Source organism: Candidatus Poriferisodalis sp. (genome assembly GCF_965204125.1).
In the GTDB taxonomy this organism is placed as follows: domain Bacteria; phylum Actinomycetota; class Acidimicrobiia; order Acidimicrobiales; family Poriferisodalaceae; genus Poriferisodalis.
The window spans coordinates 2,171,045-2,605,000 of record NZ_OZ241968.1 but is presented as its reverse complement, the minus strand read 5'-3'; the positions used below and the strand labels follow the sequence as shown (position 1 = coordinate 2,605,000).

Sequence of the window (433,956 nt, the reverse complement as noted above, 5' to 3'; positions counted from 1 at the left end):
GTGACGATGGCCGCGTTCATGAAGTTCGCCGACACCAGCGCGAGCGCCAGGATCCCCGGGACGTACACCGTTGCGACCCGCGCTCCGGTCGAGCTGATGATCTCGTTGCCGAAGATCGAGGTGAAGATCACCAGGAAGATGATCGGCAGGACCACCGTGAAGAAGGTGGCCGCCGGGCTGCGCCGGAAGCCCAGCAGGTTGAAACGCGTCTCGCTGCGCAGCTGCCCCAGGCGGGTCATGAACCGTCTCCCGACGATGAGTCTCCAGTCAGGGCCAGGTATGTGTCCTCCAGCGTCGGCGGCTGCACGGCCAGCGAGTCGAGCCGGACCCCGGCCGCGTTGGCGGCAGCGAGCAGCTCGCGTACCACCTCGCCGACGTCACGCGTGGCGAGCGCAAGCCGCGCGCCCTGTCTCTCGGTCTGCTGCTCGCCTGGCGCCGTGCCGGCAGCAGCCCGAACCGGCATCGACTCGTCTTCGCGGCGGAGCAGGTCGCGCAGCCGGTCCCCCAACGCCCCGGGACTCAATTCCGCAGCGTCCCAGCTGATCTGCGAAGGCATGGCAACCTGATCGGCCAACTCATCGGCGCTGCCGTCGGCCACGATGCGACCCCGCGAGATCACCACGATCCGGTCTGCCAGGTGGTCGGCCTCGTCCATGTAGTGGGTGGTCAGCAGTACGGTCACGCCGAGCGACCGCAGACCGTCGATGGTTTGCCACGCCTCGCGGCGAGCAGCAGGGTCGAAACCGGTGGTGGGCTCGTCCAGGAAAACGAGCTCGGGATCGCCCACGAGGGCGAGCGCTACGGCCAGGCGCTGTTGCTGCCCTCCCGACAAGCGGCGAGTTCGAGTTCCGGCCGCCTCAGCAAGCCCGACAAGCTCCAGTACCTCAGCAGCCGGCCGGGGCGACCGGTAGTACGCCGACCACATCGTCACGATCTCCGCAGCGGTGAAGTCGCCCTCATGCTTGGCCCCCTGCAGAACCACCCCGATGCGCTCCCTCCAGTCGGCGGTGGCCTCCGCCGGATCGACGCCCAGCACCTGCACGTCCCCAGACGCTCGGGTGCGGAGGCCTTCGAGTATCTCGACAGTCGTGGTCTTGCCGGCTCCATTGGGACCCAGGAAAGCCACGACCTCGCCAGTCGCGACCGACAGGTCGACGCCGGTGACCGCCTCGATGTCCCCGTATCGCTTGTGAAGCCCGGTGACCTCGATGGCGAGGCGTGTGTCGCCGCTCATGTTGCGTGCCCGCCAACCGTGGCACCGCCGTGACAGCTGGCGAGGCCATCGCCGGGGTCATCGGCCGGGTCATCGGCCGGAGCGTCGATGCCGTCATCGGCGTAGCGCTCGGGATGAGTGACCTGCGGCCTCACCGCCGCTGCGTACAGCAAGACGCCCAGCGGACCGCTGTAGATGATCAGCAGGACCCAATGCCAGCGACGCTTGCCGACCTGCGCAAACCGGTCACGACCCAGCCGGGCGATGTCGACGATGCCGCCGGCCATGATCAGCGCCGCCAGCGCGGCTGCGACAATCAGCACGGTGCCGAAGTCCACCGGGTCACGCTACCGGTGCCGCCATGTGCGGCCCAGAGGCCCCAGCCGCCTTCACCCGCCCAGCGATGTCACGGCGTCGGCCAGGTAGAACCCGGCGCCGGCGATGCCTGCAACCACGAAGCCGATTCCTGCGGGCCAGAACGTCCCGTTGAACAACAGCCGGCCGCCTGCGGCGATGACCACCGTGATGGCGATCGGGGGCAGCACCGATCCGGGCAGGAAGGTGACCAGGATCCAGCCGGCCACCAGTCCGCAGAGCAGCAGGACGGCGTTCTCGACCAGCAGCAGCATCTGGCGCACAGGCTCACCGTACGCGCCAGCAGCAACGCGCCTATTCGTTGCCGCGTTGCCTCAGGGTGCGGGCGAGGTCGAAGCCATATCGAGCCAGCCGGCGCGTGCTGGCGTCGAGTCCCAGCTCCGGCTCGGTGAGTTGGTCGCGTGCGATCCACCGCAGCTCTTCGGACTCATGGTTGCCGCGTGTCACGGCACGGTGCGGCGCACGGACGAGAAAGCGCACGTCGAAGTGAAGATGATCTGGCTCGGTGCGCCTGCGGTTGACAAACAGGTGCACGTCGATGTCCACCGCCTCGGTCCAGACCTCGAGGCCGTCGATGCCGGTCTCCTCGGTGGCTTCGCGCAGGGCAACCCCCGCGAGGGAACCCTCGCCGTCGGCATGACCGCCGGGCTGCAGCCAGCGACCGATCTTGCGGTGGAGCAGCACCAAGCCATGCGTTGCGTGGTGGTTCACCACCCACGCCGATGCCGTCAGATGTCCGGCTTCGCACGAGCGATGCAGCGCATCGGGATGACGGGCGGCAAAGCCGACCAATCGGCGCCGGTGCTGAGCCTGAATACGATCTCGAGGCTCGAACCGCTCCACGGCCTCGAGCGCTTCGGCAAGGCCGGCTTGCGCAGCTGAGGAATCAGGCTGCTGCCCCGCCGGGGCAGCCCCGCGCCAACGCGGCGCTCGAGCGGCGCTGCCGCGCGCCGGCGAACGGTTGGCCCGCACGCTCACCGTCTGCTCACGTGCGAGTTGCCGGCGTCGTAGAAACGCCAAGGAAGCTCAGCGCCGCGGCTGATGCCGATGCGGGCCGCGCTCACGATGTCCGCAGCAGTCCAGCCGTCGTCGCAGATGCTGAGTCCGCCGTCTGTCGTGAGGTCACAGCCGTCGTGAGCACCATCGATGCCGATTGCCTGAGTGAGCTTGCCCGGGCCCGAGCACAGATCCCTGCCGTCGACCGCGCCAGCGGTGCCACTCCGCCGGGCCGCCATGGCATCTACGCCTTGCACCGGCTCGAGTGCTCGCAGCAGGACTGCGTCGCCGACGCCGGCCGGTGCACACACCGCGTTCGCGCACCAGTGCATGCCATAGATCAAGTACACGTAGAGGCGTCCTGGCGGCCCGAACATGGAGGCGTTGCGAGCGGTCGGGCCGCTGCGCGAATGTGCCGCAGGATCGCCGTCGCCGCAGTACGCCTCGACCTCCACGATGCGGCCCGTGCGCAGTGTTCCGTCTGTGCTGCCGGGATCGTGCACCAGCAGCTTGCCGATCAGGTCGGGAGCGACCTCAGTTGCCGGGCGCTCGTAGAACGCCGGCGGCAGCGGTTCGCCCGCCGGCACCGTCAACGCCCGGCTTGGGCGTCGCCGGCCGCGGCGAGTGCAACGTCGAGACGCTCGAGTTGTGCGGCCACGGCGTCGGGACCACCCGCTCCCGGCGTCGTGCGGCTGAGGTATGCCGCGCCGGGCGCGAGCAGGCGAGCAGCCTCCGGCCCGAGATCCGGGTGTGCGGCCACCAGTTCAGTCAGGCGATGGGGCCGCTCGGAGACTTCAGGGTCGTCCAGTGCCTGACGCACGAGCCCGGCAATGACCCCGTGCGCGTCGCGGAAGGGCATGCCCCGGGCCACCAGCCATTCGGCCAGGTCGGTCGCAGCAGCGAAGGGGTCGTCGGCGCCTGCCGCCATGGCCTGTGCATCGAATTCGACGGTCTGCATCAGGCCGTCGAGCGCCAAGACCACCAGTCGCACGGTGTCGACTGAGTCGAACAGCGGTTCCTTGTCTTCTTGAAGGTCCTTGTTGTACGCGAGCGGAAGCCCCTTGAGCGTTGCCAGCAGACCCGCCAGGTGACCGATCAGCCGTCCGGCCTTGCCGCGCGCCAGCTCGGCGATATCAGGGTTCTTCTTCTGCGGCATCATCGACGAGCCCGTCGCAAAGGCATCGTCGAGCACGACATATCCGAACTCGGCGCTCGACCACAGAACGAGCTCCTCGCCTAGCCGAGACAGGTGAATCCCCGACATCGCCAACGCGAACAGGGTGTCGGCGACAAAGTCGCGATCGCTGACAGCGTCGAGCGAATTCTCAAAGACCGCTGCGAACCCCAGATCGGCAGCAGTCGCCGAGGGATCCAGCGGCAGCGTCGAGCCAGCGAGTGCACCGGCACCGAGCGGCGAGACATCCGTGCGGCGCCTGGCGTCGCCGAGGCGCTCGACATCTCGCAGCAGCGCCCATGCGTGCGCTGCCAGGTGATGCGCGAGCCCCACCGGCTGTGCCTGCTGCAGGTGCGTGTAACCAGGCAGACGCAGGTTTCCGCTCTGCGCTTCTCGTGCCCTGAAGGCGAGCGTGCGCGCCAGGCCCAGCAGCAGCCCGGTCAGCTCGTCGATCGCACCGCGAGTCCAGAGGCGCAGGTCGGTGGCGACCTGGTCGTTGCGACTGCGACCGGTGTGCATCTTGGCCGCGGCTCCGCAGAGCTCGGTTGCGCGGCGCTCGACTGCGGTGTGAATGTCCTCGTCGGTCGGAGCCCAGACCATACGGCCCTCGGCGATCTCGATTGCTACCTCGCCGAGAGCCGCCACGATGTCGTCACGCTCGACGTCGGTCAGCAGACCCACGGCAGCCAGCATCGACACGTGAGCCCGAGATGCAGCGATGTCCTCGGCGAACATGCGCTGGTCGAACCCGAGCGAGTCGTTGAGCGCCGCGAGGGCATCCGCGGGCGCGCCAGCGAACCGGCCGTGCCAGAGGGTGGCGGGGCCGGTTCGGGACGGACCGATCGGCGGCGGGGGCGTGTCGTCGGCAGGAGTGCCGTCAGCAGTCATCAGACAGCACGCTCACAAGTCGGCCAGATCTCGGCAGTGCTCGGCAACCGCTGGGCCGCCGAGTTCCTCGGTGGCCACAATGAACAGCGTGTCGTCTCCCGCCACGGTGCCGACCACGCCGTCGACCGCACTGCGGTCGATCGCCGAGGCAACGACGTGCGCCGATCCCGGCGGCGTGCGCAGCACCACGATGTTCTGCGAGGAACGCACGTCGAGCACCCAGTCCGAGAACACTCGGCGGAGGGTGTTGGGCGGCAGCGCCTCAGGTGCGTCGGCTTCGGGCACCGCGTACACGGTGCGCCCTGCGGTGCGCATCTTGGCCACGCCGAGCTCGTCGAGATCGCGGCAGACGGTCGCTTGGGTGACCTCCACTGAGCGCTCCGCCAGCAGGCCGACCAGCTGCGCCTGGCTGCTGATCTCGTGGCTGGCCAGCAGCTCGCGAATGAGATGTTGGCGCTGCGCCTTGGTGCTCATGATGCTGCTCCCGCCGACGCCGCTCCATGCGGCGCTGATCCGGCCAACGCCGCTCCATGCGGCGCTGATCCGGCCAAGAAGGCCAGCAGGCCGCGCGCGGCATGCATCCGGTTCTCGGCCTGCTGCCAGATGCGGCTGGCCGGTCCGTCTATGACTTCTGCAGCCACTTCTTCGCCCCGATGCGCCGGCAGGTCATGCAAGAAGATGGCACCGTCGGCAGCGAGCGACATCAGCTCCGGCGTGACTTGGTACGGACCGAATGCTGCCAGGCGCTCGGCCTGCTCGTCTTCTTGGCCCATCGAGGTCCATACATCGGTGTAGACGACGTCGGCGTCCGTCGCTGCCGCTGCGGGGTCGTCCGTGACGGTGCACTCGCCGCCCAGTGCCGCTATGCGGTCCAGCGTCGCCCCTGACGGCCCGTAGCCGTCTGGCACCGCGAGCGTGCTCGGGATGCCGAGCATGGCGCAGCCGATGGCCAGTGATCGCCACACGTTGTTGGCGTCGCCCACGAAGGCAACGCGCTCGATGCGGTCCAGACCGATGCACTGCGAAACGGTGAGCAGGTCTGCCAAGGCCTGGCACGGGTGCGCATCGTCGGACAGCAGGTTGATGACTGGTGCCACTGCGCAGGCCGCCATGCGCTCGAGGTGGTTGTGCCGAAAGACGCGCACAGCGATGATGTCGTGGAAGCAGGCAAGCGTCCGCACGATGTCTTCCGCGGTCTCGCGAACATCCATGCCCACTTCTTCGGGACGGATGTAGACGGGATGCCCACCGAGCTGGTGAACCGCCATCTCCATCGAGTTGCGTGTGCGGTTCGACGGCTTCTCGAACACCAATGCAACGCCGCTGCCCTGCAGGACTCGCGGCGCAGCTTCCGGGGCGCGCGACGACATGTCGAGCACCCACTGCAGCTCGTCGGCCGACAGATCATCGATTTCCAGAAAGTGGCGCATCAGCCGAGCTTCCCGTTGCTGGCGAGCACGCTCGCGAAGATTGCGAGGCCCTCGTCGATCTGCTCGCTGGACACCACGAGCGGCGGCGCGAAACGCACGGCCGTCGGCGTGATCCCGTTGATCACGAGGCCGGCTTCCAGGCACGCCGCAGCCACCTCGGGACCGCTGCGACCGGCGGCATCGGTATCGATCTCGGCCGCGATCAGCAGGCCGAGGCCGCGGGTGTCGACGATGCCGGGAACGCCCATGAGCTTGCCCGCGAGCTCTTCGCCACGGGCAGCAGCCACCGCCGGCGCGTCGATGGCCTCCATGGTGCGCAGCACGGCACGCGCCGCGCTCGCGGCCAGCGGCTGCCCGCCGAACGTGGTCGCGTGATCGCCCGGCTGGAACGCGGCGGCGACCTCGCGGCGCGCCCAGACGGCACCGATCGGCACACCGTTGCCCAGTGCCTTGGCCATGGTCACGATGTCGGGTCGAGCCGCGCCCGTCGGTCCTCCGGCCGGGTCGAAGTGGTGGTGCCAGGCGAACCACTCGCCGGTGCGCGCCAAACCGGTCTGCACCTCGTCGACGATGAACGCCATGCCTCGCTCGTCGCAGATCTCACGGACGCGGTGCAGGTAGGTGCTGTCGGCAACGTTCACGCCGCCCTCGCCCTGGACAACCTCGAGCAGCACCGCGCAGCAGCTGGGATCCAGCGCCGCCTCCAATGCGTCGGCGTCGTTGTAGGGCACGTGACGGAAGCCGTCCGGCAGCGGCTGGAACGTCTCGTGCTTCTCGGGCTGGCCGGTGGCGTGGAGCGTCGCCAGCGTGCGCCCGTGGAACGACCGCAGCGCGCTGACCACGACGTAGCGGCCGCGGCCGCCGTGCTTGCGCGCCAGCTTGATCGCCCCCTCGAGCGATTCGGCGCCGCTGTTGCAGAAGAAGACCTGCCCGCCGCCGCCCTGCAGACGGTCGATGGTCTGGGCGACCTCGACCTGCGGTTCGGTGCCGAACAGATTCGACACGTGCAGCAGCGTGCGCGCCTGCTCATTGAGCGCGTCGGCGACTGCAGGGTGGGAATGGCCGAGCGACGTCACCGCCAGTCCCGCCAGGAAATCCAGGTAGCGCTTGCCGTCGCGGTCGTAGAGCTCGCAACCGCTGCCGCGCACGAACTGGACCGGCGGCGGCCCGTAGGTGGGCATGAGCGGGCAGTGCTCCAGCTCCGCAGCGCCCATGGCGGCCGCGTGGGGCGACAGCCCGTTCGTTGCACTTGTTGCCGTGGTCGTTTGTGTCATGAGATCGTGGCTCGCTCTCTGCGTTTCGGGTACTTGTGTTTTGGGGCGCTCGGCGGTCAGGGCTAGTGGCCGGTTTGCAGGGCTGTCGGCCGATCGCGGGTGATCATGGTGCCGACGCCGGCATCGGTGAACAGCTCGACGAGCACGACGTGCGGAACGCGGCCGTCGAGCAGGTGTGCGCTGTTGACGCCGTTGCGCACCGCGCTGATGCACGCCTCGATCTTGGGGATCATCCCGCCTGCGATCGTGCCGCTCGCCAGCCGGGCATCGAGCGAGTCGGCCGTCGTCCGCTGCACGAGTGAATCCGGGTTGTCGACATCGTCGAGCAGTCCCGCCACGTCGGTGAGGTACACGACCTTCTCGGCTTCGAGAGCCGCGGCTACCGCGCCGGCCACCGTGTCCGCGTTGATGTTGTATGCCTGCCCCTTGGCATCGGCGCCGATCGTGGAGATCACCGGGATCAGCCCTTCGGCGAGCAGGCGCTCCAGCAGGTCGGTGTTCACATCGGTGACCTCGCCTACGAATCCCAGATCAGGGTTCCGGGCGGTCGCGGTAATGACCCGGCCGTCCTCGCCGGAGATGCCCACGGCCAGCGGCCCGTGCACGTTGATGGCGCCGACGATGTCGCGGTTGACCTTGCCGACCAGCACCATGCGTGCGATGTCCAGCGTTTCCGCGTCGGTGACCCTCAGCCCGTCGCGGAACTCCGAGGTCTTGCCGAGGCGCGCCATGAGATCGCCGATCTGCGGGCCGCCGCCGTGGACGACGACCGGCGCCAGGCCGATCTGGCGCAGCAGCACCATGTCGGCGGCGAAGCCGTCGGTGAGCGCGGTGTCGACCATCGCATTGCCGCCGAACTTGACAACCACCACCTTGCCCCGCCATCGGCTGATGTACGGCAGCATCTCGACGAGCAGCTCGGCACGCTCGACCTGCTGGGCGTGGACGTCGTCCGTAATCACGGCATCAATCCTGTCGTCGGCAGGCCGGCTGTCTCGGGGAGTCCGAGTGCGATGTTGGCGCACTGCACCGCCCCGCCGGATGCACCCTTGACCAAGTTGTCGATTGCGCTGAGCACGACCAGCCAGCCAGTTCGGGGATCCACCCTGGCACTCAGATGGCAGGTGTTCGCACCGAGCGTTGCCTTGGTATGGGGGGCGTCACGGTGCACCACCACGAACGGCTCGTCCGCATAGAAATCTGCCAGCACGCCGAGCGCGTCATCGGTGGACAGGCCTCCAATCGCACCCGACAGCGGTCGGGCGTAGCAGGTCGCCAGAATGCCGCGCACCATCGGCGCCAAGTGCGGCGTGAACAGCACCTGGCATCCGGTTGCCTGCTCAATCTCCGGCGTGTGACGGTGGCTGAGCAGGCCGTAGGCCACGAAATCTTCGTCGACGCTGGAGAACGTCGTGTTGGGCTTGGGCGCCCGGCCCGCGCCGCTGACCCCCGATGCGGCATCGATCACGACCCCGCCCGTCGAGATGTGGCCGCCGCGGGCGAACGGCGCCAAGGCCAGGGCAGCAGCCGTCGGGTAGCACCCGGGCACGGCGACGCCCGCGGCGCCGCGCAGTGCCTCACGGCCGAGCTCGGGAAGCCCGTAGGGCAATTCGCCCAGCAGCTCCGGCATCGGATGGGGTGCGCCGTACCACTGCGGGTACAGCTCCGGGTCGGTCAGCCGGAAGTCCGAACCCAGGTCGACCACGCAGCCGACGCGCTTGTACAGGTCGGCAACGACCGGCGCGCTGGCCATGTGCGGCAGGCCCAGGAAGACCACGTCGAGCCCGACGAAGATCTCGGGGTCGTATGCGCAGTAGCGAAGATCGCCGTAGTCGGCCGCCAGGCTGGGATACAGGTCGCGCACCGCAGCACCCGCCTGCGTGTCGCCGGTGACGGCGACCACATCAAACGACGGGTGCGCTGCCGCCAGTCGCAGCAGCTCCGCGCCGGTGTAGCCGGACGCGCCCACGATGCCGACGCGCACCGGCGGGGTCAACCCTGTGTCCATGCGCACCGGCGAGGCCGGTGCGGTATCGGTGTTCATGGCGGCGTGCCTATCTCTCAGATCGGTGCCCACTGTAGCAGGCGCACTGCCCGAATATGCACTGTATTGCAAAATTATTCATTCCGAATGAATCCACGAGGTGCGCGGCCCCGTTCGCCACGGCACCGGTAAACTGTTCGCTCTCAGGGCCAACGACGTCCCTGCCGCCGCCGAGTTCCGACATCGGAGCTCCATCAGCCCACCGGGACGTCGCCGATGCCCATCAATGACACTGCGGCCGCTGACACTGCGGCTGCGCCGCGTGCCGCAGACCGTCCTGCGGTACGCAGCGGCCCCTTCTCGACGCCGCCACCCGCACAAGGCCTCTACGACCCCGCATTCGAGCATGACGCGTGCGGCGTGGGCTTCGTGGCCGACATGTCCGGGGTGCCGAGCCGCGCAGTCGTCGATCAGGCCCTGCAGTGCCTGGTCAATCTCGACCATCGCAGCGCGACGGGTGCCGAGGCAAACGTCGGTGACGGCATCGGCATCACCATCGGTGTGCCCGACCGGTTCCTGCGCGCAGTCTGCGACTTCGAGCTCCCGCCGGCCGGCCGCTATGCGGTCGGCACGGCGTTCCTGCCCCGCGCCGACCCCGACGCAGCCGCAGCCTCGATCGAAGCGATCATGGTCGACGAGGGGTTCGAGGTGCTCGGCTGGCGCGACGTCCCCACCGATCCCTCCTCGCTCGGCAAGTTCGCCACCGATCCCATGCCGGTATTCCGGATGCTGTTCGTGGCCGCCCCCTCCCCCGAACAGGGCCGCCTTCTCGAGGGGCTGGCCCTCGAGCGGCGGGTGTACGTCGCTCGCAAGCGCACTGAGCACGAGATCGTTCCCGCGCCCTACTTCGGTTCACTGTCGTGCCGCACGCTCATCTACAAGGGAATGCTGACCTGCAGCCAGTTCGCAGAGTTCTATCCCGACCTGGTCGACCCCCGCATGGAATCGACGCTCGCCCTGCTGCACTCGCGCTTCAGCACGAACACGTTCCCCTCCTGGCCGCTCGCGCACCCGTATCGCATGCTCGCCCACAACGGCGAGATCAACACCGTCATGGGCAACCGCAACTGGATGCGTGCCCGTGAGGGCACGCTGTCGAGCCCGCTGTTCGCCGACTCTGACGGACGCAACCAGCTCGAGCGCACCTACCCGGTGTGCACGCCGGGGGCGTCGGACACCGCCAGCTTCGACGAGGTCCTCGAACTGCTCCATCTCGGCGGGAGGAGCCTCCCCCATGCGGTGCTGATGATGATCCCGGAGGCCTGGGAGAACCATGCCCGCATGCCCCAGGACAAGCACGACTTCTACGAGTTCCATGCCTCGCTGATGGAACCGTGGGACGGCCCCGCCAGCATCGCCTTCACCGACGGCACCGTCGTGGGTGCAGTGCTCGACAGGAATGGACTGCGGCCGTCCCGCTACTGGGTCACCGCGGACGGTCTGGTCGTGATGGCGTCCGAGGTCGGCGTCGCGGACATCGACCAGACCCGCATCGTCCGCAAGGGCCGCCTGCAGCCGGGCCGCATGTTCCTGGTGGACACCTCGCAGGGCCGCATCGTGGGCGACGACGAGATCAAGCAGGACTTGGTGAACGCGGAGCCGTACGGGGAGTGGCTCGCCGACGGGCTCGCACACCTGGAGGACCTGCCGCCGCGCTTCAGCCTGACGCCGCAGCATTCCTCGGTGACGCTGCGCCAACGCACCTTCGGCTACACCACCGAGGAACTGCGGATTCTGGTGGCGCCCATGGCCCGCACCGGCATCGAGCCGATCGGGTCGATGGGCACCGACACGCCGATCGCGGTGCTGTCGAAGCGGCCGAGACTGCTGTTCGACTACTTCAGCCAGCTGTTCGCGCAGGTCACCAATCCGCCGCTGGACGCGATCCGCGAGGAACTGGTCACCTCCACCAAGGCCAAGATCGGCCCGGAGGGCAACCTGCTGCAGCCCGGCCCAGACTCGTGCCGGCAGATCGTGCTGCCCTACCCGATCCTGTCGAACGAGGACCTCGCCAAGATCCTGTACATCGACGAGGACCTGCAGCAGGCGCCGGCGCAGGCCAATGGCGCCGCATCGGACGGCGCAGCGCAGCCCGGCGACGTTGCCCGCCGGTTCCGGCCGTTCGCGGTCGACGGCCTCTACCCGGTCGCAGACGGCGGTGCGGGAATGGAACGGGCAATCGCCGACGTGTGCGAGCAGGTCGACGAGGCCATCGCCGGCGGCTCGCGGATCATCATCCTGTCGGACCGCTACAGCGACGAGCAGCACGCGCCGATTCCCTCGCTGCTGCTGACGGGCGCAGTGCACCACCACTTGGTACGCAACAAGACCCGCACGATGGTGGGCTTGGTGACCGAGTGCGGCGATGCACGCGAGGTGCACCACATGGCCTTGCTGCTGGGCTACGGGGCGAGCGCCGTCAACCCGTATCTGGCCTTCGAGTCGATCGACGACATGGTGCGCAGCGGCGTCATCACCGAAGTCGACGAGCGCACCGCCAAGCGCAACTACATCAAGGCGTGCACCAAGGGCGTACTCAAGGTGATGTCCAAGATGGGCATCTCGACCGTGGCCAGCTACACGGGAGCGCAGGTGTTCGAGGCCGTGGGCCTGGGAGCGGACCTCATCGATCGCTACTTCAGCGGGACGACATCGAAGCTCGACGGCGTAGGTCTCGACGTGCTCGCCGCCGAGGTTGCCGAGCGCCACCGGTTCGCCTACCTCGACAACCCCACCGAGGCCGCACACCGCGATCTGTGGGCCGGCGGCGAGTACCAGTGGCGCCGCGAGGGCGAGTACCACCTGTTCAACCCCGAGACCGTCTACAAGCTGCAGCACTCCACGCGCGCCGGCCGCTACGAGGTCTTCAAGGAGTACACGCAGCTGGTGGATGACCAGTCCACCGAGCTGGCGACACTGCGGGGCCTGTTCGAGCTCCGTCCTGCGCCCGGCGGGCCGATCCCGATCGACGACGTCGAACCGGTTGCTGAGATCGTGAAGCGCTTCTCCACCGGAGCGATGAGCTACGGCTCGATCTCGGCGGAGGCACACGAGACGCTGGCGATCGCCATGAACCGCATCGGCGGCAAGTCCAACACCGGCGAGGGCGGCGAGGACCCGGAGCGCTATGTGCCGGACCCCAACGGCGACCTGCGGCGCTCCGCCATCAAGCAGGTGGCCTCGGGGCGCTTCGGTGTGACCTCGGAGTACCTGACCAACGCCGATGATCTGCAGATCAAGATGGCCCAGGGCGCCAAGCCCGGCGAGGGCGGGCAGCTTCCGGGGCCCAAAGTCTGGCCGTGGATCGCGAAGACCCGCCACTCGACGCCCGGTGTCGGACTCATCAGCCCGCCTCCGCACCACGACATCTATTCGATCGAGGATCTCAAGCAGCTCATCCACGATCTCAAGAACTCCAACCCGGCTGCGCGCGTCCACGTCAAGCTGGTGGCCGAGGTGGGTGTGGGCACCGTCGCCGCCGGCGTGTCGAAGGCGAAGGCCGATGTGGTGCTGATCTCCGGGCACGACGGCGGCACCGGGGCCTCTCCGCTGACGTCGCTGAAGCACGCGGGCGCGCCGTGGGAGCTCGGCCTCGCCGAGACACAGCAGACGCTGCTGCTGAACGGGCTGCGGGACCGCATCGTGGTACAGACCGACGGACAGCTGAAGACCGGACGCGACGTGATCGTGGCGGCACTTCTGGGCGCCGAGGAATACGGTTTCGCCACAGCGCCGTTGGTGGTCTCGGGCTGCATCATGATGCGCGTCTGCCATCTCGACACCTGCCCCGTGGGCGTCGCCACCCAGAACCGCGAGCTGCGCAAGCGCTTCGGCGGACGGCCCGAGTTCGTCGTGAACTACTTCGAGTACATCGCCCAGGAGGTCCGCGAGTACCTGGCGATGCTGGGCTTCCGATCGCTGCCCGAGGCCATCGGCCGGGTGGACCGGCTCGACACCGCCGCTGCGGTAGCCCACTGGAAGGCGCACGGGTTGAACCTCTCGCCGATCCTGGCGGAGCCCGAGACGCCATGGCCGCAGGATCGCTACTGCTCCCAGAGCCAGGACCACGGCCTGGACCGGGCCCTCGACCAGCAGCTCATCGAATTGGCGGCACCCGCAATCCAGCGCCGCGAGCTGGTGCGAGCAGAGCTGCCGATCAGCAACGTGAACCGGACTGTCGGCACCATGCTCGGCCACCGCATCACCGCCGCCCACGGCGGCGACGGCCTGCCCGACGACACGGTCGATTTCACATTCAACGGCTCGGCCGGCCAGAGCTTCGGCGCATTCGTGCCGCGAGGGTTGACGATGCGGCTGTACGGCGACGCCAACGACTACCTGGGCAAGGGGCTGTCGGGCGGGCGCCTGGTGGTGCGACCGCCTCGTGACACACACCCGGACTTTGTGGCCGAGGACAACATCATCGCTGGGAACGTCATCCTGTACGGCGCAACCGGTGGCGAGGCGTACATCCGCGGCACGGTCGGCGAACGCTTCTGCGTGCGCAACTCCGGAGCGACCGCCGTCGTCGAAGGGGTGGGCGACCACGCCTGCGAGTACATGACGGGCGGCATGGTGGTGGTGCTCGGCGGCGTCGGCCGCAACTTCGGCGCGGGGATGTCGGGCGGGGCGGCATTCGTGTACGACCCCGACGACGTCTTCTGGCGGCACCTGAACGCCGAAATGGTCGACCTCGAGACCCAGCTCGACGACGCCGACGCAGAGACGGTGCGCACGGTGCTGCGCCAGCACGTCGCGGAGACCGATTCAGCTCCGGCCCAGCGCATCCTGGGACGCTGGCACAGCGAGGTGCGCAGCTTCCGCAAGGTGATGCCGAAGGACTACCGGCGCGTGCTCGAAGCACGGGCAGCAGCGGCCGAGCTCGGCCAAGACCCCGACGAGGCAGTCATGGCGGCTGCGCATGGCTAGGCATCGCGTTCATTCGCTCGGTGCAGCCGCCACCAGACAGGCACAGGGGCTGCGCATGGCTAGGGGCGGGGTCGAACATGGGTGATATCCGGGGATTCATGCGGCACGACCGGGTGCTGCCGACGCGGCGCCCGGTGCCGGTGCGCCTGCGCGACTGGCGCGAGGTGTACGAGCCGTTCGCCGACGAGGACTTGCGCACCCAGGCCAGTCGCTGCATGGACTGCGGTGTGCCGTTCTGCAACTCGGGCTGCCCGCTGGGCAACATCATCCCGGACTGGAACGATCTCGTGTACCGCGATCGCTGGCACGACGCCATCGAGCGATTGCACGCCACCAACAACTTCCCGGAGTTCACTGGCAGGCTGTGCCCAGCGCCGTGCGAGGGGGCGTGCGTGCTGGGCATCAACGCCGATCCGGTCACGATCAAGCAGGTCGAGGTCGCGATCATCGACAAGGCCTTCGAGATGGGTTGGGTTCGCCCCGAACTGCCCGCCGCGCGCACGGGCCGCAGCGTGGCAGTGGTGGGTTCGGGGCCCGCTGGGCTGGCTGCGGCGCAGCAGCTGACCCGTGCCGGCCACGACGTCACGGTGTTCGAGCGGGCCGATCGGCTCGGCGGCCTGCTCCGGTACGGCATTCCCGAGTTCAAGATGGAGAAGCGCCACATCGAACGTCGGCTCGACCAGATGAGCGCCGAGGGCACGAAGTTCCGCACCGGCGTCGAGGTCGGTGTGGACATTCCGGTGGCGGATCTGCAGGCCGATTTCGACGCACTCGTGCTGGCCGGCGGCGCGACAGCGTGGCGCGATCTGCCGATCCCCGGCCGAGAGCTCGACGGCATACACCAGGCGATGGAGTACCTGCCGTGGGCCAACAAGGCCCAGGAAGGAGACCTCGACCCGGCCGACGTGCCGATCAACGCCGCCGGCAAGCGCGTGGTGATCATCGGCGGCGGTGACACAGGTGCCGATTGCCTGGGTACCGCACATCGCCAGGGCGCTGCGTCGGTGCACCAGTTCGAGATCTTGCCGCGACCGCCCGACGAGAGGGACTCGGCCAACCCGTGGCCGACCTATCCGATGATCTACCGGACATCCTCGGCGCACGAGGAAGGCGGCGACCGCGTCTACTCGGTGAACACGGAAGAGTTCCTGGGCGACGACGCCGGTGCAGTGCGAGCACTGCGGGCACACGAGGTGGTGTTCAGCGACGGTCGGTTCGCCAAGGTCGAAGGCAGCGACTTCGAGCTCGAATGCGATCTGGTGCTGCTGGCGATGGGATTTCTCGGGCCCCAGCAGGAGGGCTTGCTGACCCAGCTCGGCGTGGAGACCGATGCGCGCTCCAACGTGGTGCGCGACGAGGACTACCGCACCAGCGTCGACGGTGTGTGGGTGTGCGGCGACATGGGCCGTGGGCAGAGCCTGATCGTGTGGGCAATCGCGGAGGGCCGAGCGTGCGCCGCGGCAGTCGACGAGGCCCTCATGGGTCATACGGCCCTCCCGTCCCCGATGCCGCCCTCCGCGCGCCCGCTCAACTGAGCCACGGAGGTGACGACGGTGAGCACGAGCCCGTACCCGGTGAACGGCGAGCGTTTGTGGGAGACGCTTCATTCCCTGGCAGAGATCGGCGCCACAGCCGCCGGCGGAGTCGCCCGTGTAGCGCTGACCGACGAGGACCGGGCGGGGCGCGACCAGTTCGTGGCATGGGCGCAGGAGCTGGGCTGCACTGTTCATGTCGACCAGATGGGGAACGTGTTTGCCCGCAGGGAGGGCACCGATCCGCGGCGGGCGCCGGTGGCGGTGGGCAGCCATCTCGACAGCCAGCCGACCGGCGGCAAGCACGACGGCGCCTACGGCGTGATGGTGGGTCTCGAGGTGCTGCGGGTTCTCCACGACCACGCCATCAGCACTGCGGCACCTGTCGAGGTCGTCTCGTGGACCAACGAGGAAGGCGCGCGGTTCCCGCCGGCGATGATCGGCTCCGGTGTCTATGCCGGGGCGTTCAGCCTGGACGAGGGACTCGCTGCGCCAGGAGTGGACGGCACCACGCTCGGTGGCGAGCTGGAGCGCATCGGTTACGCGGGCGACGAGCCCTGCGGCGCTCCCGACGGTGCAGGCCGGCGGCCAATCGGGCACTACATCGAGCCGCACATCGAGCAGGGCCCGATCCTGGAGGCCGCCAAGGTGACGCTCGGCGCGGTGACCGGAGTGCAGGGCATCCGCTGGTACGACGTGTCGATCGAGGGGCAGTCGGCCCATGCCGGCAGCACACCAATGGAGCATCGTTCTGATGCGATGGTGTCCGCCGCGCGGCTGGTGTGCGAGGCCGACGAGATCGCCGTCCGCCGCTCGCCGGAGGGACGCGCCACTGTCGGCACGCTGTCGGTCGGCACTGGTTCACGAAACACCGTGGCGGGCTCAGTCTCGCTGACTGTCGACTTGCGCCATCCCGACGCCGCCGAGCTGGAAGCCATGCATGACGAGTTGCTGGCCTTCGCCGAGAGCCCTGCCTTCGGACGGCAACCCAGCACCGCATTGAGCGGCGTCAGCCAACCCAGCGATCGCTCGCTCCCCCGGCCGCAGATCACCCCGATCTGGTACTCGCCGCCGATCGTGTTCGACCCCGCAGTGGTGGATGCAGTGCGGGAAGGCGCCTCGGCGGCCGGTTTCGAGCCGGTCGACATCACGTCAGGGGCCGGCCACGACGCTTGCTACGTGTCCATGGTCGCGCCCACCGGGATGCTGTTCATTCCGTGCGCTGACGGACTGTCGCACAACGAAGCCGAGTCGATCCTCCCAGAGCATGCAACAGCCGGCGCCCAGGCCACCCTGAACGCTGTGCTGGCATTGGCGGGCTAGCGCCGGTCAGGTCAGCGCAGCCAACGCCCTGCACTTGAGGATCGCCCGGGCGGACTGCTCCATGGCCGTCCACGCGGGCTGATCGGCTACTTCGCCCTGCCATCCCATCTGCGCCAGCCGATGAGTGAGCCGCACATCACCGGCGCGCACATCGGCCCGGGCGAGCCAGCCGGTGGCTGCCTGGACGTCGCGCACCGCCGATCGTCGAGTCTCGGTCCATAGCTGCGCGTCGACATCGGGCAGCGAGTCGGCGGGAATGGCCACGATCATCGCCCTCGCGGTATTGCGCCAGTGCCGGGCGATCTCGACCGGCACTGCCGCGGGCCATTCCCCGAACAGCTGCTGCTCGACGCTGCGGTCGTCGGGCGACGCCCCATCGACCACGCTGACATCAACCTTGCTCAGCTCCATCGCCGCCGCCGTGGTGGCCTTCACGTCAGGGCGCACCGGCGTCAGCCGCCCCCGCAACTCGCCGAACGCTGCTGCGCCCTCGGGACCGGTCGCCCAGGTGATGAAGTCGCTGCGGGCTCGTGCGCGGAACATCGGTGAGGCAAACGTGTCGGCCCACCACTCCACAGGCCGCAGCAGGTGCGATGTGCGGTGGTCGAATTCCTCCCATTCGAGGGCGTGCTCTTCCGACCGGAAGAGGTTCATGCCCGCTCAGCGGAAAGGCCGGGTGGCGGCATCGCCGCCGACCATGCTGCGGGTGTAGCCGACCATCGTGGGCGGGTCGACGGAGAGGATCTCCTCGTCGCGCATCACGATCTGCAGCGGTTCGCCGCCGAGCAAGCACGGCGCATCCACGGACACGGTCTGGCCCGGAAGCAGCCAGCGGCAGGCCAGCGCCTCGAAACCGCACTGGGCGAACCAGCGCTGCTCGCCGTCGACGCTCACCCGGTACTGGGTGGGCTGGTTGTTGAACGGCGGGAACGATGCGATGTACTCGGTGCCGGGATGCAGCCAGCCCGGCGTGAGGTCGATGATCCGTCTGATGACCGCCTTGGCCCGCAGGGGTGCAATATCCAGCGTGCGGGCCAGTTCGGCGTAGTGAGGCGCAACGCCGGTGGCCACGATCTCACCCATGATCGTGGCATAGGCAGCGTCGAGCTCGGTGAGCGGGATCTGCGCCGGATCGAAGGAGTCAGTGGCCATATCGCGACTCTAGAAGGGGTCACATGCGTGCGCAGTCGACGGCCGCAACGACGGTGCGCATCTGGTCCAGAAGTAACTTGCGGGCATGGCAGGGGATGTGCCCAGCAATGACGACCTGACGCCTTCGCGCTTCGGTGCGCTGATGGAGGTGCTGCGGCTGCGCCGGTCGGTGCGCAGCTTCGAGCCGCCCCCTGAGCCACTGCCCACCGAGGTGCTGCAGAGCATCTGCGAGGCCGGGCGGTGGGCGCCGTCGGGCGCGAACACGCAGCCGTGGCACTTCGTGATCGCTGCTGAGCGGTCCGACGTGCTGGCCGTGTCCGATGTGTTCGTGCGACAGGCCGACCGGTTGGTCGCGCACTGCCGGGGATTCCCCCACGTCCATAAGAAGCACTGGCTGCACAACTCGCTGGCCATCGTGCTGCTGTTCTGCGACCCTCGCTGGGTCGACTCGTACCCGGTCAGCGACCACGATGGCTGGCGCGATGAGTACGCCGCCAACAACGAGAAGATCCTGCTGGCATCCGTGGGTGCCGCCGCGCAGAACATGCACCTGGCGGCTGCCGCGTACGGCTTGACCACAGCGTGGCTGAGCGGCGGCGGAGAGGACACGACGGCGCGGGAACTGCGCGAACTGCTCGGCGTGCCTGAACCGCTAGTGCCGATCGCCACCATTCCGATCGGCTGGCCTCACCGCCGCGCCGAGTCTCGCTACCGCCACCCGCTTGACCAATTGATCCACTGGGGACGTTGGGATCCCGAACGCACACCGGCGGACGACGCCGTGCAGACCTACGTCAGCGGCGTCCGGCGGCAGGCCATGTACCGCGGCAGCGAAACCCTCGAAAACAGCTAGGCCGATCCCGCGCCCAAGCCGGGCGCACCGTCAGATGCGCTTACAGCATGAAGCGGCTGACCGTGGAGCTGGCCAGCCACATCTCGATGTCGCGGATCGCCTGCGTCATGGCTTGCCCGATCAAGTCCAGCTTGCGCACCTGCTCGATGCGGGGTGCGGCCTGTTCCAACTCCGACTTCGACAGCAGCTCGCCGAAGATGCCGCACGCATCCACCAGTGCGATGACCACGACGTCACGCGGGCTGGGGATCTCATCACTGAACAGCACGCCCATGATCCGCAGCTTCACCTCGCGCTCGGCCTTGCCGTCGACCATCGGGTAGCGGCGAGACCGGAACACCCATAGGTGGCGGTCGTCCTTGCGTTCGAGAATGCCCTTGTCGACGAGACGGGCGAATGCCTCTTCGCGGATGCCTTCGGCTCGCGAGGCAACGAACTCCACCCAGTAACGCGAGTCGCTCTCGGCCTGCTGAGCGGCGATGTGGGCCAGCGTGGGATCCAGCAGTCCGTCGCCGATCGGCGTGGAGTCGATCAGCATGAGTTTCTCGAGATCAGTGTCGATCCGGTTCTCCATCGCCAGATCCATGAGCACCGAGCCGGCAATCACCCGGTCGAGCGTGCGCTCAGGCACATGGATCAGCTTGCCGTCGTCGTCTCGCAGCAGCAGGAGCAGAATTTCCTCGGCAAATCTCAGCATGGTCCCGATCCAACTCCTGTCATGTCGGCTGCGCACTGGCGCACGAAGCGGCCGCGGCATCGCAGCGTAGTTGGCCGACGGCGTGATCCGGTTGCCGTTGCGCTCATGTCACGCGCTCATGCCGCGGCTCTACTCGACGGTCACTTCGACGAATTCGGCCGTAGCGAGACCGATGTCGAAAGCCGGATTGAGCGGATGCTCGATTGCGATGCGATACATGCCATCGGGGTGATAGCGCTCGCATTCGTCGGGTGGCATCGGTGCCAAGCACGGCACCATGTCGGTCGCTGAGACCACAGAACCGCTCGCAGACACGAAGGTGATCCGCAGCGGCAGCGGTGTGTCGCGCATCCAGAACGCGCCTGAGGTGTCCCCATCGAAGATGAACACCATGGCGGCGTAGCCCCCGAGCGCTGCAAAGTCAGTCACGCCCATGAGCCCGCGCTGCCGGGATTGCGGGGTGTCCGCGACAATGACGGGCCATACCCGCGTGCCAGCCGACCCGGTCACGCCCAGCACACCCTCGCTGAAGCCCTCTGGCGGATCGGCCGCGGCGAGCACATCTCGAGCGCCCGCAGCTCGATCGGGTTCAGTCGGCAGCGCAAGCGTCTCAGCCGCAGTCACGGTCATGACGGTCGATGCCGGAGACGGCGCCGTGATCGCGGGACCGGTCGGCGCGATGAGGCCGCCGCCGCGGGTGGATTCCTGCACCGAGCAGCCCGCCAGAACCACCGCGACGGCGCTCATCGCCGTCAACCGGCGCAATTGCTGCACGGCGCCAGTCTGTCGTGGCGGCTGGCCTGTGACGATGCGGTGCGCGGTGGAACCGGGCGGTGTGCATGATGAGATAGGGGTTGTGAGCAGCACTGCTACCGCGCCTGGATCGCAGCGAGTGTCAACCCGCTCGGTCGACGACGAAGGAGCCGTTCCCTTCGCCGACTTCGCTATCGGCGAGTTTGCCGATCTGGTGGCGATGAGCCGGGAACTCGGCCGCACTGGCGATTGGATCGTGCGCACCCCGTTCGGGTTGTTCGTCCATGGCTACGACGAGGCGCGAACGATCCTGCGCGATCCCGCGTGGATCTCGATGCTCGCGGGCGTCGCCATGCTCGATGGCACCGGGCTCGATGGCAATGGGCGAGACCGCGGCGTTACGGACAGCGCGCGACGTCCGACGATGAACTTCAACGCGCTGATGGCGCGCGCCCGACGGGAAGCACCCGTGAGCACCGGCGGCGAGGCCATGCGGGCACGGCCGAACGTGCTGTCGCTCGAAGGAGACGATCACCGCCGCCTGAGACGGCTCTTCGGCCGTGCCTTCACGCCCGCCGCTGCGGACCGGCTCCGGCCATTCATGGCCGCCCACGCCACGAGATTGCTCGAACCGCTGGTAACCGGCGGCGGGGGCGAGATCGTCGCGGAGCTGTGCGATCCCTATCCGGTGCCGGTCATCTGCCGCCTGCTGGGCGTCACCGATGACGACTGGGGCCGGTTCGGTCGATGGGCCGAGACCATCTTCGGGCTCTTCGACGGCGACGCCGAGGCCGTCGTGAGCAGGCTCGGTGACATCGCGACAGCCCAGGCCGAACTCGGCGCATACGTGGTCGACCTGATCGAGCGCCGGCGGGCCGAGCCGGCCGACGATCTGCTCACTGAGCTGATCGGCGTGTCTGACGAGGGCGACCGACTGAGCGAAGACGAGCTCATCGGCATGGTCGAGGCATTGCTGATCGCCGGCACTGACACCACGCGCAATCAGCTCGGCGCCACCTTGGCAGTGCTGGCCGACAGGCCGGAGCAGTACGCAGCGCTGCGGGCCGATCCGGATCGGATCCCGGCTTATGTGGAGGAATCGCTGCGCTACATCGGGGCGGTGCGCACGGCGATGCGCATTGCCACCACCGATGTCGTGGTGAACGATCTGCTTCTCCCGGCGGGCACCGTGGTCATGATCGGCCTGCACGCCGCAAGCCTCAGCGGCGGCTGTCCCGCAGATCACAGCTTCGACTCCTACGAGTTCAATCCGGCGGTCCCGCGCGAGCATCCGCATCTGGCATTCGGCAGCGGTGCACACCACTGCTTGGGGGCATTCCTGGCCCGCGCAGAACTCCAGGAAGCGCTGCGCGTCTTCGTCTCCCACGTCGAGAGCTTCGAGTTGAGCGAGCCCGTGCAGTGGAAGCCCCTCTCGTTGGGCATCTGGGGCCCCTCGCGCATGCACCTGCGATTGAACGCTCCACCGCTGGCTGAACGCGTGCCGGCCGGGACGCTGCCGCCCGCCGACGTCCAGGCAGATCTTGGGACCTCAACAGAGCGCGATCGCTACCTCGCCTCGATCGCCCCGATTCGCCGGGCGATCCACGACAGCGTCCCCGAACTGATCACGCGCCCGAGGTTCCCGCCCGTAGTCCGTCTCGCCGTCACGGCGGCTCGCATCGGCTGGGCCGTCTACGCCGGACGATTGCTGGACCGGCGACTCGATCCCGACGAGCGGCGGGAGCAGATCTACCGGCGGCTGCGGCTGGCGGCCACCAAGCTCGGCCCCGCGTACATCAAGCTGGCGCAGCTGATCGCAGCCGGCGAGGGCGTCTTCCCCGATGCACTGGTGGCCGAGTGCCGGCAGTGCCGCGACCAGGTGCCTGCCGAGCCATGGACCGCGATCCGCAATGTCGTCGAGGCTGAGCTGGGAGGTCTCGATTCGCGGTTCGCTGAATTCGATACCGAGGCGACGGCCGCGGCCTCCATTGCGCAGGTGCACGCGGCACGGCTGCCGGACGGCACACCGGTCATGGTGAAGGTGCAACGGCCCGGCATCCGGCGACGCGTCGAGCGCGACCTGGCGGTGCTGGCATGGCTCGCGCCCAAGCTCGTGGGCCGCATCCCGATTACGGCGCTGGCCAACCCGCCAGCGCTCGTGGAGCTGTTCGCCGAGACCATCACCGAAGAGCTCGACTTCCGAGTCGAGGTGGCGAACCTCTTCGAAGTCGACCGTGCGCTGCGGGCTACCACCAGCGGCCGCTGGCAGGTGCCCGAACCGGTACTGGCCGGCGTGACCGAGCGAGTGATCGTGATGAGCCCGGTAGCAGGCCGGCCGCTGAGCGAGCTGCGCTCCGAGGACCTTGCCGACGGCGAGGCTGCTGCCATCTTCCGCCAGATGAACGATGCGCTGCTGCACGGCGCGTGCATGACCGGCGTCTTCCACGGCGACTTCCACGCCGGAAACGTGTTCATCGACACCGAGGGGACGCCGCCGGGCGAGCCGCCCGTGATCGGGCTCGTCGACTTCGGCATCACCGGCCGGCTCGAAGGGCCCAAGCGGGTTGCGTTCCTGCGCTATGTGGTCGGTCTGCTCACGGGCGACCTGCAATCGCAGATCGCCGGCATGATCGATCTGGGTGCGTTCGGACCCGGGAGCAACCCCGAGCGAGTCATTGAAGATCTGCGCCTCGACCGGCCCGGCTTCGACCCGCTCGAGCTCACCGAGGACGAGTTCACTGCCGAGTTCCGGGCGCTCATCTCGGGGCTGCTGGCGAACGGTGCACGCATTCCCAAGGAATTGATGCTGTTCATCAAGAACTTTGCCTACCTGTGCTCGGTGACCGGCGAGCTGGAGCCGGAGATGGAGGTGCTGGCCCAATTCGAGCGCATCGCCTCGTCGTTCTTCGCCCGCAACGGTGTCCGCATGGCCACCGAGATCGGCTTCTCCCCGGCACCCGACGATGTCGACGAACGGATCATCCGCCAGGCCATGGGCATCTCGCCCAAACATGAGCGGGTCACGTGGCGGCTCATTCGCGGAAGACGCGAGAACCTCAAGGCCCGGGTGAGCAACCCCGGCTGAAGAACGGCTTCCGCCGACCTGAGTTGCGCGGTTGGGGCATGATCTTGCACGGTCAGGGGGACTGGCCGGTCGAGTGCACGAGGAGAGGCAATGGCTTCAGCAGGACGTATGGCGGGCAAGGTGGCGGTGATCACCGGCGGCGCGTCGGGCATCGGGCGAGCCTGCGGGCTGCGCTTCGCGTCGGAGGGCGCATCGGTCGTGGTGGCCGACCTGAACCCTGACCGTGCGGCAAGCGTCGTCGACGAGATCAACGCGATCGGCCGCGATGCCGTCGCCGTACAGGTGGACACGTCGCAGCAGGAGCAGAACGACGCCATGGCCGACGCCGCGGTGGATGCCTTCGGGCGTATCGATGCATGTGTGGCAGCAGCAGGAATCTCGCATTCGGGCTATGTGAGCCGCGAGATCGAGGACCAGGCCGGCCAGGATCGCTTCGACCGCGGCGACATGTTCTTCATCGACAAGTCGCTGGAGTCGTGGCAGCGGGTGCTCGACGTGAACCTGACCGGCGTGATGCTCACAAACCAGGCCGTGGCTCGCAAGATGCGCGACAACGGCGGCGGCGCCATCGTCAACATCTCGTCGATTGCCGGCACCAATGTGCTCAAGGGCAGTTCGGACTACTGCGTGTCGAAAGCAGGCGTCTGGATGCTCACTCGCTGCGCGGCACTCGAGCTCAGCCGTTACGGCATCCGCGTCAACGCTGTGGGCCCCGGCTACATCCAGACATCCATGAGCGGCGCTGTGCTGGGCAACGAGCGGTGGGTGCAGGCGCGTGAACGCGAGACCCCGCTGGGGCGCCTCGGCGAACCCGATGACATCGCCAACGCCTGCCTGTACCTGTGCAGCGACGACGCCAGCTTCGTGACCGGCGAGATCATCTTCCCCGACGGCGGCGTCATGGCCGCCGGCCGCTAGGCAGCGCGATGAGCCGAATGGACGGCAAGGTCGCAGTGATCACCGGCGGCGCGTCGGGCATCGGTCGGGCCTGTGCGCTGCGCTTCTCCGAAGAGGGGGCATCGGTGGTGGTGGCCGACCTGAATCCGGATCGGGCCGAAGCGGTCGCCGCCGAAATCACCGACCTTGGCCGCGAGGCGACGTGGACCCAGGTCGACACGGCCGATGCGGACCAGAACGAGGCCATGGCCGACGCCGCGGTCGCCGCATTCGGACGCCTCGATGCATGTGTTGCCGCCGCTGGCATCTCCCATGCGGGCTACGTCAGCCGTGAGATCTCCGATCAGGTCGGCCAGGACTCCTGGCAAGGGGGCGACCAATGGCTGCTCGCGAAAACAGTCGACTCGTGGCAGCGGGTGCTCGATGTCAATCTGACCGGGGTCATGCTCACCAACCAGTCGGCTGCACGTCGCATGCGGGACGGCGGCGGCGGTGCCATTGTGAACATCGCCTCGGTGGCCGGTTTGATGGCGCTGCCTGGCGGAGCCGACTATTGCGTGTCCAAGGCGGGCGTGTGGATGCTCACCCGCTGCGCGGCGCTGGAACTCAACCGGTACGGCATCCGGGTGAATGCGGTCGCTCCGGGGTACATCCGCACGCCCATGACGGCGTTCATGACCCATAGCGACGAGTGGGTGCGCGGGCGCGAGCGCGAAACCCCAGTGGGACGGCTCGGTGAGCCCGATGACATTGCCAACGCCTGCCTGTACCTGTGCAGTGATGAAGCCAGTTTCGTGACCGGCGAGATCATCTGTGCTGACGGCGGCCTCGCGGCCGACATCCGCTGAGGAGCCAGGCAGTGCGTCACGCGCAGAGCAACGGGACGACGGCGCGATGAGCGTGCTGGTCGCCGTCGAGCCCGACTGCTGGCGGCGCCCGGTGCTGGCCGAGGCGGTCGAGCGCGGCGGCGGCACGGTGAGCACACCCGACGGCGCGTCGGCGCTCGTGTGGGCCGAGCCCACGCAGGCGCAGCTGATCGGGGAACTGGTGGACGCCAATCCCGGCATCGAATGGGTGCAGCTGCCCTACGCGGGCATCGAACCGGTCGTCGACATCGTGACCGCCCGGCCTGCCGTCGAGTGGTACTGCGGCAAGGGTGTGTACGCGGAGCCCGTGGCCGAGCACGCGCTGATGCTGGCACTAGCTGGCATGCGGGGCATGGCCACCTACGCCCGCGCATCAGATTGGACAGCCCCCGAGGGCCGCAACCTGCTCGGCGCGTCGGTGACCGTGCTGGGCGGCGGCGGCATCACCGAGTCGCTGTTGCGCCTGCTTGCACCGTTCGGGTGCGAAGTGACCGTGGTACGCAACCGCCCCATGCTCTCAGCGCCGCACGGAGCGGCGTCAAGCGACACAGCGGGAGCCGCACGCGTCGTCGGGCCAGAGGAGTTGTCACAGGTGCTGCCGGGCACCGATGTGCTGTTCCTCGCGCTGGCGCTGACAACCGACACTGCAGGCATCATCGGATCGGCCGAACTGGCGGCGCTGCCCGATCACGCCTGGATCGTGAACGTGGCACGCGGCGGGCACATCGTCACCGACGATCTCGTCGAAGCACTCCAGGCCGGCCAGATCGGCGGAGCCGCTCTGGACGTGACCGATCCCGAACCACTGCCCGACGGCCACCCGCTGTGGAGCCTGCCCAACTGCCTCATCACGCCGCACATCGGCAACACGCCCGAGATGGGCCTCGTGCTGCTGGCCGAGCGGGTCACCACCAACGTGGCGCTGCGGGCTGCGGGCGAGCCGCTCATCGGCCCGGTGTACCTCGACCTGGGTTATTGAGGCCGATCCGTCAACACTCGACAGGAGCGATCCGGTGCATTCGATGCCTCAGCGCAGCGCTGCGCTGTGGGCGTGCTCCACGGCGTCGATGCAGCGCTGGCGGATGTCGGCTACCTGCTCGTCGGTGAGCGTGCGATCGTCGGCTTGCAGCCGCAGGCGATAGGCCAGCGAGCGCGTGCCTGGGTCCATCTGGTCGCCTCGATAGATGTCGAAGAGGTCGACCGAGCGCAGTTCGTCGCCGCCTGAAGCGAGCAGCGTGCTGCGCACCTGTGAGGCTTGGACGCCGTCCGGCACGGCGAATGCCAAATCGATGTCGCTGGACGGGTAGGTAGAGACCAGTTGGTAGGGCCGCTCGGCGGCTGCGGATGCCGCCGCGAGCAGGGGCTCCACGATCACCTGAAGCCAGGCACAGCGCTGTGCGAGACCATGACGTTCGCAGACCACCGGGTCGACCTCACCCACGACGCCGATGGCCTGCTCGCCTCGCAACACCTGGGCTGCCCGCACGGGGTGCATGCCGTCGAGGTCGTTCGCGTTCTTGAGATCGAGTTCGAGGCCGAATGCCGCCGCGATGAGCTCGGTGAGATGCACTGCGTCGGCCGCTTCACCGCCGGCCCAGATGGCGCCGAGGTGCTCCGTCTCGACGGGCAACACCGCTGCGGCAGTCTTGTCTGCAGCAGTATCGGCGGCGCCTCCCGCTGGCGGGGGTCCGAATACGACCCCGATCTCGAACAGCGACACGGTGTCGTTGCGGTGGGAAGAGTTGTACGCGGCTGCGGTGAGCAGGCCCGGAAGCAGCGACGGCCGAAGGACGGATTCCTCGGTCGCTAGCGGGTTCAGCAGCCGCACTGGTTCTGCACCGTCTATCCCGGCCCGACGCACGGCGTCGGGGGCCAAGAACGGGTTGGGCATGGCTTCGGACAGGCCCGCCCCCACCAGCACACGTCGCAGGTCGCGACGCAAGCGTTGGGCCGGCGTCAGCCGACCGGGCTCCGGCGAACGCGGCACCGTGCGCCCGAGCCGCCCGTATCCGTAGTGGCGAGCGACCTCCTCGGCCACGTCGGTCTCAGTCTCCACATCCGGACGGAAACTCGGGATCGTCACCTCCAGCGCACCGTCTGCGTCGTCTTCAAGTACGGCGCACTGCAAACCAATGGGATCGAGCAGGCCACGCAGCTCATCGGCGCTGAATGGCCTGCCCAGCAGGTGGCTCATGCGGGCTGGTCGCACGCGGACTCGGGTGGCGGGGGGCAGATCGCCCCGGCCGTCGAGCCGACCGCTGCACACCGACACACCGCCGGGGGTCACCCGGTCCAGCAGCTCGCAGAACCGGTCCAAGGCGGCCGGCACGAGCTCATGGTCAGTGCCTCGCTCGAAGCGCATCGAGGCTTCCGAACGCAGGCCCAGCCGTTGGGAGGTGCGGGAGATCGACAGGCGATCCCACCACGCGAGCTCGAGCAGCACCGCTGTGGTGCTGTCGCTGATCTCGGTGTTCTCGCCGCCCATCACGCCCGAGATGCCGATGGGCCGATCGTCACGATCGACGATCAAGCCATCGCCCCGGAGCATCTCGCGTTCGCTGCCATCGAGCGTGACAAGACGCTCTCCCTCGGAGCTGCGCCGAGTTCCCAGGTAACCGCCGGGCACGAGTGCCAAGTCGTAGGTGTGGTTCGGCGTGCCCAGCTCGAGCATCACGTAGTTCGAGACATCCACCACGGCGTTGATCGGACGCATCCCGCACAGCGTCAACCGGGCCTGCATCCACGGCGGCGACTGGCCGATGGTCACATCCCGGATGACCCGCACACCGAACCGGCCGCAGAGATCAGCGTCGATGATCTGCACCGATGCCACTGTCGAGATGTCCTCCCCGGTCTCGCGGACCAGCGGCACGGGAATCCGGAAGGGCACGCCGAGCCGGGCCGCCAAGTCACGTGCCACGCCGGCCACCGACATGGCGTCGGGACGGTTGGGGTTCACCTCCAGGTCGTACAGCACGTCGCCGGCCAGGCCGAGCTGCGACATGAGCGGAGCGCCGAGCTCAAACTCACTGGGCAGGATCATGATGCCCTCGGCGTCGGCGCCCAGATCGAGTTCCGCCGCGGAGCAGCACATCCCCTGGGAGAGCTGGCCGCGCATGCGGCGCTCGCCGATCTCAAGGCCACCCGGCATGGTCGTGCCGACGGTGGCCAGCGGCACCAAATCGCCGACAGCCATGTTGAACGCGCCGCAGCACACCTGCAGCGCGCCCGCCGTTCCCTCTCCGACACTGCCGGGCAACTCAACGTCCACGAGCTGGATGCGGTCGGCCTCCGGATGCGGCCGCAGGCCCGCCACACGGGCAACCACAACGCCGTCGAGCGACGGCAGGATGCGCATCTCCTCGACGGCCATGCCGAGGTCGCTCAAGTGATCGGCCAGCTCTGCAGGATCGCCCTCGATGGGCGCGAACTCGCGCAGCCAGCTCAGCAGCACCTTCATCAGGGTTGTCCCCCACGTCGAAGCAAACCTGCGGGCATCAGAACTGGCTGAGGAAGCGGATGTCGTTGGTGTACATGTCGCGCAGGTCGTCGATGCCGTGGCGCATGAGCGCCAAGCGGTCGATGCCGAATCCGAACGCGAAGCCCGTCCATTCCTCGAAATCGACGCCGCAGTTGGCGAGCACGTTGGGATGCACCATGCCGCAGCCGCCCAGCTCGATCCAGCCCGTGCGCTGGCAGGTCTGGCAGCCGGCGCCCTCGCAGATCACGCAGGTGATGTCGAACTCGGCGGACGGCTCGGTGAACGGGAAGTACGAGGGGCGCAGCCGCGACGAGATCGACTTGCCGAAGTAGGCCGACGTGAACTCTTCGAGCGTGCCCGAGAGATCAGCGAACGAGATGCCCCGGTCGACCACGAGACCTTCGATCTGGTGGAACACGGGCATGTGGCTGGCGTCGGCGGTGTCGCGCCGGAACACGCGGCCTGGGCAGATCGTGTAGATCGGCGGCGGCTGATCTTCCATCACCCGTATCTGCACCGGTGAGGTGTGCGTGCGCAGCACCACGTTGGATGCTTCACCGCCCTCTCCGTCGCCGAGTTCAGTGCGCTCGCCGAGGTCGAGGTAGAGCGTGTCCCACATGGAACGGGCGGGATGCGCGGCCGGCAGGTTGAGCGCCTCGAAGTTGTACCAGTCGGTCTCGGCTTGTGGCCCTTCGGAGACTGTGAAGCCCATGCCGACGAACACGTCCTCGAGGCGTTCGGTGGTCTGGGTCACCAGGTGCAGGTGGCCGCGCTCGGGTCCCGGCGGCGTCTCGGTGAGGTCCAGCCACTCGCGCTGCAGCTGTTCACGGCGTGCCGCAGCGGCCAGCTCATCGGCGGCCCCCGCGTGCGCCACGCGCAATGCCTGCTGGGCCTCGTTGAGCGCCCGCCCGACCGCGGCTCGCTGTTCGGGCGGCAGCGAGCCCAGGCCTTGCTTGATCTGCCCGAGCGCGGCTTTGCGTCCGAACAATCCTGTCTCAACCTGTGCCAGCTCATCGTTGGTCGAGGCGGCGGCGACCGCAGCCAGCCCCTGGCCGCGCGCAGCGTCGATGCTGGCAAGCAGCGCTTCAGGCGATACGTCGGCGGGAGAGCTGGCGGGGGTGTCGGTGGCCGGGCCGTTCACGGCAGGCAGGGTACGACGCAACAGGGCCGAATGGTCAGGAATATCCGGCCGCTTCTCTCATCGCATACATCAGCACAGCGGCGGCCACGGCAACGTTGAGCGAATCCACCGGGTGCTGCATGGGAATCGAGACAGCCACGTCGGTGCCCCCGATCGCCTCGGCAGAGGGCCCATGTGCCTCGTTGCCCACCACCAGCGCCATGCGTTCAGCGCTCGGCAGCCGGTCCGCACCGACGTCGCCGTCGGGCGTTGCTCGCACACGCACGTGGCCGGCGTCGGACAGCGCGCTGAGCACTTCGGCGGTCGAGTGCCCGCGGCACACGAGCGGCCCGAAGGTGAGCCCCGCTGCGCCGCGCAGCGCCTTCGGGCTCCACAGATCGGTCGTCCCATGCGTGGCGATGACCGCGCCGAACCCGGCAGCGACGGCGCTTCGCACGACGGCACCCGCATTGCCGGGGTCCCGTATCGCTTCGAGCACCACCACCCGTTCTGCTGTCGCCGCCTCGTCGAGAGCTGCATCGGCGAAGGGAACTATTGCGAGCACGCCTTGGGGATTCATGGCATCGGCGAGCGGGTCGAGCACGTCTGCGGGCACCGGATGGATCGCTCCGATCCGCTCCCGGTAGCCGGCACCCAACCGCAGAGCGTCGGGATGATCATCGGGAGCACCTTGCGGCGCGTAACGGCCGACGAGTTCGGGCCGGGCGAATACGGCTTCGAGCATTGCCCCGCTGGCCAACGCTCCGTCGACCGCCCGAGGCCCCTCCACGACAGCCAGACCAGAGGCATCTCGCTGGCGCCGGTCGCGCACCAGGCGCGACAGCCGCGACAGAGCGGCTTTTGACGGCGGCTGTGGGCCGGAATGTGCGCTCAGGCTGCTGCTTCGGTGAGTGCGGCCTCGGCGCGCTCGGCGATCGCAGTGAATGCTGCGGGATCGCTCACGGCCAAGTCCGCCAGGTTCTTGCGGTCGACCACGACGCCCGCAACATCCAGCCCATGGATGAGACGGCTGTAGGTGGTGCCGTTCTGGCGAGCAGCAGCATTGATGCGCTGGATCCACAGGCGCCGGAACTCGCCCTTGCGGGCCCTGCGGTCGCGGAACGCGTACTGCCCGCTGTGCATGACCTGCTCGTTGGCGGCCCGGAATGACCTGCTCTTGTTGCCGTAGTAGCCCTTCGCCTTGCCGAGCGTCGCCTTGCGACGGGTGCGGCTGGCTACGGATCGCTTGACTCGTGCCACGTTGATCTGTCCTCGCTTGTCTGCGGATTGTCTGGTCCGCGGGTGGTGTCTCGGTGGTTGCCGCTCAGCGGCCGAGCATCCGGTTGACGCGCTTGGCGTCGGCTGCCGACACTTCGCCTTCGAGTGCCAGCCGTCGCTTGCGCGCCGACGACTTCTTCTCCAGCAAGTGGTTCCGGTTGCGCTTGCGGCGCACGAGCTTGCCGGAGCCGGTCGTCTTGAAGCGCTTCTTGGCGCCGCTGTGAGTCTTCATCTTGGGCATGGTGCTGCTGCCTTGCTTGTGGTGGATCGATGTGAGTGGCCCGACACATCTGAGTTAGCCGGGCTGGTTGCGTGGCCTTGGGCGGCGCGGAGAACGCTCAGCCTCGCGGGCCGCTCGCGCCGCAGTGTCTCAGGGGCTCAGTCGCCGTGTCGCCGTATTGCTTGCTGTGCTTTAGTCGTTGGGCGGATCTGCGGCTTTGCGACGCTGACGTGAAACGCGGTCGGGACTCAGCAACATCGTCATGTTGCGTCCGTCGAGGCGGGGAAACTGGTCGACCTTGCCGACATCGGCAACCGCTTCGGCAACCCGTTCGAGGATCTGGCCGCCGAGTTCGGGATGGAAGACCTCGCGCCCCCGGAACATGACCGTCACCTTGACCTTGTGGCCGTCCTCGAGAAACTTGCAGACCTTGGACGTCTTGGTGCCGAAGTCGCCGGTGCCGATCTTGGGCCGGTACTTCATCTCCTTCAGCCCGGCGTGGGTCGCCTTGCGCCGCGATTCCTTCGCCCGCTGTGCCGCCTCGTACTTGTACTTGCCGTAATCCATGATCCGGCAGACCGGCGGGGCGGCGTTGGGCGCCACCTCGACGAGGTCCAAGTCCATGTTGCGGGCGATCTGCAGCGCTTCGGGAACCGACTTGATGCCGATCTGCTCGCCGTCGGGTGCGACCAAGCGGACCTCGCGGACCCTGATGTCCTCGTTGATCCGGGCGTCACCGTCACTTGCGCGTGCTATGGCCGTACTCGCTTGTCCAAAGGACGCTCCTCGTCCACGCGGCATCCTGTGCGAGCCCGGTACCAGAACGCGCCCTGGGGCGGTCCGGTGGGGGTCAGACCCCGCTTGTTCCTGTTGTAGGGGCCGTAGGGTAACAGCGCTGGGGAAAGCCAGCACAGCCACACGAGCGGGGAAGTTTGCCGATGAGCACGTTGTGGACACCCGAGGGTGAGCATCGGGTACCTCGCGAGAGCGCCGACAAGCCACCGAGCGGGCCACCGCCCGCGGCCGACGAAGGAGGCGTATACGGCACAGCCGACGAAGGAGAGGGCGGCGCCTTCGCCGGCGAACTCGACATCGACCCCGAGACCGGGCTCCCGATCGATCCGCGCACCGGCGAGCCGTTCGATCCCGAAGAGCTGGCCGCAATGCAGGAGCAACTGCGCGAGGCCCAGGAACAGCTCGTCTCGGTGCCCGCGGCCGAGATCGTGCAGAACCACATGATGGGGCTGTTCGAGCTGGCGGCATTGCATCTGCGGCGTGACCCTCCCGACCTTGCTGAGGCACGTCTCCCGATCGACGCCTTGGGCCTGCTGGTCGACAACCTCGCCGACCAGCTGCCGGCCGGCGACACGCTGCAAGGTGCGCTGCAGCAGATTCGCCTCGCCTACGTCGAGATCCACAAGCGCCAGACAGCAGCCGAATAGACGAGGCGCCTGAAGCAACGCGGCCTCGGGGCTCGGGCACGTCGCCGTCCGGCGCGAGAAAAATCAGCAGGGCGCAGTGCAGCGCTGCGGGTACCGTTACCGCCCGTGCTCAAGCTCGTGCTCCCCAAGGGCTCGCTCGAAGCGGCGACCCTGCAGCTCTTTGAAGATGCGGACCTGCCGGTGCGGCGGGGCTCGGCGGTGGACTACCGCGCCAGCATCGACGACCCGCGCATTGACGACGTGCGCATCCTGCGACCCCAGGAGATCCCGTCCTATGTCGCTGACGGGCTGTTCGACCTGGGCATCGCCGGGCGCGACTGGATCGAGGAGACGAACAGCGACGTGGTATCGCTCGGCGAGCTGCGTTACTCCAAGGCCACCTCACGGCCGGTGCGCATCGTGGTGGCGGTGCCCGACGACAGCAAGTTCGGGGCGCTCAGCGACCTGCCGAACGGGGTGCGGGTGTCGAGCGAGTACCCCGAGCTCACCCGGCGGTTCTTCGCTGAGCGCGGCGTGGACGCGGACGTGCGGCTGAGCTACGGCGCCACCGAAGCGAAGGCGCCCGAGATCGTGGACGCCGTGGTCGATCTCACCGAGACCGGCCGGGCCCTGCACGCTGCGGGCCTGCGGATCATCGACGAGATCCTCACGAGTTACACCGAGATCTTCACCAACCGGGCTGCCTACGACGACCCGGACAAGCGGCGAGCGATGACACAGATCAAGACGCTGCTCGACGGAGTGCTGGATGCACGGGGCAAGGTGCTGGTCAAGCTGAACGTCGGCCGTGAGCACCTCGACGCCGTGGTGGATGTGCTGCCGTCGATGAAGGCGCCGACGGTGAACGAGCTGTGGGGCGGCGAGGCTTACGCCGTCGAAACGGTGGCTCCGAAGCAGACGATCAATGTGCTCATCCCCGAACTGATCGAACGCGGTGCAACCGACATCGTCGAGATGCCGATCTCCAAGATCGTCCCCTAGTCGGCGAGCGGGGCCGCCTCGTCGAGATCGGCTTCGGATGCGGCCGCGCCGTCGGCCTCGTCTTCCATGAGGTGACCCAGGCGCATCTTCTTGGTGCGCAGGTAGGCACGGTTGAAGGGATTCGCATTCGACGACGTCGGCACTCGCTCGACTACCTCCAGCCCGTAGCCAGACAGACCGCCGATCTTGTTGGGGTTGTTGGTCATCAGCCGCATCCGCTGCACGCCGAGCTCCGCCAGGATCTGCGCCCCGATGCCGTATTCCCGGCTGTCGACCGGCAAGCCCAGTTCCAGGTTGGCGTCGACCGTGTCGCGGCCGCGATCCTGCAGCGAGTACGCAGCGATCTTGTGGCCGATGCCGATGCCGCGGCCTTCGTGGCCGCGCAGGTAGACGAGCACGCCAGCACCTGCTTCGGCGATGGCTTCGAGGGCACCGTGCAACTGCGAGCCGCAGTCGCAGCGCATCGACGCCAATATGTCGCCGGTCAGGCATTCGCTGTGCACTCGCACCAGCACAGGCTCTGAGCCCATCACAGATCCGTACGTCAGCGCCAGGTGCTCGGTGTCGTCGAAGTCGCGGAAGACGTGTCCGGTGAACTCGCCGTAGATGGTGGGGATGCGGGCTTGGGAGATCGGATCGACCAGGCGTTCGTTGACCCGCCGGTAACGGATGAGGTCGGCGATGGAGATGAGCAGCAGGTTGTGCTGCTCGCAGAATTCGATCAGGTCGGGCACCCGGGCCATGGTCCCGTCGTCGTTGACCACCTCGCAGAGCACGCCCGCGGGATGGCAGCCAGCCAGCCGGGCCAGGTCGACGGCCGCCTCGGTATGGCCCGCGCGCTTGAGCACACCGCCGGGCCGGTAGCGCAACGGCAGCACGTGGCCGGGACGGTTGAAGTCGTTCGCGCTCGACTTGGGGTCTGCCAGCAGGTTGAGCGTGAGTGAGCGGTCCGCCGCCGAGATCCCGGTCGTGGTGCCCTCGGCGGCATCCACCGTGACCGTGTAGGCCGTGCGCATGGACTCGGTGTTGACCGTCACCATGAGCGGCAGCGCCAGTTCGTCGAGGCGCTCCCCCATCAGGGGGGCGCAGATGACACCAGACGTATAGCGCACGAAGAACGCCATCGTCTCGGGTGTGGCGTGCTCGGCCGCCATGATGAGGTCGCCCTCGTTCTCGCGGTCTTCGTCGTCGACCACCACCACGATCTCGCCGCGCCCGATGGCGTCCACCGCATCTGGGATCGCGGCGAACGGCGAGGCAGCCGGCGCGACGTCGGCCGCGAGGCGGTCAGTCATGCCGGACTCGCTGGTTGTCGGTCACTGCACCATTCTGCCCCAGCAGACGCTCGACGTAACGGGCCAGTACGTCGGCTTCGAGATTGACCGGGTCGCCAGGCTGCACGGTGCCCATGGTGGTCATCGCCATGGTGTGCGGGATGAGCGCCACCGAGAACTCGCAGCCGCCGGCGTCGTCGTCGGTGATGTCGAAGCAAGTGAGGCTGACGCCGTCGAGCGTGACGGAGCCCTTCTCGACGATGTAGCGGCGCAAGCCGCCCTCGGGCGGCACCGCCGCGCGCAAGTCGGGGCCCGGCCGCACGATCGTGGCCACACCGTCCACGTGCCCCTGCACGAGGTGCCCGCCGAGACGGTCTGCATAGCGCATGGAGCGCTCAAGGTTGACGGGGTCGCCGGGCTGCAGCGACCCCAGCGCCGTGCGGCGCGCCGTCTCGGCGCTGACGTCGGCTTCCCACCAGCCGTCGCCCAGGGTCACGACGGTCAAGCAGCAGCCGTTCACGGAGATCGAATCGTCGATCGCGGCGTCGCTCAGCACGATCGCGGCAGCGAACCGGTAACGCTCGCCGTCCCTGCCGGCGAAGCTTCCGAGTTCCTCGACGAGTCCGGTGTACATCGGGTGTCCTTTCGCCAACGGGCGCTAGGAGCGCGGATTGCCGCCGACGGTACCGGCGGAGTCGGCCGGAACGAGGTTGGAGCTCATCATCCGGGCAGCACGGTGATGCGCACGTCGGGTCCGATGCTGCGCATGTCGACGATCTGGCCGCGCCAGAACTCGGCGATCGTCGGCGCTCCTGGACCCGCCAGCATCGGCAGCGAGTCGTCGCCGCCGGCAATCGCCGGCGCCAGGTAGACGACGTATTCGTCGACGAAGCCCTCTCGGTGCAGTTCTCCCGCGACATTGGCGCCGCCCTCCACCAGCAGCTCGACGACGCCGTCGTCGGTCAGGCGAGGCACCACCGACCGCAACGATCCGCTGACCTCCATGCACGGCTGCACCTTGGCTTCCGCCGGCGCCATGCCGAGCACGAAGCGGCGCGGATCGAGCCGGTCTGCAGCCGCGCGGGTCAGCGGCAGATCGTCCGGCTCGTCGCCTGCCTCACGCATGTCCAGCAGGGGGCGGCGGGGATCGGAGGGCGGAAGCTCACGAACGGTGAGCGACGGGTCATCGGCACGCACGGTGCCTGCGCCCACCAGCACGGCATCGCAGCGTGCGCGCAGTGCGTGAGCGTCGGCACGCGCCTCCGGCGAGGTGATCCACTGCGAAGTGCTGTCGGGCGCGCCGGTGCGGCCGTCGAGCGTGGCGGCGAGCTTCAGCACAACCCACGGACGACCCGATTGGCGCTGGTGCAGGTACGGGCGCAACGACGAGTCGACAAACTCGGCGGCAACGCCCGCCGAGACCTTGATGCCCGCGGCCCGCAGGGCCTCGACTCCGCTGCCGGACACGTTGGGGTCGGGATCGGTGACGCCGATGACAACTCGGCCGACTCCCGCGGCGATGATCGCCTCGATGCACGGCGCCGTGCGTCCGGTGTGCGAGCAGGGCTCCAGCGTGGTGTACAGGGTCGCTCCGGCCGGATCAACACCGGCGCGGCGAGCGGCGTCGAGGGCCACGATCTCGGCGTGACGCCCGGGCGGCGGCTCAGTGGCACCCTCAAATGCGGTGCCGTCGGCACTGGCTAGCACCGCGCCCACCCAGGGGTTCGGCGCTGTGGTGCCACGCACACTTTCCCCCAGCTGCGTGGCACGGTGCATGTGGGCGAGGTCGGCAGCGGAGTCCACCGATTCGCCGCCTGCAGACAGGTTCTCGGCGGGCATCAGTGCAGCCGTTCGCCCGCCAGCAGGGCCAGAGCGTGGGGCAGCACGTCGGCCACGGCCTCGAAGCACTCCACGCAACCCTTGGTGGATCCGGGCGTGTTCAGCACGATCGCGCGGCCGATGATGCCTGCGACACCTCGAGACAGCCTGCCCAGCGGGTTCGCCAGTCGCATGGCCTCGGCCAGGCCGGGTGCTTCGCGCTCGATCACGGCGCGGGTGCCCTCGGGTGTGAGATCTCGCTCCGTGAAGCCGGTGCCGCCGGTCGACACGATCAGCCCCTCGAAGCCGGCTGACATCTCTGCCAGCGCCTCAGAGACAGTGTCGACGCCGTCGGCGACCACGCGACGTTCGACAACCTCGTATCCGGCGGCGGTGAGTGCTGCTGCCAACGCTTCGCCGCTGCGGTCCTCGCGGGTGCCGGCGATCACGCCGTCGGAGACCGTCAGTACCTTGGCCGCGAGCGGATGCTCGCGGTCTGCGGTGTGCGCCTGGTCGTGCTGATGCCGGTGCGCCCCGTGATCGGTGGCCATCGCGGCAGGCTACCGACGGCCATTTGAGCGCGACGCTGACAATGGACAGAGGCAGCCTCGCCATCCGGCGATTCCCGACGGCATCCTCACTAGCCTGCGCCTATGGCCTACGCGAGCGACCGGACCTATCTCGATGCCGACAGCCATCTCATGGAGCTGCCGGACTTCCTGCAGTCACATGCTGAGGGGGACATGGCGGACCGCCTCCCGCAGATCGAATTCTCCAGCGCGGGCGAATCGGTGAACAACTTCGAGGCGGCGGGCGGCAGCCGTTCTCACTCGCCTGAGGCGGTGGCTGATCTCGTGGCCCTGGGCGATGACCTGATCCGGGGACCGAAGGGGTACCAGGCGCTGGGGGCGTTCAACGCGGCCGAGCGCACGACGGCGCTCGACTTGCTGGGCTTCGACCGGCAGTTCGTGTTCGCCACCTTCAGCGCCGGTGTGGTGTTCGACCCCAAGCTCGACCTCGATGTGCGCTACGGGGCAGCCCGTGCGCATAACCGGGGCATGGCCGAGTTCTGCGCCGACGACGACCGCATGATCGGCGTGGCGTTGCTGCCGCTCGACGATCCGCAGATGGCGATCGACGAGATGTCGTTCGCGCTCGAAGCCGGGCTCGGCGCCATGTGGGTGCCTCACCGGCCAGCCGGGGGTCGCTCGCCAGGTCACGACGACCTCGACCCGGCCTGGGCGCAGATGGCCGAGGCCGGAGTGCCGTTCCTGCTGCATGTGGGCGGGAACCCGCTGCAGATCGCGCCGGAGTGGATGAACACCGGCCGCCCGACCCCGACCGACTGGCTCGGCGGCGGCGAGAACGTCCGCGGCAAGGACATGGTTGCGCTGCACCATGCGGCCGAGACGTTCGTGGGCGTGATGGTGCTCGACGGCGTGCTGAGCCGGCATCCGAACCTGCGGGGCGGGGTGGTCGAGCTCGGCGCCGCCTGGGTGCCCCAGATGCTGCGCCGGCTGGACGTGACTGTCGAGACCTGGAAGCGCTCCGAACCCGAGCTGGCCGCGTTCAGCGAGCGGCCTTCGGAGCAGATCACCCGGCAGATGGCCTTCACGCCCTATCCCATCGAGGACGTCGGCGCCATGATCCGCGAATCCAACGAGCACCTGTACATGTTCTCGAGCGACTACCCCCACATCGAGGGGGGTCGGAACCCGCTGGGCCGCTTCAACGCCTCGTTGGAAGGCTTCGAGGGCGACGTGCTCGACCGCTTCTTCGCCGACAACATGGCGGAGCTGATCGGCGAACGATCCTGAGCATCTCAATCGAGAGCAGCGAGGCCACCTGATGAATGAAGTCCGTGAAGTCATGTTCGACGTCGACACCCTCCGTGTCGTGCTGCACGTGCTGGCGGTGACGGTGTGGATCGGCGGCCAGATCGTGGTCGGCGCAGTCGTGCCCGTGGTGGGGCGGGCGTTCCCGGGCTCGGGCAAGGTTGCGGCGAAGGCCTTCTCACGGGTGGCGTGGCCTGCGTTCGGCATCGCAGTCGTGACCGGCCTGTGGGGCATGCTGGCCATTCCCAGCGAGGAGACGAGCACGGGCTGGTCGATGCTGCTCGGCATCAAGATGCTGCTCGTGCTCATCTCCGGCATCGGCGCGCTGGTGCATCAGAACGCCGGCGACAACGCGGCCAAGCGGGGTGCAGCAGCCGGCGTGTCGTTGCTGTGCGGCCTCGCCGCGCTCGTGATGGGCGTGATGCTCTAGCACTAGCCCAGCAACGGGCGTGAGCTACCAGACGGCGTCGGCGATCTTGAGCTCGAGGATCTGCTCGTCGTCGTAGCCCAGCTCGGCCAGGATCTCGTCGGTGTGCTCGCCGTAATCGGCGGTGCCGCCGCGCATGCCGCGGAACTCGTCGACATCGAACATCGCCGGCGGGCCGATGAAGCCGTCGTCGAAGGTCACGAGGTACTCGTTGGCCAGGATGTCTTCGTTGCTGGCGACGTCTTCGACGCGATTCACCGGCGACACCCATGCACCGGAGCCCCGGATGGCCCGCCACCAGCGGTCCGTTGTGTCGGTTCGCATGTGTTCGGCGAACAACGGGGTGAATTCGTCACGGTTGGCCACCAGGTCCTCGAAGGTGGCGAATCGGGGGTCGTCCAGCCACGATTCGATGCCGACAGCGCGGGCCAGTCCTTGCCAGTGCGCATCCTGCAGGGCGGCAATCGCGATCCAGCCGTCAGCGGTCTCGTACACCGTGAAGAGCGGGTTCCAGGCACCCGAAACGTCAAAGCGGTCCATGCGCTGCCCGACATTCGTGGCAACGCCCACGGCTTGACTGGTGAGCCACAGCAGCGCCTGCGTTTGCGACGTGCCGACAACGCAGCCTCGGCCCGTGCGCGCACGCTTGATCAGGCCGGCCATGACGCCCGAGGCCATGTTGGTGCCGGTCAGAATGTCGCTCAGCGCACCCGGCGGGTATGTCGGCCGATCCGATTCGGAGATTGCGTCCATGAACCCGGCGTGAGCCATGCCGACCGTGTCCTGGCACATGTCTTCGGCCAGTTCGCCTCGCATCCCGAACCCGCCGCCCCGGCAGTACACCAGGCGGGGGTTGATCTCGAGCAGCGTGTCGGGGTCGGCCCCGAAGCGGGCGAGACCATCGGCTCGCATATTCGAGATGAAGGCATCGGCCTGGCCGATCAGGCGCTCAAAGACTGGGCGTCCCGCCTCCGAAGCGACGTCGAGCACCAAGGACCGCTTGTTGCGGTTGACCGAGCCGTAGAGCCACTCCTGGCCCCGCTCGTCGAAGGTCACCCCGAACAGGCTCGTGAAGTTGCGCATGTAGTCGGCCTGGCCGACCTGCTCGATCTTGATGACGTCGGCGCCGAGGGAGGCCAGAGTGAGCCCGCTCGTGGGCCCTTGCACATACATGGTCATCTCGACGACGCGGATGCCGGCGAGCGGCGCCTCTGCAGCGTTCTCGTCGATGTGCGGGTGCTCTGGCTCGGCAGGCATCGCGGGTGACAGTAGCGCCGGGCTCGCAGCCGCCACGAGGCCAGCCCCATGCCAGCCCGTCCGGCGAGGCCGCCATTGCGCTTGACTATGGCGGACTGTCTCGCGAGCGGACAGTCCTACGACGAGGGGAAAGCGCGATGAGCGAGTCCGAGTACACCTGCTTCGACGTGGAGGTGCGCGATCACGTCGCTCACTTGGTCTTGAAGCGACCCGAGAAGGCCAACTCGATGATCCTGGAGTTCTGGAAGGAACTGCCCGAGATCACCGAGGAGATCACCTCTGGGTCCGACGCCAGGGTCGTCGTGCTGTCGGCGATCGGCAGGCACTTCAGCTCGGGCATGGACCTCTCCGTGTTCGGCGACTTCGGTGACCCGACCAGCGGCGTGGGCGGCGGGCAGAGCAGCCGGACACGTGCGCAGATCCGCAACACAGCACTGCGCGCGCAGCAGACCTTCAATGCCCTCGAGCAGAGCCGGCTGCCGGTCATCGCGGCCATCCAGGGCGCATGCGTCGGCGGCGGTGTCGACATGGTGTCGGCCTGCGACCTTCGCTACGCCACACAGGACGCGTTCTTCACGATCCAGGAGATCAACATCGGCATGACCGCCGATGTGGGAACGCTGCAGCGCATGCCCAAGCTGGTGCCTGAGGGCGTGGTGCGCGAACTGGCCTTTACCGGCCGTCGTATGGATGCTGAAGAGGCGCTCGACCGCGGCTTTGTGAACGCCGTCTACCACGACCACGACTCGATGATGGAAGCGGTCGGCGACATTGCGGCACAGATTGCCGCGAAGAGCCCGATGGCGATCTGGGGCACCAAGCAGTCGATGAACTTCAGCCGCGATCACTCGGTCGCCGACGGGCTGGAGTACATCGCAACGTGGAACGCGGCGATGTTCGACACCGACGACATGGGCGAGGCCTTCCGGGCCCAGATGGAGCGCCGTGATCCCGACTTCCCCGATCACCGCCCCATGGGCAAGGGCTTCGGCGCCTGACAAGGCGCGCAGGAGATACGGCGCCTGACAAGGCGCGCAGGAGATACGGCGCCTGACAAGGCGCGCAGGAGATACGGCGCCTGACAAGGCGCGACGGAGGTACTGAGCCTGATGAGCCTCTCACTCGTCCCGCTGGAGTGCGGCTGGCTGTCGACGCCGACTGCGTCGGTGATCAAGGACGCGCCCGGCAACGTGCGGCTGCCGATCCCGAGCTGGCTGGTGCGCCACCCCAACGGCCAGACGCTGGTGTTCGACACCGGCATGCACCCCCAGGTGCAGGAAGGCGTGGGTGCGCGGTATCCGCTGCTGGCGAAGTCGTTCACGGCGGACTACTCCGCTGGCGACGAAGTCTCGGCCCGGCTGGAAAGCGTCGATGTGGATCCGGCCGAGCTGACATTTGTCATCTTCAGCCACCTGCATTTCGATCACTGCGGCGGCACCGAGCTGCTGCCCAATGCGCGGGTGATCTGCCAGCGGGCCGAGTGGGAGTCGGGGCATCACCCCAAGCTCATCGAGTACGAGGTGTACAAGCCCGAGGATTTCGATCTCGGGCACGATCTCTTGCTCATCGAAGGCGAGCACGACGTGTTCGGTGACGGCTCGGTCACCTGCATTCCCACACCGGGGCACACCGCAGGCCACCAGTCGCTGCGGGTGGAGCTCGACAGCGGCCCGGTGGTGCTGACCGGCGACTGCGTCTACTGGGAGGACGTGCTCGACCGGATGCTGCTGCCGCCGTTCGGCTACGACCACGACATGCAGCTTGAGTCGATGCGCCACCTCAAGTCATTGCGCGACGACCATGGTTGCCACCTGCTGTACGGGCACGACGAGACCCAGTGGGCCACGCTGCCCCACGAGGGGATCGGCCTGACGTAGCTGGCTGGCCTAGGCGGGCGGGTCGACTCGGTAGAAGCGGCGCGCCGTGCCGGCGAACAGGTCGGCACGCTCGGCGGCGGTGTAGCCGGCTTCGTCGCAGATGCGCTGGAAGGCGTTGAACAGCACGGTGTACGAGCAGCCCTGCTTGTCGACCGGGAAGTTGCTCTCGAACATGCAGCGGTCGGGGCCGAAGGTCTCGATGCAGTGGCGGATGTCGTCGCTCCAGGTTGCTGCGACGTGCTCCGACGACGGCGCCTGCGGCAGCCGCTTGAAACCCACGCCGTAGATGCTCATGCCGATCCCGCCTACCTTGACGGTGACCTGCGGGTGGCGGGCAAGCGCTTCGAGCGCCGGGCGCACCACGGCACGCACCTCGTCTCGGCGGTCGGTATAGGGGCCGATGCCCAGCGGACCGCCGAGGTGGTCGAGCACGACGGGCGTGTCGGGCACCGCATGCGCAAGATCGACCAGCTCGCTGACCTGCGTATGGAACATCCAGCCGTCGAAGCTGAAGCCCATGCGGCCCAGCGTCGCGTAGCCCGCCCGGAAGTCCGCATCGGCGAGCAGCTCGGGCGGCGGCTTGGTGTGGCTCTCGCGGATCTGATCGCTGCCGTCCCAGGCATTGGCGTGGCGGATGCCACGGAAGAGCCCTTCACCGGCTTCGTCGTGCGCCGCCAGCACCTCCTCCACGGCATTGCCCAGGGTCAGGTCGGCAAAGCTGACAATGGCTGAGATCGTTGCGCCGTCGGCCTCGGCAGAGATCGCCGCCTGCTCGCGCACGAACTCCGTCTCGCCCACCGGGCGCATGTGCTCAGGCCCGCTCGTGTAGTAGCCGGCAGCGCACTCCACGAACACGGTCTGGGTGACGTTGTGCCCGGCTCCCGTGTCTTCGTGAAGTTCCGGCACCAGGTACGTGCCAGCAGGAAAGTCCCACAGATGGTGATGCGGATCGACGATCTCCTCGTCGGCGTCGATCGGCTGCTCAACGGTGGCTGCCAGCCATGCGTCCTTGTCGTCAGCCACTGCTGCTCCCCCTTCGTCCAGACTCGCCGCAGACTAGACGTAGTCCCAGGACTCGGTGGGTTCGAGGCCGTCGGGGGTGAGCTGCCACAGCGACGGTGTGGCGACCCCGTCTTCGATGTCGAGATAGCCGACGGTGCCGAGCTGGGCGCTGAGATTGCGTGGAAACGTGGGCGATCCGGGGTTGACGCAAAGCACGCCCGACAGGGTGTCGATGCGATGCACATGCGTATCGCCGTACACGCACACGTCGAGCCGCTCATCGGCACCGAAGTGCCGCTCAACCGCATCAGCCACTGAGTAGAAGGACAGTTCGGGGACCGGAAGGTGGTGGGTGAGGCCAACCCGCACGCCGCCGAAGGTGTGCGCCCAGGCATTGGCCAGCAGGGGATGGTCGGGCTGCACGTCTCGTCCCGATGAGCCGTCGTCGCCGTTGCCGCGGGCCGCCCAGGTGGGAGCGATCTCGTTGAGCCGGTCGACCACCGAGATGTCGTAGATGTCGCCCGCATGCAGGATGGCGTCGCAGCCCTCCATGGCTGCGTAGGCCTCGGGCCACAGCTCGGGCGCCGCCTCAGGAATGTGCGTGTCCGAGATCAGCCCGATGCGCATCCGACCACGCTACGAGACTGACCGGCGACGCGACTGGCCGGCGAGAAGACTGATTGGCCGGACTGCCAATCGGGCCCGTGGTCAGCCGAAGCGGGTGCCGGACGGCAGGCGCGCTCCGCGCAGCCAATCTTGGGCATCGATCGCAACCCGGCCGGCGGGCTGCACGACGGCCAGGCGGATCATGCCGTCTCTTGTCGCCACGGAGTCGTCGCGCAGGGTTCCGGGTGGATCGTCGGGCCCGTCCGCAAGCGGGCTCGCCTCGCGGACTATGAAGCGCTCGCCATCGAGCGCGGTCCACGCACCGCCGACCCGGATCTGCCGGTCGATGAGGGCCGTCGGCTGGGACCAGTCGATCTGACGGTCGGCGGGGGTCAGCTTACGGGCGTAGGTCGGCTCGCCTGATTGCGATTGGGGTGTGCCAAGGCCCCCAGCCAGCGATTCCGCGAGGCGCTGTGCGCCATCGTGCGCGAGGCGCTGGCGAAGTTCTGCTGCTGTGTCAGAGGGGCCGACTGGCACTTCGTGGCGCCAGTAAACGGGTCCCGTGTCGAGCGTCGCTTCCAGCGCCATGAGGGACACGCCCGTGCGGTCATCGCCCGCCAGCAACGCCCGCTCGACTGGGGCGGCACCCCGCCAGCGCGGCAGCAGCGAGAAGTGCAGGTTGAGCATGGGTGTGACTGCCAGAAGGTCCTCGCCGATGAGCTGCCCGTAGGCCACCACGACCGCACAGTCGGCGCCGCAGGCAGCGAGATCGGCCGGATCGTGGCTGACCGGCAGGCTCAGCCCTTCGGCGGCAGCGGCGACCGGGCTCGGGGTGTCGCTGCCGCGGCGACTGCGCCGACGTGGTGCGCCGGTCACCACGACAGGAATCTCGAAGCCACCTTCAGCGAGCGCCTGCAATGCCGGAACAGCGTCATCCGGGGTGCCCGCGAAGGCGATCCGGCGTGGCCGTGCTGGTGAGAACGGCAACGTCATGGAGTCTCACTACAACCCGTCAGCTGGCTATTCGAAGTCATCATCACCGGCACTGCCATCGCCGGCTCGAATCCTCAGCCGTCCGAATCGCTGCGACCCACGAGCGGCACGGGGCCGCTTTCGGCCGGTCCGTTGGTGCCGGATTGCAGCTGCGCGAGCTGGACTCGCCAGTCTCGCAGCGCATCCTTGCGCTCGGCCTTTTCGAGATGGTCGACGAGCAGGACGCCATCGAGATGATCGAGTTCGTGTTGGAACAGGCGCGCCAGCAGCTCATCGGCCTCGATGCTGACCTCGTCGCCGTCGAGGTCGCGTCCGACGATGTGCACCTCTTTCGGGCGGACGATGTCAAAGGTCAGACCGGGCACCGACAGACATCCCTCGGTATAGGTCCACTCGCCGTCGCTCTCGACGATCTCGGGGTTGATGAGCGTCTGGGGGCCGTCGCCCTCGTAGAGGTCGAAGATGAACAGACGACGCTGGATGCCCACCTGGGGAGCGGCAAGCCCGATGCCCTCGGCCTCGTACATGGCAGGCAGCATGTCGTCGACCATGCGCGCCACGCGGCCGTCGATGTCGGTGATCTCGGCGGCGCGCTGGCGCAGCACGGGATCGCCCATCAGCCGGATCTCGAACGTGCCTCCCATGGATTTCGGAGGCTACCGGCGCGCCCGCGCGCGGCCCGTCAGGCTCGCAGCGGATCGACGGCCACCCGCAGCCTGCCGGACGGCCGCTCGGCGGCTGCCAGCGCATCCAGCAGCACGCTCTGGTTGTCGCTGCGGATGCGCCATGTTCCGTCAGCGGGTCCCGCGATGTCGAGCGCCTCGGCGTGCAGGCCGGCGGACAGGGTCTCGACGTAGCCCGGGGCCGCCGCTCCCGATACGAGCGCCCACGCCGCAGCGGGCGGCTGACGCATCGCCGAACGACGCTCGACCTCGGCACGCAGCCAATCGCTGGGATCGGCCTCGGCTGCCGCCGCCAGGACCGGATGATCAGGCAGCCGCGTCTGCACCAGGATGCTGCCGCTGCCCGAACGCGGGCCCACCAAGCGTGCCGCACGCACGAGCAGTGCGAAGGCCTCTTCCGCGGCCCGGTAGCGGGGCGCCGTGAGTTCCTGGTCGAAGTCGACAAACGCAACTGCGTCTGCCGACGGCACCCGGTGCAGCACCGCCTCGGTACCGATGAAGAGCGCTGGCCGCATCGCCTGTGGTCGCGGCAGACGGCGACGGGACGATGCTCCGGCGCCAGCGTCAGCAGCAGCGGGGCCGGTGCTGGCGCCGGTTGCATCTGGCGATGCACCGCCGACTACCTGGGTGACGGGGCGGCGAGCCAGGCGCTCCATCTCCTCGGCGACGCCCTTCACCCCGACCCGAGCACGCCGGAACTTCGTCGCTCCGCAGAACTCGCACACCGCGGGGCGGACGTCGCCGCTGTCGGGGTCGGTGAACTGCTGCTTCTCCAGCCGCAGGGCACGGCCGCTCGTGCGCGAGCGCGCCAGCTCGCCGCACGAAGCGCAGTAGGCGAGACGCGCCCGACCAGTGCGATTCAGCACGCACACCACGGTGTCGTCGCTGCGCAGCAACTCGGCGAGGGCTTCACCGCACCACTCCCCCGTCGCCGGGTCGTCCTGGCGCCGGTCCGCAATCTGCAGCCGGGGCCACGCCTCTCGCTCATCGGCCTTCGCGGCAGTGATGACCGATGACACGGATGACAGTGCGTCCGGCGAGGGCATCGGCCCTGCCAGCAAGCAACGGGCGCCGTCGCGGCGGGCCCGCTCGACCGCCACGTCACGGGCATTCCATGTGGGCGCCGCCTCGGATTGATACGCCTCGTCATGCTCGTCGAGCACGACGACGGCGTCGAGCCGACCGCACGGGGCCCATGCCCCGGCGCGGGTCCCCACGACCGCATGCGCCGAGGCTGCCCCGGCCCAGTCTCGCGGAGCGAATGCAGTCGGTACGCCTGCCTGACGCAGCCTGCCCACCAGCCGGGCCGCCCACGCCGCGGTGGGCACGAGCACGAGCGCGCGACCGCCGCGCAGCGCCTCGACCACGAGCGGCCATTCGTCGGCGCACGGGCCGAGACGAACGACGGTCGGCAGCCCGTCGCTGCCGGCCGACGGGACTGCAGCACCGAAAGCAGCTCGGGCCCATTCGGGAATGTCGGCCGACTCGCGGGCGAGGGCGTTTGGCAGGCTCGCAGAACGGGCGACCGGCAGACCGCCGACCACTCGATCCGGGCTCGCCGTGCGGAGGAAGTGGGCTCGGGTGCCGGCCCAACGCCATGCGGCCCATCTGGCCAGCTCGACCACATGCGGCGGCGGCCCAACGCCGACGACGCTGCTGATTGACGCCAGTTCCCGGCCGCTGGGCACGGGCGCGTCCAGCTCGGTGACCCAGCCGCGCAGGCGCCGGCGGTTGAGCACCACTCGCACGATCGTGCCGACGGTCACGGGCACACGTCCGGAGGCCAGCTCCGGCGGCAGCAGGTAGGTGAACTCGCGGTCGATGGCCGGCTCATCGACCAGCACCTGCATCGCCCGCTGCATCGTTGCAGTCTGCCCCGCCCGGCCTTGTGGCCGGTGTGGTCGCGCCAGGCGGCCTTAGAGGCCCAAGGCGGACTTGAGATCGTCGACGCGGTTGAGCTGCTCCCAGGGGAAGGTGTCGCCGTTGGGCACGCGGCCGAAGTGCCCGTAGGCCGCCGTCGCCTTGTAGATGGGACGCCGAAGATCGAGTTCGGCCACGAGCGCCGCGGGCCGGAGGTCGAACACTTCGGCCACCGCCGCCGATATGGCCTCCGGATCGACGTGGGCAGTGCCGAACGTCTCCACCAGCACCGAGACCGGGTCGGCACGCCCGATGGCATACGCCACTTGCATCTCGCAACGGTCCGCTGCTCCGGCAGCCACGATGTTCTTCGCGACCCAGCGTGCGCCGTACGCCGCCGACCGGTCGACCTTTGACGGGTCCTTGCCGCTGAAAGCGCCGCCCCCGTGACGGGCATAGCCGCCGTAGGTGTCGACGATGATCTTGCGCCCGGTCAAGCCGGCATCAGCGACCGGGCCGCCGCTGACGAAGCTGCCCGAGGGGTTCACCAGCAACTCGAAATCGTGGTCGGCGAACTGCTCGGGAAGCGTGGGGCAGATGACGTGCTCGAGAAGATCGGGGCGCATCATGGCTTCGATCTCGATCCCCTCGCGGTGCTGGGCCGAGACGACGACTGTGCGGAGCGCAACCGGCTCGCCGTCGCGGTACTCGAAGCTCACCTGGGTCTTGCCGTCGGGGCGCAGGTAGGGGATGCAGCCCGATCGGCGTGCTTCGGTGAGCTGCTCGGCCATGCGATGAGCCACATGGATCGGCAGGGGCATGTAGGCATCGGTTTCGCGGCAGGCGTAGCCGAACATCATGCCCTGGTCGCCGGCGCCCTGATCAGGAATGTTGTCTTCGTGCGCGGCCGCGTCGCTGCTGCCGAAGACGCCCTTGGTGATCTCCGGGGATTGCTCGTCCAGAGCGATCATCACGCCACAGGTGTTGCCGTCGAACCCGAGTTCGCCGTGGTCGTACCCGATCCCGGTGATCGTGTTGCGCACTACTCGCGGGATGTCCACGTAGGCCTCGGTGGACACCTCGCCCGCCACGACGACCAGGCCGGTCGTGACCAGCGTCTCGACCGCCACCCTGGCATGGTGATCCTCGGCGATCAGCGAGTCCAGGATGGCGTCGGAGATCTGGTCGGCCATCTTGTCCGGATGGCCCTCGGTCACCGATTCTGAGGTGAAGGTCCACTGGTTCACCGTGGCTCCCCATTCGGTCGTGATTGCCGATCGTGATTGGCCCATCGTGCAGGCCCGCCGCAACTGCCGATTGCAGTAGCGCGGCAAGGCTAGACGGACCGAGACGAAACCCTGCAGCCAGTCAGCGGCGAAGTTCGACGACGGTGTCGAGCACCGCGTCGGCGACCTCACGCTTGGAGCAGATCGGCAGCGGCCGCACGGTGCCGTCGGCCAGGAGGATGGTCACGATGTTGGTGTCGTGAGCGAATCCCGCACCGGCCGCCGAGACGTCGTTGGCCACCATGACGTCGAGGTTCTTGCGAGCCAGCTTCTGAGCGGCATTGTCGAGCACGTCAGCGGTCTCGGCTGCGAAACCGACCAGCACCTGGCCCGGGGGCTTGGCCGCCCCGAGACCGGCGAGGATGTCGTGGGTGTGCTCGAGCACGATGACCGGGGCTTCGGCGCTCCCGGCGGGGCTGCCCTTCTTGATCTTCTGCGCAGCGACGTCGGCAGGCCGGAAGTCGGCCACTGCCGCCGCCATGATGATCACATCGGCACCTGCATGTGCCGCCACAGCGGCGTCCATCTCGGCGGCTGACTCGACGCGCACTTCCCGAACACCCTCGGGCGGTTCCAGCGCAGCGCTGGTGACCAAGGTCACTTCTGCACCGCGGTCCCGGGCGGCGGTGGCGATGGCGTAGCCCTGCTTGCCCGATGAGCGGTTGCCAATGAAACGAACCGGGTCGATGGCCTCCCGGGTGCCTCCGGCGCTCACGGTAACGCTGACGCCGGCGAAGTCGCGGCGCGGCGGCGGTGACTGCCGGGCAGGGTCTGGTTCGGGCAGCTCAGCGAGCACCTCGGCCACGGCGGCGAAGATCGTGGCCGGCTCGGCAAGGCGGCCCGTGCCGATGTCGCCGCCGGCGAGCCGACCGGCCTCGGGCACCACCATGTGCACCCCCCGGCCGGTCAGCACCTCGACGTTGTGCTGCACGGCGGCGTGCTCCCACATCTCGGTGTGCATGGCGGGGCAGACCACAACCGGTGCCCGCGTGGCGAGCAGCGTGGCGGTGAGCAAGCCGTCGGAGATGCCCGCGGCATAGCTGCCGATGACGCGCGCCGTCGCAGGCGCCACGACCACCACGTCGGCCGTCTGGCCCAGCGTGGTGTGCGGGATCGGGTCGTCCTCGCCGAAGATCGACGTCTGCACACGCTCGCTGGCGAGGGCATCGAAGGTGGCGCGGCCTACGAAACGCTGCGCTGCAGCGGTCATCACCGGGACCACGTGCGCGCCGGCGTCCATCATCAGCCGGCACAGGATCACTGCTTTGTACGCAGCGATGCCGCCGCTGACACCGAGTACCACACGGCGCCCGGCGAACGGCGACTTCTCAGCAGTCTCGGCTTGATCGGCAGAGTCCGTCACTGCCGCGAAAGGTTAAGCGTCGAGATCGGGAACCACTTCGAGCATGGCTGCGTCAGCCTCCGCCGCCGCGAGCGCTTCGGCCTCCAGCCGTGCTCGCTCCTCGGGGTCGAACCGCTCGAACGTGATCTTGTCGGCGTCGATCTCCTCGAATGCGATCGACAAGGGCTTGCGGGCAACCGAGGCAACCTGCGGGGGCACAACTGAGCCGATGCCACCGTCGAGCTGGTTGTAGTACGAGTTGATCTGCCGCGAGCGCATGGCAGCGAGGCTCACCAGCGTGAACTTCGAGTCGACCTTGGAGAGCAGGTCTTCGAGCCCTGGGGTGATCATGGTGTCGGTTGACTCAGTCATCGCGACACGCAGGCTACCGGCGGGACCGGGTGCGCTCCACGAACGCCGCGATCTCCGACACCGTGCTCGATATGTCTCGGTTCACGACGATCAGATCAGCCATCCGGTAGCCGACAGGCAGCTCCTCGTCGGCCTTGGCGAGCCGGCGTGCCACGTCTGCATCGGGGTCGCCCCGGCGGCGCATGCGTCGTTCCTGTTCGGCACGGCTCGGCGGCAGCACCATGATCACCAGGGCGGCAGGATCACGGTTGCGCACCGACACGGCGCCCTGAACGTCGATTTCGAGCACCAGATCCCGGTCGAGGTCGGGCGGCGGCATCGGGGTGCCGTAGCGGTACTCGAAGAAGTCGGCCCATTCCAAGAACCCGCCTGCTGAGATCCGGGCATCGAACTCCTCGGCCGTGACGAAGGTGTAGGCCTCGGCCGGCTCCCCGACGCGGCGAGGGCGGGTCGTCCAGGATCGGCTCAGCAACAGCGTGGGGTCTTGCGCCACCAGCTCAGCCACGATCGTGCCCTTGCCGGCCCCGCCCGGCCCGCACACCACGTACAGCGTGACGCCCCAAGGCGCACTGTCGCCCGGTGCGCGCCCAAGCGCGCCATGACTCGCAGCGCCGCTGGGCGCCGGGTCGGTCATGCGACTGTCTTCACGCGCCTCAGAGGCTCAGCCCTGTGCGAAATGCTCGCTCAAACGGCGCCGCTGCGTCTCGCCGAGACCTCGCAGCCGCCGGTTGTCGGCGATGCCAATCTCAGCCATCAGTCGGCGGGCCTTGACCTTGCCGAGACCGGGCATCGACTCCAAGGCAGCGAGTGCCTTGAGCTTGCCGACGTTCTCGACAGTGTCGGCTTCGGCCAGCAACTCGTCGAAGGTGAGCAGGCCCATCTTCAACCGATGCTTGACGTTTGCGCGGACCTCGCGGGCCTCCTTGGCCTTGGCCAGCGCCTCGGCACGCTGCTCGTCACTCAGTTCAGGCAGCGGACTCATTGTGGTGCAGTGTAGCTATGCGGCAGATAGGCCCTAGGGACACCGGGCTCGATGGCGGCGAGGCTTACGGCAAACCCAGGGCCGCAGCGACCTCGGCGACGATGGCGGCCGCTGCTGCGTCCGGATCGGGCGCAGCGGTGACCGCTCGGCCGATGACGAGCACGTCGGCGCCTGCCGCCAATGCCGACGCCGGGGTGGCGACGCGGCGTTGATCGGCCGACGGCGCCCCGGCAGGGCGTATGCCCGGGACCACCCGGAGCATCCCCGGCACGGTGCTGGTCACGACGGGAAGATCGGGCGCGGCGCACACCACGCCGCCGCATCCGGCTCGCTCGGCCAGCCGGGCGCGGTCCATCAGCACCTCCGGCGGGGCGTCGGCGTCTGAGGTGAGCACGGTGACGCCCAGTGCCATCGGCACTTCGGGACTCAAGTCCGCTTCGGCAGCGCCCTCACGCAGCCCGCGGACGCCTGCGGCCAGCATGTCAGGCCCGCCCTGGGTGTGCAGGGTGAGCAGCCAGACTCCCCGCTCGCCTGCGCAGCGAGCGGCGTGCTCCACCGTGTTCGGTATGTCGTGGAGCTTGAGGTCCAAGAACACGCGGCTGCCCGCCGACACGATGTCGCGGACCACCCCGGGACCCTCGGCGAGGAACAGCTCGAGACCGACCTTCATGACGCCGAACTCGGCCCCGAAGCGCTCCACCAGCGCCATGGCAGCGGCCCGGTCTGGCACATCGAGCGCGAGAGCCAAGCGATCACGCGCTGGGACTCGCCCGAGCACTGATGCCGTTGCAGTGGCTGTTGGCGGGTTCACATGATCTCCCGTGTGTCGGTTGCCGTCCGGTGGGCGCGCCCCTCGAGTGAGGCTGCCGAGCGGACACCGTGGCGCTCGCACCAGCGCCGCAGCTCGTTGAGCACGCTGCGAGGTGCCCTGGGGTCCCAGAACGAGGCAGTGCCGACCTGTACCGCACTGGCGCCGGCAGCCATGAGCTCCACTGCGTGCTCCCCTTTGGCCACCCCGCCGACTCCCACGATCGGCACGCCGCCGAGCGCCGCACGGACGTCGTAGATGGCCCGCACCGCAACCGGGCGGATGGCCGGACCCGACAGTCCCCCGCCGCCGTTGCCGAGCGTGGGCTGCGCCGTAGCTGGGTCAATCGACATTCCGAAGACGGTGTTGATGAGCGTGAGAGACTCGGCTCCCCCGCTCACGGCAGCTTCGGCGATCTCGACAAGGTCGGTGACGTTGGGCGTGAGCTTCGCCCATACCGGCACGCCCGCAGCAGTTGAAGCGCTGACGGCATCGGCCGTGGCCGACGGATCGCAGGCAAACATCTGGCCGCGGCCTTCGAGGTTCGGGCAGCTGACGTTCACCTCCAGCGCCGTCAGCCCGGCACCGGCCAGCGCCGCTGCTGCCGTGGCGTAGTCGGCGACCGTGCGGCCCCAGATGCTGGCCACCACCCGGGCGCCCGTGCGGGCCAGGCGCGGCAGCTCGTGATCCACCCATTCGGAGACTCCCGGGTTCTGCAGCCCTACCGCGTTGAGCATCCCCGCCGCGCTGCCCACCACCCTCGGTGCCGGGTTGCCGGCCCAGGCAAACGGCGAGAGCGATTTCGTCACGATCGCCCCGAGCGACGCCAAATCCATGTACGAGCCGAGCTCGGTGCTGTAGCCGGCAGTGCCGGATGCCGTCATGACCGGGTTGGGCAGCTCCACGCTGCCGACTCGCACTGCCATGTCGACGCCTCCGCGAGGGACGGCCCGGGGCAGTGACTCAGGCATGCTCGCGTCGCATCGACGCATCGAGTTCTGCGTGGAATTCCTGCAGCGGCCGTACCTGCAAATCGCTGGCGAGCCACTCACGCAGGCCCGTGGCCGCGGCGCGGGCCGCGGCCACGGTGGTCAGGCACGGGACGTGATGCGTGCGTGCCGCCGCCCGGATGTGGCGGCCGTCGATCTGCGCCCCTCGACCCCTCGGCGTATTGACCACCAGCTGGATGCGACCTGCAGCGATGAGCTGCACCGAGTCCGCGCCGGGCGAGGTCTCGTGGCCGTCCACCGACAGCTTCGCCACCTCGGTCGCGACGGCGACGCCGTTGCCTCGCAGGTAGTCGGCCGTGCCGGCTGTCGCGGCGATGTCGAAGCCGAGCGCGACGAGCACGCGGGCCGCCTCGAGCCCCTCGGGCTTGTCGCGGTCGGCGAGCGTCAGCAGCACCGTGCCGCCGGACGGGAGCGCGTCGCCCGCGGCAATCTGGCTCTTGGCGAACGCCAGCCCGAAGGTGGCGTCGATGCCCATGACTTCGCCCGTCGAGCGCATCTCGGGGCCGAGCACGGTGTCCACCGAGGGGAACCGGCCGAAGGGCAGCACGGCTTCCTTCACGGCGACATGGCGCGGCCCTGTTGGCTCATCGGCGGGCAGCTGGCCGTTGCGTGACCAGTCAGGCAGCATCCCGTCTGCGACAAGCTCGTCGAGCGTCTCGCCCGCCATCACCCGCGATGCCGCCTTGGCGAGCGACACCCCGGTGGCCTTGGCGACGAACGGCACCGTGCGCGACGCCCGCGGGTTGGCCTCGATCACGAACACCTCGCCAGCCTTGACGGCGAACTGCACGTTCAGCAGCCCCACCACGCCGAGCGAGTCGGCCAGACGCTGGGTATAGGTCACGATCGTCTGCTGGGTCTCGGCGCTGAGGCTCGGCGGCGGGATGGCGCACGCGCTGTCGCCCGAGTGCACGCCGGCCTGCTCGACGTGCTCCATGATCCCGCCGAGCATCCACGCGCCGGTGCGGTCGCGCAGTGAGTCGACGTCGACCTCGATGGCGTCTTCGAGGAAGCGATCCACGAGCACGGGCCGTTCGGCCGACAGGCCTCCTTCACGACCCAGCGAGGAGAACTGCGCCAGCTCGGCCATGGTGGCGGCGAGCTCGTCGTGGTCATAGACGACGGTCATGGCCCTGCCGCCGAGCACGTAGCTGGGGCGCACGAGCGCGGGAAAGCCGATGTCGTCGCAGATCGCGGCCGCCTCGGCCGGCCCGGCAGCGGTGCCGCCGGGCGGCTGCGGGATGGCGAGTGCGGCACAGAGCGCGTTCCAGCGCTCGCGGTCCTCGGCCAGGTCAATGGAGTCGGCGGGCGTGCCGCACACCAGCCCGGCGGGCAGTTCCGATGCCAGCTTGAGCGGCGTCTGGCCGCCGAGGCTCACGATGACGCCGACCGGATCCTCGGCGTCGATGATGTTGAGGACATCCTCGGTGGTGAGCGGCTCGAAGTACAAGCGGTCTGAGGTGTCGTAGTCGGTGGAGACCGTCTCGGGGTTGCAGTTGACCATGACGGTCTCGTAGCCGGCGTCGCGCAGGGCGAAGCTGGCGTGCACGCAGCAGTAGTCGAACTCGATGCCCTGGCCGATGCGGTTGGGCCCCGAGCCCAGGATGATCATGCGGGGGCGGGTGCCGGCGCGGATCTCGTCCTCGTCCTCGTAGGTGGAGTAGTGGTACGGCGTACGGGCATCGAACTCGGCGGCGCACGTGTCCACAGTCTTGAACGTGGCGCGCACGCCCGCCTCAAGGCGCGCAGCGCGCACCTCGGCCTCGCCGGTGCCCCACAGCCATGCCAGCTGGGCGTCGGCGAAGCCGAGCTGCTTGGCGCGCTTCCACGCACGCCGACTGAGCTGGCTGGGGCCGCCGGCCGCTTCGAGCGCCGCCCGCTCGTCGATGATGGCGAGCATCTGGTCGACGAACCACGGGTCCACGCCGGTGGCGGTGCTGACCTCGTCAGGATCGGCGCCTCTGCGCAGCAGCTCTCCCATCTCGAAGACGCGCTCGGGCGTGGGCGTGCCGATCGCGTCGAGCAGCTCGGCCGTCGTGCGCTCGGCGTACTGCGCCTCGCCTGCGTCAGCATTCAGGCCGAAACGGCCCTGCTCCAGGCTGCGCAGCGCCTTCTGCAGGCTCTCGGGGAAGGTGCGTCCGATGGCCATCACCTCGCCGACCGACTGCATCTGCGGTCCGAGTACCGGCGCGGCACCGGGCAGCTTCTCGAAGGCCCAGCGAGGAATCTTGGTGACCACGTAGTCGATGGTCGGCTCGAAGCTGGCGGGCGTCTCGCCGGTGATGTCGTTGGTGATCTCGTCGAGCGTGTAGCCGACGGCGAGTCGGGCGGCGATCTTGGCGATCGGGAAGCCGGTCGCCTTCGACGCCAGGGCGGAGCTGCGGCTGACCCGCGGGTTCATCTCGATGATGATCTGCTCGCCGTTGGCGGGGTCCACGGCGAACTGCACGTTCGAGCCGCCCGTCTCCACGCCGATGCGGCGGATGCAGGCGAAGGCCGCGTCGCGCATCTGCTGGTACTCCACGTCGGACAGGGTCTGGGTGGGGGCGACGGTGACCGAGTCGCCGGTATGAACGCCCATCGCATCGAAGTTCTCGATGGAGCAGATCACCACGCAGTTGTCGGCGCGGTCGCGCATCACCTCGAGCTCGAATTCCTTCCAGCCCTTCACCGACTGCTCGATGAGGATCTCGCTGATCGGGCTGGCGTCGAGGCCTGCGGCTGCCGCGGTTTCGAACTCGGCGGCAGTGGTAGCGAAGCCGGTGCCCTCCCCGCCCAGGATGTAGGCAGGACGGATGATGACCGGCAGGCCGATCTCGTCGATGGCCCGGCGAGCCTCGCCCATGGAGTGAGCGATGGCCGAGCGAGCGCAGCGCAGGCCGATCTCGGTCATGGCCTGGCGGAAGCGGTCGCGGTCCTCCGCCGTGTTGATGGCCACCTCGGACGCGCCGATCATCTCGACGCCGTAGCGGTCGAGCACGCCGCTGTTGGAGAGCTCGGTGGCGAGGTTCAGCGCCGTCTGGCCGCCGAGCGTGGGCAGCAGCGCGTCCGGGCGTTCGCGGGCGATGATCGCCTCAAGCACCGCCGCGTCGAGCGGCTCGACATAGGTGGCGTCGGCGAACTCGGGGTCGGTCATGATCGTGGCCGGGTTCGAGTTGGCCAGGATCACCCGGTAGCCCTCTTCGCGCAGCACCCGGCAGGCCTGCGTGCCCGAGTAGTCGAACTCGCAGGCCTGGCCGATCACGATGGGTCCCGAGCCGATGATGAGGATCGAGCCGATGTCGTCGCGACGCGGCATCAGCGAGCCGTTCCGTGACTGGCGGCGGCGCCGGGACCGGCGCCGTTGGGGGTCCCGCCCCAGAACGACGACATGAGATCGGCGAATCGGTCGAACAGGTAGCGCGAGTCGTGCGGGCCGGGGCTGGCTTCAGGGTGGTACTGCACCGCGAACGCGGGCAGGTCGCGGCAGGCGAAGCCTTCGAGCGACCCGTCGTTGAGGCAGACGTGCGTCTCGTCGACGCCGGGCACCGAGCCGGATTCGATGGCGAAGTTGTGGTTCTGGCTGGTGATCTCGACGCGGCCGGTCGACTCGTCGCGCACTGGCACATTCCCCCCGTGGTGGCCGAAGGGCAGCTTGTAGGAGCGGCCGCCTAGCGCCAGCCCCAGCACCTGCTGGCCGAGGCAGATGCCGAAGATCGGCACCCGGTCGAGCAAATCGCCGAGCGCGTCGGTGACGCTGCCCGCCATCTCGGGATCGCCCGGGCCGTTGGACAGGAACACGCCGTGGGGCTCGCGGGCGAGCACCTCGTCTGCGGGAGTATGCGCCGGCACCACCTCGACGGTGGCGATGCGCCCGAGGTTGACAGCGATGGCGCGCTTGATGCCCAAGTCGTAGGCCACCACGCGCCATGGCCCATCGCCGGCCTTGTATGGCTCGGCGGTGGTGACCTCGCTGACCAGATCGACGCCCGCGGTGCCGGGCTCGGCGGTGGCCGCGGCCGCGAGGCGTGCCAGCGCCTCATCGTCGGGGGCGGGCCCGAAGGCACCTGGCATGGCGCCGTGGTCGCGCACATGGCGTGTCAGGCGGCGCGTGTCCACGCCCGCGATGCCGGCCACCCCGTGACGGGCGAGATAGGCGTCGAGATCGCTGTCGGCACGCCAGTTGGAGCGGCGGCGGGCCAGGTCGCGGATGACGACGCCTCGGCAGAACGGCTGGCGAGATTCGGCATCGGCGGTGGTCGTGCCGTAGTTGCCGATGTGCGGGTAGGTGAAAGCGATGATCTGGCCTGCGTAGGAGGGGTCGGTGATGACCTCCTGGTAGCCGGTCATCACGGTGTTGAACACGACCTCGCCCGATGCGATGCCGCCGGAGGGACCCAGGGGCGCGCCGATCATCTCGCCCTCGAAGGTGGTGCCGTCGGTGAGCACGAGCGCACCGGCAGTGGGCGCGGCGGGGTTGTCTGCGGTTGGGGTCATCGGGTGTTTCCTGCGGCGAGCGCAGCGACGGTATCGGCCGTGCTGCACAGCGCACCATCGGCCACCACTGCTTGGCCGGCAACGACCGTTGCCGTCACCATCACACCCATTTCGCGACGGCGGTGCGGAGTGTTGCGCGCCATCGAGACCGAGCCGCGCTCGGCCAGCGTCCAGGGTCTGTCGAGGTCGAGAACCACGAGGTTCGCCGGCTGGCCGGGCTCGATCGTTCCGCCGCCGAGATGTGCGGCACCTGCCAGTTCGGCAGGTCGCCACGCGAGCGCGTCCAACGCTGTCTCGACGCTGATGTCTGGATGGCCCAGGACGAGTGCAGCACAGGTTTCCAGCGCCGCCACGCCAGGCGGTGCCTCATCAAAGGGCAGGTCTTTCGCCTGCGGCGGAACCGGCGAGTGGCCGCTGACCACCGCATCGATCGTGCGGTCGTTGACACCGGTGATGAGCGCCGCCCGGTCCTGCGCGTCGCGGTAGGGCGGCTCGGCCCGGAGGAGCGTGTCGTAGCCGTCGGCATCGGCATCGATGAAGAGCAGGTGCTCGGCGGCAACCGACGCAGACACGTCGATGCCCTCCGCCTTGGCGGCACGCACCAGCTCGACTGTGCGGGTGGCGCTGATGCGGTCGAGGTGCAGCCGCCGTCCGGTGAGCCTCGCAACGCCGATCGCAGCGCCGGCTGCCAGCTCCTCGGAGGCAGCCGGTTCCCCGGCCAGGCCCATGCGTGCCGACACGGCGCCCTCGGCCATGGCGGCCGTGCCGCCGAGATGGGCAGTGGCCGGGCGCACCGACACAGTCCCGCCCAGCGGTCCGGCGTACTGCAGAGCCCGGCGCAGCAGGCCGGCGTCGGCCAGCGGCCCCACGTCTGTGAACCAGCGGACGCCAGCGTCGGCCAGCTCGGCCAGCGGCGACAGGCGCTTCCCTGCCCGGTCTGCGGTGATCGTGGCAGCCGCGATGACGGCGCAGTATCCGCCTGCCGCATTGCGACGCAGCTCGGCGAGCTGGCCCAAGCGGTCGAGCGGCGGGTCGGTGTCGGGCTGCGCCAGGACAGCGGTGAAGCCGCCGAGCGCGGCGGCCGCGGTGGCGGTCGCGACGGTCTCGGCCTCCTCGTTGCCGGGCTCGCCGAGGCGGCTGAACAGGTCCACCAGTCCGGCGGCGATCACGCACCCGGTCGCATCGATGACCTGAGCCGAACCGTTGCGGCTCGTGCCAGGAGGATCAACAGAGGCGATTCGGCCGTCCAGCACGGTGATGTCTGCGTACCGTCGACCGGTTCGTTCGACGATCTCGCCGCCTGCCAGCAGCAACGTCTCACCTCCGGCCGGCGCCCGCAGCTTCGCCATCTCAGGCACCGCCTCGGCCCGTCGTATCCGCCTCTGAGGGCGCGGCTTCGGGGGTCGCATCCGTGTTGGGCAGTGCCGTGCCCGATCCGATCAGGCGGAACAGCACTGCCATGCGGGCTGCCACCCCATGTGACACCTGCTGGGTGACCAGCACCCGGTTGGCAGCCAGGTCTTCGAACACCGCACCTGCAATCTCGATGCCGCGATTCATCGGGCCGGGGTGGGTGATGACCGCATCAGGGCGCAGGCGCTGGGCGCGTTCGGCGGTGAGGCCGTAGCGGGCGACGTACTCGGACACCGACCCGATCAAGCCGTCCACCATGCGCTCGCGCTGGCAGCGCAGCAACCCCACCACGTCAAGATCGTCGAGCACCTCGTCGAGGCTGTGGGAGATCTCAACGCGCTTGGCTGCGTCGGCCGGGAACCAGCAGTCGATCCAGTCACGCGGCTGCGCCGGCAGCAGCGTGGGTGGCGCAACCAGCACGATGCTGGCGCCCAGCGCGGTGTAGGCCTCGATGTCGCTGCGGGCGACGCGGCTGTGGACGATGTCGCCGACGATGCCGATCCGGAGCCCTGCCAGCGTGGGCTCGTCGGCCACTTCGGCGCCCGGCTGGCCGTCGGGCATCGGGCTGAAGTGGCGCCACAGCGTGTAGGCGTCCTGCAGACCCTGGGTGGGGTGGGCATGCCACCCGTCGCCGCCGTTGAGCACTGCGACGCCGTCGTCGGCCCAGCGGGCGATCTGCGCAGGCACTCCGGCGCTGCGATGGCGCACCACGGCGGCATGGATGCCCATGGCCTGGACAGTCTCGAAGGTGTCTCGCAGCGATTCGCCCTTCGCGAGCGACGAGGAGGCCGCGGAGAAGTTGAGCACGTCGGCCGACAGTCGCTTGGCCGCGGTCTCGAAGGCCAGCCGGGTGCGGGTGGACTCCTCGAAGAACAGCGTGGCCACGGTGCGGCCGCGCAGGGCGGGCACCCGAGGGATCGGCCGGCGGCCCACCTCGACGAAGCGGTCGGTGAGCGACAGCAATTCGGAGATGCCCTGGGTGCCGAGCTCGCCCAAGGTCAGCAGGTGCACGCTCACTTGCGCATCTCCCCCAGCAGCACGCCCTCGAGCGTGACGTCCACCATCTCCTCGCGGCTGGTGGGCAGGTTCTTGCCGACGAAGTCGGGGCGGATGGGCAGCTCGCGGTGACCGCGGTCGATCACCACGGCAAGCTGCACCGCCCGGGGCCGCCCGAAGTCGTTGAGGGCATCGAGCGCTGCGCGGATGGTGCGGCCGGTGTAGAGCACGTCGTCGACCAGCACCACCGTCATGCCGTCGAGGTCGAAGGGGATGTCGGTGACGGCTTCGGCCATGACGGGGCGCAGGCCGATGTCGTCGCGGTGCATCGCCACGTCGAGCGTGCCGAAGGGCACGTCGGTGCCGTCGATCTCGAACAGGAGCCGCACGATCCGCAGGGCGATCTGCACGCCGCCGGTCTGCAGGCCGACCACGAGGACGTTGTCGAGACCCTCGTTCCGCTCGATGATCTCGTGGCTGACACGGGTGAGCGCCCGGTGGACCCCGCTGGAATCGAGAATGGTGGTCCGGGCAACGAAAACGCCCCCGTAGGGGGGCGTCATGCGTCGCTCGCGGTCTGCCACGCGCAGGTCCTTCCTGTCCGTTCGGGCCTCACGGGACCCGCTTCACGGTCAGAACCGCACCCTAGCGCGGGCCTCCCGCGACGTGGCGCGCAATTCCGCGTCCTGCACAGATCTGACTCTGGAGGCGTGATCATGCACTTGATTGCTCATTTGCATGCTTAATTTTCCCCATGTTCGTGCTATATTTTGCTCATGCGCACGACCATCGAATTCGACGAGGATGCGGCACGGGCGCTGGCACGGCTGCGCCAGGACACCGGCATGGGCGTTTCCGAGGCCGTCAACCACCTCGTGCGGCGCGGGCTTGCAGCCTCATCGGACGCTCGCCCCTTCGTCCAACGGACCCATCCGCTCGGCATCCAGATCGACGTCAGCAACGTGGCCGAGGCCATCGATGTGCTCGAAGGCTCGCGCACGAGGTAGCTGCGGGTGCTCATCGACGCCAACGTCCTGCTGTACGCGGTCGACGAACGGAGCCCGTTCCACGACGCAACGCGCACGTGGCTCGAGGGAGCGCTGAACGGGCCACGTCGGGTCGGGCTTCCTTGGCAGTCGCTCACCGGCTTCCTGCGGATCGTCACGAACCCGCGAGCAGTGCCGAATCCGCTCGGACCCGCCGAGGCGTGGGCGTTCGTCGACGACTGGCTGGGCGCTCCCAGCGCGTGGATTCCCGAACCCGGCCGGGGGTACCGGAACATCCTCGAGCGTCTGGTGCGGGACCTGCATCTCAGCGCCAACCTGATTCCCGATGCTGCGCTCGCCGCGCTGTGCATCGAGCACGGCCTGGCCATCGTCTCAGCAGACTCCGATTTCGCCCGTTTCGCTGAGCTGCGCTGGATCAACCCGGCATCGAGTGCATGACACTGGAGGAGAGGGACTCCAGCGCACTGCGAACCCCCACGGACGCACCGCTGCGCATCGTTCCGCACCAGCAACACTCGCTCAAGCGCAGGCGGGCAGGGCGGTGCCGGCCAGGTCGGCGACGTCGAGCGCTTGCAGGCTGAGCGCGTGACGGCCGTGGGCTGGGGCAAGGCCTCGCAATACCACCGGCGACCAATCCAGCGACACGTCGGCTTGGACGGCGTCGCCGCGCCGGCAGACAACGCACGCCGGAGCGGTGCAGCCCGTCGGCGGCACGCAGCGGCTGGTGGCATCGCCGCTGACGGCGCACGAGTCGAGCGTGCTGATCGCGACCCGGCGGGCCTCGTCGGCGGACTGGTTCCGCAGGCTCATGACCTGCGCGGTGTCGGCAGCCGCGGCACTGAACAGCGCGCACATCGCTGCGAGCGCGAGCGCGACGAAGGGCGTGCTCATCGCGGCGACCGACGAGCGAGCGCCCGGGCCCCGAGACGATTGTCGGCGACGCCGCGTGTGGTGCTCATGGCTGGGAGGCGGGTGCCGGCGGGATCGGGACGGCGACGCGGGCGCTGACGGTGTCGGTGAACAGGGGTGAGACCGCGAGCGGGCAGGTCACGTCGACCGTCACGGCCGCAGGTTCGGTCTTCGAGGGCAGGCGGTGGACGGCGGCAGTGACGCTGTAGCGCTGATCGGCGCTGTCGCAGCTGGCGATGGCTGCGGCGCCCACGACACGCTCGGCGATGTCTGCGGCGCGCCTGTCGACGTCGGCATCGGTGGCCGCGGCCGGGGGCGAGGCGAGCGCGCTGGCCGCGTAGTGCGCTGCATCGATGCTCGCCGCCCGGATCGACCCCGACGCTCGCGTGGCGTCGCCGGAGTAGTCCACGAGCCAGATACCGAACACCAGCACTGCCGCTGCGCTCAGCATCCCGATGGATTCATCCATGGCCCGGCCGCTTCCACGAGCGCGGCGCGCTGCTCAGCACGGCGGCGCCACCGGTGCCCACAGCGCGGCGCCCTCGGCCGACGGCGGGCGGCGGCAGGCCACGCCGAGCGACTCGCCCCCGCTGAGCCAACCTTGGGAGGACACCCGCACCGACACGATGACCGAGCACGTCGGGTCGGCATGCACTTCGACCGCCGTGGGCTGGACGGCAGCGAGCTGCGCGGCGCGATCCACCGCAACCCGGGCCGCCGTGGCCGTCGCATCGGCCGGCAGGTCCGTCTCGGTGCAGTCCCAGTCGGGCGGCACGAGGTCGGTCACGGCGATGGCGGCGGCGTCGGCCGCCCCCTGCGCCGCGGCAGCGCCGACTTGGCGGGCGAACATCGAGATCACCAGCGCCATGAACACCACCAGCACGCTGAACAAGCGCAGAATCGAAAGCGAGCTGTCCATGTGGCGTCACCGGACACGGATCGAGTGTGTGCGACCATTAAGCGGTCGAGGATCTTCAGATCGCACCGTCGACACCTCGACGCGGACGCGTGCAGTTAGGGCCTGGCCGCACACGTCTTCGTGCCGGGGGTCCAGTTGCCGCCGACGGCCTTGCACAAGTTCTCGGTTTGGATCTTCGAGTACTCGACGGCGTCGTCAGTCGATTGGGGGGCGTTGCTGCCGAGGGTGGTCCACATGACCGTCACCACCAGCACTGAGGCGGCGACGGCGGCGGCGATGAAGATCAGCTTGGTAACTGGGGAATCCATGTGTTTGCTCCTTTCCCGCTTCCGCGGGTCTTTGGGGGCTGGTTGTGAATCTCGGGCGGCAAATTGCGGCGGTTCCTCACACCGAGGGCAGGGTCATGACGACGGTCACCATGACGACGGCGGAGGCGACGACAGCGAGCAGCGAGGCAGCTGCGCCTACTGAGCGGCCGAGCCGGTCGATGGATTCGCGACGACGGTCGTCCATGGCACGCACGACACGGTCGAGGACGCGGTCGAGCAACTGCGAGGCGGCAGCTCCGGATCGCTCGGCAGCGTCCACCGTGCGCAGCAGCGACGCCGTCGGCGAGTCGGCCAGCTGTGCCGCTACGGCGGCGAGCGGGTCGCGCCCGCCGAGCACGGCTGCGTTGACCGCACCGGCGGCAGGCGCGAAGGCGGGATCGGTGACGCGCTCGGCCGCATCGAGCACCGCCACGCTGATCGGATGCCCTGCCGCCACGAAGAGTCGTATGCGGCGCAGCCACAGCAGCACGGCGCCATCGACGCGGTGCCGGTGACCGGCCAGCACGGCACCAGCCATGAGTCCCGGCACTGCCCACGCCGCCACTACGGCGGCCAGCAGCGACCACGCCAGCGCGGTGGTGGGCGAGCTTCCCTCGCTGCCCGACAGCCGACCTGCGGCAACGACGCCGACACCGATCGTGCAGACTGCCACGATCACGGTCAGGCTGGTCAGCCGCGCCGGGCTCCAGCCCAATGCGCTCAGCCGGCGGCGGTCGCGGCGACGACGCTCGCTCGACGCCAGCAGGTGGATCGCAGCGCACGCACCCGTGCCGGCCATCAGCCACATGCCGAGCGCGCCGGCCGGTGGCCACGGCACGCTCATCGAAGCATCTCCCGGGCCGGCAGCGCCCAGCGGCGGCACGGCACCGTCACCGGAGCATCTCCCAGGCCGACGCAAGCGGGCGCGCGCTCACGGCGACGCCGATCACCGTGGCTGCAAGCCCGATGCGTTGCCCCTGCGGTCCCGACAGCCATGCCCACGCATCGGGGCTGACCAGCGCGCTGCCGAGGGCGACTGCCGCGCCGAGGGCGGCCGCGAGCCCTAGCTGGGGCAGGTTGGCGGCGACGTGGCGATGGAAGTGGCGTGCGGTGGAGGCGGCCTCCGCGGCCTCGGTTTCCAGCACGCCCAGGATCGGCACCCACTGGCCGCCGCTCGCTGCGGCCACTGCCACCACGTCGGCCAGCCAGGCGGCCACCGCGCCGTCGGCGCCCGTTGCGAACTGCTGCGCTGCAGCTTCCACGCCCACACTGCGGCATTCCTCGACGAGCTTGGCCGCTGTCTGGGCCATCGGCCCGGTGGCCAGCGGTGCTGAGGTCTCGAGTGCATCCACCACCGTGCGCGAAACCTGAGCTTGGTTCGCAAGAATCGATGCGAACTGCGCCACCGACTCTGCCGCATCCACACGTTGGCGGCTGCGGACGATGCACGCCGCGCACCATGCGCCGATGCCGACCACGGCGCCTGCGAGCCCAGCCGCCGTCGGCCCGAACGCCAGCCCGGCGACGAATGCCGCAGCGCCGGTCACGAGCAGGGGCCAGCGGAGCGACTCATCGCTGCGCGAGCGGGCCCTCCGGCCAGCGCTGAACAGCGTCCACAGCGCGGCCGCGCAGCCCGCCATGCCGAGTGCAGCGATCTTCAGCACACTGTGTCCTCGGCAACGAGCGGCTCGTACGGCGGCGGGTCGTCGATGGGGATGAGCGGACCGGGATCCCACAGCACGCCGCGCGACAGCTCGGTGTGAGGCGCGGGCGGGCCCGAGAGCGATTCCGCTGGTTGCGGAGGTGCCACCTGCGGATCCGACGGCTCGACCGGCGGCACTGCCGGGGCGGGGTTCGGCATCAGCGGGACATCCACGATCTGCGAGTACTCGGTCGGCAGGTCGGCGTCGCCGCCTGCTGCGGGGAGGCCAGCGGACACGTACACCTCCGCCATGCGGCCAGCGGGCCGTCCGGCCGGGGTCGCCCACCGGTCGCCCGACCGCAGCGCCCACAGGCAGGTCGTCGAGATGACCCCGGTGGCATCGTCGATGCCGGTGAGCTGCGTGACGTCAACGACGACCCGTTCACCGGCGTCATTGCGACCCATCCAGACGCATAGGTCAACTGCAGCGGCGATCTGACGGCGCGCGTAGTCGGGCTCTGCTCCCTCGGAGCAGGCATACGCCACGAGCTTCTCGAGCACGCCCTTGCCCGGCTGCGAGTGGAGCGTGACCAGGCACCCGTCCAAGCCCGAGGACATGGCATCCAGCAGCGCCTCGCAACCCTCGCCGCGGATCTCCCCTACCACGAGCTTGGCGGCGTTCGCCCGCTTGGCATCGCGGATGTGGTCGGCCATCGAATGACGCCCGTGCCCGTCCTGATTCGCATCGCGGGTCAGCCGCTCATAGGTGTTGGGATGAATGCCGTACTCCGCCAGGCGCAGCTCCGGCGTGTCCTCGATGGTGTCGATGCGCTCGTGGTCGGGCACCGCCGCGAGCAGTGCCTGGCACAGCGTGGTCTTGCCACCGCCCATCGCCGCCGCGACCACCACGTTGGCCCGCACCCTGCCGGCAATGGCCTCGATGAGCACGCTGCCGAGCTCGTTCGAGGCGATGCCCAGGTCGTCGAGACGCATCCGGCCGGCCATGTTCGAGCGGAGCACGACGTTGGGCGGGCTCGTCACGAACGCCTCGGCGTGCAGGCGCCAGCGGTCGCCGACGCGCACATCCAGCCGGGGGTCCAGCTCGTCGAAGCGCTGGGGTCGATCGCCGGAATAACTCGCCAGGAATCGCACCGCCTCGATGAGATCGTCGTCAGCGGCGAATGGTGACGACCGTCGCTCCACCCGGCCGTCCGCATACTGCGCCAGCATCGACTCCCCGCCGCGTATCTGGAATTCCTCGATGTCGGGTTCGTCGAGCAGCTCGGAGAGCGCGTCGGTGGCAGCGCGCGCCGCGGTTCGTCGCCGCACCGCGCCGTCGGTGCGGTCGAGTCGCTGCGGGGCGCACGCGGACGACGCCAGCGAGCGCCCGAGCCGGTGGAGCTGGCGGTATGCGCTGCGGGATCCCACCCGCTTGATGCGCACCACCCGGTTCGCATCCAGCGCAGCTGACAGCTCGCCGGTTGGATCACCGCGCCCGCCGTCTGCGGTCGGCAGCCACACTGCGGTGCGTGGTACCCCGCCCGAGGCCGCGGCGTGCCACGCCTGCGCAGCGTGAGGACTGCCGGCTGGACGGGTTGCGGCACGAGCAGCGGTCACACCGAGCAGCAGCACCACCTCACTGGACGCGGCCGTCGCGGCCGCGATGGCATCAGGCTCCATATCGCTGGTGAGCCACACCACGTACGGCTCGACCCCCTCGTCCGGGCGCGGCATCGACGCCACGTCGGCGGCGAACCAGACCTGGCCCGCAACGGCGGACAAGCCAGCCCGCATTGCGTCGCGCACCCAGTCGCGCGTTGCGGGGTCCACGGCGTCGTCGCACAGCGCGAGCAACACTGCTCAGCCTCCTGCCGAATCCGCGAACGGCGACGACGCTTCGTTGCCGAATCCCGGCGGCACATTGCTGCCGAACGTCGACGGAACCGTTCCAGCACTGCTCACCGGTCGGCACTGGGGCCAGCCTGCGGGCGGCGCCGGCCACACCACGAGGCCGTCGAGCTCGGAGGTGCGCGCGTAACGCGCAGCGCCGACCGCATCGACGTGAACCACGATGCTCCCCTCCGCGCCTCCTGCCAAGGTGGTCACGTCGAGTGCGCAGCCGCCCAGCACGCCGGCCACCACCGCGCGGCTGCCAGCTCGAGGGCCCGGTGCTGGCCACGCGGAGGTGTCCGCGCTCAAACGCATGACGGTGGTCGCGCCAAGAGCAGCTTCCGGCGGACCCAGCAGGGCCGGCGTGACGAACGTCCCGGCGGGCACATCGAAGGCCACGATGCTGCCCGTTATGGCTTCAGGATCGGCAAACCGGCCAGCAAGATCCTGCGGGATCTCCGCCGCGTCAAAGGCTCCCGGCGGCTGGCCTGCGAGCCACGCCTCCGATGTCACCGCCACGAGCACCTGCGGCGACTCCTGATGCGGGCGACCCCACAGCCAGATCGCCACCACGACAACAACCACGATCACGGCTGAGACGCCGAACCGCCACGGTTCGATCGTCACGCCGGACTGAGCCGGTGCCCGCTCTTCGGGCCCGAAGCCGGGGCGAGCCGGCGGCATCACGGCCGCGCCCCGCTCTGTGTGACGGTGACCCGGCCGTCCGCATACTCGCTCACTGGCCGGATCCAGCTTGCTCCTGAGGCCAGCGTGACCCAGCAGTCGTCGCTCGCGGGCGGCCCGTCCCCATTGGCGCTGGCTTTCCCGGGATCCCGTCCCGCCGCCGGCACCGCTTCGAAGCACACCTCGAAGCGCCAGGCGAATGCCGCAGGGTGACTGAAGAGCCATCCGCAGCTTCCCGCTGCTGCGGACCCCACGGCATCTGCGACCGCGCACGTCACCTCCGCAGGCGCCACACCAGGTCGGTGCCACTGGCGCAGGAGCTGCTGCTGATCAGCGCTCAGCGCATCCCACCGGCCGACGAGGTGCCCGGCGCCGGTCTCGGCTTCGATGATCCGTCGCTCGGCCGCGATCCACGGCCGCAGTTCCGACCAGGCAGTACGCATCTGCGCCGCAACCCACGCGCAGTCCGCGTCGCTGATCTGCACGGTGCGGTGGGCGCGCATCCAGCCGCGACCGGGGGCCACCTGCAAGTGCCGACCCCCACCGGGCATATCGCCCTGGCGAGATGCGGCCACGCTCGCTGAGCGCACGTGCGATTCCCACGCCAGCGCAGCCGCATCGGCAGCACTCAGCTGCAGCGGCGGCACTGCCGGACACAGCGGGTCGGGGGCAGCGGTGGTCGTAGTGGGCTGCGTGACAACGGTCGTGGTGTCGGGTCGACTGTCGGGACCGTCGCCGTCACCATCATCGTCGTTTGAATCATCCTTTGCGTCGTCGTCGGAGCCACCGTCAGGCTCGGTGGTGGTCGTTGTCGTGGCAGTTGTCGGCGGCGGGTCCTTTGGGGGCGAAGGCAGGCATGCGTAGTCGTAGGAACCGTTGATGCGTGTTTGCACGTACCGCGGCAAGGTTCCGAAGCTCGAGCAGTCGAAGATGCACACCCGGTAGGTCTCCGCGCCGCGATGAGGGTGTGCATGCTCCTGTATCTGCGTGTTCGCCAGCTCCCCGATCGCAGGGCAGTAGGTGCGGATGGTGGTTTCCTCGCAGTCGCCGGGCGTCGTGCACTTGTTCAGCAGGTCGCTCTCGGTGACACAGCTCCCGCCGTGATCGGGCCGGTACGTCGTTCCCTCGATGTCGTCGCAGACATCGGGCTCGCTGTCCCAGGTGCGTCCCGGCAGCTCGTGGCACGGCACATACGACAGCAGCCCGTCGGCGCAGCGATGGATGCCCAGCTCGGCAAGCCGCTCGTCGCTCTCGCCCGCCAGGTGATGCAGCGGCCGCGCACCGCCGTCGGGGCTGTCGATGGGTCCGCCGCTGTCTTCCTGGTCAGTGCCGGTGTCCGGATTCGAACCGGGCGCCGACGACTGGCATGTCAGCACCGATGGACCGGTGCCGCCCAGCGCATCGCCGTAGCGGGGCACCGAACCCGATGGGCAGCTCTGCGCGGGCGCAGCAGACGGCTGGCCGAGAACGGTGCGCGAGCACTGGCTCCCGGCAGACTGCCAGCCCGACGGGCACGGACCGGGCGATGCGGGCGTGGTCACCCACTCCGTCACGGTTTCGTAGACCGGCACAGTGGTGTAATGGATGGTGGGCACCCGGTCCCAGTAGCCGGTCTCGACCTCGGAGTAGACAGGTGTCTCGCTCCAGTAGCCGGGAATGGTGACCGTGTGGGTGGTCTGGTAGCCGTACACCGGCACGTTGCGGCAGTTGTACTGCTGGCCCGAGATGGGATCGAAGTCGCAACGCCGGCTGGTGCCGGTCTGCACACGCAGCGGCGGCACCAGCGGCTCGATCTGCGTTCGCGGCGGCGTCCAGACGCGGTTCGTTCCGGTCTGGACCGTCTTGGTGCCCGTCGATATCCACACGTCGTCATAGGTGGTGTGGCTGTACACCTGCTGGGTACGGCCGGTGTCCACTCTCGTGGTCACCTTCCTCTGACACTCATGGCCGCCGTACTGGCCGGGAACCTGGGTGGATCCGCTCCCACAACTCGACGGACGAAGCACGGTCTCGGTGCGCTCCGTGAGACATGTCCCGCTCGCGCTGTCGAGCACCATGCCTGCTTCGCAGCTCAGCACCGGCGCCGTGGCTGTCTGCGCCGCGACTGCATCGCCGCGCGCAGCCATCACGGCGAGCGGGACTGCAACCAGCGCGACGCCGAGTGTCCACCAGGCCGCGCGGCCGCTGGCACACCGTGCAGTCGTCACGATGAGACCTCAGCCAGCGGTTCGGCCTGCGGCCACCAGTAGCGGTCTGACGACGGCGGCCAGCTGGCCCCGAGACACGGCGGCATCGGGCGCGGGTAGGCATGCCCGTCTGCAGTCCGAGGCAGCGACTCTGGCGGCCACGGCTTCTTTGGCCGTCGCTCTGCCGGCAGCCCGGTCTGGCGCCGCAGCGTCTCAGCGATCATGTCGGCGTGCGGTGAGCAACCGAGGATCTGCTCGAACGACTTGAAGGGCGAGAGGTACATGCGCTCGTGCCAACTCACGCCGGGCGCCCACTGGGTAGCGGACAGCTCCCAGTCGACAACCGGCGCGCTTGCCGCTGCCTGTGACATCGCGTCCCACTGGGCGGGCGTGCACCGGTCCTGCAGCGAGGGACGAACCAGCTCCCTGTCGACCAATGCGCCGACGGGGATGCCCGTGGCGCACCAGAACTCCAAGTGCCAGTCGTGATCCCGGTGAGCCCGCCACGCCTCCTGCTGGGGCACGTCCACCCATTCACGAACGGCGATCCACTGGTTGCGCACGCCCGATCCCCATGCACGGGGTTCGCTCCAGTCGATGGCGGCGGCCTCAGTGTCCTTCTCGTTCTGCAGCCACTGCGCAGCCTGGGCAAAGGCATCGCTGTCGCAGTCGCCCTCGAACAGGGCATTGCGCAGCACCCGGTAGCTGAGCCGGGACCAGGTGAGCCACATGGCCTCGACCTGCGCCAGATGATCAGTGCCGGCATCGAGGCGCTCACCCGTCGACGCATCCACCAGGAAGGACTGCCCGGGCGGATGGCAGATCACCGCCAGTGCATGTCCCGCAGCGCTGAGGTCGACCACCCAGGCCCGCTCGACAGGCGGCGCCGTGAAGCTCAACCGGAGACCTCGCGCCCACAGCGATTCGAGCTGGCGGGTGCGATGCGATTCGGTGTAGATGCCGGGGATGATCGTGGCCAGGTCGCTGCACGCTTCCCACAGCGTCTCGGGCCCGACGCTCACGACGGCGTGGCCCACCAACGAGTCAGTCACCGCGCCCTGTGCTGCCCGCAGCGTCAGCCACTGCTTGGCTTGCGTCGACCAGTCGCCGGGGAAGAACCCAGCGTCGGCCAGGCTGTGGCCGCCGAGTGCCAGTTCCATCGGCTCACCGGGGCTGTACACCAACAGCTTGGCGATGTCGTTGACCGTCGTGCCCCATGAATGCATCGGGCGGCCCCCGGGCGAGCGCATCCCGGTGATGAACGCTTCAATGACGGCACCTGCCCGATCCCGCTCAGCACCGGTGCGGCCAGGGTCCACGCCGAGCGCTTCGGCTGTCGGATGGGGTGGGCAGAGCGCCACATGGTCATAGGCCCCGCTGCGATCCGCGCTGAGGCGGGTCTCGTAGCCGAGGCCTCCAGGGTCGACCACCAGCTCCCATGCCCTGGGGGTTCCCCCGCGCCGATGTGCCAGTCGGGTGCCGTCGGCAAGCGCTGCCCGGGCTTCTGGCAGGTAGGGGGGCATCGCCGCCCACTGCGCTCGCTGAGCGACGACATAGCCGTGACCTTGTCCGACGTCGCCCAGCAGCTCAGATCGCGAGCCGGTTACCGCCGGCTGGCTGGGCTCTTGTCGAGCGGGATCCAGCTCCGGGTATGGCGGCCACGGGACCCAGATCCGACCGCTGCCGATCTGGGCGGCCGTCGGAAACTCCAATGTCGAGTGGTGCTCGGTGGCGGTCGGGTACTGGCCGTTGCCCGCCACGATCGGCCGGGCCTCGTCGGCGGGTCGACCACCCAGCGCCGAAGCCTGCTGTTCGGAGATGCTGCGGGCATCGTCGATGGCGGCGTCGCCGGGCTCGGCCGTGATCGACGGGCCGAGGTCGACCGGCTCACCGCCATCGCCGCTGCAGGCCACCGTGAGCGCCCCGACAAGCAGCACCAGCAGAGCCAGCGCTGTCCCCCTGCCGCACTCTTGATTCGCCATCGCCCAGCTCCTCGATCTCGTAGTCCGAGGTCGTCTTTGCGGTCATCTCGTTCGGTCGGGATTGCCGCGAAGATTCGATGCGAGTTCTAAGCGCGTTGTTTCAGCTAATTCCAATCATTTTCAATAGATGTGATATACACAGGCAAATCACGGCTGTCTCGCACTTCCTGCGAGCGCGATGTCTTGTCCCCGCTGCTGCCGGCCACAGGCGCGGCAACAGCCGCTGGCTTCAGGTGCCGGCGGCGAACAAAGACAGCCGGTGCCGTCGCGCCCACAGTGCGAAGGCCAGGCTGATTGCTCCGTAGCCGGCGTATGCGGTGACCAGCGGGGTCACCGAGCCGGCGATCATGCGGTCGATGAGCATGGCGAGCACGGCGCCTCCGCCCATCGAGATCGTGCCGATCACCGCCGAGGCCGTGCCTGCCAGCTCGCCCATGGGTCCCATCGCCTGGGCCTGGATGAGCGGATTGACGAACGTGCGCAGGGCATTGATCACCACGATGACGGCAAACCAGCCGAAGAACCAGGGCTGGCCACCGGCCTGCCACGACCACAGCGCGAGCGCGCACGACAGCACCACAGTGATCGGCATCAGCGTCACGATCATCCGATCGGCACCGATCTGTGTCACCAGCCGGCTGCCGGTGAACACCACCAGCCCCATGAACACGCTCATCGCGGCGAAGTAGTAGGCGAACACCCCGCCCCGGCCGTACACGTCGTCGAACAGCAGCTGGCTGCTGCCCAGGAACGAGAAGAACGCGCCCATGTCGAACATGACGGCCAGCGCCGAGCCGATGGTGAGCTTGTTGGCGAACACGGCCACGATGGCCTCGCGGGTGCGACCGAGCGTGAGCGGGCGGCGGCGCTCGGGCGGGAGCGATTCAGGGAGCCGGATGATCCAGAGCGCCAGCACCACGGTCAGCGCCATCGGGGCGGCCATCACCCAGCGCCACGAACCGAGGGCCAGCACCGCCTGGCCCCCCAGGGGCGCGATGGCGGGCACCACCATGAAGACCGCCATGACCGCCGTCAGCACGCGGCCCAGCCGGTCGCCCTCGTACAGGTCACGACCGATGGCCAGCGACAGGGCGCGTGGCCCTGCAGCGCCGATGCCCCAGACCAGCCGGCTGGCAATCAGGATTCCGAACGAGGGCGCCAGTGCTGAGCCCAGTGCCCCGAGCGTGTACAGGGCCAGACCGGCGTACAGCACCGGCTTGCGGCCGAATCGATCAGTGAAGGGGCCATAGAACATCTGCGCGCCGGCCAGGCCGAAGAAATACAAGGTGACTGTGAGCGCGACCCGCGGCGAATCGGGGGCGAGGCCCAGGCCCAGCCGGATGTCGCCGAAGGCGGGCAGCGCCATGTCGATGCCCAGTGCGGTGGTGGCGCTGATGGCACCCAGCAGGAAGACGAGCTCGCGTTCGGCGATCCGTCGCTGCGGCGGGCCGCCGTCTGGGCTCATGCCGCCACCGTCACGATCGGGCTGTCGATGAACTGATCGCCCACGTTGTGTTGGTCACCGGGCGTCGGCAGCCGCCAAAACGCCGTTCACCAGGGCGCCGCTGCGATCGGTGGCGCCCAGCTGGTGTGCCAGCTCGACGGCTTCGTTGATGACCACCGCTGCGGGGGCTGCCCCTCGTTCGAGCTCGAAGAGGCCTTGCAGCAGGATCAGCCGGTCGCACGCACCGAGGCGCTCGGGCGTCCAGCCCACGTTCAGCAGCTCGGCGAGCCGCTGGGTCAGCGCCTCGCGCTGGGCGGCGACGCCGGTGGCCAGCTCGAGCGCGAACGGGTCCACATCGCTGACCTGCTCGGCAAGCACATCGGCCAGCTCGCACGACTTCATCTCGGCCTCGTACAGCAGCTCCACCGAGCGCTGGCGCGCCTCTCGGCGGCGGGTCGGCTCGTCGGGAGCGGCGAAGGGGTCGCTCGGGCGGCTCATGGCAGTGGGCTCGAGCCCGTATCGGCGACCCGGCGGCGTCAGCCGCGGGCCCGCTCGATGTAGTCGCCGCTGCGGGTGTCGACCTTCAGCCGCTCGCCGGTCTCAATGAACAGCGGCACCTGCACCACCAATCCGGTGGACATCGTGGCCGGCTTGCGCGCACCCGACACCCGGTCGCCCTGCACGCCGGGGTCGGTGTCGGCCACCTCCAGCACCACCGATGCGGGCAACTCCACGCCCAGCACCTCGTCGCCGTGGCGCACCACCGTGGCCATCTCGCCCTCCACCAGGAAATTCGTGGCGCTGCCGGCCGCCGTGCGACTGACCGGGAGCTGCTCGTAGCTGTCGGTGTCCATGAACACCAGCGAGTCGCCGTCGGCGTACAGATACTGCATGTCGCGCTGGTCGATGACCGCGCGCTCCATGCGCTCGCCCGCCCGGAACGTGCGCTCCAGCGTGGCGCCGGTGCGGACGTTCTTCAGCGTGGTGCGCACGAACGCGCCGCCCTTGCCCGGCTTGACGTGTTGGAACTCGGTGAGCTGGAACAGCCCGTCGGCGAGATCGAGCGTCATGCCGTTGCGGAAGTCGGCGGTGGAGATGGCCATGTCAACGCCTCGCGGTCAGCCCGGGTGCTTGCAGGTTCGCAGCGGGACGGTACAAGCACGGCCCGCCGTCACGGCAGGGCATCACGATGGCTGGTCGGCCTGGTCGCCGGTATCGGGGGTGTCGGCAGTGGCGAGCGCCGCATCGATGGCCAGGGCGACTGCTCGCGGGTAGCCGGCGCCGCCCTCTCCCGCCACCCGTCCAGCGGCTAGCGGCTCCACCACCGACAGATGCCGCCATGGCTCGCGCTCGCGGGGCTCGGACAGGTGCAGCTCCACGATCGGGCCCTCGAATGCGGCAAGCGCATCGTGCAGCGACCAGCCGTAGTGGGTGAGCGCGCCGGGGTTCACCACGATCGCCTCCACCCGGCCGATGCCGGCATGCACTGCATCGACCAGTTCCCCCTCGTGGTTGCTCTGGCGGTGCTCGAGATCCCAACCGCGCTCGGTCGCGGCTCGACGGGCCGCGCGCACGTGATCGAGCAGCGTCTCGGTGCCGTAGATCTCGGGCTGGCGGGTGCCCAAGAGGTTCAGGTTCGGGCCTGACAGCAGCAGCACGACGTGGCGAGGCATAGCTGCACTCACATCCGCTCGAGCGCGTTTCGAAGTACGCCCGGATCGATGTCGGGCACCACTTCGAGGCCGTCGGGACCGTCGAGGACGAACGTGATGCCCCCGGCAGCCTTCTTGTCGCGGCCGAACAGCTCGATGATCTCGTCGTGATCGATGCCGTCGGGCAGGCTCGCACGCAACCCGTAGGCGACGAGCACGCGCTCATGCTCAGCCACACGATCGTCGTCGATGCGCCCGAGCAGGCGAGCTACCACGGCCGCGTAGCGCAGGCCGATGGCCACCGCCTCGCCATGACGCAGGTCGAACCGCCCGGCGATCTCCAGCGCATGCCCCAGCGTGTGCCCGTAGTTCAGCAACGCCCGGCGGCCGCTCTCGGTTTCGTCGGAAGCCACCACTTCGGCCTTGATGGCGACGCACGCAGCCACCAGTTCTGCCCCTTCGAGCGAGCTGAGCGGTTCGCCGCCCTTCAGGCGCTGCGCGAGCGACGGGTGGGAGCCGACGAGACGCGCGGCCTGCGGTGTGCAGCCGATGAAGTGGTACTTGGCCAGCTCGCCGTAGCCGGCGCGCAGCTCGCGCTCGGGCAGCGTGTCGAGCACCTCGGTGTCGCACAGTACGGCTGCGGGCTGCCAGAAGGCCCCCACGAGGTTCTTGCCCTCAGCAAGGTTGACACCCGTCTTGCCGCCCACGGCAGCGTCGATCTGGCCCAGCAGCGTGGTCGGGACGTGTACCGCCGCGACGCCGCGGTGGTACACGGCGGCCGCGAAGCCGGCCACGTCGGTGACGACGCCTCCCCCGACACCCACCACCACGTCACGGCGGGTGAGGCCGAAGCGGGTGAACGCGCTGCACAGCTCGCCCACGGTCGACAACTCCTTGGCTTGCTCACCGTCGGGAATCTCGAAGGTCTCGAAACCGATGCCCGGATCCATCTCGACGCCGATGCCTGGCTGGGTGACCACCGCGGCGCGCTGGGCCCCGGCGGTCAGCTTCGACTCGCGCAGGACCGTGGCGAGCTCGTGGCGCGCTCCAGCGCCGACCAGCACGGGGTAGGAGCGGTCGCCCAGCGGAACATCGACGCGGATAGTGCCCGACATCGGTTGCGAGGGTACCGACGCATCCTGGCTGGCTCCCTGCGAGGACGCCTCAGCGCGCAGCGGACTTCTGGCAGACAGCGAGCAATGGGGACTGCGACGTGCTCAGGCGGCGAGGCCCGGCGGCATGAACCACCACGCGGCGGCGAGCGCACCGGCAACCAGAGACGGTCCGAGGGCGAACCGGTGGTCGGTGCTCCGGCCCAACGCGACCACCCCGACAGCGCCGACGACGGCGGCGATAGCGAAGCCCGCAAGCAGCCCTGCCCACACGGCCGAGAGCCCGCCGAGGCCGAGGTGCAGGCCGAGGTAGCCGCCAAGCCTCACATCTCCATAACCGAGCCCGCCACGCGCAGCTCGCCAGATGACGTGCATCGCCCCCCAGCCGAGCGCTGCTCCGATGGCTGCCGCGGCCGACGCGCCCGCCAGACCTGCGGAGCCGCCATCGAGCACGGCAGCCGCGCACACCAGCGGGACCGCGACGGCAGCGCAGGCTTGCAGCAAGCGTGTCGGGATCAAATGAGTACGCAGGTCGACCGCGGAAATGATCACGCCGGCCCAGCCGAATGCCAGCAGCGGGGCGAGATATGGGTGGGCGCCGATCCGCAGCGCCAGCACCGCGCCTGTCGCCGTGCACGCCGCCATCGTCAATGCAGGCTGCAGGTGGACGTCGAAGCAGCGCTTCGCGCAGCGAACTGCCGCGGCACCTGCCGCAGCGCCGCCCAGTCCGGCGACCGCACCGGCGACAAGACTCGGTCCCACCTGGGTGACCATCACGCAGCCCTCGCTGAGGATGACTGCCGCACGCTGGGTGGAGCCCTCGGGTTACGAAACGGCGAGGTCGAGGCTGACAGCCTCTGCCATCGCGTCGACGGGAGCGTCGTGTCCGGTCCACATCGTGAATTGCTCTGCGGCTTGATACAAGAGCATGCCGACGCCGTTCAGGGTCGTCGCACCTGCCTGGGCGGCCGCGTCGAGCAGCGATGTCCGCTCAGGCCGGTAGATGAGGTCGACCACGAGCTGGCTGTCGCTCAACAGCGCCGGATCAACCGGCAGAGGATCACCTTCAGTCATGCCGAGCGGTGTGGCATTCACCACCACATCGGCGTCGCGCACCGCTGCAGGGCCTCCGACTGCCACCGAACCCGAAAATCCGCCCGATACCGCGATTGCTGCGCCGCCCGCCGGCACACCCAGTGCCGCAGCCCGTGCCGCCGCATCTGGTGAGCGGTTCACCACCGTCACCAGCGCCCCCTCGGCCGCCAAGGCAACGATCACCGCCCGCGCCGCGCCGCCAGCCCCCAGCACGACTATGCGCAGCCCTGCTGGGTCGACCCCTGCCTGCGTGCGCAGCGAGCGCAAGAATCCGGCGCCATCGGTGTTCTCGCCGATCAACCGGTCGCCGTCCCGGCGCACGCAGTTCACGGCACCGAGCAGCGCTGCCGCGGGCGACAGCTCGTCAACCGCAGCCGCCACAGTGTCCTTGTGCGGCATGGTCACCGACAGGCCCTCGATGCCGAGCGCCCGCATCGCGGCCACGGCATCGGCGCCCTGGCCGGCGGGCACCTCGAATGCCAGGTACGTCCAGTCCAGGCCCAGCTCGGCGAACGCGGCGTTGTGCAGCGCCGGGCTGAGCGAGTGCCGCACAGGATCGCCGATGACTCCTGCAACCCGGGTGCCGCCAGTTGGAACGATCATCGGCCCCCACTCCCGCCCGACTGCCCGCGAGGCATGACCACGCTCCGACACTATGTGAGCGACCTGTGCAGAGTGCCGAGCTTTTTCAACCGCACAGTCCCAGCTCTTGGCACACCGCCTTGTCGCGCTGGAACTCCTCGTCGGTCACCGAGAACGACAGCGTGCCGTCGGGAGACGTCAGCACGAAGTACATCCAGGGACCGTCCTCCGGGTTCAACGCGGCCTCGAGCGAGGCACCTCCTGGCGAGGCGATCGGCGTGGGCGGCAGCCCCACGAGCACCCGAGTGTTGTACGGCGAGTTGACTGCCAGCAGCTCCGCGGTCAGCTCGCTGTCGCCCACCACGTAGACGACGGTGGCGTCGAGGCCGAGCGACCAGCCCCGCGCCAGCCGGTTGTAGATCACCCGCGCCACCTTGGCACGGTCCTCGGGCCGCTGGGCCTCCCGCTCGATCATGCTCGCCACGATCAGCGCCTCATACGGCGTCAGTCCCACACGCCGGGGGGCATCGTCGTAGCCAAGATCGGTCAGCACCGCATCGAGCCGGTCGACCATCAGCGCGACAAGCTGCTCGGCGCTCGTCTGAGAGTCGAAGAAGTAGGTGTCGGCAAAGAGCTGTCCCTCCGCCGGTTCGATGACCCCGTCGGGCAGCACCCGAGGCGCTGGCGCAACCAGCGAGAGCACGGGCCGCTCCCGGATGGCCTCGAGGAAGTCCCTGCCGCTGAAGCTCAGGCCCTGCACCTCGTCGAGCAGCGCGGCCATCTGTGCCACCGTCAGGCCTTCGGGAATGGTGAGCGGCTGCTGGGCGGCTTGGGCAACGCGGCTCGGCCCGGCTTCGAGCACTGCCATGGTCTCCCACACCGACGAGTTGGACTGGAACCTGTACTCCCCGGCTTGGAACGCCGGGCCGCCTCTTAATCTCACGTACCACTCGTAGGCCCGCGAGCTGGGAACCACTCCGTGCTCGCCGAGCAGATCTGAGATGCTCGCTGTGCTCGATCCGGGCGGCAGCGTCAGCACGATCTCGCCGGTGGGTTCGCCGGGCGGGTCGAGCTGTTCGCTCACCCAGCGGTAGCCGCGGCTGCCCACCATCCAGGCGACGAGGCCGAGCACCACGAGAATCAGCAACGCTCCCCACGTGCCCGGACCTCGCCGAGTGCTGACCACTTCGTAGTCGACCCCGCGACGGCCTTCGGCCCGTGGGGCGGTCGCACCGCTGGCCGATGGCTGTTCGGGGCGCGGGGCCACTGCGCGTCGGACCGGTCGCGCCCGCTGCGGCGACGTGGTGATTCCGGGTTCGGCCTCGGTCGGCGTGTCTCCTGCGCCGATTCCCAACGCGCCGACAAGCCGATCCGACAGCTTGCGCCGGCGCGACGGCGGCGATGGCTCATCGAGAATGTCAGTCACGCGCGTCGAGCCACGACTGCAGGATGACCGCGGCCGCCACCTTGTCGATGACCTTGCGGCGAGCGGGGCCGCGCACGCCTTGTTCGGAAAGGATGCGCTCCGCGCTCACGGTCGTGTAGCGCTCGTCGTGCAAGACCACCGGCACGTCGAGCGCCGCCGCTATCTCGCCGGCCTCGGCTCGCACACTCACCGCAGCCGGTCCTTCGCTGCCGTCGAGCGAAGTCGGCAGGCCGATCACGACCACCTCCGCACCCACGTCAGCGACCATACCTGCGAGTGCTTCGTGGTCTCGGGCACGCTCGCCGCTGCGTTCGAGGACTTCGTAGGGCACTGCCACCGCAGCATCGGCCGGCGCGATGGCCACGCCTATGCGCACCGAACCCAGATCCACGCCGACAGCCCGCATCATCGGGCCCGGCGCCCCATTCACTCCCCCAGTGCTGCCGCCCGGGCCTGGGCCAGGGCGTCTCCGATGCCGTCAGGGTTGCGGCCGCCCGCCACGACCAGCGGCGGGTCGCCCTTGGCACCGAAGCCGCCGCCGACGGTGCGAGCCGCGTCGCGCAGCAGATCGCCCGCAGACAGATCGCCGGCTGGATCGACCGCTGCAACCAGCGCCACTCCCCCGGCAGCCGGCGCAGAGGCCAGCACCACGGCGCGAATGCCGGCACGGTCGCGCACCGACACTGCCAAGTCGCGCAGCGAGTCGCGTTCGAGGTCGCCGAGATCGGCGACGACGACGCCGTCATCGGCCCCGGCCGCCAGCTCGTCGGCGCGTGACGCGGCCATGGACCGCTGCAGGTCTCGCACCTGGCGGCGCAGTTCCTTGGTCTCGTCCAGTCGCCGCTGCACCGCTGAGGCGATCTCGTCGGGCTGCGCATTCAGCATCTCGGCCAGCGAGTCCAGCGTGTCTTCGGCGTCGGCCAGCCGATCGACGGTCGCGAGACCGGTGACCGCCTCGATGCGGCGCATGTTCGAGCCGATGCTCGCTTCCGAGACGATGCGCAGATGCCCGATGTCGCCGAGCGCAGCCACGTGGGTGCCGCCGCACAGCTCCGTGGAGTGCTCGCCCGCTTCGAGCACCCGCACCACGTCGCCGTACTTGTCGCCGAAGAAGGCGATGGCGCCGATGGCCTGCGCGTGGCCCATCGAGGTCTCGTAGTGGCGGCAGCGGCCATTGGCGATGATCTCGGCGTTGGCGACACGCTCGATCTCGCGCAGCTGGTCGCGGCTGACCGCCTCGTAGTGGCTGAAGTCGAAACGCAGGCGATCAGGCGCCACCAGCGAGCCCGCCTGCTTGACATGGTCGCCCAGAACCTCCCGCAGCGCCCAGTGCAGGATGTGCGTGCCGGTGTGGTTGCGCCGTATCGCCGCCCGGCGTTCGTCGTCGATCGCCGCGGTCGCCAGCGATCCGACCTCGACACCGTCGCCCACGACACGCCCGATGTGGCGGTGCAGGTCGGCGAGCGCGTACGTGCAGTCGAGCACCTCGATGCTGCCGTCGGGACCGGTGATGGTGCCGATGTCGCCGATCTGCCCGCCGCTCTCGGCGTAGAACGGCGTGCGGTCGAGGAATACCTCGACCAGATCGTCGCTCGGGCCGTCATCGTCCTGCCCGTCGCCGGGAGGTACGTCGAAGGTGGCGAGCACCCGAGCGTCAGCCACCGACGGCGCGTCCCGCACGAAGTCTGTGGGCCCGAACTGCGCCAGGATCTCCCGGTAGCGCTCGTCCGCGAACGTCGGGCCGCCGGCCCGGCCGGCCCGTGCTCGCTCGCGCTGGCGTTCCATGGCGGCTTCGAAGCCGCTGCGGTTGAGGCTCAGGCCGCGTTCGGTGAGGATCTCCTCGGTCACCTCCACCGGGAAACCGTGCGTGTCGTGAAGCAGGAAGGCGACCTCGCCGTCGAGCACGTTCGAATCGAGCACTGTCGAGTCAAGCCCAGAAGTCGCTTCGTCCAGGATCTTCTGGCCCGCGGCGAGGGTGGTGCGGAAACGCTCCTCCTCGCGGGCCACGACATCGGCGATGAACTGCCGGTTCTTGACCAGGTCGGTGTAGTGGTCGCCCATCACGTCCACCACGATCTCGACCAGCCGCGGCATCACGACATCGGTGACGCCGAGCACCCAGGCATGACGCACGGCACGGCGGATGATGCGGCGCAGTACATAGCCACGGTCCTCGTTGGACGGGAACACGCCATCGGAGATGAGCATCGCCGTCGTGCGAGCGTGGTCGGCGAAGATGCGCATCGAGACATCGGTCTCGGGATCGGCGCCGTAGGTCTTGCCGCAGATGCGCTCGGCTTCGGCCAGCAGCGGCGCGAACAGGTCGATGTCCCACGCCGCGGGCACACCCTGCAGCACCGCCAGAATCCGCTCGAGGCCCGCACCCGTGTCGATCCCAGGGGCTTCCAGCGGAGTCATGTCGCCGGTGCCGTCGGCCGCAAACTGCATGAACACCAGGTTCCAGATTTCGACGAAGCGATCCTCGCCGCCGTGCGCCGGTCCGCCGCCGTCACCGAGCTCGGGCCCGAGGTCGTAGAAGATCTCGCTGCAGGGTCCGCACGGCCCCACATCGCCTGCGGCCCACCAGTTGTCCTTGTCGAGACGCTGGATGCGCTCAGGCGGGACGCCGACGGAGGTCTGCCAGATCTCGGCGGCCTCGTCGTCGCTGACGTGCACCGTCACCCACAGCTTCTCCCGCTCGAGTCCGAGCACCTCGGTGACGAACTCCCACGCCCACGGGATGGCTTCGGCCTTGAAGTAGTCACCGAAGCTGAAGTTGCCCATCATCTCGAAGAACGTGAAGTGGCGGTTGGTGCGGCCGATGTCGTCGAGATCGTTGTGCTTGCCGCCTGCACGGACGCACTTCTGGATGGTGACCATGCGGCGCGTCGGCGGCACCTCCTCGCCGAGGAAATACGGCATGAACGGCACCATGCCCGCCACCGTGAACAGCAGCGAGGGCTCGTGCGGGATCAGGCTGGCGGAGGCGCGAACCTCGTGGCCTCGTTCCGCCCAGAACGAGTTGAAAGCCTCACGCAGTTCCCCAGCGCGCATCCCCAGAGGATACCGAGGGGCTTTCGCGGCCTCCGTGGCCGCCGGGAGCTATTCGCGGCCTCCGTGGCCGCCGAGGGCTTTCGCGGCCTCGGCGATTCAGGCGGCTTCGCGGCGGTGGCGGCGCTCGGCCCAGCGGCGGTCTCGCTCGTCGCGCAGGCGCTGCTCGGCATCGTGCATCTGCCGCTTGCCGTCGCGCCACGCCGTACGAAGGTCACGGCGCATCTGGCGTGCCGTACCCAGCACATTGGCCGTTCCCCGCACGGGTGCATAGCGATCCAGCAACGAGCGGAACCGCCGCTGCAGCCAGAGCGACGCTCCAGCGCCCAGCCCGGCACCCAACGTCAGCCAGCGCATCCGCTTCAGCATCCTCAGCGACCTCTGCTTTCGCTGCCTGCGGCGGTGCTCTCGCCGCCGGAACCGGTCTCGCGCCCTTCTTCTTCGGCCTTGCCGCGCTGCCCTGTGCCACCTGTCTGCGCTCCGCGCAGCACAGAAATCGCCGAGCGCACTTTGTCAACGGGTGTCGCGGCCACACGGGCGGTGGCCGCACCGGCCGACTCGGCCAGTCCGGCCACCTTCTGTGCAATGTTCAGCAGGTCGCGCAGCCGGCCGATCTCGGCCTGGGCCATCTCGGCGGTGTCGGCGAGCTGGCTGAGCGCCGGCCCCACCTTGGAGTCGAAATCCTCGAGCTTGCGCCGGAACTCCCGCATCAATGCGAACGCCTGCGTCAGCACGGCGATCAGGGCCACCAGCGCGACCACCACGCAGACAGTCACCACCACGGCGGCCAGATCGCTGCTGCTCATGATTCATCCTCGTCTGCTGCGACGACACCCTGCTCGCCCTCACGGGCGATGTCACCCTGCTCGCCCTCACTGGCGACGAGAGCGAGCCCCAACTCTTCCAGCTGTTCGGCTGATATGTGGCTCGGGGCGTTGGTGAGCGGATCCGCGCCGGACTGGCTCTTGGGAAACGCGATGACCTCGCGGATGTTCTCCTCGCCGCACAGCAGAGCCGCCAGGCGGTCGATGCCGAACGCAAAGCCGGCGTGCGGCGGAGCGCCGAACCGGAAGGCGTCGAGCAGGAACCCGAATCGCTCCTGCGCCGCGGCGGGATCGATGCCCAGCAGATCGAAGACCTGCTGCTGGATGTCGCCCCGGTGGATCCGAACACTGCCCGAGCCCAGCTCCCAGCCGTTCAGCACCAGGTCGTACGCCTGCGAGCGCACGCCCAGCAGGGTGTCGGCGTCGAAGCCGCCGCCTGAGGCCATGCGTTCCGAAGCTGCCGCGACAACATCGAGATCGTCGGCATGGGGCATCGTGAACGGGTGGTGCGCCGGGATCGGCAGACCGTCGGCGCTCACATCCTCGAACAGGGGAAAGTCCACCACCCACAGGAAGTGCAGGCCGCCCTCGTTCACCGGCGGGCGGCCCAGCTCCAGCCGCAACAGCCCGAGCACCCCGCTGGCTCGGCGCCAAGTGTCGGCCACCAAGTAGCACATGTCGCCCGGCTCAGCCCCCAGCTGTTCGAGCACGCCGTCGATCTCGGCGTCGGACATGAACTTCGCGACCGGCGAGGTGACGGCCAGCCGTCCTCCCGCGGCGCTGCGGGCACCGTCGGCCAGCGGCTCGCCGGCACTCACGCGCATCCACACGAGACCCTTGGCGCCCCAGCGCTGGCACTGCTTGGTGAGATCGTCGACCGCGTTGCGGCTGATGTCGCCGCCGCCGGGCACGCGAATGCCCCGCACAGCAGGCGCCTTGAAGGCGTTGAAGCCGGTCTCGGCGAACAGATCGGTGAGCTCAGTGAGCTCGAGCCCGAAGCGCAGGTCGGGCTTGTCCGACCCGTAGCGGTCGATCGCCTCGTGCCAGGTGATCTCTCCCATCGCTGCGGGGCGCACACCGGTGATCTCCTCTGTAGCTTCGGCCACTGCCTCGCTGATCACGGCGCGCACCTCGGCGCCGCTGGCGAAGCTCATCTCCAGGTCGAGCTGGGTGAATTCGAACTGCCGGTCAGCTCGCAGGTCTTCGTCTCGCAGGCAACGAGCGATCTGGTAGTAGCGGTCGATGCCGCCCACCATGCAGAGCTGCTTGAACAGTTGGGGGCTTTGGGGCAGCGCGTAGAAGCGGCCCTGATGCAGACGGCTGGGCACCACGAAGTCGCGGGCACCCTCAGGTGTCGAGGCCACCAGCGTCGGAGTCTCGACTTCGATGAACTCCGCTGCCTCCATCGAACGGCGGATCGCTGCATTCACGCGTGCCCGATTCACCAGATTCGAGTGCATGCGGGGATTCCGCAGGTCCAAGTAGCGATGGCGGATGCGCAGCATCTCGTCGACCTCGGTGCGGCCGTCGATCTGGAATGGCGGCGGCTCCGAACGCGACAGCACCTCGACGGTTGCATCACCGATCTCGATCTCGCCGGTGGCCAGGTCGGGATTGGCGGTGTCCTCCGGTCGTTCACGGACTGTTCCGGTCACCGCCAGCACGTACTCCGGCCGCAGATCGTGAGCGTGGTCCACGACGCACTGCACGATGCCGGTGCGATCACGCAGATCGACGAAGGCCAGGTGCTCGCCATGCTCACGGCGCCGGGAGACCCAGCCGCACACGGTGACGTCGCGGCCGATGTCGGCGCGGCTCAGCCGTCCGCAGTAGTCGGTTCGCATTCGGTCGCCCATCACGTACCACCTTCCGCATTGAGCTCGTCGAAGATGCGTCGCAGCGTGGGAAGCAGTTCGGCGCGCGGCACGCTCTGCTGCGCAATCTCGGCGTCGCCGCCGTCAGGACGACGCAGCGGTCGCACGGTGACGGAGCCGGCATCGATCTCGTCGGTTCCCACGATGAGCGCGATCTCAGCGCCGGAGCGGTCCGCGGCGCGCATCTGCGCCCGCATCGACCGGTCGTCGAATGCCCGGTCGGCCCGGATGCCCACCGTGCGCAGCTCATGGGTGAGATCGCGTGCGGCAGCACCGCCGGCCGTGTCGATCACCCACACTTCGGCCCGCTGTGCCGGAACATCGAAGACGCCTTCGGCATCGCAGGCCAGCAGCAGGCGCTCGATGCCCAGCGCAAAGCCGATGCCGGGCGTCGGCGGACCGCCGAGCGCCTCCACCAGTCCGTTGTAGCGGCCGCCGCCGCACACCGTGTCCTGGGCGGCGTCGAGGCTGGCCGCACGGAACTCGAACGTGGTGCGGGTGTAGTAGTCGAGGCCGCGCACGAGCTTGTGCTCGACGTCGTGGGAGATCCCGAGTGCGTCCAGCCCCTCGCGCACTCGCTCGAAGTGGGCCGCCGTGGCTGCGGTGAGATAGTCAGTGATGCGTGGAGCTTCCTCGGCCACGGCCGCTGTGGCCGGCCGCTTGGAGTCCAAGATGCGCAGCGGGTGGCGCTCGATCTTGTCCCGGTCCTGCGGGTCCACATCGCCAGCGCGGCGCTGCAGGTAGCTGCTCAACGCCTCGCCGTAGGCCACGCGGGTGCCGATGTCGCCCATCGAGTTCACCAGCAGTGGTACCCGCTGAAGCCCGATCGCGCCGAAGAACTCGGCGGCGAGGGCGATGATCTCCACGTCGGCATCAGGGTCGTCGGTGCCGAGCGTCTCTGCCCCGATCTGGTGGAACTGGCGGTAGCGGCCGGCCTGGGGTGCCTCGTAGCGGAAGAACGGCCCCTGGTACCAGACCTTCCACGGCGTGGTGGGGCGGTGCTGGGCGAAAGCGCGGCACACCGACGCCGTGCACTCCGGACGCAGCGCCAGGTGGCGGTCGCTGCGGTCGAAGAACTCGTACATCTCCTTGCCGACCACGTCGGTGCCCTCGCCGATGCGGGCGAAAACGCCGATGTCCTCGAAGATCGGCGTCTGCAAGTAGCCGAATCCGGCCCGGTCGGCGGCGGCGATGAAGGCGCCCAGCAACGCCACCCAGCGGCCCGATTCCGGTGGTGCGAGATCGTGCGTGCCGATCGGCGTCCGGAACGACTTCGGGGCCGCTGCATCGCCGCTGTTGGCAGGGCTCGCGGGCGTCGGAGGCGTACCGGACATGACCAGCGCAGGCTACGGCCCTACCGCCCCCAGTCCTAGCTGCACCAGGGCCTCAGAACTCGGTGCCTCAGTACTCGGTGTGGGCGAGGCCTTCGATGGTGCGGTAGGCGTCGAATACGCCCGGCACCTCGCGCAGGGCGGCCAGCAGCTGGTCCAGCAGGATCGGATCGCCCACCTCCACCTCGAACTGCATCACCGCCACCTGGTCGTCGCCGACGAACGTGTCGCAGCTCGCGATCGACAGGTCGTGGCGGCCCGACACCACCTGCACGACGTCGAGCAGCAGCCGGTTGCGGTCGAGGCCGCGCACCTCCAGCGCAGCGGCGAACTCGCCCGCCCAGCTCTCGTCCCACTCCACCTCGACCTGGCGGGCGCCTGATGCCGTCGCCAGCTCGGCCGCGTTGGCGCAGTCGGCTCGATGCACCGAGATGCCGCGCCCGCTGGTCGCGAATCCCAGGATCTCGTCGCCGCGCACCGGGCTGCAGCAGCGTGCCAAGCGCACCAGCGCGTCGTCATGGCCGTCGACATGCACGCCAGCGGAGCGGCGCCGGCGCGAGCCTCGCTGCCGGGCCGGGCGTGCAGGCAGCTGCACCCCGTCACCCTCGCCTCGCAGGTTGCTGACGAGGCGCTTGGCCACCGAGTGAGGCCGCACATCGCCCTTGCCCACCGCTTCGAAGAGCTGGTCGAGATCGGCCCGGCTGAACTGCTCCGCCACGGCGCGCATCTCGTCGCCGTCGATGAGCAACGATGCCTTGAGCCCCTCGGAACGCAGCTCGTCCGAGACCGCTTCCCGACCGGCCGTTTCCCACTCGGACCGGTCGGAACGGGCGAACCAGCGCCGGATGCTGTAGCGGGCCCGCGGTGTGACCGCGATCTCCAACCAGTCGCGCGACGGCCGCGTCCCGGGATCGTCGGAGGTGAACGCCTCCACTGTGTCGCCCGAGCGCAGCTGCCGGTCGAGCGGCACGAGCCGGCCGTCGATCTTGGCGCCGATAAGCGTGTCGCCGATGTCGGTGTGGATGGCGTACGCAAAGTCGATGGGCGTAGCGCCGGTCGGCAGCGTGACCACGTCGCCTTTGGGCGTGAACACGTACACCTCGCCGTGACCGAGGTCGCTGGCGATGGTGCGCATGAACTCGGCCGGGTCGTCAGACTCGGCCTGCCACTCGACCAGCCGGCTCAGCCAGGGCATGTCCTCCTCGGCGACCGTGCTGCTGTGGCGCTCCGCTTTGCTGCTCTGGCGCTGCGCCTTGCCGCCCTTGCTGCTGGCCTTGTTGCCATTGCCGTTGCGCTCGGCCTTGTAGCGCCAGTGAGCCGCCACGCCGTACTCGGCCCGCTGGTGCATCTCGTCAGTGCGGATCTGCACTTCCACCGCCGTGCCCGACGGGCCGACCACCGTGGTGTGCAGCGACTGGTACAGGTTGAACTTGGGCATCGCGATGTAGTCCTTGAACCGGCCCGTCACCGGCTTCCACGTCGCGTGTATGGAGCCCAGCGCCGCGTACGCATCACGGATCGTCGGCACCACCACCCGGATGCCCACCAGGTCGAAGATCTCGTCGAACGAGCGGTTCTTGATGACCATCTTCTCGTAGACGCTCCAGTGGTGCTTCTTGCGCCCGGTCACCGTGGCCTCGATCTTCATCCGCGACAGCTGCTCGCGGACCTCTGTCAGCACCCGGTCGACATAGCGCTCCTGCTCGGGAGTGCGCTCGGCGAGCATCCGGTCGATCTCGGCGTAGCGCTTCGGGTACAGCGCCGCGAAGGCCAGGTCTTCCAGCTCGTCGCGTACCTGTTGCATGCCGAGCCGGTTGGCGAGCGGGGCATAGATGTCGAGCGTCTCGCGGGCCACGTCGGCCTGCTTGGCAGCGCCGAGCGCCCCGAGCGTGCGCATGTTGTGGAGCCGATCCGACAGCTTGATCATCAGCACGCGAGGGTCGTTCGCGATCGCCACGAGCATCTTGCGCAGGGTCGCGGCCTGCTGTGCCTGCTTGGAGGCGAAGCGGACCCGGTCGAGCTTGGTGACCCCGTCCACGATGGCCGCTACCTCGGGGCCGAAGTCGTCGGCCAGCGCGACCAGCTCGACGCTCGTGTCCTCCACTGCGTCGTGCAGCAGCGCAGCGGCAATCGACGTGTCGTCGAGGCCGAGATCGGCAACCACGCCTGCCACAGCGACCGGATGGGTGATATACGCCTCGCCTGTCTTGCGTCGCTGGCCCTCATGGGCCTGTGCGGCCGCCTCGTACGCACGGATGACCAGCTCGGGCGACTGCTTCGGCCAGCGCTGGCGGTAGCGCTCGACCACCGGCGAGATGTCGGCCGCGACCGTGTTCGCGATGCGCCGCCACGGAAGGACGCGCGACACCGCAGGCATGGCCCTAGCCAAGCTTCTCGCTGAGGTGCTCGGCCGGCGCCGGGCCGAACGCGAAGAGACTCACGCTCCCATTCTGCCGTGCCCCGCAAGGATGCCGTTGACAGAGCGGATCTGTGGGTGCTACTGGCAGCCGATGCCGTCGCCATCCCGATCAAGCCGATACGGGTCATTGCCCACGTCGAGGACATGGACCGGTCGCTGATCGCGGCTCAGATCGCCACAGTTGAGCGCGTCGCCAGAGTGGTAAGGGATACAGGGCCGGTACGCAGGGTGGCACCCGCCTGTGTCCGGCAAGGTGGTCTCGCTGGGTTCCAGCGTCGGTGACACCAGAACCACGAGCGCTGGCACCGGAACGGTAAAGGCGAAATCGGCGCCGGCGCATCGGTCAAGTTGTGCATCGAGCGATTCCTGCTCGGCGGAGTCCACCGCCAGGTCCCAGCGCGTCTTGACGGCGATCCAGTCGGCCGCGTACTGGCAGCGGTACGACGAACTTGGCGGCCACCATTCGGCAGGATCCCGTGCTCCCTTGCTCCGGTTGGTCGCTGCGCTCACGGCGATCAGCGAGCGCGGGTCGGTGCGGTCGTTGGCGAAGCGAGTCCATGTATCGGCCGTCCACTCGTGCCCGCCAGACTCCCATGCCTCGGCCAGAGGCACGAGATGGTCGATGTGCAAGTCAGACGGCTGGCCCACATCCGATGCGTCATACGCAGAGAGCCACGAGCCGTCAGACCGTCGCTCCTCGGAGAGCACGTGGTCCCTCGTCGACTGACCTCCGCTGTAGAGCCACCCGGCAAAGACAGCCTCTCGGCGGTAGCCGCCTCGGCGCTCGGCCTCGACACGCAGGCGTTCGAACAGGCCGATCACGCTGCGACGCCTCTCGAGATCGGCGGTTTCGACCTCCGGATCCCGCACCGACGCCTCGGGGAATGTTGCGTCCGGGAAGACCTCACGGTCGACCTCGGTGTCGTCACCAACCGCCGACGACACATCCATGGACGGCGGCGGCGACACCTGTTCTGCATCAGCCTGCGCGACATCAGTTCCGGCATCCGGCGAAGGCGCAGACGAGACCGGAATGGGAGCCAGGCCCGCATCATCGCTCGACATTGACGGTGTCGACACCGTCGCAACGGCGTCATCGCTCCGGACCGACGCAGTTGCGGGCTGCGCCACCGGGACCGCCGTGGTGGAGTCTTTGCCGACCGGCTCAGCGCTAGTCCCGCATGCGCCAACCAACACTGCGCACACAAGGATCTGCAGCGCGTGGGGCCGTCGAATTCGTCTCACGGCCCCGCTGACCGGCCCAAGCGCCACTCCAGGACAGAGTAATTCCGCCCTGGCCAACGAGAAGGTTCAACGAGGTCCACTCACTCCCCGCGAGAATTTGGAGCCGCATCTCAATGTTGATGTTCTCGACATGTCCACCACGGATGTGTGGAAACATCCATGATGAACGGCGCTCAAGACGGGCCAAGTGTGAGCAACGGACAGAGGGGACGGTGACGTAGATGGCGGATCCGTTCGACGACGACCCATGGATCGGTGGCGCATCGCCCACGCGGCCAGCACCGATCGCGCCGCGGCGTCGCCGGTCACCATTGCTCGCGTGGGCCGCGACGGCGGCGGCGACCGCAGCGGCTGTGATGTCTGTGATCACCGACGTCAACATCGTTGCCTACGCGGCGGCTCTTGCTTTCTACGCACTGGTGCTGGCCAGCGCGTGGCATCGCTCCCGAGCGAGGTCAGATTCAGCGGCACAACGCGAACTGCCAAGTCTCTACCGCTGGGTGCTGAGGCCTGTCAGCTTCGTCGCCGTCGTGGTCGCCGCATGGGGCGCCGCCGAGGCTCTCGCGCTGTGATCGCCTCGCTGAGGTTCACCCGCTCTGGCACCGCATCCACTGCGGTTGTGGCGACGCTCGCTGTCCTGCTCTGTACCGGCTTGCTCTCGCTGATCGCGACGCAGAAGCCCGCTGGCGCCCAAGACACCTCACAGTGCTCTGCGGACGAGGAAATCCGGCTTCTCATGCTCTTCGATGTGAGCGGCAGCCTCAAGCGGACAGACCCTGACGCACGACGGCGCGACGGCGGCCTGCTTGCGCTAGACGATCTGCAGCATCTCCAAGAGCGTTACCGACAGGTTGCGATGTCGATGACGGTCGACAGCTTCGGCACCACGTACGAAGCCGGCGACTGGCTGGCAGTCTCAAACGACAGGCTCAGGACGCGCGTCACAAGCGTGGGGTCACGCGACAACGCAGGTCTCACCGACTACCGCCAAGCGCTCGACGGTGCCTTTGAGCGACTGTCCGGAGTGTCGCCCGACGTGTGCAAGAGGATTTTCTGGTTCACCGACGGCACCCACGACACCGACAAGAACTCCGGCCCAGCCGTCACGGCTGCTGAATCTGCGCAAATCGACGAACTCTGCGCTGACGGAGGAGCTGCTGCTCGCTTGACAGAGGCAGGGATAGAGGTCACTGCGGTCAACTTGGCGAGGGGCGACGCCAGGCAGGCGCCGGAGACGCTCCGCCGCCTGTATGGGGATGGCGACTCAGCGTGCGCCAATCCGCTGCTTGGCGAGATCATCCACGTGTCCGACATCGCAGAACTCGCGAGTCGGCTGCGCGAGAGCATCGCCGATGGGGCCTTCGAAACCGTCGAGCAGATACCCGCGAGCAACGCCTGCGACATCGTCGACGCTGCAGACACAGAGGCATCTGGCGGAGTGTGCGAATTCACATTCGATCTCGACCTGAGCGACCAGTCATTCAAGATCTTCATCGATCTCAAGAATCTGATCGACCCGGATGCGGTCCAGATCTACTTGCGTCGGCCCACCGACGAAGTCCTGCTGCCGGTGGCGTTTGCTGATGCCGAGCAGATCCACCCCCAGACAGGATTCCTCGCTCAGGCGGGCACATCGAACTGGAAACAACTGACCGGGCATCAAGCTGCCGCCTTCTCCAGCCGGTTCACAAGTGACGAATGGGCCTGGAAGGGCACATGGACAATTGCCTTCCACGGCGACGGCAGCAGCCTGGCCCGCGTCACGCGACCCGTGGTGACGACGAAGGGGCTGCCGAAGCTGAACCCGGTCATCTACGCCGACAACTCGCTGAGCGGGCAGGTCTCTCTGCCACCCACAGCGGATGAGAGCGAATTCGCAGGCGTCGTCCGGCTGTCGCTCGACGCCCCAGGCCATGATCTGCACGGCTGGCGGCTCGAACCTACCGAGGGGCACGACGTCGAAAGCGGCAGCTGGAGCGCACAGAACGTCTCGCAGACGATCACTGCTGTGCCAGAGATGGCCGCGCACCTTCAATCGACCGGCGGCACGGTCGGCCTGCGCGCGCAACTGGTGGAGTTCATCGACTACGGCGGCGAAACCGACATCCGATGGGAAGTGCCCGAGGCCCACTACGTGATCACAGTCCCGATGGCGCACGCAGCATGGGAACGTGACGGTGGGCTTCACCCGACCGTGACGGATGTGGCTGTCGCGACGGGCGAAGGTCTGGTGCCGAACGGCGACTTCTTGGTCTCGGCAATGCCGGGCAGGCGCGATGGCGTCCTGCATCTCGAATCAGTCATCGCCACAGCCAACGGCGAGCGGGTACAGCTCGAGGCAACGGAGTCGATGGAATCGTGGGAATGCACGGTGCCGTCGAGCGGAGCAGCCTGCCCGCCGATCCGCGTCCAGCCCCGGGTCGACGACGATGTTGTCGCCGACTTCGAGTTCGAGTTCACATCGACGCTGGTGGAGGAATCTTCCCTGCGGGAGGATGCAGCCGCCCAAGGCTTGAGCGGCGAGGCCGCGAAATACGACCCGATCACCACGGGGGTCGTTCGCCCCGGTGTGAACATTCGGGTCATCAACGCGGACGACACGTGGCGCTGGTTCGCACTGTTGACAGCGGTCGCCATCGCCCTCTCGCTCGGCGCTCGCATCGTCGTCGCCCACCAGCTTCGGCGCTGGGAGCCACTCGACAATGCAAATGATCGAGCGTTTGCAGCACAGGTGCGGCTCGTCGGCGACCAACTCGTGCTCGCCGACGGCACTCCCCTCGCAGCCTCGACGCGCGATCAGGCCGACGACCCGAGGCAACGGCTTGTGCCTGCATTTGACCTCACCAAGAGTCAGCGTCGGGCGAGCGTCGGGACAGGGAAAGGGGCTGTTCGACTGCGCAGTGGCTGGGGGCGTCCTCTGCTGGGTCGTGCGCCGCGCATCATCGCATCGCCATCTACTGGCGGGAGCGAGTGCATCGCCGCAAATGGCCAGACCCGTCGGCGTCGCGGTGTTGTCGGTAAGAACCTTCGCAGCGGATGGGCGCTCAGCAGGCCGCAAGGGGGCGACGAGGAGGCCGGGTTTGTGGTCTGGGATCTGCCCCGAGACCTCGAGGAGGCCGCCGACCGCATCGAGACCGCGCAACGAGATGCGATCCGTGCCTGCGAGCAAAGCCGGTTCTTCGGTTCGATGGACGCGGCCGGATCACCCGATTCGACGCAACCGGAGCAACCGACTGAGCCGGGCGGTGAGGAACCCATCGAACCTCTGGCGCATACGCACCGGTCCACGCAGGGCACAGCAACGCGGGACCCGCTGGCGCCCGACACGGACGACATCTTCGGCTGACCGACCAATACGAGCGACTGCGACAGCAGCCGAACCTGCGCCCTGCGCCAACACACAATCACCATCGGACCCGACTCAAGACAGCGAAATTGGAGGATGCGACAATGCTGCGACCCGTGATCTTTATCGGCTGTGGCGGATCAGGACAGAAGGCGGTGCGGTATGTGCGCAACGCCGTCGAGCGCCAGTTGCGATATGCCGAATGGAACGAACCCCTTCCGAACGGCTGGGTCTTCTTGGGACTCGACACGCTCAACCAGCAGGAAGACCCCGAAGAGATCCCACTCTTGCCGGCTTCGGACTTCCACTCGCTGTCTCCTCGCTTCAACAAGTACCAGCCACTCGAGCAGGCAGTTCTCGCGCAGCACCGGCCTGGGGAGACATCGACATATGAGGACTTGATCGGTTGGCGACCTCGGTCGAGCGAAGTCAAGGTGCCGCTCAAGGACGGCGCCGGCGCGAGCCGGGCAGTCGGCCGCTTCGCAGGAATTCATTCGCTCGAGCATGTGCTCGTCGGACCGATCTCACAGGCATTCGAAGCGGCCGATCAAGCATCTGCCGGCCTCGCTGCAGTCTCAGAACGGCTCGGTGTGCCCACTGCGCCCGGTGCAGCGACACCGACGCCGCTGGTGGTCGTGTGCGCCTCCATGGCCGGGGGAACCGGCGCAGGCGTCGCTCTCGACGTCGTGGAGATCGTGCGAAATCACCATGAGAACGGCCAGTTCCCGCTGCTCGTGCTGTTCACCCCCGACATCTTCGACGATGCCAAGTACGAGGCTCAGCGTCGCTCTATGGCGGGCAACGCCCTCGGACTGATGTGCGAGACGATGAACGCCTACTGGGACTCGGCACGGGAGCCGCTGCCCCTCTGGGCCGGATCGCGTCCGGAACCAGGCCGCGGCCCGCATGCCGTCTTCGCGGTTGGCCGGCGTTCGCTCGACGGGGGCGATCTGGGCGACGCGACCGCGGTGTACAAGGCCGTCGGCCAAGCGATGGCCAACTGGGTCACGAACCACTCAGTACAGGAACGCATCAACAACTTCATGACAGCCAACTGGGTCGACAAGTCCCAGGGCAATCTCGGCGGTTACCCGTTCGACAAAGAACAGCAGACCGGCATGGTGTCGTCATTCGGTGCCGCAACGCTCTCTGTCGGCCGAGATCGGTTCGAGCGCTGGGCCAATGATCTGCTCGCGCGAAAGGTGCTCGACGCGTTGGTACACGGGCACCGACGGGGCGAACATGCGCCCACCAGCGACGGCGTGGAGAACGAGAGCTCACGTGTCAGCCATCTTGCCGGGCTCGCCGCACCTCACATCGCGCTCGGCGACGCCGGTACCTCCATCCGGCAACCCCCCATGACTTCGACACAGCATCGCGGCGCGCAGACCGCCAGACGGGTCTTTGCCTCCGATGAGGCTGTCATGGAGGAACGCCGCCATGTCGAAGCGGCGCTTCTCGAGCAGTTCGGCGGCGATCTCGAGGGATCGGCCAGAGACTGGAGGGGGTGGCTCCAGCGTGCTGCGCGTGAGCAACGAGACGATTCGGGTCGGCGGGTGCACGTTTTCGACCAAGCACACTGGGGAACGGACATGGTCAGCGCCACCTGCATGGCGGTGTCGGCGGTCGTAGCTCAAACGTCGCTGCTGGTGGCCCAGCAAGCCGTCGTCGGTGCCATCGAGCTTCTCGAAGGCGAACTCGGCGCGCTGCGCACCGATGCATCCAACGAGCACCGCAAGGCCGACGAAGATCTCCAACGGGCCGTGACGCAGCCCGCCGGCGACGTCAGTTCAATGCGCGGCGACGAACGGCCGGTGCGCGACACCATCGATCTCTATGCGAAGGGCATTGCACGGGGATGGCGCGCAGTGCGTTTCGAAATGGCCGCGGACGCACTCGCCTCAACAGTGCACCGCGTGCTGCACCCCATCGCGGACGTACTGCGGCAGGCAGTCGGCAATGCAAACAAGGCCATCGAACTCCCAGAGTGGGCAGCGTGGCCCGCTGACGACACGAATGTCCCTCCGGCTTACCAGCCGTCCAGCGTCGAACTCACGCTGGAGAGCCACACGAAGTGGCGGGGACTTCTGATCAGCCTGTGCAACGAGGCGCGGAGCGGCCGAACCGAAGCGCTGCCGCCAGTCGACGCGGCACGCTTCGTGCTCATCGCCGGCGACGACCACCACGTCCCGAGCATCCTTCGGGCGAGAGACGACGAGAGCTTCAGATGGTCACCGACCGATGGCACCGCCGTTACCTTCGTCTGCGATGCCGACATCGGCGATGTCAAAGAACGCGTACGCAGATGGGCCGACCGGCCGGGGTCATCGTTCCGCCACACCGTCAACGAGGGCATCGGGGCCTACTTGGCAGAAAGAGACCCCATCAGCGAGTCGGTACGGGAAGACCATGCGGCGCGATTGGTCCAGTTTCGAACCGCCCTCGAGAATGCGCGACGGCAGTCGGCGCCGCTCGCCCGTATCGATGCCGGCGTCCACGGCGTCATCTATCCCGGCGTTCCGCCGTCAGGGCGCCCAGAGCTGATCTGCGCGCCGTTCCCACTGGTGCCTGGAGATCCTGCCCATGACATTGCGAAGCAAATCGTCGGGGAGGACAATTTCGATGTCGCCAACGACGATCCGCCGTCGGTGCTCATCTCGTCATTCTTGGCGACACCGGTCCACCCGATGGCAGTGGCATCGTTGACCGAGCCGATCAGCAAAGCGGTGCGGGACCTGAATGGCAACGCAGCACAAGTCCAGGCCGCATTCTGGCTCTGGCGCCGGACGCATCGGCTCGACAACTTCGTTCCCCTGCCGAAAACAACGCTCCAATCGATGATCCGGGGCTTCGCCACGGCTCGGCTCTGCGGCTTCATCACCACAGCTACCGACGAGCCGGTACGCATCAGCGGTGCCGATGGTCCTGTCGAGTTCCCATACCCGCTGCTCACCCGAGTCAAGCCCGCCGACGTGCTGGCGGCGCTGCTCGAATCCGTCGCTCTCTGCTACGCCTGGGTCAGCCGGGATCGACTCCAAGCGTTCGAGCCTTACCGACGGCTCCACGACTTGGGGGAATCGCCCGACAGCACCCACGCAGCACTCGAAGAGTGGCTGCGCGACGGCAAAGCTCGATACGAGCAGGTCGACGACGCTCGAGCGAGCGGCGGAAGCAAAGACGAGCGAATCGCCGCGGCCAAGGAGTACATGGATGCCAACATCGACCGACTCAACAAGATCAAGCAGCGGCCCCTGCGCGGCGCCGACGACGAGACGTCTCCCCGGGACGGAAGAATCGACAGCGACATCTTGACTCGGGAGATCGTCACCGTCTCGCTTCAGGGTTACGAGCAAGTACTCAAGGCACTGGAGCGCGTGGAAGAAGCGCAGATCGTATGAGTGCCGCCTCGTTGCTCGTTGTCCTCGCCGATGACGTCAACTCGCTGCGCAACCCCCTGCGTGAATGGTCATCTGCCGGACTCCTGAGCGGTCTCGTGCTCTGCGATCGAACAGCGTTGGCAGGCGGCCCAGGCGCAGTCGAGTGCGAAGGCAATCTCACTGGCGGCTGGAGCCGGAACAGCTTTCTGGAAGCTCTGCACCAGCGGCAGGTGAAGCAGCTGAACGTGGCATCGCTGCGGCCAGCCTTGGCGAACACGGCGCAAGCTTCCGCTGAGACATCTTCCGAAGAAGAGCATGCCCTGGAACTCATCAGGATGCGCTTCAACAACGCACCGGTAGACCTCCGCGCCTTCACCGTCTCGATTCTCGACACAGCTTCCACAGCCGGGTATGAGACGTTCTCGCCGGCGTGGGACATGCATCTGATTCATGACCGGGTTGCGATCGCGGACAGCCGTCTCCCGGCCCACTTCACCGATGCTGACCTCGATGCGGAGCAGAGAATGGCCCTGTGCGCCATGACTGCGGTCACGCTCGCCAGCGGATGGTCGTTCTCGCGTCCGGGGCGCATTCCGACCGACCCCGGCGACGCCACGCTCAAGTGGGTGCGTGTCGCGCGCCCCCAGCTGCGGGTGGCCTTCGGAGGGCAGCTGCGCAGCGAGGCATCAATCGGACAGCTGCCGACGAGCCCGCCGTGGCCGATGCCCGAGGGTTCGGGCGCAGCGCGGGCACAGGCTGGCGCGGTGCCTCCGCCACAGACCGCCGAGGACATGGCGAGTGCACTGGGCCTCACCTGCGCCGCATTCGACCCCGAACCGCAACCGCGCACCTCCTTCGCCTATCTGCGGCAGGCCGCTTGGCTGGCCCTGACCAAGGACGTCGATCCGCCACCGGAGGTGACTGACCAAGAGCGCGAACTTCAGCGATTGCGCGAGATGCTGGCCCGCCGGTCGCCGGAACTCGGCAGCGATCCGGTCGAACGCGCGGTCGCCATCGCCCGCCTGTTCGAGCGCTCCGGGCTGTCGGGACTCGTCGGCGGCGCGCCGGCCGACCCTGTCCGCTGGGAGGAACTGCGCGACTTCGCGTTCTGCCTTGTCGACGGAGGCGAACCGGACGAGCAAGTGGCGAAGCGTGTTCCCGTGCCGGTCGACCACAGCGGTACTCGGCTCGTCTGGACCCATCCAGCGAGCATCATCCCAGCACCCCAGACGTGCGACGAAGGTGCGGTGCCCCCTTCTGCAGACGCGACGACATACGCGTTCACGGCAGCCGATATGGCAGAGCGGACACCGCAAGGCGACTACGACAATGATGGCGACTCAGCCGTCGAAGCGCTTGCTGAGGACGAGTCGTTGTTCGGCCGGATCGGCGCAAAGCTGCACTCGGCGATGGACGAGGCCGTCTGCTACTGCAAAGACGATGTCCGCGAGACCGAACAAGAACATGACGCCTACGAGCATGCCGAGCGATCAGTCACCAGGCTTCGCCGCATACGCAACGGCATGGCAGTGCTTGTGCTTCTTGCCATAGCAGTTGTCGCCGAGCGCATGACCGGCTTGGTCGGCACGCTGCTCGATGCCGTCGGTTGGGGCACGATCGGTGGCCTCACGACGACTCCGCTGGTCGATGCCGTCATCGGGGTCGTCGTCTCAGCCGCGTTCCTGGGAGTGCTCACGGCGCAGGCATTCGGTTCGGGACGCGCCCTCTTGAGACACTACGACCGGCAACGACTCCGCCAATGGCGAGCTGCCGCAGGCGACCATTACGCAACTGAGACGGCTCGCTTGTGCGCGGCCGTGGTTGAGTTCGACGATCACGCAAGGATCATCGGCACGATGCTGCATCGACCGTATGCGATCGGCCCGCCCGAGGCGCTCCACCGCGTGGATGTGGGTTCGATGCCCTCGGTGGTGCCCATGGTGCTCGCACAAGCCACACCCGATCCATCACGGCTCGCAGAGCTGAGAATGCACGAACGCGCCGCCACCGTCAAGCCGGGCTGGATCGCCGCCATATTCGATGCCACCTACCAACAGTGGCACGCAGAGTTTGCCGACAGGGTGGGCGGACGTTTCGAAACCCCCGACGACGACCACACGATGCCCGGCTCGACGCGCCACCGGGACATGCACAGCGGTGAAGAGCTTCCCGGTGCCAGGGAGCACTTCGCCACCGCCATTGCCGACGGCGACGGTCCGCGCCTGGCGGCGACCAAACAGATCAGCGACGGGCACAGCACGAATACAGCCGACGTCAAAGAATGGCTTCGCAAGCTGCGCAACCCGGTGGACTTGTTCGGCGAAGTGCACGTCCCCCGCTCCCCTGCCCTGAACCAAGCTTCTACCCGGGACTTCCTGCACCTTCGCGATCAGGGCGACACGCTGACCTGGGATCTGCTCACACCTGCTGCGCAGCCGCCGTCAAGGGACATATGGGGCACCCAACAGCCAGCGATCGTGGCGGAGAGCGAGGAGCGTCCCGAGACGCTCCTCGCATCGTGGCGCCTGCTGATCTCCGAGCCGTTTGAGCCGAAGGACCTCAGCTGCTGGCAGCCGGGCACCGAGGTATCGCACACCGCAGATTCCGTCAGCAGCCATCCCGACGACATCGTTTGACGGCATCGTTTGAGAACACCGCAGCCCAGCTTCGAAGACGCCACACCGGCACAGAATCGCTGAGCCGCCAACGCTCGCAGACTGCCGGAGAAGGGCCAAAATCGCCGGATTGCGGACGTGAAACCGCTGACCAGAGGGTTGGTCAAACAGCCGGGGTCAGCTCTCTCAATGTCCTGCTAGCCGCCTAGATCTCTCAGGAGCCCCAGCACCGTCTCGGCCGGGCGAACGAGGCCGAGCGCACCGCCATTCCACAGACCCCTCGATGGGAACTCCGCAACTCTGTAGATGGATCGCCGACGAATCTGCAACTACGTCGCCCTGATCGCCGAAATGCGCGAGCGACGATCGGCTGCGCCGAAGTCGTTGCGTACTTTGAGTACTTGACGTACGCATCTCAAGTAGGCTGCGCGGTGCACACAGGCTTGGAGCACTGCAATGACGTTTCTCTCCTATACCGACACCCGCAACCGGCTCAAGGAGGTGCTCGACACAGCGGATCAAGGCGTGCCGGTGGGTGTCGAACGCCACGGCCGTCGCGTCGTGATGGTGGACATGGCGCGGTTGGCTGAGCTCTTGGCCAACTCGCCTCGGCTCAGCCGTCCCGAAGCGGTCGCCGAAGGAAACGGGTGGTCAGTGTTCCTGCCCGGCACCCCCATCGCCGCCGACGGTGCCGACCTAGAGGAAGCGACCGAGGAATTCGTCACAGTGCTGAGGGAATACGCCGATGACTGGATCGAGCGACTGCGACTTGCTCCCAACCACGCTCAGCACTGGCCGCTGGTGCACTTCGTGTCGCTGAGTTCGGATGCCGACCTCGCCGGCTGGGTCCGGGGCGGCGCGTGAGATTTCCCACAGCAAGCCGCGACGACCATCGCCGATTCTGCGAGCTTGAGCGCTGGCGGCTCGTGCGTTCGGCCACCGGGAAGCGCAGCACCCACCACGAGACCTACGAACTGGAACTGCCGATGGGAGACGTGTTGCGAACCCGCATTTCCCGGCCACCCGACCGCACGGTCTACGGCAGCGGGCTCTGGTCACACATCCTGCGAGATCAACTCCAAGTGAGCGAGCAGGAGTTCTGGCAATGCGTGAACGACGGCATGCTGCCCCCGCGAAGCCAGCCCGCCGTTCCGAAGGATTCGATCCCCACTGAGGTGCTGTATCTGCTCAAGCAACGAGTCGGCCTGTCGGACGAGCAGCTCGCCGATATGACCGTGGAAGCGGCAATCGAGCGCCTGCAGCAGTACTGGACTACTGGCGAGTAGGGCGTTAGCGGCGGCGGCCCTTCTTGCGGGGGCGGGGCGGGGCGCTGCGGGTGTAGCTCTCGGCGGCGAGCGCCTGGGTGGCGGCTTCCATCGAGTCGTGACGGCCGGCGGCGTCGGCCGCAGCCTGGGCGGCGGCCCAGCCGGGCTCGTAGCCCTTCAGCCACGCAACCGTGGGCATCGCCACGAAGATCGAGCTGTACGACCCGACGAGCAGGCCGATCAGCAACGCCGTAGCGAACTCGGCCAGGGTGCCTGCGCCGAGGAATCCGGCGCCCACGACCAGCAGCGACAGCACAGGCAGCACCGAGGTGATCGAGGTGTTCACCGACCGTGTCAGCACCTGATTGAGCGACACGTTCGCGAGCGCGTGGTACGTGAAGTGGCTGCGCGCCGGCAACGACCGCTCGTTGGACTTCACGCGGTCGAACACGACGATCGTGTCGTACAGCGAATAGCCCATGATCGTCAGGAACGCCACCACCGTCGCCGGCGTCACCTCGAACCCGAACAGCGCGTAAGCGCCGACGGTCAGCACGATGTCGTGCCCCACGGCAATCAGCGCGCCAACCGACATCTTCCATTCGAAGCGGAACCACAGGTACAGCGCGATCAGCACGAAGAACACCACGAGCGCCCGGCGCGCCTTGCCGGCAACTTCGTCGCCGAACGACGGGCTGACCTGCCGCGACGACAGGCTCTCCACGTCGACACCGACGGCATCGGCCAGCGCCCCGGCCACCGCTGCGCTGTCGGCATCGGGACCCAGCACACCGCGCACCCGGAAGATGTCGGGCGAGCCGGTGACCACCACGAACTGCACTCGTGCATCAGGCACGCCGGCTGCCGCGGCTGCCGACGCGACGTCGTCGGTCGTCGCACCGTCGGCTGCTGCGCCATCGGAACCGGTCGACGCGTCATCCGCTTCGGCGCCTTGAGATTCCTCGGGCACCGGTATCTCCCACACCGAGCCGCCTTCGAACTCGATGCCGAGATTCAGGCCTCGCACCAGCAGAGCCACAACGCACACGAGCACAGCAATTGCTGAGCCGATGAGCACCTTGCGTGACAGGCGCAGGATGTCCCAGGCGTTCTCGCCTCGGTAGAAGGTGCGCAGCGCTGCAATCACGATGTGCCTCCTGTGGTCACCGTTGCCGGGGCCACATCGCTGTCGGCTGGCGGCAGCACGCCGAGGCGCCGCGGTTCCTCGTTCACCAGCCGGCGGGCGATGAACACCACCAGCGGCCGCATGAAGAAGTACGAAACCGCCAGGTCGATCAGCGTTGCCAGCCCGAGATACAGGGCAAAGCCGCGGACCGTGCCGCTGGTGAGCTGGTACAGCACGCCCGCGCCGATGAGCGACGCCAGATCGGCCCACACGATGGTCATGAAGGCGCCCTTGAAGCTGGCATCGGCGGCCGAGCGGACCGCCCGGCCGCGGCGCACCTCTTCCTTGATCCGCTCGTAGTAGACGATGTTCGAGTCGACCTGGACGCCGATCGACACGATGATGCCGGTGGTGCCAGCCAGCGTCAGCGCCAAGCCGCGGCTCTCGCCGAGCCAGCTGATGAGCGACCACAGGACCGACCCGCTGATGGCCAGGCTGGCCACCGCCACAATGCCGAGCAGCCGGTAGTACACCAGCATGTATAAGCCCACGAGAATCAATCCGACGATGCCGGCGATCACGCCCGCTCGCAGCGTGCCCTCGCCGAGGGTCGCCGACACCGTGCGCACATCGTCCTGCTCGAACTCCACGGGCAGCGCGCCGAAGCGCAGCGCAACAGCGAGGTCGCGCGCCCCGTCCTCGTCGAACGTGCCCGAGATGACTGCCGTGCCCCCGAACTCGGTGGCCCTGATGGCCGGGGCGGACTCCACGACGCCGTCGAGCACGATTGCCACCTGCTGCCCGAAGTAGCGGGCTGCGATCTCGTCGAAGCCGACGGCACCCTCCTCGGTGAGGTCGACGTTGACGACCCACTCGTTGTTGAACGTTGCCGCGGCCTCGGCGACCGCTTCGCCGGTGAGCTCAGCCGGGCCGAGCACGTAACCCACCGGCTCACCACGGCCCGGCAGCAGCACTGCCCAGTCGGCGAGATCATCCTCGGGAGCGGTGAATTCGGGAAACTGCTGAAGACCGATGTCGGAGGGGTCGATTTCCTCAGCCTCGGCATCATCGGCTACGTCGGCGGTCTCTGAAGTGTCATCGGCGACGGCATCTCCGGCCTCAGCTTCGAGTTCTTCCGCTGCCTCCGGGTCGATCAGCTCGAGCAGCTCCTGCGCTGTCATTTCCTGCTCTCCGACCAACTCGTCCCCATCAGCCTCGGAAGCCGACTCGTTGACGGCCTCGGGATGGAGCGACCCGTTGTACGCCTCCGCGAGCTGCTGCGCCCCACTGAAGTCCACCTCGTCAAAGGGGTTGAACGTCAGCAGCACGGGCCGGAACCGCAGCTCCGCTGTCTGTCCCACCAAGTCGACAGCACGCTGCTTGTCTTTGACGCCGGGCAGCTGCACCACCACCTGCTCGCCTTGGCGTGTGATGTCGGGCTCGGCAACGCCGAGAGCATCGACACGCGACCGGATGATCTCGATCGCACGGTCGAGCTGCTCGTCGTCGGCTGGGGCCGTGGGCCGCAGCAGCACCTCCACACCGCCCTGCAGCTGCACGCCCAGCACAGGCGCCCAGCCCGCGGCCAGCACGCCCGCGAGCGAGCCGAACCCGATCAGGATCGCGAGAAGGAGCGAGACGATCTGCGAGCGGCGCACGTCAGACCAATGCGCCGATGCCTGCGCTTCGCATTGCGGCCAGGGTCATTCCGATTCGTCGACGCCGTCCGAGGCGGGCGGATCGTCTGCGCCTCCGCTGCCGGCAGACGTCAGGATCTCGCCGATGGCGCGGCGCTGCACTCGCAGCTCCACGTCGCTGTCCACCTCGATGCAGACCACCTCACCGGGCTCCTCGACCGCCACGATCTTGCCGATGACCCCTCCGACTGTGGCAACCTCGTCGCCGATGTCTGCCGAGCGCAGCATCGCCGCCCGCTCGGCGGCTCGCCTGCGCTGCGGTCGGATCATCACGAAGTACATAAAGCCGATGATGACGACAAGGAAGAGGACAGACCCGAGGTTCATGGTGTGCTCCTTGATGCGGCGGGTGTCACCCCAGCGGAATACGAGCGGCTGCCGGCAAATTGCGCCGTGCGGAAGGTTTCCGAACGCAGCGCGCTGCGTGCAGCGCGCCGCCGATCCGAGGCCGGCACGGCGGGTCAGCGTACCGGGCTGCCCCCGCCGGCAGCGGCTCAGCCCCAGACTTCATTGACCTGCTCTCGGAACCTGTCGAAGCCGCCGGCTTCGATGGCGGCGCGCGCGTCGGCCACCAGGTCGTTGAGGAATGCGATGTTGTGCAGCGTCAGGATGCGGCTGGCCGTCGGCTCGTTCACGCTCATGAGGTGCCGGAGATAGCCGCGGCTGAAGCGGGCGCCGGGCCGGGGCCGACCGTCGGCACCGTCGTCGCGGGTGTCGAGCGGTGTGGCGTCGCGGGCGAATCGGGCATTGCGGATGTTGATGCGACCCTGGGGCGTGAGCGCAGTGCCGTGACGGCCGAGCCGGCTCGGCAGCACGCAGTCGAACATGTCCACTCCGGCGGCGACGGCGTCGACGATGCGGGCCGGGTCGCCCACGCCCATCAGGTAGCGAGGCCGGTCGGCCGGCAGCACGTCGGTGGCTGCCTGCAGTGCCGGGCCCATCTCGCTGCGCGACTCGCCCACCGACAGCCCGCCGATGCCGTAGCCGTCGAAGCCGATCGACGCCAGCGTCTCCGCGCTGCCGCGCCGGAGGCCGGGATCGATGCCGCCTTGGCAGATGCCGAACAATGCCTGCCCACTGGCGGTCCCGTCCCGGCGTGCGACGTCCATGGCGGCCGCTGCCCTGGCTGCCCAGAGGTGGGTGCGTTCGGTCGCCTCGCGCACCTCGTCGGGAGGTGCGGGCAGTTCGGGGCAGATGTCGAGCGCCATCTGGATGTCCGATCCCAGGCGGCGCTGCGCGTCGACCGCATCTTCGGGTGTCAGCCGCATCTGGGAGCCGTCATAAGTCGAGCGAAAGGTCACCCCTTCGTCGTCCACCTTGGATTTCGCATCGTGAGCGGAACTGTCGCGACCGCTGGGTTCATTCGCGCCGCCGGGACGGCGGCCGAGCGACATGATCTGGAAGCCGCCGGAATCCGTGAGGAAATGGCCGTTCCAGCCGGAGAAGCCGTGCAATCCGCCGAGCGCTTCCACCACGTCGATCCCGGGCCGCGCCAGCAGGTGATACGTGTTGGCCAGCACGACCTCGAGGCCGAGCTGCTCGTAGTCGGTGGCATCGAGATGGATCACCGCACCGCGGGTTCCCACGGGCATGAACACCGGCGTCTGGAACGTCCCGCGGGCCGTCGTGACCTGTCCGCGCCGAGCTGAGCCGTCAGACGCCAGCAGCTCGAACACCAAGGGGCTGTCTGGAACGCTCATCTCCCTGGCCTCATGAGGACCGAGTCCGCCGGAGCAGCATCGCATCGCCGAAGGACAGGAATCGATAGCCCTCCGCAAGCGCCGTCGCGTACAGGTCACGCCAGCGCGGCCCGATGAACGCGTCGATCAGCAGCAGCAGGGATGATCGGGGCAGGTGGAAGTTGGTGAGCATCGCGTCGATCAGCAGGAATTCAGCGCCCCGCCGCAGAAACAGATCGGTCCAGCCGCACACGTCGCCTGTGCTCGTCGGCGCCGCCGGAGCGTCGGTTGTGCCGGCATCGCATGCTGCCTGCCTTCGGACCTGTAGTTGGCGGGCCGCCGCCTCCAGAGCGCGCACAGTGGTAGTGCCCACCGCGACGACGCGCTCGGCCGCGGCGCAGGCGGCGAGCGTCGATGCGGACACCTGGTAGTGCTCGGTGTGCATCTCGTGCTCATCAGCGTGCTCCGCGGTGATGGGCGCGAATGTGGCCAGGCCGACAGTGAGATCCACCGTCGCAATGCCGAGGCCCTTCGAGCGCAGTGCATCCAGCACCCGCTCGGTCAGGTGAAGCCCTGCGGTGGGCGCCGCCGCTGAGCCCTCCGAACAGGCGTAGACGGTCTGGTATCGATCGGCCAGCGCCGCCCGAGCCGCGTCGCTGTCAGCGGCATCGACGCCGAGGCGTTCGGCGATGGCGCCTCGCGCTATGTCCGGGTCGATGTAGGGCGGCAGCGGCGCTTCCCCCGCCCGTTCGAGCAGGCGAGCTTGCGACACATCGGCAAACGGCGTATCGCCGATGAGCACCCGCACGGCTCGGCGCTGGCGGTCCAAACGCTCGCCCACCACCACTCGCACGCTCGGGTCCCGCTCCGAGATCAGCACAGTCCCGTCCGCAATCCGGCGGGAAGGTCGCACCAGCGCCGCCCAGCGCCGATGGTCGTCGCTGTCGGCGTTCTGGGGAGTCGAGCCAAGCTTCGCTGTCAGCGGGGCAAGCAGCAACACCTCGGCTGCCCCGCCAGTGCGCTTGCGGAGGGGCAAGCGAGCAGGCATCACCCGCGTCTCGTTGACAACCAGCAGATCCCCGGGGCCGAGCAGCGATGGAAGATCGGTGACGTGCCGGTGCTCAGGTGCTCGGCTCGGCCCTGGGTCAACCAGCAGCCGGGCCGAGTCGCGCGGCTCGGCCGGAACATGCGCTATCGACGATGGCGGCAGCTCATAGTCGAACTCGTCCATCCGCAGCCGCGGCTCGCTCATCGCACGCTGAGGCTATGGCAGCGGATGGTCTCACCAAGGCGCATCGTCGACCTGCACCGGGACGTCCTCCGCCCGTGAAGCGCCTTGCAGCTCTGCAGCGGGGTCCGATGCATCGAACAGAGTGGCAGTGGCGTCGACATCGCCGCTGGCGCTTTCCGCCGCAGGCGGTACATCGACGCCGAGGTGCGCGTAGGCCGCGGCGGTGGCGATGCGGCCCCGCGGTGTGCGCTGCAGCAGCCCGCGCTGGATCAGGAAGGGCTCGTACACGTCCTCCACCGTCTCGGTCTGCTCGCCGACGGTGATCGCCAGCGTGGACAGCCCCAACGGTCGCCCGGCATGGGTGACAGCGAGAGCGTCGAGAATCGCCCGGTCTACCTTGTCGAGGCCGAGCTCGTCGACGCCGAATGCGGCGAGCCCCTCCTGCGCTACTGCCACGTCGACGGCGCCGCTGGCACGCACCTCGGCGAAGTCGCGCACCCGGCGCAACAGCCGGTTGGCGATCCGCGGCGTGCCCCGGCTGCGTGACGCGATCTCCGCGGCCCCCTCGGCATCGATGTCCACGCCCAGAATCCCGGCCGCACGAGCCACGATCGCCTTGAGATCGTCGGTGGAGTAATAGTCGAGGCGCTCGACCAAGCCGAAGCGGTCCCGCAGCGGTCCCGAGATCAGCCCGGTGCGAGTCGTCGCGCCGACCAGGGTGAACCGGGGCAACTCAAATCGGATCGAGCGTGCAGCCGGTCCCTTGCCCAGCACGATGTCGATGGCGAAGTCCTCCATGGCCGGGTACAGCACTTCCTCGACCACCTTGGGCAGGCGGTGAATCTCGTCGATGAACAGCACATCGCCGTCGGCCAGGTTGGTGAGGATTGCCGCGAGGTCGCCTGCCCGCTCCACCGCCGGACCCGACGTCAGATGCAGCGCCGCGTTCAACTCGGCAGCGATGATGCCTGCGAGCGTCGTCTTGCCCAATCCCGGCGGGCCGGCAAAAAGCAGATGGTCAGGCGATTGGCCGCGGGCCAGCGCCGCCCGCAGCGTGATCGCGACGTGTTCTCGCACCTCGGGTTGGCCGACGAATTCCTCCAGCGACCGCGGGCGCAGCGATACGTCGGCATCGCCGTCGTCTGTCGACGAACGGGCCGGGTCGGTGACCTCACTGCGGCCCGGTCCTGACGTCGCCGAGTCATCGCGCCGGTAGCCCTCGCTGCGGGCTCCCCCCGCGCTCATCGCGGACCGAGCTCCTGCAGAGCCACTCGCAGCAGCGCGCCGGTGTCGGCATCGCCGTCGCGTGCTGCCTCGATCGTGACGGCGGCCATGGCGTCGCGTATCTCGGCCGGAGCGAAGCCCATCTGGCTCAGCGCGGCCCGCACTTCCGCGACTGCAGATCCTGCGCCGTCGCCGGCTGCCGCCACAGCACCAGCGCCGGCAGTCTCGGGCGCGCCGAGCCGTGACTTCAGGTCAAGCACCATCCGCTTGGACGTCTTGGCACCGATGCCGGGCACCAGCTCCAGCGCCGCGGCGTCATCGGCGGCCACCGCACGCCGCAGCTCGTCGGGCGGCAGGTGCGAGAGCACGGCAAGCGCCAGTGCGGGTCCCACACCGTGCGCGCTGAGCAGGGCCTCGAAACAGCGTCGCTCGTCGAGCTCGGCGAATCCGTACAAGTCGGAAGCGTCTTCGCGCACATGATGATGGACATACACGAAGCACTCATCGCCCATCGGCCCGGCGGCGGCCAGTGTCGAAGGCGCGACGGTGACGCGGTACCCCACCCCGCCGGCCTCGATCAGCAGCTCGCCGCCGGGATCCTTGTCGAGCAGGCGCCCGCGCACTGAACCGATCACGTCGGCGGCGCCGCTGTGCCGGCAGCGGGAAGCAGCACACGCGCCCGAGCAGGCGGTGTTGCCCTGCCCCAGGGCGCCTGGGACAGGTGGCACAGCGCGACGGCAGCCGCATCGGCGGCATCGGCCGGCTCGGGCGGCCCCGGCAGGGCGAGCAGCTGGCCGACCATGCGTTTCATCTGGTCCTTGTCGGCCCCGCCCCAGCCCGCAACGGCCTGCTTGATCTGGGTCGGCGTGTACTCCGCCACCTCCAGCCCGGCCGCAGCCGCGACAGCCATGGCAAGGCCGGCCACCTGCGCGACGCCGATGGCAGTGCGCGCATTGACCTGGAAGAACACTCGCTCCACGGCCACTACCGAGGGCCGGAATTCGGAGATGAGCGCCTGCAGCTCAGCCATCTGCACAGCGAGGCGCGCTGCGTGCGGCTGCTCGGGATCGGTTCGAACGACACCCAAGGCGACCGCTTCGGTGCGAGCGCGCTGCGTTCCGGCAGCGCCGAGCTGCTCCACCACGCCGTACCCGCAGCGCGACAATCCTGGGTCGATCCCCAATACGAACATCAGTACGAACCGTAGCCCTTGGCGTCGTTCGAACCGGGCATGCGTAGGGGCTCCAGCGCTCCGGCGCGACATCCGCGACGCCGGCCCCCGATGTCAGCCGGCGATCGCCTCCAGCAGCGAATCGCTGATGTCGAAATTGGCGTACACGCCTTGCACATCGTCGTGATCGTCGAGCGCGTCGAGGATGGCCATGACCTGCTTGGCCTCCGACACGCTGGTCAGCTCGATGAGGTTCTGCGGCGCATAGGTCAGATCGGCCGACGTGACCGCGATGCCCGCTGCCTCGATGGCCTCACGCACCGCCATCGTGTCGGCCGCAGCGGCGGTGACCCGCCAGGTATCGCCTTCCTGCTCGACATCCTCTGCGCCGGCATCGAGCGCCACCAGGATCAACTCGTCTTCGTCAGGCACCGTGCCTGCTGCCGCAGACCCATCGGGCGCCGACTCGCCCGCAGGCACCACCACCACGCCTTTGCGCTCGAACTGCCACGCCACCGCGCCGGGTTCGGCCAGCGAGCCGCCGGCGCGCGTGAACACGCTGCGGATCTCCGAGCCGGTGCGGTTGCGGTTGTCGGTGAGCACGTCCACGAACATGGCCACGCCCCCCGGCGCGTAGCCCTCATAGGTGACCTGCTCGTACGACACCCCCTCGAGCTCGCCGGTACCCCGCTTGATGGCCCGCTCGATCGTGTCCAGCGGCACCGAGTTGTCGCGCGCCTTCTGGTACATCGTCCGCAGCGTCGCGTTGGCGTCGAGGTCGCCACCGCCCTCGCGGGCGGCCACCTCGACCTGACGGATCAGCTTGGCGAACAGCTTCCCGCGCGCCTTGTCGGCAGCGCCCTTGCGGTGCTTGATCGTGGCCCACTTGGAATGACCGGACACAGACCCCCTCCGAACGAAATGTGCTGAGCGGCGTGCCCCGCAGGGCAAGCGCCAATCGAGTCGCAGTCGTCGGGACAGTCTGCCGGACGCGCGGAGTCGAATCCGGCCACGACCGCTCGTGGCGCGCCTCCGGTGGCGCCTAGCTGCTCAAGTCGCCGACCAGCGAGGCGGCTTCGGCACGCAACTCCTGGGCGCAGGTGTGGAGATAGTTGCGACCGGTCGCCGTCACCATGTTGTAGGCGAGCTCGTCGACGGCGTCGGCTTTGAGCACGAGTGATTCGTGTGTCCGGTGGCCGAGGGCCAGCACCATGTCGGCCAGCTCGGCAGCCCACTGGGCCTCGCCCGCTGCGAGCGCCTCGCTCGCCCGTTCGAACAGCACGTCGACACCCCCAGCCAGCGCCGCTACCCGACCGGCCCGGTCCCGAGGGTGGAGCGGGTTCATGTGGGCCGGATTGCCGTCGAACCATCCGAGGATGCCGCTGTAGATCGAGCGCACGCCCCAGCTCACGTTGCCGTAGTACTCGCCGAGCAGGGGATCGGCGGCAAGGTCAGGCGGCAAGGTCACCTCGTGAGCCAGCTCGTCGGGGGTCTTGCCGTCGTTCATGCCCGCGATGGTCTGGTCGTAGATGTGCCACAGCCCCCGGCTGTAGACATCGAGCGCTCGATCCACCTGCGCCGCCCCCGAGAACGGGATGGTGTGGCCGAGCACCAGGTGCTCGGCCTGCATCGCCCGGATCCGGTCGACCGACTCGCACCAATCCCGTACGTCGCGGTACTGGGTGCCGCGGATTGCGTACAGGTTGGGAAATGACCGGTACATGTTGTCGCCGGCAAATACCACTCGCTGGTCGGCGAACCACGTCATGATCTGGTCGTCGGTCTCGCCGGGGTTGTACGACACCTCCAGGGTGACACCGCCGAGCGAGATGGTGGCCCGAGTCTCAAAGGTCTGATTGGGCAGCCCCCTCGGATCGGGGCCACCGGCGGGACCCTGTGCGAGCGTCCCCTCTTTCGGATAGATCGCCGGCGCGATGCCGTTGTTGATGCGCTTGTCGGGAGGAAGCAGGAAGCCGGCCTGCCGGAGCCCGCGTTGGCGGGCAACGTGAGCACCGTTGCGGCCGAATCGGCGAGCCTCGTCGCCGAAGCGAGCGATGCCCCAGATCTCGATGTCGGGATTCTCATCTAGGAATGCGGCTGCGCCGCCGGTGTGATCCGGGTGCCCGTGGGTGTAGACGAGGCCGAGGATCGGGAGGTCGGTGCGGGCCCGGAGTTCGGCGATGGCGGCGGCCGACTCCCCGGGCAGCGAACCGGAATCGACCGCTACCACGCCGGTGTCGCCGAGCACGAACGAGAACGTCGACACGCCGTAGCCGACGGCGACACACACCCGGTCGGTCAGGTCGATGAACTGCCGGGCGAACAGGTGGTTGATCGAGCGCAGTGCTTCCGAAGCGGCGGTGTCCGAACGGTCCATCTCGCCACAGTAATACTTGTTATTGTTTCAACGCGTGCTTGGGAGTCGCGCACGTAGGTGCAGCCGGGGATCATCGCCTGATCCCCGGCTGCACCCCCTCCATTGAGCCGCTGTCGTCACACGCGTCGCCCTGCACGGACTCGACTGCGCATCGTCGGCACGTCACCGGGCGGTATCAGCGGCCTCGATCAACGCGTCGGCCAGCAGTCCGACCATCGCAGCATGCACTGTCGGGTAGTCGGTGCTGAGGTCGGTCAGCTCGTCGGGATCGTCGTCGAGGCAGAAGAGCTGGTCCTCGCCCGTCGAATGTCGGGTGTACTTCATGCCGCCGGCAATGAGCGTGCGCGTCTTGGTCGGCATGTCGCCCCACGAGCGGTTCGAATCGGGAATGTCGTCTTCGATAAGCGCCGATTCGCGCACCGACGCTGCGGGGTCGTCGAGCACAGGCGACAGGCTCACGCCCCAGATGCCGTCGTAGGGCGCCAGCCCCGCTAGGTCGAGCAGCGTCGGTCCCAAGTCGACCGAGCTCGCCAGCGATGATGTCCGCTTCGCGCCTCGACCGGGGCTGGCGATCACCATCGGCACCTGCAGCGTGCCGCGGTAGTGCATGCAGCCCTTCAGGAGCAGCCCGTGGTCGCCCATCATGTCGCCGTGGTCGGTCGTGAAGACCACGATGGTGTCGTCATGCGCGCCGGAACGCTCTACCGCGGCCAGGATCTGCCCGACGCAGTCATCGATCAGCTCCACCATGCCGTAAGTGGCGGCGATCGCTGCACGCGCCAGGTCATGATCGCCGTCGAGGCCGCACGGGTGAACCCAGTACTGCTGGCGGGAAGGATGCAGGCGCGCGCAACGCTGCAGATGTTCGGGCGCAGCGTCGAGAGGATCGTCGACAGTACGGGGCAGCACCATCTCGTCGGGCCGATGGCGGTCGAACCACTTCCCCGGCGGGCACATCGGATGGTGCGGGTCGGGGAACGACGCCCACGCAAGCCACGGCTCGCCTGCACGCGCCGCATCGGCGATGAACGCCGCCGTGCGCTCGGCAACGAAGCGACTCGAGTGCAGCTCCTCGTCGTAGGTCGGGCGGTAGATCTGCCACCAGTCCCGGTACCGCCGCTCGCCCGGGCACTCGGCCGTGTATGGCACAGCAAGCGCCTCGGGCGACGCTCCCTTCTCCAGCGCCCAGCGCATGTGATGCCCGGTGATGCGCGAGCCGTGGTCGATGGCCAGCTCGACATGATCGAAGCCGTAGAAGCCGTCGGGAAACTCCGGCTCGCCGTCGAAGTAGCGCTCCGCATGCTCCAGCGTGTCCCACCCCGCCGGGTACGGGCTGTCGACGGCGGCCTGCAAGCCGGTGTCCCCGACTGCGTTGCGGCTCATGCCGTGCTGCAGATGCGACTTGCCGATCAGCGCAGTCCGGTAGCCGGCCTCGCGGAACTGCCGCACGTGGGTGTTCGCGCCCCAAGCCAGCGAACGGTCATTGAAGATCACACCGTGCGCCGAGGGCATCCGACCGGTCATGATCGACGAGCGGTTGGGCATGCACACCGGGTTGGCCACCCACGCGTTGTCGAACACCGTCCCCCTGGCGGCAATCGAGTCGAGGTGCGGCGTGCGCACCACGTCGTTGCCGGCAAAGCCGACGTGGTCGGCGCGCTGCTGGTCGGTGATGATGAACAGCACATTCGGCGGCCTCGACCCGGCCGGCACAGTCGGCCCGGCCCAGCCGCTCGACGGGCTAGTGGTCGGCGTGCGAGTCTTCTGCGGTCGCATCGGGTACTGACGATTCGCGGTGGTCGTGGCCCATCCGGTTCATGTCATCGCGGATGTCCTCGGGGTTGACATGCTCGTGCGCCATCGTGTGGGCGGGCATGTGCCAGTCGGTGAGGGCACGCATGCAGCCCCAGCCGTTCAGCACGCACCCCTGGTCGACCTCGAGAATCCTGAACCTGTCCTCGCCGTGACGGTCCGAGCTCGAATAGGTGATGTGGCTGCCATGAGCGGTGACGTAGTCGGTGCGGTTGAGGGCGTGCAAGAAGGACACGTGATCGACGCCGCCTTCCACACGCGACAGCGCGCTGAAGGCCACGTCGAGATAGTCGCATATCGAGGTGATCAGGTTCCAGGCGTCGGTGTGGGGCCGGTGGTTGAACGGCGCAGCCTCCGACGCTCCGTTGCGCATGGTGATGCACCCCTGGTCGAGCGGCGGCACCAGGTCGCCGGCCGCTCGACGCGCGCTGACCTGCATGTAGTTGGCGACTTGGCGGTCGGGCGCATCGGTCGTGGCGAGCGTGGCCGCCTGCAGGTCGCCGGTCAGCCATTGGGGCGTCCAGCCGATGATCTCCGCAGCCCGCATCATCCGGCGCACGTCGGCCCACGACGCGGAAGCAAGCACGGTGTGTACCCCGGCGTCTCGGAAGCGGCTCGCGGCATCGACGTAGAAGCGCTCGACCTCGGCCAGCGATGAGCCGACATCGGGCGGCAGCGACGACAGATCGGGCTCGGCGCCCGACCGGTCGGGATCGAGCACACGTGCCTGCATCTCGGGCATCAGCAGCATGAGGTCGTTGAACTCGCGCGGGATGTCGGCCGCAGCCACGACGTTGAGGCCTGCGTTGCGCAGCACGTCTGCGACCGCCGAGATGTCCAGGCCCGCGCTCGGGCCGGTGCCGTGCAGCACGCCGACGCTGTCGGCGCGATCGAGCACGCCGGCCTCGAGGGCGACTTCAGCGATGAGCGCCGCTGCGTGCTCGACGCTGCCGTCGTCGGTGTACAGCAGGTAGCCCGAGTCGCGAATGGTCTGCTCCAGCGTCGACGACCACAGCCCCAGTTCGGGCACGGGCGTGCCGAAGGTGGTGCATTGCAGGCCCGAGTCGTAGAGCCGGAAGTTGAAGAAGAACAACGGGTTCACCTGCGCCAGTTCGTTGCACACGTCGATGAAGCTGGCGATGGGGTCCCCCAGGCGCCACCGGACAGGATGGAACTCGACACAACGGCCGTGTATTCCGCCGAGCGCATTCAGCTCGTCGATGTAGGCCCTCATCACGTGCACGGGGTCCTCGACGGTGAGCGCACCGGTGCCGACGAGGTCTGTCTCGCTCAGGTCGGCGCCCACATAGGCAACCCTCCGCGCGCCGGCCTCGTTGCAGGCAACGTCGCCGCCGACGGCGTGCAGAGCGCCGGACGCGGCCCCTATGCCCGACCGGACCCTGCTCACCGGCGCATTCGCCTCCACCGTCTCGGCCCCGAGCGAGGTGTCGGCGCCCGACGGCAGCGTCGTCGCCGGCTGCAGCGCCGTTCCCGACGAGCCAGCGCCTCCGCCGCAGGCCGCCCCGAGCAAACCCAGCGCCGCCAGTATCACGGCGAACGCGCGCGGACGCGACCTCATGGCGCTGGAAGGGTCACGCTCAGACCCCCCCCCCCCCCCCGATTGGCATTGGTGGTGCGCCGGCGGGCAAAGAACTCAGTCCCGGAAGTCTCATCTGGTCTCCTGTCTGTCAGGTTCTTTCGGTACCGCTTACCCGGCCGACGCCGAGCGGATGTAGGGCACGACCGACTCGCCGGCGAGTACCGGGCCGCTCGTGTGCAGGTGGCAGCGCACGTAGCCCCCGTGCCGCGCAGCGGTGGCCTCGGGCATGAGCTCCGTGCAGATGTCCATTGCGACCGGGCAGCGGTTCGCAAACGGGCAACCGACCGGCAGGGCAGCCGGGCTCGGCGGCTCGGCGTCCTTCTTGAAGGTTTGCCTCAGCGCTCGCCGCTCGGCCTGCGCGGCCGGATCGGGCACCGGCACCGAGGCGATGAGCATCTCGGTGTACGGGTGGGCCGGCAGGTCGTACACCCCCTCGGCGGCGCCCTGCTCGACCAGGTAGCCGAGGTACATCACCCCGACGTCATCGCTGACGTGCCGGACCACGTCGAGATCGTGGCCGATGAACAGGAATGCCACGCCGGTGTCGGCCTGCACCCGTCGCAGCACGTTGATGACCTGGCTCTGGATGGACACGTCGAGGGCGCTCGTGGCCTCATCGGCGATGATGAGACCCGGCTCCACTGCCAGCGCCCGCGCGATCGACACCCGCTGGCGCTGCCCGCCGGACATCTCGTAGGGGTAGCGGTCGAGGAACTCGTCGGCCAGGCCGACCTCGTCGAGCAGCGCCACGATGCGCTGCTCGCGCTCAGGCCCCGGCTTGATGCCGAAATGGCGGGTGATGCCGTCGCCGACGATGGTGCGCACTTGGTGCACCTGGTTCAGCGAGGAATACGGGTCTTGCAGCACAGCCTGCACCCGCTTGCGGAATGCCAGCTCGGCCTCGCGCGGCACACGGGTGACGTCGGCCCCGTCGAGCCGGATGGTGCCCGCCGTCACATCGGTGAGCTGCAGGATGGCCCGTGCCACGGTGGACTTGCCCGAGCCCGACTCGCCCACGAGGCCGAAGGTGCGGTGCGGCTCGATCGCGAAGCTGATGCCGTTGACGGCCTTCACGGTGGGCATCGCGGCGCGGAACAGCCGCTGCCGGCCGGTGAAGTGCACGTGCAGGTTCTCGACCTCGAGGAACGGCACGGTCATGCGGTCGTCTCCGCGGGCGGGCCGAACTCGAACTCGGCATGGCGCACGCAGCGCACCAGATCGGTGCCCACGGCTTCCAGCAGCGGCACCGACGTGCGGCACTGCTCGGTCGCGAACTCGCATCGCGGCGCGAACCTGCACCCGTCCGGCCACGCAGCAGCAGACGGCACGACGCCGCCGATCACCGGCAGGTCGCCGTGGCCGCGGTGGCTCTGGGGCATCGTGTCGAGCAGCGCCCGCGTGTAGGGGTGGCGAGGCCGCGAGAACAGCGTCGACACGCTGGCGGTCTCCACCACCTGGCCGGCATACATCACCAGCACGCGGTCGGCGGCGTCCGCGATGACGCCGAGGTCGTGCGTGATCAGGATCACCGCCATCTGGTGGCGCTGCTGAACCTCGGCCATCAGGTCGAGGATCTGACCCTGGACAGTGACGTCGAGCGCGGTCGTGGGCTCGTCTGCGATGAGCAGCTTCGGCTCGCAGGCCAGCGCCATGGCGATGCCCACCCGCTGCGCCATGCCGCCGGAGAACTCGTGCGGGTACTGATCGAGCCGCCGCTGCGGATCGGGAACCTGCACCTCGGCCAGCAGCTCGGCGGCCCGCGCCCGCGCCTGTGATTTGGACATGTCGGTGTGCACCAGCAGCGTTTGCACCAGCTGCCGCCCCACCCGCAGTGCAGGGTTGAGCGCGGCAACCGGCTCCTGGAAGATCACGCCGATGTCGCGCCCGCGGATGTCCTGCCATTCCTGCTCGGGCAGGAACGTGACCTCGCGGCCGTCGAACGAGATGCTGCCCTGGCTCAGGTACCCGGGCGCGGGCGTGAGGCCGAGCGCCGCGAGCATGGTCATGCTCTTGCCCGAGCCCGACTCGCCGACCACGCCAAGCGTCTCGCCCGGGTACACCTCGAGCGACACGTTCGACAGCACCCGGTTGACCGTGCCGCCGGCTGCGGGAAACCCGACGGCGAGGTCCCGGATCGACAGCACCGCGCCGTCGGCGTGAAGCTGCACCACCGGCGGCAGCGCAACCTGGCGCGGAACTGTCAGCGAGCTGTTGGCGGCATCACGGCCGAGCGAGTCACGGATGCCGTCGCCGAGCAGGTTGAACGCCAGCACCGTGAGCACCAGCGCCCCGCCTGCGGGAACGATCTGCCAGATCCCCTCCAGACGGAAATCGAAGCGAGCCCGGGCCAGCATGACGCCCCAGTCGGGGTCGTCGAGCTTGGCGCCGATGCCCAGGAAGCTCAGCGTGGCGCCGATGAGGATGACCGCTCCGGAGATGATCGCGACCTGCACGATGAGCGACGGCAGCAGGTTCGGCACGATATAGCGGCGCAGGATCGTCGCCGGCGACAGCCCCGTGATACGGGCGGCATCGACGTACAGCTCCTCCTTCTCCGCGAGGGTCACCGCGCGGGTCAGGCGCGCGAACCGTGTCGCCATGGCGATGCCCACGCCGAGCATCGCCGAGGGAAGGCTCGGCTCCAAGATGATGATGACCGCCATCGCCAGCAGCACGATCGGCAGCGAGAACAGCACGTCGTTGATCCACATCACGATGCGGTCGGCGCGACCGCCTCGCCAGCCCGAGAACAGGCCCACCGGCACGCCGAGCCCGACGGCGACGAGCATCGCTATCAGGATCGAATTCACCGCGAACCGCGCCCCGTGCACGACGCGGCTGTGGAGATCGCGCCCCGTCCCGTCGGTTCCCAGCCAGTGGTCCCAGCTCGGGCCTTCGAACGTGCGCGTCAGCGTGACGTCGCCGGCGTAGGGGTCGTAGGGCGCCAGCAGCCCTGGCCACAGCCACGCCAGCAGCAGCAGCGTCACCCACACCATCGCCGCCACGGTGAGCGGGTTGCGGAACATTCGCATCCAGAACCGCGACCGCGCGCTCGCAGCAGCGGGCGGCCTCGGCGCGGGCGCTGTCAGCGCTCCCGGGGCGTCGCTCACCGCTCCAGCCTCACCTTGGGGTTCAGCAGCCCGTAGCTGATGTCGACCAGCAGGTTGACGACGAGCACCACGATGCCCACGACCAGCATCGAGCCCTGCAGCACGGTCACGTTGCGGGTCTGGATGGCGTTGGTGAGCAGCGTGCCCATCCCGTTGATGTTGAACACCACCTCCACCGTGAACGTCAGCCCGAGCGCCGCGGCGGCCCGGAAACCGATCGCGGTGACCGTCGGGATCATCGCATTGGGCAGCGCGTGCTCACCGATCAGCGAGGTTCGCTTGATGCCGCGTGCGCGGGCGGCAAGCACATAGCGCGACTGCAGGGCGTTGCTCATGGAGCTGCGGAGCTGGCGCTGCACCAGCGCGACGGTCGGCAAGGCCAAGCCGATGGCCGGCAGCGTGATGCTGCTGATCCACCCGGTGATGCTCTCGGTGGGCCGGGTGTAGCCGGCGGGGCTGAGCCAGCCCCACTTCACGGCCAGCCACCACGACAGCAGCATCGCCAAGACGAACCCGGGGGCAGCGATCAGGGCCGCGGAGGCGACCGAGATCGCCCGATCGGCCCCGCCGCCGGGCCGCACTCCCGACACGATGCCCATCGCCATCCCCGCAGCCACGCCGATGACGAGGCTGTAGGCCACGATGCTCAGCGTCGGCCCGATGCGGTCGGCGATGAGGCTCGAAACCGAGACGCTCTCATTGGTCAGTGACGTGCCGAGGTCGCCGGTGACGGCACTGGCGAGCCAGCGCACGAACCGGATCGGGATCGGATCGTCAAGCCCGAGCTGGCGCTCCACCGAGGCGATGCACTCGACGGTGGCGCCCTCGCCGCAGATCGAGCCCGCGATCGAGCCGCGGGCTTCCATCGCCACCGCGATGGTGAAAGAGATGACGGCGATGGCGAACAGCAAAGGGATCATCGCCAGCAGGCGGATTCCGATGTAGCGCGCCACGTGGCCCCCTCAGTCCGTTCGATGCGGGTGATGTGCCTAGGCCGCCGGTTCCGGGGGGCGGCCCCGGCACATCACGGTTTGCCAAGTTGCAGGCGCTCAGCTCTTGGTGACGCCGTGCGGCCAGAAGTGGATGGGCAGGCCCTGGGTGTGGTGGACGCCGCCGATGTTGTCCTGGTAGGCCACCACGGTCGTCAGCGTGTTGTTGACGATGAAGATGCACTCCTCGAGCATGATCTTCCACGCCGCTGCGACATCGGCCTCGCCGTCGGCGAAGTTCTTGCCCCTCGCCGCCGCCACCAGCTCCGCCACGCCCTCGGGGCTGACGCCCGACGGGTTGAACGCTGCGTTGCCTGTCCGCGCCACCAGCGACATCAGGGCGTTCGGCTCGTTGAACGGGATGATCTGCACCGGGTGGACGCCTTGGGCGAGCCGGCCGAACATCTCGCCGCCGGTCGGCGGGTCGAGTGCCTCGTTCTGCATGGTGATGCCCAGCTCCGCGAGCGCAGTGCCCCAGGCCGACGAGATTGTCGGCCAGAAGCCGGCCGGCAGGTGGCCGTTGGTGAACGTGAACACCTCTTCGCCCGAAGCAGCGAAGCGTTCGCGTGCCGACGCCATGTTGAAGTCGGGAACGTCGAGATCCTCGATGTACGCGTAGTCGGACGGCCCGGTCGCGAACTGGCTGTTGGCCGCGTCGGGGTCATTGAGCTGGGCGACGATCCCTGCGCGATTCAAGGCGTGGGCCATCGCGCAGCGCACCTCGCGGTTCGCGAGCTGCGGGATCTGCTCGCCGGTCCAGTCGGCCACCACGAACCCGATGCGCACGGTGGAATTTCGCGAGGTGCCGCCGGCGGTCAGCAGGTCGAGGTCGTTGAGCCGCACCACCGCCACGTCGTACTGCCCGGCGTTGAATGAGTCGAGCCGTGCGACTTGGTCGATCGCCGCCTCGAGCCGCACCGTCTCGAGCCCCACGAGGCCGGGCTGCCAGTAGTCGGCGTACGCGACCAGATCGTTCTGCGTGAAGTCGGGGTTCGAGCTGGCCCACATGTACGGGCCGGTGCCGATCGGCGACGCAGCGGCATCGCCCAGCACCGCCGGCGAGACCATCAGGCCAGAGTTGCGGATGAGGCCGCTCAGCAGCAGGATCTCGCCCGGCGCGGTCAAGTTGAACTTCACCGTGTGCTCGTCGATTGCCTCCACGGTGTCGACAATGCCGAGCTGTCCGGCGACGGGCGGTATCACCTGCGGCGGGCCCGCGGTCTTCACGAACTGCACGTTGGCTGCCACAGCAGCGGCGTTGAAGGGGCTGCCGTCGTGGAACGTCACGCCCTCATGCAGGTAGAACGTCACCTCGCTGCCGTCGTCGTTGGTCTCCCAGCACCGCGCCAGCCACGGCACGACGCTGCCGTCGACCTCCTGGCGCACCAGCCCCTCATACATCCAGCTGTAGTAGGCGAACGTCGCAGGCGTCTGGTCGTCATGGGGGTTCAGCGAATTGACGGCGATCGAGATCGCGTAGCTGAAGTCGCCGCTCGGGGCGTACGTGCCGCGTTCCAGCGGCGGCATGTCCGCCGCGCAGTTCGCGGCCTCGCTGATCGTCACCTGTCCAAGGTCAGCCGAACCGTCGTCGTCTGCTTCGTCCGCACCCGCGTCGGTCACCGATTCGTCTGCGCCTGCGTCGGCCGGCGCCTCTTCGTCACCGGCGGCCGTGTCGGCCTCGTCCACCGGGGTGTCCTCGATGATTGCAGGCACGAATCCCGTCTCGTCACCACCGCACGCTGTGGCCACTAAACCGAATGCAAGCAACAGTCCGACGATGCGTGCCCATGTGTACCGAGCCATCGGAACCCCTTCCCTTTGGCTTGAGCAGAGTCCTCGCACTCATGCTCCGAGCTTTCCCACGGCCCCGCTTCAGAACGAAACTGTGAACGGAGCCCAAACGAATAGTAACTGTCATTACTTCACTGCCGCGAACCCGTCGCGGCATGAAGCTGCGGCGGCGCTGCCGGAGCGTCGGGTTCGCACCTCAGCCGCCTGGCACGATCCCCAAGGTCGCGATCGCCCACAACACCGCTGCGGCCGTGCCGACGGCGAGATACGGCCCCAGCGGCCGGCTGCTGCGAGCGCCGTGCCGGGCCATCACCACCAGCGCCTCGGGCAGCGCAGCCATGAAGCCCGCAGCGAGACCCAGCAGCGCCACATGCCAGCCCCACCAGCCGCACACGAGCCCGTTCAGCACGCTGAACCGCACATCGCCGAAACCCATCGACGGCGGGTGGACGAAATGGATCGCGAACACCGGCGCGCTGCACGCCAGCGCTCCGGCCAGCGCACCCCACAATCCTGACGGATCGCCTCGGACCGCAGACGCAATCGCGTACAGCGCCCAGACTGCCGCCGCCGCGGGCCAGATCAACCTGGTGGGCAGCAGCCGGGTCCGCAGGTCGATCACGGCGAGCGCCGCTGCCGAGCCGAGCCACACCGCGAGCGCGGCACAGACAAATGCGACCGTCCACATCACGGCATGCAGTCAGCCGGCCGGCCGGCTCGTCGTCGTGTTGCGTCCACCGATGCGCCCACCTCGCATTTTCGAAGAATAGTGATTCGTCTTTTCGGTAGCATTCGTGACTTCATGTCCGATTCAGCCCCGACGCCGGCAGAGCAGCGGCCACGGCCCGTCGCAGTTCCGGGCGATGCCAACAGGCGCCGCTGGGGGCTCGCGCTCATCGGCTTCGTGGTCATGGCCGGCACTGCCGTCGGCTTCTGGTACGTGCTGCAAAGCGTCGATCAGCGCTCGCAGTACGTCGTGGCGGCCCGCGACATCGCGCGCTGGGACAGCGTCAGCTCCGCAGACTTCAGGCTCGTCGAAGCGCACATCGGCGATGGCTCGGCCGCCGTCGCAAGCGAGATGGGCGCGATCTACGGCCAGTGGGCGGCGGGTCCCATTCCCGCCGGCACGTTCATCACGCCGGGAATGTTCCAGCAGCCGCCGCTGTCGAGCGGCGAAGAGGCCAGCAGCGTCGTCATCCAGGTGAGCCTGCCGGCTGAAGAAGTGAGCTACGGCGCGCTCGAGACCGGCGACACCATCGCCTTGATCGGCCGCGAGCCGTTGGTTGATCCCACCCAAGGCCTCGGGCCTGAAGCGGGCGCCGACACCGGTTTCGCCGCACAAGAGCCAACGCTGGCACTCATCGGCGTGCTGCAGCTCGACAGCGTCCAGGGCGGCAACGCCGTCTACGTCGTCGAGCCGGCGAGAGCGCTGCAAATCCAGAGCCTCGTGCAGCGCTACCTCGCTGCCACAGATCGCCAGATCTGGAGGCTGGGAATCGACCTCACCGCCGACGACATCCAGCGTGCTCTGGACAGCAGCACAGGCGTGGTGAACAATGGTCTCGAATAGTAAGGGCTATTCCTCCAAATGTTGACCGTCTACAGCACGCACGGATCGCCGGGAGCATCCACGCTCGCCGTGTATCTGGCCGCGCAGTGGGCGTCATCGAATCGGGAAGTGGTGCTGATCGAGGCCGACCCCACTGCCGGCTCGCTGAGCCAGAAGCTGGGCATCCAGTTCACGCCCGGCACCGCCTCATTCGTCGCAGCAGGCAGGCCCGTCACCGCAGCGAACCTGATCGAGCACACCCAGGACGTCCTGTTCAACAACTTCCACGCCATGCCGACGCCGTCGGGCCCGTCCGGGGCGCGGACAGTCGCGGAGAAGTTCTCGCGGATGGGCGAGGAACTGCGTGACATCTCCGACCGCGAGATGGCGATCATCGTCGACGGGGGTCGCCTGACCGCCGATGCCCGTGCATCAGAATTGACCACCAGCGCCGCCGCCGTGCTGGTCGTCTCTGCGGGCGAAGCCCATCTCCCGAGTCTCGAACACGCCAGCGGCGCCCTCGTCGACGATCCCACCCAGCCTGGGCCGCTCGGACTGGTGGCAACCGTCGGATCGAGCCCGCTGACCGACGCCGAGTGGAGCGCCAATCACGGCCTGACCTTGGTCGGCAGCGTCGACCTCAGCCCTGAGCGCGGCACGGATCTCACCATGTTCATGCCCCGCAGCAAGCGCAAGTCGCGCAAGCTGCGCAGCAGTCTCGAGAAGCTGGCCGACACGCTGTACGAGTACGCGTGCCCGGCCAGCGCGGGTGCGCCGCGGGCACGGCTGCCCGCCAACCGGCCGGAGGTCAGCGAAGAAGATCTCGACGGTGCCGACGACACGCCGACCCAAGCCGGGCCGGACGAATTGATGATCGATGCGCCGCCGCCCGTGGCCCCTGCATCGCCCTCGCCGCAGCCCCCGGCCCCAGCGGCAATGCCGCCGGCACCGGCACAGGCGTACGACCAGCAGGCTTACCCCCAGCAGCCGTACCCCCAGCAGCCCGACCCACAGCAGCCGTACCCACAACCCGGGTACGAGCAACCCCCGCCCTACCCACAACCGCCATACCCGCACCAGCCGTACCCGCAGCAGCCCGACCCACAGCAGCCGTACCCACAACCCGGGTACGAGCAACCCCCGCCCTACCCACAACCGCCATACCCACAACCGCCATACCCGCAACACGACTACCCCCAGCAGCCGTACCCACAACCCGGGTACGAGCAACCGGCACACCTTCATGGCGGCGAGAGTGCGCCGCCGTCGTACGGCCAGCCGGCGTCAGCGCAGCATCAACCGGAACCACCGGCAGCTGAACCGTCCCCGACGCCCCTTGCCGACGCGCCGACCGCGCCGTCGGGGTCATTCCGGTCGTGGGCGGCGGAACTCTTCGGCGAATCGGCCGGGAGCGATCCCGACAAGCATCGCTCTCGCCCGGGAGAGGGAGTCACGGCGTGAGCCGTGCCCGGCCGGCCCAGTCCGGAGATGCAGACGCTGGCCATCGGCTGTAGGGCCCGGCCGTGACCGACACCATCGAGCGCCGTCCCGGGTTCGAGCTGTTCGAGCAGTCCCGCGACGATCTCCTGCGCCAGTACCTCGAGCTGCAGCGTCAGAAGCTGCCCGCCGAGGTCATCGACGAGCGCCTGATGGCGGTCGCCGATCGCATCCTCAACCAGAGCGACACCGACGCGGTGATGCGCGGCGGCACGCAGCTCGGTGCCGAGGACCGGCGCGACTTCCGTGCCAACGTGCGCGGGCTGATGGGCGGCGGCGCCCTGGTGCCGCTGCTCGAGCGTCCCGATGTGGAGAACATCCACGTGCTCGGCCATGACACGGTGATCCTGTCGCTGGCCGACGGCCGCCGTGTCATGGCGCCGCCGCTGGCGGGCAGCGAGGAAGAGCTGGTCACCATGATCCGTCACCTCGCTGCCACTGCGGGGCACACCTCGCGCCGGTTCGACACGGCCTCGCCGATCCTCGACCTGCGCCTCGCATCGGGGCACCGGCTGTTCGCGGTCACCGCGGTCGCCGAGCGCACCTCAATGGTGATCCGGCGCCACCGCATGCTCACCGCCTCGCTCGACCTGCTGCTGCAGTCGGGCACGATCACCCCGCAGATGGTGCCGGTGCTGCGCGCCGCGGTGCGGCCTCCCGATCCGGCCAACATGCTGGTGGTCGGCGGCACCGGCGCCGGCAAGACCACCTTGCTGCGCTCGCTGCTGTCGGAGGTGCCCCAGGAGGATCTCATCGTCACCGTGGAAGACACCCTCGAACTGCACCTGCGGTCGTCGGGCCTGCACAAGCGCACGCTCGCGCTCGAGACGCGCACCGCCAACACCGAGGGCACCGGCGAGATCGCCATGTACGACCTGCTGCGCGCCGCGCTGCGGATGTCGCCCGACCGCGTGATCGTGGGCGAGGTGCGCGGCGGCGAGGTGATGCAGCTCCTGCAGTCGATGGGCATCGGCGTCGACGGCTCGCTCGGAACCATCCACGCGGGCAGCACCGAGGCGGCCATCAACAAGATCCTGATCTACGCGCAGCGCTCCCCCGATGCGCCCACGCCCGATTCGGTGCTGCGAGAGATCGCCGAGGTGCTGCACCTGCTGGTGTACATCAAGAAGCTGCCCGACGGCCGCCGTGCCATCACCTCCATCCGGGAGGTCACCGGCTACGCCGACGGCGAGGTGCTCACCAGCGAGGTCTTCGCCCCCGGCGCCGACGGCGTGGGCGTCTATGTCCGGCCCTTCAAGCCCGACGGCGAGGCGCTGGCGCGGCTGCGGGCGTCGGGGTTCGACCCGGCGATGCTCGGGCCGCCCCAGCAGGCCATGGGCGCCCCGTCGCGCCCGCCCCCCCAGCCCACAGACACCGCACAGCTCCCACAGCAGCCGCCAGGGGCGCCGGCCTACCGCCTGCCGCACGGGCAGAGCCACTACCAGCCGCCGCCCGCGGCTCCCGCCCGCGGCCGGCCTCAGGTTCCACCGCAGCACCAGCAGCCACAGCAGGCCCAGCACCGTCAAGCCCAGCCGCAGCACCCGAACGACCCCACGCCGCCCACGCCGGCGACGCCCCCGCATCTGCGTGTCGTCAGCCGGGAGCCCTGAGCGGTGCAGCCGTTCGCCTCGGTCGTGCTCGGCGCGCTCGCCGGCTTGGGCGCGACCACCGTGTTCATCGGGCTGCGCGAGATGCCTGCCCGCGTGTCGCGGCCGCGCTTGCGGCAGTTCCGCGCCAAGAACCTCCGGGCACGCGGGTCGGGTGTCGACACCGATCTGCTGCTCGGCGCATGCCTGGCGGCGGTGCTGGCCTTCGGCTGCTGGTACGCCACCGGCTGGCCGGTCGGGGCGGTGGTCGGCGCCGGCGCCGGGCTGATCGCACCGAAGATGTTCGCCGTCCCCCGCCAGCGCCGGGCCGTGGCCGTCGAGATCGAGGCCTACTCGCAGTGGACCGAGCAGATCCGCGACCTCGTCGCTGCCAGCGGGTCGCTGTTCGAGGCAGTCACGCTGTCGGCGCCCAGCTCGCCGCCCTTGCTCCGGCGCCATGTCACGCAGCTCGCGACGCTGGCCGGCACGGTGGGTCTCGCCCCTGCGCTCGACTGGTTCGCCGCCCGCATGAAGTCGCCCTACGCCGACCGCCTGGTGCTCGGCATGAACATCGCCTGGGATTCGGGCGCTCGCATCAGCGAGGCGTTCGAGAGCGTGTCGCGCTCGATGCGCAACGAGGTGGAGATGCGCCGGCGCAACGAGGTGGCCAATGCCCGCACCTGGACGCAGGTGGTGTCGATCACCGGCATCACGGTGGCCTCGGTGGTGCTGATGTTCGCGTTCAACCGGGCCTTCTTCGACCCGTTCGGCACCGTGGTCGGCCAGATCGTCCTGCTGGCGGTGGCGGCGATGATCTTCGGCAACATCCTGTGGGTGCTCAAGCTGTCTGCGTCGGGAGTCCCCGTGCGGCTGCTCGACCAGCGCGAGCTCGAACAAGCGGTGGCCGGGCTGGCAGCGGTCGGCGACGAGGCAGCCGACGCTGCCCCGGCGAGGGGATCGGCCTCATGATCACGCAGGCGGTAGCGATGGCCGCCACGACCGGAGTCGGCATCGCGCTCATCGTCCTGGGCCTGCGCCGGCGGCCGCAAGCTTCCGCTGTGCCGGGCATGGGCGTGTCGGGAACGGGCACGCGTGCAGCCATGCACCGGGCGGCACGCCGCGTCGAGCGCGACCTGGTGCGCAAGCAGCAGCTCAGCCAGGACGCTGCGATGGTCGAGCGCACGCTCGAGGTGCACGCACTGATCAAGCTGGGCGGCTTGGTCGTGGGCGCCGTGTTGGTTGCCGTGGTGATGATGCTGTTCCCGGTGGTGTTGGGCGTGTCCGTCCCGCCGATGCTGGTGGTGGCCTGCGCTGCCGCCGGCGCCCTGGGAGGGTGGTGGCTGCCCGACTCGATGATGAAGACCCAGGCAGAGCAGGAGCGCGAACGCTTCAAGCAGTCGTCGGAGGCGTGGCTCGAGCTGGTGGCGCAGCTCGTGACCGCCGGGGCCGATGAGCATGCGGCGCTGAACGCTGCTGCACGATGCTCCAACCAGCCGGCGTTCACGGCGCTGCGCGACGCGCTGGCAGAGGCGTCCGCGCGCGGCGAGCCGCCGTGGAACGGCCTGCGACGGCTGGCCGAATCACGACGGCTGCGATTCCTCGATCCGTTCATCGCGTCGCTGGAGCTGGCGGGCACCACCGGCGCGGGCGCGCGCCAGGCCATCCTCAGCCAGGTCGACGCGGCACGGTCGAAGTCGCTGGCCGAGGCCGATGCCGAGGCCGCGTCTGCCAGCGAGAAGATGGGCGCCCCGCTGGCGCTCATCGGCGGGGCGTTCATGGTGCTCATGGGCTACCCGCCGCTGGCCGGCATCTTGAACTCAGACGCCATCCCCACCGGCTTCTGACGCCCGGTCGCAGCAGGCAATCGCCCTGCGGGCCGAAAGGCAACGAAATTCGCTTTACGCCGAGACCACGTCTCGGTACTATTGACGCATGGAGCAGATGGACAGTTCCGACGACATGCGCGACATCGTCATCGGCATCCGCGACGAGGTTTCACAGCTCGTGGGGCTCCGCGACGATGTCTCGGGCCTCAAGGACAACGTCACCGGGCTCGCCCAGGACATGGCCGGCGTCAAAGACGACATCACCGGGCTCAAGGACGACATGTCCGGCGTCAAAGACGACATCACCGGGCTCAAGGACGACATGTCCGGCGTCAAACAAGACCTCAGCGGCGTCAAAGACGACGTCGTCGGGCTCCGCGGGGAGATGAACGAGCGCTTCGACCAAGTCGACGAGCGCTTCGACCAAGTCGACGAGCGCTTCGACCAAGTCGACGGGCGCTTCGATCAGGTCGACGAAGAGCTGCGATTGGTCAAGGTCAGGGTCGGGGCGGTCAGGGTCGAGACCGCAACGCTGATCGACACCGTGGCCGACATCAACAAGCGCAGCAGCTAGCAGCCCCCGGCCGAGCAGCGTCGGCGCGCCTCAGGTGCAAAGACGCCGAAGCGGCGGTGCATCCCCAACGCACCCCGCACGCGGGCCAATATGCAGCAGGAGTGAATCGGCGCCGGAAGGAGCACGATCGATGGACGCTGTGAGCATTGTGGCGCTGGCCGCCGGCGCAGTAGGCGTGGTCGGGGGCATCGTCGGTGTCTGGGTCGCCATGCGCACCGCCACGCGGGTGGCCGTGAAGATCGTGGCTGCGACGAAGAGCGACGGCCCGTCGTTGGACGACGTGCAGCGACGTGTGCGTCTCCTGGAGGAGTGGCGATGGCAGACGGCCAAGCTCGAGACGCCGCCGGCCGATCCGCTGCCGGGCGACCGGCCGCCGGGTGCCGAGGCGTGACGCGCGCTGGGCAAGGCCGGCAGCGGTCGCAAAAGCCTGCTGGCAGCGGCGTCGCGCCGGGCGTTGGAAACCGCATGGAAGAATCGTGGTTATTCTTGTGACCTGAAGGAACGTGAGACGCACCGTCGGCGGCCATGCCGTGGGCGTCGCGTCGATCTCATCAGGGAGTGGGAACGATGACAGAGTCAATCGCACTGGCAATCGCAGTACCAGCAGCGCTCGGAGCGGCATGGCTGGCATCACGCCGAAGTTGGTCGCCCGCAGTCGCCGACAACCGAGGCATCGCCCTCCAGACCGTCATAGTGATCGTGGTCATGCTGGTCATCGCAGGCGGCGTCTCTGCCGTCCTGTTGACCCGAGGCTCGGATGTCATCGGTGATCTCGAAGCCCAAGACATCGGAATCGGCATCACCGCCGATAACTGCGCCGCTCAGACGCTCAACGGAGTAGACGGTGTCGGAAATGGTGGTCCTCCATTCACGAGCTGTGTATTCACGGGTGAGGTCTCATCGAGTGCGTGTCGGAATCTTCGGAACGCGGATGGGGATCGCGGTGTTTGGGCCTCATCGGGCAGTACCACCACATGCACTGTGACCTTCTAGACGCATCTTCTTTAGTCCGGGGAATATCTAGGAGCTACCTCAGCTGCGACAGCGAGAACCTGTAGGGATCCGCGTCGCTGTGCAGTCTCACCCCGCTCGTTCGGCTTGCTCGGACGAGCGGGGTGAGGTGTTTCCGGTTGCGATCTTGCAGGCAGGCCGCTCGCCATCCTGATCGGGCTGCACATAGTGCTGATGTCGGCAGTCCGCACGGGGACCAGCGGAGCGAGACGTTTCCGGTTGCGATCCTGCCGGCAGGCTGCTCGCCATCCTGACCGGGCTGCACGTGGTGCCGATGTCGGTGGGCCGCACGGCCGTGCAAGCAGCCGCAGATCGAGGCGTGACCGCAGCTCAGGCCGCACCGCTGACGGGCCACAGCATCGGCGGCAAGCCGTCAAGAGCGGAGGCCCCAGTCACGGGCTTCGACGGGCGATTCCCCGGGTCGGTGATTGGCTCCCCCGGCCGACGGCGGATTGCTCGGCAGACGCCAGGATCGACAGACCGTTTCAGCGGCGCGTGGGCCGTGGCTGAATCACGGCGGGCCGGGGTTGCAGCAGTCCACTGCGGGCGAGCGCCGGTTCGCGCTATGGCCGCTGCGATCGGCTGACGCCTCAGGCCGCCGCCGGCCGGGCGACACCAGCCGTGCGGCCCGACCAGCGGAGCGAGACGTTTCCGGTTGCGATCCCGCAGGCAGGCTGCTCGCCATCCCGACCGGGCTGCACCCGGTGCTGATGCCGACGGGCTGATGCCGACGGGCCGCACGGCCGCACAGGCAGCCGCAGACCGGGGCGTGACCGCTGCTCGAGCCGCACCACCGGCGGGCCGCACCGCCACGCAGCCAGCCCCAGCCGGTCCCCGCCCGGATTCACCTGCCCGCTGTTCGTCCGTGCGCCAACGCCACAAATATTCTGCTGATGTTTCGTGTGCTTTCGTTTGTGTTTGCCCCATGACGCACCATGAGCGAGGCGGGGGGAACCATGACGGCTATCGTTGAACACATGGACGCCGGAGCCGCCGCCGTTCCCCAGCCGACCGCACCGGTCGTGCTCGACGACGCATCACTCGACCGGCTCGCCGACCTGCTGCGCGCCCGCATCCTGCCCACCCGCCCCCCATGGCAGACGTCGCTGCTGGTCACCCTGGCCGGCGCCCTCATCGCAGCCGCCACAGCCGGCTACTTCTCGCTGCGCGGCGACATCACAACGCTCGGCGCCAGCCTGCGTACAGAGATCGCCGCCGTCGAAGAGAGCCTGCGCACAGAGATCGCCGCCGTCGAAGAGAGCCTGCGAACAGAGATCGCCGCCGGTGATGCCGGCCTGCGGGCAGAGCTGCAGGACTTCAGGGACGAATTCAACATGGTGGCCCGCGATCACACCGATCGGCTCGCACGCCTCGAAACCGTCCAAGCACACCACACCGAACTGCTCACACAGCACAGTGAGCAGCTCGCACACCACACCGAACTGCTCACACAACACAGCGCACAGCTCGCACACCACACCGAACTGCTCACACAACACAGCGCACAGCTCGCCCACCACACCGAGCAGCTCACACGCCTCGAAGCCGCTCACCCCCACCCCGCATCCCCCTGATCCCCTTGCTCAGGCGCTTGCCGGCACAGCCGGCATGTCATGATCAGTCACAGACATGATCCTTCCCAGCCCACAGCCCCAAGCTGCGGCCCCTCAGATCACGCCCGATACACAAACTTTCTGACAGTCCCGCGTCTGACAGGCCCGCCGGCGGGGTGCCTATTGGTCCCAGTCGCGCAGGGCGGTGCGGTTGATGGCTTTGGTGCCGCCGAACACGATCAGCTCGCTGGTGCGGCGCAGGTAGCTGGCGGTGATGGTCGGGATGCGGTCTGGTTGGGTGAGCAGCAGCGGTGAGCAGCGTCGTGCCAGCAAGGGTGCTGAGGCTGCCGCGTCGGCTGGTTTGATGCCGGTGGCGAGCCCGACGGTGTCGGGCGTGAAGCAGTGGCGCCCTTCCAGGACGGGGGTGTTGAGCCAGCGTGCGAACGCGACGGCAGTTGCGTAGCGGTCGGCGCCGCCGAGGCGTGTGACAGCCATCGGCCGTTCGCCGGTGCGGTTGGCTTGGGGGATGGCCCGTATCTGGGTCTCGATGTCGTCGGTGACTGCGGCGGTGCCGCCCATGATGATGACGTGGTCGGCGTGCTCGGCGAGATACGCGGCGACCTGGGGGTGCAGGGTGCCTTCGTCGGCGTACGCGATGGGGTGGGGGCCGTAGGCGGCGAGCGGGCCGGCGGCTAGCGCGTCGGCGAAGACCCGGCCTGAGGCGACGATCACGGTGCGTCCCAAAAGCGGCCCGAGCGTGGCGGGCTGGCCGACGCGACGCGCGACCGCGATCGATGCAGCGTAGGGGTTGTCTGCGGTGATGCGCTCGATGTCGGGGTCGAGGTGGTTAAGCGCGTTGAGGGCGTCGGGGGTGATGGTGTCGGTGTCGCCGACGGCGATGATCTCGCTGACGCCGAGCTCGGCGAGCCATGCGACGGTGTCGTCTGGGAGGCCGCCGGGGGCGGTGAGCAGCAGGGCGGCGTCGAGTGCGCCGGCGAGGGGTCCTGCGACGAGTGCGTCGGTCCAGCTGTGGCCGCCGGCCACCACGGCCGTGTCGAGCTTGCCGTCGTTCAGCTCGGCGACTTGGCGGGCGACCTCCAGCGAGGTCGCGTACCGGTCCGCGCCCCACAGCCGCACAGCCTCCCCGCGGCTGTCATCCGCACCGCCGCCGCCTGCACCTCCGCCGCCGCCTCCACCGGGCGGTGGCGGGTTGTTTCCTCCCGGTGGCGGGTTGTTTCCTCCCGGTGGCGGGTTGTTTCCTCCGGGTGGCGGGTTGTTTCCTCCGGGTGGCGGGTTGTTTCCTCCCGGTGGTGGCTGTTGCCTCTGGACGGTGCAGTCGCCGGTGGCGGGCAGCACCTTTTCGCCCGGGCTGCCTGCTGTTGCCAGCAGCTGGTGCGAGCCGTGGGCGTCGGTGTAGCGGACGCTCACGCGCACCTCGCGGCATTCGTGGGCCGTGTCGAGGGTGAGCACGGCCGCTGGGGTCACGTGCACTGAGGACCAAGTGCTCCCGTCAGTGGAGGTCTGCCACACGTATTGGCCGGGGCACCTGCCCGAACCGGTGCAGTCGCCGCTGTCGAGATCGGCGAGCAGCACCTCCCCGGAGCTCAGTATGCCGATCACCGTCAACGTCTCGGTTTCGTTGGCGTCGGTGACGCTCACGGTGACGTTGACCGAGTCGTCGGCGGAGGTGTCGGTCTGGCTTCTCCAGTTCAACCCGTCGGAAACTGACACGGTCAGCGAGTACGCCGCCTGGGCTTCGTAGTCGAGCGCCGCGTTGGTGCTGAGCTGCCCGGTGGACGTGTCGATCGTGAAGCTGCTGGCGTGCGTGCCGCCGAGCGAGTAGGTCAGGGTCGGCGACGCGTCGGGGTCGGTCGCGGCGACGGGGGCGCCGATGGAGACGCCCGCTGCGGTGTTCTCGGCGATGCTGCGCGTCGCGCTGGTTGCGCCAAGGGACGGGTCGCGGTTGGGCGTGGTGGTCGCCGACAGCGTCGACGACCACGGACCCGCCGCGTCGCTGTTGCGCGCCCGCACCTGCACGTCGACTGCGGCGCTGGCCAGTTGGGCGGCGGTCAGCGTGTGGGTGAGCGCAGAGGCGCCGCCCGGCACGGTGGCCGTGGTCCATTGCGAGTCTGACCGGTCGGTGGCCGAGCTGGAGATGTGGCGGATCTCGTACCCGGTCAGCGCAGACGATCCCGTCCGGGCAGGCGCCTGCCACGTCACCGTCAGCGAGCCCTGCTTGTCGACCGCAGACGTCAGCGTCGGCGCGGTGGGCTTGCGCCGGTGGCCGTACAGGGTCACGCTCCAGTCCACCAGCAACGCCCTGGACGAGCCGCTGACGCGGTCGCTGATCCGCAGCGTCCAGTCGCCCTTTGCGCTCTCGCCCAGATGCCTCGACGACCCGAAGCGGAACGCCTGCTTCAGCGCGTGGTGCGCTGCAGATGCGTTCTCGGGCGACAGCAGCGACACCGCGCCCGACGGCGAGACCAGCTCCACCCGCAGCTGGCGGAAGCTGGCCACGTTGAAATTGGTGTCGATCTCGACGTACTCGACGAATTCGATCTCGTCGTCGAAGGTCACCGACGCGGTCACCGACGTGCTGTCGTCGGGGATCAGCAGATGGGTGCCGGTCTGGGTGGCGGTGATCATGGGGGGCAGCAGCTTCCAGTTCTTCCCCAGCACCACGGCGGCGTGCGCGTCGACCACCCCGAAGCCGTAGGCGTGGCTGAACCAGTACCGCTTGCTGTCGTCGCTGTACTTGGGCGCGCCCTGCTGCCAGCTCGCAGCCTGCGTCAGGTTGCGGCGGGCCGAGTCGGCCAGCACCAGCTTCACGTCACGCCAGGTCAGCGCCGTGTTCTCCGCCCGCACCAGCGCGGCCACGCCGCCCACGATCGGCGCCGCCGCGCTCGTCCCCCCGAACCCTTCCTCGTAGTAGCGATGGTTGCGGGCGAGCGTGGCGATCCGCGGCATGCCGCTCGCCACGCTGTCGCTGGAGGGGGCGCATACCCACAGATTCGGGCCGCGCTCGGAGTAGCTGCTCTGGCGGCCCGCGGCGTTCACCGCGCAGACCGGGATGGTCCCGTGATGGGTGACGTACTCGTCCAGAGCAGACCAGTCGCCGTTCGCGACACCGTTGCCGCCTGCGAACACGTACACGGTGCCCTTGCCCGCGAAGCCGCTGCGCAGACCCTGCTCCACCGCCTTTTCCCACACGGCGGACACCGGCTTCGCGTTGGCAATGCTGCGCTTGCCCCAGGAGTTCACCGACACGGCAATGCTCGACGCGCTCTCGGCCATGGCCTGGCCGGCAGACAGCACCGACGTCGCTTTGTCCTCGCAGTCCAGCAGCCTGACGTTGTAGAGCTGGGCCCGCGGCGCGACGCCCCGCATGCCGATCGTGTTGTCGCGCGCCGCCACGATCCCGGCAACGGCAATGCCGTGCTGGTCGGCGTGTCTGCTGAACGCAAGCGGGTCGCGCGGGCAGAAGCTGCGCGACCGCGTGTCTGAGGCGTTGCCGGCAAGGTCGGCGTGGTCGGGGCTGAAGCCGTCGTCGACCACTGCCACCGTCACCCCGGCGCCGAGGAACCCGGCGGCGTGGGCAGCGAGCACATTCGCGTCCTCCCCGCTGGTGCCGCCGACCTGGCCGGTGTTGTTCAGGTGCCACTGGCAGCCCGACAGCACGTCGCTCCACGCTGCGGGGCGCGCCGCCGCCGCGCAGCGGCTCAGGTAGCTCGCATAGTCGGCATCGGCCTGCATCGTGACCGCATAGGGACCGTGATTGTTGGTCAGCCCCGGCAGCGCGACCAGCTTGATCCACCGGGTGGTGTTCGCTGGCAGCAGGAAGTCCAATTGGAAACCCGGCGCCAGGCAGACGGCACCGAAGAGGATCGGGGTGACCTCGCACGCGGAGTCGATGCTGCGCGCCAGCACCTTGTCGGCGGCGTCGACGAGGGTGGCAGTGATGTTGTGCCCGCTGAGGCTGACGCCACGGCGGAAGCTGACGGTGACGTGCTCGTCGGCCGCGCCGCCGGTCACCGAGATCCAGTCGATGTCCGATGGGCTCGAGACGTTGCCGGCGCCGACCTGCCCCTTGGCGAGGGGCATCGCGGCCGCGCGGGTGGTTCCCGGCCCGGTCGCCGCGACCGCGTGCAGCAGGTACTGGCCGGTGTGCGGGCTCGGGACTCGAATACCGCGGACGCTGACCTGATAGGTGCCCGCAGCGGCCGGGTACACGATCAGGCACTGCTCCTCGTCGCCGGGCACCTCCCCGTCGTCGTTGCCGGCCACCTTGACGCCGGTGCTGTCCCGCAGCCAGCAGATGCTGTTGCCGAGGGCACCGGTGGTTCGCAGCATCAGCAGCGCCGGGGCGGTGAGCACCAGCGTGAAGTAGTCCTCGTCGGCGGCCGAGTCCACCGAGCCCGCTGCGGGCGCTCCTAGCGCGATCTGCGGGCCGGTGGCCCCGCGGCTGTCGGGAGCGTCCATGGGCGTCACTGTCGAGGTGGCCGACCATGCGCTGGAGTGGTCGGAGACCGCCTGCACCTGCACGTCGTAGGAGGACAGGTTGGTCAGGCCCCGCACCGCGTGCCAGCCCGGCTCGGCCGTCGCGGTCGCGCTGCTCCAGTGCGAGTCGGTCTTGTCGGTGGCTGAGCTGAGGATCCATCGCACCCGGTAGGTCACGGTGTCGGTGCTGGTGATCTCGGCCGGTGCGCTCCATGCCACGGTGAACGCCTGCTCGCCGACCGACATCGCGGTGATCGCCGGCGCGGAGTCACGCGGCGCCCCCGTCGTGGTCGCCGACCAGGCGCCGTCGCCCGCGGCGGCAGTCGCCCGCATCTGGAAGTCGTAGCCGACGCCGTTGTCCAGCCCGCTCACGTCGCCGCTGAGCTGCCCGCTGGTCCAGAAGCTGTCGACCACGGTCCAGTTCGCGTCCGACTTGTCGGTGGCGGCCGACGCGATCCAGCGCAGGTCATAGGAGCTCACCGTCACGCCGGTGCCGGAGGGCGCGTCCCACGCGACCGTCACCTTGCCGCTGCCCGGCGTCACCGACGTGATCGACGGCGACCCCGGCAGCGACTGCGCCCCCGCCGACCCCGCGCTCAACGCCGACACCGCCAACGCCACCGCCAACGCCGCAGCGGCCAGCCGCCGCAGCGAACGCCGCCGGGTCACTGCTTGGCTTCCTCGGTCTCCCAGTTCGGCGACGACAGCACGACGCCCGGCTGGCCCGCCAGCGAGTTCGCCAGCGTCAGCGACACCAGCCCCGGCTCGGTGGCGATCAACAGACCGTTGTCGATCCACCCCAGTTCCGACGCCCGATCCGCTGCGATGTCGTTGGCCGCCAAGAACGCGGCCACCTCGGCGGCCGACCAGTCCGCCTCGAGCAGCAGGATCACCCCGCCCGGCAGCCCCATCTCCTCGCCCGACTCCGACCGGAACACCAGCTTGCGCCCACTGTCGGCCGCAGCGTCGACCTCGGGGATCTTGCCGTCGCCGCCGCGGGCCTCGCTCCGACCGGCACCAGACGGAGCCACCTCCAGCCACACCGTCCGCTGATCGTCACCGTCCCAATAGGTGAACGGCACCCCGTCCTCGGCTCTGGTCGCCGGCGCGGGCTCGTCCTCCACCGTCAGCGATCCGCCGTCGAGCCCCCCGTCGTCGTCGAGCCCGCGGCTGGTCACACCGCCCGAGCCGTCGCCGGCTGCCACCGTCAGCGCATCCGGTGCGTCGCGCACGCCCGCCGCCTGTGTCGGCACCATCGCACCCGCATCTGCACCCGCACCGCCGTTTGCGACGAGCCCCGCCGGCTCGGGGCTGCCCGCCCAGCGCAACGCGCCGAGCACCGCCAACCCCGCGGTTAGGCACAGCACTGCCAGCCCGGCACCCCACCGCCCGAAGCGGCGTCGCGCACGCCCCGCGCCTGCCGGCTTGCCGATGCTTCTCCGTCCTCGCATCACCTGCACCGGCCGACGCGCGCAGGTCGGCTGGAGGACACGATCTGCAGGCTATATGCGACATGACGTGTCTATTCACCGATATTGCACTATGTCATGTGGTGTTACACATGTCCTCGTGGGGATCGAACAGTCGCGGGCCGCAGGCGACCGCAAAATCGTTCGCCGCTGAGGCCCGCCGTCTTCTAGCTTGCGCGACAACCCAGTCGACCCTTGAGCGAGTCCATCAGTGGGGGTGCCATGGCTACCATTCCAACCATGACCGGCGAGCCGACCGCGGCCGGCAATCCCCCAGCCACACCACCGGGCACGACGGCCTCAGCAGCCGACAACCCACCAACCGACGCGCCTGCGGCCCGACGGTCGGCACACCCGCTCGCCGTCCCCACCCCCACTGCCATCGTCGGCGCGATCGTCGCCGGCATGTTCGGCATGCTGTTCTTCAGCCTCAACGGCCTCCGCGGCGACATCGGCACACTTCGCGGCGAGATCGGCACACTCCGCTCCGATTTGTCCGGCGAGATCGGCACACTCCGCTCCGATGCGTTCGGCGAGATCGGCACACTCCGCGGCGAGATCGGCACACTCCGCGGCGAGATCAGCAACCTCCGCTCTGATTTGTCCGGCGAGATCAGCAACCTCCGCGCAGACACAAACCAGCGCTTCGCCGAGGTCCACACGATCCTGCTCGAACACGCCGACCGGCTCGCCCGCATCGAGACCCACCTCGAAATCGACTCCGCCACCACAGCGCCAGCTGACCGGAGCCAATAGGGACTGTGACACGCCTTTCGTGCGGTTGTCTTCGTGTTGAGAGACGGCTCTGACGGGACGAGGCGCAGTGACGACGCCGTCGCTCTCGGGGCTGACGCCGACACTGATGCAGATACGCCCGCGGAGCTCTTCGCCGACGGCCACGGCCCCTCTCACCAAGTTCACGTCAACCACGACCCCGCCGTCCAGACCACCCCCGACCGGTCCGGCACGCTGTCGCTGCCTCGGCTGAGCGCTGTGGCGCTGGCGGGGCTCGGGCGCCACGAGCTGTTGGGGCTGCTGGGCGACATCGAGCGGCTGGCGAAGACACCGATGCCACTTGCCGGCAAGTACAGCGCGCCGAGGCCGAGCATTCGGCGGAGACCTCGATGGAGCGTTTCGAGCGTCAGCGCAAGGCCCGTGGTGCGGGGTGGCGGCGGGATCACGAGGGGATGCTGCGGCTGTGGGCCAAGCTCGACCCCGACGCCGGCGCCCATGTCGAAGCCGCGCTCGAGGCGCTGCGGCGCGAGTACTGGATCGACGACAAGCAGGTCCGCAACGGGCGGCGCACCCCAGCCCAGCGAGACGCCGACGTGCTGGCCTACGCGCTGGCCGGCCTCACCCACACCGACGCGGACGCCGCAGCCGTCCACCGCCTCCACACACGCGCCCGCAGCGACGACCTGCCAGGCGACCCGCCACCATCCCGGCGCACCACGCCCGGCAACGGCCCGGCCAAGCGAACCACGGCCGAATGCGAGCAGCCTGGCAACGACGTTCCCGAGGCCAATGCGGTCGACGACGAGGGCCTGACGTTCGGGCGGCGGCTGCCGCCGGCGCAGATCAGCGTGCTGATCGGCCTCGATGCCCTGCGCGGCCAGACCGACGAGATGGGCCTCACCGACGCCGGCGTCGAACTGCCGCCCGAAGTGGTGCGGCGTCTGGCGTGCGATGCGGAGATCATCCCCATGATCCTGGGCGGGTCGGGCGGGTCGGCCGACGCAGGCCGGTGCCGCCGCACGGTGCCGCTGCGGCTGCGTCGCCTGCTGGTCGCACGCGACCGCCACGGCCGCTGGCCCGGCTGCCACGAACCGCCGTCACGCTGCGATGCGCACCACATCTGGCACTGGCTCGACGGAGGGCCCACCAACTTGGACAATCTCGTGCTGCTGTGCCACCGGCACCACCACTTCCTGCACCAGCACGGCTGCAAGATGGTCCCCCAGCCCGACGGCACCTGGACCACCGTCCACGAATCTGAGCGCGAGCGCGCGCCCGCCTCCCGGCGAAGCCCACGACAACCCCGCGCCCCCTGAACCCGACGGGGCCACCCTGGCGGCGGCGGTGATGGCACCCTGCTGGTCCCCCCCCCCCCCCCCGAACCCGACGGGGCCAGCCAGCCCCGCGACGCAAGAGAGTCCGTACCGGCGGCTGGCGCCATGGACCGCCGCCCCGCAGCCCCCCGACCCCCAGCCTCGTCTGGCTGGCTGCGGTGCGTGGCTGACCTCTGAACCCGAGTGGCCTACATGGCACATGCCCCCGGTGCGACTCAGGTGGGAACACGTCAGTCCCGGAGTGCCGGTCCGAGGACTTGCCGCAAGTCAAGTCGACCAGGACGGGAGCCGGGACTCTCGCATGTCCGGTCAGATATTCGCCACCTCGATGGGCTCGGCGGGCGGCTGTCATCTGATAACGCAGTAGTCATTATTCTTGTGTGTGCTGTGGCTCGACGTGGATTCTTCTCGCGGGTGTTCCGCCGGCATGCGAGTGCGATGCGAGGGGACGAGCGGGGTGAGGTGTTTCCGGTTGCGATCTTGTTCGGCGGGGTGCTGCTCACCATCCTGATCGGGCTGCACGTGGTGCTGATGTCGGTGGGCCGCACGGCCGTGCAGGCAGCCGCAGACCGGGGCGTGACCGCAGCGCAGGCCGCACCGGTCGGAGGTCAGGACTGCGGCGACTTCACCCGCGGCGGGCGCACCGTCAGCCCCGATACGCCGCAGGAGTGCGAGGGCGTCATCGCAACCCTGCAAGCCTTGGACTCCTCCGGTGCCATGGTGCGCCAGGCGGGGCCGCCCGATGTCGAGGTAGGCCAGGCAGCCGGCGTCGTGCAGGTGCTCGCGCGCGGAGCGGTGCTCTCGCCCGTCTTCGGCCAGATCGAGATCGTCGGCTACGCGTGCGGGCCGCTGGATCTGGTGGTCCTGTTCGCCGACCCGATGAACCCAGCTAGCGGCGTCGAGGCGAGCCCGACGCCGAGCGCGGCGGACGCGTCGGCGTGCTGAACCAGGACGAGCGGGTGCCGAACCGCGACGCGCCGGCACTGAACGGCAACGAGCGGGTGCCGGACCGCGACGAGGCGGGTCCCGAACCGGGACACGTCGGCGTGCTGAACCGCGGCGCGCTGGTGCTGAGCAGCGACGAGCAGGTGCCGAACCGGAACGAGGCGGGCTCGGGCACGGCCATCGGCGTCGCGATCATGTTTCCCGCCCTGATGCTGGTGATCATGGTGCTGCACGCCATCACCACGGCCACGCGCACCGAGCAGGCCCTGCAGGCGGTCGCCGACCGGGCGGCGCACGCCGCGTCGCTGTGCTGCGTGAACGTGGCCGGCGCCCGCGACACTGCGGAGCAGACCGTCGAAGCTCACACACGCGGCCTGCCCATCGGCCGCCTCGACTGCGCCAACGACGCGGACCCGGGCCGCACGGACGTGAGCTTCTTCGACGTCGCCGGCGCGGAGGTACGAGCGACGGTGACAGACAGCGACCCGCCCGTGCCGGCGGGCGGCACCGTCATCGTGCGCGTGGTGTGCGAGCTGCCGGCACGCGTCGGCGGCGGACTCTCGCCGCTGCGCGGCAACGTCGAGCGCAGCGCCGTCGGCATGGCCACCGTCGACCCCTACCGGCACCGGCACACACGGGCGCCGGCCGCGCCGGCTGGTGGGTGATCCCGTGGAACCTCGCCCGCGGCGGCACGCACGGGCACAGGTCATGAGTGCTAGCGATGACGAGCGCGGCGACTATTCGATCTTCATCGCGGTGATCGCCTCGGCGCTGCTGCTGTTCGGCGGCATCGCGTATGACGCGCCGCGGCTCATCACCGCCCGCCAGCACGCGGCGCATAACGCCAACGAGGCGGCACGCGTCGCGGCCGCCACGGTCGCAGCCGGCGGCACCCTCGAGCAGGCGCAGGCAGCTGCCGAGAACCGCATGGCCGGGACACCGCCGCTGTACGGCGCGCCCACCACGGTCAGACGCATGGAATGCGTCGGCAACCTCGTCCAAGTCTGGGTGCAGACCTCCTACCGCAACAGGTCTGCGCTAGCGGTGTTCCGTGATGAGCAGCGAATCGTGGCGACCGGCGCAGCAGAAGCCGAGCTCGTGGGGCCGTTCGGCGAGCCCATCGCATTCGGTTACCTGCCCGAATGCCCCTTGCCGGCCTAGCGCCCGGCCCGCCGCTCCGCAGCGCGCCGCCTCGCCATCCGGCGCACTGGGCCCGAGTGGACGCGCTGAAGAATAATCATGATTATTCTCAGGTCTGCTATGGCTCGACGTGGATTCTTCTCGCGAATGTTCCGCCGCCGTCCGAAGGCGGCGCCTGAGCCCGACGCGAGCAGCCGAGCCGAACGCCGCAAGCGCGGCGAGGCAGCGCCGCCGGGACCGCTGTCGGACCCCGAGCCGCGCACCGAAACCGGTGACGGCGCTGTCGAGGGCGAGTCCTCTGAACCGTGGTACCGGCAGTCGGGCCCGCTGTTCGACGAGTCCTTCCGTGACAGCCCGCCGGCGACACCCCCGCCCGATGACGAGACAGCTGCCACGGTGTTTGCGCCGCCGCTGCCGGCCGACCCGGCGGCCAGCGGGGTACCGCCGTCGGTGCCCATCATCCAACGGGTCGGCCAGGTCACCGACCCGGGTCCGCTCGGCGAGGAGATGCGCAGCGCCTTCGAGCCTGTACCGGCCACGGCTGACGACGACGAGCCTGCTGCTGACGACGAAACCGGCGGCGACGAGCCCGCTGCCGATCAAGACGCTGCCAGTGACGAGATTGCCGACGACCAGTCCGCTGCCGATCATGTCTCTGCCGACGACGCGGCGGCCAGCACGTTGGACGATTCGGCGGCCGGAGGCGCTGCGCAGCCGCAGGAGGTGCAGCCACCGTGGGCACCGCCGGCAGCGCCCGCGCCCCATCCCGAGCCGGGATTCGGCTTGGACGACACGGAAGCAGCCGAGGACGACGGCCGCCCGCTCATCGACTTCGACGCCGGCGCGGCACCCGAAGATGAAGCAAGCAGCGCGGACGCATACGGCACCGCAGGCGATGACATAGCGGCGGCCCACGACGACGCAGGCGACGGCGACGACACCGGCGACACAGCGGCACACGACGACGAGACCGGCGACGGCATCGCTGAGCCACACGACGGCACCGGTGCAGGCGACGCGGAAGCGGGTGACAGCGAGACGGGCGAAGATGCCCTGGAGCCCCCATCGGGCGATGCGGAGACGGGCGAAGATGCCCTGGAGCCCCCGCCGGACGACGCAGAACCGGGTGACATCGTCGACGACGCGACCCCGGAAGATGACGCTCCCCCGGGCGATGCGGCGCCCGAACACGACGACGAGAGCGCGCCCGATGAGGGCACACCAGATGCGAGCGCATTGCCGGCCACCGCGCCGTCGAGCGAGGTGGCCCAGCAGGAGCCGCCGATGGTGGTGCCCGTGCGGGGCTACTACATCGCCCGCACCGAGGACACGCTGCGCAGCGTCGCCGCACAGTTCCTCAATGCACCGGAGCGCTGGTCGGAACTGCGTGCGCTGAACGCCGCGTATCCCGGCATCGCCGATCTCGACCCAGACGAACTGGTGCCCGAGGGCGCTGCGCTCGCCCTTCCCGGCGATCCCCTGCCGTGGGGACGCCCCGACCCCGTGTACCTGTGGACGCTGGCCGAGACGTTCCTCTACACCGCCTGGGGCCGCGAGCCGGCGCCCGAGGAGGTGGTGCCGTTCTGGCGTGGCCTCACCCAGGGAGCGCTGCCCGAGGGCGAGCAGCGGCCGCTTGGCGCCGAACTGCCCGGCATCGCCGAGATCGCCGCCCGCAGCGACCAGCCCGGAGACGAGACACCGACCGAAGCCGCGGCGCCGCCGGTGCCGCCTGCCGCGTTCGAGATGCCGGCTGTCACCGAGACCGAGGCCGGTGCGACCGATGTCGACCTGGAGCGAGCGCCGGAAGCGACGGCAGAAGAACCAGCAGCGGCCGAGCCCGCCGCCGAAGCAGATGACGAGACGACAGAAGCAGAACAGGCCGAACTGGTCGCCGAAGCAGATGACGAAACAGAAGCTGCAACGATCGAACCGGTCGCCGCTGAGACGCCGGCAGACGAGCCCGACGTCGACGATCACGTTGATGCCGCCGACCTCGACGTAGACCGCGCCGATGGCGATGCCGACAGCGATTTCGTCAGCGAGGCAGCGGCGGACACGGCCGATGTCGGCCCAGAGCAAGCCCCAGAAGCCACGGCGGAAGTCGTCGCAGATGCCGAAGCTACAGCCGAGGACGAACCAGAGCAAACCCCGGAAGTCGCAACGGCAGACCCAGCAGTGGCCGACGCCGAAGCCGAGCCCGACGCCGAAGCACCGCAGCCGGTCCACGACACAGCGGAACTGGCTGGACTCGTTCAAGCCGTCGAGGAGGCGATCGAAGAGGGCGCCCAGGCCGTCGCCGAGGGCGAACTCGACATCGAAGAAACGACCGCAGAGCCCGAGCCGGTCGAGCCGCCCCCCGTGTTCGATGAGTGGTCGGCCGATCCGTCGGCGCCGCCCCCGCATCTCGACCCGACGCCGCTGCCCCCGCCCCCAGATCCGTCGGCGCCGTACGCAGGAATGCCGAGCGTCGGAACAGCAGGGGCGCCCCCGCTGCCACCAGAGACCGAGGCGCCCCGAGCGCCCCAGTTCATGCCATCGGTGACGAGCTCCACTCCCGGAGGATTGACCACCGCAGCCCAGACCTCCCCGGTCGGCCGCAGCTTGGCCGGCACCGCAGTCGGCGACGCGATGCTGCTGTGGCAGCTCGCCCGCCGCCGGAGGCAGGGCCAGCGCGCCGCGGGGGCGCCCGACGCCATCGAGCAGTCGCTGCTGCAGTCCGCCGGCAGCGAATCGCTCGAGCTGATCGAGGCCGCCATGCGGCACCTGCGTGCTGTCACGGTGGGCCAGCAGCGCCCCGAGCCGAGCGTGCTCGCGGTGCGGTCGGGCACCTACGGCTTCGAGGTGCTGCTCGACCGGCCGGTCCCCACACCGCCGGGCTGGCGATCGGCGTCGGGCGGCTACGTGCTCGAGCTGCCGCAGGGGGTCACCGCACGAGACCTCGGCGCCATCGGACAGGGACCCTCGCTGTGCCCCGCACTGGTGCCGGTGGGCAACACTTTCGAAGGCCCGCTGCTGCTCAACCTCGAACGGCTCGGCTGTCTCGCCATCTCGGGGCCGGGCGCTGCGGCGGTCGGCCTGCTCGGTGCGATCGTGGGCGCACTGGGCTCCTCGCCGATGGCGGGCCACATGCGCATCACCGCCGTGGGCCTCGAGAGCGCGGCGTCGATGATCGGCTGGGAGGCCGTGAGCTTAGCGAGCTACGACTCGCCCGAGCTCGAGAGCCTCCTCGCCAACGCGTACGGGCCCGGCGACGGCGTGATCGACGTGCTGGTGATCGGCCCCGGCAACGATCTGCTCATCCAACGTGCCGGCCAAGTCGCCACCGCTGCCGGGTCCCGGCTCTCGCTCGTCGGCGCCACATCTGCGGTGAGCGCACGGTGGCCCTGGCGCATCCACGTCGACGGCACCGGCACTGCAGTCGTGCACCCGATCTCGATCACCATGACCGCCGCCCGGGCCGTGCCGTCGGAGACGCTCGCCCCCCTCGGCGGGGCGTCGCCGAGCGACATCGACCCGGCAGGACTCCGATGACAGCCGTGCCGCGCCGAGGCCCTCGTCGAGCCTCCCGGCGCATGCGTCGATTGGCCGCATGCGCCATGGCCTTGGTGCTGGCGAGCGCGGCGAGCGGCTGCCTGGCCGGCGACGAGCTGGAAGTGGCCTCCAATGCCGACGCAGAGGCCGAGTTCTCCTTCACGGCGACACGAGCCGGGTCGGGAATCGTCGCGGCCGGCGGCGATCCAATGGCGTTCGTCACCGACGGCGCCAAGTGCAGTCTCCCCCGGAAGGTGCAGATCTCCTACGTCGGCCCCGACATCACCAATTTCGAGGCGTTCGGCTTCGGAGATCTCGTCATCGAGAACCCCTGGCGGATGATCTCCGCGTACCTCACCGAGTTGAACGCAGCCGGCGGCATACACGGCCGCTGCGTGCAGGCGAGCGTGCACAACGTGGATTGGAGCGATCCCGACGCACAGTGGGTGAAGGCCTGCCGCTCCATCACCTCTCTCGATCCGGAGCCGGTTGCGGTGATCAGCCTCTTCGGCGACGCGCGAGGCGTCGAGTGCGTTGCCGCGGATGCTCAGATCCCCATGCTCGGTCTGCACAGCTCGGTGCCCGCCACGGTGCAACGGCAAAGCGGAGGCCGGCTCTTCCTCGACGACGGCACGTCAGGCCACCTGCTGGGCCACAGCATCGTGACGGCGCAGGAGTTCGACGTCATTGCGGCAGGGGACCAGCTCGGGCTGCTCTACGGCCCGCCCGTCGGCACCGATGCCACGGCCGACGACTACAACATCGGCGCCGACTTCGCCGAAATCGCCGAAATCGCCGAAATCGCCGAAGCTCCGAGCAGCATTCCCGGCGTCATCTCGCATATCCCGGCGAGCTTCGGCGAACTCGGCTTGCTGCCTCTCGAGCGGAGCGTGCGCCTGCTCGAAAGCAACCTGACGCCGTCGGAGCAGTTCGCAGCGCAGGCCGCGCTGGCTGAGATCAGCGATGTCGATCAGCTCCGGCTGCTGTCAGACATCGAGCGGTTCTACTTGGACGAAGCGCAAAAGCAGCGCGACGGCGGCGTGCGTGCGGTCTTCTCCGCCGCGCCGTGGTTCGAGCTTCGACGCCTGATGCTGGCTGCCGAGCGAATCCAGTGGTACCCGCGCTGGATCGCGAACGACGCCCAGAATCCCACGCTGGTATTGCCCGGCATGCCCATGTCGCAGGTGGAGAACTTCTTCATCGTCAGCTCCCGCCCGACCGTCGGCGACGAACCGACCACGCTCGACCGCGGCTGCGTCGCGACGCGCCAATCCGCCCCGGGCGCGGACGCGTTCGACTTCCGTCCCTACTCCGACGCATGGATCCTGCTCATAGCAACCTGCGATGCACTCGACGTGGTGATGAGCGCCCTGTCGCGCGTCTCCGGGGCGCCGTCGCCGGGGGCCGTGGCTGAGATGCTCGCGGTGGCCCCAGCCGATGCCGGCACCGAGATCCGATTGGCTTTCGGGCCCGGCGACTATTCGGGCGCGCAACGGTTCCGCGTGCTGCGAGCCGATTTCGATTGCGGGCTCAACCCGTGGGGATGCATGCGTGCGGTGACCGCTTGGCGCGAGACCTCCTCGGCGGCAGACGGATGACGCCGCGTGCCGCCTCGAGGCGTCGGCGGGTGCTCCGCAGCGCCGCCGTGATGCTGGCGGTGCTGTCGTTGTCGAGTGCCGCATGCGGGGGCGGCGCCGGCACCCAGCAGCCGGCAGCCGGAGCGCCCGGCACCACGCCGGCAGCAGCAGCCGACTCCGCAACGATCCGCCTCGCGCTCCCACCTGATCCCCTCTGGCAGTGGCTGGTCGACTCGGGGACGCTTGCCGACTGGGAGGCCGAGCACGAACTGCACATCGAGGTCAGCCACCCGTTCCGCCCGTTCACGGCGCTGATCAGCGGGGATGCCGACGTCATCCTCATCAACGCGTTCGACCTGCCGGTGTTCGCCCACGGCCTCGACAGCGATCCCGTCATCTTCGGCAAGTACGCCAGCGACCGCTCGATCGCTGCTGCGAGACGCACATCGCGGGCCGACGATCTCGCAGGCGTGGTCGAAGGCCAGATTGCGATGGAAAGCCAATTCGGCTCCACCTTGCTGTGGTCGCTGATCGTGGAGCAGTCGCACTCGCTCGACTTCAGCGACAGCGGCGACGACTTCCAGTTCATGCTCACCACGTCCGGCGTCGCCGACGCCGTCGAGCGCGGCGACGCCGACGCCTGCATCTGCCTGCCGGACGCGAGCATCGAGAGCCTCAGCACCGAGATGCTCCGGCCCCTGTACGACGGCAGGCCCGCGGCACAGATCTACGCCGAGATGACCGGCATGCCGGACCACTGGATGCTGGGCGATGTGTTCGCCGCCGAGCGCGAGTGGTACCGCGCCAATCCTGGAGCGGTCGCCGACTTCCTCGCGCTGTGGGAGACGGCCGTGCAGCACTGGCATGCCCACTATCCCGAGATCGTCGCCGCATACCCCGAGCTGCTGTCGGTGCAGACACAGCAGCACGTCGACTGGTTGACGCACTACCTGGCTGCGAACAACTGGATCGCGCCGACGGTGTACCTCGCCGGCGAGGACTCCTGGAGCTACGTCGGGGCCGTCACTGACCTTCAGGCACGTGGCCTGATTCCTCAGGACGCGACGCTGCCGCAGATCATCACCAACCGCGTCGCCGGCCATCACGGCGACGACCACGACCACTAACACCCCGAAGGAGGCGAAGAGCCGTGGCTATCGACACGCCGGTCACACCCGATGCCGTCACCGATCTCTCAGCCCGCGAGATGCGCCGCTCTGTCATGGGCCGATTGGGCCTGCGCTTGGGCGTCGTAGTCGGATGGCTGGCGTTCGTCGGCGTTTGGTACGCGCTCTCGCGGTTCGTGCTGGGCACGCAGCAATTGCCGCCGCCGCACACCGTGGCTTCTGAGGCTTGGCAGTTGGCATCGGGCCCAGGGTTCGGCTCGACGCTGTGGGCGAGCCTGTTCCGGGTCATCGCCGGCTGCGTGCTGGCGCTGACGGCCAGCATCGTGCTGGGCACCGTGATCGCCTACAGCGCTTGGTGGCGCGACCTCATGGGGAGCCTGACGCGATTCTTCATCAGCATCCCCACCGTTGCGCTGGCGATCTTGGCGCTGATCCTGTTCGGGGTCTCGGGCCTGGGGCCCATCCTCACCGCGGCGCTGGTGGCCACGCCGTACCTGATGACCAGCGTGGCCCAGGGGATTGCCGGGGTCGACCGGCGCCTCATCGTGATGAGCGAGTCGTTCGCGCGCACCCGTGCGCAGATCATCACCGGGGTGCTGCTGCCGTCGTCGGTGCTGGCGGTGATCGGCGGTTCACGGCAGGCGTTCGCCTTGGCGTGGCGCATCACCCTGCTCACCGAGGTCTTCGCTTCGTCAGATGGCGTGGGCTACCAGATCAAACGAAGCTTCGAGGGCTACGACCTGCGCGGGATGCTGGCATGGACCGCGCTGTTCATCGGCCTGATGTTCATCTTCGAGAATCTCGTCTTCCGCCAGCTCGAACGACGGGCATTCGGCGGAGCGTATGTCTCCGCCACGACCGCGGCACCGGCGCAATGAGCTACGCAACCGACCTCCCGATGGCACCCGGCACCGGTCGTGCGTCCGAAGCACCGGGCCGTGCGAAGCACTGGGCACGGCGACCGTGGTTCATCAACGCGCTCGCGGTTGCCATCTTGCTGGGCATCTGGCAGTACCTCACCTCGGTCAACGGGCGGGTGCCTGCCGTCGACGAGGTGGTCTCGTTCCTCGGGGTCGAGCTGGGCGGCGGCTCGCACGGCGGCATGCTCCGCGGAGAGTTCTGGCCGGCGCTGGGCACGAGCTTGCAGCGCTACGGCATCGGCCTCGCCGCCGGCATCCCGCTGGGCGCCGTGGTCGGCCTGCTCATCGGCGGGTCGCGACGGCTCCGTTCGGTGCTGAGCGACACCGTGCTGGTGCTGCTGGTGCTGCCCTCGGTGGTCTGGGCGTTCGCAGCCTCGCTGTGGTTCGGCTTCGGTTCTACCGCACCCATCGTGGCCGTCGTGCTGACTGCGGTGCCGTTCATGGCGTTCAACCTGAGTTCGGGCATCCGGGCGCTCGACCCGGGCCTCAGCCTGATGTCCGATGCATTCCGCGTGCCGCGGATGCGCCGCGCCGCGCACCTGCTCGTGGGCGGAGCGATGCCCAGCGCGGTGAGCGGGGTGCGCCTCGCGTTCATGACGAGCTGGAACAGCCTGCTGATCGTGGAGTGGTTCGGCGCCACCTCCGGTGTGGGGTGGCGTGCCAGGTTCTGGTACGAGTCGCTGCGCTTCGAGGGATTCGTGGCATGGATCCTGCTGTTCGTCGTGTTCATCACGCTGCTGGACTGGCTGGTCCTGCGGCGGCTCGAACGCAGATCGGCCCGCTGGCAGCAGCAGCCGACGCTGACCTTCGCCGAAGGCGAGGGCACATGAGAGCTCGCACCCCAGCGATCCCCGACACCCCTGTTGGAGGAAGGACGAGATGGCCACCATCCTGATCGAGAATCTCACCAAGGTGTACCCGCCCACGCCCACGTACCCCCAGCAGGTGCAGGCGCTGGGCGGCGTCACCATGTCGGTGACCGGCAACGTGTTCGTGGCGGTGCTGGGCCCGTCAGGCAGCGGCAAGACGACGCTGCTCAACATCGTGGCGGGTGTGGAGGAACCCACCGCCGGCGCAGTGCGAGTGGTGCAAGACGGCGTGCCTGCACAGGTGGGCTACGTGTTCCAGGAGCCGCGCCTGCTGCCGTGGCGCAGCGTGCTCGACAACATGCTGTACGTGCAGAACCGCAAGTCGGACCGGTCCAAGCGCGAGGCCGAGTTCTACCTGTCGATGGTGGGGCTGAGCGATGTCGCGCACCTGTATCCCGCCCAGCTGTCCGCGGGCATGCAGCAGCGTGTGGGCATTGCGCGGGCGTTCCTGGTGAACCCCGACGTGCTGCTGATGGACGAGCCGTTCAGCCACATGGACGCGCTGACGGGCAGGTCGCTGCGCGACTACCTGCAGCGCATCTGGCTGCACACCCGCAAGACGGCCGTGTTCGTGACGCACGACGTGGGCGAGGCGGTGGAGCTCGCCGACCGCATCCTGATGCTGCGCCCCGGCGGCGTGGTGTTCGACGACATCCCCGTCAACCTGCCACGGCCCCGGCGCCCCGACGACCCCGCAGTGCGCGCTGTGGAGTCGGAGGTGCTGCGCCGCTTCGACTCGATGGAGGCGGCTGTCCGCTTTGGCGACCAGCGGGGCTAGCCCGGCCGGCGTGCAGGCAAGCCCCAGTGAAGCCATGCCGCCCGCCGGTTCTCGCGCTGGGGCTGGCACTGGCGGCCGTGGCGGCCGGCTGCACTGCGGGCTCGGCGCTCGACGGCCTGCCGCCCGGGGACGGCGCTGAGATGGCGAGCGCCGTGGCCGAGCGGCGCGGCCCGATGGTAGAGGTGCTGCCGCCGGTGGCCGAGCAGTTGCCGCCGCTCGACCCAGATGCCCGCCCTGCGACGCCGCTGGGCGCGCTCAGAGCCCGCTACTTCCCGATCTGGACGTCGGACTTCGACGGCGCCTTCCCGCCCGACGCCTGCGGCAGCGCATGGGAGCTCGACGGCATCGCCCGGCCCGTGACCGACGCCGACATCTCGCTCTACGGCGACGCACGCATCATGGCCGCGCTCGCCGTGATGCGCTACGAGCACCTCGTGTCGCGTGCGCTCGCCAGCCCCACACCGCTCGCACAGCTCTGCATAGCCGTCGGCGCAGTCGACCCAGCACGCGCCGAGGCCCTGACCCAGCTCGCCGCACAGATCGAGCAGAGCCAACCGAGCCAGCCCAGCGGCTATCCGGCCGAGGTCACGATCTTGGCTTCCAGCCCTTCAGCGGTGCTCGCTGTGGCGTGCAATTCAGCCAGTGCAGATGACCCGGACGGCGCCAGCGTGGGCGCCTTCCTGTTGCAGGTCTCAGTGGGCATCGAAGACCGGGTGGTCGATGTCTCCTACCGGGTCGCGCAAGCACAGCACCGCTCCGTCGCCGACTGCTCCGCCCTAGACGCTTGGGCGTGGGAATGGGACGACCACGTAGCCGCATGGATCGCCGAGGGGCAGGCCTGGGTGCCGACCCGGATCGTGACAACCGCCGAGCACATCTGCTCGCTGCAAGCCCCCGACAGCCCCCACGAGTGCCCCCAGGACTGGCGCCCATGACCCGCCCCCCAGCACACGCCCGCCGTAGCCCCAGCAGATGCCCCCTCGCCAGCAGCACCGCCAAAGCACTCCTCGGCATCATCCTGGCCTTCGCCCTCGTGCTGTCACCGTGGGAACCGCTGCTGCCAGAAGCCACCCCCCAACTCGGCACACCGCCCGCCCATGCCCAGGAACTCGACGATGACGGAGGCGGAGGCGACCAGAATCCGCCGCCGGACAACAACGGCCCCGAGAACGGGCCACCGGGAGGCGAGGTCGGACCCCCGGCGCAAAACAATGACGGCGAGACGCCAGAAGAAACCCCGACCCAGGCGCCGGGAGACGAGTGCGCCCAACCACAATCGCCCGACGGCGAGGGCAGCGACGGCGGTGGCACCGCAGCAGGTGTCGTGTGCGGCACACCCGCTGATTGCCCGAGCGTCCCCGACGGCACTCCCGAAGTATGGACACCCGATCCCGACGACCCGTCACGCTGTGTATGGACGATGCCCGCATGCCCGCGGTCGCCGCTGCAGGAACCCGGTCAACCGGTGCACTACACGGTGCCCTCCGAGGAGTTCCCCGAACTCTGCGAACATGTCGTGCCGCAGAGCAACCATTCTCTGTATCCACTGTGCACGGCTCGGTACGCCGTGCAGTCGACGACCTTTGCCTACAAGGTAGAGACCCGCAATCATGAGGGCGGCAGCGTCCAAGTCTGCAGGGCCATTGTTCCGGGCAAGTGCCCGAGCGGAATGCATCGTCTAGCGCCCGGCAGCGGCCGCGACACTTCAGACAGCGATGGCGTTCAAGGCGCCGACGAGAACCAGCTTCTGGGCAACAACCCGATCGAAGAAGCCAACGCCGACCGACCGCTATGTCGTCAGTACCAACGGCGGCACTGGAGTTGCTCTCCGCCGCTGCGCCCTCTGAACCAGTTCAATGCCTGTTACCGCGACGGACAGGAACGGGACTCTGGCGGCCACCCGGCTTGCAGCACTGCAGCGCCACAGTTCGCGATCTCCGACTGCGAGACATACGTCGGCACCGATTACATGCCGGACCCAGCGTCGTTCCCCTGCAGGGGCTACGACACGAGGGGCAACGCTCGCGAATTGACGGACATCTCGAATAACGACCACTGGTGCTCCTATAGCCGGTCGTGGCTCGATCTGCGCTGCCATGGCGCCTCTCCAGCGGCAGACTGCCCCAGCGGGCAGGCCGTGTGCATCAAGCGAGCCAGCAACAGCGGCGGATGCAGCGCAGTGGCGAAGACCATCCGCTGCCATGTGCTGCAGGCACGACAGGGCGAGGCAAGCCAACGCAATGACGGCGGCGCGGCAGACGCAGTCCAGCAGGCCGTAGCGGCTTTCCAGCGGGAGGGCTGTCGCCCCTGCACGATCCTGCCATTCGAGCCAGTGCAACCTTCGGATGCGGGCAGTACGCAGGGCTCGAATGTCTGCCCGCCGGAATTGTCACGGCCACCGATAGACAGCATTGCGTTGGCCACGGATGACAGATGCAAGTCGTATCGGGAAACCAAGAACCCCCGTATCGAGGATCATCCTGGATGCCAGCAAGCACTGGATGACGAAGAGAAGATTCGCGGGCCCTTGGACGTGGCGATGCGGCGCGGGATGTCAATCGACAACGTCACTTTGAACGCGGAGCCCGAGTGCAGCAACCATCGGGACAAAAACGTCCCGCTCGATCAGCTTCCCCGCTGTCTAGCGGCGCTGGATAAGCAAGATCCATTCTGTGGCGAGCCGGACATAGGCGCACTTGAATCGACGGCAGCTTCAGGGTCGGGCGCCCTCGTCAACTCTCCCGTGGTCGTCACCTTTGCGGGCGCTCCCATCGAAGCAGTCAGCTACAAATACTTCACGTTCTGGGGAGCGACCAAGGACGGTCGCTTCAGCGGACTGGAACTGTTCGACGGTATAGAAGCAATGGTCTACTCCAATACGCCGCAGCTGCTCGTGGGCAAGCTGCCCGACCTGCTGAAGGCTCCGAGGTCTAACTCTGAATGGGTGTACAAGACCATTGGCGAGTCCGGAGGCGGGTGTTTCTTGGAGAAGACACCTATCACTCAGTTGACGGTGAGCGAACTCCTGCCCGATATTGATTACCAGGAGATCGTCCGTCTGTTCGGTAAGCGCGCCGTGCAACAGTGGGACAGTTGGGATAAGCGCCCTGATATCAGGGAGGCCTATATCCGAGCACGGGGGTTCAACTACATCACGGAAACCGCCACCGATGACGAGATCAGGAGCGAACGAGAACTGCGGGCACAAGCAGGGCAGCGTCAGGAAGTGGCCTGCAACCAAGCCGATGACAGTCAGCAGTGGTGGTGCAGGTGGGTTCCTCAGCGTGCCGGATTCTTCAAATTGACGGGGCAACTCGCATGGCAGTTGAGGCGATGGACAATCAACCATAACCAGGAGGTCAGAAAGTGGATTTCAATCCCGCAGCGGGATGCTGCCAACCAATGGCTCACAGACAATGTTGCAGATCCGCCCGATGATGTCTGCGATCAAGATGCCTCACAGGAGCAACGCGTCCGGGACGTCGATTGCATTCGGGAAGACTTGCGGAAGCTGGGCGTCGACACACTCGAAGACGCCGGTTTCACACTCAATGATGAGAACCGCTTGCAACTCTTGGATTGGCCTACGGAGCCAGCCGAAGCGCGGGAAGCCTTGTACCGCGGCAGAAAGCCGTACATCCACCTGTGCCCGAGTCAAGATGTACGCGTGATATGTCAAACCGCCAACGCGAATCTCTACTTCGCCTACTCAGAAACCGACTCGATCGGCATAGCGGTGCAGGAAGCACGGGTAGTGACGAGGACGGCACCCGCGCCGTGATCTCGACTGCTGCGGGGTCGCTCACGTAGCCCAGCAGCGCCGGCGAGATCGGATGCTGCAGCAGATGCCTACCCTCGGGCTGCGAGCTGCTCCAGCACCAGATCGAGCTTTGACTCCACCCGTTCCATCCGGGTCTCAAGAGCATCCATCCGGGTCTCGAGACGGTCCATGCGGGTCTCGAGACCGTCCATGCGTGTCTCAAGAGCGTCGAACCGAGCGTCATGACCGTCCAGCCGAGCCTCAAGAGCGTCGAACCGAGCGTCATGACTGTCGAACCGGGCGTCATGGCCGTCCAGCCGAGCCTCAAGAGCGTCGAACCGGGCGTCATGACTGTCGAACCGGGCGTCATGGCCGTCCAGCCGAGCCTCAAGAGCGTCGAACCGGGCGTCATGACTGTCGAACCGGGCGTCATGGCCGTCCAAGCGTTCGGTCAGCCTGCGCTCCGCACCACGAATCTCCGTGCGGATGGTGGACAAGACGCTGTCCTCGACGCGCGCCATGTCAACCTTGAGATCGAACAGCGCCTGATTGGTGTCTTGCACGTAACCAAGTGGCACGTAACCGCCTTCGGTGGTTGCTGTTGACATCAGCCTATACCTCGACTTGCCGGAGCCTCTGTTCTTTCTCTGAGTATATAACAAATAATTACATGTGATTTCATGGATTTACCGTCCGCAGCCGGTATGGCCGCACGGCGGCTCACCAAACAAGCCATTCGTCGGGCGCTGCGCCAGCCGGACGCCGCGCCGCGACCACAACCAACGGAGCAGCGGCACTACGCTGCTCATGGCCGCAGACTCCCCGTTGGTTGTTCACCTTGACGAAGCCGCATGACATTGACACGTCTGACGGAGGCAAGAGGGCCCGTCGCTCCGCCGACATCGCCCGGCGTCTGCTGGACGCGGCCGTGGCCGAGTTCAGCGAACACGGTTTCGAGGCCGCCAAAGTCCTCGATATCACTCGCCGCAGCGGCCTGACGACTGGTTCCATCTATGCCCGCTGGCGGGGCAAGCACGAGCTCTTTCTTGCTGCTGTCAACCATCTGATGTCGCAGCGCCTGACGGGCGACAGCACGGCCCAGCAGCAGTCGGACCCGATTGCTGCCACGCTCAGTGCGGATCAGCTGCGGTCTGCCGACCACGATACGAGCGGCCTGTTCGTGGAGGCGTACGTGCTGGCCAGGCGCGATGCAGCGATGAGGGCTGGCATCGCGCAAGCCGTCGACGCCGAGGCCGACGCCCTGTCCAAGCTGGTGAACGAAGGCAAGGCGGCGGGGATCTTCGACGAGTCTCTGAGCACGGAGCTCGTCGTGCTGTGCTGCCAAGCCCTCAGCATCGGCACGCTGCTCGCGCTCTCGGTGTCGGAGGATCGCATCACCAGCGAGGACGCCGAGCAGTGGGACGAGCTGATCGCACGCATGGTGAGCAGTTGGGCACCGTCGGAGGCCGATCGCCAACCCGATGATTGATCGGCGTGGGCTGCGGGCTCACGTCTGCAGTCGGCCATACGGAGCATTGACTGTTTCATATCTGTGAGCTGTTCATTCCATGTTGGCAATACGGTCACGAACCAGTAATCATGACTATGATTCGACGGTTGTGTCTCAGACTTCGAACTCCGACCGTTCAGATGGCAGCTCCGGGAACGGCCGCAGCGAACTCGGGGACATCGAACAGCGGCTGTATGACGCGACCTTCGGCACCGACAGTGCTGCGCCTGAGACGAACTCAAGCCTGCGCGAATCGGGACGGCTCGCAGGCAGCGATCCTCACCTCCGTCTCTTCGACACCGAGGCCCTCGCAGCAATCGTCGAAGAGGCCAAGCAAGACGGCCTGATCGACCCGGGACTTCCGACGGATTCGATCGTGTGCTTCTGCCAAGCCCTCGGCCTCGGCGCCCACGCGTTGGAGCAGATAGAGGGGGGGGGGGGGACGTGGCACACCGTGACGGAGTGGATCTTCAAGGCGTTCGGCCCCCAGAAGACACGTGGCACACCGTGACGGAGTGGATCTTCAAGGCGTTCGGCCCGCGGCAGCAGTGAGCCGCGCTCGGCAGCTCAGCGGGCCATGGATGCGCCGACCATGTCCAGGAAGATCTGGTGAATACGGTCGTCCGCCGTCAGCTCCGGGTGGAAGCTCGACACCAGGATCGGTCCCGACCGGCACAGCACCGGAACCGACGACGGAACGCCGTCGGTCGACGAGTTTGACGCGGGCCTGATCTCTGCGAGCACCTCGACGCTGTCGCCTGCGCGCTCCACCCACGGTGCTCGAATGAACACCGCCTTGAACGGCTCGTCGAGGCCGTCGGTGGTGAGCTCCGCCTCGAAGCTGGCGACTTGACGGCCGAATGCATTGCGACGCACCGAGATGTCGATGGCGCCGAAGCAGCGTTGATCCGGACGGCCGTCGAGCACATCGACGGCGAGCAGGATCATGCCCGCGCAGGTGCCGAACGCCGGCATGCCGCCGGCCAGGCGTTCAGACAGCTCATCGAACAGCCCGCTCGTGCGGAGCAGGTGCGACATCGTGGTCGATTCCCCGCCCGGGAGCGCCACAGCATCGACGCCGTCGAGATCTGCAGGCACTCGGACTTCGACTGCTCTGGCCCCGGCGCGCCTGAAGGCGGCAACATGCTCGGCTGCAGCTCCCTGCAGCGCTACAACACCGATCAGCGGCTGGCTGTCGCTCGCGGTCACCGTGGCGCTGCGATCCAGCGCTTACCAGCCGCGGTCGGCGAGCTTGGTTTCGAGGCCTTCCATCTCAAGACCCGGCATGGCGCTGCCGAGACCTCGGCTGACCTTGGCCACCACCGATGGATCGCGGTAGTGGGTGGTGGCCTCGACGATCGCCTCGGCCCTCGGCCCAGGGTCTTCGCTCTTGAAGATGCCCGAGCCCACGAACACTGCCTCGGCGCCGAGTTGCATCACCAGTGATGCGTCGGCCGGTGTCGCGATGCCGCCGGCGCAGAACAGGGGCACCGGCAGGCGTCCGGTCTCGGCGATCTCCTGCACCAGGCCGAGCGGCGACTGCAGCTGCTTCGCCCAGTCGAACAGCTCGGCGGCATCGGCCTGGGTGATCTTGCGGATGTCGCCTGTGATGGCCCTCAGGTGACGCACGGCCTCGACGATGTTGCCGGTGCCGGCCTCGCCCTTGGAGCGAATCATGCAGGCACCCTCAGAGATACGCCGCAGCGCCTCGCCGAGGTTCGTGGCGCCGCAGACGAACGGGACGGTGAACGCCCACTTGTCGATGTGATGCGCCTCGTCCGCAGGGGTCAGCACCTCGGATTCGTCGATGTAATCGACATCGAGGGATTCCAGCACCTGGGCCTCGCCGAAGTGGCCGATCCGGGCCTTGGCCATGACCGGAATCGTCACGGCTGCCTGGATGCCTTCGATCATCGCCGGATCGCTCATGCGGGCCACACCGCCGTCACGGCGAATGTCGGCCGGCACGCGTTCGAGCGCCATGACAGCAACCGCCCCGGCGTCCTCCGCAATCTTGGCCTGCTCGGGCGTGACGACATCCATGATGACGCCGCCCCGGAGCATGTCGGCAAGCCCGCGCTTGACTCGCACCGTTCCGACCAGATGAGACGCTCCGTCACCTGAATTCATGCGCTCAGTGTAGGGAACGGCCCCAGTGCTGCCCCAGAGGTGCTGGTCAGAATTCGCGCAGTACGGCAACTCGTGTCTCGAGGTCGGCCCGGTAGTCAGGCAGGCTGTCCGGAGCAATGCTGGAATCGGCCCTCGGATCAGCCAGCCACAGCGGCCAGGTCACCCGCGGTGCATCCGTGCGAACGCCAGCTGCCGACATCGTCTCGAGCGCATCGGCGAGACCGGGCGGGTAGCGGGTCAGTCGTACGGCTTCGGCATCGTCGTCGAAATCGCTGCCGGTGCTGGCCTCGCGCTCGGTGCGAGCCTGCACCAGTGGCCACAGCGCCGGCCACAGCAGCGCCGGAAGCCCCACGGTGGTCACGGCGGTGGTCAGGTAGGCAGCCCGACCGTCACGAATCTGCGTGAGCAACCGCGCCACGACGGCCTCCAGCTCGATGCGATTCAACGCGTCGAGCAAGCCCTGGGTGACCACGAGGGTGGAGCGATCTGGCCGCCGGCCGAACACCGTCGCGTTCGCGGCCGACCTCGGAGCGACAGCGAGCGCTGGCACCGGAACGCCCACGAGCAGGCAGACTCCGTTGACGACGTTCTCCAGGCGGGGCTGGCTGCCCGCGTCGCTCGGCCCCAAGCCGGCCCCGATGAGCGCGCGGTGCAAGCGCCGCTCCCCCACCGCCAGCTCGACGGCTGCGAGCGCGCACGCCGCCGGAAGCGCGATCGGCAGCGCCCACCAGCCGACCCCGGTGAACAGCGCCACCAGCACGCCGACGATCGCCGCCGCAACCAGATGCACAGCCCAGAACTCCGCCAGCAGCTTGTCGGCTCGACCGCGATAGATGGCGAACAGCGGGTCCACCCGCAGCATTCAACCGGCCCCGCTCACCCGCACCACGCCGATGTGTCGCGTACGTTGACGATCACGCTCGCCGAGCCACCAGTTCGCTGGCAGCTCAGCCTTGGGCGGAGGCGCGTTGGGCGATGGCGCGCTCGTACATGTCGGCGTAGATGTCTGCCAAGCGGGCCATCGAGAATTGCTCGGCGCGCTGACGGCCCGCTGCGACCAGATCGGCCGCCCGGTCGGGACGCGTGAGCACGCCGATGAGCGCCTTCGCGAGCGCCTTCGAGTCGCCGGGGGCCACGAGCACGGCTTCGTCGCCGACGCCGACGACGTTGCGATAACCGGGCAGGTCGCTCGCGACCACCGGCGTGCGCGCCGCCATCGCCTCCAGCAGCACCACGCCGAAACTCTCGCCATGCAGCGAAGGCACGCACAGCACGTCGGCGCCTTTGATGCGCGCCAGCTTCTCGGCCTCGCTGACCCGGCCCAGCCATTCGATGCGCGTGTCGCGCTGGTACTTGCGCTGCAACTCCTCGGTCTGCGGGCCGCGCGACATCACCCACAGCCGGACGCCTTCGGGCAGCCGTGACATGGCCTCAAGCAGCACCGTGAGGCCCTTGCGCGGCTCGTGGCGACCGATGTAGGCAATGGTGGGCGCTTCGTTGCGCTTAGGAACCGCTTCGTCGAAGTGGTCGAGCTCGACGCCGTTGAAGACGAGTTCGTAATCGCCGCCGACGCCGTTGCGCGCCATCTCGGCGGCATCAGCCGAGACTGCGGCCCGAATGTCGATCCGAGACGCCAGCCACCGCGTTCCCGGCACGAGATAGGCGAGGCTGCCGCCCGCTGCATGCCACGTGCCCACAATCGGCGCAGAGCGCAGGAACAGCGCCGTCTGCGTGGGCCCGGGACACAGCGGTTCATGCAGGTGCAGAACGTCGAACTCCTCATCGCGCAGTGCCCGCACGGTCCGCAGCGTGCAAGCGAAGTCGGGCGCGATCGGGGCGACCGACCCGTTCGCGAACGTGGGGATGCTTGCGCCGAGCGGCGTCACGCCGGTCTGGGGCGGAGCGCCGTCACAGGGCGCTAGCACCCTGGTGTCGTGACCGTTCGCGGCCAGCGCACGGGCCAGACCCAGCACCTGCACCTGGACGCCGCCGGCGCTGGTCAGGCTATACGGCGAGATGATCCCGATTCTCACTCAGCCGTTCCTCACTGTCGAAGGGGCGGTTGCATCAGATGGGCGCATCAGATCGGGCGAACATCGCCGACGATCTACGCGGGAATACTCACTGTCGGACGCGACGCTAGGCGCGGCACAGACGCCGCAACAAGCCCGATCGAGGCTCGCTGCTATGGCGCCTCGGCCGCGTCGCTGGCGCCGGCGGCTCGATCTGACGGCCAGTTGGGGCCGAAGAGGTGCCACTGGTGCGGTTCTGCGGCAATCAGCGTGACCAGCTCGTCGGCGAGCCGCTGCGTGACGGCGGCCACATCGTCGCGCAGGCGGCCGTGCCGCGAGACATCGATGGGCGGCCGAACCGTACCCAGGTGCCTGCCGCGGGGGCGGAAGTACACCGCGGTCGGCAGCAGCGCGGCGCCTGATCGCAACGCCAGCATTGCCGGACCCGCCGGCAGGGTCGTTCGCTCATCTCCGAAGTTCACCTCGATGCCGTCGCTGGTGAGGTCACGGTCGCACAGCAGGCAGACGATCTCGTTGCGTCGCAGCGCGCCGAGCACCTCGCGTCCGGCGTTCGGCCCCAGCGGCACCACTCGCATGCCCAATCGCTCACGGAAGTCGGCGAACCACTCGAACAGCTCCGGCGGATCGAGCGGTTCCACCACCACGGTGATCGGCAGTCGATTGACCGTCGCCATCCAGAACCCGGCCCACTCCCAACCGCCCAAGTGCGGGAGGGCCAAGATGACGCCGTTGCCACGTTCGAGGGCTTGCTCCACGTGGTGATAGGCCGGCACGTCGATGCCCCGGTCCAAGGTGAGCTCGCTCAGCGCGGGCAAGCGAAACGATTCGAGCCAGTAGCGGGCATAGGAGCTGAACGCAGCCGCTGTGGCCCGGTGAAGGCTGCCTGCGGAGTCGGCGGCCGACTCGGGGGCCGATGCCGGCGGGGTCGATGCTCGGCCGGTCTCTGGGTTCCCGGCACGGTCAGCGACCCAGCGCTGCGCGCGGGCCTGATGCCGCCGGACCATGGCTGCTTTGGCAGGCATCAGCCGGGCGAGTACCGGTCCGGCCAGCTCGGCCACGTGCTCGGTGAGCCACAGCGGAGCCAGCCGGGCGGCTGACGCCCCCACCTGGTACCCCAGCACTATGGCCCTGTCCCGCCCTCCCAGGCGGCGAGCCCTGTCCCGCCCTCCCAGGCGGCGAGCCCTGTCCCGCCCTCCCAGGCGGCGAGCCCTGTCCCGCCCTCGCAGGCGGCGAGCGAGATCGCGCACGCGCCCTCGAAGTGGCACCGCGTTCACTGCGACATGCGTGCGCTGGCCTGGCGCCACACCTTCACAAAGCGCATCACCGCAGTCACCACAGACAGCGCCAGCAGCACCCAGAGCAGCGGAATGAGCAGTACTTCGAAGGCAACCGCGACAGCGAGCACCACCGTCCGCTCGGCACGCTCCATCAGCCCGCCCTTGGCCTCGAAGCCCAGCAGCTCGGCCTTGGCTCGCTCATAGGAGATCACTGCGCTGACACCGAGCACTGCCATCGGCAGCACCGCCCACTGCGCGCCGTGCTCACCGGCGAGATACCACGCGATACCGCCGAGCAGCAGGCCGTCGGTGACCCGGTCTGCCGTCGAGTCGAAGAAAGCGCCCCTGCTTGACGACGTGCCCCGGGCTGCCGCCACCGGCCCGTCAAGGAGGTCTGAGAGCGCGGTGATCACCAGCAGCACAGTGCCCAGCACGAGCCGGCCAGCGCCGATGGCGATGGCGCTGGCGGCCGACATGACGAGGCCGAGCCCCGTGAGCACATCTGCGCTCAGGCCGATCGCCGCAAGGCCCCGCCCGATCGGAGCCGTGACACTGTCGACGCCCTTGCGGAACTTGCCGTCGAACATCGTCAGCCCCCGTCGCCGGGTGCCACCGTCGCACTTGTCTCGGTATCGGCCTCGGCGCCATCGTCGGCGGCAAGTGCTGATGCCGTCTCGATCCAGGTCTCCGGATTGTCTTCGATCCACTTCTCCAGCACAGCGCCATTGAGGGCATCCACCAACACCAAGCCCCGCTGCTCAGGCGGATCCTCGGCCGAATAGACGAGCACCCGCCATGTCGGGCGGCTCATCCAGCCGCGCCAGCCGAGCTGGGCACTGGCGTGGCCCACAGCGAATCCCACGTCAGCAACGGCGGCTACCAGCGCCTCGTTCTCGTTGACCGCGAACTGGCGTCCAGCGGCGAACTGGTAGATCCCGGCGAGAGCGAGGAGCACGCCACCGGTGACCACTCCGGTGTTGAGCAGCACCGCATCGCTGCCCAATGCGAGCGCTGCTGTGGCGGCCCAGACGCCTAGCGCAAAACACAGTGCGCCGGTGATCTTGCGCCGCGAATTGTCGGGGAACTTGTACGCGCCGACAAATCCTCGGTCCAGATCCTCCGGAAGCTCGTCGCGTACCTCGCCAAGTTCGTCTGGCTCGGCCATCGCGGCCAACGCTACCGGCGCTCTGAGACCGGTCCTGCTGCGCTCTCGCCAGCGCAGCGAAATGGAGAGCAGTCGACTGCAACCCGGAACGTAGGGTGCCGGAGCGACTGGCCCGCTGGCTCTGCCAAGCGACACAGCGGGCCGGTCCTCCTATCCAAAAGCCTAGAGCGCCACGCCCAGCAGGGCCGCTGCGTCGCTGACCGGCTCGCCGTCATCGGCGGCAGCGTCGATTTCGGCGAGGGCACCCGGTGTGTCGAGATCATCGTCGAGACGTGCTCGCACCCGTGCCAGCGCACCGTCGCCGCGGCCCGCGGCCCGCCAGCGTTCGAGACGGCGGGCTGCGTCGGCAACCAGCTCGGGGGACCAGTCCCAATCTGCCCGGTAGTGCGCGCCCAGCAGCGCCAAACGCACCGCCATGGGCTCCCAGCACTCCCGCAGGTCAGCCACGAACGCCAGGTTGCCCGCCGACTTGGACATCTTGGCGCCGTGGTGCCGCACCATCGACGTGTGCATCCAGTGGCGCACGAACGGCCGCCCGGTTGCCGCCTCCGATTGCGCCCGCGAGCACTCGTGATGCGGGAATACCAGGTCGCTGCCCCCTCCGTGTACATCAACCGTTTCGCCGAGATGCTCCAGCGCCAGAGCCGAGCACTCCACGTGCCATCCCGGCCGGCCGAGGCCCCACGCGGAAGACCATTCGGGCTCGCCAGGCGCCGAACGCTGCCAGAGCACGAAATCGAGCGGGTTGCGTTTGTCGGGGTCGTCGGGCCGGCCTCCGCGGCTGCGCGCCAGCTCCACCATCTCGGCGGTATCGAGGCCGCTCAGCTCGCCGAAGCTCTGCGCCGCCGAGATGTCGAAGTACACGTTCTCGCTGATGCGATAGGCATGGCCGCTGCGGAGCAGACGCCCGATCAGTCGCCGGATGTCAGTGATCGCCGATGTCGCTCGGGGCTCGGCGTCGGCGGGCAACAGGCCCAGTGCCGCCATGTCCGAGTCGAATGCGGCCAGCGATCCCGCTGCCAAGTCGAGGTAGTGCACGCCCATGGCCCGCGCCCGTGCCAGCAGGTCGTCGTCGACATCGGTGATGTTGCGCACGCAGCGGGTGTGGCATCCCAGATCGCGCAGCCGGCGCTGGAGCACGTCATAGGCCAGGAACGTCGCAGCGTGACCGACGTGGGTGGCGTCATAGGGCGTGATGCCGCACACGTACATCCGCACGATGCTCCCCGGCTGCGCGTCGAGCGACACGACAGCTCGCCGCTGGGTTTCGTACAGCTTCATTGCTCTGCTCGCAGAGCCCGGCTCATCGGATCAGCCGGGCCGGATCAGTCGGGGACGGTCTCAGCGGCCGGTCGGGCCACGTCGGCACCGCTCGGCCCGCCGCCCAGCACGCTGATCGGCACGTGATCCAGACCCACGAGGCGGAGTGCGACCCGGGTGCGGTACCGGGTGTTGAGCTGCATCAGCACAGCAGTGAACGCTTCGATGGCGGTGGCGTTGGACAGGTTGCCGCAGTCGAGCGCCCGTGCGCCGGGCATGCGATCCACGATCTCGGCGATGTGCCACGTGGCCTCGCGATGGTCGCTGCAGATAAGGATGTCGCCGTGCACCGGCTCGTCGAGATTGCCGAGCTCGGTCGCGGGCACGTGCTGGAGGGCAGCCGCAACCCGCGACTCAGGCAGGGTGGCCTGAACCGACGCAGCCACTGAGCCTCTCGGCGGGATGAGCGGCACGAACTCGTCGTCGACGCGGGCCAGCGCATTGGACATGGTTGCCACCACCTTGCCGCGCAGGTGCTCGGCCACGTCCCGCGCGGTAATGGCCGCTGCATCCCAGGGCGTTGCGATCACCACCGTGGGCTCGGCAGCAGCGAGGCTGTTGGCGCCGGGATGGATACGCAGGCGGCGGTCGGGCCACCGATCCACGATGTTGTCCACCACCTCCATCGACCGGTACTTCGAACGCGAGCCCAGCGTGATCTCGCAGCCGATGTCGGCCAGCCGGGCGGCCAATGCGGCGCCAGCCGGCCCGGTGCCGCCGATGATGCCGATCCGGGTGGGCTCGGCGCTGCTTGCGGGATTCGCTGCTGCGACCCCGTCAGCGGATCCGTTCGGGGTTGCATCTGCTGGCACGGCGCTCACGGTACGGCCGAGCGCGCCCCGCAGCAATATGACCGGCTTGCACGCTGGCGCCGCGAGCGGTGCGTGGGCGCAGGCATGTCGTCCGAAGGTTGGCCGCGAGCTGGTCGGTACGCGCCCGCAGCGCAGTGCTGCCGCCCTGCCAGATGCATCGATCGGACGCGCCGCGGAGTCCGGGACAGCCCGCAAGGCGGCGGTAGCGTCCGGCGGTGAACGGTGCTGCCAGCAGCAGCGCAAGAACCCCAGGCGGAGGCGGGCAGATGGCAGGCAGCGGAATCGTGGAAGGCAAGAAGTTCCTCATCACCGGCGTGCTGACCGATGCCTCGCTGGCATTCAACGTGGCCCGCCTGGCGCAGGAACAGGGCGCCGAGGTGGTGCTGACCGGCGCCGGCCGAGGCATCCGGCTCACCGAGCGAGCGGCCCGGCGGCTGCCCGATCCGCCCGATGTGCTGCCGTGCGACGTCACTCTGCCCGACGAGATCGAGGCTGTGCGAGCCGATCTGGAGCAGCGCTGGGGCCGACTGGACGGCCTGTTGCATGCCATCGGCTTCGCGCCCGCGAGCTGCCTGGGAGGCAATTTCCTCCACGCCCCCTGGGAGGATGTCGCCACGGCGCTGAACATCTCCGCCTACAGCCTCGCTTCGCTGACGTCGCCGATGGCGCCGTTGCTGGCCGAAGCGAAGGGCTCAGTGGTCGGGCTCACCTTCGATGCCAGCGTGGCCTGGCCGGTCTACGACTGGATGGGCGTGGCCAAGGCGGCCTTCGAATCAGCAGCGCGCTATCTGGCCAAGTCGCTCGGACCGCAGGGCATCCGGGTGAACCTGATCTCGGCGGGACCCATCCGCACCATGGCTGCCAAGTCGATCCCCGGTTTCGCCGAATTCGAAGACGCATGGACGCAGCGAGCGCCGCTCGGCTGGGATATCACCGACAGCGAGGCGGTGGCCCGCAGCACCCTCGCACTGATGTCGGACTGGTTCGGCGGCACCACCGGCGAGATCGTGCACGTCGACGGCGGCTATCACGCCATGGGCGCCTGACGCCGCACGCCCACGTAGGCCCGAAGCGCCGAATATTGCCGCATTTCGTGGCCGGTCTTCCCTGTAAATGAAACATGACAAAAGAACACGAAATTAACTTTCGTGCGTTTCAGCGACAACGCCGTAGGGTGAGAAGAGCCGGTCACCCAACTAGCGAGTGACCGGCTGGCCCCGGTAGCTCAAATGGAAAGAGCGTTGTCGTGCCAAGGCAATGGTTACGGGTTCGAGTCCCGTCCGGGGCACTTCCTTCTCGTCGATCCACACGGTTGCGGGGACCAAGCGCCACTCTAACCCCACCCGCGTACGGCGGCCATCGAATTGCGCGGCCGCTGTCTGACGAGTGCTGACTAGCCGAGCCGGGTCAAGGTCTCGTGCTTGCCCAGGAATTCCAGAAGGCTGCCTGCGCGCGGGCCGGTCTCCGAGCCGAAAATCACCTTGTACAGCGCTTCGAATACGACCGGCGCATCGGTGCTCGGGTCGATGCCGACGTCTCGCGCCGAATCGAAGACGGTGTCCTGAATGTCGCGGGCCTCCCATGCGGGGAGCTCGTTCAGGCGTTGCGCGAACCTTTCGAGGAAGTCGCGTTGGCGTTCGTCCAGTTTGCTGCGCTGCTCCGCTGCCTCGGTGAAGTCGAGCAATCTGAATTTGTCAGCGAGATCGGGACGGACGCGAGTGAACTCTCTCGCTGTCCTCTCCTTACGAGCGAGCCAATCAGCATCAGCTTCCGACAATTCGCCGTGACGCGAATTTGCATAGCCGAAAAGATCCATATGCGGCTGCTGGGTGACACTCAGCACGACATCGAATCGAGTGTCAATGGTGGGCGCGGTCAGAGCTGAGCCGCGTGACTGAGCCTGCGAGACGAGGAAGTCCTGCTGCGGTTTCTCGCTGGCGTTGCCATCGGCCGCGGATCGCCAGAGCCGCTCATACTCCACAAATGCCTTGGTGAGACTGGGCACGTCGAGGTCGAAATTGATGGAGCGCCGTGGCTGGGTTCGCAGCACGAGATAGCGCAGCAGCTCGGGCGGCAGCATCTCGACCAAGTCTGACGAGGTCATGCCGATGCCCCGCGACGAGCTCATCTTGGCGCCGCCGAGCGTGAAGAACTCGTATGGCACGGCCACGGGCACCGGGCACCGGAGCACTTGGCGGGCGAGCGCGGAGGAAACCTCGTGTGACCCGCTGGCAGCCATGTGGTCCTTGCCGGCACCCTCGACCGAGACGCCGAAGAGCTTCCACTTGGCGGCCCACTCCAGCTTCCACGGCAGCTTGCCGTTGCCGCCGAATGGGCTGATGCGGCCGCGGTGCCCGCAGCCCTCGGCCCAGGTCACCAGGTCGGGCCGGCACTCGTACGCCACGGTCTTGCCGTCGTAGTCGGAGGCGTAGGTGGTGCCGATGCGACCGCATCGCTCGCAGATCGGCTGGAACGGTAGCCAGTCGTCTGAACGCTCGGCCCCGCTGAGCCTGAGGTAGATCTGCCGCGCGTCGGCTGCGGCCCGCAGGAACGTGTCGATCACGCCGTCGAGCCGGCCGGACAGGTAGACGTCGCTCATGCGGTAGAACTCGGCCTCCACGCCGAGCGTGTCGAACGGCCCCGGAGTGTCGTCGACCTGCGAATCGGCTGCATCGAACCACTTCCCGGTGAATTCGCCGAAGTACGCCTCCGCCATCGAATCGCCTCGAAGGCCCTCGGGCGCCGGGGCAGCCCACAGCGGTTTGCCGAGGTGCTCCACGAACTGCTCGCCGGTGCCGTGCGGGATCTCGTCGACTGCATCCATGTCGTCGCAGCCGTACATGAACGTGGCGTCCAAACCGCGCTCTCGGGCCACCCGGGCCAACGCGTCGTGGATCAGCACGCCACGCAGCGAACCGACATGCGCACGGCCGCTGGGCGTCTTGGAATCATTGATCACGACCTGCGAAGAGCAGCTTTCGAGCGCTTTGTCGATCCAAGTCATGATGTGGGCCTCGACCGCACCGGGCCTCGCAACGAGCGGCGAAGCCTCACCAGACCGCAGTGTGCCATTCCCGTGCCCGCCCGCCGCGCTGGATTTCGTCGGCGCCGCGCCGAGTGGCCAAGCCGGGGCCCAGGCGGCCCGCAAGCACAGCGTTTGTCATCCAGCACCAAGCAGCGGCGTGCACATGGGGCGTCTGCTCAGCACTTGACATCAGTTCATACCATTAGACATCAGTTCATACGACCATCAGATGTCTGACCCATCAATTGCTAGGCTGATTCTTCGTGCCTGACTCTCCCCAAATGGCGTTAGTCCCCGATGCCCACGTCGCGACCTCCCGGCAGGCTTCAGCACCACCGCCCCGGCTGGCTTTGGCACACCCCGTCCCCACCGACAACAACGCCAACCCCCGGATGAACGACAGCGCCGGTCCCACCGGTGGCTACCGCGCCGACCCCTCAACTGGCTTCAGCGCGAATTCTCCGGGTGGCGACAGCACCAGTCCCCCGGCTCCAACGCCAGCCGCGCATCGACAGAGTCCGGAGCGCCTGTTCACGTACTCGGAGCTTGAGCGGCTTGCAGCCGTGGGTGGCTACACACCCGGCTCGCGCGACATCCATCGGATTACACCCGCCGATGTTCACCATCTCTACGCCGGTCTGCTGCAAGGCGCGCACGAGCAGGCGCCGCAGGCCACGACGGCCTTGGCCAGCCTCCGGCACTGGCTCGTTCACGGCGACAATCGACCTCCGTCGGTGCGCGGCGCGGCGTATGCGCGCAGTGACGGCGAACTGTGGATGGTCTTCACCATGCACCCGTCGCCGGCGCTGGTCCGCGGCAAGTCTTCCCACCTGGACGACCTGCGCAAGTACCTCGCCGTGACATCCAGGCCCGAATACGACGACTCGCTCGGCGTCCCGACCCACCCGCCCATCCGGCTCAAAGTCGACGACGCCTTGGTGCTGCAATCGCCGGAAGGAGTCGTGCGGCTAGATGCTCGGCAGGCCCTCAGCCTCGAACGCGCTTTGTCGGCCACGCTGCGCCGTCGGGATCGGCGCTGCGTGCTGTGCCTGCCCGACGCGTGGCAGCGCGACTGAGTCTGCCCATGTCTGTGCCTCTCACTGCTCTGGGGTCTGCCGACGCGGGTCTCTTGGATCTCCAGTTTGTGCTCAACACGTTCTCGTTCCTGGTGTGGGGCGCCTTGGTGATGTGGATGTGCGCTGGTTTCACGATGCTCGAGGCGGGCACCGTGCGGACCAAGAACGCCTCCATGATCTGCCTGAAGAACGTCGGCATCTTCTCCATTGCCGGGCTCTCGTTCTTCTTCGTGGGCTACAACCTCATGTACGTCGACGTGGGCGGCATCGTCGGCACGCTGCAGTTCCTTCACGGGCCGCTCGACGCGGAGATCGCGGTGCTCGACGGTGCGACCGACCGCATCGGCGAGATCGTGACCCAGCGGCACGCCACCATGTCGGAGTGGCTGTTCCAGATGCTGTTCGTTGCCACGGCAGCGTCGATTGTCTCTGGCGCCATCCTGGAGCGAGTCAGGCTGTGGGTGTTCTGGCTGTTCACCTTCGTGCTCACGGCCTTCATCTACCCCATCGCCGGCGCGTGGATCTGGGGCGGCGGCTGGCTGCAGGAGATGGGCTTTCAAGACTTCGCCGGCGGCACCGTGGTTCACGTCGTAGGCGGCAGCGCAGCGCTCGCCGGGGTGATCGTGGCCGGTCCCCGTCGGGGCAAGTTCCGCCCCGACGGCACGGTCAAGGCAACGCCGCCCTCCAATGTGCTGGTGGTCACGCTCGGCGTGCTGATCCTGTGGCTCGGATGGTTCGGGTTCAACGCCGGCTCGCAGGGATCGCTCTCCACTCCGCAGGACGCACTGGCGATGAGCGCCATCCTGGTCAACACGAACCTCGCTGCGGCGGGCGGCCTGCTCGCTGCTGTGCTCATCTCCCGGCCCATATTCGGGCGGCTCGGCCTCGCGCCCAGCCTCAACGGCGCTCTCGCCGGACTGGTTTCCATCACCGCGGGACCTGTGTTCGTCGAACACTGGTGGGCAGTGGTCCTCGGCGCGATTGCCGGTGTGCTGTGCACGGTGGCGACGTGGCTGTTGGAGCGGCTGAAGCTTGACGATGTGGTCGGAGCGATCCCTGTGCACCTGATTGCCGGTGCCTGGGGCACGCTTGCGGCTGCGATCGCAACCGACGCCGAGTTGACCACGCAGCTCATCGGTGTGGCGTCGGTCGTCGCGTTCGTGTTCACCGCCTCGTACATCGTATGGAAGGTCGTCGATGTGATTACTGGCGTGCGGGTGAGCCCCGAGGTCGAGTACATCGGGCAGGATGTCGGCGAACTCGGCATCGAGTCGCATCCGGAGTTCGTGCTCGTGCCAGAGCAGATGGAGCCCTACTAGCGAGTTGCAGATTCGCCCATCTGCGTCTACTCGTGAACACTGGCGTCAGGGTCGCCGATCAGGCTGCGCAGCAGATCATCCAGCGCAACGACCCCGACCGTGCGCCTCTGCGCATCGGTGACGACGGCCAGGTGAACGCGGGCGCGCTGCATACGGCGCAGCGCCTCATCGAGCGCCACGTCGGGGCCGAACTGGAGCATCCGGCGCACGAGGCCGCGGCCCGCGGGATGGGTCGCAGCGATCATCCGGTCCGCCTCGGCCAGATCCGCGGCGCCACGCTCGGCGAACGCTGCCAAATCGTTGCTGTGCAGCATTCCCCGCACATCGTCGGGACCGCTGCCCACCACGACCAGCCGCGAGTGGCCCGTCCGAGCGAACCGCTGCTCGACTGTGGCGATCCCGTCGGCGAGCCGCACCGCGGCGACTTCCCCGGCAGGTGCCATGACCTGGCTGATGGTGGTGGCTTCGAAGCGCATCGCCCGTTCGAGCAGAGCCACGTCGGTAGGCGCAATGTGGCCTTCGGCCAGCGAGTCGCGCGCCATGAGCGTCAGCTCGGCCGGGGTTGCCACATCGGCCAGTTCCGAGGTCGGCTCGACACGCAGCATCCGGGTCATGCCATTCGCCACCCATTGCAACGCCCGGGCGATGGGGCGGGCGACGTACAGGTAAGTGGCCATGGGCCGAGCCAGCACCAGCAGGGTGCGCTCGGGCCCGATGAGCGCCAGATTCTTGGGCACCATCTCGCCGAACACCATGTGCAGCACGGTCACGATGCCCAGCCCGATGCCGAAGCCGATGGTATGCAGCACAGCGTCGGGGATCTCGACGATCCCGTGCACTGCCTGCTCGATGAGCCTGGCGATGGCCGGCTCGGTCAGGCGGCCGACCGCCAGGGAGCACAGGGTGATGCCCAACTGCGCTCCCCCGAGCGTGGTCAGCACATCGGATTGCATGCGCTGCGCTGCCAGGGCCGATCGCTTGCCGGTTGCTGCGGCGCCGTCCACCACGGCGCGCTTCGCGCCGATGAGGCCGAACTCGATGGCGACGAAGGCGCCGTTGAACACGATGAGCACCAGACCCACCGCGATGGCCAGCGTGGTCATGACGCGTCGCCCCCCGCATCAATGTCGCCTTCTTCGGCCACCTCAGGGGGGCTGATGCGTACTTCGGCCACACGGAGCCCATCGGTCTGCGTGACCTCGAGATGCCAGCCGTTCCACGTGGCAGCTGCTCCCACCGAGGGGATCTCGCCCAGACGTTCCAGCACGAAGCCCGCCAGCGTCTCGTAGGGCCCTGGCGGCACCGTCACGCCTGCTGCCTCCTCCACCTCGTCGAGCGTGGCCGTGCCGGCAAGTGTCACCGGCTGGCCCGGCCGGCGGAAGGTAAGCACAGCGGGCTCGTCGAACTCGTCGGCGATGTCGCCCACGAGTTCCTCGGCAATGTCCTCCCGGGTGAGAATCCCGGCGGTGCCGCCGTGCTCGTCCACCACCACGCACAGCCGGCAGTCCGCAGCTGCCATATCGGCGAGAACGCCGTCGAGTTTGCGGCTCTCGGCCACCGCTACGACGGGCCGCATAATCGCCTCCACGAGCGTGCCTTCGCGCTCGGCGGCATCGATACTGAATACATCGCGGACTTCCGCAATTCCGAGCACGTCGTCAGAGCTTGCGCCGAGCACCGGGAAACGCGAATGCCCGCTGGTGCGCGCCAGTTCCACCAGCTCCCCCAGCGTCGCTGCCGCGCTCACGGCCGATATCGACGTGCGGGGCGTCAGCGCATCGGCGGCGTCCTTGCGACCCAGGCGCAGCGTTCGCACCAGCAGATCGGCCTGGCTCTCGCTGAGCGTCCGCTGGCGTGAGGAACGCACCACGTACTCCAGTTCGTCGCGGGTACGCACGATGCGGAGCTCTTCGGTGGGCTCGAGGCCGAGCCCGCGCACAGTGGCGTTGGCGATGCCGTTGAACAGCAGCGTGAGGGGCGCGGCGATGGTGCCGTAGAGGCGCAGCACCGGTGCCAGCGACAGAGCAGTTCCCAGCGGCCGCGACACGGCCAGGTTCTTCGGGAGCAGCTCACCGAACACCATCTGGAAGGCTGCGGCGAGCGCGATCGCCACCACGGCGACGACTCCGGCCGATGCCAGCGAGGAGCCCCAGCCGCCCAGCGCCCATTCGATCAGCCGGCCCACGGTGTCTTCGGCGATGATGCCGAGCACCAGCGACGTGAGCGTGATGCCGAGCTGGGCGCCGGCGAGATGGAAGTTGAGCCGCCGCAGCAGCGACCGTACGCCGCGGGCTCGTAGCTGACCTTGGCCGGCCAGAACGTCGACCTGCGAGGTGTCCACGGCGAGCAAGCAGAACTCGCCTGCCACGTACACGCCGTTCAAGACGATGAGCGCGACAACAATCCCGAGTCCTGCGATGAGTCCCAGCGTCATGCCGGTGCCGTGCACCCCCGAGCGCCCCAGTGGCCGGGTTTACGGTACCGGCTCGGTCCGGTCCGCTGAGGGAGAGGGCCGTCGACGGATGGACACAGACAGAGAGCTTCTCCGTCGGCGCTATGCGGTGACCTACGCTCGGGCACCGATGCGCGAGCCGACTGACGACCGCCGCCTCCGGGCCGGCACGCTCATCAGGCTGCCGGACGAGGCTGACGCCGTGATCGTCGTCGATGCGGTGCCGACCGCAGACGGCATCGCCGTGCATGTGCGTGACGGCAGGACCGCACACGACAGCAAAACGCGCACCGTGCATCTGAGCCGCTCCGAGTTCGACCTGCTGGAGTTCGCGTCATCGCCCGACAGCAACGCCGACTCGGCCGCCGATCCCATCTCGAATCCCGTGCTGAACCGGCCCCACGAAGAACCCACGCGGCACTGGTACATCCACGACGACGACCATGTCTCCACCGGGCAGATCATCCATGGCCGACGGCTCAGCACCGCAGCGGTCGTGATGCCCAAGATGCGCAGCAGCCAGATGCGCCTGCAAGTGGGTGCCGACCCGAGCTTGCAGAACGTGCTCGTGAATCGAATCCGTGACGAAGTTGCCCGCTGGCGCAGGGCGGGCTATCCCGGAGCATCAACGGCCACCCGGCAGCTCATCGCGCACTGGCACGACGAGACGCACGAGCCGAGGCTATTCTTCGCCCAGGTCGAAGCCGTCGAGACGCTCATCTACCTCACCGAGGCCGACGCCGGCCGCACACCAGCGCTCGCAGACATTCGCCACGAGCTCTCGCAGGCCAACGACGAGTACAACGTCGGTATCGAGCGGCTCGCCGTACGTATGGCCACCGGCACCGGCAAGACCGCCGTCATGGGCATGGTCATCGCTTGGCATGCGCTCAACGCCGCGGCCACCCGCCGCCGTGACAGCCGCTGGACGACAAGTTTCCTGGCCATCGCGCCGGGCCACACGGTGCGCGAACGCCTCGCCGTGCTGGACCCAGCACACCACGACAGCATCTACCCGCCAGCTCGACCTAGTTCCCGAGGCCGACGGCGCCGCACTCGGCGCTGTGAAGCTGCGGGTGCTGAACTTCCAAGCATTCCAGCGGCGTGACCGCTTGGCGGACGCCGCGTCCGGCGACGCCCGCAGGCTGCTGCGAGCAGGCCGAGCGCCGGAGCTCGAGTCGATGTCAGCGGTGCTGGATCGCGCGCTGCGCGGCCTGCCAGCCCATCGAGGTGCGGCGCCGATCTGCGTCCTCAACGACGAAGCCCATCACTGCTATCTGCCTGAAGGGGGCCGGCGCACATCCGAGGACGACGACACCAAGGCAGCAGCAGTCTGGTTCGGCGCGCTCGAGGCGCTGCGGGACGAGGGACGGCTGGGCCCGGTCTACGACTTCTCGGCGACACCGATCTTCATCGAGGGCAGCGAACGGCGTGAGCGGATGTTCGGCTGGGTGGTATCGGATTTCCCGCTCATGGACAGCATCGAGTCTGGCTTGGTGAAGATCCCTCAGGTCCCCGTCGATGACGACTCCCCCGGCCGGGAGGTCGAGTGGCGCAACCTGTACGCAAACACCGCGCCCAAGACCGTCAAGCGCGATGCCGTCCCCGACGAGCTGTCGCGGGCGCTTCGCGCGCTGTACCTCAGTTATGAGCAGCGCTTCGTCCAGTGGATGCAGCCGGACGATCCGGCTATGCGCATGGAAACGCCGCCGGTGTTCATCATCGTCGCGAACAACATCGCGAACGCTGCCGCCCTCACCGACCACATCGCTGGCTGGGCCGAGCAGCGCGGTGACCGCCCGACCTACCACGAGGGCGTCTGCGAGCTGTTCGCCAACTATCGCCACGACGGTCCTACCGATCGAGTCCACACGCTGCTGGTCCATTCGCAGATCGAAGGTGACGGCGCGCTCAGCGCCGCAGTCAGGGCGCAGGCCGAGCGGCTGCGGCAGCCGGGCGACACGCGCGATGCCCGTGACATCGTCCGGAGCGCGCTCAACTCGGTGGGGAAGCCCGGTGGGCTCGGCGAGCACATCCGCTGCGTCGTGTCGGTGCAGATGCTCACCGAGGGATGGGACACTCGCACCGTCACCCATGTTCTCGGCTACCGGCGCTTCAGCACACAGCTGCTGTGCGAGCAGGTCACGGGCCGGGCACTGCGCCGATCCAACTACGACAGCTACGGCCATGACGGCACGCTCACACCCGAGTACGCCGAAGTGATCGGCGTGCCGTTCGAATTCCTGCCCGCCAAAGATGCTGGCGAGCCGCCCGCGCCGCCCAAGCCCCGCTACGAGGTGCACAGCGTTCCCGGCCGGCAAGCCCGCCGCATCGAGTTCCCCAATGTCAACCAGTACCTGCACGAGCATGGCAGCGCCGGGTTCCGGCTCGACCCCGAACGGGTCATCCGCTGGTCGCCCCGCGGGGCGAGCGAGGCGGTGCTCGTGGGCCCGGTCGGCCCCGAGGCCACGATCAGCGCCGCGACAGGCGCGGCCCGTCGGCAGCGGGCCGTCACCGCAGTGGCGGCGGCCGTCGTCCATCGCTGGGAGCGCGGCATCGACAGCACCGCACAGCGCCAGCGAACACGCCGTCGGCACCTGTTCCATGATGCCGTGAGGGCTGTCGGCCAGTGGGCCGAGCGCGCCGAGGTCGCTTCAGCCCACTGGGAGGGCCTGGCGTCGTCGCATCGCGACCAAGCTGCCCGCGAGATTGCCGATGCCTGCGTTCACGCGAACGGCGCCCCGGATCGGTTCGTTGCGGCATTCGGCGAGCAGGTCGTGCTGGACACGTCGGGAATACGGTTCGAGACCAGCCTTGAGCACCGCCACGCAACACAGCACTCGGAGTTGAACTTCGCTGCGTGCCACTCGGCACTCGAAGCGCAATGCGCACGCGAACTCGACCTTCATCCGGATGTGACGGCGTGGGCACGGAACTTCCGCCTCGGTTGGTCTGTGCCGTACCTGTGGGACGGTGAGTGGCACCGCTACGAGCCCGACTTCGTGGCCCAGCTGTTCGGCGGACCCGACAGCGCCGAAGTCGTGCACCTGATCGTGGAATGCAAGGGCGTGCCCGACGACCGCAGCGAGCGCAAGAAGGCAGCAGTCGCCAGCAAGTGGATCCCGGCGGTGGCGGCTTCTGCGCAGCTGCCAGCGCGCTTGCGGCGATGGCACTTCGCGGAGGTGACCGACGCGCAGCGGCTGCGTGCCGACCTCGGCACCGCCATCGACGAGGCGCGTGCCCGGCATGTGGACGCGAGGCGGCAAGGAGCAGCATGATGGCTGAGACCAAACCAAGGCGGCAGACCGAGCAGTACACCCATCCGTCGGCCAAGCGGGCGAACCTGCCCACCGAGCAGACCGCCCCCACCATGAGCGACGCAGACCGGCAGCCCGTCCGCCATGTTCCCGCCAGCCGGGGCAGCGACGATCAGCCGATCCTGGCCTGGGACCGCCAGGGCGACGACAGCGCTGGCCACGCGGCGCACCCGCTGTATGTGCGCGAAAAGGTGCACCCAGCAGCGTTCGTGAAGCTGCTGCAGGGCAGCGGGCCGCAGCCGTCGCTGTTCGGCGACTTCAATGGGCTGCCGTCGGCCGATGCCGCCTACGAGTGGTACCGGCACGCGGCCAACTGGTCGAACCGGCTGATCCACGGGGAGAGCACCCGGGTGATGGCGTCGCTCGCTGCACGGGAGGCCATGACCGGCAAAGTGCAGATGATCTACTTCGACCCGCCGTACGGCATGGGCTACAAGTCGAACTTCCAAGTGTCCACCGACAGCCGCGAGGTGCCCGAGGGAGCGGCGGGGCGCCCCAACGACACCCGCACGATCCGGGCCTTCCGAGACACCTACGAGCGCGGCATCCACTCGTACCTCGACCTGACACGCGAGAAGCTGATCCTGATGCGCGAACTGCTGGCCGACAGCGGCTCGCTGTTCATGCAGATCGGCGACGAGAACGTGCATCGCGCAGCGATCCTGCTCGATGAGGTATTCGGCGCGGAGAACCGCGTTGCCACCATCCCTTACGCCACCTCGGGTGGGTCTTCTGCCAAGACGCTGCCGAGCGTTGCCGACTTTCTCCTCTGGTACGCCAAGGAAAAGCCACGCGTCAAGTACCGCCAAATCTATGAATCGCTGTCGCGTGCAGAGCGAATCGAACACATGAGTTCGTACGCGATGCTGGAACTTGCCGACGGCTCGACGCGGCGCTTGACCGAGAACGAAAGAGTCGCCCCCGACAAGCATCTGCCCGCCGGATCACGCGCATACAAGCGCGTTGCGCTCACGTCACCAGGAACCTCGACGACCGGCAGGTCCGAACCGTATGTCTGGGATGGGCATACTTGGCCATGCCCGGCCGGCGAGCACTGGCGCGTCTCGATGGCCGGAATGGACCATCTGGCCGAACTCGGTCGCCTCGATTCCGCAGGGCCGGGTTCGGCACTTATGTGGAAGTGGTACGAGGAAGAGGTCCCGGGGCGACGGATCAACAACATGTGGCACCGCCAGCGTTTCGCGTCTGACAAGCGCTACGTGGTGCAGACGGCGGACAGTGTGATCGAGCGCTGCGTGCTGATGGCCACCGACCCGGGTGACCTCGTGTTCGACCCGACCTGCGGAGGAGCGACAACCGCAGTGGCGGCCGAGAAATGGGGCCGCCGCTGGATCACCTGCGACACCTCACCAATCGCTGTCTCGATCGCCCGCCAGCGGATCGCCACTTCGACGTTCCCCTACTGGACGCTGTCTTCCTCAGCCGACGGCGCTGCCGCCGAAGCAAAACTGTCAGGCAGCCTGCCCAGCGATCCGCCAGGCGACAGTTGGAGCAATGATCCAGCCGACGGCTTTGTGTGCGAGCGCGTGCCGCAGGTGTCGGCCGCCACGCTCGCATACGGCCGCGATCCCGACCCGATCATGCTGGTGGACCGCCCCGTCGCCAAGCGAGGCGTCATCCGAGTGGCATCGCCGCTGACAGTCGAGAGCGAGCAGCCCTGGGCGACCGTCGTCCCGCTCGAAGGCACCGCAGACGCGTCGGTCACTGCCCACGGAGACTTCTGCCGCGCCGTCGAGCACGCGCTGCGGTCTCACACCGTCGCGGGCGGACGCGGCGGCCCCGACATGCACGTCGTCGACCTTGAGCCATGGCCTGGCGAGGGCGACCTGCTGGAGTGGAAGGCCGCTTACACCGTCGGACGTGGGGCGGCTGAGCACACCGCAGCTGTGATGGTGGCCGCCGAAGACGTGACCGTTCCCGGCGAGTTGATCCGCGAGGCTGCGCGCCAAGCGGCCGACAGCGCCGAACGGGTCGATCTGCTGCTGGTAGTGGCGTTTGCCTACGGCACCGATGCGCCGTCAAAGGTCGGTCGCATCGGCGTTGCCCGTGCTCAGATGAACCGCGACCTGATGATCCGCGAACTGTCCGACGAGACCGGCCATGAGGCGTTCGTCGTCATCGGCGAGCCCGATGTCCACATCGTCGAAGGCTGCCGAATGGGCAGATCGCCGTGGAGGTATGTGGCTACGACACCTACGACCCCGCCACCGGCAACGCGTCGGAAGGCGGCCCAGGCGACGTGGCCTGCTGGATGTGCGATACCGACCACGACGGGGAGAGCTTCTTCGCCCGTCGCATCCACTTCCCAGGCGCGGACCGCGACCGGCTCGTCCGCAAGCTGGTCACGTCGCTGGGCCGCAGCATCGACGAAGACGAGCGGGAGGCGCTCACCTCACTGAGGTCGGCGCCGTTCGGCCCGCCTGATGCCGGACGCATCGCCGTCAAGATCGTCACCACCACCGGTCTGGAGATGACCTCCGTCAAGCAGCTTGGCGCTACTTGACGGCATTGCCCGCCGCTGCAGCAACGCGCTGCCAGACCGGGACTTCTTCGTGCATCTTCGGGACGAGCGACTTCATGTCAAGGGTCAGCTCACCGTGAGCACCTGCAGCGCCGGGGCGAGCGACTCGACGAGCCCGCCCGGCCAGCCGCGGTCGGTGGTGCACAGCAGCACCGCGCCCGCTTCGACGGCGGTGGCGATGACACAGGCATCGGGCAGACGCAGCGAACGATGCTCCGCTCGCAGCTGAGCCGCCCGGCGAGCCGCGCTGCGCTCCAATGCGGCGACATCTATCGGAATCGCTGCGAGGGCGGCGTCGACCTGGGCCGCCTCCGCGGCGCCGACGCGGAAAGGGTGCACCAGAACCTCTGCGTACGCCGTCGCCGGAAGCAGCAGCCGCGTCGCAGTGCCCGCGACCTGCGCCAGCGCTGCGGTTGCAGCGTGATGGTGGGCGTCGGACGTGTCGAGGTGACCGATGACGACGCCCGCATCGACAACTGCCGGCCCGCGCAGCTCAGCGCCACTCATCGCGCAGCGCATCGAGCGCGTCGGGCGGGTACACCCCGTCGAAGATTCCGGCTGTGTCCGCTATCGGATCCGACTCTCGGGTGAGCAGCACCTGGCCGGGTCCTACAGCGGTGCCGCGCAGCGATTCGCCGACGCACAGGCCTGCTGCGGCGAACGCGGCAGCAGGGATCGTGACCTGGTGCTTCGAGGTGATCGTGCTGCACCCGGCCCGACGTTTCCTTACTTGTTCTGCCATAAGTAATACTCTAGCGGGCGCGCTGGCGCCGGTAGCCTCGCCGGGATGCGGGTGGCCCCACGCACTGCGCCTACGGAGTCGGCCGCGCAGCCCGATCCCGACGCCGACGGCGCGCCTCCCGAGGCGAATTCTGCCGACGAACTCGGCAGCGAATTCAGCGGCGATTGGATCCGAGCGGACCGTTCGCTGAGCTGGATCCGGCGACTCGGACCGCTGCTGCGACGCCAGCGGGCGCGCATCGTCGTCGCAGTGATCGCCGCCATCTTGGCAACGGGCGCGGGGGCCATTGCACCATGGATCGCCGGCTTGGCCGTCGACGCCGCAGTGACCGGCCTCGAAGGCGCCGGCTCGGGCTCGTTGTGGGCGTTTGTCATCGCCCTGGTGGGGCTCGGCGCCGCACGCGGCATCTTCACCTACGCCTACCGCTACGGGCTCTTCTCCATGGGCCACCGGGTGGAGTTCCAGCTGCGCACGCTGCTCTTCTCCCACCTCAGCAGCTGTCGTTCGCGTTCTACGACAGGGTGCAGACCGGCGAGATCATCTCCCGCTCCAACTCCGACATCCGCTCGGTGCAGATGTATCTGGCTTTCGCGCCGATTGTGTCGGTGCAGCTCTTGAGCTTCGTGGTGGCGATCGCGGTCATGGCATGGATCAGCCTGCCGCTGACCGCCATCACGATGCTGATCATGCCCGCCGTCTACGTGCTGGGCCAGCGGTTGCGCCGCATCATGTTCCCGCTGTCGTGGATCATCCAGTCACGCAACGCTGAGGTCGCCACCGTCACCCACGAGAGCGTGAACGGCGTGCGTGTCGTGAAGGCCTTTGCTGCCGAGAGCCGTCAGGTGGAGGAGATGGCTCGGGCAACCCAACGGCTGCGCTGGGCCAACATGCTGCAGCACAACACCAGGGCGCACTACACGCCGGTCGTCGAGAACCTGCCGAACTTGGCAATGGCGATGGTGCTGCTGGTGGGCGGTCACCTGATCATCGGCGACTCGCTCTCCGTGGGCAATCTGGCCACCTTCTACCTGTACATCCTGCTGCTGCAGGCGCCGTTCCGGTTCATCGGGATGCTGTTCATCTTCGGCCAGCGGGCCAAGGCGTCCGCGGAGCGCATCTTCCAGGTGCTCGACGAGCCGGTGCTCGTGGCAGACCGTCCCGGCGCCATCGATCTGCCGCAACGCCCAGAGGCTGAGCCGCACGGCGGGCCTTCGGGCATGGAAGTGCGATTCGACGACGTGCGATTCGCCTATGGCACCGAGACGGTCGGGGGCGTCGCGGGTACTGCGAGCGCCGATAGCGATGCGCCGCCGGTCTTCGATGGGCTCGACTTGCACATCGGCGCCGGCGAGCGGGTCGCAGTCGTCGGGCGTACCGGCTGCGGCAAATCGACGCTCGCGCGGCTGCTCATGCGCTTCTACAGCCTCGGCGACGGCACAATCTCCGTCGCCGGTCACGACGTGAACGCCCTCACCGGCGACAGCCTGCGCCGGGCCGTCGGCCTCGTACCCGACGAGCCATTCCTGTTCTCGGCCAGCATTCACGACAACATCGCCTATGCACGTCCCGACGCCGCCCGGCCCGAGGTGGTCGCCGCAGCCACCGCGGCACAGGCCCACGACTTCATCAGCGAGCTCGATGAGGGTTACGACACCGTGGTCGGCGAGCGCGGGTACGACCTCTCGGGCGGCCAGCGTCAGCGCATCGCCATCGCGCGGGCGATCCTCGCCGATCCCGCCGTGCTGATTCTCGACGACGCCACGAGCTCCATCGACGTGGCGCACGAGGCGAAGATCCACGAGGCACTCAGCGAGCTGCTCGCCGAGCGCACGACCATCGTCATCGCTCACCGGCTGTCCACCATCAGCTTGGCCGACCGGGTGATCCTGCTGGACGGCGGGCAAGTTGCGGCTGACGGCACCCACGCAGTGCTGATGGCCACCGAGCCCCGCTATGTCGAAGTGCTGGCCGCGGGGGGCGACACGAGCGATCCGGACCGATTCGCCACCGCCGACGGCACGCCCGGGGGCAGCGGATCATGGTGATGGTCGGTGGCCCCGGCCACATGGGGCCGACTGCGACACAGGCCAGCGCCGCAGCGGGGCTGCCGTTCGCCGGCGTGCCGACCGAGATGCAGGAAGGCGCGAACAAGCTGCTGGAGGCCGAGCCGGCCCACCCCGAGCCGGACGTCGACTTCGACCATGTGGCCGGAGGCGCCCCGGGTGGGCGGGCGCGCCCGTTCGGCCTGCGGGACATGCTGGTGCCGCACAGCTGGAGTGTGGGCCTGGCACTGCTGCTGCTCTGCCTCGAGACCACGGCGATGCAAGCGGTACCGGTGCTCTTCCAGCAGGGCATCGATCGCGGCATCGAAGCGGGCGACCGCTTCGTGCTCAACATGGTGGTGCTGATCTTTCTCGGCGTTGTCGCGGTCAGCATCCTGCTCAGCCGGCTGCGTCAACGCCTGAACGGGCGCATTGCCGAACAGGTCATGTTCGACCTGCGGCTGCGCCTGTTCAGCCACTACCAGCGGCTCTCGCTCGACTGGTACACCACGGCCAAGTCCGGCGTGCTGCTCAGCCGCATGACCTCCGACATGGAGTACGTGGCGCTGCTCATCAACGAAGGCTTCGTGAACCTGCTGATCCAGGTGCTCACGGTGTGCGTCGTGACCGTGGTGCTGTTCATCTACAACCCGGTCTTGGCGGTGATCCTGCTCGTGGGGATCGTGCCGCCCTTGGTGGCCCTGACGCTGTGGTTCCGGGCCCGCAGCGAGGCGGGCTACGGCGAGATCCGCGACCGTATCGCTGACGTGCTGGCCGACCTGTCCGAGAATCTGGCCGGAATCCGGGTGATCGCAGCCACGGGCCGTCGCCTGGAGAACGCGGTGCGGCACCGCAAGGTGACCGCTCGCTTCCGCGACGCCAACCTGTCCATGTCCCGAGTCCAGGCGATCTACGGGCCCAGCACTGAGGCGATCGGCATTGCCGCCCAAGGACTGGTGCTGGCAATCGGCGGGGTCATGGTGGTGCGAGGCAGCCTCACCGTCGGGGAGCTGGGCGCGTTCGTGCTGTACGTCACCAGGTTCTTCGCCCCGATCCAGCAGCTCGCGCAGCTCTACAGCACTTACCAACAGGGTCAGTCCGGCCTCCGCAAGATCAGCGAGGTCCTGGCGACGCAGCCGACCGTGCGCCAGCATCCCGATGCGGCGGAGCTGCCGCCGGTGAGCGGCCACATCCGGCTCGAGAACGTGTCGTTCGCCTACGACGACGATGCGGCGACCGCTGGCACTGCCGGCGAGGGCAGCAACAGCATGGCCGGCGACGGCAGCAACAGCACGGCCGGCGACAGCGTGAATGGCGACGCAGACGAGTCGCGACAGATGCGAGTGTCGTTCGACCCGCTGGGGATGGGGCCGTCGGCGAATGGCGAGCACGCAGAGCGCAACGGCGCCGGCCAGTCGTCCTTTGGCGATGCCGAGGGCGTCATGGCCGGCAGCGACGAACCGCTCGACGATGACCCTCCCGAGGTGCTGAGCGAGGTCAGCCTGGAGATCCGTCCGGGCGAGACGTTTGCGCTGGTAGGGCCGACGGGCGCGGGCAAGAGCACGATCGCGAAGCTGATCATCCGCTTCTACGACCCGACCGACGGGCGCATCACGATCGACGGCTGGGACCTGCGTGACGTCACGCTGTCGTCGCTGCGCAACCAGTTGGGCGTCGTTCCCCAGGAGCCGTTCCTGTTCCATGGCACGATCCGCGACAACGTGGCATTTGGCCTGCGCGACCGTGCCGGCAGCGAGGGCGACACGCAGCTCGACGCCGACATCGACGCGGCGCTCGACCTGGTCGGACTGCGCCGCTTGATCGACAGCCTGCCCGAGGGTGCGGACACCCAAGTGCACGAGCGGGGCGTGTCGCTGTCGGCCGGCGAGCGGCAGCTCTTGGCGCTGGCCCGGGCTTTTGTGGCACGGCCGCGGGTGATCGTGCTCGACGAGGCCACGTCCAGCGTCGATCTCAGCACTGAGGCCGAGATCGAGGGCGCGCTGGACCTGCTGCTGGAAGGCCGCACGGCAGTGCTCATTGCGCACCGGCTGGCGACGGCGATGCGGGCCGACCGCATTGCCGTGATCGACGGGGGCGGGGTGGTGGAGCTGGGCACCCACGACGAGCTGGTGGCGCTGGGCGGGCAGTACGCCGAGATGTATGCGACGTGGATGGCACACGCTGGCGAAGGCCGCCGCGACGAGACGTGAGCACTCGTGAGTGACGTCCAACCCCAACCGGCAGATCGGCCTTCGGCCCAGCCGACAGTCTCCCTGCGGAATGTGACCGTCGTGTACGACGGCACCGCCGTACTGGGGCCGCTCGACTGGCAGATCGCTCCCCACGAGCGGTGGATCGTGCTGGGACCGAACGGATCGGGCAAGACCAGTCTCATCAAGATCCTGTCGCTCTACCGCTTCCCCACCACTGGCACCGTCGAGGTGCTGGGCGAACGATGGGGTGCCGTCGACGTGCGAGAACACCGGCGACGCATCGGGCTCGCGAGCTCGTCGCTGCGCGATCAGTTCCGGCCGAACATCAGCGCCCTCGACATCGTGATGACAGCGCGGTACGCCGCGCTGGAGACCTGGTGGCATACCTACACCGATGCCGACCGATCGAGCGCGCGGGCATGCCTGGAGCGCGTAGGCGCCGGTTCCCTGATTGACCGGACGTTCGCCACCCTGTCGTCGGGCGAGCAGCAGCGCGTGCAGCTGGCCCGCACGCTCATGGGCCGACCGGAGCTGCTGCTGCTCGACGAGCCGACCGCCGGATTGGACCTCGCGGGCCGGGAGCAGCTCGTGGCCAGCCTGGAATCGCTGGCTGCGGACCCCGAGACGCCGGCGACTGTGCTGGTGACCCATCACACCGACGAGATCCCGCCGTCGTTCACCCACGGGCTGCTGCTGCGCGACGGTCTGCCGCTGGCGTGCGGCCCCTTGGGCGAGGTGCTCAACGCCGAGTCGCTGTCAGAGTGCTTCTCGCACAAGCTACGGCTGGAGCGGCGCGATGGCCGCTGGCTGTCGTGGGCGGTGGACTGAGCAAAAGGGAGCCTGCGAGACTGGCGGCATGGGCGAGCACGCTGGCACGAGCATCACCGACGGCACCGCGGGAGCAGCCGCGGACATCGAGGCGCGGATCACGGGCTACTTCGATGCCTGCACCAGCGGCGACGCTGCGGCAGTGGCGCGACACTTCACCCATAACGCCGTGGTCTACGACACGAACCATGCACCGGTGCGAGGTGCAGCGACGATCGGGCGCTTCTGGTCGCGTATCGCCTCCAAGTGGCAAGGCGCGTCGTGGCACTGCGAGCGGCTGGTGACCGACGGCGACACCGCTGCGATCGAATGGAAGATGTCTGGCACGAGCGCCGCGAACCCCGACAGCGACGTGCCGTTCGCCGTACGCGGCAGCGAGCACTACGACTTCGGCCCGCCCGACGACTCCGGCGAGCGGCTGATCGCCGAGATCCGTCAGTACTGGACGTTCGACGTCGAGCACCCGTCGAGCGAATTGGTCGAGTACCCCTACGGCGAGCCCGACCGGCTCGGCAGCTGACGGCCCGTGGACGACCCGTCGCCGCACGGCGACGCCGAACTCGACGCTGGCGCCGACCTGCACCTGATCTATCCCGACGCCCAGCTCGTCGAACGCAGCGCTGCGGCGGGGGCATTGCGACGGCTGGCGCACGCATTCGTGCGTCATCGCACCGACCCAGAGACGCTGGCGGAGATCGCTGCGTGGGCCGAGGCGACCGCCGAGCGGCTCGAAGCCGGCTCCGCACCGGTTCCGCGCCCGGCGGACTACTTCGCCCGTCGCTACACCGATCCTCGGCCTGCTGACGGTGCCGAAGTCATGGCATTCAGCGACCGAGCCTTCAGCGGACCTGCAAATCCAACCGCTATGGAAGTCGACATGCGTCGTGACGGCGACGGAGTGAGGGCGCGGGTCACCTTCGGTGCCGCCTTCGAGAGTGCACCGGGACGTGCACACGGCGGCTCCGTGTGTGCCGTGGTTGATGACGTGCTCGGTTACCTGATGGTGTGCCTGGGCATCGCCGCCTACACGGCCCGCTTGGAGATCGACTACCGGGGCGGCGTCCCGATCGACGAGCCGGTGATCTTCTCCGGGCGCGAGACCCGGCGCGAGGGGCGCAAATCGCACGTCGAGCTCGCTGTACGCGCAGCCAGCGCATCACCCGACACCTCGCCGCTCATCGAGGCCACCGGTCTGTTCGTGATCGTCACCCCGGACCAGCTCGCCGCAAAATGAGCTGCCCCAGCGGTTCGCCTATATGAGCCCGGCCAGACGGCAGCTCGCCCTCGGCAGCCTCGACATCCCACACCATGACGTCGTTGTCGAGCGTGTACAGCAGGTATCGGCTGTCGGGTGCCCACGCCATGTCTCCGAGGTCGACGCCGATCTCGGGCGAGTGGCGACCCCAATCCTCGGCGAGGTCCACCACCACGACGCCTGCCGGCGTGCCGTTGCCATGCAGGAGCCGCAGCGCGATGCGATTGCCGTCCGGCGACATCAGCCCTTGCTCGCTCCAGCGATCGGGCGACGCCGCTTGCAGCTCTGCGGGCAACTCCACTCGCCGCTCTGAGATCACCCCGGTGGCAATCGGGTAGCCCTCGCAGAACGTCGAGCAGTCCTGCGCCAGCTCGGCTTGGTCGTCGCGCTCGCCGAATCGGCCTGACGCCTCTTCGCAGATCTCCTCGCACCAGTCGTCGCGGCGATCTGGGCCCACAGTGGCGCTGAACGAGGTGTCGGTGATCTGGCAGCCGTACTCCTCGCACTGCAGCCGCACAACATGACCGTCGCCCACGGCGAGCACCCGGCCCGCACCGAGCTGCAGCGCCGCGTTTCGCCCGTCGAGTGCCATCACGCTGCCCGCCATGGACACGACGACATGGTCGCCGAGCGCGCCGTGCACGATCGCCTCGTTGGGCATCTGCACCGCCGAGCGGAACACGCCGTCGGGGCCGACCACGCGGGCGAACAGATGCTCAGTGCCGCGCACCACCCCGACGATGCCCGGCGGGCTGTGAGCGGGCAGCACCTCGGTCACGTCCTCGGCGATGACGACGGTGTCGCCGCTTTCGATGTCCACCCGCAGCACGTCGCGCCTGATGCCCACCACGATCGCCCCGTCGAGATCGACGAGCGTGTGCGGCAGGCCCGGTAATGGCACATACCGTGCTTCCCCGGTCAGCAGATCGAGCTGGTACAGGAAGCCGCGAATGTTGCCGGTCGGGTCACCGGCGAGCGTGGCGATCATCTCGGCGGCGGGACGTGCAGGCGGCAGCTCGCCGACGGCGGCGTCGAGCGCAGTCGGCGGCGGCAGCGTCGTGCGCGGCGGCTGCGCTGGTGCCGTCGTGGTCGTCGTCGCCGGGGGTTCGGTTGTGGTGGTCGCCGGCGCCAGTGCGGCATCGGGCTCGCCGTCGCTGCGCACCCACGCCACGACCAGTGCAGCTACGGCCAACGCCGCCGCAAGGCTCGCGAACACGGCCAAGCGCGGCGCCGACGACGGCCGTCGCTCCACCACCGCCTCCTGCACACTGGCAAAGTCGGCCCCGCCCTCGGGCAGGATCTCGAGGCCCTGCGGCGACTCCGGACCCTGGGGCGGTTCGGTCATGCTCACCGCTTCACATTCTGTGCCGCCCGCTGGGCGCACGCGCCCCGACGGCCCCGGGCAAGGTACAGCGCGCTACCAAGACGTGGCGTTCTGGGCAAGTTCCCGGAAAGGCGTAGCCGGATCGGGTCCGGGTTCCCTGGGGAGGCCCAGCACCCGCTCGCCGAGGATGTTCCGCTGGATCTCGTCGGTGCCGCCGTAGATCGACGGCGCCGGCGAGAAGACCGCCATCTCCTGCAGCACGCCGCCGCTCGCGGCTTCATCGCCCCACAGGGTCATGTCCGCGCCGAGGATGGTGCTCGCCAGCGACCGGGCGCGGCGCAGGGCCGCGGTCATGCGCAGCTTCGCCAAGTTGCCCTCGCCACCCGTGCGCTGGGACTTCTGGCGACTGCGCATGGCCGATAACCGCATCACCTCAAGATCGGTGTGCAGCGCTGCGAGTTCTTGGCGGACGATCAGGTCGCCGCCGCGGCCACGGGCGCGGGCCTCCTCGCTGAGCTGGTTGAACGTACCGGGGCCCACTCCCCCAGCCGCCAGCGGGAGCCGCTTGCCCCGGAACGTGCCGGCCGGCCGATCGAGGTGGCCGGCGATGGAGCCGGGATGTGCCGCTGCGAATGCGAGCCCGTGGCTGCCGCCTATGCCTGCCCGCTCGACCATGAGCGTCGTGTTGGTCACGCGCCAGCCGTCGTTCAGCTCGCCGATGACATTGGCGTGGGGCACCCGAGCCCCGTCAATGAACACCTCGTTGAACAGCGACCGGCCGGTCATCTCGCGCAGGGGCCGAACCTCCACGCCGTCCTGTTCCATCTCGAACGCGAACCAGGTGAGTCCGCGGTGCTTCGGCGCCTCGGGGTCAGTGCGGGCGACGAGCATGCCCAAGTCGGCATGGGAGCCTTCGGAGGTCCACACCTTCTGCCCGGTGACGATCCACTCGTCGCCGTCGCGAATGGCCTTGGTTTGCAGGCCGGCGAGGTCACTGCCGGCTCCGGGCTCTGAGAAGAGCTGACACCATGATTCGGTGCCGTTCAGAATGGCTGGCACGAATCGCTCGATCTGTTCGGGTGTGCCGTGCTCGAGAACGGTGGGCGCCGCCAGCAGCATGCCCAGCCCTGCCGGCGCTCCGATGGCACCAACTGCACGCATCGCTTCGACCAGCACCCGTGTCTCGCTGCGGCCCCAGCCCCGGCCGTGCGGCTCGGGCAGCGTCGGATTGGACAGCCCGGCGGCAGCCAACCGCTGCCACCATTCCTGCACGCTGGCCTCGGGATCCCAGTTGTCCGCGAGCCAGGCATCTAGCTCGGATCTGAGCTCGCCACCCGACGCTGTGCTCGCAGATGCCTGCCGCTCGCTCATGGCGGCGAACCCTACCGTCGACCCCTGCTCAGGCTTCGTCGGTGAGTCGCCAGCCGTGACACGCTTCCTCCGCAAAGCGGAGCCTGTATCACGCTTCCTGCGCAAAGCGCAGCCTGCATCACGCTTCCTCCGCAAAGCGGAGGAAGATCGCCGTCGTCGGGGCGAAGAAGAGGCGCCACGCTTGCAGAATCCCGCCGTTGGGGCCACAGATCAAGCGCGTCTCGGTGCCAGCGGGCAGCTCGACTACCACTCTGGGGCTGAAGATCCACAGCAGTTGCAGACGCAGCGTGTAGCTGCCTGGACGCAGTACGAAGTGCTCGGTCTGGTCGTCGCGGATCTGCCCGACTCGCTGGTTCTCAATGAGAACCTGGTAGCTGCGGATGGTGTCCCGGTAGTGGTGGATGCGCTCCAGCACGAGTTCGGCGGTCGCCCCGTCGGGCGTGTCGTCCGCAGCGTCGGTTGCGTCGTCGTCATCGACAACTTCGGGCATTCCCAGGGGCGTGCGCGGGGCCTTGGCGTTGTGGTCGGCCATGCCGCGCCGCATTCGCTCCCATACCGAACGGCGCTCCTCCTCAGCCATCGGACCTCCCGTCGGGCGGCGCAGCGGCGAACGCACCGCCGCGCCCAGCCAGCGGCCCGCCTTCGCCGGCAAGCATCGCCTCGACGACGACGGCAACGCCATCGTCCTCGTTGCTCGGTGCGACCCGGTCGGCCGCATCGTGGACCGAGTCGGGAGCATTGGACATCGCGACCGCCTGGCCGGCCCAGCGCAGCATGTCGATGTCGTTCAGCCCGTCGCCGAATGCCAGGACGTCTGCGGCGTCGAAGCCGTAGCGCTGGCAGATGATCTCCAGCCCTGCTGACTTACTCACCCCAGCCGCCGCGATCTCTGCCATGTCCAAGCCAGACGGGCGGATCTCGGTGCCGAGCGGCATGTCCGGCGACAGCTCGTCAATGAGCGTCAGCGTGTCGACGCCGGGCGCATGCACCAGCCACGTCAGGACAGGCCCGTCGACGGCGCTGAGTGCATCGTCGACGCGGTCAACGCTGATGTCTGCAAGCAGGTCGACGGGCATTGCCGGAGCGAAGTCGTGCTCCCACACGTGCCGGCCGTCGGCCATGTCGAGCCCGAACCGCACGTCTGGCACCAGCTTGCGGGCAATCTCCGCCGCCTCGATGGCCTCAATGTGCGTCATTGCGCGATCGGCGATCTGCTCGCCCGCGACGGCGTCCATCACCACCGCCCCATTGAGACACACCGCATATGACACGCCCGACGCCTGGCGCACTACCGACTGGGCCTGCGGCCACGGGCGGCCGGTGGCCAAAGCGGTGACGACGCCCGCCGCGGCAAGTGCTCGCAGTGCCGAAGCAGTCCGCTCGGTGAGCACGCCATGGCGGTTGATCAGCGTGCCGTCGATGTCGAACGCTGCCAGCCGCGGCAAACCGGCTCGAGGCCGGGCCGGAGCGTTGCGCGGCGGCGTGGTCATGCCCTGCACGGTAGAGGGCCGGTGTGACACACGGCATGCGCGTTTCGGCCCAGCGCGCTCAGTCGAGATACGCCGCTGTCGCGGTGGCGGTCTGCAGCAGCCGGTCGGTGTCGCCGGCGGTCTCGAAGATCCGGGTGCGGGTGGTAACCAGGTGACCAGTGCGCGCAAGTACTTCGCCGTCAATGCGAAACGGACCGCCGCGGCCCGGCGCCAAGTAATGCACGTCGGCGAACACGCAGCGTGATGTGCGCTCGCCGCCGACCGCCATGCCGGCGAGATGGTTCGCCATGACCTCGGCCACCACGATCGACGCCCCGCCCTGCAGCGAGCCGAAGGAGTTTCGGATGCGGTTATGCATCGGCAGTTCGATGCGCGGCTCGCCGGGCACCGGGGTGATCCGCAAATAGTCGTCGAGCGCCGGCCGGGGGTCGAGCTCGTCGTCCTCCCGGTAGTCCACCGTGCTCTCGCGCGCCGTGGAATCCACCACCGGCGTGTCGTCTCGCCGGGGAAGGCGGGCGTAGGTGCAGGTCGAGCGGGCAACTTCGGTTCCCGCTTCATCGGTCACCGAGGTCTCGGTGACGACTTGGTTCCGGCCGACCCGCAATGGCGTGCAGCGAGCGGTCACCACCTCACCCTCGGCCCGGGCAGCCAGCACCGTCGACAGGTGCAGCGTGGCCGACCAGTCGGGCGTCACCTGCAGCACGGCGTGATGCCCCGCCACCGAGTCGACCAGCGTGGCGACGGCGCCGAGCCGCAGCCAGCCTCCCTCGGCCAGTGGACCGTCGGCGAGATCGTCCAGGATCGGCATGGTCGCGGTCAGCGTGCCGTCGCCTGTCATCTGATGGCTGAGACGCAGGTGCCGCAGGATGTGGTTCTGCGGCGGGTAGCGGGCGGGCGGCGCTTCCGGGCTCATGCGGAGCGCTCGTCTGCCAGTCGGCGCAACGCGTCCCACAGCTCCGTCGTGGCATCGGCCAGCTCGTCGCTCCCGCCGCCGTTTCCGACGACGAAGTTCGCGGCTTCCCGCCGTTGCTCGTCGGTGGCCTGCGAAGCCAGTCGCGCCTTGGCATCGTCGGCCGTCATGCCGCGCTCGATGAGCCGCTCGAGGCGCACATCGGGTGGCGCCTCCACGGTCACCACAACCTCATAGGGGAAGCGGGTGTTGCGCCCCAGCGTGCTCTCGGTGAGCACAGCCATGTCGAGCACGACGACGTCGGTCGCGCCGGCCTCCCCGATGGACTCGATCCGCTCGTCGAGCAGTTCGTTGATCGCCGGATGGCTGATCTCATTGAGCGCCGCGAGCTCGTCGGGATCGCTGAACACGATCGACGCGAGCGCAGGACGGTCAATGCCGCCGTCGGGACCTGCCAGTTCGCTGCCGAATCGCTCAATCACGGCCTCTACCGCCGACCCGCCGGGAGCGATGATCTCGCGGCCCAGGGCATCGACGTCCACTACGGCCGCTCCGTGACCTGCCAGCAGCCGCGCCACGGTGCTCTTGCCGGAGCCGATGCCGCCCGTCAGACCGACGATCAGCACCGCGCCCCCTGGGCGCGCCTCAGCACAGCGTCCGCCAGCGCGCCGATCCGCATCGCGCTCAAGCGGCGCGGCGGCTCTCGGCGTCGGTCGGCGGTCCGGCGAATGCCTGGGCGATGTCCATCCACCCTGTCGCCAGCGGGCCGGTGACCGACAACCCGGTCTCGGTGTGGTGTCGCCGCTGAGTAACCGCGAGGCAGAACTCGTAGGCGTCGCCGCTCACTCTGTCGGCCGCATCCTCGGGACCCCAGGTCCACACGTCTCCGCTCGGAGCATCCAGCTCGACACGTACTGGTCCGTCGGGCACCTCGAGGCCCCGATTCGCGTAGCTCCAGCCGCGCGTGCTCACGCCGATATGGGCAACATGGCGGAGCCGATCGGTGCGTGGCAACTCCCTGCCATGGGTGTCGGCCACGTCATGCCCGTGCGACCACGTCTCCATGAGCCGGGCGGTAACGAACGACAGGGCCCCCATGGATGGTCCGAACCAAGGAATCCGGTCCTTGGGATCGAGCGGGCGCACGGCATCCAGCATCTTGGTGCGCTCGGCACAGAGCCATTCCCAGATCTCCGCCCCGGACATGGAGGCGAAGTCGAACCCGGCTGCGGTGTGCAGATCCATCTCGCCACGCGCCGCAGCCGCCTTGAAGTCGTCGAAGTGCTCGGGATCGACGACGGCTACCGTCGCCACCCAGTCGGTCATTCCCAGATGCACCATCGTCTCGCGGCTGTCCCAGCCCTCAGCAGGTGTGGGCAGGCGCCACTGCTCCTCGCTGAGGTCACCGACCACGTCGCCGAGCGCGTCGTTCTCTGCCTGAAGGTCGTCGCAGATGCCGTCCATGGGTGGGGACACTACCCGCACGGCTCAGAGCGATTCCGTGGCTGCCGCCTCACCCATCGAAACGGAGGACGTGACAGCGGCTGACTATGTTGCGCTCGATGAGCAGCTCAGCAGACAGCGAGAGCCCCGCAGTCGACGATGCGCCCGTGCTGTGGCGGCCTGATGCCCAGCGACGTGTGGGAACCCAGCTCTGGCAGTTCGCCGAACGGGTCGGAATCGGGCTCGACCGGAACACCTACGCGAATCTGCACGCGTGGTCCGTGCAGCATCCAGGGGCGTTCTGGCGCGCCGTGTGGGAGTTCTGCGACGGCATCGGCGAGCTCGGTTCTAACTTCGTCGCCGCAGGGTCGCAGGGCGATGCCGCCTCGACAGCAGGTGGCGCGACGCCAGGCCCTGGTCTGGAGTTCTTCGCCGGCTCCAGCCTGAACATCGCCGAGCACTACCTGCGGCCCGTCACTGCGGGCGGGCCACACGCCGACGACACGGCCCTGGCGTTCATCGGCGAGGACGCAGCGCAGCTGGCGATGACGCACGGCGAGCTGCGCGCCGAGGTGGCAGCGTGCCAGCGAGCACTGGCGGCCGACGGAGTCGGCGTGGGCGACCGGGTGGCCACAATGCTCCCCAACGGCCCCGAAGCGCTCATCGTGTTCCTGGCCACGGCGTCGCTGGGCGCCGTGTACTCGTCGGTCAGCCCCGATTTCGGCATCGACGGCGTGCTCGACCGCTTTGGCCAGATCTCCCCGACCGTCATGGTCGCCGTCGACGGCTACTACTACAACGGCGTGCGCCATCACACGGCCAGCAAGGCGGCCGAGGTGGCCGCCAGCCTGGGAACGACGGGTGCGTCCCTGCGGCGGCTCGTTATTGCTCCGTACGACCGCAGCGCACCCGCTCCATCAGGCGATGTGTCGGGGTCGGCGACATCGTGGACAGAGTGGCTGGCACCTCATCGCGTCGCCACCGGCGACGACCTGACCTTCGAACGGCTCGGCTTCGACCAGCCGGTGTACATCCTCTACTCATCTGGCACCACCGGGAAGCCGAAGTGCATCGTGCACCGGGCGGGCGGCGCGCTGCTCAAGCTGTGGAGCGAGCAGCGGCTGCACTTCGATGTCCGGCCCGGTGATCGCGTCATGTACTTCACCACCACCGGCTGGATGATGTGGAACTGGCTCGTCGCGGGGCTCGCCAGCGGCGCATCGCTGGTGCTGTACGACGGGTCGCCGTTCCATCCGAGCCCGGCGCGGCTGTTCGACGTGGCCGACGACTGGGGCGTCACGCTGTTCGGCGTCAGCGCCAAATTCATCGAGGGCGCCATGAAGGCCGGTCTGCGACCAGTGCAGACCCATGCGTTGGACACGGTGCGCACGATCTCCTCCACCGGTTCTCCCCTGGCGCCCGAGGGCTTCGACTGGGTGTACGAGCAGGTGAAGGCCGACGTGCACCTGGCCTCGTTCTCCGGGGGCACCGACATCTGCGGCGGATTCGTGATCGGCGACCCGACGGGCCCGGTCCGCCGCGGCGAGATCCAGGCGGCTGCACTCGGCCTCGACGTCGACGTGGCCGATGCCGACGGCGCGTCGCTCGGCGCGGGCACGCAGGGGGAGCTCGTGTGTCGCAACGCCTTCGTGTCCATGCCGCTGCGCTTCTGGGACGACCCGGGCGACGCGCGCTACCGATCCGCGTACTTCGAGCGCTTCGAGGGCGTGTGGCACCACGGCGACTTCGCCGAATGGACGCCTGCCGGCGGCATGATCATCAGCGGCCGATCTGACGCCACGCTGAATCCCGGCGGGGTGCGCATCGGCACCGCGGAGATCTACCGCCAAGTCGACCAGATCGACGAGGTGCTGGAGAGCGTGGTGATCGGCCAGCGAGTGCCTGCCGGCGGCGAAGCGGCGGCCAGCACCGACACCCGGGTGGTGCTGTTCGTGAAACTGCGCGAGGGCGTGACGCTCGACGACGAGCTGGTCGGCCGCATCCGTTTACAGATCCGTTCCGGGGCGTCTCCCCGGCATGTGCCCGCAGTGATCGCCCAAGTGCCGGCGATCCCGCGCACCCGTTCGGGAAAGCTGGTGGAGCTGGCGATTCGAGACGTCGTGGAGGGCCGACCGGTGGCCAACGTCGAGGCCATCGACGACCCCGCCGCGCTCGACCACTTCGTCGGCCATCCCGCACTGGAGGCTTGACGGCGACCACCATGGTGCCCGGTCCGACAAAGCTGCCGAAGGAGGCCCGACACATGATCTTCGCCAAGCCCGTAGCGATCTATCTCAAGCTGGTCGCCGCCGCCGTAGTGGTCAACTTCTTCGCCTTCCCCTTCTATGGCCCCGGCGACGAACCCGGCGATCCCGCCAACCTCGATGTGTGGAACGTCCTCGACTGGTTCATGGCGGCCGCACTGGCGCTGGTGTTGATCACCACGTGGCAGCGGCGGTCGGCGGCCAGTTTCAATGATCGCAGCGCCCGGGCCATGTTCATCTTCGCTGTCGCCGTGACGATCGCCTTCGTCCCGAATTGGTTTCGAGCAATGGTCGACGGCGGCGACAACTTCACGATCTGGCACCTGATCGACACGGCGTTGCCGATCCTGCTGTGGATGGAGGGGCACCGCCTCTGGAAAGCCTCTTAGCCCCGCCAAGGACGCCTAGAACAGCGACTCGTCGGTGCGGCGCAGGCCTTCGATCACCAGCACCGACGCAGCCGTCGCAGCCATGAGTACGACGGCGAGCGCCATGGCTTGACCCTGCAATGTCTCTCCGGGCGTGCCAAGCAACCGGAACAGCGCGAGCGGTGCGGTCAGCGTGTCGGGCCGCCGAGGCAGGAACGCCGTCGCACCGAACTCGCCGAGTGATACGGCGAAGGCAAATGCCGCGCCTACCGCAACAGCCCGTGAGGCGATCGGAACGTCGACCTCGCGACGGGTGCGCAACGGCGAGGCACCGAGCACCGATGCCGCTTCCCGCAACCGGTCGTCGATCGAGCGCAGCGTCGGCACCAGCGTTCGGACGACGAACGGCATCCCGACCAGGGCGTGCGCGACAGGAATGATCCACCACGCCGTGCGGAATTCGAGCGGAGGCGTGTCGAGCGCCAGCAGCATCCCGAGCCCCACGGTCACGGCGGACACGCCGAGCGGCAAGGTCAACCCGACGTCGAAGAGTCGCCGGAGCCAGCTCGCGCGGGCCGCCGCTGCGGCGTGCGCCCGGCCCCCCACCACCACGAACGACGCCAATGCGCCGATGCCGGTGGCAATCAATGTCGCCAGCACGGCGAATCCCAGAGAGTGGCGCAGCGCTGCGAGCGCGGTTGTCGGCAGCATCTGCACGCGATCGGCCAGCGCAGCGAAATTGGCCACTCCATACCCGCCGCCGGTCGCGAATGACCGCTCCACCAGCGTGATGATCGGCACGCCCAGCAGCATCACGGCCACTGCGGCATTGACAGCGATCACGCTGCGGCGCCGCCGCGGTGCGGTTCGTCCGGGCACCCGCCGAGCCACTGCCCGGCGCCGCTCAGCCACACCTGCCAGTGCGACCAGGGCCGCAACGGCAACGAGCTGGCAGAGCGCCAGCGCGGCGGCCGTCGAGAAGTCGAGCCGCGTGATGGCGTACCGGTAGATCTCGGTCTCGACCGTGGCGCGTGTCGGGCCGCCGAGAATCAGGATCACTCCGAACGACGTGAACGAGAACAGGAACGTGACAGCCGCTGAGGCCGCGACCGCAGGCCGCAAGAGCGGCCAGGTCACATAACCGAACGCGCGCACAGGCGTCGCGCCGAGCACCGCCGCCGCATCCGCGTTGCGACCGTCCAGGCCGGCCCACCACGAGCCCACCGTCCGCACCACCACGGCGTAGTTGAAGAAGACGTGCGCCAGCAGGATCGCCCACACGGTGTGGTGCAGCGACAGGGCTCCCCCATCAAGGCCGAAGCGATCGAAGACGGCTTCGAAGGCACCAGCTACCACCACCGTCGGCAGCACGAACGGAACAGTGATGACAGCACGGACCACCCGCCGCGTCCTCGGTCGCAGCCGTGCCAGCGCTGCCGCCGCCGGAATGCCCACTGCGAGGGTGAGGGCGGTCGATGCGACAGCCTGCCAGACGGTGAACCACATCACCCCGCGAATCGAGGAGCGCCCCAGCAGATCGCCGAGGCTGTTGAGCCCGTCTGCCACCACGGTGAGCACCGGGTAGGCGAAGAACACCGCCAGGAACGCGAGCGGTGCGGTGGCGGCGAGCGCCCAGCCGCCGACGGCCGCCATCTGGCTCCGCCGGGGAGGCCGGGCCACGGTCACATTGCCCATCGGCTGGGCCAGTGGGCGGGCAGTGCGCTCAGCGCAGCACGATCTCCACCCACCGCTCGGTCCAGGCGTCGCGGTTGGCCTCGATCTCCGCCGGGTCGAGCATCAGCGGATGCGGGGGCACTGCGGTGTGTTCGACGAACTCAGGCGGGAGGGTCGCGCTCTCGATGACGGGGTAGACGAACATGTTGAGCGGAACGTCGTTCTGCCATGTCTCGCTCAGCATGAAGTCGATGAGCGCACGCGCTCCGGCCTCGTTGTCGGTTCCGGTCAAGATGCCCGCGAATTCGATCTGGCGGTAACACGACTCGGTGATGACCCCTGTCGGCGCTGTGTCGGTCGGCGGATCGGCGTAGATCACCTCGGCCGGCGGGCTGGAGGCGTACGACACGACCATTGACCGTTCGCCCCCGCCGGAGATGAACTCGCCGTAGTAAGCGTCCTCCCAGCCGGCGGTGACCGTGACGCCATTTGCCCGCAAGTCCTCCCAGTACAGCTCCCACCCGTCGCCGAAGGCGGCAATGGTGGCGAGCAGGAAAGCCAGGCCCGGCGAGGAGGTCTCCGGATGCTGCACGACCAGTTGGTCGGCGAACTCGGGGAACGTCAGCTCGTCGAGGGTCACGGGCTCCCACGGCACCGCGTCCTTCCAGTAGTTCACGCACACGTCGCCGTAGTCCACCGGGGTGACGCGATGGCGCGAATCGATCTGCAGATCCTCGGGCACGCCGGCAAGCGCAGGCGATTCATACCGCTTGAAGATGCCGGCGTCGAGGCCGCGCTGCAGGAACGTGTTGTCGATGCCGAACAGCACATCGCCCAACGGCGCGCCCTTGGTGAGGATCGCCTCAGCCACCAGCGTGCCGGCATCGCCGACTTCGAGCAGTTCCACCGTCACGCCGGTCTGCGCCGTGAATTCCTCGAGCGTCCCGTCGGACAGGTTGAACGAGTCGTGAGTGATCAGCGTCACGGTCGTGCCTTCGATCGACGGCTCGGTGGTGGTCGTCGCCGGGGCCGCCGCGTCCTCCGCCGGAGATTCGGTCTCGGGAGGCGGAGCTGGAATGTTGGTCTCGGGAGCGTCGCCGTCACCGCAGGCTGCGACCAGCAGCATGGTGGCTGCGACGGCAACAGCGAGACGGTACGGCCTGCGCACTCGGTGGGTGGTCATGTGCTTCCTCCGCTGGCATTACCCAGATCAGGTTCTCGGGTCGGCGACGGCACTGCTGTCGCCCTCTCAGCCCTCTGGGCTCCCCGGTATGTGTTGTCGCGGTCACCTTACCGTGCGGCCCAGCGTGCGGTGCCGGCCGGCCAGTGTCGGAACCGGCCTCAGAACCACCGCCGCGAGGTGCGCAGCGGCGTCAGCACCGGCGCAGTGGAGATCAGGTCCAGCAGCTCCAGTTGGTCCTCGCTGAGATAACGGGTGCGGCCCGCGACCTCGGCGAGCGGCTGCAGGGCGATGCCCGTCGAGTGCACGCCGACCATGCATCCCGATGTGCCCTCCATGAGCACCTCGACCGCTCGGGCTCCGAGCCGGCTGCCAAGCAACCGGTCGGCCGGCGTCGGCGGCCCGCCGCGCTGGATGTACCCCAGCACCGTCGTGCGCGTGTCGTAGCCCGTGCGCTCCGCCAGCAGATCGCCCACGAACTGCCCCATGCCGTCGAGGATCCGGTTGCCCCATTCGTCGGTGCCAGTGTCTGGCGTCTCGACGCTGCTGTCGGGAACCGCGCCCTCGGCGACCACCACGATGGACGCATTGCGGTCGCGGTGATGCCGCGCAATGAGACGCTCGGCGATGCCGTCGATGTTGAACGGCGCTTCGGGCACGAGGATGGCAGCGGCGCCCCCAGCGATGCCCGCACCGGCCGCTATGTGACCGGCTTGGCGGCCCATCACCTCGAGCACCATGATCCGGTTGTGCGATTCGGCGGTGGTGTGGAGCCGGTCAACCGCCTCGGTGGCCACTCCCAGCGCCGTATCGAATCCGATGCAGACATCGGTTCCGTGCACGTCGTTGTCGATCGTCTTGGGCACTGCGATCACCGGGAACCCGGCGTCGGAGAGCCGTGCGGCGGTGATCAGCGTGCCGTCGCCGCCGATCGTCACCAGCGCGTCGACGCCGTCTCGCTCGAGCTGCGCTATCAGCGGCGCCGCACCCTCGGTCTCAAGGCGTCGGCTGCTGCGAGAGGTGCCGAGCATCGTGCCGCCGCGTGGCAGCGCACCCCGCATCGCCTCGGAATCGAGCTTCACGCTGTCGCCCTCGAGCACGCCGTTCCAGCCGCGCCGGTAGCCGATGACGCTGCGGTCCAACTCATGGCTGGCCGCTCGAACGACTGCCCGGATCGCCGCGTTCAGGCCGGCGCAGTCGCCTCCGCCAGTCAGAACTCCGATTCGCACGGGCTCAAGCTAATGGCGAGCCTCGTGAGGGAGGTTTCAGGCGGTGACGAGCACCCCGGCAGCTTCGAGCTGGTCGAGCCGTTGGTTGTCATACCCGAGCAGCCCGCCGATGACGTCACGGTTGTCGGCTCCGCGGGCTGCGACATGGCCGTCGGTGCCGATGCCTGAGCCGAGCGCCGGACGTGCGGGTACGGCGAAGCCCGAGGCGGTGTCGGCCAGCAACCCGCGATGCGTAGCCCAATCGGTTCCCGCCAGCTCGGAGAGGGAACGCATCTCGGCCACGCTGAACGGAGTGCCCGCTTCGATGGCTTGCCGGAAGTCGTCCACGTCGGCGAATCCTGCCGCCCACTGGGTCATCTCGTCGTACAGCTCATAGCGGTTGGCCATGCGGGCTGCAGGCGTGGCGAATCGAGGGTCATCGGCCAGCTCGGGTCGGCCCATGGCCTTGAGCAGGTCGTCGAACCACGCTGCGGGGTTGCCGGCGATGGCCCACACCCGCCCGTCGGGCAGCACCAGGATCGGGCATTCGTGGGCGAGGCCTGCGTTGGGCCCGTCCCAGCCGCCCGCCAGCTCCAGCGCTGACCACTCCTGGATGTACACCATCGCTTCCACCATGCACACGTCGATGTGGCCGCCCCGGCCCGTCCGTGCCGCCTTCACCAGCATGGCGTTGACGGTTGCGGCCGCCGACATCGCTGTCACGATGTCGCCCACCACCAGCGGCGGGTTCTCAGGTCGGGCGCCGGTCTCGCGGACGGCGTAGTCGATGTAGCCCGACTCCATGTGGCCGACAGGTGCGTATGCCCGCTTGTCGGCCCACGGTCCGGTCTGGCCGAATCCGGTGACCGAGCAGTACACGAGTGCGGGGTGTGCGGCGCACATCTCGTCGGGCCCGAGCCCGAACTTGGCCATCACGCCGGGCCGGTAGTTCTCCACCACCGCATCGCAGCGGCCGACGAGTTCCCGCACGAGCTCCGGGGCGCCCGGCGCCCGCAGATCGATCGAGCAGAAGCGTTTGCCGGCGTTCTGCTGAGAGAAGTACGGATTCACGTCGCCCGGCACGTACGGCGGGAAGGTGCGGCTCAGATCGCCGTCGACCGGTTCGATCTTGATGACCTCGGCTCCCATGTCGGCCATCATCCGGGTGGCCAGCGGTCCCGCCACCACACGCGTGAAATCCAGCACCCGGATGCCCTCAAGCGGCCGCTCCCCCGCTGTGTCCCCGCTGCTGTCGCTCATAGCGCCGCGAATTCTGGCACGCCGACCCGGAACATTCAGGATCGGGAGCACGGACCGCAGCCCGACCGGCACCCCCTCGAGTCACGACATCACCGATCAGGCTCTGCCGCACAATCAGGAGACGTATGCAGGATGTGAGATCTGAGCATCGGTGAGCCGCGGGTCGCTGTAGCTTCGAACGGGCATGAACCGGCTGTTCGGCTTCCTGGTCGTGCTGTGCTGTGTCGCCGCCTGCGGCACTTCGACGGACGCCGTCGAGCCCACAGCCGGCGGAGGAGCCGGGACCACGGCGACAGCACCGTCTGCCAGTACGGCTGCTGCCGAGCCGGCCATTCCCGCAGTCATCGAGCCTGTTACTGATCGTTTGCCGGCTGATCCCGATGCTCCGGCGGCTGAGTGGGTCGCGGGGGTCAACGCTGCTGGCTGGGACTTCCACCGGCACTTGCAAGGCAACGCTGTGTCGAGCCCCACGAGCATCGGCATCGCCTTCAGCCTGAGCCGTGCCGGAGCGTCGCCTGACACTGCGGCTGTGCTCGACGACGTCTTCGGCTTTCCCGAACAGGGCAGCCACAGCGCTGCGAATGCGGTCGACTTCGTGCTGGCAAGGGCTTCGGCGGAGCCCAACACCATCGAAGTTGCCAACAGGCTGTTTCCCGACGACGGATTCTCGCCACGACCCGCGTTCCTAGAGACCGCAGCAGCGCACTACGGCGCGACGATCCAGCCGGTCGACACAGCCGACGGCGACGCAGCGGCCGCTGTCATCAACGAGTGGATATCGGGACGCACCCGCGGCCTCATCCCCACGATCGTCAACCAGGCCACCGTCCAGGGCCAGAAACTGATCCTGGTGAACACCGTGTACCTCAAGGCCGACTGGAGCACGCCGTTCTTGGCCGGGCTCACCAGCGACGGCGAATTCACTACCGACACTGGCCAGGCAGTGACCGTGCCATTCATGCACGACGCAGAAGCTGTCACCCGCCGCTATGTACGGCTGGACGGCGCCGACGCCGTGGAGCTGCCATACCTGCGCCGCGAACTGGCCATGTGGCTCATCGTCCCCCACGAACCCGACGGCCTCGCGGCGGTCGAGGATTCACTCGACGCCGCATCCTTGGCCGAGCTGGCCCAATCAACACGACGGGGCACGGTCGACCTCACCATGCCCAAGTGGGAACAGACGCTGCCGCCGGCCGATCTCTTTGCCTGGCTGTGCCCACAGGGGTTCTGCCCCGGCGCCAGGTTCGACGGCATCGCCCCGGGCATCTTCATCACCTCGGCCCTGCACAGCGCCAAGGTGATCGTCGACGAGAAGGGAACCGAAGCCGCCGCAGCGACAGCCATGGCCTTCAACGAATCGGCGCCTCCCCCACCCGATCTGACCGTCGTCGCGGACCGACCCTTCCTATGGGCGATCGTCCACAACGAAACACAGGCCATCCTCTTCCTCGGCCGCCTCACCAACCCCACCCTGTAGATGAATCACCCCGAGTTTCGTGGGGGCTCTGGGGGCGCCTGAATCTGGTGGAGGCGTGATGCTGGTTGGTTCCAGAGGGTGTTGATAGGGGCTAGCCAGAGGCGGTCGCCGATGGGGTGACAGTGGGGGCCGGTGTGCAGCAGCACGCCGATGCGGAAGATGCCTTCAGCAGTGCGGTCGAGGCGGTCTCGCAGCCATCGGAGCGGTTTGAGGTGGTTCTCGCCGGGGTTGCCCGTTGATTTGACCTCGACCGCAGCGACGGCGCCGTCGGGACGTTCGAGCACGATGTCTGCTTCGTTGCCGTCGTAGTCGCGCAGGTGGTGAATTCGCACGCCCGCTGCGCCGGCGTTCTGCTGTGCCAGTTCGTTCACCACGAACGTTTCCAGCAGTGGGCCGGCGACTGTCGAGGTGGGTGAGGCCAAGGCGTCGGCGTCGATGCCCATCAGCGCCGCTGCCATGCCGGTGTCGGCGAAGTGCAGCTTGGGCCGTCGGACGACGCGGGCGGCGTGCTTGCGCGACCACGCAGGCACCGTGTGGACCATGAACACGGTGCGGAGCCACGCGAAATATCGGTCGAACGTGGAGCGATCGATGCCGAGCTGCCCGCAGGCCGCTTGGACGTTGAGTTCGCCTGCGGTGTTCGCTGCCAGCCAGCGGACCAGATCGACGAGTGCGTCGGCTCGGCGGATGTCACCGAGCTCGGTGACGTCGCGCTGGATGACAGTCTCGAGGTAGCTGTCGTGCCAGCCTTGGCGCTGCTGTGGCGACAGTGCGACCGCCTCAGGAAAGCCGCCTCTGCACAAGCGACTCATGTACTGCGCGCGGTTTTCAGTCTCGCGTGGAGGCTCGACTTCGCAAGCGTCGAACCAGCCTGCGAGGTCGACCGGGGAGCTGCGGTGGAGCTCGGCCTGCGAGAAAGGGAACAGGCGCAAGATGCGTGCCCGGCCGGCCAATGACTCGCTGATCGCAGGCACCGACAAGAAGTTCGTGGAGCCGGTCAGCAGGAACCGGCCCCGCTCGTCGGACTCGTCGACGAGACGCTTGACGGCCCGCACGACGCGGTCGCCACCGACCTGGACCTCATCGACCACCGCTGGTGCCTGCAATCGGGACAAGTACGCCATCGGGTCGTCCAGCGCGGCTAGCCGCGATGCGTCGTCGTCGAGCGTCACGTACGAGCCACCGCGCCGCTGCGCAACCTGACGCGCCAGCGTGGTCTTCCCCGACTGACGCGCGCCGTGCAGCACGACGACACGAGATGCCTCGAGCGAGTCGTCGAGCGTCGCTTCCAAGTGGCGTCTCACGTAGTCCACAGCTAGGAGACTACTTGCTAACCACAAAAGTTACGTTTGTCTAACCAGAATTTTTATGTTCATCTACCCACAATTTCCTCGGACTCATCGCCCCACATCTCGCGGCAGACCTCGTCGGCTGCGAACCCGAGGAGATCCTGCCGGGCCTGCGGACCTGGGGCATGCTTGAACGCTGCCGCTTCGCGGGCATCGTCATCCGGATGCACACCTGAATCAGGTTCTACAGCAAGGTCGTCCGTCGATCTTCCTGTACGACTGAGACTTCGAGGCGGCCATCGAGTCCTCGGGCGTATCGCTGGAGCACCTCGATGGTGGCGTTGCGGGAGCATTCGATCGCGGCGATCCGCGGTTGCGACACGCCGATTCTCTGGGCGAGGTCGCGCTGGGACAGGCCCGCGCTCTCACGCAGAGCGGTCAAGCCGGCTGCCACTCGCAGTTCATCCTCGATTTCGCGAACGCGTCGATCGGCGCCTGGCGCTTGGAGGACCTGCTCCTCCCATTGTTCAAAACTCATCGTCGCTTCCTGTTGCTCATGCGCCTTCTGCTGGCCGGTCTGCTTGAGGTCCTCTTCGTCCGCGTCCCTGCGAACTTGGCTTGAGACTCGTCAAATGCCGAACTCCCCCTACTCCCCTTGAATCGTCTCGCGGTCGACGACAAGCCGCCCCAAGGAAGCTCTCTACTTGAACAGTTCTTCAGCCATCTCGTAGTCGTCAGCCAGCTTCGGGACACGCTGGTCGAATGTCAGCGCGCCCTTGGTGTCACGATCTGTCCAGTAACGGCCGCGCAGCGCTTGCACCGGTGCACCCGACAGACTCAGGATCGCCCCGCCACGGTGAATGCCGCTTCTGGGGAACGCCGTAGTCGCTCGCGTTGACGATCCGGTAATCAACGAGGTAGCCAGAGTCTTCGAGACGGGCGGCCATGGTCCGCACGATCTCCGACTCGTCACCGAGCGCCATTCCCGGGACGTTCTCCATGAGCACGGCCTTCGGTTGAATGCGCTCCGCTATCTCCAACATCGCTGCCCAGAGGTCGCGTCGCTCGTCCTCACGTGGCCGAACGCCTTGCTCCACGAGTGACCGAAGCTTGGGCTGTCCTGCCAGCGAGAACGGCTGGCAGGGAGGTCCGCCGGCAAGCACATCGACATCCAGTCCCTCAAGCAGGTCCGAGACTTGCTCGATGCCTGCCGTGTCGGACAAGTCGAGATCTAGAGCAAGCCCGGGAAAGTTTGCGCGATGTGTCGCCAAGGAGTGCTCGTCGTGATCGACGGCCAAGATGACTTGGATGCCCGCATTCTCGAGCCCCAGGGACAACCCGCCTGCGCCGCAGAAGAGATCTACGCCGACTGGTCCATCAATCCCTCCTACCCAGTCGCGCCAGTCGTCTCGACTAGGCGCGTTCGGGTGCCGCTCCAAGCGCAGGGAGTCTGACGGTGCGTGGGCAGCTCGATTGCGAGGCCGGTCTTCAGACGACGATGCCGGTTGCAGCGAAACTTGCGGCGACACGGCAGTGACCGTACCAGCGGGGTGTCACACTCAATCGATTTTGGTACTGAACAAGATCATCCCTGCTCATGTAGCCGGACGGCAGACGGTCGGCTGCCGCCGGTGACATGACCAATGCCGTCGACGGCATGCATTTGCAAAGCGGCTGCGCGCCATCGACGGTGCAAGCAAGCCGTGGGTGGGCGATACAGGAGTCGAACCTGTGACCTCTTGCGTGTCATGCAAGCGCGCTAACCAACTGCGCCAATCGCCCGAAGGGCGATGCAAGCTAACGCAGCGCCCTGAGGGCGACTCACGCTAGCACCCTGCCCATATGGCTCGGCCGACGCCTTCAGCCTGCTCGGGGTCCGGCCGGCCGGCGAGGCGGAGACCGGATTCGAACCGGCGTACACGGCTTTGCAGGCCGCTGCCTAACCACTCGGCCACTCCGCCCGGGACTTCGCAGGGTAGTGGTCTGCCCCCCGAATGACGGCGGCATTTTCGGTTGCGTCAACCGCTGCGCTTCACGAGCCGATCGGCGACGGCGCACCCCTGCTCCGCCGCCCCGCACCGCTGCTCCCATACACTCGGCAGCCAAGGCAGTTCGCCGTGTGGCCCCACTGCCCAGCGTTGTCGCAGTTCGCGTAGCTGGCAGCGCAACCCTTGGGCCACGACCTTCGAAAAGACCCCCGTGACAACATTCAGTGAACTAGGCGTACCCGAACCCCTCTGCGACACCCTGGCTGATCAAGGAATCACCGAACCGTTCGCCATCCAGGAATTGACCATCGGCGAAGCTCTCGCCGGCCGAGACGTCTGCGGCAAAGCCAAGACGGGTTCCGGCAAGACGCTTGCGTTCAGCCTGCCCATGCTGGCGCTGACGCCACGTGCCGCCGACGGCCACCCCACCACCCTCATGCTCACGCCGACCCGCGAGCTGGCGAACCAGATCGCCGCCGTAGTCGAGCCGCTGGCCAAGGCAGCCGACCTGCGGTCGATCGCCACCTACGGCGGCACCAATCTCGACCGCCAAATCGAGCTGCTGTCGGGCGGCATGGACGTCGTCATTGCCACGCCCGGACGGCTCATCGATCTCATCGACCGCGGCGCAGTCAACGTGTCGGGCATCCAGCGGGTGGTAGTCGACGAAGCCGACCGGATGGCCGACATGGGGTTCCTGCCCCAGGTCGAGTGGGTGCTGCGCCACATCGACGGCCAGCACCAGACCCTGCTGTTCTCGGCGACACTCGACGGCGTGGTGGACACGCTGGTGAAGCGGCACCTGCGAGACCCGGTCTTCCACGAAGTCACCGAACGCGAGGTGACCGTGTCGGAGATGGGGCACCTGTTCATGTCGGTGCACAAGATGGACCGGGTACGGGTCGCTGCCCGCATCATCGGGGCGAACGGGCGCACGCTGCTGTTCACCCGCACGAAGCGGGGCGCCGACCAGCTCACTCGTGAACTGCGAGAGGCCGGGGTGCAAGCAGGCGCCATTCACGGCGACCTGCCCCAGGTCAAGCGGGAGCGTGCGCTCGCCAATTTCGCCAAGGGCAAGCTGGCCGCGCTGGTGGCTACCGATGTCGCCGCCCGCGGGCTGCACATCGATGAGGTCGACGTGGTGGTGCACTACAACGTGCCCCCCGAGCACAAGACCTACCTGCACCGCTCCGGTCGGACGGCTCGCGCAGGCCGCAGCGGCACCGCCGTCACCATGTTCCTGTGGGACGAAGAGCTCGAGGTGCGCCAGCTGCAGCGTCGGCTCGGCCTGCGGTTGCGGCTGCACGACATGTTCTCGAACGACGAGCGTCTTGACGATCTCGCGGCGTTCGCGGCCAGCAGCGACAACGCCAGCCGCTGAAATTCCCTTTAGACGGGCCAGAAGCGACCGGTACCCTTGCCTATCCAGCGGCAATCTGGCCGCTGGAACCCGGCCTCCGGAATCGAAGGCCCAGGACGAAGGCTCAGCTGTGGACAGTGCGAGGCGCGCGAGCGCCCCGAACGACGATGCGGCGGCCTGGCCGCTGCCCGCCTCGGGTGCATGGCACCCGGGCCTCGGCGCGGGCGAGCGGCAGTTCTTCGAGCTCTCGCCGGATCGTCCGTTCACGCTGGAGGGCGGCGGCGTACTCCACAAGCCAGTGCTCGCGTACGAGACCTGGGGCGCACTCGACGCTGACGCATCCAACGCGGTGCTGGTCTGCCATGCCCTGACCGGCGATGCGCACGCTCATGGCGCAGCACACCCGCCCGCTCAGATCACCGAGGGTTGGTGGAACGACTTCATCGGCCCCGGCCGCCCGCTCGACACCAACCGCTACTTCATCGCGTGCGCCAACGTGCTCGGCGGCTGCCAAGGCAGCACCGGCCCGTCGTCGCTGAACCCGTCCACCGGCGAGCGCTACGGGCCCGATTTTCCTGTAGTCACCAACCGCGACGTCGTGCGTTCGCAGTGGGCGCTCGGCCGGCACCTCGGCATCGACCGCTGGCTCAGCGTCGTGGGCGGTTCGATGGGGGGCATGGCCGTGCTGGAGTGGGGCGTCACGTACCCCCAGCGGGTCGGCTCGCTGGTCGTGATCGCCGCTTCAGCGGAGGCATCCGCGCAGCAGATCGCCTGGAGCAAGGTCGGGCGGCAGGCGATCTATGACGACCCGAACTTCAGGGACGGTCGCTACTACGACGCACCCGACGGCGACGGGCCCCATCGTGGTCTCGCCAATGCACGGCGGATCGCAATGATCCACTACCGCTCCGGCGACGAGTTCGATCGCCGGTTCGCCCGCCATAGCGAGGATCCGGTGCTTCCGCTGCGGCTTGAGCAGCGCTTCGACGTTGAGAGCTATCTCGACTACCAGGGGGCGAAGTTCGTGCCCCGCTTCGACGCCAACACTTACCTGGTGCTCAACAAGATGATGGACCTGCACGACGTCGGGCGGGGCCGCGGCGGCATCGATGCCGCTCTCGCACGCATCGTCGCGCCGACCATGGTGATGAGCGTGCGCACCGATTTCCTCTACCCGCGACCCCAGCAGCTCAGGATCGTCGAGGCGCTGCGGAGCCGCGGCACGATGCGAGTCGAGCACGTCGACATCGACAGCGACAACGGCCACGACGGCTTTCTCACCGAGCCCGACCAGACCGGCCCGCCGATGGGCGAGTTCATCGACGACATCTACAAAAGCGATGCGGGTTCTGCGGGAGCGACCCGTTGATCGGCGTGGGCTTGGCGCTGCTGGCCGATGGGCATACCAGCGTGCCGTCGGAGGCCGTCGGCTCGGGCTTGGGCGTGTGGTGGCTGCTGGTGGCGGTGCTGGGCGCGCTCACCGCGGCGAGCGGAACCGGATTCGTCGTGTACTTGCGCCGAACGGCCCCACGACGGTGGCAAGGTGACGTGAGCACCGCGGCTGAGCCATCATGAGAGCCAGAACGACATGAGCGAGAACTTCGACCCACAGGAAATGATCACCCGCTTCGCCGAGCGTGCCGAGGCGGTGCGCAAGCGCAACCTGCCCGCCATCGGGGGCGAGGAACGGCGTCACTTCATCCGTCAGGCCGAACTGGACTTCATGGACTACGCCATGATCGGTGATGCCAGCGCCACCCTCGACGACGGGATCCTGACACTGCGCATCGACCTGCGGCCCCCTGAGGAGTAGCCCGCCCGAGGCACCCGGCCGGAGCGGCCACACCCTGCTGAATCCACGCATCGCTGCGGTAGGCGCTTGCTACAGTGATCCGCCGCGCGGATGTAGCTCAGTTGGTTAGAGCGCAACCTTGCCAAGGTTGAGGTCGCCGGTTCGACCCCGGTCATCCGCTCCAGGATCCATGACGGGAGAACAACATGGGTGCACTTGACGGACGTGTCGTGCTGATCACCGGCGCGGGCCGCGGCATCGGCCGTGAGCATGCGCTGCTGATGGCGTCGGAGGGGGCGAAGATCGTCGTGAACGATCTCGGCGGCTCCGCCGACGGCACCGGCGCGGACCAGGGACCTGCGCAAGAGGTGGTGTCCGAGATCGAGGCCATGGGCGGTGAGGCCGTAGCGAACGGCGACAGCGTCACCGACTGGGAGGGCGCCCAGCGCATGGTGAATCAGGCCGTCGAGGCCTTCGGCGACCTGCACGTGCTGGTCAACAACGCGGGGATCCTGCGCGACCGTGTCGTGGTCAACATGACCGAGCCGGAGTGGGACGCCGTCGTGGAAGTGCACATGAAGGGCCACTTCTGCCCGACCCGGTGGGCGGCTGCATATTGGCGTGAGCAGTCCAAGGCAGGCAAGGAAGTCAACGGCTCGATCATCAATACGGCATCAGGCGCGATGCTCGGCAACCTGGGTCAGTTCAACTACACGGGCGCCAAGGCGGGCATTGCTGCGATGACGCTCGTGGCAGCCGGCGAGCTCGCCCGCTACAACGTGCGCGTCAACTGCCTGGCGCCGGTGGCACGCACCCGCCTGACGCTGCAGACGCCCGGGCTGGGTGACGTGGTGAAGGCGCCCGACGACCCCGCGCAGTTCGATGTGTACGACCCGGCCAACGTCAGCCCGCTGGTGGCGTACCTCTCAACGGCAGACTGCCCGTTCACTGGCGGGGTGTTCCATGTGGGCGCCAACGAGGTGGGCCTCTACCAGGGCTGGTCGCTGTCAGACGACGACATCATCGTCACCGAGGGGCGCTGGACTGTCGAAGGTCTGACCGCCATGGCTCCCCGGCTGAACGAGGGCCGTTCGAAGCTGGCTTCGGTAGCCACCTCGATCGGGGACACCTTCAAGAACTACGGCCAGCGCGAACCCACGGCATAGCACATTGGGTGCTCCGCGCTCCCGGGGTGGGCGGGGGCAGGGGTACCCATGCTCAAACAGATGAAGCGCCTTGTGGTCACGTCGCGTGGGCTTGGGGGCGCTTCATAACTGCGCGTGGGTACCCCTGCCCCCGCCCACCCCTCGGCGGTCCGGTTCTTTGCCCTACCTGAGAATTCGCTCGTGAATTTCCGGGTTCAGGTGTGACAATGGACTTGTGAACGCGCTCGGGCTCGCCAAGCATCAGGGTCTCGGCAACGACTTTCTCGTCGCTCTGTTGAGTGACGCCGAGAAAGCTGATCTCGAACGGCGCGTCCGCGACTTGGCCGAGCTCGCCCGAGCGACCTGCGATCGACGCACGGGCATCGGTGCCGACGGCTTGATCCTGGCTACTGGCATGAGTGTTACGCAACCGAACTCGGCTTCGGAGGCTGACGAAACAGCTTCCAGACCACAAGTCAGGCGCGTAGAGATGACGCTGTTCAACTCGGACGGATCGCGAGCGGAAGTGAGCGGCAACGGACTCGCGTGCTTGGCCAATGAGGTCGCCCGCACCTTCGTTGGGGGCATGGAGATTAGTGACGGTGCCGAATCGCCCGACGAGCTTCTCGCACTCACCGTTGACACGGCAGACGGAGCGAGGCGCGTGACCTTGAGTGCCGAACTCGCCACAGCCGAGGGCGGCTCCCTTGAACTGGTCGAACCGCTCGCCGAAGTCCACATGCCTCACGTGGCCCCCGGACCGGACATCTCGGCCTCACTCGACGAGCACATCAGGCGGGTCCTCGGAAGCGTGCAGCGGGAGACCGGCGACGTCGGCAATCCGCATCTCGTCATCAACGCTGGTCGGCCGATCAGCGCACGCGACACCGCCGATCTCGGTGCAGCGTTTGAAGCACATTTTCCCCGCGGCATCAATGTCGAGTTCATCTGGCAGACCGAGCAAGAGGACTCTGATTCGGCGGACTCGTCGTCGATCGGCATGTCCGTCTGGGAACGCGGCGCAGGGTTAACGCAGGCGTGTGGCACCGGTGCGGTCACTGCTGCGGTGCGTGCACGGGACTGGGGTCTCGTGGCGCCCGACGCAGAAACTCTCATTGAGATGCCCGGCGGCGAGGCGACCGTCTCGACCGACGAAGTCGACGGTCACCCCATCCTCAGCGTCTGGGTAGAGCACCTCGGCAACCATGTGTGGCCACTAGACGCACCGTCACTGGATTCTTGATGGCTGATTCTGAGCAGGTTTCTCAGGGCTCGGACGAGAGTCATCGGGGGGGCTTTGGGGAGTTTGGGGGGGCTGAGTCGGGGCTGATTGATCGGGCCTTTCGGGAGCAGATCGTGCTGGTGGGGGTGCAGCTGGCGGAGCGGACTGCTGACGAGGTGGACGCCAACCTCGACGAGCTGGAGCGGTTGGTCGACACTGCCGGGGCGGACTCGGTGGAGCGGATTGTTCAGCGGCGGGATGCGCCCGACCCGGCGACGTTTGTGGGGCGGGGGAAGGCTGACGAGATCCTCGATGCGTCGCTTGAGCACGACGCTGACACCGTGGTGTTCGACGACGAGCTGTCGCCGGCCCAGCAGTTCAACCTGGAGCGCATTCTGAAGCGCACCGCGCTGGACCGCACTGCGGTAATCCTCGACATCTTCGCCCAGAACGCCACGACGCTCGAGGGCAAGGCGCAGGTGGAATTGGCTCAGCTTCGCTACCGGCTCCCCCGGCTGCGCGGCCGCGGGCGGCAGCTCTCGCAGCAGGCGGGCGGCATCGGCACGCGGGGACCGGGCGAGACCCAGCTCGAGGTGGACCGGCGTCGTATCCAACGGCGGCTGGCGCGGCTAGAGAAGGACCTGCGGGGGCTGCGGCGGACCCGGCTGAACCAGCGCAAGTCGCGCCGGCGCTCCCGCTACCACACGGTTGCGATCGTGGGTTACACCAACGCCGGCAAGTCGACCCTGCTGCGGCGCCTGACCGGTGCCAATGTGCTGGTGGAAGATCGGCTGTTCGCGACGCTCGACGCCACCACCCGGCGGCTGCAGCTGCCCGGCGGCGAGACAGTGCTCGTCACCGACACGGTCGGGTTCATCAAGAAGCTGCCCACCTCGCTGGTCGAGGCGTTCATGTCGACGCTGGAGGAGGTGGCCGAGGCCCACCTGCTGGTGCACCTCGTCGACGCCTCGGCGGCGGAACCGGAGATGCACATCGATGTGGTGCGCTCGGTGCTGCGCGAGATCGGCGCTGGGGACATCGACGAACTCATCGCGTTCAACAAGTGCGATGTTGCCGACGACGGCACAGTCGGACAGCTGCTGGAGCGCTACGAAGGCTCCCGTGCGATCTCAGCCAGCAGTGGCGACGGTGTCGAGGACCTCCTGCTCGCTGTCGGAGATCGGCTGCGACATCTCACGGAAGTCACCGAGTTGCGCATCCCGTACAGCCGCGGCGACGCCCTCGCAGCCGTCCACCGCGAAGGCGAGGTGCTCTCGGAGACTCACGACGACGATGGGACCGTCGTACGCGCGCGGCTGGACGACGTCGCCCGCAGCCTGTTCGCCGAGTTCGTCATCGACGTTGACGCCTGGGAATGAGAACCTCGCGCCGGTGCCATTTTGTACAATTCGTACATGATCGAAGTTGCAGTGAGCGAAGCACGAAACCGGCTGGCCGAGGTGATCGACGACACTCGCCGGTCGGGCGAGCCGGTTTCGGTGACGAAGCGCGGCCGACGCGTGGCAGTGATACTGAGCTCGGAGGCCTTCGATCAGCTCGTTGACCGCGCCGACGAGCTCGATGACCGCCGCGAGCTTGAGGCAGCTCGAGCTGAGGACGACTACGTGCCCTGGGACGAGGTCAAGGCCGCGCTGGGACTGGGGTGAGCCGATACCGCGTCCGCCTCGCACGCCGCGCGGTCAAGTCGATTGCTCGGCTGCCGCGCGCAGAACAGCAGCGCATTCGAGCAGCCATCGACTTACTGGCAGATGAGCCGAGACCTCCCGGATGCGTGGCACTCACCGGCGAGGCGGGCGTGTACCGGGTGCGGGTGGGCGACTATCGCATTCTCTACGAGGTCGTCGACGAGCGCCTGCTCATCCTGGTGGTCCGCGTCGGCCACCGCCGCGATGTCTATCGGCGCTGATGCGGCCTGCGACGGGGGCCCTCGCTGCGCGGATCGACATCACCTCCACGTCAACGGGACTGTCTGGACGCAGATCAGTGCACACTGATGCGGTGAACGCACGCGCCGGGTATGTGCCGCCACCGTATCCCTATGACCGGCTGGACGAGCTGAAGCCGCTCGCTGAGCGACATGACGGCGGGCTGGTGGACCTCTCCATCGGCACGCCGGTGGACCCGCCCGCGCCGGCTGTGCTGGCAGCGCTGGGAGCGTCGGATTCCGAGCGCGGCTACCCGCCGTCGATCGGCACGCCCGAGCTTCGGGAGGCCGCCACGCGCTGGTGCACCGAACGGCTCAGTGTGCAGGTCGACGCCGATGCAGAAGTGGCAGCGACGATTGGCTCGAAGGAGTTCGTGGCAGGGCTGCCGCACTGGCTGCGATTGCGAACTCCCGAACGGGACACCGTGCTCTTCCCCGAGATCAGCTACCCCAGCTATGCAATGGGAGCTGAGCTGGCCGGCTGCCGAGCAGTGCCTGTGCCGGCTGACGAACACTGGTCGATCCAGCTCGACGCCATCTCCGATGCCGACGCCGAGCGGGCCCTGGTGCTCTGGGTCAACACACCCGGCAATCCCGCCGGCGGCCTTGATGATCTCGATGCTGCTGCGCGCTGGGGACGCGAACGGGATGTGCCTGTCTTCAGCGACGAGTGCTACGCAGAGTTCACCTGGGACGGGCCTCCACGCACAATCCTGACGCCGGCCTCCGCGGCCACGGCCGGCGACTCAACTGGCGGCGATGAGCGCGGTGCAGAGTCGGGCAGCAGCGTGCGCGCTGAGGTCGACGGCGTGGTGGCGGTTCATTCGTTGTCCAAGCGGTCGAACCTGGCGGGTGTAAGGGTGGGCTTCTACGCGGGCGATCCCGAGCTCGTGCATTTCCTGCGAGAGGTTCGCAAGCACGCCGGCTTCATGGTTCCAGGTCCCGCGCAGGCGGCGGCGGTCGCTGCGCTGGCGGATCAGGTCCATGTCGCAGCGCAGCGAGAGCGATACCGGAACCGGCTGGAGCGCCTCGCGCGCATCGTGGGCCGTTTCGGCCCCGAGCCTGCGCTGCCGCGCGGTGGCTTCTACCTCTGGGCCGCGGCCCCCGACGGCGACGCTTGGGCGTTCACTCGTACGCTGCTCAGCGAGGCAGGCATTCTCGTTTCGCCGGGCGAGTTCTACGGACCCGCCGCAGCCGATCGTGTTCGGGTCGCAGCCGTGCTGACCGACGATGCGCTCGACATGGTCGAATCCCGCCTCGGCTGAACCTTCGATCACCAGTTGAAGCTCGGTGCGTCCGGAGGCCTTCAGGGTTCAAGTTGCTCGACCCGATCGGCCATCTCCGCAGCACTTTCGTGCGGAATCCAGATGATCCTGGGGTCACGGGCGAACCAGCGCTGCTGGCGACGGGCAAATCGCCGGGTGCGTGCGATTGCGACCTCGAGTGCATCGTCCAGCGTGCACTCCCCTGCCAGATGCGCCCGCAGCTCCTTGTAGCCGAGCGCTTGCGCTGCGGTGCGCGACAGCGGTGCCGCGGGCTGGGAGGGCGCTTGAGTGGACCAGTCCCCCACGCCGGCTGCCGACCCCGGCTCGTTCGACGTGTGGTCGCTCATGAGCCGGCGCACTTCCTCCACGAAGCCCGCCTCGATCTGCTGCCGGTAGCGCTGCGCGATGCGCTGGTCGAGCGTGTCCCGGTCGATCTCGACGCCGACGATCCGGTACGGCACCGGCGCATAGCTGGTCAGCCCCGGACCGTATGACGAGAACGGTCGGCCGGTGCCTAAGCACACGGACAGCGCCCGGACGATCCGCCGCAGGTTCGTCGGCTCCATGCGTGAGGCGGCCAGAGGATCCAGCTCGGCCAGTCGACAGTGCAGGGCGACGGTCCCTTCCGGCTCACCGGCGGCACACGCCTCGGCCTCGAGTTCGGCGGCGATCGAGGGGAATTCCGGGGGCGGCGTGAGACCGTCTATGACGGCGCGCAGGTACAGGCCGGTGCCACCGACCAGCAATGGGACCGCGCCGCGGTCTGCGATGTCGGACATCGCAGCTTCGAACGCAGTGGCGTAGTCGACCACGGTGAACCGCTCTGCGGGATCGACAAGGTCGATGAGGTGGTGCGGCACGTCGGCCTGCTCGGCGGCCGTAGGTTTGGCGGTGCCGATGTCCATGCCCCGGTACACCTGCATCGAGTCGACCGACACCAATTCCGTCATACCCGCAATGTCTGGCCGAAAGCGGGCACGCCTGGCCAATTCCATCGCGAGCGCCGATTTGCCCGACGCCGTCGGGCCCACGATGACCAGGGGCCGATGGCCGCTGTCGCCACCCATGGCGTCCTGCCTCTCAGCGGGCGGCAACCGGGATGCGGGTGCGGTGTCGCGCCGGGGCGATGACCTCGATGAGCTCGCCGCTGAGGTGGAACGTGGCGGCGTCGGTCACCCGCACCCGCGCATAGGTGCCGGTACGCAGCGGCTCAGTCGACGCGAAGTGGACGAGACGGTTCTGGCGCGTGCGGCCGGTAAGCGTGCCCGGATCTCGCTTCGACGGTCCCTCCACAAGCAGCTCTTCGACACGACCCACCCGGGATTCGTTGCCCCGGCGTGCAGAGCGCTCGATCACGGCTCGCAGCCGTTCCATGCGGTCAGCAGATACCTCGGGGGCCACGAACCCGTCGACCATCTCTGCGGCTTCGGTGCCGGGCCGCGGCGAGAACACGAACGTGAACGCGCTGTCGAAGCGGGCCGCCGCCACCAGTTCGAGCGTGTCAGCGAAGTCGCGCTCGGACTCGCCGGGGAATCCCACGATGATGTCGGTGCTGACCGCGAGGTCGTCGACGGCGGCGCGGGCGGCCTCCAGCCGCTCTAGGTAGCGCTGGGCGGTGTAGCCCCTGTGCATTGCCCTCAGCACTTCGTCGCTACCGGACTGCAGGGGCAGGTGCAGGTGCTCGCACACCGCTGGCGTCTCGGCCATGGCTGCTATGACGTCGGCCCGCAAGTCCTTTGGGTGCGGACTGGTGAATCGCACTCGCTCGATGCCGTCGACTGCGCCAACCGCCCGCAGCAGATCGCCGAACAGCGGGCGGGCCGTGCGTCGCCCGCTGGCCCAGGTCTCGCCGGCTCGCCACGCGGCATCGGCGGGTCCGTCCGCGCCAGACGCACCGTTCGTGCGGCGGAGTGCCAGGGTCACGTCGCGGCCGTAGCTGTTGACGTTCTGCCCCAGCAGCGTCACCTCGCTGACGCCGTCGGCTGCCAGGCGGCCCACCTCGTCGATGAGCTCGCCGAACGGCCGGGAAATCTCCCGGCCGCGCACCGAGGGCACGATGCAGAACGCGCAGGTGTTGTCGCAGCCGATCTGGATTGTGACCCATGCAGCGTGCTGTGCATCCCGTCGCACAGGCAGCGCGGAAGGGAACTCGTCGGACTCAGCCAGGATCTCCGTCACGGGGCCTGAGACGCGGGCCTCGCCCAGCAAGTCGGCAGCACGGGCCACGTTGTGCGTGCCGAACACCACGTCGACGTGAGGCGCCCGCTGCCGCACGAGATCCTGGTCCTTCTGCGCCAGGCAGCCGGCGACAGCAATCTGCACCTCGGGTCGTTCCTCCTTGAGGCGCTTGAGATGCCCGAGCTGCCCGTAGAGCTTGTTGTCGGCGTTCTCTCGGATGCAGCACGTGTTGAGCACGATGACGTCGGCGTCAGCCATCGTGGGCGCGGCCACAAGATCGTCGGCTTCCAGCAGGCCAGCAATCCGCTCGGAGTCGTGCTCGTTCATCTGGCACCCGTAGGTGCGCACGAAGTAGCTGCGCCGGCCCCCGTCGTCGCCCACTCGCTCGCCCGCAGTCACGGCGTCAAGGCTAGGGGCGCGCCCAAAGGCGGAAGGCAGGTTGAACTCAGTCAGATCAGCGCGGTCAACGCCGGGTGAAGGCGAAGTTCTCCGACATGTTGTCGCGGGCGTGTGCCATGAAGCCCAGGTATTGCTTGATGTTGCCGTTGAAGTTGCCGTCCTGGCGGCGGTTCTCGGCGCCCTCGAAGTTGTAGTAGCCGGGAGTGCAGTCGCGGTTGCGGGTGGTCTTGCCGCGGTTGGCGATGACTTGCTGCACCCACCATTCCTCGGTCTCGGGCAAGCAGTCCATTGACTGCAGGCCGCTGCTGCGCACGAAATCGATGCATTCGGAAATGTGCTCGCCCTGGCTGTTGAGCACGTCGGTCAGGTTGAACGCGAAGAACGCCTGGTAGCCGCCCATAATGAACAGGTTCGGGTAGCCGGCGGTGTGGATGCCCAGCAGCGTGCGGATGCCGTCTGCGTACTTGTCGTTCAGCTCCAGGTCGTGCTCGCCCACGATGCGGTTGTAGATGCCGGTCTGCTGCACTTCAAACCCGGTGGCGTAGATCAGCAGGTCGAGTTCGTATTGCTCGCCGTCGAAGAGCGGGCCCTGCTCGGTAATCTGGGTGATGCCCTTGCCCTGGGTGTCAACCAGGTGCACATTCGGCCGGTTGAACGTGGGCAGGTAGTCGTTGTGGAAGCACGGCCGCTTGCACATGAGCATGTACCAGGGCTTGAGCGCCTCGGCCGTCGCCGGGTCTTCCACGACCTCATCGATGCGTCGGTGGATGCGCATCATGGCGTCGATGTTGGCGTTCTCCTGGCGGCGGATCTTCTCCTCGCGTGACATCGCCGCGCGGCGTGCCTTCTGCTCATCGCTGAGGCGAGGCCCGGCCATCGCTCGCTCGCGCCGGCGCGCCTGCCAGCCCGGCTTCAGCTTCGCCGCCCAGTCCTGGTCGGTCTCCCAGTCGTCGCGGATGTCGATTGAGGACGGCGTCCGCTGGAAGACGTACAGCTCCTTGGACATCTCGCCAAGCTGAGGGATGGCCTGCACGGCGGTCGCGCCTGTGCCGATGATGCCGACCCGCTTGTCGCCGAGGTTCTCGAGATCGGCGCCGGTGTAGTCGTAGTCCCACCGCGACGTGTGGAAAGAGTGTCCGGCGAACCGCTCCATACCTTCGATGACGGCCAGCTTCGGCTTGGCCAGGGTCCCATTGGCGCAGATGACGAACTGGGCGGTGATCTCATCGCCGCGGTCGGTGCCGATGCGCCATAACTCTGCCTCGCCGTCCCAGACGGTCGAGGTCACGGTGGTCTGAAACATCGCCAGGTCGTAGAGGTCGTATTTGCGGGCGATCAGCCGGCAGTACTCGTAGATCTCGTCGCCGGTGGCGTAGTGCCGGGACGGCACGTAGCCGGTCTCGTCCAGCAAGGGCAGGTAGTCGTATGAGACGACGTCGCAGGCCACTCCCGGGTACCGGTTCCAGTACCAGGTGCCGCCGACATCGGCGCCGCGCTCGACGATGCGAATGCTCTCCACGCCCTTGTGGCGCAGCCGGGCTGAGGTCAGCAGTGCCGAGAACCCGCCCCCGATGAACAGCACCTCAACCTCGTCGTGCACAGGCGGTCGTTCGATGCGCTCACTCGCATACGGGTCTTCCTCGTAGCGGGCGAATTCGCCGACGAACTCTGACGTGTAGATCTGCGTGCCCGGAGGCCGGTAGCTCAGCCGCAGATCGCGTTCTTCAGCGAACCGCTGCTTGATGTCGTCGTAGTACGACTGCGGCGGGCGGCCGTCGACGTCGCGGGAATAGTCGAAGTTGAAGACGTTCTGCGGCTTGTCGGTCTTCTGTTTGTCGACCTTCTGCTTCCCGGTCTGCTGCGCCACCTGACTCTCCCCGATCCGAGGCTCCTGATCCGAAGCCGGATCGCCCCGCTCGCCTACGACCGGATCAGGCTACGACAACACCGCCGTGCGGTGCCGGTTCGTCAGGATGGCCCATGGGCCGCCCGCTGTGGCACCTGTATCGAGCAGATCGGGGCGTCAGTCGACGCTGGCACCCTCGGAGCGTGCTGACTGCGCATCGTCGAGGCGGTCGAGCACGTCGGCATCGTCGTCTGCCTCGCCATCGGCCCCGATGCCGAGCGCGGTGCGGATCCGGCCGTCGATCTCGACGGTGACCTCGGGATTCGCGATCAGGAACTTCTTGGCGTTCTCGCGGCCCTGACCCAGCTGCTCGCCCTCGTAGGTGTACCAAGCACCCGACTTCTTCACGATGCCGTGCTCGACACCCACGTCGAGTAGCGAGCCCTCACGGCTGATGCCCTGCCCGTACATGATGTCGAACTCGGCCTGGCGGAAGGGCGGCGCCACCTTGTTCTTGACGACCTTGACGCGGGTGCGACCGCCCACGACCTCGCCCTCGACCTTGATGGCCTCGATGCGGCGGATGTCGATCCGCACGGACGAATAGAACTTCAGCGCCCGGCCGCCCGAGGTGGTCTCGGGACTGCCGAACATCACGCCGATCTTCTCGCGCAGCTGGTTGATGAACACGCAGATCGTCTTGGTCTTGTTCAGGTTGGCGGTGAGCTTGCGCAGCGCCTGGGACATGAGGCGCGCCTGCAGGCCGACATGGGTGTCGCCCATCTCGCCCTCGATCTCGGCCCGTGGCGTGAGTGCCGCCACCGAGTCGACGACCACGACATCGATGGCGCCCGAGCGGATGAGCATGTCGGTGATCTCGAGCGCCTGCTCGCCGGTGTCGGGCTGGGAGATCAGCAGCTCGTCGACATCGACGCCGATGTTCTTCGCGTACACCGGATCCATCGCATGCTCGGCGTCGACATAGGCGCACACGCCGCCGGTTCGCTGCGCCTCGGCCACCAGGTGCATGGCGAGCGTGGACTTGCCCGATGCCTCCGGGCCGTACACCTCCACCACCCGGCCGCGAGGAAAGCCCCCGATGCCGAGCGCCAAGTCGATCGCGAGGCTGCCCGAGGAGATCGCCTCGACCGCCATGTGGTGCTTCTCGCCCATCTTCATCACGGACCCGTCGCCGAACTGGCGGCGGATCTGCGTGAGTGTCATATCCAGCGCTCGGTCCCGTTCTGTGTCTTGCTGACTCATGTCGTCCTCCTCGGACTCCCGTTCGGCCACACCCGATGTGCGATGCCGTCTTGGGGCACCGTAGAAGCGGGGTGTGACACATCTCGGGTGATTTTCTGCCGGTCCCGAATGACAGCAATGTAGTTCCGAACATCAGTTCGTGTCAAGCCTTGAGCCGCCGTGCGGCGAGCACGCCATCGTGTCGCGCACATGTGGCACGCTGCGCCCCATGAGTCCCCCTGCTGAGCAATCCACTGCGATGACCGACAGCGACTTCGAGCTGCTGGGAATCGAGCGCGACGCGGGTGTCGTGTTCGCCACCATCGACGCTCCGCCGATCAACGTGATGACGCCGGCGCTGTTCCGCGAACTCGCGAAGTTCAGCGTTCACGTCGCCGATGACGACTCGGTGCGAGTGGTGGTGCTCCGCAGCGACAACCCGGACTTCTTCATCGCCCACTTCGACGTGACGGCCATCCTGGGCTACCCCACCGATGGTCCCGCCGAGCGGCCCACAGAACACGTCGGGTTCCACGCCATGTGCGAGACGTACCGCACCATGCCCAAGGCCACCATCGTCGAGATCGGCGGGCGGGTCGGCGGCGGCGGCAGCGAGCTGTCGATGTCGTGCGACATGCGCTTCGGCGCGCTCGACCGCACGGTCATCAACCAGATGGAGGTGCCGATCGGCATCCTGCCCGGCGGCACCGGCACGCAGCGGCTCCCCCGTCTGGTCGGGCGCGGCCGCGCCATGGAGGTGATCCTCGGCGGCGTCGACATCGATGCTCGCACGGCGGAGCAGTGGGGTTACCTCAACCGGGCACTGCCCGCTGATGAGCTGCGGCCGTTCGTCACCGAGCTGGCGTATCGCATCGCGAAGTTCCCGCCCCAAGCCGTCGCCCTGGCCAAGCAAGCCGTCAATGCGGCCGACGAACTTCCTCTCAGGGACGGCATGTTCGAGGAGCGGTACCTCTTCCAGCGGCTCCTGCGCACCCCGGAGGCGCAGCCCGCCATGGAACAGTTCATTGAACTGGGCGGCCAGACGCGCGACGGCGAGATGCGGGTCGGCGACCTCGTGGCCGGCATCGACACCCGCGGCTCCGCTGACGGCGACAGCACAGACGACTGAGTTCCATTCCTGTGGCAGATGCCGCTCCCCCGCTCGCGAGCCAGCCTGAGCTGATCGACTCGTGGCGCGCCTGGCTGGTGGCGGTCGGCGCCGGCCTGTCGTGCGGCGTGGCCTTCGGCACCATCTACACCTTCGGCGCGTTCATCGAGTCGATGTCGGCCGAATTCGGAACCGGCCAGGGCGGCACCTCGGTCATGATCGGGATCGCCACGCTCCTGTTCTTCAGCACCGGGATCATCTCGGGCCCGCTGCTGCATCGGCTGGGGCCGCGGCCGCTGCTGGCAGTGGGCGGCGCGATGTTCGTAGCCGGCTTAGTCCTGACCTCGACGGTGTCGCAGATCTCGCACGGCTACGTGGTGTACGGCATCGGCTGCGGCTTCGGAGCGGGTCTGTTCGTCTCGCCGTTGTTCGCGACCGCAGCGTCGTGGTTCCTGCGGAACCGGGCAGTGTCTCAAGGGCTGGTCGCGACCGGGCCCGGCCTGGGCACCATGTTCCTGGTACCGCTCGCCGAGCGCATGATCGAGAACCTGGGCTGGCGCGAGGCCTTCCGGTGGCTGGCCGTCATCGCAGCTATCACTTACATCGTGTGCTTCGTGCTGGTGCGGCGCACGCCGATCGTCGCGACCGCTCATCCGCGCGACCACGTTCGCCGCGTCTGCCGGACGAAGGCGTTCTGGCTGCTGACGATCGGCTCCGCGCTGTTCGCGGTGCCGGTGATCGGCTCGCTCGCTGCCATCATCCCCTTCGCCCGCTCGGTCGGCATCAGTGCCAGCGCAGCAGCCCTGCTGCTGTCGGTCGTCGGCGGCGCGAGCATCGTCGGGCGCCTGCTGCTGACCAGCTTCGCCCGGGCCCTCGGGTCGGTGCGCTTGCTGACGATCTCGTTCGGCATGCTGCCGGTCGCGTACGTGATCTGGTTCTTCGCATCCGATCGCTACTGGCAGATCGTCGTGTTCGCCGTCTTGCTGGGCGTGGGCTACGGCGGCTTCGTCGCGCTGCAGGGCGATGTCACGCCGCACCTGTTCGGCGTCGCAGGCATCGGGTCGGTCCTGGGCCGCCTGTTCTTCTGCTACGGCATCGGGAGCATGGTGGGCCCGATCCTGATGCTCACCATGCACGAGCAGACCGGCGGGACGCTCGTGCCCATCGCGGTCGTGGCAGTGTTCGCCTTGGCGGGAACGCTGGTCATCTCGAGACTGACCCGCGATCCGGTGCCGCTCGAGCCGGCCGAGGGCCCGCCGGCAAGGCGCTCACCGGTGCAGCTGTCGCCGCCCAGCGTCTGGATGCCGGTGCCGGCGAGCAGCGGCATCGTCCGCTGAGAGCGGGCAGCGACATCGGCGGCTGAAGACGGGCAGCGGGCGCCGCGCGGCTCTATCGTCGTGCGCCGTGGAACGACCGCTCGAAGACGTGCTTGTGCTGGATCTGACCCGCGCGGTCGCGGGGCCGATCACCGGTCGCCTGCTGGCGGATCTGGGCGCTCGCGTCGTCAAGATCGAGCCTCCCGATGCCGACCTCACCAGGTTCATCGTTCCCAACGTCGACGGGTTCTCGCCCTACTTCGCCCAATTCAACGTCGGAAAGGAATGCATCTCGCTCGACCTGACACAGCCCGCCGGCCGCGACGTGCTGCTGTCGATGGTCCCCAAGGCCGACATCGTGCTGGAGAACTACCGGCCGGGAGTGCTCGACAAGCTGGGGCTGGGCTACGACGTGCTCAGCGAGATCAACCCCGGCATCATCGTGGCGTCTGTCTCGGGTTGGGGGCACGGCAACAGCCGCAGCGGCCGGGGAGCGTTTGCGTCGGTGCTGCACGCCGAGGCCGGCGTGACCGAGATGGTCTCCCGGCGGCGGGGAGGGGACGCCTACCGCAACGACCCGATGTCGCACGCCGACACCTACACCGGGCTGCATGCTCTGGGCGCCGTTCTGGCGGCGCTCCACATGCGCATGCGGACCGGGCGCGGCCAGACCGTCGAGGTGTCGATGGCCGAGAGCACGCTGATGTGCAACGACCAGGCCGCGACCGACCTGACCGGCCAGGATCCGATGATCGGTTTCAAGGGCGGGCAGAACTGGGCGGCGGTGTACGCGCTGTCAAACGGCCGGCACGTCACCGTGACACTCGATCTCACCGCCAACTTCGGCTTCAAGGTGATCGCGGCAGCGATGAACCGGCCAGATCTGCGCGACGACCCGCGTTTCGCCCGCATTGAGGATCGCGTCCTGCATCGCGACGAGATCGAAGCCATCTTCGGCGAATGGGTGAGCCAGTTCGACAGCGCCGAGGCGGTCGAAACAGCGATCGGCGTGAAGTCGGTGATGGCAGCAGAAGTGCGCACCGTGGCTGAACTCGCCGAAACCGACTGGGCCGCTGAGCGCGGCGCTTTTGTCGACATCGTGGGGGGCGAAGCCGCCGCACCGATGACCGTTCCGCAATCGCCGTGGCGGTTCAGGGCAGCCGATGCAGGCGTGGCGCCGGGAGCCGTCGCCGGTGACCGGGGTCAGCACAATCGCGAGGTGTTGCGCGAGCTCGCCGGCCTCGACGACAGAGCGATCGATGCGCTCGAAGACCAGGGCATCGTGTCTGCCGGCGAGGCCATCCGCCGGCCGAACGCTGCGGGGCGCCGGTAATCCGGCGGTCACGCCCGGCCCCGGCCGGACTCAGTTCAGAATCGTCGAGCCGATGTGGTCGACGAAGGCGGCTACTTCGTCGACGGTTTGGCCATTCGGCAGCAGCACCAGGCGGTCCACGCCCATCTCGGCGAAACGCTCGACCATCTCCGGTGTCGGCCGCACCCGCGGCGTCACGGTGATCTCCAGCCTGCCGAGTTCGGCGGGCCGGTCGTAGCGGGCGCCTGCCTCCGACAGACCGTCGATGCAGCGCTGCGTGGCGTCGTAGTCGAGCGCGAACCCGTACCAGCCCTCGCTCATCGTGACCGAGCGCCGGTAGGCGGGCGCTGTGTGGCCGCCCATCACCACCGGCGGACCCGGCTGCTGGACCGGCCTCGGTCGGGCCTGCACATCGGAGAAGCTGACAAACTCGCCGTCATACGCCGGTGCGTCCATCGACCAGATGGCCCGCATCGCCTCGATGTACTCCTCGGTGCGGCGGGCACGGTCTTCCATCGGGATGCCCAGCGCCTCGAATTCCGGCCCGAGATACCCCACGCCGACGCCGAACAGCAGCCGGCCGCCCGACAGCACATCCACGCTGGCCAGTTCTTTGGCCAGCACGAGCGGGTTGCGCTGGGGAACGATGATGATGCCGGTGCCCAGCTTGATCTCGCTGGTGAGCGCCGCGACATACGCGAGCGCAACGGCGGGATCGAGCATCGGATGCAGCGGCGGCAGCGGTGAAGGCGGCGCCTGCGGGTCGGGCAGCACCACGTGCTCCCCCGTCCACACCGACTCGAAGCCCGCTTGCTCGGCGGCCACGGCTATGCGCCCAGCCCCCTCGGCGCCGGCTGCATCGCCCAGCGCCCCCATGTTGATCTGAAACAGACCGATCTTCATCTCGTGCTCCCGTCGTCGGAGTGTCGTGTGGTGTGGTGTTGCGCTGCCGTCAGCGGAAGTTGGGTGCTACTTCGTTGATGAACAGGTCCATGGAGTGCTTCTTGGATTCCATCGGGCCGAAGGTGAAGTCGGGAATGATCAGCTCGTCGACGCCCACCTGCCGGTACTGCTCGACGACCTCGCTGACCTCATCGGGAGTGCCGACGATGGTGGCCCGGCCCAGGTCCATGGCACGGAAGCGGTCCAGCTTCGCCGAGTCCTCATTGATGAACAGCAGTGCGCACGCCGAGCGGCTGATCTCGCCGGGGTCGCGGCCGATCGCTTCGCAGTGCCCGTCGAGCACGCTGCACAGATCCGCTATGTCATCGGGCATGCCCCAGTAATTCCATTCGGTGGCCCAGCGAGCAGTGGTCCGGAGCGTGCGCTTCCGACCGCCGCCGCCGATCAGCAGGGGAACCGGCGACTGCACCGGCTTGGGGTCGAGCGGCGCCCCGGCCAGCGTGTAGTGCTCGCCGTCGAAGCTCGTGCGTGTGTTGCCGAGCAGCGAGCTGATGATCTCGACGGCCTCGTCGAAGCGGTCCATGCGGCTGCGCAGCGTGCCGAAGTCGAATCCGTACGCCTCGTGCTCGTTCTCCTGCCACCCGGCGCCGATGCCCAGCACCACCCGGCCGCCCGACAGATGGTCGATCGTGGTGGCGATTTTGGCGGTCAGCGCCGGACTCCGGTACGTGTTGCCGGCCACGAGCGGGCCGAGGCGCACCCGGGGCACGGCCACCGCGAGCGCCGCGAGCACCGACCACGCCTCGTGGACCGGCTGGTCCACGTTCTCCTCGTTGGGCATGAAGTGGTCGGCGAACCACAATCCGTCCCAGCCCGTGGCCTCGGCGTGCTGGCAGCACTCGATGACCGCCGAGGTCTCTTGGTCGTTCTTCGTCCAGAATCCGAAACGCATCGGGACAGCCTGCCATCCAGAGATCGCGTTCGCGGGATGTGGGAATGGCCGTCCGTGGGCCGCTCGGGCCACGGCTTCGCCCTGAGCTTCCCGCTCTAGCTCGCTGCGCTCGCGGGCCGCTCGGGCCCGGGGCTCAGCCTCTAGCGGCGGCCGGTGAGTGTGAGGCGCAGCAGGTTGAGCGCCGAGATGGCGCTGTAGTCGGCGAGCCGCTCGCGGTCACCGGGCAGGCGGATCTCGTCGGCCTTGTCGCGGTGAGCGACCGCGGGAATGCTGCCCCGCACTGGCTGCGCCGAGATCGACACGGCCAGGAATGCCGTGCCGAAGGGATGCTCGGGCGTGGCTGCGTTGCGGTCTTCGATCGCCGTGACAGCGAGGCCCACGCTGGCGCCGGTGCGCAGGCGGGCCGCTCGGGCGAGCGCCTCGGCGCCGGCGGCCGACGCGAGCGGCGGAACGAGATCGTCGCCCATCGGCGACACCGTCGACGAGCCGGCATGCAGCAGGTACTCCGTCAGGTGCTCTGAGCGGGCCACGATGCCGCCCGCGAAAGTGCGCGGACCGGTCCCGCCGTCGGCCTGGCTGCTGTCGGCTGCGGATGCGAGCCCGGGATCGCCCAGCTTGGCTCCGCCCGGCGCCCGGCCGGCACGCATCGCCGCCTCTGCTGACGACAGACGGTTTGCCATGCGGCCACCGGTGATCGTCTCGGCAACTCCGAGCGTCAAGCCCAGCCGCCCCAGCTCAGCGAGCACTGCCGCTTCCATGTTGTCGTCGTCGTATGCGAAGACCAGGTCGCCCAGCAGCGGCTCGAGCACTGCCTGCTCGGCCTCAATCAGGCGCCACGCTTCGGCGGAGTCGGCACCCTTCGCGGTGATCCGCACCTTGATGCCCTCGATGCCGCTGGCCAGGAACGCCAGCGTCGGGTTGCCAGCCTCGTCGAGCTCGTCAATGCGGCCGGCCAGCATCTCGGCCAGACCCGATTCGCTCTGGCCCCACGTGCGCAGCACCCGGCTCTCGATGGTTGCGCTCACGCCGGCACGCCGCTGCAGGTCGCCCAGCACCGTGCCGTTCATCATCTCGCGCATCTCATACGGCACACCGGGCACCACGTACACCACGCGGTCGAGTACCTCTGCGCCTGCTGGCGGCTCAGCGTCGGGCGCGACGGCGCCGGCGCCCTGCACCCAGCGGATCGGCGCCACCAGGCCGGGCGCTGTGCCGGGCTGCTGCGGGATCGGCGACGCGCCGACGGGCACCATGGCCTGGCGCAAGTTGTTCTCGGGCATCGGGCGGCTGCGGCTGGCGAACATGGAGCGGATCCGCTCGGCAATGCGCTCGTCGAGCACTAGCTCGACACCCATCACCGACGCCAGCACCTCACGGGTGATGTCATCTTGGGTGGGCCCCAAGCCACCGCACACGATGACGGCGTCGCTGCGGTCGAGCGCCAGCCGGAACGCATCCTCGATGCGATCCCAGTTGTCCCCCACCTTCGTCTGGTAGTGGCTGTCGATGCCGGCCAGGGCGAGCTGCTCGCCCATCCACGAGGAGTTCGTGTCGACGATCTGGCCCAGCAGCAGCTCGGTTCCCACAGCGACGATCTCTGTCTTCACAAGCCGTGACCCTAGGGGCAGAGGATGGCGCGGTTCAGCCGGAAGTGTCGTCGCCGAGCTGCGCGGCCGCCACGCCACGAGCCGACCGCAGGTACGACCAGCCGGTCCACGCAGTGAGCGCCACCGCCAGCCACAGCGTGAGCGTGGCCACCCAGTGGGCGTTCATGGCCAGCGGCGGCATGACGGCGAAGCCGATGGCCCACAGCTGGACAAACGTCTTCCACTTGGCGAGCTTGGTGGCGGGCACCGTGATGCCCTGGCGGCCGGCGCGCGACCGGTAGGCGCTGATCAGCAACTCCCGTGCCGCGATGACGATCACCGGAACAGCGTGGAACTGGCCATTCCACACGAGCGCCGCCATGCCGCCGAGCACCAGCACCTTGTCGGCCAGCGGGTCCAGAAACGCGCCTGCACGGGTCGTGCCGTGTCGACGGGCCAGCCAGCCGTCGAGGTAGTCGGTCATGGCGACGGCGAAACCGACGGCGAACGTCAGCCATCGTGCCTCGTCGGCACGCACGATCATCCAGATGAAGACTGGCGAGGCCGCAATCCGGGCGACCGTCACCAGATTGGCCGGCGTCGCCAGCGCCGTCGGCCCGAATGCCGGGATGCCGTCGTCTCCCTGCGTCGCACCCATCGCCTGCGACCCTACGCGAGCCGATCAGCAGGCACTTCCTGAGCCAAGCACCACAGTCCACGTAGTATCGGCACGTGGCGTTGCGGACGGTCTCTGGAAACGGCGACGCTGCCACCGGTGGCCAGTCGAACGCTGGCTTGCGCCCCGGTCAACAGATCCTGAGCGCCGCAGAAGCCGTCGAGCGCATGGCCGCTCGACGCCAGGGCAAGCGCGGCTGCTACGCCATGTTCAGCTCCTACCTAGGCGGTGTCGTCACCGATCCCACCGTCATGACGGTGCCGCTCGACGATCACATGGTTCACCGAGGCCACGGCGTGTTCGACACCTGCTCGCTGGTGAACGGCCGGCTGTACCGGCTCGGCATCCACATCGACCGGCTGCTTGCGAGCGCGGCGGGCGCCCGCCTCCAGATCCCGTGGTCACGCGACGAGCTCATCCAGATGGTCGCCGACACCGCAGCAGCCTCGGGCGCCCGCAATGCCATCGTCCGCTACTGGCTGACGGCCGGCCCAGGCGGGTTCTCGTTCATGCCCGCCGAGTGCGAGGAGCCGTGCTTCTACTGCGTCGTGCTCGATCCCATGAGCTTCGGCGATGGAGGCTTCGACCCAATGCGGGACGGCTTCCGCGAAGCAACGGTGCGCGAGACGCCCCAAAAGCCGCCGCTGCTGGCCCAGATCAAGTCGAACAACTACCTGCTGAACGTCCTGACCCACCTCGAGGCGGCGGACGGCGGCGGGATGTTCGGCATCATTGTGGACGACGACGGCTTCATCGCCGAAGCCTGTGTGCTGAACGTGTGCAGCGTGAGCCACGACGGCGTGTTCGTGACTCCGCCGTTCGAGGGCATCCTGCACGGCACCACCATGCGGCGCCTGCTGGATCTGGCCCGGGGGCCGCTCAGCGACGAAGGGCTGCTGCGCGGCGTGGAACAGCGCCCGCTGCGGGCTGACGAGGCGCGAGCGGGCGCTGAGGTCATAATGTCCGGGGGCGACACCCACGTCTTCCCGGTCGTGGAGTGGGACGGCGCCCCAATCGGCAACGGCGCGGTCGGCCCCGTGGCGAAGCGCCTGCACGATCTCATCACCGCCGAGACCGAAGCAGGCGACGGCTCACCCGACGATTTCATCGAAGTCGATTACGCGCTGTGAATGAGGGGCTCAGGCAGTCCCTGAGCCGAGCTGCGTCTCACTACGCGCGTCGATCACGCAGCGGGCGCCGCTGTCGAAGACGTATCAGCGAATCGTTCTACCTCGACTGACGCCAGTCGCTCACGGGCGTCCCAGAGGTCGTAGGCCATCTGCATGCGAAGCCAAGTCTCGGGCGTTGAACCGAACGCAGCGGACAACCGGCATGCCATCTCGGTCGACACGCCGCTGCGCCCGTTCACGAGACTCGACAGCGCCTGCCGCGTCACACCTAGGCCATGCGCAGCCCGCTTCACGGTGAGCCCCAACGGCTCAAGACACTCCCACTTGACGATCTCGCCGGGATGGGGCGGATTCTGCATCGGCATGACTGGCTCCTCAGTGATAGTCGACATAGTTCACGTCAGCCGCGTGTCCGTCCTCGAATCGAAACGTCACTCGCCAGTTGCCCGATACCGAGACCGCATAGTGGCCCTTGAGATCGCCGCTCAGCGCATGCAGCCGAAATCCTGGAAGGTCCATGTCTCTCGGTTGGGTGCTGTGGTCGAGGACCCCGAGTATGCGGGTCAGCTTGCGAGTGTGTTCGGGGTTCACTCCTTTGGGCTGGCGTCCCGCATAGAGAGCCCGGAGGCCTCGATGCCGGAACGAACGGATCACCCCGTCAGCCTAGTGCGACAAGCGTCACTTGTCGCATGACATTTGGCAAGAAACCACGCGCTGAGCTGTCCGGTGGTTGTGACATGGCCGTCCTAGGGTGCGCTCGTGGACGCTGCCACCGATCTTGCCCGTGCCCCAGCGGACTTCCGGCGGCTCGATCCACGTCCTGACGCTTCGCGAGACCCTGCTCAGGTGCCCATCACAGTCATAGGCCGCGACGGGCTCGGCGACTTCGTCGACGCGCTCCGCGCATCCACAGCCCGTGCAATGGACACCGAGACCGATTTCGAGCCGCGCGAAGCGGAGACGCGCAGCCACGTGCCGAAGCTGCGGGTGATCTCCGCCGCAACTCGCGCTCGCGACGGAACCGAACGTGCGTGGGTCGTCGACGTCGGCGGGCACGACCTCGTGGAGCTGGCGATGGCGCTGCATGAGGGTCTCCGGGTGCCGGATCTGGCATCGGACGCCTGGAACGCGACGTTTGACGATCGGGTCATCGACACGCATCTCATGGAGCCGGCAGCAGCTGCGGGTGCGGCGGTCGGGTCACTGCGCTGGTGGGATGCGCAGCTGGCCGATGCGCTGCTGCATCAAGGGCTGACCGGGTTCAGCTTCTTCCACGGGCTCGCCTGGGCGGCCGAGCGCTACCTGGGCCTGAGCGTCGAGGGCAAGGCCACGACGCAGTTTTCCTTCGGGGCCAATGGGCCGCTGAGTGACCGCCAAGTTGCCTATGCCGCCGCCGACGCTGTGGAGACCCTGTGGGTGTCGACGGTGCTGCGCGAGCGTCTGGCCGAGGCTGGTCTGGAGGAGGTGTGCCGGCTCGAGCAGGATGCCCGTCCCTTTCTCGACCGCATGGAGCGCGCTGGTTTGCCATTCGACGTCGACGGCTGGGAAGCCGAATTGGCCGAGTTGGCGGAACGGCGAACCGACGTGCTCACTCATCTGGCCGAGCTGACCGGCGGCGGTCAAGGCGACCTCTTCGGCGGCGGCCTCGAACCCAGCTGGAACCCCGACAGCGAGCAGCAGGCACGCGGCGTGCTGAACCGCTTCGCTGCCGACGAGGTGGAGGCTTGGACGACCAAGACCGACGGCCACGCCCGGCCGCTGGCGCCGACTGACTCGCTCGGCGCATCGGTACTGGCGGGTATCGGCGGCGAACTCTGCAGCGCTCTGCTGGCCTACCGCGATCTGTCCAAGACGTTGAGCACCTATGGGCACACGATGGCCGAGCACTTGTGGGCCGACGGCCGACTGCACCCGGAGTACTTGCAGGTAGTGGGCACCAATACGGGCCGGCTGGCCAGCCGCAACCCGAATGCGCAGAACTTCACCCCACGGCTGAAGCCCTACATGAAACCCCCGCCAAGTCGGGTGTTCGTGTATTCCGACCTGAGCCAAGCCGAACTGCGCTTCGCCACCCAGCTCGCCAGCGACGAAGGCCTGCGGTCAGCGTTCGAGCAGGGTCTCGACATCCACACCGCCACCGCCGAGAGGATGTTCGGCGTGCAGCTCGACGGGCCCGCGGGACTGGCTGCGCTCGACCGGCCCCGCTACGAGGAGTTCCGCACCAAGGCCAAGCGCATCAATTTCGGGATTCTGTATGGCCAGCGCGGCGCCGGGCTGTCGCGAGGCTTGACCGATGCCGGCGTGCCTACGAGCCGGGCTGAGGCGGACGAGCTCATCGAGGCCTACCTCGACGCGTATCCGGGCATCGCGGCGTGGGTCGACGAACGGGACCGCTTCATCGGGCACTTCGCCGCGACGGAGCTCGATGCCGACTGGCAGCTCACGTTGCGGCTCGGGCAACTGTGGCCGCGCACCGACGAAGCACGGCGGGCGCTGAGGAACCAGCAGCGACGGCATCACAGCGCGGCAGAGGTGCACGACGCCGTCCTCGCCAACAGCAGCACTGCAGCTATCGACTCTGGACAGCTGCGGGGTGATGGCGACGCCTCGATCGGCGACGTCGATGTCGCCGAAGTTGCGTGGGCGCTGTCGTTCTCCGCGCCGGTCGTGGTGCGATCTGACGGTTCACCGCTGTCGTTCAGCTCCCGCACACCAGCAGGCCGCCGGCAGCAGTTCACCTTCTCGGTCGACTGGGTGCTCGGCGAAGCCGCAGCGGTGGTCGGCTGCTCGACAAAGCCTCGTCCCGCTGAGGTCTGGCGCCGGGTGCTGCAGCGATTCGAGCTTGCGCCCCCGGACCCTGCGAGCGCGGGGACACTGCGCCCAGCGGTCGAGAAGCTGCTCGAGCAACGGCACCTGCGGCGTGCCGTGGTGGACGAGGTCGGCGTCTCGATGGGTCTCGCCGACCAGCAGTTCCTGCTACAGCGAGCCCTGCACACTCGCGTCGGTCAGATGGCCAACGCCTACCGCAACGCACCTGTCCAAGGCGGTGTTGCCGATGTGATGCTCGACGCCTACGGCCGGCTGGCGAGTGTGCTGGCGCGCTATCCGTCGGCTGCTGCGGTGCAGACCGTCCACGACAGCGTGGTCGTCGAGTGCGACGAGTCCGAAGCCCGTGCCCTGGCCGTCGAGGTCAAACAGGCGCTCGAGGACGCAATGTCACGCTGGTGCCCCGACGTCCCCACCCGGGCCGACACCGACCTGCGCACGAGCCTGTCGGAAACCTCGATCCTCGAACAGATCGGCTAATCGGCCGACGCAGCGCACAGAGCCCGCATACGCACCGAGCTGGCCTGCTGCGCCTAGTGCGAAGTGGCCGGCTGGGGAGTCCGGCGGTCGCTCACGGCGGCCATCGAGTAGACGACCATGCTGAGCATGACGGCGATGCCCATGGTCAAGAACATGGTGCGCACGCCGGCCCATTCCGCCAGAGCGCCCAGCGGCGCTGCCGCCATGGCAAATGCTGCGAACGGCAACTGCACCAGCGATTGCACGCGCCCTTGGTAAGCCTCGTCAGTGGCACGCATGACGATCGTCTGAATGAGCGAGATGAACCCGACTGAGGCGGCGCCGATAGCCGCCGTGACCGCCAGCGCGATCACATAACTCGGAGCCCAGCTGAGCACGACGATCGACGCACCGAAGGCGAACCCCAAGCCGATCAGGATGGAGCCGGTGCCAGGCGAGTCGGCGCGCGATGCGAGCAAGATTGACGCGACCACAGCACCGATCGATGACGCCCCGGAAATGAACCCGACCTGCCTGTCGCCGAGGCCGAATACGCCTTCGACCAGCGCTGGCTGAAAGGCGACATAGCTGAAGCCGAACATGATCACGATGATCGACGTCACGATCGGTCGACGAAGCTCCGGTCGGCTCATGGCGTAGCGGATGCCTTCGCGGATCTCGGCCAGAGGACTGCTGCGCGCGTGGCGCACCGGTCGGGCGTCATCGCTGGAGCCGGCAACAGATCGTTTCGTCTCCGGCAACGGCATCAGCAGCACGTAGCTCAGCGTCGCGATAGCTGCCGAGACGAAATAGGCGCCGGCGAGTCCGAACAGCGCCCACCCGGCCAGCAGCCCGGCGCCGGTTGGGGCGATGACGCGGCTGCCGCTGAGCGACAGCGACGAGAGCGTGATCGCGTTGCCCAGCCGCTCGCGCCCGACGAGTTCGGTCGTCATCGAGATGCGAGCAGGGCCGATCAGGCCAAACATGAGGCCCTGCAGTGCACTGGACACGAGCAGCATCCAGTAGTGGATGACATCGGTGGCTAGCGCCAAGCCCATACCGACTGATCCGAGCAGCAGCACCATCTGGCCGAACAGCATCAGCCGCCGCTTCGAGAGTCGATCCGCCGCTACGCCGCCGAAGAGCGTCGAAATGCCGAGCGCGAGGCCGAAGCAGAAAAAGACGATGCCCAGCGCGCCTTCGCTCTTGGTGAGGTCCCAGGCCAGCAGCGCACGCAGCAGGAACTGCATCTGGATGCTCATGAAGGAGAACAGGCCGCTCAGCCACAGAAGCCGGAACCCAGGCACCCCCAGCGCAGCGAACGTCGCAGTGCGCTCGCTCTTCATAACGGTGGACCCTCCGACATGCCGAATGCCGACGCTAGCTTCGATCCGGCGCCCACGACTTGGAGGACAGCAAGATGCCGCGTCTCGATCTCACCGGAGCTTCAGCCATCGTGACCGGCGGAGCGTCGGGCATCGGCGAGGCCAGCGCCCGCCAGCTTGCCGATGCCCGAGCCCATGTGGTCATCGCCGACCTGCAGGACGACCTCGGTGCCGAAGTGGCATCGTCAGTCGGCGGGCTGTTCGTGCGCTGCAACGTCACCGACGTCAACGATGCCCGCGATGCAGTGGATGCGGCATCGGAGATGGGTCCGCTTCGTGCGCTGGTCAACTCGGCCGGGCTGGGCCGTGCCGGCCGCACCATCGACCGCAACAACGTGCCGATGGACCTCGAACAGTTCCGGTTCGTGATCAACGTGAACCTGATCGGTTCGTTCAACATGCTCGCCCAGGCGGCGTCCGCGATGGCCAAGACCGAGCCCGTCGACGAAGACGGCTCCCGGGGGGCCGTGGTCAACATGGCGTCGGTCGCGGCCTTCGACGGCCAGATCGGCCAGGCGGCGTATTCGGCCTCCAAAGGCGGCGTCGTGGGTATGACCCTGCCCGTCGCCCGGGACCTGTCCGCCACCGGCATCCGTGTCAACACGATCGCGCCGGGCCTTATCGACACGCCGATCTACGGCGAGGGCGAGCAGTCAGATCAGTTCAAGGCGCACCTGGGCCAGAGCGTGCTGTTCCCGAAGCGGCTCGGCTCTGCTGAGGAGCTGGCGTTCATGGTGATGGAGTGCATCACCAACCCCTACATGAACGGCGAGGTCATCCGGGTCGACGGCGGCATCCGGATGCCCCCGCGCTGATCGGCACCGTCACTCCAGATTCTCAGCCAGTCGCGTCCGCCAGGAACTCAGCGATGACGTCGTTGAAGGTCTCAGGTTGCTCCTGGTTGGCGAGGTGGCCAGCGTCAGCGATCTCCACGTAGCGAGCGCCCTCAATTCCCTCCGCAAGCCGCTGTGACGTGCGGGGCGGGGTGACCTCGTCGTGCTCGCCCACCACCACCAATGTCGGTGCAGCGATGCGCCCGAGGTCCGGATAGTGGTTCGACTCCGCCATCGAGTCGCAGGCCCACTGGTAGCAGGGCATGCGGATCGACGGGATCATTATGTCGGCAACGTGAGCCCGCAGTTCGTCGGAGGCGTCAGGGCCGACGAGCCGCTGTGCCCGGGCCGCGGCGAAGCCCTCGGGTCCGAGGTCGACAAAATCGACTGCCCGGGCGCGCATGGCTTCGGCCTGCTCGGACTTCGTGCCGGCACCGGCACTGGAGTCGGCGAGCACGAGCGCAGAGACCAGCTCAGGGTGCCGCAGGACCAGCCGGGTCGCCGTGACGCCGCCCCACGAGACGCCGAGAACGGCGACAGGGTCGTCTGACTCAGCTGTGATCAGCGACGCCGCTGCATCAGCCCAGCCGTCGATGCCGGGAGCGGCGGCGGGATCGGCCGAATAGCGGTAGCCGGGAGCGTCCCACGCCACCAGCCGCGTCCCCAGCCGCTCGGCGAGCGGGCGCTGACCCAGGAAGGCATCTGCGCACGAGCCGATGCCGTGCAGGCACAGCAGCACCGGTGCGTCATGCGCACCGTAGGACCAGCGGAAGACGTTGCTCATGACCTCAGTCTGGCCGGTTTCGTGTCAGCGTCGGCGGTCGTCCGGGCAGCAGCGCCAGCCGTTCGCTTGTACCTCGCAAATCGGCCGCACATACCTCCGCCGACGCTCGGCCACCGTCCAACGGCAATCCGTCAACCGCCGAGACGCACCTGAGCCAGCGGCGTCGGGACGCCAGCAACAGGGGCACGAGTGCGGAAGATGCAACCCCCGCCCGACGTGCCGCCGCCGTCCGAGGCTCCGCCAGTCACGATGTAGAGATCACACATGTCGGCGCCACCGAAGCAAACGCTGGTGACGAACTGATCCGGAACCGGAACGGCGAGATCGGGCTCGCCGTCGGGTGTGTAGCGCTGTACCCGTGCCCCTTCGGCCAGCGCGACCCACACGCCTCCTTCGACGTCCACGGCCAAGCCGTCGGGCACCTTGCCTTCCCGCACAAACTCCCGGCGGTTGGTCACCGCATCGCCGTCCACGTCCGACACCCACACCCTGCCGGGAAGGCTGTCGGAGTGGTACAGCCGAGTGCCATCAGGCGAGAAGCCGATGCCGTTCGTAAGGCGGACCTCGCCATACACCTCGTCGGCCGAGCCGTCAAGGTTGATGCGGTACAGCTCGCCGGGCACGTCGGCGGCCGACTCGTCGAACGGATTGCGCCGCAGCGAGCCGACATACACGCGCCCCAACGAATCGGTGTGCATGTCGTTGAAACCGGCAACATCGGGAGCGAACAGCACTTCCGAGCCAGCGTCGGTGACGTGCTGGATGTTGCGACCGCTCACCACCACACCGCCGTCGGCGTGCAGCACCATGCCGCCCACGCCCCGGCGCTTCGGGACCACGATCTCGATCTCGCCATCGGGCCGCCTGCGGCGCACGCCGCCGTTGGGCACGTCGGAGAAATAGAAGTTGTCATGCTCGTCCACCCGGGGGCCTTCGATCAGGCCCCATCCCGAACTCAGCAACTCCAACTCGAATTCAGCGCTCATGTCTCTTCCCCCTGGCACCGACGGGCAGGCACAAGTCACGCCAGCCGCAGTGTGGGGACCATAACGAACGCAAGACCGCAGCGACGGGGCTTGCTCAGCTGGACGGGCTGAATTGGATCGGCACGGGCCAGACCGTGCGAGCGAGCAGGCCTCGCAGCAACCGCAGTGCCGGAACTCAGAACATCGGGCCGTGCATCATCTCGGCGCCGAAGAGTCTCAAATCTCCAGGCTCCCTGTCGCACCCCCTCGCTACTCTGCGGCCGTGCGCATCCTGCATACTTCTGATTGGCACCTGGGCCGCAGCTTCCACGGCGCGCCACTTCTGCCAGAGCAAAGCGAAATTGTTGACCGACTGGTCGCCCTGACGTCTGATCGCGACATTGATCTGGTGCTGATCGCAGGGGACCTTTACGACCGAGCGATCCCGCCGTCCGATGCTGTGCGACTCTTGGACAATGCGCTGGTACGCCTGCGCGAAGCAGGCGCAAGCATCGTTGCCATAACAGGCAACCACGACTCGCCGAGCCGGGTCGCAGTCGCCGACCGGATCCTGGAAAGGGCGGGCGTCGCCATACGCGGTGATGTCTCTCGGTGCATCCAGCCGCTGCAATTCGATCCCGACGACGGCGGATCGCCGGTCAGCATCTTTCCGGTGCCGTACCTCGAGCCGTCGCTGGCCCGCCCAGTCCTCGACCAGCTTGACCGAGACACAGACACGGCCGACACAGGGGGACCTCACGACGTCAGCCGCCACGACCACACCATCGCGCCGTCACCAGGGCACCAGACTCCCGAGATCGAGGAGTTCCAGCGTGCGGGTCATCGCCGCGTCAGTCACCACGACGTCACGAAACTCGCCACAAAGCTGATCCGCCGGACGGCAACCGCCTCGGGTCCCACACGCACGATCGTCGTGGCGCACACGTTCGTTGACCGCGGAACGCCCAGCGAGTCCGAACGCGACCTCAGCATCGGCAATATCGACAAGGTGGGCTTGGACGTGTTCGGAGGGTTCGACTACGTGGCATTGGGGCACCTGCACCGCAGCCAAGCCTTCAACGACGGCCGCGTCGCGTACTCCGGCAGCCCGCTTCCCTACTCGTTCTCCGAGGAGAATGACACCAAGTCAGTGCGCATCATCGAGATGAACACCGAGGGCCAATGCAGTACCGAAGTCGTCCCGCTGGGGGTAGGTCGCCCGCTGCGAACATTGCGCGGCCGGCTCGACGACCTGCTCAACAGTCCCGAATTCAGCGGTGCCCGTGGTGCTCGGGTCCGAGTGCGCCTCACCGACCCCGAATTGCCTCTGCAGGCGATGGCGCAGATACAGCGGCGCTTCCCGCACGCAGCGGTGCTTGAACACGTACCCGAAGGTCGCAAGTCCCCCGACGGCGGTGACGTGGCAGAGGCTGTGGCGAACTCCGACAACCCGCTCGAGCTCGCACTGCGATTCTGGGCAGACCAGCACGGGGTCGAGGCCTCGGAGGCCCAGCAAGTCGTGCTGGCATCCGCGATCCACGCGGCAACCGGCGAGAGCGACGAATGAGGCCGCACCGGCTCGCGTTCTCCGCCCTGGGTCCTTACCCAGGCGATGTGGAAGTCGACTTCGACCGGCTGGTTGACGATGGGCTCTTCTTGATCTGGGGTCCCACCGGCGCCGGCAAAACGTTCCTGCTCGACGCATTGTGCTTCGCGTTGTATGGCGAGGTGCCCGGCGAGCGCCGCCATGACACCCTCCGGTCCGACCACGCACCACCCGACGCGTCGCCCTGTGTGGATCTCGAGTTCACGGCACACGACGCACGCTGGCGCATCAGTCGCAGCCCATGGCACGAACGCGCCAAGAAGATCGGAGAGGGGACTACCAAGGTCCAGCCCAAGGCCAGGCTTGAACGGCAGGAGGGCGATGGCTGGCAGCCGGTGGCTCAGAAGCTGACGGAAGTCAACGACGAGGTCACCGAACTGATCGGCCTCACCGCCTCGCAGTTCCAGCAGGTCGTCCTCCTTCCACAAGGGCGATTCGAGAAGGTGCTTCGATCCAAATCCGAAGACCGCGAGAAGCTGCTGCGCACGCTGTTCGACACGTCGATCTTCGCGTCGGCCGCCAACTGGCTGGACGACGAAGCCAAGCAACGTCAAGAAGAGGCAGCGAACTTCGAACAGGAACTCCTCGACCTCCGCAGCCGGGCCACTGACAGATGGAGGGAAGTGTGCCCAACAGCCCAAGACACAGACCTGCTCGGCACGCCCACCGATACAGGCGATACGACAGTCCGGGAAGCACTCGTCGATGCGGACGCAGCTTCGGACGGGACCAACGAATCCTGGCCCGCCAATCAGGCCCAGTTCGATGATGTCGCCGGACAATCCCGTGCACTCGTCGGCCAAACCGCCATCGCCGAGACATCCGCCGAAGACCAACTCAGGTTTGCTCGTGACGCCGACGAGGCGACCAGACGAGTTGCCGAGCTGTGGGATCAGCGAATGGTCCTTCTGCAGCACCGCGAGGAACTCAACGCGGCCACAGTCGGAATCGCAACCGATGAGGCAGCCCTGGAACTCGCGAACGCTGCCGAGGTCATGCGGCCCTTGCTCGACGGCGAACAAAGCAGCCGAATACAACTCCAACAACTAGCCTCCAAACTCTCGGAACGGCACGCCGAACTGCATGAGAATTGGGCCAGCGCGCCGAGCACTCCCGACGGTGTCGCCGTTCCAGCCAGCGACGACCCGGCGCTGCAAGATCGGCTTGCCTCGATGAGCAAGTCGCTGGCCAGCCATCGGGCCCAGCTCGACAAGTTGGCCGAATACGCCAAGCGAGCGAGCGAGCGGGAATCTGATGCTGCAGATCAACGGACACTGGCTACCCGCCAGCGCGAGATTCAGAGGGAACAGGACGAAGCCGCTCGTGAGCTCGAGCAGCAATGTGCCGATGCCGAAGCGAAACTCCGCGAGGCTGAGTCAGCCGTTGACCAGACTCCGGCGCTGAGAGCGGCCGCCGAACATGCGCGAAAGCGTTCTGAGGCGGCGACTGAACTTCAGTCTCTGGAACCTCAACATCGCACTGCGACAGAAGCAGTGCAGAACGCCAAGCAAGCAGCACTCGATCGCCGGGAGCAAGAACTCGATCTGCGAGCGCGATACCTCGAAGGCATCGCTGCTGTCCTCGCAAGCAAGCTCGAAGACTCGGTGCCCTGCCCGGTGTGCGGTTCCACAGACCACCCGGAACCAGCCGAACCGGCCGCTGATGCCGTGCGGATCGAAGAAGTCGAAGCAGCAGAGGCCGAGACCCGTGCTGCCATCGACTCGGAAGCTCAGGCGCAAGAGGCACTCCGGAGGATTGAGTCCCTGCGTGACGAAGCACGCGGACGAGCCGGCGACATGGCTGACACCCCAGACGCTGCGGCCAAGCAGGCAGCGAGCGCTGCCAGTGAACTAGAGGACGCCCTCTCGCTGGGCGAGCGCGTCGACGAATTCCAGAAAGAGGTCGCAACCCACAAGAGCGCCGCCTCTGACGCCAAAGAAGATGCCAAGCAGGCTGAGATTGATGCGAATGCCGCTGATGTGAGTGCTAGCGCTGCTGATCGCGAGGCGACCAGATTGCGAGTCGCCATCCACAATGAGATCGGCGAGATCGACCCGCGTGCCGCTGCCGCCGATGTCGAAACCGTCGAGTCATCTCTTGGCAACGTGCAACAAGCGGCCCAAGATCGTGACGGGGCTTGCGCTGCGCTTGTCGCGTTGGCCGACTCGCTCGATGCCCAGCTGAAGGATTCTTGCTTCGCAACGGTCGCGGAAGCCCGTTCAGCGCTACGCGGCGAGTCCGAGCGCATGGAACTTCGCGAAAGAGTGGACCACCACAAACAAGAGACCTACAACACCGAGCGTGATCTGGGCGCTGAAGAGATGCAGGGACTCCCTGATGAGCGTCCGGACACCGCAGCGGCGCAGGCCGCAGTTGACAGCGCCGAACAGCAGGCCAACTCTGCACGAGACCAACACACCCGCGCCGAGGATGCCTACAAGGCGATCAACGATTGGGCTGACAAACATCGGAACACGACCACGAAGCACAACGAAGCCGTCGAGGACGCCAACAGCTGGTCCGCCGTCGCGGACCGCTGCAACGGGCGGCTACCGCCAAGGGTGTCGCTGCAGCGCTGGGTGCTGTCGGCCTACTTGGAGCAGATCTGCGCGTTCGCCAACCGGCGACTCAGTTCGATGACTGGTGGTCGGTACCGACTCGGCGTGTACCGCGAGAGCGAGCGGCGGGGCACCCAAGCCGGCCTCGGTTTGCGTGTCCACGACACCTTTACGGGAGCAGAGCGCGAAGTATCAACGCTCTCCGGCGGTGAGACCTTCCAGGCATCGCTGTCACTCGCGCTCGGCGTGGCCGATGTGGTCACTCAGCGCAGCGGCGGTGTGCATCTCGAAGTTCTCTTCGTCGATGAAGGCTTCGGGACCCTCGACAGCGAAGCTCTACAGCTCGCCATGGACCAGCTGGACCAATTGCGTGAGGGCGGTCGTGCCGTCGGCCTCATCAGTCACGTCTCAGAGTTGCGCGAACGCATCCGCACTGGCATCCAGGTCCACCCAACGGATAAGGGATCGGCAATCAGCGTCGGTGCAATCTCCGAGCTGTGACGTCGAGGTTCGACCTCCAGTTCTGCGCGGCTCACGCTTGCCCACCCACGGCGAGCACGCCGAGGTGATCCTCGGCAAGCCAGGCTGCTGCGACGACGAAGTAGTCCATTTGCGAACGGCCATCACCGTCTAGGTGCGACTCTCGCCGCAGCGTCCGGCTGGATCCATTCGCCACTTCGGAGCGGCGTGCGGAGGGGACGACGGCAAGTCCACTGAGTCCCAGCCAGTACCGTCAAGTCGTGCGATGGCTCGCGGCAGGACGTGTCTGAAAGGCACAGAGCGGGTTTGCGAGGTCCCCCGGACCGCCCGTCGCGATGGCGCCTTGGCTTCTAGGGGAACAAGGCAGGTTCGCGAGATAGATCGAGTGTGTGGATTGGGGCGGCGTCTCGCAGTGGCGCAGGGTTGCAGCGCGGGGTCGGCTTCTTGGATCGGGCGGGGTTCGGCGCCGAGTCCGCGTCGGGAGGTATGAGCCGGTAGCAGCCGTTGCGTTTGATGACCTGCCAATTGTGATCGTGGATCTTGTCGTGGCAGGACCAGCACACCAGCACGAGGTTGTCGATCTTGGTGGGGCCGCCGCAGAGCCAGGGGACGATGTGGTGCGCTTCGCAGTCGCCAGGCGGGACGCCGCAGCCGATGCAGGCGCCGTCGCGGGCGATCAGGGCGCGACGTTGCGCTGCGGTGGGCGCTCGTGCGGCGACTGCCTCGTAAAGGGGTGTGAGTTCTTTGCCGAACAGCACGACGGAGATGTCCGCGTTGCAGCAGAGCCGCTCGATAACGCTGGCGGGCACCGGCCCGGTGCCTGCGATCTCTCCGATGCCGCCGTGATCGTCGAGCAGGTCTGCGAGGTCAGCTCGCACGATGATCTGGGTCGTTTGGGCTTTGTGACCCGCAGAGCCCGTGCTGCCGCCGGCCGCGTGCCCGCAGCCGGTCGCCTCGTTGCCGACAGCGGTGCCGCCTTGAGAGGGTTCGTGGGAGGCCGTGGGCGCGGAGCCAGAGTGAGTGAGGATGCCGTCGAGGGCGTCTGCCATGCGCTGGTCGCGGGTGCGGACCGCGCTGTTGTCTGCTGGGCCGTTGCGCTGTAGGCGACGGTCGGCTTGGCGGAGGCGTTCGGCTTCGTCGCGGATGCGGGTCTGGATCCGAGCACCCATCTCTGCGTCGAACGCACCGCGCATCTGCACAGTGCCGTCCTCGCCGTTCCAAAAGCGCACGTCGCGGTTGCGGCGATTGCGGCGGTGCTGATCTGCGAGGCTCGCGGCGTCTTGGTGCTTCGCAGCCCAGCGCGCCGATGCTTGGGCGAACTCATCGGGCGGCAACGTCTTGGCCAAGTCCACCAGCTCGGGATCGCTCTGCACTGCTTCGGGACTCGTCTGGCGTGCGGCGCGGGCCAGACGGGCGGCATTGGCCATGCACATTTCGCCGTCAGCCAGCGCCGACCGAGCGTCGGGCAGCTGCTCGAGTTCGGCGGCGGTGCGCACGTTGCGAGCCGCGTCCGAGCGCGGGACCCCAGCGATCTGGTGCAGCACCCCGGCACCGCCGTCGCCGTGGCGCTCGCGTCGCGCGATCTGGGATGCCACGGCGGTCTCAAGCGTCTCAAGCCGGGCGCGCAGCGGCTTAGCCAGTGCGAGCGCTTCGCGAAGCTCGCCGGTGGGCGCAGTGTCGATGCCGTCGAGGGCCGCTTCCAGCGAGTCGAGCGCCTGCCGCACCTGGGAGAACATGCGTTCACCCTACCGGGCCCCTGTGACAAATGACTGTTTATCTGCACTTTAGTGAATGACAGTTATATGACATAATGTTTCATAGTTTATAAAAGAATTTCAATGTCTTCCAAAGTTAACTCACAGCCGTCGCTCACCCCTGATCGCTCGACTTCAGACGCTGTGCCAGCGCCGATTCCGCAGTCCCCTCGATCGTCACTACCGGACGCAAAGCCGCAGGGGCGGGGCTTGCTCAGCTGGACGGGCTGAACTGGATCGGGAGGGGGTGGCCGGTGCGGGTGAACAGATCTTGCAGCATCCGCAGCGTCATGCCCCAGATCACCCGTCCGTGGCCGACTTCGATGCCGGGGAAGCGCTCGTCGGGTCGAGGCGGGTAGTGATAGTCGATGTGGTGTCGAGGGTCGGCCAGTTCTGCCACCGACACCCAGAACGCGTCGGCCACTTCGTAGTTCAGCGTCAGTGCGGGGCGGGCGCCGTCGAGCCAGCACACGTGCGGCGTTACCCGCAGTGCCGCGCCGCGCCAGCGGGGATTGCCTTCGAGGTCGTTGAGCCGGCCGAGCCAGCGCACCCCGGCGTGCGCTGTGATGTCGAAGCCGATCTCTTCGCGGCTCTCGCGCACCGCCGTGTCGAACGTGTCGTCGTCGTCGGGCTCGGTGCGCCCTCCCGGAAACGCCATGTGGCCCGACCACGGGTCGCCGTCGCGGGTAGCTCGTTCGATGAAGAGCATCTCTGGGCTCCTGTCTCCCGAGCGCACCACTGCGGCGACGGAGGCAGTCGGGCCGCGATACGGCGCGTCGAGGTCCTGACTGAGCACTGCCGACAGGCGTTCCGCTTCGAACGCCTCAGAGACAGAGTGCAGACCGACCACGGCCTCGCAGCGTAGGTCGGACGCATGCGACGGCTCTCAGTTCGCCCCGGATGGCTCCAGCGGTCGGTGAGAGCGGCTCCGAAGTAGGCCACAACGAGGCTCAGCTCGGGCGCGAGAGCCGCTGCTACCGTCGCCGCGATGACTGCTGCCGACGCTGACAACTCGATCGCTGCGGACGATCCGCTGACGGGCATGGATGCAGGTTCGTTCGGGGCGTTCGTGAGCGAGGTCGCGCAATTTCGGGACACGGTCGTGGCACCGAACGTGAACCTCTGGGAGAGCGAGAAGCGCATGGCACCCGAGGCCCTGCGGGACGCCTCAGAGATCGGGCTGCTCGCCATGGAGGTGCCTGCAGCTCTGGGTGGGCTCGGGATGAGCTTTGCCCAGAAGTGCCGCATCGTCGAGGTGCTGAGCGCTGTGTCGATGCCGTTCGCGTTCAGCCTGGTGAACACCGGCAACGTCGCAGCGCGTGTGGCTCGGCTCGGCAGCGACGCCCACCGCGAGCGGTACCTAGCCGACCTGATGGCCGGACGCCGGTTCGGCTCCACCGCGCTGACCGAGCCGGGTGCCGGCAGCGACTTCGCCAACATCGCCACTACCGCGACGCCCGTCGACGGCGGCTGGCGGCTCGACGGCGTCAAGGCATGGATCACCAACGCTGCGCACTCCGACGTCATCTTCTGCTACGCCCAGACCGAACCCGGCTCCCGGGGGCGCGGCATCGCATCATTCCTCGTCGACGGCACCCGGCCCGGCTTCGAGCGGCTGGCGCCGTACGAGCTGGCGGGCGGCCACCTGATCGGCACCGGCGGCTTCCGGCTCGACGGCTATATCGCCGAAGCCGACGACCTCATCGGCCCGCCAGGACAGGCGTTCATCGCCGCTATGTCGAGCGTGAACGGTGCCCGCACCTACGTCGCCGCTATGTGCTGCGCCATGGTGGAGGCCACCCTCGCGAGCGCAGTCCGTTACGGAGCCGGGCGGGAGGCGTTCGGCAAGCCCGTCATCGCCCATCAAGGTCTGGCGTGGAAGTTGGCCGGGGTGCAGAACCGCCTCGAAGCCGCCCAGCTGCTCACCGCCCGCGCCGTCGAAGCGGTCACCACCTCGCTGCGCACGGGTGACGCGAGCGAGGCGATCCTGCCGGCGGCGCACGCCAAGAAGTTCGCCACCGAGACGGCCGAGGCCGACATCGCCGCCTGCATTCAAGCCATGGGTGCCGAGGGCCTGCGCAGCGATCACCCGGGAGGTCACCACCTCATTGGTGCGCGCATCGCGAACTATGTGGACGGCAGCACCGAGATCCAGACCGACCGCATCGCCCGCTCGCTCGCCGCCACGTACGCGACAGGCTGAATCCGCCACACGATCCGCTCCTATGGCGCGACCGAGCGGCAGGCTGAACTGGCCGCATAACCGCTCCCCCGCCGCCACGCAGGCGACAGGCTGGGTCACGGCACTCAGCCGAAGACACCTTCTTCCCGCAGTGCGGTGATGTCATCCCACGTGTAGCCGTGCTCGAGCAGCACTTCCTCGGTGTGCTGACCCAGTTCGGGCGCGACGGCGCCAGGCTTCAGCGGCGTGGCCGACATGCGGATCGGGGTGCCGATCACCGTGCGTTCGCCCTCGGGGTGCTCCACCCGTTGCAGGTAGCCGTTCTCGTACATCGACTCGTCAGCCACGATCGCCTCGTAGTCGCGGACCAGCCCGTAGCGGACCCCGGCCCCAGTGAGCACCGCCTCCCACTCGTCGAGGGTCCTGGTGGGGAAGACCTCGTCGATGATCGTGACCAGCTCGGCCCTGGCTTCCGAGCTCAGCATCAGCGCCAGGAACCGTTCGTCGTCGGCAAGGTCTGGCCGGTCGAGCAGCTTGGCGAATTCGGGCCATCCGGGTCCGGTGCCGCTGAGCAGATGGATCCAGCCGTCAGCCGCCTCCACGGTGTGGAGCAACGTGGGAACGAAGGCGTGACCCGAATCGATGCGTTCCGGGTTGCGGCCGGTCAGCAGGGTGTAGGTCATCTCGGATGCCTGGGCGTAGATCATGCCGCCCACGAGCGACACGTCGACCCGCTGTCCAAGCCCGGCCTCGGTGCGATGGAGCAGCGCAGCAAGAATGCCGGTGACCATGTTCTGGCAACCGACATGGTCGGAGATGACCGCCCCATTCATGATGGGCGGTCCGCCGTCGATTCGGGTGGCGAACATGAGCCCGCCTTCTGCCTGACCTGACGAGTCGGCTCCCTCCCGTATCGACTTGGGGCCGATCGGACCGAAGGTCGAACCGGTGGCGTACACGAGCCGGGGATTGATGGCAGACAGGTGCTCATACGACAGGCCCCAGGCCTCCATGGTCCCGGGCACGAAGTTGTGGATCAGGACATCGGTCGTCTCGACGAACCGTTCGAGTGCTCGCTTCCCGCCTGGGGTGCGCAAGTCGAGGGTGACCGACCGCTTCCCCCGGTTGCACGCTTCGTAGTACGGGTTCCGTGGATCGGTGGGCGACACGGGGATCACCCGCGCGAGGTCGCCCATGCCCGGCAGCTCGATCTTGATGACCGACGCTCCCATATCGTGCAGGGTCGCCGCGGCTTGAGGGCCCTGCACCAAAATTGACAAGTCGAGGACGGTGTAGTCGTCAAGCGCTCCCATCGCCGGATCGTAACCCCACCCACTTGCCGCAATATTGGGTGCCCCCAATCCGCCGGTATGTCAGGATGCTGCACACCAGGATCTTCTCGTCGAGTGAGGCAGACATGAGCGAGCCCATGACAACGTCGAAGTCCCAAGAGCTGTACGAGCGGGCGAAGGCCGTGGTTCCCAAAGGCGTGTACGGCCACTACGGCCCCGCCGTCATCGAGGATGGCCCGGTCTTCTTCTCATCGGCTGAGGGCGCCCGCTTCACCGACGTGGACGGGAACTCCTACATCGACTGGATGTGTGCGTACGGGCCGAACATCTTGGGCTACAACCATCCCGCCGTCGAGGAGGCAGCAGAGAAGCAGGCCGCCGACGGCAGCACGGTCAGCCTCGCGGCGCCGGTCATGGTGGAACTAGCCGAGGAACTCGTCGACCTCGTGGAGGGGGCCGACTGGGCGCTGTTCGGCAAGAACGGCGCCGATGCGACAGGACTGGCCGTGATGGTGGCCCGCGCAGCCACCGGCCGTCGGCACATCCTCAAGATCCAGGGCGGCTATCACGGCTCGGCCCCGTGGATGCAGGCGCCCGGGAACAAGGGCACCATCGCGGAGGACCAAGCTTTCGTCATCGAGGTGCCATGGAACGACGCGCAGGCTGTGCAGACCGCTATCGATACGCATCCGGGCGACATCGCCTGCTTCATCTCATCGCCGTACCACCATCCCGTGTTCGCCGACAACGAACAGCCAGCGGACGGCTACTGGGCCGCAGTCGAAGGCGCCTGCCGGGCTGCGGGCATCGTCGTGATCCTGGACGAAGTCCGCAGCGGGTTCCGGATCGACTTGGCCGGCGCGCACGTTGCGTACGGGTTCAGACCCGATCTGATGTGTTTCGGCAAGGCGATCGGGAACGGGCATCCGCTCGCTGCGCTGGCCGGCACTGACGCGCTGAAGGAGGCCGCCGGTGAGACGTTCTTCACCGGCACCCAGTTTTTCAACGCGGCACCCATGGCCGCCGGGCTCGCCACGCTGCGAGAACTGCGTGCGGCGGATGCCGCCAAAGCAACAACCGAGATCGGCACCCGTCTGGGCGAGGCGCTGACGGACGTGGCGGCGGCACATGGGCACGAGCTGCGGGTGAGCGGCGTGCCGGCCATGCCGTACCTGCGCATCGTCGGCGAGGGCGGCTCGAAGTTCCATGCACGTTGGGTCGCCGAGTGCATCCGCCGCGGTGCCTACCTGCTCAGCTATCACAACAACTTCGTCTGCGCGGCTCACACCGACGACGACATCAAGCGCACCTGTGACATCGCCGACGCAGCCTTCGCTGCGCTGGCCTGAGGCTCACAACAGCTCGCACCCGCACTCGCGCAGTCCGCGCCGCGCCCCTCCGAGGAGGCTCCGCTCATGAAGTTCGGCTTCACCGTGCCCAACAATTTCGGGGTGGACGACCCCGCCGAGGTGGTCGCGCTGGCGGTCGAGGCCGAGCAGCTCGGCTTCGACTCGGTGTGGGTGAACCATCACGTCCTCAACGTGGGCTACGTGTGGGACCGGCTGGGCGAACGGCCCTACCACGACGCGCTGGTGACGCTCACGTGGATGGCGGCACACACATCGCGGGTGCGCCTGGGCACCAGCGTGCTGGTGATGCCGTACCTGCACCCGATGGTGCTGGCCAAGGAGCTGGCCACGCTGGATCGCCTGAGCGGCGGTCGCCTGGTGGTCGGGCTGGGAGTGGGCAGCTTGCCGGAAGAGAACGCGCTGCTCGGCGCGGAATACGACGACCGCGGCCGGCTCAGCAACGAGTTCATCGAGGTGCTCGATCTGCTGTGGACCCAGCCGAGAGCCGACTACAACGGGCACTACTACTCGTTTGACGGCGCCGTGAGTTCGCCCAAGCCGTTGCAGCAGCCTCGACCTCCGATACTGATCGGCGGCAACCGCCCTCCGGCGCTGCGGCGCGTCGGCCGTCTGGGCGACGGCTGGCACCCGATGATGCTGTCGCCCGAGAGCGTCGCGAAGCGCCTGCCAGCGATCCGCGAGGCCGCAGAGGCGGCAGGCCGCCCTGGCATCCCCGCTGAAGTCTCCGTGCGCCGGACCGCCGACGAAGTCACTCCGGAGCTGGCCGCCGACTATGCAGCCGTCGGGGTGACAGAGCTCGTGGTCTCCTGGAACACCGGCGAGGTTGCCGAGATCAGCGAGGGCCTCGCCGCCTTCGCCGTCGAACACGGCATCGGCGGCTGAAACGCCGGGCTGTCCGGTCCGGCTACTTCGAGCGGAACGAGGCTTCCATCTCGTCGATGTCGAAGCCGCCGTGTGCCACGCCGTCGGTGGCGTATTCGTACAGCGCCGTCTTGAAGTAGAGGCTCAACGCGCTCACCACAACGCTCACGGCGAGTACACCGATCACGCCGACGGCGATGCCGATGTACAGGCCGATCCCGGGCACCAACGTCGCGATCAGCACTGCAACCAGGATGATCGGCAGGGCGATCACGAAGCCCAACAAGCCGAACCCCGCCTGAGCGATGAGATTCTCCCCCCATGTGCGGCGGACCAGCGACATGGAGTGCTTGACGCTGGCGAACGACCGGTAGTCGTCGATGATGATGGCAGGAACGACCAGATAGGTGGCCACGCCCCACGCCGCCTCGGCCAAGAACGTGAGCATCTGGCCCAACCAGCCCAGACGCTCTCGCAGGAAGCGCAGCACCAGCCCGACGGTCAACGTGATGAGCGCCCAGCCGAGCAGGCTCGGCAGCCGTGACGCCGCCTTGCCCATTGCGCTGCGCACGGTGGGATCGCCGCCGGTCATGCGCTCGTGCGCGCCGGCCACGAGTGCACCTTCGAAGTACACCACCGTGGCGGTTGCCACGAAGGCAAATACGAGCCCGAGCACGACCGCGCTGCCTTCGACACTCTCGGCGCCCCCGCTTGCATCGAAGCTGCCGGTGACGAAGCCGACCACCGCCGCCGCAGCGACAATGGCCAGGATGGTCAGCATGCTGAGAACGGGCAGCCACAGCAGCTCGCGGTCCTGCTTCAGCAGCGACCACGAGTTCTTGGTCAGCCGCCACGTATTGGCGAATCGGCCCATAGGAACGCTCCTTGCTTCATCAGCCCCGCAGGCGGATCGATGACGACCCCCCGCGTCGCGGCTGGCGCACCGTGCACGGTCGAGCGTACCCAGCCCGCGCGACACCGGATCGTCAGTTTTGCGAACGCGCAGCGACAGGCGGATCGAGTTCGGTGGCCTGCTTCGCCGGTTCAGGAATGGCACGCGAACCGGCCGGCGTGCGGATCACCATGGCCACCGAGAACAGCACGACGGCGCCGCCCAGGAACTGCATGGGCGTGACCGGCTCGCCGTGGATGAGCCACGCCGTCCCCACGGCCACGATGTGCATGGCCAGCACGTACAGCGAGGATCGGGCCACCTCGATGTGACCGTGGCACCACGTCATCAGCACGTGACCGAATACCCCGGTCACGAAGGCCACGATCACGATCCACAGCCAATCCAGGCCGCCGAATTCGAAGAATTGGCTCGGCGTCACCAGCAGCAGCGTGGGCGGGACCGCGGCAACAAACGACCAGAAGTTGATGCCCGCCATCCACTCGATCGGGTCCACATCGGTGGACGCTCTGGCCATCCGGGTCAGCACGAAATAGACGGTGAACGTCAGCACCGACATCGCCGTCAGGAACAGCCCGAACCCGCTGGCACGGAACTCGCCGCCGGCACCCATAATCACGCCGACAGCACCGCCCACCCCGATCAGCGTGAAGACGATCTGGCGAACGCTCACCCGGTCGCCGAATATCGGGCCCACCAGCGCCAGGAGCATGGCGGGCTGCAAGGCCATCATCACCGACATCACCGAGATCGTGACTTCCTGCACCGCAGCGAAGACGAAGACCATGTTGATGCCGAACGACACGCCCGGCAGCGCCGTCTGGGCGAACACCCGCCGAGACAGCCACCGGCCCCGCAGCGCCAGCACCACGAGCAGGAACGGCGTGGACATGCCGAAACGGATGAAGGCGCTCACCATCGCCGGTGCAGTGAGCAGCTTGGAGATCGGCGGCCCGAGGCCCCACGAGACGACCACAAGGCCCATGACCAGCAGCGGCAGGGCACCGCCCGCGGTCCGCACCGGTGCGGTCTCACGCACGGGTGTCACCTCGAACACCGGGGCACCGTTCTTCGGGATGGCTCGCGCGCCGTTGCCTGCTGCAACCTGCTGGCGCGAACCCCTCACCGGAGCGAGGCTACGACGATCGGCTGGGCGAATACCCTGCCAGCCTGAGAGCGCCCCGCTCGGGCGGAGGGAGAAGCCATGAACGACGACGCCAGCGCCGGAGCCGAGGTCAGCCTGCCGCCCCAGTGGTCATCAGACCTGAGCGGTCAGACGGCGTTCGTCACCGGCACCACGTCGGGCTTGGGCCGCCGATTCGCCACAGTGCTGGCTGCGTGCGGGGCCAGCGTGGCCATCTGCGGCCGACGTGTGGAGCGGCTGAATGCCTTGGCGGCCGAGCTGGAGGCCGGCGGCGCCACCGTGCTGCCCATACCGCTCGACGTAACCGACACCGAGGCGCTCTTCGAGGCCGTCGCCGCCGCCGAATCCCAGCTGGGAACGGTCCAGATTCTGGTGAACAACGCCGGCAAGCCCGACGCACGCCTGGCACTCAAGATGGACCCGGCCTTCGTCGACGAGATGATCTCCACCAACCTCACCTCGCTGTTCCACCTGTCGTGCGAGGTCGCACGCCGCCTGATCGCCGCCGAGTTGCCCGGCCGGATCGTCAACATTTCGTCGGGGGCCGCGTTCAGGGCGCCGCTGGGCACCTCCATGTACGCCATCACCAAGAGTGCCGTGGTGCGCATGACCGAGGTGCTGGCCCAGGAGTTCGCCCGCCACCACATCAACGTCAACACCATCGCCCCAGGTGCGTTCGACAGCGAGATGATGGATGGGATGCTCGAGCGCATGGGCGACTTCACCCAGATGTTCCCCCGTCGCCGTCTCGGCAAGCCCTCGCAGCTCGACTCGACGCTGCTGTACCTGGTGTCACCGCTGTCTGATTTCGTGTCCGGCACCTGCATCACTGTCGACGACGCACAGGGTGCCGATTGAGCCCATGAGCACGCCCGCCACGTACGTCGGCATTGCCGATCTCGACGAGGCGGCGAAGCATTGGCGCGAGCACGGCTGGGTGCTGGTCGACCAGCTCGTGCCGACGGCCGACATCGACCACGCCGTCGAGGAGCTCTGGGACCTGTACCCGCGCCCCGAGGAATTCCACTCGGGCGACCCAGCACTTCGAGAGCGCTTCGTCGGCCGCAGCTACAACCAAGGCCACAAGTTCGGAGAGACCGACCCCGAGGGAGCGGCCTTCCGTCCCGAGCAGTTCCTGGGCCACATCCTGTTCCCATACACCTCGCATCGCCTGAACCGTCTGCAGGTGCACGCCGATGTGCTCCGGTTCGCCCGCATGGCGATGGGCATCGACGACATCCGCATCTACCAAGCCCGTATCTGGGGCAAGTACACCGGGGTCGCCAACTACGAGCAGCCGTTCCATCAGGACCGCAACCACAACTTGGTGCCCGATCGTCTCGAAGCGGGCTGGTGGAACCTGGAGGGCTTCCTGTACCTCAGCGACGTGGATGACGGCGTGGCACCCACCGAGCTCGCCGGAGGCCCAGCAGACCCCGCGCGGCCCTACGACGGACCGCCCGACGGCGATCGGATCGCTGCCGCTGGCGTGCGCGGCTCGTTCCTTGCCTACCGGCCAGACGTGTGGCACCGCGGCGTCGACCTCACCCGCTCCGGCGGCAGCCGATTCCTGATGAGCGCCTCGTTCAAGCCCGGTGGCGCCGATTGGATCGGCTACGACAACGTGCAACCGGTCTCGAATGGACCCCTGTGGTCCAAGTTCGCCGCCTCCTGCACGCCCGACGAGCTGTCGTTGTTCGGCGCCCCGCTGCCCGGCCACCCGTACTGGACATCCGAACTGGTCGACGCGCTCGAAGACCGCTACCGCGGCATCGATGCCTCCCCCTGGCGCGACGCGCTGAGCTGACAGCGTTGCAGCGCTGGTTTGGCAGGAAGCCGGGCGTGGTCGCGAAGTAGCGTCGGCGGCCATGAGCTTTTTCGGATCTGACCACTTTGAGACGATCACCGACGACCTGATCTTCCCCGAGGGACCGGTAGTGCTGGCAGACGGCTCGGTGGCCGTTGTCGAGATCGGGCGCGGCACCATCACGCGCGTCGACGTGACCGACGGTCGCAAAGACATCCTGGCCACGCCGGGCGGCGGGCCGAACGGCGCAGCGCTGGGGCCTGACGGTGCGATGTACGTGTGCAACAACGGCGGCTTCGAGTGGATCACCGTGCGGGGCCGCACCGTGCCTGGCGAGGTGGCATCCGACTACACCACCGGCCGCATCGAGCGCATCGATCTCGAGACCGGCGAGGTGGACATCCTGTATGCGGATGTGAACGGCGTGTCACTCAAGGGGCCCAACGACATCATGTTCGACTCCACCGGCGGCTTCTGGTTCACCGACCACGGCAAGACCCGCACCCGCGACCGGGACCGCGGCGGGCTCTACTACGCCAAGGCCGACGGCAGCCACGTCGAGGAGATCGCCTTCCCGATGGACGGCCCGAATGGTGTGGGCATCTCCCCCGAAGAAGACCGGGTCTATGTGGCCGAGACGTTCCAAGGTGCCATGTTCGCCTTCGATCTCGAGGGCCCGGGCAAGGTCGCTGCCGGGGTGCCGGCCCGTGGCTGGTTCCTGGCCCGGCCGGCCGGCCGCAAGTACTTCGACTCGCTGGCCATGGACGCTGAGGGCAACGTGAGCGTGGCGACGATCCTCACCGGCGGCATCAGCACCTTCACTCGCGACGGCGACGAGCTGGAGTTCGCTCCCACCGACGACTCGGCCACCACCAACATCTGCTTCGGCGGCGACGACATGCGCACGGCCTACGTCACCCTGTCGGGCACCGGCCGGCTCGCCGTCGGCGACTGGCCCCGCCCCGGCCTCAAGCTCCCCTTCTGACGCCGCTTTCGCTGATCGACCCGATTTCGCCATTCGGTACCATCGACGCGACGGCGTTCGCAATAGTTCTCGAAGGGATCCATGACGGCCAAGCGACAGGGTGGCTACCCGACCATCAAGGACATCTCGCAGCACGCCGGTGTCTCGAAGTCGCTGGTATCACGCGCCTTGCGCGGCGAGGGTCACGTTCGCGAGAGCACCCGCCAGCGCATTCTTGAGTCGGCCGCAGAACTGGGCTACCGGGTACACGCCGGTGCTCGTTCGCTGGCGGGCCTGAGCAGCGGCACGATCGGGTTCGTCATCACCGGTCTCTTCGATGCCTTCTGGGGCGAGGTCATGTTCGCCGTGGATCACGAAGTCAGCCGGCGCGGCATGCGGACGCTGTACCTGTCGAGCCCGCCTGAGGTGAGCGGCGAGCGCGAGGTGATCGAGCGGATGCTCGAGTACCGCGTGGACGGCCTCGCATTGGGGCTACTCGGTCGACGTGACGCGGCCGAACTCGAGGAGTACGCCGATGTCCTGCCGGTCCTCGCACTGATGTACGACCTTCGATCCGACCGCTACGACACGCTCGTCACTGACGACGAGGCGGCAATGGCGTCCGTGATTCGTCATCTGGCCGAGTTGGGCCACAGCGATATCGCCCTCATCGGCGATGCCGAGATGCCCAACGTCGCAGCACGGACCCGCGGCTACACCAGCGAGATGGAGCGGTTGGGATGCTCGGGGCACATCTCATTCGAACCGGCCGGTTTCCTGCAATCGGACGGTTACGAAGCGACCGACAAGCTGCTGCGCCGTTCGCGGCGACCGACGGCCATTGCCTGCGTCAACGACGCCCAGGCCCGCGGTGCCGTCCTCGCCGCGGTCGACGCCGGCCTCAACGTGCCCGGCGACATCAGCATCACGGGCTTCGACGACTCGCTGTATGCCGTTGCAGGGGTGCCCCGTTTGACCACCGTGAGGCTGCCCCGTTCCGATATCGGGCAGACAGCGGTCAGCATGCTGAGCGACCGCATGAACGGCCGGGACACCGCACTCGTGTCGGTGCTGAACGCCGAGTTGGTGGTGCGAGACTCGACCGGACCGGCCGGCTAGCAGACTGACCGCCTAGGGCAAGATCTCCGCCACGCTGACGGCACGCCCCTCGCGTGCCGAGCGAGTTGCCGCCAGTGCAATCGCCAAGCATGCTCGGCCGTCTTCCAGCGTCACGGGCGGCGGTTCGCCTGCGAGCACGTCGACGAACGCAGCCCACTCGGCACGGTACGACTCGGCATACCGCTCGGTGAAGAACCACGGGATCGGCGCAGACGCCGCGCCCGCCGGCCCAGACCGCACCGCACTGTGGACGGTGGGGTTCTGTGATGCCATCGCCCCGGCGCTGCCGAACGCCTCGACCCGCTGGTCGTAGCCGTAGATCGCCTGCCGGCTGTTGTCGATGGTGGTGATGGTTCCGTCGGTGTGAGTGAGCACCGCCACCGCGGTGTCCCAGTCACCGAGCTCGCCGATCACGGGATCGATCCGCACCGCGCCTGCCGCGTACACCTCGGTGACCTCGGCGCCGACCACGAAGCGTGCCATGTCGAAGTCGTGGATCATCATGTCGGCAAAGATGCCCCCCGAGCCGGCCACATAGTCGTGCGGCGGGGGCTCCGGGTCACGGCTCGTGATCCCCACGATGTGCACCTCGCCGAGTTCGCCGCTGCGAGCAGCGGCGGCCACGGCCCGATGCGAAGGGTCGAAGCGACGGTTGAAGCCCAGCTGAACTGCGGTGCCTGCAGCGGCAACCGCATACACAGCGCGCTCCGCCTCGGCCAGATCCAGCGAAACGGGTTTCTCACAGAACGCCGGCAGCCCGGCTTCCGCCGCCGCCACGATCAGGTCGACGTGCGTCTCTGTCGGCGAGCAGATGGCCACAGCGTCGACATCGGATCGGGCCATCAGCGCTGCCGGGCTGTCGGCAACGGGCACATCCAGCTCTGCTGCGAGCGATGCCGATGCAGCCGGAACGGCATCGCACACGGCCGCCAACCGGAGGCCGTCGATGCCAGCCAGATGGCGCGCATGCATCTGGCCGATCCGGCCGCAGCCGATGAGACCGATACCTGCTGCGCTCACGAGCCGCGCCGCTGGGCAGCCATTGCCTCGGCCATGTCGGCGGCTGCGGCAGCGATGTCAGGACGGTTGCTGATCTCGGGCACGCCTACCTGCCAGGCCACGCCGCCTTCGGTCCAGGATGTGGGGTGTGTGGCGAGCACGATCACATACGTGCGCTCGGATGCCCTCGCTCGCTCCAGCGCCGCTTCCAAGTCCGTGATGTTGACAACAGTCTCCGATGCGCACCCCATGGATGCTGCATGCGCCGCGAAGTCGACATGGAGCGGCCCCGGTCCCGATCGATCGGCTGCGCCTTTGGGAGTCTGGGTCATCGTGTCAGCCAGGAAGTTGTTGAACGACTCGCCGCCTTGGGCCTGCTGCAGCCGGTTGATGACGGCATAACCCCCGTTGTCGCATACCACCAGGGTGATCGGGTGGCCGCTCAGCACCGAGCTGTACAAGTCGGAGTTCATCATCAGGTACGAGCCGTCGCCGACGAGTGCAACGACATCGCGATCGGGCAGCGCCTGCTTCGCGCCCCACGCACCCGAGATCTCGTACCCCATCGTCGAATAGCCGTACTCGCAGTCGAAGGAGTGCTCCACATCGCTGCGCCAGCCGTTCACCGTCTCCCCAGGCAGACCGCCGGCTGCAGTCACCACGTAGGTGCGCTCATCGGCCGCTCTCGACACGGCACCCACCACCTGTGCGTACGTCGGCAGTTCTGCCAGCGAGCTGATGGCTTCCGGCGCAGCGAGCTTGTCTATGTACGCGTGGTACTGCGCGGTCTCGGTCTCGGCACGCGCCGTCCAGTCGGCTGGTGCGCGGTAGTCCACGATCGCGGCTCCCAGCTCGGCCAGTCCCTCTCGCGCGTCGGCGACCAAGGGGCAGCTTGCGTGCTTGGTCGCGTCGAACCGTGCCGTGTTCAGCCCGATGAATGTCGAGCCGCGATCGAACACGGTCCACGAGCCGGTGGCGAAGTCGCCCAGACGTGTGCCCACTGCCACGATCACGTCGGCAGCAGCGGCCATCGCGTTCGCAGAGACACAGCCCGTGACGCCGATCGGCCCGCAGGCAAGGGGGTGGCTGGACGGGAAGCTGGTGCGGCCGGCCACCGTCTCGACAACCGGGATGCCGTGGCGCTCGGCGAAGGCACGCAGCTCGGCTTCCGCCATCGACCAGCGCACTCCACCGCCGCTGATGAGCAGCGGACGTTGTGCTGCCGACAACGCTGCCGCAGCGGTTGCGAGCTCGCGCCGGTCGGGGCGCAGGCGCCGCACCCGATGCACCACCGGCTCGAAGAAACGCTCCGGGAAGGAATACGACTGAGCTTGGGTGTCCTGTGGCAAACCGATGAAGGCCGGGCCGCAATCGGCCGGGTCGAGCATCGTCGCTACTGCATTCGGCAGGCTCCCGAGCACCTGTTCGGGTGTGGTGAGCCTGTCCCAATAGCGGACGACGGCTCGGAAGGCGTCGTTGACCGTCATCGACGGATCGCCGAAGTGCTCAACCTGTTGCAGCACCGGGTCGGGCAGCCGATGGCTGAAGGTGTCTCCCGACAGCAGCAGCAGCGGCATGCGGTTCGCGTGAGCCACCGCTGCGGCGGTCACCATGTTGGTGGCGCCCGGACCGATGGAGCTGGTCGCCGCCATGATCCGGCGACGACGCATCGCCCGCGCATAGCCGACGCCGGCCAAGGCCATGCCCTGCTCGTTCTGCCCGCGCCACGTCGGCAGCGCATGACGCGCGCTGTGCAGTTCGGGTCCGAGACATGTCACGTTGCCGTGGCCGAAGATCGCATAAACGCCGCCGAACAGCGGCACCGACTCGCCGTCGGAGACAGCCGCCAGTCGGCCGGCCGCATCGGAGTCGAGGTCGTCGAGCGCAATCCGTTGCGCCGCCAAGTAGCGGACGATCGCTCCGGCGGTGGTCAGCTCGATATCTGCCATCGCGAGACTCCCTTCGGGGCGGCGTCACGGATGATGCGCGCCTGAGTTACCTGCTTGCCACGTCGGCGGGATCATGTGGTGCCAGCTCATCGACGTTGTCGGCGGTGAGCGGGACGACGTCCTCCCAAGTGCCGCTCATCCAGCTCCGCAACAGAGCGGCCTGCACGCTGACATAGGCCACCGCCTCGGCGAAGCCGGCGCAATGCGGGCGCCCGTCGCTGACCGCCGAGAGGTACTGGTGATCCTCGAGAGCGACGAGATCTTCGAACCCGATGGCGTTGGCGTCGCCGGGAACGAAAGCACCGTGGCCAGGGTGCCGTTCGCCCGCTCGAACCGTCGTGTAGCCACGCTCGGACGCGCTGCCGGCGTCCGGTGCCAGGTACAGCCGCAGCTCATTCATCGTCTCCAGATTCCAGCCCAGTGCGCCCTCGGTGCCGTAGATGTCGAAGGCCATCTGGCTCTCTGGGCCCACCATCGTGCGACTGACCTCAAACGTGCCCCGCGAACCGTTGGCGAACACGGCGAGGGCACCGAAGTAGTCCTCGTTGGTGACGGCGCCGGTCGGGTCGCCCAGCCGCCCGCGGGCGTAGTGGCTTGCGCCAGCTGCCGCGACCGGCCGCTCGACAATGAATGTGGCGCCGCTGCCGATCACCTTGGCGATCGGCCCGTTCAGCATCATGGCCAAGTCGATGGCGTGGCTGAGAATGTCGCTCGTGACGCCGTGGCCCGCTTGATCCAGCTCGAAGCGCCACGAGAGCAGCCCCAGCGGATCGGCCCCGAACATCGAGAAGAAGCGGCCCCGGTAGTTGGTGATCGATCCGAGCGCGCCACTGTCGATGAGGGTCTTGGCGTGCTGCACGAGCGGCGCATACCGGTAGTTGTAGCCAACCCCGGTGATGCTGCCCGCCGCTCTGGCGGCCTCGAAGCAGCGCACCGTCTGGGCCGGCGTGCCGCCGACCGGCTTCTCGCAGAACACGTGCTTGCCGGCGGCCACAGCCGCTGTGACGATCTCGGAGTGCAGCATGTTCGGCGCCGTGACGTACACGACGTCCACATCGGGACGATCCACGGCCGGCCGCCAATCGTCGGTCACGTCGCCGAAGCCGAAGCCCTCGCTGGCCGCTGCGCGCCGTTCGTCGACCGTGTCAGCGCAGACCACAAGTTCGGGCGCATAGCTGCGGTCGCTGAACAAGCTCGGGATGCGCATGACCGAGCGGGCATGCGCCTGGCCCATCCAGCCGAATCCGACCACGGCAATGCCCAAGCGCTGTCGCATTGATCGGTTCAGTGCGTTGCCAGCTCGTGCTGCAGTGCTTCGAGCTCGGCACCGCCGGCCATCATCTGCGTCAGCTCGGCCTGGCTGATGCCTTCCTTGGCGAAATTGCCCATGGAATGACCGCGATTGAGGATCACGAAGCGGTCTCCGACCGGGTACGCATGGTTGGGATTGTGCGTGATGAAGATCACGGCGAGCCCTCGATCACGCGCTTCCACGATGCGCCGCAGGACAACGCCGGACTGCTTGACGCCGAGCGCCGAGGTGGGCTCGTCGAGGATCAGCACACGCGCGCCGAAGTAGCTGGCCCGGGCAATCGCTACTGACTGGCGCTCGCCGCCCGACAGCGTGCCGACCGGCTGCTCGGTGTCTCGGATGTCGATGCCCATCTCCGCAAGCTGCTCTTTGGCGATCTGCTTGGCCTTCTCGATATCGATCAGGCGGAACGGCCCGAATCCCCTTGTGGGCTCTGCGCCGAGGAAGAAGTTCCGCCAAACCGACATGAGCGGCACCATGGCCAAGTCCTGGTACACGGTGGCGATGCCGGCAGCGAGGGCTGCCCGAGGCGAAGAGAACGTGACCTCCTCCCCCTCCAGCAGCAGTTCCCCCTCGTCGTGCTGGTGCACGCCCGCGAGGATCTTGATGAATGTGGACTTGCCGGCGCCGTTGTCGCCGAGCACACACGTCACCTCACCGGGATTGACCGTGGTGGACACCCCGGTCAAGGCGATGATGTTGCCGTAGAACTTCGAGATGTTCCGCAGTTCGATCAGCGAGTCGCTCATGGCTCAGCTCCTGCAGAGACAGATTCGTCGGCCGCACCGGCATCGTCGCCCGGCGGCTCGTCATCGTCGGGATCACCGCGCGCCGCCTGCGACCGCTCTGCCCGCTGGCGTACGTAGTTGTTGACGATCACCGCCACCACCAACAGCCCGCCGAGCACGAGAAAGCGCCAGTCGGTATTCCAGCGCGCGAAACCGATGCCCTGGCTGATCATCCCCCAGATGAGCGCTCCGATCGCCGCGCCGATAGCGGAGCCATAGCCGCCGGTCAGCAGGTTGCCGCCCACGACGGCCACGATGATGTAGCGGAACTCGTTGCCGTCGCCGACATTGGCCTGCACCGAATTGAGGCGGAATGCGATGAGCATGCCCGCGACCCAGGCACAAGCCGACACCAGCATGAACAGCGTCGTCTTGGTGCGGGCAGCCGGGACGCCCACCGACCGGGCGGCGTCCTTGTTGCCGCCCACGGCGAAGGTCCAGCTGCCGAAGCGCGTCTTGGCCAGGACCCACGCGCCGATCGCGGCGAAGAGCAAGTAGAAGAGCACCGAGACCCGGAACCGGGTCACCGCCTGGGTCGCCTCTTCCTCCAAGGTAGTGATGAACATCAACTTGACCGCAAGCGCCAGGCCCGCAGCCGCCAGCCCGACCCTCACGAGGGGCCGGCCCATGCCTTCATCGCTGCTGAACAGCAACCGGTAGAACGTGCCGACGGCGAAGATGCCGAGCGCTATCGCGCCGCCCTTGGCAGCTCCGGTCGACAGGGCGTAGAGCAGGCCGTCACCGTCGATCAGCTCGATCACGGCGAACACGACGGCCGCAGCCCCGCCGATCGCCATGGCGGCGCGCGGCCACAGCCCCATCTGCGGCACGGGCACCGCCGTGCTGCGTCTCTGTGCGAGGGCTCGGGCCGCTGCGGTGGCAGCAAGCGCGAGCGCGATCAGGAGCAGCACCGAGAACAGCTCGACGCGCAGCTTGCGCGAATCGGACTCGGCCTGCACTACGAACGCGGCGACAGCCACGATGGCTGCGGTCGCCATCGGCAGCCATAGCGAGAGGTCGGTCCGCGCCGCCACCAGCATCAGCGCCACCACGCCGGCCACAGCGAGACCACCGAACAGCAGCGCCCGGGCGGCCTGGACGGTCATCATGAAGCTGATCGCGGGCAACAGCGCCACGACTACGCCGATGACCGGTGCGCTCGAGCGGACATGGCCGGTCGCGGCCAGCGCGGCCAGCACACCAGTGGCAGCGATGCCGATGGCGAATACCGCACGCCCGAGACCGCCCCCGAGGAAGCCGAGCTGGTCGGTGTTCGTCGCATCCATAACGAGTGCCAACACCACGGCGACCACAACAGCGCCGACGCCGATGGCGATCATCCGCTTCGTGCGGTTGTCGGGCGCCGGTCGGCGCCGCTGCACTGGCTCGTAGCGGGATCTGCACCAGATAGCGACACCCGCCAAGGTCCCTGCGGCAATGACAGCCCCCCACAGCCAGTTCGAGACGGTGCCGTCGGTGGTCAGGAGCATCACGAAGCCGAACAACGGCACCGCGACGGCCCCGGCGAATGCGCCGGGCGCGGCCCATGACGGCGGGTCGGGCCGCCGGGTGTAGCTCATCTCGAGCAGCCCCAGCAGCAGGGCAACGCCCGCGAGCACGAGCAGCCCTGCCCACGCCCAGTCGCGGCCGTCCCAGATGTGCTGGTTGCGGATCCACTCGGCACCGAAGATGTCGTCCCAGAACGCGTAGCCCTGCGCCTCGTCGAGCCCCTCGACGATGACCTTATTGGTGAACAGCTTGCCGAAGCCGAGCTTGGCGCCGATGAGGATGAAGAACGTGCCCAGCGTGACGATGAAGCTGGGCAGCGACGTGCGCTCGACGAGCGTGCCGTTGAACCAGCCGATCGCCAGTGCGAAGCACAGCGACAGCGGCACGGCGAGGTGCAGGCTGAACCCGGCGCCTCCCAGCTCGCCCACCTCGCGGCTCATCAGGATGACGAAGACGGCGGTGGCGCCTGTCATGGCGCCCGACGACAGGTCGAACTCGCCGCCGATCATCAGCAGCGCCACCGGCACCGCCATGATGCCGAGCAGCGCCGCCACGTCGAGGAAGTTGGCTGTTCCCCCTGCGGTGCCGAATGCTTCAGATGTCAGCCAGAACAGCAGCCACACGCCGGCGAGGCCGAGCAGCGCACCAATCTCAGGACGGGTGAGCAGCTGTTGGATCGGCCCGCGATATGCGAGCCGTTCGTCGGCCCCGCCGGCGGTGGCGGCCGCCACAGGGAGGGCTACCTCGTGCCGGCGCTGACGAGCGCTGCGACCTCCGCAGCGTTGTCAGGCGTGACGAAACCTGGACCGGTCAGGATCGGCAGGCCGCCGCCGGCAGTGTTCTGGTTCGTTGCCTGCAGGTGCATCAAGATCACGGGGATGTAGCCCTGCAGGTACTGCTGCTGGTCGACGGTGAAAGCGATGTCGCCCGCTTCGATTGCAGCGATGAGGTCCGAGGACAGGTCGAAGCCGCCGATGTGCAGCGTGCGCCCAGCCGACTCGGCAGCGTCGAGCGCCCGCAGCGGCAGGTTCGGCCCGACACCCAGCACCGCATCGATGCTGGAATCCGCGGTGAGGATCGAGGCGATGGTCTGCTCCTGCTCGTCGGGGTTCGCGTCGAGGCCGACGAATTCGGAGGTCACCTGTCCGTCGAACGTCTCCGCGAGACCCTGGCAGCGCTCCTCAAGACCGATGTTGGCCTGCTCCTGGCGTGCGCACAGCACATGGGAGGCACCCAAGGCGTTGAACCGCTTTCCGGCGCCCTGGCCGGCCACGATCTCGGTCTGACCGATGTGGGTGACGGCGCCGAGATCCTCGTAGTTGTTCACACCGGAGTTCAGCGTGTACAGCGGGATGCCTGCTGCCACGACCGCTCGGGCGGCGGCTTCGAGACCTGCAGGGTCTGCCAGTGAGATGGCGATGCCGTCGGAACCATCGGCGATCGCACCCTCAATCGCCTGCGACTGCGCCTGCGCGTCGTTGTTGGCGCCGAAGTAGACGACGTCGCAGCCGATGGCTTCGGACGCATCCGCTACCGCCACCTCCACGACTGACCAGAAGGTTCCCGAGTCGCCGTGGGTGATCACGTGGTACGTCTTGTCGCAGTCGCTCTGCGTGAGCGTGACTTCGGTCGCATCTGATGCGGCCTCGGTCGTCTCGGCCGGTGCCGGAGCGTCCGGCTCGTCCGCTGACTCGTCGGAGCTGTCGCTGCTGCATGCTGCCGCGAACAATGTCATCGCTGCGAGCAGTGCAAGCAGTTTTGTAATACGCCTCATGTCTGTTCTTCCTCCCGAAGACGTGAATGGCCACAACGCCAGCGCCCGATTCCCCTGGAGTGCTAGCGCGCCGCGTCGAATTCTTGCACAAACTTGAGGCTGCGAACGACGTCGCGCCGCAACCGTTCCACATCGGCGGCATCCGGACCGCTGAGCGCCGCGTCCTGCTCCAACACGTAGGACAGCTCTGGACGTTCTTGCTCCAGCGCATGGATGATGTCGGCGAGTGGGACCGAGCCTTGGCCTAGCGGGGGGAAGAGCCCCTGCTGGACGGCCTGCATGAGGGTGACGTCGCTGGAGCGAAGCCGCTCGGCTACCACGGGGTCGACGTCTTTGAGATGCACCAGCCCGATGCGGTCCGCATGACTCGCGACCAGCGCTGCGGGGTCACTGCCGCCCAGCGTGAGATGTGCCGTGTCCAGCACGAGTTGCGTATCGGTGTGTTCGAGGACCGCGCACGTCTCGACATCCTCCTGGACCAATGAGCCCCAATGGGGGTGGAAGGCATGCTGCATCCCGGACTCGGCGGTCACCGTGTCAATGGCTGCAAATCCCCGGAATATTTGATGCCACTCGGCCTCGTCCAAGTCCGGGCGCTGCCAATCGTCGTGGTCGAAGACCGGGCAGCTCACGAACCATGTCCCGCCCGCAGCGGCCATCTGGGCCACAACGGAGGCGACGCGCGCGATTTCGGCCTCGAGACGGTAGGGATCGTGCAGCACCACAGCAACGAAGCCTCCGAGCAGCGACAATCCGTAGCGCCGCAGCAATGCGGCGAGTTCGTGGCCATCGGTCGGCAGGAAGCCGACTGAGCCGAATTCGGTGTGCGTGAAACCCAGCGCGGCCATGTCCGACAGCACGTCGTCGGGGCTCAGCTGGTGTCCCCATCCCGGCACCTCGCACACGCCCCACGTGATCGGAGCCGCAGCCAGACGCTCGCGCAGTGATCTTGTCATGTACGCCTCCAGAAACTGGCCGGCTATAGCCAGTTTTCGTCAACCGTTCCACGAAACGGCATGCCGAATCAACCCCGATGCTCTCGCCTCCTGCCGCCGGCGCTGGCTACGCCAAGCAGCGCGGCAGGGCGCCGCCGTTGTAGGCGCAGCCTCGGATGGGTCGCCTCCTGCCGCCGGCGCTGGCTACGCCAAGCAGCGCGGCAGGGCGCCGCCGTTGTAGGCGCAGCCTCGGATGGGTCGCCTCCTGCCGCCGGCGCTGGCTACGCCAAGCAGCGCGGCAGGGCGCCGCCGTTGTAGGCGCAGCCTCGGATGGGTCGCCTCCTGCCGCCGGCGCTGGCTACGCCAAGCAGCGCGGCAGGGCGCCGCCGTTGTAGGCGACCATGTCCATGATCGCTTGGGGGACGCCGGGGAATTCGTAGCCGCCCGAGGCTGCCTCGCGGTAGGCGACGTGAAGGTTGCCGGCGAGACGCTCGGGGTCGGTGTGGCGGTCGTGCGGGCCGAGGTTGGTGGCCTCGGCCTGCTCGAGTGGCGTCCTGCCTGTCGCGAGCCCTTCGGCAGCCGCTTCCTGCACGAAGCGGAGGTAGGAGCGCTGCTCGTCAAGCACCCGAGCGATGTCGTCGCCGCCGAAGTGCGGACCGTGGCCCGGCACGATCACGTCTGCTCCGAAGCTCTCGATGACGTCCATCGCCTGGATCGTCCCGGACACCGATCCGAACAGCGCGAACGGCGTGCCGCCGTGGAAGATCAGGTCGCCGCAGAACAGCACCCGGCAATCGGGCAGCCACGCCACGATGTCGCCGTCGGTGTGGGCCACAAAGCCCAGGTCCGACAGCTCGATGCGGCGGTCGTCGAGATGCAGCACCATCGAGCCCTCGAAGGTCACGTCTGGCGCCCGGAATTGCAGGTCGCCCCACTCGACGCCAGGGAATACAGCGCTGTAGTCGGGGATGCCTGCGGCCACCATCACGTCACGGCACTTGGCGTGAGAGATGATCGTGGCGTCGGCGAACTGGTAGTTGCCGTGGGTGTGATCGGCGTGATGGTGCGTGTTGACCACAACCCTCACCGGGTTCGACGTCACCGAGGCGATGGCGTCGAGATAGGCCCGGTTGCGGCGCTCCGTGGAGGTGGTGTCGATCGACACCACGGCGCTGGAGCCGGCGATGAACCCCATGTTGTTGATGAACCAGGTGCCGTCGGGCTGCACGTAGCTGTACACGCCCTGCGCGACCTCGCTGAGTTGTGCCGCTTCGACTGACGCGTGTGCTGCGTGTCCCGACATGTGCCCTCCCGAACGGCCGAACGGCCATCGCGCTGGTTCAGTACTACGGCGCAGCGTAGAACCCGTCGCCTACGCTGGGAAGCGCCTCGGACCGCGCCCGCGGGGACTCAAAGGAGCCGCCATGAGCACGACTGCTGACACCGACAGCGCTTCGGCAGAGCGGGACTTCGACGTCTACAGCGACGAGTACATCCAGGGCGCCGCAGACGTGTGGGACGAACTGCGCGCCGAATGTCCCGTCGCCCACAGCCCCCACAATGACGGGCACTGGATGCCCACGACGTGGGACGACATCGCAGCGGTCGCCTACGACACCGAGAACTTCAGCTCCCGCGACATCGCCGTGGCGCCCACACCTGAAGGCGTCGGGCTGCTCACCGCCCCGCCGATCACCTCGGACCCGCCGTTCCACACCGACGCGCGCCGGTTGCTGCTGCCGTTCTTCGGTCCTACAGCCGTGGAGGAAATGGTCGAGGTCACTCGCAGCATCGCCCGCGAGCGCATCGACGCCATCGCAGCCGAAACCGGGGCTGACGAGGGCCGCAGCGGCGTGACGGATGCCGCCGACACCTATTCCAAGCACATTCCCGTGCGGGTCATTGCCCGCATCCTGGGACTGCCCGAGTCGGACGAGCCCAAGTTCACCCGCTGGGCGGTCGACGTGCTGCAGTCCAAGGGCGACGAGTTCGATCGGCGGGCAAACGCGACCCGTGAGGTGCTCCACTACTTCGGCGAGCTCACCGACCAGCGGCGCCAGGAACGCGCAGACGACCTGCCGTCGAAGCTGCTCGACATGAAGCTGCCCAACGGCGACCCGCTGGCCAACCACCACATCACCGGTGCCAGCTTCCTGTTGCTGCTAGCGGGCATCGACACCACGTGGAGCTCGATCTCGGCCAGCTTGATGCACTTGGCCATGAACCCTGCTGACCGCGAGCGGCTCGTGGACGAACCCGAGCTCATCCCCACGGCCATCGAAGAGTTCCTGCGTGCCTACTCGCCGGTCACCATGGCCCGCGTCACCGCCACTGACGATGCCGAGATCGGCGGCTGCCCCGTGGCCAAGGGCGACAAGGTGCTGCTGCCGTTCGGCGCCGGCAACCGCGATCCGTCCAAGTTCGACCGTCCCGACGAGGTCGTCATCGATCGGGCCGAAAACCGCCACTTCGCGTTCGGGCTCGGGATCCACCGCTGCTTGGGCTCCAACCTGGCCCGCATGGAGCTGAAGGTCGCCATCGAGGAGTGGCTGGCCCGCTTCCCGAACTTCGAGCTCGCCACCGATGTCGGCCGTGGCGGCGTGGAATGGGGCGGCGTTCAGGTGCGCGGCCCCCGCAACCTGCAGATCCGCGTCGGCATCTGAGCCGGCGGCGAGCGGAGCCGCTCGCCGATGGGCTAGCAGTCCTAGGAGCCCAGCGCGTCAGACAGCTCCTCGGGGGTCATCAGCACGTCGCGGGCCTTGGAGCCCTGCGACGGGCCCACGACGCCCCGCTGCTCAAGCAGGTCCATCAGCCGTCCGGCGCGGGCGAAGCCGACCTTCAGCTTGCGCTGCAGCATGGACGTAGAGCCGAGCTGGGTTTCCACCACGATGGCCATTGCCTGGCGCAGCAGCTCGTCGTCGTCGGCATCGCCGGTCGTGCCTCCGGGGAGGATGCTGGCGCCGTCGGATTCGGCCGTGCCCTCGACGCCTTCCACGTAGTCGACGTCAGGTGCCTGGCGGCGCCAGTGAGCAACCACGTGGGCGACCTCCGACTCGCTCACCCACGCACCCTGGATGCGGCGCGGCGTGCTGGAATTCGCGGACAGCAGCAGCATGTCGCCTTGGCCCACCAGCCGTTCGGCGCCAGGCTGGTCGAGGATGACCCGGCTGTCGGCCAGGCTGGACACGGCAAATGCCAGCCGGCTGGGGATGTTGGCCTTGATCACCCCGGTGATGACGTTCACGCTCGGGCGCTGGGTCGCGACGACAAGGTGCACGCCGACGGCGCGGGCCATCTGCGCCAGCCGTGTGATCGACTCCTCGACGTCGCGGGCCGCCACCATCATGAGGTCGTTCAGCTCGTCGACGACCACGACGATGAAGGGCATCGACTCGTGCGGCTGGTCGTTGCCCAGCAGCTCGCTCTCGTCGCTGTGCAGCGCACCGTCGAGCACGGCCGCGTTGTACCCGGTGATGTCACGAAAGCCCGCTTCCGACAGCACGTCGTAGCGGCGCTCCATCTCCTTGACGGCCCACGCCAGGGCATTCGCCGCCTTGCGGGGCTCGGTCACCACCGCCGTCAGCAGGTGCGGCAGGCCGTCGTACTGGCCGAGCTCCACCCGTTTGGGGTCGACGAGGATCATCCGCACCTCATCGGGCGTGGACCGCATGAGCAGCGACGCGATGATCGAGTTGATGCACGACGACTTACCCGAGCCGGTCGCGCCGGCAATGAGCACGTGGGGCATCGTCGCCAGGTTGAGCATGACCTCACGGCCCGAGATGTCCTTGCCCATCGCCACTTCGAGCGGGTGCATGGCGTCGGTTGCGGCCTTGGCCGACAGGATGTCGCCGAGCGCGACTAGGTGACGGTCGGAGTTGGGGACCTCGATGCCGATCGCCGATCGGCCCGGGATCGGCGCGAGGATCCGGACATCGGCGGCGGCCATGGCGTAGGCGATGTCCTTGTGGAGCGCAGTGACCCGCGACACCTTCACGCCCGGGCCCAGCTTCAGCTCGTAGCGCGTGACCGTCGGGCCGGGCTCCCAGCCGGTGACCTGAGTTTCCACGCCGTGACTGGCCAGCGCCGCCACCAGCGCTGCAGCGCCTGCCGACAGCTGTGCCCGGTCGAACTGCTGGGTGCCGCTGCGCTTCAGCATCGACTTCTTCGGGAGCTTCCAGCGAGGACGCTGGCTGCTCCCTCCCGTGCCCTTGCTGGTCGCGAGGGCCGCCGGCACAGGCGTCGGGACAGGATCATCGCTGGGTGGCTCCACGAATTGGGGCGGCGATGGCTCGAAGGCTGTCTGGCTGGAGACGGGCTCATCGGAGGCTGCCTCGCTGGTGCCCGGGGCGGTCGGGTCCAGACCCGGCATCTGGCCTGCTGGCTCAGCCCCCAGGTCGTACTGCTCGTCCCCGAACGAGGGTGGTTCGGGATCCTCGCCGACGCGCTGCAGGCTCCGGGCGCCCTTCGACAGCGAGCCGCTCAGCGTCCGGCCCAGCGCAGACAGACCAGCCCATATCCATCGCAGGACCTGACCGAGGCCGATGTTGGCAACGATCATGACCGCGAACAGCATTACCAGCAGCAACAGAACCCAGGTCGCGGGGTCGTCGATCAGGCGTCGCAGCGGCTCGGCGACCACAGCACCCAGCACTCCCCCGCTGCCTCGCAGGTCCTCGAGCGACCCGAAGCCGTCGGCGGATCCGGACAGGTGTGCGGCTGCAGCGAAGGCAACCGTGAGCATGCTCAACCCGAAGGCGGCACGGCCGCTCCGCTCCGAAGAGGTCATACGGGCGAGTGCGACGCCGATCCAGACCAGCAGGATCGGCACGGCGTACCGGAACACGCCCAGCAGCACGGCGAGCGCGCTCTCCAGAACTCGGCCCACGACGCCCGCGCGGTCGCCCAGCAGCCCCAGCGCGCAGATCACGGCGAGCGCGAACAGCGACAGCGCCACGATCTCGCGGGATCGGCCGCTCAGGGCATTGCGAACCACCCGCGAGAGGCCGCTACGACCGTCGTGCGCGGACGACGAATTGGACGTGTCCTTTGAGCCATTGGCCCCGGCAGCGCTGCGCGCACTCACCTCAGCGAGAGTACCGAGGCGGGGCCGGACCTTTGGAGACCCCGCTGGCTATACGTCGTCGGTTCCTGCCTCGAACGAATGCTGCTCTGTGGCCGCGCTCCGGCGCTGATTGCGGGCCGTCTGCACCACAACCAGCACGAACATCGCCACGGTGAACGGGATCGAGTAGCGATTGATGAACCTGCTGACCGCTCCGAGGGGTCCAGCGAACAGATCGGCAACCCACCACACCAGCGCCAGGCGAGTGAAGGTGCCGGCGAGGTTCACCACTACGAACGGCACTTGACGCATCCGCGCCATGCCCGACAGCAAGCACATCGGGTAGCCGGGAATGGCGAACAACAACAGCCAGCCAGCCCGCGGAAACCAGCGCTCCAGCCAATCCATGGTGCGGATGACGCGGCTGCGAGGCCCCAGCTCCGCAGCTAGGTAGGCCTTGGCATTGGGGCCATAGTCGTAGCCGAGCCGGTATAGGAACGGGTCGGTGATGAACAGACGGGTCAGCCCGATTGCCATGAACGCCCACAGCGGGGCCTTATGGGCGACGAGGAGCAGGATGGCGTCGGTGGCGTTTAGCGACAGCAGCAGCAGTGGCGCCCGTGCATCGAGCGGAGCGACGAGGATCTGCCCTGCAGTTGCCGCCAGGGCGAAGCCCACAGGCACCGCTGCCAGCAGCTGCATCCGCCGACGATCGGCGTCGGTGATCACTGGACCCGCCGATGCATGCTCGGAATGGGCGGCTTCGGCCGCCGCTGTGTCATCTCGGCCGTCGTCTGCCACCTCTGTCGAGGCTACGCAGTAGCGCAGGTCTCCACCGGCATCGCCTCCGGCGTGCGGGGCAATGGCCTCTAGCCTGCGGCGTCATGGACTCGACGATGATGGACCTGCCGCTCACCCTCGATCCACTGTTCGAACGCGCCGAGACGCTGTTCGCGGACAAGGAACTGGTGACTGCCACCGCAACGGGCATCGAACGCACGAACTACGGGCGCTGGGCCGAACGGACCAGGCTGCTCGGCGGCGCGCTGGACGATCTGGGCATCTCTGCAAGCGGGCGAGTCGCCACCTTCGCGTGGAACACCGACCGCCACCTCGAGCTGTACTTCGCTGCGCCGTGCTCAGGCCGGGTGCTGCACACGCTCAACATCCGGCTGTTCGCCGAGCAGGTCACCTACATCGCGAACCATGCAGAGGACGAGGTGATCTTCGCCGACCGTTCGCTGCTGCCGCTGCTGTGGCCGCTGGTCGACACCATGAGCACGGTCCGCCACGTCGTCGTGATGGACGACTCCGGCGGCGGCGACGCAGCACCTGAGATTCCCGATGACTCGCGCATCATCGACTACGAGGATCTGATCTCAGCGGCATCGCCGGCGAGCTTCCGTGTTGCCAGCGAGACCCAGGCGGCATCGATGTGCTACACGAGCGGCACGACCGGCGAGCCCAAAGGCGTCGTCTACAGCCACCGCTCCACCTACCTGCACACGCTGGCAGCGATGCTGGTCGACTCGGCCGGGGTCTGCGAGAGCGACGTGATCATGCCGGTCGTGCCAATGTTCCACGCGAATGCGTGGGGCCTCGCCCATGCGGCCGTCGCAGCGGGCGCGAAGCTCGTCAATCCCGGCCCGAACCTGGCCCCCAAGCCGCTGGCCGAGCTCATCGAGACCGAGCGGGTCACCGTTGCTGCGGGGGTGCCCACGATCTGGATGGGCGTCCTCGGCGAGCTGGAGGGGCGCGACGTATCGAGCTTGCGTGCCATCCCCTGCGGCGGCTCGGCAGTGCCCAAGGCGCTGTCTGAGGGGTACCGGGAGGCGGTGGGGCTGCCGATCCTGCAGGCGTGGGGCATGACCGAGACCAGCCCGCTGTGCTCGATCGCGCATATCCGCTCCGGACAGCAGGGCCTCGACGACGACGCCAAGGCCGACCTGCGCACCACCGTCGGCACGATCCTGCCGACCGTGGAGTTCCGCATCTGCGAGCCCGACACCACCAATGAGCTGCCCCGCGACGGCGAGTCGTCCGGAGAGTTGCACGTCCGCGGCCCCTATGTGACCGGTTCGTACTACAACCGGCCCGACGCCGCAGACTCATTCACCGAGGACGGCTGGCTTCGCACTGGCGACGTGGCCACCTGCGACCCGAACGGCTACATCCGCCTCGTGGACCGCACGAAGGACCTCATCAAGTCCGGCGGCGAGTGGATCAGCTCGGCCGAGGTGGAGAACGAGATCATGAGCCACCCCAAGGTGGCAGAGGCCGCGGTGGTCGCCGTGGCGTCGGAGCGCTGGATGGAACGGCCGATGGCGTGCGTCGTGCCGGTCGAGGGCGAGACCATCACCCATGACGAGCTCATCGAGTACCTCACGCCACGGATGGCGAGGTGGTGGCTACCGAGCGCAACCCGCATCATCGACGAAGTGCCGAAAACCTCGACCGGCAAGTTCTCCAAGAAGACGCTGCGGGACCGCTTCGCCGATCTCGTGGTGGAGTGAGCCGACGTGGGCACGCCATTCGAGTCTGAACCGCGCCTGCTGGTGTGGCTCGCGCTGCGGCTGAAGGGGCTCGGCGAGATCGACGACGTCGCGGCGATCCACGGGCTCGAGCCCGACGACACCGAATGGCTGCTGGCCGAGCTGGATGAGGCCGGGCACTGCATGTTCCGCGAGGTCGGCGGGGTGCCGAAGTTCATCCTGACACCGACCGGCCGCGACGACGGCGAGGCCGCGCTGGCCGCCGAGCTGGATGCCGCCGGTGCCCGAGATGCCGTGACGGCGGCCTACCGGGAATTCCTGGCGCTGAACCCCAAGATGCTGCAGCTGTGCACCGACTGGCAGGTGCTGCCTGAAGATCATCCCGCAGCGGCAGATGCCGGTCCGGGAGATGGCGGGCGGCTGAATGACCACGGCGACCCCGACTACGACGCAGCCATCATCAGCCGGCTGGGAGACCTGCACGGCGAGCTCGGCGGGGTGCTTGACCAGCTCTGCGCCGTGATGGCTCGCTACGACAACTACGCGCCCCGATTCGCCGAGGCGCTTGGTCGGCTGCAGGCCGGCGAGCTGGACTACCTCACCAAGCCGATGATGCCCAGTTACCACACGGTGTGGTTCGAGCTGCACGAGGACCTGCTGGCCACCCTCGGCATCAACCGCGCCGACGAAGGCAGCGTCTGACACAGTTGGGCGCCCGCAGGCAGAAAAATCAAGACCAGCGTGGACAAGGCGCAGCAGTAGTCTCGGGGACATGAGCGCGCGATTCGGACGAGTGGTTCCGGCGATGATCACGCCATTCGCGGCGGATGGATCGCTGGACGTGGACGCTGGGGTGACGCTGGCCCGCTGGCTCGTAGGCGAGGGCGCCGAGGGTCTCGTGATCACCGGCACGACCGGTGAGGCCCCCACTATCACCGATGAAGAAGATTGGGAACTCTGGCGCGCAGTAGCGGAGGCCGTCACGGTGCCGGTCGTGGCCGGAACTACCACCAATGACACCGCTCATTCGGTGAGCCAGACCCGCAAGGCCGCTGAGCTGGGCGTTGACGGCATTCTGGCGGTCACGCCGTACTACAACCGGCCCTCGCAGGCTGGCATCGCAGCGCACTTCGCCGCAGTTGCCGAGTGCACCGACCTGCCGATCGTCATGTACGACATCCCGGTGCGCACGGGGCGCAAGATCAACACGCCCACGCTGCTGGAGCTGGCGCAGATCCCCAACATCGTGGCCGTGAAGGACGCAGCGGGGAACCCGGGTGAAACCGCGAAGGTCATCGCCGAGGCGCCGGAAGGCTTCGAGGTGTACAGCGGCGATGACACCTTCACGCTGCCGTTGCTGGCCGTCGGCGCCGTCGGCGTGATCAGCGTTGCGGCGCACTGGAGCATTCCCGAGCACGTCGCGATGTTCGACGCTTGGGATGCAGGCGACGCCACCAAGGCCCGTGAGATCAACGCCACCCTGCTGGAGAGCTACGACTTCGAGACCGGCGACGAGGCGCCCAACCCGGTGCCCACCAAGGCAATGCTGCGCACGCTGGGACTGCCGGTCGGCGAGCCCCGCCTGCCCATGGGTCCGACGCCCGACGGTTTGGAGGACCGCGCCCGAGAGGTCTACGCCCGTCTGAAGCAGACTTGAGCGCGTCGGGGACCGCGCCGGACCGCGGTCGACGCAGCAGCCGGTCGCGTCGGCGGGGCAACAGCCGCAGCAAGCAGCAAAGCGGCTCGTCGCCGGTCACTGTCACGTTCTTGGGCGGGCTCGGCGACGTCGGACGCAACTGCACCGTGGTCGAACAGAGCGGCAAGCTGCTCGTCATCGACTTCGGGGTGATGTTCGGTGACCCGGCGATCATGCCGGGGGTGCAGTACGTGCTGCCCGACATGGGCTGGCTCAATTCGCGTGCCCGCGACATCGTCGGGCTGGTGGTCACCCACGGCCACGAGGACCACCTCGGCGGTGTGCCGCACTTCCTGCGCAACATCGAGGTTCCCCTGTACGGGTCGGCGCTGTCCATGGCATTGGCGGAGCACAAGGTGACCGAGGCACGCCTGGCAGACCGCACGTCGTTTCATGTCATCGGCGACGGCGAGCGCCGCAGGATCGGCCCGTTCGACATCGAGGCGCTGCCGATCACCCACTCGGTGCCCCAGAGCCTGTGCATCGTGCTGCACACGCCGGTCGGCGCGCTGGTGCACACCGGGGACTTCAAGATCGACCCCTCGCCGGTGGACGGTCGGCTGACCGACCTAGGGCGCCTGCGGGCGCTGGGCGACGAGGGCATCGCCCTGCTGATGGCCGATTCCACCAACGCCGACCGCCCAGGCCGCAGCGCGTCGGAAACCGAGATCGGCGCCACGCTGCGGCGGCTGTTCAGCGAGCGAGCGGACCGGCGTCTAATCGTGAGCTGCTTCGCCAGTCACCTGCACCGGGTCCAGCAAATCTGCGACGCCGCCATATCGGAGGGCCGCGTGGTCGTCCCCGTGGGTCGCTCGATGGTGAACAACGTGCGCATCGCCCGTCAGCTCGGCGTGCTCGACATTGCAGAGCGGAGCCTGTTCGGGGCCGAGCACATCGGCAGGCTGGATCCGGGCGAGCTCTGCATCGTCTGTACCGGCAGCCAGGGCGAGCCTGGCGCGGCACTGTCGCAGATCGCCAGCGGGGCGCACTCAGACGTGACGACCGGAGCCGGCGACACGGTGATCCTGTCGAGCCATCCAATTCCAGGCAACGAGCGCTCGGTGTTTCGCATGGTGTCGCGACTGGCCCGGCAAGGCGCCGAGGTGATCCACGACGGGCACGAGCAGGTCCACACGTCAGGGCATGCCCAGCGCGACGAGCTGCGCGAGCTGCATCAGGCGTGCCGCCCGCGCTGGTTCGTGCCGATCGAGGGCGAGTTCCACATGCTGGCTCGCCACGCCGGACTTGCCCGTGAGATGGGCATGAAGGCCAAGCGCGTGCTGACGCTGACCGACGGCGCCCAGATCACGCTCAAGGGCAACGAACTCCAGGTCCGCGCCGGCGTTGCGTCGCCGTACCACTACGTGGACGGGACGCTCGACGACCTCGACACCGAGGTAATCGGCGAGCGCCTCGCCCTCACAACAGGTTTCGTGCACGTGACCGTCGTGCTCGACCGCAAGGGTCGCCTGGTGGCAGCACCCGACGTCGCCTCGCGAGGCTGGCTCGACGTCGCCAAGCACGCCGATGTCGTCAAGGCCCTCTCCGACGAGATCGCCCAAGCCGTCGAACAGGCCGTCAAGGGGTCACGGCCCAGCCCTGACACCGACGAGATCGAGCGTGTCACCCGCCGCGCCACCGGCCGCTTCGTCGGCAACCGCACCCGCCGCCGCCCCGCCATCTCCGCCACGGTGATCTCGTTGGACTGAATGGCGAATGGGGCGGGCCGCAGTTATCTGAGGGCGTGTTCTGGCGATTCGGTGGCCACGGCGTCCACACTGTCGCGGATATCGACGACCTGCAGCCCGGGAACTGCACTGACATCACGCATCGCCTGCTGGATTGCGGACGATCAAGTTGCGGAGGTTCGTCTTTGTGAGCATTTCTACATGACCAGCACAGATGTGAATGGACGCCCGCATTACGCTGCGCGCCGTGATTCCTCGCTCGCCTTTCGTTGGGCTGATGCCCTCGCCGACTTCCATTTCACGGGCACAGTGCACCCCCGCTCGCAGCCGTGGGGTGGATTGCCCGTTGAAGCTGCGATGGTTCACGCGAGCGCTGTTCGGGTTGGTCGGGGTGCTGGCAGTCGTGGCGGTGTCGGCGAGTCCTGCCGGTGCGCAGACCGCGCCAGCAGTCGAGTGGGCCGACGGCGCTGACGCGTACGAGGTCGCGGTGGCGGCGATCGGCGGCGACTGCGCAAGCGTTGCCGCGTCGGACGGCTCGGTCGAGTTGGCGCTCGCCACCGGCGAGAACTGGCCCGATGCGCTGGCCGCGTCGGCGCTGGACCGACCGCTGCTGCTGAGCGGCTCGGCCACCCTGCACCCCACAGCGCGCCGATTCGTGCAGGGATGTCCCGGCAGCATCGACATCGTCATTCTCGGCGGAACTGCAGCGATCTCACAGCAAGTCCAGGACCAGCTCGTCGCGTTGGGCGCCAAGGCGCAGCGCATCGCAGGTACGGACCGCTATGAGACGGCGCGCAAGGTCGCCGAGTTCGCCGCCCCGTCGCAGGTGTCGGTGGTGTACCTGGCCACCGGCGCCAACTTCGCCGACGCCATCGCCGCAGCGCCGCGGGTCACTGCCACGACGCCGCTCGTGCTCACGCCCAAGGCCGCTCTCGGCGCCGATGCGCGCCAGTTCCTGCAGGCGAGGCTGGCCAGCAACGGGCAGGTTGTAGTCCTGGGCGGCACAGCAGCTGTTTCCAAAGCAGCCCACGACGAACTCAGCGCGCTCAATCTCAACCCGAGGCGCATCGCCGGCGATGACCGGTACTCCACCGCCGCCATGATCGCCCGCGAGTCACTGACGGACCCCGCGTGCGGACCGGTTGACGACATCGCCGTGGCCAGCGGCACCGATCCCTACGGCGGACTCGCGGCCGCATCCGTGCGCGGCCCGTGCCAGCCGCTGCTGCTCGCACCACCCGCCGGCACCAGCGTGCCCAAGGCAGTCACCGATTTCGCCAAGACCTGGGCCGATGTGCTCACCTCACAGACCGCCCTCACCGGCACCATCACCGCAGTCGGACCGCGGTCCGCAGTGAGCAGCGAAGCACTCCAAGAACTCGCAGGCACAACCCCTCAAGGCGGAGGTTCATCATCCGGGGACGATCCTCAGGTCGCAGACGACGAGCAGTTCGCGAACGACGCCGTGCGCGTTTCGCCATCCGACGGCACCCGCGCCGCCCGCGCGTGGTGGCAGCGGCCCCGCGGTGAACTGAGCGTCAACGTTCACGTCTGCGCCGAGCAGGGCTATGAACATCACTTCGCCCAATCCGATCTCGAGGACTACGCGGCGCACTACAACCGGGTGATAGCCCCGTTCTATGCATGGCAATCCTCAGGCCTGCTGAACGTCAGCTTCCAACCCGGCCAGATCATCGTTTCCGAGGTTCTCGCGAGGCCCGAGGGCTTCAGCGACGACTGGGGACCAGGTGGCCTCGCCCCAAGGGACTGCTTCGACAGTCTCCCTCCCATGACCCCACACGTCGGGCACGCAATGCTCGTTTACATCGCAAACCCGAAAGCCACTCCAAATGCCGCGGGGCGAGGCCAGCTCGGCGGGCCCGTCGGCACGACGTTCCTGAAGCACGATCCGGACGACGGCCTAGCTCCGGCGCTCAGACCGTTGCAGCAGTACTGGCCGTACGTAGTCGAGCACGAACTGGACCACAACGTCGGAGCACCGCACCTCTACGGCCGCGCCACGGGAGCCATACGCCTCAGGGCGAAAATCGGCGAATTCCGGCGCCCCTCCAATACCAGAGATACCCCGGGTGTCTGGAGCCAACCGGCCAAACACATCTTCGCGGCCGACGATGACGCAGTCCTCGGTTCCCTCGACGGTTATCCGGCATCAGTGAGGTCGAGTGGGCTTGGAGACCCGACAGTTGTCTCGGTGTACCCGTGCTACGAGCTGGTCGCCCAAGGGTGGCCGACGGGCGATGGTCATCCCGCCTGTGTGCGCATGGCACCGACGCGGCCGGAAGTCTCGCTGAGAGTTGAGCCCGACGGCAGCGCCCGACTCACATGGCAACCGCCACAGACCGCGTTCGACATCGAGCCCGTGACGGGCTACACCATCGAGCTACGACGGCGACAGAGCATCCGCACCGGCCTCGCGTACGAATTCAGCACCGTGTCCGCAGAAACCGTGTCAGCGAACACGACTTCGTACGACTTCCCCGCAGGCACGATCGACATGACCGATTACGCACGGGAATACGGCTTCGTCGTCCGACCGGAGTCCGCTGTAGGAGCTGGTCAATCCGGGAGTGAAGGGTTTCAGGTGCTGCCGCCTGTCACGGAGGTCACTGCTACGCAACGTCCGGCATACGTTGGAACCGATACGTCGATCGTGTTCGACCTGAGCTGGACGCCGGCGCCGCGCGCCTCGTATTACAGAATCTGTGGTTTCAAGACGTGCAGATCACTGAATAACGCCGTCCGAGTCGACGGCACGACGCATGTCCTGTCCGAGGTGGACGAAGGCAACTCCTACGACTTCACCGTGCTCGCCTGCGACGATGCCTACGAGACGTACTTTCTGCGACGGTTGGGCCTGCCACCGGGTTGTTTCATCTACGCGACAGTCACGATCACTGCCGAACGACAGGACACGGCGCCTCCTGCGTTGCAGATCGAACAGACTCCCCTCGGGACCTGCTCGTGGCTGCACGAAGACACCGGCGCGGTTCACCCGTGCTACCGCATGAGGTGGGATCCGGACGCCAAAGCACAGTCCTACTTCGTCCAATGGCTCTGGGGCGCATGTGCTGAGGGAAACACACGACCCACGAACACGAAGTGCGAGCGAGTCAACTTTCTGGACAGCTTTCCTGGCGGCAACTGGTATGACCTGCAATTGGAGCCCGGCAGGCGCTACCTCGTGCGGCTCTACGCCTGCCCAGGCCCGATCAGTGCCGGCACCTGTCACCCATGGGGCGGCGGCGATGGGTGGCTGATCGGGGAAACCTCGATCACGGTTCCCGACCCCGGCGGCACCTGATGTATCGCGGGGTCACGCGACGTTGATGGGGTGGGGCGCTGTTCGCGGTCTACGTGAAGGCAGGTGCAGGCGGTTCCGTGGGCACGGCGTCCATGCTGTCGCGGACGTCAACGACCCGGAGTCCCGTGACCGTGCTTACGTCTCGAATCGCCTGCTGGATGGCCTCCCAGCGCGTCGGCGCTTCGCGATCAAACTCCACGGTGCGATGTCCGATGCTGGCATCGGTGCAGCCCGCCTCGTAGAGCGCTTCGAGATTGGCGTTGTCGAGCAGGTCACATCCCTCGGTAACCAGCACGAAGTGATGCACAGGGTTGCGATTCGTTGAACTTGACTGAGTCATGTGCCCTCGCCGATTCGCTGGCACCGCCTGATGCGCCTCCTCAGTCTACGTGCCTCGTTGCTACCGCTTCGAGGTGTACCGGAGATCGAGACAGCGCAGTCCAAGTGCTCGCTCTGGCCGGCGTGAGGACAAAAGGCCCTGCCCCAAGCGTGCGATGAACGGCCTGCTGAGCGCTCGACGCGCCAACCCGCGTCACTCATTGCCTTCAAAGCGGAATTGACGTCCTTGTCTGGATGACGTTCCGCTCGAGGTGGCATCGGGCGAGAGTACGAAGACTGACGCTAGGTGTGCGAGTCATTTCTTGTGACCCACTGTTGTCCGGCGATGACACCGCCTCGTCGTGTCCTACACGACTTTGATGGGGTGGGGCACTGGCTGGTTGAAGAGGTAGCCCTTGCGGTTGAAGGGGACCGAGTGGGGCTGGGTATTGCCGGCGGTATCGGTGGCCCGGGTCATCACGGTGTGAAGGCCGGTGGGCGCATCCCAGGTGAATTCGAATCGGGCCCAGCCGAGGCGCGCCTGCGGGCCGGCGAGCTGCGCTTCCTGCCACGAATTGCCCGAGTCGTCGCTCCATTCGACAGCGGCGATCCTGCCTGCCGGGGAATGGGCGTAGCCGCCGATGCGGTGCTCGCCGGTGTCGAGTTCGGCCGGCCAGGGCAGCGCGAGCGCGCTCTTGATGGTCTGGGTGGTCGCCACCTTTCCTTCGGCTTGGCCCTCGGGCGGGTATGCATCGCCGATCAATACGTACGACGTGGTGTTGTTGCGGGCCCACTGCTGGGAAGCCGAGACCACGATGCGGCTGAGCCACTTGATGCTCGTGCTGCCGACCCAGCCCGGGACGAGCGCCCGAAGCGGGTAGCCGTGGTCGCGCGGCAGCGTGGCGCCGTTCATGCCGTGCACCAGCAACGTGTCGGGGTCCATCGCCTTGGCCACCGGGATCACACGGCGGAAGCCCACTTCGGGCGAATCGATGTCCATGCCGATCAGGATCACGCTGACGGCGTCGTCGCTGATGCCCGCCGCGCTCAGCACGTCCGCGAGCGGCACACCGGTCCACGTGGCATTGCCGACGGCGCCGGTCCCCCACTGGGTGCCCTCGGCCGCCTGGCCATTGACCAGGTCGAACATGGCCCGGTGGTTCCCGGCGCATTCGAGGTACGCCTCCAGCGTTCGGCTCTCCATGGCGAGCAGGTCGTCATAGGACAGCGCGAGCTCCGTGGTTACGGCGTCGCCGGTGATGCTCAGCGACCAGTCGTCGACCGCGACATCGAGGCTGACCGAGTTGTTCCGCACGAAGAAGAAGCGTTCCGGGGTGATCAGCCCGTCCATGTTCTCGAGACGAGCTTCGAGGCCTGAGGTGCCGCGCACGATGAATGGCGCCGGGTCCTTGAACCATGGCGCCGTCCCGACGGCCGGGGCCTTCGACGCCAGCGTCTCAACAGGAACCCGTGTGCCCGTGCATGCGGCCAGCACGGCCGATGCCCCGCCCGCCGACAGCAGCCAGAGGAACCGGCGCCGGCTCATCCCCCGCTCGTGGGCGAACTCCCAGAGCGGTCGAGGTTGCGCGGCCTCGGTCACCATTGGCCCCGCACGAACTAGAGCTGCAGGTACGTATCGAGGCCGATCGTGACGCCGGGGTACTCGCCGATGGACTTGCAGGCGAGCAGCACGCCTGGCATGAACGACACCCGGTCCAGGCTGTCGTGTCGGATGGTGAGCGTCTCGCCGGCCGTGCCCAGCAGCACCTGCTGGTGCGCCACCAGTCCCCGCAGCCGCACGGAGTGAACGGGAATGCCGCCGGGACCTTTGCCGCCGCGGGCGCCCGGCACCACCTCGTCGCGGGTGGGATCGGGCCCCCAGTCATCGGAGGCCTCTGCCATCGCACGCACGGTCTGCATGGCGGTGCCAGAGGGCGCATCCACCTTGTTGTCGTGATGCAGCTCGATGACCTCGGCTGTCGGGAAGAACGGAGCGGCAAGCTCGGCGAAGCGCATCATGAGCACCGCCCCGATGGCAAAGTTCGGGGCGATGAGGCAATTGCTGGCGGTGAACGCCGCCCGGCATCGCTCGTAGTCGTCGAGATCGAGGCCGCTGGTACCGACAACGGCGTGGACACCGTTCTGCGCGCACCATCTCAAGTTCTCGCGGGCTGCCGCGGCAACCGTGAAGTCGACAGCCACGTCGACGCCCGCCGGGTCGATGTCGGCGACCGACGCCACGATGTCGATGCTGCCGGTGACGTCGCGCTGGCCCGGCGCACCTGGGTCCACACCGGCTGCAAGTTCCAGATCGGCATCGGCGGCCACGGCCTCGCACACCGTGGCGCCCATCCGTCCACCCGCGCCGAATACCAGCACTTTCACGATGGTCACGCTAGTGGCGGGTCAGAACGCCTCGTTGTGTGGCGGACGGCCGCACGACCTATCCGGCGAGCGGAACCCGCTCAACGGCGGCCGCGGCGGCGGCCTGATCCCCGTCCGGACTGCTCGAGCTCGGGCCCGAGGTCGCCGTAGACATCCTTCGCGATCTGCTCGAAGTGCTCACCGAACGAGACGTCCTCGCGGGCTGTGCCGCTCGGTGCCGATGCGGCGCCGCCCTCGTCATCGCCATCGGCGGCGGCAGCCGGTGCATCTGCACCATCGCCTGCCGGCACTGCGGCGGTCACCGGCGTGCGCGAGCGGCGTGTGCCGTTGCCGCTGCCGCCCCTGTCCCGGTCGCGGCCGCGTTCACGCCGCGGCGGCGCGTCGTCGTCGGCCCCGTCGTCATCGCCCTCCGAGCCGCCGACCTGGGTCGGATCGGCCGGCGAGAGGCTGATCTTGCCGTTGGGGTCAATCTCCTCGACGATCACGCTGACCACATCGCCGAGCTCGAGCACTTCCTCGACCGAGTTCAGCCGCCGGCGGCCGCCCAGCTTGGAGATGTGCAGCAAGCCGTCGGTGCCGGGCAGCACGTTCACGAAGGCACCGAACTTGGTGATGTTGACCACCCGGCCCTCGTAGGTGGCACCCACGTCGGGCGTCGGCGGGTTGACGATCAGCCGGATCTGCCGCTCGGCCTCTTCCACCACCTCGCGGTCGGTAGCGCCGATGCTGACAGTGCCTACGGTGCCGTCGTCGTCCACATTGATGTCGGCGCCGGTCTCCTCCTGGATGGAGTTGATGACCTTGCCCCGCGGTCCGATGACCTCGGCGATCTTGTCGATCGGGATCTCGAAGCTGGTGATCTTCGGCGCCGTCTCGCCGACATCGGGCCTCGGCTCGGCAATCGCAGTGCGCATTACCTCGAGGATCTGCAGGCGAGCCTGCCGGGCCTGTTGCAGCGCCTGGGCCAACACCTCGGCGGGAATGCCGTCGATCTTGGTGTCGAGCTGGAGTGCCGTGATGGCGTCTTCGGTGCCGGCGACCTTGAAGTCCATGTCGCCGAAGGCGTCTTCGGCACCCAGGATGTCGGTGAGCGTCACGTACTTGCCGTCGGCATACACCAGGCCCATCGCGACACCGGCGACGTGGTCCACGATCGGCACGCCGGCATCCATCAGCGACAGCGACGATGCGCACACCGACCCCATCGAGGTGGACCCGTTGGAAGTGAGCACGTCGGACACCAGCCGGATCGCGTACGGGAAATCTTCCTTGGACGGGATGACCGGGAAGATCGCACGCTCGGCGAGTGCGCCGTGGCCGATCTCACGCCGCTTGGGGCCCCGCATGAAACCGGCCTCGCCGGTGGAGAACGGCGGGAAGTTGTAGTGATGCATGAACCGGCGCCGGTCCTGCGGATTCAGGGTGTCGACGATCTGCTCCATCCGGGACATCGCCAGGGTGGTGACATTCAGCACCTGGGTCTCGCCGCGCTGGAACAGGCCCGAACCGTGAGCGGTGCGGCCGAGGTAGCCCGCGACCGACGAGAGCGGCCGGACTTCATCTGTGGCGCGTCCATCGATACGGAAGCCGTCGGCCACGATGCGCTCGCGCACGATCTCTTTCGACAGCGACCTGACGGCCTCGCGGATCTGATCCTTGGCGCCGTCGAGATCGGCGAACTCTGCGGCGACCTCGTCGACCACGGCGCTGCTGGTCTCAGACTGTGCCGCCTCGCGGTCAGCCTTGTCGGCGATCGCCATCACCTCACGCATGCGGTCGGTGGCAACTTCGCGGACGCGATCGAGCACCTCGTCGGAGTAGTCCTTGCTGGACGTGTACTCCATCGCCGAGATCGGCCCGGATTGCTCCTCGACCAGCCGGCGCAGCGACTTCTGCATCTCGATGATGTCGTCGATCCATTGCTTGGAGGCTTCGAGACCGCTCGCAAGCACGTCCTCGGTGACCTTCGGCGCGCCCTCGGCGTAGTACTCAAACGCCTTCTCGGTGCCACCGGCCTCCACCATCATCACGGCGATGTCGCCGCTGTCGAGCTGGCGACCGGCCACCACCATCTCGAACGTGGCGGCCTCGGACTCTTCGTGGGTGGCGAAGGGGATCCACTCGCCGTCGGTGGAGTAGGCGATCCGCACGCCGGCGATCGGGCAGTCGAACGGGATGCCGCTCAGCCACAGGGCGGCCGACGCGCCGTTCAGCGCCACCAGGTCGTACGGGTTGACATGGTCGGCGCCGAGGATCGTGCCCACGATGTGGGTGTCGTGGCGGTAGTCGCCCGGGAAGTTCGGCCGCAGCGGGCGGTCGATCAGCCGACACGTGAGGATCGCATCGTCGGATGCACGCCCCTCTCGCCGGAAGAATGAACCGGGAATCCGGCCCACGGCGTACATGCGCTCCTCGATGTCGACGGTAAGCGGGAAGAACGATGCGCCGTCGCGTGGGCGGCTCGATGCGGTTGCGGTGACGAGCACCTGCGTGTCGCCGATGCGGGACGTGACCGCCCCGTTTGCGAGCCCGGCGAGCACGCCGGTCTCGAAGGTGATGGTCTTGTCGGTGCCCGCGATGGGACCGGTGACCGAAATGGCTTCAGCCATGTCTGCTCCTGTTGTGGGGTGGGGATCGGTGGTCAGCGCCGGAGGCCGAGCTTTGCGATCAAAGCTCGATACCGCTCGACGTCGTTGGCGTTCAGGTAGTCGAGCAACCTGCGCCGACGTCCGACGAGCTTCAACAGCCCTCGGCGGCTGTGGTGATCCTTGTGGTGGGTCTGGAGGTGTTCGGTGAGGTGGTCAATCCGGGCGCTCAATTGAGCGACCTGCACCTCTGGCGATCCGGTATCGGCCTCGGAATGGCGATGTTCGTCGATCACCGAGGCCGCTGGACTTGATCTCTTGGCACTCATGCCGTTGCTGTATTCCCTCTGTGTTGCCGTCGCACGGCCGATGGGAGGCCTGCTGCGACGAACTGGCCGGACAACCCGGCCGTGGTCTTCTGTCTCTTGTCAGCCGTGCAGGCTACCAGCAGAACTGCGGTGCACCCGCTGGGGAGGCGGCGAGACCCCCAGCTATGGCATCAGTGCCAGGCGAGTCAGGTGTGAAGGCACTTTGCGGCGTCTTCGATGTCTCGGCGAAGCTGAGCCTTCAGTTCGTCAACGCCGTCGAAGCGGCGCTCGGGCCGCAGCCTGCGGACGAAGCGGACCTTGGCGGTCTCGTCGTAGAGATCGCCACGGAAGCCGATCAGGTGCGCCTCGATGAGCGAGCGCTCTGCGAACTCGTAGAACGTCGGGCGGCGGCCGATGTTGACAGCCGCCGGGTATTGGGCGCCATCGGGGCGCACGTACCACGCGGCGTAGACGCCGTCGGCGGGAATCTGCAGGTCGGGGGTGGTGGGCAGGTTGGCGGTGGGCACTCCGATCTGGCGGCCGCGGCGGTCTCCGAGCGTGACCACGCCACGGACCTCGAACGGTCGCCCGAGCAGCCGGTGGGCCCGCTCGACATCACCCGCAGCCAGCGCTTCACGGATCGACGTGGATGAGATCACGTCGCCGTCGCCGGTCATCTGCTTCACCAGCGGGAGCCCGACAACTTCGTAGCCGTAGGTGGCGCCGACCTGGCGCAGCGTCTCGATATTGCCCCGGCGTCCCTTGCCGAAATGGAAGTCGGCGCCGACCACAACAGCCCGTGCTGACAGGCATCTGACGAGTATCTCCTGTGCGAACTGCTCGGCGGGCACCGCCGCCTGCGCTTCGTCGAAGGTAACCACCAGCGTGAAGTCGACGCCGGTCTCGGCGAGCAGTTCGAGCTTGTGGTCGAGGTCGCACAGCAGCAGCGGGGCGGAATCCGGTCGCACCACCGTGGCGGGATGACGGTCGAAGGTCACGACCGCGGTCGCGCACCCCCGCTCCGCTGCGAGGCGATGCATCTCCGAGATCACGGTCCGGTGTCCGCGGTGGACGCCGTCGTACTCCCCCACGGTCACGACGCTGCCGTGCTCGAGCACCGGGCACCAGTCCAAGTCGCGGATGACCTCCATGCGCGCAACGCTACTCAGAGGCCGGTCCGCGCACGCTCTACGAGGGCAATACCGTCGCCCGCAGGCGACCGTCAGCGCGCTCATGTACCGCGACGAGCCGACCGTCGGGATCGAAGAGCGTCCACGGGCCTGAGCCTTCGTAGCGATGAGCGGCCAAATGAGCGCCTTGGCGGGCGTTGGCGGCGTCATCGTCGGACAGACGGATCTGGAGCAGGTCACGAACCAACTCGCCGGGCGGTCGCAGCGCCGCCTGATCGGGGAGCTCGGCCTCGGCCAGCGAGAACGAGCCGCTGCGCGTCCGCCGGAGCGCTCGAATGTGAGCCCCGCCACCCAGCGCGCTCCCCAGGTCGGCGCCGAGCGTCCTGACGTAGGTGCCGGCGGAACAGTCGACCGACGCCCGGTACACCTGCGGATCACCGGTGGCCTCTACGTCGAATCGGTAAACCTCGACCGGGCGCGGCACGCGTTCTGCAGCGTCGCCCGACCGGGCGATCTCGTGCAGGCGGCGACCGCCGACACGGACGGCAGACACCATCGGCGGCAGCTGGGAGATCGAGCCGACGAAGCCCGCAGCCGCGTCGGCAACCTCCGTGGGATCGAGGTGCATGCACCAGGTCGCGAGGGTCTCGCCGGCGGCATCGAGCGTGCTGGTTTCGACTCCGAACACGATCTCGCACTCATAGCTCTTGCGACCTGCGGTGGCGAATCGCAGCAGGCGCGTCGCACTGCCGATGCCGACCACCAGGACGCCCGTTGCGGACGGGTCGAGCGTGCCGGCGTGGCCGATGCGCCGCTCGCCGAATCGGCGGCGCAGCAGGGCCACTACATCGTGCGAGGTGGGCCCGTGCGGCTTGTCGACGATGACGCTGCCATGAACGGTGGACGGACGGCGTCGCGCCATGCCGTTCAGGGTCCCTCGTCCTGCCCATCGCCAGCATCGGACGAGGGCGGTGGCTCGTGCTGCAGATCGGAGAGGCCCGCCAGCAGGTCGTCGATCCGCTCGGCAGCCACGGCACCCCGGTCGCGGCGGAAGCGAAGCGTGGGAGTGCGTCTCAGGCTGGTGCTCGCACCCAAAGCCCGCTGCAGTCGGTGATGGTGCTCATCGAACGCCGCGGCCGCCCTGTCTGCAGCATCGTCGTCGCGCACGTCGTAGTGCACCACGGCGACGCTCAGCTCACGATCGACTTCCACGCCGGCGATCACGATGCCCTCGAACGACTCGTCAAGCCGTTCCATCTCCGATGCCACAATGCCGCGCACGAGCTGGGCAACCCGATCGGTCCGCTCGTATCCGTGCGCAGTCGGCATCGTGCGCCGCCGACGGCGGGAGCGACTGGCCATCGGGCGGCTGCGCCGTCAGGCGACGCGGGCGATCTCGCGCTCGGTGTACGTCTCGATCACATCGCCCTCTTTCAGATCAGAGAAGTCAGAGAGACCGATACCGCACTCCATGCCCGCGGACACCTCAGCGACGTCGTCCTGGAAGTGCCGCAGCGAGGAGACCGCGCCCTTCCAGATGATCGTGCCGTCACGCAGGAACCTGACCTTGGCGCCGCTGCGCACGTTGCCGTGCTCCACGACGCAGCCGGCCACAGGTCCCACGCCCGAGATGCGAAAGACCTGGCGCACCTGTGCCTCGCCCACCACGATCTCCTCGAATTCCGGCTCGAGCAGGCCGACCATGGCGTTCTGCACATCGGAAATGAGGTCGTAGATGATCTCGTAGAGCCGGACTTCTACGTCCTCGGTCTCGGCCGTCTGGCGCGCATTGCGGTCGGGACGCACGTTGAAGCCGATGATCGTGGCTTCCGAAGCAGCTGCGAGCTGTACGTCGTTCTCATTGATGCCGCCGACACCGCGGCTTACAAAGGAGAGCTTGACGTCCTCGCGCTCGAGTTTGCGCAGGCTGTCGGTGACCGCCTCGAGCGAGCCATGGACATCCGCCTTGAGCACCAGGTTGAGGGTGGCCGTTTCGCCGGCCTGCACCTGCTTGAAGATGTCCTCCAGCCGGGCTCCGCCGCCGCTTCCGCCGGCGGTGCCGGCCAGGCTGGCCTGGCGCTGCCAGTGCTCGCGGGTCTCCGCCACCTTGCCTGCGGTCTTCTCGTCTGGTGCCACGACGAACAGGTCGCCCGAGCGCGCCACCTCGCCGAGACCGAGCACTTCCACAGGCATGGACGGACCCGCTTCGCTGAGCGGGGCGCCGCGATCATCAGTCATGGCACGCACGCGGCCCCACGCGGCCCCGGCGACCATCGGCTCGCCGATGCGCAGCGTGCCGCGCTGCACCAGCACTGTCGCGACCGGGCCACGGCCGCGGTCGAGATGGGCCTCGAGCACGATGCCCACTGCGCGCCCGGACGCGGGGGCCGTGAGCTCCTCAAGCTCGGCGACGAGCAGGATCTGGTCCAGCAGCTCGTCGATGCCCTCACCCGTCATGGCCGACATGGGCACGGTGATCACGTCGCCGCCGTACGACTCGGGCACCAAGCCCCGCTCGGCGAGCTGGGCTCGCACCCGATCGGCGTCGGCACCGGGCCGATCCATCTTGTTGATGGCCACGATGATCGGCACCTCGGCCGCCTGCGCATGGTCGATGGCTTCGGCCGTCTGCGGCATGACGCCGTCGTCGGCGGCCACCACCAGCACGACGACATCAGTGGCCTGCGCTCCCCTGGCCCGCATCGCCGTGAAGGCCTCGTGACCGGGGGTGTCGATGAACGTGATCCGGTGATCGCCGCGCGTGGTCTGGTAGGCACCGATGTGCTGCGTGATGCCGCCCGCCTCGCCCTCGACGACGTTCGAGGAACGGATGCGGTCGAGCAACAGCGTCTTGCCGTGGTCGACGTGGCCCATGACCGTCACCACCGCCGGCCGGATCTGAGCGCCCTCGTCAGCGAGGTCGACTTCGAGCGCCCGCAGCAGCTCCTCTTCCTGCTCCGCGCCGGGCTCGGTGATGCGCACCTCGGCACCGAGCTCAGCAGCGAAGAGCTCGATCATGTCATCGCTGAGCGACTGGGTGGCCGTCACCATCTCGCCCTGCTGCAGCAGGAATCGCACGATGTCGGCGGCCGAGCGGTTCAGCCGAGCGGCCACTTCTTGAGCCGTCGATCCCCGCTCGATGACGATTTCGCCCTCGGGAACGGGTGCATCCACCGGCGTGTAGGCGGTGAGCTGCTGAGGCTGCAGTTCCTCGCGCTGGCGACGACGGCGGCGGCGCGGCCGGCCTCGTGGACCGCCTCGCGGTGCTCCTCGCGGGCCTCCCGGACGAGCACCGCCGGGGGGTCCGCCCGGACGGCCGCCGGGGGGTGGCGGTGCTCCCGCGTGCGCGCGCCCGCCGCCTGGACCGCCACCGTGCGGACGGTCACCGCCGCCCGCGGGACGCCGGAACCCGCCGGGGGGACCCGAGCGATACGGGCCCCCGCTGCGAGCTGATGTGCGGGGAGGGCCCGGCGGCGGAGGGATCGGCTTGCCGGATCCCGAGCGAGGCGCCGCCGGCGGGGGCGGGATCGGTCGGCCATCGGCAGATTTCGGTGGCACCGGCAGACGAGAAGGAGGAGGCGGCGGCAGGGCAGATCCGGCGGCCTCGTCCGGCGCTGGCCTCGACGGCGCGGCCGGTTCCTCCGCGCGCGCTGCCGGACGCCCGGACGGCGGCAGGATCGGCCGCGCTGATTCCTGGCCGCTGGAGGTGACCAACCGCCGTGGCGGCGGCACCGGCGGCGGGGCACCCGCCGATGGCAGCGTGCTCGGCGGCGGAGTGCCAGGCGGCGGCATGTCCGGCGGAGCGCTCGGTGCCTTCGGCGGAGCCGACTCGGCCGCAGCAGCAGGTGGAGCTGCAGTCTGGGGCGGTGCGTCGGCGGCCGGCGCGGCTGCGGGAGCCTGCGCCGCTGGCTCCGAGGCCGGTGCCGCCTGCTCATCCGGCTTCGACTCAGCCGAGGCCTTGCGAGCCGGGCGGATCGCCGGCGGCGACTGCTGTGCCTCTGCCGAGTCGTCACGCGGGGCTGCACGCGAGGTCGCAGCGGCAGCCTTCGCCGGCGCTTTACGAGCCTTGCGTGCCTCGGGCGGCGGCTCGTCACGAATCAGTCCTTCACGCGCGGCCTTGCGCCGGACGCGGTCAGCCTGAGCGTCCTCCATGCTGGACGAGTGCGTCTTCACACCGATGCCCAACGACTCGCATACGTCGAGCACCTCGGTGAGCGTCATGCCCAGCTCTTTGGAGAGCTCGTGAACGCGGACTTTCTTCGGCAAGCGGTCGGTCTTTCTGTCGGAAGTTCTGTCGAGAGTTGACGGGGCGCCCGGCGGGGCTCAGGGAACGAAACGGGGACGCGACGAACCGGGCCATCGGCCTCAAGGCGCCGTCGAATCCGATGGAAGCGTACTGGGGTCGGTGTTGGCCTCTGCGGGGGTCTCGGCCACCGCATCGTCGGCCGGCGCGGCATTGTCGGCTTGCACAGCCTCGCTGGTCTGCACAGTCTCGCCGGCCGGCACAGCGTCGCCGGCTTCGTCGCCGTCCTGCTGCTCGGTGACGGCTTCGGACCACTGGCCCGCCGTGATGGCCTCGCTGCCGTCGGCAGGAACCCAGGTCTGCTCGCCGGTGTCGGGGTTCGTGACCCACTCCCCCTCGGCCCACTCTTCCCCTGAGTAGCCGGCTTCTTCCTCTGCGATCTGGGTTTCGCTCTTGATGTCAATGCGCCAGCCGGTCAGCCGGGCCGCCAAGCGCGCGTTCTGGCCCTCGCGGCCGATCGCCAGCGACAGCTGGTGGTCGGGCACGACCACCTCGGCAACACCCTCTTCGGAATGGAAGCGAACCTCACGGACCCGAGCCGGGGACAGCGCCTTCGCTACGAAGTCATGGAGGTCGTCGGAGAACGGGACGATGTCGATCTTCTCGCCTCGCAGCTCGTTCACCACTTGGCGCACCCGGCTGCCCCGCGCACCCACGCACGCACCCACCGGATCGATATTGGGGTCATTCGACCAGACGGCGATCTTGGTGCGGTGGCCGGGTTCGCGCGCACAGGCCTTCAATTCGACGACGCCATCGGAGATCTCGGGGACTTCCAGCTTGAACAGCTCGCGGATCAGTCCCGGATGCGTGCGCGACACGACGATCTGCGGACCCTTGGCGGTCTTGCGCACCTCCACGATGTACGCCTTGAGGCGGCTGTTGGGCTCGGGCCGCTCGTAGGGAACCTGCTCGGACTGGGGCAGCAGTGCCTCCACACGGCCCAAGTCGAGCAACGTGTAGCGGGCGTCGTTCTGCTGGATGATGCCGGTGACGATGTCGCCCTCGCGCCCGGCGTATTCGTCGTACTTCATGTCGCGCTCGACTTCACGGATGCGCTGGTTCAGGACCTGCCGAACGGTCTGGGCCACGATCCTGCCCAAGTCGTGAGGCGTGTCGTCCCATTCGCGCACGACGTTGCCCAGCTCATCGACTTCTTGGGCGTACACCGTGATGTTGAACGACTCGTCGATGATGACGTAAGCCTGCTCGGCGGCACCTTCGCGGCGCTTGTAGGCCGATTCGAGGCCGTTCGCGACCGCCTCGAGCAAGACCTCGGTGGTCATGCCCTTCTCGGCAGCGAGTGCTTGGAGCGCTTCCATGATCTCCGGGCTGTTCATCGCCCCTGCCTTCCCGGGGAGCTGCGCGGTGTGCGTCGCGGCGGTGAGCCCCATTCGAATGTCGTGCGGGCCTTGGCGATGTCGCCGAACGGCACCGACAGCGTCTGACCAGGTCCCGGCTGGATCCCCTGCCCCGCACCGGCACTCCCGGAAATCTCCTCGATGCGAATCGACACCGCGGATCCGTCGGCTTCCAGGACCTCGCCGACGATGCGCTGGCGCAGCGGTCCGCTCGTGCGGATGACTGCTCGCTCGCCGACCGCACCTGCAAAGTGCTCTGGACGGCGCAGGCTGCGTTCGAGTCCAGGGCTGGACACCTCGAGCACGTAGCGGCCGTTGATCAAGTCGGCAGCATCGAGAGCGGCGGACAGCCTGCGGCTCAGCTTGCTCAGCGCCTCAACGCCGATGGCGCCGCCCTCCGATGCCGTGGCCAGCACCACGAGCGTGCCGCCTCGCCACTGCACGTCATAGAGGCCACAGCCGGTCTCGGCGGCGATCGGCTCGGCGAGTGCGGTCACCTGCGAAGGGGCAACGGCAGACTGGGCGCGTACCGGGGCGCGCGAGCTGGCACATTCGGCCTCGCGCGCGGTGCCACAGTCGCGACCGGCACGGGACCCCGTGCTCTTGGGGGCGCGCGAGGCCGCAGCGGTGTCAGTCATCGCAACCTCCCTGTCCGCGTCGCCCCAGCCGACCTCGGGGCTGTGCCTGCGGTACCAGCCCTTGCGGCCGAGCCGCAAGGACCCGACCCACAAGAACATGGCGCAGAGCCCTGGTCCGACCGAAACTGTCCTGAAAGTACGACGCTACCAAGGCGTTCAGAAGGTTCCCGACCGCGATGTGGCCCGATCATGCCGATCGTCACCCACGACTCACCGGCAGCGGCGGCTCGATCTACTGGTTGGGAGGCCTAGCGGCGCCGTATGAGGGCGACGCGCTGGGCGGCTTGATTGACGTCGTCGCCCTGCTCGCTGACGAGCGCGGCGCGGTCGGCTTCGGCGGCTGCCGCTGCGCCGGCCTCCGCCCGCGACAGCGCCGCCTCGACGCCGTCGGCAGCGACGATCTCAGCCCAACTCACCAGCGCCGCGACCATCTCGTCCTCAGGCACCACAGACACAACCTGGCCCTTCACAAACAAGTGACCGCGGGATCGGCCCGCGGCAATCCCCAGGTCGGCACTGCGTGCCTCACCCGGTCCATTCACCACGCAGCCCATCACGGCAACTTGCACGGGCAGGTCAAGGTCACGGAACGCTTCTTGCGCCTCCTGGGCTACCGAGATCACGTCGACTTCGGCGCGGCCGCACGACGGGCAGGCAATGAGATCGGTGCCCGAACGTTCCCGCAGTCCCAGCGCCTGGAGCAACTGCTGGCCAGCGGTGGCCTCCTGGACGGGGTCGGCGGTGAGGCTGTAGCGGATGGTGTCGCCGATGCCCTCGTTGAGCAACGTCGCGATGCCCGCAGTCGCCTTCACCAAGCCGGCAGGCGGTGGGCCGGCTTCGGTGACGCCGAGATGCAGGGGGAAATCGACCTCGTCGGCGAGCATCCGGTACGACTCCACCATCAGGGTCACATCGCTGGCCTTGACCGAGATCTTGACGTCGTCGAACCCCACCTCCTCGAAGTAGCCGAGCTCCCGCTTGGCCGACTCGACCAGCGCGGCAGGTGTCATGCCGAAGCGCGATTCGATATCGGGATCGAGGGAGCCGCCATTGACGCCGATGCGGATCGGCACGCCGCGATCGCGGGCCTCCGTCGCCACAGCGCGGATCTGGTCGGGCTTGCGGATATTGCCCGGATTCAGCCGCAAGCACGCCACTCCGGCGTCGAGCGCGGCGAGCGCGAGCCGGTACTGGAAGTGAACGTCGGCCACAAGGGGCACGGGCGAACGCGGAACGATCTGCGCGAGCGCCTCAACGGCCGCTATGTCGTTGGCTGTGCAGCGCACGATGTCGGCGCCCGCACCGGCCAGCGCGTAGACCTGCGCCAGCGTGCCGTCGACATCGGACGTCTTGGTGGTGGTCATCGACTGCACCGAAATGGGTGCCCCGCCCCCGACCGCGACCGAGCCGACATGCACTTGGCGGGTGTGCCGTCGGGCGTAACTGGCAGACGTACTCATGGCGCTGCAAGTCCTAGCGTGCGCGCGGCTTGGTCAACTCTCCCGTGGTGATGCCTCATGTTTCCCGCTCTTGTTCGCTCCGCTCACGGGCCGCTCGGGCCACGGCTTCGCCATGCGGCTCAGCCTCCTACAGATCGATCGGGTTGGCGATGTCGAGGTAGAGCAAGCCGATGGCCAGCAGCGCGAGCGCAGTCACCACCACGGCGACAACGGGAGCCAACGCCCGTGGATCGCTGAAGTACCGGTCGCGCCCACCGCGCTCCCGCCAGCGCTCATAGGTAGCTATCGCCACATGGCCGCCGTCGAACGGCGGCACCGGCACCATGTTGAACACGCCGAGGAACACGTTGACCATGGCGAACATCAGCGCTCGCTCGGACCACCCCCAGGAGGTGTCCGAAGCCAGGTCCACGATGCCGATGACCCCTAACGGCCGCGTGCCCAGGTCGTCGTTCGCCGAGGGATCACCAGGCGGCGACACAATCCGGTCGATCACGACGCCGAAGTTCACAAACAGCGACCAGATTCCACGCACTGAATCGACCATCGCCCGCCCGACGTCGGCGAACGCGCGGGCCGTCGCTGTGGGCAGTCCGGCCGTCTCGTAGGTGACCGCCTGGCTGGCACGAACGCCCAGCAGGCCCCGTCCCGTCTCCGGGTCTGCCGCCAGCGTCGCCTCGGTGGCAAGGAGCGTGCCGTCCCGCTCGATCTCCAGCAGCACGGATTCGCCTGGCCGCGCCTGCACCTGCGATACGAAGGCGTTCCAATCCTCAGTGACGACACCGTTCACACCCACAATGCGGTCGCCCACCTCGATGCCAGCCGTGCCGGCCGGAAGCGTCACGCCGTCCCGCTGGCTCATCACCTCGGCAACCTGCCAGCGGTTCTCCTCGAGAGCGGGTGCGCCGAGCGCTGCATGCAACACCACGTAGGCGACCAGCGCCATCACCAAGTGCATCAGTGAACCGGCACACACGACAAGCAGCCGGCGGGGATAGCTCTTGACGCGGTAGGCCCGGTGCTCGTCACCGGGCTCCACCACATCGCTGCTCGACATGCCGATCACGCGTACATAGGCCCCGAGCGGCAGGGCGCGCAGACCGTAGGTGGTTTCGCCGCGGCGGAAGCTCCACAGCCGCGGACCGGAGCCCAAGAAGAAGTCGGTGACCTTCATGCCCACTGCACGTGCGGCCGCGTAGTGGCCGAACTCGTGCATGAACAACACGCCTGCGAGCACCGTCGCAGCGCCGACGGCGAACGGGTAGCCCCATGCCAGCAGCGCCAACACCACAAGCGCTGCGATGCCGCCGACGGTGCGGGCGACGGAGCTGGGCGTCGGCGCCTGCGGTTCGTCGGTGTGACCCCTCATGCGCGGATGCCCATCACCGCAGCAGCCGCAGAGCGGCGGCCCCCGCGATCCGCAGCGATGACCGCGTCGACGCTGTCCGCAGCGGCGCCATCGTGATCCTGCATCGCATTCGAGATCACACGCTCGATTTCGTGCCAGCGCAGCTGCCCGGCCAGGAATGCACTGACGGCATGCTCGTTGGCGCCGTTCAGCCACGCGGGTGCGGTGCCGCCTGCTCGGCCTGCGTCGTACGCCAGGCGCAGGCAGCCGAAGGTCTCGGTGTCGGGCAGTTCGAAGTCGAGGCGACCGACCGTCGACCAGTCGACAGCGCCGAACGGCGTCCCGATGCGTTCGGGATAGGCCAGGGCATAGCCGATCGGCAGGCGCATGTCCGGCAGGGAGAGCTGCGCGACGGTGCTGCCGTCGGCGAACGTCACCATCGAGTGAACCACCGACTGCGGCTGGATGACCACCTCGATCCGGTCGTAATCGATCCCGAACAGCTCGTGTGCCTCGATGACCTCGAGGCCCTTGTTCATGAGGGTCGAGGAGTCGACGGTGATCTTCGGTCCCATTGACCACGTGGGGTGCGCCAAGGCGTCCGCGGTGGTCACCTCGCGCAGTTCGGCGGCGGTGCGCCCGCGGAACGGTCCGCCGCTGCCGGTGAGAATCAGCCGCTCCGGCGGTGCCGACTGGCCGGCGAGGCACTGATGCAGGGCACTGTGCTCGCTGTCGACCGGGATGAGCTCGGCGCCGGGCACTGCGCGCAAGGGCTGCACCAGCGGTCCCGCGGCGATCAGGCTTTCCTTGTTCGCCAGCGCGAGGCGCCGCCCGGCCCGAAGCGCGGCCAGAGTGACACCCAGGCCCGCGAAGCCCACCACGCCATTCACCACGACATCGGCCGTACCCGCGAGATCAGCGAACGCGTCGGCACCGGCCAGAACCTCGACGCCGGCGGGCAGCACGGCACGCAGCTCCGGCTCCAGCCCAGCATCGCCGATGGCGACTGCTGCGGGCGCGAACTCGGTGGCTTGGGCCGCAAGTTCGCTCACGGAGCTGTTCGCCGCAAGAGCGACTGCCCGGAACCGGTCCGGCTCGGCGCGCATGACCTCCAGCGTCTGGGTGCCGATCGAACCCGTCGAGCCGAGCACCGCGACGGTCGTCGCGCCCATGGGCCTAGCCGACGACGAATGTGCCGACGAAGTACGCCGCCGGCAAGGAAAAGAGCAGCGCGTCGAAGCGATCGAAGACACCGCCGTGACCGGGCAGCAGGCTGCCCATGTCCTTGATCGCCACATCGCGCTTGACCATCGACTGCGTCAGGTCGCCCAATGGTGCTGCAAGTGCGACGGCGAGGCTCAGCCACAGGGCGTCCAGCAAGCCGCCGGTCCACGGGAACACGCCAGGGAAGCGATTCAGCACGAGCGTGGTGATCACCACCGAAAGCACGATGCCCCCGATGAGACCCTCGTGCGTCTTGCTCGGACTGATCCGCGCCGCGAGTCGGCTCTGGCCGGTCGTTCGACCGACGACATAGCCACCGACGTCGTACACCACCGTCCCGATCACGGCGGCGATCAGCATCGAGTCGCCGTTCGGCTCGCGCAGGATCAGCGCAGCGAATGATCCCAAGCCGCCAATCCACAGCAGACCGAGTGCCGTAATGGCCATATTCGCGGTGGGATGGTCTCGCTCGACGCCGAACAGGAACCAGCAGAGGATGGTCACCGCTGCAACGGCCAGCACGATCGGATACGCCTCGACACCACGCAGGTGCACAGCGACGGTCAAGCCTGCGACGCCCGCAAGACCTGCCAGCGTTGCCGGACGGTAGCCCAGCGGCCGGGCGGCCCGGTAGAACTCTGCTGCGGCCAGCACCAGCACGATCGCAACGAGCGCCACGGTGGCTGCTTCGCCCAGCCGCAGCGCGCCGAAGAACAGCGCTGCCAGCACGGCGCCCACCGCAATGGCAGCCGGCAGGTTGCGACCGGTGCCGCCGGAGTCTGCAGGGGCATTGTGCAAGACGGTCCGGGCTTCGTCGCTCACGACACCACGCTCCTCATAGTCCTGGTTCCCCTCGCGCCAGTGCGATGCAGACGCATCGAGCTGAGCCCATTGAGCGAAGCGGTCAGTTTCGGATGGTGCGGCACCAGCCTCCGACGGTACTTCGGCAGCGGTCGGGGCCGCGGCGACAGGCGCTGGATCGTCTGCGGACGGCGCGGCAGTCTCAGCGGCGGGCGCCACCGGCATGTCGGCTGGCGTCGGAGGAGCATCAGCAGGCGGGATCGGCGGCGGGGTTGTCTCATCGGGCGAATCGAACAGCGGTTCAAGGTTCTCTGCAGCAGGTGCCTCGGGTTCGGGGGCGGCTGGAGTCTCACCGGCCAGACGCGGGTCGTCGGGAAGTTGGGGGAACAGGCGCGAGCCCCCGCGGCGCTCTGGCTCCGTGGCCGTCACTTCGGGTTCCGCGGGCGGCACAGCCGTCTCGTCCGACGCAGGAGCGTCGTCGGAATCGAAGTTCACCAGCGGCCGGGTCGCGCCCAGCGGATCGCCAGCATCCGCCGGATCGCTGGGATCGGAACCGGAGTGGGCCGGCGGATGCGCGCTGCTTTCGGACATCTACCTTCACACCTGCTCGGTCAAACCTCGAGGAGTTCTTGCTCCTTGGCATCCAACGCCCGGTCAATGTCTCCGACGAATTTGGCGGTGTCGGCGTCGAGCTCCTGTTCGAAGCTGCGCTTCTGGTCGGCGGAGATCTCCTTCTCCTTTTCGAGGGTATCGAGATCGTGACGAGCGCTGCGACGCAGATTGCGCACCGCAACGCGCCCGTCCTCGGCCATCTGCTTCACCACGCGTACCAGATCCTTGCGCCGATCCTCGGTCAAGGGGGGGAAGAGCAATCGCAGGACATGGCCATCGCTCGATGGATTGATGCCAAGGTCAGACTCCATCACCGCCTTGGAGATTGCGTCGAGCGCGCCCCGGTCGAACGGCTGGATGACCAGCATGCGTGCCTCGGGCACCGAGAACCCCGCGAGCTGCTGCAACGGAACGGCTGCGCCGTAGTAGTCGACTTGCAGCTTCTCGACCAGCGCTGGTGTTGCGCGGCCCGTCCGGACGGTGGCGAAGTTGCCGCGGGCATGTTCGACAGCGCCGCGCATCCGTTCGCGAGCGTCCGCACAGATCTCAGCGGCGAATTCGCTCACCCGACCAGCGTAGCGATGACCTGTCGGGAGTGACCGTCACCTCTCAGCGCACCAGCGTGCCGAGCGCTTCGCCTTCGACGACGCGGCGGAAATTGCCCTGCGTCATGAGGTCGAAGACCACGATGGGAGTGGCATTGTCCTTGCACACGGCAATTGCCGCGGAGTCCATCACCGCCAGTTCCCGGGAGAGCACTTCAAGAAACGTGACTTCGCTGAGGAGCTGAGCATCCGGATCGGTCTGCGGATCTGCCGTATAGACACCGTCGACACCGGAATGAGTGCCCTTCAGCACGACGTCAGCGTCGACTTCCGCGGCGCGCAACGCTGCCGCCGTGTCGGTCGTGAAGAACGGGTTGCCGGTACCCGCCGCAAAGATCACTACCCGGCCTTTCTCCAGGTGGCGCACAGCCCGGCGCCGGATATAGGGCTCTGCGATCTGTGCCATGCCGATGGCGGTCATCACACGGGTGGGCACTTCTCTGCGTTCGAGTGCATCTTGCAACGCAAGCGCATTGATGACAGTGGCGAGCATGCCCATGTGGTCGGACTGGGCGCGGTCCATGCCGCCGATCGAGCCCGCCATGCCGCGCCAGATGTTGCCGCCCCCGACGACGACAGCGATATCAACCTTCAACGAGGTCCAGACGTCGGCAATCTCCGACGCCAGCGAATCCACCACAGCGGCGCTGACGTTGTTCCCTCCGGCGTCGGCCAACGCCTCGCCCGACAGCTTGAGCACCACCCGCTTCCACTCACGGGCTGCGTGTTGGCGCGGATCTTCCTTCTGCGGCTCCGGGGTCTCCGCCGCAGCCACAGCGATGCTCAGCGGCCGATCTCGACTTGGGCGAAACGTGTCACGTTCGCCGATCCGACGAGATCGGCGATCGTTCGCTTCTCGTCCTTCACGAACTTCTGCTCCATGAGCGTGTGCTCACGCAGGTAACCCGTCAGGCGGCCCTCGACGATCTTCGGCAGCGCAGCCTCGGGCTTGCCCTCATTCCGGCTGATTGCCTCGAAGGTGGCTCGCTCCCGGTCGAGGACCTCCGTTGGCACGTCCGAGCGCCGGATGTAGGTCGGGCGGTTGCTCGCGATATGCAACGCCACATCGTGAGCAAGCTCCGGCGTCGCCCCTTCGATCTCCACGAGTACAGCATTGACGCCGCGGCCATTCTGCTGGTGGACGTAGGCGTCGATGCAGGAGCCAGCGGGGGCCTCGAAGCGCTCCACCGTGCCGACTGCGATGTTCTCTTTGAGCGTGATCTTCAGATCGTCGATGACGGCTGCCGCGTCGGCGACGGCAGACGCACCGCTTGCGATCACATCGGTCAGCATCTTGTCTGCCATTGACAGAAACCCGTCAGACTTGGCGACGAAGTCTGTCTCGCAGCGCAATTCGACGATGGCGCCGACGGAGCCGTCGCCACTGTCAACCACGCGAGCCACAACGACGCCGTCGCTGTTGTCACGATCTGCTCGGGCCGCGGACTTGGCGATGCCGTTCTCGCGCAGCCACTGCGCAGCCGCGTCGGCATCCCCATCGCATCGGGTCAGCGCATTCTTCGCATCCATCATCCCGGCGCCGGTGGCCTGGCGCAGGGCCTGAACGTCCTTCGCAGTGAAGGCTGCCATGTCAGGCGGCTCCTTGTGATGCAGATGACGGGGCCAGGGTTTCAGCGTCGGTGGCATTGCCCGCAGCATCGGCGGTCTCGGCGGCAGGCTCGGCGGACGCGGAGGTGTCGCTGGTGGCCTCAGCCGACGCAGATGCCTCGGCAGCGGGGTCTGCGTCGCCGCCGACATCAGCGGGCGCGGCAGGGGCATCGGCCGACCGCATGTCGGGAACGGCGGCCGCCGCGGCGGCCTTCTTGGCCTGATCGGCGGCAATGCGGGCCTCCCGGGCCGCAGCCTCGGCCATGGCAGCCCGCTGTGCCTCGGCCTGCTGCGCAGCGATGCGCGCCTCTTCCTCAGGTGAGCGCTCGCCTGCCGGGGCCACTGCCACGCCGCTGCGCTCGGCCATGTATCGGCCTTCCAACACGGCGTCGGCGATGACACGGCACAGCAGTTCGGTCGAGCGGATGGCGTCGTCGTTGCCGGGGATGACGTAGGTGATCGGATCGGGGTCGGAGTTCGAGTCGGCGACGGCGACCACCGGCAGCTTCAACCGGACAGCCTCCGCCACCGCGATGTGTTCCTTCGGGGTGTCGAGCACGAAAACGGCGTCCGGCAGCTTGTCCATGTTCCGGATGCCGTTCAGGTTGCGCTGAAGCTTGGTGAGCTCGCGGGTGTGCAGCAGGGCTTCCTTCTTCGGCATGTTGTCGAAGTCGCCGGCGGCCTGCATCCGCTCGTACTCGAGCATCTTGGTGACCCGGCCGCGGATCGTGCGGAAGTTGGTCAGCATCCCGCCCAGCCAACGCTGGTTCACGTACGGCATGCCGCACGCATTGGCGTGGCGCTGGATCGGATACTGGGCTTGTCGCTTGGTGCCGACGAACAGGATCGTGCCGCCACGGGCCACGGTGTCGCGCACGTAGGCGTAGGCGTCTTCAACAAGCTGAAGCGTCTGCCGGAGATCGATGATGTAGATGCCATTGCGTTCGCCCCACAGGAACCGTTCCATCTTCGGATTCCAGCGACGGGTCTGGTGGCCGAAATGCACGCCGGCGGCGAGCAGGTCGGACATGGTCACAACAGCGGACATGGATGCTCCTCCCCACGGTTCGAATCTCTGCACCGGGGACGACGCCGCTTGGGCAGCGGCGACCGTGGGGTCGCCCCGGCTGGTCAGTGAATGGTCGGTGGCATTGCGATGTCGGCGAGACGCGCCGACGCAGGCTCGGGCTTCCGGGAGACTTGGCCTCCTGAATGCCAGGTCTCCGTCGGCGTGAGCCTCAGAGCACCGCATTGCCGACGCCGGAGTGTAACCAGCGCAGTTGCAGGCGATACACGGAGGGCAATGAGGGGACGAGATGCGGGCGGCCAAGCGACGGTCCGCCTTGGCCGCGACTGCTGTCAAAAGCCCGAGCCGGGTCGAGGTAGGTCTCGCCCCGACGCACACCGACATGCAGCCGATCGCCCGTCGTGCCGAGCTGCTGTCCCTGCTGGACCCGTTCGCCTCGGCGGACGCCGATGGTCGCGACCCCGGAGTACGACACCCTCAGGCCATCGGGATGGCTTACCGTCACATGCAGTCGCCCTCCCACCGGCCCGGCGAAGCTGACGACTCCGTCGGCAGCAGCCCAGAACGCCGAGCCGGGCTGCGTCGCGAACTCGAGGCCGCGATTGCCGGGTCCGTACGGGTTGTCCGGCGGCCGGAACGGATCCACGACGGTGCCGTGCACAGGCCAGATGTAAGCGAGCGCCGGCGCAGTCTGCGCCGGCACAGCTTGTGCCAGCGCCGGACCGCTCGCGGCAGCCAGAACAGCCGCGCCCGCGAGAGCAAACGCGGCCGTCAGGCGCGCGGGTGCGCCGACTCGTACACCTCTCTGAGGCGCTCCCTGCTGACCCGCGTGTAGATCTGCGTGGTCGCGAGTCGCGCGTGACCGAGCAGTTCCTGCACCACGCGCAGGTCGGCTCCGCCGTCCAGCAAGTGCGTGGCGTAGGTGTGGCGCAGGGCATGCGGATGGGTCGGCGCGGCGGCGTAGCGATCCAGAATCCGCTGCACGTCTCGGGTGCCGAGCCGGTTGCCGCGCAGGTTCACCAGCAGCGCCGCAGGGTCGCGGTCGGCCGGCTCGCTCAACCGCTGCCCATCGAACTCGTCGCTGCCGCCATTGCGCCATGCGGCGAGCAAGGCCATAGCCGGCTCGCTGAGCGGCACCCGGCGATGCTTGGCGCCCTTGCCGATCACCTCGATGTGAGCGCTGCCGGGCCGGAAAGCGCCGCGATCGAGCTGGCAGAGTTCGGCGACACGCAGGCCGCTGCCGTAGAGCAGCTCGAGCGCGAGCCGGTCGCGCAGCTCGGTCGGATCGTTTGGCACCGTGCCGTCTCCCAGCATCTCGGACACTTCGGCCGCACCGAGCACGCGCGGCAAGCGTCCCGAGCCAGTCGGCGCGGCGAGCCCGAGCGCTGGATCGGCCTCGATGGTGCCTTGGCGCGCCAGCCAAGCGAAGTAACGCCTCAATGCGGACGCTTTGCGAGCCACCGAGCGTCGCGACAGCCCGCGCACCGACAGGAATGCGATGTATCGGCGCAGCCAGCGCCGATCGACGTCGCCTGGTTCGTCGAGCCCGGCCCGGGCTGCCCACTCGGCGAACTGGCGCAGATCCGAACGGTAGGCGCGCTTGGTGGAATCCGATGCCGCAGTCAGCGACAGAACGAATTCGGGGACTCGCCACCCCGGCGGCGTCCCCATCTCGGGACGCGACGTCGCCAGACCCACAGTCACCAGAACCACAGTACCGAGGGGTCCCCACCGGTTCGCAAGCCCTGCCACAGCGACACCGGGCGCTCATCTCGCCTTCTCCCACCATCCGCCGGTCTCGCTGGCCCACCCTGACAGCTGCAGGCGGTCGAGCGATGCCGCCAGTTCGCCGAGACCGGCGCCGGTCTGCAGCGTCAGTTCATCGAGCGTGCGCGGGCCGGCGCTGAGCTCGTCCAAGACCCGTTGGTCGAGCGGCTCCGCAATAGCTGGCCCAGGCTGCCCGAAACTGCCGGGTGTCGCATGGGCGCGACCCGGCTCGCCGAGCGCCGCCAATACGTCGGCCACGTCGCAGACGGGCGCGCAGCCTTCGGCGAGGAGCCGGTTGGTGCCGGCCGAGGCAGCGCTGGTAATCGGCCCCGGTACTGCCATGACCGGCCGGTTCCGCTCGGCTGCGGCATCCACCGTGTACATCGAGCCGCCTGCGGAACCCGACTCAACCACCACCAGCACTTCGCACAGGGCCGCCACGATTCGATTGCGCGCCGGGAACTGCCAGTGCGCTGCACGCCGGCCGAGCGGGTACTCGCTGAGCAGCGTCCCGTGCCGTGCCACATCGGCCCACAGCGTCCGATTCGCGGCCGGGTACACCTGGTCGAGCCCGCTGCCGACGATGCCGATGACGGGCCCGCCCGCGTCGAACGCCGTTCGCTGAGCGATGCCGTCTATGCCGGTCGCCAGGCCCGACACCACTGCCACTCCCGCCGCTGCGAGACCCGATCCGAGCTGCCGTGCCACCGTGCGCCCGTACGCAGTGCATCTCCGTGTGCCCACAACACCGACGCGCCGGATCTCCGGATCGATGGCAGCGCCCTGGCCGAACAGCAGCGCAGGCGGCTCGGGGTCCGACTCCCAGATCTCGGTTGCATCGCTGCGAGCCGGCACAGACAGCCAGATGCCCTCACGCGCATGCGCGGCGAGCAAGTCGGTGCCGATTGGATGCCCGCTGATCGCCGCACGCTCGAACGCCGATGCGACCTGCCGCCGCCAGTCGGCGATGAGCGGTTCATCCACGCCGCGGCACGACCGCAGCGCTGCCCGTACCGCAGCGCGACCGGCACGTAGCTGATCGATGGCTTCGGGCGCGTCACGACCGGTCAGCAAGGCACGCAATCGCGCCGGGCCCATGTGCGGCAACGAGCACAGCTCGATCAGCGCACCGAGTTCTGCTCGCTCTGCATCGGAATGGCCGACCGTGTTCATGGCGTGACCTTCTCGCGGGCGTCTGCGCCCGAACTCACGCCGCCGTGGCAGGTGCATGCAGCCTGCCGACGCTGGCACGCAGCGTGAGCGCTTCGGCGAGACGTCCAGAATCGATGGGCGGTTCGTCGCCGGCGAGATCACACAGAGTGAGTGCAACGCAGCGCACGCGGTGCAATCCGCGGCCGCTGAGCAGGCCACCGCGCAGGCGCTCCCGCAGCGCGGCGTGGGCAGCGGGCGTGAGCGGCGCGAACTGCTCGAGTTGCGCGCCGGTCAGCTCGACGTTGGCCTCCACACCCCGGCACAAGGCTCGCTCGCGCGCCGCCGCCACCCGGCTGGCCACTGCGGCAGTCGGCTCGCCGCGGATGCCGTCGAGCAATTGGTCGGGATCGGGCGGCCGCACTTGGATGCGGAGATCGAAGCGGTCGAGCAGCGGGCCGGAGAGGCGCCGCAGGTAGCGCTGGCGGACGAGATCCGAACAGCGGCACGAGTTCGGCCGACCGGCCTGCCCGCACGGGCACGGATTCATGGCCGCCACGAGCAAGAAGCGAGCCGGAAACGAACACGTTCCCAACGCTCGGCTCACTCGAACGACGCCTTCTTCGAGCGGCTGGCGCATGGCATCGAGCACGCTGGGCGCGAACTCGCCGAGTTCGTCGAGGAACAGCACGCCGCGGTGTGCAAGCGAGATCTCTCCAGGGCGAATCGCATTCGTTCCTCCGCCGATCAACGCTGTGACCGTGGCGGTGTGATGTGGGCTGCGGAGAAGCGGCCGAGTGGCCAAGCCGGTGGGCAGCGGCAAACCCGCTGCCGACTGGACCCGCGTGGCCTCCATCGCGCATTGTCGGCTGAGCTCGGGCAGCAGGCCCACCAGCCGACGGGCCAGCATCGTCTTGCCTGCGCCCGGCGGACCCAGCATCAGCAAGTGGTGACCGCCCGCAGCAGCAACCTCGACCGCTCGTCGGGCGGAGGGCTGCCCGATGACGTCGCTCAGATCAGGCACCGGGACAGAGGGCGGCTGGGGCGGAACGGGCGGCGGATCGGGCCAGGGTGCGCGGCCTGCGAGCACCGACGCGAGCTGACCCAGCGTGCGAACCGGGTGAACGTCTCGCGGATTTGCTGCGAGCGCAACGTGATAGGCCTCGGACGCAACCACGACCGCACGGTCGCGGAGCGCGTCGGTGAGCGGCAGCACTCCGGCCGCGCCCCTGACGGCGCCATCGAGTCCGAGCTCACCCAGGAACGCCTTCCCGCGCAGCGACTCGGCTGGCACCTGTTCGGTGACGGCGAGCACGGCCACTGCCATGGCCACGTCAAGGACCGCACCGCCCTTGCGCAGGCCCGACGGTGCCAGGTTGACGGTGACGCGACTGTCGGGCCAGTCGAGTCCTGACGAGAGCACCGCGGCCCGAACCCGGTCGCGCGCCTCGCGACAGGCGGCGTCGGGCAGCCCGACAATGGTGAATGACGGAAGTCCGTTCGAGGTGTGCACCTCGACAGTGACGACATGACCGTCGACGCCGACCAGCGTCGCCGTAGTTGCAGTAGCCAGCATGGGCATCCTCCGGAGCTCGGACCGGACGCGGCACCGAGGCGGCGCAGTCCGGATTCGACGAAGAAGCCCGCTGGGGGCAACGATCGGTACAGCAGCGTCGGTGACGACTGACCTGCAGAGCCTGAATCACGGCACTCGAGCCGTCGCTGCAGCCTCGAGGCAGGACCGTACACCGGGGCTTTGCGCAGCAGGCCGGCATTTTCGGGCACCACGCGGCCGAGCCATACCGGGCGATACTGCATCCGTGGGATACGACCCGTATCGCAAGCACAGCACCACCCGGCTCGACTACGTGCTCGTTGCCATCGCGTCGCTGGTCGCGCTCGGCCTGGTGCTGTGGGCAGTGCTGGCCTGATGCCGCCGATGCGCCAGCTCGAGCCTGTGCCCGGTTTCGAAGTGCGCCGGGTCCAGCCCTTCGAAGCGGTCAAGCGATACATCTGCGGCGGCTGCGGCAACGCCATCGAGGCCGGTACCGGTCATGTGGCGGCGGTGCCGATCGATGCTCCCGATCTGCGGCGCCACTGGCACTGGAGCTGTTGGCAGGCACGCGATCGGCGCCGGCCGGTGGGATGAACGACGCCGCTGGCTAGAAGGCGCCGCTGAGCACCTCTACCTTGCGGCCCATCACGGACGCGGCGTCACAGCGAATCGGACCGCTCCAGCCGCCCCGCTGGCGCACGTAGTGCGCTGCGAGTCGTCGAACCTGCTGCTGCTTGCGAGCGGTGATCGCCTCGAAGCCCGTGCCGAAGCGATCACTGGAGCGAGTCTTCACTTCGCAGACCACCAGATGGGTTCCGTCGGTCACCACCAGGTCCAGCTCCCCGAGCGGGCATCGCCAATTGCGATCCAGCACGCGGTAGCCACGCTCGGCATACCAGCGCTCGACGAGACCTTCCCCGTACCTGCCGAGTGCTTGACGCCGAGCGGTCATGCGCAGCCCACATCCGGCCCGCGACTGACGGTGTGCCGCTAGAAGCGCTTCTCAGGAATACGCGCTGCCTTGCCGACGCGGTCGCGCAGGTAATACAGCTTCGCTCGGCGTACGTCGCCGACCGCCACACGCTCGATCTTCGCGATGGTTGGAGCGTGCAGCGGAAATGTCCGCTCGACCCCCACGCCGAAGCTGAGCTTGCGAACCGTGAAGGTCTCGCTGATGCCCGACGAGTGCCGTGCGATCACATACCCCTCGAACACCTGGGTGCGCTGACGGTTGCCCTCGACGACGCGCACATGGACGCGCACGGTGTCACCGGGGCCGAAGTCGGGATGATCGTCTCGAAGACGAGCCTGGTCGACAAGATCGGTGCTGCCCATGGCGATCCGACTCCCGTGATCGGCGTGACGACGAACACCGCAGGCTAGTGGTCAGTCTGCGGATTGCCGCAACGGGAGTTCGAGGCCGAACTCTGCGAGGAGCCCCCGGTCAGCCTCGCTCAGGCCTCGTGCTGCCAGCAGATCGGGTCGCTCTGCAGCAGTGCGGACGAGCGCCATTGCCTGACGCCAGCGGCCGACACGGGCGTGGTCGCCGCTGCGCAGCACGTCGGGCGCGTCGAGTCCGCGAAACGATGCGGGGCGCGTCCACTGCGGGTGCTCCAGCAACCCGGTCGCGAAGCTCTCGTCCGCGCTGGAAGCCTCGTTGCCCAATACGCCGGGCACGAGCCTCCCGACCGCCTCCACGACGACCATGGCGGCGAACTCGCCGCCCGCCAGCACAACATCGCCAACCGAGACCGAGCCGTCGACCAGCTCGGTGCGAATGCGCTCGTCTACGCCTTCGTAACGGCCGCACAGCAGGCTGAAGCCGCCTGAGGCTGCCATCTCGGCAGCCATCGCCTGATCGAATCTCCGGCCGCCGGCGTCGAGCAGCAGCAGCGGCCGTGGCGGCGCGACCGTCTCGACGGCCGCGAAGACTGGCTCAGGCATCAGGATCATGCCCGGACCGCCTCCGAAGGGGGCATCGTCAACCGTGCGGTGGGCGTCAGTGGTCGCCAGCCGCAGGTCCCAGCAGCGGATGTCGAGCACGCCGCCAGCTCGGGCCCGCCCGAGAATGCTCAGCTCACACATGGCATCGAGCTCGGTGGGGAAAATGGAGAACAGGTCGATGCGCAGCCCGGCACCCGGTGCTTGCGCCGGCGTGGACTGGGCGCTACCCGAGCTCGAAGAGGCCATCGGGCACCTCCACGTGGACCGCGTCGGGTTCACTGCGCACCACGAAGGTCAGCGGCACGAGGTGCCCTGTATCGAGTTCGAGCAGGTCCGCGGCCGGATTCGCCACCACATTCGTGATCACACCCGCGTGGCAGCCGTGCTGATCGATGACCGCGCTTCCGCACAACTCGTGCACCCACAGCTCGTCGGGATCATCCAACGGCTCAGCAAACACCGTCGTTCCGGTCAGCGCTGCTGCGGCATCACGGTCGTCGATGCCCTCAAAGCTGACCAGCCATCGATTGCCGTCGAAGCGGGCACGTGACACCGCTCGCTCCCCGGCGGCCGTGATGAGTCTCGAGCCGATGTCGAATCGCTCCAGCCGGTTGGTGACCGGATGCAGCACGACGTCGCCGCGCACACCGTGGGCGCGCCCGACAGTCGCAATCTCCAGCAAGCCTGCTGGATGGCGGGATTCAGTCCCGGAAGTCGACTTCGACCTGGACGCCATCGCGATGGGCTGCGGCGCGTACCAGCGTTCGGATGGCGTTCGCGACGCGACCTCGCTTGCCGATGACCCGACCGATGTCGTCCGAGCTCACCGTCGCCGTCAGGCTCAGCTTCGAGCCTGACTCGGCGATCTCCACTTCCACCTGGTCCGGATGCTCGACGAGCTGGGCGATCAGGTACAGCAAGACCTCTTCGGCAGTGGTGGTCTCGGTGTCTGCGCCGGTGTGACCGTCGGTCACTGGGCCTCCCCAAGTTCAGGAGACTTCTGCTCAGATTCTCCGTCCTGGAGCGCTGGCTCATCGGCAGGCACGTCTGCGGAAGCCTCTGGTGAGTCGTCTGCGCCTGGCTCGGGGGTATCGAGCACCAGATCAGGCGTGGGTGCGGGTGCGGGCTCGGAAGGTGCAGCTTGTGCAGCCTCAGCACTGCTGTCTGCGGGCCCCGAGGAGCCCTGCGAGCGGAATTCGTCCCACGCGCCGGAAATTGTCAGCAGCTTGGAGACGGTGTCGCTGGGCTGAGCCCCGTGGCTGAGCCAATGGACAGCGCGCTCATTGACGATCGAGATCGCAGAGGGCTCCTGTCGAGGATCGTAGGTGCCGATGATCTCCAGCACGCGGCCATCACGTGGCTTGCGACTGTCGACTGCTACGACGCGATAGCTGGGCTGCTTCTTCTTGCCGGTGCGCTTGAGGCGCAGACGAACGGCCATGTTGCTCCCGGTTAGGTGAATTCGGATGGGGGCTCGTTGAGATCGGCGAGCGAAGGAGGCCGCCGCGCCGACGAACGATCCTAACGGGCCACTGCTCGCTAACCCCTTGGAGATGCACCCGCTGCATGTGCCGGCAGCGCTCAGCGGCCGGGCAGCTTCAGGTCGAGCGCGTCCCAGTCGATGTCGGCGACCGAAGGTTGGCCTCCCGGCTTGCCCGTACGAGACGCTCCCTTGGGTGTGGCCCTGCCTCCGCCGCCAGTGCGCGAGCCGCCGGCACGGCCGGTGCCCTTTCCACGCTTACGAGCAGCCTTCCGGCCGGCCGGCCGGCGATTCGAGCCCAGACCCATCATTCCGCCCATCATCTTGCGCATCTGCGTGAACTGCTTGAGCAGGTTGCTGACCTGCGCTGAAGACGTGCCGCTGCCGGCGGCAATGCGGGCCCGGCGGGATGCGTCGATGATCTCCGGCGACACACGCTCCGCCGGCGTCATCGACAGCACGATGGCCTCAGCGGTGGTGATGCGATCGTCGTCGATCTCCGCATTGCGAACCTGATCGGATACGCCCGGCATCATCGAGACGATGCTCTGCAGGTTGCCCATCTTGCGAAGCTGCCGAAGCTGATCCACGAAATCGTCGAGCGTGAATGTGCCCTCGACGAGACGCTGAGCCGCCGCTTCCGCCTCCTCCTGCTCGTAGACGCGCTCGGCCTTCTCGATGAGCGTCATCACGTCGCCCATGCCGAGAATCCGGCTTGCCATGCGGTCCGGATGGAACTGCTCGAAGTCGTCGATCTTCTCGCCGACTGACGCGAACGCCACCGGGCGGCCGACGACCTCGGCGACCGACAACGCTGCGCCGCCGCGGGCGTCGCCGTCGAGCTTGGTCAGGATGATCCCGTCCACTTCGAGCGTCGCGTGGAAGGTCTCAGCGGTCGCAACAGCGTCCTGGCCCACCATGGCGTCGACGACGAGGAAGGTGTAGTGGGGCGCGACGGCGTCCGAGATGCGGGCCACCTCGGTCATCAGCTCGGCATCGACCGCCAGCCGGCCCGCCGTGTCCACGATGAGCACGTCGCGGCCGGCTTGCTGGGCGTGGGCGAGCCCGCCGGCTGCACAGTCCACCGGGTCGCCCGCTTGGCCCGTGTCGCCTGTTTCGCCCGCTTGGCTCCATACCTCCACGTCGATACTGCGGGCGAGCGTCCGCAGCTGCTCGACGGCAGCGGGGCGCTGCAGGTCGGCTCCGACCAGCAGCGGGTTGCGGCCCTGAGACTTGCACCACTGGGCCAACTTGGCCGCGGCGGTCGTCTTGCCCGAGCCCTGGAGTCCGGCCAGCAGCACCACGGTGGGCGGCTTTGACGCGAACTGGACGTCGAGCGGGCTGGTGCCCAGGATGTCGATGAGCTCGTCGTTGACGATCTTGGTGACCTGCTGGCCGGGCGTGAGGCTGGCGGTGACCTCGCCGCCGACGCTGCGCTCGCGGACCCGCTCCACGAAGCGGCGCACGACCGCAACGTTGACATCGGCTTCGAGCAGCGCCAAGCGGATCTCGGCCAATGCCTCGTCGACGTCGGCCGGGCGCATGCGTCCTCGGCCACGCAAGCCCCGCAGGGTTCCGGACAGGCGGTCAGTCAGCGTGTCGAACATCGCCGATCCCTGCTAGTCGGCATCGACGCCGAGCAGCGCGTCGATGTAGCTGTCGGGGTCGAAGTCGACGAGATCGTCGGGGCCTTCGCCGAGTCCCACGAGCTTCACCGGCAGGCCCAGCTCGGCCTCGATGGCGAACACAATGCCGCCCTTGGCCGAGCCGTCCAGTTTGGTGAGCACGACGCCCGTGACATCAGTGGCCTCGGCGAAAGCCCGCGCCTGGCTCAAGCCGTTCTGGCCGGTGGTGGCGTCGATGACGAGCAGCGTCTCGGCAACGGCGCCGGGTTCTCGGTCGGCGACGCGACGGACTTTGGCGAGCTCGTCCATCAGATTCTTGCGGTTCTGCAGCCTGCCGGCAGTGTCGGCGAGCACCACGTCGGCACCGCGGGCTGCGGCCGCACTGACCGCGTCATGCACAACCGAGCTGGGATCTGCACCGGAGCTGCCCGAGATCAGCTCCGCCCCGCAGCGATCAGCCCAGGTCTGCAGTTGGTCGGTCGCTGCCGCGCGGAAGGTGTCGCCGGCCGCCATCACCACAGACTGGCCCTGCGCCGAGAGCCGGGCGCCCACCTTGCCGATCGTGGTGGTCTTGCCGACACCGTTGACGCCCACGAACAGCCACACGGGCGTGGTGCCCTCCCGCTCCGGCGCGGTTGCGTGCAGCGTGCGATCGGCATCCAGCGATGTGCGCATCCCCGCAGCCAGTGCGTTCATCAGTTCGTCCGCGTCGACGATGCCCTGGTCGGCGGCGGTGCTGCGCAGGCGCTCCAGAGTGGCCATCGTGGTCGTCACGCCGACATCGGCGCCGAGCAGCGCCTCCTCCAGGCTTTCCCACGTGGTCTCGTCTGGCCGCCGCCGGTTGATCGACGCCAGCCGGTCTCGCAGGGTGCGGCGCGACGAGGCCAGTCCCGAGCTGAAGGTGGCTGGGGACGGGGCCCGCACCGGGACCGGCTCATCGGTCGTCTGTGCGGAAGGCGCCGAGACGGCAACGGGGGTGTGCGGTGACGCCGGTCTCGAGCGCCGCTGCCGTGCACGATGAACGAATGGAAGGGAGGCGAGGAGCACAGTTGCCACGACAAAGATGACAATGACGATGAGAACTGTCGTGGTGCTCACTGGTCGGCAGGCTACCGAGGCGCCGTCGCAGGCTCCCTGCTGTGTTCCGAATCGAGCTGTTCCGACTCCGGCTGTTCCGGCAGCGGCTCTTCGGGTCCGGGTGATCCGCCAGCAGCGATGAGTGCAGCCGCTTGGGAAGGCCGCTCCGATACAACCACGCTCGAACCGCCGGGAGGCATGGACACGCCGTACAGGACGTCAGCCGATTCCATCGTGCGACGTTGATGGCTCACGATGATCAACTGCGATTCCCTCCGGAACTCTGCCACCAGGTCCAAGAAACGCTGCAGGTTGACGTCGTCGAGCGCTGCTTCGACTTCGTCGAGGACGTAGAACGGCGACGGCCGGCTGCGAAAGACAGCGAAGAGGTAGGCCAGCGCCACCAGCGAGCGTTCGCCGCCCGACAGCAGCGACAACCGTCCGATGCGCTTGCCGGCCGGCCGAACATCAAGTTCCACGCCGCACGTGAGGAGCTCTTCGGGATCGGTCAGCGAGAGCCGGCCCGTGCCGCCCGGGAACAGCGTGCTGAACAGCTCGGCAAAGTTCCGGGCGACGTCGGAGAATGCGTCCGCGAATGTGGCGATGATCTCCGCGTCGATGGCACGGATGACCTTGTGCAGCTCCCTGCGGCTGTTGCGCACATCCGCGAGCTGGGTGGCCACGAATTCGAAGCGCTCCGAAGCTTCCTCGTACTCCGACAGCGCCAGTGGGTTCACCGGGCCCAGACGGTTCAGATCCGCACGCAGTGCTCGCTCGTGCGCCGAGGCGGTGACGCCGTCGGGCAGCGGCGGCGGCGATGCAGCGAGCGCCGTCGCTGGGTCTGCGTCGAAATCCTCTCGCAGCGCCGAGATCAGGGCGTCCCGCTTGGTGCGCCGCTCTGCATCTGCCACGTCGAGCGCCGCGAGCTCAGTGCGCAACTGCTCTTGGCGGGCAGCTGCAGCGTCCCGCTCGTGACGGAGTGCATCGAGGCGTTCCGTGAGCTGCCGCACGAGCTCGGTGCGAGCCTCGTGGCGAGAACTCAGGTGCCGCGCCTCAGCATCGAGGCGCTGACGGTGCTGCGAGAGCAGCAGCGCAAGGCGATCCAACGCCGACACGATGACCTCGGCCCTGTCCAGCCGAGCGGACGCGGCTGCATGAGAGCTCTGGTGACCTGCAAGACGCTGCGAAATGGCCTCAAGCCGCTCGGCGAGCGCCGACTGGCGCTGCTGCTGCGCGGCGGCCCGCTCGTGGGCGGCCTGGGCTTGAGCGGCCTGCCGGGCGGCAGCAGCGGCGACACGGCGTCGCAGCGTCTCCGCTGCGCGCTGAGCCTGCTGGAACCCATCGAGCGCGGCCCCGTGCGCCTGCTGCGCCGAGGCCCAAGCTGCGGCCGCACGCCGGTGGTCGTGGGTCAGCTCGTCAATCCGTCCGCGTGCATGATCGAGCGCTGCGGTGGCCGCAGCCGGCCCCGTGCTGCCGATCCGCCAACGTCGAGGCCCGAACCGGTCGCCGCTTGCCGTCACAAAGACTGCGTCGCGGTCGGCCAGCGCGCGGTCGTACGCGCTCGACCAGTCACCCGGGACACAGGTCGCTTCATCGACAACTGCATCCAGCAACGTCTCGAGCTCATTGCGGCACCACTCCGGAGCATCGGCGGCCACCTGCAGATGCGGTCGCACGAACTCGCCGCCTGCTGCCTGACGGCTCGGTTCGCGAGCGGCTGGCAGCTGGTCGAGCGAGATCACCGAGCCGTGCGAATCGCCGTCGGCCAGCGCTGCGAGGGCCTGGGCAGCTGCTTTGTCATCGCGAACGACAACTGCCGACAGCGCTCCGTCCGCGGCAGCCTCGGCAGCGGCCTCCCAGCCGCCCTCAATCGTCACCAGATCGCCGAGCACACCGACAACTCCGGTCACGCCATCCAGCGCAGCGATGCCCGAATCGGTGCGCGCAGCGGCGACCGCGGACGCCAACGCCTCGAAGCGCCCGATCCAGTGCTGCAGCTCCTCGGCCGTGCCTCTCTGATGCTCGTCAGCCTGTGACAGCGATGCGGCTGCGGCAGCGAGACGCTCCTCGGCCTCAGCGTGGGCTTGTTCGGCCGCATGGACGTCCGCATCGTCACCGGTCTCCGAGCCGGCGTCATCCGCCGGATCCCCTGACAATGCAGCCTGCGCTGAGGCAACGTCGATATCGGCCAGTTCGGCTGAGACGCGAGCGTGTTCGTCGGTCAACGTCACCACCACATCGGAATCGAGCAGGGCGTTGCGTTCTCGCTCGACTGAGCGCATTCGCTCATACGTCTGGCCGATCAAGCCGCGCGCCCGCTCCGACAGCGAAACCACCCGCGGCAGCCGATCAGCCGGTTCGGCGGTCAGTTGTGCAAGCTGCGACTGCGCATCGTCGATCGCCCCGTCGATGTCGGATATCGATGCCGCCGCCGCTTCCCGCTGGGCTGCAAAGGTGACTCGCCGAGCATCGGACTCGCTCTGCGCCCCTTGGTGTGCGGCCAGCTCGCGTCCGGCGTTGTAGAGCTGAAGCCCAACCAGTTCTGCGCTGATCTCCTGATACCGCCGGGCAGCGGTGGCCTGACGCTCCAGCGGCCGCAGCTGGCGACGCAACTCGCGCTGCAGATCCACCAGCCGGGTCACATTTGCCTCAGTGCCCTCCAGCCGCCGCTCGGCGCGCTCCTTGCGTCGACGGAACTTCAGCACGCCGGCCGCTTCCTCGATCAGCGCTCGCCGTTCTTCGGGACGGGCTGCCAACACCTGCTCGATCTGGCCTTGGGCCACGATGATGTGCTGCTGGCGACCGACGCCGGCGTCGTTGAGCAACTCCTGCAGATCGAGCAGCCGGCAGGGCGTTCCGTTGAGTGCATATTCGGATTCGCCCGAGCGGAACAGTGTGCGGGTGATGGCTACTTCTGCCGTCTGGGTGGGCAGCGTCCGCGACTCGTTGTCGATGACCAGAGTGACTTGTGCTCGGCCCAGAGCCGTCCGGCGATCAGTGCCCGCGAAGACGACGTCGTCCATCCGCTGACCTCGCAACGCGCGCGGCCCCTGCGCGCCGAGCACCCACGCGATCGCGTCGACGACGTTCGACTTGCCGCTGCCGTTCGGGCCCACCACCACGGTGACGCCAGGCTCGAAGGTGAGCGTGGCCGTGTCCGCGAACGACTTGAAACCGGACAGTGTCAGGGAGCGAAGGAACACGGCAGCTCGAAGTGTGAAGGTCGGCGTCTACACCTGATAATCGCAGTAGTGGTGCGTCACACCCCGGATCACCGTCGTGAGGACATCGCCCCGGCCGTTGCGACATCGCTCGCCCGCCCGCCCGAAGACCTCGAGATAGGAATCGAAGCCCCCCGACTTGCCGAAGATGTCGAGATGGCCGCTGGTGCCCGAACCTCGGTACTTGATGGAGTTGTGAACCGTTTCGACGATGGCGCGGTAAAGCCGACGCACTTCTTGGGTGTTCAGTTCGCTGGCAACGCGTGCATGGGAGAGCCGCGCCGCATGCAGCACCTCGTCGGAGTACATCGGTCCGAGGCCGACGACGAACGTCTGGTCCAGCAGCAGATCGCGGATGGTGTCAGAACGGCCGCGCAGCATGAGCGCGAAGTCAGTCCACGGCATCGGCATGTCAACCGGGTCGAAGCCGAGATCGACCTGCTGCGGGTAGATCTTGTCGTAGCGAGACCACGACAGTACGCGCAGCGTCGCCTCGTCACCTGCGTCGAGCAGGCGCAACTGCCCGCCCTTTGTGAACGTGAGCACGACCTTGGTATCGGGATCCTGCGGCATGCGTGACGTTGCCCGCCTGAACGAACCTGTCGCGCCGAGGTTCGCGACCATGATCTCCTCTGTGTCGAGATGGAAGAGAATCAGCGTTCCCTGGCGGGACACCGAAGTGATCCTCTTGTCAACCAGCAAGTCGGCGAACTGCTGCTTGGAGCGCATCGCCGGCAGCGCCTTCTTGGTGCCGGGGACATCGACCGACTTGATCTTGCGCGGGGTCGCGACTTCCTTGTCCAGATCGCGCTTGGCGATCTCGATCTCTGGCAGCTCAGCCATGAGCAGGCTCCTCCGCATCAACAGGTGGGTCGTCGAGGTTTCCCAAGAGCCGCAAGCAAGCAGCTTGCGCCGCGCGCCGTTCGGCCGCGCGCTTGGTAGAGCCCTCACCGCGCCCCCAGACCTCATCGGAAATACGCGCCGCGGCAATGAATCGAGGGCGGTGCGCAGGTCCCGAGCTCGACACGTCGTAAATGGGCTCGGTGCCAAATTGCCGCGCCACGAGCTCTTGCAGCCGGTTCTTTGCCTCGCGGGTGCCCGGCTCGCTCGCTGCTTCGGCGAGACGCTCGCCCAGCAGCCGCTCTACGACATCGCGAGCTGCAACGAGACCGCCGTCGAGGAATACCGCGCCCAGCACCGCTTCGAGACCATCGGCCAGGATCGACTCCTTGTCGGCGCCACCGGTCGCAGCCTCACCTTTGCCGAGCAGCAAAGCCGGCCCCAGCTCGCAGCGTCGAGCGGCTTCGGCCAACGCGCTGGCGTTCACTACTGCAGATCGCACCGCACTCAGGTCGCCTGGTCCGAGATCAGGCCAGCGTGTCACCGCGAGCTGGCAGACACAGAGACCGAGCACGGCATCTCCGAGGAATTCCAGGCGTTCGTTGGAGGCCACCTGCGATCCCGTCGGCTGTTCAGCGTTGCGCTCGTGGCACCAGCTCCGGTGAGACAGCGCCTCAGTCAGAAGCCTGGCGTCAGCAAAGCGATACCCGACACGCCGCTCAAAGCTGTCGTGCTCAGCCAGTTCGGCGACAGCGGTCTCCACGTCAGCCGACGCGCTCCATCACGTAATCGATGGCATCGCGCACGGTCTTGAGGTCTTCGAGGTCCTCGTCTTCGATGCGAAAGCCCACCGTGCGGTCCGACAGCTCCTCTTCCAGCGCTTCGACCAGTTCGATCAGTGCCAGCGAGTCGGCACCGAGATCGTCCACGAATGAGGACGACTCGGCGACCTGGGAAGGCTCCAGCTCCAAGATGTCGGCGAGCTGGTCGCGGATGAGATCGAAGACCTCCTCACGCTCGGGAGGACTCTGGCGCACATGAGTTTCGGCGGGCATGGCGGCCACGAGCCTACCGGTGGTCCGCAGGAGGTGACGGGAGGCTGACGGCCGCCAGCTCGCCCAGCAAATCAGCCTCGACCATCCGGTGGGCGGACCTGATGGCGCTCGTGATGGCCTTCGGACTCGAAGAACCGTGCGCGATCACACAGACTCCCCGAACGCCGAGCAGCATCGCTCCGCCGATGTTGTCGGCGCTCATTTCGTCGGCGAGCGGCGCTAGCTGGCGAAGTGCTTCCGCGCCCGCCTCCCCGCCCTCGGCGAGACGTTCGAGGATCAGACGCACGAAGAACGACGCCGTGCCTTCGAGCGACTTCAGCAGCACGTTGCCGGTGAAGCCGTCGGTGACCACGACATCCACGGGACCGTCGAGGAGGTCGCCGCCTTCGACGTTGCCGTAGAAATCGATCTCGTCGTCGACCGCAAGCAGCTTGTGGGTCTCCTTGATGAGCAAGTTGCCCTTTTCGGGTTCCTCGCCGATCGAGAGCAAGCCGACGCTCGGCACCGCCACGCCGAAGCGGATGCGGCTGTAGGCCGAGCCGAGACGGGCGAATTGGTGCAGCCATTGGGCGTCGCAATCGGCCATCGCGCCCGAATCGAGCAGGACGCGGGCAGTGCGGCCGCCCGGCACGGGGAACGCAGTTGCTATGGCCGGGCGGGCAACGCCGGGCAAGCGCTTGAGCCTCAGCAGCGCCGCTGCCGCCACGGCACCGGTATTACCGGCGCTCACCACCGCAGAGGCCTCGCCGTCACGCACGGCGTTGACTGCCCGGCTGATCGACGAGTCTCTCTTGGTCCGCACCGCGCGGCTCGGCTCCTCGGACATCTCGATGACCTCGGAAGCCTCGATGATGGGGAGCGACTCGCCGCCGACAGCGGCGATCGCATCGCGGCGACCCACGAGGACGACATCGAGGCCCTCGCGCACGGCCTCCAGCGCCCCCTCCACGACCGCAGCGGGGGCATCATCGCCGCCCATTGCGTCCACGGCGACCGGCAGCGTCATCAGCCCGGCCCCGAGGTTGCCATTCGGCTCTGCCCTAGGCGATATCGAGGGCTTGGCGACCGCCGTACCAACCGCACTGCCCGCAAACTCGGTGGGGCAGCTTTGCCGCGCCGCAGCGGGGGCACAGGCTCCGCGGCGCCTCGGCCAGACGCCACGCCGCAGCGCGGCGCGAACGCGTCTTGCTCTTGGATGTCTTCTTCTTGGGGACTGCCACCGTTCGGGCTCCTCGATCGGATCGACTCCTCGAGCGGACCATGCAGCCTATCCATTAGCGCTCCTGACCCGATACGCGAACTGGACTTCAGGTGGTCTCATCCGTGCGGCCTCGCAACGCCTCCAGCGCCTCCCAGCGCGGATCTGCAAACTCTGCCGGGCCGCCTTCGGCCACATCTTCGTGGGCCTCGGCGAGCTCTGCGGGAAGGTTCGGGCACGGCTCGGGATGCGGACACCGGATGGCCTCGATGGGCAGCTCGAGCAGCACCGCCTCGCGCACCATCGGAGCGAGATCTGCAAATTCAGGGCCGAGCCCGTACTGCTCACCCTCATGGGGTTCGGCGGTGAACACCTCCCGGACCGTCGTCCGCACCTCCCCGTCGACCGGCAACCAGCAACGAGCGCACGGACCCGTCCAAGCGGCCCTGACCTCGCCGGCGACGCTGAGACCGCCGCTGATCAGCTCCAGCGCCAATGCCACGCCGACGTCGCTGCCGAGCGGCACTTCGACATCGGCAATGCGCAGAGTGTCTCGTGATTCAGGCTCGAGCAGCGCTGCCGCTGGCACTGTCGCCGACCAATTCAACTGCCCATCCGAAATCAGTCGCAAGGGCACAGACAGGGACCGCTGGCGGTCCCCCTTGCTCACATCTGGTCCTGGTCGAACACAACTGGATGGGTGTCGGGCGGTCGAGCGTCGGGGCCGCGGCCAGTCGGTCCAGCCGCCCCGGTATCTGCGGCATCTCCTCCGCTGTGCGTGAGCGGAGCGCTCGGTGACGCAGGTGCCACTGGCGTCGCGGCACGCTTGCCGAGCTTTCGCCGAGCGGCCTGCACCGCAATCTGAACTTGGTCGACAGCGCTCGCAAACTGCGCGAGCTGCCGTTCGCAGTACTCGTCGACTTCGTGGCGCCGGCGCCGGGTTTGGATCCGGGCATCGTCGAGCAGCTGGCGCGCACGCCGCTCGGCTGTGCGCACGACCTCGGTTCGCTGCACCATCTGGGCGACGCGGCTGCGTGCCTCATCGATGACCAGATTGGCATCGACACGTGCCTGGGCCAGCACCTCGTCGCGCTCGCGCAGCAGCCAACGAGCCTGGCGTGTCTCGTCGGGCACGGCCGCCAACGCAGACTCGAGCAAGGTCATCACCTCATCCCGGTTGATCATGACCGAGGTGGACAGTGGCATCGGGCGAGCCGCGTCGATGATCTCCATGGCCTCGCGGATGAACTGCTCGGCCGTCACCGACGCGGGGCGCGGGGCGAGTGTTGCCGGGCCACGAGCGTGTGGTGACGTCGGCGTCTCCTCAGTGGGGGCCGCTGTCTCGAACGACGGCTGCCCGAACGGAGCTTGCGGCTGGGGCGCTGCGGGGTGAACCCCAGACTGTGGCGGCGCCTCGACGCCGCCCTCGGACATGCTCATGTGCCCGCCTCCTGCGTGATGTGCTGCCGCAGTCGAGTGGCGACCGCGGACGGAACGAGATGCGAGCAGTCCCCGCCGAACTTGGTGATCTCGCGGATGTAGTTGGAAGCGATGAAGAGATGCTCGGTCCGCGGCGGGACGAAGACGGTCTCGACACCGGTGACCGAGTGATTCATGTGCGCCATGCGCAACTCGGACTCGAAGTCACTCTGGCTGCGAAGGCCCTTGACTATGACATCGGCACCAAGGCGCTGAGCGAGGTCCACAACCAGTTCTCCGAACTGCACCACCGAGACGTTGCCGAGATGGCTGGTCGCTTCGACGATCATCGCGACGCGCTCGTCATCGGAGAACAGGGGCGTGGCCTTGGCCGGATTCCGCATGGCCGCCACCGTGACCGAATCGAACAGCCGGGACGCCGCCGATATCACGTCGAGATGCCCGTTGTGCACAGGATCGAACGAGCCTGGATACATCGCCATGACCACCGAAAACGGTTCCTCCGGATCGATCCGTGTCCAGTGGAGCGACCGTACCGCGCCACGGTCGCGGATCGAGGGACCCTCGCCGCTGAGCCGGCGGCGAAGCGTGGCCCAGATCAGCCTGCGGTTTCGGTGTCGGGGACGATGAGATCCCAGCGATCGCCGCAGTCAGCACAGCGGTAGGCGACGACATCTCCGGGCTGGAAGCCCCAGTCCGGCTCCGGCACACTCAGCAGGCCGCAGCGCCCACCGCAGTCGACGCAGACGATCTCTGCGGGCACTGCGAGGTCGTCCATGGTTGCAGTGTCGCACCCGCGTACGGTGACGCCATGCGCGTTGTCGGCGGGGTGTTGGGCGGCCGCCGCCTGGAGACGGTCGGCACGGATGCGATCCGGCCGACGTCGGACCGCGCCCGCGAGGCCATCTTCAACATGCTCGTGAGCCTGCAATTGCCCGAAGGTGCCATCGTGCTGGACCTGTTCGCCGGCTCCGGCGCGCTCGGCATCGAAGCGCTCTCACGCGGTGCCGCGCATGCCACGCTCGTGGATTCCGACGCGGCAGCCTGCCGCACGATCGCAACGAACCTGACAGCACTTGGCATCGGCGATCGCGCCGCGGTGGTTCGGTCCGACGCCAGCCGACATTTGGCGGCCCATGGCGAGCCGGTCGACCTTGCGTTCGCCGATCCGCCCTACCAGTTCGACGGCTGGAGCGATCTCCTCGATTCGGTCAACGCCGAGGTGCTGGTCTGCGAGTCGGACCGCGAGATCGAGCCCGGTTCGAGCCATGGCTGGCAGATGCATCGCGTGCGCCGCTACGGCACGCCCGTCATCACCGTGCTGGTGCGTCCAGACGGCACCGGCTGGTCAGCGGCCGGGAGCTAGCTGCGCTGCAGGTAGTCGGGGTCGCGACGGCTGGCGAACCAGTCGATCTCATCTGCGAGCGCCGGATGGGCATCGAGATCTCCGTCGGTTGCAATGAGATCGATTGCCGCGTCGCGGGCAGCCTGTACCCAAGCGAGATCGCGGGCCAGCGATGCCAGCTTCAGATCGCTGCGCCCTGATTGCCGCTCGTCGAACAGCGTGCCCTCGCCACGGAGCTCGAGGTCACGCTCGGCTAGCTCGAACCCATCGTTCGACTCCGACAGCGCGGTCAGGCGTTGGACAGCAGTGGGGGTCGGATCGTCGTCGCTGACGAGATAGCACGACGATGCATGGCTGCCCCGGCCCACCCGGCCCCGCAGCTGGTGCAGCTGCGCGATGCCGAAGCGGTCCGCAGACAGCACCACCATCACCGTGGCATTCGGCACGTCGATCCCGACTTCGATGACCGTCGTCGCGACCAACGCATCCAGCTCCCCTGCCCGGAACCGGGCCATCGCACGTTCCTTGTCGGCGGGCGGCATGCGGCCATGCAGCAGCCCGACCCGAAGGCCGGCGAGAGAGCCTGCCACGAGCTCGGCGTGCATGCGCTCCGCCGAGCGTGCGTCCAGGCTCTCGCTCTCGGTAATCAGCGGGCACACCACGTACGCCTGGCGACCGGATTCGATCTCCTGGCGCACGTCAGACCACATCGACTCCACGGCCAACGGACCGTGCACCCACTGCGTCGCAATGGGCGTGCGGCCCGGCGGGAGTTCGTCGAGCACCGAGACATCGAGATCGCCGTACACCGTCATCGCGGCCGTGCGAGGAATGGGCGTCGCGGTCATCACCAGCAGGTGGGGAATGCGCCGGTCGTCGCGACCCCCCTCGCGCAGCTGGGCGCGCTGGGACACGCCGAATCGGTGCTGCTCATCTACGACGACGACGCTGAGCGAGCCGAACTTCACCGACTCCTCCAGCAGGGCGTGTGTGCCCAAGACGATGTCCGCCGCGCCCGTGGCGATCTCCACCAGCACCTCACGTCGCTGCGCCGCCGAGCTCGAACCGCTGAGCAGGCGCAGGCGCAACGGCCGCCTCCCGCCGAGCCGCGCCTCATCAGGTACTTCGAAGCCATCGAGCAAGGCTCGCAGAGCGATGAAGTGTTGTTCGGCGAGCACCTCCGTCGGCGCCATGAGCGCGCCTTGGTGACGGTTCTGCACCGCAACGAGCAATGCGTGCAGGGCCACGAGAGTCTTGCCAGACCCGACATCGCCCTGCAGCAGGCGGTGCATCGGGCGCACGGTGCTCACGTCGGCATCGATGTCGGCCATCGCACGCCGCTGCGCACTCGTCAACTCGTAGGGAAGGCGCCGGTGAAATCCCTCGATGAGCGCGCCGGCCGGCTCGTGCGCGATGCCGAGCTCGTGGGCCTCGCGCGCCAAGCGCTGGCTGCGCAGCACCAGCTGCACCCGCAGGAGCTCGTCGAACACCAGTCGATCTCGCGCCACAGCCTGATCAGACTCGGCGGATGGCCCATGGATGTCGGCCAGGGCAGTAGCCCGGTCGATGACGTCGAACTGGCTCCGCAACCAGTCCGGCAACGGATCGGCAATGCCGCGTGCCGAACAGCGCCGTTGCGCTTCCGCGACCCAGTTCGCAACATCCCACGTCACGATGCCGGCGGTCTCCGACTGCGCGTAGATCGCCACGATCTTGCCTGTTCGGTCCGAGGTGGAGCCGTCTCCCAGCACATCGACCACGGGATTGGTCATCTGCTTGCGGCCGCGGTAGTTCTCCACCTTGCCGAACAGCGCCACGGTGCGGCCCTCGGTGAGCTGGCGCTCGCGCCATGCCTGATTGAAGAACACCGCGCTCAGCACGCCGGTCGCATCAGCGACGTCGACGCTCACCAGCCGCCGGCCCCCGCGCAGGCGGCGGCTCGACACCGAACGCACGTCGGCCACCACGGTGATCTCCGACCCGATCGCGGCCTCGCTGATCGGAGCCTGGGCCGTGCGGTCGACGTAGCGCCGGGGATAGTACGTAAGCAGATCGAACACAGACTCAACGCCGACTTCGGCCAGAGCCTTGCGGCGATGCGGGCCGACACCATTGAGCCGGTCAACGCTGATCGCGTCGAGCTCCCGCAGCGTCAACGGATCCTTCGCAGCCGCCCCCGGGGACCGGCCCGCAGCGGGCTGGCTGGGTTGGGGTGGGCTCATTCGATGCCGAAGAGGTACGGGTAGTGATCCTGGCCGCCGACGTGCCGCTCGACCTCGACGTCGGGCCAGTGCTCGGCGAGCCACGCCATTACTTCGTCGGTCTCGGCGGTCTGAGCACCCGCTCCCTCGATCAGCGTGAGGATCTCGTGGGATGAAGTGAGCATGTTCTGGAGCAGCCCGATCGCCGCCGCTGCGGCGGTGTCGCCGGCAGTCGAGATGCCCCCGCCGTCGAGGCCGATCCATTGCCCGGCAGCGACGTCGCCTGTCGGTGCGGTCGTGTCGCGCACGGCCTGGGTCACTTCCCCTGCTGACACCGCATCCGCGGCGTCGCCCATCGACGCGGCATTGGCGTCAGCGCTCGCGTCGGGGTCGTACCCGATGAGGGCTGCGAGGCCCGCAGGCACCGAGGTTGTGGCGACGACCGTGACGGTCTTGTCGGAGTGCTCCCCCGCTTGTCGGGCTACCGGGACGATGTTGGAGTTGTTGGGCAGCACGACGACTTGCTGCGAGGGTGCGGCCTCGATGGCCGCAAGGAGTTCAGCCGTCGAGGGATTCATCGTCTGCCCCCCAGTGACGAGCTCGTGGCAGCCCAGCGAAGCGAACAGCTCATCGAGGCCCGCCGCGGGCGAGACCGCGACCACTGCGCATTCGACCTGCGGCCGATCCGCGGTCGCCGTGCCGTCATCCGCGTGCGCACCATGCGCACTGTGCTGGCCTGCGTGCGCACCATGCGCACTGTGGCCCCCGAGGCCGGCGACTTGCTCGTGAAGATCGGTGATCTGGATGCGATGCGGTCGTCCCACATCTATGCCGGCTTCGATGACGGGGCCGATGTCGTCGGTGTGGATGTGGCAGTTCCACAGTCCGTCGCCGCCCACCATCACGATCGAGTCGCCCAAGACATCCCAGGCAGCCTTGAACTGATCAATATTCTCGTCTGGGGCAGCAAGCAGGAACATCACCTCGTAGCGGGTGCCAGACGGATCGTGCACGTCGTGACCGCCGCCGTCGTCGCCGTCGAGGTGGCTGTGCAGTTCGGCGCGTTGCTCCGCGACAGGATCGACAGGATCGCTGAGCAGGTTGGTGCCCGCGTTCCCGTGTGCGATGACGGCCGCTACCTCGGCCGGCAGGTCGACCTCATCCGGCAGCGGGCGACCGTCGACGACGCTCAGCAGTGCGTCGAGCAGCAGCAGGTAGCCCGCGGCACCCGCGTCGACCACACCGGCGTCGGCCAACACCGGAAGCTGCTGCGGGGTTGCCTCCAGCGCGGCCTGACCGGCTTGCCGTGCGCTCTCGAGCACAGCTGCCAGCGCCATCGCGCCGGTGCCCTGCTCTTCGGGGGTGAGGGCCTCGAGTGCGCGCTGTGCTGCCTGGGCCGATGCGCGGGCGACGCTCAGGATCGTGCCCTCGACGGGCCGCATGACGGCACTGTCGGCCGCCGTGCTCGCGGCAACCAGTCCTTCGGCGAGCAGCCCAGCATCGATCGGCGGATCGCTGTCGGGATCATCGTCCCCAGGGGCGAGCGTGGCGGCGAGGCCGCGCAGCAACTGGCTGACAATGACGCCGCTGTTGCCGCGCGCTCCCATGAGTGCGCCGTGCGAGATCGCTCGGCAGATGTCCCCCCTGCCGGCGCCGGACCGGAGCAATTCCTCGGTCACCGCCGCCAGCGTCAAGGCCATGTTGGTGCCGGTGTCGCCATCGGGCACGGGATAGACGTTGAGGCGATCGATCGTGACCCGGTGCTGGTTCAGCGCAGACTGATACCGGCGCATGGCCTCGGCCAGCGCTTCGCTGTCGAGAGAGGGCACAACCCCCACGGATGTATGAGCGTTGCTGTCGCCCATGGATGCCGAAGCTACAACGCGCCCGCGCTGACCGGTTGGTAGCGTTCCGGGGACTGCGGGAGCCGCCGCGGCGGCCCGGCAACATCCCTGCCACTGGAGGCGCATGTGCAAGGCGTCATCAAGTCGTACGACCCGGCATCCAGAGTCGGGATCGTGACTGACGACGTCACGCGCGCCGAGCACGAACTGGCCCCGAATGCCCTGGAGGGATCCATCTTCCGGATGGTGCGGCAAGGCCAGCGAGTGATCTACGACCTGGACGAACGGGGGCTCGCCACAGGGCTGCGTCTCGGCTCGGAAGTGGATCTGGGAACACCTGAATGGATCACCGCCGGGGGGGAGACAGCGTGATCTGAGGCCGGGGCAGGCGCGCCGGCCGAAGAGCGAGATACCAGTCTCAATTCGTGCGCGAGCGCGAGACTCGGACCCGGAGGACAACTTGCCTGCGACCACTCACCGTCAGCTGATCGATTGGGTCGATCATTGGGCCGGCGTGCTGCGGCCCGATGCGGTCCACTGGTGCGACGGCTCACAAGCGGAGTACGAGCAGCTCTGCAGCCAGATGGTGGAATCGGGCACCCTCATCCCGCTCGATTCCGACGCACGCCCCAACAGCTACCTCGCTCGGTCCGATCCGGGCGATGTCGCCCGCGTCGAGGACCGCACGTTCATCTGCACCGAGCGCGAGCTCGACGCCGGTCCCAACAACAACTGGCGTGCACCTGAAGAGATGCGCGAGGAGCTGCTGAAGCTGTTCGACGGCTCGATGCGCGGGCGGACGATGTACGTGGTGCCGTTCTCGATGGGCCCGCTCGGCAGCCACATCGCGCACATCGGAGTCCAGCTCACCGATTCGCCCTACGTAGCGGCCTCTATGCGGATCATGACCCGCATGGGTCAGGCCGCGCTCGACGTGCTCGGCGACGGTCCCTTCGTGCCGTGCGTTCACTCGCTCGGCGCGCCGCTGGAAGCGGGCCAGGCCGATGTGCCTTGGCCGTGCGATGCCGACCGCAAATACATCGTCCACTTCCCCGAGACACGCGAGATCTGGTCGTACGGATCCGGCTACGGCGGCAACGCGCTGCTGGGCAAGAAGTGCTTCGCCCTGCGGATCGCGTCGACGATGGCCCGAGACCAGGGCTGGCTGGCCGAGCACATGCTGATCGTGGGCGTGACGCCTCCCGACGGCGAGACGGTCTACGTGGCGGCTGCGTTCCCGTCCGCCTGCGGCAAGACGAACATGGCGATGATGATCCCGACGCTGCCCGGCTGGAAGGTGCGCACCATCGGCGACGACATCGCGTGGATGAAGTTCGGAGACGACGGTCGCCTGCACGCCATCAATCCCGAGGCCGGCATCTTCGGCGTGGCACCCGGCACCGGCGACGACACCAATCCGAACGCGCTCGGCACGATGTGGGGCAACTGCATGTTCACCAACGTGGCGCAGACGCCCGACGGCGACGTCTGGTGGGAAGGTCTCACGCCGGAGCCTCCCGAGGGCATCATCGACTGGCGCGGCAACGAGTGGTCGGCCTCGGGCGGCACGCCCGCTGCACACCCCAATGCCCGCTTCACGGCTCCCGCCGAGCAATGCCCCTCGATTGCACCCGAGTGGGAGGACCCTGCCGGCGTGCCGATCTCGGCGATCCTGTTCGGCGGCCGGCGGGCAACCACGGTTCCCTTGGTGGCGGAGGCGTTCGACTGGGAGCACGGCGTGTTCCTGGGCTCGCAGATGTCGTCAGAGAAGACTGCTGCCGCTGCAGGGGCGATCGGCGAAGTGCGGCGAGACCCGTTCGCGATGCTGCCCTTCTGCGGCTACAACTTCGGCGACTATTTCCAGCACTGGCTCGACATCGGTGACATGCCGGGAACCCAGCTGCCGAAGCTGTTCTACGTGAACTGGTTCCGCAAGGACGCCGACGGCAACTTCATCTGGCCGGGTTTCGGCGACAACGCCCGGGTGCTGAAGTGGGTGGTGGAGCGCGTTGCCGGCCACGGTGAGGCCGTGCCGACAGCGATCGGCCTGGTGCCGCCGCCCGAGGCGCTCGACACCAGCGGCCTCGACCTGACCGATGCAGAGATCGAAACGCTGCTCGGTGTCGATGAAGACGATTGGCGGGCAGAGATCGACATGATCGAGGCGCACTACCGCAACCTGGGCGAGCGTTTGCCCCCGCAGATGCGTCACCAACTCGACCTGCTGGAAGAGCGACTCGGGCTCTGAGCGGCTGCGCTGAACGGCGCGCCCGCTGCGGGCGCAGAAGGATCGTCAGCTGCCCAGGAACATGGCTCGGATAGCGAGCCCCATGATGAACAGCGCGCCGAGGCCGAACAACTCGTAGCGGCGGTGTTCCAGCTGCTGGCGGTAGGCATAGACGAAGAGGACCGCGACCGCGCAGCAGACCCCGTAGAAGACGTGGAATGCCGGGGCATCGACCGCGGCAGCCCGCATCAGGATGACGCCTGCAGTGAGCTGCACGAACACCAACACCCAAGCGGCACTCAAGAACCACCACAGGCTGCGGTGGCGCAGCGTTTTCCAGCGCCTCGCTCCGAGCGCCCACAGCCCGGCCGCGCCGTTCGACAGCACCATCGCCCAGCCGAGTGCAGTGTGGACCGTCGCCCAGACCTCAGCGCTCATTGATTCAGAGCGTTGCCCGCCGAGCGTGGCCACCGTGCACGGCGCCCGGCCTCATCGCTCCGGCGCAGACTGTGTTTGATGGTCTCGCCGCTGCGGCGGCGAGACGTGCTGCGTGAACAGGTGGATGAACATCAGCAGGTTCTGGGCATCGCCGTGGCCATTGGCGAGGTTCAGTTCGCCGGGACGGCGTGCTTCGGTGTCGCTGAGCTTCATGACGTCGAGCGCTCGCAGTAACCCCACCGGGGCCCCGGCCGAGACCAACTCGCCGATATCGCGCACGATGTGACGGCCCCGAAGCCCCTGAGACTGGATAAGGCTGCGTAGCAGCAAACGAGCCAGGGCACAGGCACTCGCCGGAGACACGTCGGCGACGGCGACAGCTTCGGCGTACAGCGGCACGAGCTTGCGATCGAGTCCCGGAGGTGCGTCGCTCGGCTCTCGGCCTTCCTGCTCGCCGGCGCTGGCCGGTCCCGCAGCGTCGGCTCCATCTGAGAATGCGCTCAAGGCAGGACCTTCTCGTTGCGTCACCTGTTATTTCCCGCTCTTGTTCGCTCCGCTCACGGGCCGCTCGGGCCACGGCTTCGCCATTCGGCTCAGCGTCTCAGGCGACGGCACCGGTGTCGCGCAGCTTTGCGATGTCGTCGGGGTCGTAACCGGCCATGGCCAGCACGTCGTCGGTGTGCTGGCCGGGATGCGCGGGCGGCCCCTGAACGGCCTGAACCGTACGGCTGAAGCGAGGCGATGGGCTCGGCTGGATCACGCCGGCCACCTCGCAGAACACGTCGCGATGGACATTGTGAGGATGCTGCGGGGCCTCCTCCAGCGTCAGCACCGGAGCGAAGCACACGTCGGTGGCATCCATGATCTCGCACCACTCATCGCGCGTCTTCGACTTGAAGACCTCGGCAATCCGATCCTTGAGCTCGGGCCACCGGCTGCGCGAGTGCTGCTTGGCGAACTCCGGATCGTCATCGAGGCCAGTGAGCCGCAGCAGCTCGCTGTAGAACTGCGGCTCGATCGACCCGACCGAGATGTAGTTGCCGTCGGCGCACTCGTACACGTCGTAGAAGTGGCTGCCGGTGTCGAGCAAGTTGGTGCCCCGCTCGTCGTTCCACACGCCGAGTGCCCGCATCGAGTGGAACATGGCCATGAGCGTTGCTGCGCCGTCGACCATCGCGGCGTCCACCACTTGGCCCTGGCCGGAGCGCTGGGACTCGAACAGCGCGCAGGCCACGCCAAACGCCAGCAGCATGCCCCCGCCGCCGAAATCGCCCACCAGATTGAGCGGCGCGATCGGCGGCTCTCCCTTGCGGCCGATGGGATCGAGCGCACCGGCCAGCGCGATGTAGTTGATGTCATGCCCCGCTCCCATGTGGTACGGGCCCTCCTGGCCCCAGCCGGTCATGCGGCCGTAGACGAGCTGCGGGTTGCGTGCCAGACACTCGTCGGGTCCGATGCCGAGCCGCTCCATCACGCCGGGCCGGAATCCCTCGATGAGGGCGTCGGAGCGCTCTACCAGGCGCAGCAGCGCCTCGACGCCGTCGGAGTTCTTGAGATCGAGGCCGATGGAGGCGCGACCGCGGGCCAGCACATCGATCGGTGGCCTGGCAGGGTCGCGGTCTCGCACGTTGGCCGAGCGATCGACGCGGATGACCTCCGCACCCATGTCGGAGAGCATCATCCCGCAGAACGGCCCCGGGCCAATGCCCTGCAGCTCGATCACTCGCACGCCTGCCAGCGGTCCTGTGCCCATGTCGGTTCCCTTCGTCACTGGACGGTCACGCTACTTCGCGACACCAGCGGGTGGCCTTAGCTGCCCAACGCCTGCCTGATGGCTTCGGCTATCCGTTCGACGGCGCCGGGCGTGCGGGTGCCCCACCAGAAGAGATCCTGACCGTCGATGAGATGGGCAGGGCCGAGTGCGGCGAGCTCGTCAAAGTGCCGCCGGTGCCACTCGTAGGGCTCGGTGGGAGCCAGGACGAGGTCGATCGGCTCGCTGCGGAGGTCGGCCTCGCTCAGCGTGGGGTAGGGCTCAGGTCGGTCGGCGAACGCCACCTCCACGCCGCAGTACTCCAGCAGGGACACGCCGTACGTGGCGGCGCCGACGGTCATGTACGGCCGTCGCCAGATCGGCACGAACACACGGACTGTCCCGGCACTGCCCGACGGGTGAGGCAGCGGCGGCAGCGCGGCGCCGTCAGGCAGCGGCTCGGGCTGCCAGTCGACACCGATGCGACCTGCCAGCCGGGCCAGTTCCGGCGCGACATCGTCGAGCGCTGCAATGTGCAGCACCTCGACTTCGAGGCCAGCCGCCAACAGCGCGTCGTAATCGTCACGCCGATTCTCTTCTCGGTCCACAACGACAAGATCGGGCTGCAACGCGGCGATCGCGGCAATGTCTGGGTTCTTCGTGCCGCCGATGTGCTCCAAATCGGGCCGCTCGCAGAAGCGCGTGCAGGCCACCGGGTCGGCTCCCCAAGTCGCCAGCGTCTCCGTAGCGCTCGGAACAAGGCTGACAATTCGCACCCTCAGCAGCGTATGGCTGCCAGCCGCAGGGCCAGAGGGGTCTAGGTTCGCCCCGTGAGCGATGCGGCACCCGCGACGGATCCGGGTGAGGCTCTCCCGCCCGACGACGGACTCGACTCTGCCCAGCGCGCCGCAGTTCGTTCCCCGGCGGCGGCGTTGCTCGTGGTGGCCGGCCCGGGAAGCGGCAAGACCCGCGTGCTCACGCAACGAATCGCGTGGCGAGCTGCCACCGAGTCGATGCAGGCGCAGCACGCCGTGGCAGTGACCTTCACCCGCCGCGCTGCAACCGAACTCCGGTCGAGACTCCGGGAACTGGACATCAACGACATGGGGCCGGTCGGCACGTTTCACGCCATTGCACTGGCACAGGTGCGACAGCACGACACAGACCACGGCCGGGCCGAACGGAAGATCCTGCCGAACCGCGCTGCGCTCAGCGGTGAGCTGTCGGAGCACCTCCAGCGTTCGTTCGGTCCGCGGCCGCCGATCACCGTCGCCACGGCGCTGCGCGAGATCGACTGGGCCAAGGCGAGCGACCTGTCGGTTGCCGAATATCGCGACGGGCCCGCGCCGGGCCGGCTCGCGCCAGCCGCAGCCGAAGCAGCCGCGGCGCTCTTCGGGCAATTCGAGCGCATCAAATCCCGCCGCAGGCTGCTCGACTTCGACGACCTGCTTGCCGAATGCACGCGCCTGATGCGCTCCGACGATCACTTCGCTGCGGCGCGGCGCTGGCTGCACCGGCACTTCTTCGTGGACGAGTTTCAGGATCTCAACCGGCTGCAGTGGAACCTGCTGCAGGAGTGGATCGGAGGTCCTGACGCCGTGCACAGCGGGGCCGCCGACGTATGCGCCGTCGGCGATGCCGACCAGGCGATCTACGGATGGAACGGTGCCGACAGCCGTTACATCACCGAGTTCGAGCGCCATTTCGCAGGGGCGCAGGTCGTCCGGCTCGAACTCAACTACCGCAGCCACCCCGCGCTCGTCACCGCCGCGCAGGCCGTCATGAACTCCGACGCCGAGCCGATCGGCACAGTCGTCGCAAGAACGGCGCAAGTGCCGGCACGCCCGCACGAGACCGGCCCCGCACCGACCGTGACTGCGTTCGACGATGCTGCAGCCGAGGCCGCCGGCATCGCCAGATGGATCGCCGATCGCCACGTGGGCGGCGTGCGCTGGGACTCATTCGGTGTCCTCGCCCGCACGAACGCCCAACTCTCCGACATCGCCGCCGCGCTCGACGCCCGCGGCATCCCGTGTCGCCTCGGCGGGCAGCGCAGCCCGTTCCTGCAGTTGCCCGCCACGCGGCAGGCACTGGCGCGCCTCCGCACAACCGGCGATCAGTTCTCGACCGCGGTCGCCGACATGCGAGCCGACGTGCTGGATGCCGAGTCGGGCGATGGGCCCGACCCAGTGCTGGAGCGAGTGCTCGACCTCGCCGATGCCTATGTCGCTGAGATGTCTCGTACGTCCGGCCCCACATACAGTCGCATCGGCCCCACCGGGGAGGGCTTCGCGACGTGGGTCGGCTTGTTGTCGGCCCGCGACCGTGAACTCACTGCTGACCTGTTCGACAGCGACCGCTCAGGCGCCCGCTTCGATCTGCGGGACGGGGCCGTGACGCTGGCGACCTTTCATGCGGCGAAGGGCTTGCAGTGGCATCACGTCGTGATCGCCGGTGTGGAGGACGGCCTAGTGCCCCTGCGCCGCAACGATCCCGAGGAACAGCGGCTGTTCTATGTCGCCGTCTCGCGTGCCGCACGCACGCTGCACTTCACGTGGGCGCGACATCGATCCGGGCGCGGCGCGGCAGGCGAGCCTCGCAGCCCCTCACCCTGGCTGGCCCGGATCGCGGCGGCCACCGCCGAGCCTCCCCCGCTGTCAGCAGACGACGCCGCCTCACGGCTGTCCGCCGCCCGCGCCGCCCTCGAGAGCTCGCGCGAGCGCTGAGCGGCTCAGATCGCGAGATCAGCGAAGACCGGGGTGTGATCCGACGGCTTGGTGCCCTTGCGAGCGTTGCGGTCGATGAGGCAGAACTGCGTGGCCGCGACCACCGGCCCGGTGCCCAGCAGCAGGTCGATGCGCAGGCCGTGGCGCTTGTAGAACGCGCCGTCCCGATAGTCCCACCAGCTGAACAGGCCGTCGGCGTCGTAGTGCTCGCGGAAGATGTCGGTGAGCCCCCAATCGCACACCTCCGCGATGGCATCTCGCTCGGGATCGGTGACGTGGGTGCGCGGCTCGGGGTTGTCGGGATCCCACACGTCCCGGTCGTCGGGGCACACGTTGAAGTCGCCGCCGACCAGCACCGGCTCGGCGGGATCGCACGTGGCCTCGAGGTGAGCACGCAGGCGTCCCAGCCAGTCCAGCTTGTAGTGGTAGTGCTCGTGGTCGACGGCGCGGCCGTTGGGCACATAGACCGAGCTCACCGTGACGCCGCCGCAGCGGGCCGAGATGATCCGTGCATCGGGGTCGGGCTCACGACCGTCGGCGAAGCCAGCGACGGGATCGTCGATGCCAACGCTCGACAGGATGGCCACGCCGTTCCAGCGGCCTTCGCCGTGATGCACCGAGGCATAGCCCTGCGCCTCGAAGTGCAGGTACGGGAACTGCTCGTCGGACATCTTCGTTTCTTGCAGCAGCAGCACGTCCGGCTCGGCATAGTCGAGCCACTCGTCGACCCGTTCCAGCCTGGCGTTCAGACTGTTGACATTCCACGTGGCAATCCGCACGCCACGGACGCTAACTGCCGAAATCAGCGGGCGAGCGGCTTGTAGGTGATGCGAGTCGGGCCTGCATCGGCGCCCAGCTCGCGCTTGCGGAAGGCCTCGTAGTCGGTGAAGTTGCCTTCGAACCAGCGCACCACGCTGTCGCCTTCGAAAGCCAGCACATGGGTCGCGATCCGGTCCAAGAACCAGCGGTCATGGCTGATGACCACGGCGCAGCCTCCGAACGACTCCAAGGCAGCCTCGAGCGCACGCAGCGTGTCCACGTCGAGGTCGTTGGTGGGCTCGTCGAGCAGCAGCACGTTGCATCCGCTGGTCAGCGTCCGGGCGAGGTGCACGCGGTTGCGCTCGCCGCCCGCGAGGTCGCCCACGCGCTTCTGTTGGTCGGAGCCGGTGAAGTTGAACGACGCGACAAACGCCCGGCCGTTGACCTCGCGAGCGCCGTCCAGGCCAGTGATGCGCAGCGTGTCGTGCGCATCGGTGATCTCCTCGTAGACCGTGCGGTCGGGGTCCAGCACCGCCCGTGACTGGTCTACGTACGCGATGTCGACGGTTTCGCCGATGGTGATGCTGCCTGCATCGGGCTGCTCATCGCCCACGAGCAGCCGGAACAGCGTGGTCTTGCCAGCCCCGTTGGCGCCCACCACCCCGACGATGCCGCCCGGCGGCAAGCGGAATGAGAGATCGTCGAACAGCAGCTTGTCGCCGTAGGCCTTGACGAGACCCTCGGCCTCGATGACCTGCGAGCCCAGGCGACGTGACATCGGGATCGTGATCTGCAGCGCATCTGCCCGGCGCTGCTCGTCAGCGGCCTTGCGATGTGTCGCCAGCAGTTCTTCGTACGCGCTGACACGTGCCCTGCTCTTCGCTTGGCGGGCCCGCGGCGACATGCGCACCCACTCCAGTTCCTGCGCCAGTGTGCGGGCTCGGGCGTCGGACTGCCGCTGCTGCGAGAGGTGCCGAGCATTGCGGTGCTCGAGCCACGCGCTGTAGTTGCCTTCGAATGGATGCGTCCGGCCGTGATCGATCTCGAGAATCCAGCCGGCGACATTGTCCAGGAAGTAGCGGTCGTGGGTGATGGCCACGACTGTCCCTGAGTAATCGGCCAGGAACCGCTCGAGCCATGCCACCGATTCCGCATCGAGGTGGTTGGTCGGCTCGTCGAGCAGCAGCAGGTCCGGGTGCGACAGCAGCAGACGGCACAGCGCCACGCGCCGTCGCTCCCCTCCTGACAACGTGGTCACGTCGGCATCGCCAGTCGGCAGACGCAGCGCATCCATGGCGATGGCGACGTGGCGGTCCAGATCCCAGGCATTGGCTGCGGCGATCCGATCCTCCAGCTCTGCTTGGCGGGAGCCGAGCGCGTCGAAGTCGGCGTCGGGCTCGGCCCAGCCGGCCATCACTTCCTCGTAGGCCGTCAGCAGGGCAGCAGTCTCGGCAACGCCGGCCATCACGTTGCCCTCGACATCAAGAGCAGCGTCGAGTTCGGGCTCTTGGTGCAGCAATCCCACCGACGCCTCGGGCGCAAGCCTTGCGTCGCCGACATAGCCGTCGTCGAGGCCGGCCATGATGCGCAGCAGTGTGGACTTGCCCGAGCCGTTATGGCCGATCACGCCGATCTTCGCGCCCGGCAGAAACGCCAGCGTGACGTCGCGTAGCACTTCCCGGTCGGGCGGATAGAAACGCCCGAGCTTGCGCAGCGTGTAGATGAACCCTGACTCCATCAGCGCATCGCCGTCACGAGGTCACGGGTTGCCAGCTACTGCAGCTCGAAGCCGACGAGCGCTTCCAGCTCTCGCAGCGCCTGGTCCGGATCTGTCACCTTGATGGCCGCCATGCCCATTGCTGCAGCCGGTTTGCAGTTGATGCCGAGGTCGTCGAGATATGCCGTGCGGGCCGGGTCGATGCCGAGCCGGTCACACGCCAGCTCGTAGATGCGCGGATCGGGCTTGCGCAGGCCCACTACCGACGACTCGATCACCACGCCGAACAGCTTCATCACCTCGGCGATCGCCGCGGCCGTGGTGGCATCCCGGGACATGCCGGCGCCGTGGCCCATTCTCACGTTGTTGGTGATGCAGCCCACCGGCAGGCGCGCGGCCAGGATCTCCAGCGCACGCACCATCCGCGGGCGCAGCCCGCCGCTGAGGCACGCCAGTACCTGCGCGCCCGATATCTCGTGTCCCCGGTCGGCAGCTTCTGCCTCGAACAGCTCAGCGAACTCGTCGACGCTGACCTCGCTGCGCTCCAGTCGCGCCCACGCATTGGTGTCCGGATTGGTGGCATTGATCTGCCGGATCGTGTCGCGCGGCACGCCGATGCGATCCTCGTAGCGGTTGAACGCTTCGAATGGGCTCTCGGTGATGACACCGCCGAAGTCGAACAGCACGGCGTTCACGGTCGCCGCGGCGGATTGGCTGTTGCCTCCAGCGCGAGACGATGGATCGGCGGTGCTGGACGGGCCCTCGGACACGAACCGGCACGCTATCCACGAGGCGACCCGTCGTCACTGCAACGCGCATATCGCGCGAATTTCGGGTCATTATTCGCGCGTACCGCGTAAGAAATCGCGCGCACCGCGCGAATATCCACCTGTAGCGCGCGAGCGTTCGCTAGGGTCCCGCCATGGCTACGGACACCTCGGCGTCGTCATCGGAAACTGCAGCGGAAACCACTGCACCCAAACGCAAGCGGTGGAGGAGCAGGGCGGTGTCACGGACCGTGGACGCTGGCAATTCGGCATACTGCGCCGTCTGCGATGAGCTCATCAAGTTCCGGGCTCGTATCCGTGCAGAGCAGATCATCTGCAACGTGTACGTGAAGAACCGTTGGGATCGTGTCGAGCACTACCACCCGGAGTGCTACGAGCAAGCCGGCTCCCCCTACGGCGAACCCAAGGGCTAAGCGGGGCGCACCCTGCCGCCCGCGCGGCGGGCGCCGCTAGAGCACCTGGCTCAAGAACAGCTTCGTGCGCTCTTCTGCGGGCTCAGTGAAGAAGTGGTGAGGCGTGCCGACTTCAACGATCTCGCCTTCCTCCATGAAGATGATGCGGTCTGCCACCTCGCGTGCGAAGCCCATCTCGTGCGTCACGACCATCATGGTCATGCCCGAGCGCGCCAGCTCCTCCATCACGTCGAGCACTTCCTTGATCATCTCGGGGTCAAGCGCCGAGGTGGGCTCGTCGAACAGCATGACGCGCGGTTCCATCGCCAGCGCCCGCGCGATCGCCACACGCTGCTGCTGACCGCCTGAGAGCTGGCCGGGGAACTTCTGCGCCTGCTCGGGAATGCCCACGCGCTCCAGCAGCGACTCGGCCAGTTCCTCCGCCTCGGGCCGCGACTTGCGGCGCACCCAGATCGGGGCCAGCGTGATGTTGTCCATCACGGTCAGGTGCGGGAACAGGTTGAACTGCTGGAAGACCATGCCCACTTCGGAGCGGATCTTCTCGATGTTGCGCAGGTCGTTGGTGAGCTCGATGCCGTCCACGATGATCTGACCGTTCTGGTGAGCCTCCAGCCGGTTGATGCATCTGATCCACGTGCTCTTGCCCGACCCGGACGGCCCCAGCACGACGACGATCTCCTGCTCCTTGATCGTCGCGGTGATGCCGCTCAGGGCCTGGAAATCGCCGAACCACTTGTCGACGTCGCGGCACACGATCATGTCGTCGCGTGCCGCGAGCTCGTCGGACACCGCGATGGTGGCGTCACCGTGGGCCGGTTGCGTGCTCATGGTCGATTCCCCTTCTTCTGCGACACCGTTTTTCCGCTCTTGTTCGCTCCGCTCACGGGCCGCTCGGGCCACAGCTTCGCCTCCGGCCGTTCCCGCTCATCGCTGGCCCAATCCCACACGTTGCTCGAGCCGCTGGCTGTACTTCGACATTGCGAATGCCACAACCCAGTACACGACCGAGATGAACAGCAGCCCCTCGCGCCGGACCCCCAGGAACTGCGACTGGTTCGGCACCACCGAATTGGCCATCCGCAGGAAGTCGAACAACCCGATGATGGCAAGCAGCGAAGTCTCCTTGAACGTGGCGATCACCTGACCCACCAGCGGCGGGATGGACACCCGCAAAGACTGGGGCAGCACGATGAACCCAGTTCGCTGGGTGGTGGTCAGGCCGACGGCATCGGCCGCTTCGTACTGCCCGCGACGGATCGACTGCAGCCCGCCGCGCACGTTCTCGGCCAAGTACGCCGCCGAGAACAGCGTGTAGCCCAGGATCGCGGCGGCCAACTCGGCGATCTCCATGCCGTCGGGCAGGAACAGCGGCAGCACGCCGGAGAAGAACAGCAGCAGCGTGATGAGCGGCACGCCGCGGATCACCTCGATGTAGACCGTGGAGAGCACCCGGAAGATCGGCTGGCGCGAGGTCCGGGCCAGTGCCAGCAGCACCCCGATCGGGAACGACAGCATGATCGTCAGCACCGAGACGAGCAGCGTGACGCTGAACCCGCCGATGAACATGTCCGTCGGCGTCTCGATAGTCGACGGCGAGTTGATGACGGTGGCGCCGTAGAAGACCAGCAGCACCACGAACAGCCACCCCCCCACCAGCCTGCGCCGCTGAGCGGCCACGCCTGCGAAGTTCGGCGCCAGCAGCCCCGCCACGGCCAGCAGCAGGAAGCCGATGCGCGCAACCTGCAGCATCGAGTACCAGCCGAAGAACGCCGCCACCCAGTGAAATGCGGCCAGCAGCAGCAGGCCGATCGCCGCCAGGCGCCCGACCTCGCCGGCGTCGCTGCGCGTCAGCCACCACAGCACCGCCGAACCCGCCACGCCGAACGCCAGCCCCATCGGCAGCATCGTCGAGAACACATGGGCGTAGTCGATCTCGGGATCGCGCATGACGACCCAATAGAGGAAGAAGGGGCTCAGCACCCACGCCAGGTTGACGATCGCCCGGGTCTTCGTCAGGGCATCCCGAGGCAATTCCGGGGCTCCCTCGCCGCCAGCGCCCTCTTCGACGACCTCGACATCGTCACCGGCATCGGCAGTCGCTTGCGCCGAGGCGATGGCGCGGTTGCGTGCGACTCGGCCGATCCCGTAGCAGCCGATCAGCAACAGCCACATGACCGTCCACGGCACCCTCGTGCTCATTGCCACGAGCTGTCCGGGTTCGGCGATGAACTCGCCGTCGGCGAATGCGTAGTGCCCGTAGCGAATCACCCAGGCGGACGCCACCAGCAGCCCCGGCAATCCGAACACGAGCCAGGCAACGGGAATCTCCTTGGTGCGACGGGCCAAGTCATCGAAGCGCAGCCACAGCGCCAGGCCCAGCGCGAACAGCACGAGCGCGGCGGCCCACCACACCCATCGATCGGCCATCGCGGCAGCGAACGACTCGCGCACGAGCTCGCCGGCGTCGTCGCGCACCGTCTCCCCCGCTGCGTCGGTGAGCACGCTCGGCTCGCGTATCAGCACGCCGACGGCAACGAGGCCGCCCCCCGACATCAGCCAGCCCATCAATCGCTTCAGGGTGACGCCGCCCCAGCGGGCCCAGATGCCGGCACTCAGCCCCGCGAGCACCATGACCAGCCCGACCGTCACCCACACGCGGACGTACTGGTGCTCGGGATAGGCCTGCGTGAACATGAGTCGCAGGTTGGTGCGCACCGCAATCCACGAGCGCTCCTCGCTGAACATGAAGTTCAGCAAGCCGCGGTAGGCGAACAGCGCAACGAGGATCGCGAAGATGGTGAGAATCGAATTGCGAGCGTTGGGGAAGAGGTTCTCGCGGATCCAGCGGCCGGGCGGCAGGCTGGGCCGGTCGGGCGGGCTCGCCGCGGGGCCGACCGGCTCGGCCGCCAGAGCGGTCGATGCAGCGGGCAGCATCGGATCGGTCACGTCAGCGCTCCACGATCCGCAACCGGATATTGAAGAAGTTGACGACGGCAGAGATCGTCAGCGAGCAGGCCAGATAGAACAGCATCCACACCGCCATCACCTGCAGCGTCTTGCCGGTCTGGTTGTAGACGGTCTGGCCGATCTGAACGAGATCGCTGTAGCCCACGGCGATCGCCAGCGAGGTGTTCTTGGTGAGGTTCAGGTACTGGTTGCCCACCGGAGGCAGGATCACCCGCAGTGCCTGGGGCAGGATCACCCGCCGCAGCGCCGTGGAGCGCCGCAGTCCGACGGCCTGTGCCGCCTCGCTCTGGCCCTTGGGCACTGCCAGGATGCCGCCGCGCACGATCTCGGCGATGAACGCTGCGGTGTAGAACACCACGCCGAAGTAGACGGCGGCAAAACCGATGGGCAGGTTCAAGCCGGCAGGTCCGTAGTTGGGGAAGTTGCCTGGCTGCACGATGTCGGGCCGCATCGCGTCGATCGGCGGACCGGTGCGGCCGTTTCCGAACTTGTCGGCGAGCACGCCGAGGCCGTCGCTCGATGAGTTGACGACCCAGCTCGACAACCCGGGCCACAGCACCGCCACGAAGAGCACCACGATCGCCGCACCAGCGGCGGCGAAGATCATGCGGAACCAATCGTCGTCGGTGAGCCGCACGAGCCCTGCCGGGGTGCGGTGCTGAGCGAGGAAGCGGCGTATCCACCACACCGCCACGGCTGCGGCGGCCAGCGCGGCGACGATCTGCACAGCTCCCTGCGGGATCGAGCCGACCGCGTCGGACAGGCCGCCGAAGATGCCCCCCAGCCAGCCGAAGATGGGGTGCACCCACCACCCCACGATGGCGAAGACTGCCACGATGCCCGTCGCCCAGGCGCCGGCATTGGTCTGCATTCCGGTCTGCTCGCGTTTCGCCGCCAGCCGTTTGAAGACGACGCGCGCGATGACGCCGCCGATCAGCATGACGACCGCCCATTGGTAGAAGCCGTCGGCAACGAAGACGCGCGGGATCGACAGGCCCTTGTTGGACAGGTGAATCCAACCCGAGATCGGCCCCATGCCAAACGAGACATTCGGCAGCGACGCCAGCACTGCGGCATACACCAGGATCTGCACCAGCAGCGGGATGTTCCGCAGCGCTTCCACGTACACACCGGCCAGGCGCCGGAGCGGCCAGTTGGAGGACAGCCGGGCCAGACCCACCAGGACGCCGATGACCGAAGCAAGCGCGATGCCCGCGGCCGCCATCCGGATGGTGTTCACCATGCCCACCCAGAGCGCCCGGCCGCCCGAGTCGGGGTTGGTGTCGATCCCCCAGCCGACCTTGATGCCGATGTGGTCGGAGATGAAGTCGAAGTCGATGTTCGCGCCACGCGCCCGCAGGCTGTCCCCCGCCTCGGTGGCGAGGAACCACATCGCTGCCAAGACGAGAATGAGCGTGCCGACCTGCGCAATCCAGCGCACGACCGTCGCGTCCCGGTAGAACGGCGGACGGGTTCCCAGCGTGCTCAGGGAGGCGTCACGGTCCGGTGCTCGGGGGTCGCTCACCGCAGGTCACCCTACGCGACGAGGTCGCATGCATCGGGCTATTGCATCGAGACATGCAGTGGCTGGCGCGTTGAGACGTGCAGTGACCGCTTTCCCGCGCCAAGGCGCGCAACGGCCCCCGACCCGGGCGGGTCGGGGGCCGTGCTCGTTGCTGTGATCACTCGCCTGCCGGGCCGGGCTGCGCCCAGCCGGCAGGCATACGATCAGCGAGCAGGCGGTGCGTAGATGAGGCCGCCCGCTGTCCAGCGCGCGTTCGCCGAGCCGTCACGGCTCAGGCCAACGGGGCCGAGGTTGCGGGAGTAGATCTCGTCGTAGTTCCCGACCTGGCTGATCACGTTGTAGAACGCGTCGGCCGACAGGCCCATCTTGGTCTGCAGCTCGCCCTCGCCGCCGAGCATGCGAACCGACTCGGCATCGAGGTCGCCGCTGCCCATCATCGCGTCGATGTTCTCCGACGTGATGCCCTTCTCGTCAGCGATGATCGTGGCGTACACGGTCCAGTTCACAACGTCGCCGAAGGTCGACTGGTTCTGCGGGTAAACCGGCCCCAGCGGCTCCTTCGAGATCGGCGTCGGCGGGAAGATCACCCAGTTCTGGTCGCCCTCCTGCTTCACCTTGCGGCCGACGAGCGCAGAGCCATCGGTGGTCACCGCATCGCACGCACCCGAGATGAAGTTCTCGGTGACGATGTCGAAGTCCTCGAAGGTGGACAGCGTGATCTCAATGCCGGCTGCATTGGCAGCATCGGCGATGTTCTTCTCAGTGGTCGTGCCGGCGTTGGTGCACACCGTGGCGCCATCGAGATCCGACACTGTCGACGTGCCAGAGAAGCCGTCGTCAGCGCGGGCCATGATCTGCTGGCCGTCGTAGTAGGTGGTCGGCCCGAAGTCGAGCACCAAGTCGGTGTCTCGGCTCTGAGTCCAGGTGGTGTTGCGCACCAGCAAGTCGATGTCGCCGGCCTCCAGCGCCGTGAAGCGCTCGGCCGCCGTCAGCGGCACGAAGTTGACCGCTCCGGCATCGCCCAGGATCGCGGCGGCTACTGCACGGCAGTAGTCGGCATCGAAGCCGGTCGTGCTGCCATCAGGCTGCGTCTCCGAGAAGGCCACTGCCGAACCGCTGACGCCGCAGTTGAGGGTGCCGCGATCTTGGACGACCGCGAGCAGGTCGCCGGTGTCCTGCGTCATTGAGACTTCGGCTTCCGGTTCTTCGGCCGCTGCCTCTGCTTCGGTTGTCGCCGCCGGCTCGTCGCCGTCGACGTCCTGATCGTCGCCATCGTCAGAGCCGCATGCCGCGGCCACCAACGCGATCGCCATCAGCACGCCGCCGAGTCGCAACGCAGACCGCCGAGAAATCGGCGCGAATCGTCTATTCATAGAGAACATTCCCTCCATCGGTTGTCCATGACGCAGGCGCGCGATGTGCGCTGTTGCACGCCGCTGCACCTGACGATCCGCGAGGCTACCCGTACGGATTTGCCGCCCCGACACCCTGGGGCGAGCAATAACGGTTGTTATCGGCCGGCATACTGCCGCGAGTCGCTTCGAAGTCGCTGCCGGCGTGTTGCAAGCGCGTCCAGAGGGCACACTTGGCCGATGGCCCAACCCGACGACCACGCTCTTGCCGCGAGCGTGGCCACCGAGACAGGGGCCCTGCTGGTGGAGGTCCGCGATCGACTCTTCAGCTCGGGGGCCGGGACCTGGGAGGTCCGTGACACGGGCGATTCCGAGGCCCACCGGCACATCGTGAAGCGGCTGGCCGAGGCACGGCCCGACGACGCCATCCTGTCCGAGGAAGGGCGCGACGATCTCGCTCGCCTGTCTGCGGACCGCGTCTGGATCGTGGATCCCCTCGATGGAACGCGTGAGTATTCCGAACCCGGTCGCTCGGACTGGGCGGTGCATATCGCTCTGGTCGAGAACGGTGTGCCCACCGCCGGCGCCGTGGCGCTGCCGGCGGTCGGGCAGACACTGTGCACCGACCCCGAGCCGCTGCTGCCAGCTCCGCACAACGGGCAGCCCCGCCTCGTCGTCAGCAGGTCGCGCCCACCGGCGGCGGCGGTCATCATTGCTCAGGCGCTCGACGCTGAGCTGATGACGCTCGGCTCCGCGGGAGCCAAGGCCATGGCCGTGGTGCTCGGCATGGCTGACATCTACGCCCATTCGGGAGGCCAATTCGAGTGGGACAACTGCGCACCCGTCGCAGTGGCACGCGCGGCGGGCCTGCACGCCAGCCGTTGCGACGGATCGGAACTCGAATACAACTTCGCCGACCCGTGGCTGCCCGACCTGCTGATCTGCCGCCCCGAACTCGCCGCGGATGCCCTCGAGGCGCTGCGGCAGGTGATCGAAGGCGAGGCTTGAGAGCAGCCGAGAGGGACACATGGAGCTGAAGGCAACGAAGTACTCCGTCGAGGGTCCGGTCGCGACGCTGACGCTGTCACGCCCGCACCGCCGCAACGCCTGGACCGGTCGGATGCATACCGAGCTGCGCTGGGTGCTGGAGCAAGCGGAGCAGGATGCGGGGGTCCGGGTGGTGGTGATCACCGGCGAGGGACGCGACTTCTGTGTGGGCGCCGACACTCAGGCCCTGGAGGGTCACGGCGAGAAGGGCGGCTACGACCCCGGCACATCGGCCGACTTGGCCATGCCGGGCTATGGCGTGGCACCCGAGTTCGACCAGAACTTCGCGTTCATGATGGCGCTGGAGACGGTGACGATCGCGGCGGTGAATGGCGCAGCGGCGGGCGCTGGGCTGGTTCTGGCCTGTTATTGCGACCTGCGGTTCGCTGCGCCGGATGCCAAGCTCACGGCCGCCCACGGGCCGCTGGGGCTGCCCGCAGAGTTCGGACTCTCATGGGTGCTCCCCCGTCTCGTCGGCATCACGCGGTCCAACGACCTGCTGCTGTCGAGCCGCAAGTTCCTCGCCGCCGACACCGAGGGCTGGGGCCTGTTCAACGAGATCGTCGAGGCATCGGAGCTCATGGATCACGTGTACGAGTACGCGTACGACATGGCCGCCCGCGTCGCGCCCAGCTCGCTGGCTACGACGAAGCGGCAGATCTACCTGGACCAGCACCGGGACGTGGGCACTGCGGTCTCCGAATCGGATCGGCTGCTCAACGAGATGATCCCCAGCCCGGACTACCTCGAAGGTGTGCGGGCACTGACCGAGCGGCGTCTGCCCGACTGGCCTGAACGCTGAGCGACTACAGGTCCAGCGCAGTGACGTCGCGCGTCACAGCTCGAGCACTGTGATCATGCCCGAGTCGCCGTTCACTTCGATGAGCGCGCCATCGGGGATGCGTCCTGTCGCCCCGGTTGCCGAGATGACACACGGCAGTCCGAGCTCGCGGCTCACGATCACCGAATGGCTGAGTGCCGCGCCGACGTCCACGACCACCGCGCTCGCGCTGACGAACAGCGGCGTCCACGACGGATCGGTGAGCGGTGCCACGAGCACATCGCCGGGCGACAGGGTGGTCGGGTCGCTGCTGTCGAGCACGACTCGGGCCCGCCCACGGGCGATGCCAGGGCAGCCTGGCAAGCCGGCGAGCGTCTCGCCCGCCGAGAGCTGCGGCAGTTCAGATTCACCTCGGCGAGGCCACTCTGACATCGGCGGCGGGTCGCCGACGATGACGAACGGCTCCTGACGCGACGCGGCGTCGTCCCACTGGGCCTGACGCTCGGCAATCACCTCTGCCCAACCGGTCGGGTCGTCGAGCATCTCGTGGATTTCGGACAGTCGCAGCATGCCGAACTCGGTCTGCCCGCTGAACTGGCCCCGCTCGACGAGCCGCTCACCCAGCACCCGCGAGGCGATGCGGCACTCGTTCACGAAGCGCACGCAGTTGGTCTTGGTGCGCTCGCGCCCCGGCAGGTACACGGCTGCAGCACCGAGTGCCAGGTTGAACTGCATCTGGGTGTCGGGGTCGGCCTCGAGCAACGCGGAAATCTCTGCAGTCAGCGCCTCTCGCTGGGCGGCCAATTCTGCCCGGCGCCGTGCCGGCTCGGCATCGGCGGGTGCCAGGCGCATGCGGTCGATAGCCGCCAGCGCGATGTCGGGGTCGGTCTCCCACGTCGGGCAGCTCATCTCCCATTCGTTCGGCCCCCGCGAGCCGAACTCGTACACGAAGGAGGCGAAGGCCTCGTTGAACGCCGCTGCGTCGCCTGAAGGTTCCCCAGCACCGGCCGCAGCCAGGCGGTCGGCCAAGCCCACCGGTCCCTCGTCGAACAGCGCACCCAGCGCGCTCGACGCGGCGACCCGCCGCCCGAGCTCCCACATCGCGTCGGAGGGCGCGGCGGAGGCCACGTCGCCGAAGCCGGCCACCAGCTTGAGCGTGTCCTCGGGCCGGCCCAGCGCCGTGCACACCTGCTCGATCGCGCCCAGCGGCACCGCCGCCAGGAACGACACCTTCAGGTGGCGCGCGAACAGCAGCCGGAATCCGGCCCCGTCGCCGTAGCCCGACTGGAGGAAATCGTCGATCCAATCGATGATCTCGTGATCGCCCATCTGGGTGAAGTCGGGCCGCTGTGCACGCAGCTCGGCGATGTTCTGCTCGTCTTCGTGCACCTCCGGCAACGCCGGCGCCGCGAACAGCATGAGGAAGGTCTCGCCGATGCGCTGCTCCGCCGCGGGGCTGGCGTCGTCGGGATGCGGTTCGTACGGCGGGATGCCCGGCTGCTCGCCGAAGAAGGTCCGGTCGACGGTGTCGACGTCGATGCCGGGGGCGCGGGCGCCGAACACGCGACCGACGGCGGCGTTGAGATAGGTGTAGCCGCCGAAGACACCCAAGAAGACGCAGTTGTCGGGATCGAACTCGTCGTAGTCGAACGCGCCCATCTCCACATACGCATCGCGGAATCCCCACTCGGATATGCGAATGCCGTCGTCGTTCTGGAACGCGAAGTCGAAGGTGCTCATCCTCACCGGATCCGGGAACACCTCGCCCACGTTGGCGCGCGTCCAGATGGGGTAGCGCTCCGAAGGCTTGGTGCCGACGAAGTAGCCGCCGCTCCGGTCTGTCAGATCCGCCATGTTCCCTCCCGACGGTGCTGAACGTGAAAGCACAGCGGGCCGGGCAGCCGCCTCCCCCTCATGGCGGCTGCCCGGCCAGGCCGTGATGTGATGCTAGACCGTCACGCACGCGTTCCGACCCGACATGGAGCAGCCGATGCCGGTGACCATCGAGCACTATCGAGATCTCGGCGAGTTCGACTATGGCGCCTGCGACCAGGTGTCGCCGATGATCCGCCGTGTCATCTGCAAGAACCCGACGCCGTTCACCTATCGCGGCACCGGCACCTACATCGTCGGGCGCGGCGAGGTTGCAGTGATCGACGCCGGGCCGCCGCTCGCGAGCCATCTCGACGATGTCCTCGCGGCACTCGAGCCTGGCGAGACGGTCGGTGCTGCTCTCGTGACGCACACCCACAGCGATCACTCGCCCCTCACGGGCGACCTGGTCGCGGCCACCGGCGCGCTCAGCTACGGCTACGGCCCGCACGCCAGTGTGTGGAAGCTCGATCCCGACGATCGTGTCGACTTCTCCGGCTACATCAGCGCCGAGGAGCAGGAGAAGTACCAGGCCGAGTTCGACGAGCTGCCCGAGGAACTGAAGCGGGAAGGTGCCGACACCGAGTTCGTCCCCGATGTCGCGCTGGTCGACGGCGACATCGTCGCCGGTGACGGCTGGACGCTGCGCGCGGTGCACACGCCGGGTCACTGCTCGAACCACCTGTGCTACGAGCTGCTGGAGGAAAACTCGCTGTTCTCGGGCGACCACGTCATGGGCTGGGCAACGAGTGTCGTGGGTCCTCCCGACGGCTCGATGCAGGACTACCTCGACTCGCTGGCGAAGCTGCTCGAATTCGACCATGAGCGGTACTGGCCGACCCACGGCCCCCCGATTCCCGAGCCCACGGCATACGTGCGCTCGTTCATCGCGCACCGCAGCGACCGCGAGCAGCAGATCATCGAGCACCTCCGGCCGGGACCGTGCCGCATAGCGGATTTCGTTCCGAAGATGTATGAGGCCTACGACAAGCGGCTGTGGTACCCGGCGGCAAGCTCGGTCTACGCGCACATGCTCCATCTCGTCGAGAGCGGCCGCGCCCGGGTGCTCGATGCCGACGGGCCCGACGGGGGCGAGCCCAAGCTCACGTCGGTCTACGAGCTGACAGCAGCCGCCTAGCGACGTGCGGCTGGTCATCGCTCGCTGCACGGTCGACTACTCGGGACGGCTCGACGCGCACCTGCCCGAGGCCGTCCGACTCATCATGGTGAAGGCCGACGGATGCGTGGCAATACATGCCGACGGCGGTGCCTACAAGCCGCTGAACTGGATGAATGCGCCCAACCGGCTCGTCTGCGAGCCCGATCTGTGGCGCGTCACGAACGACAAGGGCGAGCGTCTCGAGATCCGCATCGCCGAGGTGATCAGCGACACCGCCCATGACATGGGCATCGATCCCGGCCTCGAGCGGGACGGCGTCGAAGCCCACCTGCAAGAACTGGTGGCCGCGCATCCCGAGACGCTGGCCGACGGCGCGGAGCTGGTGCGGCGCGAGTACCCGACCGACATCGGTCCCGTCGATCTGCTGTGCCGCGACAGCGACGGCTCGACGCTGGCAGTGGAGATCAAGCGGCGGGGCGAGATCGACGGCGTCGAGCAGCTGTGCCGCTATCTCGAGTACCTGAACAGGGATGCCCGCTTGGCGCCCGTGAGCGGTGTCTTCGCTGCGCAGGAGATCAAGCCCCAGGCGCGGGTGCTCGCGGCCGACCGGGGCATCCGCTGTGTCGTGCTCGACTACGACGAGCTACGCGGCATCACCAGCGACGCTCTCAAGCTGTTCTAGATCGCCCTCTGGGTCAGGCGTAGGTGCACAGGCCGTTGTCGATGACCACGCGCTGCTCGTCGGTGCCCTTCTGGGCCACCGTGCGGTAGATCGCTCGGCCCTCGCCGTCGTCCCACACCTGGATGGTGAGTTCGTCACCGGGAAATACCGGTGCAGAGAACCGGGAATCCATCGACCGGAAGCGGGCGGGGTCGCCCTCGCACAGGGTGTGCAGCAGCGCCCTGCCGGTGAAGCCATAGGTGCACAGGCCGTGCAGGATCGGCTTGGGGAAGCCTGCGAACTCGGTCGCGAACCACGGGTCGCTGTGCAGCGGGTTGTAGTCGCCGCTCAGCCGGTAGGTGAGGGCCTGATCGGGGCGGGTCTGGTACGAGATCTCGTAGTCGGGGTCGCGGTCGGGCGCGCTGACCAGCGGCGCAGTGCTGCCCGCCTCGCCCCCGAAACCGCCTGAGCCACGGATCACCACCGAGCTTCGAAGCTCGAAGATGACGTCGCCAGAATCAGGATCGACCGCGCTGGCCTCGGTGTCGATGATGGCGTTGCGGCCCTCGCCCTTGTCCCACATACCAGCGATGCGATCGGTGATCTCGACGGATCCCTCGGTCGGGATCGGCTGGTGCACGGTGATCCCTTGACTGCCGTGCAGCAGCTTGCCCCAGTCGAGATCACCGGCGTTGGCCATGGCACCGCCAGCACCGAATCCGATGACGACGCCTTGGGTCGGGAACGCTTGGTGGGCGATGTTCTTGGAGTTATGGGTGGTGAACTCCAGCTCGGATCCGAACGGATCCTCCGCGCCGGCGCCGATGCCGACGGCGTAGAGCAGCGAATCGCGGAAAGTCCACGACCGCTTGGTCGGTGTGCCGGTGGCGCCGACTGCTTCCGGATTGAGTCCCATGATTGATGGCCTCTCTTGTTCTTGTGGTGTGCGGGTTCTTGGAGCGTACGGTTCAGTCGGCGACGCCACCGTCGGCCGGCGCGCCGCTCATGCCGCTGTTGAGACGGGCGTCTCGCACGAGCTGTCGGGCTGCATCGCCGATCTTCGTCGGGTCGTCGATGGCGTCGATGGTCGGGCCGCGCTCCCAGCCCTCGGCAATCGCCAGCATGCGTCCCGATGCCTCGAAGACACGGCCGGATACGCCGGCTGCTTCTTCCGAGCACAGCCAGGCGACAATCGGCGCGATATAGCGGGGGTGCATCATGGCCTGGTCTTCCTCGGAGGCTTCGCCCATGCCCAGGTCCTCGGTCATGCGCGTGAGCGCCCCCGGCGCCACTGCGTTGACCCGCACGCCATAGCGCGCCAGTTCACGCGCCGCGATGATGGTGAACGCCGCGATACCCATCTTGGCGGCGCCGTAGTTGGTCTGGCCCGGATTGCCGTAGATGCCTGACACCGATGTCGTGTTCACGATGGACGCGTTGACCTGCTCGCCGGCCTTCGACTTCTCCCGCCAGTAGGAACTGGCCCAGCGCGCCGGGGCGAATGTCCCCTTGAGGTGAACCTTGATCACCGCATCCCATTCGGCCTCGGTCATGTTCACCAGCATCCGGTCGCGCAGGATGCCGGCGTTGTTCACGACGCCATGCAGGTCGCCGAAGGTCTCGATGGCCTGATTCACGAGTCGCTGGGCGCCTTCCCAGTCGGAGACATCGTCGCCGTTCGCCACCGCCTCGCCGCCCATCGCCGCGATCTCGTTGACGACGTCGTCGGCGGGACCGGTGTCGGCACCGGTGCCGTCGCGCGCACCGCCCAAGTCGTTGCAGACCACTTTCGCGCCATGCTCAGCGAGCATCAGGCAGTGCTCACGCCCGATGCCCCGGGCACCTCCAGTCACGATGACGACCCGACCTTCGCACAGCTTGCTCATGATGTTGTGAATCCCTTCCCACCTGCCGACGACGGGCCTCACTCGGCGCCGCCGGGCAGCCTCGTATGCGGTGATGACGGCTCGGAGTATCGCACGCTCGACGCGCCGCCCGCAGCCCCCAAGTGACCCGTACGATCAACCCTCGTGCACTGGCCGACGTGGGCCCCTCGCTGGTCGATCATCACGGCGGCCGCCATCCTCGCCGCGTCCATCGGCGGGACGGCTGTGCTGGCGATCCGGAACTCGGATGATGCTCCCCCTCCGACTGCTCCGACGACGTCAGCCGCGCCTGCGACTACTCGTGCGCCAATCGTCGTTCCCACGACCGCTCCAGGCACGCCGACCCAAGTGAGCCCCGACACCGTGCACTTGCGGATTGCCGCGCTCGCAGCGGAGCTGGCGGCCACGCCCGTCGTCGTGCGCACCGACGCCGGTGAGCAGACGTTCACGGTGGCAGACCTCGGCATTGCGCTGGAGCGAGACGCCACGTTCGGGGCCGTTCGGGAGCTGCGAGCAGGCGATGCCGAAGCAACTGGCGGAGACACCGAGTCGTGGGTGGCGTGGTCCACCGACCCCCAGTTCACCGAGCGCCGGTACCTCGTCGATCGGTCGATGGCCCGAGCCGTGCTGGCCAACGCCACTGACCTCGGTGTCACGGCGACTCCCCCATCGGTGGTCGTCGTCAATGACACGCTGGCGGTCGACCTCGGCCTGCCCGGGCAGATCGTCGACGCAGATGCCATCGTCGACCAGGTGCTCGAGGGCATCGCACGCTCGTTCACCCGCATCGAGATCGCCGCAGAACTGACGCAGAGCGAACCGATCGCGTACACGCCCGAATTGCAGCAGGCCGTCAATACGGCACATCAGAACTACGGGCGCAGCCTTCTCGTGGCCTACGGCGAAGCAGCCCACGATCTCACCGTCGAAACGATCGCCGGCTGGCTCCGGCTCGACCCGGGGGCAACACCCCCGGAGATCGCTTTCGATCACGCGCAGGTCGGGCCGTACCTCGAGGAAGCATTTGCCGCGGCATCGGCACCCTTCACCACCGGCGCGATGGCCGTTGTCAGCGGCGTACCGACGGTGGTAGCGAGCGATGGCAGCGTCGCTTGCTGTGCGGAGGATGTGAGCGCCCTGATCGAAGAAGCGCTGCTGGCGCGCATCGAAGGACCACTGGCGCTGCCGTCGCGCCCGGCGGTGAGCCGGGAGGAGCAGGCACACCTGGAAGCGCTGGGCATCGTCGAGCTCGTCGGCACCTTCACCACGAAGCACGCGTGCTGCCAGGGACGCGTCGAGAACATCCACCGTTTCGCGGAATTGATGCGCGGCGCGGTGGTTGAGCCAGGTGAGAGCCTCTCGCTGAACGGCCATGTCGGCCGGCGAACCGAAGAAAAGGGCTTCGTGGAGGGCGGCTTCATCGAGAAGGGCGTGCTGGTCGACGACATCGGCGGCGGGGTGTCGCAGTTCGCCACCACCATCTTCAATGCGTTGATCCGGGCCGGTATGACCATCGACGAGTACCAGACGCACTCGCTGTACCTCAGCCGGTACCCGTTCGGGTTGGATCCCACCATCTCGTACCCGAATCCCGATCTGAAGTTCACCAATCCCACGCCGTACGGCCTGCTCATCTGGCCGACATACACCGACACATCGATAACTGTCGAGCTGTACTCCACGCGCAATGTGCAGGTGACCATCGGCGAGCCCGAGGAGGAAATGCAGGAATTCTGCCGGCGGGTCCGGACGGAGCGGATACGGGTGTTCTCGGATGGCACCGTCGACACGGACACGTTCCATGCCCGCTACCGGCCCGAAGAAGGACGCGACTGCGACGGCGCGCGTTCGGTGCCGCGGCAATGCGTGGATCCGCTGCTCGCACCCTCGGAGGCACCGGGCGGCGGCCAAGCGGCCGACGGCGAGGCGCCAGAGGATGATTCCGGCACTGCCGAGGCCGAGGGGGCTGAGCCAGAGTTGGTCGATGACGGCAGCGAGCGTGCTGACGGGTCGATCGTAGAGTGCCCACCGCTCGAATGCGTTGAACAGCCCGGCGAGCGCGACTCGGAACTGCCGCGCTATCCCGACGATCCCTGTCTCGGTGTCGATCTGAGCACGCTGAGGGCCGACGAGGGAACGGAATCCGGCGAAGGCGACCCAGCCGGTGGCGAGGGCGATTCAACCGAGCCTGATGACACCGGCGAGACCGGCAGCACCGGCACCGAAGGCGACGATGCCGAGGACGGGCAGTCCGACACGGGCGATGGGGTCACCGAAACCGGCGAGCCCCAGAGGTCATGAGCGGGTGACCATCGTCGATGTCCTGATCGTCGGTGCCGGCCCGGCGGGCGCATCCGCAGCCGTGTGGGCACGCCGCGCGGGACTCGGGGTCATGCTCGTCGATCGAGCGGCGCCAGGACGTGACAAGTGCTGCGGCGATGGCCTCACAGCGCTCGCGCTGCGCGAGCTCGAGTCACTCGGCCTGCAGCCGGAGCGGATGAACTCGTGGATGCCGGTGGCAGCTGCGTGCGTGCGCACGCCGCGCGGGCGCGTCATGAGGCTGCCCCTCCCCGAAGGGCGCGGGCAGTTTGCGAGCGTGTGCCGGCGCGCCGAGCTGGATGCGGAGCTCGTCGACCTCGCAGTGTCAGCGCAGGCCGACGTGCGTCTCGGCATCGCATTCGACAGCTTCGAGGACCCCGGCGAGCGAGCGAGCTCGGCTTCCGTCCGGCTCAGCGACGGCAGCGTCGTGCAGGCCCGATTCGTGGTGGCTGCCGATGGCGTCTATTCCGCCGTGCGCAAAGCGCTCGGCATAGGCCCACATCGCTACCGCGGCGATTGGCATGCGTTTCGCGGCTACCTGCGCGCGAGCGGCCCTGCTGCCCGCGACATGTGGGTCTGGTTCGAGCCCGACCTGCTGCCGGGCTACGCCTGGTCGTTCCCCTTGGGGGACGGGCGAGTCAATGTCGGCTTCGGAGTGCCACGAGACCGCCGCGGCCACGACTCCGCTGGCGACGCTGGCAAGCTCGACGGCAGCGAGATCGCTTCGGTCTGGGCGAGCCTCACCGAGCGTCGTCACATCGCGAGCGTGCTCGGCCCTCACCAACCCGACGGCCCGACGCGGGCGTGGCCGATAGCGGCGCGGCTGGGAGAGCTGGAGCTGGCCCGAGGCCGCACGCTGCTGTGCGGCGACGCCGCTGCGGCCGCAGACCCGCTCACCGGCGAAGGAATCGGCCAGGCTCTGCAGATGGGGCGGATGGCGGCGGCGGCGATCGCGCGCGGCGGCCCCCCGCACAGCGTGACGGCTCGCTACGTGCGCGAGGCGCGAGGCGAGTTCACGCTCGACCACCGGCTGGCGCGCGGCCTCAGCCGCGTCCTGGCGCACAATCGTCTGGCCGAATTCTCGCTGCGAGCGGTCGACTGGTCCGGTTGGACACGCCGGCAATTCGCCCGTTGGATGTTCGAGGACTACCCACGAGCCGCCGTTGCGACACCTCGTCGCTGGCACCGAGGCATGACGACAGCACAGGGCGCATACGACCCGGTTGCGGTCGGTGCCATAAGTTCGCCAAGCTAAGCGGGTGACGGACGCCGCTGCATTCGACAGAAGGCTCGAGCCGGGCATCGATGACCGGCATTGCAGGTTCACTCGCGAGCAGTGGGCGAAGCTGCGAGATGCCACGCCGCTGTCGTTGACGGAAGCCGAACTCGAGGCGCTGGCGGGTCTCGTGGAGCCTGTGACGCTCGACATGGTGCGCGACATCTACCTGCCCCTGTCGCGCCTGTTGAACCTGCGTGTGGCGACCAAACGCCAACTGCGCGCCGCCACCGAGGGCTTCTTCGGCAGGGTGCTGCCGCCGCGCCCGTACCTGATCGGCATCGGCGGAAGCGTCTCGGCCGGCAAGAGCACCACGGCACGCATCCTGCGAGCTGTCTTGGCTTCGTGGCCGGATCACCCGGAAGTGGATCTGGTCACGACGGACGGTTTCCTGCTGCCGAATGCCGAGCTCACCGCGCGCGGCATCCTCGGGCGCAAGGGCTTTCCCGAGTCCTACCGCCGCGGCGAGCTGCGCGACTTCCTCCAGCGGATCTCGAGCGGCGAACCCGATGTCGCTGCGCCCGTCTACTCGCACAGCCTGTACGACGTGACCGACGAGGTGCAGCTCATCAACCAGCCCGACATCCTCATCGTCGAGGGTCTGAATGTGCTGCAGACCGGACCACCGTCAAGCACGCCCTTCGTGTCGGACTTCTTCGACTTCACGATCTATGTCGACGCCGAAGCTGAAGATCTTGAGGAGTGGTACGTCGAGCGCTTCCAGCAACTGCGCAAGACGGTGTTCCGCGAGCAGACCGCCTATTTCGCTCAGTTTGCCGATCTGCCTCCTTCTGCCGCCGACGCGGTCGCGCGCACGATCTGGCGCTCGATCAACCTCGTCAACCTGCAGGAGAACATCCTGCCGACACGGGCTCGAGCCGACTTGGTGCTCGCGAAAGGGCACGATCACGTCGTTGACCACGTCGAGCTCCGGTACCACTGAGCCGCAACGGATGCTCGACTCGTGACGAATTCCTCGCCGGACCCTGGGCTGGCTGCGGGCCGGATGCCGGGCTGCACCTTCTGTTCGATCGTGGCAGGTGACATCCCGGCACTGCGCATCTACGAAGACGATCACGCCGTGGCGTTCATGGATCGCCTGCCCATGACCGTCGGTCACTGTCTGGTCATTCCCCGCAGGCACGTGACCGACATCTGGGAACTCACCGATGACGATGCGGCTCACGTGATGCAGGCGGCGCGCCGGGTGGCGAGCCTGGTGCGCGAGCGGTTGAAGCCGGCAGGCGTGAACTTGCTCAACAACAACGGCGCCGCTGCCGACCAGACGCAGTTTCACTTCCACATCCACGTGATCCCGCGCTATGGGCGGGACCGGCTGCTGCACCCCTGGGAACGGATCTTCGCGCCCGCAGGCGAGATCGAATCTGCGTACCGGTTGCTCAGCGCGCCCAGCTCGCAGGCCCCGGCGGCTGCCACCCCGAACAACTAGCTTCGGGCGCCATGAACGACCGCTACGCCCCCTTCTCCGCGCTCCAGATCATCGGTCCCGACGACGACGGCGTGCTCGAGATCGTGATCGATACGCCAGGTCGGCTGAATTCGGTGGATGCGCCCAAGCACCTGGCGCTGGCCGATGTCTGGCGGGCAGTAGACGACGATCCTGACACCCGGGTGGCCGTCATCCGGGGCGCCAACGGCACCTTCTCCGCCGGCGGCGACCTGGACATGATCCAGGAGATCATGGACGACTTCGAGACGCGCCAGCGGGCACTGCGCGAGGCGCGAGACATCGTCTACAACATGATCAACTGCTCCAAGATCATCGTGTCGGCCATCGAGGGCGTTGCCGTCGGGGCCGGTCTGGCGGCGGCGCTGATGGCCGACATCTCCATCGCTGGGCGCAGCGCGCGGATCGTGGACGGGCACACCAAGCTCGGCGTGGCCGCCGGCGATCACGCCGCGATCGTGTGGCCGATCCTGTGCGGCATGGCCAAGTCGAAGTACTACCTGTTGACCTGCGACACGATCACGGGAGAAGAGGCCGACGACATGGGCCTCGTCAGCAAGGTGGTCGACGACGATGCCGTGCTCGATGAGGCATTCGCCGTCGCCCGCAGGCTGGCGGCGGGGAGCCAGAGCGCCATCCGCTGGACCAAGTACAGCCTCAACAACTGGATGCGGATGGCGGGGCCCATCTTCGACACCTCGGCAGCGCTCGAGATGCTGGGCTTCACCGGCGCGGACGTGCGGGAAGGTCACGCTGCCATCGTCGAGAAGCGCCGCCCGAATTTCGCCTGACCCGGGCAGAGAATCGAAGAGACGAAGACATGACGAAGCTGGATCCCCCTGACGAAGACCATCTCACCGCGCATGAGCGGGCTGCGCCGATGGCTGCCCAGAACTCAGGCCCGCTCCAAGGTGTTCGCATCATCGACTGCACCCACGCGCTGGCCGGGCCGTGGTCGACGATGATGCTGGCCGACCTGGGCGCCGACGTCATCAAAGTGGAGCCACCGCGGGGTGAGCTCGCACGCAAGATGCCGCCGTTCACCCGCGAGGACACCGAACGGAATTTCGGCGCCGGGTTCGCCAACTACAACCGCAACAAGCGAGGCATAGCCCTCGATCTCACCGATGACGACCAGCGGGAGCAGTTCCTGCAGCTCGTCGACACCGCGGACGCACTCGTCGAGAACATGCGGGCGGGCGTGATGGATGCGCTCGGAGTGGGCTGGGAGGTGCTCCACGAGCGCAATCCCAAGCTCGTCTATGGCGCCATCCGCGGCTTCGGCGATCCGCGCTCGGGAGAGAGCCCGTACGTGGACTGGCCGGCGTACGACGTGGTGGCCCAGGCCATGTCCGGCATGGTTTCGGCCACTGGCACCGGACCCGACGACCGTCACGTCGTCGGCCCCTACATCGGCGACACGTACCCAGGCACGATCGGGGCCATGGGCGTGCTGGCGGCGCTCTTCCATGCACAGCGGACGGGGGAGGGCCAGTTCGTGGACGTGTCGATGGTCGACGCCGTGATGGCGCTCAGCGAAGTCGGGGTCACCCGCTACAGCGTGATGGGCCAGCCCGATACGCCCCCGAGCGGCAACAAGAACCAGTACATCGTGCCGTTCGACATCTTCGACACCGTCGACGGGGCCATCGCCATCGGCGCTCCCACCGACAACCACTGGCGCGAGCTGGCGGTTGCGATGGGTCGACCCGAGTGGGCCTGGGCAGAAGAGACCCGCACCTTGCGGGCGCGGTACCACCATCGCGACGAGATCATCGCGGCATTGACCGAGTGGGCTGCGACGCTCACCAACGCGGAGGTCATCGCTGCCATTGGGGGCAAGGTGCCCTGCGGGCCGGTGAACCACCCCGGCGACCTGTTCACCGATCCCCATGTCGCGGCCCGCGACATGCTGGTGGCGGTCGAACAGCCCGTGGGTCGGCCGATCGTCCAGATCGCGCCGCCGATTCGCATGAGCGCCACGCCGCCGGGCATCTACCGCCGCGCTCCCAAGCTCGGTGAGCACAATGACGAAGTGCTCGGCGATCTCGGCGAGCACCATGACGAAGTGCTCGGCGAACTCGGCGACGACTGACCGTGCCCGCTGGCAAGGCGGCACGATCACAGAGCACCCCTGACCCACGGGTAGCGTGACGACGATGGGCAGGCGCAAGCGTCGAGTGCCAGCAGCGCGCACGAGGCCTACTGGCTTCGAGCCAGTGATTGCTGGCTTGGTCTCGCCCCGCCGGGCGGTGCCCGCGCACATCGAATTGCCGCCCTACGCGCTCAGCGGTAAGTCTTCACCGGCGCCGAGCGGCGTGGAGCCCTCCGACAGCTCCACGATCGACGCCATGCGGTCGGCAGGTTCGGCGGCACGGCGCGTGCTGAGGGCCGTGGCAGCAGAGATCGCACTAGGCGTCACCACTGATCATCTCGACGAGGTCTGCCACGAGGCGTGCATCGCCGAAGGCGGCTACCCGAGCCCGCTCAACTACAACGGCTTCCCGAAGTCGCTGTGCACTTCGGCCAACGAGATCATCTGCCACGGCATCCCCGATGACCGGCGGCTGCGCGACGGCGACATCGTGAACTGCGATGTGACGATTTTCGTCGGCGGCGTGCACGGCGACCACTCCGAGACGTTCTTGGTGGGCGACGTCGACGAGGCCTCGCGGCGGCTCGTCGAGGTCACCCGCGAATCCATGTACCACGGCATCGCTGCGGTACGGCCAGGAGCCCAGGTGTGCGACATCGGGCGCGCCATCCAAGCTCGGGCAGAGTCCGAGGGGTACGGCGTCGTGCGCGAGTTCGTCGGTCACGGCATCGGGCAGATCTTCCACCGGCTGCCCAACATCCCGCATTACTTCGACCCCTCTGCGCGAACCGAGCTGGTCGAAGGCATGACCTTCACCGTGGAGCCGATGATCACGGCGGGCACACCACGCGCCCAGCTCTGGCCTGACGGCTGGACTGCCATGACGGCCGATCGCAGCCGCACCGCGCAGTTCGAACACACCGTGCTGGTCACCGCTGACGGCGCCGAACTGCTGACCGTGACCGACGACGAACCACAGCCGTTTCTCTCCGCCAGCGCCGCGAGCCGGCTCGATCTCGACGCCTTGCCCCGGCAGCTCCCCACAGCGGCCGTTCGAACCGGCTGAGCCATGCCTCGACCACGTGGGGCAGATGCCGCATGCGCTGGCCGGCTCGCTGCCGCACTGGTGGCCGTGGCTGCGATAGGCGGCGCCTGCGCCTCCGAGCCGGAGGCAGAGCCGATCCCGACGACCCTTCCCGTGCTCACGACGCTGCGCCCGCAGCTCACCACCACAACTATCGCCGCGCCGCCCCCGCAGCGCCGCATCTACGTGGTGCAGCCGGGAGACACCCTCAGCAAGATCGCCAACGGATTCGGCGTCTCCGTCCAGGCGCTCATGGAAGAGAACGGCAAGGAAGACACGCTGCTCCGCATCGGGGAGCAGCTCGTCATCCCGCCGACCGTGGTCGGCGCCAACAGCTCACAGTGACGAAGGCCAGTGACTGCTCCTGCTCACGGCGCCGGCGAGCAATGAGCGTGGCAATCGCTGTCGCTGCTTCGGGCATGGCAATCGGGTGCACCCTGCTGCCGGGCGAGTCTCGCACCCAGACCTCCGCCACGACGGTTCCTGCGCCCACGGTGGCACCGGCCACCACGACCGAACCCCCGGTGCTGACGCCGTACACGGTGGTGCGCGGCGACACGCTGATCCAGATCGCCGACCGGTACGGCATTCACCTGAACGACCTGGTGCGGGTCAACAACATCGCCGACCCCACCAAGATCTTCGTCGGCCAGATTCTTCTGATCCCGCCTCCGCCCGACCCCGATGCCGGGCCCGCGCTCACCATCCCTCCCGCCACCGACCCTGTCCTCCCGCCGCTGCTGCCAACCACGACTGCGCCACCGATCACGCTTGCGGGAACCGGATGATGTCTGCATCGCCGCTGGGTGACCCTGAGCCGGCCGAGCCGCACGATCCGCTGTCGGCGGCTGCGCAGCAGATCGCTCGCTTTGATCGTGCCGTCGACAGGTGGTGGGAATTCCTGCGAGGCCGCAAGCTGATGGATCGGGTGATGTACGGGGCCTCAGACGTCGGCGAGTTCAGCCAGATCTGGCACGTGCTGGGTGCCATTCGAGCCCTGGGGCCACGCCGGGAAGCCTCCGACGCATTGCGCTTCAGCGCTCTCATGGCGCTCGAGTCGCTGGTCGTAAATCAGGGTGTCAAGCGGTTGTTCGCACGGCGCAGGCCCGGCACGGCCGCAGAGAACCCGACCCGCCACCGGCTCCGCCAGCCGATCACGTCCAGCTTTCCTTCCGGCCACGCCTCGGCGGCATTCTGTGCTGCGGTCGTGCTGTCGCGCGGGTCGCGACTGGGGCCCATCTACCGGCTGGTAGCAGCCATCGTGGCGGTGTCACGCATCCACGTGCGCCTGCATCACGCAAGCGATGTCATTGCAGGCGCCGCCGTCGGCGAGGCAATCGGGCGCTTGGCGTCGCGGCTGATGCGGCGCTGAGCCGAGCTCAGGCGCGGTGCCGGCGCCGGAGACTCAGGCTCGGGCGACGTCCTGATCGGCCTTGGTGATCGTGGGCAGCTCTGTGGCTTCGTCGCTCCGGCGCAGCAGTGTCCGCACGTCGAGCAGCACATCGGTGACCTCGACCGACGAGACCAGTTCGCGGCTGAAGAAGTCGCCCAGCGCACTGTCGATGACCTCGAGTGCGTCGGAAATGATCCGGGGCTCAGCTGTCCGAGTCGGTTCCGTTGTCTCGGTCATCTCTGTTCCCTCCCCGCTCCCGACGTCTGTGCAGACGGCGTTGCTGGCTGTGAACCTCACCCTATCTCGCACCCGACGCCGGCCACCGTCAGTTCACCGATACGTCACATCAAAGGCTGCGCCACAAGCTGAACCTTCTTGCTGTCGCGCCTGTCGTTCCCCGCTCTTGTTCGCTGTCGCTCACGGGCCGCTCGGGCCACGGCTTCGCCTATCGGCTCAGCCTCTGACTGCCCGCAAACGTCTCCGGCTGCACCGGCGGACGGCGCGGTCGGCGGGTACGGTGCGCCGCCATGAGCGCGAATGGACGACTTCCCTATGGCGTGACCTTCGGCAGCCTGGGGGTGCTGGGACCGGCCGCTGTCACCGACATCGCCTGCGCGGCCGAGTCGCAGGGCTACTCGTCGATCTGGACGGTCGAGGCGACGGGGACCGACGCGTTCTCGCTCCTGGGTGCCGTCGCCCATGCTGCGCCCGGCCTCGATCTGGCCACCGGCATCATTCCCATCCAGCTGCGTGCCCCCACGCTGGTGGCCATGACGGCCGCCACCCTGCAGTCGCTCAGCGACGACCGGGACGTGCTGGTGGGACTCGGCGTATCGGCACCCGGCATCCTCCGCCAGCACGGCGAACCGCCGCCAGAGCGCCCCATTGCGATGATGCGCGAGTACGTGGCGCTGCTGCGCGAGTGCCTGAGCGGCGAATCGGTGACCTTCGAGGGCGACTTCTGGCAGGTGCGCCGGTTCCGTCTCGCGATGCGGCTGGGCGAGCGCCGACCGAAGATCGTGCTCGCAGCACTCAACCCGCAGATGCTGCGGTTGGCGGGCGAGGTGGCCGACGGCGTCCTGCTCAACTACCTGCCCGCCTCGCACGTCCCGAGCGTGGTGGCCGAGGTCCGCAAGGGCGGCGACGCGCGGATCATCTGCTATGTCCATGCCGCCGCCGGCGAGCTGGAACGCTCGGCCCGCTCGGCGCAGCGCGACTTGCTCAACTACACCATGGCCGACGGCTACGCCAACGCCTTCCGGGCCGCGGGCTTCGGCGACGAGGTGGACGAAGCCCGCGCCCGCCAGTCCGAGCGGGATCGGGACGGCGCGCTCGCTGCCATCTCCAATGAGATGATCCAGGCGATCGACTTCATCGGCACGCCCGCCGAGATCGGCGAGTTCACACGGGCGTACGTGGACGCGGGCGTGGAGTACCCGGTGCTGATGCCGTTGCCCTGGGGTGACGACCGGCGCGCCGTGACCGACGAGACGATGGCGGCGTTCGCCGACGCCTTCGCTTGATTCGGCGGCACGCCTAGGGCGCAGCTCAGTCGGCGGTGGCGACGCCCACCGGGCAGGTCTGGCCGGTGCTGCCCAGACCGCAGTAGCCCCACGGGATCTTGTGCAGGTACTGCTGGTGGTAGTCCTCGGCGTAGTAGAAGGGCCCGGCCAGGCAGATCTCGGTGGTGATGCGGCCGAGGCCGGCGCCGTCGAGCACGCCTTGGAACATGTCGCGGGAGGCCTCCGCGGCTGCCAGGTCGGCTTCGTCGAACACGTAGATGCCCGACCGGTACTGCGTGCCGATGTCATTGCCCTGCCGCATGCCCTGGGTGGGGTCGTGCCCCTCCCAGAAGGCCTTCAGCATGGCGTCGAAGCTCGTGACCGCTGGATCGAAAACCACAAGGGCCACTTCATTGTGCCCGGTCAGCCCCGAGCACACCTCTTCGTAGCTGGGGTTCGGCGTGTGGCCGCCCGCGTAGCCCACCGCCGTCGTGTACACGCCGGGCAGCTGCCAGAAGATGCGCTCCACTCCCCAGAAACAGCCCATGCCGACCACGACGTGCTTGAAGCCGTCGGGGAACGGCGGTGTCATCGACGTTCCGAGCACGACGTGCGCCGGAGCGACCGGCATCGTCTGGCTGCGACCGGGCAGCGCAGCGTCGGCGTCCGGAATCTCCAGCTTCCTCGACCACAACGCCACGGTGTTTCCTCCTGCTGTGCCACAAACGCTAGCGACGTAATGTCAGTGCAATGAGCGAGTCGCTGATTCCGGCCGAGACGCTAGGGCGCGTGGGCGAGGTGCTGTCGGGACCGGTCACCACCGTCATCGACCGTCGCGAGGCGCAGCGGTACGCATACGCCGTCGGCGACGAGAACCCCATCTATTTCGATGAGGTCGCAGCACAGGCGGCCGGGTACCGGACGCTGGTGGCACCGCCCACCTACGTCACCCATGCAGTGGTGCAGCCGAGAACGGCATCCGACCTGCGCACCGACGGCCTCTACCGCGAGGGCACTCGGATCCGGCTGCGGGTCGATCGGGTGATGTTCGGCGGCGAGGAATGGGACTTTCTCGAACCCGTCTGCGTCGGCGACGAGATCACGGCCACCGTCCGGCTTGCCGCAGTCGACCAGAAGGAGGGCCGCAAGGGACCCTTCGTCCGGCAGGTGCGCGAGACCACCTTCGTCAACCAATTCGGCGACGAGGTCGCCCGTTCCCGCATGATCGGCATCGCACGATGAGCACAGACACCGACACAGCCGCCGCAGCGCCGGACCTCGAGACGCTCGAGGCCGGCCAGGAACTGCCGACCATGCACAAGTTCCCCGACGAGGCGCAGCTTTTCCTCTACAGCGCGGCCAGCCACAACCCGCACCGGATCCACTACGACCGCGAATACGCCCGCTTCGAGGGGCACGACGACATCATCGTGCACGGTCCGCTGCAGGGTGCATGGCTCACGCAGTTCGTGACGGACTGGGCGGGACCGGCCGCTCGGCTGCTGGGCGTCACATGGCAGAACCGCGCCAGCGGCCTTCCGGGCGAGGAGCTGGTGTTCTCGGGCACGGTGACATCCGTCGACGCCGAGACGGGGGTCGTCGAGCTGGAGATCGCCGAGCACACCTCCGACGGGAGGCTGCTCATGCCGGCGACAGCTAGGGTCCGCCTGCCCACGACGTAGGAGAGGGTTCACGCATGAAGATCGCCGTCGACTTCCCGTCCATTGCGTTCCGGGAAGGACCTCAGCGTGTGCTCGACCTGGCCAAGGCCATCGAGGACCTGGGCTACGACGAGATTGCCGCATTCGACCACGTGGTGATGGGGCACCCTGGCGAGGGCCGCTTCACGATCTACCCCGCCAACATGCCGATTCTCGAGGCCCTGATGCTGCTGGCCAACGTGGCAGCGGTGACCGAGCGAGTCTCGCTGTCGACCGAGGTGCTGGTGCTGCCGCAGCGCCAGCCCGTGCTGGTGGCCAAGCAGATCTCCACGCTGGACACCCTGTCGAACGGGCGGGTGCGCCTCGGCATCGGCGTGGGTTGGCAGGATTCCGAGTACGACGCCCTCGAGGAGGACTTCAGCACTCGGGGCAAGCGCATGGACGAGGCCATCGACCTCATGCGCACCTACTGGGCAGGCGGGCGGATCGAGTACTCGGGCGAGCACTACAACAGCCACGACATGGGCATGGAGCCCGTGTCGCCCCAAGGCGCCGGAATCCCGCTGTGGATCGGCGGCGACAGCCGTGCCGCGCTGCGACGCACCGCCCAGAAGGGCGACGGCTGGATGGCGTCGGGCGTCAGCGACGAGCGGGCGCTCGAGTGCGTGACGGAGATCCGCCGCCGGGCCGAGGAGGACTTCGGCCGCGATCCCGACGCGATCGGCATGCAGCTCATGCTGGCCCCGCCGCCCCGCACCGATGCCGACAAGGGCTTCTACAAGGACTTGGACGCCATCGGCGAGCGGGCCGCCGTGGTCAAGGCGCTGGGCTTCGACTGGGCCTCGGTGAATGTCACGGCCATCTTCCAGGCCGGTGCCCGCTCGGTCGATGCCATGATCAACCGGCTGGGCGAGATTCTCGAACGCATCCGGGCCGAGACCGGCTGAGCCCCGCTGGATCAGCTTCCGGCACCACGATCACCATTCAGGGACCACAGGACAGAACAGGACAGCCACCATGAGTCAGCCGCAACTCATCATCGACAACCTCAAGACTTGCTGGGCGAGCTCGAAGGAGCTCTACGGCTCGCTCGCGGGCGACCAGTGGGACGTGCAGTCGCACTGCCCCGACTGGACCGTCAAGGGCGTGCTGGCACACCAAGTGTCCGTCGAGCAAGGTCTGTCGGGCTGGCTGCCGGAATCAGTGGAGACACCGCCCCCGTTCGGCGAGATTCCCGGCCTCTTCTCGGCGGCCATGGCGATGAGCGGCGCGGAGCTGACGGCGCTGGCTGCCGAGGTGTGGGACGAACGCGCTGCACAGCTCGAGGCGCTCGACGAGGAGGTGTTCGACCGCGGATCGATGACCCCCGTCGGACCGGGCACCTACGGTCGCTTCATGGCCATCCGAGAGTTCGATCACTGGATGCACGAGCGCGACTGCCGCACCCCACTGGGCCTGCCGACCGGCAACGGCGGCCCCGCCGCCGAGATGGCGCTGAACGAGGTACACCTGTCGATCGGCTACATCGCCGGCAAGCGGGTCGGCCTGCCCGACGGCGCCACGATGCGCTTCGACATCACCGGCGCTGTCGAGCGCGACATCTACGTGCAGGTCGAGGGCCGGGCCCGCGAGGTGGACCACGTGGAGAACCCCACCGTCACGCTGCACTGCGACTCGATGGCGTTCATGGACCTCACCTGCGGGCGGATCGATCCTGAGGGCCCGATCGCTGCGGGCTTGGTGACGTGGTCGGGCGATGCCGAGCTCGGCGCCCACGCCGCCCGCAACCTGCGCTTCACGATGTAGTCCCACACGGCACCCTGATCTCGATAAGCCCTGATCTCCATAGGCCACCAGCAAGGAGCACCCACATGTCAGAAACGTCCCTGCCAGTACGGCACCTGTTCAGAATGGACATCGATGCCGACCTGTCCAATGCCGCTCGCATCCGCGGCGGGCCAGCCGGCACCCGGATGGTCGCCTCGGTCGACGGCGGCACCGTCACCGGCGAGCGCATCAACGGCACCATCTTGGGCCCGTCAGGCGACTGGCTCTACCGCGCTGCCGACGGCACCATGCATCTCGACGTGCGCATCTCGATCCGCACGAACGATGAGGTCGACATCCTGATGGAGTATCAGGGGAAGATCTACCCAGACGGCACGCCGCGTTCCGCGCCCACCTTCCAGACGTCGATGGAGGGCCCGTACAACTGGCTCAACAAGATCCAGGCCATCGGCATCGGCTCGCTCGACGACGGCAAGCTGGCCTACGAGGTGTACGAGCTGCTGTAGCCGGTCGGCGCCGCCCCGGTGCTGGGTCGGCGCTGCATTACCTGGCGCTTGCAGGTCCGCGCGGGTAGCCGAACCACATCAGCGGGATGCACAGCGCCTGCAGCGCGCCCAGCAGCAACCACATCCAGTTGTAGAGATGCACCTCGTGGGTGCCGCCGAGCACTGCGATTGCGGCGGCCACGCCGACTGCAGCCAATCCATAGCGCAATGACTGGTGGACGCCGTTGGCGGTGGCGATCGAAGCGGCAGGGATGTCGGCGAGCGCTGCCGAGTTGAGGTGGCTGGCAAGCACGCCCAAGCCGAGCCCGAACAGCATCGTCGAGGGGAACAAGGCCAGCCAGTAGCGCACGTTCTCGTCGAGGAAGAACAGCAGCCACAGCATGCCGGCGGTGGCGAAGACCGACGCCAAGGTCATCAGCCCCCGGAAGCCGTGCTTGTCGGCCCAGCGTCCGCTCAGAATCGCGACGGCACCTGAAACGACCGGCGCCGGCGTGAACGCCAGCCCGACTCCCAGCAGGCTGTAGCCCCACACTCCCGTCAGGAACAGCGGCCAGAGGAACCAGCTCGTGAAGGCGCCGATCATCGACAGCGCAACTGCGAGGTTGGCCACTGCGAAACTCCGAATCCGGAACAGCCGCGGATCGAACAGCGGCTCGGGGTGCCGCGCCGAACGCAGCAAGAAGAGCGGCAGCAGGACTGCGCCGCCGCCGAAGCACGCCAAGGTCCAGGCCGACGACCAGCCCCAGTGGCGGCCCTGCAGCGTCGCGAGCACGATCAGGAACACCGCCGCGGTGCCCATGATGACGCCCAGCAGATCCAAGGGAGTGCGCAAGTCTCGCTTGGCTGTCTCGTAGAGGAACCGCAGCGAGCCCAAGAATGCGAGCGCCGCGATGGGCGCGATCGCCAGGTAGACGCCTCGCCAGCTCGAGAACTCCAGGATCACTGCCGCGAGTCCGGGAGCGATGCCGGACGCGACCATGCCCGCGGCTGCCCAGATGCCGATGACGCTGGCCTGGCGCCCCGCGGGGAATTGCGGCAGGACCAACGCCAGCGAAGACGGGACGGTGAGCGCACCGCACAGGCCCTGAACAGCACGGGCAGCGAGCAACACGCCGATGCCCGGCGCGAATCCGGCGATGATCGACGAGACCAGCAGTCCCAGCACCCCTGCCCGGAAGACCAGCAGGCGCCCGTAGCGGTCGGCCAACCGGCCGCCGACGATGATCGTCGAGGCGAAGGCGAGCGCATAGCCGCTGACGATCCAGCCGGTGATGGCGTCGGAGACCCCGGCGAATGAGCGGACGATGTCGGGGAACGCCACGTTGGTGACTGTGACGTTGACCGTGCCGAGCACGAACGCCAGCGATCCGGTCGCCAGTGCGAGGCCTGCCCGGCCGCGGGGAGCTTCAGCATCGCCGGAGGACCGGTGCGGGCCTGGCGCTGGCAACGGGCCCGTCGGCACGGCACGGTCGATGCGCTGCGGTGCGAGGTGATCTGTGGGCTCGGACGTGACGCGGTCGATGCGCGGCGGCGCCGCGCCGACTGCGCTGGGCACCAGGCGCGCTGCACCTTCGCTGAGCCGGAGGTGGACGACCTGCGGTGCGGGGCTTGACGCTGGAGCGAGGTCCTCAGTCATCGCCCGCCGGGGGACGACGATCGCGCAGGCCGCTGAGCCGCGGCGGATGCGCAGCGAGAGCCTCTTCCACGGGCTCAGTGCCCCAGCCGGGCTCGTCGCCCAGCACCAGGTGGCCGTCCACGTAGTTGGGCGCGACCGTCACGATCTCGTCGTCCCACGCGATGCGGTCGATGTCGGTTTCCATGATGATGATGTTCGGGGTGGCCGCCGCCCAGTGGGCATTCATCATGGTGGCGAGGTGACCGTAGAAGTTGTGCGGCGCGACGCTGTGGCCCATGCCGTCGGCCATCGCGGCCATCTTGGACGACTGCCAGAAGCCGTTCCAGATGCCATCGATGATGGGCACGTCGAACGAGCCGGCCTGCAGGTACGGGTACAGCTCGCGCACGCCGAACAGGCTCTCTCCTCCGCTGATGGTGCAGCCGGCCTTCGAGCGGATGTGCGCCATGGCGTCGGGGTGGTCGGAGTCGATCTCGATCCAGAACATCCCGAAGTCGGCGAGTTCACGCACAATGCGGGCGTAGCCCTCAGTGCGAGCGTTGAAGTTCAGGTCCAGCAGGAGGTCCATGCCGTCGCCTGCGCCGTCGCGGAATGCCTGCAGGGTCGCCCGGATCTCGTCGATGAGCTGGCGCGACACGTTCAGCTCGGGCGCGAACGGCGTGCCGAAGCCCGGCAGCCAGCCGCGCAGGCCCTCGGGTGTCTGGCGGAAGATGTTGGTCTTGAGGGCGGTGAAGCCCTTCTCCGCAACCTCGGCGCCGAGCGCTCGCACACCGTCGAGGTCGGTGATGCGGTTGCCGTAGATGTGCCCGAGGTTGATGCGCCAGGTGCCGCAGTGCGACCAGTACACGCGGATGCGGTCGCGCACCCTGCCGCCGAGCAGGTCATAACAGGGCACACCGAGCGTGCGCGCCTTGGCGTCGAGCAGCGCATTCTCGACGGCGCCGATGGCTTCGCCGATGATGCCGCTTGCGGCCTGGCGGGTGCGGGCGAACAGGTACTGGTAGGTGGGCTCGTGGTCGAAGACCGAGCGCCCGATCACCAGCGGCGCCAAGGCCTCGATGGCCGCCGTGAGGCCGGGCGAGGCGAACCCCTCGTCGTACTCCGCCCAGCCAACCACGCCGTCGGCAGTGGTGATCTTCAAGAAGTAGTAGTTGCGCCACGCAGCGTCGCACGACAGCGTCTCGACTCGCTCCACCACCGTTCCGCGATCCGAAGAGCCGCCGACTCCTGCCAGGTCACTCATTGCTGCCTTCCCGGTTCAGGCGTGCCGAGCCGCTCACCGGCCCCTGAAGCTAATTCGGCGCCGGTGGTACGATCCGGCTATGACGGCTGTCACGCTCAATATCGAACCGCTCGATGCCACGTTCGGAGCGTGGGTGCACGACATCGAGCTCCGCTCCATCGACGACGCCACCTTCGAGGCCCTGCACGAGACGTGGCTCGAGTACGCGCTGCTGATCTTCTCCGGTCAGTTCCTGACCAACGACGAGCAGGACGCGTTCGCCCTGCGCTTCGGCAACTTGGAGTTCAACGCGGCACCCATCTCGAATGTCGGCAAGGACGGCAAGGTGCACCACGAGTCCAGCGACGACCTCGTGAAGTCGCTCAAGGGCAACTGGGGCTGGCACCACGACAGCACCTACATGCCGCTGCAGGCCAAGGGCGCGGTGTTCACCGCCGAGCTGGTGCCCAAAGACGGCGCCGACACCGGCTGGGCCGACATGCGGGCGGCCTATGAGGTGCTGTCGGACGAAGACCGTGAGCTGGTGCACACGCTCGAGGCGCACCACTCGCTCTACTACAGCCAGGGCCGCGCGGGCCTGCTGCCGAAGAAGAAGGACGACGGCACCTACGGCATGTACGGCTATCACGACATGGACATTTCGGTTCGGCCGATGGTGAAGTACCACCCCGACACCGGCCGTCCCAATCTGCTGATCGGCCGGCATGCGCACGACATCATCGGCATGGATCCAGACGAGTCGGTGGCACTGCTGGACCGACTCAATCGCGAGGCCTGCCAGCCGCCGCGCACCTACCAGCACGCGTGGACCGAGGGCGAGGCCGTGATCTGGGACAACCGCCGGCTCATGCACCAAGGTGTGCCTTTCGACATGTCCCAACCGCGCAAGATGTGGCATTCACGCATCGCCGGTGAGCTCGAATCCGAGCTGGCGCTCAACCACACGTCCGAGACGGCGGGCTTCAAGCACGGCCGCGACGCCATCATGAACTCGGTTTCGTAGCCGGTCCGATACCTGCAACGAGAGGAACATCGTGGCTGCGTACGTCATCACGCGGGTCAACGTCACCGATCCGGATCAGTACGAGAAGTACAAGGCGCTCTCGCCCGCCGCTGTCGCCGAGAGCGGCGGGAAGTTCATCGTGCGCGGCGGCGATTCGGTGACGCTCGAGGGTCCTGACGAGAATCGCCGCATCGTGGTGCTGGAGTTCCCCGATGTCGACTCGGCGAAGAACTTCTACGACTCAGAAAAGTACCGCCACGCTCGCGACGTGAGGGCGGGTGCCGCCGAGTTTCAGATGGTGGTCGTCGAAGGCGTCTAGCCGGGCCGCCGCGGACGCCTACGTTCGGGTAGCGAGCACACAGGAGCAGGCAACATGGCGCGCACGTCGATCGAGATCGAGAGCTTCCAGCACGCGAACCCCATTCCGGCGGCCACGCGGATCGGGCCGCTGGTGGTGTCCAGCATCACGCCGCCGACCAACCCGGGAAGCCGCGACGTTCCAGACACGCTCGAGGAGCAGATCGACAACCTGTTCACGCACGTCGGCCAGATGCTCGATGGCGCCGGCGCCACCTGGGACGACATGGCGAAGATGACGTTCTACGTCGCCGATCCGGCGGCGTCACGCCCGGCGCTGAACGGCCCGTGGCTGGAGCGCTTCCCCGACCCCGAGTCGCGCCCCGCTCGCCACAACATGAAGGTGGAGGGCGGCGGACCGGTGCAGATCTCCTGCACCTTCGTGGCCTACATCCAAGACTGAGCTGCTGAGTCTCGGCCCCGGCGTCGGTTAGCTTTCGAGAGACTTGAGCCCCTGCGCCGAGCAGTCAGTTCAGAGAATGAGCAAACGCCGAAGTCGAAATGCAGCACGGCTCGGGGGCAGCGTCATCCGGCCTCCGACATCAGCTGAGCAGCGGCGCACAGCGGCCCAATTGCAATCAGAGCGCTATCGGCTCGGCATAGCGACGCCGGAGGACGACAAGCCCAAGAAGAAGCCGGGTGCCAAGACCGGGCCACGCCCTGCGCGCGATGCCAGCAAGAACGCCAAAGCCCCGCGACGGTCCAAGGTTTCAACCTCAAACCCCACGAAAGGTCAGCGCACCATCGCTGCGTCCGCGAGTGCGCCGATGAGACGACCGGATGCAAACCCCTCGGGCGACCGATCAGACAGCCTGGACTGGAAGGCCGCCGTAGTCGCAGTGTTGTCGACCGGTGACTCACTGACGGCTGGCGAGATCTCCGATCGCATCTATTCGTCAGGGCTCAGCGAAGAACTCGCCGCCAACGGTCTCCTCAAGGACAACCCCTACGAGGCGATCCGCGAGGCAATCAACCGTGCCAACGCCGAGGGCACGGCGATTACCAGATGGCGTGACCCGGTCGACGCCGCCGTCAGATACGCCCTCGGCGACCAGCGGCCGAAGCAGCCTGAGCCAACCTCTCGGACTTCTTATGCCCCACCCAAGTCAGGCGCGTCGAGACGGCATCGCGCCCTGGGAGGGCCTCGCACGCTGCTGGACGCCGCGGAGCTCGCACTCAAGTACCACGCGGACGGGCAGCCATTGCACATTCAAGACGTCGTGTCGCTGGCAGTTGAGCATGGCTACTGGTCGACTGGTGGAAAGACCCCGACAAACACGCTCTCCGCTCGCGTGGGAGTCGAGATCAAGCAGCGCCAGGACAGCGGCCAGCCACAGAGATTCACGCGGCCCCACCGCGGCTACCTCGGCCTCGCGATCTGGGGGGCCTCAGATTCGGGACTCGTCGATGAGGCTGAATCCAGCCGCATCGAAATTGAGCCCGCTTCCCCACTGATCGACGGTGGCGGAAGCACGACTGCTGATGATGCCGTCATAGATGCTGAACTGACAGATAGCGAGGCCGCATTAGCGGGTGTCGATTCGGTTAGCGCCAGCGCGGGCCTTGACGCCGAACGGCAATCTTCGGGCGACATGGTCCGACGAGGCGGTCCGGAAGCCGTCATCGCACTAACAGAGCTACTAGCGACACTGCAACCAAGAGACTTCATCCGATGTCTCACCGCCTACCTCGCTGCCATCGGCGCATTTGACCTGACGTTCACCGGCAGCGCTAGCTGTTTTGACATCGGCGCCCGAGGCAGCATCGTCGCAGCTGGGCTATTCCGAAGGCCCCTAGCCGTGCATGTGAGTTCCAGCATCGACTACGAGGTGACGGCGTCGGACATCGCCGTATGCCGCGGCCAAGCTGGCACGTACGATCTTGCCCTGGTGATCGCACTGGGTGGTTTCTCACCGGAAGCGCGTGCCGAAGTGCAGCGCTCCGGCACGCTGCCGATAGAAGCCCTCGATCGCGCCGGATTCGCGCAGGAACTCTTCGGCCTCGAGATCGGCATTCGCGTTGAACGCGTCGACACGTACGAAGTCGGGCCGTACTTCTGACGCGCGCTCCAATTGGGTTGATGTGCCAACCGTCAGCGTCGCGACACTTCGAAGGGCGGATGCGGCTTCAGACTCCTGCCTGTCCTACATCCCCGGGGCTCAGTCCTCGGGCAGCCCGACTCCGAAGCTGATCTGGCCGAGGGGGCCGAAGTCGGCGACGATGGCGTCGCCGGGGCGGATCGTGCGGGCACGGATGAACGAGCCGGACAGGATCGCATGGCCAGCGGACATCGTGACGCCGAACTCGTCGAGCTTGCGGGCCAGCCAGGCCACTGAGTTGAGCGGGTTGCCCATCACGGCGGCGGCAGTGCCGGACTCTTCGAGGTCGCCGTTCAGGTACAGCGCACCGCCGATGTGGCGGATGTCGACGTCGGTGAGCTTGGTCGGGCGGCCGCCCACAATGATGAACCCGCATGAAGCGGCGTCGGCGATGCTGTCGGCCACACCGGCCTGGGTGCTGCGCCGGTTGTACCGCCGGTCCACCACCTCGATGGCGGGAAGGATGAAGTCGGTTGCCCGCATCACGTCGATGGCGTTGATGTCGGGACCGCCGAGGTCGGACTTGAGCACGAAGACGATCTCGATCTCCACCAGCGGCACGTTCAGGATCGACGCCGGCACGATCGAGCCCTCGTCGAGGAACCAGTTGTCGAACAGCGTGCCGTAGTCGGGCTCGGTGGCGCCGGAGGTGGAGCGCATGGCCTTCGAAGTCAGCCCCACCTTGTATCCCTTGACCACCCGCCCCGCCGCCACCTTGACGTCGGTCACGTACTGGCCAATGGCGTACGCGTCGTCGTTGTCGGCGCCCGGGTAGGTGTCAGTGATCGGGTCGATCCACTCGCGGGTGTTCTCGGCATGGAGCAGCGCTGCAGCCGCTTCACGCCGCTGCTCGTCAGTCATCGCCATGTCGTGCTCCCCGTCTCAAGCGCCCCGGCGCTCCGCAGCGTTGGCTAGTTCGCAAGCTACAGGGCACCTAGGATGCGGCCGAGATCAGACTCCAGCGCCTGCCACCGCGAAAGATGGCTCACAGGGCCTGATCGGTCGAGCCTCTCCACGAGCAGCCGGCGATGCGAACTGAACCGCCTATCGAACTTCTTTCGGTGACGGCCACTGGTACCGGAGGCGATTGCTAATGCTCTTTGCAGCACGCCCTTTGGGTCGGGAATGCTCTCAAGTCGATCCAGTCCAGGTATCTCGAGGTCATCCGTCGAGTTGGGACGGCCTGCTACTCGACGGATCAGCTGCTGGTCGGCGAGCAGCCAGGCTTCGGTCATACGCACTGGGATGACAGGCACGGTTGGAAGGCCCGCACGCACCTGCTGCACGGCTGCATCGATCTCGCTCAGCCGTTGCTCCACATTCAGCTTCTCAGCGTCACGATGAACGAACAGCAGATCCGGTGATTGTTCCCCTCGCAGCAGGAACTCAAGTCGGTCGCTGATGCGCAAACCCGGCGGGTTTGGCAAGCGCTCAAACTCGGGTGCCGTCACGTTGACACGCACGCCACGCTCGACACACATCGCCTCGAGGTGCGCTGCCAGCGGTCGATCAGACACGCCGTCGGTAAACAGAATGGCGCGTCGGATCACGCGGTCTGCGTTTCGAGCCCGTAACTGTCGAGCGAGACCTGGGCGCCCCTGGCAATCGTTAGGAATGGCAAGAGGTCCAGATGCGTCGCGACACCGGACTCGGAGTGCTTCTCCCGCCAGCTCTTTGCAAATGGCACCAGCCGGAGGACGCGCTCAGGCATGCCGCCTGCTTCGCCGCGCACGCTCGACATGGCGACGAGAAGCTCATCGGGGTCGATGTGCTGAACAAGCGCCGGTGAATGCGTATTGACAATCACCTGCCGGGCAGGGTTGTCATCGCCTACCGGTAGATCGGGATCGACGGCGAGGTCCCTCAACAGGTCGGCCATTTCGGCAACGTTCGCAGGGTGGATGCCGTTCTCCGGTTCTTCCATGCAAATGAGGCCGCGTTCGTCGGGATCGGATTCGAGAACAGCCAACGCGAGGAATCTAAGGGTTCCTTCAGAGAGTGCCTGCGCCGGAAGTTCGATGCCATTGAGCTCGGTCACCATCAGAGTGAACAGCTCGTTCGTATCATTCTCGTCTACCCGCACATGGCGTGCCCCGACGCCCGAGAGCGCGCCGAGTCGCGCAGCAATGCGGGCGTAGGCCTCACCGCTCGCGGGATTGTCTGTTGCATTCTGACAATGACGGTTCGCTACTCGATGCAGGGTTCCGGGAAGGTGCCTGCCTGCCGCTGTGAGCCGTCGACGGTCCGAGTAGCGATCAGCTGCTCGCAACGCCGTCGGCTCAAGAGCGAGGCGCCGCCAGCTCTGCATCTCGCGCCGAGCTGCAAGCATGGTCGGGTTGTCGGCACCCGTGATCGTGCTAAGGACCGTCGCAGGCGCATGTGCCGCTGACGCCGGCTTCGGGCGCCCGCGGCTTCCGCCGTCTTGGTGAATCTCGATCACGGCCTCGCCAGCACGATCCTCGGTGGAGATGAACGCGGCTGCTCGACGGCCGAATACCACTGAGTCCCGAAAGTTCTTCTTCGAGTGGGGGAAACGGAGATGCCGATGCGCTTGACCGATCCTGATCGGCGTCATGGCCTCGCGGAGTAACACGAGGCCGCCAGATTTGTCGCGTCCACGTGGCCGCTCGTAGCCGACTTCAACTTCGTAGCGGACGAACGTGATAGAGGCCCGAGCTTCCCTGCCGAAGTCGTCGTGCACTTCGGCAGGAATGATCATCTCCGCTGCAAATCGCATCCGCCGCTGCTCGTGAACGGATCCGCGCCAGAACAAGTCGAGCGGATCGCCGGAGCCGCGCTCGCCTGCTGAACGAACCATGTGGGCCGCTTCCATCAGCGGATTAGACGACAGCAGACTGAGGAACTCGATCGCATCAAACACGTTCGATTTGCCAACACCATTCTCCCCGGCGATGCAGGTGAATGGCCCGAACTCAACATCGAAGTCGAGCAGATTCTTGAAACCGTCAACCTCAAGACGAGTCAACATGTCTGCGCATCTCGCTGTTCCGCACAGTGCCACGGAGCATTGCGTTGCTGGATACGAGACAGCCAGCAGCATCGATGATTTTGCACCTTTCGCATGCTAGGCGCGTGGTTGGGCGGGTTCGAAGGCAAGGTGATGTGGCTCATGCGAAGCCGAAGATCGGCGGGAAGGCCACGACGACGAGCGCAGCCCAGGCGGCGTAGATGCCGAAGTGGGCGGTCTGCCAGCGAACAATGTCGCCGAAGGGGCGCCGCCGGCGCCACAGCTCCAGATACAGCCACACGCTCCCGGCCAGGTTCACCAGGAAGATGGCGTTGATGCCCGCGATTGCCGCCCGATTCGGGCTCCAGCCGAAGTCCGCGATGCGCCCGACGACGGCAACCAGCGTCAAGACACTGGTGAGCAGCCCCGCAGCGGCGAGCATCGCGGCGGCACCGTCGAAGAATCCCGGCCGATCGCCTGGGCGCCTCGCGGCACCGCAGAACAGCAGCAAACCGACCACGAAACCCAGCAATACGTTGAACAGGATGAGCGCCTCTCGGTCGGCCTCGATGCTCCGGCCCGTTGCCGGCACCGCCACGAGAAAGACAACCAGCATCGCTGCGAACAGGGGCGTGAAGATGTACGCCAGCATCGAGGCGAATCTCGAGACGGCACCCGCCCAGAATTCGACGAGCCAGGCGGTGACAACAACGGCGCCGGCCGACCCGGCCACCATCACCCACTCGGTCATCCATCTCGTGTCGATGTCGAGGGCCACGAAGGCGCCGACGGTGAGGGCGCTGAACACCGCACCGGCCAGCGCGATCAGCACGCCGTACACGATCCACTCGCCTGTGAAGCGCACGTAGTCCATGCGCGGGCCGGCCAGCCTCCAGCGCTCTCCGGTCCGGGCGAGGCCGATGACCAGCCAGAGCAGCACCGGCAGGTGCAGCGCGGCGAGCACGAACGTGGAGCTGTTGTCGTCGAACGGGTAGGCATTGATGACCGCTGCCGAGCCGGTGACGACCGCGCCGATCACGGCCGTCACCCAGTACGGCGGCCGCTTCAGCCACACGAACCAGCCCGCCAGCGCCGGCAACACGAGCAGGCTGAAGTTGCGGGCATAGAAGCTGGCGTCGTCGGAGTCGGTCAGGCTGAATCCGAATGCCTCGGGCAGCCGCACCGCAATTGCTGCCGCGACCGCGAACGCGGCCATGATCCAGAACCCGCGCCGCCCGGCGCCGAACTCGCCAGCGTCAGCCGTGGCATCGGCATCCGTCGATGCCAGCTCGGGCTCGTCCCATATTCCTGCGAAGCGCTCCCGAGCGAACGCTCTCACTTCAGGATCGGTCGCAGCCAACCGCCGTGCCGCAACAAGCAACGCCTCGTCAGCGGAGAGGCCGCCCGCCCGAAGCGCCTCGGCCTCTGCCCGTAGGCCGGCGTGCTCGACAGTCGGACCGGCCGCCGCCGGATCGCCCGGCTCAGTCATGGCAGCTAGTAGGTGGCGTTGCCCCAGGTCTCGTCGAAGACGATCTCCGACAGCGGCAGCCGGTCGAGCTTGCGCGGAAACGGCGTCGAACGGTAGCCGACGGCGATATGGGCGGCCGTGGCCACGCCTTCGGGAATGTCGAGCATCTCGGCGACCTGCGGTTCGTACATGCACAGCAGCGTGGTGAGGGCCGTGCCCAGGCCGGCCTCGCGGCAGCCGAGCAGAAAGTTCTGCACGGCCGGGTAAATCGAGCCGCCGCCGACCACGCTGAGCCGGCCCAGCTCGGTGTCGGTGGGATGGACACCGTCGATGTACCCGCAGGCCACCACGATCACCGGCACCTCGGCGAAGTGCTCGGCGAAGTAGTCGGCGCTGTCGAGCAGTCGCTTGGCCTTGTCACCGACAATCTCGATGTCGCCGCTGCGCGCCATGCCCAGGTAGGCCTTCCACGGCTCCAGGTACCACTCCTGCAGCTGCTGCTTCTTGGCCTCATCGCGCACCACGATGAACCGCACCGGCTGGCGGTTGCCGCCCTGCGGCGCATGCCGCGCGTAGTCGAACGCCTGCTCCAGCGTCGCGTCCGACACCGGATCCTTCGTGAAGTACCGCGTCGTCATCGACGTCAGTGCTGCCTCGCCAAGTTCCATGATTTCCTCGTTTCCGACGGCCGTGCCGTCATTCAATTGACGATGACACCACAGTATCGACTTGGCCAGCTATTGGGCACAGGCAGTACTGCGACGTAACCGCACATGAGCACCAGTATCAAATGCAGACTGAAGCCATCTCCTCGCGACCCAGCAAGCTCAAGTGTTTCTGCAATGCGCTGATTCCCAATCAATCATTCAGTCCAAGACTGGTCTCAGGTGCAATTTCGGCACAAAATCACGAAGCGGTATCCATTCGTACTCATCTGTCACATCCGACAACTGGTATTCCAACCCATCTAGGTCGGCGACACTCAAAATATACGTCTGCACCGCGAATAGAAGCAGCCGTGTCGACACGCGTCCAAGAGCCAAATGTGGGATCGCGCCGTCGGCCTCCTCAACTGGCCATACAAGCGAACCATGGGCCAACGTGTTTCGCAGATAGTATGCACACAGAGTTGCACGCACAGCGTCGGAAGCTGTCTTTCGCGAAGCTATGTCCAAGATATCGTTAGGCAATATGCTAAAGCTTGAAGATAGCAATCTCATCATGGTGTTGATTGCACATGAGTGATGCAGTAGGATAGGGACATCGCTCTCCATGAGATTGATGAGTCTTTGCGAAATAGAGCGCGCCCTAATGACCGCCGAAGTTGAGTTTCGCAAGGCTAGGTCCAACGCTCCCCAAGCGAACAGTAGACGCGTCAACTCAACAGCGGAAGCGGAGGCCACACGTCCTCTCTCCTCTTCATGCGTATTGCTGCAATAAGTATCCTGATGGTCAAGTCCATTTGTAACGATCGTGACTTCCTTGAGTCCCGCTGCTAGCATTAACCACTCGGAGCACTTATGTGCTGCTGGCACCATTTCTGCATCAGCATGCGGCTTTAGGCAACGCGCTAGCGAATACGCGTGGTCGCCCACATTCAATAGTGCTTGGGCCGATTCTTCACATTGCTCTTTCCAATAGAGCTGATCGGGCTTGTCCAGCACTGCTTTCAACCTTTCAGTTCACTCTTGCCACATTGAGCGCGGCCATGTTTGTGCCGTCAGGCTTCCTTAGCCAATATGTATGGGCCATCAGGGAGCACATCTAACTTACAACACGTCTTTCACTTTGCCCATAAGTGACCGAAGGAACTTTCCCCAGTCATCACGTAACTCCATGAACTTATGTGGTTCGCTATCCATGGATTCTGCCTTGGCATAAGCGATTACGAGCAGCGTCAGCGCTTCAACAGTACGGCGCGCAGTCGATAGCGCCTCGTCTCCGCTGACGCTGCCTGGCGGACTGGTGGCAATACTCCGAATAGGTTCCCAGAGTTCTCTATAGAACGGATGCCGTTCATTCAGGCGGATGATGATTTGGTCGCTAAGGTGCTGTACATCGATAAAGCTCATCCCTGGAAAGTCGACTGTCACAACGACGTAGGGCAAGTTTGCGAGACTTTCCAAGTAGCTCGCGCGATCTTCTGGGTCATCGTGACCAACGTCCCGTGCCAGATCTTCGAGAAGCGCACGCTCCTGCTCCGGATCTGGTCGTGGTACTCGGCTCTTGGGCAGCGTGCGCTCCGCCTTCTTGACCGCTTCGATAATGCTGGCATGCTCACCGTTCGCTTCCTCTGATACCCTTGATGCCTCGCCCCAAACATCTTGGATCAGCTTTCTCGCTTGCGGAATTGACTTCGCTAGCTGCCTCCGTATCGCGGCGCGCAATTCTCCGTGCGGTTCAACGCCGCGCTTCACATTCCTAACACCCATCATGTCGTCCATTTCAGGCGCGAAGTGAATCTCAACTCCAATGAATCGGTCAGATGTCTGCACACCCGACGGAAGGATACGAGGCACATTTGTGTAGTTGATCTCGCGCTCTAGGCGCACGAACGACAGTGCACCTTCGTTCTCTGGAACGCGTAGTTGCGTTGCGAGCTCATCGCCACCCTGACCTCTGCCACGCACGACTTCCTTCGGATGAACAGTGACTCGTAACCGAAATTCGTGGCGCGCAAATCGTATCCGCTCATCTGAGACCACGGCGCACGGTTCGTAGTGGTCCTGGGCCAAAAAGGGTCCTTCAATGCCTTTACGGCTGTAGTGCTTCTTGAGCACACGGTCGCCCCAAGTTCCCTCCATAGTGAAGAGTGGATCATGAGGTAGCAATTGAGTATCATTGACTTTGATCTTGATGCCGCCATCCAGGAAGTAACGGAAGATTCTTGAAAGCTCCTTCTCGACTTCGATGCGAAGGAGGTTTGCGTCCTGTGCATGCCGGCCCTCTTCAAGCCGGTCGATCTTTGACCAAACGACAAGCGTGCCCGAATCCTTCGGCAATTGATCGATGAGGTCATCCGGGACAGGACGCTCAGTCGGTGGCAAGATGCCAAGCTCCTCGCCATCTTCCGCGGCTGCCTCGATCTCCTCTAGATCGAAGTAGACGTGCAGCCACGGCTGGTCTGCTGATGCCCGGCTCCAAACATCTAAGCGTTCACCATAGTTGAGGGCTGCAAGCTTCGCTCCTACGCCATACTTGCCGATCGTTGTTGAGGACATGTACCGAGTCGAAAAGCCGATTTGAGGATAGAGCTGCAGAAGCTCGCGATCCATACCGTCTCCATCATCTGAGACCGAGATTCTGTGAATGCGCCTCCGCTTATCGCGTCCGCTTTCTTCATCCAGTCGTATGCGCACTTCATTGGCTTTTGCCTCGAGTGAATTGTCAACTACTTCCGCAATGGCAGCACTTAGGCTGTAGCCAGAATCGCGAAGTGACCGCAAGGCTTGGCCTGTCAATACAATCGGGACATAATCAGTCATAATGTTCCTCCTGCGTTACAGTAGGACTGGTGTAGAGAACTGTTGTGGAATATGAATTATCGAGGGCACGAGACAGATCACTCCGGTCGCACCGCCCATGGGAAGATCGTTTCCGCCCGCAATCGGATTACATCGCGAGCACGATCAATCGTGCGCGTGGATACCCCCAAGCGGTCTGCCGCTTCGCGAACGGATTCTCCGTCGTACATTCCGTCGAGGACAGCCGCAGCATGTGACGAACCTGCCTTCGTCACGGCTGTCCGAAGGCGGTCGAACGCGTCGCGCGCAAGCACCACATCTTCGGGCGTCATGGTGTCAACAAGCGTCGTTGCCCCAGCACGGCCCCCGGGCCCGCTCGTACGGACGCCCGGACGTTCGCGGCGATCACCGGCACTCACGTGGAGATTTGTTTGCACCTTGCCATCGAATGCCATGCCGGCGGGAGCGCATCTTGCCGCCACTTCCACGATGGCGCTCGCTTCAGCTCGCGCCGATCTAGCTACTGCGGCTTTCGCGTTCCGCAGAACGTCGCGCTCCAAGAATTGCGGCGCTGCTGCTCGAGCTGGGCTGAGCGCGTAGCCGATGGCCCGCTCAGCCGAGGCCTCTCGGAAGCTCCCTGGAGCCTTGCCAATCGGCCCTGCTGCCGACGATATGGTTAGCCCCGACTGAAGCGTCTGGATTACCTGCGCTCGTGAGTCTTCTAGTTTTTGTTCCGGCATCCTCGCTCCTTTGGCCTGCTCACCCCATTCGGTGGCGAACTGGCATTCTCGAGTTGGTGTGTCCGTAGTGACTTGGCCGTGGCCAAATTCAATAGGGCTCTACTACTGTACGGCGCGGCGGAGCGCAGCGACACGCCAAATTCGATTCAGATGCGCCCGGGCCAGCATTCGCAGTCGGCCAGGACCAGTGTTCCCGTCAGACAGAGGTCAAGGATCTCTCGCCCGAGCTGGCCCAAACAATTGCCACTGCGGTAACGCTCAATGAAGGTCGCACGCTCGCGACGATGACTCGGGTCGTGAGGCCGACAGCCAAACTTAGCTGAGCTCTTGCCCCCGCCGTTGGCCGGTCCGGCGGACTGTCAGGTTCTCTGTGTAACCAGCCGTGACGGTGTTCATCGGATGTGACCGGCGATCCAGTCGGCGCAGTGGACGGTCAGGGCGTTCAGGATGGCCACGTAGCCGTTGGTCTTTGCCAGTGCGCTTGCTGCGGTTCCCACGTCGGGCGGTGGCGACAAAAAGGTAGACCTTCATCGCTGCCTGCTCGTTGGGGAAGTGCCCTCGATGTCTGACGGCTCGTCGGAATCAGGCGTTGAGACTCTCGATCGCGTTGGTGGTCTACGCGACCCTCCAGTCGTCGGCGAAGCCGCTGTTGCACAACTCGGTGAGCATGGTCACCCACTGCTTGGCGCCTCCCCCGCCGGTCGGCCCCAGTCACAGGCCCAGCACATCCCACTCGCCGGCGAGATCGACACCGATAGCCACATAGACGGGCCGGTTGGCGACTCAGGAGCCGCGGACCTTGACGACGATCTCGGCGATCAAGACCAAAGCGTAGACCGCGTTGAGGGGCCGGTTCCGCCACGCCACCATGTCGGCGACGATCTCGTCGGTGATCTTCGTGATCGTCTCCCAGCTCACCTGAGTGTCGTAGATCTCCTCGAGGTGGGCCCGGGCCGCCCCGGCTGTGAGCCACTGCGCGTAGGGGATGATCACGCTACCCGACAGCCCCTCAAGACGAGGCCGGGGGCTTGGGCACCGTCACAGGCTTGAAGGTCCCCGCCCAGTCACGAGGCACCGCAAGGTCGAACTCGCCGATCTCGGTCTCGACCCTGTTGGGCGTCGACCCATTGCGCGAGCTCGATGTCCCGCGGCCCTCGGCCGCATGCCGCTCATAGCCCAGATGGCTCGGTCATCTGCACTTCGAGGCCGGTCCGGATCACCTGGCGCACTAGCCCGGCCACAGACCATCGTCGCCGGTCGACTCCCTGCCCACGGCGCGTGCTTGGGCCACCAACGGCTCAGCCCAATCGGCCCTCTCCGCCTCGCCGGCAGTGTCGCCGGCCGGTCCAGCCGGCACGTCATGATCAGTCACAGACGTGATCCTTCCCAGCGCACAACCCACGGCTGCAAACGCTCAGATCACACCCGATACACAAAGTAGCTGACAGGCCCAATCGAACTAGCCGATCAACAGGGGGCATCCAGGCGATCTATCACGTCTACAACGTGAGCAACGAGCTTAAGTTGCGCAACTAGCCAATCAAGGAAAGAAGATACCAAAGATACTGGCAATCGCGAACCGGCCGATGGCGCAGACTAGCTCACTAAGCTAGCTAGTTCCTCAGCCAGAGCATCCTTAATCGAGTCATAGCGTCGCTCTAGTATTTCTACGTAACCCTCCTCGTCATCGCCCAAACGCGTCCTGCAAAAATCGTATGGCGGCAAGAAGTGGCCGGCGCGGGCAGCTGCGTCGACATCTTCAAGGTATCGAACTGGCGATTTTTCTCCGATTGCGCGATTCGAATCAAGTGTAATGTACGTGAGGTTCACCGGACTATTGAGTACATGGTGCTCTTTCCTCAATTTGGCTGCAGATTCTCGGACTTTCGTAACAGAACCCAGCGGCACGATATGGTGTAGCTCCAAGCTCAAACTGCTATTCCAGGCTTCAAGACGGCAATCTTCATCAAGTAAGTCAAGTGGGCATCGGCTCAAGACATATTGAGGTAGATAGTTGCCAACATCTGCCGTGACACGACTGTCATCCCCGCGCTGCAACAGAACATCGCTATCACTAAAGCCCGGCTCGCTGAGAGCCCGAGCTGCCTCATCCGCAAATGGGTTATCGTGGTTCAGCATCAACCATTGTAGGATTCGGCGCGTGTCCTCGATCGATTGGCGGTTCTGTTGCTCTCGATAACGACCGCCTAGGACCGAACACCAATACCAGTATTCGAGTGCATTGAGATTCTTTGGACTCAAATCAAAGCCTTCTGAACCAAGCGCGACCGCTAGCGGCAGCATCACAAGTTGGTTGCGCAATTGGTCACTACGAGTAATCCCGCAACGCATCATAAGGAACGCCCGCGCGAGCACTACTGACCGTGCAGCATGCTGCCAGTCGTCGCGTATCCATTCGGGGCTCAACTCCAGAATTTCACTCCGCTTCGTGACTTCGACATTCAAGGCTCTTAGGGATTGCTCGGAATAAGACTCTCGCTTCAACGAATGTCTTACCGCCATCACCTGCAAGAAAATCTGCTTGAAATGGCCCGTGATCTCACCTTTCTTGGCATCGATAATATAGTCGGTCAGTGCCAACGGCAGCGTGGCACTAGCCGCATTCTGCGCACCGGCGACTGCAACATCTGCCAATGGGCAAGAATTATCCTGATTGAACGCGGCGAGCATATCGGATAGGTTCTCGGTAGCCCGATCTGCACGTGCCATACGGGCGACAACGAGATCATAGGTCGACAGCGGCGTTCCACCTTGATTGATTGTCTCAAAAATCGATATGGATCGCGCCATCTCGTTCACCGGTAATACGATACGTGCGATCGGTTGTTGCACTGACGCTTCAAGGTAACGAGATACATCAGTTTGCCACTTCGATGCAATCTCGTACAGTGCAGGCGACAATGCCTCAACGGTTCCAGGCAAGTGACCACGTCTACTTGGATTAAGTCTATCGAGATGTCCCTGCACAGCACGCGGCAGGTCCGGCAAGGTCGAGATCAACCTCTCGCGTTGGGCTGCTGCGAGCAGACGCAGCGTTTGTTGATGTAGAGGCTCCTCTTCTGCATCGCCACAAAGCTCCCACAGTGGCACAATACATTCATTCGCAAAGTACTCCGCAGCTTCATGACGTGCTTCGGTTTGATCAGTTCCATCGTGCCACTTCGGCCATCCGGGGTGCCAGGGTAAGAGTGAAGAGTCTGATCGGTTGATCTTTCGCCAACTAACCAGATCGCGCATTGCTTCCGGATCTGCCGGTTCTTCCTCAAACATCAGATTGCGATAACCAAAGTAGTCTTCGGAATCTTGTTCTGAGGCAACGATCTTGAGGAACCAGCGATATTGAAGCAATTGAGTTATCGACTCATGGTGCTTACGCCACTGAACTCCCAATCGAAAAATGTCAGAAAAAAATGTCGTCGTACAGGTTAACCTCTGTTGCCCGTCAAGCAAATATGTAACGGTACTCTTGCAAGGTATCTCAGGATGACAAGCAAAGGAACGTGACTTAAATTCGCCTTCTGGCCCTTTGAGGACCAAGAGACTTCCGATGGGGAGAAATGACAAAATTGACCCAAGAAGTTCTCGTTGTTGTGCGCGGCTCCAATCAAAGTTGCGCTGGAAAACTGGCAGCACTAACTCTCCGTCGATGCTGTCGCGTATGGTTTCACTAATCTTGGTAGTGTCATACTTGATTGTTTCGTATCGATTTGTCATTTGCCGCAGTCCGTTCGATCAAGTCTCCGAGGTAACGATGCCGCCATCAACTGCCCTCTGTCCCGGCAAACACTAGATTCGCCATGCGATCGGACAGTCGCGATGCGTCTCTTCTGATGCGAAGCCCGTGTGACTTGGGTTTCCCGACATCGACTTGGGCATAGTCGCTATAGGGCACATACCACGCAAGCGGAAGTGTCATCATCGTCATCGAGAGCACCAACTAGAGCTTCTAGTACCGGGATGGATCTACGCGCTTCGTGGATACGTTCCATCGAAGCGTGGTGCTTGTCGAGAATCTCTTGGCGGCGGGTTCGTAGTTGGACGAGCGTCTCACCGCCGCTCCACGTGTACTGGCGGCCTGCCATGGCTCGCTCGCTGAAGTCGGCGTCTCCGTTGACGCCGGCATCGAGCAATACCTTTTGTTCGATTGCGATCGCGCGCTCGTAGAGCTCTGGGTGGCGCTCGGCCAGCCCAACCCACTCGGCTTTGCGTTGGTAGAAGCAGAAGTAGCAGCCTGAACGAGTGCGCCACTCGTAGTAGTCCGGCAATCCGATTCCCGCATCGTCGAGGATCTTCATCACTCCATCGTGATCGACACCATCCTCGACGAAGGGAAATCTGCTCTCAATGTTTGGCTTCGTGGAGATGTAGCCCTTGCGGTTCGCCTCGTCCGCGCGGATCGCCACGTACGAGACCGCTGGCTCGTCGCCGATCCACGCCTCGATGGGCTTGATCTTCATCACCTTCGTGCACCAGCGCATCTGCGGAGACGGCAGAGCGCCGCGGAAGACCTCGAACCAGTGGTCGAACCCTCGCTCGGAGTTCAGGCGGGCGATCGGCTTGCCCAAGATGACCTCGAGCCGGGTGAGGAACTCGTACGTCTCGGGCAGCTCCGCGCCGGTGTCACAGAAGAAGTACTCCATCTGGGGCACGCGATCTCTTAGGTACAGAGCCAACGCGCTCGAATCCTTGCCACCAGAGATTCCGCAAATGTGACGGGTTTGATCAGCCACTGCCGGTTGCCTTCCGTAGTGCGGGGTCCTGAGCCGGACCGACTTCAATAGCGTCGCCCTGCTCGAGGAGCCGCTTGCCCAGATCGGCAAGTACAACATGGAGAGCGCGCTGGGGAGAACCGATTTTGGGAGTGAGAGCTTCGAGCATCTCGGCGACTGCATCGCTCACGAGTGCGTCCTCGTCCCGTGCCACGTCGACGAGTCGCACTGCCTCGGTGCCGGAGGGATGCGTGACTGCTAGGCGCAAAGCGTTGAACGGCGTACCTCCGATAGCTCGGTGCTCGGCGTGCAGCGCGCGAAGGCGATTGAAGGCCGCAAGCCGGCGCGGGAGTTCTGCCCGCATACTGGCCAGGTCCTCATCACTCAACTCAGTCGGCGCCTTCTTGGCGACCACTGTCGCGACTGACGCCATCCAATCGTGATCGTCGTCGTACAGGTCGTTGGACAACGCCAGGACGAATGCTCGCATGTCTCGGTCGAGCACCTCATCCACGAGACCTGCAGCTGGACCGCTGACTGCGAGCCTCGTGCGCTCGCCGGCGGACGCGAGCAACTCATCGCGAAGCTCGTCAATCATCAATCGACAACGAGATGTGAGTTCGTCGATACATCGGGCAAGCCCATCGGCGTACGCCTCGAAGCCGTGACTCCGCGAGGCCTGCCGTGTTCCCGCACTCTTGCGACCCGGTTCGATGGGCGCATAGCCAAGTGCGACAGGCAAGAGCTCGAAGAGCAGGACATCCGGCTCCGTTGCCTCGTTCAAGGCGTCTCGGACTGCGAGCGCGTCAGCCGATAGGTGCGACGTGCGGCGCGTCCACTGCTCGAGGCCGCGCATCCGTCCAGCCAGGTAGAGCGTTACGGCGAGCACGTTGCCCACCCGACGGCCACCGAGACCCGCTTCTATGCCGAACCGATCCGCCAACACGTCGAGCGCTTCGCGGCGCCAACCCGAGATGTTTGCAAAGTGCTTGATCTCGAAGTGCTCAGGGTTGCGAACCATGCGTTCGGATAGCTCAGGCGAGAGCCCGAGCTGGAAGGTGCCGTGCTCGTAGATCGCCATTCGATCAGCTCGTGCCAGGAGCGCTGCCGTGACAATGACGGGGATGACGCCGGCCTTTACGCCGTACGGCGGCAACGCCAGACTGACGTACAGGTTCCGAACGTTGAGTCGCGACTTCTTGGCAGCTTCGAACGCATCTTCGATGGCCTCCCAGGCGGGAGCAAGGCGAATCTGCTCAATTTGCCTGAGCGCCTCAGTGGCTCTGCTGTTGCTGCGGATGCGCGGCTTACCGAATACCGGGTCGCCGCCCTCCCTCTTGGGACGATGCAGCCCTGCATGCTTCAACCCAGCCTCGTACATCGCGACTTCAGGCCCGTAGCCCTTGAAACCGAGCCGGTATTCGCTGCTGTGCTCGATCATCGCCCCGAGCAGAATGCGTCGGGCCTTAGCACCTTGTGAAGTCAAGTCCGAACGGCTCAGCATCTCATTGGGAACGCGTGGTGCCCTCGGGTAGGCCAGGTCCGCTGCTTCCGACAGCGGTGCACTTCCCCGGCCGGGGTTCAATGGCACACCCGCGCCGCCATCGAGCAACGCCCAACGGCAGGCAGCAGTACTGAATGCCGACGACACTTCCATTTCCAAGTGCGAGCGTGCCGCAGCCAGTCGCTCACCGATTTCGCGGCGAGCAACCCAATCGGTTTCGACCTGTGGCGCAGTGAGCACATCGCTCAGCGCAGCGACCTCGCGTGCTGCGCGATCAAGCTCGCCAACATCGTCGGGCAGTGCGACAACGACTGGCTTTGAGCGCAAGCTCCACTCCAGACCCGCGGCGTTGCCGGCGTGAGTGCCCGAACGAAGCACCGAGTCCGACAGCGTCGGCATCACACCATCGGTAGTGGTGACGAGCAGTAGTTCTCCGTCGACTGCGTCGAGTGCAGCGGGTGGTTCCACGGTCTCAGCACCGTGGGCGAAGCGACGCCTGAACAATCGCACCGTGTCGTTCTGAGCGCTGTGGCGAGCAGCGACCACGGGCTCAAGCACGTGAACCGCTCCCAGCAGTTGGTGCAATGGCTCATCGGCGATTCGGCCATGCGCAGCCGCCGTCAGCTCAGCAACGTTGACGTCTGTTCCTTGCCAGATTCGGTACTCGTCAGCGAAGGCTCGGTATGTCACCAGGCCTCGCTTCTCGAGACCGGAGAGCACTCCGCGTGATCCTGGGTCGACAAGCTGGAGGACAGATGCGCTGGCCCTCACTGCGCCGGATGCCGACACCAGATTCAACAGCGCGACCGACTTAGCTAAACGTTGTTCAGTATCTGTGAGGCCATTGGCATCACGTAGGCGGCTCGCGATCTCGGCCCAACGTGCTGAGCGCCCGACGACGCTCGCACCGGCACCATCGGTGCCCATGAAGTAGTTGTAAACGGCCTCGGGGCCGATGGATGGAAGACCCCTTTCGGCGTGCATGTCGATGCCAGCAGCGAGCGTTGCGACTGTGCCCGATTCATTGCCAGCCAAAAATGAGAACAGCGTTCGTTCGTGCTGTCCGAACCGATTGCACAACTCAGGCAGCACCAGCGTCGAGACCGGATGCAGCGGCCAACACGACGCGATCGTGGCGGCATCGTTGAGTTCGGCAATACCCGCTGACGCAAGCGCCTGTGCATGCGACTCGGCCCAAGAGTCGATGCGTGGGCGGATGTCGGCGCCGGCCTCAAACGCTTGTGCAATCAACGCTCGGGTTTGGGCCGCCGACTCGGTGAAGGCGATGTCGACGAATCGGCCTTGTACCTTCGCCCAGTCGCGGCGTCGACGGTCATCGACTTCGGCGAGATATTCCTCGAACGACAAGTGCTGGAGCGTGATGACAGAGATCGGCAATCCAGTGCCCTGACCGGCTTCGGCCAGTCGCTGCAGGAGATAGGTGTCGCTCGACTCGTCGTCACGGGCGGCCTCAAGGTTCTTTCCGAACTCGTCGATGACGATGAGCAACGGCGCTCGTGAGGCCATGCAGCGGGCGATGTCCACGAGTTCGCTGACTGACGGATCAACTGGATCGTCAGCGCGGCTGACGCGGCGCTGCGCAAGCTTGAGCAATGAAGAGGCCGCGAATTCGGCAGAACCGGGAACCCTGCCATAACGACGCACTACAGCCCGATGCAGCCCGCGCAACACGGTTCGTGCGACGGGTTCACGATCCGCAGTGACCAAGGCTCGGTAGAAGCCTTGCGAACGGGCTTGGTGCCTCGACAGCGCTTGAAGTACGGCTTCCTCGGCGGCTGGCGAAGTTTCCGAGATCTTGGCGAGCGCGCGCTCGCGGGAAACACCTGGAGGCCCGAACGCTGCGTCGAGCAACAGGCCCAGCGACGACTTTCCGGAGCCGTAAGGACCTGTGACCGACCAAGCTCCCCCGGCCGGTCCGAGGGCGGCTTCGGAGACACGATCCACAACGTCGAGCGCGCGCGCTGTGACGACGTACCCGTCGAGGCTCTCCGCGCTCTCGGCGTCGCGTTCGAAGTTGGCCGATCGGGCGAATTGACTTCGCACAGTCAGCACATCAGACAGCGTCGTCACCGCCCACTCCCCCCGTCGCGCTTTGCCTGGAAGGAGTCGAGGCGCATCAGTACGTCTTCCCTTGTATCGCAGTCCCGCGATTCGTCTCCGCACACCGTCGGTTCGTCACCTGATGGTCCGGCAACCGGGGACGCGGGTACCGCGCCGTAGTGGAGAGACAACAACTCTGCAGCGACTACTGCAGGATCGCCCTTCCAAGCCAACTGGGGTACTCCTGTCGGAGTCGCCAAGTCGAGAGAGTTTGAGGCTTCGACTGCAGGAGTCAATGCGACCACCAAGTCGGCAGCGCTCAGCTTGAAGACACTCGCTGGCGAGCCTCGTTCCGCCGCAATTCGTTCGAGCGTGATCGTTTGGCCGGTGAACCCAATACGCGCAATCCAGTCGAGTACGGCGTGTGCCGCGACCGCTGACGCCAGCGTTGGCTTCGGGCCCAGCTTGTAGCGATGGGCGCCAGTCGCCTCTGAGCGACCGACCAGTCGCAGCTCCCGCAGGGGGCAGTCAGCAGCATCGTCAAGCGATTCCCTGCCAACACGCACCGTCGGTGCGTAGGTCCGCATGAACGCGCTGAGGTCTTTCTGGACTGCGGACTCGCTCGGTTCCTTCCAGTCCGGCACAGCACGCAATTGCGTCAGGACTGTCCTTCCGAGGTCCTCCAGCTCGAACTCCACCGCGTTGAAGTCACAGAGCGCCAGCCACCAGACAGGCAGGCGACACGGCTGGGCAAGCATCCGCCAGTGCAGCAACCAGAGCGTGCCTGGGTCTTCCATCCATGGGTCCCAGCCGCCATCGCCAAACAACGCCTCGCCGAAGCGCGTTGGCACAACGATGCTCGGCTTGCGCTTCGACACCGCTGCGGGATCAGGCACCTCTGTGACGACCTTCGCGGCCAATCCCCAGAATCGGATCGACCGGACCATGTTCTTGCCGACACCCAGTCGCACGGGGGCGTCTTCGCTCGCGAACACGTACGGATCGCGGGTGGCGGCCACGTAGGCCTTCCTGAACCAGCCGTAGCGAGGATGGAAGGTCTCGTGGCGCGCGAATACCGGCTCTGCGGCTTCGCTCAGCTGCATGTCACGCCGCCTCAGTGGTCATGAGGCGAACGTAACGAACGGCTGTGACAACGTGTTCTGTGGCTGCGGCAATTTCGCTCTCTGTCGTGAACCGCCCGAGGCTGAATCGCACAGACTCGAACGCTGCATCACGCGAGAGACCCATCGCCGTGAGCACGGGCGAGGGCTCGATGGCGCCGGTGCTGCATGCGCTCCCCGCCGACGCTGCGACGGGGTCCATGTTCACCAGCACTGCGTCGGCATCGGTTCCGCAGAATCGCAGGTTGGCGGTGTTCGGCAGGCGTCGCTCGACATCGCCGTTCTGCGCGACATCCGCGAGCTCGCCCGTCAGCGCAGCCACGAAGCTGTCGCGCAAGATGCTGACTCGCTCGGCTTCGGCCGCTTGCTCATCGGCAGCAATCTCGGCCGCGACTCCCAATCCGACGATGCCTGCCACGTTCAGCGAACCCGAGCGCAGGCCGCGTTCGTGGCCGCCGCCCCACACTGTCGGTCCCATCGACGCCACGGCCTCCCGGCTTCCGACAAGTGCGCCGACTCCCGTTGGGCCGCAGATCTTGTGGCCGCTGAGCGAGACTAAATCGCATCCAAGTGCCGACATGTCGAAGGGCAGCCGGCCGACCATTTGCGTGGCGTCGCAGTGGAACAAACCGCCTGCTTGATGTACCAGGTCGACAATCTCGGCGACCGGATTCAGCACGCCCGTCTCACTGTTGGCGGCCATGACCGACACCAGCAGCTCGCCCTCGATCGCCTGCACCATTGCCGCAAGCGCCTCAAAGTCGACGAAGCCGCCCGATGTCACAGGGGCGATTTCCAGATTGCAGCGGCCGGCCGCAGCGAGTGCCTCAGCCGTCCGTCCCACGGATGCGTGCTCGACCGCAGATGCCACGAGCGTCGGCCGGACGTGGCTCTGTGGTTCGGCGCCAGGTGCGACGAAGCCGCCGAGAGCGAGATTGTTGGCTTCCGTCGCACCGGCAGTGAAGATCACTCCACCGGGTTGTCCACCCACCAAGTGGGCCACTTGCTCACGAGCCTCGTCGGCCGCCGCAGCCTGCCGCCGGCCGAACCGGTGAGCCGAGGATGCGTTGCCGAATCCGTCGGTCATGGCCTTCGCCACCGCTTCCACCACCCGCGGATCGCAGGGCGCGGAGGCGTTGTAGTCGAGATAGATCTCGTTCACTCAAGACTCCGGTTCGGTGGCTGCATCAGCCTTGCGGCGAGCGTAAATCAAGCACTTCGTCACTCCGTGGACCCAACGGCGTTCGAACGAACTGCGTGGCGAGCTCCTAGCTCGCCATGTCGCCAAGTGGCTCCGGCCGCAGAAGACGGTCGCAGAAGTCCGACACGGCGGTCACGGCATCGGCCAGGGAGGTGACTCTGTCGATCTCTGGATGGTCGACAGTCATCTGGTCGGCGTACGCGAGTGATCCCTGAGATTGTGCCTCTGCGAAATTGGCCGACAGATCCTCGATCGCGCTCTCCATTCCGGGGAGATCCACTGAGAAACGACTGCGCACGGCATCGGCAGCGGCAGCAGGGCCGCCGGCGTCGTTGTGCAGCAACACGAAAGCGATGTCGTACCAGTCCTTCGGCAGGCGCCTGCGCTGTGCCGCGACCGACTTGGCCAGCAAGAACCCCGCGAGACCGCAAAACCGCACCTCCACCTGGATTCGCGTGCCGTTGATGTCGGACTGCAAGTGACGTGCCTCGAAATCCTGCGACGCGAATCGGGTTCCTCGGAGATTCGCTGCGCCGAGATGCTCGCAGTCGGCGAACGCCACTTCGCTGCCTGCCGGCGCATCGTCGAGATCAGCTAGCAATTCGAACTTGACGACCGCTCGGCTCTCGCGATTAGTGCAGACCCATCTCCACTTGCACCCGCTGTCGGGCACAAAGGCTGCTTGCCGCAACGCCCCCTCAAGTCGGTTTGCGTTGACCGACTTGCATGCAATCTCGAGATCCACCTGGACATCTATGTCCGTAGTCCCGGCGTGGAGCGCATCGCTGTGAGCGCACAGCAGCTCGGGAACCAAACCTCCCAGCACAACGAATTCAGGGCGCTCACCGTAGTAATGAACGACGCGGACCAGCGCCCGCTCGGCCGCTTGCCTTGCGGCTCGACCACGAGCATCCTCAACGCTCACGGACGACCTCTCGGAGATGCTCCGCCGCCTCTTCGCCACGAACGCCCGTCCGCTGCACATCGACGAACACACGCGGCCAGGGAACGACCACGATGCCGCCGGTCGCCGCAGCCAAGCGACGAGTGACCACTGTCGGGTACGGACGCAGCGTCAGCCTCCCTCCCTCGATGGGACGCAAATCCGCGGCCGCGGCGGCGGCCGCGAGTCCAGCCATCGTCTCTGCGCCGACGTACACCTCGGCTGATGTCACGTTCGTCATCAGCGGTGCGAGAACCGTGGCAGCCGCAACGCCGGTCGCTGCCCAGGACACTCCCGCTCCGATCCATCGGCTTCCCGCTTCTGCGAGGCCTGCTACAGGATCTCGCCACGTGACGCCGACCTGGATTTCGGCGCCCGTTGGTCTTTGTTGCGCTGCCGCTGCGTAGGCGTCCAGGAGGCTGTCGACATCGCGGACGCGCCGGGCTGAGTCGCGACCGCGCGCGGCGTTCGACTCAAGCAGACCGAGACCGGCAAGGAAACGCAGCGCGTTAGTGCAGCTTCCCGACGACAAACCAGTGGCTTGCTTCACAGCGGCGCCGGTCGCGTCGACCCCGCACAGCAGTGCCTCGGCGACACCGAGCACCGCCGGAGTCCAGCGCTTCATTCGAGCCTCTCGCGGGGCGCGAGTTCCCGAGCGCGAGACGATGATCGTGCCTATCGCCATCTCGGCTGCACCGGTTTCGTCGACCCACGCCACACCGGCTTCTGACAGCGCATTCTTGGCGCCCGGGGACAACTCCCGCGCCGCCACTACGTCTGGTCTGCGCTCTGCGGCTCTCAATAGCGACACCACGGCTCCGAGGCTTCCTGCTCCCGCCCATTTGACGTCCAACGAGTGCCCGCCGATGATGACATCCGCACGCGGATCGCCCGTTGGAATTTCCACGCTGACGGTGCGCGGCAGCACGTCAATCAATGCCTGCACAGGCCGACTGTGGACAGCAGGCCGCGAGCCTTGGTCTACTTCAACCACGCTTATACCTCATAAATTACCTATAACTCACCACTAACATGAGGATAGCAGATTTATGAGTATTAGTGTCGGCCGTGTCTCAGAACTTCAGTTCCGACGACTCGCGGCGGCCCGGCGAGTGCGCTCTCGGCGGGCAGCGCGCGCCTAGGTTCGGGGCGAGGCAGGCTGAGGCTGGCCTGAGGCGTACTGGGAGGACGGGTGAGCGAGGCAACGGACGCTGAGGAACGGGAGGTGATGGACTGGCGGCGCTACGGCATCGCCGTGCGGGAGCTGGCGCAGATGATCGCCGACGACGGCTACCGGCCCCACATGATCCTGGCGATCGCCCGGGGCGGGCTGTTCTGTGCCGGCTCGCTGGGCTACGCCCTGTCAGTCAAGAACATCTACGTCATGAACTGCGAGTACTACACCGGCGTCGACGAGCGCCTGCAGGTGCCGATCATGCTGCCGCCCACGCCCGACCTGGTCGACCACCGCGACTCCGACATCCTCATTGCCGACGACGTGGCCGACACCGGCCACACGCTCAAGCTGGTCTACGACTTCTGCCTGCCGCGGGTGCGCAGCGTCCGCACCGCGGTGCTGTACGAGAAGCCGTGGTCGACGGTCAACTGCGACTGGGTGTGGCGCCGCACCGACCTGTGGATCAACTTCCCCTGGTCGACAGAGCCGCCCATCGTGACCGACGAGCAAGCCCGCTCCTGAGCTCGGCGCACCGGCTGCGGCGCTAGGCGACCTCGCCGCAGTCGGAGCATTCGCCGTAGAGATCGAGGCTGTGACGCAGGGGCGTGAAGCCCGCCTCGCCGGCCGCCCCGGTCAGTGCACGATCCACCTCGGCCTCGAGCGCGCCGTCGATGCGCATGTCCTCGATCGTCCCGCACGTCACGCAGATCAGGTGATGGTGATGGCCCAGCAGCGACTCGGCGAGCTCGAAGTGGGAACGGTCGCCGCCGGCACTGATGCGAACCACCACACCGCCCTCGCGCAGCGCTTCGAGGTTGCGGTACGCCGAGCTCTGGGGCACATCGGGGACCCTCGACACGATGTCTCGCAGCGTGAGCGGCCGCTGCGCCGTCGCCAGCGCCGAGACAAGTGCTCGCCGTCCGTCGGTGTAGCGGTGCCCCGCCACCGCAAGCCGCTGCTTCACATCTTCGTGAAGCTGCTCGAGATCCTTCGGAGGCTCCATCCGGCTCTCCCCGGGGCGATTCAGAAACGGTTCAAGGAGGCGAGGCCCGGTCGCCCCCGGCGGTCACAGTTGGCGGGCGTGCTCATGGGAAGCATCGTGGTCAAAGTCGTGGTGGTGACCGTGGTGGCTGCCCGCCGGCGAGAACTGTCCCGTGTGGGCATGCGAGATAACACCGACATTCGGGCCGCAGCCAGGATCGCCCGCCTCATGGGCGTGGATGCTCTCCATGACGAACTCGTGCTCGGCGTCGTCGCGGGCCACTACTTCGCCGCCGAAGGCAGCTGTCAGGTTCGCATCGGTCAGCACCTCATCGGGAGGGCCGTCGGCAAGCACCATCCCCTTCAGCAGCAGCACACGATCGCAGCGTCGTGCCTCTTGCAGGTGGTGCGTCGACATCACTACGAGATGCCCGGCTGCACGCTCAGCCTCGATCACCTCGAGAATGGTCGTCTGGCTCGGCAAGTCCAGGCCGGTGATCGGCTCGTCGAACAGCAAGCAGTCATATTCCGATGCGAGCACCATTGCCACCATGACTCGCTGGCGCTGACCGCCGGAGAGCTCGCCGAAGGAACGCTGACGCAGGTGCGCAACGTCGAGCCGCTCAGCCGCAACACGAACCGCTTCCTTGTCGCTGCGACGAAACCGCTTCAGCAGTCCGCGACTGCGATAACGCCCGATAGTCAGCACCTCTTGCACCGTCATCGGCATGAAGGGATGCGGCTGGTGGTGCTGGCACACAAACCCCACCCTGACGTCGCCCAGAGACTCCATTCGGCCCGACGTCGGGCGTTGCAGCCCGCTGAGCACCCGCAGCAAGGTGGTCTTGCCGCTCCCGTTCGGACCCATGAGTGCGACCGACGACGCGTCCTCGAGCTTCAGATCGCCTGTTTCGAGCACGTGGCAGGGCCCAAAAGAGACACGGACGTCGTGGAGATGGAACAGGGCGTGCCTCACTTCGATTTCGAAGGTGTTTGGGTGCTCAAGCCTCGATAGGGTAGCTGAAACTGGTTCTCATTCTCAAAACCCGGGGTGAGGCTAGAGCACCACTGGGACTCTTCCACACCTGAATCGGAGCATAGGGGAGGCACAAATGACGGTCGAAGCTGGCGCGAGTCGACAAAGGCGTCGACGGATCCGCAAGAGCGGATTGGTGGTGGCGGCGGCTGCGGCGCTGTTCGCTGCTGCATGCACGGGAACCGATGCCGAAACCGACGCGGCTGACGCGACAGATGCATCCTCGGCAGTGCCGTTGGTGGTCACCACGACGAGCATCTGGGGCGACGTGGTCAGCAACGTGGGCTGCGAGGACAGCGTCTCGGTAACCACCCTCATCCCGCAGGGCGGAGACCCGCACACCTTCGAGCCGTCGTTGCGAGACCGCGAGACGATGGACGCGGCCGATCTGGTGGTGGTGAACGGCCTGGGTCTCGAGGAGCGCCTCGAGGACACCCTGGAAGCTGTCGCGGCTGAGGGCGTGCATGTGTTCGAGGTGGCGGAGCACATCGACACCATCGAATTCGAGTTCAGCGGTGGGCACGACGACCACGGGCACGACGACCACGACGAAGAGGACGGGCACGACGACCACGACGAGGACGACGCGCACGAGGACGACCACGACGAAGAGGACGGGCACGACGACCACGACGAGGAAGACGGGCACGACGACCACGACGAAGAGGACGGGCACGACGACCACGACGAGGACGACGCGCACGAGGACGACCACGACGAAGAGGACGGGCACGACGACCACGACGAGGAAGACGGGCACGAGGACGACCACGACGAAGGCCATGACGAAGACGGGCACGACGACCACGAGGACGACGACCACGGGCACATGGATGACGACCACGCCGACGAGGACGATCACGGGCACGACCACAGCGGTGGCGACCCCCACGTCTGGCTCGATCCGCAGCGCGTCGCCGGAGTTCTGGGCGAGTTGGCCGACGAACTGATCCATGCCGGCGCCGATGCCGACACCGTCAACCGCTGCTTGGATTCCTACCGAGAAGCCTTGGAAGACGCCGATGCCGAGATCGCCGAGATTCTCGACGCAGTGCCGGCGGATCGCCGCATCCTGATCACCAACCACGATGCGTTCGGATACTTCGCCGACCGCTACGGCTTCGAGATCGTGGGCACCGTGATTCCCTCACTCTCCACGGCAGCGGAAACCAACCCCGCTCTGCTGGAAGAGCTGGCCGAGATCATCGAGCACGAAGGCGTGCCCGCTGTGTTCTCGGAGACGACACACTCCGACGCCGATATCCAGGCCTTGGCAACCGCCGCAGGCAACATCAACGTGGTGCAGTTGCTCACTGGCAGCCTCGCGCCGGAGGGTGAAGACGGCGACACGCTGATCGGGATGCTGAGGTTCAACGCGCAAGCAATTGCGGACGCGCTGGGTTGAGGGACCTAGCGTTGCAACGACACCACCCCTGACCAGGGGCGAGCCGACCACCAGCCCATCAGGGGGATGACATGACGTTCCTCACCGATCCGGTGGGCTGGTGGATCGAGCCGTTCACCTCCAACCCGTTCATGACCAAGGCGCTGGCCGCGGGGCTGCTCGCGGTGCTGACCACCTCGATGGTGGGCACCTGGGTGGTGCTGCGAAGCCTCAACTTCCTCGGCGACGCCCTGGCGCACGGGGTGCTTCCCGGCATCGCGATTGCATTCATCGTGGGCTTCGACACGGGCCTCGGCGCGCTGGTAGCGGCAATCGTGATGGTGAGTGCCATCTCGTTCATCCCGCGCATTTCGCCGCTCTCCGAGGACACCTCTATCGGCGTGCTGTTCGTGGGACTGCTGGCGCTCGCCGTGGTGATCATGTCGTCGGGGGCAGCCGCTGGCACCGGCGACATCGACCGCTTCCTGTTCGGCTCGATCACCGGGGTACAGAACACAGACCTCGTGCGCCAGGCGGTGGTTTCCGTGGTGGCTGTCGGCGGTGCAGTCGTCTTCTATCGGGCGTTCTTCGTGATGACGTTCTGCGAGGTACAAGCGGAGATGGCCCGGCTTCGCCCACGCCTCACGCACGGTGTGCTCATGGTGTTGCTGGCCATCACCATCGTGGGTTCGTTCCAAGTAGTGGGAAGCCTGCTCGTCATGGCCTTCTTGATCGCCCCGCCAGCGACCGCCTCGATGTTCTTGCGGCGTGTGCCGCTCATCATGGTCGCGGCGGTGCTGATCGGAGCGGTGTCGGTCTATGTCGGCCTGCTGCTGAGCTACCACCATCGGCTGGCCGGTGGGGCAACGATGGCGTTGACCGCAGTGGCGATTCTGTTCGCGGCCATGCTGATCAGAGCCCTCGTGTACGCGTTGCGGCCGGCACCGCCGGAGGATGCACTGCCGGTGCAGATGCTCGCTGATAGTCGCTGACTTGCTGAGGGGAAGCCTGCCGCGGGCTATTCCTCGCCGTCGGTGAAGCTCGTGAAGATCGTGGGGTTCTCGAGGTCGGCGAGCTGCTGGTTGCGGTGATTGACCTCGGCCAGCAATTCGGGGTGCGAGAGCACCCAGAAACGCCGCTCGTACATCGCCTCGATCACCTTGGCGGCCACTTCGGACGGATCCATGCCTCGCTCCAGCGCTGCGGCGATGTTGGCGTTGCGGCGGCGGGCATCGGCGGTCTCCGACGGCGCCTCGCCCTCGGGGCGCGGCCGGCGTACGCGGCGCAGCTCGTCGGGCCGGTTCCGCTGGGCCGTGGCGATGTTGGTGCGCACCACCCCGGGGCACAGCACCGACACACCCACATCGGCGTTGCGATCACGCTGCATCTCGAGGTGCAGCGTCTCCATGATCGCCACCACGCCGTACTTGGCGGCGTTGTAGGGGCCGAGCCCCGGCACCGACATGAGCCCTGCCACCGAGGCGGTGCTCATGATGTGCGACTCCTCCGCCTCGATGAGATGGGGCAGGAAGTGGTGGACGCCGTGGATCACTCCCCACAGGCACACGTCCACCACCCACTTCCAGTCGACGAGCTGCTGGTTGCGGATCAGCCCTCCCCCGCCGACGCCGGCGTTGTTGCACACCATGTGCACGGCGCCGAAGCGGTCGATGGTGGCCTGCGCCAGCGCGCCCACCGAGTCGGCACTGGTCACATCGGTCACGACACCCAGCGCCTCGACACCGTGGCCGGCTACCTCGGCCTCAGCGGCACGCAGCGGCTCCTCCTCGATGTCGGCCAGCACCACGTTGGCGCCCTCGCCCGCAAAGCCCAATGCCAGGGCCTTGCCGATCCCCGATGCCGCCCCGGTCACCACCGCGACGCGTCCGGTCATGGTCTCCATGTCTGTCCCCCTCTTGCTCAGCCGGTGCGCCCGGCGCTCAGGTGTTGAGCTGCTCGAAGCGCTCCATGACGTCGAGATACTCGCTGATCATCTCCTCGACCACCCGCGTGGCCGAGATCGACTCGTTGAGCTGCCCGACCACCTGGCCGACGAAGTAGTTGGCGAGCTCGACCGCGCCCGTATTGGACGGGTTCATCGCCGCCCGGTCGATGCGGCGGCTGGCAGCGCCGATCAGCATCGGCTGCAGCGGCATGGGCAGCGTTCCCGGCGAGTTCTCGCCCTCCCACTCGTCAGTCCATGCTGAACGCAGTTGGCGAGCCGGCTTGCCGGTGCGAGAGCGTGAGCGCAGCGTGTCCGACGAGCCTGCCGCCAGAAACTTGTCCTTCACGACGGGATGCGTCTCGGCTTCCTGGGTGGTGAGCCAGACCGACCCGCACCACACGCCCTGGGCGCCCAGCGCCAGCGCGGCAGCCACCTGACGCCCGTTGCCGATGCCGCCTGCTGCCAGCACGGGTACCGGCGCAATGGCATCCACCACCTCGGGCACCAGCACCATCGTGGCGATGTCGCCGGTATGGCCGCCGGCCTCATGGCCTTGGGCGATGACGATGTCGACGCCTGCGGCGACATGACGCTCAGCGTGCACCTTCTTGCCGGCCAGCGCACCCACGAGCACATCGTTGTCGTGGGCCCGCTCGATCATGTCGGGCGGCGGCGGGCCGAGCGCGTTCACGGCCAGCCGGATCGGGTACGAGAACGCCACGTCCATGAGCGGCACCGCCTGGGCGTAGGTCATGGGCGGCTCGGCGTCGCCGGCAATGGCGCCGGGCTTGTCCTCAGCCGGCAGCGGCGGGACGTCGTAGCGCTCCATCATGTCGTCGAGAAACTCGCGGTGCGCCGGCGGGATCATCGCCTTGAGGTCCTTGACCGACAGCTCGCCCTCAGACTTGCCCTCGTACTTGGCGGGCACGATGATGTCGACGCCGAATGGCCGGCCGCCCACCTCGTCCTGGATCCAGCCCATGTCGATGTCGAGCTGTTCGGGCGTGTGACCGGCTGCGCCGAGCACGCCGAAGCCGCCCGCCTTGGTCACTGCCGCCACCACGTCCCGGCAATGGGTGAATGCGACGATCGGAACGTCGCAGCCCAGCATCTCGCACACAGGTGTCTTCATGCCCCGAAACTACCGGCGCACAGCGCCCCTCCGCTGAAGCGACGGGTTGGCAGCTTGCGGTGGCAGGATGCGCAGGTGAATACATCGGGGAGCAACTCGGGCAGCATCAGCGCAGTCGGGCACAGCTATGTGGACGTCGCAACAGGAACTCGGCTGGACGCTTGGTTTCCGGAAGGAGCCACGGAGGACTCTCCGCCGGCCCGGTCGTGCCTGGCTGTCGAGCTCGGTGTCAATGCGGGCGAGACCGTCACGGTCACAATCGACGATCTGGATGCTCCGCCGGCAGACCTGGGTGATGCGTACCTGCGACTGCACCTGCTGAGCCGCCGTGAGATCCAGCCTCACGACGCCAACCTCGACGGCATGTTCGGCCTGATGACCAACTGCGCGTGGACCAGTGCAGGACCGGTGCTGCCCGAGCGGGTCGATGATCTGCGCACTGCAGCCGCTGCGCTCGCCCACCCGGTCAGCGTGACGGCGGTGGACAAGATCCCGCGCATGGTCGACTACGTGATCCCCCAGGGCGTCCGCATCGGCGACGCCGACCGGGTGCGGCTCGGCGCCCACCTGGCAGACGGCACCACGGTCATGCACGAAGGCTTCGTCAACTTCAACGCCGGCACGCTCGGCCCTGCCATGGTCGAAGGGCGCATCTCTGCCGGAGTGGTCATCGGGGCGCATTCCGACCTTGGCGGCAGCGCTTCCACTATGGGGATGCTGTCGGGCGGCGGCAGGGAGCGGGTGTCGATCGGCGAGCACTGCCTGCTGGGCGCCAACTCGGGCATCGGCATCGCCCTCGGCGACAACTGCACAGTTGAAGCAGGGCTGTATGTCACCGCGGGGAGCCGGATCACCCTGCCCGACGGCTCGGTCGTGAAGGGCCGCGACATCTCCGGGAGCTCAGGGATGCTGCTCATCCGCAACAGCGTCACCGGCGCCATCGAGATGCGAGTTGCCGACCCGAGCCGCTGGGAAGGCATCAACCCCGAACTCCACAAGAACTGACGCCGCGTCGTGCCGCCTGCGCCCCACCGGTCAAGCTAGGTGACACTGGCGAGGACAGTCACTAGGACAACACTAGGTGCAGATAGTGGATTGTGCCTGATTACACTGCGCTGATGAACGCTCGTTATCAGGCAGCATTGTGGTGACCGGCAGCGACGAAACCCGCGAATACACCGACACACATCCGTGGATCGACTTCGATGCGAGTGTCGCGAACCGCTTGGATGCCCAATCGTGGATGAGGATCGGCGAGGCCTACGCACGGTGTGCCGAACTCTCGGGAACGCCTCTCGCTCCCGCTATGGCAGATGCGCTGCACCAGCATGCTCTCATTCGGGGCGCCCAGGCCACCGTGGCCATCGAGGGCAACACGCTGACCGTCGAGCAGGTAGCGAGCATCTACGCCGGAGAGTTCTCCGCACCCCAGTCCCGCGCCTATCAGGAGCGTGAGGTCCGCAACGTCCTCGAAGCGTTCGAACGTCTCGACGGCATGGTGATGGAAGATGGCGACCTTCACCTGAGCGCCGAGTTGATCTGCGAGATGAACCGATGGGTGCTCGACGGCGTCGATCCTGACGCCGCATCGGCACCGGGCACCATCCGCACACATTCAGTTGTCGTCGGCCCCTATGTCGGCCCTCCAGCACGTGACTGCTGGCACCTGCTCGAACGCCTGGCCGATTGGCTTGACGGCAACGACTTTCGACGCACCAGCGGCGAGAGTGACGAGAACCGCGACGCGTTCGCGCGAACGGTGCTGAGCGCCTTGCTCGCGCATCTCTACATCGCCTGGATCCACCCCTTCGCCGACGGCAATGGTCGCACGGCACGGCTGCTCGAGTACGTGATCCTCGCCAGATCGGGCATGGTCCCGCTCGCGGCGGCAAATCTGATGGCCAACCACTTCAACCTCACGCGTGACCGGTACTACGCACGGCTCGCCGCAGCCAGCCGCGAACGCGATGTCCTGGGATTCTTGGCCTACGGCATCGAAGGGCTCGTCGACGGACTCGTCGAGCACTCGGCAGCCGTGAGAGCGCAACACCTGGGTCTTGCATGGCAGAGCTACGTCGCCGAAACCATGGCACGGTTCCCGACGAGTCCTGCGTCGGAGCGCCAGCGCGCGCTGGTGATGGCGCTGGCACCAGGAGAGAAGGTCCCGCGGTCAGATATCGCTGGTCTGACGCCGCAGCTGGCGCAGCTGTACGCACGCACGGGACCTCGCACGCTGGCTCGCGACCTCAACCGGCTCGAAGATGCAGGACTCATCGACGTCGCAACCGAAGGCATCCGCGCTCGGGTTGATCTGATGTCAGCGTTCCTGCTGCCTACGTCAACTTGAGCGACGAACCCAATCTGAGTCAGACCACCTGCGATCGCCTGGTCGGCACCGATCCGAGCCCGGAAGCGCCAGCGACGGGAACGGTATCGTCGAATGCGCCGCAGGGAGACCAAGGGGACGGCCATGGCCTACGTCGAGGACAGGATCATTCACGACGCGGATGCGCACACCATGGAGCCGCCGGAGTGGCTGGAGCCGTTCGCTTCTGCCGAGGTGGCGCGGTACGCGCTCGACCACTTCTCCATCGGCGACAACGACAGGGTGTTCGCCGATATCGAGAAGGCCCGCGCCCGCCAGGCCGACCCGGAGTTCCGCGCCGGCGCTGCGGCCGAGGTGATGCTGCGCAAGAACTACATCGCCCCCGGCGCCTGGGATCCCGCCGATCGATCCCAAGCGCTCGACGACCTGGGATTCGCCAGCCAGCTCGTGTTCCCCTCGATGCCCAACACGCTCATCGAGGAGATGGAGCACACCGCCGAGCCCGCCCTCACCTACGCCGCAGCCACGGCGGCGAACCGGGCCCAGATCGCGTTCTGCTCAGGCGATCCCCGCTTGCTGCCGGTGTGCTCGGTGCCGCTGCAGGACATCGAACGAGCGGGGCCGCATGCCCGTCAGGCCATTGAAGACGGCGCGGCGGCGCTGCTCATTCCCAACCGCATGCCGAAGCACCACGCCCACAGCCACGTCGGCTTCGATCCCGTCTGGGCGGCCGCCCAAGAAGCAGGCATCCCGGTGGTGATGCACGTGGCCACGCCCGACCTGGTGATGCCGCCGCAGCACCGCAACAACGGCCTGCCGCCCGAGCCCGACTTCCACGGCGGCGGCGAGAACTTCCGCTCCGTGTCGTACATGGCGATCTCGGCGGCGCCGCTGCAGGCGCTGTCGATGCTGATCTTCGACGGCGTGCTCGAGCGCTTTCCGGAGCTGAAGATCGGCGTGATCGAGCTGGGCGCCGTGTGGGTGCCAGGCTTCCTGCGCCAGCTCGAAGCAGCGTTCGACGCCTTCGAGCGGCACGAGCAGCGGCTGGGCAAGCTCAGCCTGCGGCCTTCGGAGTACGTGCACCGACAGGTACGGGTCACCCCCTACCCCACCGAGCCGACCGGCTGGATCATCGAGAACACCGCCCCGGAGATCTGCATGTTCAGCTCCGACTATCCCCACGTGGAAGGCGGCCGGAACCCGCTGCGGCGCTTCGACCGCGAGGTAGAGCACCTGCCCGCCGATGTGCAGGAGCGGTTCTTCCGGCTGAACTTCGAAGACCTGATGGGCACCGCGGCGCATATCCCCGCAGTCGCCGCCTAGACAACCAGATGGGAATCCGGCTCGACAAGCCCTGGCAGCCGCTCGACGGCGCTGCAATCGATGCCATGCCAGCGCAGCTCGGCGTGTATCACGTCGGCGACGACGACGGCACAGTGCTGTCGGTGGGCTATGCCGGTGCGCACGAGCTCTTCGGCATGCAGTCCGCACTCCGGCGTGAGATGACGCAGCACAGCGGCGGCGCCACGCAGTTCCGCTGCGAGTTCACCTCCAACTACCGCAGCCGCTGGGACGAGCTGCTGATGCTGCACCTCGCCGACCACGGCGAGCTTCCCGCACCCCAGCGCGACCAAGCACAGCGCGTCGGCAGGCTCTCCCCCGCCTGATCTGCTGAATGTGGTGGTCTGCGTCCTAGGACGCAGCCCGTGCGTTCTCGAGCCAGCCGTTGACCTTGGACCGGTTCTCCTCGATCCACTGCATCGCATCGGCACGGATGTGCTCTTGGGTGTAGCCACCCGCCGCCATCCGCTCGTTCTGCGTCGCTATCCATCCCAGATCGATCTTGACCTGCTCGAGCAGGCTGCGAATGTCCGGATGGCTGTCGAGGAAATCGGCATTGGCGACGGCCCGGATGTCATTCACTTCGAACGCGGAGTCCAGCCACACCACGTTCTCACCGGGAGTGAGAACGGTGTAGGTCCAGTTCGGCGTCCAGCCGTAGAACAGCACCGGCTGGCCGGCATCGACGCGGGCTCGCACCTCGCCGATGAGGTCGTTGTAGTTGCCCGAGTCCTGCTCCACATTGGCGCCCCACCCGCTGTCGGCGATGTGGCCGTCAATGATCTGGGCGCATCCCCAGTCCTCGTTGCATCCGTACAGGTCGGCGGTGCCGTCGCCGTCGGTGTCGAACTCTGCGGCAACCGACCGATCAGACAGCTGGCTCATCGCCGACAGGCCCAGCCTGTCGGCGGTGGCCTTGTCGACCAGGTACCCCTCTCGGCCTCCGCCGCCCACTTGGACGCCGACCGGTTCGATCTCACCTTCGGTCGAGAGACCTGCGGCGGTCTCGAAGTCGAGGAACAGGTCGTGGTTGGGGAACCAGCCATTGGCCCACAGGTCGTACTGGCCCGTCCTCAGGGCGGGGTAGAAGTTGAGCGGTCCGAGCTCGTGCTCGGAAGGATCGGTGACTTCATAGCCCAGCTCTTCGATGAGCGAGGCGTAGATCTCGGCCTGTGCATAGCCGCTGTCCCAATTGGCCCGAGCCATGCGCACCGTGCCGTCTTCCTCCTCGCTCGAGAAGATCACGACGAGTGCGACGACAACCAAACCAACCAAGGCGCCGACCAAGATCAGACTTCTGCGTCGCTGCTTTGTCATTGCTTGTCTCCTCGCTGCCGTGTTCTGCCGGTCACCGCGTCGGCCCGTGCTGAAGGCGGTCTTTGACCGTTGCAATCAGTCCGCTGTGCTGCGATCGGAAGATCTGCTCGTCGTAGTGGCTCTCGAGCAGGTCGAGTTCCTCGTCGAATGCCTTCTTGCAGCTCCAGCACATGATCAGCAGGATCAGCGCGAACGGCAGTCCGATCGAGACGGCCGCAGTCTGCAGAGCGCTCAATCCGCCGCCGATGAGCAGCGCAATCGCCACCGCACCCTCCATGCATGCCCAGAAGACCCGCTGAGGCTTCGGCGAGTCGAGCTTGCCTCCGGAGGTGAGGTGATCGACGACCAACGAGCCTGAATCCGACGACGTCACGAAGAACGACACCAACAACAGCACGCCGACGAACGAAACGATGCCGGTGAGCGGGAACGACTCCAGCATGTCGAACAGGGCGGTCGCGACGTTGTCGTTCACTGCGGTTGCCACGTCGCGCAGCCCATTCTGCTGCAGGTGGATGGCAGAGCCTCCGAAGACCGCCATCCACAGGAAGCACAGGATCGACGGCAGGACGATCACGCCCAGGAGCAGTTCGCGCACCGAGCGGCCCTTGGAGATGCGGGCGATGAACATCCCGACGAATGGCGACCACGAGATCCACCATCCCCAATAGAAGATGGTCCACCACGCTTGCCATTGCGTCTCAGAGAAGGCCGCATTCCAGAATGCGAACTCCGGCAGGACCTGTATGTAGTTTCCGACGCTCTGCGTGAACAACGACAAGATGAACAGCGTCGGGCCGACCAGCAGCACGAAGATCAGGAAGGCGCCAGCCAGCCAGATGTTCAGTTCGCTGAGCCGTTTCACGCCAGCGTCGAGCCCGGCAACCACCGATATGGTCGCCAAGAACGTGATGCCGACGATCAGGAGCACCTGGAACCACTGCTCGTCAGGAAGTCCGAACAGCTTGTTCAAGCCCGCTGATGCCTGGCTTGCGCCGAAGCCGAGCGATGTGGCCAACCCGAACAGCGTGGCCATGACCGTCAGGATGTCGATGACGTTGCCCCACGTGCCGTAGATCTTCTTGCCGAGGATCGGGTAGAAGATCGAGCGGAATGTCAGGGGCAGGCCGCGGTTGTAGGCAAAGAAGCCCAACGCCAGCGCAACCAGCCCATAGAGCGCCCAGCCATGGATCCCCCAGTGGAGATAGGTGGTCGCGAGCGCCGCCTGTCCCGCCGCGCCGGTTCCAGCCTCGATGCCCTCAAAGAACGGGGACGGCGACATGAAGTGGAAGATCGGCTCCGCGACCCCCCAGAACATCAGCCCAATGCCCAAGCCCGCCGACAGCAGCATCGCGTACCACGAAACCGTGGAGAACTCCGGCAAAGCGAACGGGCCGCCCAACTTGATCTTCCCGTACCTGCTGAACGCGAAATAGATCGCAACGATCAGGAAGATGTTGAAGTCGAGGATGTAGAACCAGCCGAGCTTCTCGTTGATGAAGTCGAGGATTGAGCTGAACACATCCTGGGTGCCGTCGACGAAGATCGACAGCAGGATGAAGGCCAGCAGGATTCCCGATGACCAGAACGTGACCTGGGGATGGATGTCGAAGCCGGCACGCACGATGTTGCGGTCACCCGGTTCCCGGTCGGCCACCTCGGGGTAGAAGTCGATGTCCGGATCGATCTGCAGACCCTGCAGTGGCTTGCGGTTGTGGATCGCGTCGTCGCGTCGGCGTTCCTCCTCTTCCTCCCAATCGTGCAAGGCGAGCGTTGCCTCGGTCAGGTTGACGTCTGAGTCGTCCGGACTTCGATGAATGCGCGGATCGGAAGGCGGATTTTCTTGGTCGTCGTCCATATCGGGCCCCCAGAATGTTCCCCAAGAAGGCCCAAGACCGATCGCAGCGAAGCCGGCGATCGTCTCGCGGCCCGAGACCTAACGTAACTCGTGTGAATAGTCGTAATGACCACTATTCATCGCCAACGGCCCTGCAGATACGAGAAGGGCGCAGGTGCTGGGCCGGCCCCCGCCTGCGCTCGATCGGAGTGCGCCTGACAGCGGTACTGCTGCTCGTCGCACCGTTCATGGGACTGGCCTCGGCGGCACAGGCACAGACATCCGACGACGAGCCGGTCGCCCGTATCGCACGCCCCACCTGGGATACAGGCTGGTTCCAGGCAGAGGTGCTTCGACTGCTGCTCGAACGACTCGGCTACCGAGTGGACGGCCCGGTCACCATGGAGAACGAGGACTTCTACGAGGCGGTCGCCGCTGGTGACGTCGACCTGTGGGCCAACGGCTGGTTCCCGCTGCACGACGCCCACATCTCCCCCGGCACGCCGGTGGAAGTGGTCGGCACGGCCGTCGACGACGGTGCGCTGCAGGGGTACTTCGTCGACGCCAGCACGGCCGCCGCCTACGGCATCACCGATCTGGGCGACCTCGCCGACGCATCGGTAGCGGCACTGTTCGACCGGGACGGCGACCGGCGCGCCGATCTGGTGGGCTGCAATGCGGGGTGGTCGTGCGCGCAGACGATCGACCATCATCTCGACGCGTACGGACTTATCGACACTGTCGAGCACATCCAAGGCGACTACTCGCCGCTGATCACCGAGACCATTTCCCTCCAGCGAGCCGGCCAGCCGGTGCTGTATTTCTCGTGGACGCCCAATTGGACGGTCGGAGAGCTTGTTCCGGGCGTCGATGTCGTGTGGCTGGAAACCCCGTTCCCGTCGCTGCCCGACGACCAAGCTGCCGCAGTTGATCGCACCTTCGTCCCGGGGATTCCCGGGTGCGCCAATGACCCGTGCCAGACCGGCTGGCCTCCGAATGACATTCGCGCCGTCGCCAACTCGGATTTCCTGAACGCTAATCCGGCCATCCGGACGCTCTTGGAGGAGATCGTCATCCCGCTGGAGGACATCTCGGCGCAGAACGCCCGCATGATTACCGAAGGAAGCGACCCGGCCGACATCCGTCGCCACGCGGCCGAGTGGATTCAGGCCAACTTGGCAACGGTGCAGGAGTGGATCCGCACTGCTGATCCCACCGCGGTGGAGCTGCCGCTCGAACGCGACGACGCACCTGCGGGCGGCACGCTCTCGGTCGCCGCCCGCGCCCTTCCGCCGTTCGTGATCTACGAGAACGGCACCTACAGCGGCTTCGAAGTGGAGCTGGTCAGGTTGCTTGCGGCGGATCTGGGCATGGAGGCCGAGATCTACGCGGTGGACACGGTGGCCAAGCAGATCGATGACATCCAACGGGGAGTCGCCGATGTCGGCCTTGGCGGCACCGCGGCGACCGTGCATCGCGAACAGGAGGTCGACTTCTCGGTGCCCGTCCTGGACTCGGGCCTCACCATCCTGACCACCGCAGAGTCGTCGCGAGGCATCGACGATCGGATCGTGGCCTTCTTCACGGCGGTCGCCGCTTCAGACCTGCCGTGGCTGCTCGCCGTCTTTGCCGGGGCCGTGCTCGTGGCCGCCCACCTGATCTGGCTGCTCGAGCGCCGACACAACCCCGACTTCGCCGTGCCGTATCGCGAGGGAATCTGGGATTCCTTCTACTGGTCGGTCGTCACCATGAGCACGGTCGGTTACGGCGACAAAGTGGCCCGCGGCAACCGGGGCCGGGTGCTGGCACTGCTGTGGATCGCCTTGGGAACGCTGGTCTTCGCCAGTTTCACCGCGGCCATCGCGTCGTCGCTGGCAGTGAACGAGCTGCGGTCGGAGATCTCAGGGCCGGCGGATCTGTCAGGCCGGCGAGTCGCCACGGTCAAGCACTCCGCCGGGGAGACCTACCTCCCGTCGATCGGCATTGGTCCCGTCGTCGTCGACGAGATCGATAGCGCCTACCAACTGCTGTCGGAGGGGCAGGTGGAGGCAGTGGTGTTCGATGCGCCCGTGCTGCACTACTACGCCTCCCATCTGGGCGGCGGAGATGTGGTGACGGTCGGGTCGGACTTCCAACGAGTCCGTTACGGCTTGATGGTGGACGAGGACAATGCCGAGCTGCGCGAGCGTCTCAACCTTGCGTTGCTGGAGCTCATGGAAAGCGGTATCTACGCACGCCTGCACGACGGCTGGTTTGGCAGCGAAGATTCCTGAGCGAGCGGACTGTCCTCCGCCTGAACGCGTGAGATCGGGTGGCCGTTGCTCCGGCGGGTCAGATAATGCGCTCGGCTGCCAAGGCCGCCAGGTCGTCGGCGTCGAGCCCGCAGAACTCGCGGTAGATCGCCTCGTTGTCGGCGCCGACGGGCCGGTACGGCTCGAGCTCGCGCATGTCCGAGCCGTGCCAGCGCAACGGGCTGTGCGCCAGCGGGATCTCGCCCAGGCCGTCCAGCTCGGTCCATTGCAGGAACCCGCGCTCGATCATGTGATCGTCGTGCACGACGTCGGTGACCTCGCGGACCTCTGCCACCGGCACGCCCGCCGCGCCGAATGCAGCGGCAGCCTCGGCCCGGGTGTGCACTGACGTCCAGGCCGTCACCAGCTCGTCCACCTCGTCCATGTGCTCGCAGCGACCGGCGTTGCTGCGCAGGCGCTCGTCGCCCAGCAGGTCGGCCCGGCCGATCACCTCCAGCACCGACCGCCAGTGCGAGTTCATCGCAGCGATCAGCGCGATGTGCCCGTCGCTGCACGGATACACGTTCGACGGCGAGACGCTCATGGCGGCGTTGCGGTTGCCCATGCGCCCAGTGACGCCGTGCATCTGCCACGCCTGCAATGAGGTGGTGAGCGTGTAGTACGCAGCCTCGGCCATCGACGTCGACACCAGGCGACCGCGACCGGTGCGCTGCGCTTCGAATAGCGCAGTCACGACAGCACCGTACAGGTGGGTGCCGCCGAGGAAGTCGATGAACGTCGCACCGGATTTCACCGGCGGTCGGTCAGCGAATCCGTTGATGCTCATCACGCCCATGTGCGCCTGGACGGTGACGTCCATGGCAGTCCGCTCGGCGTCCGGGCCGTCGAGGCCGTAGCCGCTGGCCTGGGCGAACACCAGCTTGGGGTTCGTCTGCCAGAGCGTCTCGGCGTCGATCCCCAGCCGCTCGGGCACCCCCGGGGCGAAGTTGCACAGCACCGCATCGGCGCCGTCGGCCAGCCGGATGAACAGCTCACGGCCGCGCGGCGATTTGAGGTCGAGCGACACGGCTTCTTTCGACGAGTTGAGCATCGCGTAGGGAAGCTGGTGACTGTGGCCTCGCAGTGCCTCGCCTCGGGGATGCTCCACCTTGATGACCCGGGCACCCGAATAGGCCAGCAGCAGTCCGGCGTACGGCCCTTGGTAGATCTGCCCGAGGTCGAGCACGACCACGCCGTCGAGGGGCAGCGGGCGGGTCGGCTCGCCGGCCCCGGTTCCCGGATCGCTCACTTGAAGCTGCCGCCGAGGATGTCGCGGGCCATGATCAGCCGCTGCACCTCGCTGGGGCCCTCGCCGATCCGGCGGATCCGCAGCTCCCGGTACCAGCGCTCCAGCGGCAGGTCTTTCGTGACGCCGATGCCGCCGTGAATCTGGATGCAACGGTCGACCACTCGCCCGGCGGCTTCAGAAGCGACCAGCTTGGCCATCGCAGCCTCGGTGCGGAAACGCTCGCCTCGATCGGCTTTCTGGGCTGCCTCGAGCACGCACCAGCGGCCGTGGCGGATGTCGATCTCGTTGTCGACGATCATCCACTGCACCGCCTGCTTCTCGGCCAGCACCGATCCGAAGGTCTCGCGGCTGCGGGCCCAGTCGATCGCCATCTCCTGCGCCATGATCGCCGGCCCCAAGCAGCCCGCTGCATACGGGATGCGCTGGCGGCTCAGGCGGTCGTTGGCGATGCCGAATCCGCCGTTCACCTCGCCGAGCACATGGCTCTCGGGCACCCGCATGTCGGTGAACTCCAGCTCGGTGGCATAGCGAGTGGCCCGCAGCGTGTGCACTACCCGGCGCACATTGAACCCGGGAGTGTCGGTGTCGACGATGAACGCCGTGACGCCGTTGCGCCCCGGATCGTCCGACGTACGGGCGAACAGCAGTGCGTAGTCGGCCTTGTCGGCACCGGAGATGAACAGCTTCGAGCCGTTCAGTACCCACTCGTCGCCGTCCTTGTAGCCCCGGGTGCGGATGGCCCGGCCGGGGTCGGACCCTCCCGACGGCTCGGTCAGGGCGAAGCAGCCCATCTTCTCGCCGCGCAGCGTGGGGTAGAGCCAGCGCTCCTTCTGCTCGTCGGTGGCCTCGTAGAGCTGCGCCAGCCCGGCCCCGCCGAACACCCCGTAGCAAGGGTTGTAGAGGCCGGCACGGTGCTTGGACATCTCGATGGCCATGAGCGCGCGGGTGGTGGTGTCGAGACCCGGCCCGCCGTACTCGGCAGGGATGTCGAGCCCGTAGAAACCCATGTCGCGGGTCATCTGTGTGAGCCGGGCCGCATCGTCGGGCTTGAGCTCGCCGGCGTCGGGGTCGAGGTCGGCCTCGAGGGGGATGATCTCGCTCTCGACGAAGCGCCGAACGGTCTCGACGATCAGCGCCTGCTCGTCGCTCATGGAGAAGTCCACGTTGTGCCCCCTTGCTCCGCCGCCACCTCGGCGCCCGATGCTAGAAGGCTGAGCTGCGTGCGGGCCGAGTCAGCCGGCGGCCCAAGCGAGCTGGGCGAACGCCGGAGCCACCACAAGCTGCTCGCCGACGGTGACCGACAGGTCGACGCTGAACCCCGCATCGTCAGACGTCGCGATCGTGCCCGAGCAGACCACCGTCTCGCCGGCGCGCACCGGCGCACGATTGCGATACGAGAGCCGGACCAGCCGGGCGGCGGGGCCGGCGGACCGCAGGACGCACTCAGCCAGCAGCGCGCCCAGCATCTGGCCGTCGACCAAGGGCGCCGGGGCGCCCAGCCGGCGGGCGTGAGCCTCGTCGTAGTGCAAGCGATGCCAGTCCCAGGTGGCGGCGCCGTAGGCCACCATGTCCGGCAGTGCGATGCATCGGCGCAACGGCCGGATGGCCCTGCCGGCGCTCAAGCGATGCGGCGGCAGCGGCGTCGTGTCGTCGGCTGGGCCTCGGGGTTCCTCGCCAGCCGCTGGCGGCGTGGTGTCGGCGGCTTCGTCTGGGGAGTCGTCGGCCGCAGGGCCGACCGGCCGGAAGATCATGGTCTCGGCGTTCGTCGCGAGCAGCTCGTCACCCGCCGAATAGCGGGCCTCTGCGGTCACCAGCAGCAGCGCTCCGCCCGCGCGGTCGCGACGCTCCGTCGCATCGGTCAAGGTCCAAGTCGTGGTGATGACGTCGTCGAATCGGGCAGGCCGTTCGAACCGGTAGTCGTTGCCGCCTCGGAACATGGCGCACGGCACGGGCAGCGGTAGCTCCCAGGTGTGCCCGAGATAGGAGTTCTCGTCGGGAACGGCCTGTCCGGTCAGCTGCGCCGTCTCGCAGATCAGCGTCGGCGGTGCCTCGTCGCGCCAGCGCTGCGGATCGGCCCCGACCGCCAAGGCGAAATAGCGGATGGAGGCCCGGCTGAGCGGTTCGGGTGCCACATATGTGTACGTCGAGCCCAGCGCAGCGCGCACTTCGGGGGTCAGCAGCTGCGTCATAGGAACGCTCGGGCCCGGCTTCAGGGCATCGAGACGACGGCTTCCACCTCGATCAGCCACCGGCGGCTCAGCAGCCCTGCCACCACCACGCCGGTCGACGCGGGGAATGGCCGCCCGAGCATTCGCTGCCGCACGTCGCCGACAGCCCGGTAGCCGTCGATGCCGTCGGGCGTCACGTACTCGACGGTCTTGACCAGGTTGTCGATGGAGGTTCCTGCCATCTCGCAGATCGCGGCGATCTCGCCGTAGACGAACTCGGCCTGGCCCCCGATGTCGCCCTCGGCCACCGTCTCGCCCGTCGACATGTTGAACGCGGTCGTGCCGGAGATGAACAGCAGACCGCCGGCCTCGACGGCGGGGCTGAAGGTCAGCGTCGAATACGCCTCGGGCTGGTAGGGCACCACCGTCTTGGGATGGGCCGACGCCCACACGTCCAGCGCCACGAGCGCGTCGGGATGCGGCAGCTGGCCCATCAACAGCCCCGTCGAGGACGGGAACTGCGGGCTCAGCAGCCGACGCCGAGCGTCTGCCGTCTCGTTGTACTGGCGCCGGGTGGCCGGCGTGGTCTGCTGCACCACCCGCACCACATGGGACAGATCCATGCCGTGAAGCTCGAGGCGCCGTCCCGCTTCTTCGAGTGCCCACTCGCACTGGCCGACGAAGTCGCCGGGCAGCACCACGTTGCCGTCATCGTCGACGGGCACCACCTGCGGCACGTGGACCAAGCCGTCCGCCTGTCCGGCTACCACCTCCACTTCCACCAAGGCCTCAGGCCGCACCAGAGATTCCACGATGAACGTGGAGGCGCGCACGCCGCCCATCGCCGAGCCCAGGCTGTGCGGCCGCTGCGCCGCGATCGCATCGCGTTCGGACGCTCCGGCCGCCGTGATGTACTCGGTCACCTCAGAGCAGTCACTGACGTCTCGCCCGGCTGCGTCGAGCACCGCTTCCACCTTGGCCCAGCACACGCCGGCCTGCTCGGCGCCGTCGCCGCGCACCGTGACCCGGCCCGACTCGGCGTCATAGGCTCCCGCGGTCTGCCCCGCCAGCCATGCCGCGCCCGAAGCGTCGATGCCCTGGGAGAACGAATACCGGCTGGTGTCCAGCCAGGGGAACGGCTCTGCGGGGATCTCCTGGGGGGACATGGCTCGTGCTCCTAACTGCCGGTGAAGTTCGGCGCGCGGCGCTCCACGAATGCAGCGATGCCCTCACGGCCGTCGTGGGTGCGCATGGCGGTGGTGATCATCTTGCCTTCGAACTCGCCCGCCTGTTCGAGCGGCGAGTCGATGCCCGCGTACACCACCCGCTTGGCGTGGCCCAGCGCCCACGCCGGTCCGTCGGCCAGCGACTGGGCGAGCTCGGCGGTGGCAGCGTCGACCTCGTCGTCGGGAACAACCCGGTTGACCAGGCCCCACTGCTCGGCCTCTTCGGCCGAGAGCACGCGGTTGGTGAGCGTCAGGTCGAGCATCCGGCGCAGCCCGATGTGGCGCGCCAGGAAGTACGACGACGTGCCGTCGGGCGTCACGCCGGCCCGGGTATAGGCCATGGTGAACTTCGCCGACTCGCCCGCGATCACCAAGTCGAACGAGGCGGCCAGCGACATGCCGGCCCCGCCGACGCTGCCACCCACGCCGGCAACGAACGGCTTGGGCGTGCGGTTCATCTTGTTGATCGCCGCATGCAGGTCGATGACCATGTCCGATGCAAGCTGGGGCAGGCCATCGCCCGCTGCGTGGAATTCCTTCAGGTCGCCGCCCGCCGAGAACACCCTGCCTTCCGCAGTGACCGACGCTGCCTTGACTGCGTCATCGAATTCGATTTCGAGCATGACGGCCCGCAGCTCGCGTGAGAACTGGGGGTTGACGGCGTTGGCGCCCTCCGGTCGGTTGAACCGCACATGCGCCACACCGTCACGCACTTCGTAGGTGATCGTTGCCAGGTCCATGGTTGCTCCTCGTGTGGTGCCGCCGGCTCAGTCTCTTCGGGAGACTACGCGGCCCTGTAGCCCTCAGTCGCGTCTAGTGCCGGGCTGCTGGAGCGAGGTCGCGGGCGGCCTGGACCGGATCGATGCCACCGAACGGCATGATCGAGATGGCCGATACGTCGACGCCGTTCGCGTGATAGCGGTCGATGTGCTCGCGGCAGGCCTCCGGCGGGCCGTGCACCAGCAGTTCGTCGACAAGGTCGTCGTCGATGACCTCGAGCGCTCCTCGACGGTCGCCCTCAGACCAGCGCTCCCACATGGAGGCGAGCAGCTCGCCCCGGCCGAGCCAGCGATGGAACTCGGCATAGACGGGAACATTGAGATACGCAGCGATCGCACGCTTGAAGCCGGCCCGAGCCACTTCGGCATCGGGATTGGGGCATACGAAGATCCGGGCGACCACCTCCTTGCTATCGCCGCCCTCATCGACATAGGGACGGACGGCGGCAACGTCGTCAGCCGAGAGCCAATTGATGATGGCGCCGTCGCCCTCGCTGCCGGCCAGCCGCAGCATGCCGGGCCGCAGGGCTGCCAGCAGGATCGGCGGCTGCACCTCGGGCGGACGGCCGAGGCGGAAACCCTGGATGTCGAACGTGTCGTAGGTCTCGCTGATCCGCTCGCCGGTGAGCGCCTGGCGCAGGAATCGAGCGGTGTCACGCGTTCGCTTGAACGGCTCGTCGAAGGGGATGCCGTTCCAGCGCTCCACGATGACATTGGACGAGGCGCCGATGCCCATGGCGAAGCGGCCCGGTGCCGCCTCGCAGATGGCGGCCGTCTGCTGGGCCAGCAGCGCCGGGCCGCGGGTGAAGGCCGGGATGATGGCGATGCCCAGCCGCACATCGGGCACCCATTGGCTGGCCAGCACCAGCGGGGTGAACCCGTCGGTGCCGTCGGCCTCCGAGCTCCAGAACTCGGTGTAGCCGAGATCTGCGAATTCGCGGTAGAGGTCGGCTTGGGCGTGAAGGGGATCGTCGAAGGGAACGGTGATGCCGTAGCGCCAGTCGTGCTGATTGTCGGTCACGGCGCGCAGGCTAGTGAGCGGAGGCGAGACGGTTCCGTGAGACGGCTTCGCAGTGCGCCGGAGACGCACTGGGGGCTATTCGTGTCACACCCCCCGATCACACTGGGCGCATGACAAAACAGCTTGATGTCGCACCTCAGCTCCGGCTGGTGTCAACCAGCCGGATGCCCCACCGGCTGAACCGGGCCACCCGTCAGGAAGGCCTGCGGGGCGTTGCTCGGGCGCGGGCGGCGCTGGCGGCCACGGCACGCCCGCCCGAAATCGATCTCCACGCCGCCTGATGCCGGCCGCAACAGGCCACGGGCGGCCAAACCACTGGGCGGGCAGTGCGGGGGCGCAAGTACAGTGCCGGCCATGAGCAGCGCTTCTGTGAACCAGCATCCCGACGACATCGTCATTGTCGACGCCGTCCGATCTCCCGTCGGCCGGCGCGGCGGCGACCTGAGCGGCATCCATCCGTCCGATCTGCTCAGCGACGTGCTGACCTCGCTGATGGACCGCACCCAGGTCGACCCGGCCAGCATCGGCCAGATCGTGGGCGGCTGTGTCAGCCAAGCCGGCGAGCAGACTGCCAACATCGCGCGCACTGCGTGGCTCGGCGCGGGCTATCCCCTGTCGGTCGCGGCCACCACCGTCGACGCGCAGTGCGGTTCGAGCCAGCAGGCCACAACGCTGGCGTACGGCCTCGTGCGCAGCGGCGTGGTCGACTCGGCCATCGGATGCGGCGTCGAGTCGATGACGCGCAACCCGATGGGATCGAGCTACAAGAAGGGGCAGCGCACCGCCACCTCTCGTTACAAGGAGCACTACGAGTACACAACGCAGTTCCAGGGCGCCGAGCTCATGGCCAAGCAGTGGGGCATCAGCCGTGAAGAATGCGATGCCTACGGCCTGCGAAGCCAGAACAACGCCGCCCGGGCGTGGACCGAAGACCGCTTCGCCACGCAGATCGTCGAGGTCGACGCGCCGGTGCTCGACGAAGACGGCAAGCCCACCGACGAGGTCCGCCACGTCGTGCGCGACGGCGGCATCCGGCCCACCACGGCAGAGGGCCTTGCCGGGATCTCGCCGGTGATGGACGGCGGCGTGCACACCGCGGGCAGCTCCTCGCAGATCAGCGACGGATCGGGAGCGGTGCTGCTCATGCGCGCCGGCCGTGCCAGCGAGCTGGGCTTGCGCCCGCTGGCTCGCATCGTCGACACCTGCTTGGTCGGCAGCGACCCGGTGCTGATGCTGACCGGGCCGATCGAGGCCACCAACTACCTGCTCGAGCGCAATGGCATGCAGATGTCCGACATCGACATCGTCGAGATCAACGAGGCATTCGCATCGGTCGTCTTGGCTTGGCAGCGCGAGGTGCACCCCGACATGGACGGGGTCAATCCCAATGGAGGCGCGATCGCTCTGGGTCATCCGCTGGGCGGCACGGGCGCGATCCTGCTGACCAAGGCGGTGCACGAGCTGCACCGGGCCGACAAGAACACCGCCCTCGTCACGATGTGCTGCGGCGGCGGTCTGGGCACGGGCACCATCATCGAGCGGCTCTGATCAAGCGCCGAGCAGCTTCCCTCGGCGCCTTCGCCGCAGCATGTGCGGCCGCCTGGGCCGGTTGGCAGTACTTCGGCCCATCTGACGGCGCGACAATCGAACCTTCCGGCACGGAAGCGCCGGCGCCCGGCGGCAGTGCGACCGCAGACTCTCCCGGATCCACGGCCACGTCGGAAGCCGACGCGGCGGCGCTGGCGCCGAACGCTGTTGTGCTGGCGGTGATCGACGGCGACACGATGGACGTCGACCTCGGCGGGCGCCGGACGACAGTGAGGTTCCTCGGCATCGACACTCCGGAGAAGACCGGCGGCTACTTGCCCGCCGAGTGCGGCGGCGACGCTGCCACCCAGCGGACGGCCGAACTGCTCCCGCCCGGCACCGGGGTGCTGCTGCAGCGTGACGAAGAGCTCTATGACCGCTATGACCGGCTGCTGGCGTACGTGTACCGGGCCGCCGACGGCCTGTTCGTGAATCGCTACCTCGTGCTCGACGGATACGCCGGCACCATGCACTTCGAGCCCAACACGGAGCACCGCGCCGTGCTCGACGAGGCCGAGGCCGAGGCCCGCGCCGCCCGCAGGGGGATCTGGGCCGATTGCGGCGGCCCGAACCAGCAAGTGGAGGGCGGCAGTTAGCGTGTCGGTGTGGCACCGCTGTCCCAGCGGCTCGGATACGGCCCCGACGACAGACTGCTGATCATCAGCGCGGCCGGACTCGGCGGCTGCCACGCGATGAACGAAGGCGTCTACGCCGCCCTGCGAGACGGCCTGGCAACCACGGGAACGCTGCTCGTGCCGTGCCCGTGGTCACGCGAGGCAGCAGCGAGATTCCGGGGCGAGGACATCGGAGTCGCGCTCACGCTGAACGCCGAGTTCGAGCTGTACCGGTGGGGGCCGATCACCTACGGCCCGTCGCTGCTCGACGGCAACGGTGGGATGCCCAGCACGGTGGGCGATGTATGGGACCACGCCGACCTCGACGAGGTCCGGCGGGAATGCCGGGCACAGATCGAGCGGGCAATCCTGTGGGGCTTCGACGTCACGCACCTCGACAGTCACCTCGACGTGCTCAGCGTGCGCCCCGAGTTCTTCGACGTGTACCTGGAGCTCGCAGTGGAGTTCGGGCTGCCAGTGCGGCTGATCTCCAGCGACGCGCGGCGTCAGCTCGGATTCCCCGCTGAGGATCTGCTCGGTTCTGAGGGCGTCGTGACCCCGGATCGGGTCGTCCGCATAGCGCCGGGGGCCATGGGGCGGTACCGGCGCATCGAGGCGCTGCTCGACTCGCTCGAACCGGGGGTGACCGAATTGCAGCTCCAGCCGGCGGCGGACCTGCCGGAGTTGCGGTCGCTGACCGCCCAATGGGGATCACGCGTGGAGGATCTGCTCCACCTGCGTGACAACGCGGAGCTGCGTGCCCATATCGAGCGCAGCGAGATACGTCTGGTGGGATATCGAGCGCTGCGGCAGCTTCAGCGATCCAGCACCGGCTGAGCGAGCCCGGCGCTGCTCAGCCCGGCGAGCCCAGCGAACCCGCAGCGCGCCAAGCCGGCAGCAGCTCCAGCCAGAGCGCCATGTCGCCGGAAACCTTGAGATCGCCAGCCATGTAGTAGCGGGCGGGATCGGCATCGCCGCAGACCACGTCGGCGGCGAGCTGCCACGGCGCCTCGAGGGTCAGATCAGCACCCCGGGTGGTCCCCGCAGAGGCCGACGTCAGGACGCCGGATTCGAAGATCAGGCTCACGGCAACTTTGCCGTGGGGACCGCCAGCGGTTTTCATCACGACGGTGCCCGACACGTTCCCCAGCGGCTCGTGGCCGGCGTCGGCCCACGCCGCCAGGAACTCGTCGTCGAGAAAACTCATGGGCGCAGCCCGGCGAAGAGGTCATGCTCCATCGGCTCGGTCGCGATGCGCGACTCGAGCAGCATGTACTCCTCGTAAGGATGGATCGAGTCGGCGACGTCGTCGGGCAGACCGAACCAGAACGGCGAATTCGGATCGACTTGGGTGGCGTGAGCCAGCAGTGCCTTGCGCCGTACCGCGTTGTTCACCTCGACAACCGCAGTGATGCGGTCGTCGCGGCTGGGTCGCCCCAGCCACTTCTCGTCGAACGGCGACTCAAGACCGAGATCCAAGAAGGCCTGGTGGATCAGCTTCATGCGCTTGTGCGACCACACCGGGGAGTACATCTTCATCGGCGTGAACGCTGGGCCGCACTCGGGGCGCCAGGCCGGTTCGCCGGCGTGGGCAAAAGCCGGAATGCAGATGGCGGTGACCTGCAGGTGATCGGGGTGCGGGTAGCGCGACTGCACCAGCGGGTAGGTCAGGATGACTTGCGGGCGCACCCGGCGGATCACGGTAACCAGTCGCGCGACCGCTTCGTCGAGGTCGGCGTTGGCAAAGGCATCGGGATGGGCGTTGGCTTCCGTATCGGGCATGCCCGAGTCGCGATAGCCCAGCATGATGACTTCGTCGTAGCCGATCTCGACCGCAGACGCGTCGAGTTCGGCGCGCCGGACTTCGGCGAGGTTCTCCTTCACCTCGGGCCGGTCCATCGCCGGGTTCAGGATGTCGCCCTCCTCGCCGCCGGTGCAGCACACGAGCGTGGTGCGGATGCCCTCGTCGGCATACCGGCGGACGGTGCCCGCCCCCTTCGACGCTTCATCGTCGGGGTGCGCGTGCACCGCGAGAATTGACAGTCCCGTGTCCTGCGACATCGGCGGTCAAGCTACCGGCGTCAATTGGATGTGTCCGGTTTCCTCGTCGATGTCCATCGAGTAACCGCAGATCGCAGCGAGGCGGTCACGGCCCTCCTCGGGACCCGACGCGAGCAGCTCGTCGCCGACCCACAGCCGCACCGTGCGGGGCGGGTTGTAGATGTAGCTGGCCGCGCGACGGATGGCCAGCACGTGATAGCCGGGATCCACCGCCAGCCCGAGCGACCCGAGTGTCGAGTCGTCGGCCTGTGAACCGGGCGCAACCGGCACCTGCACGACGACGTCGTCGGTGTCACCGAGCGCGAGCGCCAGCACAGGGTGAATGTCCTCATCCTCGAGCACGAGCGAGGTGATGTTGCGTGCCTGGTCGCCGATGTCCTCGGCGGCCTCCGCGACGTGCAGCAGGCCGCGCAGCCCCGCCGGGTCGGCCCCTGCCTCGTCGGCCTCTGCCGCAGCGCGCAGCACCCACGTCTGCATCGATACCTTCATGCCGTCGAGTCGCTCCTGCATCGACCGCACCTCGCGAGCGAGCGACAGGTCGTGCAGCACGAGTGCCGAGTAGGCCAGCCCGATCGCCGCCTCAGACAGGTTCTTCATCTCGACGAGCGTGTCGACAGCTCGGTCGAGGTCGCTGAGCACCTGCGCTTCATCGGGTTCGGGCGGGTTCCAGCGCTCCATGGCCGCCAGCTCTCGCAACCGCACGATGCCCGCTGGGTCGCCACGCATGAACAGCACGTCACCCGGTTCCACGATGCTGTCGCCGCCGACGTCGGTCAACCAGTGGCGGCCGCGCTGGATGGCGACCACACGCATGCCGACCGCCACGGGCAGCTCCATGTCGCGCAGCGGCCGGTTGGCCAGGTGACTGCCTTCTGCCACCACCAATCGATGCGAGACCTCGGCCGCCTGCGCCAGATCCACGATGAGCGCCCGCGGGATGCCCAAGTGGTGCAGCACGATCTTGGAGATGTCGACCGCGGCATTAGCGATCTGCTCGATCGACGACACCACCTGCAGCACTGAGCTCATGCCGTCGACCTCGCGCGGGTGCCGCACGGCCAGCATCGCCAGCGATCGCATCTCGTGCACGAGGGCGGACATGTCCTCCTCGAGGCTCAAGACGGCATCGGCCATGCCCTCGTCGTCGAAGTAGAGCGCGGCGTAGGCCAGATCGACCATGAGCTCGGAGGCGTCCTTGGCCTCGGCGAGCATGGATTTCAGGTTTCGAGGTTTGTCTTCAGGGTCTGATCGCATTGCACATCGTCAGCGAGCGACGCGACGGGCTCCAATCGACTCGGGGACACGATGACGCCGCTGCGCCAAGCGTAGGCACAGCGGCAGAGGGGCGAGAGTGGAATTCACGACAGGCAATCGCATGGCGCCTGTCATGACAGGCCCACCCAGCTGACGGCCAGCACGAGCGCAGCGGCGCCGGCGAGGTCGACAGTGCTGTTCACCAGCGGGATGCCGTAGGTATCGGGGTCGACGCCGACCCGGGTTGCGACCACCGTGCCGTAGTAGGCAATGGCGCCCGCCAAGGCCGTCGCGATCATCCCCCCGATCAGCGAGATCGCCACGAGCCGCAGCAGGCCGGGCGTCGACATCGAGAATGCCATGGCGAATCCGTGGGCAAGCAGGCCGTTCAGCACGAAGACCGGAACGGTCAGCGTGAAGGCGAACAGCATGTCGAGTCGGGCACCTCGCTGCGGCAGCGCCCGGGGTTCGATGACACCCAGATGCAGCTTGCTCGACAGCCGGCTCGACAGGATGCCGCCGATGGCGCCGGCAGCAGCCAGGCAGGCAGGCACCAAAATGAGCACCGCGCGCTTGTCGATGAAGTCCTCCAGACGATGCTCGATCACGACCCCGGCGATGATGAGCACGAAACCGCCGACGAACAGCACGGGCATCGACTCGCGCACGATCTGCCAGAGCTGCTCCAGTCCCGACCGCCATGCCCAGGCCATCGCGGCGGCCGCCCCGATCACACTGGCGACCGCAACGAGCGGTGTGAGCGCGGTGATGCCCACGAGATAGCTCGCCAGGAACAGAGCTGGGAGCGTGACGACGTCGCCGACCGCTGAGATGAGGGGCGCGCTGACGTTGTCGAGATCCCAGCCGCGCCGGGTGGAAATTGCGGCGAGTCCGAGCGTCACTACCAGCACGACCACCGAGGCCAGCTCGGCCCCGACAACCGACACCACGATGAGATCGGTGATGCCGATGATCCCGGAGAGCCCGAACACCGGGGCAAGCACCTTGGTCATCACGCCCAGCGCCACCGCTGTCACCAAGGTCAGCACAGCCGCGGCAATGACGTTCTGGCCCACGATCGTGTCGCGGCGGGCCGTGGCCCGGAAGGTGCCCGCGTGAATGGTGGTGGCCAGACGGCTGCCGAGGGCGCCGAAGATGTCGCCCCGCATGCCGATGGCAGCCGGAACCAGCACCAACAGGCCCGGCAGTCGCTCGAGCGTTCCGGTGACAGCTGCGAGCAGCACACCGGCGGCAGTGGCCGTCAGGCTGCTGACTGCGAGCGCCGAGAGGCTCTGGCGGGCACCGGTGACGTCGGGGCCGAGCAGGCCCCGCAGAAACCCCAGCGGGTGCAGCCGGACCACCGGGCGAAGCAGTGCACGGCCGGCAGATCGCCCGCGCGCGGCTCCGGCAACGACGCGGCGAGTCGCCGTGCTGGTGCGTCTCGGGGCGCGGCGCGGCGCGGAATCGCCCTCGGCCATACGCCAAGGGTGGCAGCCTCACCGGTCGACGCGCGCGTTTGTGCGCCCGCTATGGCATCTGTGCCCTGCGGTTCGGGCTCTCTATGAGGCTGGCTCGAGCAGTGTGGTGAAGAATGCCGCCAACTCGGGCGCGCCGCCTGGGATGTTGCCGGCGAACCGCAGCACTACCTCGTTGTCCGCATCGACGGCGACGAGGTATGGCACCGACACCAGGCCGAAGGCGTCAACCACCGACATCGCAGGCGTGTCGGCCACGACAGGGTGCTGCCAGCCTTCGTCACGCAGCCATTTCTCCGGTGGATGATTGCCGCGTGTGGCGTCTTCGAGCACTGAGACTGCATAAAAGTCCACGCCAGCGGGCAGCTCGTTCGTCTCCAGCCAACCGGTGAGGTCCTCGACCTCGTTCTGGCAGTGCGGGCACCAGTGGGCATAGAAGGCCACCACCATCGGACGCCCGTGGTTCTCGATGCGAACCTCGGCACCGGTGAGCAGGTCGGCGCCGACCACCTGGGGTGCCTGGCGGCCGACGGCGGGATCGTCTTCCAGTTGCTCGAACTGCGGCAACGCCGTGCCGGAGACCTGCGTCCGGTCGGGTGCAGCACCACTCGCCGACGTCGTTGCAGCAGCGGCGTCGGTCGCAACGGGTTCCGACGCATCGTCTCCGCCGCACGCAGCAGCCAGCAGCACTGCACACAGACTGATCGCTACTCGTCGCACCGCCGTCAAGGCTAGGCACGGTGCCGACCTCACCCGACGTAGACCGCCGGCCATGCCCGGGGCGTGCCGGGCAGCCGATGGCAGACTTGGCCCGTGGAGACCCGTCAGCTCGAATCGACACCCGGCTTCGTCATCTTCGACCTGCCCGACGCCCAGCACTACGTCGGGGACACTCGCCTCGGCAGCCGCCTCATCCCCGGCAACGCCACGATGCTGTTACGGCACCTCACCTACGTCTTCGCCACGCTGGAGCAGCAGCGCAGCGGCGCCAGCATCGGCCTCAAGTCCGACCCTGCCGATGCCGCCGGGGCCGTGGAGGCGCTGGCGGACGAGCTGACCGACGACTTCTCCAGCGGCCGGCTCTCAACCAGCCCGGGCCTGCGGCTCGACGCCGAGCTGCTGGCACCCGTGCTGGCCCACGACCAGCGCAATCTCATCGGCAACGACGATCGCGACGGCATCTCGTTCAACCACGAGCTCATCGGCGTCGGGGCTGCTGCGGCGGCAGCCAGCCTGCTCGGCGGTCTCGACGGCAAGCGCATCGCAATCGAAGGTTTCGGCCCGGCAGGGCTGGGCATCGCACGAGAAGCCGCTGCGGCAGGGGCGAGCATCGCGCGGGTCGCCACGGCGAAGGGCTGTACTGCCGACCAGATTGATGGTGGCCAGCTCGACCCGACGGCACTTGCCGAGGCCTGGCTGGCAGACGGCGAGATGTGCGTGGCAACGCTCTCGGGAGACGGCGAGCCGGCCAAGCCGTGGACCGTCTGGAAGGACGACGTGGACGTGCTGTTCTGCGGGTCGAAGCCCGCTGCCATGTCCGGCGACGGGGCCGCAATGGCCGGTTCCACGCCGGTGGTCGCCTTCTCGTCAGCCGCGGTGTCGTCGAAGGCCCTCGCGGTGCTGCGCGCAGCGAGCACTCCGGTCGCGGCCGACTTCGTGGCTGCTGCCGGTCCGGCTTTGGGCTGGTGGGCCGATCCTGTGCTCACCCACGACGACCTGCGTTCGGCAACCGCAGACACGGTGGCAGCCGTCATGTCCGAGACCGCCGGCCACGACGACGGCCCGTTCATGGCCGCCTGCTACCGGGCTGAGTCGTTCCTGCAGACTTGGCAGGACGAGCTGCCGTTCGGCCGTCCGCTGGGCTGACGCAGCACTCGCCGCGTGAGGCCGCGCTCAGCGGAAGTCGCGGCTCCCCACCGAAGCAGGCACATCGAGAGCTTCGAGTCTTTCGGCGATCACGTTCGCCACGTTCTCATGACGCTCGAGGCGGCCTGACACCATCAGCGCGGGCATATCGCGCGCAACCGAGCGGTACCGCTGCCAGCATCCCCGCGACACCACCACGTTCACCAAGCCCGTCTCGTCCTCGAGATTCAGGAACGTCGTGCCGCCAGCCGTCATGGGCCGCTGGCGGTGCGTCACCAAGCCGGCAACGCGGATCTTGCCCGGTGGGCACGTGAGCAGTTCTGCGGCAGTGCGAACGTCGGCAGCGGCCAGCTCAGAGCGCAGGAACTTCGTCGGATGCCCGTTGGGGGCTACGCCGGTGGCCCACAGGTCCGCTGCAGCGGTCTCAGTGGCTGACATGCCCCGCAGCGGCGGTGACTCAGCACCGGTCACGACCCCCGCGAGCCGGTCCGAGCCCCCCTGGTGCACAGCCCCGGCCGCCCACAGTGCTTCGCGCCGCGACAGCCCGAAGCAGTCGAACGCTCCCGCGGCGGCCAGCGCCTCCAGCGCCTGCAGGCTCAGTTCGGCTCGGCGCTGAAGGTCTTCCATGCTGCTGTAGGGGCCACCGACGGCGATCCGCTCGGCAAGCTCATCGCCCACCTCCCGAACCGATGACAGCCCCAGCCGCACAGCCATCCCGCCGGTGGAGGCATTGCACGGCTCCAGCGTGGCTGTCTCGGAGGACAGGTTGATGCAGGGCGAATACACCACCACCCCGTGACGGCGAGCGTCCTGGCACAGCGAGTGCGGTGAGTAGAACCCCATCGGCTGCGCATTCAGCAGCGCCGCGCAGAACGCTGCCGGGTAGTGCAGCTTGATCCACGACGAGGCATACACCAGGTGAGCGAACGACACAGAGTGGCTCTCGGGGAAGCCGTAATCGGCGAAGGCGACCATCTTCTCCCAGACCCGCTCGGCCACATCGCCGATCAGCCCCCGGGAGGCCATGCCGCTGAACAGGCGCTCGCGCAAGCGGCCCATCCGCTCACGGGACCGCTTGGAGCCCATGGCCTGGCGCAGCTCGTCGGCTTCGGCGGGTGTGAACCCGGCGACGTCGATGGCTATCTGCATGAGCTGCTCCTGGAACAGCGGGATGCCCAGCGTCTTTTTGAGCGAGTTCTCCAGCAGGGGATGCAGGTAGGTGACCGGTTCTTCTCCGTTGCGTCGCCGGATGTAGGGATGCACCGAGCCGCCCTGGATGGGCCCGGGGCGGATGAGCGCCACCTCCACCACCAAGTCGTAGAAGCAGCGGGGACGCAGCCGCGGCAGGGTGGCCATCTGGGCGCGTGACTCCACCTGGAACACGCCGATGCTGTCGGCGCGGCAGAGCATGTCGTAGACCTCGTCTTCCTGGGGCAGCATGCCGATGTCAACGTTCGTGTGATGCGCGTCAGCGATCAGGTCGACGGCGTGGTGCAGGGCCGACAGCATTCCCAGCCCGAGCAGATCGAACTTCACCAGCCCGACTGCGGCGCAGTCGTCCTTGTCCCACTGCAGCACCGAGCGATCTGCCTTGGTGGCCCATTCGGTGGGGCAGACATGAGTCACCGGCCGGTCGCAGATGACCATGCCGCCCGAGTGGATGCCGAGGTGGCGCGGCGCCCCTTCGAGCGCAGCGGCCAGCTCTGCCACGTCGGCGGGAATGCCGGCCTCATCGTGCTGTGGCTGACTGGGGCCGTTGCCTGTCGGCTCAGGCCCGGCGTCGCGCCAGTCGCGTGTACGGGGCCGGCCTGCCCGATGGGGCTGGGCCGCCGACTCGTTCGAGGCACCGTCCGAAGCAGGCAACGGGCTGTACCTGTCCAGCGACTTCGACCAGGCATCGGCCTGACCGGGCTCCCAGCCCAGGGCCCGGGCCATGTCACGCACCGACGAGCGCGCCCGGTAGGTGATGACGTTCGCCACCTGCGCCGTGTGAGCACGGCCGTAGCGCCCGTACACGTACTGGATGGCTTCCTCGCGGCGACCGCTCTCGATGTCGATATCGATGTCGGGCGGCCCGTCGCGCTCTGGCGACAGGAAGCGCTCGAACAGCAGCCCCAGCTCGACCGAGTCGACATTGGTGATACCGAGCGCGTAGCAGACTGCCGAGTTCGAGGCCGAACCGCGGCCCTGGCAGTAGATGTCGCGGCTGCGGCAGAACGACACGATGTCGTACACCACTAGGAAATAGCCAGCGAAGCCGAGCTGTTCGATGAGATCGAGCTCGTGATTGAGCTGCGCCCACGCCCCCGGCACCCGCTCGCTCTCAGGGGTGCCGTACCTCCACTGTGCCCGCTGAGCCACGAGGTGCCGCAGGTACGACATCTCGTCGTGACCGTCGGGACAGGGGTACGGCGGCAGGTTGGGCGCAACCAGTGACAGATCGAATGCGCAGTCGCGACCGAGTTGTGCAGCAGCACTCACCACACCCGGCCAGCGGGCGAACCGGCGGGCCTGCTCGGCACCGGATCGCACGTGCGCTGTCGCTGCTGGCGGCAACCAGCCGTCCAGTTCGTCGAGGCTGCGCTGGGCTCGCACCGCAGCCAGGGCGGTAGCCAGCCGCCGCCCGGCAGGGGTGGCGTAGTGGACGCCGTTGGTACAGATCGGCTCAACGCCGGCTCGCACAGCCAGTTCGGCCAGCGCGTCGTTGCGGTCGCTGTCGAGCGGGTGGCCGTGGTCCCACAGCTCGACGAAGACGTTGTGACGGCCGGCTGCTTCGATGAGACGGTCGAGCTGGGCGGCTGCAGCGCGTGGCCCGCCGCCGGGTCCTTCGGCCATGAGCGCTGCGGGGACGGCGCCCTTGCGGTGCCCGGTGAGGATCGCCCACTCGTCGCGGTGTGCCGCTGCAGCTGCGAGGAATTCGCCGGTGCTCAAGCGCGGGGCGTGCTTGCGGCCCGCCATCTGCGCTGCCGAGATCAACTCGCCCAGCGCGGCGTACCCCGCCGGCGACCGGGCCAGCACCACCACATGAGAGCCCACGGGGTCGGCACATCCGGTGCGCTCAGGGCGTGCCCGCGGCATTCGCCCGCGCTTAGGAGGCGCCGAGCTGCCAGCGCCATGAGCGTCGAGCGTCAACCCGTCGGCGCCATACGCGTCGAGCGTCAACTCGTCGACGCCGTACGCGTCGAGCGTCAATTCAGTGCCGAACACCGTCGGCAGCCCGGCTTCGGCGGCTGCCTCCGCGAAGCGGACCACTCCGTAGAACCCGTTGTGATCGGTCAGCGCCAGCGCTTCGAGCCCCAGCCGCACAGCTTCGTCCACCAGCTCGCCCGGGCTCGACGCCCCGTCCAGGAAGCTGAAGTTGGAATGGGCGTGCAGCTCCGCGTACGGCACCGTGAGCTCCGCCGGCCGCGGTCGGGCGACAGGCTCAATCCGCTCGCCGTCGGCAGCGAAGCTCTCGCCATAGCCCCGAATTGGCGGCCGGTCGGACAACCGCCGCTCCAGCTCGCTCCAGGGAATTCCCGGATTCGTGAAACCCACAGCACAACACTAGCGAACAACAGTTTGATAGAACAAGGGTTCTTAAAACAGAAGTTCTGCAGGCTGCATCGCGTGGGGGCAGGTGAGGACGGGCATCTCGGTGATGGCGTTGAACAACACGCTGCCCATTGGAGTGGGCGCCTCCGCCAAGGCAATGTCGGGCAGCCGCCGGTACAGCTCGGCGAGCACGCAGCGCAACTGGGTTCGCGCCACCGACGCGCCCAAGCAGAAGTGCGGCCCCGTGCCGAACGCAAGATGCGCGGCAGCATTCGGGCGCAGGATGTCGAACCGGTTCGGGTCGCCAAACACCTCCTCGTCCCGGTTGGCCGAGAGGTACGACAGGTACACCTTGTCGCCAGCGCCGATCGTCGTACCACCGATCGCGACGTCTTCGGTTGCGGTGCGGCAGAACTGCATGATCGGCGGCGAGAAGCGAAGCACCTCTTCGATGGCGTTCGGCAGCCGCCGGTCCAGATCTTCGAGCAGGAGCGCCTTCTGGTCGGGGTGCTCGTCCATCAGCCGCACGAAATGCGCTGCGGTGTTACGCGTCGTCTCATGTCCAGCGATCGACAGGGTCACAAAGAACTGGGTGATCTCATCGGGAGTGAGACTGCGCCCGTCCACCTCGCCGCGGGTGTAGCGCGACAGCATCGTGTCGTCGTTGAGGTCGCCCTGGTTCTTCACCAGATCGTCCAGGAAGAGATACAGCTCGAGCATCGTGTGCTCGAAATTCTCGGCGAACTCGACGTTCGCGACGTTGTTGGCGATCCGCAGATACTCGCGACGCAGCTTCTGGGGCACGCCCATCATCTGGCACAGCAGGATCATCGGCAGCTCCGCGGCTACCTCGAACACGAACTCGGCGCGATCGCGTTCCGCCAGATCGTCGATCACCTTCGCGGCTTCGGCTTCGATGAACGGCTCGAGCGCGGCGATGCGTCGGGGCGTCAGCTCCGGCTGCAGCAACCGTCGGTACTGGGTGTGCTGCGGCGGGTCCATGCCCATGAGGCCTGAGCGCAGCGCTTGGATCGCGATCGGGTCCTCTTTGACGTCAACCCACAGCACCGAGTTCTCCCACACCGAGAACCGGTCCGGATCCTTCGACACCGCATCCACATCGGCATAACGACTCAACACCCAGAAGCCAACGCACGGCAGGTACATGTGATCGACGGGCGGCGGCGGGTTCCACCACACCGGTGCCTCGCGCCGCAGCACCTCCAAGTACTCATGCGGAGCACCGCCGATGCGAGCCATATCGGCCTGGCTCGCCAAGTTCACGTCTCCAGGACGCAACCCCATGACCCCCCGTTTCCCTAGGCGACGCGTGGCTGCGACCCTACGCCGACACAGCCTTTCTGACCCCGCCCGGCAACCGAACTACGTTGCGCCCATGGTTGAGACATCACCCGCCGGCGCGTCGGCAGGCACACCAGACGAAAACCTGCCTGACGGCGTGGCCACCGCCGAGCTGTTCGCTTCAGGCGAAGCGTCGGCGGTCGAACTGCTGGCCGAAGCCACCTCCCGGGCAGACCGAGTGAACCCGGAGATCAACGCCATCATCGGACGGCTCGACGACAGCGCTCGCCGTGCGGCCGAACAGCTCGACGCCGCACGCAGCGCTGGCGAGGCAAGCGGTTCGCTGGCCGGCGTGCCGTTCCTCACCAAGGACCTGACCTGCACGACGCAAGGACAGCCGTACCACGCCGGCAACGCCGCGCTCAAAGAAGCGGGATACGCGGCGTCGAGCACCGCTCACCTGGCCACGATGTTCACTGAGCTGGGACTGGTGAACTTCGGCCGCACAAACACGCCTGAATTCGGCCTCACCATCACCACCGAGCCGCTGGCGTACGGGCCGGCAGCCAATCCGTGGAACACCGGCCATTCAACCGGCGGGTCCAGCGGCGGCTCCGCCGCAGCAGTGGCCGCGGGCATCGTGCCCATCGCCCACGCCAACGATGGGGGCGGCTCGATCCGTGTGCCCGCCGCCAACTGCGGGCTGTTCGGGCTGAAGCCGAACCGGGGCCGGGTGTCGCTGGGTCCCGATTCCGGAGATGGCTGGGCCGGCTGGAGCGTCGACGGTGTCGTCAGCCGCAGCGTGCGCGACAGCGCCCGGGTGCTCGACGGCATCAGCCGGCCGTGGCCCGGCGACCCCTACTGGGCGCCGCCGCCGTCGGGCACGTTCGAGTCCGCGGCGGCACGCGAACCGCAGAAGCTCCGGATCGGACTGTGCCCGCACTCCGATTGGGGACCGGTGGACAACGAATGCAGTCAGGCCGTCGAGAGCGCCGGGAAGCTGCTGGAGAGCCTCGGACACCACGTCAGCTACTCGACACCGGCCGAGATGTTCCACGCAGAGTTCTTCGAGCACTTCCGCACGATCGTGGCTGCGCAGAACGTCGTCATGCTTGCTGGTCTCGAGGAGGCCTTGGGCCGGCACATGAGCCGTGCCGATGTGGAGGGAGACACGTGGGCGCTCATGAACATCGGGCGCGAGGTCAGCGGGGCGCAGTACGTCTCAGCGCTTGAGTGGTGCCATGCCTGGACGCGGCGGCTCGCCGCATGGTGGGCGGGCCACGACGTGCTGGTGTCACCGATCATGGCCGAGCCGCCGCCTCGTCTCGGCGAATTGCGCAATCCCGAAACCGGTCGCGGCCGGCTGAATGACCTGCTGCAGTTCACCCCGCAGTTCAACGTGACCGGCCAGCCAGCAATGTCAGTGCCCCTGCATTGGGCTGCCGGCGATCTGCCGGTGGGCGTGCAGTTCGTGGGCGCCCATGCCAACGAGGAGATGCTGCTCTCGCTGGCCGGCCAGCTCGAGCGAGCGGCGCCGTGGGCGGGCCGCATGCCGAGCCTGTGGGCCGGCAGCGGCTGAGGTCGGCCGCTGAGAAGCGGGAACATGTCTGCTGATCGCCGCTTCGACGACGCCACGGCGCTGGCGCAGGCATTCGCCGCCGGCGAGGCCGACCCCACCGAGGCGATGCAGGCTGCGCTCGAACGGATGGAACAGCTGAATCCGGCATTGAACGCGGTCATCCATCCCCGCCCGGAGCGGGCGCTGGCAGAGGCCGCAGCATCGGCGCAGCGCTGGTCGCGGCGACGGGCCGGCGGCGACGCGCTCGACGACATGTCGGACGTAGGCGTGCCGTTCGACGGCGTGCCCATGGCGATCAAGGACCTCGGCTGCGAGCAGGCCGGCGAGTTTCACCACGCCGGTGCCCGTTTCCTGGTCGAGCTGGGCTGGCAAGGTTCGCTCGACAGCCACCTCTACCGCCTGCTGAGCGGTGCCGGGTTGATCTCGGTGGGGCGCACTAACACACCCGAGTTCGGCACCACCATCACCACCGAGCCGGATGCCTACGGCCCGACGGCCAACCCGTGGTCGCTCGACCGCTCGCCCGGCGGCTCCAGCGGCGGTTCGGCGGCCGCTGTTGCGGCAGGCATCGTGCCGGTCGCGCACGGCAACGACGGGGGCGGCTCGATCCGCGTTCCGGCCGCTGCGTGCGGCTTGGTGGGACTGAAGCCGACCCGGGGCCGGGTCTCGACTGCGCCACGCCTCGGCGAGCACCGCGGCGGCTTTGCGGTGGACGGGATGCTCACGCGGACGGTGCGCGATGCCGCGCGGTGCCTCGACATCATCTGCCGCCCGGCGCCGGGCGATCCCTATATCGCTCCCCCGCTCGGCCCCGGCGAGTCATTTGTCGGCGCGCTGGCTGCCTCGCTTCGGTCGCTGCCGCCGCTGCGCATCGCCGTGTCGACAGCCAACCGCGGCCGTGCGAGCGCGCCGGTGCGAAGAGCTGTCGAGCAAGCTGCCGACCTACTCGCCCGACTCGGCCACCGCATCGAGCCAGACACGGCCCCAGACGGCTGGTTCAGCGCCGAACTCGCCGACCACACGATTGTCGTGCGCACGGTCGGCATGGCAACCGAGCTCGCTGGGTGGGCCGAACGGCTGGGACGCCCCATGACGTCCGACGACGTCGAGCCCGCCAACTGGTGGTCGGCGGAGCTGGGCGCATCGCTGCCTGCATCGGCCTATGTGCAGGCGCTTGAAGCGCTCGCTCGCTGGCGCAGGCTCGTCATGGCGTTCTGGAATGCCGATCCCGCCCCGGGGCTGAGCATGCCAGAGGACGGCGGCTTCGACCTGCTGCTGACCCCCGTGCTCGCCGACGTCACGCCCTCCCTCGGCTACCTGTCCGATCCGACTGACGGTGCCCGACGCATCGCCGAGCTGGCGGCCTTCGTGAACCAGGCCAACATCAGCGGGCAGCCAGCCATCTCGCTGCCGACTGCGGTCGACGACGACGGAGCGCCGCTGGGTGTGCAGCTGCACGCGGCGCACGGAAACGAGCGTCTCCTGCTCGCCGTGGCCGAGCAGATCTCCGAGGCCGGCGGTTTCATGTCGCTGGGCGATCTGCCGTGATCGGCGCATGGTGAATCCGGCAGACCGGGCTCTCGAACGGGCGGTGGAGCTGCTCGGCGAGCTGGGTGTCAGCGTGCGCAGTGCCGTGGTCGTCACCGACGTCGAAACCGCCCGGGCGCACCGGCGCATCATGATCGTGCGAGTCGCGGCGTTCGCCCTCGGGGCCGGCTTGGCGATTGCGTGGGGCATCGGCTGGCTGATGATTGTGGCCGCGGTGGTCGCGCATCAGCTCCTGTTCAACGTGCACCGCCTGCTGGCTGCCACCGAAGGCGGTCTCGTGCTGGCCGACATCAGCTTCCGCCGGGCGGTCATCGTCGCCCGCTGGGGTTCGGGCAGCGATGCCACGCTGGTGCTGCGCACCGACAGCCCCCGGGTGGAGGTATCCGTGGAGCCGCCTCTCGACGACAGCGGTGTCGGCGAACCGTGGACGGGCCATGTCAACGGCACCGACCTCGACAGATTCGAGGGCACGATTCGCGCCGCCGGCGGCGAGCCCTTGCGCCGAACGGCCAGCGACTGAGCCTCCGGCCCGCTGCGACCGCGTTCGCCGACCCCGTGAGGCTCGGGGCACGCAACCAGTACGGTGACGCGCCGTGAGACTGCTGCGCTACATCCTCGCCGGTGACAGTTCGGCTCGCGTCGGCGTGGCATCTGACGACGGCGTGGCGCAACTCGACGGCCTCGATGCAGGCGGCGGTCCGATCGCCACCATCGGCCACGCCATCGCCGCCGCCCTGGCTGATCCGGCGTCACTCGAGGGGGCACCTGTCTCGGTTGCGTGGGACGAGGTCGCGTTCGCCGTGCCGGTCGACCCCGGTGCCCGCATGCTGTGCGCAGGGGCCAACTATCACAAGAAATACCCGCTGGGCGGCAACGTGCAGGCCCCCGCGCAGCCCGTGTACTTCAACAAGCCGCCCGGCACGCTCGTGGCCCACGGCGAGGATCTCGTGCGGCCGTCGGTGTCGATCCAGTTCGACTACGAGGTGGAGCTCGCGGTGATGATCGGCAGGGCCGGGCGTCACATCGAGGTGGCCGACGCCCTCGATCACGTCGGCGGCTACTCGGTGCTGAATGACGGCTCGGTGCGCGACTGGCAGCGCCACAGCGTGGCCGCCGGAAAGAACTTCTACCGCTCCGGCTCGATGGGCCCGTGGATCATGACCGCCGACGAGATCGCCGACCCGGCTGCGCTGGAGGTGATCTGCCGCGTGAACGGTGAGCAGCGCCAGCGGGCCGTTGCCAGCGAGATGATCTTCTCGGTTGCCGAGATCATCTCGTACCTGTCGCAGGTGATGCCGCTCGAACCCGGCGATGTGATCGCCACAGGCTCGCCCGAGGGCACTGGCGGGTCGCACGACCCGCCGCGCTGGCTGGTCGCGGGCGACGAGATCGAATTCGAGGTTCCCGGCATCGGAGTCCTCCGGAACCGGGTAGTCGACGAGCAGAAGCACGCGGCCTGATTCCCTTCGGGCCAGCAGCATCGCGCGACGCAATCAAGCTGAGAGCCGGCTGAGAATCGCGGCGGGCGACACCCACGACCCACCGCCCATCGGTACCTTGGGCCGAAGGTCCCGGTCGTCGCTCGCGGCGGCCACTGGCGACCGCAGATTGACGACGGCGCCGGCCCCAAGAGGCTGAGCCGATAGGCGAGGCCGTGGCCCGAGCGGCCCGTGAGCCCAATCACATGATGCACGGGGAACAAGAGCGGAAAACGACAGGTGCGACAGCGAGAAGGTTCACAGCGGCAATCGCGCCCCACCACTGCACGCCGCACCGCTGCACGCCCCGCCGCTGGGCGCCGCAGCGTGGCACGCCGTGGAGCCGCTGCGATCGCCTTCGCCGTCGTCATCAGCGTCGTGCCGCTCGCCGGCACAGGTGCGCAACCGTCCGACGCCGAGCTGCGCAAGCGCCAGGAGCAGCTCGAACAGCAGCAGAAGGAGCTGGAGGCCCAGCTTGCGGAGGAGAAGCGGATCCGCGACGAAGCCCAAGCAGAACTGCTCGCGAAGGTCATGGAAGTCGATCTGCAGCAGGCCGATGTCAATGAGGTGCTGGAAGCCTTCGACCAGCTGAAGCTGCTGGTGAACGAGCAGCGCGCCGACCTCGACCAGGCCGAGCTGGCATTGGCTGCCGCCGAGGCATCAGTGGAGGCTGCGCTTCATCGGCAACTGTCGCTCGACGCCCAGCACGACGAGCTGGGGCTGAGGGTCATCGACCTCATCGTGCAGACCTACATCGGTCACGACGCCCTGGTGGAGGGCTCCTACGGCCTGGTGCGCACCGGCGACATCTACGACGCCGCCCGCATCCGGGTGCTGATCGGCGCTGCGCTCGGCGATCTGAATGTGACTGCCGACCAGCTCCGAGCCCTCACGATCGATGCGGAGCTGGCGCTGCGCGAGTTCCAGCGCGCCGAAGAGCTGCGAGACATCCGGCGCATCGAGTCCGAGCAAGCCCTGGACGACCTGCTCGACGCCGTGGAGCAGGAGGCCATCGTGCTGGTGGAGCTCGAGGACGAGCTGGACACGTTGCTGTACGAGCAGGCGGCACTGCAGGAGTGGAACAACGAGGCCGCGGCCGACGTCGCCGAGACCGTCGATCTCGTCAACAGCGCCATCACCGAGCAGCGACGAATCGAGACGGAGCTGAAGCGCCGCAAGGCGGAAGAGGAACGGAAGCGCCGAGAGGCAGAGGAACGGGCCCGCCGGCTGCGTGAGGGCACCGCCGGGCAGCCCACCGACAACAACATCGACCTCAGCGAGCTGACCTGGGTGGGCGGCATTCAAGTGCACGAGTCGATCGCGAACAAAGTGCAGGACCTGCTCGAGCACGCCGCTCGTGACGGCATCAGGCTGACTGGCGGCGGCTACCGCAGCGCCGCTTCGCAGATCGCGCTCCGTCGGGCCCACTGCGGGACCAGCGAGTGGGCCATCTGGCAGAAACCCTCCTACCAGTGCCGGCCGCCCACGGCCCGGCCCGGGCGTTCCATGCACGAGCGCGGCCTGGCCATCGACTTCCGGCACAACGGCCGGTCGGTCACCAGCCGCAACTCGACGGCCTTCAGGTGGCTGGCGGCCAACGCTGCGACCTACGGCCTGTACAACCTGCCGAGCGAACCCTGGCACTGGTCCACGAACGGCAACTGAGGGGTTCAGCCGCTCGGGGGATGATCGCTGCGCGGGCGAGTTCAGTCGTAGGTGGCCTCGCGCTGCCAGCGACCGCCCTCGACGACGCAGAGATGGGCAGTGCCGTCGTCGAGCACCAGTTGGAACCGTGCCTGACGGCGCGACCGAGTGCTCCACCAGCGCTCCTCCAGCGGCCAGGGCCCTGCCCACGCTGCGATACGGCTGGTGCGCCCATCGGCCCGGCGCAGTATGGCCGGTGGCGCGCTGACCTGTGCTCTGCCGCTGACGCCTACCGGATCGCTGTTCGCATCGAGCACCACGAGCGGCTCAGGCTCGGCGAGTACCTCTGCAGGGGCCGGCGCGCCCAGCCGTCCCGGCCACGGGGGTGTATCCGATGCGCCGGTCCCAAGAGGACCGGCTGGGCCCGATGCGCCGGTCCCAAGAGGACCGGCGGTGCCGAACGGGAGGCGCTGCTCGAGATCGGCAAAGCGGCGGCCGGAGCCCAGGCGGCCAACGGTGACCCCGTCAAAGCCGACCAAGGTCTGAGCTCGCTGCAGCGCTCGCTCAGCCCGCTCGTCCGCCTCCGACTGGCCGCCCCAGAAATCGAGCTGGCGCCCTTCATCGGGAAGCGTCTCGACGGCTCGCAGCCGGATGAACGAGATGCCGCCGGTGGGGCTGTTCTTGCCCTTGGCGCTGCGCCAGCCGTCGAGCTGCCAGCGCACACGGTCGACCAGATCGGGCGGGCTGAAGCGGAATCCGTGGCGCCACCGTCCGCTGCTGGTCTCACCGTGCTCGGTTTCGGCACTGATCTCCACGCACACCAGCGCTTGACCCTCCCGGGCCAACTGGGCGTCGAGCTGATCTGCCAGGGATTTCGCAGCAAAGGCCACCGTGTCGAGCCGATCCGCGGGCGGGTCGATCTCGGTTTCGGCGCTGAGATCAGGAAGAGCGGCGGCAGGCTGGCTCAGGCGCGGATCGCGCCCGCTGGCCAGTGCATGCATCCACTCCCCTTGCGTGCCGAACCTGCCGACGAGATCCCTCACAGGCAGTGCCGCTAGGTCGCCCAGCGTGCGCAAGCCCAGCTGCCACAGCATGCTGATCAGATCATCAGCCGTCCCATCGGCAGCACAGCCCGTCAGCAGGGAGCCTTCCTCGGCCAGCGTCCCCAGTGGCAGCCCGCTCAGGAACGCTGCGCTGCTGCCGGGGGCCACCACCAGTACCGGCACTGGCGGGGTTCGGACCGATGCCGCCCTCCCAGCCAGGCCAGCGGCAAACAAGCCATCGGCGATGCCGACGCTGACAGATGATGCTGGGTCATACATGCCGGCTGTGCTCGATGCGCCGGCGCCACGAGCGCCGGCTGTGGCCAGCACTTCAGTGATGGTGCGATGCGCCAGCGCCGCCAGCGCCTCATCTCCGCCGTAGTAGCGCGACGGGCCCCGGGTGGCGACAACGCAGCAACCGGATGCCAGCACCTCGACTCTCGGCGTCAGGTCTTCCAGCGCAGTGACCACGGGGGCGAAACAGCGGGCGTCGAGATCGGAATCGTGCTCGACAAGCTCCAAGACGGGACATTCCGTCTGAGCCTGGCGGCGACGCATTCCTGTGCGTATCCCCGCAGCAGCAGCCGCAGGCGTGACGGCGGTAATGCGCCCGGCGGAGACCACCGCCGCTGGTGCGGCCGGGTCGAACCCTGCTGCGACGGCAGACCAGTTCCCGACCTCCGCCACCAGCATCCGCGGCGAGATACCGGCAGGCTCGTCCTGGCTGGCCAAGCCGGCCCGGCTGTCGTGGTTATCCCGCACGGCGCTGCAGGGGGACGACGGCATGGTCACTGTTTCCCGAGGCGTCGGCTATCGAGATGCCGTCCTGAGCAGATACGGCCTGAGCGGGCCAGGAAACGGTGTCGATCGCACCGCGGACGGCGGTGATGTGTCCGTTGGCATCGGGCAGCCACAGGACGGCTCGTCGCGGCAGCGACGCCGCACCGCGGCCCGCAGCAACCACCTCGGCCCGGCGTTCCCGCAGCCGGCCGTGCCCCCGCCCGAGACCGGTCCACGCAGCACGTTCCACCGTCAAGGTCACGTCTGGACTGAATGCGCCAGCGCCACGAGCGCCGGCTGGGTCCAATGCGCCGACGCCACGAGCGCCGGCTGTGCCCGATGCGCCGACGCCACGAGCGCCGGCTGTGCCCGATGCGCCGACCTCGATCACCACGGTTCCGCGCTCCCGCAAGCGGGTGCGCAGGCGCCGGCTGTGGGCAGCCGCCAGCCGCACGCCCTTAGCCAGCAAGATCACGTCGACATTGCCGATCAAGGCATTCAGCACTTCGGCTGCGGCGCCGCCGGGTTGGTCCACGAAGGCCCACCGGTCCAGCGATGCCCCCCGTTCCGCCACCGCCGAGACACCCATGCGTCCCAGCCCCACCGCGGTCACCCATCCGCCCGCACGCGAGACCTCCGCCGCGAAGGTCGTCGCCAAGGTCAACGCCCCCGGACCCTGAGCGGCCAGCACCGTCCCGGGGACAAGCCCCGGCTGGGTCAGCAGCGGTGCCAACTCGTCAGCGACGGGCAGCAGGCGTTTGCTGTACCCGATGTCCGCAGCATGCGCTGGGTCCAATGCGCCGACCCCACGAGGGCCGGCTGGGTCCAATGCGCCGACCCCACGAGGGCCGGCGGTATGACGCAGCTGCACTGCCATCGCGACAGACTAGACGAACAATCGTCTTTACAAACGACTGTTTACCGCCGTCGTCGATGCCCGTGCTCGTCGCCTGCCGCCGCAGCGACGCGACGGCGGAACCGAACTGCGTCGAGCTACTTCGTGCCGACCAGCAGGGTCGCGCCGACTGGACCCGCCATCTCGCTATGCAGCGTGCCGGCGGAAACCTCGCACCAGTCCCCCACTCCCATGACCCGGGTCTCGTCCTCCAAGCCCAGCCGGAACTCGCCCCTGGTCACCATCGCCATGGCAGAGAACTCGTGGCTGTGCAACTCGCCATTGGCGTGAGGCTCGAACTCGGCGTTGCGCGGTTCGCCATAGCCCTGCGCTGCCAGCTCAGAACGGAACTCGTCTTCGGTCATACGTGCCACAGTAGCTATCGCCGCGCCGATCGCTCACGCGGGCGAGCTACCGACTGTGCCGGTCGCTACCGGTAACGAGTTACCGACTGTGCTGGTCGCTACCGCTAGCGAGCTAGCGACTGTGCTGGTTGCTACCGCTAGCGAGCTAGCGGTAGTGGGCGAACAGCTCTTCGATGAGTTCGGCGATGCCGTCGGAGGTGTGGCCCCGGGAGAGGTCGATGGTGGCCACGTTGCCGTACACGTGAATGTGGTCGACACCGCCCCGCTGGAACAGGCGCCACGCCAGCAGGTCGGCTGGATCCTCGGCGCTGGCGGCATCTTCGGCGCTGTTGTAGTAGCGATGGCCTGCCCCAGTCAGCGGGCGGTTGGTCTCGAACTGCACCGTGCCCACACGGACTGACGACGGTCGTTCTGCTACTCGGACGGGCTGACCCATGGCCGATGAGCGTAGCGACATATGTCGCTAGCTTGGGGCTGCTCGTATCCCGGATATTCCGCCTTTCTTGCACGAAACAGGAGCCCGACATGGCCGCTGCCGACACCGCTGAGATCACCGAGGAGCAGTTTGCTGCTGAGGCGCTGGAATTCTTGGAGGCCAACGCCAAGCGCAAAGCCGAGCGGCGCGAGTTCGTCTGGGGCGAGGGGCCCGACAACGCGGCGCTCTTCGAGGAGATCGACCGCGAGCGCGAGCGCGCTGAGCTGGAGGCATCCAAGGAGTGGCGGGCCGCCAAGTACGACGCCGGCTTCGGCTGGATCAGCGGGCCGACCGAGCTGGGCGGCGGCGGTATGCCTCGCAAGTTCGAGCGCGTCTGGGGCCAGCTCGAGAGCCAGTTCGACACGCCCGACGGCGGCTTCTTCGGCATCGGCCTGGGCATGGTGGCGCCGACAATCCTGGCCCACGCCGAGCCCGACGTGTCCGCCGATGTGCTGCCGCAGATGTACCGGGCCGACATCGTGGGCTGCCAGCTGTTCTCCGAGCCGGGTGCCGGTTCGGACCTGGCGAGCCTGCAGATGCGGGCCGAGCGCGACGGCGAAGAGTGGATCCTCAACGGCCAGAAGGTCTGGACCTCGGGCGCGCACTATTCCGACATCGGCGAGGTGATCGCCCGGTCCGACTTCGACCTGCCCAAGCACCAGGGCCTGACCGGCTTCCTCGTGGACATGAAGGCACCCGGCGTGGAGGTGCGGCCGCTGCGACAGATGACCGGCGGGGCCAACTTCAACGAGGTGTACTTCACCGACGTGCGCGTGCCCGACTCGCACCGCCTCGGCGAGGTGAACCAGGGCTGGGGCGTGGCGCTGACCACGCTGATGAACGAGCGGGCGGCGATCGGCGGCGGCTCGGGCGGCGGCACTGGCGGGGGCAGCTTCACCAAGCTGTCTGCGATGGCCGCTCACTACGGCATGGCCGGCGACGCCTTGGCCCGGCAGAAGCTCGCCGAGATCTACACCCACGGCAAGGTGCTGGGCTGGTCGAACCAACGCACGATGGACGCGCTGCGC

The 433,956-nt window shown here is 67.7% G+C and carries 388 protein-coding genes, 4 tRNA genes, 1 pseudogene and 1 riboswitch (2 of these 394 only partly in view); of the genes and pseudogenes, 143 read left to right on the top strand and 250 right to left on the bottom strand.

Annotated features, from left to right (window positions below; translation table 11 throughout):
• The 5 genes in view from ACOGXD_RS12115 to ACOGXD_RS12095 are tightly spaced (at most 51 nt apart) and all read right to left on the bottom strand, a layout consistent with a single transcriptional unit that may run on beyond the window.
• A protein-coding gene (locus ACOGXD_RS12115) for an ABC transporter permease (RefSeq protein WP_419915299.1) crosses the window boundary here: on the bottom strand, positions 1-239 show its beginning. 529 nt of this gene lie to the left of the window's left edge; only the first 239 of its 768 coding nucleotides appear in the window; the start codon lies at positions 237-239; the stop codon falls past the left edge of the window.
• Positions 236-1,234, bottom strand: a complete 999-nt coding sequence (locus ACOGXD_RS12110) for an ABC transporter ATP-binding protein (RefSeq protein ID WP_419915298.1) — start codon at positions 1,232-1,234, stop codon at positions 236-238. Before ACOGXD_RS12110 ends, ACOGXD_RS12115 begins: the two co-directional genes overlap by 4 nt.
• A complete protein-coding gene (locus ACOGXD_RS12105) occupies positions 1,231-1,551 on the bottom strand; it encodes a hypothetical protein (RefSeq protein ID WP_419915297.1) in 321 nt (106 codons plus the stop codon). The genes ACOGXD_RS12110 and ACOGXD_RS12105 overlap by 4 nt, the downstream gene beginning before the upstream one ends.
• A gap of 51 nt (positions 1,552-1,602) precedes the next feature.
• Positions 1,603-1,851 (bottom strand): hypothetical protein, encoded by a 249-nt coding sequence (locus ACOGXD_RS12100; RefSeq protein ID WP_419915296.1) that lies wholly within the window; start codon positions 1,849-1,851, stop codon positions 1,603-1,605.
• Between the two features lie 31 nt (positions 1,852-1,882).
• The gene (locus ACOGXD_RS12095; protein ID WP_419915295.1) at positions 1,883-2,299 is read right to left on the bottom strand and encodes an NUDIX hydrolase; all 417 of its coding nucleotides are present in this window, start codon (positions 2,297-2,299) and stop codon (positions 1,883-1,885) included.
• 21 nt (positions 2,300-2,320) lie between these two features.
• Here ACOGXD_RS12095 and ACOGXD_RS12090 point away from each other — a divergent pair, with 21 nt between their 5' ends.
• Positions 2,321-2,470, top strand: coding sequence for a hypothetical protein (locus tag ACOGXD_RS12090; RefSeq protein ID WP_419915294.1), 150 nt, complete (start codon positions 2,321-2,323; stop codon positions 2,468-2,470).
• 92 nt (positions 2,471-2,562) lie between these two features.
• On the opposite strand, the gene ACOGXD_RS12085 is transcribed toward ACOGXD_RS12090, so the two are convergent.
• The 7 genes from ACOGXD_RS12085 to argC all read right to left on the bottom strand — a co-directional run bounded on the left by ACOGXD_RS12085 (position 2,563) and on the right by argC (position 9,394).
• The gene (locus ACOGXD_RS12085) at positions 2,563-3,171 is read right to left on the bottom strand and encodes a DNA-3-methyladenine glycosylase (protein WP_419915293.1); all 609 of its coding nucleotides are present in this window, start codon (positions 3,169-3,171) and stop codon (positions 2,563-2,565) included.
• Between the two features lie 2 nt (positions 3,172-3,173).
• Positions 3,174-4,646, bottom strand: a complete 1,473-nt coding sequence (gene argH / locus ACOGXD_RS12080) for an argininosuccinate lyase (protein WP_419915292.1) — start codon at positions 4,644-4,646, stop codon at positions 3,174-3,176.
• Between the two features lie 12 nt (positions 4,647-4,658).
• Complete coding sequence (gene argR, locus ACOGXD_RS12075; RefSeq protein ID WP_419915291.1) at positions 4,659-5,120, bottom strand: arginine repressor; 462 nt, start codon at positions 5,118-5,120, stop codon at positions 4,659-4,661.
• The gene (argF, locus tag ACOGXD_RS12070; RefSeq protein ID WP_419915290.1) at positions 5,117-6,076 is read right to left on the bottom strand and encodes an ornithine carbamoyltransferase; all 960 of its coding nucleotides are present in this window, start codon (positions 6,074-6,076) and stop codon (positions 5,117-5,119) included. Before argF ends, argR begins: the two co-directional genes overlap by 4 nt.
• Entirely contained in the window at positions 6,076-7,350 is a 1,275-nt protein-coding gene (locus ACOGXD_RS12065; RefSeq protein WP_419915289.1) for an acetylornithine/succinylornithine family transaminase, read from the bottom strand. Before ACOGXD_RS12065 ends, argF begins: the two co-directional genes overlap by 1 nt.
• Positions 7,351-7,412: 62 nt before the next feature.
• Positions 7,413-8,309 carry an acetylglutamate kinase gene (gene argB / locus ACOGXD_RS12060; RefSeq protein WP_419917400.1) on the bottom strand — a complete coding sequence of 299 codons (897 nt, stop codon included), beginning with the start codon at positions 8,307-8,309 and terminating at the stop codon, positions 7,413-7,415.
• Positions 8,309-9,394: an N-acetyl-gamma-glutamyl-phosphate reductase gene (gene argC / locus ACOGXD_RS12055; RefSeq protein WP_419915288.1), complete on the bottom strand. Its 1,086-nt coding sequence runs from the start codon at positions 9,392-9,394 to the stop codon at positions 8,309-8,311. The genes argB and argC overlap by 1 nt, the downstream gene beginning before the upstream one ends.
• 216 nt (positions 9,395-9,610) lie before the next feature.
• Between argC and gltB the strand changes: the two genes are divergently transcribed.
• The 3 genes from gltB (at position 9,611) to ACOGXD_RS12040 (ending at position 17,178) form a co-directional block, all read left to right on the top strand.
• Entirely contained in the window at positions 9,611-14,323 is a 4,713-nt protein-coding gene (gltB, locus tag ACOGXD_RS12050; RefSeq protein WP_419915287.1) for a glutamate synthase large subunit, read from the top strand.
• Positions 14,324-14,400: 77 nt separating this feature from the next.
• Complete coding sequence (locus tag ACOGXD_RS12045) at positions 14,401-15,858, top strand: glutamate synthase subunit beta (RefSeq protein ID WP_419915286.1); 1,458 nt, start codon at positions 14,401-14,403, stop codon at positions 15,856-15,858.
• 18 nt (positions 15,859-15,876) lie between these two features.
• Complete coding sequence (locus ACOGXD_RS12040; protein WP_419915285.1) at positions 15,877-17,178, top strand: M20 family metallo-hydrolase; 1,302 nt, start codon at positions 15,877-15,879, stop codon at positions 17,176-17,178.
• A gap of 6 nt (positions 17,179-17,184) precedes the next feature.
• On the opposite strand, the gene ACOGXD_RS12035 is transcribed toward ACOGXD_RS12040, so the two are convergent.
• Together ACOGXD_RS12035 and merB are read right to left on the bottom strand one after the other, a co-directional pair.
• Complete coding sequence (locus tag ACOGXD_RS12035; protein WP_419915284.1) at positions 17,185-17,832, bottom strand: hypothetical protein; 648 nt, start codon at positions 17,830-17,832, stop codon at positions 17,185-17,187.
• Between the two features lie 6 nt (positions 17,833-17,838).
• Positions 17,839-18,330, bottom strand: a complete 492-nt coding sequence (merB, locus tag ACOGXD_RS12030; protein ID WP_419915283.1) for an organomercurial lyase — start codon at positions 18,328-18,330, stop codon at positions 17,839-17,841.
• 85 nt (positions 18,331-18,415) lie between these two features.
• Here merB and ACOGXD_RS12025 point away from each other — a divergent pair, with 85 nt between their 5' ends.
• A complete protein-coding gene (locus ACOGXD_RS12025) occupies positions 18,416-19,183 on the top strand; it encodes a nitroreductase family protein (RefSeq protein WP_419915282.1) in 768 nt (255 codons plus the stop codon).
• A gap of 40 nt (positions 19,184-19,223) precedes the next feature.
• On the opposite strand, the gene ACOGXD_RS12020 is transcribed toward ACOGXD_RS12025, so the two are convergent.
• Both ACOGXD_RS12020 and ACOGXD_RS12015 read right to left on the bottom strand, forming a co-directional pair.
• The gene (locus ACOGXD_RS12020) at positions 19,224-19,880 is read right to left on the bottom strand and encodes a GOLPH3/VPS74 family protein (protein WP_419915281.1); all 657 of its coding nucleotides are present in this window, start codon (positions 19,878-19,880) and stop codon (positions 19,224-19,226) included.
• 129 nt (positions 19,881-20,009) lie between these two features.
• Complete coding sequence (locus ACOGXD_RS12015) at positions 20,010-20,654, bottom strand: DUF192 domain-containing protein (protein ID WP_419915280.1); 645 nt, start codon at positions 20,652-20,654, stop codon at positions 20,010-20,012.
• Positions 20,655-20,772: 118 nt separating this feature from the next.
• On the opposite strand from ACOGXD_RS12015, the gene ACOGXD_RS12010 reads away from it, so the two are divergent.
• From ACOGXD_RS12010 to ACOGXD_RS11995, 4 genes are all read left to right on the top strand, one after another.
• The gene (locus ACOGXD_RS12010; RefSeq protein WP_419915279.1) at positions 20,773-23,718 is read left to right on the top strand and encodes a cytochrome P450; all 2,946 of its coding nucleotides are present in this window, start codon (positions 20,773-20,775) and stop codon (positions 23,716-23,718) included.
• Positions 23,719-23,808: 90 nt separating this feature from the next.
• Positions 23,809-24,636, top strand: coding sequence for an SDR family NAD(P)-dependent oxidoreductase (locus tag ACOGXD_RS12005; RefSeq protein WP_419915278.1), 828 nt, complete (start codon positions 23,809-23,811; stop codon positions 24,634-24,636).
• A gap of 8 nt (positions 24,637-24,644) precedes the next feature.
• Positions 24,645-25,463, top strand: coding sequence for an SDR family NAD(P)-dependent oxidoreductase (locus tag ACOGXD_RS12000; RefSeq protein ID WP_419915277.1), 819 nt, complete (start codon positions 24,645-24,647; stop codon positions 25,461-25,463).
• 46 nt (positions 25,464-25,509) lie between these two features.
• Positions 25,510-26,460 carry a D-isomer specific 2-hydroxyacid dehydrogenase family protein gene (locus ACOGXD_RS11995; RefSeq protein WP_419915276.1) on the top strand — a complete coding sequence of 317 codons (951 nt, stop codon included), beginning with the start codon at positions 25,510-25,512 and terminating at the stop codon, positions 26,458-26,460.
• A gap of 48 nt (positions 26,461-26,508) precedes the next feature.
• Here the strand turns inward: ACOGXD_RS11995 and pheT are convergent, their stop codons facing one another.
• The 6 genes from pheT to infC all read right to left on the bottom strand — a co-directional run bounded on the left by pheT (position 26,509) and on the right by infC (position 32,273).
• On the bottom strand, positions 26,509-28,941 hold the full coding sequence (pheT, locus tag ACOGXD_RS11990; protein ID WP_419915275.1) for a phenylalanine--tRNA ligase subunit beta: 2,433 nt from the start codon (positions 28,939-28,941) through the stop codon (positions 26,509-26,511).
• Between the two features lie 37 nt (positions 28,942-28,978).
• Positions 28,979-30,031: a phenylalanine--tRNA ligase subunit alpha gene (pheS, locus tag ACOGXD_RS11985; protein WP_419917399.1), complete on the bottom strand. Its 1,053-nt coding sequence runs from the start codon at positions 30,029-30,031 to the stop codon at positions 28,979-28,981.
• A 106-nt stretch (positions 30,032-30,137) separates the two neighbouring features.
• On the bottom strand, positions 30,138-30,872 hold the full coding sequence (locus ACOGXD_RS11980; protein WP_419915274.1) for a TrmH family RNA methyltransferase: 735 nt from the start codon (positions 30,870-30,872) through the stop codon (positions 30,138-30,140).
• Between the two features lie 101 nt (positions 30,873-30,973).
• Positions 30,974-31,342 (bottom strand): 50S ribosomal protein L20, encoded by a 369-nt coding sequence (gene rplT / locus ACOGXD_RS11975; RefSeq protein WP_419915273.1) that lies wholly within the window; start codon positions 31,340-31,342, stop codon positions 30,974-30,976.
• Between the two features lie 64 nt (positions 31,343-31,406).
• On the bottom strand, positions 31,407-31,601 hold the full coding sequence (gene rpmI, locus ACOGXD_RS11970) for a 50S ribosomal protein L35 (protein WP_323673642.1): 195 nt from the start codon (positions 31,599-31,601) through the stop codon (positions 31,407-31,409).
• Between the two features lie 171 nt (positions 31,602-31,772).
• Positions 31,773-32,273: a translation initiation factor IF-3 gene (gene infC / locus ACOGXD_RS11965; protein WP_419915272.1), complete on the bottom strand. Its 501-nt coding sequence runs from the start codon at positions 32,271-32,273 to the stop codon at positions 31,773-31,775.
• 245 nt (positions 32,274-32,518) lie between these two features.
• Here infC and ACOGXD_RS11960 point away from each other — a divergent pair, with 245 nt between their 5' ends.
• Together ACOGXD_RS11960 and hisG are read left to right on the top strand one after the other, a co-directional pair.
• Complete coding sequence (locus ACOGXD_RS11960) at positions 32,519-33,022, top strand: hypothetical protein (RefSeq protein ID WP_419915271.1); 504 nt, start codon at positions 32,519-32,521, stop codon at positions 33,020-33,022.
• Between the two features lie 105 nt (positions 33,023-33,127).
• Positions 33,128-34,003, top strand: a complete 876-nt coding sequence (gene hisG, locus ACOGXD_RS11955; protein ID WP_419915270.1) for an ATP phosphoribosyltransferase — start codon at positions 33,128-33,130, stop codon at positions 34,001-34,003.
• On the opposite strand, the gene ACOGXD_RS11950 is transcribed toward hisG, so the two are convergent.
• From ACOGXD_RS11950 to ACOGXD_RS11935, 4 genes are all read right to left on the bottom strand, one after another.
• Positions 34,000-35,298: a bifunctional 3,4-dihydroxy-2-butanone-4-phosphate synthase/GTP cyclohydrolase II gene (locus ACOGXD_RS11950; RefSeq protein ID WP_419915269.1), complete on the bottom strand. Its 1,299-nt coding sequence runs from the start codon at positions 35,296-35,298 to the stop codon at positions 34,000-34,002. The two genes, hisG and ACOGXD_RS11950, sit on opposite strands and share 4 nt — an antisense overlap.
• Positions 35,291-35,911, bottom strand: coding sequence for a riboflavin synthase (locus ACOGXD_RS11945; protein ID WP_419915268.1), 621 nt, complete (start codon positions 35,909-35,911; stop codon positions 35,291-35,293). Before ACOGXD_RS11945 ends, ACOGXD_RS11950 begins: the two co-directional genes overlap by 8 nt.
• A gap of 86 nt (positions 35,912-35,997) precedes the next feature.
• Positions 35,998-37,116: a bifunctional diaminohydroxyphosphoribosylaminopyrimidine deaminase/5-amino-6-(5-phosphoribosylamino)uracil reductase RibD gene (gene ribD / locus ACOGXD_RS11940; RefSeq protein ID WP_419915267.1), complete on the bottom strand. Its 1,119-nt coding sequence runs from the start codon at positions 37,114-37,116 to the stop codon at positions 35,998-36,000.
• A complete protein-coding gene (locus tag ACOGXD_RS11935) occupies positions 37,116-37,646 on the bottom strand; it encodes a MogA/MoaB family molybdenum cofactor biosynthesis protein (protein ID WP_419915266.1) in 531 nt (176 codons plus the stop codon). Before ACOGXD_RS11935 ends, ribD begins: the two co-directional genes overlap by 1 nt.
• Positions 37,647-37,748: 102 nt before the next feature.
• Here ACOGXD_RS11935 and ACOGXD_RS11930 point away from each other — a divergent pair, with 102 nt between their 5' ends.
• Together ACOGXD_RS11930 and ACOGXD_RS11925 are read left to right on the top strand one after the other, a co-directional pair.
• Entirely contained in the window at positions 37,749-38,912 is a 1,164-nt protein-coding gene (locus ACOGXD_RS11930; RefSeq protein ID WP_419915265.1) for an amidohydrolase family protein, read from the top strand.
• 31 nt (positions 38,913-38,943) lie between these two features.
• On the top strand, positions 38,944-39,360 hold the full coding sequence (locus tag ACOGXD_RS11925; RefSeq protein ID WP_419915264.1) for a hypothetical protein: 417 nt from the start codon (positions 38,944-38,946) through the stop codon (positions 39,358-39,360).
• A gap of 24 nt (positions 39,361-39,384) precedes the next feature.
• On the opposite strand, the gene ACOGXD_RS11920 is transcribed toward ACOGXD_RS11925, so the two are convergent.
• Positions 39,385-40,614 (bottom strand): CaiB/BaiF CoA transferase family protein, encoded by a 1,230-nt coding sequence (locus ACOGXD_RS11920; protein ID WP_419915263.1) that lies wholly within the window; start codon positions 40,612-40,614, stop codon positions 39,385-39,387.
• Positions 40,615-40,751: 137 nt separating this feature from the next.
• Between ACOGXD_RS11920 and ACOGXD_RS11915 the strand changes: the two genes are divergently transcribed.
• Positions 40,752-41,612 (top strand): crotonase/enoyl-CoA hydratase family protein, encoded by an 861-nt coding sequence (locus ACOGXD_RS11915; protein ID WP_419915262.1) that lies wholly within the window; start codon positions 40,752-40,754, stop codon positions 41,610-41,612.
• Between the two features lie 111 nt (positions 41,613-41,723).
• Positions 41,724-42,491: an N-acyl homoserine lactonase family protein gene (locus ACOGXD_RS11910; protein ID WP_419915261.1), complete on the top strand. Its 768-nt coding sequence runs from the start codon at positions 41,724-41,726 to the stop codon at positions 42,489-42,491.
• Between the two features lie 9 nt (positions 42,492-42,500).
• Here the strand turns inward: ACOGXD_RS11910 and ACOGXD_RS11905 are convergent, their stop codons facing one another.
• The 17 genes from ACOGXD_RS11905 to pyrR form a co-directional block, all read right to left on the bottom strand.
• On the bottom strand, positions 42,501-43,514 hold the full coding sequence (locus tag ACOGXD_RS11905; protein WP_419915260.1) for an amidohydrolase family protein: 1,014 nt from the start codon (positions 43,512-43,514) through the stop codon (positions 42,501-42,503).
• A 33-nt stretch (positions 43,515-43,547) separates the two neighbouring features.
• Positions 43,548-44,120 carry a YfcE family phosphodiesterase gene (locus ACOGXD_RS11900; RefSeq protein ID WP_419915259.1) on the bottom strand — a complete coding sequence of 191 codons (573 nt, stop codon included), beginning with the start codon at positions 44,118-44,120 and terminating at the stop codon, positions 43,548-43,550.
• Positions 44,121-44,201: 81 nt separating this feature from the next.
• Positions 44,202-45,092, bottom strand: a complete 891-nt coding sequence (locus tag ACOGXD_RS11895) for a methionyl-tRNA formyltransferase (protein ID WP_419915258.1) — start codon at positions 45,090-45,092, stop codon at positions 44,202-44,204.
• Between the two features lie 74 nt (positions 45,093-45,166).
• Positions 45,167-45,736 (bottom strand): peptide deformylase, encoded by a 570-nt coding sequence (gene def, locus ACOGXD_RS11890; RefSeq protein ID WP_419915257.1) that lies wholly within the window; start codon positions 45,734-45,736, stop codon positions 45,167-45,169.
• Between the two features lie 38 nt (positions 45,737-45,774).
• Complete coding sequence (locus ACOGXD_RS11885) at positions 45,775-47,637, bottom strand: hypothetical protein (RefSeq protein WP_419915256.1); 1,863 nt, start codon at positions 47,635-47,637, stop codon at positions 45,775-45,777.
• A 54-nt stretch (positions 47,638-47,691) separates the two neighbouring features.
• Positions 47,692-48,882, bottom strand: a complete 1,191-nt coding sequence (gene metK / locus ACOGXD_RS11880; protein WP_419915255.1) for a methionine adenosyltransferase — start codon at positions 48,880-48,882, stop codon at positions 47,692-47,694.
• 121 nt (positions 48,883-49,003) lie between these two features.
• A complete protein-coding gene (gene coaBC / locus ACOGXD_RS11875; RefSeq protein ID WP_419915254.1) occupies positions 49,004-50,284 on the bottom strand; it encodes a bifunctional phosphopantothenoylcysteine decarboxylase/phosphopantothenate--cysteine ligase CoaBC in 1,281 nt (426 codons plus the stop codon).
• Between the two features lie 12 nt (positions 50,285-50,296).
• The gene (gene rpoZ / locus ACOGXD_RS11870; RefSeq protein ID WP_419915253.1) at positions 50,297-50,635 is read right to left on the bottom strand and encodes a DNA-directed RNA polymerase subunit omega; all 339 of its coding nucleotides are present in this window, start codon (positions 50,633-50,635) and stop codon (positions 50,297-50,299) included.
• 13 nt (positions 50,636-50,648) lie between these two features.
• Positions 50,649-51,269 carry a guanylate kinase gene (locus ACOGXD_RS11865; protein WP_419915252.1) on the bottom strand — a complete coding sequence of 207 codons (621 nt, stop codon included), beginning with the start codon at positions 51,267-51,269 and terminating at the stop codon, positions 50,649-50,651.
• A 27-nt stretch (positions 51,270-51,296) separates the two neighbouring features.
• Entirely contained in the window at positions 51,297-51,617 is a 321-nt protein-coding gene (gene mihF, locus ACOGXD_RS11860) for an integration host factor, actinobacterial type (RefSeq protein ID WP_419915251.1), read from the bottom strand.
• A gap of 64 nt (positions 51,618-51,681) precedes the next feature.
• Entirely contained in the window at positions 51,682-52,326 is a 645-nt protein-coding gene (pyrF, locus tag ACOGXD_RS11855; protein ID WP_419917398.1) for an orotidine-5'-phosphate decarboxylase, read from the bottom strand.
• Between the two features lie 98 nt (positions 52,327-52,424).
• Positions 52,425-53,351: a dihydroorotate dehydrogenase gene (locus tag ACOGXD_RS11850; protein ID WP_419915250.1), complete on the bottom strand. Its 927-nt coding sequence runs from the start codon at positions 53,349-53,351 to the stop codon at positions 52,425-52,427.
• 37 nt (positions 53,352-53,388) lie between these two features.
• Positions 53,389-56,733 carry a carbamoyl-phosphate synthase large subunit gene (gene carB / locus ACOGXD_RS11845; RefSeq protein ID WP_419915249.1) on the bottom strand — a complete coding sequence of 1,115 codons (3,345 nt, stop codon included), beginning with the start codon at positions 56,731-56,733 and terminating at the stop codon, positions 53,389-53,391.
• Complete coding sequence (carA, locus tag ACOGXD_RS11840) at positions 56,733-57,911, bottom strand: glutamine-hydrolyzing carbamoyl-phosphate synthase small subunit (RefSeq protein ID WP_419915248.1); 1,179 nt, start codon at positions 57,909-57,911, stop codon at positions 56,733-56,735. The genes carB and carA overlap by 1 nt, the downstream gene beginning before the upstream one ends.
• The gene (locus ACOGXD_RS11835) at positions 57,908-59,260 is read right to left on the bottom strand and encodes a dihydroorotase (protein WP_419915247.1); all 1,353 of its coding nucleotides are present in this window, start codon (positions 59,258-59,260) and stop codon (positions 57,908-57,910) included. Before ACOGXD_RS11835 ends, carA begins: the two co-directional genes overlap by 4 nt.
• A 1-nt stretch (position 59,261) precedes the next feature.
• Positions 59,262-60,341, bottom strand: a complete 1,080-nt coding sequence (locus tag ACOGXD_RS11830; protein ID WP_419915246.1) for an aspartate carbamoyltransferase catalytic subunit — start codon at positions 60,339-60,341, stop codon at positions 59,262-59,264.
• Positions 60,338-60,883 carry a bifunctional pyr operon transcriptional regulator/uracil phosphoribosyltransferase PyrR gene (gene pyrR / locus ACOGXD_RS11825; protein ID WP_416246650.1) on the bottom strand — a complete coding sequence of 182 codons (546 nt, stop codon included), beginning with the start codon at positions 60,881-60,883 and terminating at the stop codon, positions 60,338-60,340. The genes ACOGXD_RS11830 and pyrR overlap by 4 nt, the downstream gene beginning before the upstream one ends.
• 213 nt (positions 60,884-61,096) lie before the next feature.
• On the opposite strand from pyrR, the gene ACOGXD_RS11820 reads away from it, so the two are divergent.
• Positions 61,097-61,327: a CopG family transcriptional regulator gene (locus tag ACOGXD_RS11820; RefSeq protein ID WP_419911225.1), complete on the top strand. Its 231-nt coding sequence runs from the start codon at positions 61,097-61,099 to the stop codon at positions 61,325-61,327.
• A 6-nt stretch (positions 61,328-61,333) separates the two neighbouring features.
• Positions 61,334-61,765 carry a TA system VapC family ribonuclease toxin gene (locus ACOGXD_RS11815; protein ID WP_419915245.1) on the top strand — a complete coding sequence of 144 codons (432 nt, stop codon included), beginning with the start codon at positions 61,334-61,336 and terminating at the stop codon, positions 61,763-61,765.
• Positions 61,766-61,846: 81 nt separating this feature from the next.
• Here ACOGXD_RS11815 and ACOGXD_RS11810 read toward each other — a convergent pair whose 3' ends face one another.
• The 26 genes from ACOGXD_RS11810 to ACOGXD_RS11685 form a co-directional block, all read right to left on the bottom strand.
• The gene (locus ACOGXD_RS11810) at positions 61,847-62,218 is read right to left on the bottom strand and encodes a hypothetical protein (RefSeq protein ID WP_419915244.1); all 372 of its coding nucleotides are present in this window, start codon (positions 62,216-62,218) and stop codon (positions 61,847-61,849) included.
• Between the two features lie 64 nt (positions 62,219-62,282).
• The gene (locus tag ACOGXD_RS11805; protein ID WP_419915243.1) at positions 62,283-62,705 is read right to left on the bottom strand and encodes a hypothetical protein; all 423 of its coding nucleotides are present in this window, start codon (positions 62,703-62,705) and stop codon (positions 62,283-62,285) included.
• Between the two features lie 33 nt (positions 62,706-62,738).
• Positions 62,739-63,155, bottom strand: a complete 417-nt coding sequence (locus ACOGXD_RS11800; protein ID WP_419915242.1) for a hypothetical protein — start codon at positions 63,153-63,155, stop codon at positions 62,739-62,741.
• A gap of 95 nt (positions 63,156-63,250) precedes the next feature.
• Positions 63,251-63,463, bottom strand: a complete 213-nt coding sequence (locus ACOGXD_RS11795) for a hypothetical protein (protein WP_419915241.1) — start codon at positions 63,461-63,463, stop codon at positions 63,251-63,253.
• 76 nt (positions 63,464-63,539) lie between these two features.
• Positions 63,540-64,307 carry a type II secretion system F family protein gene (locus ACOGXD_RS11790; RefSeq protein WP_419915240.1) on the bottom strand — a complete coding sequence of 256 codons (768 nt, stop codon included), beginning with the start codon at positions 64,305-64,307 and terminating at the stop codon, positions 63,540-63,542.
• 46 nt (positions 64,308-64,353) lie between these two features.
• Positions 64,354-65,127 carry a hypothetical protein gene (locus tag ACOGXD_RS11785; protein WP_419915239.1) on the bottom strand — a complete coding sequence of 258 codons (774 nt, stop codon included), beginning with the start codon at positions 65,125-65,127 and terminating at the stop codon, positions 64,354-64,356.
• A complete protein-coding gene (locus ACOGXD_RS11780) occupies positions 65,121-66,962 on the bottom strand; it encodes an ATPase, T2SS/T4P/T4SS family (protein ID WP_419915238.1) in 1,842 nt (613 codons plus the stop codon). Before ACOGXD_RS11780 ends, ACOGXD_RS11785 begins: the two co-directional genes overlap by 7 nt.
• Positions 66,963-66,965: 3 nt before the next feature.
• Entirely contained in the window at positions 66,966-67,679 is a 714-nt protein-coding gene (locus ACOGXD_RS11775; RefSeq protein WP_419915237.1) for a hypothetical protein, read from the bottom strand.
• Positions 67,679-69,886 carry a hypothetical protein gene (locus tag ACOGXD_RS11770; protein WP_419915236.1) on the bottom strand — a complete coding sequence of 736 codons (2,208 nt, stop codon included), beginning with the start codon at positions 69,884-69,886 and terminating at the stop codon, positions 67,679-67,681. The genes ACOGXD_RS11775 and ACOGXD_RS11770 overlap by 1 nt, the downstream gene beginning before the upstream one ends.
• Complete coding sequence (locus tag ACOGXD_RS11765) at positions 69,883-71,847, bottom strand: hypothetical protein (protein WP_419915235.1); 1,965 nt, start codon at positions 71,845-71,847, stop codon at positions 69,883-69,885. The genes ACOGXD_RS11770 and ACOGXD_RS11765 overlap by 4 nt, the downstream gene beginning before the upstream one ends.
• 229 nt (positions 71,848-72,076) lie before the next feature.
• The gene (locus ACOGXD_RS11760; RefSeq protein WP_419915234.1) at positions 72,077-73,312 is read right to left on the bottom strand and encodes a multidrug effflux MFS transporter; all 1,236 of its coding nucleotides are present in this window, start codon (positions 73,310-73,312) and stop codon (positions 72,077-72,079) included.
• A gap of 54 nt (positions 73,313-73,366) precedes the next feature.
• Positions 73,367-73,789, bottom strand: coding sequence for a transcription antitermination factor NusB (locus ACOGXD_RS11755; RefSeq protein WP_419915233.1), 423 nt, complete (start codon positions 73,787-73,789; stop codon positions 73,367-73,369).
• 38 nt (positions 73,790-73,827) lie between these two features.
• Positions 73,828-74,394, bottom strand: a complete 567-nt coding sequence (efp, locus tag ACOGXD_RS11750; protein ID WP_419915232.1) for an elongation factor P — start codon at positions 74,392-74,394, stop codon at positions 73,828-73,830.
• Positions 74,395-74,475: 81 nt separating this feature from the next.
• Entirely contained in the window at positions 74,476-74,964 is a 489-nt protein-coding gene (locus tag ACOGXD_RS11745) for a type II 3-dehydroquinate dehydratase (protein ID WP_419915231.1), read from the bottom strand.
• An 8-nt stretch (positions 74,965-74,972) separates the two neighbouring features.
• On the bottom strand, positions 74,973-76,058 hold the full coding sequence (locus ACOGXD_RS11740; RefSeq protein ID WP_419915230.1) for a 3-dehydroquinate synthase family protein: 1,086 nt from the start codon (positions 76,056-76,058) through the stop codon (positions 74,973-74,975).
• Positions 76,059-76,160: 102 nt separating this feature from the next.
• The gene (locus ACOGXD_RS11735; protein ID WP_419915229.1) at positions 76,161-76,829 is read right to left on the bottom strand and encodes a prepilin peptidase; all 669 of its coding nucleotides are present in this window, start codon (positions 76,827-76,829) and stop codon (positions 76,161-76,163) included.
• A 51-nt stretch (positions 76,830-76,880) separates the two neighbouring features.
• Positions 76,881-77,753 (bottom strand): shikimate dehydrogenase, encoded by an 873-nt coding sequence (gene aroE, locus ACOGXD_RS11730; RefSeq protein ID WP_419915228.1) that lies wholly within the window; start codon positions 77,751-77,753, stop codon positions 76,881-76,883.
• Between the two features lie 85 nt (positions 77,754-77,838).
• Complete coding sequence (mltG, locus tag ACOGXD_RS11725; protein WP_419915227.1) at positions 77,839-79,158, bottom strand: endolytic transglycosylase MltG; 1,320 nt, start codon at positions 79,156-79,158, stop codon at positions 77,839-77,841.
• Complete coding sequence (ruvX, locus tag ACOGXD_RS11720; RefSeq protein ID WP_419853959.1) at positions 79,151-79,567, bottom strand: Holliday junction resolvase RuvX; 417 nt, start codon at positions 79,565-79,567, stop codon at positions 79,151-79,153. Before ruvX ends, mltG begins: the two co-directional genes overlap by 8 nt.
• Before the next feature lie 17 nt (positions 79,568-79,584).
• Positions 79,585-82,212, bottom strand: coding sequence for an alanine--tRNA ligase (gene alaS, locus ACOGXD_RS11715; protein ID WP_419915226.1), 2,628 nt, complete (start codon positions 82,210-82,212; stop codon positions 79,585-79,587).
• A 96-nt stretch (positions 82,213-82,308) separates the two neighbouring features.
• Positions 82,309-82,578 carry a hypothetical protein gene (locus ACOGXD_RS11710; protein ID WP_419853961.1) on the bottom strand — a complete coding sequence of 90 codons (270 nt, stop codon included), beginning with the start codon at positions 82,576-82,578 and terminating at the stop codon, positions 82,309-82,311.
• A 2-nt stretch (positions 82,579-82,580) separates the two neighbouring features.
• A complete protein-coding gene (locus tag ACOGXD_RS11705) occupies positions 82,581-83,015 on the bottom strand; it encodes a hypothetical protein (RefSeq protein WP_419915225.1) in 435 nt (144 codons plus the stop codon).
• On the bottom strand, positions 83,012-84,889 hold the full coding sequence (gene aspS / locus ACOGXD_RS11700; RefSeq protein ID WP_419915224.1) for an aspartate--tRNA ligase: 1,878 nt from the start codon (positions 84,887-84,889) through the stop codon (positions 83,012-83,014). Before aspS ends, ACOGXD_RS11705 begins: the two co-directional genes overlap by 4 nt.
• Entirely contained in the window at positions 84,889-86,241 is a 1,353-nt protein-coding gene (gene hisS, locus ACOGXD_RS11695; protein WP_419915223.1) for a histidine--tRNA ligase, read from the bottom strand. The genes aspS and hisS overlap by 1 nt, the downstream gene beginning before the upstream one ends.
• Positions 86,242-86,308: 67 nt before the next feature.
• Complete coding sequence (locus tag ACOGXD_RS11690) at positions 86,309-88,615, bottom strand: RelA/SpoT family protein (RefSeq protein ID WP_419853965.1); 2,307 nt, start codon at positions 88,613-88,615, stop codon at positions 86,309-86,311.
• 120 nt (positions 88,616-88,735) lie between these two features.
• Positions 88,736-89,722, bottom strand: a complete 987-nt coding sequence (locus ACOGXD_RS11685) for an HNH endonuclease family protein (RefSeq protein WP_419915222.1) — start codon at positions 89,720-89,722, stop codon at positions 88,736-88,738.
• 427 nt (positions 89,723-90,149) lie between these two features.
• Here ACOGXD_RS11685 and ACOGXD_RS11680 point away from each other — a divergent pair, with 427 nt between their 5' ends.
• From ACOGXD_RS11680 to ACOGXD_RS11660, 5 genes are all read left to right on the top strand, one after another.
• Positions 90,150-93,248 (top strand): hypothetical protein, encoded by a 3,099-nt coding sequence (locus ACOGXD_RS11680; protein WP_419915221.1) that lies wholly within the window; start codon positions 90,150-90,152, stop codon positions 93,246-93,248.
• Between the two features lie 104 nt (positions 93,249-93,352).
• Positions 93,353-96,646, top strand: a complete 3,294-nt coding sequence (locus ACOGXD_RS11675) for a tubulin-like doman-containing protein (protein WP_419915220.1) — start codon at positions 93,353-93,355, stop codon at positions 96,644-96,646.
• On the top strand, positions 96,643-99,261 hold the full coding sequence (locus ACOGXD_RS11670) for a hypothetical protein (RefSeq protein ID WP_419915219.1): 2,619 nt from the start codon (positions 96,643-96,645) through the stop codon (positions 99,259-99,261). The genes ACOGXD_RS11675 and ACOGXD_RS11670 overlap by 4 nt, the downstream gene beginning before the upstream one ends.
• Before the next feature lie 435 nt (positions 99,262-99,696).
• A complete protein-coding gene (locus tag ACOGXD_RS11665; protein WP_419915218.1) occupies positions 99,697-100,104 on the top strand; it encodes a prevent-host-death protein in 408 nt (135 codons plus the stop codon).
• On the top strand, positions 100,101-100,526 hold the full coding sequence (locus ACOGXD_RS11660; RefSeq protein WP_419915217.1) for a cytotoxic translational repressor of toxin-antitoxin stability system: 426 nt from the start codon (positions 100,101-100,103) through the stop codon (positions 100,524-100,526). The genes ACOGXD_RS11665 and ACOGXD_RS11660 overlap by 4 nt, the downstream gene beginning before the upstream one ends.
• Positions 100,527-100,530: 4 nt before the next feature.
• On the opposite strand, the gene secF is transcribed toward ACOGXD_RS11660, so the two are convergent.
• The 17 genes from secF to ACOGXD_RS11575 form a co-directional block, all read right to left on the bottom strand.
• Entirely contained in the window at positions 100,531-101,652 is a 1,122-nt protein-coding gene (secF, locus tag ACOGXD_RS11655; protein WP_419853966.1) for a protein translocase subunit SecF, read from the bottom strand.
• A complete protein-coding gene (gene secD, locus ACOGXD_RS11650) occupies positions 101,649-103,289 on the bottom strand; it encodes a protein translocase subunit SecD (protein WP_419915216.1) in 1,641 nt (546 codons plus the stop codon). The genes secF and secD overlap by 4 nt, the downstream gene beginning before the upstream one ends.
• A 45-nt stretch (positions 103,290-103,334) precedes the next feature.
• Positions 103,335-103,655: a preprotein translocase subunit YajC gene (yajC, locus tag ACOGXD_RS11645; protein ID WP_419915215.1), complete on the bottom strand. Its 321-nt coding sequence runs from the start codon at positions 103,653-103,655 to the stop codon at positions 103,335-103,337.
• Between the two features lie 167 nt (positions 103,656-103,822).
• Entirely contained in the window at positions 103,823-105,028 is a 1,206-nt protein-coding gene (tgt, locus tag ACOGXD_RS11640; protein ID WP_419915214.1) for a tRNA guanosine(34) transglycosylase Tgt, read from the bottom strand.
• 10 nt (positions 105,029-105,038) lie between these two features.
• A complete protein-coding gene (queA, locus tag ACOGXD_RS11635) occupies positions 105,039-106,259 on the bottom strand; it encodes a tRNA preQ1(34) S-adenosylmethionine ribosyltransferase-isomerase QueA (RefSeq protein ID WP_419915213.1) in 1,221 nt (406 codons plus the stop codon).
• A 30-nt stretch (positions 106,260-106,289) separates the two neighbouring features.
• Positions 106,290-107,483: a Holliday junction branch migration DNA helicase RuvB gene (gene ruvB / locus ACOGXD_RS11630; RefSeq protein WP_419915212.1), complete on the bottom strand. Its 1,194-nt coding sequence runs from the start codon at positions 107,481-107,483 to the stop codon at positions 106,290-106,292.
• Positions 107,480-108,097 (bottom strand): Holliday junction branch migration protein RuvA, encoded by a 618-nt coding sequence (gene ruvA / locus ACOGXD_RS11625; RefSeq protein ID WP_419915211.1) that lies wholly within the window; start codon positions 108,095-108,097, stop codon positions 107,480-107,482. The genes ruvB and ruvA overlap by 4 nt, the downstream gene beginning before the upstream one ends.
• Positions 108,094-108,654: a crossover junction endodeoxyribonuclease RuvC gene (gene ruvC / locus ACOGXD_RS11620; RefSeq protein WP_419915210.1), complete on the bottom strand. Its 561-nt coding sequence runs from the start codon at positions 108,652-108,654 to the stop codon at positions 108,094-108,096. Before ruvC ends, ruvA begins: the two co-directional genes overlap by 4 nt.
• A 93-nt stretch (positions 108,655-108,747) precedes the next feature.
• The gene (locus tag ACOGXD_RS11615) at positions 108,748-109,536 is read right to left on the bottom strand and encodes a YebC/PmpR family DNA-binding transcriptional regulator (RefSeq protein WP_419915209.1); all 789 of its coding nucleotides are present in this window, start codon (positions 109,534-109,536) and stop codon (positions 108,748-108,750) included.
• Positions 109,537-109,675: 139 nt separating this feature from the next.
• Positions 109,676-111,010, bottom strand: coding sequence for an alkyl sulfatase dimerization domain-containing protein (locus ACOGXD_RS11610; RefSeq protein WP_419915208.1), 1,335 nt, complete (start codon positions 111,008-111,010; stop codon positions 109,676-109,678).
• Between the two features lie 162 nt (positions 111,011-111,172).
• Positions 111,173-112,696, bottom strand: coding sequence for a sulfatase (locus ACOGXD_RS11605; RefSeq protein WP_419915207.1), 1,524 nt, complete (start codon positions 112,694-112,696; stop codon positions 111,173-111,175).
• Positions 112,697-112,751: 55 nt separating this feature from the next.
• Positions 112,752-114,401 (bottom strand): hypothetical protein, encoded by a 1,650-nt coding sequence (locus ACOGXD_RS11600; RefSeq protein ID WP_419915206.1) that lies wholly within the window; start codon positions 114,399-114,401, stop codon positions 112,752-112,754.
• 129 nt (positions 114,402-114,530) lie between these two features.
• Positions 114,531-115,580, bottom strand: a complete 1,050-nt coding sequence (locus ACOGXD_RS11595) for an ABC transporter ATP-binding protein (protein WP_419915205.1) — start codon at positions 115,578-115,580, stop codon at positions 114,531-114,533.
• The gene (locus ACOGXD_RS11590; protein WP_419915204.1) at positions 115,577-117,532 is read right to left on the bottom strand and encodes a dipeptide/oligopeptide/nickel ABC transporter permease/ATP-binding protein; all 1,956 of its coding nucleotides are present in this window, start codon (positions 117,530-117,532) and stop codon (positions 115,577-115,579) included. Before ACOGXD_RS11590 ends, ACOGXD_RS11595 begins: the two co-directional genes overlap by 4 nt.
• A complete protein-coding gene (locus ACOGXD_RS11585) occupies positions 117,529-118,485 on the bottom strand; it encodes an ABC transporter permease (RefSeq protein ID WP_419915203.1) in 957 nt (318 codons plus the stop codon). The genes ACOGXD_RS11590 and ACOGXD_RS11585 overlap by 4 nt, the downstream gene beginning before the upstream one ends.
• A 96-nt stretch (positions 118,486-118,581) precedes the next feature.
• Positions 118,582-120,324, bottom strand: a complete 1,743-nt coding sequence (locus tag ACOGXD_RS11580) for an ABC transporter substrate-binding protein (RefSeq protein WP_419915202.1) — start codon at positions 120,322-120,324, stop codon at positions 118,582-118,584.
• 184 nt (positions 120,325-120,508) lie between these two features.
• Positions 120,509-121,000 carry a prepilin peptidase gene (locus ACOGXD_RS11575; RefSeq protein WP_419915201.1) on the bottom strand — a complete coding sequence of 164 codons (492 nt, stop codon included), beginning with the start codon at positions 120,998-121,000 and terminating at the stop codon, positions 120,509-120,511.
• A 6-nt stretch (positions 121,001-121,006) separates the two neighbouring features.
• Here ACOGXD_RS11575 and ACOGXD_RS11570 point away from each other — a divergent pair, with 6 nt between their 5' ends.
• The 8 genes from ACOGXD_RS11570 (at position 121,007) to ACOGXD_RS11535 (ending at position 129,929) form a co-directional block, all read left to right on the top strand.
• Positions 121,007-121,882, top strand: coding sequence for an SAF domain-containing protein (locus ACOGXD_RS11570; protein WP_419915200.1), 876 nt, complete (start codon positions 121,007-121,009; stop codon positions 121,880-121,882).
• 18 nt (positions 121,883-121,900) lie between these two features.
• The gene (locus tag ACOGXD_RS11565; protein ID WP_419915199.1) at positions 121,901-123,322 is read left to right on the top strand and encodes a tyrosine-protein kinase family protein; all 1,422 of its coding nucleotides are present in this window, start codon (positions 121,901-121,903) and stop codon (positions 123,320-123,322) included.
• Positions 123,323-123,384: 62 nt separating this feature from the next.
• On the top strand, positions 123,385-124,968 hold the full coding sequence (locus ACOGXD_RS11560; RefSeq protein ID WP_419915198.1) for an ATPase, T2SS/T4P/T4SS family: 1,584 nt from the start codon (positions 123,385-123,387) through the stop codon (positions 124,966-124,968).
• Between the two features lie 3 nt (positions 124,969-124,971).
• On the top strand, positions 124,972-125,913 hold the full coding sequence (locus ACOGXD_RS11555) for a type II secretion system F family protein (RefSeq protein ID WP_419915197.1): 942 nt from the start codon (positions 124,972-124,974) through the stop codon (positions 125,911-125,913).
• The gene (locus ACOGXD_RS11550) at positions 125,910-126,788 is read left to right on the top strand and encodes a type II secretion system F family protein (protein ID WP_419915196.1); all 879 of its coding nucleotides are present in this window, start codon (positions 125,910-125,912) and stop codon (positions 126,786-126,788) included. The genes ACOGXD_RS11555 and ACOGXD_RS11550 overlap by 4 nt, the downstream gene beginning before the upstream one ends.
• An 88-nt stretch (positions 126,789-126,876) precedes the next feature.
• On the top strand, positions 126,877-127,344 hold the full coding sequence (locus ACOGXD_RS11545; protein WP_419915195.1) for a hypothetical protein: 468 nt from the start codon (positions 126,877-126,879) through the stop codon (positions 127,342-127,344).
• A gap of 130 nt (positions 127,345-127,474) precedes the next feature.
• Positions 127,475-127,735, top strand: a complete 261-nt coding sequence (locus tag ACOGXD_RS11540) for a hypothetical protein (RefSeq protein WP_419915194.1) — start codon at positions 127,475-127,477, stop codon at positions 127,733-127,735.
• Positions 127,736-129,332: 1,597 nt separating this feature from the next.
• Positions 129,333-129,929, top strand: coding sequence for a hypothetical protein (locus tag ACOGXD_RS11535; protein WP_419915193.1), 597 nt, complete (start codon positions 129,333-129,335; stop codon positions 129,927-129,929).
• Between the two features lie 159 nt (positions 129,930-130,088).
• On the opposite strand, the gene ACOGXD_RS11530 is transcribed toward ACOGXD_RS11535, so the two are convergent.
• Together ACOGXD_RS11530 and ACOGXD_RS11525 are read right to left on the bottom strand one after the other, a co-directional pair.
• Positions 130,089-135,074: a cell wall-binding repeat-containing protein gene (locus tag ACOGXD_RS11530; RefSeq protein WP_419915192.1), complete on the bottom strand. Its 4,986-nt coding sequence runs from the start codon at positions 135,072-135,074 to the stop codon at positions 130,089-130,091.
• Positions 135,071-135,856 carry a hypothetical protein gene (locus tag ACOGXD_RS11525; RefSeq protein WP_419915191.1) on the bottom strand — a complete coding sequence of 262 codons (786 nt, stop codon included), beginning with the start codon at positions 135,854-135,856 and terminating at the stop codon, positions 135,071-135,073. The genes ACOGXD_RS11530 and ACOGXD_RS11525 overlap by 4 nt, the downstream gene beginning before the upstream one ends.
• A 258-nt stretch (positions 135,857-136,114) precedes the next feature.
• Between ACOGXD_RS11525 and ACOGXD_RS11520 the strand changes: the two genes are divergently transcribed.
• From ACOGXD_RS11520 to ACOGXD_RS11460, 13 genes are all read left to right on the top strand, one after another.
• A complete protein-coding gene (locus ACOGXD_RS11520) occupies positions 136,115-136,630 on the top strand; it encodes a hypothetical protein (RefSeq protein ID WP_419915190.1) in 516 nt (171 codons plus the stop codon).
• A gap of 368 nt (positions 136,631-136,998) precedes the next feature.
• A complete protein-coding gene (locus ACOGXD_RS11515) occupies positions 136,999-137,925 on the top strand; it encodes an HNH endonuclease signature motif containing protein (protein WP_419915189.1) in 927 nt (308 codons plus the stop codon).
• A gap of 405 nt (positions 137,926-138,330) precedes the next feature.
• A complete protein-coding gene (locus ACOGXD_RS11510; protein WP_419915188.1) occupies positions 138,331-138,888 on the top strand; it encodes a hypothetical protein in 558 nt (185 codons plus the stop codon).
• Positions 138,882-139,553, top strand: coding sequence for a pilus assembly protein TadG-related protein (locus ACOGXD_RS11505; RefSeq protein WP_419915187.1), 672 nt, complete (start codon positions 138,882-138,884; stop codon positions 139,551-139,553). The genes ACOGXD_RS11510 and ACOGXD_RS11505 overlap by 7 nt, the downstream gene beginning before the upstream one ends.
• 43 nt (positions 139,554-139,596) lie before the next feature.
• The gene (locus ACOGXD_RS11500; protein ID WP_419915186.1) at positions 139,597-140,049 is read left to right on the top strand and encodes a hypothetical protein; all 453 of its coding nucleotides are present in this window, start codon (positions 139,597-139,599) and stop codon (positions 140,047-140,049) included.
• A gap of 99 nt (positions 140,050-140,148) precedes the next feature.
• Positions 140,149-143,559: a hypothetical protein gene (locus tag ACOGXD_RS11495; protein ID WP_419915185.1), complete on the top strand. Its 3,411-nt coding sequence runs from the start codon at positions 140,149-140,151 to the stop codon at positions 143,557-143,559.
• A 41-nt stretch (positions 143,560-143,600) separates the two neighbouring features.
• Positions 143,601-145,157: a hypothetical protein gene (locus tag ACOGXD_RS11490; protein ID WP_419915184.1), complete on the top strand. Its 1,557-nt coding sequence runs from the start codon at positions 143,601-143,603 to the stop codon at positions 145,155-145,157.
• Between the two features lie 29 nt (positions 145,158-145,186).
• Positions 145,187-146,263 carry a hypothetical protein gene (locus tag ACOGXD_RS11485; protein WP_419915183.1) on the top strand — a complete coding sequence of 359 codons (1,077 nt, stop codon included), beginning with the start codon at positions 145,187-145,189 and terminating at the stop codon, positions 146,261-146,263.
• A gap of 23 nt (positions 146,264-146,286) precedes the next feature.
• Entirely contained in the window at positions 146,287-147,141 is an 855-nt protein-coding gene (locus tag ACOGXD_RS11480) for an ABC transporter permease (protein WP_419915182.1), read from the top strand.
• Positions 147,138-148,013 (top strand): ABC transporter permease, encoded by an 876-nt coding sequence (locus ACOGXD_RS11475; protein WP_419915181.1) that lies wholly within the window; start codon positions 147,138-147,140, stop codon positions 148,011-148,013. Before ACOGXD_RS11480 ends, ACOGXD_RS11475 begins: the two co-directional genes overlap by 4 nt.
• 49 nt (positions 148,014-148,062) lie before the next feature.
• Positions 148,063-148,830 (top strand): ABC transporter ATP-binding protein, encoded by a 768-nt coding sequence (locus tag ACOGXD_RS11470; RefSeq protein ID WP_419915180.1) that lies wholly within the window; start codon positions 148,063-148,065, stop codon positions 148,828-148,830.
• A gap of 26 nt (positions 148,831-148,856) precedes the next feature.
• Complete coding sequence (locus ACOGXD_RS11465) at positions 148,857-149,765, top strand: hypothetical protein (protein ID WP_419915179.1); 909 nt, start codon at positions 148,857-148,859, stop codon at positions 149,763-149,765.
• A gap of 98 nt (positions 149,766-149,863) precedes the next feature.
• On the top strand, positions 149,864-152,611 hold the full coding sequence (locus ACOGXD_RS11460) for a hypothetical protein (protein ID WP_419915178.1): 2,748 nt from the start codon (positions 149,864-149,866) through the stop codon (positions 152,609-152,611).
• 68 nt (positions 152,612-152,679) lie between these two features.
• On the opposite strand, the gene ACOGXD_RS11455 is transcribed toward ACOGXD_RS11460, so the two are convergent.
• Positions 152,680-153,198, bottom strand: a complete 519-nt coding sequence (locus ACOGXD_RS11455) for a hypothetical protein (protein WP_419915177.1) — start codon at positions 153,196-153,198, stop codon at positions 152,680-152,682.
• 230 nt (positions 153,199-153,428) lie between these two features.
• On the opposite strand from ACOGXD_RS11455, the gene ACOGXD_RS11450 reads away from it, so the two are divergent.
• Both ACOGXD_RS11450 and ACOGXD_RS11445 read left to right on the top strand, forming a co-directional pair.
• Positions 153,429-154,079: a TetR/AcrR family transcriptional regulator gene (locus ACOGXD_RS11450; RefSeq protein ID WP_419915176.1), complete on the top strand. Its 651-nt coding sequence runs from the start codon at positions 153,429-153,431 to the stop codon at positions 154,077-154,079.
• 130 nt (positions 154,080-154,209) lie between these two features.
• Positions 154,210-154,611, top strand: coding sequence for a hypothetical protein (locus ACOGXD_RS11445; protein ID WP_419915175.1), 402 nt, complete (start codon positions 154,210-154,212; stop codon positions 154,609-154,611).
• Between the two features lie 56 nt (positions 154,612-154,667).
• Here ACOGXD_RS11445 and pdxT read toward each other — a convergent pair whose 3' ends face one another.
• The 9 genes from pdxT to npdG all read right to left on the bottom strand — a co-directional run bounded on the left by pdxT (position 154,668) and on the right by npdG (position 162,837).
• Positions 154,668-155,309, bottom strand: coding sequence for a pyridoxal 5'-phosphate synthase glutaminase subunit PdxT (pdxT, locus tag ACOGXD_RS11440; RefSeq protein WP_419915174.1), 642 nt, complete (start codon positions 155,307-155,309; stop codon positions 154,668-154,670).
• A gap of 21 nt (positions 155,310-155,330) precedes the next feature.
• Positions 155,331-156,230 (bottom strand): pyridoxal 5'-phosphate synthase lyase subunit PdxS, encoded by a 900-nt coding sequence (pdxS, locus tag ACOGXD_RS11435; RefSeq protein WP_419853975.1) that lies wholly within the window; start codon positions 156,228-156,230, stop codon positions 155,331-155,333.
• Positions 156,231-156,276: 46 nt separating this feature from the next.
• Positions 156,277-157,092: a hypothetical protein gene (locus tag ACOGXD_RS11430; protein ID WP_419915173.1), complete on the bottom strand. Its 816-nt coding sequence runs from the start codon at positions 157,090-157,092 to the stop codon at positions 156,277-156,279.
• Between the two features lie 85 nt (positions 157,093-157,177).
• Positions 157,178-158,263 carry a glycosyltransferase family 4 protein gene (locus tag ACOGXD_RS11425; RefSeq protein ID WP_419853977.1) on the bottom strand — a complete coding sequence of 362 codons (1,086 nt, stop codon included), beginning with the start codon at positions 158,261-158,263 and terminating at the stop codon, positions 157,178-157,180.
• Positions 158,264-158,415: 152 nt separating this feature from the next.
• On the bottom strand, positions 158,416-159,369 hold the full coding sequence (locus tag ACOGXD_RS11420) for a phosphatidylinositol mannoside acyltransferase (protein WP_419915172.1): 954 nt from the start codon (positions 159,367-159,369) through the stop codon (positions 158,416-158,418).
• 164 nt (positions 159,370-159,533) lie between these two features.
• A complete protein-coding gene (locus ACOGXD_RS11415) occupies positions 159,534-160,127 on the bottom strand; it encodes a CDP-alcohol phosphatidyltransferase family protein (protein WP_323672988.1) in 594 nt (197 codons plus the stop codon).
• A gap of 2 nt (positions 160,128-160,129) precedes the next feature.
• Positions 160,130-160,705: a hypothetical protein gene (locus ACOGXD_RS11410; RefSeq protein ID WP_419915171.1), complete on the bottom strand. Its 576-nt coding sequence runs from the start codon at positions 160,703-160,705 to the stop codon at positions 160,130-160,132.
• A 162-nt stretch (positions 160,706-160,867) separates the two neighbouring features.
• Entirely contained in the window at positions 160,868-161,986 is a 1,119-nt protein-coding gene (locus ACOGXD_RS11405; protein WP_419915170.1) for a cysteine--tRNA ligase, read from the bottom strand.
• 44 nt (positions 161,987-162,030) lie between these two features.
• A complete protein-coding gene (gene npdG / locus ACOGXD_RS11400) occupies positions 162,031-162,837 on the bottom strand; it encodes an NADPH-dependent F420 reductase (RefSeq protein WP_419915169.1) in 807 nt (268 codons plus the stop codon).
• A gap of 266 nt (positions 162,838-163,103) precedes the next feature.
• On the opposite strand from npdG, the gene fabI reads away from it, so the two are divergent.
• Both fabI and ACOGXD_RS11390 read left to right on the top strand, forming a co-directional pair.
• Positions 163,104-163,883: an enoyl-ACP reductase FabI gene (gene fabI, locus ACOGXD_RS11395; RefSeq protein WP_419915168.1), complete on the top strand. Its 780-nt coding sequence runs from the start codon at positions 163,104-163,106 to the stop codon at positions 163,881-163,883.
• Positions 163,884-164,051: 168 nt separating this feature from the next.
• A tRNA-Gly gene (locus ACOGXD_RS11390) sits at positions 164,052-164,125 on the top strand.
• A 105-nt stretch (positions 164,126-164,230) separates the two neighbouring features.
• Here the strand turns inward: ACOGXD_RS11390 and lysS are convergent.
• Entirely contained in the window at positions 164,231-165,841 is a 1,611-nt protein-coding gene (gene lysS, locus ACOGXD_RS11385; protein WP_419915167.1) for a lysine--tRNA ligase, read from the bottom strand.
• A gap of 584 nt (positions 165,842-166,425) precedes the next feature.
• Between lysS and ACOGXD_RS11380 the strand changes: the two genes are divergently transcribed.
• Together ACOGXD_RS11380 and ACOGXD_RS11375 are read left to right on the top strand one after the other, a co-directional pair.
• Positions 166,426-166,938 carry a hypothetical protein gene (locus tag ACOGXD_RS11380; RefSeq protein ID WP_419915166.1) on the top strand — a complete coding sequence of 171 codons (513 nt, stop codon included), beginning with the start codon at positions 166,426-166,428 and terminating at the stop codon, positions 166,936-166,938.
• Positions 166,939-166,991: 53 nt separating this feature from the next.
• Positions 166,992-168,257, top strand: coding sequence for an ammonium transporter (locus ACOGXD_RS11375; RefSeq protein WP_419915165.1), 1,266 nt, complete (start codon positions 166,992-166,994; stop codon positions 168,255-168,257).
• Positions 168,258-168,283: 26 nt separating this feature from the next.
• On the opposite strand, the gene ACOGXD_RS11370 is transcribed toward ACOGXD_RS11375, so the two are convergent.
• A complete protein-coding gene (locus tag ACOGXD_RS11370) occupies positions 168,284-169,360 on the bottom strand; it encodes a hemolysin family protein (protein ID WP_419915164.1) in 1,077 nt (358 codons plus the stop codon).
• Positions 169,357-170,706 carry a hemolysin family protein gene (locus ACOGXD_RS11365; protein ID WP_419915163.1) on the bottom strand — a complete coding sequence of 450 codons (1,350 nt, stop codon included), beginning with the start codon at positions 170,704-170,706 and terminating at the stop codon, positions 169,357-169,359. The genes ACOGXD_RS11370 and ACOGXD_RS11365 overlap by 4 nt, the downstream gene beginning before the upstream one ends.
• Before the next feature lie 133 nt (positions 170,707-170,839).
• On the opposite strand from ACOGXD_RS11365, the gene ACOGXD_RS11360 reads away from it, so the two are divergent.
• Genes ACOGXD_RS11360 through ACOGXD_RS11350 form a run of 3 tightly spaced genes read left to right on the top strand, consistent with a single transcriptional unit; the run spans position 170,840 to position 176,446 of the window.
• Positions 170,840-171,817 carry a hypothetical protein gene (locus ACOGXD_RS11360; protein WP_419915162.1) on the top strand — a complete coding sequence of 326 codons (978 nt, stop codon included), beginning with the start codon at positions 170,840-170,842 and terminating at the stop codon, positions 171,815-171,817.
• The gene (locus ACOGXD_RS11355; RefSeq protein ID WP_419915161.1) at positions 171,774-173,987 is read left to right on the top strand and encodes a hypothetical protein; all 2,214 of its coding nucleotides are present in this window, start codon (positions 171,774-171,776) and stop codon (positions 173,985-173,987) included. Before ACOGXD_RS11360 ends, ACOGXD_RS11355 begins: the two co-directional genes overlap by 44 nt.
• Positions 173,987-176,446: a site-specific DNA-methyltransferase gene (locus ACOGXD_RS11350; RefSeq protein WP_419915160.1), complete on the top strand. Its 2,460-nt coding sequence runs from the start codon at positions 173,987-173,989 to the stop codon at positions 176,444-176,446. The genes ACOGXD_RS11355 and ACOGXD_RS11350 overlap by 1 nt, the downstream gene beginning before the upstream one ends.
• A gap of 188 nt (positions 176,447-176,634) precedes the next feature.
• Here ACOGXD_RS11350 and ACOGXD_RS11345 read toward each other — a convergent pair whose 3' ends face one another.
• Together ACOGXD_RS11345 and ACOGXD_RS11340 are read right to left on the bottom strand one after the other, a co-directional pair.
• Entirely contained in the window at positions 176,635-177,075 is a 441-nt protein-coding gene (locus tag ACOGXD_RS11345; protein ID WP_419915159.1) for a PIN domain-containing protein, read from the bottom strand.
• Entirely contained in the window at positions 177,062-177,310 is a 249-nt protein-coding gene (locus ACOGXD_RS11340; protein WP_419915158.1) for a hypothetical protein, read from the bottom strand. The genes ACOGXD_RS11345 and ACOGXD_RS11340 overlap by 14 nt, the downstream gene beginning before the upstream one ends.
• 45 nt (positions 177,311-177,355) lie before the next feature.
• Here ACOGXD_RS11340 and ACOGXD_RS11335 point away from each other — a divergent pair, with 45 nt between their 5' ends.
• Genes ACOGXD_RS11335 through ACOGXD_RS11310 form a run of 6 tightly spaced genes read left to right on the top strand, consistent with a single transcriptional unit; the run spans position 177,356 to position 183,627 of the window.
• Positions 177,356-177,928, top strand: coding sequence for a hypothetical protein (locus tag ACOGXD_RS11335; RefSeq protein ID WP_419915157.1), 573 nt, complete (start codon positions 177,356-177,358; stop codon positions 177,926-177,928).
• Complete coding sequence (locus ACOGXD_RS11330; RefSeq protein ID WP_419915156.1) at positions 177,832-179,355, top strand: ABC transporter ATP-binding protein; 1,524 nt, start codon at positions 177,832-177,834, stop codon at positions 179,353-179,355. The genes ACOGXD_RS11335 and ACOGXD_RS11330 overlap by 97 nt, the downstream gene beginning before the upstream one ends.
• Positions 179,349-181,562, top strand: a complete 2,214-nt coding sequence (locus tag ACOGXD_RS11325; protein WP_419915155.1) for an ABC transporter ATP-binding protein — start codon at positions 179,349-179,351, stop codon at positions 181,560-181,562. The genes ACOGXD_RS11330 and ACOGXD_RS11325 overlap by 7 nt, the downstream gene beginning before the upstream one ends.
• Before the next feature lie 6 nt (positions 181,563-181,568).
• Complete coding sequence (locus ACOGXD_RS11320; RefSeq protein ID WP_419915154.1) at positions 181,569-182,393, top strand: ABC transporter ATP-binding protein; 825 nt, start codon at positions 181,569-181,571, stop codon at positions 182,391-182,393.
• 28 nt (positions 182,394-182,421) lie between these two features.
• Positions 182,422-182,913, top strand: a complete 492-nt coding sequence (locus ACOGXD_RS11315; protein WP_419915153.1) for a nuclear transport factor 2 family protein — start codon at positions 182,422-182,424, stop codon at positions 182,911-182,913.
• 6 nt (positions 182,914-182,919) lie between these two features.
• Entirely contained in the window at positions 182,920-183,627 is a 708-nt protein-coding gene (locus ACOGXD_RS11310; RefSeq protein WP_419915152.1) for a hotdog domain-containing protein, read from the top strand.
• On the opposite strand, the gene ACOGXD_RS11305 is transcribed toward ACOGXD_RS11310, so the two are convergent.
• From ACOGXD_RS11305 to ACOGXD_RS11275, 7 genes are all read right to left on the bottom strand, one after another.
• Positions 183,599-184,999, bottom strand: coding sequence for a hypothetical protein (locus tag ACOGXD_RS11305; RefSeq protein WP_419915151.1), 1,401 nt, complete (start codon positions 184,997-184,999; stop codon positions 183,599-183,601). The genes ACOGXD_RS11310 and ACOGXD_RS11305 overlap by 29 nt on opposite strands.
• A 66-nt stretch (positions 185,000-185,065) precedes the next feature.
• The gene (locus ACOGXD_RS11300; protein ID WP_419915150.1) at positions 185,066-186,343 is read right to left on the bottom strand and encodes an acyl-CoA dehydrogenase family protein; all 1,278 of its coding nucleotides are present in this window, start codon (positions 186,341-186,343) and stop codon (positions 185,066-185,068) included.
• 118 nt (positions 186,344-186,461) lie between these two features.
• Complete coding sequence (locus ACOGXD_RS11295) at positions 186,462-186,923, bottom strand: hypothetical protein (RefSeq protein WP_419915149.1); 462 nt, start codon at positions 186,921-186,923, stop codon at positions 186,462-186,464.
• Positions 186,916-187,833 (bottom strand): HAD family hydrolase, encoded by a 918-nt coding sequence (locus tag ACOGXD_RS11290; protein ID WP_419915148.1) that lies wholly within the window; start codon positions 187,831-187,833, stop codon positions 186,916-186,918. The genes ACOGXD_RS11295 and ACOGXD_RS11290 overlap by 8 nt, the downstream gene beginning before the upstream one ends.
• A 58-nt stretch (positions 187,834-187,891) precedes the next feature.
• Positions 187,892-188,746, bottom strand: a complete 855-nt coding sequence (locus ACOGXD_RS11285; protein ID WP_419915147.1) for a hypothetical protein — start codon at positions 188,744-188,746, stop codon at positions 187,892-187,894.
• On the bottom strand, positions 188,743-189,369 hold the full coding sequence (gene coaE / locus ACOGXD_RS11280) for a dephospho-CoA kinase (protein ID WP_419915146.1): 627 nt from the start codon (positions 189,367-189,369) through the stop codon (positions 188,743-188,745). Before coaE ends, ACOGXD_RS11285 begins: the two co-directional genes overlap by 4 nt.
• A 58-nt stretch (positions 189,370-189,427) precedes the next feature.
• The gene (locus tag ACOGXD_RS11275; RefSeq protein ID WP_419915145.1) at positions 189,428-190,207 is read right to left on the bottom strand and encodes a TIGR03084 family metal-binding protein; all 780 of its coding nucleotides are present in this window, start codon (positions 190,205-190,207) and stop codon (positions 189,428-189,430) included.
• A gap of 98 nt (positions 190,208-190,305) precedes the next feature.
• Here ACOGXD_RS11275 and ACOGXD_RS11270 point away from each other — a divergent pair, with 98 nt between their 5' ends.
• Both ACOGXD_RS11270 and ACOGXD_RS11265 read left to right on the top strand, forming a co-directional pair.
• A complete protein-coding gene (locus ACOGXD_RS11270; protein WP_419915144.1) occupies positions 190,306-192,396 on the top strand; it encodes an acetoacetate--CoA ligase in 2,091 nt (696 codons plus the stop codon).
• Between the two features lie 53 nt (positions 192,397-192,449).
• On the top strand, positions 192,450-192,839 hold the full coding sequence (locus ACOGXD_RS11265) for a hypothetical protein (RefSeq protein ID WP_419915143.1): 390 nt from the start codon (positions 192,450-192,452) through the stop codon (positions 192,837-192,839).
• 15 nt (positions 192,840-192,854) lie between these two features.
• Here ACOGXD_RS11265 and ACOGXD_RS11260 read toward each other — a convergent pair whose 3' ends face one another.
• The 4 genes from ACOGXD_RS11260 to ACOGXD_RS11245 form a co-directional block, all read right to left on the bottom strand.
• Positions 192,855-194,471 (bottom strand): ABC transporter permease, encoded by a 1,617-nt coding sequence (locus ACOGXD_RS11260; RefSeq protein ID WP_419917397.1) that lies wholly within the window; start codon positions 194,469-194,471, stop codon positions 192,855-192,857.
• Between the two features lie 70 nt (positions 194,472-194,541).
• Positions 194,542-195,675 (bottom strand): thiamine ABC transporter substrate-binding protein, encoded by a 1,134-nt coding sequence (locus ACOGXD_RS11255; RefSeq protein ID WP_419915142.1) that lies wholly within the window; start codon positions 195,673-195,675, stop codon positions 194,542-194,544.
• Positions 195,663-195,771: riboswitch (TPP riboswitch) on the bottom strand. It overlaps the preceding gene by 13 nt.
• A 62-nt stretch (positions 195,772-195,833) precedes the next feature.
• On the bottom strand, positions 195,834-196,901 hold the full coding sequence (locus ACOGXD_RS11250) for a 6-phosphofructokinase (protein ID WP_419915141.1): 1,068 nt from the start codon (positions 196,899-196,901) through the stop codon (positions 195,834-195,836).
• Positions 196,902-196,937: 36 nt separating this feature from the next.
• The gene (locus ACOGXD_RS11245; RefSeq protein ID WP_419915140.1) at positions 196,938-198,140 is read right to left on the bottom strand and encodes a CaiB/BaiF CoA transferase family protein; all 1,203 of its coding nucleotides are present in this window, start codon (positions 198,138-198,140) and stop codon (positions 196,938-196,940) included.
• 184 nt (positions 198,141-198,324) lie between these two features.
• Here ACOGXD_RS11245 and ACOGXD_RS11240 point away from each other — a divergent pair, with 184 nt between their 5' ends.
• Positions 198,325-199,620 (top strand): serpin family protein, encoded by a 1,296-nt coding sequence (locus ACOGXD_RS11240; RefSeq protein ID WP_419915139.1) that lies wholly within the window; start codon positions 198,325-198,327, stop codon positions 199,618-199,620.
• A 5-nt stretch (positions 199,621-199,625) separates the two neighbouring features.
• Here ACOGXD_RS11240 and ACOGXD_RS11235 read toward each other — a convergent pair whose 3' ends face one another.
• From ACOGXD_RS11235 to ACOGXD_RS11215, 5 genes are all read right to left on the bottom strand, one after another.
• On the bottom strand, positions 199,626-200,933 hold the full coding sequence (locus tag ACOGXD_RS11235) for an ATP-binding protein (protein WP_419915138.1): 1,308 nt from the start codon (positions 200,931-200,933) through the stop codon (positions 199,626-199,628).
• 220 nt (positions 200,934-201,153) lie between these two features.
• Entirely contained in the window at positions 201,154-201,447 is a 294-nt protein-coding gene (locus ACOGXD_RS11230; protein ID WP_419915137.1) for a helix-turn-helix domain-containing protein, read from the bottom strand.
• 244 nt (positions 201,448-201,691) lie between these two features.
• The gene (locus ACOGXD_RS11225; RefSeq protein ID WP_419915136.1) at positions 201,692-202,438 is read right to left on the bottom strand and encodes a DNA cytosine methyltransferase; all 747 of its coding nucleotides are present in this window, start codon (positions 202,436-202,438) and stop codon (positions 201,692-201,694) included.
• 179 nt (positions 202,439-202,617) lie between these two features.
• Positions 202,618-202,691: transfer RNA gene (locus tag ACOGXD_RS11220), tRNA-Val, on the bottom strand.
• A 108-nt stretch (positions 202,692-202,799) separates the two neighbouring features.
• Positions 202,800-202,870, bottom strand: a tRNA-Cys gene (locus ACOGXD_RS11215).
• A gap of 238 nt (positions 202,871-203,108) precedes the next feature.
• Here ACOGXD_RS11215 and ACOGXD_RS11210 point away from each other — a divergent pair.
• The 11 genes from ACOGXD_RS11210 to ACOGXD_RS11160 all read left to right on the top strand — a co-directional run bounded on the left by ACOGXD_RS11210 (position 203,109) and on the right by ACOGXD_RS11160 (position 211,626).
• Positions 203,109-204,278, top strand: a complete 1,170-nt coding sequence (locus ACOGXD_RS11210) for a DEAD/DEAH box helicase (RefSeq protein WP_419915135.1) — start codon at positions 203,109-203,111, stop codon at positions 204,276-204,278.
• A gap of 109 nt (positions 204,279-204,387) precedes the next feature.
• Complete coding sequence (metX, locus tag ACOGXD_RS11205; RefSeq protein ID WP_419915134.1) at positions 204,388-205,626, top strand: homoserine O-acetyltransferase MetX; 1,239 nt, start codon at positions 204,388-204,390, stop codon at positions 205,624-205,626.
• The gene (locus ACOGXD_RS11200; RefSeq protein WP_419915133.1) at positions 205,623-205,832 is read left to right on the top strand and encodes a hypothetical protein; all 210 of its coding nucleotides are present in this window, start codon (positions 205,623-205,625) and stop codon (positions 205,830-205,832) included. The genes metX and ACOGXD_RS11200 overlap by 4 nt, the downstream gene beginning before the upstream one ends.
• A gap of 13 nt (positions 205,833-205,845) precedes the next feature.
• Entirely contained in the window at positions 205,846-206,070 is a 225-nt protein-coding gene (locus ACOGXD_RS11195; RefSeq protein WP_419915132.1) for a hypothetical protein, read from the top strand.
• Between the two features lie 86 nt (positions 206,071-206,156).
• A tRNA-Gly gene (locus ACOGXD_RS11190) sits at positions 206,157-206,233 on the top strand.
• A gap of 22 nt (positions 206,234-206,255) precedes the next feature.
• Positions 206,256-207,215, top strand: coding sequence for an SDR family oxidoreductase (locus ACOGXD_RS11185; protein WP_419915131.1), 960 nt, complete (start codon positions 206,256-206,258; stop codon positions 207,213-207,215).
• Between the two features lie 214 nt (positions 207,216-207,429).
• Entirely contained in the window at positions 207,430-208,437 is a 1,008-nt protein-coding gene (gene dapF, locus ACOGXD_RS11180; RefSeq protein ID WP_419915130.1) for a diaminopimelate epimerase, read from the top strand.
• Between the two features lie 113 nt (positions 208,438-208,550).
• Positions 208,551-209,795, top strand: a complete 1,245-nt coding sequence (gene hflX, locus ACOGXD_RS11175) for a GTPase HflX (RefSeq protein ID WP_419915129.1) — start codon at positions 208,551-208,553, stop codon at positions 209,793-209,795.
• 36 nt (positions 209,796-209,831) lie between these two features.
• Positions 209,832-210,083, top strand: a complete 252-nt coding sequence (locus ACOGXD_RS11170) for a type II toxin-antitoxin system Phd/YefM family antitoxin (RefSeq protein ID WP_419915128.1) — start codon at positions 209,832-209,834, stop codon at positions 210,081-210,083.
• Positions 210,080-210,343, top strand: a complete 264-nt coding sequence (locus tag ACOGXD_RS11165) for a type II toxin-antitoxin system RelE family toxin (protein WP_419915126.1) — start codon at positions 210,080-210,082, stop codon at positions 210,341-210,343. The genes ACOGXD_RS11170 and ACOGXD_RS11165 overlap by 4 nt, the downstream gene beginning before the upstream one ends.
• A gap of 92 nt (positions 210,344-210,435) precedes the next feature.
• Positions 210,436-211,626, top strand: coding sequence for an aminotransferase class I/II-fold pyridoxal phosphate-dependent enzyme (locus tag ACOGXD_RS11160; RefSeq protein ID WP_419915124.1), 1,191 nt, complete (start codon positions 210,436-210,438; stop codon positions 211,624-211,626).
• 41 nt (positions 211,627-211,667) lie between these two features.
• Here the strand turns inward: ACOGXD_RS11160 and miaA are convergent, their stop codons facing one another.
• The 4 genes from miaA to recA form a co-directional block, all read right to left on the bottom strand.
• Entirely contained in the window at positions 211,668-212,693 is a 1,026-nt protein-coding gene (gene miaA / locus ACOGXD_RS11155; protein WP_419915122.1) for a tRNA (adenosine(37)-N6)-dimethylallyltransferase MiaA, read from the bottom strand.
• A 13-nt stretch (positions 212,694-212,706) separates the two neighbouring features.
• Positions 212,707-214,203, bottom strand: a complete 1,497-nt coding sequence (locus ACOGXD_RS11150) for a MiaB/RimO family radical SAM methylthiotransferase (protein WP_419915120.1) — start codon at positions 214,201-214,203, stop codon at positions 212,707-212,709.
• Between the two features lie 64 nt (positions 214,204-214,267).
• Positions 214,268-216,070, bottom strand: a complete 1,803-nt coding sequence (locus ACOGXD_RS11145; RefSeq protein ID WP_419915118.1) for a flavin-containing monooxygenase — start codon at positions 216,068-216,070, stop codon at positions 214,268-214,270.
• A 156-nt stretch (positions 216,071-216,226) separates the two neighbouring features.
• Positions 216,227-217,312: a recombinase RecA gene (recA, locus tag ACOGXD_RS11140; protein WP_419854021.1), complete on the bottom strand. Its 1,086-nt coding sequence runs from the start codon at positions 217,310-217,312 to the stop codon at positions 216,227-216,229.
• 208 nt (positions 217,313-217,520) lie between these two features.
• Here recA and ACOGXD_RS11135 point away from each other — a divergent pair, with 208 nt between their 5' ends.
• From ACOGXD_RS11135 to ACOGXD_RS11125, 3 genes are all read left to right on the top strand, one after another.
• Positions 217,521-218,420, top strand: coding sequence for an enoyl-CoA hydratase/isomerase family protein (locus ACOGXD_RS11135; RefSeq protein ID WP_419915116.1), 900 nt, complete (start codon positions 217,521-217,523; stop codon positions 218,418-218,420).
• Positions 218,421-218,431: 11 nt separating this feature from the next.
• Positions 218,432-219,736, top strand: a complete 1,305-nt coding sequence (locus ACOGXD_RS11130) for an MFS transporter (RefSeq protein ID WP_419915114.1) — start codon at positions 218,432-218,434, stop codon at positions 219,734-219,736.
• Positions 219,737-219,803: 67 nt separating this feature from the next.
• A complete protein-coding gene (locus ACOGXD_RS11125; RefSeq protein ID WP_419915112.1) occupies positions 219,804-221,048 on the top strand; it encodes a CaiB/BaiF CoA transferase family protein in 1,245 nt (414 codons plus the stop codon).
• 30 nt (positions 221,049-221,078) lie between these two features.
• On the opposite strand, the gene ACOGXD_RS11120 is transcribed toward ACOGXD_RS11125, so the two are convergent.
• The 4 genes from ACOGXD_RS11120 to pgsA form a co-directional block, all read right to left on the bottom strand.
• Positions 221,079-221,930, bottom strand: coding sequence for a TIGR03619 family F420-dependent LLM class oxidoreductase (locus ACOGXD_RS11120; RefSeq protein WP_419915110.1), 852 nt, complete (start codon positions 221,928-221,930; stop codon positions 221,079-221,081).
• Positions 221,931-221,979: 49 nt separating this feature from the next.
• A complete protein-coding gene (locus tag ACOGXD_RS11115; protein WP_419915108.1) occupies positions 221,980-222,882 on the bottom strand; it encodes a TIGR03560 family F420-dependent LLM class oxidoreductase in 903 nt (300 codons plus the stop codon).
• 140 nt (positions 222,883-223,022) lie between these two features.
• Positions 223,023-224,489: a molybdopterin-binding protein gene (locus ACOGXD_RS11110; RefSeq protein ID WP_419915106.1), complete on the bottom strand. Its 1,467-nt coding sequence runs from the start codon at positions 224,487-224,489 to the stop codon at positions 223,023-223,025.
• A gap of 34 nt (positions 224,490-224,523) precedes the next feature.
• Positions 224,524-225,126 (bottom strand): CDP-diacylglycerol--glycerol-3-phosphate 3-phosphatidyltransferase, encoded by a 603-nt coding sequence (gene pgsA / locus ACOGXD_RS11105; RefSeq protein WP_419915104.1) that lies wholly within the window; start codon positions 225,124-225,126, stop codon positions 224,524-224,526.
• 74 nt (positions 225,127-225,200) lie between these two features.
• Between pgsA and ACOGXD_RS11100 the strand changes: the two genes are divergently transcribed.
• On the top strand, positions 225,201-226,274 hold the full coding sequence (locus ACOGXD_RS11100) for an aminotransferase class IV (RefSeq protein ID WP_419915102.1): 1,074 nt from the start codon (positions 225,201-225,203) through the stop codon (positions 226,272-226,274).
• A 53-nt stretch (positions 226,275-226,327) separates the two neighbouring features.
• On the opposite strand, the gene ACOGXD_RS11095 is transcribed toward ACOGXD_RS11100, so the two are convergent.
• Together ACOGXD_RS11095 and ACOGXD_RS11090 are read right to left on the bottom strand one after the other, a co-directional pair.
• Positions 226,328-226,639, bottom strand: a complete 312-nt coding sequence (locus ACOGXD_RS11095) for a HigA family addiction module antitoxin (RefSeq protein ID WP_419854030.1) — start codon at positions 226,637-226,639, stop codon at positions 226,328-226,330.
• A gap of 10 nt (positions 226,640-226,649) precedes the next feature.
• Positions 226,650-226,865 (bottom strand): type II toxin-antitoxin system RelE/ParE family toxin, encoded by a 216-nt coding sequence (locus tag ACOGXD_RS11090; protein ID WP_419917396.1) that lies wholly within the window; start codon positions 226,863-226,865, stop codon positions 226,650-226,652.
• A 168-nt stretch (positions 226,866-227,033) separates the two neighbouring features.
• Between ACOGXD_RS11090 and ACOGXD_RS11085 the strand changes: the two genes are divergently transcribed.
• Positions 227,034-229,580 carry a DNA polymerase gene (locus tag ACOGXD_RS11085; protein ID WP_419915099.1) on the top strand — a complete coding sequence of 849 codons (2,547 nt, stop codon included), beginning with the start codon at positions 227,034-227,036 and terminating at the stop codon, positions 229,578-229,580.
• A gap of 53 nt (positions 229,581-229,633) precedes the next feature.
• On the opposite strand, the gene ACOGXD_RS11080 is transcribed toward ACOGXD_RS11085, so the two are convergent.
• Entirely contained in the window at positions 229,634-230,905 is a 1,272-nt protein-coding gene (locus ACOGXD_RS11080) for an MFS transporter (protein WP_419915097.1), read from the bottom strand.
• Positions 230,906-230,979: 74 nt separating this feature from the next.
• Between ACOGXD_RS11080 and ACOGXD_RS11075 the strand changes: the two genes are divergently transcribed.
• Positions 230,980-231,759, top strand: a complete 780-nt coding sequence (locus ACOGXD_RS11075) for an SDR family NAD(P)-dependent oxidoreductase (protein ID WP_419915095.1) — start codon at positions 230,980-230,982, stop codon at positions 231,757-231,759.
• A 22-nt stretch (positions 231,760-231,781) separates the two neighbouring features.
• Here ACOGXD_RS11075 and ACOGXD_RS11070 read toward each other — a convergent pair whose 3' ends face one another.
• Entirely contained in the window at positions 231,782-232,561 is a 780-nt protein-coding gene (locus ACOGXD_RS11070) for an alpha/beta fold hydrolase (RefSeq protein ID WP_419915092.1), read from the bottom strand.
• A 131-nt stretch (positions 232,562-232,692) separates the two neighbouring features.
• Complete coding sequence (locus ACOGXD_RS11065) at positions 232,693-233,547, bottom strand: SMP-30/gluconolactonase/LRE family protein (protein ID WP_419915091.1); 855 nt, start codon at positions 233,545-233,547, stop codon at positions 232,693-232,695.
• 262 nt (positions 233,548-233,809) lie between these two features.
• On the opposite strand from ACOGXD_RS11065, the gene ACOGXD_RS11060 reads away from it, so the two are divergent.
• Positions 233,810-235,093, top strand: a complete 1,284-nt coding sequence (locus ACOGXD_RS11060; protein ID WP_419915089.1) for an exonuclease SbcCD subunit D — start codon at positions 233,810-233,812, stop codon at positions 235,091-235,093.
• Positions 235,090-238,191 carry an AAA family ATPase gene (locus ACOGXD_RS11055; RefSeq protein ID WP_419915087.1) on the top strand — a complete coding sequence of 1,034 codons (3,102 nt, stop codon included), beginning with the start codon at positions 235,090-235,092 and terminating at the stop codon, positions 238,189-238,191. The genes ACOGXD_RS11060 and ACOGXD_RS11055 overlap by 4 nt, the downstream gene beginning before the upstream one ends.
• A gap of 329 nt (positions 238,192-238,520) precedes the next feature.
• Here ACOGXD_RS11055 and ACOGXD_RS11050 read toward each other — a convergent pair whose 3' ends face one another.
• The gene (locus tag ACOGXD_RS11050; protein WP_419915085.1) at positions 238,521-239,906 is read right to left on the bottom strand and encodes an HNH endonuclease; all 1,386 of its coding nucleotides are present in this window, start codon (positions 239,904-239,906) and stop codon (positions 238,521-238,523) included.
• A gap of 232 nt (positions 239,907-240,138) precedes the next feature.
• The gene (locus tag ACOGXD_RS11045; protein WP_419915083.1) at positions 240,139-240,774 is read right to left on the bottom strand and encodes an NUDIX hydrolase; all 636 of its coding nucleotides are present in this window, start codon (positions 240,772-240,774) and stop codon (positions 240,139-240,141) included.
• A 138-nt stretch (positions 240,775-240,912) separates the two neighbouring features.
• Here ACOGXD_RS11045 and ACOGXD_RS11040 point away from each other — a divergent pair, with 138 nt between their 5' ends.
• Positions 240,913-242,127 carry an acyl-CoA dehydrogenase family protein gene (locus ACOGXD_RS11040; RefSeq protein ID WP_419915081.1) on the top strand — a complete coding sequence of 405 codons (1,215 nt, stop codon included), beginning with the start codon at positions 240,913-240,915 and terminating at the stop codon, positions 242,125-242,127.
• 104 nt (positions 242,128-242,231) lie between these two features.
• Here the strand turns inward: ACOGXD_RS11040 and ACOGXD_RS11035 are convergent, their stop codons facing one another.
• On the bottom strand, positions 242,232-243,419 hold the full coding sequence (locus ACOGXD_RS11035) for a CaiB/BaiF CoA transferase family protein (protein WP_419915079.1): 1,188 nt from the start codon (positions 243,417-243,419) through the stop codon (positions 242,232-242,234).
• Between the two features lie 104 nt (positions 243,420-243,523).
• On the opposite strand from ACOGXD_RS11035, the gene ACOGXD_RS11030 reads away from it, so the two are divergent.
• Positions 243,524-244,747, top strand: a complete 1,224-nt coding sequence (locus ACOGXD_RS11030; RefSeq protein ID WP_419915077.1) for an aminotransferase class III-fold pyridoxal phosphate-dependent enzyme — start codon at positions 243,524-243,526, stop codon at positions 244,745-244,747.
• Positions 244,748-244,813: 66 nt separating this feature from the next.
• Positions 244,814-245,650 carry an LLM class F420-dependent oxidoreductase gene (locus ACOGXD_RS11025; RefSeq protein WP_419915075.1) on the top strand — a complete coding sequence of 279 codons (837 nt, stop codon included), beginning with the start codon at positions 244,814-244,816 and terminating at the stop codon, positions 245,648-245,650.
• A 22-nt stretch (positions 245,651-245,672) separates the two neighbouring features.
• Here the strand turns inward: ACOGXD_RS11025 and ACOGXD_RS11020 are convergent, their stop codons facing one another.
• Together ACOGXD_RS11020 and ACOGXD_RS11015 are read right to left on the bottom strand one after the other, a co-directional pair.
• Positions 245,673-246,503, bottom strand: a complete 831-nt coding sequence (locus tag ACOGXD_RS11020) for a DUF6159 family protein (RefSeq protein WP_419915073.1) — start codon at positions 246,501-246,503, stop codon at positions 245,673-245,675.
• Positions 246,504-246,615: 112 nt separating this feature from the next.
• Complete coding sequence (locus tag ACOGXD_RS11015) at positions 246,616-247,668, bottom strand: DMT family transporter (RefSeq protein ID WP_419915071.1); 1,053 nt, start codon at positions 247,666-247,668, stop codon at positions 246,616-246,618.
• A gap of 78 nt (positions 247,669-247,746) precedes the next feature.
• Between ACOGXD_RS11015 and ACOGXD_RS11010 the strand changes: the two genes are divergently transcribed.
• The 4 genes from ACOGXD_RS11010 to ACOGXD_RS10995 all read left to right on the top strand — a co-directional run bounded on the left by ACOGXD_RS11010 (position 247,747) and on the right by ACOGXD_RS10995 (position 251,576).
• Positions 247,747-248,544, top strand: coding sequence for an SDR family NAD(P)-dependent oxidoreductase (locus ACOGXD_RS11010; protein WP_419915069.1), 798 nt, complete (start codon positions 247,747-247,749; stop codon positions 248,542-248,544).
• Between the two features lie 4 nt (positions 248,545-248,548).
• Positions 248,549-249,493 carry a hypothetical protein gene (locus ACOGXD_RS11005; RefSeq protein ID WP_419915067.1) on the top strand — a complete coding sequence of 315 codons (945 nt, stop codon included), beginning with the start codon at positions 248,549-248,551 and terminating at the stop codon, positions 249,491-249,493.
• A 61-nt stretch (positions 249,494-249,554) separates the two neighbouring features.
• The gene (locus tag ACOGXD_RS11000) at positions 249,555-250,478 is read left to right on the top strand and encodes an SMP-30/gluconolactonase/LRE family protein (protein ID WP_419915065.1); all 924 of its coding nucleotides are present in this window, start codon (positions 249,555-249,557) and stop codon (positions 250,476-250,478) included.
• Between the two features lie 81 nt (positions 250,479-250,559).
• Positions 250,560-251,576: a LacI family DNA-binding transcriptional regulator gene (locus ACOGXD_RS10995; protein WP_419915063.1), complete on the top strand. Its 1,017-nt coding sequence runs from the start codon at positions 250,560-250,562 to the stop codon at positions 251,574-251,576.
• Between the two features lie 12 nt (positions 251,577-251,588).
• Here the strand turns inward: ACOGXD_RS10995 and iolG are convergent, their stop codons facing one another.
• The 8 genes from iolG to ACOGXD_RS10955 all read right to left on the bottom strand — a co-directional run bounded on the left by iolG (position 251,589) and on the right by ACOGXD_RS10955 (position 262,145).
• On the bottom strand, positions 251,589-252,596 hold the full coding sequence (gene iolG / locus ACOGXD_RS10990; protein ID WP_419915061.1) for an inositol 2-dehydrogenase: 1,008 nt from the start codon (positions 252,594-252,596) through the stop codon (positions 251,589-251,591).
• Positions 252,593-254,524, bottom strand: coding sequence for a 3D-(3,5/4)-trihydroxycyclohexane-1,2-dione acylhydrolase (decyclizing) (gene iolD, locus ACOGXD_RS10985; RefSeq protein WP_419915059.1), 1,932 nt, complete (start codon positions 254,522-254,524; stop codon positions 252,593-252,595). Before iolD ends, iolG begins: the two co-directional genes overlap by 4 nt.
• A gap of 46 nt (positions 254,525-254,570) precedes the next feature.
• Positions 254,571-255,800, bottom strand: a complete 1,230-nt coding sequence (locus tag ACOGXD_RS10980) for a Gfo/Idh/MocA family protein (RefSeq protein WP_419915057.1) — start codon at positions 255,798-255,800, stop codon at positions 254,571-254,573.
• Positions 255,801-255,808: 8 nt separating this feature from the next.
• Positions 255,809-256,585, bottom strand: coding sequence for an ATP-binding cassette domain-containing protein (locus tag ACOGXD_RS10975; protein ID WP_419915055.1), 777 nt, complete (start codon positions 256,583-256,585; stop codon positions 255,809-255,811).
• Positions 256,582-258,864 (bottom strand): ABC transporter permease, encoded by a 2,283-nt coding sequence (locus ACOGXD_RS10970; RefSeq protein WP_419915053.1) that lies wholly within the window; start codon positions 258,862-258,864, stop codon positions 256,582-256,584. Before ACOGXD_RS10970 ends, ACOGXD_RS10975 begins: the two co-directional genes overlap by 4 nt.
• Before the next feature lie 8 nt (positions 258,865-258,872).
• Positions 258,873-259,868, bottom strand: coding sequence for a substrate-binding domain-containing protein (locus ACOGXD_RS10965; protein WP_419915051.1), 996 nt, complete (start codon positions 259,866-259,868; stop codon positions 258,873-258,875).
• 101 nt (positions 259,869-259,969) lie between these two features.
• On the bottom strand, positions 259,970-260,863 hold the full coding sequence (locus ACOGXD_RS10960) for a sugar phosphate isomerase/epimerase family protein (protein WP_419915049.1): 894 nt from the start codon (positions 260,861-260,863) through the stop codon (positions 259,970-259,972).
• A 337-nt stretch (positions 260,864-261,200) separates the two neighbouring features.
• On the bottom strand, positions 261,201-262,145 hold the full coding sequence (locus tag ACOGXD_RS10955) for an MBL fold metallo-hydrolase (RefSeq protein WP_419915047.1): 945 nt from the start codon (positions 262,143-262,145) through the stop codon (positions 261,201-261,203).
• Positions 262,146-262,266: 121 nt separating this feature from the next.
• Between ACOGXD_RS10955 and ACOGXD_RS10950 the strand changes: the two genes are divergently transcribed.
• Positions 262,267-263,505: a cytochrome P450 gene (locus ACOGXD_RS10950; RefSeq protein ID WP_419915045.1), complete on the top strand. Its 1,239-nt coding sequence runs from the start codon at positions 262,267-262,269 to the stop codon at positions 263,503-263,505.
• Positions 263,506-263,546: 41 nt separating this feature from the next.
• On the opposite strand, the gene ACOGXD_RS10945 is transcribed toward ACOGXD_RS10950, so the two are convergent.
• Together ACOGXD_RS10945 and ACOGXD_RS10940 are read right to left on the bottom strand one after the other, a co-directional pair.
• Positions 263,547-265,928, bottom strand: a complete 2,382-nt coding sequence (locus ACOGXD_RS10945) for a DNA translocase FtsK 4TM domain-containing protein (protein WP_419915043.1) — start codon at positions 265,926-265,928, stop codon at positions 263,547-263,549.
• A 48-nt stretch (positions 265,929-265,976) separates the two neighbouring features.
• The gene (locus ACOGXD_RS10940) at positions 265,977-266,708 is read right to left on the bottom strand and encodes a hypothetical protein (RefSeq protein WP_419915041.1); all 732 of its coding nucleotides are present in this window, start codon (positions 266,706-266,708) and stop codon (positions 265,977-265,979) included.
• 83 nt (positions 266,709-266,791) lie between these two features.
• Here ACOGXD_RS10940 and ACOGXD_RS10935 point away from each other — a divergent pair, with 83 nt between their 5' ends.
• The 5 genes from ACOGXD_RS10935 (at position 266,792) to ACOGXD_RS10915 (ending at position 275,105) form a co-directional block, all read left to right on the top strand.
• Positions 266,792-268,420 carry a long-chain fatty acid--CoA ligase gene (locus ACOGXD_RS10935; protein WP_419915039.1) on the top strand — a complete coding sequence of 543 codons (1,629 nt, stop codon included), beginning with the start codon at positions 266,792-266,794 and terminating at the stop codon, positions 268,418-268,420.
• Positions 268,421-268,426: 6 nt separating this feature from the next.
• Positions 268,427-269,101 (top strand): transcriptional regulator, encoded by a 675-nt coding sequence (locus ACOGXD_RS10930; RefSeq protein ID WP_419915037.1) that lies wholly within the window; start codon positions 268,427-268,429, stop codon positions 269,099-269,101.
• A 70-nt stretch (positions 269,102-269,171) separates the two neighbouring features.
• On the top strand, positions 269,172-270,056 hold the full coding sequence (gene dapA, locus ACOGXD_RS10925; RefSeq protein ID WP_419915035.1) for a 4-hydroxy-tetrahydrodipicolinate synthase: 885 nt from the start codon (positions 269,172-269,174) through the stop codon (positions 270,054-270,056).
• Between the two features lie 110 nt (positions 270,057-270,166).
• Positions 270,167-271,804, top strand: coding sequence for a ribonuclease J (locus ACOGXD_RS10920; protein WP_419915033.1), 1,638 nt, complete (start codon positions 270,167-270,169; stop codon positions 271,802-271,804).
• Positions 271,805-272,129: 325 nt separating this feature from the next.
• The gene (locus ACOGXD_RS10915; protein WP_419915031.1) at positions 272,130-275,105 is read left to right on the top strand and encodes a cell wall-binding repeat-containing protein; all 2,976 of its coding nucleotides are present in this window, start codon (positions 272,130-272,132) and stop codon (positions 275,103-275,105) included.
• A 49-nt stretch (positions 275,106-275,154) separates the two neighbouring features.
• On the opposite strand, the gene ACOGXD_RS10910 is transcribed toward ACOGXD_RS10915, so the two are convergent.
• The 9 genes from ACOGXD_RS10910 to infB form a co-directional block, all read right to left on the bottom strand.
• A complete protein-coding gene (locus tag ACOGXD_RS10910) occupies positions 275,155-275,445 on the bottom strand; it encodes a hypothetical protein (RefSeq protein ID WP_419915029.1) in 291 nt (96 codons plus the stop codon).
• Between the two features lie 345 nt (positions 275,446-275,790).
• Entirely contained in the window at positions 275,791-276,969 is a 1,179-nt protein-coding gene (locus tag ACOGXD_RS10905) for a sulfite oxidase (protein ID WP_419915028.1), read from the bottom strand.
• Between the two features lie 71 nt (positions 276,970-277,040).
• Positions 277,041-277,808, bottom strand: a complete 768-nt coding sequence (gene dapB, locus ACOGXD_RS10900) for a 4-hydroxy-tetrahydrodipicolinate reductase (protein ID WP_419915026.1) — start codon at positions 277,806-277,808, stop codon at positions 277,041-277,043.
• A gap of 80 nt (positions 277,809-277,888) precedes the next feature.
• The gene (locus ACOGXD_RS10895) at positions 277,889-280,417 is read right to left on the bottom strand and encodes a polyribonucleotide nucleotidyltransferase (protein WP_419915024.1); all 2,529 of its coding nucleotides are present in this window, start codon (positions 280,415-280,417) and stop codon (positions 277,889-277,891) included.
• Positions 280,418-280,449: 32 nt separating this feature from the next.
• Entirely contained in the window at positions 280,450-280,722 is a 273-nt protein-coding gene (gene rpsO / locus ACOGXD_RS10890) for a 30S ribosomal protein S15 (RefSeq protein WP_323673084.1), read from the bottom strand.
• A gap of 185 nt (positions 280,723-280,907) precedes the next feature.
• Entirely contained in the window at positions 280,908-281,852 is a 945-nt protein-coding gene (locus tag ACOGXD_RS10885; protein ID WP_419915022.1) for a bifunctional riboflavin kinase/FAD synthetase, read from the bottom strand.
• A gap of 37 nt (positions 281,853-281,889) precedes the next feature.
• Positions 281,890-282,753: a tRNA pseudouridine(55) synthase TruB gene (truB, locus tag ACOGXD_RS10880; protein ID WP_419915020.1), complete on the bottom strand. Its 864-nt coding sequence runs from the start codon at positions 282,751-282,753 to the stop codon at positions 281,890-281,892.
• Between the two features lie 5 nt (positions 282,754-282,758).
• The gene (locus ACOGXD_RS10875) at positions 282,759-283,160 is read right to left on the bottom strand and encodes a ribosome-binding factor A (protein ID WP_419915018.1); all 402 of its coding nucleotides are present in this window, start codon (positions 283,158-283,160) and stop codon (positions 282,759-282,761) included.
• Positions 283,161-283,208: 48 nt separating this feature from the next.
• Positions 283,209-285,005 carry a translation initiation factor IF-2 gene (gene infB / locus ACOGXD_RS10870; RefSeq protein ID WP_419917395.1) on the bottom strand — a complete coding sequence of 599 codons (1,797 nt, stop codon included), beginning with the start codon at positions 285,003-285,005 and terminating at the stop codon, positions 283,209-283,211.
• A 532-nt stretch (positions 285,006-285,537) separates the two neighbouring features.
• On the opposite strand from infB, the gene ACOGXD_RS10865 reads away from it, so the two are divergent.
• On the top strand, positions 285,538-285,972 hold the full coding sequence (locus ACOGXD_RS10865) for a hypothetical protein (RefSeq protein ID WP_419917434.1): 435 nt from the start codon (positions 285,538-285,540) through the stop codon (positions 285,970-285,972).
• A 35-nt stretch (positions 285,973-286,007) separates the two neighbouring features.
• On the opposite strand, the pseudogene ACOGXD_RS10860 reads toward ACOGXD_RS10865, so the two are convergent.
• The 15 genes and pseudogenes from ACOGXD_RS10860 to ACOGXD_RS10790 all read right to left on the bottom strand — a co-directional run.
• Positions 286,008-286,052: pseudogene (locus tag ACOGXD_RS10860) on the bottom strand (hypothetical protein); the annotation flags it as partial.
• A gap of 144 nt (positions 286,053-286,196) precedes the next feature.
• Positions 286,197-287,474 (bottom strand): transcription termination factor NusA, encoded by a 1,278-nt coding sequence (gene nusA / locus ACOGXD_RS10855; protein WP_419915016.1) that lies wholly within the window; start codon positions 287,472-287,474, stop codon positions 286,197-286,199.
• Entirely contained in the window at positions 287,471-287,992 is a 522-nt protein-coding gene (rimP, locus tag ACOGXD_RS10850; protein WP_419915014.1) for a ribosome maturation factor RimP, read from the bottom strand. Before rimP ends, nusA begins: the two co-directional genes overlap by 4 nt.
• 389 nt (positions 287,993-288,381) lie before the next feature.
• Positions 288,382-289,593: a flavodoxin-dependent (E)-4-hydroxy-3-methylbut-2-enyl-diphosphate synthase gene (ispG, locus tag ACOGXD_RS10845; protein ID WP_419915012.1), complete on the bottom strand. Its 1,212-nt coding sequence runs from the start codon at positions 289,591-289,593 to the stop codon at positions 288,382-288,384.
• 127 nt (positions 289,594-289,720) lie between these two features.
• Complete coding sequence (locus tag ACOGXD_RS10840) at positions 289,721-290,962, bottom strand: M50 family metallopeptidase (RefSeq protein ID WP_419915010.1); 1,242 nt, start codon at positions 290,960-290,962, stop codon at positions 289,721-289,723.
• The gene (gene dxr, locus ACOGXD_RS10835; RefSeq protein ID WP_419915008.1) at positions 290,959-292,113 is read right to left on the bottom strand and encodes a 1-deoxy-D-xylulose-5-phosphate reductoisomerase; all 1,155 of its coding nucleotides are present in this window, start codon (positions 292,111-292,113) and stop codon (positions 290,959-290,961) included. The genes ACOGXD_RS10840 and dxr overlap by 4 nt, the downstream gene beginning before the upstream one ends.
• A 4-nt stretch (positions 292,114-292,117) precedes the next feature.
• Positions 292,118-293,557: a phosphatidate cytidylyltransferase gene (locus ACOGXD_RS10830; RefSeq protein ID WP_419915006.1), complete on the bottom strand. Its 1,440-nt coding sequence runs from the start codon at positions 293,555-293,557 to the stop codon at positions 292,118-292,120.
• A 20-nt stretch (positions 293,558-293,577) separates the two neighbouring features.
• Entirely contained in the window at positions 293,578-294,144 is a 567-nt protein-coding gene (gene frr / locus ACOGXD_RS10825) for a ribosome recycling factor (protein ID WP_419915004.1), read from the bottom strand.
• A gap of 43 nt (positions 294,145-294,187) precedes the next feature.
• A complete protein-coding gene (gene pyrH / locus ACOGXD_RS10820) occupies positions 294,188-294,886 on the bottom strand; it encodes a UMP kinase (RefSeq protein ID WP_419917394.1) in 699 nt (232 codons plus the stop codon).
• Between the two features lie 80 nt (positions 294,887-294,966).
• Positions 294,967-295,773 carry a translation elongation factor Ts gene (gene tsf, locus ACOGXD_RS10815; protein WP_419915002.1) on the bottom strand — a complete coding sequence of 269 codons (807 nt, stop codon included), beginning with the start codon at positions 295,771-295,773 and terminating at the stop codon, positions 294,967-294,969.
• A 1-nt stretch (position 295,774) separates the two neighbouring features.
• Complete coding sequence (gene rpsB, locus ACOGXD_RS10810) at positions 295,775-296,839, bottom strand: 30S ribosomal protein S2 (RefSeq protein ID WP_419915000.1); 1,065 nt, start codon at positions 296,837-296,839, stop codon at positions 295,775-295,777.
• Positions 296,840-297,029: 190 nt separating this feature from the next.
• Positions 297,030-297,479: a murein hydrolase activator EnvC family protein gene (locus ACOGXD_RS10805; protein WP_419914997.1), complete on the bottom strand. Its 450-nt coding sequence runs from the start codon at positions 297,477-297,479 to the stop codon at positions 297,030-297,032.
• Between the two features lie 110 nt (positions 297,480-297,589).
• Positions 297,590-298,522 (bottom strand): tyrosine recombinase XerC, encoded by a 933-nt coding sequence (locus ACOGXD_RS10800; protein WP_419914995.1) that lies wholly within the window; start codon positions 298,520-298,522, stop codon positions 297,590-297,592.
• Positions 298,523-298,585: 63 nt separating this feature from the next.
• Entirely contained in the window at positions 298,586-299,758 is a 1,173-nt protein-coding gene (gene dprA / locus ACOGXD_RS10795; protein WP_419914993.1) for a DNA-processing protein DprA, read from the bottom strand.
• 34 nt (positions 299,759-299,792) lie between these two features.
• On the bottom strand, positions 299,793-301,310 hold the full coding sequence (locus tag ACOGXD_RS10790) for a YifB family Mg chelatase-like AAA ATPase (RefSeq protein WP_419914991.1): 1,518 nt from the start codon (positions 301,308-301,310) through the stop codon (positions 299,793-299,795).
• A 363-nt stretch (positions 301,311-301,673) separates the two neighbouring features.
• Here ACOGXD_RS10790 and ACOGXD_RS10785 point away from each other — a divergent pair, with 363 nt between their 5' ends.
• The gene (locus tag ACOGXD_RS10785; protein WP_419914989.1) at positions 301,674-301,883 is read left to right on the top strand and encodes a hypothetical protein; all 210 of its coding nucleotides are present in this window, start codon (positions 301,674-301,676) and stop codon (positions 301,881-301,883) included.
• Between the two features lie 13 nt (positions 301,884-301,896).
• On the opposite strand, the gene ACOGXD_RS10780 is transcribed toward ACOGXD_RS10785, so the two are convergent.
• The 18 genes from ACOGXD_RS10780 to ACOGXD_RS10695 all read right to left on the bottom strand — a co-directional run bounded on the left by ACOGXD_RS10780 (position 301,897) and on the right by ACOGXD_RS10695 (position 315,947).
• The gene (locus ACOGXD_RS10780) at positions 301,897-302,241 is read right to left on the bottom strand and encodes a YraN family protein (RefSeq protein WP_419914987.1); all 345 of its coding nucleotides are present in this window, start codon (positions 302,239-302,241) and stop codon (positions 301,897-301,899) included.
• 38 nt (positions 302,242-302,279) lie between these two features.
• Positions 302,280-302,624, bottom strand: coding sequence for a 50S ribosomal protein L19 (gene rplS / locus ACOGXD_RS10775; protein ID WP_419553838.1), 345 nt, complete (start codon positions 302,622-302,624; stop codon positions 302,280-302,282).
• Between the two features lie 51 nt (positions 302,625-302,675).
• A complete protein-coding gene (gene trmD / locus ACOGXD_RS10770) occupies positions 302,676-303,479 on the bottom strand; it encodes a tRNA (guanosine(37)-N1)-methyltransferase TrmD (RefSeq protein WP_419914984.1) in 804 nt (267 codons plus the stop codon).
• Entirely contained in the window at positions 303,457-303,915 is a 459-nt protein-coding gene (gene rimM, locus ACOGXD_RS10765; RefSeq protein WP_419914982.1) for a ribosome maturation factor RimM, read from the bottom strand. Before rimM ends, trmD begins: the two co-directional genes overlap by 23 nt.
• 19 nt (positions 303,916-303,934) lie before the next feature.
• Positions 303,935-304,207, bottom strand: a complete 273-nt coding sequence (locus ACOGXD_RS10760; RefSeq protein WP_419914980.1) for a KH domain-containing protein — start codon at positions 304,205-304,207, stop codon at positions 303,935-303,937.
• Complete coding sequence (rpsP, locus tag ACOGXD_RS10755; RefSeq protein ID WP_419914978.1) at positions 304,204-304,674, bottom strand: 30S ribosomal protein S16; 471 nt, start codon at positions 304,672-304,674, stop codon at positions 304,204-304,206. The genes ACOGXD_RS10760 and rpsP overlap by 4 nt, the downstream gene beginning before the upstream one ends.
• A 140-nt stretch (positions 304,675-304,814) precedes the next feature.
• Positions 304,815-306,320 (bottom strand): signal recognition particle protein, encoded by a 1,506-nt coding sequence (gene ffh / locus ACOGXD_RS10750; protein WP_419914976.1) that lies wholly within the window; start codon positions 306,318-306,320, stop codon positions 304,815-304,817.
• 12 nt (positions 306,321-306,332) lie between these two features.
• Positions 306,333-307,436: a signal recognition particle-docking protein FtsY gene (ftsY, locus tag ACOGXD_RS10745; RefSeq protein WP_419914974.1), complete on the bottom strand. Its 1,104-nt coding sequence runs from the start codon at positions 307,434-307,436 to the stop codon at positions 306,333-306,335.
• A gap of 11 nt (positions 307,437-307,447) precedes the next feature.
• Positions 307,448-310,618: a chromosome segregation SMC family protein gene (locus ACOGXD_RS10740; RefSeq protein WP_419914972.1), complete on the bottom strand. Its 3,171-nt coding sequence runs from the start codon at positions 310,616-310,618 to the stop codon at positions 307,448-307,450.
• 27 nt (positions 310,619-310,645) lie between these two features.
• Positions 310,646-311,479, bottom strand: coding sequence for a DNA-formamidopyrimidine glycosylase family protein (locus ACOGXD_RS10735; RefSeq protein ID WP_419914970.1), 834 nt, complete (start codon positions 311,477-311,479; stop codon positions 310,646-310,648).
• Positions 311,472-312,239: a ribonuclease III gene (gene rnc / locus ACOGXD_RS10730; RefSeq protein WP_419914968.1), complete on the bottom strand. Its 768-nt coding sequence runs from the start codon at positions 312,237-312,239 to the stop codon at positions 311,472-311,474. The genes ACOGXD_RS10735 and rnc overlap by 8 nt, the downstream gene beginning before the upstream one ends.
• 1 nt (position 312,240) lies before the next feature.
• Entirely contained in the window at positions 312,241-312,531 is a 291-nt protein-coding gene (locus ACOGXD_RS10725) for an acyl carrier protein (RefSeq protein ID WP_419864133.1), read from the bottom strand.
• A gap of 13 nt (positions 312,532-312,544) precedes the next feature.
• Positions 312,545-313,537 carry a phosphate acyltransferase PlsX gene (gene plsX, locus ACOGXD_RS10720; protein ID WP_419914966.1) on the bottom strand — a complete coding sequence of 331 codons (993 nt, stop codon included), beginning with the start codon at positions 313,535-313,537 and terminating at the stop codon, positions 312,545-312,547.
• A gap of 34 nt (positions 313,538-313,571) precedes the next feature.
• Complete coding sequence (gene rpmF / locus ACOGXD_RS10715; protein ID WP_419854096.1) at positions 313,572-313,793, bottom strand: 50S ribosomal protein L32; 222 nt, start codon at positions 313,791-313,793, stop codon at positions 313,572-313,574.
• A gap of 45 nt (positions 313,794-313,838) precedes the next feature.
• Entirely contained in the window at positions 313,839-314,336 is a 498-nt protein-coding gene (locus ACOGXD_RS10710) for a YceD family protein (RefSeq protein WP_419914963.1), read from the bottom strand.
• A gap of 59 nt (positions 314,337-314,395) precedes the next feature.
• Positions 314,396-315,169, bottom strand: coding sequence for a hypothetical protein (locus ACOGXD_RS10705; RefSeq protein ID WP_419914961.1), 774 nt, complete (start codon positions 315,167-315,169; stop codon positions 314,396-314,398).
• On the bottom strand, positions 315,166-315,651 hold the full coding sequence (coaD, locus tag ACOGXD_RS10700) for a pantetheine-phosphate adenylyltransferase (RefSeq protein WP_419914959.1): 486 nt from the start codon (positions 315,649-315,651) through the stop codon (positions 315,166-315,168). Before coaD ends, ACOGXD_RS10705 begins: the two co-directional genes overlap by 4 nt.
• Before the next feature lie 116 nt (positions 315,652-315,767).
• Positions 315,768-315,947, bottom strand: coding sequence for a hypothetical protein (locus tag ACOGXD_RS10695; protein ID WP_419914957.1), 180 nt, complete (start codon positions 315,945-315,947; stop codon positions 315,768-315,770).
• A 33-nt stretch (positions 315,948-315,980) separates the two neighbouring features.
• Between ACOGXD_RS10695 and rsmD the strand changes: the two genes are divergently transcribed.
• Positions 315,981-316,535: a 16S rRNA (guanine(966)-N(2))-methyltransferase RsmD gene (gene rsmD / locus ACOGXD_RS10690; protein WP_419914955.1), complete on the top strand. Its 555-nt coding sequence runs from the start codon at positions 315,981-315,983 to the stop codon at positions 316,533-316,535.
• On the opposite strand, the gene recG is transcribed toward rsmD, so the two are convergent.
• Positions 316,532-318,670 (bottom strand): ATP-dependent DNA helicase RecG, encoded by a 2,139-nt coding sequence (recG, locus tag ACOGXD_RS10685; RefSeq protein WP_419914953.1) that lies wholly within the window; start codon positions 318,668-318,670, stop codon positions 316,532-316,534. The genes rsmD and recG overlap by 4 nt on opposite strands.
• Before the next feature lie 62 nt (positions 318,671-318,732).
• Positions 318,733-320,580 carry a DAK2 domain-containing protein gene (locus ACOGXD_RS10680; protein ID WP_419914951.1) on the bottom strand — a complete coding sequence of 616 codons (1,848 nt, stop codon included), beginning with the start codon at positions 320,578-320,580 and terminating at the stop codon, positions 318,733-318,735.
• 153 nt (positions 320,581-320,733) lie between these two features.
• Here ACOGXD_RS10680 and ACOGXD_RS10675 point away from each other — a divergent pair, with 153 nt between their 5' ends.
• Positions 320,734-320,931 carry a hypothetical protein gene (locus tag ACOGXD_RS10675; protein WP_419914949.1) on the top strand — a complete coding sequence of 66 codons (198 nt, stop codon included), beginning with the start codon at positions 320,734-320,736 and terminating at the stop codon, positions 320,929-320,931.
• A gap of 88 nt (positions 320,932-321,019) precedes the next feature.
• Positions 321,020-322,807, top strand: coding sequence for a phosphoenolpyruvate carboxykinase (GTP) (locus ACOGXD_RS10670; RefSeq protein WP_419914947.1), 1,788 nt, complete (start codon positions 321,020-321,022; stop codon positions 322,805-322,807).
• 45 nt (positions 322,808-322,852) lie between these two features.
• Here ACOGXD_RS10670 and ACOGXD_RS10665 read toward each other — a convergent pair whose 3' ends face one another.
• The 4 genes from ACOGXD_RS10665 to ACOGXD_RS10650 form a co-directional block, all read right to left on the bottom strand.
• A complete protein-coding gene (locus ACOGXD_RS10665; RefSeq protein ID WP_419914945.1) occupies positions 322,853-323,224 on the bottom strand; it encodes a hypothetical protein in 372 nt (123 codons plus the stop codon).
• A 51-nt stretch (positions 323,225-323,275) separates the two neighbouring features.
• Positions 323,276-323,728, bottom strand: coding sequence for a hypothetical protein (locus ACOGXD_RS10660; protein ID WP_419914943.1), 453 nt, complete (start codon positions 323,726-323,728; stop codon positions 323,276-323,278).
• Positions 323,729-323,825: 97 nt separating this feature from the next.
• Positions 323,826-324,977 carry a CaiB/BaiF CoA transferase family protein gene (locus ACOGXD_RS10655; RefSeq protein ID WP_419917393.1) on the bottom strand — a complete coding sequence of 384 codons (1,152 nt, stop codon included), beginning with the start codon at positions 324,975-324,977 and terminating at the stop codon, positions 323,826-323,828.
• A 56-nt stretch (positions 324,978-325,033) separates the two neighbouring features.
• Positions 325,034-325,750 carry a helical backbone metal receptor gene (locus ACOGXD_RS10650; RefSeq protein WP_419914941.1) on the bottom strand — a complete coding sequence of 239 codons (717 nt, stop codon included), beginning with the start codon at positions 325,748-325,750 and terminating at the stop codon, positions 325,034-325,036.
• Between the two features lie 54 nt (positions 325,751-325,804).
• Between ACOGXD_RS10650 and ACOGXD_RS10645 the strand changes: the two genes are divergently transcribed.
• Positions 325,805-327,700, top strand: a complete 1,896-nt coding sequence (locus tag ACOGXD_RS10645; protein WP_419914939.1) for an ATP-dependent helicase — start codon at positions 325,805-325,807, stop codon at positions 327,698-327,700.
• Between the two features lie 5 nt (positions 327,701-327,705).
• Here ACOGXD_RS10645 and ACOGXD_RS10640 read toward each other — a convergent pair whose 3' ends face one another.
• The 3 genes from ACOGXD_RS10640 to ACOGXD_RS10630 are packed head-to-tail and all read right to left on the bottom strand — an operon-like array spanning position 327,706 to position 330,871.
• On the bottom strand, positions 327,706-328,479 hold the full coding sequence (locus ACOGXD_RS10640) for an exodeoxyribonuclease III (RefSeq protein ID WP_419914937.1): 774 nt from the start codon (positions 328,477-328,479) through the stop codon (positions 327,706-327,708).
• A gap of 23 nt (positions 328,480-328,502) precedes the next feature.
• A complete protein-coding gene (ettA, locus tag ACOGXD_RS10635; protein ID WP_419914935.1) occupies positions 328,503-330,197 on the bottom strand; it encodes an energy-dependent translational throttle protein EttA in 1,695 nt (564 codons plus the stop codon).
• Positions 330,198-330,232: 35 nt separating this feature from the next.
• Complete coding sequence (locus ACOGXD_RS10630) at positions 330,233-330,871, bottom strand: HAD-IA family hydrolase (protein ID WP_419917392.1); 639 nt, start codon at positions 330,869-330,871, stop codon at positions 330,233-330,235.
• Between the two features lie 311 nt (positions 330,872-331,182).
• Here ACOGXD_RS10630 and ACOGXD_RS10625 point away from each other — a divergent pair, with 311 nt between their 5' ends.
• Positions 331,183-331,377, top strand: a complete 195-nt coding sequence (locus tag ACOGXD_RS10625) for a hypothetical protein (protein ID WP_419914933.1) — start codon at positions 331,183-331,185, stop codon at positions 331,375-331,377.
• A gap of 36 nt (positions 331,378-331,413) precedes the next feature.
• Here the strand turns inward: ACOGXD_RS10625 and ACOGXD_RS10620 are convergent, their stop codons facing one another.
• The 4 genes from ACOGXD_RS10620 to ACOGXD_RS10605 all read right to left on the bottom strand — a co-directional run bounded on the left by ACOGXD_RS10620 (position 331,414) and on the right by ACOGXD_RS10605 (position 337,182).
• A complete protein-coding gene (locus ACOGXD_RS10620) occupies positions 331,414-332,136 on the bottom strand; it encodes an amino acid ABC transporter ATP-binding protein (RefSeq protein WP_419856407.1) in 723 nt (240 codons plus the stop codon).
• A gap of 165 nt (positions 332,137-332,301) precedes the next feature.
• Complete coding sequence (locus ACOGXD_RS10615; RefSeq protein ID WP_419914931.1) at positions 332,302-334,323, bottom strand: ABC transporter permease subunit; 2,022 nt, start codon at positions 334,321-334,323, stop codon at positions 332,302-332,304.
• A 1-nt stretch (position 334,324) separates the two neighbouring features.
• A complete protein-coding gene (locus tag ACOGXD_RS10610) occupies positions 334,325-335,869 on the bottom strand; it encodes an amino acid ABC transporter permease (protein ID WP_419914929.1) in 1,545 nt (514 codons plus the stop codon).
• Between the two features lie 203 nt (positions 335,870-336,072).
• The gene (locus tag ACOGXD_RS10605; protein ID WP_419914927.1) at positions 336,073-337,182 is read right to left on the bottom strand and encodes an amino acid ABC transporter substrate-binding protein; all 1,110 of its coding nucleotides are present in this window, start codon (positions 337,180-337,182) and stop codon (positions 336,073-336,075) included.
• Positions 337,183-337,461: 279 nt separating this feature from the next.
• Here ACOGXD_RS10605 and ACOGXD_RS10600 point away from each other — a divergent pair, with 279 nt between their 5' ends.
• Both ACOGXD_RS10600 and ACOGXD_RS10595 read left to right on the top strand, forming a co-directional pair.
• Positions 337,462-338,229 (top strand): 3'(2'),5'-bisphosphate nucleotidase CysQ, encoded by a 768-nt coding sequence (locus ACOGXD_RS10600; protein WP_419914925.1) that lies wholly within the window; start codon positions 337,462-337,464, stop codon positions 338,227-338,229.
• Between the two features lie 19 nt (positions 338,230-338,248).
• Positions 338,249-339,070 carry an enoyl-CoA hydratase-related protein gene (locus tag ACOGXD_RS10595; protein ID WP_419914923.1) on the top strand — a complete coding sequence of 274 codons (822 nt, stop codon included), beginning with the start codon at positions 338,249-338,251 and terminating at the stop codon, positions 339,068-339,070.
• Between the two features lie 33 nt (positions 339,071-339,103).
• Here the strand turns inward: ACOGXD_RS10595 and ACOGXD_RS10590 are convergent, their stop codons facing one another.
• Positions 339,104-340,903 (bottom strand): PEP-utilizing enzyme, encoded by a 1,800-nt coding sequence (locus tag ACOGXD_RS10590; RefSeq protein WP_419914921.1) that lies wholly within the window; start codon positions 340,901-340,903, stop codon positions 339,104-339,106.
• Positions 340,904-341,039: 136 nt separating this feature from the next.
• On the opposite strand from ACOGXD_RS10590, the gene ACOGXD_RS10585 reads away from it, so the two are divergent.
• On the top strand, positions 341,040-342,059 hold the full coding sequence (locus tag ACOGXD_RS10585) for an MBL fold metallo-hydrolase (protein ID WP_419914919.1): 1,020 nt from the start codon (positions 341,040-341,042) through the stop codon (positions 342,057-342,059).
• A gap of 4 nt (positions 342,060-342,063) precedes the next feature.
• Entirely contained in the window at positions 342,064-342,723 is a 660-nt protein-coding gene (gene nucS, locus ACOGXD_RS10580) for an endonuclease NucS (protein ID WP_419914917.1), read from the top strand.
• Between the two features lie 13 nt (positions 342,724-342,736).
• Here the strand turns inward: nucS and ACOGXD_RS10575 are convergent, their stop codons facing one another.
• Both ACOGXD_RS10575 and ACOGXD_RS10570 read right to left on the bottom strand, forming a co-directional pair.
• Positions 342,737-343,618 carry a MaoC/PaaZ C-terminal domain-containing protein gene (locus tag ACOGXD_RS10575; protein WP_419914915.1) on the bottom strand — a complete coding sequence of 294 codons (882 nt, stop codon included), beginning with the start codon at positions 343,616-343,618 and terminating at the stop codon, positions 342,737-342,739.
• Positions 343,619-343,670: 52 nt separating this feature from the next.
• Entirely contained in the window at positions 343,671-344,588 is a 918-nt protein-coding gene (locus tag ACOGXD_RS10570; RefSeq protein ID WP_419914913.1) for an SDR family oxidoreductase, read from the bottom strand.
• 144 nt (positions 344,589-344,732) lie between these two features.
• Here ACOGXD_RS10570 and ACOGXD_RS10565 point away from each other — a divergent pair, with 144 nt between their 5' ends.
• The 10 genes from ACOGXD_RS10565 (at position 344,733) to ACOGXD_RS10520 (ending at position 354,202) form a co-directional block, all read left to right on the top strand.
• Positions 344,733-346,889, top strand: coding sequence for a VanW family protein (locus ACOGXD_RS10565; RefSeq protein ID WP_419914911.1), 2,157 nt, complete (start codon positions 344,733-344,735; stop codon positions 346,887-346,889).
• Positions 346,890-346,893: 4 nt separating this feature from the next.
• Positions 346,894-348,162, top strand: coding sequence for an NAD(P)/FAD-dependent oxidoreductase (locus tag ACOGXD_RS10560; RefSeq protein WP_419914909.1), 1,269 nt, complete (start codon positions 346,894-346,896; stop codon positions 348,160-348,162).
• A 4-nt stretch (positions 348,163-348,166) separates the two neighbouring features.
• Entirely contained in the window at positions 348,167-349,126 is a 960-nt protein-coding gene (coaA, locus tag ACOGXD_RS10555) for a type I pantothenate kinase (protein WP_419914907.1), read from the top strand.
• 21 nt (positions 349,127-349,147) lie between these two features.
• Entirely contained in the window at positions 349,148-349,633 is a 486-nt protein-coding gene (locus ACOGXD_RS10550) for an HIT family protein (protein ID WP_419914905.1), read from the top strand.
• 11 nt (positions 349,634-349,644) lie between these two features.
• Positions 349,645-350,442 (top strand): enoyl-CoA hydratase/isomerase family protein, encoded by a 798-nt coding sequence (locus ACOGXD_RS10545; protein ID WP_419914903.1) that lies wholly within the window; start codon positions 349,645-349,647, stop codon positions 350,440-350,442.
• A 29-nt stretch (positions 350,443-350,471) separates the two neighbouring features.
• Positions 350,472-351,746, top strand: a complete 1,275-nt coding sequence (locus tag ACOGXD_RS10540) for a CaiB/BaiF CoA transferase family protein (protein WP_419914901.1) — start codon at positions 350,472-350,474, stop codon at positions 351,744-351,746.
• Positions 351,747-351,810: 64 nt separating this feature from the next.
• A complete protein-coding gene (map, locus tag ACOGXD_RS10535) occupies positions 351,811-352,812 on the top strand; it encodes a type I methionyl aminopeptidase (RefSeq protein ID WP_419914899.1) in 1,002 nt (333 codons plus the stop codon).
• Positions 352,813-352,815: 3 nt separating this feature from the next.
• On the top strand, positions 352,816-353,175 hold the full coding sequence (locus ACOGXD_RS10530; protein WP_419914897.1) for a LysM peptidoglycan-binding domain-containing protein: 360 nt from the start codon (positions 352,816-352,818) through the stop codon (positions 353,173-353,175).
• Between the two features lie 47 nt (positions 353,176-353,222).
• Positions 353,223-353,618 (top strand): LysM peptidoglycan-binding domain-containing protein, encoded by a 396-nt coding sequence (locus ACOGXD_RS10525; RefSeq protein WP_419914895.1) that lies wholly within the window; start codon positions 353,223-353,225, stop codon positions 353,616-353,618.
• Positions 353,615-354,202, top strand: coding sequence for a phosphatase PAP2 family protein (locus tag ACOGXD_RS10520; RefSeq protein ID WP_419914893.1), 588 nt, complete (start codon positions 353,615-353,617; stop codon positions 354,200-354,202). The genes ACOGXD_RS10525 and ACOGXD_RS10520 overlap by 4 nt, the downstream gene beginning before the upstream one ends.
• Positions 354,203-354,235: 33 nt before the next feature.
• Here the strand turns inward: ACOGXD_RS10520 and ACOGXD_RS10515 are convergent, their stop codons facing one another.
• Complete coding sequence (locus ACOGXD_RS10515; protein WP_419914891.1) at positions 354,236-354,460, bottom strand: hypothetical protein; 225 nt, start codon at positions 354,458-354,460, stop codon at positions 354,236-354,238.
• 290 nt (positions 354,461-354,750) lie between these two features.
• Here ACOGXD_RS10515 and ACOGXD_RS10510 point away from each other — a divergent pair, with 290 nt between their 5' ends.
• Positions 354,751-355,746 carry an LLM class F420-dependent oxidoreductase gene (locus ACOGXD_RS10510; protein WP_419914889.1) on the top strand — a complete coding sequence of 332 codons (996 nt, stop codon included), beginning with the start codon at positions 354,751-354,753 and terminating at the stop codon, positions 355,744-355,746.
• A 25-nt stretch (positions 355,747-355,771) separates the two neighbouring features.
• Here the strand turns inward: ACOGXD_RS10510 and msrA are convergent, their stop codons facing one another.
• Positions 355,772-356,425, bottom strand: a complete 654-nt coding sequence (gene msrA, locus ACOGXD_RS10505; protein WP_419914887.1) for a peptide-methionine (S)-S-oxide reductase MsrA — start codon at positions 356,423-356,425, stop codon at positions 355,772-355,774.
• 50 nt (positions 356,426-356,475) lie between these two features.
• Between msrA and ACOGXD_RS10500 the strand changes: the two genes are divergently transcribed.
• From ACOGXD_RS10500 to ACOGXD_RS10480, 5 genes are all read left to right on the top strand, one after another.
• The gene (locus tag ACOGXD_RS10500) at positions 356,476-356,967 is read left to right on the top strand and encodes an FAS1-like dehydratase domain-containing protein (protein WP_419914885.1); all 492 of its coding nucleotides are present in this window, start codon (positions 356,476-356,478) and stop codon (positions 356,965-356,967) included.
• The gene (locus ACOGXD_RS10495) at positions 356,964-357,407 is read left to right on the top strand and encodes a MaoC/PaaZ C-terminal domain-containing protein (RefSeq protein WP_419914883.1); all 444 of its coding nucleotides are present in this window, start codon (positions 356,964-356,966) and stop codon (positions 357,405-357,407) included. The genes ACOGXD_RS10500 and ACOGXD_RS10495 overlap by 4 nt, the downstream gene beginning before the upstream one ends.
• 14 nt (positions 357,408-357,421) lie before the next feature.
• Positions 357,422-358,333 carry an LLM class F420-dependent oxidoreductase gene (locus ACOGXD_RS10490; RefSeq protein ID WP_419914881.1) on the top strand — a complete coding sequence of 304 codons (912 nt, stop codon included), beginning with the start codon at positions 357,422-357,424 and terminating at the stop codon, positions 358,331-358,333.
• 70 nt (positions 358,334-358,403) lie between these two features.
• The gene (locus ACOGXD_RS10485) at positions 358,404-359,192 is read left to right on the top strand and encodes a maleylpyruvate isomerase family mycothiol-dependent enzyme (RefSeq protein WP_419914879.1); all 789 of its coding nucleotides are present in this window, start codon (positions 358,404-358,406) and stop codon (positions 359,190-359,192) included.
• A gap of 65 nt (positions 359,193-359,257) precedes the next feature.
• Positions 359,258-359,680 (top strand): DUF3237 domain-containing protein, encoded by a 423-nt coding sequence (locus ACOGXD_RS10480; RefSeq protein WP_419914877.1) that lies wholly within the window; start codon positions 359,258-359,260, stop codon positions 359,678-359,680.
• A 37-nt stretch (positions 359,681-359,717) separates the two neighbouring features.
• Here the strand turns inward: ACOGXD_RS10480 and ACOGXD_RS10475 are convergent, their stop codons facing one another.
• Positions 359,718-361,235: an MFS transporter gene (locus tag ACOGXD_RS10475; protein ID WP_419914875.1), complete on the bottom strand. Its 1,518-nt coding sequence runs from the start codon at positions 361,233-361,235 to the stop codon at positions 359,718-359,720.
• A gap of 73 nt (positions 361,236-361,308) precedes the next feature.
• The gene (locus tag ACOGXD_RS10470) at positions 361,309-362,559 is read right to left on the bottom strand and encodes a mandelate racemase/muconate lactonizing enzyme family protein (protein WP_419914872.1); all 1,251 of its coding nucleotides are present in this window, start codon (positions 362,557-362,559) and stop codon (positions 361,309-361,311) included.
• A gap of 79 nt (positions 362,560-362,638) precedes the next feature.
• Between ACOGXD_RS10470 and ACOGXD_RS10465 the strand changes: the two genes are divergently transcribed.
• The 4 genes from ACOGXD_RS10465 to ACOGXD_RS10450 all read left to right on the top strand — a co-directional run bounded on the left by ACOGXD_RS10465 (position 362,639) and on the right by ACOGXD_RS10450 (position 365,979).
• Positions 362,639-363,562, top strand: coding sequence for a TauD/TfdA dioxygenase family protein (locus tag ACOGXD_RS10465; RefSeq protein WP_419914870.1), 924 nt, complete (start codon positions 362,639-362,641; stop codon positions 363,560-363,562).
• Between the two features lie 31 nt (positions 363,563-363,593).
• A complete protein-coding gene (locus ACOGXD_RS10460) occupies positions 363,594-363,881 on the top strand; it encodes a DUF1330 domain-containing protein (RefSeq protein WP_419854156.1) in 288 nt (95 codons plus the stop codon).
• Between the two features lie 54 nt (positions 363,882-363,935).
• Positions 363,936-364,322 carry a RidA family protein gene (locus ACOGXD_RS10455; protein WP_419914868.1) on the top strand — a complete coding sequence of 129 codons (387 nt, stop codon included), beginning with the start codon at positions 363,936-363,938 and terminating at the stop codon, positions 364,320-364,322.
• A gap of 364 nt (positions 364,323-364,686) precedes the next feature.
• Positions 364,687-365,979 carry an HTH domain-containing protein gene (locus tag ACOGXD_RS10450; protein ID WP_419914866.1) on the top strand — a complete coding sequence of 431 codons (1,293 nt, stop codon included), beginning with the start codon at positions 364,687-364,689 and terminating at the stop codon, positions 365,977-365,979.
• A gap of 99 nt (positions 365,980-366,078) precedes the next feature.
• Here ACOGXD_RS10450 and ACOGXD_RS10445 read toward each other — a convergent pair whose 3' ends face one another.
• From ACOGXD_RS10445 to ACOGXD_RS10365, 17 genes are all read right to left on the bottom strand, one after another.
• Complete coding sequence (locus ACOGXD_RS10445) at positions 366,079-366,885, bottom strand: 2-keto-4-pentenoate hydratase (protein WP_419914864.1); 807 nt, start codon at positions 366,883-366,885, stop codon at positions 366,079-366,081.
• Between the two features lie 56 nt (positions 366,886-366,941).
• Positions 366,942-367,568, bottom strand: a complete 627-nt coding sequence (locus ACOGXD_RS10440; RefSeq protein ID WP_419914862.1) for a hypothetical protein — start codon at positions 367,566-367,568, stop codon at positions 366,942-366,944.
• The gene (locus tag ACOGXD_RS10435) at positions 367,565-369,007 is read right to left on the bottom strand and encodes an AAA family ATPase (protein WP_419914860.1); all 1,443 of its coding nucleotides are present in this window, start codon (positions 369,005-369,007) and stop codon (positions 367,565-367,567) included. Before ACOGXD_RS10435 ends, ACOGXD_RS10440 begins: the two co-directional genes overlap by 4 nt.
• Before the next feature lie 139 nt (positions 369,008-369,146).
• On the bottom strand, positions 369,147-370,475 hold the full coding sequence (locus tag ACOGXD_RS10430) for a hypothetical protein (protein WP_419914858.1): 1,329 nt from the start codon (positions 370,473-370,475) through the stop codon (positions 369,147-369,149).
• A gap of 5 nt (positions 370,476-370,480) precedes the next feature.
• On the bottom strand, positions 370,481-371,122 hold the full coding sequence (locus tag ACOGXD_RS10425) for a nitroreductase family protein (protein WP_419914856.1): 642 nt from the start codon (positions 371,120-371,122) through the stop codon (positions 370,481-370,483).
• Between the two features lie 198 nt (positions 371,123-371,320).
• Entirely contained in the window at positions 371,321-372,118 is a 798-nt protein-coding gene (locus tag ACOGXD_RS10420) for a hypothetical protein (RefSeq protein WP_419914854.1), read from the bottom strand.
• A gap of 105 nt (positions 372,119-372,223) precedes the next feature.
• Positions 372,224-373,939, bottom strand: coding sequence for an ATP-binding protein (locus ACOGXD_RS10415; RefSeq protein WP_419914852.1), 1,716 nt, complete (start codon positions 373,937-373,939; stop codon positions 372,224-372,226).
• 1,502 nt (positions 373,940-375,441) lie between these two features.
• Complete coding sequence (locus ACOGXD_RS10410; protein ID WP_419914850.1) at positions 375,442-375,651, bottom strand: transposase; 210 nt, start codon at positions 375,649-375,651, stop codon at positions 375,442-375,444.
• Between the two features lie 16 nt (positions 375,652-375,667).
• Complete coding sequence (locus tag ACOGXD_RS10405; protein WP_419917391.1) at positions 375,668-375,838, bottom strand: transposase; 171 nt, start codon at positions 375,836-375,838, stop codon at positions 375,668-375,670.
• Between the two features lie 48 nt (positions 375,839-375,886).
• Positions 375,887-376,030: a hypothetical protein gene (locus ACOGXD_RS10400; RefSeq protein ID WP_419914848.1), complete on the bottom strand. Its 144-nt coding sequence runs from the start codon at positions 376,028-376,030 to the stop codon at positions 375,887-375,889.
• 224 nt (positions 376,031-376,254) lie between these two features.
• A complete protein-coding gene (locus ACOGXD_RS10395) occupies positions 376,255-378,393 on the bottom strand; it encodes a GmrSD restriction endonuclease domain-containing protein (RefSeq protein WP_419914846.1) in 2,139 nt (712 codons plus the stop codon).
• 167 nt (positions 378,394-378,560) lie between these two features.
• A complete protein-coding gene (locus tag ACOGXD_RS10390; protein ID WP_419914844.1) occupies positions 378,561-379,409 on the bottom strand; it encodes a phosphoadenosine phosphosulfate reductase family protein in 849 nt (282 codons plus the stop codon).
• Positions 379,402-382,983, bottom strand: coding sequence for a hypothetical protein (locus ACOGXD_RS10385; RefSeq protein WP_419914842.1), 3,582 nt, complete (start codon positions 382,981-382,983; stop codon positions 379,402-379,404). Before ACOGXD_RS10385 ends, ACOGXD_RS10390 begins: the two co-directional genes overlap by 8 nt.
• On the bottom strand, positions 382,980-384,056 hold the full coding sequence (locus tag ACOGXD_RS10380; protein WP_419914840.1) for a DUF4007 family protein: 1,077 nt from the start codon (positions 384,054-384,056) through the stop codon (positions 382,980-382,982). The genes ACOGXD_RS10385 and ACOGXD_RS10380 overlap by 4 nt, the downstream gene beginning before the upstream one ends.
• Before the next feature lies 1 nt (position 384,057).
• The gene (locus ACOGXD_RS10375; RefSeq protein WP_419914838.1) at positions 384,058-385,236 is read right to left on the bottom strand and encodes a cysteine desulfurase family protein; all 1,179 of its coding nucleotides are present in this window, start codon (positions 385,234-385,236) and stop codon (positions 384,058-384,060) included.
• Between the two features lie 106 nt (positions 385,237-385,342).
• Entirely contained in the window at positions 385,343-386,200 is an 858-nt protein-coding gene (locus ACOGXD_RS10370) for a hypothetical protein (protein ID WP_419914836.1), read from the bottom strand.
• Positions 386,190-387,164, bottom strand: coding sequence for a hypothetical protein (locus ACOGXD_RS10365; RefSeq protein ID WP_419914834.1), 975 nt, complete (start codon positions 387,162-387,164; stop codon positions 386,190-386,192). Before ACOGXD_RS10365 ends, ACOGXD_RS10370 begins: the two co-directional genes overlap by 11 nt.
• A 282-nt stretch (positions 387,165-387,446) precedes the next feature.
• On the opposite strand from ACOGXD_RS10365, the gene ACOGXD_RS10360 reads away from it, so the two are divergent.
• The gene (locus ACOGXD_RS10360) at positions 387,447-387,917 is read left to right on the top strand and encodes a phosphoribosyltransferase (protein ID WP_419917390.1); all 471 of its coding nucleotides are present in this window, start codon (positions 387,447-387,449) and stop codon (positions 387,915-387,917) included.
• A 22-nt stretch (positions 387,918-387,939) separates the two neighbouring features.
• On the opposite strand, the gene ACOGXD_RS10355 is transcribed toward ACOGXD_RS10360, so the two are convergent.
• Both ACOGXD_RS10355 and ACOGXD_RS10350 read right to left on the bottom strand, forming a co-directional pair.
• On the bottom strand, positions 387,940-388,398 hold the full coding sequence (locus ACOGXD_RS10355) for a Fur family transcriptional regulator (protein ID WP_419914832.1): 459 nt from the start codon (positions 388,396-388,398) through the stop codon (positions 387,940-387,942).
• Between the two features lie 63 nt (positions 388,399-388,461).
• A complete protein-coding gene (locus ACOGXD_RS10350; protein ID WP_419914830.1) occupies positions 388,462-389,295 on the bottom strand; it encodes a metal ABC transporter ATP-binding protein in 834 nt (277 codons plus the stop codon).
• 193 nt (positions 389,296-389,488) lie between these two features.
• Between ACOGXD_RS10350 and ACOGXD_RS10345 the strand changes: the two genes are divergently transcribed.
• Together ACOGXD_RS10345 and ACOGXD_RS10340 are read left to right on the top strand one after the other, a co-directional pair.
• Positions 389,489-390,817, top strand: coding sequence for a metal ABC transporter solute-binding protein, Zn/Mn family (locus tag ACOGXD_RS10345; RefSeq protein WP_419914828.1), 1,329 nt, complete (start codon positions 389,489-389,491; stop codon positions 390,815-390,817).
• Between the two features lie 71 nt (positions 390,818-390,888).
• Entirely contained in the window at positions 390,889-391,788 is a 900-nt protein-coding gene (locus tag ACOGXD_RS10340) for a metal ABC transporter permease (protein WP_419914826.1), read from the top strand.
• 26 nt (positions 391,789-391,814) lie between these two features.
• On the opposite strand, the gene ACOGXD_RS10335 is transcribed toward ACOGXD_RS10340, so the two are convergent.
• The gene (locus ACOGXD_RS10335) at positions 391,815-392,699 is read right to left on the bottom strand and encodes an SDR family NAD(P)-dependent oxidoreductase (RefSeq protein WP_419914824.1); all 885 of its coding nucleotides are present in this window, start codon (positions 392,697-392,699) and stop codon (positions 391,815-391,817) included.
• Positions 392,700-392,736: 37 nt separating this feature from the next.
• On the bottom strand, positions 392,737-393,873 hold the full coding sequence (locus ACOGXD_RS10330; protein ID WP_419914822.1) for a nitronate monooxygenase: 1,137 nt from the start codon (positions 393,871-393,873) through the stop codon (positions 392,737-392,739).
• 75 nt (positions 393,874-393,948) lie between these two features.
• Between ACOGXD_RS10330 and ACOGXD_RS10325 the strand changes: the two genes are divergently transcribed.
• From ACOGXD_RS10325 to ACOGXD_RS10310, 4 genes are all read left to right on the top strand, one after another.
• Complete coding sequence (locus tag ACOGXD_RS10325) at positions 393,949-394,878, top strand: DapH/DapD/GlmU-related protein (protein ID WP_419914820.1); 930 nt, start codon at positions 393,949-393,951, stop codon at positions 394,876-394,878.
• 142 nt (positions 394,879-395,020) lie between these two features.
• Positions 395,021-396,220: a Fic family protein gene (locus ACOGXD_RS10320; protein WP_419914818.1), complete on the top strand. Its 1,200-nt coding sequence runs from the start codon at positions 395,021-395,023 to the stop codon at positions 396,218-396,220.
• A 123-nt stretch (positions 396,221-396,343) separates the two neighbouring features.
• A complete protein-coding gene (locus tag ACOGXD_RS10315) occupies positions 396,344-397,522 on the top strand; it encodes an amidohydrolase family protein (RefSeq protein ID WP_419914816.1) in 1,179 nt (392 codons plus the stop codon).
• Positions 397,523-397,530: 8 nt separating this feature from the next.
• A complete protein-coding gene (locus tag ACOGXD_RS10310) occupies positions 397,531-397,866 on the top strand; it encodes a DUF7508 domain-containing protein (protein ID WP_419914814.1) in 336 nt (111 codons plus the stop codon).
• Positions 397,867-397,891: 25 nt separating this feature from the next.
• Here the strand turns inward: ACOGXD_RS10310 and ACOGXD_RS10305 are convergent, their stop codons facing one another.
• Positions 397,892-398,857, bottom strand: coding sequence for a glycine betaine ABC transporter substrate-binding protein (locus ACOGXD_RS10305; RefSeq protein ID WP_419914812.1), 966 nt, complete (start codon positions 398,855-398,857; stop codon positions 397,892-397,894).
• Between the two features lie 31 nt (positions 398,858-398,888).
• A complete protein-coding gene (locus ACOGXD_RS10300; RefSeq protein WP_419914810.1) occupies positions 398,889-400,715 on the bottom strand; it encodes a BCCT family transporter in 1,827 nt (608 codons plus the stop codon).
• Positions 400,716-400,903: 188 nt separating this feature from the next.
• Here ACOGXD_RS10300 and proX point away from each other — a divergent pair, with 188 nt between their 5' ends.
• Positions 400,904-402,967 carry a glycine betaine/L-proline ABC transporter substrate-binding protein ProX gene (proX, locus tag ACOGXD_RS10295; RefSeq protein WP_419914808.1) on the top strand — a complete coding sequence of 688 codons (2,064 nt, stop codon included), beginning with the start codon at positions 400,904-400,906 and terminating at the stop codon, positions 402,965-402,967.
• A gap of 58 nt (positions 402,968-403,025) precedes the next feature.
• Here the strand turns inward: proX and ACOGXD_RS10290 are convergent, their stop codons facing one another.
• The 6 genes from ACOGXD_RS10290 to ACOGXD_RS10265 all read right to left on the bottom strand — a co-directional run bounded on the left by ACOGXD_RS10290 (position 403,026) and on the right by ACOGXD_RS10265 (position 409,428).
• On the bottom strand, positions 403,026-404,234 hold the full coding sequence (locus ACOGXD_RS10290) for a CaiB/BaiF CoA transferase family protein (protein ID WP_419914806.1): 1,209 nt from the start codon (positions 404,232-404,234) through the stop codon (positions 403,026-403,028).
• Positions 404,231-405,397 carry an acyl-CoA dehydrogenase family protein gene (locus tag ACOGXD_RS10285; RefSeq protein WP_419914804.1) on the bottom strand — a complete coding sequence of 389 codons (1,167 nt, stop codon included), beginning with the start codon at positions 405,395-405,397 and terminating at the stop codon, positions 404,231-404,233. Before ACOGXD_RS10285 ends, ACOGXD_RS10290 begins: the two co-directional genes overlap by 4 nt.
• A 69-nt stretch (positions 405,398-405,466) precedes the next feature.
• On the bottom strand, positions 405,467-406,423 hold the full coding sequence (locus ACOGXD_RS10280) for an FAS1-like dehydratase domain-containing protein (RefSeq protein ID WP_419914802.1): 957 nt from the start codon (positions 406,421-406,423) through the stop codon (positions 405,467-405,469).
• Between the two features lie 20 nt (positions 406,424-406,443).
• A complete protein-coding gene (locus ACOGXD_RS10275; RefSeq protein WP_419914800.1) occupies positions 406,444-407,568 on the bottom strand; it encodes a RidA family protein in 1,125 nt (374 codons plus the stop codon).
• 11 nt (positions 407,569-407,579) lie between these two features.
• A complete protein-coding gene (locus ACOGXD_RS10270; RefSeq protein ID WP_419914798.1) occupies positions 407,580-408,368 on the bottom strand; it encodes an enoyl-CoA hydratase/isomerase family protein in 789 nt (262 codons plus the stop codon).
• A 73-nt stretch (positions 408,369-408,441) separates the two neighbouring features.
• Positions 408,442-409,428, bottom strand: coding sequence for an LLM class F420-dependent oxidoreductase (locus ACOGXD_RS10265; RefSeq protein WP_419914796.1), 987 nt, complete (start codon positions 409,426-409,428; stop codon positions 408,442-408,444).
• A gap of 110 nt (positions 409,429-409,538) precedes the next feature.
• Between ACOGXD_RS10265 and ACOGXD_RS10260 the strand changes: the two genes are divergently transcribed.
• The 4 genes from ACOGXD_RS10260 (at position 409,539) to ACOGXD_RS10245 (ending at position 412,466) form a co-directional block, all read left to right on the top strand.
• Entirely contained in the window at positions 409,539-409,709 is a 171-nt protein-coding gene (locus tag ACOGXD_RS10260) for a hypothetical protein (RefSeq protein ID WP_419914794.1), read from the top strand.
• A gap of 73 nt (positions 409,710-409,782) precedes the next feature.
• The gene (locus tag ACOGXD_RS10255) at positions 409,783-410,976 is read left to right on the top strand and encodes a steroid 3-ketoacyl-CoA thiolase (protein WP_419914792.1); all 1,194 of its coding nucleotides are present in this window, start codon (positions 409,783-409,785) and stop codon (positions 410,974-410,976) included.
• Positions 410,977-411,194: 218 nt separating this feature from the next.
• Positions 411,195-411,611 (top strand): thermonuclease family protein, encoded by a 417-nt coding sequence (locus ACOGXD_RS10250; RefSeq protein ID WP_419914790.1) that lies wholly within the window; start codon positions 411,195-411,197, stop codon positions 411,609-411,611.
• Between the two features lie 9 nt (positions 411,612-411,620).
• Positions 411,621-412,466 (top strand): ChbG/HpnK family deacetylase, encoded by an 846-nt coding sequence (locus tag ACOGXD_RS10245; protein ID WP_419914788.1) that lies wholly within the window; start codon positions 411,621-411,623, stop codon positions 412,464-412,466.
• Positions 412,467-412,482: 16 nt separating this feature from the next.
• Here the strand turns inward: ACOGXD_RS10245 and ACOGXD_RS10240 are convergent, their stop codons facing one another.
• The 5 genes from ACOGXD_RS10240 to ACOGXD_RS10220 all read right to left on the bottom strand — a co-directional run bounded on the left by ACOGXD_RS10240 (position 412,483) and on the right by ACOGXD_RS10220 (position 417,139).
• Positions 412,483-412,836 (bottom strand): SCP2 sterol-binding domain-containing protein, encoded by a 354-nt coding sequence (locus ACOGXD_RS10240; protein WP_419914786.1) that lies wholly within the window; start codon positions 412,834-412,836, stop codon positions 412,483-412,485.
• Complete coding sequence (locus tag ACOGXD_RS10235; protein WP_419914784.1) at positions 412,833-413,690, bottom strand: PIG-L family deacetylase; 858 nt, start codon at positions 413,688-413,690, stop codon at positions 412,833-412,835. Before ACOGXD_RS10235 ends, ACOGXD_RS10240 begins: the two co-directional genes overlap by 4 nt.
• A 6-nt stretch (positions 413,691-413,696) precedes the next feature.
• Positions 413,697-414,902: a potassium channel family protein gene (locus ACOGXD_RS10230; RefSeq protein WP_419914782.1), complete on the bottom strand. Its 1,206-nt coding sequence runs from the start codon at positions 414,900-414,902 to the stop codon at positions 413,697-413,699.
• Positions 414,903-415,075: 173 nt separating this feature from the next.
• Positions 415,076-416,305 carry a magnesium transporter gene (locus tag ACOGXD_RS10225; protein ID WP_419914780.1) on the bottom strand — a complete coding sequence of 410 codons (1,230 nt, stop codon included), beginning with the start codon at positions 416,303-416,305 and terminating at the stop codon, positions 415,076-415,078.
• 198 nt (positions 416,306-416,503) lie between these two features.
• Positions 416,504-417,139, bottom strand: a complete 636-nt coding sequence (locus ACOGXD_RS10220; RefSeq protein WP_419914778.1) for a TlpA family protein disulfide reductase — start codon at positions 417,137-417,139, stop codon at positions 416,504-416,506.
• 93 nt (positions 417,140-417,232) lie between these two features.
• Here ACOGXD_RS10220 and ACOGXD_RS10215 point away from each other — a divergent pair, with 93 nt between their 5' ends.
• Positions 417,233-418,285 carry a hypothetical protein gene (locus ACOGXD_RS10215; protein WP_419914776.1) on the top strand — a complete coding sequence of 351 codons (1,053 nt, stop codon included), beginning with the start codon at positions 417,233-417,235 and terminating at the stop codon, positions 418,283-418,285.
• Positions 418,286-418,312: 27 nt separating this feature from the next.
• Here ACOGXD_RS10215 and ACOGXD_RS10210 read toward each other — a convergent pair whose 3' ends face one another.
• Positions 418,313-421,822 (bottom strand): error-prone DNA polymerase, encoded by a 3,510-nt coding sequence (locus ACOGXD_RS10210; protein ID WP_419914774.1) that lies wholly within the window; start codon positions 421,820-421,822, stop codon positions 418,313-418,315.
• Between the two features lie 42 nt (positions 421,823-421,864).
• On the bottom strand, positions 421,865-423,124 hold the full coding sequence (locus tag ACOGXD_RS10205; protein ID WP_419914772.1) for a cytochrome P450: 1,260 nt from the start codon (positions 423,122-423,124) through the stop codon (positions 421,865-421,867).
• A gap of 91 nt (positions 423,125-423,215) precedes the next feature.
• Here ACOGXD_RS10205 and ACOGXD_RS10200 point away from each other — a divergent pair, with 91 nt between their 5' ends.
• The 5 genes from ACOGXD_RS10200 to ACOGXD_RS10180 all read left to right on the top strand — a co-directional run bounded on the left by ACOGXD_RS10200 (position 423,216) and on the right by ACOGXD_RS10180 (position 429,391).
• On the top strand, positions 423,216-424,700 hold the full coding sequence (locus tag ACOGXD_RS10200) for an amidase (RefSeq protein ID WP_419914770.1): 1,485 nt from the start codon (positions 423,216-423,218) through the stop codon (positions 424,698-424,700).
• 24 nt (positions 424,701-424,724) lie between these two features.
• Positions 424,725-426,248 (top strand): amidase, encoded by a 1,524-nt coding sequence (locus ACOGXD_RS10195; protein ID WP_419914768.1) that lies wholly within the window; start codon positions 424,725-424,727, stop codon positions 426,246-426,248.
• Positions 426,249-426,255: 7 nt separating this feature from the next.
• Entirely contained in the window at positions 426,256-426,768 is a 513-nt protein-coding gene (locus ACOGXD_RS10190; protein ID WP_419914766.1) for a hypothetical protein, read from the top strand.
• A gap of 73 nt (positions 426,769-426,841) precedes the next feature.
• Complete coding sequence (locus ACOGXD_RS10185) at positions 426,842-427,708, top strand: fumarylacetoacetate hydrolase family protein (protein ID WP_419914764.1); 867 nt, start codon at positions 426,842-426,844, stop codon at positions 427,706-427,708.
• 345 nt (positions 427,709-428,053) lie between these two features.
• On the top strand, positions 428,054-429,391 hold the full coding sequence (locus tag ACOGXD_RS10180) for a D-alanyl-D-alanine carboxypeptidase family protein (RefSeq protein WP_419914762.1): 1,338 nt from the start codon (positions 428,054-428,056) through the stop codon (positions 429,389-429,391).
• Between the two features lie 41 nt (positions 429,392-429,432).
• Here ACOGXD_RS10180 and ACOGXD_RS10175 read toward each other — a convergent pair whose 3' ends face one another.
• From ACOGXD_RS10175 to ACOGXD_RS10160, 4 genes are all read right to left on the bottom strand, one after another.
• Complete coding sequence (locus ACOGXD_RS10175) at positions 429,433-431,199, bottom strand: DNA polymerase Y family protein (protein ID WP_419914760.1); 1,767 nt, start codon at positions 431,197-431,199, stop codon at positions 429,433-429,435.
• Entirely contained in the window at positions 431,165-432,070 is a 906-nt protein-coding gene (locus ACOGXD_RS10170; protein ID WP_419914758.1) for a hypothetical protein, read from the bottom strand. Before ACOGXD_RS10170 ends, ACOGXD_RS10175 begins: the two co-directional genes overlap by 35 nt.
• Positions 432,071-432,186: 116 nt before the next feature.
• Positions 432,187-432,453: a cupin domain-containing protein gene (locus ACOGXD_RS10165; RefSeq protein WP_419914756.1), complete on the bottom strand. Its 267-nt coding sequence runs from the start codon at positions 432,451-432,453 to the stop codon at positions 432,187-432,189.
• A 145-nt stretch (positions 432,454-432,598) separates the two neighbouring features.
• Positions 432,599-432,889, bottom strand: coding sequence for a hypothetical protein (locus ACOGXD_RS10160; protein ID WP_323670980.1), 291 nt, complete (start codon positions 432,887-432,889; stop codon positions 432,599-432,601).
• An 89-nt stretch (positions 432,890-432,978) separates the two neighbouring features.
• On the opposite strand from ACOGXD_RS10160, the gene ACOGXD_RS10155 reads away from it, so the two are divergent.
• On the top strand, positions 432,979-433,956 hold the 5' portion of the coding sequence (locus tag ACOGXD_RS10155; RefSeq protein ID WP_419914754.1) for an acyl-CoA dehydrogenase family protein. 306 nt of this gene lie beyond the right edge of the window; 978 of the gene's 1,284 nt are visible here — the first part of the coding sequence; its start codon is at positions 432,979-432,981; the stop codon falls past the right edge of the window.

Coding starts and splice junctions, on each gene's coding strand:
- ACOGXD_RS12110 (WP_419915298.1), bottom strand. CDS start 1,234: ATGAGCGGCGACACACGCCTCGCCATCGAGGTCACCGGGCTTCACAAG.
- ACOGXD_RS12090 (WP_419915294.1), top strand. CDS start 2,321: ATGTCCGGCTTCGCACGAGCGATGCAGCGCATCGGGATGACGGGCGGC.
- argH (WP_419915292.1), bottom strand. CDS start 4,646: ATGACTGCTGACGGCACTCCTGCCGACGACACGCCCCCGCCGCCGATC.
- argR (WP_419915291.1), bottom strand. CDS start 5,120: ATGAGCACCAAGGCGCAGCGCCAACATCTCATTCGCGAGCTGCTGGCC.
- argF (WP_419915290.1), bottom strand. CDS start 6,076: ATGCGCCACTTTCTGGAAATCGATGATCTGTCGGCCGACGAGCTGCAG.
- ACOGXD_RS12065 (WP_419915289.1), bottom strand. CDS start 7,350: ATGACACAAACGACCACGGCAACAAGTGCAACGAACGGGCTGTCGCCC.
- argC (WP_419915288.1), bottom strand. CDS start 9,394: ATGAACACCGATACCGCACCGGCCTCGCCGGTGCGCATGGACACAGGG.
- gltB (WP_419915287.1), top strand. CDS start 9,611: ATGCCCATCAATGACACTGCGGCCGCTGACACTGCGGCTGCGCCGCGT.
- ACOGXD_RS12045 (WP_419915286.1), top strand. CDS start 14,401: ATGGGTGATATCCGGGGATTCATGCGGCACGACCGGGTGCTGCCGACG.
- ACOGXD_RS12035 (WP_419915284.1), bottom strand. CDS start 17,832: ATGAACCTCTTCCGGTCGGAAGAGCACGCCCTCGAATGGGAGGAATTC.
- merB (WP_419915283.1), bottom strand. CDS start 18,330: ATGGCCACTGACTCCTTCGATCCGGCGCAGATCCCGCTCACCGAGCTC.
- ACOGXD_RS12025 (WP_419915282.1), top strand. CDS start 18,416: ATGGCAGGGGATGTGCCCAGCAATGACGACCTGACGCCTTCGCGCTTC.
- ACOGXD_RS12020 (WP_419915281.1), bottom strand. CDS start 19,880: ATGCTGAGATTTGCCGAGGAAATTCTGCTCCTGCTGCTGCGAGACGAC.
- ACOGXD_RS12005 (WP_419915278.1), top strand. CDS start 23,809: ATGGCTTCAGCAGGACGTATGGCGGGCAAGGTGGCGGTGATCACCGGC.
- ACOGXD_RS12000 (WP_419915277.1), top strand. CDS start 24,645: ATGAGCCGAATGGACGGCAAGGTCGCAGTGATCACCGGCGGCGCGTCG.
- ACOGXD_RS11995 (WP_419915276.1), top strand. CDS start 25,510: ATGAGCGTGCTGGTCGCCGTCGAGCCCGACTGCTGGCGGCGCCCGGTG.
- pheT (WP_419915275.1), bottom strand. CDS start 28,941: ATGAAGGTGCTGCTGAGCTGGCTGCGCGAGTTCGCGCCCATCGAGGGC.
- rpmI (WP_323673642.1), bottom strand. CDS start 31,601: ATGCCCAAGATGAAGACTCACAGCGGCGCCAAGAAGCGCTTCAAGACG.
- ACOGXD_RS11960 (WP_419915271.1), top strand. CDS start 32,519: ATGAGCACGTTGTGGACACCCGAGGGTGAGCATCGGGTACCTCGCGAG.
- ACOGXD_RS11950 (WP_419915269.1), bottom strand. CDS start 35,298: ATGACTGACCGCCTCGCGGCCGACGTCGCGCCGGCTGCCTCGCCGTTC.
- ACOGXD_RS11945 (WP_419915268.1), bottom strand. CDS start 35,911: ATGTACACCGGACTCGTCGAGGAACTCGGAAGCTTCGCCGGCAGGGAC.
- ribD (WP_419915267.1), bottom strand. CDS start 37,116: ATGCCCGCCGAGAACCTGTCTGCAGGCGGCGAATCGGTGGACTCCGCT.
- ACOGXD_RS11935 (WP_419915266.1), bottom strand. CDS start 37,646: ATGGCCACCGATCACGGGGCGCACCGGCATCAGCACGACCAGGCGCAC.
- ACOGXD_RS11930 (WP_419915265.1), top strand. CDS start 37,749: ATGGCCTACGCGAGCGACCGGACCTATCTCGATGCCGACAGCCATCTC.
- ACOGXD_RS11925 (WP_419915264.1), top strand. CDS start 38,944: ATGAATGAAGTCCGTGAAGTCATGTTCGACGTCGACACCCTCCGTGTC.
- ACOGXD_RS11920 (WP_419915263.1), bottom strand. CDS start 40,614: ATGCCTGCCGAGCCAGAGCACCCGCACATCGACGAGAACGCTGCAGAG.
- ACOGXD_RS11915 (WP_419915262.1), top strand. CDS start 40,752: ATGAGCGAGTCCGAGTACACCTGCTTCGACGTGGAGGTGCGCGATCAC.
- ACOGXD_RS11910 (WP_419915261.1), top strand. CDS start 41,724: ATGAGCCTCTCACTCGTCCCGCTGGAGTGCGGCTGGCTGTCGACGCCG.
- ACOGXD_RS11900 (WP_419915259.1), bottom strand. CDS start 44,120: ATGCGCATCGGGCTGATCTCGGACACGCACATTCCTGAGGCGGCGCCC.
- ACOGXD_RS11895 (WP_419915258.1), bottom strand. CDS start 45,092: ATGACGTTGCCGTTCTCACCAGCACGGCCACGCCGGATCGCCTTCGCG.
- def (WP_419915257.1), bottom strand. CDS start 45,736: ATGGGAGGCACGTTCGAGATCCGGCTGATGGGCGATCCCGTGCTGCGC.
- ACOGXD_RS11885 (WP_419915256.1), bottom strand. CDS start 47,637: ATGCAGCGGGCGATGCAGGTGCTGGTCGATGAGCCGGCCATCGACCGC.
- rpoZ (WP_419915253.1), bottom strand. CDS start 50,635: ATGACTGAGTCAACCGACACCATGATCACCCCAGGGCTCGAAGACCTG.
- ACOGXD_RS11865 (WP_419915252.1), bottom strand. CDS start 51,269: ATGACCGACCCGGCGCCCAGCGGCGCTGCGAGTCATGGCGCGCTTGGG.
- mihF (WP_419915251.1), bottom strand. CDS start 51,617: ATGAGTCCGCTGCCTGAACTGAGTGACGAGCAGCGTGCCGAGGCGCTG.
- pyrF (WP_419917398.1), bottom strand. CDS start 52,326: ATGGCGCTGGTGGAGCGCTTCGGGGCCGAGTTCGGCGTCATGAAGGTC.
- ACOGXD_RS11850 (WP_419915250.1), bottom strand. CDS start 53,351: ATGGCAGTGCGAGTCGGCAGCGTGGAGCTGCCCAACCCGGTCATGACG.
- carB (WP_419915249.1), bottom strand. CDS start 56,733: ATGCCGCGTCGCGACGACATCGGCTCGATCCTCATCATCGGCTCGGGA.
- carA (WP_419915248.1), bottom strand. CDS start 57,911: ATGACCCCAACCGCAGACAACCCCGCCGCGCCCACTGCCGGTGCGCTC.
- ACOGXD_RS11835 (WP_419915247.1), bottom strand. CDS start 59,260: ATGGCGAAGCTGCGGGCGCCGGCCGGAGGTGAGACGTTGCTGCTGGCA.
- pyrR (WP_416246650.1), bottom strand. CDS start 60,883: ATGACGCCCCCCTACGGGGGCGTTTTCGTTGCCCGGACCACCATTCTC.
- ACOGXD_RS11820 (WP_419911225.1), top strand. CDS start 61,097: ATGCGCACGACCATCGAATTCGACGAGGATGCGGCACGGGCGCTGGCA.
- ACOGXD_RS11810 (WP_419915244.1), bottom strand. CDS start 62,218: ATGAGCACGCCCTTCGTCGCGCTCGCGCTCGCAGCGATGTGCGCGCTG.
- ACOGXD_RS11805 (WP_419915243.1), bottom strand. CDS start 62,705: ATGGATGAATCCATCGGGATGCTGAGCGCAGCGGCAGTGCTGGTGTTC.
- ACOGXD_RS11800 (WP_419915242.1), bottom strand. CDS start 63,155: ATGGACAGCTCGCTTTCGATTCTGCGCTTGTTCAGCGTGCTGGTGGTG.
- ACOGXD_RS11795 (WP_419915241.1), bottom strand. CDS start 63,463: ATGGATTCCCCAGTTACCAAGCTGATCTTCATCGCCGCCGCCGTCGCC.
- ACOGXD_RS11790 (WP_419915240.1), bottom strand. CDS start 64,307: ATGAGCGTGCCGTGGCCACCGGCCGGCGCGCTCGGCATGTGGCTGATG.
- ACOGXD_RS11775 (WP_419915237.1), bottom strand. CDS start 67,679: ATGCCGCCGGCTCGCCCCGGCTTCGGGCCCGAAGAGCGGGCACCGGCT.
- ACOGXD_RS11765 (WP_419915235.1), bottom strand. CDS start 71,847: ATGGCGAATCAAGAGTGCGGCAGGGGGACAGCGCTGGCTCTGCTGGTG.
- ACOGXD_RS11760 (WP_419915234.1), bottom strand. CDS start 73,312: ATGAGCCCAGACGGCGGCCCGCCGCAGCGACGGATCGCCGAACGCGAG.
- ACOGXD_RS11755 (WP_419915233.1), bottom strand. CDS start 73,789: ATGAGCCGCCCGAGCGACCCCTTCGCCGCTCCCGACGAGCCGACCCGC.
- efp (WP_419915232.1), bottom strand. CDS start 74,394: ATGGCCATCTCCACCGCCGACTTCCGCAACGGCATGACGCTCGATCTC.
- ACOGXD_RS11745 (WP_419915231.1), bottom strand. CDS start 74,964: ATGCCTCGCCACGTCGTGCTGCTGCTGTCAGGCCCGAACCTGAACCTC.
- ACOGXD_RS11740 (WP_419915230.1), bottom strand. CDS start 76,058: ATGTCGGGCACTATCCGCGTCGATGTTCCGCTGGGCGACCGCTCCTAC.
- ACOGXD_RS11735 (WP_419915229.1), bottom strand. CDS start 76,829: ATGGTCACCCAGGTGGGACCGAGTCTTGTCGCCGGTGCGGTCGCCGGA.
- aroE (WP_419915228.1), bottom strand. CDS start 77,753: ATGATCGTTCCAACTGGCGGCACCCGGGTTGCAGGAGTCATCGGCGAT.
- ruvX (WP_419853959.1), bottom strand. CDS start 79,567: ATGATGCGGGCTGTCGGCGTGGATCTGGGTTCGGTGCGCATAGGCGTG.
- alaS (WP_419915226.1), bottom strand. CDS start 82,212: ATGCGCGCTGGGGAACTGCGTGAGGCTTTCAACTCGTTCTGGGCGGAA.
- ACOGXD_RS11710 (WP_419853961.1), bottom strand. CDS start 82,578: ATGCTGAAGCGGATGCGCTGGCTGACGTTGGGTGCCGGGCTGGGCGCT.
- ACOGXD_RS11705 (WP_419915225.1), bottom strand. CDS start 83,015: ATGAGCAGCAGCGATCTGGCCGCCGTGGTGGTGACTGTCTGCGTGGTG.
- aspS (WP_419915224.1), bottom strand. CDS start 84,889: ATGGGCGACCGAATGCGAACCGACTACTGCGGACGGCTGAGCCGCGCC.
- hisS (WP_419915223.1), bottom strand. CDS start 86,241: ATGTCCGGTACGCCTCCGACGCCCGCGAGCCCTGCCAACAGCGGCGAT.
- ACOGXD_RS11690 (WP_419853965.1), bottom strand. CDS start 88,615: ATGCCTGCGGTGTCGCGCGTCCTTCCGTGGCGGCGCATCGCGAACACG.
- ACOGXD_RS11685 (WP_419915222.1), bottom strand. CDS start 89,722: ATGTCGAGCGATGATGCGGGCCTGGCTCCCATTCCGGTCTCGTCTGCG.
- ACOGXD_RS11680 (WP_419915221.1), top strand. CDS start 90,150: ATGGATCGGTGGCGCATCGCCCACGCGGCCAGCACCGATCGCGCCGCG.
- ACOGXD_RS11675 (WP_419915220.1), top strand. CDS start 93,353: ATGCTGCGACCCGTGATCTTTATCGGCTGTGGCGGATCAGGACAGAAG.
- ACOGXD_RS11670 (WP_419915219.1), top strand. CDS start 96,643: ATGAGTGCCGCCTCGTTGCTCGTTGTCCTCGCCGATGACGTCAACTCG.
- ACOGXD_RS11665 (WP_419915218.1), top strand. CDS start 99,697: ATGACGTTTCTCTCCTATACCGACACCCGCAACCGGCTCAAGGAGGTG.
- yajC (WP_419915215.1), bottom strand. CDS start 103,655: ATGAACCTCGGGTCTGTCCTCTTCCTTGTCGTCATCATCGGCTTTATG.
- tgt (WP_419915214.1), bottom strand. CDS start 105,028: ATGAGCGTTCCAGACAGCCCCTTGGTGTTCGAGCTGCTGGCGTCTGAC.
- queA (WP_419915213.1), bottom strand. CDS start 106,259: ATGAGCGAGCCGCGGCTGCGGATGGACGAGTTCGACTATGAGCTGCCG.
- ruvB (WP_419915212.1), bottom strand. CDS start 107,483: ATGAGCGCGGGGGGAGCCCGCAGCGAGGGCTACCGGCGCGATGACTCG.
- ruvC (WP_419915210.1), bottom strand. CDS start 108,654: ATGTTCGTATTGGGGATCGACCCAGGATTGTCGCGCTGCGGGTACGGC.
- ACOGXD_RS11610 (WP_419915208.1), bottom strand. CDS start 111,010: ATGGACCGTTCGGACACCGCCGCTTCGGAAGCACTGCGCTCGATCAAC.
- ACOGXD_RS11600 (WP_419915206.1), bottom strand. CDS start 114,401: ATGAGGTCGCGTCCGCGCGCGTTCGCCGTGATACTGGCGGCGCTGGGT.
- ACOGXD_RS11595 (WP_419915205.1), bottom strand. CDS start 115,580: ATGACCGTGCCGTTCCTCGAGGTCGAGAACCTGCACGTGCACTTCACC.
- ACOGXD_RS11580 (WP_419915202.1), bottom strand. CDS start 120,324: ATGGCTCGGTACACATGGGCACGCATCGTCGGACTGTTGCTTGCATTC.
- ACOGXD_RS11575 (WP_419915201.1), bottom strand. CDS start 121,000: ATGTGGACGGTCGCATTTGTCTGTGCCGCGCTCGCGGTGTGGCTCGGC.
- ACOGXD_RS11570 (WP_419915200.1), top strand. CDS start 121,007: ATGCAGTCAGCCGGCCGGCCGGCTCGTCGTCGTGTTGCGTCCACCGAT.
- ACOGXD_RS11565 (WP_419915199.1), top strand. CDS start 121,901: ATGTTGACCGTCTACAGCACGCACGGATCGCCGGGAGCATCCACGCTC.
- ACOGXD_RS11550 (WP_419915196.1), top strand. CDS start 125,910: ATGATCACGCAGGCGGTAGCGATGGCCGCCACGACCGGAGTCGGCATC.
- ACOGXD_RS11545 (WP_419915195.1), top strand. CDS start 126,877: ATGGAGCAGATGGACAGTTCCGACGACATGCGCGACATCGTCATCGGC.
- ACOGXD_RS11540 (WP_419915194.1), top strand. CDS start 127,475: ATGGACGCTGTGAGCATTGTGGCGCTGGCCGCCGGCGCAGTAGGCGTG.
- ACOGXD_RS11535 (WP_419915193.1), top strand. CDS start 129,333: ATGGACGCCGGAGCCGCCGCCGTTCCCCAGCCGACCGCACCGGTCGTG.
- ACOGXD_RS11525 (WP_419915191.1), bottom strand. CDS start 135,856: ATGCGAGGACGGAGAAGCATCGGCAAGCCGGCAGGCGCGGGGCGTGCG.
- ACOGXD_RS11520 (WP_419915190.1), top strand. CDS start 136,115: ATGACCGGCGAGCCGACCGCGGCCGGCAATCCCCCAGCCACACCACCG.
- ACOGXD_RS11515 (WP_419915189.1), top strand. CDS start 136,999: ATGGAGCGTTTCGAGCGTCAGCGCAAGGCCCGTGGTGCGGGGTGGCGG.
- ACOGXD_RS11500 (WP_419915186.1), top strand. CDS start 139,597: ATGAGTGCTAGCGATGACGAGCGCGGCGACTATTCGATCTTCATCGCG.
- ACOGXD_RS11495 (WP_419915185.1), top strand. CDS start 140,149: ATGGCTCGACGTGGATTCTTCTCGCGAATGTTCCGCCGCCGTCCGAAG.
- ACOGXD_RS11490 (WP_419915184.1), top strand. CDS start 143,601: ATGCGTCGATTGGCCGCATGCGCCATGGCCTTGGTGCTGGCGAGCGCG.
- ACOGXD_RS11475 (WP_419915181.1), top strand. CDS start 147,138: ATGAGCTACGCAACCGACCTCCCGATGGCACCCGGCACCGGTCGTGCG.
- ACOGXD_RS11470 (WP_419915180.1), top strand. CDS start 148,063: ATGGCCACCATCCTGATCGAGAATCTCACCAAGGTGTACCCGCCCACG.
- ACOGXD_RS11455 (WP_419915177.1), bottom strand. CDS start 153,198: ATGTCAACAGCAACCACCGAAGGCGGTTACGTGCCACTTGGTTACGTG.
- pdxS (WP_419853975.1), bottom strand. CDS start 156,230: ATGAATTCAGGTGACGGAGCGTCTCATCTGGTCGGAACGGTGCGAGTC.
- ACOGXD_RS11430 (WP_419915173.1), bottom strand. CDS start 157,092: ATGCTGCGGGTGGACCCGCTGTTCGCCATCTATCGCGGTCGAGCCGAC.
- ACOGXD_RS11415 (WP_323672988.1), bottom strand. CDS start 160,127: ATGTTCGACGGCAAGTTCCGCAAGGGCGTCGACAGTGTCACGGCTCCG.
- ACOGXD_RS11410 (WP_419915171.1), bottom strand. CDS start 160,705: ATGGCCGAGCCAGACGAACTTGGCGAGGTACGCGACGAGCTTCCGGAG.
- ACOGXD_RS11405 (WP_419915170.1), bottom strand. CDS start 161,986: ATGAAGCTGTACGAAACCCAGCGGCGAGCTGTCGTGTCGCTCGACGCG.
- fabI (WP_419915168.1), top strand. CDS start 163,104: ATGGCAGGCAGCGGAATCGTGGAAGGCAAGAAGTTCCTCATCACCGGC.
- lysS (WP_419915167.1), bottom strand. CDS start 165,841: ATGACTTGGATCGACAAAGCGCTCGAAAGCTGCTCTTCGCAGGTCGTG.
- ACOGXD_RS11370 (WP_419915164.1), bottom strand. CDS start 169,360: ATGACCACGCTGGCCATCGCGGTGGGTCTGGTGCTCATCGTGTTCAAC.
- ACOGXD_RS11360 (WP_419915162.1), top strand. CDS start 170,840: ATGCGCGAGCCGACTGACGACCGCCGCCTCCGGGCCGGCACGCTCATC.
- ACOGXD_RS11350 (WP_419915160.1), top strand. CDS start 173,987: ATGGCTGAGACCAAACCAAGGCGGCAGACCGAGCAGTACACCCATCCG.
- ACOGXD_RS11345 (WP_419915159.1), bottom strand. CDS start 177,075: ATGAGTGGCGCTGAGCTGCGCGGGCCGGCAGTTGTCGATGCGGGCGTC.
- ACOGXD_RS11340 (WP_419915158.1), bottom strand. CDS start 177,310: ATGGCAGAACAAGTAAGGAAACGTCGGGCCGGGTGCAGCACGATCACC.
- ACOGXD_RS11335 (WP_419915157.1), top strand. CDS start 177,356: ATGCGGGTGGCCCCACGCACTGCGCCTACGGAGTCGGCCGCGCAGCCC.
- ACOGXD_RS11325 (WP_419915155.1), top strand. CDS start 179,349: ATGGTGATGGTCGGTGGCCCCGGCCACATGGGGCCGACTGCGACACAG.
- ACOGXD_RS11315 (WP_419915153.1), top strand. CDS start 182,422: ATGGGCGAGCACGCTGGCACGAGCATCACCGACGGCACCGCGGGAGCA.
- ACOGXD_RS11300 (WP_419915150.1), bottom strand. CDS start 186,343: ATGAGCGAGCGGCAGGCATCTGCGAGCACAGCGTCGGGTGGCGAGCTC.
- ACOGXD_RS11295 (WP_419915149.1), bottom strand. CDS start 186,923: ATGGCTGAGGAGGAGCGCCGTTCGGTATGGGAGCGAATGCGGCGCGGC.
- ACOGXD_RS11290 (WP_419915148.1), bottom strand. CDS start 187,833: ATGACCACGCCGCCGCGCAACGCTCCGGCCCGGCCTCGAGCCGGTTTG.
- ACOGXD_RS11285 (WP_419915147.1), bottom strand. CDS start 188,746: ATGAGCCCGGAAGCGCCGCCCGCCCGCTACCCGCCGCAGAACCACATC.
- ACOGXD_RS11275 (WP_419915145.1), bottom strand. CDS start 190,207: ATGGACGGCATCTGCGACGACCTTCAGGCAGAGAACGACGCGCTCGGC.
- ACOGXD_RS11270 (WP_419915144.1), top strand. CDS start 190,306: ATGAGCAGCTCAGCAGACAGCGAGAGCCCCGCAGTCGACGATGCGCCC.
- ACOGXD_RS11265 (WP_419915143.1), top strand. CDS start 192,450: ATGATCTTCGCCAAGCCCGTAGCGATCTATCTCAAGCTGGTCGCCGCC.
- ACOGXD_RS11260 (WP_419917397.1), bottom strand. CDS start 194,471: ATGGCGGCCGTCGGCGGCTGGGCGCTCGCCGCCACCGCACCGCTCGCG.
- ACOGXD_RS11255 (WP_419915142.1), bottom strand. CDS start 195,675: ATGACCACCCACCGAGTGCGCAGGCCGTACCGTCTCGCTGTTGCCGTC.
- ACOGXD_RS11245 (WP_419915140.1), bottom strand. CDS start 198,140: ATGAGCGACAGCAGCGGGGACACAGCGGGGGAGCGGCCGCTTGAGGGC.
- ACOGXD_RS11240 (WP_419915139.1), top strand. CDS start 198,325: ATGAACCGGCTGTTCGGCTTCCTGGTCGTGCTGTGCTGTGTCGCCGCC.
- ACOGXD_RS11230 (WP_419915137.1), bottom strand. CDS start 201,447: ATGAGTTTTGAACAATGGGAGGAGCAGGTCCTCCAAGCGCCAGGCGCC.
- ACOGXD_RS11195 (WP_419915132.1), top strand. CDS start 205,846: ATGAGCGAGAACTTCGACCCACAGGAAATGATCACCCGCTTCGCCGAG.
- ACOGXD_RS11185 (WP_419915131.1), top strand. CDS start 206,256: ATGGGTGCACTTGACGGACGTGTCGTGCTGATCACCGGCGCGGGCCGC.
- ACOGXD_RS11170 (WP_419915128.1), top strand. CDS start 209,832: ATGATCGAAGTTGCAGTGAGCGAAGCACGAAACCGGCTGGCCGAGGTG.
- miaA (WP_419915122.1), bottom strand. CDS start 212,693: ATGGGTGGCGACAGCGGCCATCGGCCCCTGGTCATCGTGGGCCCGACG.
- recA (WP_419854021.1), bottom strand. CDS start 217,312: ATGAGTCAGCAAGACACAGAACGGGACCGAGCGCTGGATATGACACTC.
- ACOGXD_RS11135 (WP_419915116.1), top strand. CDS start 217,521: ATGAGTCCCCCTGCTGAGCAATCCACTGCGATGACCGACAGCGACTTC.
- ACOGXD_RS11120 (WP_419915110.1), bottom strand. CDS start 221,930: ATGAAGATCGGTCTGTTTCAGATCAACATGGGGGCGCTGGGCGATGCA.
- ACOGXD_RS11115 (WP_419915108.1), bottom strand. CDS start 222,882: ATGCGTTTCGGATTCTGGACGAAGAACGACCAAGAGACCTCGGCGGTC.
- pgsA (WP_419915104.1), bottom strand. CDS start 225,126: ATGGGTGCGACGCAGGGAGACGACGGCATCCCGGCATTCGGGCCGACG.
- ACOGXD_RS11095 (WP_419854030.1), bottom strand. CDS start 226,639: ATGCCGATGCAGAATCCGCCCCATCCCGGCGAGATCGTCAAGTGGGAG.
- ACOGXD_RS11080 (WP_419915097.1), bottom strand. CDS start 230,905: ATGAAGAGCGAGCGCACTGCGACGTTCGCTGCGCTGGGGGTGCCTGGG.
- ACOGXD_RS11075 (WP_419915095.1), top strand. CDS start 230,980: ATGCCGCGTCTCGATCTCACCGGAGCTTCAGCCATCGTGACCGGCGGA.
- ACOGXD_RS11070 (WP_419915092.1), bottom strand. CDS start 232,561: ATGAGCAACGTCTTCCGCTGGTCCTACGGTGCGCATGACGCACCGGTG.
- ACOGXD_RS11065 (WP_419915091.1), bottom strand. CDS start 233,547: ATGAGCGCTGAATTCGAGTTGGAGTTGCTGAGTTCGGGATGGGGCCTG.
- ACOGXD_RS11055 (WP_419915087.1), top strand. CDS start 235,090: ATGAGGCCGCACCGGCTCGCGTTCTCCGCCCTGGGTCCTTACCCAGGC.
- ACOGXD_RS11050 (WP_419915085.1), bottom strand. CDS start 239,906: ATGTTCTCCCAGGTGCGGCAGGCGCTCGACTCGCTGGAAGCGGCCCTC.
- ACOGXD_RS11040 (WP_419915081.1), top strand. CDS start 240,913: ATGACTGCTGCCGACGCTGACAACTCGATCGCTGCGGACGATCCGCTG.
- ACOGXD_RS11035 (WP_419915079.1), bottom strand. CDS start 243,419: ATGGGAGCGCTTGACGACTACACCGTCCTCGACTTGTCAATTTTGGTG.
- ACOGXD_RS11030 (WP_419915077.1), top strand. CDS start 243,524: ATGAGCGAGCCCATGACAACGTCGAAGTCCCAAGAGCTGTACGAGCGG.
- ACOGXD_RS11025 (WP_419915075.1), top strand. CDS start 244,814: ATGAAGTTCGGCTTCACCGTGCCCAACAATTTCGGGGTGGACGACCCC.
- ACOGXD_RS11020 (WP_419915073.1), bottom strand. CDS start 246,503: ATGGGCCGATTCGCCAATACGTGGCGGCTGACCAAGAACTCGTGGTCG.
- ACOGXD_RS11010 (WP_419915069.1), top strand. CDS start 247,747: ATGAACGACGACGCCAGCGCCGGAGCCGAGGTCAGCCTGCCGCCCCAG.
- ACOGXD_RS11005 (WP_419915067.1), top strand. CDS start 248,549: ATGAGCACGCCCGCCACGTACGTCGGCATTGCCGATCTCGACGAGGCG.
- ACOGXD_RS11000 (WP_419915065.1), top strand. CDS start 249,555: ATGAGCTTTTTCGGATCTGACCACTTTGAGACGATCACCGACGACCTG.
- ACOGXD_RS10995 (WP_419915063.1), top strand. CDS start 250,560: ATGACGGCCAAGCGACAGGGTGGCTACCCGACCATCAAGGACATCTCG.
- iolD (WP_419915059.1), bottom strand. CDS start 254,524: ATGGCAGATATCGAGCTGACCACCGCCGGAGCGATCGTCCGCTACTTG.
- ACOGXD_RS10980 (WP_419915057.1), bottom strand. CDS start 255,800: ATGCGACAGCGCTTGGGCATTGCCGTGGTCGGATTCGGCTGGATGGGC.
- ACOGXD_RS10975 (WP_419915055.1), bottom strand. CDS start 256,585: ATGAGCGACTCGCTGATCGAACTGCGGAACATCTCGAAGTTCTACGGC.
- ACOGXD_RS10965 (WP_419915051.1), bottom strand. CDS start 259,868: ATGACATTGTTCGCGGCAGCATGCAGCAGCGACAGCTCCGACGAGTCA.
- ACOGXD_RS10960 (WP_419915049.1), bottom strand. CDS start 260,863: ATGACAAGATCACTGCGCGAGCGTCTGGCTGCGGCTCCGATCACGTGG.
- ACOGXD_RS10955 (WP_419915047.1), bottom strand. CDS start 262,145: ATGTCGGGACACGCAGCACACGCGTCAGTCGAAGCGGCACAACTCAGC.
- ACOGXD_RS10950 (WP_419915045.1), top strand. CDS start 262,267: ATGAGCACGACTGCTGACACCGACAGCGCTTCGGCAGAGCGGGACTTC.
- ACOGXD_RS10935 (WP_419915039.1), top strand. CDS start 266,792: ATGGACTCGACGATGATGGACCTGCCGCTCACCCTCGATCCACTGTTC.
- dapA (WP_419915035.1), top strand. CDS start 269,172: ATGAGCGCGCGATTCGGACGAGTGGTTCCGGCGATGATCACGCCATTC.
- ACOGXD_RS10910 (WP_419915029.1), bottom strand. CDS start 275,445: ATGACTCAGTCAAGTTCAACGAATCGCAACCCTGTGCATCACTTCGTG.
- ACOGXD_RS10905 (WP_419915028.1), bottom strand. CDS start 276,969: ATGAGCCGGCGCCGGTTCCTCTGGCTGCTGTCGGCGGGCGGGGCATCG.
- ACOGXD_RS10895 (WP_419915024.1), bottom strand. CDS start 280,417: ATGGCTGAAGCCATTTCGGTCACCGGTCCCATCGCGGGCACCGACAAG.
- rpsO (WP_323673084.1), bottom strand. CDS start 280,722: ATGAGTGCCAAGAGATCAAGTCCAGCGGCCTCGGTGATCGACGAACAT.
- ACOGXD_RS10885 (WP_419915022.1), bottom strand. CDS start 281,852: ATGGAGGTCATCCGCGACTTGGACTGGTGCCCGGTGCTCGAGCACGGC.
- truB (WP_419915020.1), bottom strand. CDS start 282,753: ATGGCGCGACGCCGTCCGTCCACCGTTCATGGCAGCGTCATCGTCGAC.
- ACOGXD_RS10875 (WP_419915018.1), bottom strand. CDS start 283,160: ATGCCGACTGCGCACGGATACGAGCGGACCGATCGGGTTGCCCAGCTC.
- nusA (WP_419915016.1), bottom strand. CDS start 287,474: ATGAACAGCCCGGAGATCATGGAAGCGCTCCAAGCACTCGCTGCCGAG.
- ispG (WP_419915012.1), bottom strand. CDS start 289,593: ATGAGTACGTCTGCCAGTTACGCCCGACGGCACACCCGCCAAGTGCAT.
- ACOGXD_RS10840 (WP_419915010.1), bottom strand. CDS start 290,962: ATGAGGGGTCACACCGACGAACCGCAGGCGCCGACGCCCAGCTCCGTC.
- dxr (WP_419915008.1), bottom strand. CDS start 292,113: ATGGGCGCGACGACCGTCGCGGTGCTCGGCTCGACGGGTTCGATCGGC.
- ACOGXD_RS10830 (WP_419915006.1), bottom strand. CDS start 293,557: ATGTCCGAAAGCAGCGCGCATCCGCCGGCCCACTCCGGTTCCGATCCC.
- tsf (WP_419915002.1), bottom strand. CDS start 295,773: ATGGCAGCCTTCACTGCGAAGGACGTTCAGGCCCTGCGCCAGGCCACC.
- rpsB (WP_419915000.1), bottom strand. CDS start 296,839: ATGTCCGCTGTTGTGACCATGTCCGACCTGCTCGCCGCCGGCGTGCAT.
- dprA (WP_419914993.1), bottom strand. CDS start 299,758: ATGAACACGGTCGGCCATTCCGATGCAGAGCGAGCAGAACTCGGTGCG.
- ACOGXD_RS10790 (WP_419914991.1), bottom strand. CDS start 301,310: ATGCTGGCTACTGCAACTACGGCGACGCTGGTCGGCGTCGACGGTCAT.
- ACOGXD_RS10785 (WP_419914989.1), top strand. CDS start 301,674: ATGCGCCAGCTCGAGCCTGTGCCCGGTTTCGAAGTGCGCCGGGTCCAG.
- ACOGXD_RS10780 (WP_419914987.1), bottom strand. CDS start 302,241: ATGACCGCTCGGCGTCAAGCACTCGGCAGGTACGGGGAAGGTCTCGTC.
- rplS (WP_419553838.1), bottom strand. CDS start 302,624: ATGGGCAGCACCGATCTTGTCGACCAGGCTCGTCTTCGAGACGATCAT.
- trmD (WP_419914984.1), bottom strand. CDS start 303,479: ATGGCCTCTTCGAGCTCGGGTAGCGCCCAGTCCACGCCGGCGCAAGCA.
- rpsP (WP_419914978.1), bottom strand. CDS start 304,674: ATGGCCGTTCGTCTGCGCCTCAAGCGCACCGGCAAGAAGAAGCAGCCC.
- ffh (WP_419914976.1), bottom strand. CDS start 306,320: ATGTTCGACACGCTGACTGACCGCCTGTCCGGAACCCTGCGGGGCTTG.
- ACOGXD_RS10735 (WP_419914970.1), bottom strand. CDS start 311,479: ATGGCTGAGCTGCCAGAGATCGAGATCGCCAAGCGCGATCTGGACAAG.
- ACOGXD_RS10725 (WP_419864133.1), bottom strand. CDS start 312,531: ATGCCCGCCGAAACTCATGTGCGCCAGAGTCCTCCCGAGCGTGAGGAG.
- plsX (WP_419914966.1), bottom strand. CDS start 313,537: ATGACGCTGCCGGTCGCCGTGGACGCAATGGGCGGCGATGATGCCCCC.
- rpmF (WP_419854096.1), bottom strand. CDS start 313,793: ATGGTCCGCTCGAGGAGTCGATCCGATCGAGGAGCCCGAACGGTGGCA.
- ACOGXD_RS10705 (WP_419914961.1), bottom strand. CDS start 315,169: ATGAGCATGTCCGAGGGCGGCGTCGAGGCGCCGCCACAGTCTGGGGTT.
- coaD (WP_419914959.1), bottom strand. CDS start 315,651: ATGGCGATGTATCCAGGCTCGTTCGATCCTGTGCACAACGGGCATCTC.
- ACOGXD_RS10695 (WP_419914957.1), bottom strand. CDS start 315,947: ATGGACGACCTCGCAGTGCCCGCAGAGATCGTCTGCGTCGACTGCGGT.
- rsmD (WP_419914955.1), top strand. CDS start 315,981: ATGCGCGTTGTCGGCGGGGTGTTGGGCGGCCGCCGCCTGGAGACGGTC.
- ACOGXD_RS10680 (WP_419914951.1), bottom strand. CDS start 320,580: ATGGGCGACAGCAACGCTCATACATCCGTGGGGGTTGTGCCCTCTCTC.
- ACOGXD_RS10665 (WP_419914945.1), bottom strand. CDS start 323,224: ATGAGCGCTGAGGTCTGGGCGACGGTCCACACTGCACTCGGCTGGGCG.
- ACOGXD_RS10655 (WP_419917393.1), bottom strand. CDS start 324,977: ATGGGCACAGGACCGCTGGCAGGCGTGCGAGTGATCGAGCTGCAGGGC.
- ettA (WP_419914935.1), bottom strand. CDS start 330,197: ATGGAGTCAGGGTTCATCTACACGCTGCGCAAGCTCGGGCGTTTCTAT.
- ACOGXD_RS10620 (WP_419856407.1), bottom strand. CDS start 332,136: ATGATCGTGTGCCGCGACGTCGACAAGTGGTTCGGCGATTTCCAGGCC.
- ACOGXD_RS10605 (WP_419914927.1), bottom strand. CDS start 337,182: ATGGCGATCGCGTTGGTGGCCGCGGCATGCGGCTCTGACGATGGCGAC.
- ACOGXD_RS10600 (WP_419914925.1), top strand. CDS start 337,462: ATGGCCCAACCCGACGACCACGCTCTTGCCGCGAGCGTGGCCACCGAG.
- ACOGXD_RS10595 (WP_419914923.1), top strand. CDS start 338,249: ATGGAGCTGAAGGCAACGAAGTACTCCGTCGAGGGTCCGGTCGCGACG.
- ACOGXD_RS10590 (WP_419914921.1), bottom strand. CDS start 340,903: ATGGCGGATCTGACAGACCGGAGCGGCGGCTACTTCGTCGGCACCAAG.
- ACOGXD_RS10585 (WP_419914919.1), top strand. CDS start 341,040: ATGCCGGTGACCATCGAGCACTATCGAGATCTCGGCGAGTTCGACTAT.
- ACOGXD_RS10575 (WP_419914915.1), bottom strand. CDS start 343,618: ATGGGACTCAATCCGGAAGCAGTCGGCGCCACCGGCACACCGACCAAG.
- ACOGXD_RS10570 (WP_419914913.1), bottom strand. CDS start 344,588: ATGAGCAAGCTGTGCGAAGGTCGGGTCGTCATCGTGACTGGAGGTGCC.
- ACOGXD_RS10545 (WP_419914903.1), top strand. CDS start 349,645: ATGAACGACCGCTACGCCCCCTTCTCCGCGCTCCAGATCATCGGTCCC.
- ACOGXD_RS10540 (WP_419914901.1), top strand. CDS start 350,472: ATGACGAAGCTGGATCCCCCTGACGAAGACCATCTCACCGCGCATGAG.
- map (WP_419914899.1), top strand. CDS start 351,811: ATGGGCAGGCGCAAGCGTCGAGTGCCAGCAGCGCGCACGAGGCCTACT.
- ACOGXD_RS10530 (WP_419914897.1), top strand. CDS start 352,816: ATGCCTCGACCACGTGGGGCAGATGCCGCATGCGCTGGCCGGCTCGCT.
- ACOGXD_RS10520 (WP_419914893.1), top strand. CDS start 353,615: ATGATGTCTGCATCGCCGCTGGGTGACCCTGAGCCGGCCGAGCCGCAC.
- ACOGXD_RS10515 (WP_419914891.1), bottom strand. CDS start 354,460: ATGACCGAGACAACGGAACCGACTCGGACAGCTGAGCCCCGGATCATT.
- ACOGXD_RS10510 (WP_419914889.1), top strand. CDS start 354,751: ATGAGCGCGAATGGACGACTTCCCTATGGCGTGACCTTCGGCAGCCTG.
- ACOGXD_RS10500 (WP_419914885.1), top strand. CDS start 356,476: ATGAGCGAGTCGCTGATTCCGGCCGAGACGCTAGGGCGCGTGGGCGAG.
- ACOGXD_RS10495 (WP_419914883.1), top strand. CDS start 356,964: ATGAGCACAGACACCGACACAGCCGCCGCAGCGCCGGACCTCGAGACG.
- ACOGXD_RS10490 (WP_419914881.1), top strand. CDS start 357,422: ATGAAGATCGCCGTCGACTTCCCGTCCATTGCGTTCCGGGAAGGACCT.
- ACOGXD_RS10485 (WP_419914879.1), top strand. CDS start 358,404: ATGAGTCAGCCGCAACTCATCATCGACAACCTCAAGACTTGCTGGGCG.
- ACOGXD_RS10480 (WP_419914877.1), top strand. CDS start 359,258: ATGTCAGAAACGTCCCTGCCAGTACGGCACCTGTTCAGAATGGACATC.
- ACOGXD_RS10470 (WP_419914872.1), bottom strand. CDS start 362,559: ATGAGTGACCTGGCAGGAGTCGGCGGCTCTTCGGATCGCGGAACGGTG.
- ACOGXD_RS10465 (WP_419914870.1), top strand. CDS start 362,639: ATGACGGCTGTCACGCTCAATATCGAACCGCTCGATGCCACGTTCGGA.
- ACOGXD_RS10455 (WP_419914868.1), top strand. CDS start 363,936: ATGGCGCGCACGTCGATCGAGATCGAGAGCTTCCAGCACGCGAACCCC.
- ACOGXD_RS10450 (WP_419914866.1), top strand. CDS start 364,687: ATGAGACGACCGGATGCAAACCCCTCGGGCGACCGATCAGACAGCCTG.
- ACOGXD_RS10445 (WP_419914864.1), bottom strand. CDS start 366,885: ATGGCGATGACTGACGAGCAGCGGCGTGAAGCGGCTGCAGCGCTGCTC.
- ACOGXD_RS10435 (WP_419914860.1), bottom strand. CDS start 369,007: ATGTTGACTCGTCTTGAGGTTGACGGTTTCAAGAATCTGCTCGACTTC.
- ACOGXD_RS10430 (WP_419914858.1), bottom strand. CDS start 370,475: ATGACTGAGCCGGGCGATCCGGCGGCGGCCGGTCCGACTGTCGAGCAC.
- ACOGXD_RS10425 (WP_419914856.1), bottom strand. CDS start 371,122: ATGGAACTTGGCGAGGCAGCACTGACGTCGATGACGACGCGGTACTTC.
- ACOGXD_RS10415 (WP_419914852.1), bottom strand. CDS start 373,939: ATGACTGATTATGTCCCGATTGTATTGACAGGCCAAGCCTTGCGGTCA.
- ACOGXD_RS10395 (WP_419914846.1), bottom strand. CDS start 378,393: ATGACAAATCGATACGAAACAATCAAGTATGACACTACCAAGATTAGT.
- ACOGXD_RS10380 (WP_419914840.1), bottom strand. CDS start 384,056: ATGCAGCTGAGCGAAGCCGCAGAGCCGGTATTCGCGCGCCACGAGACC.
- ACOGXD_RS10360 (WP_419917390.1), top strand. CDS start 387,447: ATGGACTGGCGGCGCTACGGCATCGCCGTGCGGGAGCTGGCGCAGATG.
- ACOGXD_RS10355 (WP_419914832.1), bottom strand. CDS start 388,398: ATGGAGCCTCCGAAGGATCTCGAGCAGCTTCACGAAGATGTGAAGCAG.
- ACOGXD_RS10345 (WP_419914828.1), top strand. CDS start 389,489: ATGACGGTCGAAGCTGGCGCGAGTCGACAAAGGCGTCGACGGATCCGC.
- ACOGXD_RS10340 (WP_419914826.1), top strand. CDS start 390,889: ATGACGTTCCTCACCGATCCGGTGGGCTGGTGGATCGAGCCGTTCACC.
- ACOGXD_RS10335 (WP_419914824.1), bottom strand. CDS start 392,699: ATGGAGACCATGACCGGACGCGTCGCGGTGGTGACCGGGGCGGCATCG.
- ACOGXD_RS10330 (WP_419914822.1), bottom strand. CDS start 393,873: ATGAAGACACCTGTGTGCGAGATGCTGGGCTGCGACGTTCCGATCGTC.
- ACOGXD_RS10315 (WP_419914816.1), top strand. CDS start 396,344: ATGGCCTACGTCGAGGACAGGATCATTCACGACGCGGATGCGCACACC.
- ACOGXD_RS10310 (WP_419914814.1), top strand. CDS start 397,531: ATGGGAATCCGGCTCGACAAGCCCTGGCAGCCGCTCGACGGCGCTGCA.
- ACOGXD_RS10305 (WP_419914812.1), bottom strand. CDS start 398,857: ATGACAAAGCAGCGACGCAGAAGTCTGATCTTGGTCGGCGCCTTGGTT.
- ACOGXD_RS10300 (WP_419914810.1), bottom strand. CDS start 400,715: ATGGACGACGACCAAGAAAATCCGCCTTCCGATCCGCGCATTCATCGA.
- ACOGXD_RS10280 (WP_419914802.1), bottom strand. CDS start 406,423: ATGACGCAGCTGCTGACCCCCGAAGTGCGCGCTGCGCTGGGCTCGACG.
- ACOGXD_RS10275 (WP_419914800.1), bottom strand. CDS start 407,568: ATGTCCCCCCAGGAGATCCCCGCAGAGCCGTTCCCCTGGCTGGACACC.
- ACOGXD_RS10270 (WP_419914798.1), bottom strand. CDS start 408,368: ATGGACCTGGCAACGATCACCTACGAAGTGCGTGACGGTGTGGCGCAT.
- ACOGXD_RS10260 (WP_419914794.1), top strand. CDS start 409,539: ATGACAAAACAGCTTGATGTCGCACCTCAGCTCCGGCTGGTGTCAACC.
- ACOGXD_RS10255 (WP_419914792.1), top strand. CDS start 409,783: ATGAGCAGCGCTTCTGTGAACCAGCATCCCGACGACATCGTCATTGTC.
- ACOGXD_RS10240 (WP_419914786.1), bottom strand. CDS start 412,836: ATGAGTTTTCTCGACGACGAGTTCCTGGCGGCGTGGGCCGACGCCGGC.
- ACOGXD_RS10235 (WP_419914784.1), bottom strand. CDS start 413,690: ATGTCGCAGGACACGGGACTGTCAATTCTCGCGGTGCACGCGCACCCC.
- ACOGXD_RS10230 (WP_419914782.1), bottom strand. CDS start 414,902: ATGCTCGCCGAGGCCAAGGACGCCTCCGAGCTCATGGTCGATCTGGCC.
- ACOGXD_RS10205 (WP_419914772.1), bottom strand. CDS start 423,124: ATGGGGTTGCGTCCTGGAGACGTGAACTTGGCGAGCCAGGCCGATATG.
- ACOGXD_RS10200 (WP_419914770.1), top strand. CDS start 423,216: ATGGTTGAGACATCACCCGCCGGCGCGTCGGCAGGCACACCAGACGAA.
- ACOGXD_RS10195 (WP_419914768.1), top strand. CDS start 424,725: ATGTCTGCTGATCGCCGCTTCGACGACGCCACGGCGCTGGCGCAGGCA.
- ACOGXD_RS10190 (WP_419914766.1), top strand. CDS start 426,256: ATGGTGAATCCGGCAGACCGGGCTCTCGAACGGGCGGTGGAGCTGCTC.
- ACOGXD_RS10175 (WP_419914760.1), bottom strand. CDS start 431,199: ATGCCGTCGTCCCCCTGCAGCGCCGTGCGGGATAACCACGACAGCCGG.
- ACOGXD_RS10170 (WP_419914758.1), bottom strand. CDS start 432,070: ATGGCAGTGCAGCTGCGTCATACCGCCGGCCCTCGTGGGGTCGGCGCA.
- ACOGXD_RS10165 (WP_419914756.1), bottom strand. CDS start 432,453: ATGACCGAAGACGAGTTCCGTTCTGAGCTGGCAGCGCAGGGCTATGGC.
- ACOGXD_RS10160 (WP_323670980.1), bottom strand. CDS start 432,889: ATGGGTCAGCCCGTCCGAGTAGCAGAACGACCGTCGTCAGTCCGTGTG.